Source organism: Paenibacillus sp. FSL F4-0122 (genome assembly GCF_038002845.1).
Lineage (GTDB): Bacteria > Bacillota > Bacilli > Paenibacillales > Paenibacillaceae > Paenibacillus_AQ > Paenibacillus_AQ odorifer.
The window spans coordinates 980,417-1,441,789 of the sequence record NZ_JBBODI010000001.1 but is presented as its reverse complement, the minus strand read 5'-3'; the positions used below and the strand labels follow the sequence as shown (position 1 = coordinate 1,441,789).

372 protein-coding genes, 17 tRNA genes, 3 rRNA genes, 2 pseudogenes, 3 riboswitches and 2 other annotated features (2 of these 399 only partly in view) are annotated in these 461,373 nt (G+C 44.8%); of the genes and pseudogenes, 270 read left to right on the top strand and 124 right to left on the bottom strand.

Annotated features, from left to right (window positions below; translation table 11 throughout):
- The 6 genes from MHH49_RS06095 to MHH49_RS06070 all read left to right on the top strand — a co-directional run.
- A protein-coding gene (locus tag MHH49_RS06095; protein WP_076098697.1) for a PAS domain S-box protein crosses the window boundary here: on the top strand, window positions 1-1,305 show its 3' portion. The gene continues 576 nt to the left of window position 1, outside the view; only the last 1,305 of its 1,881 coding nucleotides appear in the window; its start codon lies off the left edge, out of view; its stop codon occupies window positions 1,303-1,305.
- A gap of 233 nt (window positions 1,306-1,538) precedes the next feature.
- Window positions 1,539-1,883 carry a YojF family protein gene (locus MHH49_RS06090; protein ID WP_036684865.1) on the top strand — a complete coding sequence of 115 codons (345 nt, stop codon included), beginning with the start codon at window positions 1,539-1,541 and terminating at the stop codon, window positions 1,881-1,883.
- A 23-nt stretch (window positions 1,884-1,906) separates the two neighbouring features.
- Entirely contained in the window at window positions 1,907-2,560 is a 654-nt protein-coding gene (bshB2, locus tag MHH49_RS06085) for a bacillithiol biosynthesis deacetylase BshB2 (protein WP_038574105.1), read from the top strand.
- Between the two features lie 203 nt (window positions 2,561-2,763).
- Entirely contained in the window at window positions 2,764-4,671 is a 1,908-nt protein-coding gene (locus MHH49_RS06080) for a flagellin N-terminal helical domain-containing protein (RefSeq protein ID WP_341138009.1), read from the top strand.
- A 164-nt stretch (window positions 4,672-4,835) separates the two neighbouring features.
- Complete coding sequence (locus MHH49_RS06075; protein ID WP_038568765.1) at window positions 4,836-6,209, top strand: hypothetical protein; 1,374 nt, start codon at window positions 4,836-4,838, stop codon at window positions 6,207-6,209.
- Between the two features lie 80 nt (window positions 6,210-6,289).
- Complete coding sequence (locus MHH49_RS06070; RefSeq protein ID WP_341138777.1) at window positions 6,290-6,946, top strand: M48 family metallopeptidase; 657 nt, start codon at window positions 6,290-6,292, stop codon at window positions 6,944-6,946.
- A 58-nt stretch (window positions 6,947-7,004) separates the two neighbouring features.
- Here MHH49_RS06070 and MHH49_RS06065 read toward each other — a convergent pair whose 3' ends face one another.
- Entirely contained in the window at window positions 7,005-8,702 is a 1,698-nt protein-coding gene (locus MHH49_RS06065) for a PucR family transcriptional regulator (protein ID WP_076272152.1), read from the bottom strand.
- Between the two features lie 541 nt (window positions 8,703-9,243).
- Here MHH49_RS06065 and MHH49_RS06060 point away from each other — a divergent pair.
- The 8 genes from MHH49_RS06060 to MHH49_RS06025 all read left to right on the top strand — a co-directional run bounded on the left by MHH49_RS06060 (window position 9,244) and on the right by MHH49_RS06025 (window position 17,932).
- A complete protein-coding gene (locus tag MHH49_RS06060) occupies window positions 9,244-9,954 on the top strand; it encodes a DUF2877 domain-containing protein (protein WP_081383834.1) in 711 nt (236 codons plus the stop codon).
- A gap of 3 nt (window positions 9,955-9,957) precedes the next feature.
- Window positions 9,958-11,502: an acyl-CoA synthetase FdrA gene (gene fdrA, locus MHH49_RS06055; RefSeq protein ID WP_341138008.1), complete on the top strand. Its 1,545-nt coding sequence runs from the start codon at window positions 9,958-9,960 to the stop codon at window positions 11,500-11,502.
- 1 nt (window position 11,503) lies between these two features.
- The gene (locus tag MHH49_RS06050) at window positions 11,504-12,934 is read left to right on the top strand and encodes a YlbE family protein (RefSeq protein WP_076098692.1); all 1,431 of its coding nucleotides are present in this window, start codon (window positions 11,504-11,506) and stop codon (window positions 12,932-12,934) included.
- A gap of 89 nt (window positions 12,935-13,023) precedes the next feature.
- Window positions 13,024-14,565 carry a hypothetical protein gene (locus MHH49_RS06045; protein ID WP_036684876.1) on the top strand — a complete coding sequence of 514 codons (1,542 nt, stop codon included), beginning with the start codon at window positions 13,024-13,026 and terminating at the stop codon, window positions 14,563-14,565.
- A 33-nt stretch (window positions 14,566-14,598) separates the two neighbouring features.
- On the top strand, window positions 14,599-15,864 hold the full coding sequence (locus MHH49_RS06040; protein WP_063829824.1) for a tetratricopeptide repeat protein: 1,266 nt from the start codon (window positions 14,599-14,601) through the stop codon (window positions 15,862-15,864).
- A gap of 36 nt (window positions 15,865-15,900) precedes the next feature.
- On the top strand, window positions 15,901-16,848 hold the full coding sequence (arcC, locus tag MHH49_RS06035) for a carbamate kinase (protein WP_341138007.1): 948 nt from the start codon (window positions 15,901-15,903) through the stop codon (window positions 16,846-16,848).
- 197 nt (window positions 16,849-17,045) lie between these two features.
- The gene (locus MHH49_RS06030; protein WP_341138006.1) at window positions 17,046-17,618 is read left to right on the top strand and encodes a hypothetical protein; all 573 of its coding nucleotides are present in this window, start codon (window positions 17,046-17,048) and stop codon (window positions 17,616-17,618) included.
- A 20-nt stretch (window positions 17,619-17,638) separates the two neighbouring features.
- Window positions 17,639-17,932 carry a hypothetical protein gene (locus tag MHH49_RS06025; RefSeq protein ID WP_036684881.1) on the top strand — a complete coding sequence of 98 codons (294 nt, stop codon included), beginning with the start codon at window positions 17,639-17,641 and terminating at the stop codon, window positions 17,930-17,932.
- 70 nt (window positions 17,933-18,002) lie between these two features.
- On the opposite strand, the gene MHH49_RS06020 is transcribed toward MHH49_RS06025, so the two are convergent.
- A complete protein-coding gene (locus tag MHH49_RS06020; RefSeq protein ID WP_038568775.1) occupies window positions 18,003-19,724 on the bottom strand; it encodes a cellulase family glycosylhydrolase in 1,722 nt (573 codons plus the stop codon).
- Window positions 19,725-20,066: 342 nt separating this feature from the next.
- Window positions 20,067-20,267, top strand: a riboswitch (cobalamin riboswitch).
- Window positions 20,268-20,430: 163 nt separating this feature from the next.
- On the opposite strand from MHH49_RS06020, the gene MHH49_RS06015 reads away from it, so the two are divergent.
- The 5 genes from MHH49_RS06015 to MHH49_RS05995 all read left to right on the top strand — a co-directional run bounded on the left by MHH49_RS06015 (window position 20,431) and on the right by MHH49_RS05995 (window position 30,344).
- Window positions 20,431-26,040, top strand: a complete 5,610-nt coding sequence (locus MHH49_RS06015; protein ID WP_341138005.1) for an S-layer homology domain-containing protein — start codon at window positions 20,431-20,433, stop codon at window positions 26,038-26,040.
- Window positions 26,041-26,111: 71 nt separating this feature from the next.
- A complete protein-coding gene (locus MHH49_RS06010; protein ID WP_341138004.1) occupies window positions 26,112-27,101 on the top strand; it encodes a DUF4430 domain-containing protein in 990 nt (329 codons plus the stop codon).
- Complete coding sequence (locus MHH49_RS06005; protein WP_341138003.1) at window positions 27,101-27,991, top strand: energy-coupling factor transporter transmembrane component T; 891 nt, start codon at window positions 27,101-27,103, stop codon at window positions 27,989-27,991. The genes MHH49_RS06010 and MHH49_RS06005 overlap by 1 nt, the downstream gene beginning before the upstream one ends.
- Window positions 27,964-29,634: an ABC transporter ATP-binding protein gene (locus MHH49_RS06000; RefSeq protein ID WP_341138002.1), complete on the top strand. Its 1,671-nt coding sequence runs from the start codon at window positions 27,964-27,966 to the stop codon at window positions 29,632-29,634. Before MHH49_RS06005 ends, MHH49_RS06000 begins: the two co-directional genes overlap by 28 nt.
- Entirely contained in the window at window positions 29,616-30,344 is a 729-nt protein-coding gene (locus MHH49_RS05995) for an ECF transporter S component (RefSeq protein WP_076105347.1), read from the top strand. The genes MHH49_RS06000 and MHH49_RS05995 overlap by 19 nt, the downstream gene beginning before the upstream one ends.
- 463 nt (window positions 30,345-30,807) lie before the next feature.
- Here MHH49_RS05995 and MHH49_RS05990 read toward each other — a convergent pair whose 3' ends face one another.
- From MHH49_RS05990 to MHH49_RS05980, 3 genes are all read right to left on the bottom strand, one after another.
- Window positions 30,808-32,082, bottom strand: coding sequence for an MFS transporter (locus MHH49_RS05990; RefSeq protein ID WP_341138001.1), 1,275 nt, complete (start codon window positions 32,080-32,082; stop codon window positions 30,808-30,810).
- Between the two features lie 75 nt (window positions 32,083-32,157).
- Entirely contained in the window at window positions 32,158-33,063 is a 906-nt protein-coding gene (locus MHH49_RS05985) for an ArsR/SmtB family transcription factor (RefSeq protein ID WP_076185088.1), read from the bottom strand.
- Window positions 33,064-33,323: 260 nt separating this feature from the next.
- On the bottom strand, window positions 33,324-33,632 hold the full coding sequence (locus tag MHH49_RS05980; protein ID WP_036684896.1) for a hypothetical protein: 309 nt from the start codon (window positions 33,630-33,632) through the stop codon (window positions 33,324-33,326).
- Window positions 33,633-33,714: 82 nt separating this feature from the next.
- On the opposite strand from MHH49_RS05980, the gene MHH49_RS05975 reads away from it, so the two are divergent.
- From MHH49_RS05975 to gshAB, 3 genes are all read left to right on the top strand, one after another.
- Entirely contained in the window at window positions 33,715-34,068 is a 354-nt protein-coding gene (locus MHH49_RS05975; protein WP_341138000.1) for a MerR family transcriptional regulator, read from the top strand.
- Between the two features lie 69 nt (window positions 34,069-34,137).
- Window positions 34,138-35,490, top strand: coding sequence for an MATE family efflux transporter (locus MHH49_RS05970; RefSeq protein ID WP_254924635.1), 1,353 nt, complete (start codon window positions 34,138-34,140; stop codon window positions 35,488-35,490).
- Window positions 35,491-35,509: 19 nt separating this feature from the next.
- Window positions 35,510-37,840 (top strand): bifunctional glutamate--cysteine ligase GshA/glutathione synthetase GshB, encoded by a 2,331-nt coding sequence (gene gshAB, locus MHH49_RS05965; RefSeq protein WP_341137999.1) that lies wholly within the window; start codon window positions 35,510-35,512, stop codon window positions 37,838-37,840.
- A 79-nt stretch (window positions 37,841-37,919) separates the two neighbouring features.
- Here the strand turns inward: gshAB and MHH49_RS05960 are convergent, their stop codons facing one another.
- Complete coding sequence (locus MHH49_RS05960; RefSeq protein WP_036684901.1) at window positions 37,920-38,363, bottom strand: hypothetical protein; 444 nt, start codon at window positions 38,361-38,363, stop codon at window positions 37,920-37,922.
- A 184-nt stretch (window positions 38,364-38,547) separates the two neighbouring features.
- On the opposite strand from MHH49_RS05960, the gene MHH49_RS05955 reads away from it, so the two are divergent.
- The 7 genes from MHH49_RS05955 (at window position 38,548) to MHH49_RS05925 (ending at window position 45,717) form a co-directional block, all read left to right on the top strand.
- Window positions 38,548-39,102, top strand: coding sequence for a hypothetical protein (locus MHH49_RS05955; protein WP_076105351.1), 555 nt, complete (start codon window positions 38,548-38,550; stop codon window positions 39,100-39,102).
- Between the two features lie 240 nt (window positions 39,103-39,342).
- Window positions 39,343-40,716: a Dyp-type peroxidase gene (locus tag MHH49_RS05950; protein ID WP_341137998.1), complete on the top strand. Its 1,374-nt coding sequence runs from the start codon at window positions 39,343-39,345 to the stop codon at window positions 40,714-40,716.
- Complete coding sequence (locus MHH49_RS05945; RefSeq protein WP_143758572.1) at window positions 40,710-41,204, top strand: hypothetical protein; 495 nt, start codon at window positions 40,710-40,712, stop codon at window positions 41,202-41,204. The genes MHH49_RS05950 and MHH49_RS05945 overlap by 7 nt, the downstream gene beginning before the upstream one ends.
- 63 nt (window positions 41,205-41,267) lie before the next feature.
- Window positions 41,268-42,203 carry a catalase family peroxidase gene (locus tag MHH49_RS05940; RefSeq protein ID WP_341137997.1) on the top strand — a complete coding sequence of 312 codons (936 nt, stop codon included), beginning with the start codon at window positions 41,268-41,270 and terminating at the stop codon, window positions 42,201-42,203.
- Window positions 42,204-42,339: 136 nt separating this feature from the next.
- Window positions 42,340-43,611: a glycoside hydrolase family 5 protein gene (locus tag MHH49_RS05935; protein WP_341137996.1), complete on the top strand. Its 1,272-nt coding sequence runs from the start codon at window positions 42,340-42,342 to the stop codon at window positions 43,609-43,611.
- Between the two features lie 86 nt (window positions 43,612-43,697).
- Window positions 43,698-44,345 carry a response regulator transcription factor gene (locus tag MHH49_RS05930; RefSeq protein ID WP_036684906.1) on the top strand — a complete coding sequence of 216 codons (648 nt, stop codon included), beginning with the start codon at window positions 43,698-43,700 and terminating at the stop codon, window positions 44,343-44,345.
- The gene (locus MHH49_RS05925; RefSeq protein WP_341137995.1) at window positions 44,329-45,717 is read left to right on the top strand and encodes a HAMP domain-containing sensor histidine kinase; all 1,389 of its coding nucleotides are present in this window, start codon (window positions 44,329-44,331) and stop codon (window positions 45,715-45,717) included. The genes MHH49_RS05930 and MHH49_RS05925 overlap by 17 nt, the downstream gene beginning before the upstream one ends.
- Before the next feature lie 214 nt (window positions 45,718-45,931).
- On the opposite strand, the pseudogene MHH49_RS05920 reads toward MHH49_RS05925, so the two are convergent.
- The 4 genes and pseudogenes from MHH49_RS05920 to MHH49_RS05905 all read right to left on the bottom strand — a co-directional run.
- Window positions 45,932-46,729 (bottom strand): annotated as a pseudogene (locus MHH49_RS05920) (DHHW family protein); the annotation flags it as partial.
- Window positions 46,730-46,788: 59 nt separating this feature from the next.
- Window positions 46,789-47,070, bottom strand: a complete 282-nt coding sequence (locus tag MHH49_RS05915) for a hypothetical protein (RefSeq protein ID WP_341137994.1) — start codon at window positions 47,068-47,070, stop codon at window positions 46,789-46,791.
- Between the two features lie 20 nt (window positions 47,071-47,090).
- Window positions 47,091-48,476, bottom strand: coding sequence for an MBOAT family O-acyltransferase (locus MHH49_RS05910; protein ID WP_036684909.1), 1,386 nt, complete (start codon window positions 48,474-48,476; stop codon window positions 47,091-47,093).
- Window positions 48,477-48,482: 6 nt separating this feature from the next.
- On the bottom strand, window positions 48,483-48,983 hold the full coding sequence (locus tag MHH49_RS05905; protein ID WP_036684911.1) for a DUF4358 domain-containing protein: 501 nt from the start codon (window positions 48,981-48,983) through the stop codon (window positions 48,483-48,485).
- Window positions 48,984-49,210: 227 nt separating this feature from the next.
- Here MHH49_RS05905 and MHH49_RS05900 point away from each other — a divergent pair, with 227 nt between their 5' ends.
- Both MHH49_RS05900 and MHH49_RS05895 read left to right on the top strand, forming a co-directional pair.
- On the top strand, window positions 49,211-49,648 hold the full coding sequence (locus MHH49_RS05900) for a HEAT repeat domain-containing protein (RefSeq protein ID WP_036684913.1): 438 nt from the start codon (window positions 49,211-49,213) through the stop codon (window positions 49,646-49,648).
- 11 nt (window positions 49,649-49,659) lie between these two features.
- On the top strand, window positions 49,660-50,238 hold the full coding sequence (locus tag MHH49_RS05895; RefSeq protein ID WP_076098672.1) for an SMI1/KNR4 family protein: 579 nt from the start codon (window positions 49,660-49,662) through the stop codon (window positions 50,236-50,238).
- A gap of 88 nt (window positions 50,239-50,326) precedes the next feature.
- Here MHH49_RS05895 and MHH49_RS05890 read toward each other — a convergent pair whose 3' ends face one another.
- Window positions 50,327-51,922: an acyl-CoA synthetase gene (locus MHH49_RS05890; RefSeq protein ID WP_341138776.1), complete on the bottom strand. Its 1,596-nt coding sequence runs from the start codon at window positions 51,920-51,922 to the stop codon at window positions 50,327-50,329.
- A 169-nt stretch (window positions 51,923-52,091) separates the two neighbouring features.
- On the opposite strand from MHH49_RS05890, the gene MHH49_RS05885 reads away from it, so the two are divergent.
- The gene (locus MHH49_RS05885; RefSeq protein ID WP_036684918.1) at window positions 52,092-52,613 is read left to right on the top strand and encodes a GNAT family N-acetyltransferase; all 522 of its coding nucleotides are present in this window, start codon (window positions 52,092-52,094) and stop codon (window positions 52,611-52,613) included.
- A gap of 186 nt (window positions 52,614-52,799) precedes the next feature.
- A complete protein-coding gene (locus MHH49_RS05880) occupies window positions 52,800-53,504 on the top strand; it encodes a hypothetical protein (protein ID WP_038568796.1) in 705 nt (234 codons plus the stop codon).
- A 98-nt stretch (window positions 53,505-53,602) separates the two neighbouring features.
- On the opposite strand, the gene MHH49_RS05875 is transcribed toward MHH49_RS05880, so the two are convergent.
- A complete protein-coding gene (locus MHH49_RS05875) occupies window positions 53,603-53,728 on the bottom strand; it encodes a DUF4023 domain-containing protein (protein WP_051491363.1) in 126 nt (41 codons plus the stop codon).
- A gap of 168 nt (window positions 53,729-53,896) precedes the next feature.
- On the opposite strand from MHH49_RS05875, the gene MHH49_RS05870 reads away from it, so the two are divergent.
- From MHH49_RS05870 to MHH49_RS05815, 12 genes are all read left to right on the top strand, one after another.
- Window positions 53,897-58,243 carry an S-layer homology domain-containing protein gene (locus tag MHH49_RS05870; protein ID WP_341137993.1) on the top strand — a complete coding sequence of 1,449 codons (4,347 nt, stop codon included), beginning with the start codon at window positions 53,897-53,899 and terminating at the stop codon, window positions 58,241-58,243.
- 561 nt (window positions 58,244-58,804) lie between these two features.
- Window positions 58,805-63,859 carry an endo-beta-N-acetylglucosaminidase gene (locus MHH49_RS05865; RefSeq protein ID WP_341137992.1) on the top strand — a complete coding sequence of 1,685 codons (5,055 nt, stop codon included), beginning with the start codon at window positions 58,805-58,807 and terminating at the stop codon, window positions 63,857-63,859.
- Window positions 63,860-64,037: 178 nt separating this feature from the next.
- Window positions 64,038-65,861, top strand: coding sequence for a cache domain-containing sensor histidine kinase (locus MHH49_RS05860; protein WP_076208103.1), 1,824 nt, complete (start codon window positions 64,038-64,040; stop codon window positions 65,859-65,861).
- Complete coding sequence (locus MHH49_RS05855; protein ID WP_076105357.1) at window positions 65,854-67,374, top strand: response regulator transcription factor; 1,521 nt, start codon at window positions 65,854-65,856, stop codon at window positions 67,372-67,374. Before MHH49_RS05860 ends, MHH49_RS05855 begins: the two co-directional genes overlap by 8 nt.
- A gap of 175 nt (window positions 67,375-67,549) precedes the next feature.
- A complete protein-coding gene (locus MHH49_RS05850; RefSeq protein ID WP_036684926.1) occupies window positions 67,550-69,052 on the top strand; it encodes an ABC transporter substrate-binding protein in 1,503 nt (500 codons plus the stop codon).
- Window positions 69,053-69,176: 124 nt separating this feature from the next.
- Window positions 69,177-70,082: an ABC transporter permease gene (locus tag MHH49_RS05845; RefSeq protein ID WP_282579979.1), complete on the top strand. Its 906-nt coding sequence runs from the start codon at window positions 69,177-69,179 to the stop codon at window positions 70,080-70,082.
- Window positions 70,083-70,106: 24 nt separating this feature from the next.
- On the top strand, window positions 70,107-71,030 hold the full coding sequence (locus MHH49_RS05840) for a carbohydrate ABC transporter permease (protein ID WP_036684927.1): 924 nt from the start codon (window positions 70,107-70,109) through the stop codon (window positions 71,028-71,030).
- Window positions 71,027-73,321, top strand: a complete 2,295-nt coding sequence (locus MHH49_RS05835; protein ID WP_076215494.1) for a glycoside hydrolase family 3 N-terminal domain-containing protein — start codon at window positions 71,027-71,029, stop codon at window positions 73,319-73,321. The genes MHH49_RS05840 and MHH49_RS05835 overlap by 4 nt, the downstream gene beginning before the upstream one ends.
- 4 nt (window positions 73,322-73,325) lie before the next feature.
- Window positions 73,326-76,484, top strand: a complete 3,159-nt coding sequence (locus MHH49_RS05830) for an alpha-mannosidase (protein WP_341137991.1) — start codon at window positions 73,326-73,328, stop codon at window positions 76,482-76,484.
- Window positions 76,485-76,520: 36 nt separating this feature from the next.
- Window positions 76,521-77,840, top strand: coding sequence for a glycoside hydrolase family 125 protein (locus MHH49_RS05825; protein WP_076098666.1), 1,320 nt, complete (start codon window positions 76,521-76,523; stop codon window positions 77,838-77,840).
- Complete coding sequence (locus MHH49_RS05820; protein WP_256717799.1) at window positions 77,837-80,998, top strand: alpha-amylase family protein; 3,162 nt, start codon at window positions 77,837-77,839, stop codon at window positions 80,996-80,998. The genes MHH49_RS05825 and MHH49_RS05820 overlap by 4 nt, the downstream gene beginning before the upstream one ends.
- 21 nt (window positions 80,999-81,019) lie before the next feature.
- Window positions 81,020-83,767 (top strand): alpha-mannosidase, encoded by a 2,748-nt coding sequence (locus MHH49_RS05815; RefSeq protein ID WP_076098664.1) that lies wholly within the window; start codon window positions 81,020-81,022, stop codon window positions 83,765-83,767.
- A gap of 44 nt (window positions 83,768-83,811) precedes the next feature.
- Here MHH49_RS05815 and MHH49_RS05810 read toward each other — a convergent pair whose 3' ends face one another.
- Complete coding sequence (locus tag MHH49_RS05810) at window positions 83,812-84,099, bottom strand: hypothetical protein (RefSeq protein WP_036684938.1); 288 nt, start codon at window positions 84,097-84,099, stop codon at window positions 83,812-83,814.
- 473 nt (window positions 84,100-84,572) lie between these two features.
- Between MHH49_RS05810 and MHH49_RS05805 the strand changes: the two genes are divergently transcribed.
- From MHH49_RS05805 to MHH49_RS05720, 18 genes are all read left to right on the top strand, one after another.
- Window positions 84,573-86,130, top strand: a 16S ribosomal RNA gene (locus tag MHH49_RS05805).
- A gap of 232 nt (window positions 86,131-86,362) precedes the next feature.
- Window positions 86,363-89,289 (top strand): 23S ribosomal RNA (locus MHH49_RS05800).
- A gap of 145 nt (window positions 89,290-89,434) precedes the next feature.
- Window positions 89,435-89,551 (top strand): 5S ribosomal RNA (gene rrf, locus MHH49_RS05795).
- The 16S, 23S and 5S rRNA genes sit together here with 15 tRNA genes alongside, the layout of an rRNA operon.
- Window positions 89,552-89,608: 57 nt before the next feature.
- Window positions 89,609-89,685 (top strand) — tRNA-Ile (locus MHH49_RS05790).
- Between the two features lie 3 nt (window positions 89,686-89,688).
- A tRNA-Asn gene (locus MHH49_RS05785) sits at window positions 89,689-89,764 on the top strand.
- Window positions 89,765-89,769: 5 nt separating this feature from the next.
- Window positions 89,770-89,862 (top strand) — tRNA-Ser (locus tag MHH49_RS05780).
- A 16-nt stretch (window positions 89,863-89,878) separates the two neighbouring features.
- Window positions 89,879-89,950: transfer RNA gene (locus tag MHH49_RS05775), tRNA-Glu, on the top strand.
- Window positions 89,951-89,956: 6 nt separating this feature from the next.
- A tRNA-Val gene (locus tag MHH49_RS05770) sits at window positions 89,957-90,032 on the top strand.
- A gap of 15 nt (window positions 90,033-90,047) precedes the next feature.
- A tRNA-Met gene (locus MHH49_RS05765) sits at window positions 90,048-90,124 on the top strand.
- A gap of 71 nt (window positions 90,125-90,195) precedes the next feature.
- Window positions 90,196-90,272 (top strand) — tRNA-Met (locus tag MHH49_RS05760).
- Window positions 90,273-90,297: 25 nt separating this feature from the next.
- Window positions 90,298-90,375: transfer RNA gene (locus MHH49_RS05755), tRNA-Asp, on the top strand.
- A gap of 16 nt (window positions 90,376-90,391) precedes the next feature.
- A tRNA-Gln gene (locus MHH49_RS05750) sits at window positions 90,392-90,466 on the top strand.
- A gap of 7 nt (window positions 90,467-90,473) precedes the next feature.
- A tRNA-Lys gene (locus MHH49_RS05745) sits at window positions 90,474-90,549 on the top strand.
- 15 nt (window positions 90,550-90,564) lie between these two features.
- Window positions 90,565-90,649: transfer RNA gene (locus tag MHH49_RS05740), tRNA-Leu, on the top strand.
- Between the two features lie 7 nt (window positions 90,650-90,656).
- A tRNA-Gly gene (locus tag MHH49_RS05735) sits at window positions 90,657-90,731 on the top strand.
- A gap of 10 nt (window positions 90,732-90,741) precedes the next feature.
- Window positions 90,742-90,818: transfer RNA gene (locus MHH49_RS05730), tRNA-Arg, on the top strand.
- 32 nt (window positions 90,819-90,850) lie between these two features.
- Window positions 90,851-90,924: transfer RNA gene (locus MHH49_RS05725), tRNA-Pro, on the top strand.
- 12 nt (window positions 90,925-90,936) lie between these two features.
- Window positions 90,937-91,010: transfer RNA gene (locus MHH49_RS05720), tRNA-Gly, on the top strand.
- Window positions 91,011-91,092: 82 nt separating this feature from the next.
- On the opposite strand, the gene MHH49_RS05715 is transcribed toward MHH49_RS05720, so the two are convergent.
- The gene (locus MHH49_RS05715) at window positions 91,093-92,265 is read right to left on the bottom strand and encodes a site-specific integrase (RefSeq protein WP_341137990.1); all 1,173 of its coding nucleotides are present in this window, start codon (window positions 92,263-92,265) and stop codon (window positions 91,093-91,095) included.
- The gene (locus tag MHH49_RS05710) at window positions 92,266-92,694 is read right to left on the bottom strand and encodes a helix-turn-helix domain-containing protein (protein ID WP_341137989.1); all 429 of its coding nucleotides are present in this window, start codon (window positions 92,692-92,694) and stop codon (window positions 92,266-92,268) included.
- 229 nt (window positions 92,695-92,923) lie between these two features.
- Here MHH49_RS05710 and MHH49_RS05705 point away from each other — a divergent pair, with 229 nt between their 5' ends.
- The 3 genes from MHH49_RS05705 (at window position 92,924) to MHH49_RS05695 (ending at window position 95,691) form a co-directional block, all read left to right on the top strand.
- Window positions 92,924-93,529 (top strand): hypothetical protein, encoded by a 606-nt coding sequence (locus MHH49_RS05705; RefSeq protein ID WP_341137988.1) that lies wholly within the window; start codon window positions 92,924-92,926, stop codon window positions 93,527-93,529.
- Window positions 93,530-94,079: 550 nt separating this feature from the next.
- Window positions 94,080-94,433 (top strand): hypothetical protein, encoded by a 354-nt coding sequence (locus MHH49_RS05700; RefSeq protein WP_341137987.1) that lies wholly within the window; start codon window positions 94,080-94,082, stop codon window positions 94,431-94,433.
- A gap of 565 nt (window positions 94,434-94,998) precedes the next feature.
- On the top strand, window positions 94,999-95,691 hold the full coding sequence (locus MHH49_RS05695; protein ID WP_341137986.1) for a helix-turn-helix domain-containing protein: 693 nt from the start codon (window positions 94,999-95,001) through the stop codon (window positions 95,689-95,691).
- A gap of 276 nt (window positions 95,692-95,967) precedes the next feature.
- Here MHH49_RS05695 and MHH49_RS05690 read toward each other — a convergent pair whose 3' ends face one another.
- Together MHH49_RS05690 and MHH49_RS05685 are read right to left on the bottom strand one after the other, a co-directional pair.
- A complete protein-coding gene (locus tag MHH49_RS05690) occupies window positions 95,968-96,156 on the bottom strand; it encodes a hypothetical protein (RefSeq protein ID WP_341137985.1) in 189 nt (62 codons plus the stop codon).
- A gap of 442 nt (window positions 96,157-96,598) precedes the next feature.
- A complete protein-coding gene (locus MHH49_RS05685; RefSeq protein ID WP_341137984.1) occupies window positions 96,599-96,799 on the bottom strand; it encodes a helix-turn-helix transcriptional regulator in 201 nt (66 codons plus the stop codon).
- A 153-nt stretch (window positions 96,800-96,952) separates the two neighbouring features.
- Here MHH49_RS05685 and MHH49_RS05680 point away from each other — a divergent pair, with 153 nt between their 5' ends.
- From MHH49_RS05680 to MHH49_RS05645, 8 genes are all read left to right on the top strand, one after another.
- Entirely contained in the window at window positions 96,953-97,657 is a 705-nt protein-coding gene (locus tag MHH49_RS05680; protein WP_341137983.1) for a copper amine oxidase N-terminal domain-containing protein, read from the top strand.
- 29 nt (window positions 97,658-97,686) lie between these two features.
- Window positions 97,687-99,312: a hypothetical protein gene (locus MHH49_RS05675; RefSeq protein ID WP_341137982.1), complete on the top strand. Its 1,626-nt coding sequence runs from the start codon at window positions 97,687-97,689 to the stop codon at window positions 99,310-99,312.
- Window positions 99,313-99,349: 37 nt separating this feature from the next.
- A complete protein-coding gene (locus tag MHH49_RS05670) occupies window positions 99,350-99,883 on the top strand; it encodes a hypothetical protein (protein ID WP_341137981.1) in 534 nt (177 codons plus the stop codon).
- Between the two features lie 651 nt (window positions 99,884-100,534).
- Window positions 100,535-101,926, top strand: coding sequence for a group II intron reverse transcriptase/maturase (ltrA, locus tag MHH49_RS05665; RefSeq protein ID WP_081969899.1), 1,392 nt, complete (start codon window positions 100,535-100,537; stop codon window positions 101,924-101,926).
- A 299-nt stretch (window positions 101,927-102,225) separates the two neighbouring features.
- A complete protein-coding gene (locus MHH49_RS05660) occupies window positions 102,226-103,368 on the top strand; it encodes a hypothetical protein (protein WP_341137980.1) in 1,143 nt (380 codons plus the stop codon).
- Window positions 103,365-103,871 (top strand): three component ABC system middle component, encoded by a 507-nt coding sequence (locus tag MHH49_RS05655; RefSeq protein WP_341137979.1) that lies wholly within the window; start codon window positions 103,365-103,367, stop codon window positions 103,869-103,871. Before MHH49_RS05660 ends, MHH49_RS05655 begins: the two co-directional genes overlap by 4 nt.
- On the top strand, window positions 103,856-105,814 hold the full coding sequence (locus MHH49_RS05650) for a DUF3732 domain-containing protein (RefSeq protein WP_341137978.1): 1,959 nt from the start codon (window positions 103,856-103,858) through the stop codon (window positions 105,812-105,814). The genes MHH49_RS05655 and MHH49_RS05650 overlap by 16 nt, the downstream gene beginning before the upstream one ends.
- A gap of 51 nt (window positions 105,815-105,865) precedes the next feature.
- Window positions 105,866-108,382 carry a DEAD/DEAH box helicase gene (locus MHH49_RS05645; protein WP_341137977.1) on the top strand — a complete coding sequence of 839 codons (2,517 nt, stop codon included), beginning with the start codon at window positions 105,866-105,868 and terminating at the stop codon, window positions 108,380-108,382.
- Window positions 108,383-108,666: 284 nt separating this feature from the next.
- Here the strand turns inward: MHH49_RS05645 and MHH49_RS05640 are convergent, their stop codons facing one another.
- The 3 genes from MHH49_RS05640 to MHH49_RS31135 form a co-directional block, all read right to left on the bottom strand.
- Window positions 108,667-109,089, bottom strand: a complete 423-nt coding sequence (locus MHH49_RS05640) for a hypothetical protein (protein ID WP_341137976.1) — start codon at window positions 109,087-109,089, stop codon at window positions 108,667-108,669.
- A 15-nt stretch (window positions 109,090-109,104) separates the two neighbouring features.
- Window positions 109,105-111,009: an FtsK/SpoIIIE domain-containing protein gene (locus MHH49_RS05635; protein ID WP_341137975.1), complete on the bottom strand. Its 1,905-nt coding sequence runs from the start codon at window positions 111,007-111,009 to the stop codon at window positions 109,105-109,107.
- 192 nt (window positions 111,010-111,201) lie between these two features.
- Complete coding sequence (locus tag MHH49_RS31135) at window positions 111,202-111,405, bottom strand: helix-turn-helix domain-containing protein (RefSeq protein WP_445667554.1); 204 nt, start codon at window positions 111,403-111,405, stop codon at window positions 111,202-111,204.
- A 225-nt stretch (window positions 111,406-111,630) separates the two neighbouring features.
- Between MHH49_RS31135 and MHH49_RS05630 the strand changes: the two genes are divergently transcribed.
- Entirely contained in the window at window positions 111,631-112,104 is a 474-nt protein-coding gene (locus MHH49_RS05630) for a helix-turn-helix domain-containing protein (protein ID WP_341137974.1), read from the top strand.
- Window positions 112,105-112,524: 420 nt separating this feature from the next.
- On the opposite strand, the gene MHH49_RS05625 is transcribed toward MHH49_RS05630, so the two are convergent.
- On the bottom strand, window positions 112,525-112,980 hold the full coding sequence (locus MHH49_RS05625) for a GreA/GreB family elongation factor (protein WP_036686880.1): 456 nt from the start codon (window positions 112,978-112,980) through the stop codon (window positions 112,525-112,527).
- 396 nt (window positions 112,981-113,376) lie between these two features.
- On the opposite strand from MHH49_RS05625, the gene MHH49_RS05620 reads away from it, so the two are divergent.
- Complete coding sequence (locus MHH49_RS05620) at window positions 113,377-113,571, top strand: sporulation protein Cse60 (RefSeq protein WP_036686883.1); 195 nt, start codon at window positions 113,377-113,379, stop codon at window positions 113,569-113,571.
- Window positions 113,572-113,722: 151 nt separating this feature from the next.
- Here MHH49_RS05620 and katA read toward each other — a convergent pair whose 3' ends face one another.
- The gene (katA, locus tag MHH49_RS05615; protein ID WP_036686886.1) at window positions 113,723-115,180 is read right to left on the bottom strand and encodes a catalase KatA; all 1,458 of its coding nucleotides are present in this window, start codon (window positions 115,178-115,180) and stop codon (window positions 113,723-113,725) included.
- A 262-nt stretch (window positions 115,181-115,442) separates the two neighbouring features.
- Window positions 115,443-117,059: an alpha-glucan family phosphorylase gene (glgP, locus tag MHH49_RS05610; RefSeq protein ID WP_036686887.1), complete on the bottom strand. Its 1,617-nt coding sequence runs from the start codon at window positions 117,057-117,059 to the stop codon at window positions 115,443-115,445.
- 256 nt (window positions 117,060-117,315) lie between these two features.
- On the opposite strand from glgP, the gene rbsK reads away from it, so the two are divergent.
- Together rbsK and aroD are read left to right on the top strand one after the other, a co-directional pair.
- Complete coding sequence (rbsK, locus tag MHH49_RS05605; protein ID WP_212592227.1) at window positions 117,316-118,245, top strand: ribokinase; 930 nt, start codon at window positions 117,316-117,318, stop codon at window positions 118,243-118,245.
- Between the two features lie 61 nt (window positions 118,246-118,306).
- Window positions 118,307-119,071, top strand: a complete 765-nt coding sequence (gene aroD / locus MHH49_RS05600; protein ID WP_036686891.1) for a type I 3-dehydroquinate dehydratase — start codon at window positions 118,307-118,309, stop codon at window positions 119,069-119,071.
- Window positions 119,072-119,153: 82 nt separating this feature from the next.
- Here aroD and MHH49_RS05595 read toward each other — a convergent pair whose 3' ends face one another.
- From MHH49_RS05595 to bglX, 4 genes are all read right to left on the bottom strand, one after another.
- The gene (locus tag MHH49_RS05595; RefSeq protein WP_249267788.1) at window positions 119,154-119,906 is read right to left on the bottom strand and encodes a MerR family transcriptional regulator; all 753 of its coding nucleotides are present in this window, start codon (window positions 119,904-119,906) and stop codon (window positions 119,154-119,156) included.
- A gap of 176 nt (window positions 119,907-120,082) precedes the next feature.
- Window positions 120,083-120,835 carry a 3'-5' exonuclease gene (locus MHH49_RS05590; protein ID WP_036686897.1) on the bottom strand — a complete coding sequence of 251 codons (753 nt, stop codon included), beginning with the start codon at window positions 120,833-120,835 and terminating at the stop codon, window positions 120,083-120,085.
- A 186-nt stretch (window positions 120,836-121,021) separates the two neighbouring features.
- Window positions 121,022-121,990: a metallophosphoesterase family protein gene (locus MHH49_RS05585; RefSeq protein WP_076100568.1), complete on the bottom strand. Its 969-nt coding sequence runs from the start codon at window positions 121,988-121,990 to the stop codon at window positions 121,022-121,024.
- A 116-nt stretch (window positions 121,991-122,106) separates the two neighbouring features.
- Entirely contained in the window at window positions 122,107-124,266 is a 2,160-nt protein-coding gene (bglX, locus tag MHH49_RS05580) for a beta-glucosidase BglX (RefSeq protein WP_076100566.1), read from the bottom strand.
- A gap of 644 nt (window positions 124,267-124,910) precedes the next feature.
- Between bglX and MHH49_RS05575 the strand changes: the two genes are divergently transcribed.
- From MHH49_RS05575 to MHH49_RS05555, 5 genes are all read left to right on the top strand, one after another.
- Window positions 124,911-125,855 carry an ABC transporter permease gene (locus tag MHH49_RS05575; protein WP_305953532.1) on the top strand — a complete coding sequence of 315 codons (945 nt, stop codon included), beginning with the start codon at window positions 124,911-124,913 and terminating at the stop codon, window positions 125,853-125,855.
- Between the two features lie 28 nt (window positions 125,856-125,883).
- Window positions 125,884-126,780, top strand: coding sequence for a carbohydrate ABC transporter permease (locus tag MHH49_RS05570; protein ID WP_036686906.1), 897 nt, complete (start codon window positions 125,884-125,886; stop codon window positions 126,778-126,780).
- An 80-nt stretch (window positions 126,781-126,860) separates the two neighbouring features.
- On the top strand, window positions 126,861-128,438 hold the full coding sequence (locus tag MHH49_RS05565) for a DUF3502 domain-containing protein (protein WP_341137973.1): 1,578 nt from the start codon (window positions 126,861-126,863) through the stop codon (window positions 128,436-128,438).
- A 68-nt stretch (window positions 128,439-128,506) separates the two neighbouring features.
- A complete protein-coding gene (locus MHH49_RS05560; protein WP_036686912.1) occupies window positions 128,507-129,529 on the top strand; it encodes a LacI family DNA-binding transcriptional regulator in 1,023 nt (340 codons plus the stop codon).
- 36 nt (window positions 129,530-129,565) lie between these two features.
- Window positions 129,566-130,453, top strand: a complete 888-nt coding sequence (locus MHH49_RS05555; protein WP_036686914.1) for a sugar phosphate isomerase/epimerase family protein — start codon at window positions 129,566-129,568, stop codon at window positions 130,451-130,453.
- A gap of 76 nt (window positions 130,454-130,529) precedes the next feature.
- Here the strand turns inward: MHH49_RS05555 and MHH49_RS05550 are convergent, their stop codons facing one another.
- From MHH49_RS05550 to MHH49_RS05525, 6 genes are all read right to left on the bottom strand, one after another.
- Window positions 130,530-131,309, bottom strand: coding sequence for a spermidine synthase (locus MHH49_RS05550; RefSeq protein WP_341137972.1), 780 nt, complete (start codon window positions 131,307-131,309; stop codon window positions 130,530-130,532).
- Window positions 131,281-132,780, bottom strand: a complete 1,500-nt coding sequence (locus MHH49_RS05545; RefSeq protein WP_341137971.1) for a response regulator transcription factor — start codon at window positions 132,778-132,780, stop codon at window positions 131,281-131,283. The genes MHH49_RS05550 and MHH49_RS05545 overlap by 29 nt, the downstream gene beginning before the upstream one ends.
- Before the next feature lie 17 nt (window positions 132,781-132,797).
- Window positions 132,798-134,630, bottom strand: a complete 1,833-nt coding sequence (locus MHH49_RS05540; protein ID WP_076214905.1) for a cache domain-containing sensor histidine kinase — start codon at window positions 134,628-134,630, stop codon at window positions 132,798-132,800.
- Between the two features lie 31 nt (window positions 134,631-134,661).
- Window positions 134,662-135,495: a carbohydrate ABC transporter permease gene (locus MHH49_RS05535; protein WP_051491485.1), complete on the bottom strand. Its 834-nt coding sequence runs from the start codon at window positions 135,493-135,495 to the stop codon at window positions 134,662-134,664.
- A 2-nt stretch (window positions 135,496-135,497) separates the two neighbouring features.
- Window positions 135,498-136,391: a carbohydrate ABC transporter permease gene (locus tag MHH49_RS05530; protein ID WP_036686923.1), complete on the bottom strand. Its 894-nt coding sequence runs from the start codon at window positions 136,389-136,391 to the stop codon at window positions 135,498-135,500.
- A 107-nt stretch (window positions 136,392-136,498) separates the two neighbouring features.
- On the bottom strand, window positions 136,499-137,845 hold the full coding sequence (locus MHH49_RS05525; RefSeq protein WP_038568815.1) for an ABC transporter substrate-binding protein: 1,347 nt from the start codon (window positions 137,843-137,845) through the stop codon (window positions 136,499-136,501).
- Between the two features lie 246 nt (window positions 137,846-138,091).
- On the opposite strand from MHH49_RS05525, the gene MHH49_RS05520 reads away from it, so the two are divergent.
- From MHH49_RS05520 to thrC, 5 genes are all read left to right on the top strand, one after another.
- Complete coding sequence (locus MHH49_RS05520; RefSeq protein ID WP_341137970.1) at window positions 138,092-140,644, top strand: beta-mannosidase; 2,553 nt, start codon at window positions 138,092-138,094, stop codon at window positions 140,642-140,644.
- A 25-nt stretch (window positions 140,645-140,669) separates the two neighbouring features.
- The gene (locus MHH49_RS05515) at window positions 140,670-142,823 is read left to right on the top strand and encodes an alpha-galactosidase (RefSeq protein WP_339211387.1); all 2,154 of its coding nucleotides are present in this window, start codon (window positions 140,670-140,672) and stop codon (window positions 142,821-142,823) included.
- 507 nt (window positions 142,824-143,330) lie between these two features.
- The gene (locus MHH49_RS05510; RefSeq protein ID WP_445667568.1) at window positions 143,331-144,290 is read left to right on the top strand and encodes an alpha/beta fold hydrolase; all 960 of its coding nucleotides are present in this window, start codon (window positions 143,331-143,333) and stop codon (window positions 144,288-144,290) included.
- A 1,333-nt stretch (window positions 144,291-145,623) separates the two neighbouring features.
- Window positions 145,624-146,127, top strand: a complete 504-nt coding sequence (locus MHH49_RS05505) for a CYTH domain-containing protein (protein WP_036680734.1) — start codon at window positions 145,624-145,626, stop codon at window positions 146,125-146,127.
- A gap of 248 nt (window positions 146,128-146,375) precedes the next feature.
- The gene (thrC, locus tag MHH49_RS05500; RefSeq protein WP_076214919.1) at window positions 146,376-147,767 is read left to right on the top strand and encodes a threonine synthase; all 1,392 of its coding nucleotides are present in this window, start codon (window positions 146,376-146,378) and stop codon (window positions 147,765-147,767) included.
- An 87-nt stretch (window positions 147,768-147,854) separates the two neighbouring features.
- On the opposite strand, the gene MHH49_RS05495 is transcribed toward thrC, so the two are convergent.
- Window positions 147,855-149,129: a PucR family transcriptional regulator gene (locus MHH49_RS05495; RefSeq protein ID WP_341137969.1), complete on the bottom strand. Its 1,275-nt coding sequence runs from the start codon at window positions 149,127-149,129 to the stop codon at window positions 147,855-147,857.
- 121 nt (window positions 149,130-149,250) lie between these two features.
- On the opposite strand from MHH49_RS05495, the gene MHH49_RS05490 reads away from it, so the two are divergent.
- From MHH49_RS05490 to MHH49_RS05465, 6 genes are all read left to right on the top strand, one after another.
- Window positions 149,251-151,191, top strand: coding sequence for an NAD(P)/FAD-dependent oxidoreductase (locus MHH49_RS05490; RefSeq protein WP_076147300.1), 1,941 nt, complete (start codon window positions 149,251-149,253; stop codon window positions 151,189-151,191).
- A 29-nt stretch (window positions 151,192-151,220) separates the two neighbouring features.
- A complete protein-coding gene (locus MHH49_RS05485) occupies window positions 151,221-152,033 on the top strand; it encodes an acetoacetate decarboxylase family protein (RefSeq protein ID WP_052096788.1) in 813 nt (270 codons plus the stop codon).
- Between the two features lie 77 nt (window positions 152,034-152,110).
- On the top strand, window positions 152,111-152,884 hold the full coding sequence (locus MHH49_RS05480) for an SDR family NAD(P)-dependent oxidoreductase (RefSeq protein ID WP_036680744.1): 774 nt from the start codon (window positions 152,111-152,113) through the stop codon (window positions 152,882-152,884).
- A gap of 251 nt (window positions 152,885-153,135) precedes the next feature.
- The gene (locus MHH49_RS05475) at window positions 153,136-154,122 is read left to right on the top strand and encodes a Gfo/Idh/MocA family protein (RefSeq protein WP_036680747.1); all 987 of its coding nucleotides are present in this window, start codon (window positions 153,136-153,138) and stop codon (window positions 154,120-154,122) included.
- 22 nt (window positions 154,123-154,144) lie between these two features.
- Window positions 154,145-155,020, top strand: a complete 876-nt coding sequence (locus tag MHH49_RS05470) for a radical SAM/SPASM domain-containing protein (protein WP_036680750.1) — start codon at window positions 154,145-154,147, stop codon at window positions 155,018-155,020.
- Between the two features lie 129 nt (window positions 155,021-155,149).
- On the top strand, window positions 155,150-157,219 hold the full coding sequence (locus MHH49_RS05465; RefSeq protein WP_341137968.1) for a class I SAM-dependent methyltransferase: 2,070 nt from the start codon (window positions 155,150-155,152) through the stop codon (window positions 157,217-157,219).
- 98 nt (window positions 157,220-157,317) lie between these two features.
- On the opposite strand, the gene MHH49_RS05460 is transcribed toward MHH49_RS05465, so the two are convergent.
- From MHH49_RS05460 to MHH49_RS05450, 3 genes are all read right to left on the bottom strand, one after another.
- On the bottom strand, window positions 157,318-158,127 hold the full coding sequence (locus tag MHH49_RS05460) for a hypothetical protein (RefSeq protein ID WP_341137967.1): 810 nt from the start codon (window positions 158,125-158,127) through the stop codon (window positions 157,318-157,320).
- Between the two features lie 233 nt (window positions 158,128-158,360).
- Complete coding sequence (locus MHH49_RS05455) at window positions 158,361-159,248, bottom strand: helix-turn-helix transcriptional regulator (RefSeq protein WP_341137966.1); 888 nt, start codon at window positions 159,246-159,248, stop codon at window positions 158,361-158,363.
- Between the two features lie 73 nt (window positions 159,249-159,321).
- Complete coding sequence (locus MHH49_RS05450; protein WP_036680763.1) at window positions 159,322-160,212, bottom strand: AraC family transcriptional regulator; 891 nt, start codon at window positions 160,210-160,212, stop codon at window positions 159,322-159,324.
- Window positions 160,213-160,339: 127 nt separating this feature from the next.
- Here MHH49_RS05450 and yicI point away from each other — a divergent pair, with 127 nt between their 5' ends.
- Together yicI and MHH49_RS05440 are read left to right on the top strand one after the other, a co-directional pair.
- On the top strand, window positions 160,340-162,661 hold the full coding sequence (yicI, locus tag MHH49_RS05445) for an alpha-xylosidase (protein WP_076129610.1): 2,322 nt from the start codon (window positions 160,340-160,342) through the stop codon (window positions 162,659-162,661).
- Between the two features lie 124 nt (window positions 162,662-162,785).
- Complete coding sequence (locus MHH49_RS05440) at window positions 162,786-163,955, top strand: SGNH/GDSL hydrolase family protein (RefSeq protein WP_076099536.1); 1,170 nt, start codon at window positions 162,786-162,788, stop codon at window positions 163,953-163,955.
- Here MHH49_RS05440 and MHH49_RS05435 read toward each other — a convergent pair whose 3' ends face one another.
- Both MHH49_RS05435 and MHH49_RS05430 read right to left on the bottom strand, forming a co-directional pair.
- A complete protein-coding gene (locus MHH49_RS05435) occupies window positions 163,956-165,617 on the bottom strand; it encodes a response regulator transcription factor (RefSeq protein ID WP_341137965.1) in 1,662 nt (553 codons plus the stop codon). It lies immediately after the preceding gene.
- Window positions 165,614-167,434, bottom strand: coding sequence for a cache domain-containing sensor histidine kinase (locus tag MHH49_RS05430; protein WP_341137964.1), 1,821 nt, complete (start codon window positions 167,432-167,434; stop codon window positions 165,614-165,616). The genes MHH49_RS05435 and MHH49_RS05430 overlap by 4 nt, the downstream gene beginning before the upstream one ends.
- A gap of 136 nt (window positions 167,435-167,570) precedes the next feature.
- On the opposite strand from MHH49_RS05430, the gene MHH49_RS05425 reads away from it, so the two are divergent.
- From MHH49_RS05425 to MHH49_RS05410, 4 genes are all read left to right on the top strand, one after another.
- Complete coding sequence (locus MHH49_RS05425; protein WP_036680772.1) at window positions 167,571-168,452, top strand: carbohydrate ABC transporter permease; 882 nt, start codon at window positions 167,571-167,573, stop codon at window positions 168,450-168,452.
- Window positions 168,452-169,285, top strand: a complete 834-nt coding sequence (locus MHH49_RS05420; protein ID WP_036680774.1) for a carbohydrate ABC transporter permease — start codon at window positions 168,452-168,454, stop codon at window positions 169,283-169,285. The genes MHH49_RS05425 and MHH49_RS05420 overlap by 1 nt, the downstream gene beginning before the upstream one ends.
- Window positions 169,286-169,346: 61 nt before the next feature.
- On the top strand, window positions 169,347-170,648 hold the full coding sequence (locus MHH49_RS05415) for an ABC transporter substrate-binding protein (RefSeq protein ID WP_341137963.1): 1,302 nt from the start codon (window positions 169,347-169,349) through the stop codon (window positions 170,646-170,648).
- Window positions 170,649-170,786: 138 nt separating this feature from the next.
- Complete coding sequence (locus MHH49_RS05410) at window positions 170,787-172,778, top strand: beta-galactosidase (protein WP_339823929.1); 1,992 nt, start codon at window positions 170,787-170,789, stop codon at window positions 172,776-172,778.
- Between the two features lie 673 nt (window positions 172,779-173,451).
- Here the strand turns inward: MHH49_RS05410 and MHH49_RS05405 are convergent.
- Window positions 173,452-174,285 carry an AraC family transcriptional regulator gene (locus tag MHH49_RS05405; protein ID WP_235219448.1) on the bottom strand — a complete coding sequence of 278 codons (834 nt, stop codon included), beginning with the start codon at window positions 174,283-174,285 and terminating at the stop codon, window positions 173,452-173,454.
- Between the two features lie 119 nt (window positions 174,286-174,404).
- On the opposite strand from MHH49_RS05405, the gene MHH49_RS05400 reads away from it, so the two are divergent.
- On the top strand, window positions 174,405-176,435 hold the full coding sequence (locus MHH49_RS05400) for a beta-galactosidase (protein ID WP_341137962.1): 2,031 nt from the start codon (window positions 174,405-174,407) through the stop codon (window positions 176,433-176,435).
- Window positions 176,436-176,535: 100 nt separating this feature from the next.
- On the opposite strand, the gene MHH49_RS05395 is transcribed toward MHH49_RS05400, so the two are convergent.
- Window positions 176,536-177,219: a hypothetical protein gene (locus MHH49_RS05395; RefSeq protein ID WP_341137961.1), complete on the bottom strand. Its 684-nt coding sequence runs from the start codon at window positions 177,217-177,219 to the stop codon at window positions 176,536-176,538.
- 199 nt (window positions 177,220-177,418) lie between these two features.
- Between MHH49_RS05395 and MHH49_RS05390 the strand changes: the two genes are divergently transcribed.
- Both MHH49_RS05390 and MHH49_RS05385 read left to right on the top strand, forming a co-directional pair.
- Window positions 177,419-177,976 (top strand): DUF1273 domain-containing protein, encoded by a 558-nt coding sequence (locus MHH49_RS05390; RefSeq protein ID WP_036680784.1) that lies wholly within the window; start codon window positions 177,419-177,421, stop codon window positions 177,974-177,976.
- 102 nt (window positions 177,977-178,078) lie between these two features.
- A complete protein-coding gene (locus MHH49_RS05385; RefSeq protein WP_051491142.1) occupies window positions 178,079-178,402 on the top strand; it encodes a YciI family protein in 324 nt (107 codons plus the stop codon).
- A gap of 6 nt (window positions 178,403-178,408) precedes the next feature.
- Here MHH49_RS05385 and MHH49_RS05380 read toward each other — a convergent pair whose 3' ends face one another.
- Complete coding sequence (locus tag MHH49_RS05380; protein WP_036680786.1) at window positions 178,409-179,866, bottom strand: amidase family protein; 1,458 nt, start codon at window positions 179,864-179,866, stop codon at window positions 178,409-178,411.
- A 170-nt stretch (window positions 179,867-180,036) separates the two neighbouring features.
- On the opposite strand from MHH49_RS05380, the gene MHH49_RS05375 reads away from it, so the two are divergent.
- Entirely contained in the window at window positions 180,037-181,164 is a 1,128-nt protein-coding gene (locus MHH49_RS05375; protein ID WP_036680789.1) for a copper amine oxidase N-terminal domain-containing protein, read from the top strand.
- 96 nt (window positions 181,165-181,260) lie between these two features.
- On the opposite strand, the gene MHH49_RS05370 is transcribed toward MHH49_RS05375, so the two are convergent.
- From MHH49_RS05370 to MHH49_RS05360, 3 genes are all read right to left on the bottom strand, one after another.
- A complete protein-coding gene (locus MHH49_RS05370; RefSeq protein ID WP_036680791.1) occupies window positions 181,261-181,755 on the bottom strand; it encodes a hypothetical protein in 495 nt (164 codons plus the stop codon).
- A gap of 70 nt (window positions 181,756-181,825) precedes the next feature.
- The gene (locus MHH49_RS05365; protein WP_341137960.1) at window positions 181,826-183,241 is read right to left on the bottom strand and encodes a HAMP domain-containing sensor histidine kinase; all 1,416 of its coding nucleotides are present in this window, start codon (window positions 183,239-183,241) and stop codon (window positions 181,826-181,828) included.
- Window positions 183,229-183,933, bottom strand: coding sequence for a response regulator transcription factor (locus MHH49_RS05360; protein ID WP_036680796.1), 705 nt, complete (start codon window positions 183,931-183,933; stop codon window positions 183,229-183,231). Before MHH49_RS05360 ends, MHH49_RS05365 begins: the two co-directional genes overlap by 13 nt.
- A 126-nt stretch (window positions 183,934-184,059) precedes the next feature.
- On the opposite strand from MHH49_RS05360, the gene MHH49_RS05355 reads away from it, so the two are divergent.
- The 5 genes from MHH49_RS05355 to MHH49_RS05335 all read left to right on the top strand — a co-directional run bounded on the left by MHH49_RS05355 (window position 184,060) and on the right by MHH49_RS05335 (window position 187,134).
- Complete coding sequence (locus MHH49_RS05355; protein WP_038568856.1) at window positions 184,060-184,773, top strand: YceI family protein; 714 nt, start codon at window positions 184,060-184,062, stop codon at window positions 184,771-184,773.
- Between the two features lie 167 nt (window positions 184,774-184,940).
- Entirely contained in the window at window positions 184,941-185,336 is a 396-nt protein-coding gene (locus MHH49_RS05350; RefSeq protein ID WP_036680800.1) for a (deoxy)nucleoside triphosphate pyrophosphohydrolase, read from the top strand.
- Between the two features lie 40 nt (window positions 185,337-185,376).
- The gene (locus MHH49_RS05345; RefSeq protein ID WP_076274911.1) at window positions 185,377-185,703 is read left to right on the top strand and encodes a nucleoside triphosphate pyrophosphohydrolase; all 327 of its coding nucleotides are present in this window, start codon (window positions 185,377-185,379) and stop codon (window positions 185,701-185,703) included.
- A gap of 37 nt (window positions 185,704-185,740) precedes the next feature.
- Entirely contained in the window at window positions 185,741-186,091 is a 351-nt protein-coding gene (locus tag MHH49_RS05340; protein WP_143763708.1) for a DUF1648 domain-containing protein, read from the top strand.
- Between the two features lie 44 nt (window positions 186,092-186,135).
- Window positions 186,136-187,134, top strand: a complete 999-nt coding sequence (locus MHH49_RS05335; protein ID WP_081383821.1) for a Gfo/Idh/MocA family protein — start codon at window positions 186,136-186,138, stop codon at window positions 187,132-187,134.
- 80 nt (window positions 187,135-187,214) lie between these two features.
- Here the strand turns inward: MHH49_RS05335 and wrbA are convergent, their stop codons facing one another.
- A complete protein-coding gene (gene wrbA, locus MHH49_RS05330) occupies window positions 187,215-187,850 on the bottom strand; it encodes an NAD(P)H:quinone oxidoreductase type IV (protein ID WP_076296138.1) in 636 nt (211 codons plus the stop codon).
- A 152-nt stretch (window positions 187,851-188,002) separates the two neighbouring features.
- On the opposite strand from wrbA, the gene MHH49_RS05325 reads away from it, so the two are divergent.
- Both MHH49_RS05325 and MHH49_RS05320 read left to right on the top strand, forming a co-directional pair.
- On the top strand, window positions 188,003-188,728 hold the full coding sequence (locus MHH49_RS05325; RefSeq protein WP_341137959.1) for a GyrI-like domain-containing protein: 726 nt from the start codon (window positions 188,003-188,005) through the stop codon (window positions 188,726-188,728).
- 1,541 nt (window positions 188,729-190,269) lie between these two features.
- Window positions 190,270-190,848, top strand: a complete 579-nt coding sequence (locus tag MHH49_RS05320; RefSeq protein ID WP_038568865.1) for a pyridoxamine 5'-phosphate oxidase family protein — start codon at window positions 190,270-190,272, stop codon at window positions 190,846-190,848.
- 442 nt (window positions 190,849-191,290) lie between these two features.
- Here MHH49_RS05320 and MHH49_RS05315 read toward each other — a convergent pair whose 3' ends face one another.
- From MHH49_RS05315 to MHH49_RS05305, 3 genes are all read right to left on the bottom strand, one after another.
- A complete protein-coding gene (locus tag MHH49_RS05315; RefSeq protein ID WP_341137958.1) occupies window positions 191,291-193,063 on the bottom strand; it encodes a hypothetical protein in 1,773 nt (590 codons plus the stop codon).
- 150 nt (window positions 193,064-193,213) lie between these two features.
- On the bottom strand, window positions 193,214-194,140 hold the full coding sequence (locus MHH49_RS05310; protein WP_038568869.1) for a hypothetical protein: 927 nt from the start codon (window positions 194,138-194,140) through the stop codon (window positions 193,214-193,216).
- Window positions 194,133-194,285, bottom strand: a complete 153-nt coding sequence (locus MHH49_RS05305; RefSeq protein ID WP_155986556.1) for a hypothetical protein — start codon at window positions 194,283-194,285, stop codon at window positions 194,133-194,135. The genes MHH49_RS05310 and MHH49_RS05305 overlap by 8 nt, the downstream gene beginning before the upstream one ends.
- 205 nt (window positions 194,286-194,490) lie before the next feature.
- Between MHH49_RS05305 and MHH49_RS05300 the strand changes: the two genes are divergently transcribed.
- From MHH49_RS05300 to MHH49_RS05260, 9 genes are all read left to right on the top strand, one after another.
- On the top strand, window positions 194,491-196,308 hold the full coding sequence (locus tag MHH49_RS05300) for a vWA domain-containing protein (protein WP_036680809.1): 1,818 nt from the start codon (window positions 194,491-194,493) through the stop codon (window positions 196,306-196,308).
- An 88-nt stretch (window positions 196,309-196,396) separates the two neighbouring features.
- Window positions 196,397-199,786: a tubulin-like doman-containing protein gene (locus MHH49_RS05295; protein WP_341137957.1), complete on the top strand. Its 3,390-nt coding sequence runs from the start codon at window positions 196,397-196,399 to the stop codon at window positions 199,784-199,786.
- A 4-nt stretch (window positions 199,787-199,790) separates the two neighbouring features.
- Window positions 199,791-202,193 carry a transcription initiation factor TFIID gene (locus MHH49_RS05290; protein ID WP_341137956.1) on the top strand — a complete coding sequence of 801 codons (2,403 nt, stop codon included), beginning with the start codon at window positions 199,791-199,793 and terminating at the stop codon, window positions 202,191-202,193.
- Window positions 202,194-202,480: 287 nt separating this feature from the next.
- Window positions 202,481-203,755 (top strand): vWA domain-containing protein, encoded by a 1,275-nt coding sequence (locus tag MHH49_RS05285; RefSeq protein WP_339211404.1) that lies wholly within the window; start codon window positions 202,481-202,483, stop codon window positions 203,753-203,755.
- A gap of 24 nt (window positions 203,756-203,779) precedes the next feature.
- Complete coding sequence (locus MHH49_RS05280) at window positions 203,780-204,421, top strand: beta-mannanase (RefSeq protein WP_076099551.1); 642 nt, start codon at window positions 203,780-203,782, stop codon at window positions 204,419-204,421.
- A gap of 82 nt (window positions 204,422-204,503) precedes the next feature.
- Complete coding sequence (locus tag MHH49_RS05275) at window positions 204,504-205,766, top strand: hypothetical protein (protein WP_038568871.1); 1,263 nt, start codon at window positions 204,504-204,506, stop codon at window positions 205,764-205,766.
- Window positions 205,763-208,759, top strand: a complete 2,997-nt coding sequence (locus MHH49_RS05270) for a GAP1-N2 domain-containing protein (protein WP_341137955.1) — start codon at window positions 205,763-205,765, stop codon at window positions 208,757-208,759. Before MHH49_RS05275 ends, MHH49_RS05270 begins: the two co-directional genes overlap by 4 nt.
- Before the next feature lie 127 nt (window positions 208,760-208,886).
- Window positions 208,887-209,089, top strand: a riboswitch (cobalamin riboswitch).
- A gap of 170 nt (window positions 209,090-209,259) precedes the next feature.
- Window positions 209,260-211,824 carry a DUF4430 domain-containing protein gene (locus MHH49_RS05265; RefSeq protein ID WP_076099553.1) on the top strand — a complete coding sequence of 855 codons (2,565 nt, stop codon included), beginning with the start codon at window positions 209,260-209,262 and terminating at the stop codon, window positions 211,822-211,824.
- Between the two features lie 200 nt (window positions 211,825-212,024).
- Window positions 212,025-213,731 (top strand): methyl-accepting chemotaxis protein, encoded by a 1,707-nt coding sequence (locus tag MHH49_RS05260; protein WP_076099554.1) that lies wholly within the window; start codon window positions 212,025-212,027, stop codon window positions 213,729-213,731.
- Between the two features lie 143 nt (window positions 213,732-213,874).
- Here MHH49_RS05260 and MHH49_RS05255 read toward each other — a convergent pair whose 3' ends face one another.
- Together MHH49_RS05255 and MHH49_RS05250 are read right to left on the bottom strand one after the other, a co-directional pair.
- On the bottom strand, window positions 213,875-214,312 hold the full coding sequence (locus tag MHH49_RS05255; RefSeq protein WP_341137954.1) for a hypothetical protein: 438 nt from the start codon (window positions 214,310-214,312) through the stop codon (window positions 213,875-213,877).
- Window positions 214,313-215,235: 923 nt separating this feature from the next.
- Window positions 215,236-216,372 carry a polysaccharide deacetylase gene (locus MHH49_RS05250; RefSeq protein WP_076099419.1) on the bottom strand — a complete coding sequence of 379 codons (1,137 nt, stop codon included), beginning with the start codon at window positions 216,370-216,372 and terminating at the stop codon, window positions 215,236-215,238.
- Between the two features lie 486 nt (window positions 216,373-216,858).
- Here MHH49_RS05250 and qoxA point away from each other — a divergent pair, with 486 nt between their 5' ends.
- From qoxA to MHH49_RS05205, 9 genes are all read left to right on the top strand, one after another.
- On the top strand, window positions 216,859-217,878 hold the full coding sequence (gene qoxA / locus MHH49_RS05245) for a cytochrome aa3 quinol oxidase subunit II (protein WP_036680822.1): 1,020 nt from the start codon (window positions 216,859-216,861) through the stop codon (window positions 217,876-217,878).
- Between the two features lie 38 nt (window positions 217,879-217,916).
- Window positions 217,917-219,860, top strand: coding sequence for a cytochrome aa3 quinol oxidase subunit I (gene qoxB, locus MHH49_RS05240; RefSeq protein ID WP_036680823.1), 1,944 nt, complete (start codon window positions 217,917-217,919; stop codon window positions 219,858-219,860).
- Window positions 219,857-220,453: a cytochrome aa3 quinol oxidase subunit III gene (gene qoxC, locus MHH49_RS05235; RefSeq protein ID WP_036680826.1), complete on the top strand. Its 597-nt coding sequence runs from the start codon at window positions 219,857-219,859 to the stop codon at window positions 220,451-220,453. The genes qoxB and qoxC overlap by 4 nt, the downstream gene beginning before the upstream one ends.
- Window positions 220,454-220,457: 4 nt before the next feature.
- On the top strand, window positions 220,458-220,748 hold the full coding sequence (qoxD, locus tag MHH49_RS05230; RefSeq protein ID WP_036680878.1) for a cytochrome aa3 quinol oxidase subunit IV: 291 nt from the start codon (window positions 220,458-220,460) through the stop codon (window positions 220,746-220,748).
- An 885-nt stretch (window positions 220,749-221,633) separates the two neighbouring features.
- Entirely contained in the window at window positions 221,634-222,023 is a 390-nt protein-coding gene (locus MHH49_RS05225) for a GntR family transcriptional regulator (RefSeq protein WP_036680827.1), read from the top strand.
- Window positions 222,016-222,918, top strand: coding sequence for an ABC transporter ATP-binding protein (locus tag MHH49_RS05220; RefSeq protein ID WP_076280586.1), 903 nt, complete (start codon window positions 222,016-222,018; stop codon window positions 222,916-222,918). Before MHH49_RS05225 ends, MHH49_RS05220 begins: the two co-directional genes overlap by 8 nt.
- On the top strand, window positions 222,872-224,914 hold the full coding sequence (locus tag MHH49_RS05215; protein WP_341137953.1) for a hypothetical protein: 2,043 nt from the start codon (window positions 222,872-222,874) through the stop codon (window positions 224,912-224,914). Before MHH49_RS05220 ends, MHH49_RS05215 begins: the two co-directional genes overlap by 47 nt.
- Before the next feature lie 347 nt (window positions 224,915-225,261).
- A complete protein-coding gene (locus MHH49_RS05210) occupies window positions 225,262-225,816 on the top strand; it encodes an RNA 2'-phosphotransferase (protein WP_038568875.1) in 555 nt (184 codons plus the stop codon).
- Window positions 225,817-225,855: 39 nt separating this feature from the next.
- Window positions 225,856-226,377: a mismatch-specific DNA-glycosylase gene (locus tag MHH49_RS05205; protein ID WP_036680837.1), complete on the top strand. Its 522-nt coding sequence runs from the start codon at window positions 225,856-225,858 to the stop codon at window positions 226,375-226,377.
- 453 nt (window positions 226,378-226,830) lie between these two features.
- On the opposite strand, the gene MHH49_RS05200 is transcribed toward MHH49_RS05205, so the two are convergent.
- A complete protein-coding gene (locus MHH49_RS05200) occupies window positions 226,831-227,766 on the bottom strand; it encodes an MraY family glycosyltransferase (protein WP_038568881.1) in 936 nt (311 codons plus the stop codon).
- Between the two features lie 169 nt (window positions 227,767-227,935).
- On the opposite strand from MHH49_RS05200, the gene MHH49_RS05195 reads away from it, so the two are divergent.
- Window positions 227,936-228,637: a YjjG family noncanonical pyrimidine nucleotidase gene (locus MHH49_RS05195; protein WP_036680840.1), complete on the top strand. Its 702-nt coding sequence runs from the start codon at window positions 227,936-227,938 to the stop codon at window positions 228,635-228,637.
- Between the two features lie 60 nt (window positions 228,638-228,697).
- Here MHH49_RS05195 and MHH49_RS05190 read toward each other — a convergent pair whose 3' ends face one another.
- Complete coding sequence (locus MHH49_RS05190; RefSeq protein WP_341137952.1) at window positions 228,698-229,675, bottom strand: ring-cleaving dioxygenase; 978 nt, start codon at window positions 229,673-229,675, stop codon at window positions 228,698-228,700.
- A 168-nt stretch (window positions 229,676-229,843) separates the two neighbouring features.
- Between MHH49_RS05190 and MHH49_RS05185 the strand changes: the two genes are divergently transcribed.
- From MHH49_RS05185 to MHH49_RS05175, 3 genes are all read left to right on the top strand, one after another.
- Complete coding sequence (locus MHH49_RS05185; RefSeq protein ID WP_341137951.1) at window positions 229,844-230,650, top strand: AAC(3) family N-acetyltransferase; 807 nt, start codon at window positions 229,844-229,846, stop codon at window positions 230,648-230,650.
- 99 nt (window positions 230,651-230,749) lie between these two features.
- Complete coding sequence (locus tag MHH49_RS05180) at window positions 230,750-231,682, top strand: manganese-dependent inorganic pyrophosphatase (RefSeq protein ID WP_076216013.1); 933 nt, start codon at window positions 230,750-230,752, stop codon at window positions 231,680-231,682.
- A gap of 204 nt (window positions 231,683-231,886) precedes the next feature.
- A complete protein-coding gene (locus MHH49_RS05175; RefSeq protein WP_076129277.1) occupies window positions 231,887-232,993 on the top strand; it encodes a Glu/Leu/Phe/Val family dehydrogenase in 1,107 nt (368 codons plus the stop codon).
- Window positions 232,994-233,127: 134 nt separating this feature from the next.
- Here the strand turns inward: MHH49_RS05175 and MHH49_RS05170 are convergent, their stop codons facing one another.
- Window positions 233,128-233,787, bottom strand: coding sequence for a peptidylprolyl isomerase (locus tag MHH49_RS05170; protein ID WP_341138774.1), 660 nt, complete (start codon window positions 233,785-233,787; stop codon window positions 233,128-233,130).
- A gap of 210 nt (window positions 233,788-233,997) precedes the next feature.
- Between MHH49_RS05170 and MHH49_RS05165 the strand changes: the two genes are divergently transcribed.
- Complete coding sequence (locus tag MHH49_RS05165) at window positions 233,998-235,224, top strand: MFS transporter (RefSeq protein ID WP_076129276.1); 1,227 nt, start codon at window positions 233,998-234,000, stop codon at window positions 235,222-235,224.
- 89 nt (window positions 235,225-235,313) lie between these two features.
- Here the strand turns inward: MHH49_RS05165 and MHH49_RS05160 are convergent, their stop codons facing one another.
- Window positions 235,314-235,718 (bottom strand): hypothetical protein, encoded by a 405-nt coding sequence (locus MHH49_RS05160; RefSeq protein WP_051490926.1) that lies wholly within the window; start codon window positions 235,716-235,718, stop codon window positions 235,314-235,316.
- A 257-nt stretch (window positions 235,719-235,975) separates the two neighbouring features.
- On the opposite strand from MHH49_RS05160, the gene MHH49_RS05155 reads away from it, so the two are divergent.
- Together MHH49_RS05155 and MHH49_RS05150 are read left to right on the top strand one after the other, a co-directional pair.
- A complete protein-coding gene (locus MHH49_RS05155; RefSeq protein ID WP_076309546.1) occupies window positions 235,976-237,874 on the top strand; it encodes a sensor histidine kinase in 1,899 nt (632 codons plus the stop codon).
- A 113-nt stretch (window positions 237,875-237,987) separates the two neighbouring features.
- A complete protein-coding gene (locus MHH49_RS05150) occupies window positions 237,988-239,904 on the top strand; it encodes a sensor histidine kinase (RefSeq protein WP_280753537.1) in 1,917 nt (638 codons plus the stop codon).
- Between the two features lie 10 nt (window positions 239,905-239,914).
- On the opposite strand, the gene MHH49_RS05145 is transcribed toward MHH49_RS05150, so the two are convergent.
- Both MHH49_RS05145 and MHH49_RS05140 read right to left on the bottom strand, forming a co-directional pair.
- Window positions 239,915-240,154, bottom strand: coding sequence for an NHLP leader peptide family RiPP precursor (locus MHH49_RS05145; RefSeq protein WP_170914256.1), 240 nt, complete (start codon window positions 240,152-240,154; stop codon window positions 239,915-239,917).
- 94 nt (window positions 240,155-240,248) lie between these two features.
- A complete protein-coding gene (locus MHH49_RS05140) occupies window positions 240,249-241,184 on the bottom strand; it encodes a hypothetical protein (RefSeq protein ID WP_076218272.1) in 936 nt (311 codons plus the stop codon).
- Between the two features lie 101 nt (window positions 241,185-241,285).
- Here MHH49_RS05140 and MHH49_RS05135 point away from each other — a divergent pair, with 101 nt between their 5' ends.
- The gene (locus MHH49_RS05135) at window positions 241,286-241,579 is read left to right on the top strand and encodes a hypothetical protein (protein ID WP_076137149.1); all 294 of its coding nucleotides are present in this window, start codon (window positions 241,286-241,288) and stop codon (window positions 241,577-241,579) included.
- A 53-nt stretch (window positions 241,580-241,632) separates the two neighbouring features.
- Here MHH49_RS05135 and MHH49_RS05130 read toward each other — a convergent pair whose 3' ends face one another.
- Window positions 241,633-243,564: a glycoside hydrolase family 20 zincin-like fold domain-containing protein gene (locus tag MHH49_RS05130; RefSeq protein ID WP_341137950.1), complete on the bottom strand. Its 1,932-nt coding sequence runs from the start codon at window positions 243,562-243,564 to the stop codon at window positions 241,633-241,635.
- Window positions 243,565-243,648: 84 nt separating this feature from the next.
- Between MHH49_RS05130 and MHH49_RS05125 the strand changes: the two genes are divergently transcribed.
- The 21 genes from MHH49_RS05125 (at window position 243,649) to MHH49_RS05025 (ending at window position 270,416) form a co-directional block, all read left to right on the top strand.
- Window positions 243,649-244,503 carry a helix-turn-helix transcriptional regulator gene (locus MHH49_RS05125; protein WP_038568894.1) on the top strand — a complete coding sequence of 285 codons (855 nt, stop codon included), beginning with the start codon at window positions 243,649-243,651 and terminating at the stop codon, window positions 244,501-244,503.
- 317 nt (window positions 244,504-244,820) lie between these two features.
- Window positions 244,821-246,467: a sensor histidine kinase gene (locus MHH49_RS05120; RefSeq protein ID WP_076137153.1), complete on the top strand. Its 1,647-nt coding sequence runs from the start codon at window positions 244,821-244,823 to the stop codon at window positions 246,465-246,467.
- 23 nt (window positions 246,468-246,490) lie between these two features.
- Complete coding sequence (locus MHH49_RS05115; protein WP_036676623.1) at window positions 246,491-247,126, top strand: response regulator; 636 nt, start codon at window positions 246,491-246,493, stop codon at window positions 247,124-247,126.
- 265 nt (window positions 247,127-247,391) lie between these two features.
- Complete coding sequence (locus tag MHH49_RS05110; protein WP_076129269.1) at window positions 247,392-248,129, top strand: YveK family protein; 738 nt, start codon at window positions 247,392-247,394, stop codon at window positions 248,127-248,129.
- The gene (locus MHH49_RS05105; protein ID WP_341137949.1) at window positions 248,113-248,754 is read left to right on the top strand and encodes a CpsD/CapB family tyrosine-protein kinase; all 642 of its coding nucleotides are present in this window, start codon (window positions 248,113-248,115) and stop codon (window positions 248,752-248,754) included. Before MHH49_RS05110 ends, MHH49_RS05105 begins: the two co-directional genes overlap by 17 nt.
- A gap of 149 nt (window positions 248,755-248,903) precedes the next feature.
- Window positions 248,904-249,794, top strand: coding sequence for a UTP--glucose-1-phosphate uridylyltransferase GalU (gene galU, locus MHH49_RS05100; protein WP_042185171.1), 891 nt, complete (start codon window positions 248,904-248,906; stop codon window positions 249,792-249,794).
- 30 nt (window positions 249,795-249,824) lie between these two features.
- Entirely contained in the window at window positions 249,825-250,517 is a 693-nt protein-coding gene (locus tag MHH49_RS05095; RefSeq protein WP_076129267.1) for a sugar transferase, read from the top strand.
- Between the two features lie 25 nt (window positions 250,518-250,542).
- Complete coding sequence (locus MHH49_RS05090; RefSeq protein ID WP_036676610.1) at window positions 250,543-251,478, top strand: glycosyltransferase; 936 nt, start codon at window positions 250,543-250,545, stop codon at window positions 251,476-251,478.
- A 9-nt stretch (window positions 251,479-251,487) separates the two neighbouring features.
- A complete protein-coding gene (locus MHH49_RS05085; protein ID WP_036676609.1) occupies window positions 251,488-252,834 on the top strand; it encodes an O-antigen ligase family protein in 1,347 nt (448 codons plus the stop codon).
- A complete protein-coding gene (locus MHH49_RS05080) occupies window positions 252,831-253,604 on the top strand; it encodes a WecB/TagA/CpsF family glycosyltransferase (protein WP_036676606.1) in 774 nt (257 codons plus the stop codon). The genes MHH49_RS05085 and MHH49_RS05080 overlap by 4 nt, the downstream gene beginning before the upstream one ends.
- Window positions 253,601-255,079 carry an O-antigen ligase family protein gene (locus tag MHH49_RS05075; RefSeq protein WP_036676604.1) on the top strand — a complete coding sequence of 493 codons (1,479 nt, stop codon included), beginning with the start codon at window positions 253,601-253,603 and terminating at the stop codon, window positions 255,077-255,079. The genes MHH49_RS05080 and MHH49_RS05075 overlap by 4 nt, the downstream gene beginning before the upstream one ends.
- Window positions 255,045-256,430, top strand: a complete 1,386-nt coding sequence (locus tag MHH49_RS05070; RefSeq protein WP_036676601.1) for an oligosaccharide flippase family protein — start codon at window positions 255,045-255,047, stop codon at window positions 256,428-256,430. Before MHH49_RS05075 ends, MHH49_RS05070 begins: the two co-directional genes overlap by 35 nt.
- 26 nt (window positions 256,431-256,456) lie before the next feature.
- The gene (locus MHH49_RS05065) at window positions 256,457-257,314 is read left to right on the top strand and encodes a glycosyltransferase family 2 protein (protein ID WP_038568901.1); all 858 of its coding nucleotides are present in this window, start codon (window positions 256,457-256,459) and stop codon (window positions 257,312-257,314) included.
- Window positions 257,301-258,488, top strand: a complete 1,188-nt coding sequence (locus MHH49_RS05060) for a glycosyltransferase family 4 protein (protein WP_036676596.1) — start codon at window positions 257,301-257,303, stop codon at window positions 258,486-258,488. The genes MHH49_RS05065 and MHH49_RS05060 overlap by 14 nt, the downstream gene beginning before the upstream one ends.
- Entirely contained in the window at window positions 258,488-259,627 is a 1,140-nt protein-coding gene (locus tag MHH49_RS05055) for a glycosyltransferase family 4 protein (RefSeq protein WP_076104221.1), read from the top strand. Before MHH49_RS05060 ends, MHH49_RS05055 begins: the two co-directional genes overlap by 1 nt.
- 61 nt (window positions 259,628-259,688) lie before the next feature.
- Window positions 259,689-260,789: a glycosyltransferase gene (locus MHH49_RS05050; RefSeq protein ID WP_036676592.1), complete on the top strand. Its 1,101-nt coding sequence runs from the start codon at window positions 259,689-259,691 to the stop codon at window positions 260,787-260,789.
- A 4-nt stretch (window positions 260,790-260,793) separates the two neighbouring features.
- A complete protein-coding gene (locus MHH49_RS05045; RefSeq protein WP_341137948.1) occupies window positions 260,794-262,134 on the top strand; it encodes a UDP-glucose dehydrogenase family protein in 1,341 nt (446 codons plus the stop codon).
- A 697-nt stretch (window positions 262,135-262,831) separates the two neighbouring features.
- Window positions 262,832-264,205 (top strand): sugar phosphate nucleotidyltransferase, encoded by a 1,374-nt coding sequence (locus MHH49_RS05040; RefSeq protein WP_076104223.1) that lies wholly within the window; start codon window positions 262,832-262,834, stop codon window positions 264,203-264,205.
- A gap of 136 nt (window positions 264,206-264,341) precedes the next feature.
- Window positions 264,342-264,421, top strand: a riboswitch (cyclic di-GMP riboswitch).
- A 12-nt stretch (window positions 264,422-264,433) separates the two neighbouring features.
- A complete protein-coding gene (locus tag MHH49_RS05035; protein WP_081382474.1) occupies window positions 264,434-265,984 on the top strand; it encodes a glycosyl hydrolase in 1,551 nt (516 codons plus the stop codon).
- Window positions 265,985-266,138: 154 nt separating this feature from the next.
- Window positions 266,139-267,659, top strand: a complete 1,521-nt coding sequence (locus tag MHH49_RS05030; RefSeq protein ID WP_341137947.1) for a glycosyl hydrolase — start codon at window positions 266,139-266,141, stop codon at window positions 267,657-267,659.
- 51 nt (window positions 267,660-267,710) lie between these two features.
- Window positions 267,711-270,416 carry a discoidin domain-containing protein gene (locus MHH49_RS05025; RefSeq protein WP_341137946.1) on the top strand — a complete coding sequence of 902 codons (2,706 nt, stop codon included), beginning with the start codon at window positions 267,711-267,713 and terminating at the stop codon, window positions 270,414-270,416.
- 87 nt (window positions 270,417-270,503) lie between these two features.
- Here MHH49_RS05025 and MHH49_RS05020 read toward each other — a convergent pair whose 3' ends face one another.
- Window positions 270,504-271,568, bottom strand: coding sequence for a GNAT family N-acetyltransferase (locus MHH49_RS05020; RefSeq protein ID WP_036676582.1), 1,065 nt, complete (start codon window positions 271,566-271,568; stop codon window positions 270,504-270,506).
- Window positions 271,569-271,762: 194 nt separating this feature from the next.
- On the opposite strand from MHH49_RS05020, the gene MHH49_RS05015 reads away from it, so the two are divergent.
- On the top strand, window positions 271,763-273,241 hold the full coding sequence (locus tag MHH49_RS05015) for a potassium/proton antiporter (RefSeq protein WP_341137945.1): 1,479 nt from the start codon (window positions 271,763-271,765) through the stop codon (window positions 273,239-273,241).
- Window positions 273,242-273,428: 187 nt separating this feature from the next.
- The gene (locus MHH49_RS05010) at window positions 273,429-273,884 is read left to right on the top strand and encodes a Dps family protein (protein ID WP_036676579.1); all 456 of its coding nucleotides are present in this window, start codon (window positions 273,429-273,431) and stop codon (window positions 273,882-273,884) included.
- A 94-nt stretch (window positions 273,885-273,978) separates the two neighbouring features.
- Here the strand turns inward: MHH49_RS05010 and MHH49_RS05005 are convergent, their stop codons facing one another.
- Both MHH49_RS05005 and MHH49_RS05000 read right to left on the bottom strand, forming a co-directional pair.
- The gene (locus MHH49_RS05005; RefSeq protein ID WP_036676578.1) at window positions 273,979-274,683 is read right to left on the bottom strand and encodes an AIM24 family protein; all 705 of its coding nucleotides are present in this window, start codon (window positions 274,681-274,683) and stop codon (window positions 273,979-273,981) included.
- 49 nt (window positions 274,684-274,732) lie between these two features.
- On the bottom strand, window positions 274,733-275,200 hold the full coding sequence (locus tag MHH49_RS05000; RefSeq protein ID WP_076104226.1) for a hypothetical protein: 468 nt from the start codon (window positions 275,198-275,200) through the stop codon (window positions 274,733-274,735).
- Window positions 275,201-275,425: 225 nt separating this feature from the next.
- On the opposite strand from MHH49_RS05000, the gene MHH49_RS04995 reads away from it, so the two are divergent.
- The 6 genes and pseudogenes from MHH49_RS04995 (at window position 275,426) to modB (ending at window position 280,195) form a co-directional block, all read left to right on the top strand.
- Window positions 275,426-276,112: a M50 family metallopeptidase gene (locus MHH49_RS04995; protein WP_036676576.1), complete on the top strand. Its 687-nt coding sequence runs from the start codon at window positions 275,426-275,428 to the stop codon at window positions 276,110-276,112.
- 191 nt (window positions 276,113-276,303) lie between these two features.
- Window positions 276,304-276,990, top strand: a complete 687-nt coding sequence (locus MHH49_RS04990; protein ID WP_036676574.1) for a hypothetical protein — start codon at window positions 276,304-276,306, stop codon at window positions 276,988-276,990.
- A gap of 199 nt (window positions 276,991-277,189) precedes the next feature.
- The gene (locus tag MHH49_RS04985) at window positions 277,190-278,155 is read left to right on the top strand and encodes a helix-turn-helix transcriptional regulator (protein WP_036676573.1); all 966 of its coding nucleotides are present in this window, start codon (window positions 277,190-277,192) and stop codon (window positions 278,153-278,155) included.
- A gap of 253 nt (window positions 278,156-278,408) precedes the next feature.
- Window positions 278,409-278,495, top strand: a pseudogene (locus MHH49_RS31130) (oligopeptide transporter permease oppC); the annotation flags it as partial.
- Window positions 278,496-278,703: 208 nt separating this feature from the next.
- The gene (modA, locus tag MHH49_RS04980) at window positions 278,704-279,498 is read left to right on the top strand and encodes a molybdate ABC transporter substrate-binding protein (RefSeq protein ID WP_341137944.1); all 795 of its coding nucleotides are present in this window, start codon (window positions 278,704-278,706) and stop codon (window positions 279,496-279,498) included.
- A gap of 40 nt (window positions 279,499-279,538) precedes the next feature.
- Entirely contained in the window at window positions 279,539-280,195 is a 657-nt protein-coding gene (modB, locus tag MHH49_RS04975) for a molybdate ABC transporter permease subunit (protein ID WP_172628881.1), read from the top strand.
- Window positions 280,196-280,573: 378 nt separating this feature from the next.
- Here the strand turns inward: modB and MHH49_RS04970 are convergent, their stop codons facing one another.
- Both MHH49_RS04970 and MHH49_RS04965 read right to left on the bottom strand, forming a co-directional pair.
- Window positions 280,574-281,569 carry a helix-turn-helix transcriptional regulator gene (locus MHH49_RS04970; protein ID WP_341137943.1) on the bottom strand — a complete coding sequence of 332 codons (996 nt, stop codon included), beginning with the start codon at window positions 281,567-281,569 and terminating at the stop codon, window positions 280,574-280,576.
- Window positions 281,570-281,635: 66 nt separating this feature from the next.
- Complete coding sequence (locus MHH49_RS04965) at window positions 281,636-282,385, bottom strand: polysaccharide deacetylase family protein (RefSeq protein ID WP_445667567.1); 750 nt, start codon at window positions 282,383-282,385, stop codon at window positions 281,636-281,638.
- Between the two features lie 280 nt (window positions 282,386-282,665).
- Here MHH49_RS04965 and MHH49_RS04960 point away from each other — a divergent pair, with 280 nt between their 5' ends.
- On the top strand, window positions 282,666-284,075 hold the full coding sequence (locus MHH49_RS04960; protein WP_038568916.1) for a deoxyguanosinetriphosphate triphosphohydrolase family protein: 1,410 nt from the start codon (window positions 282,666-282,668) through the stop codon (window positions 284,073-284,075).
- 75 nt (window positions 284,076-284,150) lie between these two features.
- Here the strand turns inward: MHH49_RS04960 and MHH49_RS04955 are convergent, their stop codons facing one another.
- Window positions 284,151-284,666, bottom strand: coding sequence for a GrpB family protein (locus MHH49_RS04955; RefSeq protein ID WP_036676563.1), 516 nt, complete (start codon window positions 284,664-284,666; stop codon window positions 284,151-284,153).
- Between the two features lie 78 nt (window positions 284,667-284,744).
- Window positions 284,745-285,701, bottom strand: coding sequence for a D-2-hydroxyacid dehydrogenase (locus tag MHH49_RS04950; protein WP_036676562.1), 957 nt, complete (start codon window positions 285,699-285,701; stop codon window positions 284,745-284,747).
- Between the two features lie 89 nt (window positions 285,702-285,790).
- Between MHH49_RS04950 and thpR the strand changes: the two genes are divergently transcribed.
- From thpR to MHH49_RS04935, 3 genes are all read left to right on the top strand, one after another.
- Window positions 285,791-286,393 carry an RNA 2',3'-cyclic phosphodiesterase gene (gene thpR / locus MHH49_RS04945; protein WP_036676561.1) on the top strand — a complete coding sequence of 201 codons (603 nt, stop codon included), beginning with the start codon at window positions 285,791-285,793 and terminating at the stop codon, window positions 286,391-286,393.
- Between the two features lie 77 nt (window positions 286,394-286,470).
- Complete coding sequence (locus MHH49_RS04940; protein ID WP_076179871.1) at window positions 286,471-287,397, top strand: cell wall hydrolase; 927 nt, start codon at window positions 286,471-286,473, stop codon at window positions 287,395-287,397.
- A 73-nt stretch (window positions 287,398-287,470) separates the two neighbouring features.
- Window positions 287,471-288,154, top strand: coding sequence for a metal-dependent hydrolase (locus MHH49_RS04935; protein ID WP_036676555.1), 684 nt, complete (start codon window positions 287,471-287,473; stop codon window positions 288,152-288,154).
- A 67-nt stretch (window positions 288,155-288,221) separates the two neighbouring features.
- Here MHH49_RS04935 and MHH49_RS04930 read toward each other — a convergent pair whose 3' ends face one another.
- Window positions 288,222-289,409, bottom strand: coding sequence for a UDP-N-acetylglucosamine--LPS N-acetylglucosamine transferase (locus MHH49_RS04930; protein ID WP_038568920.1), 1,188 nt, complete (start codon window positions 289,407-289,409; stop codon window positions 288,222-288,224).
- 266 nt (window positions 289,410-289,675) lie between these two features.
- Between MHH49_RS04930 and MHH49_RS04925 the strand changes: the two genes are divergently transcribed.
- The 5 genes from MHH49_RS04925 to MHH49_RS04905 all read left to right on the top strand — a co-directional run bounded on the left by MHH49_RS04925 (window position 289,676) and on the right by MHH49_RS04905 (window position 299,670).
- Window positions 289,676-290,251, top strand: a complete 576-nt coding sequence (locus MHH49_RS04925; protein WP_036676550.1) for a TetR/AcrR family transcriptional regulator — start codon at window positions 289,676-289,678, stop codon at window positions 290,249-290,251.
- Between the two features lie 213 nt (window positions 290,252-290,464).
- Window positions 290,465-292,819, top strand: coding sequence for a YhgE/Pip domain-containing protein (locus tag MHH49_RS04920; RefSeq protein ID WP_038568922.1), 2,355 nt, complete (start codon window positions 290,465-290,467; stop codon window positions 292,817-292,819).
- Window positions 292,820-293,195: 376 nt separating this feature from the next.
- Window positions 293,196-297,791 (top strand): glutamate synthase large subunit, encoded by a 4,596-nt coding sequence (gene gltB, locus MHH49_RS04915; protein ID WP_038568924.1) that lies wholly within the window; start codon window positions 293,196-293,198, stop codon window positions 297,789-297,791.
- 171 nt (window positions 297,792-297,962) lie between these two features.
- Complete coding sequence (locus tag MHH49_RS04910) at window positions 297,963-298,889, top strand: ABC transporter ATP-binding protein (protein ID WP_235219382.1); 927 nt, start codon at window positions 297,963-297,965, stop codon at window positions 298,887-298,889.
- Complete coding sequence (locus tag MHH49_RS04905) at window positions 298,882-299,670, top strand: ABC transporter permease (RefSeq protein ID WP_341137942.1); 789 nt, start codon at window positions 298,882-298,884, stop codon at window positions 299,668-299,670. The genes MHH49_RS04910 and MHH49_RS04905 overlap by 8 nt, the downstream gene beginning before the upstream one ends.
- An 8-nt stretch (window positions 299,671-299,678) precedes the next feature.
- Here the strand turns inward: MHH49_RS04905 and MHH49_RS04900 are convergent, their stop codons facing one another.
- Window positions 299,679-300,128 (bottom strand): bactofilin family protein, encoded by a 450-nt coding sequence (locus tag MHH49_RS04900; RefSeq protein ID WP_038568928.1) that lies wholly within the window; start codon window positions 300,126-300,128, stop codon window positions 299,679-299,681.
- A 37-nt stretch (window positions 300,129-300,165) separates the two neighbouring features.
- Window positions 300,166-301,446 carry a M23 family metallopeptidase gene (locus MHH49_RS04895; RefSeq protein WP_051490924.1) on the bottom strand — a complete coding sequence of 427 codons (1,281 nt, stop codon included), beginning with the start codon at window positions 301,444-301,446 and terminating at the stop codon, window positions 300,166-300,168.
- Between the two features lie 161 nt (window positions 301,447-301,607).
- Between MHH49_RS04895 and cls the strand changes: the two genes are divergently transcribed.
- Together cls and MHH49_RS04885 are read left to right on the top strand one after the other, a co-directional pair.
- A complete protein-coding gene (gene cls, locus MHH49_RS04890; protein ID WP_341137941.1) occupies window positions 301,608-303,038 on the top strand; it encodes a cardiolipin synthase in 1,431 nt (476 codons plus the stop codon).
- Window positions 303,039-303,278: 240 nt separating this feature from the next.
- Window positions 303,279-304,118: a YitT family protein gene (locus MHH49_RS04885; RefSeq protein WP_235219386.1), complete on the top strand. Its 840-nt coding sequence runs from the start codon at window positions 303,279-303,281 to the stop codon at window positions 304,116-304,118.
- Window positions 304,119-304,321: 203 nt separating this feature from the next.
- Here the strand turns inward: MHH49_RS04885 and ligD are convergent, their stop codons facing one another.
- Window positions 304,322-305,206, bottom strand: a complete 885-nt coding sequence (gene ligD, locus MHH49_RS04880; protein ID WP_036676536.1) for a non-homologous end-joining DNA ligase — start codon at window positions 305,204-305,206, stop codon at window positions 304,322-304,324.
- 122 nt (window positions 305,207-305,328) lie between these two features.
- Between ligD and MHH49_RS04875 the strand changes: the two genes are divergently transcribed.
- The 4 genes from MHH49_RS04875 (at window position 305,329) to MHH49_RS04860 (ending at window position 309,498) form a co-directional block, all read left to right on the top strand.
- On the top strand, window positions 305,329-305,931 hold the full coding sequence (locus MHH49_RS04875) for an RNA polymerase sigma factor (protein WP_341137940.1): 603 nt from the start codon (window positions 305,329-305,331) through the stop codon (window positions 305,929-305,931).
- Complete coding sequence (locus MHH49_RS04870) at window positions 305,895-307,079, top strand: hypothetical protein (RefSeq protein ID WP_076104237.1); 1,185 nt, start codon at window positions 305,895-305,897, stop codon at window positions 307,077-307,079. The genes MHH49_RS04875 and MHH49_RS04870 overlap by 37 nt, the downstream gene beginning before the upstream one ends.
- Window positions 307,080-307,777: 698 nt before the next feature.
- Window positions 307,778-308,593 (top strand): hypothetical protein, encoded by an 816-nt coding sequence (locus MHH49_RS04865; RefSeq protein WP_076104238.1) that lies wholly within the window; start codon window positions 307,778-307,780, stop codon window positions 308,591-308,593.
- 26 nt (window positions 308,594-308,619) lie between these two features.
- Window positions 308,620-309,498, top strand: coding sequence for a hypothetical protein (locus MHH49_RS04860; RefSeq protein WP_341137939.1), 879 nt, complete (start codon window positions 308,620-308,622; stop codon window positions 309,496-309,498).
- Here the strand turns inward: MHH49_RS04860 and MHH49_RS04855 are convergent.
- Both MHH49_RS04855 and ku read right to left on the bottom strand, forming a co-directional pair.
- Complete coding sequence (locus MHH49_RS04855) at window positions 309,472-310,419, bottom strand: ATP-dependent DNA ligase (protein WP_038568937.1); 948 nt, start codon at window positions 310,417-310,419, stop codon at window positions 309,472-309,474. The genes MHH49_RS04860 and MHH49_RS04855 overlap by 27 nt on opposite strands.
- A gap of 12 nt (window positions 310,420-310,431) precedes the next feature.
- Window positions 310,432-311,403 carry a non-homologous end joining protein Ku gene (gene ku / locus MHH49_RS04850; protein ID WP_038568938.1) on the bottom strand — a complete coding sequence of 324 codons (972 nt, stop codon included), beginning with the start codon at window positions 311,401-311,403 and terminating at the stop codon, window positions 310,432-310,434.
- A gap of 139 nt (window positions 311,404-311,542) precedes the next feature.
- Between ku and MHH49_RS04845 the strand changes: the two genes are divergently transcribed.
- The 8 genes from MHH49_RS04845 (at window position 311,543) to MHH49_RS04810 (ending at window position 317,826) form a co-directional block, all read left to right on the top strand.
- Complete coding sequence (locus MHH49_RS04845; protein WP_162636663.1) at window positions 311,543-311,713, top strand: hypothetical protein; 171 nt, start codon at window positions 311,543-311,545, stop codon at window positions 311,711-311,713.
- 31 nt (window positions 311,714-311,744) lie between these two features.
- Window positions 311,745-311,930, top strand: a complete 186-nt coding sequence (locus MHH49_RS04840; protein WP_036676525.1) for an H-type small acid-soluble spore protein — start codon at window positions 311,745-311,747, stop codon at window positions 311,928-311,930.
- Between the two features lie 146 nt (window positions 311,931-312,076).
- The gene (locus tag MHH49_RS04835) at window positions 312,077-312,400 is read left to right on the top strand and encodes a multidrug resistance efflux transporter family protein (protein ID WP_445667553.1); all 324 of its coding nucleotides are present in this window, start codon (window positions 312,077-312,079) and stop codon (window positions 312,398-312,400) included.
- 98 nt (window positions 312,401-312,498) lie between these two features.
- Window positions 312,499-312,981 carry a tRNA (adenosine(37)-N6)-threonylcarbamoyltransferase complex ATPase subunit type 1 TsaE gene (tsaE, locus tag MHH49_RS04830; RefSeq protein WP_445667552.1) on the top strand — a complete coding sequence of 161 codons (483 nt, stop codon included), beginning with the start codon at window positions 312,499-312,501 and terminating at the stop codon, window positions 312,979-312,981.
- Between the two features lie 5 nt (window positions 312,982-312,986).
- A complete protein-coding gene (gene tsaB, locus MHH49_RS04825) occupies window positions 312,987-313,817 on the top strand; it encodes a tRNA (adenosine(37)-N6)-threonylcarbamoyltransferase complex dimerization subunit type 1 TsaB (protein WP_341138772.1) in 831 nt (276 codons plus the stop codon).
- Window positions 313,814-314,338 (top strand): ribosomal protein S18-alanine N-acetyltransferase, encoded by a 525-nt coding sequence (rimI, locus tag MHH49_RS04820; RefSeq protein WP_036676521.1) that lies wholly within the window; start codon window positions 313,814-313,816, stop codon window positions 314,336-314,338. Before tsaB ends, rimI begins: the two co-directional genes overlap by 4 nt.
- Window positions 314,335-315,384: a tRNA (adenosine(37)-N6)-threonylcarbamoyltransferase complex transferase subunit TsaD gene (gene tsaD / locus MHH49_RS04815; protein WP_036676520.1), complete on the top strand. Its 1,050-nt coding sequence runs from the start codon at window positions 314,335-314,337 to the stop codon at window positions 315,382-315,384. Before rimI ends, tsaD begins: the two co-directional genes overlap by 4 nt.
- Before the next feature lie 42 nt (window positions 315,385-315,426).
- Window positions 315,427-315,721, top strand: a binding site (T-box leader).
- A 52-nt stretch (window positions 315,722-315,773) separates the two neighbouring features.
- Window positions 315,774-316,054: a binding site (T-box leader), on the top strand.
- 236 nt (window positions 316,055-316,290) lie between these two features.
- The gene (locus MHH49_RS04810; RefSeq protein WP_341137938.1) at window positions 316,291-317,826 is read left to right on the top strand and encodes a 2-isopropylmalate synthase; all 1,536 of its coding nucleotides are present in this window, start codon (window positions 316,291-316,293) and stop codon (window positions 317,824-317,826) included.
- 406 nt (window positions 317,827-318,232) lie between these two features.
- Here the strand turns inward: MHH49_RS04810 and MHH49_RS04805 are convergent, their stop codons facing one another.
- Entirely contained in the window at window positions 318,233-320,173 is a 1,941-nt protein-coding gene (locus tag MHH49_RS04805; protein WP_036676516.1) for an ABC-F family ATP-binding cassette domain-containing protein, read from the bottom strand.
- Between the two features lie 244 nt (window positions 320,174-320,417).
- Between MHH49_RS04805 and MHH49_RS04800 the strand changes: the two genes are divergently transcribed.
- The 7 genes from MHH49_RS04800 to groL all read left to right on the top strand — a co-directional run bounded on the left by MHH49_RS04800 (window position 320,418) and on the right by groL (window position 325,896).
- On the top strand, window positions 320,418-321,053 hold the full coding sequence (locus MHH49_RS04800; protein WP_341137937.1) for a 5-formyltetrahydrofolate cyclo-ligase: 636 nt from the start codon (window positions 320,418-320,420) through the stop codon (window positions 321,051-321,053).
- Window positions 321,054-321,056: 3 nt separating this feature from the next.
- Window positions 321,057-321,527 (top strand): cyclic pyranopterin monophosphate synthase MoaC, encoded by a 471-nt coding sequence (gene moaC / locus MHH49_RS04795; RefSeq protein WP_036676513.1) that lies wholly within the window; start codon window positions 321,057-321,059, stop codon window positions 321,525-321,527.
- Between the two features lie 85 nt (window positions 321,528-321,612).
- A complete protein-coding gene (locus tag MHH49_RS04790) occupies window positions 321,613-322,098 on the top strand; it encodes a MogA/MoaB family molybdenum cofactor biosynthesis protein (protein WP_036676512.1) in 486 nt (161 codons plus the stop codon).
- Between the two features lie 139 nt (window positions 322,099-322,237).
- On the top strand, window positions 322,238-322,480 hold the full coding sequence (locus MHH49_RS04785; protein WP_036676510.1) for a twin-arginine translocase TatA/TatE family subunit: 243 nt from the start codon (window positions 322,238-322,240) through the stop codon (window positions 322,478-322,480).
- Window positions 322,481-322,623: 143 nt separating this feature from the next.
- Window positions 322,624-323,391 carry a twin-arginine translocase subunit TatC gene (tatC, locus tag MHH49_RS04780; RefSeq protein ID WP_036676508.1) on the top strand — a complete coding sequence of 256 codons (768 nt, stop codon included), beginning with the start codon at window positions 322,624-322,626 and terminating at the stop codon, window positions 323,389-323,391.
- A 513-nt stretch (window positions 323,392-323,904) separates the two neighbouring features.
- Window positions 323,905-324,186, top strand: a complete 282-nt coding sequence (groES, locus tag MHH49_RS04775) for a co-chaperone GroES (RefSeq protein WP_036676506.1) — start codon at window positions 323,905-323,907, stop codon at window positions 324,184-324,186.
- Window positions 324,187-324,264: 78 nt separating this feature from the next.
- Window positions 324,265-325,896, top strand: a complete 1,632-nt coding sequence (groL, locus tag MHH49_RS04770; RefSeq protein ID WP_036676504.1) for a chaperonin GroEL — start codon at window positions 324,265-324,267, stop codon at window positions 325,894-325,896.
- 137 nt (window positions 325,897-326,033) lie between these two features.
- On the opposite strand, the gene MHH49_RS04765 is transcribed toward groL, so the two are convergent.
- On the bottom strand, window positions 326,034-327,011 hold the full coding sequence (locus tag MHH49_RS04765; protein ID WP_076147082.1) for a tRNA dihydrouridine synthase: 978 nt from the start codon (window positions 327,009-327,011) through the stop codon (window positions 326,034-326,036).
- A gap of 250 nt (window positions 327,012-327,261) precedes the next feature.
- Between MHH49_RS04765 and MHH49_RS04760 the strand changes: the two genes are divergently transcribed.
- From MHH49_RS04760 to MHH49_RS04745, 4 genes are all read left to right on the top strand, one after another.
- Window positions 327,262-329,844 (top strand): S-layer homology domain-containing protein, encoded by a 2,583-nt coding sequence (locus MHH49_RS04760; RefSeq protein ID WP_341137936.1) that lies wholly within the window; start codon window positions 327,262-327,264, stop codon window positions 329,842-329,844.
- A gap of 142 nt (window positions 329,845-329,986) precedes the next feature.
- Window positions 329,987-331,195: an MFS transporter gene (locus tag MHH49_RS04755; RefSeq protein ID WP_076273489.1), complete on the top strand. Its 1,209-nt coding sequence runs from the start codon at window positions 329,987-329,989 to the stop codon at window positions 331,193-331,195.
- 299 nt (window positions 331,196-331,494) lie between these two features.
- Window positions 331,495-332,472: a ring-cleaving dioxygenase gene (locus MHH49_RS04750; protein ID WP_076145545.1), complete on the top strand. Its 978-nt coding sequence runs from the start codon at window positions 331,495-331,497 to the stop codon at window positions 332,470-332,472.
- A gap of 17 nt (window positions 332,473-332,489) precedes the next feature.
- On the top strand, window positions 332,490-333,095 hold the full coding sequence (locus tag MHH49_RS04745) for a flavin reductase family protein (protein WP_038568951.1): 606 nt from the start codon (window positions 332,490-332,492) through the stop codon (window positions 333,093-333,095).
- A gap of 67 nt (window positions 333,096-333,162) precedes the next feature.
- On the opposite strand, the gene MHH49_RS04740 is transcribed toward MHH49_RS04745, so the two are convergent.
- Together MHH49_RS04740 and MHH49_RS04735 are read right to left on the bottom strand one after the other, a co-directional pair.
- Window positions 333,163-334,071, bottom strand: coding sequence for a DMT family transporter (locus MHH49_RS04740; protein WP_076138707.1), 909 nt, complete (start codon window positions 334,069-334,071; stop codon window positions 333,163-333,165).
- A 188-nt stretch (window positions 334,072-334,259) separates the two neighbouring features.
- A complete protein-coding gene (locus tag MHH49_RS04735) occupies window positions 334,260-334,799 on the bottom strand; it encodes an NADPH-dependent FMN reductase (protein ID WP_036676495.1) in 540 nt (179 codons plus the stop codon).
- Window positions 334,800-335,079: 280 nt separating this feature from the next.
- On the opposite strand from MHH49_RS04735, the gene MHH49_RS04730 reads away from it, so the two are divergent.
- The 3 genes from MHH49_RS04730 to MHH49_RS04720 all read left to right on the top strand — a co-directional run bounded on the left by MHH49_RS04730 (window position 335,080) and on the right by MHH49_RS04720 (window position 338,750).
- Window positions 335,080-335,532, top strand: coding sequence for a MarR family winged helix-turn-helix transcriptional regulator (locus MHH49_RS04730; RefSeq protein ID WP_036676493.1), 453 nt, complete (start codon window positions 335,080-335,082; stop codon window positions 335,530-335,532).
- 11 nt (window positions 335,533-335,543) lie between these two features.
- Entirely contained in the window at window positions 335,544-336,755 is a 1,212-nt protein-coding gene (locus MHH49_RS04725; protein WP_340900327.1) for an MFS transporter, read from the top strand.
- A 225-nt stretch (window positions 336,756-336,980) separates the two neighbouring features.
- Entirely contained in the window at window positions 336,981-338,750 is a 1,770-nt protein-coding gene (locus MHH49_RS04720; RefSeq protein WP_341137935.1) for a M3 family oligoendopeptidase, read from the top strand.
- On the opposite strand, the gene MHH49_RS04715 is transcribed toward MHH49_RS04720, so the two are convergent.
- A complete protein-coding gene (locus tag MHH49_RS04715; RefSeq protein ID WP_341137934.1) occupies window positions 338,747-340,324 on the bottom strand; it encodes a bifunctional metallophosphatase/5'-nucleotidase in 1,578 nt (525 codons plus the stop codon). The two genes, MHH49_RS04720 and MHH49_RS04715, sit on opposite strands and share 4 nt — an antisense overlap.
- Before the next feature lie 177 nt (window positions 340,325-340,501).
- Between MHH49_RS04715 and MHH49_RS04710 the strand changes: the two genes are divergently transcribed.
- The 5 genes from MHH49_RS04710 (at window position 340,502) to MHH49_RS04690 (ending at window position 344,897) form a co-directional block, all read left to right on the top strand.
- A complete protein-coding gene (locus MHH49_RS04710) occupies window positions 340,502-341,479 on the top strand; it encodes a phosphate/phosphite/phosphonate ABC transporter substrate-binding protein (RefSeq protein WP_038568963.1) in 978 nt (325 codons plus the stop codon).
- A gap of 129 nt (window positions 341,480-341,608) precedes the next feature.
- Window positions 341,609-342,391: a phosphonate ABC transporter ATP-binding protein gene (gene phnC, locus MHH49_RS04705; protein WP_076145531.1), complete on the top strand. Its 783-nt coding sequence runs from the start codon at window positions 341,609-341,611 to the stop codon at window positions 342,389-342,391.
- Between the two features lies 1 nt (window position 342,392).
- Entirely contained in the window at window positions 342,393-343,184 is a 792-nt protein-coding gene (phnE, locus tag MHH49_RS04700; protein ID WP_036676482.1) for a phosphonate ABC transporter, permease protein PhnE, read from the top strand.
- Entirely contained in the window at window positions 343,181-343,984 is an 804-nt protein-coding gene (gene phnE / locus MHH49_RS04695; RefSeq protein ID WP_036676480.1) for a phosphonate ABC transporter, permease protein PhnE, read from the top strand. Before phnE (MHH49_RS04700) ends, phnE (MHH49_RS04695) begins: the two co-directional genes overlap by 4 nt.
- A 181-nt stretch (window positions 343,985-344,165) precedes the next feature.
- A complete protein-coding gene (locus MHH49_RS04690) occupies window positions 344,166-344,897 on the top strand; it encodes a ZIP family metal transporter (RefSeq protein WP_036676473.1) in 732 nt (243 codons plus the stop codon).
- Window positions 344,898-344,997: 100 nt separating this feature from the next.
- On the opposite strand, the gene MHH49_RS04685 is transcribed toward MHH49_RS04690, so the two are convergent.
- Window positions 344,998-345,987: an aldo/keto reductase gene (locus tag MHH49_RS04685; RefSeq protein ID WP_445321916.1), complete on the bottom strand. Its 990-nt coding sequence runs from the start codon at window positions 345,985-345,987 to the stop codon at window positions 344,998-345,000.
- Window positions 345,988-346,081: 94 nt separating this feature from the next.
- Window positions 346,082-346,930, bottom strand: coding sequence for an AraC family transcriptional regulator (locus tag MHH49_RS04680; RefSeq protein WP_036676452.1), 849 nt, complete (start codon window positions 346,928-346,930; stop codon window positions 346,082-346,084).
- A gap of 201 nt (window positions 346,931-347,131) precedes the next feature.
- Here MHH49_RS04680 and MHH49_RS04675 point away from each other — a divergent pair, with 201 nt between their 5' ends.
- Window positions 347,132-347,683, top strand: a complete 552-nt coding sequence (locus MHH49_RS04675) for a general stress protein (protein ID WP_076100480.1) — start codon at window positions 347,132-347,134, stop codon at window positions 347,681-347,683.
- An 87-nt stretch (window positions 347,684-347,770) separates the two neighbouring features.
- Here MHH49_RS04675 and glpX read toward each other — a convergent pair whose 3' ends face one another.
- The 4 genes from glpX to MHH49_RS04655 all read right to left on the bottom strand — a co-directional run bounded on the left by glpX (window position 347,771) and on the right by MHH49_RS04655 (window position 351,362).
- Window positions 347,771-348,766: a class II fructose-bisphosphatase gene (gene glpX, locus MHH49_RS04670; RefSeq protein WP_076274196.1), complete on the bottom strand. Its 996-nt coding sequence runs from the start codon at window positions 348,764-348,766 to the stop codon at window positions 347,771-347,773.
- Window positions 348,767-348,810: 44 nt separating this feature from the next.
- Window positions 348,811-349,617 carry a pyruvate, water dikinase regulatory protein gene (locus tag MHH49_RS04665; RefSeq protein ID WP_038568970.1) on the bottom strand — a complete coding sequence of 269 codons (807 nt, stop codon included), beginning with the start codon at window positions 349,615-349,617 and terminating at the stop codon, window positions 348,811-348,813.
- Between the two features lie 12 nt (window positions 349,618-349,629).
- Window positions 349,630-350,304: a helix-turn-helix transcriptional regulator gene (locus MHH49_RS04660; protein WP_051490920.1), complete on the bottom strand. Its 675-nt coding sequence runs from the start codon at window positions 350,302-350,304 to the stop codon at window positions 349,630-349,632.
- Between the two features lie 125 nt (window positions 350,305-350,429).
- Window positions 350,430-351,362: a DMT family transporter gene (locus MHH49_RS04655; protein ID WP_341137933.1), complete on the bottom strand. Its 933-nt coding sequence runs from the start codon at window positions 351,360-351,362 to the stop codon at window positions 350,430-350,432.
- Between the two features lie 168 nt (window positions 351,363-351,530).
- Between MHH49_RS04655 and MHH49_RS04650 the strand changes: the two genes are divergently transcribed.
- Window positions 351,531-352,940, top strand: a complete 1,410-nt coding sequence (locus MHH49_RS04650) for an aminotransferase-like domain-containing protein (protein WP_076130628.1) — start codon at window positions 351,531-351,533, stop codon at window positions 352,938-352,940.
- Window positions 352,941-353,120: 180 nt separating this feature from the next.
- Window positions 353,121-353,816 (top strand): hypothetical protein, encoded by a 696-nt coding sequence (locus tag MHH49_RS04645; protein WP_076274197.1) that lies wholly within the window; start codon window positions 353,121-353,123, stop codon window positions 353,814-353,816.
- A gap of 947 nt (window positions 353,817-354,763) precedes the next feature.
- On the opposite strand, the gene MHH49_RS04640 is transcribed toward MHH49_RS04645, so the two are convergent.
- From MHH49_RS04640 to MHH49_RS04600, 9 genes are all read right to left on the bottom strand, one after another.
- Window positions 354,764-356,173, bottom strand: coding sequence for a nucleoside recognition domain-containing protein (locus MHH49_RS04640; protein ID WP_341137932.1), 1,410 nt, complete (start codon window positions 356,171-356,173; stop codon window positions 354,764-354,766).
- On the bottom strand, window positions 356,151-356,882 hold the full coding sequence (locus tag MHH49_RS04635) for a FeoB small GTPase domain-containing protein (RefSeq protein ID WP_038568974.1): 732 nt from the start codon (window positions 356,880-356,882) through the stop codon (window positions 356,151-356,153). Before MHH49_RS04635 ends, MHH49_RS04640 begins: the two co-directional genes overlap by 23 nt.
- Window positions 356,879-357,133: a FeoA family protein gene (locus MHH49_RS04630; RefSeq protein ID WP_036679839.1), complete on the bottom strand. Its 255-nt coding sequence runs from the start codon at window positions 357,131-357,133 to the stop codon at window positions 356,879-356,881. The genes MHH49_RS04635 and MHH49_RS04630 overlap by 4 nt, the downstream gene beginning before the upstream one ends.
- 226 nt (window positions 357,134-357,359) lie before the next feature.
- On the bottom strand, window positions 357,360-357,818 hold the full coding sequence (locus MHH49_RS04625; protein WP_036679837.1) for an SRPBCC domain-containing protein: 459 nt from the start codon (window positions 357,816-357,818) through the stop codon (window positions 357,360-357,362).
- A gap of 105 nt (window positions 357,819-357,923) precedes the next feature.
- Entirely contained in the window at window positions 357,924-358,880 is a 957-nt protein-coding gene (locus MHH49_RS04620) for a helix-turn-helix transcriptional regulator (protein WP_038568975.1), read from the bottom strand.
- 144 nt (window positions 358,881-359,024) lie between these two features.
- The gene (locus MHH49_RS04615) at window positions 359,025-360,971 is read right to left on the bottom strand and encodes an ABC transporter permease (RefSeq protein WP_341137931.1); all 1,947 of its coding nucleotides are present in this window, start codon (window positions 360,969-360,971) and stop codon (window positions 359,025-359,027) included.
- Window positions 360,946-361,716 (bottom strand): ABC transporter ATP-binding protein, encoded by a 771-nt coding sequence (locus tag MHH49_RS04610; RefSeq protein WP_341137930.1) that lies wholly within the window; start codon window positions 361,714-361,716, stop codon window positions 360,946-360,948. The genes MHH49_RS04615 and MHH49_RS04610 overlap by 26 nt, the downstream gene beginning before the upstream one ends.
- A 239-nt stretch (window positions 361,717-361,955) precedes the next feature.
- Window positions 361,956-362,954, bottom strand: coding sequence for a sensor histidine kinase (locus tag MHH49_RS04605; protein WP_076104698.1), 999 nt, complete (start codon window positions 362,952-362,954; stop codon window positions 361,956-361,958).
- Window positions 362,951-363,649 (bottom strand): response regulator transcription factor, encoded by a 699-nt coding sequence (locus tag MHH49_RS04600; RefSeq protein WP_076100491.1) that lies wholly within the window; start codon window positions 363,647-363,649, stop codon window positions 362,951-362,953. Before MHH49_RS04600 ends, MHH49_RS04605 begins: the two co-directional genes overlap by 4 nt.
- Before the next feature lie 1,854 nt (window positions 363,650-365,503).
- On the opposite strand from MHH49_RS04600, the gene MHH49_RS04595 reads away from it, so the two are divergent.
- Window positions 365,504-366,409: a GNAT family N-acetyltransferase gene (locus MHH49_RS04595; RefSeq protein WP_076207683.1), complete on the top strand. Its 906-nt coding sequence runs from the start codon at window positions 365,504-365,506 to the stop codon at window positions 366,407-366,409.
- Between the two features lie 156 nt (window positions 366,410-366,565).
- On the opposite strand, the gene MHH49_RS04590 is transcribed toward MHH49_RS04595, so the two are convergent.
- A complete protein-coding gene (locus MHH49_RS04590; RefSeq protein ID WP_341137929.1) occupies window positions 366,566-366,736 on the bottom strand; it encodes a hypothetical protein in 171 nt (56 codons plus the stop codon).
- A 22-nt stretch (window positions 366,737-366,758) separates the two neighbouring features.
- Complete coding sequence (locus MHH49_RS04585; protein ID WP_036680436.1) at window positions 366,759-367,913, bottom strand: phosphodiester glycosidase family protein; 1,155 nt, start codon at window positions 367,911-367,913, stop codon at window positions 366,759-366,761.
- A gap of 247 nt (window positions 367,914-368,160) precedes the next feature.
- Here MHH49_RS04585 and MHH49_RS04580 point away from each other — a divergent pair, with 247 nt between their 5' ends.
- Both MHH49_RS04580 and MHH49_RS04575 read left to right on the top strand, forming a co-directional pair.
- Window positions 368,161-368,748, top strand: coding sequence for a histidine phosphatase family protein (locus MHH49_RS04580; RefSeq protein ID WP_036680369.1), 588 nt, complete (start codon window positions 368,161-368,163; stop codon window positions 368,746-368,748).
- Between the two features lie 77 nt (window positions 368,749-368,825).
- On the top strand, window positions 368,826-369,644 hold the full coding sequence (locus MHH49_RS04575; RefSeq protein ID WP_081383651.1) for a GGDEF domain-containing protein: 819 nt from the start codon (window positions 368,826-368,828) through the stop codon (window positions 369,642-369,644).
- A gap of 65 nt (window positions 369,645-369,709) precedes the next feature.
- On the opposite strand, the gene MHH49_RS04570 is transcribed toward MHH49_RS04575, so the two are convergent.
- From MHH49_RS04570 to MHH49_RS04540, 7 genes are all read right to left on the bottom strand, one after another.
- A complete protein-coding gene (locus tag MHH49_RS04570) occupies window positions 369,710-370,942 on the bottom strand; it encodes an SLC45 family MFS transporter (protein WP_341137928.1) in 1,233 nt (410 codons plus the stop codon).
- 4 nt (window positions 370,943-370,946) lie between these two features.
- Complete coding sequence (locus MHH49_RS04565) at window positions 370,947-371,684, bottom strand: glycerophosphodiester phosphodiesterase (RefSeq protein WP_076104695.1); 738 nt, start codon at window positions 371,682-371,684, stop codon at window positions 370,947-370,949.
- 102 nt (window positions 371,685-371,786) lie between these two features.
- Window positions 371,787-372,653 carry an STM4011 family radical SAM protein gene (locus MHH49_RS04560; protein WP_341137927.1) on the bottom strand — a complete coding sequence of 289 codons (867 nt, stop codon included), beginning with the start codon at window positions 372,651-372,653 and terminating at the stop codon, window positions 371,787-371,789.
- Entirely contained in the window at window positions 372,650-373,999 is a 1,350-nt protein-coding gene (locus MHH49_RS04555) for an STM4012 family radical SAM protein (protein ID WP_076273323.1), read from the bottom strand. Before MHH49_RS04555 ends, MHH49_RS04560 begins: the two co-directional genes overlap by 4 nt.
- A gap of 32 nt (window positions 374,000-374,031) precedes the next feature.
- On the bottom strand, window positions 374,032-374,814 hold the full coding sequence (locus MHH49_RS04550) for an STM4013/SEN3800 family hydrolase (RefSeq protein ID WP_076129567.1): 783 nt from the start codon (window positions 374,812-374,814) through the stop codon (window positions 374,032-374,034).
- On the bottom strand, window positions 374,814-376,103 hold the full coding sequence (locus MHH49_RS04545) for an STM4014 family protein (RefSeq protein WP_076104691.1): 1,290 nt from the start codon (window positions 376,101-376,103) through the stop codon (window positions 374,814-374,816). The genes MHH49_RS04550 and MHH49_RS04545 overlap by 1 nt, the downstream gene beginning before the upstream one ends.
- Window positions 376,104-376,110: 7 nt before the next feature.
- Complete coding sequence (locus MHH49_RS04540; RefSeq protein ID WP_076296819.1) at window positions 376,111-376,956, bottom strand: STM4015 family protein; 846 nt, start codon at window positions 376,954-376,956, stop codon at window positions 376,111-376,113.
- A 169-nt stretch (window positions 376,957-377,125) separates the two neighbouring features.
- On the opposite strand from MHH49_RS04540, the gene MHH49_RS04535 reads away from it, so the two are divergent.
- Both MHH49_RS04535 and MHH49_RS04530 read left to right on the top strand, forming a co-directional pair.
- Complete coding sequence (locus tag MHH49_RS04535) at window positions 377,126-378,601, top strand: amidase family protein (protein ID WP_341137926.1); 1,476 nt, start codon at window positions 377,126-377,128, stop codon at window positions 378,599-378,601.
- A 36-nt stretch (window positions 378,602-378,637) separates the two neighbouring features.
- Window positions 378,638-379,168, top strand: a complete 531-nt coding sequence (locus tag MHH49_RS04530) for an NAD(+) diphosphatase (RefSeq protein ID WP_076104689.1) — start codon at window positions 378,638-378,640, stop codon at window positions 379,166-379,168.
- A gap of 47 nt (window positions 379,169-379,215) precedes the next feature.
- On the opposite strand, the gene MHH49_RS04525 is transcribed toward MHH49_RS04530, so the two are convergent.
- The 5 genes from MHH49_RS04525 to MHH49_RS04505 form a co-directional block, all read right to left on the bottom strand.
- A complete protein-coding gene (locus tag MHH49_RS04525) occupies window positions 379,216-380,904 on the bottom strand; it encodes a glycoside hydrolase family 13 protein (protein WP_341137925.1) in 1,689 nt (562 codons plus the stop codon).
- A 34-nt stretch (window positions 380,905-380,938) separates the two neighbouring features.
- Entirely contained in the window at window positions 380,939-381,760 is an 822-nt protein-coding gene (locus MHH49_RS04520; RefSeq protein WP_172628781.1) for a carbohydrate ABC transporter permease, read from the bottom strand.
- On the bottom strand, window positions 381,757-382,623 hold the full coding sequence (locus tag MHH49_RS04515; RefSeq protein WP_038568998.1) for a carbohydrate ABC transporter permease: 867 nt from the start codon (window positions 382,621-382,623) through the stop codon (window positions 381,757-381,759). Before MHH49_RS04515 ends, MHH49_RS04520 begins: the two co-directional genes overlap by 4 nt.
- A gap of 77 nt (window positions 382,624-382,700) precedes the next feature.
- Window positions 382,701-383,966 (bottom strand): ABC transporter substrate-binding protein, encoded by a 1,266-nt coding sequence (locus tag MHH49_RS04510; protein WP_038569000.1) that lies wholly within the window; start codon window positions 383,964-383,966, stop codon window positions 382,701-382,703.
- A 155-nt stretch (window positions 383,967-384,121) separates the two neighbouring features.
- Window positions 384,122-385,126, bottom strand: coding sequence for a LacI family DNA-binding transcriptional regulator (locus MHH49_RS04505; protein ID WP_036680403.1), 1,005 nt, complete (start codon window positions 385,124-385,126; stop codon window positions 384,122-384,124).
- A gap of 346 nt (window positions 385,127-385,472) precedes the next feature.
- Between MHH49_RS04505 and MHH49_RS04500 the strand changes: the two genes are divergently transcribed.
- From MHH49_RS04500 to MHH49_RS04450, 11 genes are all read left to right on the top strand, one after another.
- A complete protein-coding gene (locus tag MHH49_RS04500; RefSeq protein ID WP_052096809.1) occupies window positions 385,473-386,426 on the top strand; it encodes an AraC family transcriptional regulator in 954 nt (317 codons plus the stop codon).
- 6 nt (window positions 386,427-386,432) lie between these two features.
- A complete protein-coding gene (locus tag MHH49_RS04495; RefSeq protein ID WP_038569004.1) occupies window positions 386,433-387,509 on the top strand; it encodes a Gfo/Idh/MocA family protein in 1,077 nt (358 codons plus the stop codon).
- A gap of 51 nt (window positions 387,510-387,560) precedes the next feature.
- Window positions 387,561-388,292 carry a ThuA domain-containing protein gene (locus tag MHH49_RS04490; RefSeq protein WP_038569006.1) on the top strand — a complete coding sequence of 244 codons (732 nt, stop codon included), beginning with the start codon at window positions 387,561-387,563 and terminating at the stop codon, window positions 388,290-388,292.
- Window positions 388,293-389,261, top strand: coding sequence for a sugar phosphate isomerase/epimerase family protein (locus MHH49_RS04485; protein ID WP_036680409.1), 969 nt, complete (start codon window positions 388,293-388,295; stop codon window positions 389,259-389,261).
- 1,343 nt (window positions 389,262-390,604) lie between these two features.
- Window positions 390,605-391,516: a L,D-transpeptidase family protein gene (locus MHH49_RS04480; RefSeq protein ID WP_052096810.1), complete on the top strand. Its 912-nt coding sequence runs from the start codon at window positions 390,605-390,607 to the stop codon at window positions 391,514-391,516.
- A 378-nt stretch (window positions 391,517-391,894) separates the two neighbouring features.
- On the top strand, window positions 391,895-393,745 hold the full coding sequence (gene abc-f / locus MHH49_RS04475) for a ribosomal protection-like ABC-F family protein (protein WP_076274210.1): 1,851 nt from the start codon (window positions 391,895-391,897) through the stop codon (window positions 393,743-393,745).
- 146 nt (window positions 393,746-393,891) lie between these two features.
- Window positions 393,892-394,191 (top strand): hypothetical protein, encoded by a 300-nt coding sequence (locus MHH49_RS04470; protein ID WP_143766212.1) that lies wholly within the window; start codon window positions 393,892-393,894, stop codon window positions 394,189-394,191.
- Between the two features lie 4 nt (window positions 394,192-394,195).
- A complete protein-coding gene (locus tag MHH49_RS04465) occupies window positions 394,196-394,723 on the top strand; it encodes a hypothetical protein (protein WP_036680415.1) in 528 nt (175 codons plus the stop codon).
- A gap of 35 nt (window positions 394,724-394,758) precedes the next feature.
- Window positions 394,759-395,298: an RDD family protein gene (locus tag MHH49_RS04460; protein WP_076141946.1), complete on the top strand. Its 540-nt coding sequence runs from the start codon at window positions 394,759-394,761 to the stop codon at window positions 395,296-395,298.
- A 117-nt stretch (window positions 395,299-395,415) separates the two neighbouring features.
- Window positions 395,416-395,850, top strand: coding sequence for a MarR family winged helix-turn-helix transcriptional regulator (locus MHH49_RS04455; protein WP_036680418.1), 435 nt, complete (start codon window positions 395,416-395,418; stop codon window positions 395,848-395,850).
- 46 nt (window positions 395,851-395,896) lie between these two features.
- Window positions 395,897-396,706 (top strand): SDR family NAD(P)-dependent oxidoreductase, encoded by an 810-nt coding sequence (locus MHH49_RS04450; protein ID WP_076104684.1) that lies wholly within the window; start codon window positions 395,897-395,899, stop codon window positions 396,704-396,706.
- A 77-nt stretch (window positions 396,707-396,783) separates the two neighbouring features.
- Here MHH49_RS04450 and MHH49_RS04445 read toward each other — a convergent pair whose 3' ends face one another.
- Genes MHH49_RS04445 through MHH49_RS04435 form a run of 3 tightly spaced genes read right to left on the bottom strand, consistent with a single transcriptional unit; the run spans window position 396,784 to window position 400,107 of the window.
- Window positions 396,784-399,078: a carboxypeptidase-like regulatory domain-containing protein gene (locus MHH49_RS04445; RefSeq protein WP_341137924.1), complete on the bottom strand. Its 2,295-nt coding sequence runs from the start codon at window positions 399,076-399,078 to the stop codon at window positions 396,784-396,786.
- Window positions 399,068-399,406 carry a hypothetical protein gene (locus MHH49_RS04440; RefSeq protein WP_076104682.1) on the bottom strand — a complete coding sequence of 113 codons (339 nt, stop codon included), beginning with the start codon at window positions 399,404-399,406 and terminating at the stop codon, window positions 399,068-399,070. The genes MHH49_RS04445 and MHH49_RS04440 overlap by 11 nt, the downstream gene beginning before the upstream one ends.
- The gene (locus MHH49_RS04435) at window positions 399,403-400,107 is read right to left on the bottom strand and encodes an RNA polymerase sigma factor (RefSeq protein WP_305953530.1); all 705 of its coding nucleotides are present in this window, start codon (window positions 400,105-400,107) and stop codon (window positions 399,403-399,405) included. Before MHH49_RS04435 ends, MHH49_RS04440 begins: the two co-directional genes overlap by 4 nt.
- Before the next feature lie 359 nt (window positions 400,108-400,466).
- On the opposite strand from MHH49_RS04435, the gene MHH49_RS04430 reads away from it, so the two are divergent.
- The 4 genes from MHH49_RS04430 to MHH49_RS04415 all read left to right on the top strand — a co-directional run bounded on the left by MHH49_RS04430 (window position 400,467) and on the right by MHH49_RS04415 (window position 405,296).
- Complete coding sequence (locus MHH49_RS04430) at window positions 400,467-401,147, top strand: YjgB family protein (RefSeq protein ID WP_076141949.1); 681 nt, start codon at window positions 400,467-400,469, stop codon at window positions 401,145-401,147.
- A gap of 148 nt (window positions 401,148-401,295) precedes the next feature.
- Complete coding sequence (locus MHH49_RS04425; protein ID WP_051491128.1) at window positions 401,296-402,447, top strand: winged helix-turn-helix domain-containing protein; 1,152 nt, start codon at window positions 401,296-401,298, stop codon at window positions 402,445-402,447.
- Window positions 402,448-402,521: 74 nt separating this feature from the next.
- Window positions 402,522-403,823, top strand: a complete 1,302-nt coding sequence (locus MHH49_RS04420; protein WP_339823796.1) for an MFS transporter — start codon at window positions 402,522-402,524, stop codon at window positions 403,821-403,823.
- A gap of 906 nt (window positions 403,824-404,729) precedes the next feature.
- Window positions 404,730-405,296, top strand: a complete 567-nt coding sequence (locus MHH49_RS04415; protein WP_341137923.1) for a histidine phosphatase family protein — start codon at window positions 404,730-404,732, stop codon at window positions 405,294-405,296.
- A gap of 730 nt (window positions 405,297-406,026) precedes the next feature.
- Here the strand turns inward: MHH49_RS04415 and MHH49_RS04410 are convergent.
- The 5 genes from MHH49_RS04410 to MHH49_RS04390 form a co-directional block, all read right to left on the bottom strand.
- Window positions 406,027-406,809, bottom strand: a complete 783-nt coding sequence (locus tag MHH49_RS04410; RefSeq protein WP_076273331.1) for a TatD family hydrolase — start codon at window positions 406,807-406,809, stop codon at window positions 406,027-406,029.
- Entirely contained in the window at window positions 406,806-407,939 is a 1,134-nt protein-coding gene (locus MHH49_RS04405) for a copper amine oxidase N-terminal domain-containing protein (RefSeq protein WP_076273332.1), read from the bottom strand. Before MHH49_RS04405 ends, MHH49_RS04410 begins: the two co-directional genes overlap by 4 nt.
- Window positions 407,940-408,042: 103 nt before the next feature.
- Window positions 408,043-408,354 carry a hypothetical protein gene (locus MHH49_RS04400; protein ID WP_036686758.1) on the bottom strand — a complete coding sequence of 104 codons (312 nt, stop codon included), beginning with the start codon at window positions 408,352-408,354 and terminating at the stop codon, window positions 408,043-408,045.
- A gap of 12 nt (window positions 408,355-408,366) precedes the next feature.
- Window positions 408,367-409,014 (bottom strand): hypothetical protein, encoded by a 648-nt coding sequence (locus MHH49_RS04395; RefSeq protein ID WP_036686760.1) that lies wholly within the window; start codon window positions 409,012-409,014, stop codon window positions 408,367-408,369.
- A gap of 170 nt (window positions 409,015-409,184) precedes the next feature.
- Window positions 409,185-409,604, bottom strand: coding sequence for a MarR family winged helix-turn-helix transcriptional regulator (locus tag MHH49_RS04390; protein ID WP_051491478.1), 420 nt, complete (start codon window positions 409,602-409,604; stop codon window positions 409,185-409,187).
- Between the two features lie 218 nt (window positions 409,605-409,822).
- Between MHH49_RS04390 and MHH49_RS04385 the strand changes: the two genes are divergently transcribed.
- From MHH49_RS04385 to MHH49_RS04320, 14 genes are all read left to right on the top strand, one after another.
- The gene (locus MHH49_RS04385; RefSeq protein WP_076104676.1) at window positions 409,823-410,389 is read left to right on the top strand and encodes a sigma-70 family RNA polymerase sigma factor; all 567 of its coding nucleotides are present in this window, start codon (window positions 409,823-409,825) and stop codon (window positions 410,387-410,389) included.
- Complete coding sequence (locus MHH49_RS04380) at window positions 410,386-411,348, top strand: DUF4367 domain-containing protein (RefSeq protein WP_076273334.1); 963 nt, start codon at window positions 410,386-410,388, stop codon at window positions 411,346-411,348. Before MHH49_RS04385 ends, MHH49_RS04380 begins: the two co-directional genes overlap by 4 nt.
- A gap of 721 nt (window positions 411,349-412,069) precedes the next feature.
- Complete coding sequence (locus MHH49_RS04375) at window positions 412,070-412,657, top strand: sigma-70 family RNA polymerase sigma factor (protein WP_341137922.1); 588 nt, start codon at window positions 412,070-412,072, stop codon at window positions 412,655-412,657.
- A complete protein-coding gene (locus MHH49_RS04370) occupies window positions 412,644-413,402 on the top strand; it encodes a DUF3600 domain-containing protein (protein ID WP_076104674.1) in 759 nt (252 codons plus the stop codon). The genes MHH49_RS04375 and MHH49_RS04370 overlap by 14 nt, the downstream gene beginning before the upstream one ends.
- 256 nt (window positions 413,403-413,658) lie before the next feature.
- Window positions 413,659-415,044, top strand: a complete 1,386-nt coding sequence (locus MHH49_RS04365; protein WP_076141955.1) for a helix-turn-helix domain-containing protein — start codon at window positions 413,659-413,661, stop codon at window positions 415,042-415,044.
- Between the two features lie 145 nt (window positions 415,045-415,189).
- The gene (locus tag MHH49_RS04360; protein ID WP_094903681.1) at window positions 415,190-415,363 is read left to right on the top strand and encodes an aspartyl-phosphate phosphatase Spo0E family protein; all 174 of its coding nucleotides are present in this window, start codon (window positions 415,190-415,192) and stop codon (window positions 415,361-415,363) included.
- A 205-nt stretch (window positions 415,364-415,568) separates the two neighbouring features.
- A complete protein-coding gene (locus tag MHH49_RS04355; RefSeq protein WP_036686774.1) occupies window positions 415,569-416,654 on the top strand; it encodes a LolA family protein in 1,086 nt (361 codons plus the stop codon).
- Window positions 416,655-416,842: 188 nt separating this feature from the next.
- A complete protein-coding gene (gene alr, locus MHH49_RS04350; protein ID WP_036686775.1) occupies window positions 416,843-418,024 on the top strand; it encodes an alanine racemase in 1,182 nt (393 codons plus the stop codon).
- A 215-nt stretch (window positions 418,025-418,239) separates the two neighbouring features.
- Complete coding sequence (locus MHH49_RS04345; RefSeq protein ID WP_025698676.1) at window positions 418,240-418,521, top strand: CopG family ribbon-helix-helix protein; 282 nt, start codon at window positions 418,240-418,242, stop codon at window positions 418,519-418,521.
- Between the two features lie 3 nt (window positions 418,522-418,524).
- Window positions 418,525-418,875, top strand: a complete 351-nt coding sequence (locus MHH49_RS04340; RefSeq protein WP_036686777.1) for a type II toxin-antitoxin system PemK/MazF family toxin — start codon at window positions 418,525-418,527, stop codon at window positions 418,873-418,875.
- Window positions 418,876-419,031: 156 nt separating this feature from the next.
- Window positions 419,032-419,640: a TetR/AcrR family transcriptional regulator gene (locus MHH49_RS04335; RefSeq protein ID WP_052096817.1), complete on the top strand. Its 609-nt coding sequence runs from the start codon at window positions 419,032-419,034 to the stop codon at window positions 419,638-419,640.
- A 172-nt stretch (window positions 419,641-419,812) separates the two neighbouring features.
- Window positions 419,813-421,012, top strand: a complete 1,200-nt coding sequence (locus MHH49_RS04330; protein WP_076100052.1) for an MFS transporter — start codon at window positions 419,813-419,815, stop codon at window positions 421,010-421,012.
- A 173-nt stretch (window positions 421,013-421,185) separates the two neighbouring features.
- Window positions 421,186-423,414 carry a Tex family protein gene (locus MHH49_RS04325; protein WP_076100050.1) on the top strand — a complete coding sequence of 743 codons (2,229 nt, stop codon included), beginning with the start codon at window positions 421,186-421,188 and terminating at the stop codon, window positions 423,412-423,414.
- A gap of 184 nt (window positions 423,415-423,598) precedes the next feature.
- Window positions 423,599-423,937, top strand: coding sequence for a hypothetical protein (locus tag MHH49_RS04320; RefSeq protein ID WP_076104672.1), 339 nt, complete (start codon window positions 423,599-423,601; stop codon window positions 423,935-423,937).
- Between the two features lie 45 nt (window positions 423,938-423,982).
- Here MHH49_RS04320 and MHH49_RS04315 read toward each other — a convergent pair whose 3' ends face one another.
- Entirely contained in the window at window positions 423,983-425,038 is a 1,056-nt protein-coding gene (locus tag MHH49_RS04315) for a GIY-YIG nuclease family protein (protein WP_341137921.1), read from the bottom strand.
- Window positions 425,039-425,207: 169 nt separating this feature from the next.
- Here MHH49_RS04315 and MHH49_RS04310 point away from each other — a divergent pair, with 169 nt between their 5' ends.
- Together MHH49_RS04310 and MHH49_RS31125 are read left to right on the top strand one after the other, a co-directional pair.
- Window positions 425,208-425,984, top strand: coding sequence for a hypothetical protein (locus MHH49_RS04310; RefSeq protein WP_036686786.1), 777 nt, complete (start codon window positions 425,208-425,210; stop codon window positions 425,982-425,984).
- A 253-nt stretch (window positions 425,985-426,237) separates the two neighbouring features.
- Window positions 426,238-426,567: a pentapeptide repeat-containing protein gene (locus tag MHH49_RS31125; RefSeq protein ID WP_445667566.1), complete on the top strand. Its 330-nt coding sequence runs from the start codon at window positions 426,238-426,240 to the stop codon at window positions 426,565-426,567.
- A gap of 871 nt (window positions 426,568-427,438) precedes the next feature.
- Here the strand turns inward: MHH49_RS31125 and MHH49_RS04300 are convergent.
- The 4 genes from MHH49_RS04300 to MHH49_RS04285 all read right to left on the bottom strand — a co-directional run bounded on the left by MHH49_RS04300 (window position 427,439) and on the right by MHH49_RS04285 (window position 431,697).
- Entirely contained in the window at window positions 427,439-428,887 is a 1,449-nt protein-coding gene (locus MHH49_RS04300) for a DHA2 family efflux MFS transporter permease subunit (protein WP_341137919.1), read from the bottom strand.
- Complete coding sequence (gene trxA, locus MHH49_RS04295; RefSeq protein WP_341137918.1) at window positions 428,856-429,170, bottom strand: thioredoxin; 315 nt, start codon at window positions 429,168-429,170, stop codon at window positions 428,856-428,858. Before trxA ends, MHH49_RS04300 begins: the two co-directional genes overlap by 32 nt.
- A gap of 675 nt (window positions 429,171-429,845) precedes the next feature.
- The gene (locus tag MHH49_RS04290) at window positions 429,846-430,820 is read right to left on the bottom strand and encodes an S-layer homology domain-containing protein (protein WP_051491481.1); all 975 of its coding nucleotides are present in this window, start codon (window positions 430,818-430,820) and stop codon (window positions 429,846-429,848) included.
- A gap of 85 nt (window positions 430,821-430,905) precedes the next feature.
- Complete coding sequence (locus MHH49_RS04285) at window positions 430,906-431,697, bottom strand: SDR family oxidoreductase (RefSeq protein ID WP_036686790.1); 792 nt, start codon at window positions 431,695-431,697, stop codon at window positions 430,906-430,908.
- A 175-nt stretch (window positions 431,698-431,872) separates the two neighbouring features.
- Here MHH49_RS04285 and MHH49_RS04280 point away from each other — a divergent pair, with 175 nt between their 5' ends.
- The 3 genes from MHH49_RS04280 to MHH49_RS04270 all read left to right on the top strand — a co-directional run bounded on the left by MHH49_RS04280 (window position 431,873) and on the right by MHH49_RS04270 (window position 435,502).
- The gene (locus MHH49_RS04280; protein ID WP_340950389.1) at window positions 431,873-433,852 is read left to right on the top strand and encodes a translation factor GTPase family protein; all 1,980 of its coding nucleotides are present in this window, start codon (window positions 431,873-431,875) and stop codon (window positions 433,850-433,852) included.
- Between the two features lie 346 nt (window positions 433,853-434,198).
- A complete protein-coding gene (locus MHH49_RS04275; RefSeq protein WP_341137917.1) occupies window positions 434,199-434,714 on the top strand; it encodes a GNAT family N-acetyltransferase in 516 nt (171 codons plus the stop codon).
- Between the two features lie 308 nt (window positions 434,715-435,022).
- Window positions 435,023-435,502 (top strand): CDI toxin immunity protein, encoded by a 480-nt coding sequence (locus tag MHH49_RS04270; RefSeq protein ID WP_341137916.1) that lies wholly within the window; start codon window positions 435,023-435,025, stop codon window positions 435,500-435,502.
- 141 nt (window positions 435,503-435,643) lie between these two features.
- On the opposite strand, the gene MHH49_RS04265 is transcribed toward MHH49_RS04270, so the two are convergent.
- Window positions 435,644-436,207, bottom strand: coding sequence for a CGNR zinc finger domain-containing protein (locus MHH49_RS04265; RefSeq protein WP_341137915.1), 564 nt, complete (start codon window positions 436,205-436,207; stop codon window positions 435,644-435,646).
- A gap of 220 nt (window positions 436,208-436,427) precedes the next feature.
- Between MHH49_RS04265 and MHH49_RS04260 the strand changes: the two genes are divergently transcribed.
- The 7 genes from MHH49_RS04260 (at window position 436,428) to MHH49_RS04230 (ending at window position 443,407) form a co-directional block, all read left to right on the top strand.
- Complete coding sequence (locus MHH49_RS04260; RefSeq protein ID WP_036686798.1) at window positions 436,428-436,922, top strand: DinB family protein; 495 nt, start codon at window positions 436,428-436,430, stop codon at window positions 436,920-436,922.
- Between the two features lie 301 nt (window positions 436,923-437,223).
- Window positions 437,224-438,984: a cache domain-containing sensor histidine kinase gene (locus MHH49_RS04255; RefSeq protein WP_341137914.1), complete on the top strand. Its 1,761-nt coding sequence runs from the start codon at window positions 437,224-437,226 to the stop codon at window positions 438,982-438,984.
- Window positions 438,981-439,769: a response regulator transcription factor gene (locus tag MHH49_RS04250; RefSeq protein ID WP_076104666.1), complete on the top strand. Its 789-nt coding sequence runs from the start codon at window positions 438,981-438,983 to the stop codon at window positions 439,767-439,769. The genes MHH49_RS04255 and MHH49_RS04250 overlap by 4 nt, the downstream gene beginning before the upstream one ends.
- A 111-nt stretch (window positions 439,770-439,880) precedes the next feature.
- Window positions 439,881-441,203: an extracellular solute-binding protein gene (locus tag MHH49_RS04245; protein ID WP_076100035.1), complete on the top strand. Its 1,323-nt coding sequence runs from the start codon at window positions 439,881-439,883 to the stop codon at window positions 441,201-441,203.
- A gap of 101 nt (window positions 441,204-441,304) precedes the next feature.
- Window positions 441,305-442,186, top strand: a complete 882-nt coding sequence (locus MHH49_RS04240; RefSeq protein WP_036686803.1) for a carbohydrate ABC transporter permease — start codon at window positions 441,305-441,307, stop codon at window positions 442,184-442,186.
- A gap of 13 nt (window positions 442,187-442,199) precedes the next feature.
- Window positions 442,200-443,090: a carbohydrate ABC transporter permease gene (locus tag MHH49_RS04235; protein ID WP_036686804.1), complete on the top strand. Its 891-nt coding sequence runs from the start codon at window positions 442,200-442,202 to the stop codon at window positions 443,088-443,090.
- Between the two features lie 122 nt (window positions 443,091-443,212).
- Window positions 443,213-443,407, top strand: a complete 195-nt coding sequence (locus MHH49_RS04230; protein ID WP_036686806.1) for a hypothetical protein — start codon at window positions 443,213-443,215, stop codon at window positions 443,405-443,407.
- A 26-nt stretch (window positions 443,408-443,433) separates the two neighbouring features.
- Here the strand turns inward: MHH49_RS04230 and MHH49_RS04225 are convergent, their stop codons facing one another.
- The 3 genes from MHH49_RS04225 to MHH49_RS04215 all read right to left on the bottom strand — a co-directional run bounded on the left by MHH49_RS04225 (window position 443,434) and on the right by MHH49_RS04215 (window position 444,574).
- Complete coding sequence (locus tag MHH49_RS04225; protein WP_076100033.1) at window positions 443,434-443,919, bottom strand: hypothetical protein; 486 nt, start codon at window positions 443,917-443,919, stop codon at window positions 443,434-443,436.
- Between the two features lie 96 nt (window positions 443,920-444,015).
- Entirely contained in the window at window positions 444,016-444,147 is a 132-nt protein-coding gene (gene cmpA, locus MHH49_RS04220) for a cortex morphogenetic protein CmpA (RefSeq protein WP_341137913.1), read from the bottom strand.
- A 64-nt stretch (window positions 444,148-444,211) separates the two neighbouring features.
- Entirely contained in the window at window positions 444,212-444,574 is a 363-nt protein-coding gene (locus MHH49_RS04215; protein ID WP_036686808.1) for a hypothetical protein, read from the bottom strand.
- A gap of 120 nt (window positions 444,575-444,694) precedes the next feature.
- Here MHH49_RS04215 and MHH49_RS04210 point away from each other — a divergent pair, with 120 nt between their 5' ends.
- Window positions 444,695-445,156 (top strand): SprT family protein, encoded by a 462-nt coding sequence (locus MHH49_RS04210; protein WP_080742673.1) that lies wholly within the window; start codon window positions 444,695-444,697, stop codon window positions 445,154-445,156.
- Here MHH49_RS04210 and MHH49_RS04205 read toward each other — a convergent pair.
- Entirely contained in the window at window positions 445,146-445,784 is a 639-nt protein-coding gene (locus tag MHH49_RS04205; protein ID WP_339811757.1) for a pentapeptide repeat-containing protein, read from the bottom strand. The two genes, MHH49_RS04210 and MHH49_RS04205, sit on opposite strands and share 11 nt — an antisense overlap.
- A 203-nt stretch (window positions 445,785-445,987) precedes the next feature.
- Here MHH49_RS04205 and MHH49_RS04200 point away from each other — a divergent pair, with 203 nt between their 5' ends.
- Window positions 445,988-452,833 (top strand): S-layer homology domain-containing protein, encoded by a 6,846-nt coding sequence (locus MHH49_RS04200; protein WP_341137912.1) that lies wholly within the window; start codon window positions 445,988-445,990, stop codon window positions 452,831-452,833.
- Between the two features lie 439 nt (window positions 452,834-453,272).
- Here MHH49_RS04200 and MHH49_RS04195 read toward each other — a convergent pair whose 3' ends face one another.
- Complete coding sequence (locus MHH49_RS04195; protein ID WP_076277914.1) at window positions 453,273-453,701, bottom strand: Lrp/AsnC family transcriptional regulator; 429 nt, start codon at window positions 453,699-453,701, stop codon at window positions 453,273-453,275.
- A 129-nt stretch (window positions 453,702-453,830) separates the two neighbouring features.
- Between MHH49_RS04195 and MHH49_RS04190 the strand changes: the two genes are divergently transcribed.
- From MHH49_RS04190 to MHH49_RS04140, 11 genes are all read left to right on the top strand, one after another.
- Window positions 453,831-454,583 (top strand): MBL fold metallo-hydrolase, encoded by a 753-nt coding sequence (locus MHH49_RS04190; RefSeq protein WP_340012018.1) that lies wholly within the window; start codon window positions 453,831-453,833, stop codon window positions 454,581-454,583.
- A 143-nt stretch (window positions 454,584-454,726) separates the two neighbouring features.
- Window positions 454,727-454,802: transfer RNA gene (locus MHH49_RS04185), tRNA-Asn, on the top strand.
- Between the two features lie 7 nt (window positions 454,803-454,809).
- Window positions 454,810-454,898: transfer RNA gene (locus MHH49_RS04180), tRNA-Ser, on the top strand.
- A 174-nt stretch (window positions 454,899-455,072) separates the two neighbouring features.
- Entirely contained in the window at window positions 455,073-455,519 is a 447-nt protein-coding gene (locus MHH49_RS04175) for an oxidoreductase (RefSeq protein WP_076106957.1), read from the top strand.
- Between the two features lie 77 nt (window positions 455,520-455,596).
- On the top strand, window positions 455,597-456,202 hold the full coding sequence (locus tag MHH49_RS04170; protein ID WP_036681653.1) for a class I SAM-dependent methyltransferase: 606 nt from the start codon (window positions 455,597-455,599) through the stop codon (window positions 456,200-456,202).
- A 399-nt stretch (window positions 456,203-456,601) separates the two neighbouring features.
- Complete coding sequence (locus MHH49_RS04165) at window positions 456,602-457,063, top strand: DinB family protein (RefSeq protein WP_326048240.1); 462 nt, start codon at window positions 456,602-456,604, stop codon at window positions 457,061-457,063.
- A 470-nt stretch (window positions 457,064-457,533) separates the two neighbouring features.
- Window positions 457,534-458,439 carry a branched-chain amino acid ABC transporter permease gene (locus tag MHH49_RS04160; RefSeq protein WP_036681658.1) on the top strand — a complete coding sequence of 302 codons (906 nt, stop codon included), beginning with the start codon at window positions 457,534-457,536 and terminating at the stop codon, window positions 458,437-458,439.
- 11 nt (window positions 458,440-458,450) lie between these two features.
- Entirely contained in the window at window positions 458,451-459,419 is a 969-nt protein-coding gene (locus MHH49_RS04155; protein ID WP_076137616.1) for a branched-chain amino acid ABC transporter permease, read from the top strand.
- Complete coding sequence (locus MHH49_RS04150; protein ID WP_036681664.1) at window positions 459,388-460,170, top strand: ABC transporter ATP-binding protein; 783 nt, start codon at window positions 459,388-459,390, stop codon at window positions 460,168-460,170. The genes MHH49_RS04155 and MHH49_RS04150 overlap by 32 nt, the downstream gene beginning before the upstream one ends.
- A 6-nt stretch (window positions 460,171-460,176) precedes the next feature.
- The gene (locus MHH49_RS04145; protein ID WP_326048245.1) at window positions 460,177-460,878 is read left to right on the top strand and encodes an ABC transporter ATP-binding protein; all 702 of its coding nucleotides are present in this window, start codon (window positions 460,177-460,179) and stop codon (window positions 460,876-460,878) included.
- Between the two features lie 71 nt (window positions 460,879-460,949).
- On the top strand, window positions 460,950-461,373 hold the 5' end (the start) of the coding sequence (locus tag MHH49_RS04140; protein WP_076224652.1) for an ABC transporter substrate-binding protein. Its footprint extends 767 nt past the window's final position; only the first 424 of its 1,191 coding nucleotides appear in the window; its start codon is at window positions 460,950-460,952; its stop codon lies off the right edge, out of view.

Below are 461,373 nucleotides of genomic sequence, written 5' to 3'. Positions count from 1 at the left end.
ATTCTGGAAAGAGCCCTTTACGATAATACGGTTGAGCAGTATATCAATAAGCTTGTCACTAAGGAAAGCGAAGTAGTTGAAGTGCTCACCAGTATTGCACCCATTTATGTGAACAATCATAATATCGGATTTTACCTTATATGCAAGGACATTTCCGAGCAAAGGCAATTGTCGCTAGCTAAGGAAGCCGCAGAGTCCACGAATAGAGCTAAAAGTGAGTTCCTGGCTATGATGAGTCATGAAATTCGCACTCCCATGAACGGGGTGATCGGCATGACTGATATTCTGCTTGAAACAGAGCTTAATGAAGAACAACGTGAATATGTAGAAATCATTCGCAAAAGCGGAGGAATCCTGCTCAATATAATCAATGATATCCTTGATCTTTCAAAAATTGAGGCAGGCCGTAGCGAGCTGCAAGAGGATACATTCGATCTGCGAACTTGCCTCAAGGACAGCTTTTCTGTTATCGCAATAAAAGCTGAACAAAAAAATCTGGAGCTCACCAGCATCATAAATCATGACGTTCCGGAATTTATTTACGGTGACGAGGAACGCTTGAAGCAGGTGTTCTTGAACCTGCTAGGCAATGCTGTGAAATTCACACCGGCGGGCAGCATATCGGTAAAAGTTAGGCTTGTAAAGGAAGATCCCTCCCTGCTTGCCTTTACGGTAACCGATACTGGCATTGGAATTGATCCTGATCGACTTACTGATATTTTTGAACCGTTTGAGCAGGTGGATAGCTTTATGATGCGGAGACATGAAGGTACGGGGCTTGGCCTTGCCATCAGCCGCAGAATTGTCGAAATGATGGGTGGTGAGATCTATGCGGAGAGTGACGGCAAGAGCGGTACGTCGGTTACCTTCACAATCAAGCCCAAGAAATCAGTGGTAATCCCTCGCCAAGAGGCTAACATTAACAAGCTTCATACCGCACGTGAAGCAAGAATTTTACTTGCTGAAGACAACACTATCAATGCGCTAGTACTGACCAAAATACTCGAAAAAATGGGTCACAGCGTTATCGCCGTAACAAACGGCATAGATGCGGTTGAAGCAGCACGGAAAGAACCCTTTGATCTTATTTTATTGGATCTTCACATGCCCATTATGAACGGCATAGAGGCTATGAAGATGTTAAGAGATGAGCATCAAGAGAAATGTCCGCCCATCATCGCGGTCACGGCTAATGCTTTGAAGGGTGACCGCGAAAATTGTCTAGCTGCCGGGATGGACGAGTATATCAGCAAGCCTGTAAAGCGTGAAGTCATCGTAAAGATGTTAGATCAGTTTGTGATCTAATATAAACTGCATAACCTCTTAGTGATATTATCCCCTTCAGGTGAACAGTAAAAAGCCAGTCCATTACTGTTACACTTGGAGGGGATCGCTCTATCCATTGAATTACATAGCATTGCACGTTATACTTTGAAAAGAAATACGGACCCGCTTATCATATAACAGATCCGTCCTTCTATAAGGTATGGATCTTATTTTTTGTATGTATATATTCAGTCAGAGACGGAGGCGCAACATTGCAGCTAATCAATCAATCGGAAGTACAAGATAGGATCGACCTGCTTAAAGATCAGGATCTATATATCCATCTTGAGATGACAACGGGAGCCTACGCTGCCCATTTAGATAGTTCGAAGCATCCAGCCGCTACTTTTATTACCAATGCTATTATTCGATATTCCCATGGTTCGATTTCCGGCAACGGTCCTTATCGGGTCGGCTTAAAAATGTCGCAGGGCTGGGTTTATTCGGAAGGGCTAACTCACTATGAAGAGAGTGAGACAGGCAGATTGATTATGGCTGGACATGATGCTCAAGGCAAACTGATCGTATCGTTACAATTAAGCCGAGAGCCGTTCTAATGGAAGAGGAGATGAAGAGTTCTGTGGAAAAACATATTCTTGTTATTTTGCCACATCCGGATGATGAGGCCTTCGGTATATCAGGAACCCTTGCCAAACATATACAAAATGGGACCCAAGTTACCTACGCATGCCTAACGCTTGGAGAAATGGGCCGAAATATGGGCATCCCGCCCTTTGCGAATCGGGTAACCCTCCCGGAAATACGTAAGAAGGAGCTGGAGGAATCCTGCGAGGCTATTGGCATACAGGATTTAAGAATGCTTGGTTTTCACGACAAGACGATAGAGTTCGAAGATCAAGTCTTGCTCGATGGGCAGATTGATGCGCTCTTGAAAGAGCTTAAACCTTCGCTAATCATCACTTTCTATCCAGGGTACAGCGTTCATCCTGATCACGATGCTACTGGAGCTGCAGTGATCCGAACCGTTGCAAGATTGCCGAAGGAAGAAAGACCTCCTGTTCACTGTATAGCTTTTGCTAATAATATTGTAGAGATTGGGGAGCCAAAGGTTATCAATGATGTGAGAGATTTCCTCAAGCACAAGATGGCGTCCATTCAGGCGCATCGTTCCCAATTCCAAGCTGCTGAGCTGTTGGGCAGCAAACCTTTAAATGATAAAGAGATCCAAGCTCGGTTTGGAACAGAGCATTTCTGGATTTATCCGTTTGAATGATAATGATCTAGTCAGAATTTTAGCGGTGATCTGTTGTCGGTGCTTAACCGGTGATAGATCGCCGTTTTAGTATGTGAATATTCAACTTTTCAGCGGGGGACGGTAGGAATTTAAGGCGAGGCCTTAAGACACGGGTAATTTGACCTAAAAAATTACTAAGGACTATCCGATATAGAAGATACTAACAATTGAAAGGTGATTAAATGCGAATCGGTCACAACATCACGTCTTTAAATAGTTTGAACAGATTAAATAAAAATAATAAATCTATTACAAGTTCACAAGAGAGGTTATCTTCTGGACTTCGGATAAATATAGCGGCAGATGATGCTGCAGGATTGGCAATTTCTGAGAAAATGAGAGCACAGATTCGTGGATTGTCTCAGGCAGCAAGGAATACACAGGATGGTATTTCACTAATTCAGACTGCTGAGAGTGGACTTGGAACTATACAAGATCCTAATCTGCTAAGACTACGGGAGCTTGCAATACAGGCTTCAAGTGATACCTTAACAAATTTTGATCGAACATTGATTCAAAAAGAAGTTGAGCAGATAAAGCTTGGGATAAATGATATTGCTAATAACACTCAATTTAATGGAATTCATTTATTGAATAATGACCTCGAAGTAAACACGAATATTACGCCAGTACAGGGCAATATAAGTACGAATTGGACAGCTAACATACCTGCCAGAGATTTATCTAAGACTTCGGATGGAGGTTATGTCGGAATAAGAATTCCCGGTAATAATCCTTTCAAATTAGATAGTATGGGTAATCTGGTTTGGTCACAAGCAATTCCTAATATGGATGTGTATAGTATTAAGGAATCTAGTGATGGTGGTTATATTTTATTAGGAAATGATTTCTCAGCAGGGGCAGTTTCCGATCAAAGAATAAATATAATCAAATGGGATGGGAATTTGAATGAGCAGTGGAGTACAGGGGTATCTGGCGTCTACTCCATTATGGGGAATGAAGTAATTGAGACTAGTGACGGTTCCTTTATTGTGGCAGGGACGGGTTCCGGTATTCAAAATTGGGATGGCCTTATGGCTAAATTTAATAGTAGTGGTGTGCAACAATCCACCTCGATAGCGGGTTCTTCACAATCCAATCCTGTTGGCTATGGAAGCGAAGAATTTAATTCTATTATTGAAACTGCTGACGGCGGTTATTTGGCTATTGGTTCATCAAGTCTCAAACTAAACAGTTCTTATACCGATAAGTCAAGCTGGGTTGTGAAATATGATAGTAACTTAAATCCGTTATGGGACACACGAGTCGGTGCTGCTGGGGATGATGAAGGTTACCGCGCCGTCGCAACCAGTGATGGAGGGGCCATAATTGTTGGTTCTTATAACGACTCTACTAAAACTAGTGGATTAATCTATAAACTAGACAGTAGTGGAAACGTATTGTGGGAGAAGAATATATCAAATGAAACTTCCAACTCCAGTCAACTTACTAGCATTACAGAAATGAAAGATGGGAATTACATCGTTGGAGGAATAGTAGATAATAATTATCGTCTTTCCATTTTTGATCCACAGGGAAATGAATTGGCTAATGTTAATCTAAATGGTGGGGGCTCTACGGATAGATTAAATAACATTATTAGTAATGATGACGGAAGTTACACTTTTTCAACTACAACTGGAATAACCAATTTCAATGTATCTTACGGATCAAACCCTGGTACCACATATGATTACAAAACAGTAAACCTTCAGGTGGGAGCAAACTCTGGGGATAACTTCGCTGTTAAATTAACAGATGCTAGAACTACTGCTCTGGGAATTGCGGATATAGATCTTTCAACTAGACAAGGTGCCGAATTAGCGATTTCGAAAATAGACAAGGCTATAAATACCGTTTCATCTAAGCGTTCAATGTACGGCGCGTATCAAAATGCATTAGAACATATCCATAATAACCTAACCAATTACGAAGTAAACTTAACAGCAGCTGAATCACGAATAAGAGATGTGGATATGGCAAAGGAAATGATGAAGCTTACCAAATACAATGTCTTATCTCAAGCATCACAAGCCATGTTGGCTCAAGCTAATCAACAGCCTCAAGGCGTGTTAGAGTTGTTAAAATAGTGCTATACATACAGTCTATGCATTTCAGTGCATAGGCTTTTTTAGAATCTATGATGATCTAAGAAATGATTTACAAAAAAATTTCCAGAGACTATTATATTTCTATGCGTAATATTTTCCTTTTTTAACTAGATTATTGTAAGAATTTATCTCTGGAGGTTCAAATGAAAAAGCACGACAAAATCATTTCCTTCATCTTCATGTTCATTATGATGGTGACGGCTATTTTCTGGGTAAACTCGACCACTAGTTGGACTATGATGGGTACCCTTGCTTCCGTGGCCTGTTTCGTACTTTTTATATTATTGGGACTCCGCACTATACCTGTTTTGACAGATTTTGTTCTGACAAATCCAGCACCTGAAGTAACTCTGGAAAATAAAACACGGGACAGAAAGCAGGCTTGGCTATATATTATCGGCTGGGTAGTGGCTAGTCGGGTCTTGCTTATGTTTATCGGTTATATATTTTTGATCATACAGAATGGCTATTCCGGTGGTTTGTTTAGCAAAATAGCTGAGACCTGGCATATATCAGGGATCGACGCTTCACATTATTTGGGCATCGCGGAGAATTGGTATGTGACGGAGGGAGATCCGAAATACCATATTGTGTTTTTTCCTTTTTTTCCAAATCTAATTAAAGTAGTTCAGGTATTCGTAGGGAATTATCTCGTCGCTGGATTTATCGTTTCTAATATTTGCTCGCTTGTTGCTGCCTTGGTCGCCTATGAGCTTGCCTCACTAGACATGCATCGAAAGAGTGCTATGCGAGTAGTGAAGTATATTTTTATATTTCCGGCTGCGTTCTTTTTCTTCATCCCAATGACCGAATCTCTATTTCTGGCCTTATCGCTGCTGTGTTTATATTTTGTGAGAAAAAAAGAATGGCTCATCGGATGTTTATGCGGTGCACTCGCAGCGTATACGCGTTCTCCAGGGGTGCTGTTGATTGTACCGGTTGCGATTGAATTAGCACGGGATCTTATAGGGAATTATAAATTACTAGATAAAAAAGCGTTTATACATAAGCTGATCACCGCCATTGGTTGTCTTGCTATCATATCGATGGGTTTGCTGGCTTATCTTTACATCAACTACTATGTTACGGGAAATGCTTTTCAGTTCAGTATTTACCAGAGGGAGCATTGGTCACAGAAGTTCTATCTCTTTTTCGATACCGTAAGATATCAGATGGAATATGCGGTGGGCACCTTTAAAAGTGGAGATAGCCGTTCTTTTCTCGGCATGTGGCTGCCCAATTTAATCGCTATATTCTCAGCACTAATTATCATGTTTATGGGAGCAAGAAAACTACGGCCATCCTACACTGCTTATTTTATCGTGTATTTTGCTTTCGTAGTGGGAGCTACCTGGCTGCTGTCAGCCCCGCGTTATTTGCTTGTTGCCTTTCCGCTAGCTTTTGCTGCCGTTGCGCTCACTAATGAAAAGCCGAAGGATGTTGCACTCACTGTTATATCTGTTGTGGGTAGTATACTTTACTTGGCAATGTTTGTAGCGGGATATCCGGTGTATTGAGGAATCGTGTTAAAATAGGAGAACGCCTAGGTGCGTTCTTCTTTTTTATTGCGAATAATCTTATAGAAACGATGGTGGGTATGAAGATTGATTACGACAATCAGGTGATCGAGTTTAATGTTCAATATGGAAACGGGAAAAAAATCTCCATTCATATAGATTCGTCAGGGCGCATAACACTCAAGGTACCTAAGAAAACATCTGAAGAGACGATTAAAAGTGTGGTTGAGCGTAATGGCAAAATGATTGTGGAGAAGCTGCAAAGTCTCGAAGCGGCTCGTGAAACGCCAAAGATGATCAGAGCGTACGAAGATGAAGGAAAGTTCCTGTATCTAGGCAAATATTATTCTCTGCATGAGCTTATAGAGACAGCGGAGCTAAGTGAAGAACAACTTCAGTTAAAGCTGAAAAAGTTCTATTTCTCTAGCTGCAAGAAGCTTATAGGAGAGCGGATCACTAGGTACCAGACGCAGCTTAGAGTAAAACCTAAGAGTATCGAGATTGTAGAGTCCAGGACCAAATGGGGAAGCTGCAGCTCCGATAAAAAACTAACCTTTAACTATCGTCTGGCCATGGCTCCCGTGGAGGTTATCGATTATGTGATCATCCATGAGTTATGTCATTTGCTGCATATGAACCATGATCGCTCCTTTTGGCGACGGGTTGGAAGCCTAATGCCGGATTATAAGGAGAAGGAAGAATATTTAGCAAGATATGGACGGGCTATGATGTTATGAAAAAAAGGGTATTCCAGTGCAACTAGAGTAATGGTTGCCGGGAATACCCTTCGTTATTTTAACCCCTTTGCAGCAATCGATAGAGGTTAAGTGCCAGTTGAATCTCGAATAACTCATCAGAGTTTTTCAGATCTATATTTAGCAAATCTTTGATTTTATCAATCCGGTAAATAAAGGTGTTGCGGTGAATAAACATCGCTTTGGCGGCTTCGGTTACATTCTGATTGTACATAAAATAATACTCCAAGGTAGACATGAATCTCGTGTTCATCGTCTGGTCATGTTCATGAATGCCTCCCAGAACTTTGTTAAAGAATGTCTCCATTTCCGTAGGCTTAATGTTGGAATCCAGAAAATGATAGACAGAATAATCCTCGAAGTGAGCAATGCTCCGGCTGTCTTTATTAAACCGCTGCATGAGCCGCATAGCTTCCTGGGCCTCGAAGAAGCTTCGATGGAGCGAAGCAAGTGTCTTATACTGACTGCCAATGCCGATGAGAAAATGATTTTTAGTCATTTCCTGAGCCAGCAACTGCAGCACCTCTTGAGCAAAGGCTTTCGTATCGCTTACGGAAATTGGCGGTTTATTTTCATTTTTGCCGATCAAGATGATGATTTGCTGATTGCGATAGTAACAGATTAGCTCTCCACCTGCATTACTGGACAAGCCATAGATCAAATTGACACATTTTTTGACCATATGCTCCATTTCATATTTTCTATAAACCATGTCCGTGTAGTTTTCCAGCTGTGTAGCTTCAATATGGATAACTGTACAGTAATACGCATAGTTAACTTTAAGCCCATGCATAGCAGATAGGGAATGCAGTGTTTCTGTTGAAGTAATATTGCCAGCTAATAAGTCGTCGAAGAAGTCCTGCCTAATTTTATGCTTTACCTCTTCGATTTCCTTGGCTTTGATCCGGTCCAGTGCAAGCATCGTGGATACATGCTCTAGTGCGGTGTAGTCAAATTCAACCAGCTTGCGTACCGTTTGCAGAACGACGATATACGCGTAAGCGTTACTGGATACAGAAACCGGCATAATGCAGCACTTGTACGGCTGACCCTGAGAATAGTAGGTGCGTTTGATGGATTTTTTGATTTCAGTAATATACTTTGGGAAAGCTACCGTGAACTCTGTTGGAAAAACAGGCCTGTTCTTCACCAGTGGCAGGAATTCCTGAAGTGGAGATGGGTTATCCTTATGATCTGTATAGCAGAGTAGGTTCCAGTCTCTATCTAATATAAGAACAGGGTTATGGATCGTGTCGGACAATTCCGCCGATATTTGCTCAATACCGCCGCCTTCGAGTGCGATTTTGAACAGCGCATTATGAAGGTCGAGCGAGCGTCGGTTCACTGCATCGTAATCCGCGTTGGTCTTTTCGTTAATGATCGCAATGACTCTGGACAAGGTGTATTCAAAAGGGAGCTCCAGTAGCGGAAGTCCATGCTTATCAGCAAGCTCGATCATGTTCTGCGGGATAGCATCGAAATATCGCTTCATTTTGATGCAGAGTCCTGCACAGTTATTCTCCACCAGCTCATGAATGAATTTGTTCTGCAGCTCTGTGCTGTCTTTGAAGATATATCCGGTGGATAAAAGCAGCTCGTTCGAGGTCAGCCAGTCAAATACGTCCGGATTCTCGATGATATTAACTACAGAGATTTGATTGTTTAGGCCAGAATGCCCCGCAACGATCTTTATGCCTTCGATGGATTTGATTTGTAAGATATCTTTTATCGTTAGCATCAATTCACACCTCTCATCATCACCCATTGTGCAATGTGCATAGTGATTACTTGTTGTTTTTAGTGTTCTTGTATGATGACCCCCAGTGTACGGAGGACTACAATAAGGGTGTCAGGTAACGTTTAACCGTTAAACTGTGATATATTTCACAAAAATATCCTTTTTCACACAGAAAGCAACTCAATCTTTATCATTCTTGGAATTTTATGAACTGAGTGTAACATCTTCTATCATTCATCATCAACCGTTACGGTTTTTTTATGAGAACGCTTTCTATATAGGATAACCTGACAATAAGTGACCAAACCATTATCTACTTCCTTCTCAAGGGGGCGATCAAACGGAGTATTCTCAGAGCAAGTGTACCTCTTATTTAAAAGCTGGGATATCCAGTGATAGCGCGTTCTTTCATCGGATTCGAGAATCAAGATTTTTCGGAAATATACACAGCATATTTGAGCGGACGATAAATGTAAGGTGCAAGGCAACTGATGAATTATATACCATTGCGAGCAGTAGGGTAGATAATGCGCCTAATACTTTGATTACAGAGGTTAGTAGTTTTTCGGTTCTTGGACTGGTTGTGGGAGAAGAAGTTTTTGCGGAGAATGATCAATTATATATTGGCACTAAGCTTTCAATATCGATCAAGGAACTGACAGTTTGGCAGAGCTCTCTATCTATTTTTCCAAAAGAAGTAAAGACGCTAAGAGATAATTTGGCTGTGGCAAAAGCTTATATCAATAGCTATGGAAAACCAGGCGGTATGAAGCAGTTTGCGGGTTCTAGCTGCTTTGAGAGAGAAACGATGCGGCTGCTGGAAGAGCGATCTTCAGGTCTTCTGAATGCCTTGGCGAATGACAGCATGGAAGATGCTGCTTTTTATGCAATTCGACTAATGGGATTAGGCCCAGGTCTGACTCCGTCGGGAGATGATTTTTTAGTTGGATTGTTTGCTGTGATCCATCTGCCTCAGAGTCCTATTAGTAAATACCAGCCGTGGTGCAGGGAAGTCGTGAACGAAGCAGCTGAATTAACGAATGAAATAAGCTATATGGCTCTGAAAAAAGCGGCTTGGGGTCAGGTGAGAGAGTCAATGGGTCAGATGCTGCATTCGCTCATGTATGAGAGTAAGGAAAATATGCTTCTTGGCTTATCGGCAGTGCTGGATATAGGTTCTTCTTCCGGAACAGATATTGCCTTGGGGATCATTAGCGGTTTGGATCTTAATCTAGAACAACGTTGGAGGTAAGATATGTCGACTAAAATAGTAATTAAAAGAAACACATACTTTGATTCCGTCTCGCTCATGTCGTTGTCGACCAAAGCGAATCAAATAGAGGGTGTCGAACAAGCTTTTATCGCAATGGCTACTCAAATGAATAAAGAGGTATTAGCGAATGTAGGGCTGATAACCCTTGAGCTAGAGGAAGCTAAGAATAGTGACCTGATGATCGTAATCAAAGCAGCATCCCCTGAGCTGGCTGAAGTTGCCTTTGGAGCAATCGAAGAGCTGTTTATTAAAAAAGACAGTGCAGTTGGCGGTACAGAGCTTAAATATCCAACAATTGAGTCGGCAGTGAAGAATAGGACAGCAGCTAATCTTGCAGTGATTTCAGTCAACGGAGCGTTTGCAGCCAGAGAAGCAAGAAAAGCGCTGGAGAATAATCTCCATGTCATGATGTTCAGTGACAACGTAAGCGTAGAAGACGAAATTGAATTAAAAAAAATAGCACATGAGCGTGGATTACTGATGATGGGGCCGGATTGCGGAACCGCGATCATTGGAAATATGGCCTTATGTTTTGCCAATAAAGTTCGTAAAGGCAATATCGGCATCGTGGGTGCATCCGGCACAGGAAGTCAGGAAATCAGCGTGCGGATTCACGATTTTGGCGGAGGCATCTCACAGTTGATTGGCACAGGCGGCAGAGACCTAAGTGAACGTGTCGGCGGAGTAATGATGCTTGATGCTATGAAAGCGCTTAACGAAGACGAAGCCACTAAGGTCATTGTGTTGATTTCCAAGCCCCCAGCTAAAAGTGTGGAACAAAAAGTGCTGAATGAAATCAAAAATATGCATAAGCCTGTCGTAGTCTGCTTTATCGGAGGAACGGAGGAAGCTGTTCTGGAGGCAGGTGGGCATTTTGCCAAAACAACCAAAGAAGCCGCGCTAAAGGCGGTAATTCTATCCGGCATCGATGAGAGCCAAATTAACAAGCATCCGCTAAACCTTCCGCTGATTGAAGAGATTAAGGTCAAGCTGAAGCCAGAACAGAAGTATATTCGTGGGTTATTCTGCGGCGGTACTTTATGTGATGAAGCAATGTATCTAGCGATGGAGAAATACGACGATGTCTATAGCAACATTCCAAAAGATCCAGAATATCAGCTGGGTGATATCCATATCAGCCAAGCGCATACGTTTATTGACTTTGGGGATGATGGGTTCACTAACGGCAAACCACATCCGATGATTGATCCTTCTTCACGGATTGCCAGATTCAAGCAGGAAGCGAAGGACCCGGCGGTGGGCGTGATCATTATGGATTTTGTATTAGGCTATGGATCACATGAGGATCCAGTAGGTGTTATGGTGCCTGCAATTATTGAGGCTAAGCAAGCAGCGGAACAAGAAGGCAGACATTTGGAGATCGTCGGCTATGTACTTGGAACCGATCTGGATACACCTTCCGTCCAAGAACAGCTTGATAAGCTGGTATCCGCGGGCGTTACCTATGCAAGCAGTAATACGAATGCAGGACTTCTTGCCAGAGGTTTTGTAGAGAAGGGAGTATAACATGAGCAGAATTAATGAGTTATTTAAGAGTGAACTTCACGTTATCAATGTCGGCCTAGAAATGTTCAAGGATGATATCCTGAAGCAAAAAGGCAACGTAACCCATCTGGAATGGAAGCCACCTGGTGGAGGTAAGCCCGAATTAATTGCCGCACTGGATGCGTTAGAGCAAGAGGGGATTGCTGCAAAGATTGAGGCTGCCAACAAGCTGGCTGTAGAGCGAATCGTGAATTCACAACCGGTATTGGTTGGTTTTGACCAAGCGATCAACGTCGTACCAGGGATGACTAAGACTACGATATTACATGCAGGACCTCCGATTACTTGGGATAAGATGAGTGGTCCCATGAAAGGTGCAGTTACCGGCGCTTTGGTCTTTGAGGGCTTGGCGAAGGATCTCGATGAAGCTGCCGAACTAGCGGCATCAGGTGAGATTACGTTCTCCCCTTGTCACGAGCATAATTGTGTGGGTTCCATGGCAGGAGTAACCTCAGCCTCTATGTTTATGCACATTGTAGAGAATAAAACGTATGGCAACATCGCTTATACGAACCTTAGTGAGCAACTGTCGAAAATCTTGCGGATGGGTGCAAACGATGAAACGGTCGTTGCCCGTTTGATCTGGATGAGAGATGTGCTTGGACCGATGCTGCGTGAGGCGATGAAGTTCTCTGAGAACGGCATTGATCTGCGGCTCATGTTATCACAGGCGCTCCATATGGGAGATGAATGCCATAACCGCAACAACGCTGGAACGACTCTTTTGATTCAGGCATTAACGCCGCTTATCCTGAGAACAGATTTTACTAATGAGCAGAAAATCGAAGTGTTCGACTTTGTGGCAATGAGTGATTATTTCTCCGGACCAACTTGGATGGCTCTTTGTAAATGTGCACTTGATGCTGCCCATGGCATCGAGCATAGCACCATCGTAACAACGATGGCCCGCAATGGCGTGGAATTTGGTATTCGTGTCAGTGGAATGCCAGGCAATACCTGGTTTACCGGTCCTGCGCAAAAGGTTGTCGGACCGATGTTTGCAGGGTATAAGCCGGAAGACTCGGGACTCGATATCGGAGATAGTGCGATTACCGAAACGTATGGTATAGGTGGCTTCGCCATGGCAACCGCGCCGGCGATTGTAGCATTAGTTGGGGGAACCGTAGATGATGCCATGAACTATTCTGTCAAAATGAAGGAAATCACTACAACGGAGAATCCAAATGTGACGATTCCTTTGTTGAACTTCCGCGGAATTCCTACTGGAATCGATATTCGTAAAGTGGGTCAAACCAGCATTATGCCAGTGATCAACACGGCTATTGCCCATAAGGATCCAGGCATCGGAATGATTGGAGCCGGAATCACTCATCCTCCAATCGAGTGTTTCGAGCAAGCCATTCTCGCTTTTAGCCAGAGCATGCATTCATAGAACCACCCGCCCTTCAGGCCTATTCAAGGGTCTGAGGGCTTCATAAGCCATTGGTATGTAAGCGCTAACGATCTAGGGGGAGATTTATTATGGATCAAGTATTTATGAAGATGTTCTGGAAAAAGGGAGATTGGGCCGCGTTTTTCGGGCTGCTTGCTAACAATTTAACCAATCTGCTTACGATGATTTCATTGTTAATTTTTGTAGTAGGATTTCCGGAAGGTATGGTTTACGGCAGAGTCGTTCCTGCGTTTGGACTCGCGATTTTTATCGCAAGTATTGCTTATGGCTGGTTTGGATATCAGCTAGCCAAAAAAACAGGCCGAACGGATATAACCGCATTACCTTCAGGGCCTAGTGCTCCATCGATTTTTACAGTAACTTTTCTAGTGTTAATTCCCGTATTTAGAGAAACCAATGATGCATCATTTGCGCTGCAAATTGGTCTCGTATGGTGTTTGTTCGAAGCCTTGATCCTTATTGTCGGCTCATTTCTGGGAGATGTGCTGCGCAAGGTTATTCCAAGAACCGTACTTTTATCTTGTTTATCTGGACTTGGATTGTTATTGCTGGCCATGAACCCGATGCTGCAATCCTTTGAAACACCTGTGGTTGCTTTTGTTGTACTTGTGATCATCTTTATTAACTGGTTTGGCAAATCGCCGATATTCAAAAAAATTCCTACAGGATTTCTGCTGCTGATTGCTGGAACCGCGCTGGCTTGGATATTTGGTTTGCAGAATCCAGAAGCGATCACAACGGCTCTTTCAACCCTGGGGTTTAATCCACCAGAGGTGCATATTACCAGCTTAATTCAAGGGATTCCGCATGCCTTGCCATACCTGGCTTCTGCAATTCCATTGGGACTGGCCAATTATATTTTTGACCTTGAAAATATTGAGAGCGCACATGCTGCCGGAGACCCTTATAACACTCGTAACGTTATGCTAACGAATGGGGTTGCTTCAAGTATTGGTGCTTTCACAGGTAATCCGTTCCCAGTAACTGTGTATATTGGTCATGCAGGCTGGAAATCTATTGGGGCTGGACTTGGTTATACCATAGCTTCTGGTTTCTCCATGTTAATTATTTGTCTCTTTGGCATAGGAGCACTGCTGTTGTCTATCATACCTGTTGTGGCGATTGTTCCGATTCTGGTCTATGTCGGGGTCGTTACGGCGAATCAGGTGGTTCGAGAGACACCTAAAAATGAAGTGCCCGTTATCTTTATCACCTTGTTCCCATGGATCGCCAACTGGGCTTTAACGCTTGCGAACAACATTTTTAATGCGGCTGAAACTTCGGCTTCCAAGGTGGGGATTGATCTCTTATTAAGCAAAGGGGTTTATTACAACGGCCTGATGCATTTAGGAAATGGTGCACCGCTTAGCAGCTTGATTTGGGGCTCCATCACTATTTTCTCTATCCTGAATAAACCACTGCGGGCTGCTGTCTTTGCTGTAATCGCTTCTGGCCTATCTTTATTTGGAATCATTCACGCGCCGACTGTTGGATTTGCTCAAGCTTCACTTATGCCGTTCGTATACGCCTACTTGATGGTGGCAGGATTATTTGTTTATAAGCATTTTTCAGACCTTCGTGACCCAGCGAACAAGCTGCAATCCGAATAAATAATTGATAAAAAGAAATAGGAGAGCTAAGCCATGACTAATCAAACTCTGTCAGAAGATTTAATTCAAGCAGCGGATCGCGGGGATTTAGCTGCCGTAGAACAGCTTTTGGCTCGTGGTGCCGATGTTCATCATAAGGATGCCAGTGGTCGTACTGCGCTGATGGCGGCAACGCAAAAAAATCATATTCCTCTCGCTCAAAAGCTGATTGAAGCAGGCAGTGATGTGAATGCAAGAGATATCACTATGTTATCACCCTACCTGTGTGCCGGTGCCAATGGATTTCATGAGATTCTGTCTTTAACTCTTGCCGCAGGTGCGGATACAACCAGTGTAAATCGTTTTGGGGGAACTACACTGCTTCCCTCCAGCGAGAAGGGGTATCTAAGAACTGTTCAGAAATGCTTGGAAGCAGGTGTTGCAGTTAACCATATGAACAATCTGGGATGGTCTGCCTTGCTGGAGGCAGTAATTCTCGGGAATGGTGGCCGTTTATACTCCGATATTATTCAGTTGTTGGTGGATGCTGGAGCGGATGTTCATTTGCCGGATCGTGACGGAAAATCATCGTTGCAGCATGCAGAAGAGCTGGGTCAGGAGAGGGTCATCCGTATTCTCAATAAAGAAAAGCTAACGATTCATCCAAGTATTCAAAGCGCTCAAGAGCTAGCTCGGGCAGAGGATTTCCGGAAAGCAAGTTTGGTTATGGAACATGCAATGCAAGTGGACAGTAATAATTCAGATTTCTATTACTATAAAGGATACTTCTTAGGGGAACTCGGGAGATATGACGAAGCTCTGGCAGCTTATCAACAGGCACTTACTATTGATCCGGATGACCTTGATTTCTATTTCTATACCGCAAATGCCTACCGAATGATGAAGCGATCCGAGCAAGCATTAGCAGAGTATGACAAAGCGATAGAACGCGATCCTGGCGAAAGCTTCTTCCGCTATCATAAATCCAATTATTTAAGAGAGTTGGGCAGGCATGAGGAAGCGGTCAAAGTTATGGATCAGCTTCTGGAACAGCAGCCTGCCCGGTATGATTTCTCGTTCCATAAGGCGAACAGCTTGAGATCACTTGGCCGGCATCAAGAGGCAGTTGAGGCGATTGAGAACGCAATTGCTAACGATCCGAGCAATCCTTTATATCATCATCATAAGGCTCAGTCACTTGGTTTACTTGGTGATCATGAAATGGCCATTCAAGAAATAGATATTGCTATCAGCTATAATCCTGCCAATCCGGATTTTCACTCCGCGAAGGAACAATTTCAGCTGGCCCTTAAACGCTAATCAATGAGGATCAACTGATCCGTCAGGAGGAATGGAATGAGTAAATTTATAGTTGTAGCCATTGGCGGTAATTCATTGGTGAAAGACAATGGCCGCGATTCTATAGAGGATCAATCTGAGGCAGTACGTGAAATTGCTGTCAATATCGCTGATCTGGTGCAAGCAGGCAACGATGTGGTGGTTACTCACGGCAACGGTCCACAGGTTGGATTCGAGCTGAGACGAAGCGAGGTGGCTTCGGAAGTCACTGGAATGGATGTTACTCCGCTGGTCAATTGCGTGGCGGGCACGCAAGGGGGCATAGGCTATTTAATTCAGCAGGCCTTAACAAATGAATTCATTCACCGCAGATTAGACAAAAAGGTTGCCACAGTTATTACTCAGGTCGAGGTTAGCAAAAATGATCCGAATTTTCAGTCTCCCTCGAAACCAGTGGGCTCCTTCTTCACGCTTGAGCAAGCAGAGGAGATGAAGCGTGCCAAGCCAGATTGGGTCATCATTGAGGATTCAGGTCGTGGTTACCGCCGTGTTGTTCCATCGCCTAAGCCGATTGATATCGTTGAAAAAGACGTCATTAAATCACTCATTGAGACGGGTTATGTGGTGATCGCTGTTGGCGGAGGCGGGATTCCTGTGATCAAAACCGAAAATAATACCTACGAAGGTATCGATGCGGTCATTGACAAAGATTTTGCTACAAGTCTGTTGGCCGAACAGATCGATGCAGAATCGCTGATCATTACAACAGGAGTTCCTCAGGTATGTGTGAATTTCGGTACGCCTGAGCAGAAGGCTCTTGAAGAAGTTACAGCGGCAGAAATGTTGGTATATGCGGAGCAGGGTCATTTTCCTGCTGGAAGTATGCAGCCTAAAATTGAAGCAAGTCTTAGCTTTTTGAAAAAGGAGGGACGTAGAGTTATCATTACTAATCCGGAAAATATGAAAGCTGCGATGAGTCAACAGGCTGGCACACACATATTGTAAATTAATATGATCTTATTTATCTCATCATTTCATGGAGACCGCTACTGATCTAAATCAGGGCGGTTTTTTGACATGTTCATGAATTGTTACTCAACTGCTGCTTTCAGATGGCCATATTCTGGTGAATAAAAGGAAGATAAGAGGTAAAACTATGTCCACTATATAAAAAAGAATACATTAAAATGCGGGGGTAAAAGATGAGATCGAATAAAGAAACAACACAACGTTTTACCAGGGCTACAATTCTTTGTTGTATTTGTGCATGTACGGTATTGTTAAGTGGATGCACTAAAGCAGCGGATGAGACTCAAGTGGCTACTCCAACGGCTCAAGTAGAAACCACAGCACCTTCTGCAGAAGCTACTACACCTGCGCCTACGAATAACGCAACAGAACAATCTGCGTCACCCGGTTCAAATACTGGGGAACTTCCAGAGGGAGTGAGCATTCAGAGAGTTATCAAGGATGTTTCGTTAAAAGATAGCTATCATAAAAAGGTTGAACTGTTAAGCGACGGTGGCAAGCGGGTTACCATTACAGATCAGAATCAAAAGAATGTTTTGCAGCAGATTGAATATGACGGAAGGATCACTGCGGTTAAGGATAAACAGATTACCGTTCAAGTGGAGGGCGGTAAAGAGCAAACCTTAACGATTCCTGATCATATAGTCATTGAAGATGAAGACAAGCTCGGATTAAATAATGGCGTTGAAATCGAGTGGACGGTAAATGCAGACGGACAAATCGAAAGCGTGGAACTGGACGATTAAAAATTTACCGAGGTGACTGGATGAAATTTCTAATCGTACTTGGTAGTATTATTGTTCCCATTGTCATGCTGATGTTACAAGGTAAATCGATAAAGTGGCGTATGGTATTTAATGTTGCTTCGGTCTTAAGTGCGATTATCTTTGGAAATATTTCCGCTTTGGCGATTTACGAAATATTAAGGGATCATGCTGTATTTATGACCTCGATCCATGCGATATTTTTAAATCCAATGTTTCTTATTACCGGAGCCTATCTTGGCGTTTATTTAATTTATCGGTTGATGATAATTTCGTATGACGAGGTTTATATGTGATGGGTACAATACAAATAGGGGTGTTCCCGCGTAGGGACACCCCTATTTGTGTTGTTAACAGGACAGATGCTTAAGAGGACTTTCCTACAACGTTTGCTCCGCTCTTCGTGATCTTGTAGGTGATGATATCACCATTCCAGAAGTGGAATTTTAGGATAACCTCGCCGTCTTTAACATCTTTAAAGAACGCGGGAAGCAGCTTGATTTCTTTAGTGTTATAAGAAGGTGAGAAGGTATTGCCGAATTCCTTAAATGGAGTCCAGTCCTGCGGACCTGCATTGCCACCAGCGGTATATACAGCTTCCATTGTGGCAAGCTGGTTACCATTAAAGGTGGTCGGAATGGCAAAGGATTCAGTCGTGCCTTTTGCATCGCTTAATTTAGCTGTGTCATACACAATCACCTTAAGTCTCCACGCAACACCCTTGTTGAATTTCAGAGTCAGTACGGCATTTTCACCGTATTTTTGGGAAGCTGTGAGCTTTTTGAGTTGGCTGGCTTTGAGGATGAGCTCCTCACCATTTAATGTGTAATCTTTACCTTTGGTCAGATATTTTCCGTTGGCACTAATGGTGGTTAGCTTATTACCGTTCAGGTTTAGCTTAACCTTGGTATCTTTGATTTGTGCACCTTTTTTTAGGTAGACCAAATCGCTTTCGGTGCTGGAGGAACGCTCCTTCAGACCAGACATTAATACATTGTGGAGTTCAGGATCAGACCACTTATAAGTTTTACGGTTGAAATGCTGCCCGTTATCCCAGAGCATGGAAGTCATTTTCTTTTCTTTCAAATAATAAGTCAGATACTCGAAGAATTTAAGCTTCTCGCCCTGTTCAATCACACCCGTGTCTTTATCGAAACCTAATAAACCAAATTCGCCGACGATGACAGGGATGCCTTTAGCTACAAATGTATTGTAAACGTTATCAAAAGTTTGAGTGATATCGTTTTTTGTATCTTTTTCAAATGTGGTGTAACCGGCAATGTTCACACTAAAAGGCCAGAAGCCATAGAAGTGAACGGTCGCAATAATATTCGGATCGTTTAGAGCCGTAATCGTCTTATAGAGATGATCCATTCTTGTTTGTGTAGGTGAAGACTCTAATGAAGGTAATACAAGTGGGCGGAGGTCGTTTTTCCCACCGGATTTCCGCACGATCTGATAGAAGGAGTTATTGAGTTCAGTAAGCATTTGCTCCATTTTTGCTTCGTCTGTGCTTCCACCATCGGTGAACCGAGGTTCATTTATGCTCTCGAACATCAGCTTATCGGATTTGTCCTTAAAGCGATCGGCAATTTGAGTCCAGGCTGCATTATAACGCGCCAGCGTTTCATCGTGTTTTTCTTCCATATGGCTTACCCATAGCCAGGAATCATGATGGACATTAATCATGACATAAAGCTTGGCGTCCAGTGCCCAGCCGACAACTTCTTCCACACGGTCGAGGTAGGCTTTTTCTAGGGTATAGTCTGGTGCCGCACCCATGTGAGTATCCCAGGTCACAGGAATCCGAATACTTTTATAGCCTTGAGCGGCGATCTTTTTAATAAGTTCTTGGGTCACACGAGGATTGCCCCAGGAGGTTTCGTCCTCACCTGTAGCATCTAAAGTATTACCGAGGTTCCATCCGGGCTGCATTTCGTCTACATAGGATTGGATCTTACTCTTTGGCGCTGCCTTAGCTTGTTGCTCATCCTTAGTTGCAGCTGCAGCCATGGATGAGAACAGAGAGAGCAGAAGAGCGGTGACAAGTGTCAATGATAAGAAGGATTTCTGGATTCGCGTAGTCATTGAATTCTCCTTTGTGAGATAAATTTAGGATGCTTGGACCTGGCTTTGACGCTGTACTTGATGGTTAGATGAACACGAACACCTCCACTGTTATTTTTGTAAACGCTTTCTGAATATACCCTAACATAGAATTCACTCAGCGAGTACCTTACTAATTTGTGGCAAATTCATATAAGAATTAGTGATTTAAATTAATTTTCCCCACAGTTGGATAAAGAAATTATTTAAATATCCCTACTCGTAGAAATTGGTTATTCAATAGGATTATCTCTAGCTGCCCGTTATACAAAAAAGAAATATAACATGACAAAAGCATATATATTAGATATGATGAAGCATGAAAATTTAAAATTAGAAATAGGTGCCAACTATGAATGTTGCGGAAGTACAATCATAGATTGGTTAAATGGAAAGCGGGTGTGAATCCCGCGCGGTCCCGCCGCTGTAAAAGAGGAGTCCTTGCAAAATGCCACTGGGAAACTGGGAAGGCAGCAAGGGTGATGATACTTGAGCCAGAATATCTGCCTTTTTCTGTTACACCATCAAACTCTACGATCGATAGAGAGGTGCTTGAATAGTGTTGGCCATCTATTATTGTGGTTCACTATCTTAACCTCTTGACGTTTATGTTGAGTGGTTTTTTTGTGGTTATAAGAAAGTTTATTCTGTTTTTTATCATAGGTATGAAGGGAAGGGTTATGGAAAAATGAAGAAAAATAAGTTTTTAGCGTGGTTACTCATTGTAGCTGTATTTATCACGACATTCTCTACAAGTGTTATCCCAGCTCAAGCAAATGGAGCAAGCTCTACTCTTAAAGGGTACGTAACTGTAGCCGTAGAGAAATTCACCGTAGGCCAAGGGTATATTAAGGAACCTATTAAAGTTCCGATTTATGAAGGCGATAATGGCGCATCTTTAATAACACGTGCGCTAGGAGATGGGAATTATAGATATTTAGGAAATATAGATAGTGGTTTTTATTTATCAGAAGTTAAAGATAGTGGCAGAAGCGAAGTCAATATTCCACAATATATTTTAGATATGATTTCAGCTGATGGGAATACAGTCGGCACTAAAGCAGACCCAGAGTGGTTAAGTCAGTTTGACTATACTTCCATGTCGGGTTGGATGTATGCAGTAAATAATGTGTTTCCTCCGTTTGGGATGACCGATTATAAGCCTCAAGACGGTGATATCATTCGAACTCAGTTCACCACTTATGGCTATGGTTCTGATCTTGGTGGCTGGGGAGAAATCCCCGTTCAACTTGCCAATAAGGATGCTTTAACTGCGGAAATCGCCGAGATTAACAGTGACCCTAATAAAGAAACTATTTTGGACAGACCAGTAGTACAATCGGCAGTTTATCAAGCCTATTCCGTGCTCGAAAATATGGCAAGCTCTCAAATAAGTGTAGATCATGCACTTGTAGGGCTTAACCATGCATTAGACATAGAACCCCCTGTTATTACTGTAAGTGGCATACAAGATAAACAGGAAGTATCTAATAAAGAAATAAGCTTCAAAGTAGCTGTCACAGACAATGTATATAGTGACATCATTCCAGAAGTGAAGCTGAATGGTGTTACTTTATCACCTGCGAATGGGGAGTACAAAGCTTCTCTGAATTCAGGCAGTAATGCAATTACTGTAACGGCTCTTGACGGAGCTGGAAACAAAACAAATGTAACTTATCAAGTTACTTACAAACTGGAAACTACAGTTGCCGTCAAACAACAGTTAGATAAAAGCCTTGCCTATATTCTAAACACTGTAAAGAATCCGTCGTTTGGAACAGGTAGTGGAGAATGGTCGATCCTTTCTCTGGCACGGGCGAACTATACAGTACCTAACGGTTATTACGATCTTTATTACAACAATGTAGCAACGAAAATAGCATCGATCATTAAAGAGGATGGAAAACTCGACGCCAATAAAAGCACAGAGAATTCCAGAGCGATTCTTGGGCTTACCTCTATCGGAAAAGATATCACAAATGTTGCGGGATATGATCTGAGAAAAGCACTCGCTGATTATCAATATATCCAAAAGCAAGGCAATAATGGTCCGATTTTTGCTCTGATTGCGCTAGATAGCCATAACTATGAGATCCCAGTAGTTGATGGAGTTACAGAACAGACCACAAGAGAAAAACTAGTTCAGTACATTTTAGATAAAGAGGTTAAAAAAGGTACAGCAGAAGCTGGTGGCTGGGCATTAGGCGTAACCAAAGCCGATGTCGATATGACTGCGATGGCGATGCAAGCTCTTGCACCTTATTATGCAACCCGAGATGATGTAAAAGCCGCCGTGGATCGGGCCATCCAATGGCTGTCCGATAACCAAAACAATCAAGGCGGATTTACAAGCTGGGGAAGCACTAGCAGCGAAAGTATCTCACAGGTAATTGTGGCCTTAACTGGTGTGGGCGTAGATCCGCACACGGACGCTAGATTTGTTAAAAGTGGAAATTCGCTTATTGATGCATTACTTAGCTTTGCTGCACCTGAGGGTGGATTTAAGCATATCCTCACAGGCAAAGTGGACAATATGGCAACGGACCAAGGTACGTATGCTCTTGTGTCCTATGATCGTCTGCTCAATCATAGCAGCCATCTCTTTGATATGAATGATGTGCAATTAGAACAACCTACTACTGTTGTAGCCAAACAACAATTAAATAAAAGCCTTGCCTATATTCTAAACACTGTAAAGAATCCGTCGTTTGGTACAGGTAGTGGAGAATGGTCGATTCTATCTTTAGCACGGGCGAACTATACAGTACCTAACGGTTATTACGATCTTTATTACAACAATGTAGCAACGAAAATAGCATCGATCATTAAAGAGGATGGAAAACTCGACGCCAATAAAAGCACAGAGAATTCCAGAGCGATTCTAGGGCTTACCTCTATCGGAAAAGATATCACAAATGTTGCGGGATATGATCTGAGAAAAGCACTCGCTGATTATCAATATATCCAAAAGCAAGGCAATAATGGTCCGATTTTTGCTCTGATTGCGCTAGATAGCCATAACTATGAGATCCCTGTAGTTGAAGGAATTACAGAACAGACCACAAGAGAAAAACTAGTTCAGTATATTTTAGATAAAGAGGTTAAAAAAGGTACAGAAGAAGCTGGTGGCTGGGCATTAGGCGTAACCAAAGCCGATGTCGATATGACTGCGATGGCGATGCAAGCTCTTGCACCTTATTATGCAACCCGTGATGATGTAAAAGCTGCCGTGGATCGGGCCATCCAATGGCTGTCCGATAACCAAAACAATCAAGGCGGATTTACAAGCTGGGGAAGCACTAGCAGCGAGAGTATCTCGCAGGTAATTGTAGCCTTAACTGGTGTGGGCGTAGATCCGCACACGGACGCTAGATTTGTTAAAAGTGGAAATTCGCTTATTGATGCACTGCTTAGCTTTGCTGCACCTGAGGGTGGATTTAAGCATATCCTCACAGGCAAAGTAGACAATATGGCAACGGACCAAGGTACGTATGCTCTTGTGTCCTATGATCGTCTGCTCAATCATAGCAGCCGTCTCTTTGATATGAATGATGTGAAAGTGGAACAACCAGAAGAACCGGGGCCTGGGCAACCAGAGGGTCCGAAAGAATTTCCGTTACCTTCTGGGGAGAACCCGAAAGTTGAAATCCCAAATGACGCTAATGATTATATCGTTCCGATCAGCACTGGAGATAGCAACAAAGAAATCACAGTAGCTATTCCGGAGGGAAATCAATCGAAGGTTAGTGTCAATTTACCAAGTAACAGCGACCTTCCTCAGATAGAGGCCATAAAAGGTAACGTATCTGTAGTCATTCCTAAGGGTGCAAAAGTTACAAGTGGGGATGCCTCTGCAATTGAACTGATTTCAGCTTTAACCGGTGGAGAATCTGCACTAAAAGATAGTGTGAATCAGATTATTCCCGGGGACAAGAAGCTTGATAATATTCTTCAAGCATTTTCCATGGGTGGTAGTGCAAGAGTAGAATTCAGTCAATTTATTACGTTAACCTTTAAGGACCTTAAAGGAAAAGATGCAGCTTATATTCAAAATGGCACTCCTCATGCCATTCAAAAATTTGCAAGTGATGACTTAGGTTTTGCAAGCGGTAAGTCTGAGTATGCCTATGATAGTGGAAATGATTTAATTGTAAAAACCAATCACTTCACTGACTACATTGCTTATGCTTCCAGTGCAGTACAAACACCTGGCGGCGACGGTGGTAACGGTAATGGCGAAGGTAATGGTAGTGGAAATGGTGAAGGAAATGGCAGCAACAATGGTGGCGGAACCACTCCATCGAAACCATATGTAATCCTGTCCGTGGATAAGCTTACGATTAATAAGGGATATGTTGTTCCATCTGTACAGGTAGAGTTACAATCTGGTGACACAGTGTGGTCTGTACTAAAAAGAGTGCTGGATAGCCGCGGTATCGACTATAGAGATTCCTGGAACAGTGACTTTGGAAGTGTATATGTTGAATCCATAGCTGGTGATGGGGAATTTGACCATGGCAGCGGCAGTGGATGGATGTATAATGTGAATGGGAAATATCCTAATTATGGTGCATCTTCATATGACCTAAGTGCCGGGGACAGAATTCAGTGGCGTTATACTACGAATTTGGGTGTGGATCTAAATGCACCGATACCAACGATGAGCCCAACCCCAACGCCTAAGCCTGGTGCTACTCCGGCTCCTGGTGGGGGAGCTAATCCGGAAGGCAGTGGTGATCCAAATGTGAGTCCATCTCCAACAGTGACTCCTAAGGATCCTACCCAGAATACGAATGATATTAAACAACTGTATACAGATGCTGATAAGATCTCTTCCTGGGCCTATTCAGCGATTGAAACAGCTACAGTAAAAGGATATATCCAAGGTAACAATGGTCAGGTGAATCCGAAGGCTTATATCACAAGAGCGGAGTTCACTAAGATTCTCGTTTCTGCATTAGAACTTGATATTAAGAGTGATAAAGGCATTACCTATAAGGATGTCGCTCTAGGCGATTGGTTCTATCCATATGTGAATGCTGCGCATAAGGCAGGTCTAATCACAGGCTTTAATAATGAATTTAAGCCGAATGACAAGATTACTCGTGAGCAGATGGCCGCAATTATCATCAGAGCATTGGCCATCCCGGCGACGAAGCCTGGAACAGCGATTAAAGATATCAACACAGTATCGGCATGGGCCAAAGCAGATGTAGAGACCGTTGTTGCGACTGGTTTGATGTTAGGTGATGATAATCAATTTAAGCCTAAAGAGCTAGTAACCAGAGAAATGGCGGCTGTTGTAGCTACTAGAACCCATGATTATAAGAGTGGGAACAAAGTGGTTAGTCCAACTATTCAGAATTCAGCAGTTAGTTCTTATATTCAGAACACAGCTGCCTTTTTGCAAAAAACAGTAACAAACCCGGTCATCTCCTCGGTTGGCGGGGACTGGACAGTCTTCGGGCTGGCACGTTCAGGTGTGAAGGTTCCAGATAGTTATTACACTAAGTACTATGCAAATGTAGAAGCGACTCTTAAAGAAAAATCAGGGAAGCTGCATAGCGTAAAATATACGGAATATGATAGAGTTATTTTGGCATTAACTTCAATCAACAAAAATATTGATAAAGTGGCGGGTTATAACCTACTGGAACCGCTCGCGGATTTTGATACTGTAATTAAGCAAGGTATTAATGGACCTGTGTTTGCTCTCATTGCACTGGACAGTAATCATTACGACATTCCAGTGGTTAAGGATGTAAAGACGCAGACGACTAGAGAGATGCTCATTGATTATATTTTGGGCAGAGAGATCAGCGGCGGTGGATGGGCACTAGGCAGTAATGCTACAGCGGCTGATCCAGATATCACAGGGATGGTCATTCAAGGCTTAACGCCTTATTACAAAACCAACGCCAAAGTAACAGCTGCTGTGGACCGGGGGATTGCTTGGTTATCCAAAACACAGACTGCAGACGGTGGTTTTGCAAGCTGGGAATCTACAAATTCCGAAAGCATCGCTCAGGTGATTGTAGCTTTAACTGGCCTTGGTATTGACCCGCATAAGGATTCCAGATTTATTAAAAATGGACATTCCGCAGTAGACGCATTGCTTAGTTTTGCTGCACCTGAAGGTGGCTTTTATCACGTGAAGCAGGGTGGAGTAGGCAATGGAGGCGCGCAACCAGGAGAAGTAGATCTTATGGCTACGGATCAGGCGATGTATGCACTGGTTTCCTATGATCGGCTCGTTAATGGCCAGACACGTCTTTATGATATGACAGACGTCAAATAGAATTTTATTTAGAGAGATAAGCAAGGGTAGCGTGTATACCCTTGCTTATTATTTAAGGTGGGACTAGAGAAATGAACAAGAAGAAATGGTTAACCGCGATACTAATCATAGGTGTATTGGCTATCGCCTTCTTTTGGGGCGGGGATTACCAGAAGAGCCCAAACAAGGTCGCTAATAGTAGCGTTGAGACACAGGTTATAGAGCCTGAGAACACTGCTTCCGCAACAAATGTTGAGGTTGAACCCACTGAGGCAATCGCTACCGAGACAACGGAGATAACACCGTCAGCTACGCCAAGTGAAACAGCTAAGCCCATTGAAGCCCTAAAACCAAATGAATCGGCAACACCAACGGATGCTGTAACACCAACAGGAACTGCAGCACCAACAGAAGTTGTTACGCCGGCCGCAACAACAAAACCTGCTGCAACGAAGCAACCGACCGCAACGCCGAAAGCGGCTAAAACGTCCGTGCCGGAAACGAAAGCGACGGCAAAACCCGTAACAAAACCTGATTCAAAAGTAGCGACAACAGAAACCAAGCAGGAACCGAAAAAGGATAAATTTCTTACCGATCCAGTGCCGAGCGGGAAACCTAAACCAGTGGAATGGCAAGATGCAACAGTAGATAAGAAGAAGCAATTAACGGCTACCTTGTCCGTGTCAGCGGCAACAATTTTAGATAACATGGATATTTTTAATGAGGATAAGCTTGAAGTATTGCCGGCAGATGGTATCATTTATAAAGCGCAGAAGGTAACCTTTTATGAAGGTGAGTCTGTGTTTGATGTTCTACTAAGAGAAATGAAGAAGAATAAAATCCATATGGAATTTAGCATGACGCCGATCTATAACAGTAATTATATTGAAGGCATAAATAATCTGTATGAATTCGATGCTGGAGAGCTCAGTGGATGGATGTACAAAGTAAATGGCTGGTTCCCTAACTACGGCAGTAGCCGTTATGTTCTCAAAGATGGCGATGTCATTGATTGGGTATACACTTGTGATCTAGGTCGAGATGTGGGTGGATATGTAGCCACAGGAGGAGCTCAGAAATAATGAAGGATAGCTTTTCTACCTTTCATCCGTTTGTGAATTTTCTATATTTTGTTGTTGTATTGCTGTTTAGCATGGTGTTTATGCATCCTATATTTCAGGTGATTGCCCTTATTAGTGCTGTAGCCTACTCAATTATGTTAAAAGGAAAAAAGGGCATCCGATTTAATCTGCTTTACATGATTCCTTTTCTGCTATTTATGGCAGTGATGAATCCTGTTTTTAATCATCAAGGGGTAACGATCTTGTTCTATTTAAACAACGGGAACCCCATTACGAAGGAATCGATTCTTTATGGCGTGGCAGCGGCGTGTATGTTTGTGACGGTAATTATTTGGTTCTCCTGTTATAACGTCGTGATGACCTCGGATAAGTTTATTTATATATTCGGAAAAATACTGCCGGCACTGTCGTTGATTTTTTCGATGGTGCTTCGTTTTGTTCCTAGATATTTAGCGCAAATCAAGGTGATTTCTAATGCTCAAAAATGTATAGGCCGGGATGTCTCACAGGGAAATCTCCTCGCGCGTGCGCGGAATGGGATTACGATTCTCTCCATTATGACCACCTGGGCTTTGGAAAATGCGATTGAGACAGCGGATTCCATGAGATCGAGAGGGTATGGATTGCCGGGCCGTACAAGCTTTTCTATCTTTCGGTTAGATGCCCGAGACAAAGTAGTTCTCTTGATCATGACAGGCTTAATTGCGCTGGTAGCCGTAGGGGCAGTGTTGGGTGAGAACACCATGAGATTCTATCCGTCGATTAAAGCGAGCACAATTACACCTTTTAGTATTCTTATATATATCGCTTATTTTGCGTTATGTATGATCCCAGTGCTCATCAATATGGTGGAGGAAATGAAATGGAAATCTATCGAATCGAAGAACTAAGCTTTACTTTTCCTGAACAAGAGCAAGCGGCTCTTTCGAATATTAATCTTACGATTGAAAGTGGAGACTTCATTACCATTTGTGGAAAGTCAGGCTGTGGCAAAAGCACTCTGCTTAGACAACTGAAAACAATCCTAACCCCACATGGCAATCGCCAAGGGGCAATTTATTATAAGGGTCAACCTGTAGAGGAGATCGATCAACGCACACAGGCAGCGGAAATTGGTTATGTACTCCAAAGTCCGGACAATCAAATTGTGACAGATAAAGTATGGCATGAGCTTGCCTTTGGGCTTGAGAGCTTAGGGTACGATAATTCTACGATTCGCCTGCGTGTGGCGGAAATGGCTAGTTTTTTTGGGATCCAGACCTGGTTTCATAAAAGTGTGACCGAGCTATCAGGCGGCCAGAAGCAGCTGCTTAACTTAGCATCCATAATGGCTATGCATCCCTCGGTTCTAATCCTCGATGAGCCTACCTCCCAGCTAGATCCTATTGCGGCTTCCGATTTTCTGGAGACGGTCAAAAAAATAAATCGTGAGCTGGGAACAACCGTGATCATGACCGAGCATCGTCTAGAGGATGTTCTTCCGCTTACAGATCGGTTGATTGTGCTGAATGAGGGAGCTGTGATAGCTGATGATCGCCCGCAAAAGGTGGGCGAGGTTTTATGTAAGCTGAACCATCCGATGTTTCTGTCCATGCCCTCACCGATGCAGATTGTTGCAGGAGTAGATCATGACTTAGTGTGGCCTGTTACTGTAAAGGAAGGACGCCAATGGTTGGATGCTTTTCTAAAGGGTAAGACTCCTGCAACGATGGCAGAAACTCAGCCTATCACGAAAGAGGCCGGCCCTGTAGTCATAAAGTTTAAGGACGTATGGTTTAAATATGATAAAAATGGGCCGGATGTCATTAAAGATTTGTCGTTTGAAGTGAAGCAAGGGCAATTTTATTGTATTGTTGGCGGGAATGGAACAGGGAAGACATCGACGCTGTCGCTGATGAGCGGGATCCTTCAGCCTTATAGAGGGAAAGTTCTTATCGGCGGGAGCAACCCTGCGAAGATGAATGCCAAAGCGTTGTTTACTAACAATCTGGGCATCCTCCCGCAAAATCCGCAAACCTTATTTGTGAAAAAAACAGTCGAGCTAGATTTATATGAAATGTTATCCCAGCTCTCTTTGACGAAGGAAGAAAAAAACGCCAGAGTTGAAGCTGTGGTTAAGTTCGCAGAACTGGAACATCTCCTCTCCATGCATCCGTATGATCTCAGCGGGGGAGAACAACAGCGTGCAGCGTTGGCGAAGGTCCTTTTGTTAGAACCAAAGATTCTGCTGTTGGATGAACCGACCAAAGGACTGGATGGGCCCTTCAAAGAGAAGCTAGCCGTATTCCTGCAAAAGCTCAATGCCGAAGGCGTTACTATTGTAATGGTCTCGCATGATGTTGAATTTTGTGCCAAGTATGCTGAGGTCTGCGCCATGTTTTTTGATGGAAGTATCATCACTACGAATGAAGCACAGAAGTTTTTTGCGGGAAACAGCTTCTATACAACGGCCGCCAACCGTATGGCGCGTCATGTATGGAATGAGGGAGTAACGATAGAGGGTGTGATTGATTTATGTCAAAGAAGCAGATAACGGATCGTCGTTTGAGTCGTCGAACTTTATTAGCGGCACTACTAATCCTCATAGTCATTCCAGCTACGATTTTATTAGGCATCTTTGTGCTAAATGATCGGAAGTATTATTTTATCAGTCTATTAATTGTTATCTATACGATGGTTCCTTTTGCGATGGTGTTCGAGAACCGGAAGCCGCAGGCGAGGGAGCTGATCGTTATAGCGGTGTTAGCAGCCATTGCCGTGGCGGGACGCGCAGCCTTTTTTATGTTGCCGCAGTTTAAGCCAGTGGTTGCTATTGTCATCATCGCAGGGGTAAGCTTGGGAGCGGAGGCAGGATTTTTGGTTGGCGCTGTTGCAGGCTTTGTCTCGAATTTCTTCTTTGGGCAGGGACCTTGGACGCCTTGGCAAATGTTTTGTTTTGGCATCATTGGCTTCCTGGCGGGCATTTTCTTCAAGAAGGGTCTGCTTAAAAAGAATAAGCTTTCGCTATGTATATTCGGAGGCTTAGCGACGTTTTTCGTATACGGAGGCATTATCAATATAGGCTCGTTGATGATGTTCACTTCAGAGTTCTCCTGGCCGGCTTTAATGACCACTTATATTTCAGGTTTTTGGTTTGATATGGTGCATGCGATCTCGACGGTGGTATTTTTGTTTTTTATTGCTAATCCTATGATTGAGAAGTTGGATCGGATAAAAACGAAATATGGGTTGATTGAGCCTTAGGTTCTTGGTGTTAGCTTTTGGACGTTGTGCGCTGTGGGCTTTTTACGCTGGCGGACGCTCCGAGAACGGACTATTGTTCCAATCGCTGTTGTGTCCAGATTTTTTTGAATTTTTAACCTCAACGGTAAAATCCGGACACAGCATATGCTTACGAAGTGAGCTTTCCTTCGGAAAGCTTTCGGGCGAACGCTCCGCTTTTCCACAATCAGTCCGTTCTCTCCGCTGCTATCAGCGCGAATTCCAAAACACCAACACACAAACACAAACACAAACACAAACTAAAGGCTCAACGCCTCCCGCTTCGGTTTTTACCGGAAGGGGGAGGGGAACTAGTGGCTACGAATCAAGCCACTGTGACAAACCACTGAAAAGAGAATATACCTAGTAGCGATGCTCCTAGGTGAAAACTTATAAAAACAGGCGATGTTCCGGTATACCGGTATCGCCTGTTTTTTTGATTCACTTAACGTTCAGCAACAACTTTGTGCGGGGGAACCCCAGCATCGGGCTGCTTATGAGTGGCTTCAAGTGTGGAGAGGTCGCCGTCCAGTGTTTTGAGTCCGGGGAGCAGCAAGGCAGCGCTGGCACAGAGCAGTGGAAGCAATCCGGCGATGACAAAAAGCGCAGGCACGCCATAGAGTTCAGCAATCGCGGCGCCGGCAAAAGCACCAAAAGGCTGCAAGCCGCCACCGATTAAAAAACGGATGGAGTTGACTCTTCCTTGCAGATTACCCGGAACCAGCCGTCCATGGAGTGAAGAGCTTAAGGAACCGAAGAAGGGAGCTATCGTTCCGGTGGCGAATACGGCGGCGAGAGCAAAAGAAAAACTAGGAAATAACCCCCATAATGTTGTTACTAAACCGATGGTCCCCAGACTGCCGAGCATGACAAGCCGCCTCTTTTTAATTTCCCCTATCATGGAAATGATGCTTAGTCCGACTAAGGTTCCAAGTGCGAAAACTGTACTAAGTGTGCCCATCGTCGCCGCATCACGATGGAGCACTTCGCGTACAAAAGGAACCATCATGGTCCAGACGGCAATGGAGCTTAGATTACTAATAGAGGCCATCATCATTATCGTAAGCATGGCGGGGAATTGTTTATAGAAGGTAAAACCCTCAGCTATTTCGCGAACGTAGACGGTAATGGAGAAACGGCCTGGAGCTGGAGAGGGCTTGGGTAGCCTTTGCAAGCACAGCAAGGTAGTGATGGCCGCAACGTAACATAACATGTTGATGCTAAGGGCTGGCAGCGCTCCACTGGCAGCGGTCAACGCCCCAGCCAGGGCGGGGCCCAGCAAGACTGCTGCACTTTTGCTGCCATCGATGATAGCAAAAGCCCGCACCAGCTTCCGGCTATCGGCAACGCCGGGAATAACAGCCATGGCTGTTGGCATGAACAGAGCGGCACAGGCCCCGCTGAGACCAGCGGCGACAAACAGATGCCACAGCTGCAGTTGGCCAGCCAGACCCATGCCTAGCGGCAGTGCTATAGCCAGCAGGCGAATGGCTGCCAAGCAGGCCATAAAGCGTACCCGGTGGAGTCGGTCGGACAGCGGCGAGCCCAGCAAGCGCAGCAGCAGCTCAGGTATGCCGGAGCTGAGCGCGAGTGCTCCCATCGCTAGTTTGGAACCCGTCAGCTCATAGACGAGCCATTCCATAGCCAACAAGCCAAAAGCATCCCCAAAAGCACTTAAAGTTATGGTTGAGAGTAAACCATAATAGCTGCGTTTTATCATAGCCTGTTCTCTCCTTTTTTATATTTCTCGCATATACGCTTACCGTCCTTATAAGGACGCTTAAGGTGTTTATGCTTAATTCTCCAAATACGACCCAATCTGCTGCGGTAGCCCATTTAAGGCTTCCAATCGCAGGCTGTACGATGTGCTTTTAACGTTGGTATGGACAATGACCAGCCCTGCTGCGCGCAACGCGATCAGATGGTAGTGGATTGTACTTTTAGAAAGTCCGACTTCCCGCACGATTTCCGTGAAATTCAACTGCTTGCCTGTAAGCAGACGAAGGATATACAGCCGCGTCTCATCCGAGAGTGCCCGGGTAAGTCGAAGCAGTGCTGGAGCAGGCCGGCCAGCTTCCGGAGGGAGAACATCACAAGAGTAGCTAGTGAACACGAATTCATCAAACATAGAGGTGGTGACCAGTGGGCGGGCATGATATTGCGGAATGATAATGACCTGCTTCAGACGTTCGGTTGGATAGAGGCGCATTCCGTCGGTTGCTGCTTCAAAGACTTCCATATCATTGTTCCCATTCAGTGTCGTTCGTCTTGACTCGGCTTCCTGTTCAAGCCCCTTGAGGATATTAGGGTCGATTCCATTGAAGTAACCCGCGTTCCATTCGCGCAGGATGTCAGAGGCAGTGTCCCTTAGCTCAGAAAGATTAGAGGGAACCGATTGGCCGAAACGTCCAGATATTTCATACAGTTCACCCGAAGATAAACCATCGAACCAATTCAAAAAGCCGTCTACAGAACGCTCGCCCGGTGAAGACCAAATGTAGGGAGCCAAACTGAAATCATCAAGTTTTTTAACGACCTCTTGCATTTTACGAAGCAACATCGGGGCAAATCTTGCTTGGACTTCACGTACCCAGAGCTTACCGGAATCCATAGCAGTATGGTTCTGCTTGCTTAGAAAAGCAGTCATACTGTTCACACATTCATACATGGGGGCAAAATCGACTTCTACTTTATATTCCATGAGCTTCTCCATTCTTTGAGTAAGTTACTGAAACAATTATTTGTTCTATAATTATAGAACTTATTATTAGTTTTATTGTAAACGAACTAAAATTCGTTTTCAATAGCCATTCGACTGAAAAACAAAAGAAATTTTAATTACGAAAAAAAGACAGTTCCGGTAGGCACATTTTGTGCACTAGGAACTGTCTTTTGATGTCTACACAATTTATATACTTTTTAGGAGTTCCACTTTCTGTCTTCAGGCTCATAATGAAGAGACTAGGTTAAGAAGTAGCCCACAGCAAAGATCAGCGCAACAATAAAGTAATGAAGCCAGTTATTCCTACCGAAGACAAACTTACCGTTGAGCCAGCGGGAGATAAGACAGGTGAGAAAACCGATAATAAACCAAATGAAGTTAAGCGGTTTACATAAGGCATAAAGGGTGATGACGACTAACGTAATATGAGAAAGCAAAAACAAATAAATATAACCCACAGCAGATTTAGCGGAGCCCTTAATTAGAATCCCCACTGCCCCAAGCACACTAACCATTCCATACAAGATTATAAGGCTTGAACCTATCATTTGATGCACCCCCATTAATAAAATTAAACGTTGCGGGGTTAACCCCGTGTCAATTTATATTTGTATGGAGGAGGTTGTACTTTTGCGAATCGGTGAATTTATAGCCCTAACAGGAACTACGAAAGACACCATCAGACATTATGAGGATCTGGACTTGATTATGTCCAAGGGACCAGATGGTAAACGGATATATACAGAGCAGCATCTGGCAGATTATTTTGCCATTCAAGAGTTGAAAAGTTATGGAGTTATACTAAGGGATATCCAGTCTATTTTTAAATTGAAAAGGAGTTATGGGTGTGGCCATGCAGAGTTGATTAAGGAAGTAGGCGAATCTCTGAATCTTCAGCTGGACGGATTGAGACAAGAAGAATTGGAACTCCGTAATCGGATACGGATGCTTGAAGCGCTGGTCCAACAGATTGCTCAAATATAATCAATTGATTATATAAGTGTTTGGTTATATAATAAATTTGAAACTCAGATGAAGAAGGTGTTATTAGATTTGAAGGAATTGCAGGGCATGAATGATTTGACTCAGGGTCCTATTATGCCTACCTTAATGAAATTAACGCTTCCCATTATTGCGACGAATTTCATTTCCACAACCTATGGCCTCGTCGATATGATTTGGGTTGGAAGATTAGGAAGTGGTCCTGTTGCCGCGATTGGCACGGCGAGTTTTTTCATTAATCTAGCGATTGCATTGTCGACTATGATTACGATCGGTACAGGGATTAAGGTTGCGTTTTGTATGGGATCTGGCCAGATAGAGAAGGCTAAATCTTATATGAAAAACGGGTTTATGATGTCTATTTTATTAGGACTTCTCTATATGAGTTTAGTTCTGTTGACCAACAATCGGTTGATTGGTTTTTTTGATCTTGGAAGTGATGAAGTTGAACGGATGGCACGGCAATTTTTAATGATTTCGATCTTCGGGACGGTATTTTCCATCGTAAATACTTTGTTTGCCACACTCTTAAACTCGATGGGAAATAGTAAACAACCGTTTCAGATCTTCTCCATTGGTCTTATGGTTAATATTGTTCTTGATCCATTTTTAATTTTTGGCTGGGGCAGTTTTGAAGGTTGGGGAGTAGCGGGGGCAGCTACGGCAACATTGACAGCGAACATCTTAGTTACGGCTCTTTTTATCATAAAGACAAGAAAGTCAGAAATCATTTCGAACACATCAGCATGGGACAGTCGTCAAATGAAAGAAGTAATCCGTATGGGACTTCCGATCACAATCCAACGGGTCACCTTTACGCTCATATCGATCGTCATTGCTAAGATCATTGTACGTTTTGGGGCGGATGCGATTGCGGTGCAAAAAGTAGGGATTCAAATTGAATCTATTTCTTATATGACTATTGGAGGACTACAGGGAGCTATTGCTGCCTTTTTTGGTCAAAATTATGGAGCACGCCGATTGGACCGTATTGGGCAGGGCTATCGTAAGGCTTTGATCTTAACCTCCATCTTTGGCGTGATCATATCGCTTATATTTATTGCGTTCCCGCAGCAGCTATTTTCCTTATTTTTATCAGATCAGACAAGCCTGGAATTAGGAACTAATTATATGCGCATCATTGGTTACTCACAATTATTCATGTGTATGGAATTGATGACAGTAGGTGCTTTTAACGGTATTGGCCAAACCCATATCCCGCCGATCTTTAGTATTACATTTACAGCACTGCGAATTCCACTAGCCTTGATCTTATCCGGACCTTTTGGCTTGAGTGGGGTGTGGATGTCGATTGCTCTAAGCAGTGTGTTTAAAGGAGTTATTCTTGTGTTCTGGTTTAGAAGATCTTTATTCAAAATGAACAAACAGCAGGTAAACTACTAAGCAAAGGATGATCGTTGAAATGGCTTTATTAAATCGTAAACTCATACAGCTTCTGAGGGATAACCATTTGAACAAGGAGCTTTTTCACGGCGAATTTGGACTGGAAAAAGAAAATGTCAGAGTGGATCCAGAGGGAAGACTTGCGCTGACACCACATCCTAAAGCTTTTGGCAACAAAATGGAGAACCCGTATATTCAAACCGACTTCTCAGAGAGTCAAATTGAAATGGTCACCCCTTCTTTTGATTCTATTGATGAAACTTATAACTTTCTGGAGGCGTTGCAGGATATTGTGTCGCTTGAGCTCAAGGAAGAATATCTGTGGCCAAGTAGTAATCCTCCGAGGTTACCGAATGATCAGGACATCCCCATTGCCAAGATGGGTAATCCGATTGAGGATGAATACAGACATCAGCTAGCAGATAAATACGGTCGCAAAAGACAATTGCTGAGCGGAATCCATTACAATTTCTCTTTTGATGAACAATTTCTGAGACAGCTTCATGACATAGCAGATCCGCAAGTGAGCTTTAAAGAATTTAAAGACGCTACCTACTTAAAAATAGCCCGCAACCTATTGCGGTACCGTTGGCTTCTTATCTATTTAACAGGCGCCAGCCCTGTTTTTGATAAGACTTATATGGAACAATGTGTAGCTCGCGGGGAATCAGATGACGACAAAAGCTTTTATTATCAGAATATGAATTCACTGCGAAATAGCGAATGTGGGTATCGAAATGAAAAACCTCTTTATGTATCTTTTGCTTCGTTAAAGGATTATGTTCATGATTTACAAGCTTTGATCGAATCGGAAGAATTATTAAGTGTAAAAGAGTTTTATAGTCCGGTTAGAGTGAAGACAGCAAGAGGCAAACATCCTTTAGAGGAACTGATGCAAGATGGGATAGCTTATTTGGAGCTTCGGTTTATTGATCTGAATCCACTCTACAAAATAGGAATCGGCAAAGAAACGATGATTTTCATTCATCTATTTATCTTGTATATGCTGCTGAAGGAGGACGAACCGTTCGGAGTAGAGGATCAGAAGATGGCGAATCTTAATCATGATCAATTGATCATGGAGGGGATAAAGGGATGTTTGCATGATTACGGGGATTCATGTACAACGATGGAGCAGCAGGCATTAACTTGTATTCATGAGATGCAGGATATGATCCAACTGTTGAACCCGGAGAATGAAGTGTTTTTGAACGTATTGCATGGAGCTAAGAATAAAATTGTAGAGCCAGACCGGAGTTTTGCAGCTATTGTGAAGTCGGAAGTTCAACAATCCTCTTTTGTACAATACCATCTGAATAAAGCTAAACAATATGCTAAGGAAAGTCTTGCGAATGGATACCGTTTTGTGGGATATGAGGATCTGGAGCTATCTACACAGCTTCTTTTGAAGGCAGCGGTTAAACGTGGCATTAAGTTTCAATTGATCGATCGGGAAGAGAACTTTGTAGTGCTTACGCAAGGTGATCATAAAGAATATATTAAGCAAGCTACGAAGACCTCCCTTGATTCTTATAGTACGGTATTAATCATGGAGAATAAGATCGTTACGAAAGAAGTTCTTAAACAGCAAGGCATTCGGGTTCCCGCAGGAGAAGCTTTTCGAAATCTGGAAGAGGCAATGAATGCGCATAGCACTTACCGTAACAAGGCTATTGTGATTAAGCCCAAATCAACCAATTTTGGACTCGGCATTACTATTTTTACAGACGACTTCTCTAAAGAAGATTATCAAAAAGCTTTCGAAATCGCCTTCGAATTTGATCGAACTGTGCTACTAGAGGAGTTCATGACGGGAAAAGAATATCGTTTTCTTGTCATGGGTGATGAAGTAGTCGGAGTATTGCACCGGGTTCCTGCAAATGTGATTGGAGATGGTGTACATACGATTGAACAACTGGTGCACGAGAAGAATAAGGATCCGTTAAGAGGCCGCGGGTACAAGACTCCACTTGAGAAAATTCAGATCGGTGAAGCAGAAGCGATGTTCTTGAACAACCACGCTCAGGCTTGGAGTGATATTCCTCCATTAAACGAAGTCATCTATCTTCGGGAGAACTCTAATATTAGCACGGGTGGTGACAGCCTGGATTTTACGGATGAGATCCCAGATAGTTATAAGACTCTGGCGATTCAAGCGGCTAAAGCTGCGGGCGCCACTTTTTGTGGAGTGGATATGATGATTGATGACATCAAGGAAGAAGCCAATGATACCAACTATAGCGTTATTGAGATTAACTTTAATCCAGCGATTCATATTCATTGTTATCCTTATAAAGGGAAGAACCGAAAGGCGGATGAACGGATTCTGGATCTATTATTTGGGGAATAAACAGAAGCTCAACCAGTACCTTTGGTTGAGCTTCTGTTTTTAAAGGGGCAATCCGCTTCCCACCCACTACCTGTTCATGTTAGGAGTTGCCCGCAGCTGCAACACCACTAAAGTTTCTGGCTTGGACATTATTAAAGGGATCTGTTGCAGCTGCATTTGTGAAGATCTCCGCTGTATACTGAATTTGACCTGTTGCGACAGCCGCTGGTGGTGGGATATCTACTGCTGTAAAACCGAAAGCTTCATTTTCTCTGCTGATCGCAACCCCAAATGTCGTGGTGAAAATGATCGTTCCGTTTCTGCGAACATTAACGGTATTGGTATTGAAAAGAGGATTGTTTTCTACTTTTAGAAATCCGGTCAAAAGTACGCGGACATTGCCTTGATTCTCAGCCGACACGCCTGCGGTCTGAATACCAATATCCCCAAAAACAAGGGGGGTCGCTGCTAGTGGAATAACTGCTGGTGTAGCATCCGAAGCAGCTTGGTTGGATAGTCTTAAATCTACAAACTGAATGGTCATATTATATTCACCTCCTAGAAATAGAATATGATAGAAGGAGAGTTAACTCTTGGATTTGCTATGTAATTCATCAGCTACCTACTTGCATGGCTTGATGATCAAGTGTTAAATGAAAGAAGGGTTAGAAGTTTAAGGAAAGGCGGGAGCTATTATCAAACATAGGAATAAGTCTAAAAGGATATTATTGATTTCATTAATGCTGTTGGCAGTGGTTATCATTGGTGCGGTGGTGCTTGGGGAACGCGGAGGAATAATGAGTAAATCCGAGAGCTCTTTCAAAAGTCCTGCTGAACCGTCGCCCCTTATCATTACACATGAGAATAGTACAGATGCTATAGAGAACTATGTCATTCTAAAGACGAGCTGGAATGGAGCGGACTATGATCGGGCCTCCTTTTACTATACGGCTTGGCATAGTGAACCTACGCTTCTAACGGGTCTGCGTCGCTTGAAACCAGGGGAGAAAATGCAGGTCGACTTTGGAGATTACGCACCGAGTGAAGTCACAGTAAAGATGGCCTATCTAACTGAGAGCTTTGATGAATCGCAGCTTCCAATTGTAGAAGTTCCTGTAACACTCGTGGAAGGGAAATATGAATTTGTGAACCCTCCAGCATCCACCAGTGATATTCCCACTTCGGGTCGCGTCTTTAGTGTTATAGCTAGATGGGGTGAGAACATCTGCGAATATGTCTTCGCATCAGATGGCAAGTTTGATAACTATGAATATGATTTGTGAGGTTAGTCGAAGATAAGAGATGTTCTAGAGCCGGTCCGGTTTTGGAATATCTCTTTTTTTGTCTCGATTTTAGACAAATCTAACGATGTGTCTATTTTTTAGACAATGCACCGTTATTGTCTAGTTGGGGAGGACTGTTAACCTGATTAACCATTTAGAGCTAAGTTTAATTAGATCGAGAGATGGATGAGAGAATACCCGTTTTTAATATTATGAAGACAACTTTAAGACGAGGGAGGAGTGAACGTCATAGGTACAGAAACGGAAGAACTGAATTATGATGACATTCAAGGAATCGTCTTACAAGAACGCCCTACCCCTTACGTTGGGACCTATATATTGCTGTCCATCGATCATCAACAGGACGGGAAAGTGATGCTGAAGCGGCTTCTCGACGAAGTGACGTCGGCCGGACAGTGGAGTAATCCTCACGAAGGTGCTTGGGTCAACGTTGGTTTTACTTATCAAGGACTCCAGAAGCTGGGGATTCCTCAGGAGTCGCTCAACAGCTTCGACCTGGAGTTCCGGGAGGGTATGGCTGCCCGGGCAGCTAAGCTAGGGGATGTAAACGAAAGCAGCCCGGAGCACTGGGAAGACCCGCTGGGTACTGACAAAGTCGATGTGGCGCTTGCTCTGTTCGCGCCCACCAAAGAAGCGCTGCTTCAAGCAGAAGAAGCAGCCCGACGAATCCACTGTGAACTGAATGGTGTATCCGTCGTTTACCAGCTGGATGTCGGAATGAATCCTGACGGACGTACTCATCTGGGCTTCATGGATGGAATCAGCAATCCGAGAATCGAAGGAAACCATGTACTCAATGCGGTGGGGCAGGAAGCGGAGATTAAAGCCGGTGAATTCCTGTTCGGGCATTTAAATGAATCTGGCACCATAACACAGGGACCACAGCCGGCAGAACTTGGCCACAATGGAAGTTACCTCAGTTTCCGCAAATTGCATATGAGGGTCGCGGCTTTCCGTCGTTATTTGCGGGAGCATGCGGATAATCGGGAAGAGGAAGAACTTTTGGCCGCTAAAATGGTAGGAAGATGGCCGAGCGGAGCCCCTTTAAGTCTGGCTCCTGAAGCAGATGACCCGGCACTGGGCGAAGATGTCAGCCGACGGAACGCATTTACGTACGGGGATGATCATAAAGGGTTGAAATGTCCGGTAAGCTCGCATATCCGTCGTGCATTTCCCCGTGACAGCTTGCAGGATTCGGTTGTTAATGTGAACATCCACCGGTTGCTCCGGCGGTCAACGATGTATGGCCCTATACTGCCAAAAGGTGTAATGGAGGATGATGGTCAGGATAGAGGCCTTATTTTTGCAGGTATATGCAGCTCATTGTCCCGCCAATTCGAGTTTATCAAGACCGATTGGTTAAATGGAGGCAATTTCGCGGGTATGTCAACCGAGAAAGACCCTATTACCGGTAAGAATGAGGGGGAAGGGATGTTTACCATTCCGGACAAACCTATTCGCCACCGGATGAAAGAAATTCCAAGTTTTTCAATCACCAAAGGCGGGGAGTATTTCTTTGTTCCCAGCATGACTGCATTACGGTGGATGGCAGAGTTGGATCAACATATATCTAAGGAGGAATTAACATGTTAGAAGGACAAGATCAGACTAATCAGATTACAAGCGCTGGACGTGCCGGCCTGCGGGAAGGTGAAATATCTGAGCTTACCATCATTGCGCCGCTTAAAGATGGTGGGGCGGATCGTCTCCGTGAGAAGCTGAAAAAAAGCGCATCGAGACAAGCCGAAACGATGGCGAAGATCGCGACCGTTCACGACATGCGCTTCGTAATCTTTGATAACGACACGCGGCTGTTGTTCGCGACGGCTTATGATGGCGACTGGGATAGTTATATTGATGATTTTGGAACTGAAATTCCAGAGTTGTTGAATAACATGTTTAATGAAGTGAAGGATTTTCCGGGAATTGAATCTTCGGAAGCGAAAGATTTCATCGCCAACCATCAGATCACTGCATCTGGCTGGTACAGTGCTTATCCCGATGCCACGGTCAGAGATATTTGGCGCGGACAGCGAATTACGAAGGCCTGGAACGACCTACTTGACGCATCACAAAGCTAAAAAACTAGAAAGGGGGCCTTGTCCCCTTTTCCTTCCTGATAAATTACAAAGAGGTGAACGAAAATGAACAATAATAAATCAGTGTCGTCTGAACTCGCAGAAGAAGCAGTAAACTCCATTGAGGAGGTAGCAGGCAAATATCCGGGTTATCGACGCGCGCACGCCAAAGGTGTTGTCTACCAGGCGGTGTTCACCCCTAACGGCCAAGCGGGTCCTTTGACAACAGCGGCACATTTGCAAAATCATGAGGTGCAAGCTCTCGTACGCTTCTCCAATAGCTCGACTAATCCGTCCATCCCTGATGTTTTTTCGCCTGCAAAAGGAATGGCGGTTCAGTTTGTATTGCCTGATGGGGGCGTGACAAGTTTGGTGACAATTACATTGCCGATCTTTTTTGCCAAAACACCGCAATCCTTTATTAATATCTTACGTACAATTAAAGAAAATTCGTTTGAGGGAGCGACCATTGCAGACAAATTTAAAGCGGTCATGGAGAAGTATTCGGAAAGCCGGGCTGGGCTTCAAGCCGTGAAAATGCTGCAACCGCCACTCAGTTTTGCAACCAACCGTTATCATTCCATTCATGCCTATTACTTCACCAATGCTGCTGGCGAGCGGCGGGCTATTAAATATGAGTGGGAACCGGAAGCGGGTCTGCACTTTCTGGCCAAGGAAGAGGTGGAGAATCGATCTCCCGATTATTTGGAGGATGAACTAATCGAGAGACTGTCCAAAGGTCCTGTGGCGTTTCAATTGACAGTAATCCTCGGACAGGAGGGAGATCCTACGGATGACCCGACGTCTGCTTGGCCTGAAGACCGGGAACGGATTGTCGTCGGCCATTTGTCGATCACCGGCGTGGCAGACGAGAAGGCTCAAGAGTACGTCTTTGATCCGACAGTTGTACCTGCCGGCATTGAATGCTCAGAAGATCCTATTCTGAACTTCCGTCATGATGCCTATGCGGAGTCACATTCCCGTCGAAGTACTAGTCAGTAAGCATTTATTTTATATTCTATGAATATGATCGGGCTGTCCTAGAATGTCTGCCGACATCCTTAGGGCAGTCTTTTTAGGTATGTCTTGTGACACTCTTGTAACAGAGATTGGCTACGATAGGTTACGAGGTGAGAGAATGAAGAAGTTTAAAGGATTTATCGTATTGATTTTGTTGGCAGTTGTAGGATGCAGTGCGGCAACACCGCAAGCAAATCTTGAACCGGATAAGGAGGTAAAGAAAGAGGTCAATGAGAAGATCGTTTTCTGGGATCAACAGCGTAAAGGAACAAATTTCATGAATTCCAAATCTATACCCGAAAATTATGATGCGGCGAAAGAAAATAATATAGAGTTCATTCGACTTGCGCCAGATAAATGGGCAAAAGATAGTGATTTCCTGTTTAACGATCAACCGGATGCCAATCCAGACAAAGACTTTTTAATAGGGAATGCAGATAAATACGAGGGGCTTGTTGAGGACGATTTCACAGCGTTAAAGGCAGACTTGGATGCAGCCGAGGCGCGGGGTTCAAAAGTAGTGCTGACAGTCCTTAGTCTGCCCGGCGATCGGTGGCGGCAGTTTAATGATTATACAAATGATGATCGAATCTGGAAGGATTTCAGTTATCATGAACAAGCGGCAACGTTTTGGAAGGATCTTGCGGAAAGATTAAAAGATCATCCTGCAGTGGTCGGCTATAATCTTATTAATGAGCCACATCCTGAACAAGCTACTGGATTTAATGATTTCTGGACAGAGGATTACAACGAGTGGTATAGCTCAATGGAGAATACTCCGGCGGATTTGAATATTTTATATGAGACTATTGTGACAGCGATTCGAACCGTAGATACCGAAACCCCTATTATCGTCAATTCTGGTCTGTATGCTACACCATGGGCCTTTAAATATTTGAAACCCATCGATGATGCGAATGTATTATATGCTTTTCATATGTATGAGCCCTACGAACTCACCAGCCAAAATAAGAAAAAAGGCTTAACCTATGAATATCCTGGAACGGTTAAAGTAGGTGAGGAGAAGACGGAAAAAGCATTTAATAAGAAAGCTTTAAAGGATTTTCTAGAACCTATCGCACAGTGGGCAGAAAAGAATAACATCCCTGCTAATCGTATTGTCGCTGAAGAATTTGGCACGAACCGGCTTGTAAAAGGTGCAGATCAATACTTGGCTGATTTAATCTCGATTTTTGATGATTACGGCTGGCACTGGGCGTTTTATGCGTTCCGGGAGGATACTTGGGATGGCATGGATTATGAACTTGGCATTGAGCCTCCAACCTGGGAGTATTGGGAAGCGATAGAGAAGGGTGAACAGCCTGATCGAAAGACAGTCGATAACCCGATATGGAACGTACTGACGAAGGGACTAGAGAAGTTGCAATAGCGTAGCATGAAAATATATGAAAAGGTGAAACCTGTAAAGGATTTCGCCTTTTTCTTCTGATAACTACAGCAAGGAGAATCTAAACTTTGAATATCTTAATTGCGGATGATGAGAAACATATGACCACTATATTGAAGACTTATTTTGAAAAAGAAGGCTATAACGTTTGGACAGCTGCGGATGGTGAGGAGGCGCTTGAGCTCTTTTTTTCGAATAGGATCGATCTTGTGGTGCTGGATTGGATGATGCCTAAGCGAAGCGGTCTTGAGGTCTGTAATGAAATCAAGAAGGTTAGTTTGGCTAAAGTTGTAATGCTGACCGCAAGGTCTTCCCATGATGATGAATTCAGTGCCTTGGATATAGGGGCAGATGAATATATAAGAAAACCATTCGACCCACGGATTTTGATGCTTAGAATTAAAAAAATGCTAGGCACTGAAAAAGTGGCTGCGATTAGGGATTTAGAAATCGATTTTGAGCGGAAGAAAGTGTACAAGAATGGGGCCGAACTGGCGTTATATAAAAAAGAATTTGAATTGCTAACCTTCCTGTACGAGCATAAAGGGCGTATTTTATCCAGAGATGCCTTATTGTCTGCGGTTTGGGGAATGGATTATCTGGGCGAAGAAAGAACGGTAGATACGCATATTAAGAGGCTGCGCGATAAGATTGGGGCCGACCACGTGATCACGCATAGGGGAATGGGGTACAGCTTCCATGATAAAAATTCATAAAATAAGTACGAAGTTATTGATCATGGTGAGCATTATTTTGCTGATTGTTTTTGGTACGTCTTATTTCTTGCACAACTATTTCTCAGCAGATTATTACCTATACAAAATGAAAACCAAGATCAACACCATTTATGACGAAGTAAAGGATCTCCGTTTGGATCAACTCATGGAAAATGAAAGCAGGATCGAGAACAATAATAACGTAACGATTGTTAGGGTTGAAAACAGTGGAAGTACAGCAGAAATTAACGAAAATATTCAATTTGCGTTGTTTAAAGATAAGGTGGCACTTAATAAATTTTGGATCACAGATGAGGTATTACAAAAAGTAAAACAAGGCAACACGGTTAATCTTTTATTTAATCAGGGTAAATTGAAATCGAGTCTGTTAACGAAAATATATGAGCAGGATAACAGTCTAATCCTCATCGGAACTGTGGTTGTGCACAATACAGATGCCCTGACCCTCGTAAATCAATTCAGCTTTTACTCCATTCTACTGGGGATTATTATCAGTTTGTTGTTAGTGGCTTACTTTTCAAAAAAGATCATTACACCGTTAGAACAATTGCAGGATGTCGCAAAGGATATATCCAATCTCGATTTTAAACAAGTGACGATTCAAACGGGGGATGAGATCGAAGAGCTCTCGAAAAGCATTAACCAGATGAGTCAGCGTCTAAAGAGCACCCATGCCAAATTGGAGGAGAAAAATCAAAGTTTAAATACCCTTATCTCAAGCATTTCGCATGAAGTGAAAACACCATTATCCTTAATCCAAGCATATACGATTGGCATTCAGGACGGTCTGGATGATGGCACGTATACGGATATCATTTTGGAGCAAGTGAAGTATACGTCGGATATGGTGGATTATTTAATTAAATTGTCCAAGATCCAGAAGTCAGAAGTGCATAAAGAGCCTTTTGATCTTAAAGAGCTTCTGCTAAAAGTGATCTCACAATATAATATTACGTTAAAAAATAAAAACATAACCTTAATGAGCGACTTTCATTCGTTTGAATCCTCTATCGTTGAAGAAGATATCAGCCAAATCGAGATAGTATTCAACAACTTAATTAGTAATGCCATTAAATATGGTGAAGAGGATTTTTTTGAAATAAAACTACGGAGTGACACTACGCGTACATTAAAATTTACGATCTCCAATAAAACCACTCGCCTAAAAACGGAGCATTTAGCGTATATCTGGGACCCATTCTATGTAATTGAAGAGTCTCGAAATAAAGAAATCTCCGGTACTGGACTTGGCCTGTCCATCGTCGCGGAGATACTTGCTAAAAACGATCTGAAATACGAGTCCAGATTAGAGGACTCGTATATTAGTTTTAGTATTTGGTTTGAAGTTTAGGAGGGAATTTTGGAACTGTAGGAGCGTTAGCGTTCGCCTGAAAGCTTTCCGAAGGAAAGCTCGCATCGGAAGCATAAGCTGTCTCCGGATGTTATCCGCTGATAGCGGTAAAATCAAAAACATCTGGAGACAACAGCGACCGAAAGTCCAACATTCCCGCAGTTACGCCCATCACCATATTAAAGGTCTTTTCACCGCATCCATCGCAATATCATTAATTAAGCTTCAAAAGCGCCGCATTATCAATAAAAGTAGCTGTATTAAAAAGCAGCAAGACATCCTTGATGTCATTTTGAGTCATATAGTCACTGATGTTTCCATTATAATAACGGATGTCGATCACATGGATTTCAGGCACATGCTGAGTCAGGAAAGGAATAACGCTATGTGCATAGGAGTCTTTGATGACAAGCAGCTTTTCCTGTTTGACTGTTGTTGGATCAAGCTGGCTGGTGATATTCATGAGCGCATGTACGCCCCCTAAGAAATAAGAGTACTTATCTTTTGTCGCCAGATAACTTGGGTCATACATACTTGTTAAAGTCTCACCGGTATCTTGAATGTACATTTGGGTGGATACCTCATGATTAGGTTTGTACATTTGAATGGAGTCAGGTGTGACCCCGATAAATTGCCCCCGGGTATGATAGCTTCCGAGAAATGAATTACTCACAGTCTGAATCTGGTATTCGCTCCGGGACAGAGGCTGCCAGCCCATGCTTTGAGCATAGGCTACATAAGCTAAGTAGGCACCGTAGGTTGTCCAGTGATGGTCGGTCCGATAGTAAATGGGTTCTGCGGCATGTGGGCTAAGAACATCAAATCCATTTATAAAAGTAAGGCTATCTCCTACATCCTTAGCTATTGTTTGATTCACCTCAGCTTGCGAGTAGACAGGAGCTAACCAGGGTAGACGTTCCTTGTACAAGCCAACCGATGTAGGTGCGAGTAAGAAAGTGGTGTTTGCATCAGGATTGTTATCGGCAAAGCGTTTCACAGCTGCTGCATATTGCTGAACTTTAGTGTAATCAGGTGCTGCAAATTTTTCGAAAAGATAGCCGTCTTTTCCCTTTAGATTCCGTTATTCTCTTGCTGCAGCCTCATCTGTTCCACCGCCGATTTCACCCATACCCATTTGGCTCGAAATGGAAAATGATCGGTTACAAAGCTTTCGGCCTCTTCCGCATAGGTGTGGGATAATAAATTGTCCCATGTCAGATGGGGTGCCTTTTGCAAATACCGGTTCTCAAGCTCAGAGAAACGCTGAACAGGCAGTAAGAAAAAAAGGATAGCGACCAGAAATAACGTTGCAGCAAATCCCCCAACCAGGATTCGATCCGTCTTCAGCTTCATAAACAATCACCCCCTAATGGTTAGAATCGGAAATATAAAAATGGATTAAAGGTTGCATCTACTAAGTAGGCTACAGATAGGAAAAATAACACGCCATACCAAACAAGAGCAGGAACCGATCTAGAATCCATCCGCTTGGAGAGCTTCACAGGTGTAGAGGCAAAGGTTAACACCACGAGTAGAATCGCGTTCGTGTAAGTGAAGTATAAAGTGGTATTATTCCATAACGGCTGTCCATTAAAGCCAAGCATCGCTTGTAAGTAGCCAATGACCAGAGGAAGTTCTTCAAAAGCGAATAAGACCCATCCGATGAGTATAAGTACTACAGCATATAAATGTCTTGTCCAACGGGGGAGGTGGCTTAATAGCTTTAATCCCCACCATTTTTCAAAGATAAGAATGACCCCGAAGTATAATCCCCAGAGCAGAAAATTCCAGCTTGCCCCGTGCCAGATACCCGTGAGCAGCCATACGATGAGGATGTTGCGCACTTGAACGCCTAACCCCCGGCGGTTGCCTCCAAGCGGGATGTAGACATAGTCACGAAACCAACTGCTAAGGGAAATATGCCATCTCCGCCAGAAGTCAGTAATACTCTGAGAGATATAAGGTTTGTTGAAGTTCTCGTTAAAGCGGAAGCCGAACATGAGACCGAGACCAATAGCCATATCCGAATACCCGCTGAAGTCAAAATAGATCTGAAAAGCAAACGCAATAATCCCAAGCCAAGCGGTTAAAGCAGGCAGGGAATCTAGGTTGGAGCTGGATATGGTGTGCCAGAGCAGACCGATGTTGTTGGCGAGCAGTACTTTTTTGGCTAATCCGATTATGAATCTCCGTACACCTTCTGCGAACATGGGGATATCGACCGAACGTTCACGTAGTTGCCCGGCAATGGTGTTATATTGAACAATCGGACCTGCTACTAACTGTGGAAACAGCGCTACGAATGTACCGAAATCAATCCAATTGCGTTGTGCTTTCGAAGTTCCTCTATAGACGTCAATAATATAGGACATGGATTGAAAAGTATAAAATGAAATCCCAATAGGTAAAGGTAAATCCGTTAAAGGAATATGTGTACCGAGGAGTCCATTTATATTTTGGATGAGAAAATCTGCGTATTTAAAATACGACAATAAGCCTAGATTAATAATGACGGAACTAACCACAATCCACTTGCGCTGCACCGCAGTCAGCTTTGGTCTGCTGAGCAGTAGACCAAAGCTGTAATCTGTAATGGTGGACAGCAACATGATTACAATGTAGACAGGTTCGCCCCAAGCATAAAAAACCAGGCTGCTTAAAAACAATATGAGGTTTTTGATTCGCCAGGGCGAAACATAGTAGAGCGCTAGGACAGCCGGCAGGAATAGGAATAGGAAAAGTAGGCTGCTGAATACCATTGTTATTTATTTTTCTGTGAAGTAAGTATCGAAGTCTGCTACGAGTTTATCTTGATCCGCAGGATCAGCAATAACGAACAGGAAATAGTTACCCTTTTTAATAAGTTTATAGTTTTTAGCATTTTCGTATTGATCAGGCAGATAGGTTTCGAATTGTTTTTGAACATCTGTTGCACGCGCTTTGATGGCATCCTCAACAGTGGTCATATCTTTTACATCTTTAACTTTCAGAACGGCAATTTCGTTAGTTTTCACATTCATCATAGGCATTCTAATGCTATAATCTTCAAGCAATTCTGGGTTGAGATGATATAGCTGTTCGACTGTAGCCGCATCAAGCTCCATTAATGATGGCTGCTCTACTTTGCTCAGCATTTGATCGACCATTTCTTTTGCAGTTAGATTCGTTTCAATGGCAGCTCCATTGTTACTGTTGTTGCTGGAACAGGCGCCAAGCACCACACTTAGTACAATGGTTAACGCTAGCATGAAGGTATGCTTTTTCAACTTAGGTCACTCTCCTTGATGTATTGTCTGAATTTCTCTAGTTACTAACGTATATAGTCGATAGAATGTTGCGCTGGATACTTACTTCGGATACTTTACCCATATTTTTGCGGAAATATGATATTCACATGAATTCATGCAAAGATCTTCCTCTCTTAGCTTGCGCAATGGTTGGTTATACTGTTACTGTAAGATAGATAGTTTTTAATAGAAGGGGATTGAACGGAATGATCGAAGAACTGAACAATGAACTACCGGAGAATTATGAGGAATTAAAGAAAGCTGCCAACCGCTCTGCGGATTGGAGAGCACGTCTAGAAGCAGTTGAAGAGCTGGGACAGACCAACCACAAACAAATTATCGATATCCTGACGCGTTTAATGGAGAGCGATCCTGTATATACAGTTCAAGAAGCTGCTTACCTTAAGCTGAAGGCTTTTGGTGAAGACGTTAAGGTGCCATCGAAGAACAAGCCTGAACTAGTTAAAGGCGTATCCAAGATCCTGCTGAGAATTAAAAAGAGCCTGCCAAGAGATCATTCTTACGAGGACTTCAAAGAGAAGCTGAAGAAGATGAGAGTTGACGTGTACGACGCTTATGAAGGTGAAAAAGGCGCTGACTTCGATACGTGGCTGATGAAGATGTGGACTTCTGCGAATAAGTAAAGGATGACAATATGCACACCAATAAATTGACAGAACAATTTCAAGAATACCTTAAGCTGTCCGCAGAATTACGCCCTGATTATATTGCCAGCTTGGGCAAGGGCGGTAACGAAGCAAAGATTACGGCAGTTTTGCCGGAGACTCCTGAACTGCTGAAAGCTATTTATAGCACTGTCTCAGGGACAAGCAGTGAGGAAGAGGAACCAAGCCTTATCGAATTTATTCCAGGGTACCGCCTGATTCATATGGATGAATATGAAGAGGAGATGAAGGTATTAGCTGGGATATTGGAGGAAAAAGGTCAACATCCTGATGGAGTTATCTTGCCTATCTTAACGAACTATGGCAGTGATTTCATTTGTTATTATAAGTCTGCCGATGGTGTGGAACAGGTATGTGACCTGCTCCATGATTTCGGCGATTTAATCGTGATGTATGATTCGCCCGATAAATTCTTGGAGACCTTATGCGAGTTCTACAAGCAGGAGGTTTATTTCCTGGATGAAGAGGGCTACCTCGATTGCGATTTAGTATTAGAAGGCGAAGTTGGCGCGGCGCTGAACCCGGATGCGAAATATTGGTCCGAGTAACGACCTGATGCCAAATAAATAAGAGCAGCAGTCCATTTATGGACCAGCTGCTCTTTGTTTTTTAATAAGGTAATCTTTATAGCTATGTTTATTCCTGCGCAGCTTGGTTCTCTTGCTCACGAAGCTCTACTCGCCGTATTTTACCGGAGGTCGTCTTCGGAAGATCCTGAATAAACTCGATTTTGCGCGGATATTTATAAGGGGCTGTCCACTCTTTAACATGGGATTGCAGCTCTTTTACAAGCTCTGGTGAACCAACAATCTCATCCTTGAGCACGATAAATGCTTTAACAATGTGCCCACGGATCTCGTCTGGACTGGCTACGACCGCACATTCCTTAACGGAGGCATGCTTCATCAATGCTTCTTCTACCTCGAAAGGACCGATAGTGTAACCTGAGCTAATGATAATGTCATCCCCACGGCCCTCGAACCAGAAATAACCATCTTCATCTTTTTTTGCCCGGTCGCCGGTTATGAAGAATTCGCCGTGTGTGGAGCTTTCTTTTCTACCGGGATCTTTGTAATAAGTGTGGAACAGGGCTGGCATACTCAAATGTACGGCAATATCACCAACCACTCCAGCAGGTAGTGGCTTGCCGTCTTCGTCCACAACCTCGACTAAGCCGGGTGCGATTGATTTACCCATAGAACCAATGCGTATTGGAGTATCTTTGAGTGTTCCGATAATTAGGGTGCTTTCCGTCTGGCCGTACCCATCACGGATTGTGATATCGAATTCACGCTGAAAGGTGTTAATGACCTCTTGATTTAATGGCTCTCCCGCAGATACTGCACAACGCAGGGTAGACAAGTCGTAACGACCTAAGTCTTCTGTTTTAGCCATTAGACGATATTCCGTTGGGGTGCAGCATAATACTTGAATTTTGTGATCCTGCAATAGCTGCAAATATTTTTTGGGATGAAAGGATCCACTGTATACAAAACCTGTAGCTCCGTTGCCAAGAACGGTTAAGAAGGGACTCCATATCCACTTTTGCCAGCCGGGAGCTGCTGTTGCCCAGACGGTGTCAGATCCTTGAATATCATGCCATTGAGGTGAGGTGATCCGCAAGTGAGCATAACCCCAGCCATGACTATGAACGACCGCTTTAGGGTTGCCGGTAGTACCTGAGGTGTAGGCGAGAATAGCCATATCATCCCGGCGGCTTGCGACTGCTGTGAAGGTATCTGGTTGTCCAACCATCAGACTTTCTAGATCCAGCCAGCCTTCACCGAGTTCGTCTGAGCTGCCAGATACGGAAAGACGGTAATCGAGAGCAGGAAGATCCTCTGAGATTTTATTAACTTCCCCGGTTACTTCGGACCAAGCAATAACCGCTCTGGCTTCAGAATGGCGCAGGCGGTAGGATAAATCTTTGGCACGCAGCATTTCTGAGGATGGAATGATGGCAAGTCCTTGTTTCAGACAAGCTAAATAGATGACATAAGCGATGATGCGGCGTGGAACCATAACAAGAACACGATCCCCTTGTTGCAGCCCAAGCTTCGCAAGTCCTCCGGCCAGCCGGTTAGCTTGTTTGCGTAATTCACCGTAAGTAATTTCCTCATAATCTCCTTGCTCATTTAACCACTTAAGCGCAATCTTCTCAGGAGCATGGCTTTCCATTTCCGAAGTGAGATTGTAGAACTCAGGTGCGATCCATTGCTGATTATCCAATATGAACCTCTCCTATATCAAACAAGATGTGTATAACTGTTCTATTTAGTATATCACGTTATCCTAGTACCAGGTACTAGTACCTTGAGTTCTTAATGAATTTCGGGTTAAGATAATATGTGTAAGGTATACTTATAATAGACCACAAATCCAGAAAGTGAGAACTTATGTTATGAATCACACAACTTTTGATGAAATATTCGCTATTATGGAAGCCTCATTTCCTACTTCTGAGATCAGAACCTTTGAGGGACAACAGGAGTTATTGGACGTTCCAGATTATCGTCTCATTACCGAGATGAACTCTGAGGGTAAAATTGTTGCTTTTATGGCCTGCTGGGAGTTTCCCGGCTTTCGTTTTGTAGAACATATAGCAGTCGACCCAAGCATTAGAGGCGGAGGAATTGGCAAAAAGCTGATGACTGAATACATCAGTCTATCTAACAAGCCTGTTCTTTTGGAAGTTGAGCGGCCACTGGGTGAAATGGAGCAGCGGAGAATTGGCTTTTATGAGCGGCTGGGCTTTCATTTGAATCCTTACGATTATGTGCAGCCTCCTTTGCGTGAAGGAAATGAAGACTTACCACTCTTAATTATGACTTACCCTAACCCTGTTGATGAAGAAGAATTCCAACTTTATAGAGAAATTTTATATTCAGAAGTGTATAAGGTTACAACTCCGTATCAAGGTTAAAGCTCTCAGCAATCCGTTAAATCCTTATGGGATAAGCGGGTTGCTGTTTTTTTTATACAAACCAGAGCTCCAGATGAATAGTTTCTTTACAAATTGGGTACAAGTTAAATACAACTTAGAGACATATTCTTTTAAAACTTGAGCTAAAGTAAAAACCGAGATTGATCTTCTAAGGAGGCATAACATATGAAAAGTAAAAAGTTCATTATAGCAACGATGGTATTTGGGATGGCAATCACAGGTTCAGCTGGTGTGTACGCGGGAACTAAGCTGCAAAAAATCACCGCATATCTTAATCACAGCATTGGATTTAAAGTGAATGGTGCAGCTTATACGCCTGTTGATAATAAAGGTAACACATTAGCTCCGATTACTTATAACAATACAACCTATCTTCCTGTACGTGCCTTGGCTGATGTGTTGAAGGTGCCAGTGACTTTTGATGCGGCAGCGAATCAGGTCATTCTGGGTACTGGAACTGTGGTGCCGGATAAAGATACATTAACACCAGTACAGTACAGCAACGCTCAAAAAGAACAAATTTCTAAAGCTTTTGCAAATTTCGATGGGTTTAAAACGGTTTATGCACCAGCACAAATGGTGAGTGGAGACGCTTATCAAAAGGCAGCTAGCTCTGAAGATGGAGTGTACTTTTTGTTCAACCATATGAGGGTGAACGTTTCTCCACGTGACTACTCCTATGATTACAAAGGCGATACCGTAAAGCTCTCCAATGGTACAGAAGCTAAGTGGTACAGCCCTACCAGCGATTCATTGTTTTTGACCTATAAACTGGATGATCGTTTTGTGACGATTAGTTCTCCAGACAAGGCTTTGAGCAAGGCGCAATTAGAGAAGGTAGCCGTGAATGTGGTGAAATGGAGTAAATAACTCCTTTAAAAGCAAAGCTCAATTTACAAAAAGTAAAGCAGCAAGTCACTCCGATCCGGGAGGGCTTGCTGCTTTTTTTGTTTTCGTGTCCGCGTGTTCTATTTACTGTGCTGTTTATTAGGCAGCTTTTGGCTTGGTGTTCCTTTACCGTGATTCTGTTTGTTCTTTTCTGCTTTCTTCTGGGTGTCGTGTACTTTGTCTACAAAAGCTTGAGTATCATCCATGTTTGTCCTCCTTGATCATAACCTTGCCGTTACTGTAACCACTTATGCCTGATTAAATACACAAGCCGTTTTTACAAACTAGTGGATTAATCCGTACATTGTGAAAATATTTAGTAGTTACTATGAATGGATGCAAGCATTTCATAATAACAGTAAGGGAGACTGATTATGAACAGGTTATTTAAACAAGCAGTATCCATGACACTAGCCTTCGTTATGGTACTGGGACTTACATTTACAGGAATGCCAGCTTTTGCAGAAGACAGCAATGAGGATGCTGGATTACTGCAATTACAAACGCTAGAGCCAATTACACTACTGGCGGGCAATTCTACATGGAAATATCTAGATAACGGAACGGATCAAGGTTCGGTATGGCGGTCTGTTTACGATGATTCTACATGGGCATCAGGCCAAGCGCCGCTTGGTTATAAAGATTCTGGGGCCGGAGTCAGCAGCAAGCAATTTGGTGCTCTGAATACAAATATAAGCTACGGCTCGGATAAAAAGAAGAAATATCGTACTTCCTATTTCCGTACAAATGTAACTGTGAATAAGGAAGAAATTACGGAATCGGATAAAGTATTAGGTAATTTTGCATTTGATGACGGAGTTGTACTGTATCTGAATGGTGCAGAAATCTACCGCGAGGCTATGCCAGCTGGTGAAATCGACTATCAGACACTTAGTACAACTAATGGCAGTGATCCAAATGAGTATACAAAGGTTGACCTAACGGAAATCGTAAAAGCCAATCTGAAGGATGGAAGTAATGAGCTTTCAGCTGAAGTTCACCAGACAGGCGACACTAGCTCTGACCTTTATTGGGATATGAGCCTGATTGCTTATCCTGTAGTGGAGACAGTAGAACCTGGAGTTGGGAAGCCAGATTCTATCGCAATTACTTTTAATGGCAACCCGCAGACTAGTATGGGATTTAACTGGTATGCACCTGAAAGTGTGACTGGCACCAAACTGGAAGTGGTAGAAGCTTCTAAATTGGAGAATGGCCAGTTTCCAGCGGCAGGAGCTCAATTGTATGAAGGAACATCCGTTACAACTAGTGTGTATATGACAAAAGCGGATAAATCAGCTAAAAAACCACTTGTGCTAACCAGCCATAAGGTAATAGCGGATCATCTGCAGCCGGGCACGGAATATGCTTACCGTGCTGGAGATGGACAAGCTGATAATTGGAGCGACGTAGGAACTTTTAAGACAGAACGTTCCAGCAACCAAGCTTTTAAATTCCTATATACAACGGATTCCCAAGGGACAACTGAAGAAGATTTTGATATCTGGAATCATACCCTTCAAGAAGGATTGACTAAATTCCCGGAAAGTGAGTTTATTCTGAATTCTGGTGATTTGGTGGATAACGGTGATATTGAGGAGCAATGGGGATGGTTTTTCAATAAGCCTAAGGATATTTTAGCGAATATTCCGTTGGTGCCTTTGGTAGGCAACCATGAAAGCAAAAATTATAGCAATTATAGCTCTCATTTTAACTTGCCGAATGTATCGAATACAGGTGCGAAGCCTGATGGTTCTGTATATTCTTTTGACTACGGTTCAGCGCACTTTATGGTAATTAATACAGAATATTATGGTGCAAGCTCGAATCTTGAGAATAACGAAATTTACAATAAACAAGTGGAGTGGCTTCGTAGCGAAGCGGCAAAAAGCAATCAGAAATGGAAGGTTGTGCTTCTGCATAAATCTCCTTATTCCGTTGCCAATCACACCAATGATACAGATGTACTCTTTTACAGAGCGCAATTAACGAAGGTGTTTGATGAGCTTGGTATCGACATGGTAATTGGCGGGCATGACCACACCTTTGCTAGAAGCTATCAGATGTACAACAACAAACCATTGACGGATATTGTTCCGGACTCAAACGGAGTAGTAACTGATCCTAAGGGTACTTTATACCTGATTACAAATGCAGCGGGCAATAAGAAATACAACGTAGCTTCAGGAACATTCCCTTTTGCAGCTAAATACGGACAGCCTGGCAAGGAAATGTTCACGGGGATGACGGTAACGAATGATGAGCTATCTTACGAAGCCTACACCACAACAACTGGTGGTTCTACAGACTTGTATGATAACTACAGCATTCATAAATCGGAAGTAGCAGTTAAACCTGTGCAAAATGCAAAGGCTACTGCAGCAGATGGTGGTAAAATAACGTTGACTTGGGATGCGCCTGCTTCCGGTGCACCAGTGTCTGGATATCGTATTTATGAGCAAAATGATCTGGTATCCGCAAATTGGACGGCCAGTGTTCCTAATGAAGAAGGTAAAACTTCTTATACTTACACTGTAGAAAATACTAATTCAAACCAAACCTATCAATTTGTTATCAAAGCTGTAAGTGAAAGAACAAATTCAGAAGCTGCTATCGCTTCAACGGATTCGATTAAAAAAGTTACAGTTACCTTTAATGGCGATCCAGTGAGTGCAAAAGGATTCACTTGGTACACAGCGTTGAAGTCTACTGGAAACGATCTGCAGGTTGTAGAAAATACGGGCGTTACTCCAGACTTTGCTAAGGCTGCTGAGTTTACAGGACGTTCGGCGGTTTCCAGAAATTCAAAGGATGAATTAGTTCATAAAGCGGAAGCTTCTGGCCTGAAAGCTGATACAAAATACTACTTCCGTGTAGGTGATAAAGCACTAGGCCTGTGGAGTGCAGTGGGAACTTTTGAAACTGCCGCTAAGACAGGAGCATTTACTTTCATCGATTTGGCTGATACACAGGCTAAGACCGAAGATGAAGCGATTCTTTCCGGTGAAACGATGGCAAAAGCACTTACGACGTTCCCGAATGCTGAGTTTGTGGCGATTAACGGAGATATCGTAGATACCGGAACTAATGAATCACAATGGAATTGGTTGCTTGGTCATTCGCAGGATACCCTGCTTAACACGACCATCGTGCCTGTTGCGGGGAATCATGAGGATAAGGCAAATGCCTTCTATGAGCACTACAATATTAAGGAAGCACCGGGCTCTGCAACAGAAACTGGAGCATATTATTCCTATGACTACAGCAATGCTCACTTTGTAGTCCTAAATACAAATGAGAATTCAGATGAATTTGCTAACTTCAGCCAAGCGCAGTTGGATTGGATGAAGGCTGACGTAAAAGCAGCGAAGGCTGCTGGTGCGAAGTGGATTATCGTAGCTATGCATAAAGGTCCATACACAACCTCTAACCATGCTACTGACAAAGACATTATGGGTACAAATGGAGAAAGAGCGAAGGTTGCTCCAATGATGGCTGAACTGGGCATTGACTTGGTTCTTCAAGGCCACGACCATATTTATGCCCGGACCAAGCCAATTAAAGCTGATGGAACTGCGGCAGACACAGTGAAGATCAAGGAAAGCTTCAATGGTCAAACTGTAGAGTACACAGTAAATCCAGATGGAACGATCTATCTGATCCCAGCTACAGCGGGAGCGAAGGTTTACTACAAGAACATGAAACCAGAATTGGGAGATGCGTATTATAATCTCTTCGAAGTAGCAAATGAGAATACAGCAGCTAAATACGGACCTGACCCAAGTGATGTTACGCGTCCAAAACGCGGTCAAGTTCAGACCTTTGTAGGTATTACTGTAGATGCTGGCAAATTAACAGCTGTATCTTATGAGATCGATCAGAATATTAATGATGCTAAACCATACGTTCTGGAAGAGTTTGGTATTATTAAGGAAGCAGATCCTGAAGTAAGCCCAACACCAGAACCGACAACAACGCCGACAACGGAACCGACAACAGCGCCAACGACGGAACCGACAACAGCGCCAACGACAGCACCAACAGCAGCACCAACAACAGGATCATCAACAGGTCCAGTGGCAACAACAAAACCGACAGCAACACCAACACCAACAGTAGCACCAACAGCTACACCAGCACCAACAACGGTGCCTACACCATCTGCAACGCCAGTAGTCAAACCATCATTGACGGATACTGGCAGCCATTGGGCAGCAGCGGCTATTGAGAAAGCAGTAGCAGGGGGCTTCGTTAGCGGTTATCCGGATAATACTTTCCGCCCTAATCAGAAAGTAAATCGGGTTGAATTTATCACTATGCTGGCTCGTGCCCTTCAATTGCCGGACAGTGGTAACACTTCAAGCTTTAAGGATTCAGCGAAGATTCCGGCATGGGCTAAGTCCTTTGTAGCTCAGGCAGTAGCTTTGCAAATTATCAGCGGCTATGACGATGGTACCTTCCGTCCTACGCAGGAGCTTACTCGCACTGAATTAGCAGTTATGGTTGTTAGGGCTCTGGGCATTACAGTAGATCCAAAAGCGACCTTAACCTTCAATGATGCTAAGGATGTACCCGCATGGGCAGTACCATATATTGCGGCAGCAGCAGACGCGGGCATTGTGAATGGCATAGGACAAAACCGTTTCGCACCTAACCAGGTAGCGTCCCGGGCCGAAGCAGTAACAATCATTCTGAACTTGCTTGAGAAGCAAGGAAAGTAACTAAATCGGATGGTTTGAAAAAAGATTGCCTCAAGGTCATCGTTGATGACGGAGAGACAATCTTTTTTTCGTAGCTGGGTAGTCTGAGGGAGGGCGGCGATACGGCGGAGTGGCGTGAAAGAGGGGCAAAAGTGCCTCTGATTTGAGCGAATACGGCGGAGTGGCGGAGATAAGAGGCAAAAGAGGCCACGCTCCTTTATCCTCTTTATATTTTCAACCAACATATGTTTAACAACCCACTCATTGCCAGGATATCGATCCCTGCTGGCGCGATAATCTTTAATTTATCCAGCATATCTTTAATTTTGCGGCTATTTGTAAGGAAAGATCTGGGTTAGATTAGGGTGGACTAATCAAAGTAAGACAGGGGGGTTGCCGACAAATATGAATGCGCTTGCACATATGTGGTTGGATACAGAATGTGCAGGCAGAAGAGGGTAGGAGCGGCAGAGGGACGGGATAACAGAAGTAATCTACTTGCTGTTCGGCGATATACTGAGCACACATTACGCTTCATGGATGAGAGTAACCGAAACAACTACAGGACGAGGAGAGTGGAAAATGAACCTTCACACCGGTAAAAAGGCGCGTCGTAAGCTGACATCAGCTGTTCTGGCGGCAGCTTTGCTAGTTTCAGGACTTCCCCTAACGGCTTACGCCGGCGATACGTGGCCTTTTACAGGAGACAGTGCGCCGGGTGCCAATCAGCCTAATGTACATGGATATACGAGCAGCCATATTGCGAACTGGAGTCCGGCAACTGATCCGGATGCAGAGCTGTTGAGATCGCGGGTGCCGCTGCAGAAGCGGAATGCCCCATTTGCTGCAACCCAAGCTAACCCAGCGCTTAGCGCAGACACACAGATGATCAACGTTGCTGGCGACTACGGGAATGCTTTTATTGAGAACGCGCCGTATACGAACAAGTTTGCGCAGTATCATTTTAACTTTTGGCAATATATTGATTACTACTCCTATTGGCACGGTACAGCAACTGCGTACACCCCGCCGGAATATTATGATGAATTGGCCCAGAAGGACTGGCAGCAAAAATGGTTCGAATTCGGCATGCTGAATATCCCGAACCCTACCTACACCGATGCAGCGCATAAGAACGGCGTGCTGTCATTGGCGGGAATCTTTTTTTCCAATAATGACCGTGGACAGCAGACGTACAAACAAATGATAGTTAAAGACGAGAATGGTAATTTTCCGGTGGCGGATAAACTGATCGAGATGGCCGGATATTTCGGGTTTGACGGTTATTTTGTAAATCAGGAAGAGATGAATCCGAATGTCGCGACCCAGGATATCCCCGATTACATCGGTTTTATGAAGGTGCTGCAAGAGGGCGGCCTATATGTACAGTGGTATGACTCTCTGAACACCAATACCGGTGCTAATACGTTCGCCCGGACGATTAATGATACCAATATCTCCTTTTTAGTGGATAAAAGCACCAAGGAACCCGTCTCCAATTCGTTTTTCTTCGACTACGGGGCTGGCAATACACAGATTACCAACGCGGCTAATTACTTAAGCAATCTGAATGCCAGTCTGGGAACAAGCTACAACTTGTTTGACGTTGGTTTTGCAGGGCTGGAAGCAGGCCGCGACCGGTTCAAGTCCGTTAACGGAACAGCGTTGATGAACAAGCTGGACAGCAATGGCTTGCCACGGCTCAGCTTGGCTACACTCGGTGCGGACTTTGTTCATGCCGGTCTGGATGAGGATATGAACTTGTCCTACCCGGTCTCGCACAGATCCGAAAATGACTACCAATGGATGACAAAACTGCGTGAGCAGCTATGGTGGTCAGGCCCGAACGTGGACCCTAAGAATACGGTCAAATCTGCAACCAATACCGTTTCCGATGTTTATGCCGACAACCGTTACTGGCCGGGAATCTCCTCCGTCATTGCGGAGCGTTCGGTAATTAAGGACAAGAACTTTTATACCAATTTTAACACTGGACAGGGCTTGTCCTATTCTGTGAACGGTGAAATATCGAACCCGGATGAGTGGTCTAATATGAGCCTGCAGGATATCCCGGTGACTTGGCAGTGGTGGCAGGATACTGCTGGCAATAAGCTTACTGTAGATTTTGATTATGGACCGGAGTACAACCTTGCGGGTACAAACCGTTACAACTATGAGCAGATCGGTGCGTATAACGGTGGCAGTTCACTGGTGGTGAACGGCAATCTGAATGCGAAGAACTTCTTGCGTCTGTACAAAACAGAGCTGGAGGTCAATGGCAACTCCAAGCTGTCGATCAGCTTCAATAAGCCATCTGCCACGGATGCTTCGGCGATGGCGGTAGGACTCATCCTGGCTGATGATCCGAATACCGTAGTAGAGGTCGCTATTCCAAACAGTGGTCAGCACTCGGAAGGTTGGGTGACAAAGGAGTTGGACCTGAGTGCATACGCGGGTCATAATATTGTAGCCCTTGGACTGGTCTTCGATCCCGGGCAAGGAACAGCGTCCACCTACCAGATGAACGTCGGACAGCTGCGCGTTTATGACGGGTCTGCCGTAAAGCCCGCAGCTCCTGCGGAATTAACAGTTGCGGAAGCTTTTACAGATACAGGTGAAATGGTTGTGAAGTGGAAGCTAGATCCCGATTACACTAAGATCAAGCAATATAATGTGTACGTGAATGATGTATTTATGGGCGGCAAATACGATGAGGTGTTCTATCTGAAGCATCTCCCGGTGAAATCCGGAACCCTTAAAGTGGTTGCAGTGGGTGCGGATGGAGTGGAGGGTGAAGCGGCAACGCTGGCTTTTGATCTGGATGCGGCGGTTTCCGGAGTGAAGGTGGATTCAAGTGCGGACGGAGAGTTGAATGTGAACTGGACGAACTCCGCTCAAGCTTCCGGTGACATTACCGTTCGAGTGCAGTCCTTGAATTGGATTACGACATCCGAACCGGTGTCACAGCAAGTGGTTGTCCCGGCAGGTGCAAGCACTGCGCTGTTCACGGGGATGCCGGTAAACGGCGATGATTACATTGTCACCGTTACCGCAGGCAACACCGATCCAGTCTCGGTCAGCGGCCGGTTCATCGACACGGTCGCGGAACCTTACGCGGAAGAATGGTCCTGGACGGACGGCAAGCTGAATCTGCCGATGCCGAATACCAGAGACTGGCGGTATATGTATGTGTATGAAGATGGGAATCCGAAATCTTTTGCCACAACGTATAGCTCTGGCAATAAGCCGATGATTATCCGTGGACGGACAACTAAGGCGAGCTTAAGCTTTACCTCGACGGCAAAAGTTGTGCATGTGGTGATGGAGGATTATGCAGGCAACCGCTCCAAACCGGTCTATCTGAAAGGCAGCTATCCCGTTCTCTTTGATGCTAATGGGGGTGAACCAGCAAATACTGTGGCCGAGGCTGTGTATGGCACTTTGCTCTTGGAGCCTACGGGCATTGCCAGAGAGGGCTATGACCTGGAAGGCTGGTACGTTGGAGAAGGAGAAGGTGCGCGAAGATGGAATTTTGCCGAAGATCTAATAACCGGTGAACTGAACTTACAGGCGAAGTGGGCCTTGCAAGCTCCAAAGGTGCAGATCGTAGGGGAAGGATCCTTCCGTGAAAATACGTCCGCGACACTAACGGCAGTTGCCACTGGCGCAGGGCAGCTGACTTATGCCTGGTATGCGGACACAGGCAGCGGTTATGGAGATGCGTTGGGAATGTCCGCCTTCTATACTATCCCTGCTTTGACTACCGGGATGAATGGCAATAAGTACAAGGTCATCGTTACCAATGAATCTGGTGACAGCAGTGAAGCAGAGTACACACTTAACGTAACTCCGGCTGAAGCACCATGGGAAGCGCCTGATTTCATAACCGATCTTCCTTCTGCACTTGATGTCATTACTGGTGAAGAAGTGAAGCTGTTCGTTCAGATCCGCGGGGATGTGGAATCGGTTCGCTGGGAGACGAAGGCAGCAACCGCAGAGGAATGGACTGTGGCGGAGAGCGTGACTTCGGCGGTATACGCATTTACTGCTTCTGAAGCAGACAGCGGTACGCAGTTCCGTGTGGTTCTGACTGGAAAAGAGGGAACGGAGCCTTCAACAAGAACCGGTAATGAACTTACGGTGACAGTACATCCGGCACCCGATGCGCCAATTATCACCTCTAATAGTGTAGATAAGAATCCGGCAGTTGTAGGTGATAAGGTGTCTTTTGCCCTAGTAGCTTCTGCAGTTTATGGCGAGTTAAGCTACCAATGGTTGAAAGACGGGCAGGCCATTGAAGGTGCTGTGGAGCGTAATTATACGATTCCTTCTGCAAAAGAAACAGACAGCGGCGAGTACACGGCCGTAGTCACCAACACCAAAATATTGAATGGCCACCCTTACACGGCTGTTCAAAAGAGCGGAATTATTAATTTCAAGGTCCACAATACTCCTGTATCTACACCGCAGCCGACATCGGCTCCAGGGACAGGTACGGGAACTGGCGGAACGACTCCGGCAGCGACAGCAACGCCGCTTCCAATTCCGACTAGTGCAACATTGACGGTTCCAGCAAGTACACTCAGTGCACCTACTGAGAACGGCAAAGTGACGGTAAAGGTGCCGGCAGGCGTTACAGCTATCGAGCTGCCTGTAAATGCAGGTGAGTTGCTAGGGATCCGTCAACTTGAATTGTCCGCTTCGGGAACCACACTTGGTATTGCGCCGGAATTGCTGGTGCATTTGAAGGCTCTGCTTAATGAAGCCCAAGCTTCAGGCGGCAAGATTCTGGTGAAGCTCAGCCCGGAGACTTTGAACATGAGCACACTGAAAGTAGAGCGTGGGGTGGTCTTGCGGGGTACGGGTATGACGTTTGATCTGAGCATCATCGCGGGGAATGGCACATCTAGCCGTCTTCCAAGCTTCAGCAAACCAGTAACCTTACAATGGAGTGCAACAAATACGGATTATAATACTAATTTGCTTGGTTTATATGCTATTGCTGAAGGGGGTTCGCTTACCTATCTCGGCGGAGTGTACGCGAATGGCTTCCTGCAAGGGGAGTTTAGCGGAACAGGCAGGCTGGCTGTGCTGGAGTACAATAAATCCTTCGCTGATGTACCGTCTACTCACTGGGCTGCGGACACTATCCGCCAGCTGGCGGCTAAACATCTGGTACAAGGCACTTCCGAAAATGGATTTGAACCCGCCCGCAGTATTACAAGAGCGGAATTTGTGAAGCTGCTGGCTGGCGTGCTGGGACTGCAAGATCAGGCGGAATTGAAATTTAGTGATGTGCCTTCTGGTGTCTGGTATGAGCAGGACCTGGCGCGTCTGGTCCGGGCAGGTATTGTAGGCGGACGCACATCTGAGCACTTCGATCCGAGTGCGAACATCAGCCGCCAGGAGATTGTCACTATGCTAATGCGTGCCTATGTACTGGAGCATGGAGCGCTTCAGTCATCAGCCCCGGCAACATTCACCGATTCCGGTGAGGTAGCAGCCTGGGCGGCAGACAGCGTGAATGCTGCTTCATCACTGGGTCTGGTGAATGGCCGCACGGACGGGAAGTTTGTTCCCGGTGGCTTGGCGACCCGTGCCGAGGCTGCGCAGTTCATCTTGAATTACATCCGGTAGATTATATAGCCTCACCACGGTCTGCCCAAGGAGCCCTTTGCTCCATGGGCAGACTGTCTTTGCTTGGCGGAGGATTGCAAGCTTTTACCAGCCACAGGCAGGAAGCACCTCGTGCTATACTTTATTCATAATGACAAGCAGCGAAGCTTAGTCTTCCCCCTGCTGTAGGAGGTTGCTGATGTTTCCGGGGAAATTGTACAGAAAGTATCTGAAGAATAATCTGTTTATGAAAATCATCCTGCTCTTCTCAGTCATTGCCGTGGTCACCATTATCACCTTCTCCTACCTGATGTTCTTGCTCATGTCTCAGGCTGTAGTGCAGCGGCAGATGGAGATTCAGAAACGTACCGTGGAGAGCATCAACAGCTATATTGAGCAGAAATATGACTCTGTACAGTCTATGATGCGGGACGTGTACCGGGACACGGAGCTGACTGCTAATACGTCGTATTTGCTGGAGCATCCGTATGAAGATTACGTGAGGTACCGGCTGGACCGCTATTTCAACGAAAGTAATGCTACGACGGATACCGTGCAGTTTTTTCGCAATCAAGTTGAAGATGATCCTGATATCCGCAGTTTAATGCTCTACAGTGCAGCTGAACAGCAGCTGTATGTCTATAATGACCAAGGCAAATTTCAGATTATTTCCACTAATGCAGCCCACTCTTTCGTACCGGATGCGCTGTATCTGGAGGAGGAAGGCAGTGTCACCGCTCCAAACACTTGGGTCAGTCAGGCGATCTCATCTCCGGAGGGGCCGATGTTTACGGTTCGTACCCCGGTCAATAACAAGATATCACTGCGCAACATTGGTCAGCTTCTAGTCTATTTTGATGCCAGCGAGGTCTGGGGGAGTATGGGCAATTATAAGGATGACTTCAAGGGAAAGATTCTGGTGCTGGCAGCGGATGGGGATGTGTTATTTGATACCTCGGGCACCTATTATGGAAAGCGCTATCCTTATCCCGAGCAGATGAATTCTGCCTATACAGATGGTGAAGAAGTCGGCGGGATGATCATTACTAAGCAGACTCACACCCAAGGCGGATTTACTGTGTTGAGTGCTGTACCTAAGCAGGAATTAGCCGCCACTTATAGGGGATTGCGGAACATGATCTTCATTATCTGCTTGATCTGCCTGTTGTTTGCGATTATTACACCCACTTTATTTATCAATAATTTTGCCAGACGGACTCATAAAATTATCAAGTTCACCCGCAAAGTGAAAAACGGTGACCTGGATGCCCGGATTACCGATGTCAGAGAAGACGAGCTGGGGCAGATCTCCAAGAGCTTCAACGATATGCTGGATGAGCTGAATCTTCATATAGACCGTGTGTTCAAGGCTGAAATCAAGCAAAAACATACCGAAATCGCCGCGCTTGAAGCCAGGGTAAACCCGCATTTTCTCTACAATACCTTGGAGGTGATCCGAATGAGGGCAATCTCTCAAGGAGCTTCAGATGTCGGGGAGATGATCTACAGCTTGTCGGTGTTGTTCAAAAGCTATGTTCACCAGAAACCCAAGCATACGATGAAGGATGAACTAGAGGCCTGCCGTTTATATCTGGAGCTGTTCCGCATCCGTTATAAGGATAAATTCTCTTATACAATGGAATGCGGGAAAGAGCTTACCGGAAGAGTTGTACTCAAAATGTCGCTGCAGCCTATCATTGAAAACTACATTCTACATGGGATGCGAGTGGACAAGAATGATAATCACATCAGTGTGGCTGTGGCCAAGGATGGCCAATATTTGCGTGCGGTAGTTACAGACAATGGGCGGGGGATTGCCCCGGACAGATTGGTCCAGCTCAAAGAAGGTCTTTTGCAGCCAGATGAACAATCGGAATCATTCGGCCTGCGCAGTATTCATGAACGTTTGAAGCTGCTTTATGGCAGTGAGTATGGCATTGAATTACAAAGCGAAGCGGGTACCGGCACAACCGTGACTGTGTATTTTCCCGATCTGGGAGAGGATGATCCAAACCATGTATAAAATTTTCATTGTGGACGACGAGCCTTTTATTATCGAAGGATTATATGACATTGTGGATTGGGCAGCACTGGGGATGGAGATTGTCGGCCACGCCGAGAACGGCCAGGAAGCGCTGGAGTCGTTGCGGTTTGTTCCAGCGGATATTCTAATTACGGATATTTCCATGCCGCTGATGAACGGGCTGGATCTGATCCGGGCCGTACGGGAGATTCAGCCGGAGATCAAAGTTGTTATCCTCAGCGGCTATGATGAGTTCGGTTATCTTAAGGAAGGAATGGCGCTCGGCATTGAAAATTATCTGCTCAAGCCTATTAATTTGCAAGAGTTCCGGGCAACATTAGTGACTGCCGCCGAGAAGCTGGGTGTCTCCCGTCAAGAGAGTCAATTCAATGCGCATAGTATTTCCATTCTGCGCGATAATGTGATGTACCGCTGGCTGCGGTGCCAGATTGGGCCGAAGGAATTCAGTGAACGGACTGATTTTCTGGGACTTAGACTAGATAAGCCGCTGGTGCAGGTAGCCCTGCTTCGCCCTGAACAGGACGCTGCCGAGCTATTTCAGGCGGTGGAAGAGGTTGTAGGCGGTAACCCGTCTTTGATTGCATTCCGAGATATGGATGGAGATACCGTGCTGCTGCATCTGCTTAGTGAGTATCAGCAGGGTAAAGAAGCGGTGGAAAGGCTTCATGCGCAGCTGCTGTTATCCCTAACTGGCGGTCCGCCAATGCGTCTGTCCGTAGGAACGGTGGAGGAGATGGAGGAGGCGGCGGCTCAGAGTTATGCCCATGCAAAGATGACTCAGGAATATTTCATGCTGTTTCCAGAGCGGAATTTGCTGCATTATGAGGAAGTTCAGGACAGGCATGAGGTTGCCGTCCAAGGCATGCCGCTGAATTGGGAAGATGATCTCAAGCTGATTATGGCGAAGGATAAGGAAGCGCTGCTGGTGCGGATCCAGGATCATTTTGAGCAGCTGCGGCGGATGGAGGGGATTACACCCGTGCTGCTGCAAGGCATTGCCATGGAATGGTTGATCCGCTTCAAGATGCAGCTGCAGGAGATTCGTCATGTGGAAGAACCGGAGCTTTTCGCAGACGGTTTTGGCCTCATTCGCTCTACAGTTTCCATAAATGAACTGACTCAGATTATTCAGGAAGCCGCTACCATTACGGTAGACGCCTTAGTTCGGGACGTAAAGAGTCCAGTCGTGCAGCAGGTGCTGAATTATATCCATGAGTCCTACAATGAAGATGTGTCACTGAAGACCCTCGGTGCCCAATACCATATTCACCCGGTGTATTTGGGACAGCTGTTCCATAAAGAGGTGAATGAGTCATTCACCGAATATATCAATAAATACCGGATTGAGAAGGCGAAGGAGCTGCTGCGGAATACCTCACTTAAAGTTCATGAAATCGCTCTCAAAGTAGGCTATTGGGAGACCGGCTATTTTTACAAACAATTTAAGAAGCATGTCGGGATATCTCCTACGGAGTACAAAGGGCTTGTCTAGCGGACCGCCGCTGCAAGCTTTTTCTTTATTTTCTACATGATTTATTTAGTTTAGCTTCTGTTTGAAAATGCTTTCATAAATTACAGTAAAGATAGTCCTTGAAGGAGAAAGCTGCTGGTTTAATTCCGGATTAGGCCAGCGATCTTGAGGTAAACAAAGGGGAGGTTATACAGGAATGGGCAACAACAAAAGAAAAAGGTTTTCCCTGTTACTGACATCACTTATGGCATTCTCGCTTGCGCTCAGCGCATGTGGCGGCGATTCAAACAACGCGGCAACTAACAGTTCAGGAGCGGGCGGCGACGGTGCATCATCCGAGAAACCAGTCGAACTGATCTGGTACACGATCGGCGGACCGCAGAAGGATCTGGACCGTGTCGTGGAAGAAGTCAATAAGTACACTAAAGAGAAGATAAATGTCACCCTGAAGATGAATATGATTGATTTTGGTGATTATACACAAAAAATGCAGGTCAAAGTAGCCGCTGGTGAACCCATGGACATTCTCTTTACGTGCTCTTGGGCGTTCGATTATGTGCAAAATGCCCGCAAAGGCGCTTTTATGGAATTGGACAGCCTGCTTAATGAATATGGAAAAGGCATCGTAGACACGATTGATCCGGCGTTCCTGGAAGGTTCCAAGGTAGATGGACATAATTATGCCGTTCCTGCCAACAAAGAGCTTCCGGCGCAAGAAGTTTGGCGCTTCAATAAAGAGCTGCTCGACAAATATAACCTCGACATTTCCGGGGTGAACACAATGGAAAGCATTGAACCACTGCTGAAGACGATTAAAGAGAATGAACCGGGCATCACGCCTTACGCTATGGTGAAGGATTTCATGCCAGTGCTGCCGTTCGACTACATCATTGAAAAGATGCCAATGGCTGTTTATATGGACACGAAGGATTACAAGATCGTGAACATTCTGGAATCCCCAGAACTCAAAAGCACTCTTGAAACCGTTCGCAAATATTACAAGGCAGGTTATATCTCGCCGGAAGTAGCAACTACAACTTCGGTGGATGATCTATATAAATCTTCGAACTGGTTCATGGATCGCGCGGCTACCCAGCCGATGGCGGACAATCTGTGGTCGGCAAGCTACGGCTATCCTGTAGTTTCCACGCCAGCTGGCAAACCTTACATCTACAACTGGTCCGTTATGGGTTCGATGCAAGCCATCTCGGCTAACTCCGCATATCCGGAGAAAGCGATGGAGTTCCTGAACCTGCTTAACACCGATCCGGTGCTTCGCAACATGATTGACTCCGGAATCGAAGGCGTGCACTACGAGAAGACCGGTGAGAATTCCATGAAGAACCTGGATGAATCCAAGAACTATGACATGCCAACCTTCTCGCTGGGCAATATCATGATCAACTATTTGAACGAGGGTGACCCTGAGAACAAATGGGAAGAGTTCAAAAAGTTTAATGAATCCGGTGTAAATGCACCGCTGCTTGGTTTTAACTTCGACACTTCTAAGGTGACCACTGAAATCGCTGCGGTTCAGAACGTAAAAGAAGAATACTGGTCACCACTGATGACTGGAACCGTTGATCCTGACGAGTATCTACCGAAAGCTATTGAGAAATTCAAGGCAGCTGGTTTGGACAAAATTATCGCTGAAGCGCAATCGCAAATTGATGCCTGGAAAGCGTCCAACAACAAGTAAAACATCAACGTAAGAGAAGATCGGGGCAGGGGCGTGGCCTCTGACCCGGTCTTTTTTTTGAAATATAAGGACATACAGGAGGGATCTAAGTGTGAAGACAATCAGCGGATTTATAAAAAATATTATGAATAACAAGATTATGCTGCTCATGGTTTTACCAGGTGCGCTTTGGTTTCTCTTTTTCTCTTACCTGCCGATGATAGGAACGATTATTGCTTTCAAGGAATACCGCTTTAGCCGCGACGGCTTCTGGGCGAGTATTATCAACAGCAAATGGGTGGGGCTAGACAACTTCAAGTTTTTGTTTACCACCAATGACGCGTACATCATTACCCGCAACACCTTGCTCTACAATGGAGCGTTTATCCTGCTTGGCTTGATCTTGTCGGTTCTGATGGCGATTGTGCTGTCCGAGATTGTGAACAAGAAGCTGGCCAAAGTGTATCAGACCGGCATGTTCCTGCCCTACTTCCTGTCATGGGTCGTGGTCGGCTATTTTGCATTTAGTTTCCTGAGCTCCGAACGTGGGATGCTGAACCAGATCATGGGCTTTTTTGGCGCAGAGTCAATTCAGTGGTATTCGGAAAAAGCCTATTGGCCGTTCATCCTGATCTTAGTCTATCTGTGGAAAGCGGTTGGTTATAACAGCGTAGTTTATCTCGCAGCTATTATGGGGATCGACAAGTCGCTGTATGAAGCGGCGATGATCGACGGAGCTAGTAAGTTCCAACAGATTCGCAATATTACACTGCCGTTGCTGAGTCCAATTATTACGATCATGACCCTGCTGGCCATCGGTAAAATCTTCTACGCCGACTTCGGTCTCTTTTACCAGGTGCCTCGTAATTCCGGTACGCTCTACAGTGTCACGAATGTTATTGATACCTATGTCTATCAAGGGCTCAAAACAACAGGTGAGATTGGTATGAGCACTGCCGCAGGTCTGTATCAATCGGTTGTCGGCTTTACGCTAGTGATGACCTCCAACTATATTGTCCGCAAATACAACAAGGATAGCGCTTTGTTCTAGAACCTCATGAAAGGAGTGGGCCATATGTCTTCCATTACTAAGACTAAAAAAGAACGTGATTTCCACCATCTCTCAACGCCCTGGAATATCACTTTTAATCTGATAGCCGGCATCTTTGCGTTTCTGTGCGTGTTTCCGTTTCTGTTCGTCGTGATCATCTCCTTCACCGATGAGGTGGCGCTGGCGCGGGATGGCTATAAGCTGATTCCGGCAAAATGGAGTCTCGGCGCATACCGCTATGTGTTTGAATCCGGAGATATGCTGCTGCGTTCCTATGGTGTGACGATTTTTGTTACGGTGATCGGGACGATCATCAGCCTTTTGTTTATCGCATTTTATGCGTATGCCATTTCCCGGAAAAGCTTCCGTTACCGCAATTTCTTCTCTTTCTTCGCGTTTTTTACCATGCTGTTCAACGGTGGACTTGTGCCGACTTATATTATCGTTACGCAGTTTCTAAGCCTGAAGGATACGATCTGGGCGCTGATTTTGCCGCTGGCGGTGAATGCTTTTTACATTATGATTCTGCGCACCTTCTACAGCACGAGTGTGCCTGATGCCATAATCGAATCCGGCAAAATCGACGGGGCGGGCGAGTTCCGTATCTTCCTGAAATTGGTGTTGCCTTTATCACTGCCCGGTCTGGCTACGATTGCCTTGTTCAGCACCCTCGGCTATTGGAATGACTGGTTCAATGCGCTGCTGTACATCGACAACCCGAATTTAGTCCCGCTGCAATCGATGCTGATGCGGATCGAGACCAGTATGCAGTTTATTTTGCAGAACTCCCAGAACAGTTCGCTCAGTCTGGAAGCTCTTCGCTCCATGCCGCAGGATACATCGCGGATGGCGATGGTGGTGCTGGCGACAGGGCCGATTATTTTTGCTTATCCGTTCTTCCAGCGTTATTTCATTCAAGGTCTTACTGTAGGGGCTGTTAAAGAATGAGTTATACAAACCCGAATTTACCTGCTGAAGAACGGGCGGAGCATCTGCTCGGACTGATGACTTTGGAAGAGAAGGCCGGCCAGCTGATTCAGCCTTTTGGCTGGCAGGCCTATGAACATAGAGAAGGTAAGATGACCTTGACAGAAAGCTTCAAGGAGAAGGTTGCGGGGGGCGGCGTGGGCTCGCTTTACGGGATGTTACGCGCTGACCCGTGGACCGGTGTGACGCTGGCCACTGGCCTGTCTCCGCGTGAAGGTGCGGAAGCGGTGAATACGCTCCAGCGGTATGTGCTGGAGCATTCGCGGCTGGGCATTCCGGTATTGATCGGCGAGGAATGCTCGCATGGTCACATGGCGATCGGGGCCACCGTATTCCCGGTGCCCCTGTCGCTCGGCAGCTCCTGGAATGTGGAGCTGTATCGTGAGGTCTGCCGCGCCGTAGCGCTGGAGACACGCAGTCAGGGCGGCGCGGTTACGTATTCGCCGGTGCTGGATGTGGTGCGTGATCCCCGCTGGGGCCGCACCGAGGAGTGCTTCGGCGAGGACGCTTACCTGATCAGCGAGATGGCGGTTGCGGCCGTTGAAGGTCTGCAGGGGGAATCCTTGCAGAGCGGCGGCAGCGTGGGGGCTACGCTGAAGCATTTTGTGGGATACGGCAGCTCAGAAGGCGGCCGGAATGCCGGGCCTGTGCACATGGGCTGGCGTGAACTGCTGGAAGTGGATCTGCTGCCCTTCAAAAAAGCGGTCGAAGCGGGTGCAGTCTCCATTATGCCTGCTTATAACGAAATAGACGGCGTGCCTTGCACGACAAATACAGAACTACTAGAGGATATACTCCGCGAAGCATGGGGGTTTGAGGGTCTAATCATTACCGATTGCGGAGCTATAGAGATGCTGGCCTCTGGCCATGATGTAGCTGAAGATGGCATGGATGCAGCAGTGCAGTCAATGGAAGCCGGCATCGACATGGAGATGTCCGGGGAAATGTACGGCAAATACCTGGTGGCTGCCGTCCGTGATGGCAAGCTGGACCCGGCACTGCTGGATCGTGCGGTCCGCCGTGTGCTGACGCTCAAATTCAGGCTGGGCCTGTTCGAGCAGCCATATGCTGATCCTGATGCGGCTGAACGCGTCATCGGCAGTAAGGCGCATCAAGAGCTGGCCCGGCAAGTGGCGGGCGAGAGCATCATCCTGCTGAAAAATGAAGCAGGTGTGCTGCCATTATCCAAGACGGCCGGCACGATCGCCGTCATTGGCCCTAACGCCGATGCCGGGTACAACCAGCTCGGCGATTACACCTCGCCACAGCCTCCGGCTAAGGTAGCGACCGTGCTCAGCGGCATCCGCAGCAAGCTGGCTGCAGAGCCGGAGCGGGTGCTCTATGCACCGGGATGCCGGATCAAAGGCGATTCGCGCGAAGGTTTTGAAGCCGCGCTCGCTTGTGCAGAGCAGGCCGATACCGTTGTTATGGTCGTCGGCGGCTCCAGTGCACGCGATTTCGGGGAAGGCAGTATCGATCTCAAGACAGGCGCGTCCAAGGTGACGGAGAATGCCTGGAATGATATGGACTGCGGCGAAGGCATTGACCGGGTGTCGTTGACCCTGTCGGGAGTGCAGCTGGAACTGATCCAGCAGGTTCATCAGCTCGGCAAACCTGTGATCGTCGTTTATATTAACGGCCGTCCGGTGAGCGAGCCTTGGATTGACGAGCATGCACATGCCATTCTGGAAGCCTGGTATCCAGGCCAAGAAGGCGGACACGCTGTTGCGGATATCCTGTTCGGCGATGTGAACCCTTCCGGGAAGTTGACTGTATCTGTGCCGAAGCATGTGGGCCAGCTCCCGGTCTATTACAACGGCAAACGTTCCCGTGGCAAAAGATATCTGGAGGCCGATTCCCAGCCTCAGTATCCGTTCGGCTTCGGGCTTAGCTACACCGAATTTACGTACTCCGGCTTAAAGGTAGAACCAGAAGTAATTACGGCTGGGGAGACGGCTACAGTTTCCGTGGACGTTCAGAATACAGGAGACCGTGAGGGCGCAGAGGTGGTGCAACTGTACATTTCCGATGTCGCCAGTAAGGTCACCCGTCCCGCCAGGGAATTGAAGGCTTTTGACAAAATCAAGTTGGCTCCGGGTGAGAAGCAAACCGTGTTGTTCACGGTAGGACCGGAGCAATTGCAATATATCGGACCGGATTTAAGACCTGTTGTAGAGCCAGGAGCCTTTAAAGTGCTGGTGGGTAAGCATGTGAATGATACACTGAGCACCGATTTGACGGTGAGGGGGTAAAGACATGGAACGCATTAAACGCTTCATCCGCGAGCTCTCCGAGCAGCAATGGTTAGAGGTGGAGGAATTGCGCGATTGGGAGATTATGTCCTCGGTGTATCAATTGCCGGGACAGTATGACAAGCTGCAGCCTTACAAGGACGCCAGCAATTATGATCTCTTCCCGAGTGTGCAAGGAACGACCTATTTCTTCCGCCGTACTTTGGAGATTCCGGCTAACTGGCTGCCGGGCCACATCGGACTGATTTTTGCTTCAGGTGGGGAAGGGCTGCTGCGGGTGAACGGTGAATCGCGGCAAGGACTCGACCGCAATCATACCTTTGTGACCCTGACAGGTGATCCTTCTGGCCGTCCGTTGGAACTGGAAATCGAACTCTTCGATCCGGTCCCCGAGCCGGTGGACCCATTAAATCAACAGGCGGTGATCCAGCCGCCGATTCGGCTGATCCACAGCCAGCTGGTGCTGGTGAACAGACCTGTGCAGAGTCTAATGTACACGGCAGTAGTGATTCGCGATTCGGCAATTCTGCTGCCTGAGCAGGACCAGCGCCGTAACCGGATGCTGGAAGCTTTGTATGTGGCGATGGATGAATTCGTTGGCCTTACCACGCAGGAGATCCGCGATGGTGGTGAGATTACGCGAATCGAGCAGAAGCTGCGGGGCAGAGTCGGGGAGATCGGCGGTCATGCCGAAGGAACAATCCACATGGTGGGCCAGTCCCATATCGATATTGCTTGGCTGTGGCCTGCGCGCGAGACCGTGCGCAAGACTAGCCGGACGTTCTCGACGGTGAATGCCCTGATGGACGAATATCCTGACTATCAATATGCGCAGAGCCAGCCGCTGCTGTTCGAATATTTGAAAGACAATGACCCGGTACTCTATGAGAAGGTCAAGACGCGCATCCGTGAAGGACGCTGGGAACTGGTCGGTGGAATGTGGATCGAACCGGATCTGAACATTCCGAGCGGAGAATCGCTGATGCGGCAAATGCTGTATGGCCAACGCTTTTATCTGAAAGAGTTCGGGCGCACCTCGCAGATTGAGTGGCTGCCGGATACCTTCGGCTACTGCGCCTCTCTGCCGCAGATTCTGCAGCATGGTGGAATCAAATATTTTATGACCACCAAGCTGGGCTGGAATGACACTAATGTCTTCCCTTACGATCTGTTCCATTGGGTCGGCATTGACGGCACACCAATGTTGTCTTATCTGAATCACGGGGTTAATGAGAATACGCTGCCCAAAGATGTGCATGAACACTATCAGTCCTTCCGCGAAAAAGATAAACATAACGAGCAGATGCTGCTCTATGGGCATGGTGACGGCGGCGGCGGGGTCACGCGCGAGATGCTGGAATATATCCAGCGTGCCGAGCTAATGGTCGGCCAGCCGGAAAGCAAATACAGTAATGCCGCGGATTTTTTCGCGGGCATTACGCACAGTCAGCCGCAGCTGCCGCAGTGGCGGGGCGATCTGTATCTGGAGCTGCACCGCGGCACCTACACTACGCACGGCCGCAACAAGCGGAACAATTGCAAGGCGGAAGTGTTGTACCGTGAAGCGGAGCTGTGGCAGACACTAGCTTCGCCGCAGCTGGACACAGAGCAACGTGCCGTAGTTGCCGGGCAGCTGCATCAGGGCTGGAAGCTGATTTTGTTGAACCAGTTCCATGATATTATTCCGGGCTCGGCGATTACCGAAGCTTACGAGACCTCGGAGAAGGAATACGCAGAGGTGTTTGAGCTTGGTCGTGTTGCGCTTCAGCTGGGGCTTGCGGCATTGGCGGGGAACATTAACACATCAGGCGAGGGCACACCTTACATTGTTTTTAATAGTTTGGGTTGGACGCGTGATGCCGTGGTCGAACTTGCTCTCAGCGAAGAAGGAGCCGCCAGCGGAAACTTTGCGGTGTATGGCGAGGATAACGTACTGCTGGAAGCAGATGTCCTGACGGAGGAGGCAGCAGTTTCTGGTGTCTCGGTTCTCGTTCCGGAGATTCCAGCCTTTGGCTACAAAACGATCTGGATTCGTGATCTGTCTCAGAACACATCCGATGAAAGTAATGCAGAATCTGCCGCTGCTGAACATAATCAAACAGCTGTAGGAGCTGTTCCCTTCGGCGACCGTTGGGAGACGGACTATTATCGTATTACCTTTAACGAGCGGGGAGAAATCACCAGTCTTTTTGATAAAAAAGGAAACCGGGAGATCGTAAAATCCGGTGAGCCGGCGAATCGCTTCCACTTTTTCCACGACCGTCCCACGCTTTGGGATGCCTGGGACATTGACAACCGTTATGAAGCTCAACCCGCCGGGGAGGCTGAACTTATAGAAAAGGCAGTGCTCCGCACTGGGGCGGTGCAGGATATTTTGCGCTTCCGCTGGAAGCTGGGCCAATCCGAGATTACTCAGGATATGATTCTACATCACCATAATCCCCGGATTGATTTCCAGACGCATGTAAGCTGGAACGAAGCCCATAAGCTGCTTAAGGTAGGGTTTCCAATTGATGTTGTGGCGGATAAAGCGACTTACGAGATACCTTTTGGTGCGCTGGAACGTCCGACCCACCGCAACACCAGCTGGGAGCAGGCGCAGTATGAGGTTTGCGGGCACCGTTTTGCCGATGTATCCGAACGTGGATATGGTGTCAGTCTGCTGAATGATTGCAAATACGGCTATGACATCCAAGGCAGCACCATTCGTTTGTCGCTCCTGCGCGCGCCGAAATGGCCGGATGCTACTGCGGATCTCGGCGAGCATGACTTCACCTATTCGCTATATCCGCACCGTGGGGATTGGCGGGAGGCTCATACTGTTCGCCGTGCAGCAGAGCTAAATCATGAGCTGTATACTTTTGCCGCTTCATCAACACAGGGGCAGTTGCCGCCAACGGGCTCATTTATCGGATTCTCCGGTGAGCATGTGGTGCTGGATACGATCAAGCCATCCGAGGATGGGCAGGGGACTGTTCTGCGTTTCTACGAATCCTCGGGAGGCCGCGAGCGGGTTCAGCTCAAATGGCAGCATCCGGTTCAGAGCGTCTACCTGTCCAATGCTCTGGAAGAGCAGCTGGAACTGATCGAACACACGGCTGGCGGTGAACTGGAACTTCACTTTGCCCCTTACGAGATCAAAACAATCTACATCAGAAGTTAAATAATCACATCACAGATGCAAAGGAGCATAACTCACTTGGAACAATTCCGATTACCCAAAATAGCAATGCCCCAGCTGCCGCTACCGCAGGCTGTACAAGAAGTGCTTGCCGAAGCAGAGGAGAAGCTGGCACATCGCCCGAAGCTGTTGCAGCTGTTCAAGAACTGTTTTCCGAATACGCTGGAGACGACGACTAAACTGCTGGATGACGGAACCACCTTTGTGATTACCGGCGATATTCCGGCCTCCTGGCTGCGTGATTCAGTGGAGCAGGTAATTCAATACGTGCCTCTGGCCAAAAACGATCCCGATCTCCAGCGCATTATCGGAGGTCTTATCAAACGCCATATTCAGTATATTCATATCGATCCTTACGCCAATGCATTTAATGAGTCGGCCAATGACTGGCACTGGAACACTACGGATGTGACCGAGATGTCGCCATGGGTGTGGGAGCGTAAATTTGAGATTGATTCGTTATGTTTTGTCGTACGCCTCGCTTATACCTACTGGAAAGAGACGGGTCTGACTGATTTCTTCGACGCGGGGTTCAAGTCGGCCATGCGCCAGATCTTCGATTTGTTCAAAAGAGAGCAGCGGCATTTCGAGCAGTCTCCGTACCGGTTCAGCCGCAATAACGGCATTCCGGAAGATTCTCTGCGCAATAGCGGTCTCGGCATGCCGGTGAACTATACCGGAATGATCTGGTCGGGCTTCCGGTCCAGCGATGATGCCTGTGATTTCCACTACAACATTCCTGGCAATATGTTCGCTGTTGTCGCGCTGCGCCAGATGCAGGAATTCGCGGAGTGGGTCTTCCGCGATCTAGACTTCCTGGCTGAACTTAAAGAGCTGGAATTTGAAGTGGATCATGGCATCAAGCTCTACGGCATTTATCGCCATCCGGAGTTTGGTCCGATTTATGCTTATGAGACCGACGGCTTCGGCAATTACTGCCTGATGGACGATGCGGGAACGCCCGGACTGATCTCCATTCCGTATCTGGGTTACGCTTCGGCGGATGATCCCATCTACCAGAACACCAGACGTTTCGCATTGAGCAAAGAAAATCCGTTCTATTACGAAGGCACAGCTGCCAAAGGGATCGGCAGCCCGCACACTCCGGAGAACTATATCTGGCACATGGCGTTGTCCATGCAGGGCATTACGGCTCAGACTGCCGAAGAGAAGCTGGAACTGATTGCGATGCTGGAAAGTACGGATGCCGGAACCGGATATATGCATGAAGGTTTCCATGTAGATGATCCTAGTGTATTTACCCGCAGCTGGTTTGCATGGTCTAACAGCTTATTTTCGCAGCTTGTCTATCGGGCGATGAAGGAAGGTATTCTGTGAGCGGGGGCCGTATCATCCTGTTCGCGGACCCGTCTTTTCCCGGGTATACCGCAGCGGGCGGACTGACCACAGAACAGGCACAGTCCATAGGATTACATCATACTGACTCTCCTGTTCATGCAGAACAGCTGGCCGAAACGCTGGACAGCGCCAAGGCCGGGGACTGCTTCGTTAGCTTCCATGCTCCATACTTCCCGAAGGAGGCTTGGCCTTCCATCGTCGCTTATTTGAGCAGAGGCGGCAGCTTGATCAGCATTGGTGGTGCCCCGTTTAAGCATCCAGTCCGCCTAGTCGCTGAAGAGTGGCGGATCGAAGCTGAGCAGACTGCCTATCACCGCCAGCTGCATATCCATGAAGCGCTGCGTGTGAGCAGCACAGATCGCATACAGCAGCATGTTGCGCTTAGAGACATTCCGCTCTTCGTAGGTGATGAGCAGCTGCTGGCTCTGACGGATACCTGGAACCTGGTGCCGCATGTCACTAAAAGCAGTGACCTGCCGGAGCAGATGGGTTCCAGTGGACCTATGGACACGCGGATTTATCCGCTGCTTAAGGGCATTACCGCCGCCGGGCGGGAAGTTTCAGCTCCAGCTGTGCTGTGGGAGCATATCGGCGGGCCTTTTGCCGGTGGCCGCTGGATCTTCATCGGCCAACCGCTTACGCCTGATTTCTGGAATCAAGGCGGCACGGAAGCATTAACCCGCTGGGCAACTTTTGCCGCTCGGGGTGTAACAGAGCTGTGGCTGAAGCCTAACTATGCTTCTTATGAAGAAGGCGAGCGGCCGCTGCTGTTTATGCAGGGCCAGCGGCTAAGCCGCAGCCAATCGTCACCGACATCAGCGCAGTGGACCCTGAACATCACTCTGAGCAAAGACGGGGAGTCTATCCCATGTTTCACTCACGAGTGCAAGCTTGAGGTCAGTCGCGAGCTGAACTTCCTGCGTGTACCGCTTGCTGTAGAAATTCAACCTGGCCTGTATCATCTTTCTTGCCATGCTGTATCTGAAGAAGGCGAAGTGCGGATGTTGCGTCAAGGCTTCTGGGGATATGACGTGGGCTTGTTATCGCAGGGGGAAGCGATTAAGGCTGGAAGAGATTATTTTATCAAAGACGGTCAGCCTTTACCTGTTGTCGGCATGACTTATATGACCTCTGACGTAGCGCGGAAGTTTCTATTCCTGCCAAATGCTGATGTCTGGGATCGGGATATGGCACAGATGCGGAAGGCAGGCATCAACTGGATTCGTACCGGCATCTGGACAGCCTACCGCAATATTATGCAGGTAGACGGCCATGCCTCGGAAGAAGTGCTGCGGGCGATTGATGCTTTTCTACTGACTGCGAAGCGGCATGAGCTGCAGGTTACCTTTACGTTCTTCTCCTTTACGCCGGAGACTTGGGAAGGGACGAATCCTTATCTCGATCCGCGCAGTGTAGAAGCGCAAAAACGGTTCATCCGCTCCATCGTCGCCCGGCATCGCACGACAACCCATGTCGATTGGGATCTGATCAATGAACCGTCAATGTTTGATCCGCCGCGGATTTTCTCGGACGGACCGAGCTCGGCGCGAGATAAATATGAACGCGCTGCTTTCTCTGCTTGGCTGGAGGAACGCCATGGTGATATAACTTCGCTGCAAGAGCGCTGGAATATGACGCCGCTGGAATTGCCGGATTTTGCGGCTGCACAACCTCCTGAGCAAGAAGAGATTAACTTCAGTGTGCAGGATATTCATTCCGGGAAGCGCGGCACGCGTTGGCTCGACTACTGCCTGTTCTCCATGGACATGCACAACGTATGGGCAAGGGAGCTTAGCGGCACTATTAAGGAACTCTGCCCAGATCATTTAGTGACTGTAGGGCAGGATGAGGCTTTGGGTGCCCAGCGGCCATCGCCGTTCTTTTATGAGCGCGATGTCGATTACACCACTGTTCACAGCTGGTGGTTGAATGACAATCTGCTTTGGGATGGGATTTTTGCCAAAACCCATCACAAACCGAACCTCATCCAGGAGACCGGCATCATGTATGTGGAGACGCCAGACGGACGGGCTAAACGCAGTGAGGAAGAATTGCGGGCCATGCTGGAGCGCAAATATGCCTATGCGTTTGCTTCTGGAGGTGCCGGGGCTGTGCAATGGATCTGGAACACGAACTTTTATATGGATAATGCCAATGAATCACAGATCGGTGCGCTGCGGGCCGATGGGACTGAGAAGCCGGAAGCGGATGTGTCTTATGATTTTGGGCGGTTCATCGGCGAAGCGGGGGGGTTATTTGACGGGCGGAAGCTGGAAGAGATTTCCGTGGTTTTCCCTTACTCTAATGACTTCTCGAACCGGAAGCTTACCTATGATGCGACTACCCGCCTGACACGGATCTTATCTTATCAGCTTCATTTGCCTTTCCGCGCCGTATCGGAATACGATCTGGCTCCGCTGGAGGCAGAGCCGGCTAAGTTGATTCTCCTGCCGAGTGTGCACAATCTGGATAATGACGCCCTTCAGCAATTGCTGGACATAGTGGAGCGTACAGGTGCCGTTCTGCTCATTACTGGAGCATTGGGTGTAGATGCATACTGGCAGCCTTCGGATCGTATGGACGCAATAGTAGGAGTCCGTAAACTTGGCAACATGCGCCGTGAGGAGCAGCTTCTATTGAACGGACGCAAGTTTGCCGTCTCCTACGGACAGAAGCGAATCGCGGAGCTAGTCAAAGAAACGCCAGCAAATGCAGATGTTGATTCGTCTAGCTCAGGAGGTGTAGGTGATCACCTCATCGAACGCCAGATTGGCACAGGTCGCCTGATCTGGTGCCCGCTGCCTTTAGAACTGAATGACCGCGACGAGCCAATCGCCGCGCTCTACCAATATGCTGCACAAGCCGCAGGTATCGAAACCGAGCTGGAATGGATCAGCGGTGGAGACCTGCCAGGTGTGTACGGGCGAATGCTTGCTTTTGCAGAAGGTTCATTGTATATCTTCGTATCTGAATACGCCTGGGATGCCGAACTTGAAGTAAAAGATCCTGCAACTGGAGCTCATTACTCATTTTTACTGGAGAAGGAACGTTCGGTGTTGTTTGCAGCTGATTCAACGGGCAAGCTGGTAGCTGTCTATAGACCTGAAGAGGTTAACATTACGCTTAATAAATGCTGAAGAACTGAGGTGTACACACAGATGACCCACACAACAACCAAAACAGCCCATATCGTGTCCCATACTCACTGGGACCGTGAATGGTATTTGCCCTATGAGAAACACCACGTCCGTCTGGTTCAGCTGGTGGATGCACTGCTTGCCAAGCTGGACGGAGATTCCGCCTTCCGCAGTTTCTACCTCGATGGGCAAACCATTATTCTGGAGGATTATCTTCAGGTTCGGCCAGAGAACAAAGAGAAGCTGGAGCAGTATATCCGGGATGGGCGAATCTTGATTGGACCTTGGTACATTTTGCAGGATGCGTTCCTGACGAGCGGTGAGGCAAATGTGCGGAATATGCAGATCGGCCATCAGGATGCCGAGAAATACGGCGAGCCTTCCAAAATCGGTTATTTTCCCGATACCTTTGGATTGGTCGGACAGACTCCGCAGCTGATGTTGCAGTCAGGGATTACGAATGCTTTTTTTGGACGCGGGGTGAAGCCTACGGGATTTAACAACACTGTATCGGATGCGGGTTATGAGTCCTCTTTCTCCGAGCTGATCTGGGAAGGGCCGGATGGATCCAAAATTCTCGGTATCCTATTTGCCAACTGGTATTCTAACGGCAATGAAGTTCCTGTAGAGGAAGGTGCGGCCCGGGAATTCTGGGAGCGTAAGCTTGCGGATGCAGAGAAGTATGCTTCAACGGGGGAGTTATTGTTCATGAACGGGTGCGACCACCAGCCTCTGCAATTGGATTTGCCGGAAGCTATCCGCACCGCCGAAAAGCTATACCCTGAAGTGAAGTTCGTGCATTCAAATTTCCCGGACTATCTGCAAGCCTTGGATCAGCAATTATCCTCGGATCAGCGGGAGCTCTCCACCGTTACAGGGGAACTGCGCAGTCAGCGCACAGACGGATGGGGCACCTTAGTGAACACAGCCTCAGCCCGGGTTTATTTGAAGCAGATGAACCAGCTGGGCCAGACTCTATTGGAAAAAGTAGCCGAGCCGCTGGCCTCCATCGCCCGCCTGTCCGGACAGGACTACCCACATCATCTATTCACCTATGCCTGGAAGACGCTGATGCAGAACCATCCGCATGACAGTATCTGTGGTTGTAGTGTGGATGAAGTGCATCGTGAGATGGTAACGCGTTTTGATAAAAGCCGGCATGTTGCCGAAAGCATCATAGATGACAGTGCTAAGTTTATCGCAGATCAAGTGGAGACTTCGGGCTTTTCCGCCTACGGGGAAGATGCAGTTCCTTTTGTAGTGATGAATACCACGGGGTGGAAGCGTACGGGAACGGTGACTATAGAGCTGGATGCTGAACGGTTATATCTGCGCGAGGGTTATCCGTTGGATGAGACCGCCCGCAGAATGTTGGCTGTTGATTTGTCCGGCCGGATTCTCGTCGATCACACAGGGGAGGAATTAGCGTCTACAGTGGAAGATCTAGGTTTAAGCTTTGGTTATGATCTGCCTGATGACCAATTCCGCCAGCCGTATATGTGCCGCAAGGTGAGACTTACTTTTGAAGCCCGCAATGTGCCTGCACTTGGACTCTGTACTTACGCTTGGGTACAATCAACTACGGAATCCGCTCAGGGAAGCTCTTTAATAGAAGGAGAGCGCAGCTTGGAGAATGCATCTCTCAAGGTAGTTGTTGCTGAGGATGGTTCATTTACGTTATTGGATAAGCATAGCGGTACCACTTATCGTGAGTTGGGGATTTACGAGAATACCGGAGACGTAGGCAATGAATACATGTACAAGCAGCCAGAAGGTGAACAAGCGCTGACGACCAAAGGCCAGCCTGGAGTCATTAAGGTGATTGAAGACTCTCCCTTCCGTGCGGCCATTGAGATCCGAATAGACTGGGAGATTCCGGCTTCGGCGGATGACACCTTGGAGGCGGAACAGCGTGCACTTGTGTATTATCCTGAGCGTAAAGCGCAGCGGAGTGTAAATACGGTGGTTTTGAAGCTTCGTACCGTCGTTTCGCTGGAGCGGGAAGGCAAAGGTGTGCATATTGAATCCACAATTAATAACCAAGCCAAGGATCACCGGGTGCGGATGCTGTTCCCTACCGATCTGTCTACCGATGTGCATCGTGTAGATTCTATGTTCGAAGTGGCTACGAGGGACAATAATCCGGCACCAGAATGGGCAAATCCGAGCAACACTCAACATCAGCAATCCTTTGTGGATGTCAGCAATGGCGATGTAGGACTTACGGTAGCCAACCAGGGATTGAACGAATATGAGGTTCTGCGGGATGGACGCAATACTATTGCCGTCACCCTGCTACGCAGCGTAGGGGAATTGGGGGATTGGGGTTGGTTCCCAACTCCGGAAGCTCAGTGCCTGGGTGAATATACAGCACAACTGGAGCTGATTCCTCATTCTGGTGAGGGAAGTGAACAGCGGGCATTTACAGAGGCCTATCAATTCCAGATCCCTTGGACGGTATGTCAGACCGGTCTGCATAGCGGGAAGTTGAACTCTGGATATACCCCATTGGTTTGGGAAGGAGACAACATGGCCTTCTCATCCATGAAAATGAACGGAACTTCAGGCGACTTGTTTTTGCGTTGGTACAATATGTCCGCTCAGCAGACACAACTGCAACTGAAAGTGAACAGTCCTCAAGAGTATTTATTTAAAAGCAATATCTTAGAGCAGCTTAACCCTGCTTTACAAGGAGCAACGTCTTCGGTTCACCACTTAGAGATAGGTCCATCTGAGATTGTAACTGTAGGTGCGAAATTAAGCTTCTAGGTAAAAAGATGCCCCGGCGCTTCCCTGCCGGGGCATCTTTTGATTTACTTTCTTCTATAAGACTTGTGCCAATCTTGAATGGCCTCTTGGCGGGAGGGGAATCTCATCTGGATCCAGTTGTTTGTCTCCCATTCATGAATCGCCTGCTGTTTAGTTTGGTAAAAGCTGTAGTCGCAAATGTTCCAGCTGTTATACAGTTTCTGATACCATTTCCCTTTAGGGATGTCGCCAGGGGAGCGGCGGACGGCTTTATTGGCTTGTTTTTTAGCCCATGAGGAACCGTGTTTCTGTTGGTCGCTGCACACGGGTTGCTTTTTCACACTTCTGCTCATTGATTCTCCAACCTCCTTTTAGAGGGAAGCTAGAGATCATGCAAGGTCTTTATATGAATCACCTCTTTGCCAAAAATAATGGAGTTGATACCTATGTATGAAGGGGACTTTGATGTTGAATAGATAGACGCGGAAAAGGGGAATGCGGTTGCGATACAATTGCGGAAAAGTATGTGTTTAGTTTTTTTAAAATAAAGCTTGCAATGAATCTCTATACATGATATATTCTAAGTCCGGCCAAGAAATACACATGCCGAGCTCGAAAATGAAGTTAAAAAAAGAGCTTGACATTAAATAGCCGAACATGATATAGTATAAGAGTTGCTGCTGAGACATTAAACGGCGCCAACGAGAACTTGATCTTTGAAAACTGAACAACGAGTGAGTAGGAAATCACGTAAGTGATATCCAAAATTAGAGAATTAATTTTCTCGTCAGATGTTTCAAAATGAGCATATCGCTCTTTTCAATACTAATTGGAGAGTTTGATCCTGGCTCAGGACGAACGCTGGCGGCGTGCCTAATACATGCAAGTCGAGCGGAGTTATTTTGAAAGCTTGCTTTCAAAATAACTTAGCGGCGGACGGGTGAGTAACACGTAGGCAACCTGCCCTTCAGACTGGGATAACTACCGGAAACGGTAGCTAATACCGGATAATTTCTTTTTTCTCCTGAGAGAAGAATGAAAGACGGAGCAATCTGTCACTGAGGGATGGGCCTGCGGCGCATTAGCTAGTTGGTGGGGTAACGGCCCACCAAGGCGACGATGCGTAGCCGACCTGAGAGGGTGAACGGCCACACTGGGACTGAGACACGGCCCAGACTCCTACGGGAGGCAGCAGTAGGGAATCTTCCGCAATGGGCGAAAGCCTGACGGAGCAACGCCGCGTGAGTGATGAAGGTTTTCGGATCGTAAAGCTCTGTTGCCAGGGAAGAACGTCCGGTAGAGTAACTGCTACCGGAGTGACGGTACCTGAGAAGAAAGCCCCGGCTAACTACGTGCCAGCAGCCGCGGTAATACGTAGGGGGCAAGCGTTGTCCGGAATTATTGGGCGTAAAGCGCGCGCAGGCGGCTATTTAAGTCTGGTGTTTAAACCTTGGGCTCAACCTGAGGTCGCACTGGAAACTGGGTGGCTTGAGTACAGAAGAGGAAAGTGGAATTCCACGTGTAGCGGTGAAATGCGTAGATATGTGGAGGAACACCAGTGGCGAAGGCGACTTTCTGGGCTGTAACTGACGCTGAGGCGCGAAAGCGTGGGGAGCAAACAGGATTAGATACCCTGGTAGTCCACGCCGTAAACGATGAGTGCTAGGTGTTAGGGGTTTCGATACCCTTGGTGCCGAAGTTAACACAGTAAGCACTCCGCCTGGGGAGTACGGTCGCAAGACTGAAACTCAAAGGAATTGACGGGGACCCGCACAAGCAGTGGAGTATGTGGTTTAATTCGAAGCAACGCGAAGAACCTTACCAGGTCTTGACATCCCTCTGAATCTGCTAGAGATAGCAGCGGCCTTCGGGACAGAGGAGACAGGTGGTGCATGGTTGTCGTCAGCTCGTGTCGTGAGATGTTGGGTTAAGTCCCGCAACGAGCGCAACCCTTAACTTTAGTTGCCAGCAGGTAATGCTGGGCACTCTAGAGTGACTGCCGGTGACAAACCGGAGGAAGGTGGGGATGACGTCAAATCATCATGCCCCTTATGACCTGGGCTACACACGTACTACAATGGCCGGTACAACGGGAAGCGAAGCCGCGAGGTGGAGCCAATCCCATCAAAGCCGGTCTCAGTTCGGATTGCAGGCTGCAACTCGCCTGCATGAAGTCGGAATTGCTAGTAATCGCGGATCAGCATGCCGCGGTGAATACGTTCCCGGGTCTTGTACACACCGCCCGTCACACCACGAGAGTTTACAACACCCGAAGTCGGTGGGGTAACCCGCAAGGGAGCCAGCCGCCGAAGGTGGGGTAGATGATTGGGGTGAAGTCGTAACAAGGTAGCCGTATCGGAAGGTGCGGCTGGATCACCTCCTTTCTATGGAGAATCGTTCTCTGCAATGAGAACATTCAAATCGGAAGCTCAGCTTCCACAACTCAGGTTTAGGCCTGTTACTCACTCGTTGCTCAGTTTTGAGAGTTTAAGCTCTCAAGTAAGACTTGATCCTTGAAAACTGGATACCGAAACGAATTTGCGTTTTAGAACATCTTTTAGCAACTTGTGCAAACAAGTAAATGTTATTAGTGAGATTTTTCTTCGGAAGAATCAAGGTTAAGCTAATAAGAGCACACGGAGGATGCCTAGGCGCCAGGAGCCGACGAAGGACGTGGCGAACAACGAAACTGCCTCGGGGAGCTGTAAGCAAGCTTTGATCCGGGGGTGTCCGAATGGGGAAACCCAGCTGTGGTAATTCGCAGTTACTCATACCTGAATACATAGGGTGTGTAGAGGCAGACCAGGGGAACTGAAACATCTAAGTACCCTGAGGAAGAGAAAACAATAGTGATTCCGTCAGTAGCGGCGAGCGAACGCGGAACAGCCTAAACCAAGGGGCTTGCCTCTTGGGGTTGTGGGACGTCTCACATGGAGTTACAAAGGAATATGGTAGGTGAAGAGGTCTGGAAAGGCCCGCGATAGAGGTAAAAGCCCTGTAACCTAAACTGTATTCTCTCCGAGACGGATCCCGAGTAGTGCGGGGCACGTGAAACCCCGTATGAATCCAGCAGGACCATCTGCTAAGGCTAAATACTACCTGGCGACCGATAGTGAAACAGTACCGTGAGGGAAAGGTGAAAAGCACCCCGGAAGGGGAGTGAAATAGAACCTGAAACCGTGTGCTTACAAAAAGTCAGAGCCCGATCTATGGGTGATGGCGTGCCTTTTGTAGAATGAACCGGCGAGTTACGTTTAACATGCAAGGTTAAGCCGAGAAGGTGGAGCCGCAGCGAAAGCGAGTCTGAATAGGGCGATTGAGTATGTGGACGTAGACCCGAAACCGTGTGATCTACCCCTGTCCAGGGTGAAGGTGCGGTAACACGCACTGGAGGCCCGAACCCACGTACGTTGAAAAGTGCGGGGATGAGGTGGGGGTAGCGGAGAAATTCCAATCGAACTCGGAGATAGCTGGTTCTCCCCGAAATAGCTTTAGGGCTAGCCTCGGTATAAGAGTAGTGGAGGTAGAGCACTGATTGGGTGCGGGGTCCGCAAGGATTACCAAGCTCAGTCAAACTCCGAATGCCATATACTTATTGCCGGGAGTCAGACAGTGAGTGCTAAGATCCATTGTCAAAAGGGAAACAGCCCAGACCATCAGCTAAGGTCCCCAAGTGTGTGTTAAGTGGGAAAGGATGTGGAGTTGCACAGACAACCAGGATGTTGGCTTAGAAGCAGCCACCATTGAAAGAGTGCGTAATAGCTCACTGGTCGAGTGACTCTGCGCCGAAAATGTAACGGGGCTAAACACACCACCGAAGCTATGGCTAGATACGTATGTATCTGGGGTAGGGGAGCGTTGTGTAGGGGTTGAAGGTGTACTGAAAAGAGCGCTGGACACTACACAAGTGAGAATGCCGGTATGAGTAACGAAAAGATCAGTGAGAATCTGATCCGCCGAAAGCCCAAGGTTTCCTGAGGAAGGCTCGTCCGCTCAGGGTAAGTCGGGACCTAAGGCGAGGCCGAAAGGCGTAGTCGAAGGACAACAGTTTGAAATTACTGTACCACCGTAATCCGCTATGAGCGATGGGGTGACGCAGGAGGGTAGTGACGCGGACTGATGGATGTCCGTCTAAGCAGTGAGGCTGATGTGTAGGCAAATCCGCACATCATTAAGGCTAGGCTGTGATGGGGAGCGAAAATTATAGTAGCGAAGGTCATGATCTCACACTGCCAAGAAAAGCCTCTAGCCAGGAGAAGGTGCCCGTACCGCAAACCGACACAGGTAGGCGAGAAGAGAATTCTAAGGCGCGCGGAAGAACTCTCGTTAAGGAACTCGGCAAAATGACCCCGTAACTTCGGGAGAAGGGGTGCCCCGGTAGTGTGAATAGCACGAGGGGGCCGCAGTGAAAAGGCCCAAGCGACTGTTTAGCAAAAACACAGGTCTGTGCGAAGCCGCAAGGCGAAGTATACGGGCTGACGCCTGCCCGGTGCTGGAAGGTTAAGGGGAGTGGTTAGGGGTAACCCGAAGCTATGAACCGAAGCCCCAGTAAACGGCGGCCGTAACTATAACGGTCCTAAGGTAGCGAAATTCCTTGTCAGGTAAATTCTGACCCGCACGAATGGCGTAACGACTTGGGCGCTGTCTCAACGAGAGATCCGGTGAAATTTTAATACCTGTGAAGATGCAGGTTACCCGCGACAAGACGGAAAGACCCCATGGAGCTTTACTGCAGCTTGATATTGAATTTGGGTACGATCTGTACAGGATAGGTGGGAGCCGTAGAAATCGGAGCGCAAGCTTCGGTGGAGGCGCCGTTGGGATACCACCCTGATCGTATCTAGGTTCTAACCTAGTACCCTTACCGGGTACGGGGACCGTGTCAGGCGGGCAGTTTGACTGGGGCGGTCGCCTCCTAAAGAGTAACGGAGGCGTTCCAAGGTTCCCTCAGAATGGTTGGAAATCATTCGCAGAGTGCAAAGGCATAAGGGAGCTTGACTGCGAGACCTACAAGTCGAGCAGGGACGAAAGTCGGACTTAGTGATCCGGTGGTACCGCATGGAAGGGCCATCGCTCAACGGATAAAAGCTACCCTGGGGATAACAGGCTTATCTCCCCCAAGAGTCCACATCGACGGGGAGGTTTGGCACCTCGATGTCGGCTCATCGCATCCTGGGGCTGAAGTAGGTCCCAAGGGTTGGGCTGTTCGCCCATTAAAGCGGTACGCGAGCTGGGTTCAGAACGTCGTGAGACAGTTCGGTCCCTATCTGTCGTGGGCGCAGGAAATTTGAGAGGAGCTGTCCTTAGTACGAGAGGACCGGGATGGACGTACCGCTGGTGCACCAGTTGTTCCGCCAGGAGCATGGCTGGGTAGCTACGTACGGACGGGATAAGCGCTGAAAGCATCTAAGCGTGAAGCCCCCCTCAAGATGAGATTTCCCAATTAGTAAGACCCCTTGAAGACGACGAGGTAGATAGGTTGGAGGTGGAAGTGCAGCAATGCATGGAGCTGACCAATACTAATCGGTCGAGGGCTTATCCTAAAAATACCCCAAAAAGTGAAGAAAAGGCTGCGAAGCTAATTCCGAATACTTTCCGGGGGCCCCGAAGAGATGACGGGCGACGCAAATTCAATTCGGATTCAGTTTTCAGGCGATTAAGCCTGAGCATTTACGCTGTAAATGCCCGTTTGGTGGCGATAGCGGAGGGGTTCCACACGTACCCATCCCGAACACGACCGTTAAGCCCTCCAGCGCCGATGGTACTTGGACCGAAGGGTCCTGGGAGAGTAGGACGCCGCCAAGCGGACAACCACATTACCCGTGGTATTTTTTTTGCCCTTAATATTAATATGTCTTAGAAGGGCCTTTAGCTCAGCTGGTTAGAGCGCACCCCTGATAAGGGTGAGGTCGGTGGTTCGAGTCCACTAAGGCCCACCATATTCCCTGATAGCTCAGTTGGTAGAGCACTCGACTGTTAATCGAGTTGTCACAGGTTCGAGTCCTGTTCGGGGAGCCATTTATGGAGAGGTGTCCGAGTTTGGCCGAAGGAGCACGATTGGAAATCGTGTAGGCGCCACAAGCGTCTCGAGGGTTCGAATCCCTCTCTCTCCGCCATAAAAATTATTAGCATGGCCCGTTGGTCAAGGGGTTAAGACACCTCCCTTTCACGGAGGTAACATGGGTTCGAATCCCATACGGGTCATATCATGGAGGCTTAGCTCAGCTGGGAGAGCATCTGCCTTACAAGCAGAGGGTCGGGGGTTCGATCCCCTCAGCCTCCACCATATTATTTTCACTGACGCGGGGTGGAGCAGCCCGGTAGCTCGTCGGGCTCATAACCCGAAGGTCGCAGGTTCAAGTCCTGCCCCCGCAACCAATTTACTCTTATACATTATGTTTAGGGATAAGCTGGTATGGTGAAAATGAATAGTATATACTTATTAATGACGCGGGGTGGAGCAGCCCGGTAGCTCGTCGGGCTCATAACCCGAAGGCCGCAGGTTCAAATCCTGCCCCCGCAACCAATTTACACTTATGCATTATGTCTATGGAACCGTGGTGTAGTTGGCCTAACATGCCTGCCTGTCACGCAGGAGATCGCGGGTTCGAATCCCGTCGGTTCCGCCATTTAGTTAATTATTATTGGGGATTAGCCAAGCGGTAAGGCAACGGACTTTGACTCCGTCATGCATAGGTTCAAATCCTATATCCCCAGCCATTTATGAGAGCCATTAGCTCAGTTGGTAGAGCACCTGACTTTTAATCAGGGTGTCGAAGGTTCGAGTCCTTCATGGCTCACCATTTTCTTTAAAGTGTGCGCGTGTGGCGGAATTGGCAGACGCACCAGACTTAGGATCTGGCGTTTCACGACGTGGGGGTTCGAGTCCCTTCACGCGCACCATGTTTTTGCGGACGTGGCTCAGCGGTAGAGCATCGCCTTGCCAAGGCGAGGGTCGCGGGTTCGATTCCCGTCGTCCGCTCCATATAGATTTTGCGCCCTTAGCTCAGCTGGATAGAGCGTTTGACTACGAATCAAAAGGCCGGGAGTTCGAATCTCTCAGGGCGCGCCATTTTTATTACTAAGCAGTTATAGTATTGTTAACGGGATGTAGCTCAGCTTGGTAGAGCACCTGGTTTGGGACCAGGGGGTCGCATGTTCAAATCGTGTCATCCCGATTTTATACCTTTGCGGGTGTAGTTCAATGGTAGAACTTCAGCCTTCCAAGCTGATAGCGTGGGTTCGATTCCCATCACCCGCTCCATAACTTTTTAAGCCAAAACCTTTGTATATCAAGGGTTTTTTTTGTTTAACCAGAGGCAAAACATTGGGGGGGTAAAGCGAAATTATTTAATGGGGACGCTATGGGGACGAAATTTCTCTAACCGATCAGAAACAGTTTTTTTCATTTTTTTAGTCACATGAGCGTATAAGTCAGCCGTTGTTGAATACTTGGTGTGTCCAAGACGCTCCTGGACCGTTTTAAGGTCTGTCTCAGACTCAATTAATAATGTGGCTGCTGTGTGCCTTAAATCGTGCAGGCGAACTTCTGGAAGCTTATGTCGCTTAATGAAGCGTCGCCAAGTCATTGACGGTGTGTTATGGTAATAAGGTTTTCCAGTACCATTATGAAACACATATTGATGTTCACCGCCTTGCCATTCTGAGCCTAATAATTCTTTTTCTACATTCCATTCATCGTAGAACCTTCGCAATTCTTCCATATACCAATCTGGCATATCAACTTCACGTTCTGACATTTCAGTTTTTGGCCGTTTTTCTTGAGCCACCCCATCTTTGGTTAAGGAGATTGACTTTATGACTTGAATTGTGTTCAATTCGAAATTTATCTCTGGCCATTCCAATGCAATAAGTTCTCCTCGACGAAAGCCACCTAACATAGCCCCTAAGAAATTTAACCTCCATTTAGTGGGTTCAAGGTCTAGTGCTGCTATTACCGCTTGCGCATCCTCTTCATCATAAAACTTCATTTTTTTTCTATCCGCTTTTGGACGATCTACGCCTAGCATAGGATTGAAAGGTATCAACTTCCAATCCAATGCCTTATTAAATACTGATTTTAGAACTTTATAAATGTACAGCAATGTTCCCCCGCTTAATGTTCCTTTTTTTTCTAAATCATTTAGAAAAGAAACGATGTGCATCGTTTTAATTTCATGCAAGTACCTATGACCGAATGCCGGATAGATAGATTTTTGTAGATGATAATTGTACGTATGGAATGTGAGAGGACTAAATCTTTTCTCCGCATACTTTGGTGACCACTCATTAACGGCAAATATCTCAAAGGTTAGTCGGGAAGGCGCAATATATGTTCCGTTCTCAATTTCACCTTGAAAAGATAATAATTCCTTTTGAAGATGATCCTTCAATTTTTTTGGAGTCATTTTTTGATTAATGCGGATAGTCTTATAGCGTTTTAAACGCTTACCTTTAGAATCATATCCCGCCTCAACCACTAAACGATATCCTTCTCCCCGCTTCTCGATAGATGGCATTTATTTCCCGCCTTTTTGTTTTTGATAAAAGTAGTAATCAAGGTAGTCAAGCAGTTTTTCTTTGTCTTCTTTAGAAAGTAAGATGCCTTTATATTTTATGAAATCGTAAACTAAATACTTTTCAATATCATCCAGCTTAGTTAGTATGTCCAGCCCGTAAGCTAAGGGAGTAGTTTCGACTTCTTCAGAATGATTAGGATCATGAAAAGGCAAGTGTCCTGCGTCATACATTAAATCAAGATGATTGACACCCAAATAAGGAGCAAGTTTATTAAGGATGTCAGGTGACGGGGGACGAGGTTTAACTCCATTTTCGATCTGACTTAAATAAGGGTGGCTAACACCGGATAAAGTGCTTAGATTTTGCAAAGTAAGATTTGCAGCTTTTCTTAATTTTCTAAGGTGTTCACCGAATTCTTTTACCTCCATTTTGTTCACCTCCGTTCTATGAAATTAATTTATCACATTTATTATTCAATAGCAACATTAAAAATATTTGCTATTGAATAATAAATCTCGTATACTTCTTTTATAGAAAGGAGCAATAGTTATAAATTTGAATGGGGATTTGAAATATGCCAACGTTAAATAATCTTAATTACGATGAAACAAGTCGATCAACTAAACTTAGTTCAAAGCATAAAGGAGGATACTCAATATGTCAGAGAAAGCTGCTACAAGCATAAAACGATATCTATTGACGGTTGACCATTTACTAATGCAGATAATAGGACATTATGGACACATCTCCGTAACTGGTATAAGCAACCTTCTATTGGAGCCGCGACCTAAGAACACAATTTACCAGCGGACAAGAGTGTTAAGTGAGTGGGGATATATCGAGCCTGTGGTTGATCGTCACAAAAGGAAGATTTTTAGACTTACACAGCGTGGGGTTGATGAATTGATGATGCAGGGTGTTACCATAAGAGGAAGGAGCTTTCTACAAAGCGACTTGGCGCGGGTGGCTTGGGCGATAGAGCAAAACGGATTTATTGAGACGCTGGGACTAGAGGTACAGTCTTCGACGAAGCCGCTGGATGCTGTGAGTAAAGGCGAAACTCCTAGAGCGTTAATCGTGGACAATCCTAATGTACACATAGCCAATACATTTCAACGAATTGAGGAAGTTGTCAAAGTAGCTACGATCAATGCACCACTGGACATTATCGCATTGTCAGAAAATCGTGCAGCAGAGTTACAGCGCTACGTGAACACGAACGGTTGTCACTTCACTGTGCTGCTTCAAACGATAGATATTTAGTCTAAACCTCAGCTATATCAGATACTCACTAACCCGATATCTCCTCTTGAATTCATCTATAGTAAAGATCCTGCCTTTACCTACTTTATTCCATTTTGATAATAAACCGATATTTAAACGATAGTTCTTGTTTCAAAAATATGTTATTTTAATAGTTGCTCTGTTTTATAGCCTTAGCTGATCATGAATAAACGGATAATAAGGATATACAATAACAGTGTATATCCTTATAATTCGCCAATACTATTTTTGACCTTAAATGTAGCCTTTAGCAGAAAATAACCGCTGATTAGAATACGGCGGTTTTAATTTATAGATATATTGTATTTTATATAAATCTTTCAATTGCAAATAAATACTCAATATAGACATTTAGTGCATTCCATATTAGTCATAGATTTTGTCACATTTTGCGGAAATATGTTACTTATAGTCCGTGGAGATTCTTAACAAAGTATATATACTTATATTCAGTAGTAGTTACTTCAATTCCCATTATTGCAGTGTAATCAATACAACCATGACATGAAAGTATTAGGAGGAATTAATTATGTTTACTCTTGGATATGATGCTAAAAAGAACCGGGTCCACTTCGTAGGGGATAGAATGGCTATGGAGGATGTAGCACCCTACATCAGCGAGCTTACGGAAATTCTTAAACAAGTACGCCCAGGTTTTACAGGACTAACCGATCTTACGGGATGCCGCGTGCTGACCCAAGAAGTGGTTAAGAAATTGAGTCCAACTAATGAGCTTGCAATTAAAGCTGGATTTTCTACCACGAAAAAATGGGCTTACATTACCGATTCTCCAGTCTTCAAAATGCAGATGAAACGTATGTTTGGTGATTTTGTTGCCTACTTTGAATCTTACGCTGAGGCTGACGAATATCTGAGTAACTGATATCTTAATCTGACGAAAATTAGTTTATATACAGAAATAAAACCGCCGATTAGCTCCTGGCGGTTTTATTTTACAGCCTTAGTGAGTACATTTCCGTAGATATTAATTAATTGGTAAGCCTGTCCGATCATGTATTTATCTTTTCCTAAATGTGAGTTGCTTTATCTCATATCCCACAAGTCCAATAGTTTGATCTCTGTACTCAACTATAGGATATCACTATCTCTTATTTCCACGGACTATAAGTCACATCGACAAAAACCTACAACTTTCATCCTAACTATCCGATATTTAGCATAGAGGAAATGGTAAGGCTTCGAGGTTGTAGGTTCGTATATTCGATTTGAATTTGGCTTACATCTATGAATTTTATTTTAATAATGTACTGAATCATCGAGGTAAGTGTGTGCACTTTCAACAGTATCGAAGAGTTTGATCAATCCTCCAAATATTTCATCGTAATTAATTGTGAATAAATGTATTCCCCCTTATTGTCCCAAGTATTTCAAGAATATATCATTGAATGAAAGCTATTTATAGAAGAGGATTTTTTGGAGGTTGTTTTATGGATATACTTGCCGAGTTCGGAAATAGGGTTAAGGAACTGCGTGTGCGTAGCGGAATCTCGCAAGAACTGCTGGCGCATCGTTCCGAACTAGATCGAACATATATAAGTGGAGTGGAACGTGGTATGCGTAACATCAGCTTAGTTAATATTGAAAAGATTGCAGACGCGCTGAGCGTCCCAATGAAATACTTGTTTTCAAGTGAGCGGTTTTCCAGCAATCCTATTTTTTTAAAGAAAAATGTTGAAGTCCCGATTTCCGAACGATTTAAGTATCATTTGGACTGTGACCGAAAGTTACTTACTATTCAGATACAAGGAGTAGTAACCGGTGCAAACGTGGATTATGTATCTAAAATATGGAAAGGTATTGTCTCTAATTTTGCGGAGGGAGAATTAAGTGTTTTCGTTGATCATAGAAACATGAAAGCAGGGGACGGGGGGCCAGTTGTTTTTTTTCCTGAAGTAATTGAGAAGGCGGTATTGCTTCAACAGAGCGTAATAGCGTGCAGCAAAAAGGCTATAGTATTATGTAATTCTGAATTCATGGTACATCAACTGAATTATATGACAACCAGAAGTGGGGTATGGCATAAAACTACGCCTTTGTACGACAGGGATAAGGAAATGTTAGATCAAGCTTACGAATTATTAGATGTTAACGGAAATGAATTAATTAAACCTATGCAATAACCCTTCCGTGATTGCATAGGTTTATTTTCTGCCTACCCAAACTTCACCTATATAAGATACTAACTAACCCGATAGCTCTTCTTTAATTCAAAAATAATAAAAACTCTCCCATTACCTACTTTTTTCATTTTGATGATAAAGCGATATTTAATCGATAGTACTTATTTCAAAAATATGTGTTTTAATAGTTGCCCTGTATTCTGCCTCACCTGAATATGTATAAACGGATGATAAGGCAACACTATAACAGTGAATATACTCATAATATGGCAATACTTATTCCGCCGAAAGTGGATTAAAGACAAAAAAGGAACCGCTAGTCAGCTCCTGGCGGTTGGCAACTTTAATGAGTTTATTTCCGTGAATATCAATTAACAGATAGGCATTCCCGGTCATGTCTCTGTCATTCCCGTACAGGTCAGTGGCCTTGTCGCGTATCCCGCTGGTTAGTGTTACAACATTCATTTGATGCACCATAACTCGGAGTTGCACAGGACGACAGATTGCTTGACGCGGGAGAAAATCTTCTGCTGGAACAGGACGGCGCGTTCGACTGCTTCCGGGGAATCTTCTCAATGTTTACAATGCTAATTTTCCAATCCCCACAATCAACACCGCAATATAGGACCGATCCATCCCTGCACGATTAGCTAACAGCTCCTGTGATACCCCCTACCTGCACGAAGCTCAAATATACTTATTCCAAATCAGCCCGAATGCTCAAGATCATCCCCAAATGATTATCGATAATCGTCCTTAGTACATCGGCTACATGATTCAATAGTTATAGACTTTGTCAAATTTTGTGGAAATATGTTACTTATAGTCCGTGGAGATAATAGGTATTGTCAAATACACTGAAAGAAATAATAAAAAAAACCGCCAGCTAGAAGCTTGACGGTTTACATTATTTATTTGGCTCATCTTGCCATTCATCAATATCAAATGGGCTGACTTCTAGTTTTGTACATATGCGGAGTGCGATTTTCACACTTGGAATGGATTTTCCAGTTTCTAAGCGTTGGTAATATCTCAATGAAACATCAATAGAATGAGAAAAATCCTCTTGAGTTATATTTTTATTGTTTCTTGCTACGCTTAATTTCAAGGGGAATGCTCCTAACTACTTTACCCCTATGTTATCGAATAAATAATATCTTTATAACGATACATATATCGTGTATTATATATCGTAACAGAGATAATTCTCTTTATTATTACAAAAATAACTACTAATTATTATTCAAAAGGAGAGATTAGAATGAGTAAATTCAAGTTTACTTTAGGTTTTATAGCTGGGGCAATGGTATTCGGTACAATTGGAGTTGCGGCGGCTGCTTCAACAAAGACAATTGGAGTGATTTTTGGGATTGAGGATATAAAAATAAACAATGTATCTAAAATGCCTAAGCAAGAGCCTTTCACCTATAACGGAACCACCTATGTTCCACTTAGATATATTTCTGATAATCTAGGTGCTGAAGTGGGATGGGATGCAAAGACTCAGATTATAACTATTAATAGTAAACAAACAACGTGTACAACTAATTCGGAATTTGATGCATCTAATTACATAGGCACTTGGAGAACAGAAGTAGGAAAGATAGATGTGGACAAAAAAATTAAAACTGAAATAGAAACTGGCTTTGATTTAGAGGTTATTGGTAGTAATACCATTCAGCTTTCTAATTCTTATCGTGACGTTGCTACTTTTGACCTGCGTAACGGTAAAGAAGAGTGGTTGGGTACAACCCAGCGAGATTGGGAAACAAATGAGTTCAAGGTGAATAGTAACGGGATTGCGGAGACTACTCTTCATTTTATCTCCGATGATGTAACCTATAAGGTTAAGATTGAACTTATTGATGGAAAAGTAGTTATTACTATTCTTGACCCAAAGACTAATGAGAAATTTTATAATTCATTCATTCGTGATGCGGCAACAACGTATTTGAAAATACGTTAAGCTCTAATTCAAGGAGGGTTCTATGTAAGATGAGACACTTTATACGAACTTTAATGGTTCTGATGATTCTTATGATCCTAACAGCAATAGGAAAGAATAATTTAGGATTTGCAGCGGAATCAAAGCAATTAAGAACTGAAGTCGAATTTAGTTATGATAATGACGATATTAATGGAAGTCTTATTCCAACCGTGAACATCAGTGTTTTTGATTATACTGATAATTCTCTAATAAAGGAAGAATACAAATATCCGGAATTGGCGATTAAAAACGCCTCAAAGGGGAAGGGGTTTTCCGGATATGAGGAGCACGCAATCATAAATAATAAAGCTTATTGGAGTGTTACAGATGATCTGGTACCCATAACAGCGGGGAACTTCGCAAGGCTATATGAATTTGATTTAAGTTCCAAAAAGCTACAAATTATCAAGCAGGTCAAAGCTAAATATAAACCAATAGTAATCTATCTGTATCCTAACTTTAAAGGTTATTCTATCAGTTTAGATAGAGACAATTTGAATACCAAGCCTCATCGTGAGAATGACATCGAGATCTATACATTGCCTGACAATAAGCTTTTGACAAAGGTTAATTATGTGAGAGGTGAAGGGATTCGGGAAAATAATCGAAATAAGTACATTATTCCACTCCCTAAGTCGGATCATTTGATTATCGGGATGATTAACAAGAGTTCTATCAAACCTACCCGACAGCATTCTGCTTATTGGCTTAGTTTTAAAGGGAAAACAGGCCACGTGCAAAGGGAGTTCGAAACTTATAAGATTGGCCAAGATTATTATTCAGAACAAGGATATGAGTTGTCTCATGAAGGAACGAAAACAGAGTTTGAAGAAACCCCTGATATTTCTATAGAAGTTGAAAGGTGGAGATATATTTACTTCGGCAGTCCGTTCACTTATAAAGTTGGAAATATAAGATATTCTCGATTTTATGATACAAAAATGGGGACTAATGCCGTTGGATACACTACTAACGGTAAGGACTATACACTTTACACGCGTCCGGGGGTCAAGCCGGATACTTCATTTTCTCCTAACAAAAAATACCTGATTATCACACAGAATGAATTTAATGCAAAGACCGGAATAAATACTGGGAAATATGACACGTTGATAATTGATACGGTTACAGCGAAAGTAATTCATAAACTTCCAGCGTATGAGAAAGGATTGGTTAGGTATGAGTGGGATTATGGTGATGAACTTGTTCGTGTAAATGTTCACAATAATAATCAAGTAAAAACGGGGTATTTGAATATATCCACTGGTATATATGTCAAGGAGGATTCAAGTGAATCGAGTTTGAGTGCTAAAAGGTATGGGGCAAACAATGAGAATTTGTTGTCTCCAGAGGTTAGCCGGAAACTTGTCCTTGATGGGAACGAATTAAAGATGAGTGGACAGGGACCATTTTTATCTTGGTCGGGTGTTTGGTATGTGCCTTTGGATGATTTCACCAAAGGTGTTGCAGCGACAATAGCTGAAGAGGGAGAAAACATAAAAATAAGTAAAGGTGATGTAACAGAGTCAATTCAATCTAATACGATAATCCGATTTAAAAATCGAGTGTATGTTCCGTTAGACGAACTTAAGCGTATTTTAAATCTCAAAGTAGCCTTAGTCAGAAGAGCGTAGTATGGAGTGCCCAATAAACTTCAATGGGGGATTTTAAATGATGTATGAAAATGGTGCAATTATTATTGAAGCGAGAACTGATGCAGAAGGAGGTCGGTCTAAGTGTAGAGTTGTTCCCTACTTAAGTGACGGAACAACCGATGTTCAATTGTATTACCAGGAGAGAGTGAACGTTTTTTGTAGCTTGGTAACTGAACTTACGGGTATCAACTTTTCTAATGCAAATGGGGATTTATTGAACAAAGCATTAAATAATGAGTATATGAGTAAGTACGATACAAAGAAAGAAATTCCAGGCATGAGGATAACATTCAACAGTAAAAAAATTGGAACTGACGCCTCCAATAAACCTGTATATGAGCATTCAGTATATGTGTTAGAAAGAAATTATGAAATTAGGGTATCTCTTGCTTGGTATCATTGCCCCGAATTTGGCTATGCAGTACAGAATGTTATGAGTCATTCTAACGAGGATATTGCAATTGAAATTGCAGCACTTTTCCAAACAGGGAAATTAAATAAGTATTACTTCTTGGTTGAACAAGATACTCAAAGTGGAGATTTAAAGTGAGGAATGAAGAATTGGTAACAATTTTTCTCTTTATATTTTGAACGTAATGATACATGATCCTTAATGCATCTCTATTACTTGTAAAGGCTGAAGAGATACGCAAGTTATCCATATATTGATAATAAAGAAATATCATTATATGAATAATTCTACGTCACAAAGTGTGATTACAAGTAAATAGCAGAAGTAAATGAGCATTAAATAAAACACCACAATAAAAATTGTGGTGTTTTTCTATTAGTACGCCCAGCATGGGCGTCATCTTTAGGGTGAAAGTCCCGAACGGGGGCTGGCGAGCGCCTACCGTTAGCCAAGGGCAAGGGTGTCCACCGTGAGGTGGAATCTGAAGGAAGCCGGAGGCAAAAGCACGGGCCAAGGTACACGAACTGGATTTGAGGCTGTGTCAGTCGGATGAGTCACCTAAACATGACGAAATCCAAAGCCGCCAAGGGCTGGCGCGGTATACTCCAGTGGTCGCGGGCAGACAGATGACGTTCTTATCTGGGGAGACCTGTCAGATAAGCAAGAAAAAAAAACTTGTAACCGTAGCTGAGAGGCTGCGCTGAACTGGCAGGAGTCAGCAGAAGCCATAGTACGTAAGCTGTTGCAACAATTTACGGAAGGGCTGAACCGAAAGGAGAGAGGAAAGCGATGCGTTCGCATGAAGAGCAACGACAGCAGAATATCTCGCAAGGGAGCTTGCGGCAAAGAGAAGCGGTGAAGCCGTCAGGGTATGCCGGAGCGCCGAGTTCTTCGTCGGCACAAGTCGTCCCTTCCTCTCGCGAAGACCAGAACAACTTGCTGGAGCAAATGCTCAAAGGAGATAACCTTCGACTCGCTTACAAACGAGTGGTGCAAAATGGAGGAGCGCCCGGTGTGGACGGTGTAACGGTAGCGAATCTACAAGTTTACCTGAATACGCACTGGGCATCGGTGAAAACTGAACTTCTGACGGGAACTTACAGACCTGCGCCAGTCAAACGGGTGGAAATCCCCAAACCTGGAGGCGGTGTACGGCAGCTAGGCATCCCGACTGTGATGGACCGTTTCCTCCAGCAAGCACTTTTACAAGTCATGAACCCGATCTTTGACGCACAATTCTCGTGGTACAGCTACGGCTTTCGGCCGGGGAAGAGCGCGCATGACGCCGTTAAACAAGCCCAAAGATATATCCAAGGCGGCCTCAGATGGGTCGTGGATTTGGATCTGGAGAAATTCTTTGACAAGGTAAACCACGACATGCTAATGGCAAGAGTGGCGCGGAAAGTGGAGGACAAAAGAGTGCTGACGCTAATCCGTGCTTACTTAAACGCCGGAGTTATGGTGGATGGAAAATGGGAGCGTAGCCGGGAGGGAACGCCACAAGGCGGTCCGCTTAGTCCGCTTCTAGCAAACATTCTATTGGATGATCTGGACAAGGAACTGACCGGGCGAGGTTTGCGATTCGTACGCTACGCGGACGACTGTAATATCTTTGTGGCGAGTAAACGAGCAGGCGAGCGTGTCATGGAATCGGTAAGTCGGTTTGTAGAAGGAAAGCTAAAACTGAAAGTAAACGGGGAGAAAAGTGCGGTAGCGAGACCTTGGCACCGAAAGTTCTTAGGATTCAGTTTCCTGAGCCAGAAACAGGCAACGATTCGGATTGCTCCGAAGAGTCTCGCAGCTTTTAAAGGGAGAATTCGAGAGCTAACGAAACGTACCTGGTCCATTTCCATGGAAGAAAGGATTTACCGACTGAACCGCTATCTGATGGGTTGGCTCGGTTATTTCCGTCTAGCCTCGGCGAAGACACACTTCCAAACACTGGACCAGTGGATTCGGAGGAGACTTCGAATGTGTCTGTGGAAACAGTGGAAACGAGTACGTACACGAATCCGCGAGCTTCGAGCACTCGGGGTTCCAAAGTGGGCTTGTTTTAAGATGGCCAACTCGCGGCGAGGCGCGTGGGAAATGTCCCGGAACACGAATAACGCCCTTTCGACTTCCTATTGGGAAGCAAAAGGGCTGAAGAGTTTACTTTCACGCTATCTGGAACTTTGTTAACCTTTTGGAACCGCCGTATGCGGACCCGCATGTACGGTGGTGTGAGAGGACGGGGGCTTGCCGCCCCCTCCTACTCGATATTGGTAAATGCCCTTTAATTGGACTTTTTTCTTATAGATTAAACGTTGGATTATGACGATAAAGGAAACAATTCAAATAGAACATCTGTTTGGAAGGTACTGGATATTATATGCCGAACTATGTATAAAGTTGTATTTATTTGTTGTTATATCAAAATAATCTGAGTCTTTAGAATCAAAAAACTACGATAGTCTATTTAATGTAAGGAGATGTCTCTAATGAAAAGAGCAGCAAATGATGCAACCTTATCAATGCTAGGTGATATTTACCAATATTATATTGCTTTATTAGAATGCTTTAATATGGAAGAAGGAGAATCAATTCAAATTGAAGTTAAAGGAGATGTTAGTAAAATTTCCTCTTCTAACTCCTATCAGATGGAAGTTAAACATCATTTAAAGACTACTTTAATAAATGATCGTAATATAGATCTCTGGAATACTCTGAGCAACTGGGTTAAGGAGTATGACACAATTATTAAATTAGATAAACTTATTCTTTATACAACGTCAGGGATACGTGTTAACTCAGTCTTTTATAACTGGATTGGTAAGAATGCTGATGAAAAGTATGAAGCTTTAAAAGAAATAGGTATTGAAAAGAAAAAAAAGGAAAAATTATTTAGGGATGCATACGATGTCGTTTTTCCCAATAATGAAATAATTAATAGGAAAGTAAAAAAGATTCTATCTAAGTTTGAGATAAAAGATACTCGAAAAAGAATAACATGCATTAGCAGCGATTTTAATCAATACTTGAAATTAATACCTAGACAAAATAGAGATAAGTTTATTGCCTCTTTATTGGGGAATATATTAAGTCAAGTTAAAAATGAACCTCACAAATGGGAAATAACATTTGAATATTTCGAAGATTTAATACAGGAAATAAGTCCACAATATACAAATCCCAAAGAGACACCTTTGCCTACTGAATATGAACAAATAGAATTACCTTTAGGAGTTATAGAACAAAACAATGATTTGAGATTTGTTCAGAAAATTAAAGATATTAATTATGAAACAGAAATACCAGAGGCTATAAGTGATTATTGGAAAACAAATATGACTATAGCGGCATACTATTTGGATAACATTGTATTTAACAGTAGTCTTGATCAATATCAATATAGACTATCACGAAAATTAAATAATTTTAAAAAGCCAATAGTAATTCAAAATAGAAGCAAGAGCCGAGACATTCAAGTCGAAAATTCGAAAGTGTTTTATAGTTCAGTGATGAATTGGGAGGCTACACCCTTTGGATCAGTAAATCCAAATTATTCATTTTTTCAAAATGGGACAATACACAGTTTAATGCAATCCAAGACAATGTCTTGGGATGTGGGTGAAAATCTATGAACAATGAGTATCTTAAAACATTATCGTTAAATCCATATATGGTTGCAAAGATTATTCAAAGTTTTCTAGAAGGTTACGGAGGAGGAACAAGTATCAAACTCTTATTTTATGTTTTACCTATTGTTCTTTCGAAAGATTCTAGGACTGTTTTATTGACAGCAAAGAATACAAGCAGAATGGAGACTCTATTCGGAACAAAAAAAGGGAAATCAAACTATGAGGATTTGAAACTCTCGGCAAGAGTTAATTTATCTGGTTTTGTAGAAAGATATGTACAATTCGAGGAATTAACTAAACTGGCTATTATTGTCCTATCAACAGAAAAGAAAATTAACATTAGTAATTCTGTTTTTCTTCTTCGGGTAGACAATTATAAGAATTATAACGGGAACCTCCATGACTTACTAAGAGCAGCATTTTATCTGGGAATTATTTTTAAAAAGCATACAACAGAAACTATAGATTTATACTTAGGAGTTGAGAATAAATGGAAGGTTTTATAAGTAGGATTTTGATTTTTAATAGTAAAGGTGAGAAACGAGAAGTTAAATTGACCAATGGAGTTAATATAATAACTGGAGATTCTAAAACAGGAAAAAGCGCCTTAGTCGAGATTATAGATTATTGCTTATGTAGCTCAAGATGTACAATTCCAAAAGGGAAGATTACTGATTTCGGAGTGTTGTATTGCCTAACTTACATTATTAATAACAAGTGTTTAATTATAGCAAGAGAACACTGGGAGAAAGGAGGGAGGATGTATTATTTAACCGAGAATATAGAATATAACGTTGACCAAATCGACCTTTCATACTTTCAAAACAGTGCTTTATTATCCTCAAAAGAAGTTCAATATTATATTGAACTGGAATTAGGGCTGCAAGTAAGTAATTTAGAGGATGATGAAGATAATAAAAGTAAAAAGGCTTCACTTCGTAATATGGTTTCGTATATGTTTCAACATCAAAATTTAATGGCAAGTAAATTTGCTCTTTTCTATAGGTTTACAGATTTTTATAAAAGACAAGACGTAATAGAACAATTCCCAATTTTCGCAGGATTTATTGGCCAAGAGTACTACTCGAAAATAATTCAAATGAACAGTCTAAAGAAGCAACAAAAACAATTACTAAAGCAGGAAAAACAAAATTCTGTAATGGATAAGAAGCTTCGGGAAAGATTAGTTTCATTATTTGAGGATTATTATGCGTTAATAGATAGAGAGTTTAGTGGGAATTTATCATTGAAGGAACTTATTGAAGCATCAGCAAAACTTCCAGAGCTTGATTTATCGAAATTCTCATCTACAGGAATAGTTACTCGCTACAATAGTCTTAATCACGAATTAGAACTGCTTAGAAAAAAAGAAATTGAAATTAACATAAAAATTAGTGAACTTAAAAATACCAATATCGTTGGTAAGAATTATGTTGGAATTTTGGACGAGTTAAAGAAAATTAATGAAGTATCAAAACCTGAGAATGAAGAATATATATGTCCGATTTGTGGTGAATTAAGCCAAAAGATATCTGATTATGATGAATCTATACTAGAAGCTTCTCAATGGTTAAATAGTGAGATCAAATTTGTGGAAGCATACAACACAAATTTTTGGGAGGATATAAGAAAATTAGAGCTGAGTAGAGATAATATGGTTTCCTCTATTAAACGCAATTATGGTCAAGTCAAACAAATTGAGCGAACTTATCTCAACTCAGAAACCTTGAAAAATCTTAAAGACAAAATCAGTTATGCCAAAGGTAATATTTTGTTATATATAGAAACAATAAGTGAAGGCATATTCAAAGATTTAAATGACGAATTAATTACATTAAATCTTCAGATTACTGAATTAGAAGCTGAAATAGGAAAGTTTAATATTGAGAAAAAATTAAGCAGTGCAAAGAATGATATTAACAAAAATATGAATCGTTTGGCACTAACTTTGGATTTCGAAGATGAGTTTAAACCCATGAATCTGAAGTTTGATATTAGTAATTTTGATTTGTTTCATTTAGTGAAAAAGTATAATAATGAACAAAAAATCTTTCTAAGTGAAATGGGAAGTGGAGCAAATTGGGTTTCTTGTCATATCGTTCTGTTTCTCAGTCTTCTTCGCTTTTTTGCTAAAGAAAAAGCGAACTCTCCAATCCCGCTTATCTTGTTTTTTGATCAACCAAGTCAAGTATATTTCCCTCAAAGTATCAGCGAAATCCCTGATATTGATGAGGAAGGAGAATTAAACATCAAAAAGCAGACTGATATCATGGCTGTAAATAATATGTATAAAACAATTTTTGATGAAATAAGTAATATTCAAGATGATACGGGTGTTCTTCCCCAAATTATAATTGTTGATCATGTTGATGGTAAAGAACTAGATGTAAAAGATGAATTTAAAAAATTCACAAGACATGATTGGAGAGGTGGAAAAGCATTAATTTAAATATAGGTAAGAAGCAATTATTATAAAAAAATTGTGAAGGGGATATACTCAATGGTTGATTTTAAAAAAAGATTAGGAAAAAAAGTAATCGAGAAAAAAGTTCATCCAAGAGAAATATATGAAACATTAGATAGAAAAAGTGATAAGGGACCTTTAAGACCAATTCAGATAAAAATATTAGATAGTTGGTATGATGACTTTTCCACAAAAAAAGATGTAATTTTAAAAATGCATACGGGTCAAGGTAAAACATTAACTGGATTACTTATATTGCAATCGCGGTTGAATCAAGATAAAGGTCCATGCTTGTATTTGTGTCATAACAATTATTTAATAGAACAAACATGTATACAAGCTGAAAGTTTTGGGCTTAATTACTGTACAGTTAATGATGAAATACCTGACGAATTTATCGATGGAAAAAGTATTCTTATAACCACTGTTCAAATGCTATTTAATGGTATTACTAAATTTCGTTTAGGTTCAAGATCATTACCTGTTTCAACAATCCTTATGGATGATGCACATGCTTGTATAGAAGTGATAAAAAATGCATGTAAAATTGTCTTAAAGCAGGATTCCCATGCATATCAAGAGATTTTAGCGCTTTTTGGTCCTGAACTACAGAATCAAGGTGTCGGTACATATGCCGATATTAAGAGAAAGAGTTTTGAATCCTTGTTGCAGGTTCCATATTGGGACTGGCAAGACAAACATGCAGAAGTAGCTGACATTTTATCGAAATACAAAGATCAGAGTGAAATTAAATTTGCTTGGCCACTATTAAAGGACATGCTTAAAGACTGTCAATGTTTTATATCAGGTCAAAGTCTTGAAATTGTACCATTTATCAATCCATTGCATCAGTTTGGTTCTTTCTATAGGGCAGAACACCGGATATTTATGTCTGCAACCATAACTGATGATTCTTTCCTTATAAAAGGGTTGGGACTTGATGCAGAAACTATCCGAAATCCTTTACGACTTCTTGACGAAGGATGGTCCGGGGAGAAAATGATTCTAATTCCCTCTCTGATTGATGCAACTCTTGATAGAGGAGAAATTGTTAATCTGTTTGCTAAACCACAATTGGGAAGAAAAGAAGGTATAGTGGCTTTAGTTCCCAGTTTTAACTCGACCAAAGATTGGGAGAAGTATGGTTCAACAGTGGCTCTACCAAAGACCATAATTGAAAATATTAAAAGTTTAAAAGAGAAAAGCTTTGAAAAGACGCTTGTCATTGCTAATAGATATGACGGGATTGACTTACCTGATGAAACGTGCAGAATCCTAATTCTCGATTCAAAACCATATTTTGAGTCCTTACATGATAGATATATTGAGGATTGTCGTAGTAATAGTGACATTGTTACTGTGCGCATGGCACAAACTATAGAACAAGGATTAGGTAGAGGGGTAAGGGGAGAAAAGGATTACTGTGTTGTAATAATTATAGGTGTTGAGTTAGTTAAGTCTGTGCGATCCAAAAATTCACGAGATTATTTTTCGCAACAAACTAGAACTCAAATTGATATTGGATTTCAAGTTGCTGAGTTTACAAAGGAAGAAATTGATAATGGAACTAAGCCAGTTGAAGCATTTCAACGTTTAGTGCAACAATCGCTAAATCGTGACGATGGTTGGAAAGAGTTTTACATTGAAAAAATGAATGAAATGGAAGTTCAAGAGGAAAGGACAAAAATGCTTGAGATTTTTGAGTTAGAAAAGAAAGCAGACGAGTTTTACTCAAAACGTGACTATAAAAGTGCTGCGGATGCATTGCAGAGCTTGATAGACAAACATATTGACTCAGAAGAAGATAGAGGTTGGTATTTGCAAGAGATTGCAAGGATTATGTATCCTTTATCGAAAATAGAGTCAAATAAATTCCAAGTTAATGCGCACCGCAAAAACACTTATCTTTTAAAACCCAAAGAGGGAATGGAGGTTACTAAGTTCCCAGCAATAAGTTTAAAACGAGTTGAAAATATAATGTCATGGATGGGTTCATTTGAAAGCTACGATGAACTATTCTTAGAGGTTGATGATCTTTTAGGTAAACTGAGATTTGGCGTTAAAGCAGATAGATTTGAGCAAGCGTTCCATGAACTGGCTCATATATTGGGATTTCCTAGTCAAAGGCCGGATAAGGAATGGAAAGAAGGCCCGGATAATCTATGGAAAATAAGTGATAATCAATATCTCCTGGTGGAATGTAAGAATAATGTAGAGGCAACTAGAAAAGAAATTTATAAAGAAGAAACAGGGCAAATGAATAATGCTTGTGCTTGGTTTGACAGACAGTATGGAGATGTTCCGGTAAAAAGAATAATGATTACACCTACAAATAAAATCTCTAATGCGGCAGGTTTTAACGAGTCGGTACAAATAATGAGGGATAAGCATTTAAAGTTGCTTAATCAAAATGTTCGCAAGTTTTTTAATGAATTTAAGACAATGGACTTAAAGAACTTATCAGAAACAAGAATACATGAATTAATAGTTATTAATAAACTGACTTCTGATGATTTAAAGAGTAATTTATATTCAGAAGAACCTCGAATATAATGGATGTTAATTTTGTGGATTTTAAATTTTAATCATTAAAGAAAATCCGCTAATCTATCTTTAATAGGCTAGATTAGCGGATTTTCTTGTTCATAATTTACTATATGATTTTTGAATTTAATAGTTTTAATAGTATTTGTTTAAGGTAACTGTTGGTCGTAAATCTTATCGTTGGCAGGCCTTTTTCGGTATGAGCATTCTAAGTTCAAGTTCTTTTAAAAGAAATCATTGTAATTTTCAATTTTCCGCAATGTTACAGAAAACAATTCCTGTTTTAAATCCTCTTATAAATCAGATTCATCTATGTCAATTATTGTACCATTAAAGTAATCTGCAATTTCTTGCAAGGTAATAGAACGGAAATGTTTTTTATCAAATTCTTCAGCGGCTAATCTTTTCTTTTCTATCTCCTGTAATTCTTTTTCTACTCGTATTTTGCTTTGAATTGCTCTTTTCTCAATAAGTTCCTGCGGCTCCAAAGTATTATGTTCAAAAAATATTCTTGCTTCATGTAGCAACTCGGGAATCATCTCTAATTCCTCAATATAGTCCAATATAGTTTTATAGTTTACTAATGACTTGGGGCGACACATTTTGTGTTTTTTGAAAAATCTTATAAATAACTTTTTATAATTAGCTGCATAAGATTCATTTTTATAACTTTTTCTTTTTACGATGGCATTGATCTCTTCTCTTGCATTACTCATGCAACCCACACTCCTTTAAAAAATGTCATTATAATTTTCGATTTTCTGAATCCGAATTATGTCCTCTTCCTTTTTTAAACTTAAGTGAGGATTTGGATGCTCCACGAATAACTTTCGAAATTCGATATCATCGATAAACGGAACCTTAATTAAACCATCCACAGGCGCGTCTGTTCCTCTTACGATGAAGAGTCCTGCATAATTGGTTGAAGGCAACCGATCAAAGGCTGCGGTATTCCCAAGAGCGATCTGACTTGATGCTTGCGAATCCATTCTACCAATACAGCGAAAACCTAAATTAGATCGGAAATCAGTTGAACCAAGACTTTCCTGACTTGGTCTTTGCGTAGAAATTAGCAGATGAACTCCCGTACTTCTTCCTTTTGCAGCAATTAACTTAATGTGAGACATTCCTTCTTCGAGCCTTGGCCATTTATCAGTGAACTGTGCAAATTCATCAAATATAATGAATAATTCAGGTAAGCAAGCATTAGTCATTTCGTTATATACACTGATATCTGATGATACTCCCCATTCCTTTAAGAGTTCTTCTCTTCGGTTGACTTCCTCTACTGCGTCACTAAGGAGAACTAATGCAGATTCTTTCGTAACAGCAGTAGGGTATCCAGTATCTTCTACAAATCCAAAACTGGCTCCACCTTTAAGATCTATAAACATAGGCAAATGCTTTTGCCGTTGAAGTTGTAGAACAATAGAATAAAGTACAGTTGATTTTCCAGCTCCGGTTGTACCAGCGATAATTCCATGCGGGATTTTTTTATAGTTCCATAGGACCGGACCTTTACTGTTAATTCCCACTGTGACAACTTTGATTGTTTCTGTTACAGCATTTAGGTCAATTACATTATGGAAATGTATTTCAACAGGCAGTGACTGCTTTGAAAGTTCCACTCCTATTGTCCCAATGCCGTCATAGTCCCTATGGATGAGAAAGACGTTTCTTTTTAAATAGGCTTCTATTCGCTGAAGATTCTCTTCCCATTTGTTGTATGAGACAGAAGGGATGTCCCACACGAAAATTTCAGTTGTTCCTAAATCATAATGATAAGGAGGGCTATACAAATCTTCTTTGATTTTTAGCACTTCGGTTATAAATTTTTTCCACTCTAAGTGCATAGGAAAATAGCCACCAGGACGGTCTTTGTTTACAACTAATTCAATCTCACTTGATTTTCTATCAATAGTTGTCCTTTGATTATTGTCCATTAGTCTCTTTTGAAAGTTAATGGCATGGAGAGCAGCTTGAATTTGAGGTGCTTTTTTAACGCGTTGACTTTGTAATAATGATTCTGCCTGTGAATGAATCTGGGATAGATGAGCATGAAACAGATGCGCAGTAGCTATAGGATCGATAGTAATTATTGTAATATTGGCAATCAACTTATGACCTGTACGAATACATGCCATAATAAAAAATATAACTGAAAATAAACCAATGCTGAACCAATCAAACGGAAACCACTTGAACCTGTATAGTAAGTATGAAAGAATTGTAGCCAAAACCGAAGAAAATAAAAGCCAAGAAAGCCGTCGTTTAAATGTCGGAACCAGTAAGCCAAGACGAAGAGCTAAACGAAGGCTTAACGGTGTAGAAGGACATTGAACAGTTTCATATCGAGCAATTAAACGTACTGCCCAGTCAATAGTGCTTTGTTCAACTTTGATTTCATAAGAGGCGTAATTTGAGATTTCAATTATCACACTCAAGGCACGTTGAAGATCCTCTTTGGCGGATTGTACCCAGTGATAAATCACTTTTTCACGTACTCTCTCTGTATCCTCCACTTTTAACCATAAAAGAAAACGTTTGAGCATAGAGGAGTTCCGAGCAATCAACTTATATACTTTTCGGAAGATGCTCTTTACTCTAAAGATGAAACCAATAAAGTGTTCTCTCATTTTCTTCTCCTAAATTATTTTAAATTAAATATTTGAATATACTGAAGATTGAGTTTATAAAGCAAAATGTTTTGAAAGAAAACTAGCAAGCCGAAAAAACGGCTTGCTGTTCTTTTAATGAAATGGTTAAATTAATTTGAGTGAATTGCTCTTGCGCCGTTTTACCTCGGCAAAGGTAATGCGGCTGTTGTTTTAATATTCATGATGGGATTCCGTGGTTGACTTGGTTATTTGTTTATGAATCCAGGCATCAAGATAGGATTTTTTTGTGTAAATCCTAATACCAAGCCGATAATGAGGGAGCATATTCTTTTTTATCATGCGTCGAACTGTAGCGGGAGAACAATTTAGTTCACGACTAATCGCCCAAACATCTAAAATATTATCTTTTTCCATATCAACAATCCTTTCGAATTTTAATTAACTCTATATGGCTGCTATAGCTTGGAGTATTACTTTATACGACATCCCTCCCTTATTTGTCGCTGTGTTAATTTTATTCGAGGAACACAAAGAGTACTATATTTCCAATTGAAATTTCCCAATAAAAAAATCATTAAATACAAAGATTCTTGTAAGTAATTTTCATTCAGATTAAGGTTTCAATAAGGAGAGATGGAATTGAGTTTTCCTGTTATTCATGAACTTGGAAAAAGAGTTAGAAAGTATAGGAAAGATAAAAAGTGGAGTCAGGAGGAGTTGGCTGATCAAGCGAATTTTGGATCAGTCTCAAGTATAAGCAATTTAGAGAATGGAAAGTGGGAACAAGGCCCGTCTTATATTGCTCTAATAGGACTCGCAAATGCATTTGGTATATCAATTAGTGAATTAGTTGGTGAAAAGGATGGTTATATAGCAAGCATTGGTGAAGAGCTAGATTCATTTAGGGAAGTCATTTATGATCCGTTAGAGTTGACTTATAACCTAAGTGATAATCTTCATACTATAGGCGGCGTGGAACTTAAAGATGGAGAAGCTAAACAAATTATAGATTTTGGACATTTCCTAATTCTAAGGCGCAATGATGTGGCTGGTAAATTATTAAAAGAATTAACCAATATTGTAAAACAAGCTGAGGGGAAATATGAATCTTAGGTGCTAAACAAATATATATTTAACGAATGTTAGGGGACGAATGGGGGACGATATATAGCTAATTGCGGAAGAACTGTGCTTAAATTTGCCTAAAGATCGGATTAAGGAATGCTTATGCAGCAAGGTCTTGCTACCTTCTGCATAAGCAAGGGGAAGCCTCCGGTTAGCCTTCCAAGCTGATAGCGTGGGTTCGATTCCCATCACCCGCTTATAATGAGAAACACCTGCCGGTATTAGGCGGGTGTTTTTTTGTGTAACTAAGCATGTATGGATACAATAGAGACTAGAGATTTTTATTTAGGGAGGGACCTGTGTTAAAGGGAATTGGACATTCTTACGGAGGCTTAAATAATAGAACAGCGTCCTCCTCCTTAATATAGGAAAGGGACGCTGCTGTAGTGGGTTTATAAGGGATCGTCCTTATATAAGAACGCCTACCTCACCATTATTCACGAACTTAATACTTTCGATCTTCACCTCTAGTTGACCTGAAGGAATCGCTAGCTGACAAGTACTGCCGAGCTCAGCCAGCAGCAGCTGCATGCCTATAGGTGACAACATAGAAATCTTGTTATCGTTAGGTTCTGCTTGGTTAGGAAATACGATGGTATAGATATCTGTAGTATTATCGTCCAAGTAACGAAGCTGCAACTGGCTTCCGATAAAGACCTGAGAATTTAAATCTTCACCATTAAACTCAGTTAGTAATTGTTCCAGCTCGGAGCAATAACGGGACAACAGCGTTTCAGCATTGCTTCTATCCTTGCTTCGTACCGGAAAGTATTGATTTAGAAATGCGATTTTTTCCTCATCAAAATAAATAAGCTGCTGAAGCAGCTGTGTCCGTGAGCCTTCATAGATAAGACTATGGTTCATAGTAGATTTCACCCCCTCTAAGTAGCACATTCCTTGTAAACTTGTTATGGTGTGTTGCCATCTTAAAATCCCTCCTATACAAATAGAGGTCCCCCAATGGAGACCTTCTGATCAGTATACCAGCTTCTATTTGTAAATCCAATCCATTTTAAAAGGGGAATTAAAACCTTCTAAATATTGTAATGAAAACCTTTGACTATTACATACTTGGGTGCTATGATAGGCTGATGCATAGGCATTTCGTAGAAAACTGCGAAATGCCTATACTGTATTTTGAAGATATTTTTACATTAATTGTTACCTGGGGAGTGATACGCCATGTACATTTCGTTGAGTTCACATATAGATTCCAGAACTATAAAATAACTACTTAATTTATTAAAGGAGGAGATCAGGATGATTCAAGTTAAAGAGTTTGTAGATGCTGATAATTCTTATGCAGAGAATAAAGCTAATGAGTTCCTGGCAGGACTACGGGAGGAACAGATTGTGAATATCTGTTACGGTTCGGTAGTTAAATCATCACGTGATGGGGCAGAGCACCAAAGAACCACTATACTGGTCGTGTATAAGACAAATGAAAGGCAATAACTGGAACACGTTTTTTTCATGTCTATCCATTGTCTCTACGCTGTGCGTTGTGATTGTCATCATTTATTATGTTTTCAGCTAATTAGTAAAAAGAGGACCTTTCCCATCTACGGGCAAAGGTCCTCTTTAGTTTATAAGTGCATTTACAGTCTTACATTCCGTCTGGTACGGATAGACCCAAACCGGATGCGATACGCTGTCCCAAGTCTGGATCAGCCTTAAAGAAATGTTCAATCTGGCGACGTTTGATATCGTTACTTTCAACAGGAGTCATAGCGCCAACGATGTTTTGAACTAGACGGGTACGTTCTTCTTCAGACATTAGACGGTACAAGTCACCTGGTTGTGTATAGTGATCGTCACTATTGTAGGCGACACTATCCGCATATCCGGAGACTTCGAACGGCGATGTTTTATGCTGCGGTGATTCTTTTGGTCCCCCTAAGCTGTTAGGCTCGTAATAGGCTCCGGAACCGCCATTGTTGCCCAAGGCCATGCCACCATCACGTTGATAGTTCTTCACTTCTACTTTTGGACGGTTGATAGGCAGGCTGTTGTGGTTAGGGCCAACCCGGTGGCGGTGTGCATCACCATACGCGAACAGACGGCCTTGTAGCAATTTATCCGGCGAAGCTTCAATACCAGGAACGAAAGAGCCGGGAGAGAATGTGACTTGTTCTACTTCAGCGAAGTAGTTCTCCGGATTGCGATCCAATACCATACGGCCAACCTCGATTAACGGATAATCTTTTTGTGACCAGACCTTTGTTACATCAAATGGATCAAAACGGTAAGTCTTCGCATCCTCGATCGGCATAATTTGCACGTAGAGCTTCCAAGCAGGGAAATCTCCTTTATCAATAGCATTGAACAAGTCTTCTGTATGATAATCCGGGTTTTCCCCAGCGATTTTGGAAGCAAGGTCTGCATCTAGATTCTTAATGCCTTGTTCTGTTTTGAAATGGTATTTCACCCAGACTGTATTACCCTCGGCATTTACCCACTTGAAGGTATGGCTACCAAACCCATGCATATGTCTCAGCGTAGCTGGAATTCCGCGATCCGACATCAAAATCGTTACCTGATGCAGAGATTCAGGCGATAAAGACCAGAAGTCCCATACAGCATTCGGGTTCTTCAGATGTGTCTGTGGATCACGTTTCTGTGTATGAATAAAGTCCGGGAATTTAATCGCATCACGAACGAAGAATACAGGCGTATTGTTACCTACGAGATCATAGTTTCCTTCTTCAGTATAGAACTTCACGGCAAAACCACGAGGGTCGCGTACGGTATCAGCAGAACCTAATTCACCAGCTACAGTAGAAAAACGAATGAACAACGGTGTACGTTTGCCTACTTCAGACAAAAAGTTAGCTTTTGTGTATTGGGTCAGATCTTTTGTAACTTCAAAATACCCGTGAGCGCCAGCACCTTTAGCATGAACGACACGTTCAGGAACACGTTCTCTGTTAAAGTGGGCTAATTTCTCAAGCAGATGGACATCTTGCAGCAAAGTGGGACCGCGGTCACCGGCTGTCATTGAATTCTGATTGTCGCCTACTGGAGCACCCCAGCTGGTTGTAAGATTATTATTATTGGAGCTCATTAATAGAATCACCTCATGAGATTTGATTTTAGATTTAGTATAAGTTCTATATTAATGTTTTTTAAAGAAATTGCAACACTTTTTAAATAATTGGCACATTACAATATGTGGGAATCGTCATTACATCGTTGGCACATTCAGATATATATGATAGACAAAGTGATTAATTGCTTAGCAGAATTAAAAAAGAAACAGCGCATCCCTACCATCACTGGAGGGGTGCGCTGCATTTTTTGATATAGAAGATATTCGGTTCTTGTACTTAGGCTTTAATGTACATTCTGTTGTAATATTCATCTAGCATTCTTTTGGTGGCAAACTCCGTACGGGTGGTTTCGATACTCTTTTTCATCATTTGCACCCATTGTTTACGATTCTCGTAAAAGGTTGGGAGCACACGTTTCAATAAGGTGTCGTACAGTGCATCACTATCATGCTTATCCAGCACCTCAAAGTCTGTAGTTTCGAAGCCGTCTCCAATCTGCCAGCCATTCTCACCATCGATGCAGGCTTCCGGCCACCAGCCATCCAGAATAGAACAGTTCAATACACCGTTCATAGCTGCTTTCATCCCGGAGGTGCCGCTGGCTTCCAATGGTCTACGTGGATTGTTGAGCCAAATATCGGCACCGCGCGTCAGCTGGGCGCCAATCGTCATATCGTAATTCTCGAGGAACACCACACTCTTTGGATACTTTTTCATCATCGCTACTAGGTTGCTGACGATTTTTTTACCGTTATCATCGAGTGGGTGCGCTTTGCCGGAAAATACAATTTGTATCTTTCCAGACTCCAGATAAGGTTCGATAATTTCTGGCTGCGAGAAGATCAGGTCGCTTCGTTTATATGGAGCTGCTCTGCGTGAGAAGCCAATGAGTAGATTGTCAGCATTTAGGCTAATGCCGGAACGTTCTTTGATGAACTGGATCAGTTCTCCCTTGATCTCTTTATGCACTGCCCATAAGTCGCCATCTTGTTCGTAGGCTTGCGTCATTCTTTCATCTACCCAGGTAGGAGTATGGATGGCATTAGTAATGCCTATAATTTCTGATCTTCCGGCTACTTCCTTCCACATTTTATTAGCCGTATCGGCGTGTAGCTGGGCAACTGCGTTGGAGATACGTGACAGCCTTAGACCTGCAACCGTCATATTAAATGGCTCGCCGCCGATCCGCTCCATCTGGTCACGGGTTAAGCCGTTGAACGCACTCATATACTCAAGTCGGTCGAGAGGATGGGTTTCGTTGCCTTCTTTGATTGGTGTGTGGGTAGTGAATACTACTTCTTCGCGAGTCGCTTTCCAAGCTTCTTCGAAGGTATGGCCTCCGGACATTTTTTCACGGATTAGCTCGATAGCCGCTAGAGCCGCATGACCCTCATTGAAGTGATAGACATCAATAGGGATTTGCAGCGCACGCATAGCCTTGACTCCACCAATCCCAAGCACGATCTCTTGTGCGATCCGTTCTTCGCCGAACCAGCCATACAATTGGCCTGTGATCCAGGCATCATTATTCTCGGGGATATCCGTATCCAGTAAATACAATGTGCTGTTGCCAAAATAATCAGTTTTCCATACTTTGCATACCACATCGGTTTTTCGGACTTTAACAGTTACCTTAACCCCTGTATCTTCAAGAAACTCATAAACATAATTGTGATAGGAGTCGTACGGATTGCCGTTTGCATCAATCTTTTGGTCCGTGTAACCTTGTTTCCACTTCAGCCCAATAGGGATGATAGGGGCGTTGATATCTTTTGCACCCTTAATGTAGTCTCCGGCAAGAATGCCCAGACCTCCGGCATACATTTTGAAATCGGAATGCAGCCCGTACTCCATACTAAAATAAGCGACTGACGGTAATTTTTGTTCGTTCACTTGATAAGCCTCCTAATCACGGATTAGATTAAATTGCAGTGAAGCTGCGGGCATTATCTTAGGTGCAAACGTTTGCTCAAAATAGTGCAGGCAATCATTGTGGAAGCGATTGCACCACTATTCTAGCACACTCGATGAATAAAAGCATAACGTCAATTTGGTGAAAACAACCATTTTGAATCCAATTGAGCGGAATTGATTGATAAAGTGGACAGAAGCCCCTAAGATAAAGAGATTGAAGAAATAATTAATGGTGGTGTCTAAGTTGGATATAGTTGTGATTGGAAGCTTGAATATGGACATGGTGGTACGTACAAAACGGTCACCGGATGCTGGAGAAACCCTAATTGGACAAGCCTTTGCTCTATCTCCTGGCGGAAAAGGGGCAAATCAGGCCGTTGCCGCAGCACGTCTGAATGCAGAGGTTAGTATGATCGGAAGAGTTGGAAAAGATACCTTTGGTAGCGAAATGCTGGAGATTATCAGGAATGAAGGCATTCATATAGAGCATATTTCTGTAAGTGAACATCAGGCAACAGGAGTCGCTTCGATCGTTATTGAAGAAGATGGAGAAAATCGGATTATCGTGGTACCTGGAGCGAATATTGAGCTTACGGTAGAGGATATTCAGGCATTGGAGGCTGTGATTAGCCAGGCTAAGATCATTGTGCTGCAGCTTGAAATGGATCTGGCGATGAGTGAGCAGGCGATTGCGATTGCCCATCGTAAGAGGATTCCGGTGATCCTTAATCCTGCACCAGCTAGAGTGCTAAAGGATGAGATGCTGGCTCAGGTATCTTACCTGACACCTAATGAGACAGAAGCCGGGATTTTGTCCGGAATGACTGTGGATAGCGCAGAGACTGCTGAGCAGGCAGCCCGTATTTTGCTGCAAAAAGGAGTACAGAACGTTATCGTAACCTTGGGCTCAAAAGGCGCTCTGATTGTGAATGCTGAAGGAGCCAAGGCTGTTCCAGGCTTCCCGGTAAAGGCGGTAGATACAGTTGCTGCCGGAGACTCATTTAATGGCGCATTAGCCCAGCAGTTAGTCTTAGGAAAGACCTTGGAGGAAGCCGTGAGCTTCGCTAATGCTGTAGGTGCATTGGCTGTAGGGAAAGAAGGGGCGATCCCTTCATTGCCGCAGTTGTCCGAGGTCGAGCAGTTTCTAAATCGTAAATCGCTGTAGAATAGACAGTACAGGATACTCAAGATCTATACTAGATGAGATAGGATAAGGAGCTTAAATAATGAGCAGAACAGTAACCGTTAAAAATGTGATCATCGGCGAAGGAATCCCTAAGATATGTGTTCCGCTAATTGGAGCGACCTTGTCTGAGCTGAAGCAGGAAGCTGAAGCGCTGAAAGTACTGCAACCTGATTTGGTGGAGTGGCGGACGGATTTTTTTGCTGAAGTGGAAGACGTTGCTTCTGTTAAGAACGCACTAAGCGAAATCTGTTCTGTGATTCCAGATCTGCCGCTGATTTTTACTTTTCGGAGTGCAAAAGAAGGCGGAGAGAAGCAAGTCAGCACGGAATATTACACAGCACTGAATAAAGCTGCTGCCGAGAGCGGTCTAGTAGATATAATAGATGTTGAATTATTTAATGATGAGCAGGATGTAAAGCTATTGGTCGAAGCTGCTCATACTCATAATGTATCTGTCATTATTTCAAATCATGATTTTCAGGGAACACCTCCTAAAGAGGAGATCATCTCGCGGTTATGCAAGGCGCAGGAGCTTGGCGGGGATTTGCCCAAAATTGCCGTTATGCCCCGAGATGCAGGCGATGTGCTAACTTTGCTGGAAGCTACACACATCATGAAGGAAAAATATGCAGACCGCCCAATTATAACGATGTCTATGGCGGGAGCCGGGGTGATCAGCCGTTTAGCTGGTGAAATTTTCGGTTCAGCGCTTACCTTCGGAGCTGCAGATAAACCTTCTGCACCTGGACAGGTAGCTGTGGTTGAGCTTCGGAATACATTGTCACTGCTGCACCGCAGTCTGTGATTTCTGCTGTTGATATTGCCGCAAAAAAAGGCGTCCGGAATATCCGGATGCCTTTTTCTATTTTAAAGTATTGTTGGTGCGCTTACGCATTTTTTCCCGTATATACATGTACGGCATCTCTTAGAAACGCAGCGAGTCCAGGGTGGCGCTTGTCATAGTATTCGGTAAAACGTTCATCATCAACATACAATTGTGCAACACCAGCATGAGCTTCTTTGGAATAGGAATTCCAGTAGAAGGAGAGCCACTCACGGTGTAGGTCAGCACTTTTTTGCGCCAATATACTGGCAGGATCTCCATGCTCCATCGCTTGCAAGAGCGTTTCGAACATCTCTTCCTCAAGCTGTTGTATAGCTGCATATTGTTCTTCTGTCATCCCTTTAAGCTTTTGGTTGGATTGATTAATGGTGTCATCTCCGTATTTCTCCCTTATTTCTTGGCCATATTTCTTTTCGTTATCATCTACCAGCTTTTGCTTAAAGCCTTCGAATTTTTCAGTATCACTCATGGTAATTCTCCCTTCTTTTTGAGCCAGCGTCTTTTCGACGTTAGCGATTAATAGATCTAATTGCTGTCTTTTTTCCAGTAGCTTGTCATGATGCTCCCGCAGCGCTTTGGCTCCGTCGAATGAGAGCTCTGTCATAATAGCCTTGATACGTTCCAGACTTAAGCCAAGCTCCCGATAAAACAAAATTTGCTGTAGTAGATCTACTTCGGTACGGCCATAGATACGATACCCTGAAGAGTTGATTCTCGCCGGCTTAAGAATGCCAAACTCATCGTAGTAGCGCAGGGTCCGTGTGCTGATTCCAGCTAACTCTGCGAGCTTCTGCACTGTGTATTCCGTAGTATCACCTCCTACAATTCAAATGTACACCTTTACGTAACGTGAAGGTCAAATGGTTTTTTTAGCATATCCAAAACAGCGGCAGCTACCCTCTGAATGATCATGGGGAAGTCTGCCGCTGCTATGAATAAGTCTATAATGTTGAGCTTTGCTGCTGCCTGAATTTATTTATGGCCCATTTGTGCTGTGAAATAATTGTGCAATTCCTCCAGCTTGCGAGGGTCCGCAAGGGTTGCTTTGTCTGAGAAGTAGTGTTCAACGACAAGGTCCCAGGTAGGTACAATTTTTTGTGAGGTCATTGCCTTAATGGCTACCTTAACTGTTTTGCGTTCTTTGGCATTGGAGAAGGTATCTACGTAATGCTGTGAACGTTCAAAATCCAGATCCTTAAACACGGCGCGGAAGATCTCTGACGTCATCCGTGCATCATCCAGCGCCCGGTGTGCAGATCCAGTAGGCTCAAGCTCAAACAATGCCATCGCGCTTTCCACGCTGACATCATTGCTAAGACCACGCGCACGTAGAACTCCTTTGAGCAAATCGAAATACGTAGCGGACATCCAGTAGGATTCGTCCATCTTGTGCATGCGCACATCCTGAATGATTCGCTTCATATCTTCGCCACCCCAGGTAAGCAGCAGAACTCCATCTGTACTTAGATCAAGCCACTCTCTAAAAGCAGTGATAACTTTGGGGAAGCGGGCGGCAATGTCGATTTCCTCTTGAGGGATACCGGTTTTTTTCTTAATAAAGGAATTCAGGGTGGAGAAATATATAGGTTTGATCAAGGAAGAAAATTCATCCTTATACTGCAGTGAAGAGTCTAACCGGACGGCTCCAATCTCAATGACCTCCATAGGGTGCTCGCTGGCAAACTTACGGCCGTTGAATTCGATGTCCAGAATAATATAATCCACAGGTACTTGCCTCCGTTTCCATGACTGACGCTGTAGTGCTTAATACGTCGACTTCTCTATTTTAACAAAAAAAGTGATGTAATGGGGAATATGGAGACAAGCTAATATTTGCACAAAAAAATGAACCAGCACAACATCTGCGCACTGGTTCATTTAATCAGTATTTAAATTTAATCCTATAAAAGATTAATATCCTGAATCGGCAGCAGGTTCAGGCATATGAATCGGCTGTTCATTTATAACAGATCCGTCATCAAGACGAAGCCAGGTATTGAAGTCTTGGGTGCCTTTGACCAGTTCTATGACGCGTGCTCCCCGCATAAAGCCTTCTTTTCCATAAGTATTGTAGCCGGTAGCACGGCCATAAGAAAGACGTATGCCATACAGGTTGCCGCTAAAATCGTTGATATGGTCATGTCCACAGAAGGTGCCAAGCACATCACCCATTTCCAGCAAAGCCGAGAATAAGCCCGAGTTCACCTCAGGTGAGCATACACGCTCAAACTTATGCCCATGACAGACCTGTGTAGACCAGACATCCCGATATTCAGGAATTGGGATATGGAAGAAAGCCAAGGCAGGCAGCCTGTTCTCAGCAGTTTTCGGATTCACCCGCGCAGATTCAGCCGTCAGCCAGTTGATCTGATTCCGCCCAACCCAATTGTAGCCCGGGATATCCTCATACTCGGAATAGCCGCCAGAGTCTAGAAAATACAAAATAGCGGCCGCGTGGTCTTCCTGATCTTTAATTTCAAGAGTGTAATTGCCCGAGCCTTCCAGCTCTTCTGGACCGGCTTCGGTCAGGCAGTGGGGATGTTCCAGGGCAATTTGCATCAGTTCACTCTTTGAAATCAGAGTTTCTGTGTCATGGTTGCCAAATACAAAGGTCCAAGGGATGCCGGATCTCTCCACGGCAGCGACAGCCTCACGAAATGCTTGTGCGGGGTGCTCGCATGCCTTGTTTCCCGGTGATACAGGACCAGTGTAAATAAGATCTCCCGTGAAAACCACAAGATCAGGTTGTTCCGCATCCAGAATGCGTTCCATCAGTGCCTGGGTAAGCTGATCCTCAGCTCTTCCATCCATCCAGTGCAGATCTGTAAATTGTACGATTTTAAAAGTGCCATCTTGCTGAAATGATAAACTGTGTCTCATTAGAATAATCTCCCTTACTATCGAATATTGAATAGCAAGCTGTGGAGGCGCCAACCCCTCATTGCGCCAAGAGGGCAATAAGGGCTGACGTCGTTAGAAGCATAGCTATACGCAGGTCAACCGATCCAGATCCGCTGAGTGCAATGATCTCCAGAGTTTCTACCGATCATAATATCATATTCCCCAGGCTCGAAGACCAACTGATCGTCTTTTCCGTAGAACATTAACATTTCTCTGGTGATTTCGAAGGAAACCACCTGTTTCTCATGCGGTGCGAGTGTAATCTGCTGGAAGCCTTTCAGTTCCTTGACCGGGCGCACGACACTTGCGCTGACGTCGTGGATGTAGAGCTGAATGGTTTCCTTGCCGGCGATGTCCGAAGTATTCTCTACTTCAATGGAGGTAACCACCCGATCCGCAGCTTCAACATTGAAGCTGTTGTAAGCAAACTTGGAATAGCTCAGGCCATAACCAAAACAGAACAGCGGGTCATTCGGGCAGTCCAGATAACGGGTCACGTAACGCACATTAGGATACTTAGGATCATAAGGTCGTCCCGTTTGATAAGCGTTGTAATAGACAGGAATTTGCCCAACCGAGTAGGGGAAGCTCATCGATAAACGTCCGGAAGGATTATAGTCTCCGAACAGCACATCGGCCAATGAATTTCCTGACTCTGTACCCAGAAACCAAGCCTGCAGCAGAGCGTCGCTGGCATCAAGAACGGGTTTCAGCTCCAGTGGTCTGCCGCTGAATACAATGGTGACGATCTTTTTGCCGGTATCCTTCAGACGCCAGATCAGCTTCTCCTGATTGGCCGATAGGCGGAGATTGGCTTTACTTCCGCCTTCCCCGGTATCCTGCTGATTCTCACCGACAGCGGCGAGAATTACATCACAATCCTTCAGCTGCTGGTAGGCGTCCTCGATTTCATCCTCCACATCAAAAACACCCTCAAGCATGCTTCCCAGCTCACCAGTCATGGCCGTAAGTATATCTTCGGCAGATGTTTTTTGCAAAATGCCGGTGTAGAGTGATACAGCCGGATCTTTTTCTGTCCCGGCCCAACCGCCCAGCACATGAATGGAGGTGGCGAAAGGACCAGCCAGACCAATCTTCATGCCACGTTTAAGGGGCAGAGCTTCATTGTCGTTTTTGAGCAGCACAACTGAGCTAGCTCCAAGCTCCCGTGCGGCCTGCAGATGCTCAGCGCTAGGTTTCGGAGCCTCATCCACCAGCGGATCTGCATCCTTGAATGGATTATCGAACAGGCCGAGCGCATCCTTGAGCTCCAGCACCCGGATGACGGCTTCATCGATCAAGGCGATGTCAAGCTTGCCTTCCTCGACCAGAGCAGCGCCGTGGTTTAGATAGTGAGTGGACATCATCTCAATATCCAGCCCAGCAGCCAGACTTTTCTCCGCTGCCTCACTGCCATCTATCGCGGCGCCATGGGGAATCAGCTCATTAACGGAATTGAAATCGGCGATGGTAACGCCGTTGAAGCCCCATTCTTCCCGTAAAATCCCGCGAAGAAGCTCGGAATTACCACTTGCCGGGATACGGTCAATGGTATTAAATGCGGCCATAACCATGGCCACTCCAGCATCTACGGCAGCCTTATAGGCTGGCAGGTAGAACTCACGCAATACGCCGGAAGACATATCCACTGTGTTGTATTCCCGTCCGCCTTCGGGAGCACCGTAACCAGCGAAATGCTTCACACAGGCAGCGATGCGTCCTTTTTCTTTTAGGTCTTTGCCCTGATAACCCCGCACCATACTTTCGGTGACACGGGCATTCAGATAGGGATCCTCACCAGATGTCTCCATGACGCGTCCCCAGCGCGGGTCGCGTACGAGATCAGTCATGGGCGAGAAGGTAACGTGAATACCGGCAGCCGCACTTTCCTTGGCGGCGATTTCGGCAAACCTTTCACAGGCTTCAAGGTCAAAGCTGCTGCCCATGGCCAGCGGAATCGGGAGGATGGTCCGGTAGCCGTGAATGACATCCGCCATGAAGAGCAGAGGAATCTTTTGTCTGCTGGTTTGCAAATGTCGGGTCTGCTGCTCGATAACATTCCTAGCTCCAATACCGTTCAGAACACTTCCGATGTTCTTCATTACCTGCGGCTTAATGTTCAGTTCCTTAAATGGTCCGGTTAAATCCACGGTATCGTCCAAACCCCAATAGTGAGGACCTAGCTGGGTTAATTGGGCCAGCTTTTCGTCCAGGGTCATATCGTTCACAAGATCTTGGATAAACGTTTTAGTCATGGTTAACTCCTTCCTCGTGAGCGCATCGAAAGTTAGTTTGTTAAATAGATGTGTAGTTCCCCGCCGGGCAGCGTAAGCATGATTTTTATTTGCAAAGCTTACGTTATATAGGCGATAAGGATGGGAGTGAACCGTTAACTCTCCTGGCACGCAGCTCCGAGATGCGGAATGGGCCTGAGCTATAATCAGGTTCAATTGTTGTGAAAATCATAGCATTTCTCTCTTCGGATACAGGGATGAGGCATGAATTAAATCAGAAGAGGATTGCATCATTAAGATGTTACATATGGAGACTGACATGTCTATGAAAGAAAAGTATAAAAACGTTTCCACAAACGATACACCTCGATATTAGTCTGAACACCAAAAAAAGTCAATCGCCTTTGGAAAAACAGCTAATTTATATTTTTTTACGTGAAAAATGTAACTTTAGTACTTGTAATTCAAAAATAAAATGAATTGACAGCGCATACATTTTGGGAGTATGCTTCTCACACAGAGAGTTTTACAGAAACACTGGAAACGTTTCTACAACGCTCGATACACTTTTTTATGAAGGTTGGGCAAACTGTTTTTATTCTGGCTGCTGGACAAGAAAGGAAGGTAATTTATGCATGTGACTGAATGCATCTTTCAAATTGGAGGTGGGCACTTTGGCGAGACTGAAGCTTGTGGGTGGAAACATTGTTCGGGAAGTCATTAAGAACAAAGTTCTTTTTCTAATGTTGCTGCCTGTAATCGTATATTTCGTTATCTTTCACTATGCTGTAATGCCTGGAGCTTACGTCGCATTTGTAGATTACAAGCTCAATAAGGGGATTTTTGGAAGTAACTTTATCGGCCTTAAGAACTTTGAGTTTCTGGTTCAAAATGGGGATCTATGGAATATTACCAAAAATACGCTGCTCTATAATATCGTCTTTCTAGCTCTAGGTAATATCATTCAAATAGTATTTGCCATTATGTTGTCTGAGATCTCAGGCAAGTGGTTCAAAAAAATATCACAATCCGTTATCCTGTTACCGAATTTCATCTCCATGGTTATCGTCGGTGTGTTTGCCTACAATATATTCAATTTCAATTCCGGGTTTATCAATACGATGTTAACTGGAATGGGGCTAGACCGTTACGAGTTCTATTCCGATCCGGGCATCTGGAAATATATTATTGTGGCTTTCAAGATCTGGGCGGGTACCGGATATGGAATGATTGTTTATCTGGCAACGATCACAGGAATTAATCATGATCTGTACGAGGCTGCTTATATGGATGGAGCGACTACCTGGCAGCGAATCCGTTATATGACCTTGCCGATTCTGAAGCCAACCTTTATTCTGCTTCTACTGTTCGGTATGGGTGGAATTCTCAAGGGATCCTTTGACCTTTTCTATAATCTGATCGGTACGAACTCCGTACTGTATCCGCAGACAGATATCATCGATACCTATGTCTTCCGTTCACTGGTGGGACAATTCAACTTCTCTATGGGTGCCGCAGTGGGCTTCTACCAATCCTTATTCGGCCTGATTCTGGTGCTTGTGGTTAACTTTATTGTACGTAAGGTAGAACCGGACAGCGCTTTGTTCTAAGACTAGACACGAAACAGGGGTGATAAATATGGAAAATACGACCATCAAACAGGATTCCGGAAGCATTCTCATAAAAGCAGTCAGTTATATCTGTATCGCAATCTTTGCGCTATTCTGTTTATTCCCCTTCGCGTTGATGATCTCCTCATCGTTCATGAACGAGCAGGAAATTGTTCGTGAAGGTTATAAGCTGCTGCCGAAGGCATTTTCCTTTAAAGCTTACGAGATGCTATTCAACAACTCTACTCAGCTGGTGAATGCTTATCAGGTAACTATCTTCATTACCGTAGTGGGTACGGTACTCGGACTGTTTATGATGTCGATGGCCGGATTCGTGCTCAACCGTAAGGATTTCAAGTATCGCAACTTCTTTTCCTTCTTGATTTACTTTACAACACTATTCAGTGGCGGCTTGATTCCGACATACATCCTGATGGTGAAGCACCTGCATATGAAGGACAGCTTATTCGCTATGATTCTGCCAGGTGTAGTTGGCGCATGGTCCATCTTCCTGATGCGTAATTTCATGAAGGCGATTCCGGATTCCTTATATGAATCCGCTACCATTGACGGTGCTGGCGACTTTCGCATCTATTGGCGGATATTTATTCCGCTGGCGGTTCCATCATTGGCTACCATCGGGCTTTTCTCAGCACTAGGCTTCTGGAATGAGTGGTATAACGGGATGTTGTATATTGACAGTCCGACGAAATATCCGCTCCAATACTTTTTGCAGCGAATGGTCAATCAGACGAACTTAGGAGCGCTAATCAACTCGGGAGCGGTCATCAATACTGCTGATCTTCCGACGCAATCCATCAAGATGGCTACAGCTGTGCTGGCCACTGGACCGATTATTCTCCTGTATCCATTTGTACAGCGTTATTTCGTAACAGGCCTCACCATCGGGGCTGTAAAGGGTTAATGGACGCAATCTTCTTTTCGAAGAGCGTTTATTATAAATGAAAGTTTCATAAATAGAAGAGAAAAGGGAGGCTTACCTAAATGAAAGGTAAAAAGATCGCGTCTTCTTTAATTGCTGTCCTCATGCTTACTGGAGCACTGACAGCCTGCACATCCAAGAACAACAATGAGCCGAGTAATGATCCGGCAGCCACGAAAGCTCCAGAGGCTTCAACCAATGCAGGCGGAGTGGATACTTCCAAGGAAGCTAAGCTGGTGTACTACCTGTGGGGCAGCGAAGGAGTTAAAAATAAAGAAATCCTCGCTGAGATTAACAAGAAGCTCAAAGCTGATCTAAACGCTACGATTGAAGTGAAGTATATTGACTGGCCGGATATCGCTACTAAGTACCCGCTGCTATTTGCTTCAGGCGAAGAATTTGATATGTCGCATGCATCTCCCGGAGCTCCGGTGTCTTATTTCACATTGGCTAGTGAAGGTGCTCTAGTGGACCTTACAGAAATGCTGGATAAAGTTGCTCCTAAGCTGAAGGCGGAAATTCCGGAAAGTGTGTGGGAAAATACAAAATACAAAGGCAAAATTTATGGTGTACCAAGTCTTTATAGCGAATATACACCTGCCGGTTATGCCTACCGTTCTGACTTGCTGAAGAAATATGGAATGGACAAAATCACTTCCATTGATGATATGGTTAAATACATGGATAATGTGGTTGCTAATGAGTCCTTCCCGCCAATTAACGGCAAGGCAGAAGATGCGGCCAATATGTTCAGAATGCTCGTAGATACTACAGGGATGTGGCTTAACGCACCTGGTATATCTTTGAATGAGCTGAATCTTGTGACCAAAAGTCCAGAGGACTACAAGACCGTCTTCCATCCAGCCTTTACTCAGGAATTTGAAGATTGGGCTGTGAAGATGCGTGAATGGGCGGATAAAGGCTACTGGAGTAAAGATGTGCTGTCTGCAACCCTTGGCAGCAAGGATAACTTCAGAGCAGCCAACTCCGCAGGCTATTTGACTCATGCTCAGGACTGGATCGGCCAATACGGTGCGGATTTGAAAGCACAACCGGAATCAGATCCTTACTTCTTTACTTTTGCGGAAGCTAATAAGAAGATCAAACGTAAAATGGGCGTTGATAACTCGACTGTAATCAGCACGAACTCAGCTAATCCAGAGCGCGCTCTGATGGTGATCGAGAAGTTCATGACCGATGAAAGCTACTACAACCTCATCCAAAACGGTATTGAAGGCAAACAATATGTGATGGAAAATGGTGTTAAAAAGCAGCCTGCAGGCTTCAATGATAAAACGGACGGCGGAGGTTTCGCTGCTTGGTCACTTCGTAATGACAAATTCGTAGTTCCTACGGATACAGAAAACCCAATCCGTAACTCCTTATTCGCAGAATGGGATAAAGTGGCTATCGATGATCCTTACAATGGCTTCAGCTTTGATCCAACCAATGTTACAACTGAAATTGCTTCGATTTCCAACGTAAATTCACAGCTCGGTATTCAATTGATGCTTGGTAAAACAAGCAAAGATCCAAAAGCAGCTGTTGCAGAGTACCGCGATCAGTTGAAAAAAGCAGGAGTTGACAAGGTCATTGCCGAAGTAGAGAAGCAATTGGCTGCGTTTGTTCCTGTCAACTAAAGAAAGTTAAGGGGTGTAAGGGAGCTATAATTCGATATAGCTCCTTTACCCATAAATGGGGGAGTAAAGTGGATGTAAATATCAAGGATATCGCGCGGATTTCCGGTGTGGGCATCTCGACGGTCTCCAGGGTAATCAATAACAAGGGACCGGTGAGCAAGTCTACACGTGAGAAAGTGATGAGTGTGGTTAAGGAATACAATTATATTCCCAATTCCAACGCACGGAATTTGAAAACTACACAATCTAAGAACATTGCACTTATGGTCAAGGGGATTACCAATCCTTTTTTCTCTAATATGATCAGAGAAATTGAACGGCAGGTCAATCTGCGGGGCTACCCGTTTCTTATCCAGCAAGTAGAGGATGGGACCGATGAAATCAATGCTGCAATTCAACTGGTGAAGGAGAAGAATCTGTGCGGGATTATCTTCATGGGTGGAACCTATGATCATTCTGAAGAGAAGTTCAAACAGCTGACGGTTCCGTTTGTGCTGACAACGATCACCTCAACGCAGGAGGTGAACCCGCTTATTTTTTCCAGCGTTATTATCAATGAAACGAAGGAAGCCTATAAGGCTACCAATTATTTGATCTCATTAGGTCATACGAATATCGGCTTTTTAGCCAAGTCTCCTTTATTGGATGAAACCACGGGCAACCGGCGGTATTTGGGCTACAAAAAAGCACTCGAAGAGCAGGGTCTGCCCTACGATTCGGGGCTGGTCGAGGATTGTGAATACAGTCCCAGCTCGGGATTTAATGCTGCGCGGAGACTGCTCAACAAGAACAAGGGAATTACAGCTATATTTGCCGCTTCCGACACGATTGCCATCGGTGCTGCCAAAGCGGTGCTTACCGCGGGGTTATCTATCCCTGATGACATTTCAATCATTGGCTTTGACGGGATCGAGATGGCTGAATATTATCATCCTTCTCTGGATACAATCAGCCAGCCGGGTACGGAAATGGCCTTATCCAGTGTAGGTGTTCTGTTCGACCTCATTTCCGGACGGTCAAACCATCAGCATATTGTCTATGATGCGGTATTGCTCAAGCGTGGTTCCTGCAAGATGATTAAACCTCGTTAAGATCACACTATAAACCTTTATTGGAGTGGAACCGAAATGCAAGATACACTGAGAATAGGTACGATTGTTCGTGGTGGAGAAGCCGTTAAGGTCATTCCACAAATTGTGGGGCATGGATTTGAATCATTTAATCTGAACTTTTGGCAGACCACCGGCGAAACCGATTTGATCGAAACGGCTGCACGACTGAGGGAGTTAGCTGCTGAGCATGATTTTGTCATCTCTTCTGTGGGCATCTATGGCAATCCGCTGGATGGCAGCGGCGATAATGCCGACACCTTGGCCAGCTGGGAGCGGCTGATTGATCATGCACATTTATTTGGTACAGATATTATAGGCGGGTTCACCGGCCGATTGCCAGGTTTGTCCATTGACGAGTCCATCCCGAAGTTTACAGAGGTGTTCGGAGAACTGGCGAAGAGAGCGGCAGATCGCGGCCTGCGAATTGCTTTTGAGAATTGTGCTATGGGCGGAAACTGGCAGAGCGGAGAGTGGAACATCGCTCACAATCCTTCGGCCTGGGAGAAGATGTTCAATGCCGTTCCGGCAGATAATCTGGGATTGGAATGGGAGCCTTGCCACCAGATGATCGCATTAATTGATCCGCTTCCGCAGCTGCGCAAATGGATGGATAAAGTATTCCATGTGCATGGCAAGGATGCGACCATCGCTTGGGACATCGTCAAGGAATACGGTATTCATGGCCCTAAACCGTATGTATGGGACCGGACCCCTGGCTTCGGGGATACCAATTGGGTAGATGTAATCACCATCCTGCGCCAAGCGGGTTATAAAGGTACGATTGATATCGAAGGCTGGCATGATCCAGTGTATCGTGATGAGCTGGAAATGACCGGCCAGGTGCATGCACTGAATTACTTGAAATATTGCCGTGGTGGCAGCTTTGTGCCTAATCCGGTTTAAATGGTGCTATATGAAAACAACCCAAAAATGACCTCGAAATCCACAGTGAAGTGGAGGATGAGGTCATTTTTTATAGTTAATCCTGAATCAGATATCCTTGTCCCAGCTGTATTTCTTTGAAGCCAGCCAAATGGCGGGCTTGAAAGCGGACAGGGGAGCTGCCGCCAACCATAATGATATTTTGGATATCAGCGGCCCCTTCTGAAGGCAGGGAGAAGGCTTTGATATAGGCGTACTCTTCAGTAAGCGTCGTATAAATCGCGTTGATAAGCGGGTCATTTTCACCTTTTCCCATTAGATTCATGAGAATATATCCGCCTGTGTTTAGCTTCGAACGGGTAATACTGAAAAATTCACGGGAGACTAAATGCCTTGGTGTACCAGCGGCAGTAAATGCGTCCAAAATGATGTAATCATATACTTGCGGATTTTCACCTTCAAGGATCTGACGTCCGTCACCGATCACTACGTTATCTTGACTGTATCCGAAGCAGCGGCGGCTTAATTCGACTACTTCGTTGTCTAGCTCGGCTACTTTAAATCTTTTCTCCGGAAAATGCCCGGCAATTGTTCCAATCCCATGCCCAATAAGAAAAACATCCTCAAAAGAGGGAAGGTTGAACTCCATGAAGTGAATGATGGCCCGCGGATATTCAAAAAGAATTCGTTGCGGGTCATTAAGATCCATCGCACCTTGAGTGGCATGATTCGAGAACTGCATAACGCGGAAGGAGCCTTTTTCACCATATAGTTCTGTTGTGTCGTAGACGGTTATTTCATGATTTTCGCTATTTCTTTGAAGCTCTAAATGCAAGTGATCAATCTCCTTATACAATAGAAATTCGTTTATATTCATTGGGTGTAACCCCGACAACACGTTTAAAAAGCTTGTTGAAATAGGCAGGGTCGCCATATCCAACCTCTGCCCCAATCTCGTGAACCTTTAGGTCCGGAGCATTCTTGAGCAGATGTTTGGCTTTGCGCAGCCGAATTTCGGTGATGTAGTCCGTCAGTGTAAGTCCGGTCTCTTGCTTGAACAGCTTGCTTAAATAGCTTGGGGTCAAAAAAACCATATTCGCCAAAGTGTTCAGATCCGCATGCTGATTATAGTTAGCGGATATCCAGCGTTTGATGGTTTCTATGGCTGTACCGGACATTTCCAGACGATGGGTTCTGATTTCGGTCAGAATATTTGTAAAGTGGGCGGTAAACATCTCCTCAATGTCGCTAAAGCTTAAGCTGGACGCGATTCTGTCATCCAACCTGAGGTCGGGAGCACTTTTATTGCGGGCCTCGAATTCTTGCAGTTCCTTTTGTGCGGTTTCTTCAATCCATCGACAGACACGGAGAATTTGGTCAGGGCCGGCTTGTTGCGCTTTCAACACTGAGAACAGGTCATGAACCCATTCTAAGATGCCTGTCACATTCAGAATCTGCAGGTTATGGATCAGCGGTTCTCTAATTGTATTAAAGTGATCCAGGATGTTTATCTCCGGCTGTTGAATATCCTGAATATTCGCGTAATGCACAGGCTCCGGATTATATATGCCCAGGTTGCACGCTTGTTTAGCATCTAGGTATGCCTGTCTAAGCTTGGAAACCTCATTATAACAACCGCTGGTACCTACATGTAGGATCTTTCCGTGCGCAGATATCCGCATAATGTCACCGATATCTTTTAAATCGTTGTCTGACAGCGGCTCAGCAGAATATACAATCCAGACGTATAGTCCCTTTTGAAGCTCTAAGCTGTCGAAGCTCAACGCCTTCTCTTGCCGCAGACTGTCTGCGCAGGAGCAGACGGTTTCTCTGGCGCTCCCTTTGAGGACAAAGACCGAGAAATAAGGCTGGGGCAAGGTAAGGCTGGATAAAAGAAGAGGGGAAGAGGGCTCTTCGATATGTAAGAATGTCAATAAAAGCCCGGAACGGTGGCGTTCTTCCTTGTCGCGCGCGAGCTGCCGTTCTTTGTCTAGCCGATATAGCAGCTCGAACAGCTGCTCTTTATTGATTGGTTTTAATAAATAGTCTACAGCTGAGCTGCGGATGGCTTCTCGGGCATAATTAAATTCAACAAATCCACTCATTAGAATAGAGTAGATCTGCGGGTGGGTGGCTTTTAACTGCTTAATCAGCTCCAAACCATTGATTTGCGGCATACGAATATCTGTAATCACGACATCAAGTTGAAGTGTGGTTAACTCATCTAATAGATGTTTTCCGTCGGAGTAGGTGCCGATGACCAGAAATTCGGCGCTTTCTTTACTGATCATTCGAGCCAGTCCTTCGCGGATTAAGATCTCATCGTCAACAATCGCAATACGCAGCAATCAGAGCAGCCCCTCTCCTAAATAAATTCATCTTCGCTATATTTAGCGTTAATATCCTCAATGCGCAGGGTAACACGAGTGCCGACTCCAAGCTCACTCTCTACAAGCAGTCCAAACGAGCTGCCGTAATGCAGGCGGATTCTCTCATTTACATTACGTAGTCCAATCCCGAACCTTTCATTGTCCGTTCCAGTTTGCAGACTATTGTTTAAGGAACGAAGAGTAGCTTCATCCATACCGATCCCATCATCTTCTACACAGAAAACGGCATCTCCATGCTCGCTCCATGCGGTGATGCTCAAGGTGCCCAGTCCTACTTTTTGATCCAAGCCGTGAAAGACTGCATTTTCTACGATCGGTTGAAAGACAAGCTTAATAACAGGAAGATGAAGGAGTTCGTCCGGCACGTCAATGTTAAGTCTGAATTTGTCTGGGAATCGGATTTCCAGCAGCTGATAATAATTCCGTACATGATCCAGCTCTTGTCTAATTGTAACAGCCTCTTCGTTTCGGACAATGCTGTAACGCATTTGAAGTCCCAGTAAATAGGTTAGCTTCGCCACACGTGGATCATCATTGCTTTCTGCAAGCATGCGGATGGATTCCAGCGTGTTATAAATAAAATGGGGATTGATTTGGTTCTGAAGTGCCCGCATATCAGCCTTCTGCTTCCGTTTCTCCGTGATGGATACTTCTTGTAACAGATCTTTGACCCTTACGATCATCCGATTAAAATGACTGCCCAGCATCCCAATCTCATCATTATATTTGGAATGCTGCCAGACATCCAGATTACCATGCTGCACCCGTTTCATTAGGCGGACCAAGGATTTAAGGGGTTTGGTCAGGGCATGGGAAATTATAGTCGCAACAAAAAGCGCAAAGGCAATGATGATCAGTGTGGTCAAGATAAGCGTATTCCGATTCTTTTGTACAGGGGATAGGATACGTGTTAAAGGAATCGTAACCATGGTGGTCCAACCGGTCTGTTTCGAGACGGTATACACTGCAAGATAAGACTGGCCATTCAAGTCTATTTGAAAATGATCCTGCTGCTGATTTACTTGCTGCAGCAACAGCTTTGTATTCAGAGTTTGTGTATCGGCAGCCAGATTCGGAACCGCTGAATCTTCACTGGCATAGATCAGTTCTCCATTGTTATCTACAATGAACGTATTTCCTTGCGTAACTGCATTTACGGGATCGATAATACCCTTAAACAGATTGATGTCTACATCGAAAACGAGAATTCCTATATTCTGCAAAGTACTTACAGAGTTAATCGTACGCAGAACACTAAAGACCTCTTTATGGACATTCGAGTTGGTACGGATTGTATGTCTGCCCTGAATGACAGGCGCCGCTCCGGCATCTTCACTCATGGCTCTCCATTTAGCTAATCGTTCCTCTGGATACAGCTCATTAATTCCGGCGTCCTTATCATAAAAGACCGAACCGTACTGGTCTACCAAATACACGGCAATGATCTCTTCCTTAGTATGATTCAAATAGCTAAGGAACATCGCCATGCCCGTATTTTTTTCCCAGTCGGTATTTTGCTGTGTCAGGTAGACTTGCACATCGGTGTTATACAGCGGCAGGGCTGTATATCTCTTGAGGTCGGCAATATACCGGTCAATGGTATCTGAAGCATTCGATGTCATTTGACCCGCACCGTCAGTCGCATTCACAAGAACCGAGTTGAACATGGAGCGGGATGATAGATAACTTACATAAGTGATCGGCAGAGAGATCAGAAAAACAAAGATAACGATCAGCTTGCGCTCCATCGGTAGATTGGCAAGGAACAACCACATTTTGCGTAAAGTTAACCGGATGTATGATAGCATTTGCGTTGTTCCTTTCCTGTAATAAGCTACCTTATTTGACCGCTCCGCTGGTTACGCCTTCAAAGATGTAACGCTGCAGGAAGAAATATAGAATTACTGTTGGCAGCAGAATAAGCAGAATAGCTGCACAGATTAAATTCCATTCCCCCGAATTGACCCCTTGAAAACGCATCAGGATCGTCGTAACTACACCAAGGCTTTGTTTAGGCATATAGAGATAAGGGATGTACATGTCATTATAGATACTAATGGTTTTTAAAATAATCAAAGTAGCCGTTGCTGGCGTAAGTAAAGGGAAAATAATCGACCGATAGATTCTGAACAGAGAGGCACCTTCTACCATCGCACTTTCATCGAGATCCACGGGAATATTACGGATAAATTGCAGGTATAAAATGATTTGAATTACATCTGCTCCAATATAGAGCACGATCGGGGCGCCAAGCGTATTGTAAAGACCCATATTTTTGATGATACCAAAAGTCGCTACTTGTGTCGTGATACTAGGAATGATAGTGGCTACTAAATAAGCACCGAAAACAATGGGTTTCAATTTGAAAGAAAAGCGTCCTAATACAAATGCTACCATAGTCCCGAACAAAATGTTCAGAATTAAAGTGATAGCTATAATAATTAATACGTTGCCAAAGCCATTGAGTAGACCTCCACGCTGGAACACGGCAATGAAGTTATCGAAGTTTAAAAAGCTTTTTGGCAACGCGGTGGAGCTACTGCTGTTGAATTCTTCGGTCGATTTGAAGGCGTTAACGATGACCACATATGGAGGGAAGAGCACGACGAATACGCCGATAATTAGCGAAAAGTATTTAATGATATCTGTAAAACGAAACTTAGAGTGTGTCATAGCTACTTATCTCCTCCCCGGCTAAGAACAAGTTGTTGTATGAGCAGTACGATGACGACAAAGAAGAGTAGGATTATACTCATTGCAGATGCAAGGCCGTAGTTGTTAAATGCAAATGCGGTATCGACAACCCGTTGTACATAAGTTTGGCTGGCCCCTGCAGGACCACCTTTGGTCAACACGAAGGGGAGATCGAATACTTCCAGTGCCCCTGTAACGGTAAGAAATAAATTAAGCTGAATAACAGCCTTCATATTGGGCAAAGTGATTCTCCACAGCGTTTGAAAGGAGCCGGCACCATCGATCTTAGAAGCTTCATAAATGTCACGTGGAATGGCCTGCAAGGATGCGATATAAATGACCATGTTGTAGCCCATGAAACGCCAAAATCCTGTGGATGCAAGGGAGTAGTTGACTAGTCCTTCTGTTCCAAGCCAACTGGTCTGTCCGAGGCCGGTCAGGCCAATGCTATTCAGGAGCATATTCAATGAACCGTTAGTAGTGTCAAAGACATAACCGAACATAAAGGCTACAGCGACTCCGTTCATGATATAAGGAAGGAAAAGTAAGATGCGGAATGCATTTTTCCCTTTTAGTCTACTATTCAGCACAACCGCAAAATAAATAGCAACGATATTCTGGAGAATTCCCATTGCAAAATAAGCAAAGTTATGTGTGAAAACCTTGAAGATATCAGGATTGGAGAAGACCTCGCGGTAGTTATCTAGGCCAACCCAAGGTTTTTCGGGACTATAGCCATCCCAATTTGTAAAGCTGTAATAGATCAGTTTAAGTGCCGGATAATACGTGAATGTTGCAAGCAGCAACAATGGAATCGTGAGGAAGGATACAATGATTATAGTCTTCTGTTTGTTATAGGAAAGTGTTCCGAACATCGCTAGCCCTTCTTTCATAAAAGCGTGGTATGGAAAGGCAAAATGGATTATCCGTAAAGGCAATAATCCATTTTGCGCCGTTCTGTACTTCTAATCACAAGCTCAAATTAATAGCCGAGGTCCTTCTTGGCTTTAGCCCAAGCTTTATTCCACTTGTCTAATACAGTTTGTGGATCCTTGGCAAGCACGAATTCCTGTACTACAGCAGGAAGATCCAGTTGTGCCTTGTTACCGATCTCTGTAACCTTCGCATCGTCAACAGTTCCTTCTACCAGTTCTACTCCGGTAGCTTGGAATTCTTTCAGCTGAGTCAGATTGGATTCCTTGCCTTTTAATGGAGAGATAAAGCCAGCGAAATCCTCATAGCCCGAATCCTCAATCATCCATTTTACGAAGGCTTTAGCTGCCTCTAAATTTTTGCTGTTTTTGGCAACGGCATAGAAGAAGTCAGGGCTTAGGGTAGCAGATGGTTTACCCGAATTGTCATAAGGGAATGGGAAGAAGCCGACATTGTCTGAAGCAGCGCCTGCTCCGATGACTTGGTTAATAACCCAGTTGCCAAGATAATACATGGCGAACTTGCCGGAAGCGATGTCCTTTTTCGATTGTTCCCAGTTGGTGGAGTTGATGTCTTTTTCCAGATAACCTTTTTCGTTGAGCTCACTAAGCAGGCTAAAGGCTTTACCGTAACCGTTGTCCATAGTGAATGGTGTTTCAGAGTTCAGCTTAGCATTAGGAAAGTCGGGATTGCCTTCAATTAGGCGTGGTGTATCATAAGCCCAAGTACCAAGTGGCCATTTGTCTTTGAAGTTGGAGGACAGTGGAATGACACCTTTTGCTTTCAGCTTCTCGCAGGCAGCCAGGAATTCATCCCAAGTCTTAGGCGTTTCGGTGATGCCGGCATCGGTGAATGCTTTTTTGTTATAAACAATTCCGGAAGTAGAGTTCCCTGTAGTAATTCCGTACAGCTTACCATCAAAGGATTTGAAGTCTTTAAAGGTGATTTGGTCATTCAAACCGAGATCATCCAGTGAAGCAAAGTATTTCGGCAAGTCAGAGTTAGGGATGGAAGGAATAAACATAACATCTGGAAGCTCGCCGCTGGCCATTCTGACTTTAGCCTGTTGGTTATAGTCGGTTTGGGAAGCTTCGAACTCGACTTTAATGTTCGGGTATTTTTCATTAAAGCGCTTTACATATTCGTCATATTCTTTACCGATCATGTCTGTTCTGTTAGTTAGGAAGGTGATTTTGCCGCTGATATCAGCTCCTGCTGCAGGTTCTGCAGTTGCATTCGTGTCACCGCCGGTATTCTCTGTGTTAGTTGCTGCGGGCTTATCAGTTGCGGCAGCACCGTTATTCGTGGTGTTGTCATTATTGGAACCACAGCCAGCAAGCGTTGAAGATAAGACCATAATCATAACAAAGGATAACGAAAATAACTTATTTCTCATAGCTTAATCCCCTTTTCGTTTTTATTGTTAGCGTTTACATGAACATTATAGCTTTATCGAAGCCGTTAATAAATGTATTGTATTATTATTTATTGTCTTTATTTGTTTTGTTTCTGCGTTTATAATTAGCATGTACCTAACAATAAGATAACAAAATACAAAGAATATCAAAAGGGTTCAATGAATTAATTTGAGTCTTATGCTATTTTTGAGAAGTCTATGCTTACAAAACTTTTAGGAGGTATTATGAAACATTTGCATATGAATCTTGCGAAGTGGGATTTTAGAGGCTGTGGTGATGAGGAATGGCTTCCGGCGACTGTGCCAGGTACAGTTCATACGGATTTACTAAAGAACGGAAAAATTTCAGACCCCTTTTATGGAACAAATGAACATGATCTACAGTGGATCGATAAGAAGGACTGGGAATATCAAACCTCGCTGCAGTTGGGGGAAGAGTGGCAGGAGCTTGCTTGTACGGAGTTAGTTTTTGAGGGACTGGATACTTATGCAGATGTGTACGTGAATAATGTACATGTGCTCGCTGCTGATAATATGTTTCTGGCATGGAAAGTGGATGTCAAAGGTCAGCTGAAGACTGGAGAAAATAATATACGGGTGAAGTTCCGCTCTGTGGTTAAGGAAGATTTACCGAAATTAGCGAAGCTGGGTTATGCGCTGCCTGCCTCGAATGATCAATCCGAGCTTGGGGGATTAGATGAACAACGGATTAGTATTTTTGCGCGCAAAGCACCTTATCATTACGGCTGGGATTGGGGCCCGCGTTTTTTGACCAGTGGAATCTGGCGTGCAGCATCTCTGGTGGGACGTGACACCGTTCAAATTACTGACCTCTATATCCGTCAAAATGTGATTGCTAAGGAAGAAGCTCGCCTGACCGCAATGGTAGAAGTGGATGCTCCTGCTGCTTGGCGGGGAATGCTGCGAATAAGTGCCGATGGTTTGGAGTGGATGCAAGCGGTTACTTTAGAGGAAGGCAAGCAGCAATTAGAGATGAATATTGTTATACCTGAGCCAAAGCTCTGGTGGTGCAGGGCCCTTGGAGAGCCTCATTTATATACCTTCCAAGCGGAATTGCTGCAGGGAACGGAAGTAGAGGTTAGCAAAAGTGTAAAAACCGGACTCCGCAGTATTGAATTGATTCGGGAGCGTGATGCCAAAGGAGCTTCGTTTTCTTTTGCGCTGAATGGAGTTTCCGTCTTCGCCAAAGGTGCCAATCATATTCCAAATGACAGCTTCACCACAGAAGTAACCGAGGAGCGGTATCGGCATGAAATTGCCACAGCAGTAGAATCGAATATGAACATGCTGCGCGTTTGGGGCGGCGGTATATATGAAGAAGATATTTTTTATCAGCTCTGTGATGAATACGGACTGCTGGTCTGGCAGGACTTTATGTTCGCTTGCAGTATGTATCCCGGGGACGAGGCGTTCCTTGAGAATGTGAAAAAAGAAGCCGAATACAACGTCAAAAGATTGCGCAATCATCCCTGCATCGCCTTATGGTGTGGCAATAACGAGATTGATTCGGCCTGGTCACAGTTCGAGGAAAATATGGGCTGGGGCTGGAAAGAAAAACTCGGCGCTGAGCAAAGAGCGACAATGTGGGCCGATTATATTAAAATCTTCCACCGTATTCTGCCGGAGGCTGTAGCCGCATTCCATCCAGGTGTGGACTATTGGCCGTCTTCGCCGCTGCGGGAGCTGACTGGCGATATAAATCAGCATGCGACGCGGATTGTGGGCGAAGGGGATGTGCATTACTGGGGTGTGTGGCACGGGATCGAGCCATTTGAGAACTATAATACAAAGGTTGGCCGCTTTATGAGTGAATACGGCTTCCAGTCGTTCCCGGAACTGAAAACCGTAATGAGCTATGCAGAAGAGCAGGATATGGAGCTTACCTCAGAGGTGATGCTGGCACATCAGAAGAATGGTCGCGGTAATCTGCTGATCAAAGAATATATGGATATGTATCTGCCGCAGCCGAAGGACTTCAAAGCCTTTTTATATATGAGTCAAATCCTGCAGGCCGAAGCGATCCGAATCGCGATTGAAAGCCACAGAAGAAATAAACCTTATTGTATGGGCACTTTATACTGGCAGATGAATGATTGCTGGCCGGTGGCTTCTTGGGCGGGGATGGATTATAACGGGCGCTGGAAAGCTCTGCAATATACCGTGCGTTCAAGCTTCCAAGATGTTTTGTTGTCTATCGACGGTACAGACCGTGAGAAGGTAGACGTTCATGTCGTATCTGATTTAAGAACAGCAGTGAGCGCTGAGTTGGTGCTTACTTTGTATCAGTTTAACGGTTCGGTGCTGCGAGAGTGGACACATCCCTTTGAGCTGGGAGCTGATTCTGCTGCTATCGTATTCTCTTCTCCTGTGGCAGACCTGCTAGAAGGTCAAGGGGTGGGTGATGTATTGCTTGGAATTTGCTTGCAGGCGGATGGCCGGGTGATAGATCACAAGCTGCATTATTTTATTCCGGAAAAAGAAATTGCGTTACAGCGCTCAGTGATTACCGTGCTGGAAACTCCAGAGAGTGGCGGATTAAGCTTCACCGTGACCAGTGATGTATTAGCTAGAGGCGTATACCTGACTTCAGAAGACGAAGGAATATTCTCTGACAATTATTTTGACCTTCTCCCAGGTCAGACCAAGACGATAGAGTTCTCACAACGCGGGAACGATGGAAGAGACTGGATTCCAGCCGCACCTAAGGGGCTAAAGGTTCAATCGATGGTTGATTTTGTGAGCGAAGATTTGCTGTAAATCCTAAGGAGAGAAGGACTGGCACATGGGGATTTTAGTTCAGGAAGATAAGGGATTATTCCATTTACAGAGTGCAGGGATGAGTTACATTCTTCAGCTTGTAAATGATTATCCGGCACATGCGTATTGGGGCAAGAAGCTGCGTAGTGACAGCAATTTGGAAGGGCTGTTGAATCTGGGAGGAAATACGGGTCTCGACCGGCTCCCGCAGGAATACCCACAATACGGGACGGGAGATTTCAGAACACCTGCTTATCAAGTTCGGCTCGAAGACGGCACTCGTATTACAGAGTTGAAATACAGCGGGTATCGGGTAGTTGAGGGTAAACCTTCACTGCCGGGTCTACCATCCGTATATGTTGAGTCTGCGCAAGAAGCACAGACGTTGGAGCTTACACTTAAAGATGATTACACCAAGCTGAATGTTATTTTGCGCTATACAGTTTTTGAACATACTAACGTAATCACCCGCTCTGTGGAGTTCACCAATGCGGGGAAAACGCAGCTGCAATTGCAGCGTGCACTGAGTGCTAGTGTCGATTTCTCGTCTGGCGATATGGATATGATCTATTTGGCAGGAGCTTGGTCAAGGGAAGGTAATCTGACTCGTAGACGTCTGGTGCAAGGTGGTACGACCATTGGGAGCCGCAGAGGGATGAGCAGCCACCAGTTAAATCCATTTGCTGCGCTGGTGAAACCTGAAACGGATGAAAATCATGGAGAGGCCTACGGCTTCAGTCTTGTATATAGTGGAGGCTTTGAAGCTGAGGCAGAGGTCGATTCCTTCGGGATGACCCGGTTTACGATGGGACTGAACTCTTTTGATTTCTCCTGGCTGCTGGAGCCGGGCGAACAATTCCAGACCCCTGAGGTAGTGATGGTGTATTCTTCCGAGGGGATCGGGGAAATGTCGAGAACCTATCATCGCCTGTACCGGACCCGTTTATGCAGAGGATTATATAGAGATAAGGAACGGCCCATTCTGGTCAACAATTGGGAAGCTACCTATTTCAACTTCGATGCGGATAAATTGGAGTCGATTGCGGCGGAAGGAGCCAAGCTCGGGATAGAGCTATTCGTGCTGGACGATGGCTGGTTTGGCAAAAGAGACGCTGACAACTCCTCTCTCGGAGACTGGGTGGAGGATCTGCGCAAGCTTCCGGGCGGACTGTCTGATGTGGCGCAGCGCGTGAACAATCTAGGCTTGCAGTTCGGCCTTTGGTTCGAGCCGGAGATGATCTCGCCGGACAGCGAGCTCTATCGTAAGCATCCCGACTGGTGTCTGCATGTGCCGGGACGCCGCCGCAGCGAAGCTCGCTGGCAATTGGTGCTGGACTATACTCGGGAGGATGTGCGCCAGTACATTTATGAGTCACTGTCCCGGATTTTCTCGACCGTGCCCATTAGTTATGTGAAATGGGATATGAACCGTTGTTTAACGGAGATTGGTTCTGCAGAGTTACCTTCTGAACGCCAAGGGGAAACCGCACATCGTTATGTGCTTGGTCTGTATGAGCTATTGGAGCAAATAACTTCAGAATTTCCACATATCCTGTTCGAGAGCTGCTGTAGTGGTGGTGGCCGCTTCGACCCAGGCATGCTGCATTACATGCCGCAGACCTGGACCAGTGATGATACCGATGCTGTGGAACGACTGAAGATTCAGTATGGAACAAGTCTGGTGTATCCGGTTAGTTCGATAGGCGCGCATGTGTCTGCCGTGCCGAATCATCAGGTAGGACGGATCACCCCGCTGTCCTTCCGTGGAGATGTAGCTATGTCCGGTAATTTCGGTTATGAGCTGGATCTTACGAAGTTTACAGACGAAGAGAAGGAAATTGTGAAGGAACAGGTTGCGAACTATAAGCAAATCCGCAGTCTTGTGCAGCAAGGGAATCTGTACCGGCTGCAAAGCCCGTTTGAGGGCAATGAGACAGCCTGGATGTTCGTGTCCGATGATCAGCGTGAGGCATTAGTTTATTACTTCCGGGTAATGGCTGTGCCACACCCGCCCCGCCGTAGCCTGAAGCTGAATGGTTTGAATCCGGAGCTGGATTACATTCTGGAGGTGAGTGGTGAGGTTTACGGTGGTGATCGGCTAATGCAGGCTGGACTGGCTCTGCCGGATATCCAGCAGGATTTTGTTAGCGGATGTTATAAATTGAAGGTGCAGGATTAGAATTCATTAGATAAACAGAAAGCAAACCCCGAGCAAACACGAGCAAGCCATGAGCAAGCCATGAGCAAGCTACGAGCAAGCCATGAGCAAGCTACGAGCAAGACATGAGCAAGCTACGAGCAAGACATGAGCAAGCTACGAGTAAGACATGAGCAAGCTACGAGTAAGACATGAGCAAACACGAGCAAGCCACCAGCAAGCCATGAGCCTAGCTCGTGGTTTGCTTTTTTTGTTGGCAATGACGAATTTGAACCAGCTGAAGCTGCGGATGGCAAGGCAGCCTTGACCGTCTCCGCCTATACACATATATTCCTTATGTTATGACATCCTGTGCAGCTACCTTGCGTAAGACGCTGTAGCTTTTTTACCTGTTCATATTCCGTTCATATTAAGGTCATAGAGAGTACATCTTTATTGGTTAATCTTAGATTAGCAGTTAGTTATGGCAGTCCAATACACAGGTGATGACAGGAGAAGATACGATTGAAAATAAAAGAAGTAATGAAAATGAAGGCGGGCACGAGAACAAGTAAAATACTAAACATACTACTTAAAGTAATAGGAGCAATAATTATCGCAATCCTGCTTTTTCTCGCCATTGTTTATACAGTTAATCTGATCAGCAACAAATCGGAACAGAGTAAAATAGAGCCCTATGGTCAGTTAGTACCTGTTGATGGGAAAAATATGAATGTTTATATTCAAGGAAAAGGTGAAGAAACAGTCGTTCTACTACCGGGTTATGGCACAGCAGTGCCAGCTCTTGATTTTAAATCATTAATAGATGAGCTGTCACCGTTTTACAAAGTCGTCATGATTGAGCCTTTTGGGTATGGATTAAGTGATCTGACCAAAAAGGAGCGCAGCACAGAGAATATTGTAAGTGAAATTCATGAGGCTTTACAGGCTCTTAATATTGACCGTTATATTCTAATGGGCCACTCCATTTCAGGCATTTATGGACTAGATTATGTTAACAAGTATGAAAATGAAGTGAGTGCATTTGTCGGGCTTGATAGTAGTGTTCCATCGATAAGCGAGAGGAAAATCGAAGCTTCGGAATTAAAAACTATAAATCTGCTCAAAAAATCAGGTCTAATCAGATTGCAAATGAAATTCAGTGCTGACCCAATTGCTGAACTACCATTTGATGATAAAACAAAAGAACAAATGAGATTGATCAATCGCAAAAACATATTTAATCCCACCCAATTAAATGAAGCTGGAATGATGTATTCTAATTTTAAATCAGCTGAAAGTTTAACATTTCCTAAAAATCTTCCTCTTATTTTCTTTATACAAGCGAATCAACCAGCAACGGATAGATGGATACCAGAGCATGAAAAGCAAATCAAGGACTCTGTACATGGAAAAATAGTTAAGTTTGAAGAGGGACATTATTTATATCGCACTAAAGCAAAAGAAATCGTAGAAGACTTTCAGGCATTTATGAAAGAAATAAAATAAGTTTGCCGTCGAGCCGAGCGGATTTCAGGATTTCCTCTGATTTTCGTTCGGTTTTTTATTAGTCCGTAAGATATGGGGGAGTGCCACCAGTTAACAATGGTCTAATCTTTAGGGTTTGGTCTGGGTTAAGAATGAGAAGGCGTCGGCTACATTTAATGGAGAGTTCCCTTGGTTGCTGCTAGGTTCCTAGGTACCCTGCTGCGGATCGGACTAAGGAGTCCTTATTTGCTGAAAAAGAGGCAATTGAGGTTACTTTCGGACTCCAGCGACGCTATTGACTAATTATCGCAACCGCATGGGGTGTTTTGGAGTAAATAGCTGCACCTGAGTCCGATAGCTTCCCCAAAAAGCGTTTTTTTCGCAAATAGCGGCTATACGGTCCGTAAGTAAATGGGGAGTAGGGGTGGTATGAGAGAGTATGAGTAAGTATGAAAAAGTATGAGCAAGTATGAGAAAGTATGAGGGAGTATGAGGAGGCACCAACAGTTAACGATGCTCCAATCATTATGGTTTGGTCTGGGTTAAGAACGAGAAGGCGCCGATTACATTTGATGGAGAATTTCCTTGGCTGCTGCTAGGTACCTAGGTACCCTGCTTCGGATCGGACTCAGGAGTCCTTATTTGCTAGAAAAGAGGTAATTGAGGCTACTTTCGGACCCCAGCGACGCTATTGGCTAATTATCGCAACCGCATGGGGTGTTTTGGAGTAAATAGCTGCACCTGAGTCCGATACCATCTCAAATATGTGCTTTTTTCGCAAATAGTGGCTATACGGTCCGTAAGTAAATAGGTGAGTACGACCAGTATCGCGTGACCAACTAATCGAATGGGTGAGTACGCCAGTGCACACTGACCAACTAATCGAATGGGTGAGTACGACCAGTAGCGCGTGACCAACTAATCGAATGGGTGAGTACGACCAGTAGCGTGTGACCAACTAATCGAATGGGTGAGTATGACCAGTAGCGCGTGATCAACTAATCGAATGGGTGAGTACGACCAGTGGCGCGTGACCAACTAATCGAATGGGGAGCCGCCAGTGCGCGCTGACCAACTAATCGAATAGGTGAGTCCGACCAGTGGCACACTGACCAACTAATCAAATGATGCTTCCCAATGATCGAGGGCTGACTCGCTAATTATCCGTAGTTTCCAGTAATCTATGGTGAGCCCCATCTTCCACAACCTCCATAAATCCCACAATGAGCACCACGGTAGCCTTTTTAAGCTAGAGCATGTCCTATTTCCCTATAATCCACATTGACTTGGGTTTGTCACACCCCTATGATGATTATTAATATAAAATATATGACACGAAGAGGAGCGAAACATCATGGCTTTGGAGATCGAACGCAAGTTTCTGCTGCCGGAATTTCCGGAGCAGCTGATTCAAAAGGGAGAATTGAAGATTGTTACCCGTCATAATATCGATCAGACATATCTGGCGATAGATGGTGGTCAAGAGCTTCGTGTGCGTAAAATTACGGATCTGGACTCAGGTGAGGTAACCTACACGCATACGTTTAAGGATGGCAAAGGGATCAAACGCGAAGAGATCGAATATTTTATCTCAGAGGGTTTATATAATCAGATGATCGAAGCGGTAAATGCGGTAGCTTTGGTCAAAGAGCGAATTACAGCGGTGTGGAATGGCACAACGGTTGAGATCGACGTATATTCCCAGCTGAAATTGTCCGTACTCGAGGTTGAATTTGAATCTCTGGAGGAAGCGGAAAGCTTTAAAGAGCCGGAATGGTTCGGTAAGGATGTTAGTACAGAACGGCAATACAGCAACAAAACAGTCTGGAGAGAGCTGCAAAATAAGACAAAGAATTAACGGACTTTAGCGCGTAAACGTGGTAGTATATAGGGAAAACAAGCAGAAATAGCTTTATCATCCCTAACTAGCTTAAGGATAACGTTTAGGGTGAAACTTATAGTTAATTATAAGAACTTATAAGTGGTGCAACTATAATAGCCTTATATTTCTGCGAGAAACAGTTGTCATCTCTATAGGACGACAACGTTGTTTCTTCTTATCATATATTCTTGTCATATATTAACGAGGGGTTCAGGAGGATGAGCATGAAGTTTATAAGCACAAGAGGTAATGTGGAACCTAAAGGTTTTATTGATACGGTGTTGATGGGACTTGCGGACGACGGTGGGCTGATGGTTCCATCCGAGATTCCAGTGGTTTCAGCAGCAACATTGGAAGAGTGGAGAAGTCTTAGCTATCAGGAGTTGTTCCTGAAGATTGTTGCCTATTACACCAATGATGAGATTCCTTACGAGGATTTACAGGAAATGGTCAACACCAGTTATGCCAATTTCCGCACACCTGAAGTAACGCCTATACACCAAGTAAATGATTCTTTATATGTACTTGAATTGTTCCATGGGCCTACTTTTGCTTTCAAGGATGTAGCGCTGCAGTTTATGGGTGAGCTGTATTCATATATTTCCAAAAAACAAAACAAAATCATCCACATCCTCGGTGCAACCTCTGGGGACACTGGAGCGGCGGCTATTCAAGGTGTACGCGGCAAAGAAGGCATCAAGATCTGTATTCTGCATCCACACGGCAAGGTAAGTAAAGTGCAGGAGCTGCAGATGACTACGGTGGAAGACAGCAATGTACTGAATCTGTCTGTTCATGGTAACTTTGATGATTGCCAGAAGGTGATTAAGGATCTGTTCGCAGATCTGGACTTTAAAGGTCGGTATCATCTGCGTGCAATCAATTCCATTAACTTTGTGCGGATTCTGGCGCAGACTGTTTATTATTTCTATGCATATCTGCATGTTGATGGCAGCAACGAGAAAAAGATTAATATCAGCGTGCCTTCCGGCAACTTCGGTAATATTTTCTCGGGCTATTTGGCTAAGCAAATGGGGCTTCCTATTAACAAGCTAATCATTGCTACGAATGAAAATAATATTTTGGAGCGTTTCGTGAATACTGGCGAATACAAACCAGGTAATTTCACAAGCACTTACAGCCCTTCGATGGATATCCAAGTGGCAAGTAATTTCGAACGGTATCTGTATTATCTGGTAGGCGAGGATTCTGAGAAGTTATCCGCGTATATGTCCAAGCTGCAAACCGAAGGCAAGATTACGGTTGAAGGCGAGGCGCTTCAGCAGGTGCAGAAGGATTTTGCAGCGCTGGGTGTGAAGAATGATCAATGCTTGAATACGATCGCTAAGTATCAAAAAGAATATGGCTACCTGCTTGATCCACATACAGCATGTGGAATCGCGGCTTACGAAGCCTTTAATGGCCCGGATGAGATTGGCATTACCTTTGCGACTGCACATCCAGCTAAGTTCGATGAGGCAATTACTTTGATCGATATTAAGCAGGAATTCCCGGCACAGATTAAAGCATTGTTCGAGATGCCACAACATCAAACCGTAGTGGATCATGACAAGGATGAAATCGTGCGTCAGCTGCAAGCTTTTTACGGATTGTAATATCATATACAGTTCTACTTCACAGCACAGCCCCCGTTCTTGGGATAAGAACGGGGGCTGTTTGTGCGTTTATAGTAGCTTCTAACATTAACGTTGCGGCGTACGGGTCTGCTCCCTAGCTTTTTCACAAAAAGCAGCGACCTTGTAAGAGACATAGTACGCCAGCATTTTTTCAGAATCGGTAAAGTCGGTGTCCAGCAGTCTGCTAATAAGATCGAGCTTATATCTGAGTGTATTCCGGTGAATGTACAGCTCGTCTGAGGTGATCTGCATGTTCCGGTTATTTTTGAGATAAACGTAAAAGGTATGATACAGATTGGACTGGTGCACAGTATCGTATTCTTGAAGCTTGAGCAGCTCTGGATGGTAGTAGTTATTATCCTCGTTAAACACAATATCAGCAGAGAGCATCTCATAGAGCTGAATATCTGAATAGTAAGTCAGCTGCTGCTGCGGGCTGAGAATGGAACCGATCCGAATAGCGTTTCGGGAGTGAAGATAGTGTCTCCTACATTGCGTAAGATTAGTGAACATATTGCTGATGCCAAGCGAGATGCCGGTTTGGGCTAGAAATTCCTGCAGCTGCTTATTTACAAGCTCTTTGGAGAGATTTCCATCATGGATCATTACAATCTGCCCGTCATAATAGGTGGAAGGACTGCCCGGAAAAAGCTGTTGCAAACGTTCTCTTAAATAATCATCATAACGGCCTGAACCTTCATACCAGGTAAGATCGAACAGCAGCACAAGCAGCTGATTCCCGAACTTTAGTCCTGCACTCCGCATTCTGTCCTGAATAATCCGGTTGTCCTGAAGCTGTTCCTCTAGCAGAGCGCAGATAAAATCTTCAACTTTTATATTTTTGGCGTTGCGATAGTAGCTGTTTTTGCCCATCTCTTCGGCAAGTATGGTAGCGGTGATGGACAGCAGCTCGTTATCTCTGGCGCGAAAAGGATTTTTGCATCCAAGAAGCAATACATTGCCGATTTGTTTGCCGGCTACTTTTATTTTGGAGATCAGTTTGGAGTTTGACGTTTCCTCGCAGGTTACCTCATAAGATTCATCGCTTTGTTTCCCACGCTGGACACTGTTCATTTTGCTCACGGCCGCAATGAAGTCGTAAGAGCAATAACCTTTGCGGATATTATCACTCCATATGTAATCGTCGATATCGGAAAGGTCAGAGTGAGCTACAATTTTGAAGCTGCAATCAAATACAATGACGGGATTCTGCAGTAGCTCGGCAGCTGTCTGTACGATAGCTGAAAGGCCTGCACCTGAAATGTATGCAGTAAACAAAGATGCGGTATAATGCTCCATTTCGATTTTACCTGATTTTTGCTCATTTAAGGAAACATCCATTCATATCGCCCCCTGTTTCAATAATAGTGCAATATGCACTATAAAGAAGTGATTTTTGGTGCTTGTAAATATATTCACAAAGTATTGGACGCCTTAAACTAAAGGTGGAGGTGCTAAGCAGATGAAATATGAAAAACTGTTTGCAGCAGGTAAAATTGGACGCCTTGAACTTAAGAATAGAATTGTATTGCCGGCTATGGGAACGTCACTGGCCGCGGCCAGTGGTGAAGCGTCGGATGAAATGATTGCTTTTTATGAGGAACGTGCCGCGGGTGGCTGTGGTCTAATCATTACGGAAATTACGCGTGTGGATAATGAGACCGGAGTAGGTACACCGAACCAGCTGAATGCAAGTGACTTGCTGTTTGTGCCGCGTCTGGAGAAACTGGCAAGAGCTGTGCACCGTCATGACAGCAAAATATTCCTTCAGCTCCAGCATCCGGGCCGGCAAAATCACGGACGGCTTATTGGAGGCAAACAAATTGTTGCTCCTAGCGCAGTGATGTCTTCAGCGATTGGGGAAATGCCCCGGGAGCTGTCTACTGAAGAGGTAGAAGAGTTAGTTCGTAAATTTGTGTTCGGAGCTTATATAGCTAAAACAGCAGGTATTGATGGCGTGGAGATCCATGGTGCCCACGGCTATCTTGTAGGACAGTTTCTGAGCCCGCTTACCAATCTGAGAACTGATAAATATGGCGGTTCACTGGAAGGTAGAATGTCATTCCTGAATGAAATTGTGCTTGGCATCAAAAAGACCTGTGGCGCAGGATTCCCAGTATCGGTGCGAATCGACGGCGATGAATTTGTCTCAGGCGGGATTACACTGGATGAGGCTATCCAGACTGCGAAACATCTGGAAAGCATCGGAGTGGATTGCATAAATGTAAGCTCCGGCACTTATGAATCATCCAATACGATCATTGAGCCGATATCCTACCCGCAAGGCTGGAAAAAACATCTCTCCGCAGCCATTAAGCAAGCGGTGCAAATTCCAGTGATTGCTTGTGATGTGATCCGTAAGCCTGAATTTGCTGAGAGTCTGCTACAGGAAGGAAACACGGACTTTGTAGCCCTTGGAAGAGCCCAACTGGCCGATCCGGAGTGGGGTAACAAAGCGGCAGCAGGCAAAGAAGCAGAGATCAGAACCTGTATCTCTTGCCTGTACTGTATTCAGGAAGTGATGGAGTGCAAGGTAATCAAGTGTGCTGTCAATGCCAGAGTGGGCCGGGAGCTTGAATTTGCAGAACCAGCAAAAGATGGCGATGGCAAAGTAGTAGCTGTGATCGGCGGGGGTCCAGCAGGTATGGAAGCGGCACGGATTTTGGCGCTCAGAGATTTTAAACCTGTATTGTTCGAAGCCAGAGATGTGCTAGGCGGCAGTGTGGAGCTGGGAAGCCGGCCACCATTGAAGGAGAAGCTGAACTGGTTTATTGATAATATGCAGCATCAGTTAGAGGACCTGGATGTTGATGTCCGTCTCTCTACGAAACCTACGCTGGAACAACTGAAGCAACTGAACCCTTATGCGGTATTTGTTGCCGCTGGGGCACAGCCTATAGTGCCTGTTATTCCGGGAGTGAAGAAGGCAGCGGTCTGCACCGTTGTTGACGTACTTAGTGGGTCAGTTGTGATTAAGAACAAGCAGGCTGTGGTCATCGGCTCCGGCATGACAGGGCTGGAAACGGCTGAATATTTAGCCGATATGGGAAATCAGGTCACGGTGGTGGAAATGCAGCCGCGGGTTGGCCCAGACGCCTATCTGCCAAATCTGATCGACATTGTGACTAGGCTGAAAAAGAACGGCGTGGAGCTCTTAGCATCAACCAAGCTGGTAGAAGTGCAGGACGGCGCGATTGTGCTTGAGAATACGTCCACTGGGGAAACTTCGCTGAAAAAGACGGATGCTGTTGTATTATCCATTGGTGTTACACCCGATCGCTCATTCGTTGATGAGCTGAAGCAGGTACTGCCCAATGTGAAGGTAATCGGCGATGCAGGCAAGCCAGGACGAATCGGACAGGCCATTCAATCTGGATTCGAAACGGCATTTGTGCTGAACTAAAGGGTTACTAATCTAAGGAGGGTTCATTCATGGTGAGTTTTGTGAAAAGTTTCGCAGATATGCAGAAATACGGAGGCAAGCCAACCACCTTTTATGATGCAGAGATGCTGACGGTGTATTGGGAGACCAAACCAGAGATTATCGAGCGTTTGTTGCCGAAGCCACTGAAGCCAACAAGCCGGCCGCTGGTAAATGCTTTTATCGCCAATTACCCAGCTACGAACTTTTGTCCACCTTATCGTGAAGCTGGATTGTTCGTTCTAGCAGACTATAACGGACAATTAGGCAACTACTGCCTGTCGATGCCTATTACAAGCGATATCGGGATGGCTATGGGCCGGGAAGTATGTGGGCTGCCTAAGAAAATGGCCGATGTGCGTATGAACACCTCAGAAGCTGGCATTGATGGGGCAATCGGCCGGCATGGCATTGACTTTTTCAACGTAAAAGCCACTATGGATGGACACTTCAATGACAATGGAGCCGAGAAGATTCTGGAGGAATATTACGGCAAAGATATCCCTTTGTATAACATCAAATATGCCAATGCAATTGACGGAAACGGCTTCGATCTGATGCCAACCTTGGTCACACAGCGTTTAGTAAGTGAGGTTAAAGTCTATAAAGCGGCAGAAGCCTCTATCACCTTCCAAGACTCCCCGCATGATCCTTGGAGTGAGCTTGAAGTTGTGAATATGCTGGGCGCGGTTTACACCGTCAGTACAAATGTGCTTGAAAAAGGTAAAATTCTGGAGCCTCTGAATCCAATGGAGTATCTTCCATACTGCTATCTCCGCTGGGACTGGTGGGAAAACAATTTGCAACCTGTTTCCTCAGTATAAGCCTATGTGTTTGAAGTGAGTTTGTGCGAAATGAAACCGAAGAAGGATTGGCTAACCAAACATTAGGAGGAATTAGAATGACTAACCTTTTTGATTTGACGGGTAAGACGGCTATTATCGCAGGAGCATCCAGTGGGATCGGGGTACAATTCGCAGAGATGCTTGCTGAGCAAGGAGCAGACATTGCTATTTTGGCCAGAAGATATGACAAGCTTGTAGCAGTAGCCGAGGATATCCGGGCTAAATACCCTGAACGCAGAATAATTCCTATTGAGTGTGATGTAAGAAAAGAGGACCAGATTATTGTGGCTGTTCAAAAGGTTATGGAAGCCTTTGGAAAAATTGATATTCTGCTGAACAATGCTGGTGTGGTGGATGCGGTTCCGATTGAAGCGCTGGAAGAAGAAGCTTGGGATCGGGTATTGGATACTGATTTAAAGGGCGTGTTCCTGATGTCGAAACATGTGATCCGGCATATGAAAGAACGGAATTACGGTAAAATCGTCAATACAGCTTCAATGCTAGGCCTTACAGCTTCTGCTTCGGTTCCTACGCATTCTTACAATGCTGCTAAAGGTGGAGTGATCCATCTGACAAGAGGGGTGGCGGCAACTTATGCTAAGCATGGGATTACTGTTAATGCGATTGGACCAAGCTTGTTCAAAACTGAAATGACTGAGAATACGTTATTTGCAGAAAAAGCGCTAAAAATGTACAACGCAGTGTGTCCGATGGGCCGCCCTGGTAATCCGGGAGAATTAAACGGTGCTGTACTCTACTTTGCTTCAGATGCTTCCAGCTACACTACAGGTCAGACTTTGTTTGTAGATGGCGGCTGGACGATTATATAGAGTTCATCTGGGTCCGTAAGTTGAGGCAATAGTTGTAACTCCAAAAAAAGGGTATCTCAAAAGCCATGAAAGGGTGGCTGGGATACGCCTTTTTTTGCATTGTACGATGAAAGATGCTCCGCCAGTAACAAGGGAATTGCTGAATTTATCAGAAATTGTCGTTAATTTGCCTTAAAAAGTAGACATGACTACCTATGAGTGAGAAAATAGCATGTAGAGTTAGTAATAACTAAAAAGGACGGGATAACATCATGACAATTCGTTTCGGGGTCATTGGAACAAACTTTATTACAGACCGCTTCGTGCAAGCCGGCTTGGAGAATGAGGAGTTTATCCTGACAGCCGTGTACTCTCGCACAATGGAGAAAGGTCAGGCCTTTGCTGCTAAATATGCGGGAGCTACAATTTATACGAATCTGGAAGATATGGTGAAAAGCAAAGATGTAGATGCTATATATATTGCCAGCCCAAATTCTATGCATGCAGAGCAAGCGATTATGTGCTTAAATCACGGCAAGCATGTGCTCTGCGAGAAACCGGCTGCATCCAACAGTATAGAGCTTAAAGCTATGATTGAAGCTGCGCGCACAAATGATGTGCTGCTGGTAGAGGCGATGAAATCGACCTTTATGCCGAACTTTGGAGTGATTCGGGATAATTTGTATAAACTCGGCCAAGTTCGCCGTTATTTTGCAAGTTATTGTAAGTACTCCTCTAGATATGATGCTTATCGGCAGGGGACTGTGCTAAATGCGTTTAATCCCGCTTTTTCCAATGGCTCGTTAATGGATCTTGGTGTGTACTGTTTGTATCCAATGGTGGTGCTCTTTGGCAAGCCTCAATCAGTACAGGCAGTGGGTGTCATGCTCTCCTCAGGTGTGGATGGTGAAGGAAGTCTCATTATGAAATATGACGATATGGATGCGGTAGTTATGCACTCCAAAATTTCCGACTCCTATCTGCCAGCTGAGATTCATGGAGAGAACGGTACGATGGTGATCGACAAGATCAATGAGCCTTATCAGGTGAAAATTTACTATCGTGATGGTACAGTTGAGGAGCTTACGTTGCCTCAGGTGTTTGAACCTATGTATTATGAGGTTGAGGAATTCATCAACTTGATTAAGAATGGTGAACGGGAGAGCAGAATTAATACTCATGAGAACTCCATGGCCGCAGCAGAGATTATGGAGGAAGCCAGAGCACAGATCGGTCTCCGCTATGCCTCAGATTTATAATAAATAGAATGGGGAGCAGGACTTGAAGACTTTTAAAAAGGTTTATATTGAGATAACAAGCGTCTGCAACCTCGCCTGCAGCTTTTGTCCACAAACCGCCCGGACGAAAAATTTCATGAAGCTGGATACGTTTAATACGATATTGGATGAAATTAAACCACACAGCAATCATATTTATCTTCACGTCAAAGGGGAGCCGTTGCTGCATCCCAAGATAGGTGAACTGCTGGATGCTGCTCATGCCAAAGGGTTCAAGGTTAATATTACAACTAATGGCACGTTAATTCATAAAGCCGGACCTAAAATTCTTGGTAAGCCCGCACTGCGTCAGATGAACTTTTCTCTGCACAGCTTTGATGGGCATGAAGGGTCAGAGAACCGTGAAGGTTATCTTTCAGAGATAATTTCTTTTGTACGGGAAGCCTCTGCGCAAGGGGTCATTATTTCTTTCCGCTTGTGGAATTTGACGGAGGATAATCTGACGAATCTGGAAAGAAACCGTAACCGTGAAACCCTCGCCCTGCTGGAGGAAGCCTTCAACTTGGATTTCAAGATCGAAGAAAAGGTTGTGCCTGGCAGTGGTGTCAAGATTGCCCCGCGCGTCTACCTTAATCAGGATCATGAGTTCCGTTGGCCAGCGCTAAATGAGCCGGAAGATGACGGAAAAGGGTTCTGTCATGCCCTGCGGAGCCAAGCGGCGATTCTTGTGGATGGCACTGTTGTGCCATGCTGTCTGGATGGTGAAGGAGTAATTAACCTAGGCAACATCCATGAGACTCCGTTCTCAGAGATTGTGGAGGGGGAGCGGGCGAACAATTTATTCTATGGCTTCTCACGTAGAGAAGCGGTGGAGGAGCTATGCCGCAAATGTGGGTATCGGCAGCGGTTCGGAACCTAATGACTGGAATGCAAACAGAACCGGGACATGGCTATTTCATGAATCCTGGTTCTGTTTTTTAATTAACGGGATTGTATATATATAATAATAGGTCTTTATAGTCTCCACTTTGGAGCGAAGGAGGAGCATATGCTGAAATCACTGGAAGCCATCGCCTTATACCGTGAAGGTGTGCAAGATCATTTGGAGGATAACCTCTGGCTGAAGCTTATTGTCCAAGCGGAGGAGCAGATAGTAAATTTGGAACGTGTGGAATCTCTGGAGGAGCTGGATCGCAGGAATCCCGTACTGGATTATGTGGAACGTAGCTTGCAGATTCTGGACCAACTCCCCCGTTCTATTTGGATAAAAGAGCTGGTGGAAGAAACGTTAATTTGGTCAGAAACGGCTAAGGGAGGTACAGCAAAGGAGCGGCTGGTTTGGCAGGAGGAAGGGATTAATTGTTTTGTACATAATTTAGGTTCCGCACAGTTATATGAGAGATATTTGGGGAGGGCTGTCTCCGAGAAAGGTGCGATGATTCAGCGGCTAATTGAGACTCATGGACTCATAGGACAGCAAATTCGCGGAGAAGTGCCGCCGGAAGTCAATAAGCCACTCCATGATATAGTGGAAGATCAGTTGCTGACCACGGAGGAACTGGAACGCCTGCTGACCGTGCTCAATCATTGCATCATCGGAGCTGTGTCTCCCGAGTTATGGCAGAATGTGCAGCATGAAGTGAAGCAGCTTATTGAGCTGATTTCTTCAGGCAATCTTGCTAGTCCTATGCCGATGAAGGAACGACTGCGCAGAATGCGGCTGGGTCCGATCTCTAGAGGAGAGGATTTCACTACGGAATGGGCTAAGCTGACGCAGGAAGGTTTCCATGCTGAACGGTTGGAGTCATTAAGTAAGATTACCTTCTGGTATGTGGAATCTGCACTACAGACCTTTTCGCTGGAGCAATTTCTGAAGGTGATGGTGCTTGCTGCCCAGAAGGCGCAGAATGAATCCTTAAGCCATATCAGCTTCGAACATGTCATGAACAGCATTTACTACGATTACAAGGGTGTTAAGAAGACCAACATTTATAAGAAGCGGATTATCGAAAAATATTTAGCGGAGCTTACATGGAAGGATATCGAGCAAGGGACTTTGCCTGCTGAGAACCCTCACCTACTCTTGCGGCAATATTCTAAGGAACATCTGCCAGACACGGTATTTTTTCAATTCCAATTCTCGGCAGCGGCTGAGAAGCTGATCGAATTCTGTATGGAAGCAGAAAAATCACCCTTGTATGAACGTGCTGTATTGCTGTTATTCGACCTATTCGAGCTGCGGAGGGACGCTTTCGACCGTTTTCATAATGAAGATACCTACTTAAGCCAAATGAATAATACAGCAGATTATAAAGCCGTAATTCTGGATCATGTCACTGGACAAAAAGTGCTGGATATCGGTCCGGGCGGCGGTGTGTTGCTGGATTTACTGGAAGAGCGTATGCCTGAGGTTACTCCTATCGGCATTGATATCTCAAGCAATGTAGTGGAAGCCTTGCGGCAACGCAAGCAGCGGGAAGGTCGCCAGTGGGAGGTGCTGCAGGGAGATGCGTTGAACCTTAAAGATTTCGTGGAGGCTGGAACGGTGGACACGGTAATCTTCTCTTCGATTTTGCATGAGCTATATTCTTATGTGCCGCTAAATGGTAATAAGTTCAATCATGACACTGTCTCCGCAGCTCTGCGAAGTGCCTTTGATGTATTGTCAGCTGGCGGGGTTATCATTATCCGCGATGGGATCATGACCGAACCCGCATCATTGCTGCGGAGAGTTCGCTTTCTTGAAGAGGACGGTCTGGTGTGGCTGGAGCGTTATGCGAAGGATTTTGCTGGACGTCAGATTCAGTTTCAAAGATTAGGGGAACAAGAAGTGCTCATGCCCGTTAATGATGCCATGGAATTTTTATATACGTATACCTGGGGGGAAGAGGCTTATATTCATGAAGTCCAAGAACAATTTGGTTATTTCACCCCTACGGAGTTTGCCTCATTTATTGAACAGATTTTAGGAAAGCAGGCGAAGCTTGAGATCTTCCGGCATTACCTGCAAGAAGGTTATACCGAAGCTTTGCGTGATAGAGTAAGGTTCATGGATGAGAGCGGACAGGAAGTGGCGCTGCCGGACAGCACCTGCTTTATTGTGATTCGGAAGGAATAGCCGAAGAATAACATTAGCTGCATCTAAAAAGGCAATCGGCAGACCCTCTGATGCGAAGGAGATCCGATTGCTTTTTTATATAGAGAATCTTGCCCTTGTTAGATTAGTATTTCTAGCTGCGACTTATCAGATTCTTCGGCTAAACGTTGAATTTCTTGATAGGTAGCTAATTGTTCTGTCCGCTCATTGGTATTCTCTTCAGAAGGTTTAATTTCTGTTGAACCTGCTTTATCGATCTGATCTTTAATTTTATCTCCCGTGTCTTTCATGGCATCGCCTAACGTTTCGTTCATTTCCGATAGTTTAGTTTCGATTTTGGATAACTGCTCCCGTTTGGCTGTTGCAGAATGAGTAGAACGAGCCTCATCCAGCTCTATTTCCTTGGTCAGAATTTTAGCCTCGCCACGCATCTTAGTGTGGGTAGAAGAAACTACCTCCATTTGGCTAACATCTTGGCTTACAGAAACAATCGTATTCAATCTTTCATTTTGTATCTCTTGCTCGGTTTTAGGTTCATCCGTTGAATTAGCTTTTTGAGCATCTTCTAAGTTCTTTTGTTGCTCTTCGAAGCTGTATTTTGCAATTTGTTGGTCAATCGTTTGAAGCTGCTTGTCGAACTCCTTAAGTTGATCTTGAATAGATTCGAGATTATGTGAACTTTTGGTAGTTCTTTCAATCAGACTGTTCTTACTGTCGATGATATTTTGTTTTTGTTTAAGCAGGGAGTTAACCATTCCGTCCATTTTGGATTGACTTTGAAAAGCGGCCTTTGCAGATTTACTTATTGATAATTTGTCTCCATTACCATTAGTATTGCTGTTTGATTTCATGGTTTTATCGTTAGTTTGGTGACTAACAGAGACATTAAACCTCGTTCCCATAGATGAGGTCATATTCGTTATGTGCATGGTTCTTTATCCTCCTACGACGATAAGATCTATCTATAATATATCGGCAAATCAGCAGTAATACTTAATAAGGAGAGCTGTTAGCCGCAGCGCTGGTTGATGGATACTTAACGGCTTCTTTGTCCTAATTATCCTGGAATGTTATTCGTTTGCAGCGTGTCTAAAGATTTGATTAGCCTATCTGAACAAAGCCCGGAAGAGGAAGCTGTTTTCGATTCCAGGCTTTTTCATGTCTATTTTCCAGTGAATTTTTGTCGGAAGTGAAAGGGAGAGATGCCTTCTTTTTTGGAGAAGCAGGAAGAGTAGTAAGTAATATGATGGAAGCCAACCTCTTCAGCAATGCGGGCGATGGACCAGGAAGTCTGAATTAACAGCCGCTTGGATTGTTCTAGACGATAGGACAGGAGATAGGCCATAGGGGTCACACCATATATTTTCAGCATGTTTTTGGCGAGATAGTTGGGATGATAGTTAAGTTCTTTTTGAAGTAAGGAGTTAGTTACATCACGAGTATAATTTTGCCGAATGAACAATTCAATCTTCTCGGCGAGATGAATGGCGGTTGCATCTGATGCCTCGGCGAGATCGCGGTCCAAGAATTGCAGAAACTGTTGAAAGGAGGCTTGGCGCTTCCAGTTGCGCATCGATTGGGGTTCTTGTTCCAGATGGAAAAAGAACTCTAATACCTCCATTGCCTTCTCTGAAATTTTCATATACTTCGGAATAAAAATTGAGCATACATCGCAGTGATTTAAATAAGCTTTTTGTTTATGGCTCTCGATGAGCTCGCTCTGATTTTCCAGACATTCGTTCATATCCTGACACTCGATCCAGCTGCCGAAAGTCTGAAAATGAATCCAGATGATTTCTGTTTCGATAGGACAGGGGGCAAAGCCATAGTGATGGGCATCTGGTCGAAGGATGAGGAATTCTCCTTCCTTTAGCTCCCAGTGCACCTCGTTCTCGGCGATAGGCAACGTACCCTTTTTAACAATGATTAGATCAAATACGCCGATGCAATTACGACTGATATGATAGTCTCCAGCATTGTAGTGAGCACGGCCACAGTCTATGAAATAAGGAATAGGCGGTGTGATAAAGCTAAGAATCGGTGAGTTCATCGCGAGCCTCCAAAAGGTTGTAATTCCTAAAAATCAGGTTGGAATCCATCGTTTTTGCATGAAGTAGATGAGACTAGCCCGCACCTTTCCTAAACTCCGAAGGCGAGCATTTCATCGCTTTGCGGAAAACCTTTATAAAATAGCTTACATTATCAAATCCGACCTCGAATGCGATGTCGGATATTTTTCTTTCACTTTGCTGCAGCAGATCGGCAGCCTGGCGAATCCGGTAAGAGTTGATGTAATCGACTGGCGTTTTACGAGTCATCATTTTGAAGAAGCGGCAGAATTGCCCCTCGCTCATGGGAATAAGCTCTGATAGATCACGGGTACGGATCGGTTCCTGATAGTTATCTTGGATATAAAGGATCACCTTTTTAAGGCGGTTAATCTTGGTAGTATCTGCATCATCCGATTGGCTGCGGTTCTCAAATCGGCCCTCTGCGGTAATCTTGGAAAGCATGATTAGCAAAGTTCCTTTCATAAAGGTCTCAAATCCGGGCATTTTATTAGCGTATGCCTCCATCATTTGCTTCAGATGATGAAGCAGTTCCTGCTGCCAAGGGATAGCGGGTGTAATATGTCTCGGAAAGCTTTGGCGTTTCTCTTGCAGTGGCAAAATCGCGTTTTGCTGGATCGTATCGTACTGGGCGCTAGCCAAAAGATCAGGCAGAAATACAAGCGCACAGAATTTGCAGGGGGTGTCTTCGTTCAGCACATAGGCGGCGTGTATATCGCCAGATTCGATAAATACCGCTTCTCCAGCTCGGAGAGGAAAATATTCTGTGTCTACTTGGAACAGAATTTCTCCTTCTAGCAGCATAAAGAACTCCGCTTCTTCATGCCAATGTGTATCAAGTACATGCGTTCCGGATGGAAGCTCGATCCAATAAGCTGCGAGTGGAAACATACTATCTCCATGAACTCTGTTTTCTTTTAGCAAACTCTGAGTTGTACGGTCCATATAAACGCCTCTTTTCTTAAAAAACATCAAAATAGTTTTATAAATGAGCTATATAGTATTAGTTTTGTTCATTTTTTATCGGTATAATGCAACTATAAACACCAAATTGAAAGGTGGCAAGTACACAATGAAATTTACTGATGGTCTCTGGCTGGTTCGTGAAGGTATCACGATTAACGGCGCAGTTCAAAATTATGTTGTAGAAAAGACTCCCGAAGGATTAACAGCAATTACACAAACGACTCCAATCACAGGGCGCGCAGCAACGCTGAATTCAACCCTGCTTACTGTAAAATTCCATTCCCCGCTTCCAGGCGTGGTAGGCATTAAAATTATTCATCATGATGGTGTACAGGAACGTGGTCCGGTTTTCGAACTGACTAAAGGTACTGGCGATCATGTGAAGATTGAAGAAACGGATCTCGAAACCGTGCTGATCAGCGGCGGACTTCGTGTAGTGATTCGCAAAGGCGAACAATGGGCGGTGGATTTCTATCGCGGCGAAGAACGTATTACAGGCAGTGGCTTTAAATCCATGGCTTACATCACCGACCAAGACGGCAACACGTACATGCGTGATGAGCTAGATCTCGGCGTAGGTGAATTCGTATATGGTCTGGGCGAACGTTTTACAGCTTTCGTGAAAAATGGACAAACCGTAGATATCTGGAACAAAGACGGCGGTACTAGCTCCGAGCAAGCTTACAAAAACATTCCTTTCTATGTATCAAGCAAAGGTTATGGAGTATTCGTTAATCATCCGGAATTGGTTTCCTATGAAATCGCTTCAGAAAAAGTGAAAAAGGCCCAATTCAGCGTAGCTGGAGAAAGCTTGGAATATTTCGTGATCGATGGACCTACCATTAAAGACGTTATTAGCAACTATACTGCTCTTACAGGTAAACCAGCGCTTCCACCAGCATGGACTTTTGGATTGTGGCTGACAACTTCGTTTACTACCAACTATGATGAAGAAACTGTAAATTCCTTCGTAGAAGGTATGGCAGAACGTGATCTGCCGCTGCATGTATTCCACTTTGACTGCTTCTGGATGCGTGAGTATCAATGGACTGATTTTGAATGGGATAAACGTGTATTCCCAGATCCAGAGGGCATGCTGAAACGCCTGAAGGAAAAAGGCCTGAAGATCTGCGTATGGATCAACTCCTATATTGGCCAACGTTCACGCTTGTTTGAAGAAGGCAAGAAAAACGGATACTTGATCAAAAAGCCTAACGGCGACGTTTATCAATGTGACCTGTGGCAAGCGGGTATGGGACTGGTGGATTTCACTAACCCTGCGGCTTGTGAATGGTATGCCGGCTACCTGCGTGATTTGGTAGATATGGGCGTAGACAGCTTTAAGACAGACTTCGGTGAGCGGATTCCTACAGATGTAGTTTATTTCGACGGATCTGATCCGATGAAAATGCACAATTACTACACTCAACTGTACAACAAAGTTGTATTTGAAGTATTGGAAGAGAAGCTTGGCAAGAATGAGGCAGCATTGTTCGCGCGTTCTGCAACTGCTGGCGGCCAACAGTTCCCAGTTCACTGGGGCGGAGATTGCTACGCAGATTATGAATCCATGGCAGAAAGCCTTCGTGGCGGTTTGTCCCTAGGTTTGTCCGGTTTCGGTTTCTGGAGTCACGATATCGGTGGTTTCGAGAACACTGCTCCGGCACATGTATTCAAACGCTGGTTAGCTTTTGGACTGTTGTCCAGCCACAGCCGTCTGCACGGCAGCACTTCGTATCGTGTACCTTGGGCGTACGATGATGAAGCTTGTGATGTTACCCGCTTCTTCACGAAGCTTAAATGCAGCTTGATGCCTTACCTCTATGATGTGGCTGGCCAGGCTGCAGAGCATGGCTGGGCTTCTATGCGGGCGATGGTTATGGAATTCCCGGAAGATCCAACATGCGAAGTGCTTGATCGCCAATACATGCTGGGTGATTCCTTGCTCGTAGCGCCTATTTTCCAAGAAAACGGCGAAGTGAAATACTATCTGCCAGCGGGTCGCTGGACACACCTGCTATCTGGTGAAACTGTACAAGGCGGATCATGGCGCAAAGAGAAATATGATTTCTTCAGCTTGCCACTGTTCGTTCGTCAGAACTCCTTGCTGGCAATCGGTAGCATCGACAACAAACCGGATTATGACTTTGCGGATGGCGTGAAATTTGGCCTGTATTCACTTGAAGAGGGTACTACTACTTCTGCAACCGTACGTGATCTTAAAGGTGCTCCTGAATTGACTGTGAAGGCTGCCCGCAAAGGCAACAGCGTAACAGTTACTGCAGAAGGCAGCGGTAAAGAATTCTCGCTTTCCCTTAAAGATCTGGGAGCTATCGCTTCCGTAGAAGGTGCAGAGCAAGTAGATGAGACTACAGTGAAAGTAAACGCAGGTGCAAAATCCGTATCGTTTACCATTACACTGAAATAAGATGATTTCTTAAAGCATATTGATATAGCCATAACCTCTCTTGTAGACTGGGTGAACGATCTATTCCCTGGTCTATAGGAGAGGTTTTAGTGTTACAATCTTAACTAATAACGGGGGAAACGTTATGAATACTAATTTAATTAAGGGAAGTGGAGTTTTGAATCAGACGGACTATACCTCTGCTACGGTTCTTTCAACCGCCGCTAATTTTATTATGAATAGGCAAGAACCTTTTACACATACCTTCCGGACTTATATTCGGTTACGGGAAAACGGCCCGTTGCAGCTAAAATTTTGGCATAGCAATGCAGTGGATTCCACTTGGGACCAAGGGCTTGAAGCTTCGGGTAGTGAACCTGGGGGCAGTTGGGTGATCGAATCGGCTTTTATCGCTGATGGAGGAACTGAGCCAAACGGAGCTATTATTGAGCATACACAACATGCTGTCACCTTTGAAGGCAATGTCTCCAAACCAGTAGCGGCCGGTGAATGCTTCTGGAGTGATGAGACAAGCATTAATCTACCCGATGGCCATTACTTAGCTTTTACATGGACGATTAAGACAACCGCTGCGGGCAAATCCATTCCTTTCAATGTAGAAGGCATGCTGGCAACCGCTTATGATGCGCCCGGAAATCTGGCTGCACAGGAATCAGCCGATGGATTTACAGAATCCGACAAGCTTCTGGTACTGCCAAGCTATATCGGGTATAAGAAAGCTGTGAATAAGAAGCTAGTATTTTTGGGAGATTCGATTACTCAAGGTGTGCGGACATTAAAGGACGGATACGAATATTGGGCAGCGAGAATTGCGGATGGTCTTGGTGCAGAGATTGGCGTATGGAATCTCGGCTCAGGCTGGGCTAGAGCGTATGATGTGGCTGCGGATGGCCCTTGGCTTCACAAAGCTAAACAGAGTGATGAACTGATGATTGTCCTCGGCGTAAATGATATTGATATTGGCTGCCGCTCTGCAGATGAGTTACTTGGTGATCTGACAACTATTATTGCTAAGATCAAAACAGCAAACGCTGATGCTAGTATTATTCTAAGTACGGTGCCGCCGTTTAATTTTCAGGAGGCAAGAGAAGAGACTTGGCGTAGAGTGAATCATGAAATCCTGACTAACCCACCTGCTGGAGTAGACCGTGTGTTTGATATAGCAAGCCTATTATCGTTGCCTGCACCAGACGATCACCGGATCAGACCGGAATATATGAGTGGACAAGACGACCCGCATCCGAACGGCATAGCCGGTAAGACAGTTGCGGACGCCTTTTTAAACTGGTATTGATCAACTCTTAAATGTGTCCCGGTAGTCCTTAGGTGAAGATCCAACCTGCTTCTTAAACACTTTGCTGAAATATTTGACATCATGAAAACCGACCATTTCGGAGATTTGGGCCAGCTTTAGACGAGGATTCTGCAATAGTAACTTAGCTTTATCTATTCGGATATTAACAATAAAGTCGGAGAAGTTAATACCGTATTCCTGTTTGAAACGGCGGGAAATATATTCACGGCTAACAAAAAACTTTCCGGCCACTTCCTGTAAGGACAGGTCGGAAGCGTAATTAAGCTCGATATATTTGACGATATCATGCATCGGATTACGTTCTTTAGCTTGTTTCAAGGCGATTACTTCGGCCAGCTCCTGCATTAGGGAATACGACCAGTCACGCCAAGCGAATAAGGAGAACGAGTAACCGTTCGTATAAGGAGCTGGGTGAAGCTGGTCGGCCTGTTCAAGCTCGGCCAGTGCACCTTCAGCTTCAGGGCCTAACATTTCCCGAACCAGCTGGGAACGAAATAATAGAGCATCATTTTTCCATGAGTTTAGGATTTCTGGTGTAACAATCCCGCCTCGGCTAAGCTCATCTACCCAGTGCTGCGCAGCTGTTGATAATATTTCTGGACTTCCGCTGATGACTGCCATTTTCCAATCTTCCTTGACGTCAGCAAAGTTCGTTGCTGATATATTACCGCGAACCTCTGCTTTGGCGATCTCTTTACGATCTCTGAACTCTTCGGAGGAGGAGGAGAAATGGCAGTAATCCTCATGAATTAATAAGTTTCGGCGTTGTAATGCCTCTGCCACCTCTGCACGCTGATAAGGTAACTGCTTAGGTAAGCTGCCGATGCTGCTGATTCCAAAATGCATTCGGACCTGCAAGGTAGAGTAGATGCCATGATTGATTCTGCCTATTAGCTCGACCACAGAGGTTTGAATATCCCACAGAATAATCGCAATCTCCGGAGGACCTCCCCAATAACGAAAAGCAACACCCTTATGCGGACTGTGCAAAAATTCATTACAAATATTGACGATGGCGTAGTTCATTAGCTCGGTGTCTCCGCCAAAACGTTTAATCAAAGGATTGTTACCCGCATCTGTCTGCACCAATATTAAGCGAGCGGAATGGATGTTTTCCGGAATGATCCTATCACTGCATAACCTCCGCAAAGATAAATCAGAATTGATCGGATCATCAATTAGTGCGGATAATAGCTTTTCCCCATAAATGGGCTTGAACTCATTAAGCTGAATACTCTGTTTCTGCCGCTCGCTTCGGTCATCTTCTTCTGAGCGCCAGGCTGCAACTGCCTTAGCTACCGCTACATTGATTGCCTCGGCTTCGATGGGCTTCAGGATATAATCAATCCCCCCATGCCGCACAGTCTGACGTACGAACTCAAAATCATTATGTCCGCTGACTACAATAAACTTAGTGTTGCCGGCGAATTCGTTCACCCAGGTCATTAACTCTATCCCGTTACCTGATTCCATCATCATATCCATAATGACTAATGCTGGTTTAGCCTGCCGGATGATCTCGATGGCTTCATTTCCATTTCCGGCTTCCAGAATTTCATCGATTTGATGGGCTTCCCAGTCGACAAGCAGTCTGACTGCCTTTCTAACTCTTGCCTCGTCATCAACAATCAACGCCTTCATATCTTTTCACGCTCCGCTATAATTTCAATTTCCAATTTCACTAATACTCCACCCGCTCTAAGGTTATCAACAGTTAAAGTGGCACTATCTCCGCACACAAACTTGAGTCGAGCCAGAACGTTCGGCAGACCAATACCTGATCCTGTAGCTTCCTTGGTTTGCTCTGTATTTCTTAATAAATCTATATCTGTTCTAGTAGGATGCTGTAGCTTCTGCTTTAAAAGATCTAACTTCGCTGAAGGGATCGCATTTCCGTTATTTTGGATACAGATTTCCATCCGGTTGTCATCCACTCTTGCTGCGGTGATTTCAATGAATCCGTCACTGCGGGAAAGATTAAAGCCGTGTTTGAAATAATTTTCTACAATAGGCTGTAAAATCATTTTCGGCATAAACGTCTCTAAAAGTGATTCCTCCATATCGTAGCGGAAACTGAACTTATTTTCAAAACGTTCCTTTTGCAGTTCAATGTAGGCTTTGACATGATCCAGCTCATCCCTAACAGTTACGATCTTCTCCTCATTGTACATGCTGTAGCGCATCATTTTGGCTAGAGCTGAAAGAAGTGAGTAAATTTGGGGCACTTTAAGCTCTAAGGCCAGCGTGCCAATGATTTGCAACGTGTTATTCAGAAAATGCGGGTTGATTTGTGCTTGCAGTGCCCGCAGTTCATTGGTTTTATTGGACAATTCCAGCTTGTACTCCCTTAGGATCAGGTTGTTGATCGTGTCCATCATACTGCGGAATCGCTCGGTAACCACGCCAATCTCATCTTTGCCCATAGGTTGAATTTCAACATCAAGATTACCGGTCTGCACCTGATTCATGTAACGAGTCAACTGCTTGATAGGAGCCGTGATTCGAAAAGAGATCAGGGTCGTTAACGTGGCAATTGTAATCAAAAGTAGAACAAGGAGGATTATATTGATCGCTGCCGCCTCATTGGCTTCCCGGAAGAGATAGGACGTAGGAATCTGCTTCACGAGGGTCCAATTTAAACCTTGGGTTTCGATTCTCTGGTAAATAAACACAGCATCTTCCTCTTCAAAATACCCTTGGGAGCTTTGATTGGTAGCGATTTGCTTGTTGTACCAGGAGGCATGTAGACGCTTGCCGTATTCCTCACTGTTGCTTCCGTATACAATCTTGCCATCGCCATCCAGCAGCCAAATGTTTTCCTGTTTCTGATCATATAACTGACTGACGATGTCGGTAAGAGCCGTTAGCTTAACATCGATCGACAGGAAGCCGATTGGAGTGGTAGTTGGAATCCTTTCAATTCGTCTATGCAATGTGAACACAGGTTCCGGTATGAGTTGCGGGATAGGTGAAGTTAGGCCGTAGCTGTGACTTATATGTGTACTTTGTATAACCACAGGAGAACTGCTAGTGATGTCTGAGTCGGCATAGGGAGGAATACCCTGCCAACGTTTGGGTGTATTCTGGGTGAGCAAAGTGGCTTTTCTATCCTTGGCACCGTACAGATACACCTGGGATATATCTGGCATGGATGAAGAAATGTAATTTAGAGAAGAATAAATTCGTGTATTTGCTGCCATATCCTCATATCCCGCTTCGAGCAGTCTGTAGAAATCTGAATCTGAATAAACGATAAGGGAGAGACGATTGATCTCCTGAATCAGACTTTCGATGTTTCTATTGCCTTGAAAGAGGAGGTTCGTATTCTCGTCTACTGCCCTTGTTCTTAGGGATTGAGTGCTATAGTGATAGCTAATAAACATGGTGGCCATAATACAAATTAACGTTGGCAGTAGGATAAAAACGATCAATTTTGTGCGAATCGTGTTCCATTTCATCGAAATTTGTCACATCCGATCAATATTTTACACCTGAAAGATCACTTTAGTAGGTGTGAGGTACCCTGAAAAAAACAGATAATATGTGTATAAAGCATAAACAAGTAAGTGAGCAAAAGAAAGGGGGGGGCAATAAATGCGCGGCACTAAGTTGTCCCAGTTAGGTCAACAGCTTTTTTTCGTTGGTCCGGCAGTTTTGTTTTTTACCTTAATAACGATTATCCCATTTTTGATGGGGATGTATTACTCTTTCACAGATTGGAACGGTGTATCCGGTAATGTAAGTTGGGTCGGATTTCAAAACTTTTCCACTATTTTCTCAAATGACCCTGACTTCTGGTCTTCCTTTTGGTTTACGGTAAGATTTACGGTGTTAGGTGTGATTTTGACTAACGTGGTAGGCTTCTTCTTGGCTTATCTGTTAACTAAACCTTTAAAGACACGTAACATGCTTCGGACCATTTTCTTTATGCCGAACGTGATCGGGGGATTGTTGCTTGGTTTCATCTGGCAATTTATCTTCATCAAAGGGTTCGCCACTATGGGCGACCTTACAGGATGGTCCTTCTTTAATCTTCCTTGGCTCGGTGATGCCACAACAGGATTCTGGGCGATTGTAATGGTCTTTGTTTGGCAGTCTTCCGGTTATCTAATGGTTATCTACATTGCCTCGTTGAGTAACGTATCTAAAGAAGTACTAGAAGCGGCTGATATTGATGGGGCTTCCCGTTGGCAGGTGCTACGCAATATCGTAGTTCCACTAATTATGCCTGCTGTAACTATCGGATTATTCTTGGCCATTTCCTGGTCATTCAAAATGTTTGACCTTAACTTGTCCTTGACGAAGGGCGGACCGTTCAAATCGACGGAATCCGTTGCTATGAATATTTACAATGAAGCCTTCCTGAACAATCGTTACGGGCTGGGTACTGCAAAAGCGCTGCTGTTCTTTGTAATTGTAGCCATCATTACTCTGATTCAGGTCCGTATCACGAAGAGCAAGGAGGTTGAAGCGTAATGAAACCTACAGAAAAAAAGAGATGGAATATTGGCACGGAAGTGATAATGATCCTTCTGGCCCTGCTCTTTCTCTCTCCATTCTATTTCTTGCTCGCAAACTCGGTGAAATCCTTCGGTGAAATTCTGAGTGATGCGGCAAGCTGGCCAAAAGTATTTATGTGGTCGAACTATTCAACCGCCTGGAAATTAGCCCGTTTCGGTGAAGCTTTCCGAAACTCGGTTATTATCACAGTGATCAGTGTTATTCTAATCTCTCTGTTCAGTGCGATGGCATCCTATCGTATGGTTCGGGCGAATACGAAATTCAATCAGTTCTTGCTGCTTATATTTGTAGCGGCAATGGTAGTTCCGTTTCAAACGATCATGATTCCAATTCTGAAGGTCGTAAATGTTATTGGAGTAAACAACTCTTTCCTTGGTTTGATTATCACGAATCTAGGGATCAGTGTTCCGATGGCGATCTTCCTGTTCCACGGCTTTATCAAGTCCGTTCCTCTTGAAATTGAAGAGGCGGCTACAGTAGATGGATGTAATCCTATTACCGTGTTCTTCCGTATTGTGCTTCCTTTGCTGAAGCCAATGGTGATGACAACGATCGTGCTAAACGCACTTGGAATATGGAATGACTATCTGTTGCCATCCTTGATTCTTCAGGCACCAGAGCTTCGGACCATTCCACTGGCGACTTTCTCCTTCTTTGGTCAATACACCAAACAATGGGATATGGCACTTCCGGCTCTCGTAATCGGGGTCGCACCAATTATCATTTTCTACCTGTTTATGCAACGTTACATTGTTGAGGGAATAGCGGCTGGCTCGGTGAAAGGTTAACACCGAGCCCTTCGTTCCAAATATTTTTTAAGCAGTCCACTATTTTAAGGGGGAATATATAATGAAGAAGAAACACTCCGCAGTTGCTCTATCAGCAGTAATGGCAATGAGTATAGCTCTAACAGCATGTGGTGGTAATAATAACGCTTCTAGTAACTCACAAAATGGAAGCGCTGGCACAAATTCAGGTGAAGTGAAGACCGTAAAGATCTTCCAATTCAAAACTGAAATCGTAGAAGGCCTCAATGAGCTTAAGGTTGAATTCGAAAAAGAATACCCTAACATCAAGCTGGATATCCAAACAGTTGGTGGTGGTGCGGACTACGCAGCAGCATTGAAAACTAAATTCGCTTCCGGCGATGCGCCTGATATTTTTTCCAATGGTGGATATGCAGAAATGGAACTTTGGGGAGACAAGATGGAAGATCTGTCCGACCAACCTTGGGTAAAAGATCTGATTCCTATGGCTGCAGAGCCTATGACTAAAGATGGCAAAGTATACGGTATGGCAATGAACCTAGAGGGTATCGGTATTGTGTATAACAAGGACTTGTTCGCTAAAGCGGGAATCACTGAAACTCCAAAAACATTGTCACAGCTTGAAGAAGCAGCTAAAAAGCTGCAAGCTATCGACGTAACTCCTTTTGGTAATGCATATCAGGAATGGTGGCTGCTAGGTAACCAAGGGATCAGCGTAGCCTTTGCACAACAAGATAATGTAGATGAATTCATCAAAGGTTTGAATGAAGGAACTGGTACAATTGTAGGAAATAAAACGTTTGAAGAGTGGAGCAAGTATCTCAAACTGACTTTACAATACGGACAAAAGAATCCTTTGACCACAGATGCTAACACTCACCTGGCAATGTTCGCAAAAGGCGAAACTGCAATGATGCAAGAAGGTAACTGGGCACAAACTCTTGTTGATAACATCACTCCTGATATGAACATTGGTATGTTCCCTATGCCAATCAATGAAGATGCTGAGAAGAATGACAAAATGACTGTTGGTATCCCTGCGAACCTTGTAGTCAACAAAGAATCCGGTTCTAAAGAAGAAGCAAAAACTTTCTTGAACTGGTTGGTAACTTCCGATATGGGTAAAGAGTATATCGTTAAAAAATGGAAATTCATCCCTGCTTTGTCCACAATCGAAGCAACACCTGAAGACATCGGTATGCTTGGAGCAGACGTATGGAACTATGTAAAAGAAAACAAAGTTTATGGCCTGCAATCCTCCAAATTCCCTGATGGTGTAACGCAAGAATTTGCCAGCGTGATCCAACAGTTCATCGCTGACAAGGTTGACGTTAACGGCTGGATGACTGGTATGCAAGCTGCATGGGACAAGCTTAAAAAATAAGTAAAGCACATTTATAGAGAAGATTTAATGGATATTAGTGGTTAACAGAAGCGCTCTCCGTATACCTCATCAATTTGAGACGGGGAGCGCTTTTTTTGGGAAACAGGGCTGAATATCAAGGGATGGGGAGAAGCGCCAATGAAACGATATGATCATGTTCAGATGGGTGTGGACTATTACCCGGAGCATTGGGATGAATCCATGTGGGAACCAGATATCAAGTTGATGAAAGAAACAGGTGTTAAAGTAGTCCGGGTTGCTGAGTTCGCATGGAGTCGACTGGAGCCAACTGAGGGGAATTACCAGTTCGAGTGGCTGGACCGCGCGCTGAACCTTTTTCATCAATATGATCTGCAGGTTGTGATGGGTACGCCAACAGCTACACCGCCAAGATGGTTAACGACGAAATTTCCAGATGTGCTTCCGGTGTTTGCTAATGGAGAGACCTTTCACCCGGGGGTACGTGGACACCGCTGCTATAACAGCACATCACTGCGTGAGTATGGCAGCCGTATTATTCTGCGTCTTGCCGAGCGTTACAGTGAACACCCGGCCGTCATAGGCTGGCAGACTGATAATGAATTTGGCATGTTGGATTGTCATTGTGACGCTTGTAATACTGCTTTTCGAGCATGGGTACAAGCTAAATACGGAACACTGGATGAGGTCAATGCAGAATGGGGAACCGTAGTTTGGAGCGGGGAGTACAGCGATTGGAATGAGCTTACCGTGCCGCTGGGCGGATCACCTCATCAGAATCCCTCTTTTCTACTGGACTTTCAGCGGTTTCAGTGGGATTCGGTGGTAGCGTTTCAGACGGCGCAGATCAATATTTTGCGTATGATTTGTCCAGAGCATTTCATAACCCATAACTTTCACAGCTATCCGCAGCGTCTCGATATGTACGCAGTGGGTGCAGATCTGGATGTGGCTGCGTTTGATTATTATCCGAATACTTCGCCAACCAAACAAGATACGACGCCTTATAGCGGAGCGCTTTCATTGGACGTAACCCGTGGCATCAAACGTCAAAACTTCTGGATTATGGAGCAGCTGAGTGGATCGCCGGGTTGTTGGATGCCGATGTGGCGAACCCCTTATCCAGGACTGATTCGTGCCTATGCATGGCAGGCGATTGCTAGAGGTGCGGATACGGTTGTTCATTTTCGCTGGAGAAGTGCAATTTCAGGAGCAGAACAATTCTGGCACGGGCTGATTGACCACAGCAATGTTCCGGGACGCAGATTAGCGGAGTTCACGCAGCTATGTCATGAGGTTAATAGGCTGAGCGACAAGCTCCAAGGAACGATGCTGAAAAACGAAGTGGCTATCCTCCATTCCCATGAAGAGAAGGCCGCACTGGATATTCAGCCGCAGGCAGAGGGCTTTGATTATTATGAGAACATTAAGCAGATTCACCGGGCGGTAACCAGGCTTGGCATCGGCTGCGATGTTATCGACCTCAGACAACCGCTTGATGGATACAAAGTAGTGATCGCTCCGAATTTATATTTGCTGGATGAGGAGATCGTACGTAATCTGGAGGATTTTGCCCTCGCTGGCGGGACCTTGCTGATCACCAACCGTAGTGGTGTCAAAAATATAAACAACATCGCAGTCATGCAACCGCTGCCCGGGCAGCTGAGCTACTGTACCGGCGTTGAAGTGCTGGAGTATGATCCGATTGGCGCTGAAACACATGCCATCATGGACGCGGAGGGTAACCAATACGAATGTACGCAGTGGTGCGACATTCTCCGGCCGGTAGTGGCCCAGCCGATTGCTTGGTATGGTGATGATTTCTATCGCGGCACACCCGCTGTAACTGTTAATTCCTTCGGTAAAGGTCAGGTTTATTACTTCGGAACTCATGCGGAAGAGAAGTACTGGTCAGTTCTATTAGAGAACCTGACTAAGGAAAAAGGGTTATTACGCTTTGAAGGATTGCCAAACGGAGTACAAGCCTCCGTGCGGACTGGAAATCAGGGAAGCTTCTTATTCCTGCTTAACCTGAGCCGCGAGTCGGTGATCGTTCCGTTGCCACGAGAATACAGCAGCCTGCTGGATAATAAGATTCGATCGGGAAAGCTCCAGCTCGAGCCGTATGGCGTAGAGGTGCTGGAGATTTGAGTGGTTTTGAGTAAAGAGGTATTGAAGTGGGTTTGGGAGTGTGGCAGGAGAGAGGAAAGTGGAGTGAGGGATGTGTGGAGTAGGGGAAGAGCGGTGTAGGGGAATGTGTGGAGTAGGAATAGTGAAGTAAGTGGAAGTGTGTAGTAAAAAATGAGTGGAGTAGGGCATGCAGAAACTTTAACAGAAGCACAACAGAAAATAGTTGCACTTCGTACACTTATTTGAAGTGTTGGAGTGTTTAATTGGTTTTAGTTGCACTTTGTGCAGCTAAAAATTGGCTAATCCCGCTGCAAGGCCATATTCCGAGAATATAGTTGCACAGAATACACTTATATGGATAATCTCTGCCGTGCAGGCTATTTTAAGTGTACAAAGTGCAATTATTTCGTCTGACTTACTCATACTGAACTGAAGAGAGCTGCACAATGGGCTCCAACATGATCAGATTTCCACATGAAGTCCATAACATGATCAGATTTCCACATAGACTCCCATCATGTACAGATCTACACGATCCAGCTCAGAGGTGCCGCACACTCGCAGCCAAATGCACCCAGCCAACGTACCGTACCGCACCGCCCATTTCTACACAATAGTAGCGCATACCATACTCTTACTACGTTCTAGCCGCATATTCCCAGCGAGCAATTTTTCCACAGTGGGCGGGACATTTTTAATGCAGGCGTCTAAATTGCTCCGGCGTAGTCCCGGATTGCTTGCGAAATGTGGCTACATAGTGACTGACATCGCGGAAGCCGACTAGCTGGGAGATAGCTTTTACCGTAAGATCGGGTTGGCTTACGAGCATTTCTTTGCTTTTGCGGATGCGTAAACGTACGAAGTAGGCATAAGGCGAGAGTCCGAAAGTTTGGACGAATAGGTTGTTAAGATAGCGCCCAGATACCCCTAGTTCATCGGCTAGATCGTTCAGTCCGAGATCAGGATCGCCATAATGGCTGTCCATCCATTTTAGCAGTGGCTGCAGCTTATCTACATTGCGGGAAATCGCCGTATTGTTATGAAGCTGGCCATATTTACTCAAAGTAAGCAAAAAACGATAAGCATCTGTGGAGGCGCCGAGACCAAACATATCCTGGTAGGCATCATGACGATCCAGCATTTCCTTCAGCAGATTGGGGAGAGGCGCTTCATTTTCCCAACGGTAAAAAGAATTACTATTCATCCCAAGCGTCTCCAAAATAGATTGTGCCGAATCGCCACCGAACGTTAGATAATAGGTACCCCAGTTTTTAGTGGAGGCCTCATAACGATGGGGTGTATAGGGAAGTAGTAATACGCCGCTGCCTACGGGCAAGGAAAAGGTTTTATTGTCAAAATGGATAATCCCTTCACCTTCTGAGGTCTGAAGCCAATGATACGTGTCATAGCCATCGGGGCGGGATACTTTTTCCTGATCATGATTGTGCCCCATACTGTCTAAAGTGATTGGCAAGTGCTGTCCACCTTCATGGACGAATACGATCCTGCGATGCATGATTTCGGACAATGCTATCCTCTCCTGTTAGTTCTATATTCTTATATGTATGAGATATTATTTTATATTTAAAGGGCAACCTTAACCATTTACAATAGATATATAATTATACTATAAAGGGTGTGCGAAGTGTGATTAACGATAAATTACCTAAAATTTGGTACGGTGGAGATTACAATCCGGAGCAATGGGATGCGCCTGTATGGGCTGAGGATGAACGGATGTTCAAGCTGGCGGGAATTGATGTTGCCACAATTAATGTGTTTTCCTGGGCTTTAATTCAACCTTCCGAAGATACTTATGATTTCTCCTCATTGGATGAATTAATGGATAGACTATATAAAAATGGAACTTATGTATGTCTAGCTACAGGAACAGGAGCGCATCCAGCTTGGATGGCTCACCGATATCCTGAAGTGACACGTGTCGATGTCCAGGGCAGAAAACGTAAGTTCGGTGGACGTCATAACTCCAATCCGAACAGTTCAGTTTACCGCAAGTATGCAGCGAAGCTGGCTGGTAAGCTGGCAGAACGCTACAAGGATCATCCGGCACTGGTAGCTTGGCATATTTCTAATGAATATGGTGGCTATGATTATTCCGAACAGTCCGCTGCTGCCTTCCGTGTCTGGTTGAAGGAGCGTTATGGTTCGCTGGATGCTTTGAACAAGGCTTGGAATACACGCTTTTGGGGACATACGTTTTATGATTGGGAAGAAATTGTGGTGCCAAATGAGCTGAGTGAAGAATGGAACGGTAACCGTACTAACTTCCAAGGGATCTCGTTGGACTATCGCCGTTTTATGTCTTATAGCTTGCTCGAATGTTACAAAATCGAATATGAAGCGATCAAAGAACACAGCACCAACGTACCTGTTACAACGAACCTGATGGGCTTTTATCCGGAGCTGGATTATTTTGAGTGGGCCAAGCATATGGATGTAATTTCTTGGGACAACTATCCTTCACTGGACACACCGGTCAGCTTTACAGCAATGACACATGATCTTATGCGTGGATTAAAAAATGGCCAACCGTTCATGCTGATGGAGCAAACACCGAGCCAGCAGAACTGGCAACCGTACAACTCTTTGAAACGTCCAGGCGTTATGCGCCTATGGAGTTACCAGGCTGTAGCGCGTGGTGCAGATACTGTGTTGTTCTTCCAGCTGCGTCGTTCGATAGGGGCTTGTGAAAAGTATCATGGAGCGGTAATTGAGCATGTGGGTCATGAACACACACGGGTATTCCGTGAATGTGCTGAGCTGGGCAAAGAGCTGGAACAGCTTGGAGATCAATTACTGGATGCGCGCAGTGCAGCTAAAGTAGGGATCATTTACGATTGGGAAAATCGTTGGGCACTTGATCTATCAAGCGGTCCGTCGGTTGCCTTGGATTACGTGAATGAAGTTCACAAATATTATGATGCGCTGTATCAGCAAAATATCGAAGCCGACATGATCGGGGTTGAAGAGAACCTGTCCAAGTATGAAATTGTTATCGCACCTGTAATGTACATGGTCAAGCCAGGTTTTGCAGAGAAGGTTGAAGCCTTTGTAAAAGCGGGCGGCACATTCATTACGACTTATTTCAGCGGTATTGTTAATGAGAACGACCTTGTAACGGTTGGAGGTTATCCAGGCGAGTTGCGTAAAGTACTTGGAATTTGGGCAGAGGAAATCGATGCATTACTACCAGGTATGAGCAATGAGCTCGTGCTGGATAAAACGTGGGGTAGCTTGAGTGGTTCTTATAAATGTGATCTGCTCTGCGATCTGATCCATGCCGAAGAGGCAGAAGTTTTGGCAGAGTACGGTTCTGATTTCTATAAAGGAATGCCTGCACTGACTGTGAATAAATTTGGCGAAGGTAAAGCTTATTATGTGGCGACTAGCCCAGAAGCTGGATTCCTGCAAGGTTTCCTAGCGAATCTGTGTGCCGAAAAGAACATTCAGCCGCTGGTAACTGCACCGGAAGGTATCGAATCTGTTCAACGTGTGAAGGATGGCGTATCTTATCTGTTCTTGCTGAACCACACCGCTGGTGATTTAAGCGCCGATATTGGGGCGGCTGAGCGTACTGATCTACTAACAGGTAATGTAATTAGCGGTTCAGCTGTTGTGCCGGGTCGCGGAGTATTGATTTTGTCGTATAAAAAATAGTTGAGTCTCATCTAACCTATATAAATTTGAAATCCCCACTACAAAACGCTTTTATGAAGCTGATCGTAGGTGGGGATTTTTTCTGTTATCTTTTGGTGTTTCAGTCGCTGCTCATTTTGCCTTCAGCCGTACCCATTGGGTTTCCGCTGCTTAAAGTAATGCTCTCCGCCAAAGTGGAATCGGATTTCAGCGTATATTGGATAATGTCATCAGCTTTCAGGTCAGCTAAGCTGATCGTGTTCTCCTGACGCGTGCCATTGTCGGAGGTCACCGTTACAATTTTGGTATCAGCATCAATTGTAATATCTGTGGTTTCCTCGGAGAAGGTTTGCTGCATCCCACCACCCTGTGGTCCACCATCTTGTCCACCGCCGTCAGGGCCACCTCCTTCCGGCATTCCCCCCTCTGGAGGTGTACCGTTATCTGAGCCTTGATCATCTTCGGGTCTTTCCGGTGGAGTACCGGCCTGACCATTTTGCATATCGGCTCCAGCCGTACCTCCAGTGCCTTGTGCGGGCGGGGAAGGCATTTCTGACGTATAGATTGTAATCGTGTTGTCGCTAATACTCTTAATCTTGCCGAAATTCATGGACATGTCGGGTCTGCCGTTTTGTTGATTGTCGTTTCCTTGAGATTGCTGTGCCTCAGTGTTATCTGCGGGTGCCGTGTTCGCTTGGTTATTGGCAACTGCTGTTCCTTCGGCCTCCGAATTCGTGCTGCAGCCAGCTAATAATAAAGAACCAAGTAGACTTCCTGAGATCATAATCGGGATTAATTTTTTCATTTATTTTCTCTCCTTAATAGTTTTAGATAGATTAGGAGGAATATATCAGATGGTTCTGAAAGGTTGCTTAAGATCAGCTGAAAGTTTGCCTAAAGAAATAGATCAAGGAAATGCTATATAATAATCATATAAGTGGGATAAAACTCTACAAAGGTAAGTCATGGTAAGACATAACCAACGTTCAGGAAAGAGGCAGTACATGAAGAATTTACTCGTAACAGGCTACCGTGCGCATGAGCTCGGTATTTTTGACAATAAACATCCGGGAATTCCTTATATCAAAAAGGCGCTGTCTAACAGATTAAAGCCGCTAATTGAAGAAGGCGTCGAATGGATTATTACCCCTGGCCAGTATGGTGTCGATCTTTGGGCTTGTGAGGTGGTATGTGAACTCAAGACTCAATATCCTGAATTGAAATTGGGGATCATTACGGCGCATACTGGACAGGAAGAGAAGTGGAAGGAAGAGAAGCAGGAGGAATACCGACGTATTATTGCGGGTGCGGACTTTTGCAGGGCGGTCAGTAATGCCCCTTATGACGGCAGCTGGCAGTTCAGGGCCAGAGATGACTTGTTGTTCCGCAAAAGTGACGGAATATTGCTCTTTTATGATGAGGATGCGGCGGAAGGCAGCCCGAAGTTTTTTAAAGAACGAGCGCTGAAGCTGCATGCAGAGGGAGACTACGAGCTGTTTCTTATTCATTCTGATGAGATTCAAAATATTGCCGATGAAGAAAATCAGCGAGATTATGAATAAAGCTACGAACGAAGACATCGCGAAATAAAAAAGCCCGAATCGGCATTGGGAAATCACCGTTACGGGCTTTAGTTTCTATTTGAACGAGAGGTGGAGAATAGGATGAGTGAGGTCAATCAAGCAGATATTTGTTATGTTATTTTGCTTAGCCCGACGAATCAAGACCGTAGAGACATGGAGATTATTCGTGGTCATGTTAAACATTTACAAGAGCTGGACCGCAAAGGACAATTAGTGCTGTGTGGTCCCTTTAGTGATTGTCCTGGCGGCATGGTTATTGTAAGAGCGAACTCACGCGAAGAAGCCGTTCTCCTTGCCGAAAAAGATCCTTACGTGCTGTCTGGCATTCGTAGCTATGAAGTGCGTACATGGAGTCTGTCCCATGAGGGAAACAGGCATTTAGGTATTGTTCCACTCCAGGAATAGGCTTAATCAAATGAAGCTTTTTAGCGAAGGCGCTTTTCGCACCTTGTAATGCTGCTCATAGGCATAGGCTAGCTTGATAAGCGTGGGCTCCTGATAAGCTTTTGCTGAGAAGGTTACACCAAAGGGAGCACCGGCTGACGTATACCCAGAAGGAACGACGATGGAGGGGTATCCTGCTCTGGAAGTAATTCTGGCGCCAAAATCGGCAGGGAACAGCAGGGCATCCAAATTGTATTCTTTCATAGTGGCATCAATCCCTTCTTCCTTGCATAGCTTTAGGTCAGTCGCACGATGGCGTAAATATTGAGCTTCGCTTTGTGTGCCGGAAGAGGTATATTCCGCATCTATTAACGTAGCTTGACCAAATCTCAAAGTCTCCACAGGGTGTGCATGATTAAAGTCAATAATATCCTTCAAGGTTCGCATAGGTGCTCCGGGACCCAAATGAGATAAATAAGCATTCAGTGCTGTTTTAAATTCGTTTAATACCACCGAAGAGTAACTAATTTCGCGGGCGGTCTTAATATCCGCGGGATCAATGATGGTCGCTCCAAGCTCTCTCATCCTGTCGACGGAAGCGTTGAACAAAGCAAGCTGCTCATCTGTGAGCTCCTCAAAATAATAATCACGTGGTATCCCAATTCGAGCGGCCTGCAAACCATTCGGATCAAGGAATACAGTATAATCCCCGTGGACTTTACCTGTATTTGTTCCCATCGCTGCATCGTGCTGATCATTGCCCAGCATGGCGTTTAGTAGCAACACGGCATCATGAACGGTTCTAGCCATAGGCCCTGCGGTGTCTTGTGTATTGGAGAGCGGCAGGATTCCTGAACGGCTGAGCAGCCCCACGGTTGGCTTAATGCCGATGATGGAGCCCAAATTACCGGGATTAAGAATCGATCCTGAAGTTTCTGTGCCAACAGAGACCGTACAGAAATTACAAGCGACAGCTACTGCTGAACCCGCACTAGAGCCGCCGGTTGGCGTAGAAATATTGTAGGGGTTAAGGACTTGCCCGCCGCGGGAGCTGTAACCGGAGGGCATGCCGTTCGTCATAAAATTGGCGAATTCGGTCATATTGGCTTTACCCATAATAATGGCTCCGGCTTCACGCAGCTTGGTAACTATAAACGCATCTTCCCCGGCAAAAGAATTCGCCAAAGCCAGCGAACCCGCACTTGTATGCATTTTGTCCCCAGTATTGATGTTATCTTTCAACAACACAGGTATCCCGTGCAGCGGGCCGCGAGGGCCATTAATTGCCCGTTCCACATCCAGAGATTCTGCGATAAACAACGCATCAGGATTAATCTCCAGTACAGAGTTAATCGTCAGGCCGTTTTTGTCGTGATCAGCAATGCGTTCATAATACATGAGAACTAGTTGTTTTGACGTAATTTCTCCGGCTTCTAATGCAGCTTGGATGTCCGGTATGGTGGCCTCTACGATTTCAAAACTCATATGCGTTCACGCTTCTTTCCCTCTAGGATATGGCTTCTCCTTCATCTAACCATAATTTGGGTGTTGTTGGTAGTTTTCTTTTTAGACTTACATTTTGATTGGCCATTTGATATATTCAGGTGTGCATTGTAATTTTTTTATTTTTCTAGATTAGGAGCTAAATTAAGAACATGAAAAACCACAACTTTGCTTCAAAAATTATCACTTTTTTTGTGGTGATGATAAGTTTTGCTGTTTTATTTTCAAGTCAAGCCTTTGCGGACGACAGTGATCTCAAATGTTATTTGGACGGTAAGCAATTACATTTTAATGTAAGTCCTATCCTGAAAGATGGAGTCACATATGTACCCATGCGGTCGATATTTGAAGCTTTAGGCGCAACTATAAAATGGGATAATCATGCGAAGTCGGTCTCAGCGGTTAAAGGGGATATTAACATTTTTTATCTGGTCAAAGAAGGAAGAGTAATTGTAAACGCCAAAGAGAATGAGCATGTCTTAAAGGGTATCAATTTTCAAAATAATACACTCGTCCCTCTAAGATTTATTAGCGAAGTGTTGGGTAGTAGTGTCACTTGGGATGAAGGTGCAAAATCTATTTACATAACCTCACCAGTTGCCGAGGAGAAGCTTATTGCTCCGGTTAACAGAACAATTTCAGTAGGAAGTCAAGAGCAATCAAAATCGTTATCAGATGAGAGAAACAGGTTTGTTATAAACGTAAAGCACTACGGTATTAAAAATAATCAGTTGTATAGCTTGCTCGAATTTTCTAACATGGATAATAAAGACATCTCAATAAATTTTAAGCCCGGTGATCAAAAAATCATAAAGACGTTCTCAAAGGAAAAGGATCCCATGCCGACTCTGAAAATTGAAAATTGTACGGAAGTAACCCATAAAGTAGTTATCGATAATATTGGCGGGAATATATATAAAATCCCGGAATTTTCAGTTAATCAGGCGTGTGTCAGTTCCAACCAATCCCAACAAGATGCGCTTGATGTATGGCGGAACAACAATTCCGGCCTCTCGGAATTAGGCAGTAACCTCGTGTCTGTCCGTAAATATATTCAAGATCAGACGGGTGGGCTGCAAAACTTTATGATCCCAGCCAATAAAGCTGAACAGCTGATCTTGGTCGCCCCAGTTGGAGGGAAGGATAGGTTGGTTGTGGAGGGCAGTTATTTTGTAGGAGGTCTATCGAATAAGACTATAGAATTCCAACTAGATTATGAAGTGGTTTCCGAGCTCGATTTGGGTATTTATAGTTACATATATACGGAACCTGTATATTAAGGATCGTTTTATTAGAAAAGAGGTGTCCGAACGGCCAAAATAAATGGCTGCTCAGACACCTCTTTTGTTGTGAGTGTGTAGATTAAAGTCTGACAATCACTCCTGTGCTGCTGTAAATCCCTCTTCCGCTAAATATTCTTTAGCTTCCTCAAGCGTTTCAAACGCCATCTCCAGATTGAGGTCGGCATAGATATACCATAGATCATCCTCAAGCTTTAGGGTTAGGGTTTGGCCCTCATCATTAGTCCAGAGTGTATCGGCAGTTGCCGCAGCCTTTTTCTTTCTTTTGCTGGCTACAGGAGCATCAGGAATGTAAATAGACAGTGAGGTGATGGAGGCATCCAGCAAACTCCGCAGCTCGGATTCCGAGTAGTCGCGAATATTCACGAAGCCCTTATCGTCTGTCTCGTAGCCCCGCAGTAAGCCTGCGAACACATAGCCATTACCATTTGGATGCAGGTGAAAAGCCACGGTTTTCTTATCATGCTGGCTTTCCTCGTAGTGATAGTTCACGCGCCCAAGGGATACGTTTTTGCGTTCCAGCTGGGGGTAAGAGTCGAGAATCGCTAATTTTTGTTCAAAAGTAAGCATATACAGCCTCCGGTTTTCGGTGTGATTGTGCACATGATTATACCATGTCGATGGATCGTAGACTATTTTTTTAGTCATCAAGCGGCAGAGACAGCACGAAGGTGCAGCCTTTGTCTGAGCGCTCCTCAAGCACGAGGCTTCCATTCATAGATTCGGCCAACAGACGGCTGAAGGTTAGGCCGAGTCCTAGACCACGCAGTGTGCTCTGCTTGTCGCTGCCCCGGAAGAAGGCTTCGAAGACATGCTCACTATGATTGGATGAGATGCCAAGCCCATTATCTTGAACACGGATTTCGGCAAAGCCATGACCTTGCTGCTCCAGCAGTTCTATCGTAAGCTGCACCCTTCGATCAGGAGCCTTGGCTTGTACGCTGTTATTAAGTAGATTGACGATAATCTGCTGGATACGAAGGGAGTCCCCACGCAAAAACAAGGGATTGATCGGCATATGGAGCACGGGTTCAGCAACTTCTTCCGCCTGTGTCAGCTTCCATTGATATACGATTTCGGATATCAGGGGTACGGCATCGAGTCGGTCGTGACGAACGGAAACCATTCCTGCAGTCAGGGCATTGTAATCCAGAAGGTCGGCTACCATTCGCTGCAACCTCCCAGCCTCCAGCAGGGCAATATCCAGAAATTCCACAGCTTCATCACCTTCAACGACCCCTTCGCGGACGGCATGCACCAGGCCTTTAATAGAAGTTACGGGTGTTTTCAACTCATGGGAGACTCCTGCCAGCATTACGGCTCGAGACTGCTCAAATTGCTGTAACTTGCCTGCCATCTCTTCAAAAGATATCATCAGCTCATGAATTTCCCGCTCTTTAGCATCCTTATCTAGAACGATATCATAACGGCCATGGCTGATTTGAGCCGCTGCCTCGACTACCTTCTGAATGGGTTTTGCCAGTTTACGAGATAAAAGGTAAATGGTTAGCCAACTTAAGATGATTAGAAACAGCAGCAGTATGGAGAAAAATATGATCTCCTCCTGTGGAATATGCCGCAGTGATTTTTTGGATTGCAGGACAATAACCTGTCCCAGCGTTTCGTCATTCGAATTTATGGGAGCCACAGCAGCTTTAAACTCCGGACTGCGGGAGTCGTTCAGGCTATCATTAAGCTTATATCTCATTTCCTTGTCAGTTAGAGGTGGCAGGGAGAACAGCATTTGACCTTGTTGATCGGTAATGATCACGCACATCTCTATGGTTAACTTGAAAAACCGTTTCCGGTCTTCGATCAGCTTTTCGAGATTTTGGCTGATTTCAATGGAGCCTTCCATATTTAAGCTGCGATCTGCAATCTCCTGTGCCAAAAGCCCCGCAGTCTGCAGACGATTGCTCATAGCCTCCTGACGGATCCACCATAATGTAGCTAAAGCTGTGAGGAGCAGGCCTACACTAATAATGAGCAGATAACGTATCGTCCAGTAAGAAAGGATAGAGGTACGTTTGGCGTTGTTTCTCTTTAAGTTGTCCATAATTGATATCCCGTCCCCCTTAGGGTACGGATTTCCCCCTCACTAGTAGGCCAGTGCGACAACGCTTGGCGTAGTCTTTTGATCGACAAATCTACCGCCCGGTCGCTTCCTTCATAATCCATTTCCCATACAAATTCTATTAATTGCTCACGCGTACAAATCTGATTAGGCCTTTCAGCGAGAAATAACAGCACTGACATATCCCGAGGACTAAGACTCAGCTCAGCCCCATTCAAAAAGACAGCACGTGCTGTGAAGTCGATAAACAAACTGCCATAATGCCGTTTACGGCTGCCATCTGACCACTGCGAGGGACGGCGTAAGACAGCGTTCACACGTGCCACCACTTCCTCGGGAATAAAAGGTTTAGACATATAATCATCCGCACCACCGTCGAGGCCGGCTAGCCGGTCATTGATCCCATCTCTTGCCGTCAGCATGATCACAGGGCAGCTGCTTTTTTCACGGATGAGCTTAAGCAGTTCAAAGCCGTCCATGTTTGGCAGCATGATGTCTAGTAATACTAATGAAGGAGGAGATATAGCAAAAGACTCCAGCGCAGCGCGTCCATCAGCTACACGGGTGACTTGAAAGCCTGCTTTTTTCAGATAAGCACTGAGGACCCTAGAGATGGCTTCTTCATCTTCTACAACAAGAATGGATTTCGTCAAATTGGAGTACCTCCAGTCCATAAAATTTACGACAAGTTTAACACATCATAGCCCGCTCTGCTCTGACTTCTTCCTGACATATTGCTTTGTTAGAATGAGGGACGAGCTTGAAAGCATACAGAAATTATGAATATTGGAGGGAACAGGATGAAGAGAAAAAGAATAGCCTTGATCGCTGCAGGAGTTATTATCGTAGGAGTAGTCACAGGTTATACATTACTGGATAAATCGCTGGGCAATAATGTAGAGATCGAGTCCGTGATTCCAAATCAAGCAACAACAGCAGGTGCTGGAGAGACAACAAATAACACTGGAGCATCAGCAGGGGTGGCGGTCACAGCCGAACAATTAAACGGGGATTGGACCCTTGCGGAGACCTCTAAAGTCTATTGGTCAGTGACGACCTCTAAAGAAACAGTAAACTTCGTAGACAACAAAGTTCAGGGCACCTGGAAGGTAAATATAGAGGATTCTACTTCGATGGCCGGGGAAGGGACAGTGGATATGAGCGCTCTGGATTCTGGCAATAGCCAACGGGACGAGCATGTAAAAGGAGAGGATTTTCTATCCGTTACGGAATTTCCACAATCCACGTTTGTAGTGAAGTCATTTTCGGAGCTGCCGGCAGAATGGACTGAAGGAGCAACTGTGCCTGTTGAAATGCAGGGGACGCTTACCGTAAAAGGAGTAGAAAAGGACGTCACCTTTCAGTCGCAAGCGGCGTATAGCGGGGGACAGTTGATGTTGTCGGGAACGACAACAGTAGCCTTTTCTGACTTTGGTCTAAGCAATCCCCACACCGTTGTGCTGGATACAGAAAATAATCTTGAGGTTCGCTTGGAGCTTGTGCTGACAAAATAGTAGCTCTTCCGTAAGGATAACGCTGTTGTGAATTTTATAGAGAGACTGTACTGAAGAGATTTTCCCAGGCCGTGTTGGCGTTTGGGAGAGTCTCTTTGGTTTGGAATGAATTGTATGTTTTAATAGTAGTATCTGTCGAATAACTAGCAATAGTGGAGGTGTTCTTTATGATCAAGGTGGCGGCAGCAATTATACATAATGTAGAAGGGCAGATTCTTATTGCCCGGCGGCGGCAAGGTAAATCGCAGGCAGGTCTGTGGGAATTTCCTGGTGGCAAAATAGAGCAGGATGAGAGCATCGCAGAGTGTCTGCAAAGAGAGCTTCAGGAAGAGATGGGCATCACAATCCTTCCCTATGAGAGCTTTGGCATAAACGAGCATAACTATGGAGAGATAAAGATCCAATTGATTGCTTGGAAAGCGCGGTATCAGGGAGGTGTAATTGATCTGGTGGATCACGACGAACATAGGTGGGTGCTTCCGGCTGAGCTGGGTCAGTTCATGTTTGCTCCGGCAGATCTTCCTTTTGTAGAACGCCTACTGATGGAATCAAAGCCGGATTGAAGGGAGATAGAATATAATATAGAAGAAAGGAAGAGCTTAAATGCCTGTATATGAAAAGCTAGTGCGTGACGGCATCCCCGATTTGATAGCTTCTCAAGGGAAAGATTTTAACACAAGGATATTAGAGTCCAAAGAATACATAACTGAACTACGTAAAAAATTGCAAGAAGAGTCGGAGGAATATTTTCAGGCAGCAAGTGATGAAGAAGCTTTGGAGGAGCTTGCCGATATGCTGGAAGTGATTCAGGCTCTGGCGGAGACACACGGGAGCAATAGCGTGGAGCTGGAGAAGCAACGTGCAGAGAAAGCTAAACGTCGCGGTGGATTTAAGAAGGGGATATATCTGATTGAAGTGGAAGGAGAATAACGGGGAGATTATTTTTCCGCACAAGGAGGGTAAAACGTTGTTCAAAACCAAACTGACGATGATCTTAAGCAGTGTGGTGGCCTTGATTCCTGTAGCTATTTATTTATTCCTTTATTCCAATATGCCGGATACCGTCCCGATTCATTATGATGGGAACATGGCTGATCGATTTGTAAGTAAAGCTAGTCTGGAGGTTATTTTGCAAAGCGGGCTGGGTTGTTTGGGATTCATAATCATGAAGCTTTTACAGTTCCTTTTGCAAAAAGCGTTTATTCAAAGCTCTAACGAGCACTCAGCGGCTTTGAGCAAGATCTGGAATATTGCTATTTTGGTGGTGACGGTGGTGTTTGCTGGCATCAGTTCCTATACATTCATTAGAATGGTCTGATAGAATTAAAGAGACTTAGCAGAAGGATTAGGAGGAACATGCAAATGAAAATGGACAACGCTTACAAGGTGAGATGGGGAATTATTAGCACAGGCTGGATTGCTCATCAATTTGTTACTGATTTGGCGCATGCCAGTAATGGTGTGGCTTATGCCGTTGGGTCAAGATCTCAGGAAAGTGCCGATGAATTTGCTGAAAATCATGGGATTCCGCATGCCTATGCAACCTATGAGGAATTGCTGAATGACCCGAATGTAGACGCGGTATATATTGGAACGCCGCATCCTTTTCACAAAGAAAATGCTTTAATGGCGCTGCGTGCAGGCAAAGCTGTCCTGTGTGAGAAACCTTTTACCGTAAACAGCGGTGAATTGGAAGAAGTTGTGGCCTATGCTAGAGCGCATAAGCTATTCCTGATGGAGGCGATGTGGAGTCGCTACATCCCGGCGATTGTAAAGGTTAGAGAATGGATTGCTGAGGGCAAGATAGGTGATGTTCGATTGGTGAAGGCAGATCTAGGGTTTCGTACCGACTGGAATCCGGAAGGCAGATTGCTGAATCCGAAGCTGGGCGGGGGAGCGCTGTTGGATGTGGGGATTTATCCGGTTTCTTTTGCCTCCATGGTGTTTGGACCTCATCCTGAGTCTATTTCCAGCACAGTGCACATAGGTGAGACTGGAGTGGACGAGCATTTCTCGATGCTGCTGTCATATGGTAACGGGAAAACCGCTTCGTTGAACGGTGGTATTCGTCTTAACATGTTGGAGGAAGCGCATGTGTTTGGCACAGAAGGCCGTATTATTGTAGAGGGTACATTAGTGAACCCGAAATCGGCTGCGCTTTATATAGGAGATGAGAAGATAGAGAGCTTTGTGGATGACCGTGCTTCTATTGGATATTGTTTTGAAGCGGAGGAAGTAGGACGGTGTCTTCAGGCAGGGCTTACAGAGAGTCCGGTGATGACATTGGATGAATCGTTAGCGATTCTGAAACTGCTGGATCAAGTGCGTGCACAGTGGGGGCTTAAATACCCTGGAGAGTAATTAAAATATAAATTAAACACCCCTCGGTGTAGTGCTGCACAAGTAGCTCCGAGGGGTGTTGTTATATTAACTAAGCTGCGCTAGGTCTGATTATTGGCGTTTTTGCCTGCCTGAACCCAGCCGGCCACTTCAACGGTACGCTTCGCTTGATGAAAAACAGCGTCACGGATCCGATCCTGATCTTCGATCATTTTACCGTCTCCATCTACGCTGACACTTGTTCCGTAAGGGTTGCCTCCCGCACCGAATGTGACTGGATCAGTATAACCGGGTGCTGCAACAATTGCTCCCCAGTGATACATCGAGGTGTAGAGTGCCAAAATCGTAGCTTCTTGTCCACCATGCGGGTTCTGTGCTGAGCTCATGGCGCTGACGACTTTGTTTACTGTTAGTCCTTTGCCCCAAATGCCACCGGTTGTATCAATGAACTGCTTCATCTGGGAAGCAATGTTACCGTAACGGGTTGGGGAACTGAAAATAATCGCATCTGCTTCGACTATATCTTCGGGTGTGGCGACTGGGATATCTTTTGTTTCTTCAGCTAGGGCCTTCATGGCTGGATTTGCGGCGATTTTATCCTCGGGGACCAGTTCCTGCACCTTCAGCAGTTTTACCTCAGCTCCTGCTTTTTCTGCGCTTTCCGCGGCCCATTGTGCTAGCTGGTAGTTAGTTCCTGTGGCACTGTAGTAGATGACAGCTAATTTGATTTTTGACATGCTGTAGTCATTCCCTTCGAGTGTAGTTCCATACTATTAATTACCCTAATGGTGTCTTTATAACCCAGACTGAAATCAATCTATTCGAACTGGACAGACAGGTGTCCACTTTGCCTGTGTATACTAAGTTCAATCACAGGAAATGAGGGAGAATGATGAATACTTATTTTGTAGAGAAAGCAAAAATGACCTTGGCGGGGGTTAGCATACGCACAACTAATGAAGTGGAAATGGGACCTGATGGAGGTTTGCCGCAGCTGTGGGAAACTTATTTTCAGAGTAATATTGCGGGGCAGGTAGCTACGGTAAATCCTGAGTATATCTATGCGTTGTATACGGATTATGAGAGTGATGCGAGCGGAGCGTATACCGTTGTGATCGGGCATGAAGTAGCTGAGGAGAGACATTTAGAGGGAAACCAGCTAGAGGAAAACGGGCTAGAGGAAAGCGAGCTAGAGGAAAGCGAACTAGAGGAAAACGAGCTAGAGAAAAGCGAGCTAGAGAAAAACGAGCTAGAGGAAAACGAGCTAGAGAAAAGCGAGCTAGAGGAAAACGAGCTAGAGGAAAACGAGCTAGAGAAAAACGAGCTAGAGAAAAACCAACTAGAGGAAAGTCAACTAGTGGAAAACCAACTAGAGGAAAACCGACTGGAGGAAAGCCAGTTCACCTATGCGGTTGTACCGGAGAGCAAATACATGGTTTTTACGACGAAAAAAGGTCCGGTATTTGAAGTGGTAGCGCAAGCGTGGGGGGAGATTTGGGCGTACTTTAAGGAGTCTAGGGAGGCAAGAACTTACACGGGGGATTTTGAGATTTATGATTCGCGAAATTTTGATCCTGCTGACACGCAGGTTGAGATTTATATTGCGATTGAATAGATTAGGGGAAAGATGCTTTTGTGTGCTTAGTGGGTTAAGTGCTTGAAAAGTTTTATTTTATAGGAAATTGTTTAAAGGGAAGTATTTTAGAGGGAAAAAGGGGTTTAAGGGAGTTGCTTCTGATAGTAGTACCAAGCAACTTTCGAGAGAAAGGGGGCTGCCGAGAGGTAGTCCCTTTTTCCGTTGGCGTAGCGGATACCGCGATGAAGGGGTACTTGACGGTAGAAGAGAATATAAACAAATTAAAAGAATACATACATTTGAAAAGATTATATACATCTAAAAAAATATGTACATCAGTAAAAAATAATGAACAACGACTCTTATCTCATATGGGGATGTGTTGTTAATCCTTGCTGAGGCTTGCATTTAGGCAGACGGGGGGAGACATAAGAGAAGCCCTAGAGTATATATACTTAACTAATGTGTCTGCGGAAAATTGTACGGTAAAAATCCCGTAGATTTGCTGGATTGGCAGAAGTGGCGGGGATGTACGGTAGAAATCCCGCAGAATAGCTGGATTGAGACAAAGTGGCAGGAATGAACGGTATAAATCCCGTAGATTTGCTGGATTGGGCAGAAGTGGAGGGAATGAACGGGAAATATCCCGCAGAATAGCTGGATTGAGATAAAGTGGCAGGAATGAACGGTATAAATCCCGTAGATTTTCTGGATTGGGCAGAAGTGGAGGGAATGAACGGGAAATATCCCGTAGATTTGCTGGGTTGAGCCAAAGTGGCGGAAATGTACGGTATAAATCCCGTAGATTTGCTGGATTGGGCAGAAGTAGAGGGAATGAACGGGAAATATCCCGTAGATTTGCTGGGTTGAGCCAAAATGGCAGGAATGAACGGTAGAAATCCCGTAGATTTGCTGGATTAGGCTGAGGTGGCAGGGATGAACGGTAGAAATCCCGTAGAATCGCAGGGTTAGGCGTAGGTAGCAGAGATGTACGGTAAAAATGCTCTACATCAGCTGCATAGCGTCGAATTAGTTAGAAATAAGAGCAAAAATGCTCTACATTAGCCGCATCGAGCCAAAGTAGCAAGAAAGAGAGGCAAAAGTGCCTTACATTAGCCGCAAACGCCGCTCGGACCTAGTCAAAGTTAGTTTGGTAGGGGAGCTAGTGGTACTGGTATTGTTAATGGAGTTAATGCGCTTATGGAACTGATCTAGTTGGTGAAACTAACGAGTTGATAGAGCTTGTGTAACTTTGTAACAGCTGGAGTTGGTGAAGTTAGTTAAACTAATGTGGTTGATGGAGCTAATCTAGTGGGAGAAACTAACGAAGTTGTTAGAGCTGAAGTAACTGGTGGAGTTGATGGAGTTGATGTAGTTGGCAAAGCTAGTTAGTTAAGCTAATGTGGTTGATGGAGCTGAAGTGATTGGTGAAGCTGATGTAGTGCATGTAGTGCATGTAGTGCATGTAGTGCATGTAGTGCATGTAGTGCATGTAGTTCGTTGAGTCGGCGGATCTGATGGAGTTGAGTAGAGATGCCCGATTAGCCAGCACACCAATATACAGAAATGGAGAATGCCAAATGGGAAAACAATTTACCGCTATACTACCAATACATGAAGAGTTTATTCTTCGGCAGCACCTTTTTTTCGTAGGGTCGGCGCCGCTTTCAGAAGATGGGCATGTTAACCTTTCGCCGAAGGGGCATGATTGTTTTCGGATTTTGTCTCCTAATCAGGTGGCCTATCTAGACATGACTGGCAGCGGTAATGAGACGAGCGCGCATCTGCTGGAAAACGGAAGAGTGACGGTTATGTTTTGTGCGTTTGAGGGGACGCCTAACATTTTAAGGCTGTATGGAACAGGGGCTGTGATTTTGCCTGAATCAGCAGAATGGGAAGCACTGTCCCCTATGTTTACATCTCTGCCTGGAGCCAGACAGATCATTTTGATAGATGTTCATAAAGTGCAGACTTCCTGCGGATTTTCGGTTCCATTCATGAATTATGCGGGTGAGCGAGATACGTTGCAGCGTTGGTCTATCCAAAAGGGCGAGGCAGGTCTGAGAGAATATAGGGGAGAGAAGAACACTAAGAGTATAGACGGGCTACCCACACCTCTTGGACAAAAACTGACTAGACAGGATCTCCCATACTCATGACCAATAGAAGGAACATACAACCCATAGGATTATTCACCCAAGACGCTAGAAGCTTCCCGCGACTTTCAAGGTAGTTCACCCAAGTTGCTAAAGTTTCCCGCAACTCTCAAGGTCGTTCACCCAAGTCACTAGAAGCTTCCCGCGACTCTCAAGGTAGTTTCCCGCAACTCTCAAGGTCCTTCATCCAAGTCGCTAGAAGGTTCTCACTACTCCCAGGGTCGTTCACCTAAGTCGTCAGAAGGTGACACCCTACACTCAGAGTTGTTCACACAACCCGCTAAACTTATCTCACTACTAATCATGGTCGTTCACTTGTCGACATAGGTTATGCCACCGTCACTATATTGAATCTCACCCACCACACTACTAACTTCACATATTCATAATAAGTAATCCCGAAATCCCGAAATCCCGTAATCCCGTATCCTGCATTCCATAATCCCTACCGCCCAAAGCTCATGCTACCCACGGATTCCACTATAAACACAGGAACATATTGCTCGCCTATGTCTGTTCCAACAAGCTCATATCCATTCTGATATTGGCCACTAACTAACGCGTTACCTGTAACGGAACCCACTTCTCCGTGGAGCAAAATATAAATCCCATCCGAGTAAGCAAGACTATTACCGAAGTTATCTACGACGATTTCACCATGAAAAGAGACCTTTTCAAAAGGATGAGTGGTCAGATCCGCAGCTGAGATTACAGCATACTCCTGAACAATCTCCGCGAATTGATAGATGCCGTCTACTTTACGGTAAAGTGCCGTTTGCCCGTCAACACCGTCTCCAAGATCCGCATTAGGCACGAAAATAGAGTCATCGGACTGCAGTTCATAACCATCGCCAGCTATTGAAAATAACTGCGAAATACCATTCGATTTCATCTCATATGCTGTGAAAAGGGTGCGTCCACCTTCAACCTCAGATTGGGCTAAAACCACAGGTACACCTGAAGAGGTTGCCAACTGTTCATTAAAAGTAAGACTGCGCAGACTCTCGAAGCGTGGCAAGCTGTTTCCGGTTAATGTGACCACATTGTCGTCGTTATTCATCGCAGCATAATAGAGCACGCCACTGTTATCCGTCCCGGCGACGATCACTTTTGTGCCCGATAGTCCTTTGCGGGAGATGACGTTGTCGTATTTGTCTTGCTCTTCACCGCCAGGAAGGAGGCGAACAGGCTCAGCGATATTCCAGGCCAGCCTAGCAGCGGCAATGTTTGTCGAAGTATCCTCTAGCGGAGCAAGCTCTCCGTATAATTGTATCGCCTCAGCATATTGACCTTTAGTAGTCAGACGTTTGGCATTTTTTAGTAGCTTAGTCTTACTAGTATCGATCAAAGTCAGCACCTTGGATGAAGTGACACCTGCCGATCCTGCAAAATTACGATAAGCTACAGCATGCCCAGCAAAAGCTGTGATATTGTCACCTTCGAGATCTTTGTTCAAGATGATCTTCCCGCTGCTTTCTGCTTGTTGAAGTACCCAAGGAGCTTCGTAATTATGCTGGCTATAAGCACTCATCAGGGACAGGGTGCTTTCCAGCATGCCGGTAAAGTTTCCTGCTCCTGCTAAGGATTTTAATATAGCTGTATCATGGCTTTTAAACTTTGAGGCTAGTAAATCCTCTTTGGAAGCTGCACTTCCATAATAAGCATCAGGAATCTGCAAAAGATTCCATTTGAAGTTCTCTTCATTACTCACCCCTCCGCTCTGGTTCTGGGCAAGCTCGGCAAGGAACTGCTCCTTAAACTGACGGAAATAAGAGGTGAACTGGTCTGAAATGCCTGAGGCCGACGATAACTGGCGATAATAGGATTCATAGGGGCCGTCTGGCTTCATATATGTAGCTTTTAAACTGAGCAGAGCTTGATAGCTCTTCATAAATCCGGCAAAATCCTTAGTCGCTGCTTCCTCCTTAGTAGAGGCTACCAAAACATTCAGAACTTTGCGGATATCTGTGATTGGAGCTAATTCATCCAGACGCTTTGCGACTCTTTCTTCCAAGTAATGAATAGAATGGTTGGCCGCTGCTTGGCGGTACTGATTCTCTGCATTAATCAGATCCCCAGCAGCGTAGAGACGGTCGGCTTCTTTGGTGATTTGTATTTTATCTGCGATGAGAAAAATCTTCTGTCCAAGCAGCACAAGCATGCATATACACAAAATGATCATAAAGTTTCGCAGGGTTATTAATTGTTTGAACGTCATATAGAGTAGCCTCTTTTTTCAAAATATAAGAAAGCCTAAGAAAGTATAAGTTTTACAGTATACATCATCCTTATATTTCTGTGAGAAACGGTTGGTTATCATCAATAAGGGTGATGTTTGCTTTATATTGGCTCATCTTAGCTTTCAGGTCTATTGGACCTCCGGGTCCCAGCGATATTTGGCTTCACGAATGTCAGCTACCCTGAGGTCTAAGCCGTTCCAAGGTTCATGGGGATTCGCAGCAATGAGTTTGGACAACCGCATAAAACGGTCTTTGGGCAGATCTTGCACGTATCGGCCAATCATATTGGAGTAGAGCAGGGCATAACGCTTCATTCTTACCGCCGCTCCCGCAACGCTCGTAAGGATGGTTAAGCCGTTAGCCATCTGGCGAATCTCCACTTCATAGTTCTTCACGTAGCGTAGTGTGCGATCCTTAATGAGATCGGGACGGACTTTAGCGATCTCGCCGATATATTCGGCTAGCAGTGGTTCGAAGTCTTTTAGAAGAAGCTGCTCCAGTTCTAGATCCATATCCTTGCGGAGTAAAAATCCATGCAGCAAAGCCACTCGCTGCCGCGCGATCCGGTCGCCGCGAAGCAGGATGGAGAGCTCGCGCAGCTTCTCATAGGCAAGAACATCATCCTCACGGAGTACGGAGACAGCTTCCTGACGGTTGACCTCCAGCCCTTCCTTGATGATGCCGATCCCACGACCAAGCAGCTCATTGAGAGAACGAAGATTCTCGTTCTGCCTTACTTTTCGCTGCGTATAGTACAATAGTCCAGCAAGCACAAGACCCCCGGCACCACACAATATCATTTGTTGGATGCTATTTCCAAAATAGACAGAGGCTAGTGTGAGCAGTAAGATGAATAGTAGACGGGTATGCATCTTCCGTCTGGCTAGTGATGCTGCGTGCTGCTTTACAGCAATAAGTGAGGCTCTGCCACATTTGCTACAGCGGTCTTCGCCAAGAGCGGTATACCGTCCGCAGTGGCGACAGATGCGCAGCTTGTCATAAGCGTAACGAGGGGCCTTAAAGGGCCGGAAGGTAACGGGTCTTTTCTTATTCACGGCCTTTATCGCCTCCGTTCAAAGCGGCTAGCAGTCGATCGTTAATATCATCACGTGTCAGTGGTTTGCGCTGATGTGCGGCATAAATGGAAATCTGAATTACGGCAATTAGGAACGTAATCCCAAGAATGACGTATGAAATCATGGAACAATCCTTTCTCATGGACGCTCTGCAGTCCAGATGGCTTTTAGAATGATAATCTTCTATGCATCAATGCACTGGGTCCGGCGGTCCTAAAGTTGAAGTTTACAAGGTTTAATTATATCATAATGGCATGCTATTTACAGATTTTAGCGATAGTGCTGAACCTGTCATATGTGCCTAATATAACACAAGAGGAGCCCTATTTATGCTTCGTAAATATCAAAGTATTAGAACAACCAAGACTCTCTTTCTACGTATCTTTCCGGTATTGCTCCTGGCTCTTTGTCTAGCTGCCTCGCCTTTTGCAGCTGTTAAAGCCTATGCAGCAACGTCGGCGCAATCTCACATTGATGCTGTGCTTCTTATTGATGTCAGCAACTCCATGAAGACTAGTGACAAGAACAAAATCGCCAACGAAGCGATGAAAATGTTCATAGATATGTTATCCACCCAAGGTGATAAAGTAGGTATTGTTGCCTATACCGACAAGGTGCAACGGGAAAAGGCTCTGCTGCAAATTAGCTCGGAGAGCGATAAGCAGGATTTGAAGGATTTTATTGATGGTTTGGACCGAGGAGCTTACACCGATATCGCTATTGGCGTAGAGGAAGCTGTGAAGGTTCTGCAGAATGGAAGTGACCCTTCCCATGAGCCTATCATTGTAATGCTCGCTGACGGCAATAATGATTTCAACAAAGCGACAGGCCGGACGCAAAGTGAATCAGATAAAGAGCTGAAGGCGGCCGTTGAGGTTGCCAAAAAGAATGGCTATCCCATCTATACCATTGGACTTAATGCAGATGGCAAGCTGAATAAACAAAGCCTCGCCGACCTGTCCAATGAGACAGGTGGTAAAGCATTTTCGACGGACTCAGCAGATGATCTGCCGCAAATCCTGAGTGAGATTTTTGCCAGCCATTTGAAGCTGAAGGTAGTGCCTGTGCAGTCGATTACTGCAAATGGCGATTATCAGGATGTGACCGTCAACGTGCCTAACGGCAGTGTTTTGGAAGCCAATATCTCAATTATGTCTTCACAGCCTGTGACAGCGAAATTAACGGACCCGTCAGGGAAAGAAGTTGCGATCCCCTCAAACAATGTCCTGCTGTCCAAGTCTTCTACTTATAGCTTGATTAAGCTACTGTCACCGCAGGAAGGAGATTGGAAACTTCAGGTTAAAGGTGTGCCAAAGGATAAGATTGATATTAATCTAGTCTTTAACTATGACTTGGAGCTTAAGATCGATGCGCTGCCATCAGCAACCTATAAAAAGGGTGATAAAATCGACATCACCTCGCATCTGTTCAGCAACGGTACTCAGGTAACACTCAGTAATTTGTATCAAGATATGAAGGCGGTACTGCTTGCTACAGATATCGATACAGGTGATGTGCAAGAAATCGAACTGGATAACTCCGGAGCTGTCTTCAAGGGTACATTTGAGGTAAAAGAAAGCCATAACTACGAGTTGAAGGTACGGGCAGAGGAAAGCAGCTTTTATCGGGAAAGTGCACCTGTCCAAATCAGCGCGAAGACAGGCGGAGCAGCAACAACAGCACCTTCTACAGGGACTGGCAATGAAGAACCCCTGAAGGAAGCTTCATCCAAAACCCTGTATTACATTATAGGGGGCATTCTTTTAGTGCTGGCAGCTGGTGCAGCATGGTATGTGCTGAATAAGAAATCGGCACGTGGTTTTGTAGGACAGCTGGTAGTAGAGGTTAAAGACAGCAATACGGGTGAGAAGACCTACCCACAATATAAGAAGCTTGCAGGCTTCAAGGGCAAGTTCACCCTTCATCAGCTGCTGCAATTGGCGCCTGAACTGAAGGAGAGCGAAAGTGTTATTTTCACACCGGCTAAGAATGACCGATTGCTGTTACGCAGCGGAGAAGGTGTTACTGTGGAGAGATCCGGACGTGCTGCGGATGCTTCGCGTGGTCTTGAACTGAAGAGTGGGGACCGCGTTTCAGTATCTCTACAGACGGTAGATAAGACGATTTATCTGGAATATTTAGTATAGTAGGCAATGGCAATGTATGCCGCAGAAACAGTTTTGCTGCAAGATATCTGAAGTACAGCTTCCGCAAAACTTTTAGGAGGATAAGCATATGAAACCAGTAGTAAGAGAGCATATACAGCAGTTGGATGTATCACTAGGCGGCGGGATTGTCAGCGATAAAATCAGGGTGGATACGATTGATAATCCGATCCTGATCATTGGACTAGGCGGCACGGGCATTGATGCCCTGCTGCGTCTTAAATATCAGATTAACCGCCGCTTTAAGCTGCCGGAGGATCCAATATCCAAGAAGAAACGGGACAAGCCGGATAATGTGGAATTTCTAGCTTTTGAGACGAATGAACAGGATCGCGGAAAAAAATACAAAGGCATTGGGCTGGACCCGCAAAATGAATTTGTACTGTTGGCGAATGCTGAAATCGGCGGACTGCTACAGAACCGTAGTATTCTCGATTCTTATATTACAGATTGGCTGTCACCTGAGTTAAGTATCACAGATGGTATGAATGGTGCTGCTGGTGTGCGGCAGGCTGGACGTCTGCTTTTGTTCACCAAGATTAATCAGGTTGTAGGTGCGATTGATAAGAAGATCAAGACGTTATCCGTAGGCACTAACAAAAAGCTGATGGTCTTTCTGCTGACAGGTCTGTCGGGCGGTACAGGCAGTGGGGCTTTCTTGGATATTGCCTATATCGTGCGCGGTATTATTGAACGTGACTATGGATCAGCCGGCATTGACCGTGTGAACACACTGGGTTATCTCTTTACACCTGACGTGAACCTGTCTAATAAAAGTCTAAGTGAGCACACGCGTGAATATATTCGCAAGAACGGTTATGCAGCGCTAAAAGAGCTGGATTACTGGATGAATGTGGACAGTCGTGGTGAGCGATTCCAGCAGCAATACGGTAATATTTTGACGGTAAATTCACCGCTGCCTCCATTTAATCTATGTCATTTGATCTCTGCAACGAATACCGAGGGTAAGCTGCTGGAGAATGCGTACGATTACTGTATGAACGTAACGGCGGAGAACATCACGAACTTTATGGCGAGTGAAGAAAAACAGTCTGGTGAAGAATTCGCCATCCATGACTATATCAGTAATATCCGCACCAACATTGCGCAGATGAACAAGACCTACCCAGCTAACTATGAATACAACATTATCGGTGCCTCGTCTGCTGTGCTTCCGATTGAGGAAATGACGACTTACCTGGCTTTCCGCTTGTTTGATAAAATGGAAAAAATGTTCCAGCAGGCCCCTGGTCAAGAGGATGTAGAGAAATTCGCACGTAAGCTGGGGATTGATCTCGACAGTATGATCAAGACGTTTGAATCCCGTGTGCCTGAGCCGTTGCCAGGCTACGAGAACAGCGAACGCTTGAGCCATGCCAATGTTGTTAAGAATCAAGTGGTAAGCATGGATACAGAGCTGGAGCAGAACTTCCTGGCTCGTGCCCGTGAAGAATATATCAAATCGAAAAAGCAGTTGCCTGGCGAAATTGTGGGACGTTTCAGTGAAGAGCTGGAGCGCATCTTCCTGCACCCAGAGCAAGGGCCATTCTACGTTTCCCGCCTGCTGTATACCGAGAAGGGCTTCTGTATTTTGAAGCTGATTCAGTCTTATATTGAGGCTTTACGTGAAAGCTTGTTGCGTTTGCCACGTGATATTGAGACGGCTCAGGACAGTGCGGATGAGAAGCTGAGCGATGCCCGCAGTGCTTTTGTATCCAAAGAGAAGAAGAAAAATGCCTATATTGAGGCTAAAATCAATGAGTATTGGCTGCATGCCGATGTAGAACGCACTGAGCAAATGATTCAATTTTACGAGGACTTATATGAGCTCTTAAACGATGAGAACAGCCGGATTTACGGTGTGTTTACAGAGATTCTTAGTGCGCTTAGCTCGATTTTTGCCAAGAATGGGGACATCCTTATCAATGGCGCAGAGCAGGCAGACTATAAAGGAAACAAAACTTATTATTGGAACATTGTTAACGTGCCGGATATTTCGGCGACCATCTCCAAGATCATGGATCAGAAGGACGGCGACGACCTGATTCGCGACTTCACCCGTGAAATGCTGAAGCATTCCGGACGTTGGGTCAAAGAGCAGGAGATTGATATCGTCCGCTCGATTTCGGAATTCCTTAGCGATAAGTTTGGGGATCTGATTACCCGTTCGATGGAGGATTTCCTTGTGATGAAATTCGGCCATGAAGAGCCGCTGGATAAATTCGTTGAGCGGATTATTGCCGGTAAATTGGACGAAGAGGCTGTGCCTACCTTCCACCTTAGCAATAGCTCGGGCAGCTTGCATTTCCCATCATGGGGTTTCGTTTCCGTGCCTGTTAAAGCGCCGGGTATCCTAAAAGGGATTCGTAATTATCAGAATAATGCGCTTGGCAAATCGCAATTTACGATCAAGGAAAGCCAAGTGAAAAACCGTATTTTCTGGCTTAACACACGTAACGGTGTGCCACTTTTCGTATACACGCCGCTGCGGGTGTTTGAAGAGAACTATGAGCGGACCATTCTCGACAAGGAAGGGATTGGTCGCCATCTCGTGATGACGGATAAGAACAACTGGACGTATCTGCCTTCTCCGATTCCGGAAAAATCATGGGGCGACACTTACGTCAATTCTCGTGTACGTGATTATAACGCTAGAGTGCGTGCAGACTTTGCAAAAGCGCTGGCAAGTGGAGTCATTATTGAAAAAGGTGTAGATGAGAACACAAGTAACAGATATTCTGTTGTGTTCACCAAACCTTTTGATCTGGACGCAATTTTGAGTGGTTTCGATATGCAACTGCAATCCACACGCCCGAATCTCGGTGAAGTGAAGAAGGCGGTTGATGAGCTGAAGAGTCTGCGTGAGAAGGGCTTGGAGCGCGAAGGCATTAAAGATATCTTTGGCAGCATCAACAAGGACATGGCGCAGGAGAATCTCATTCGTTCACCGCAGCTGATTTCACGTGTTCGTGTGGAGTTGGCCAAATATGCTGAACTGACTGCCAAAGCCGCTGAGCTTGAAGGTGTGCTTCATCAATATCTGGACGAAGATAAGTGGATGGATCAGTTCATTGAAGCTTTGTATACGGACAGCATTATCAAAAAAGGCGCACTCTACGTTTATGACCGTGATGAAGAAGAGGACGCTTGGGAGCCGTTTGCTAATTTGATGAAAGAGCGCAGCTACGTAGAGTATGCCGTGTATCGGCACTTCCGGGAGCTGGATGAGAAGAGCCGCAGCGTACTGCTGCGTAAGGCAGCGCGTCGTGCAGGTGAAATGACTGCCGCTGAAGACGTTACCCCGCTGCTCTATAAGCTGGAAGGACTGTATGTATCATTCCTGGAAGCACGCGACAGCTTGGAGTACGAACGGGTTGAGTATGAGAGCGGCGATGAGATGTACGGATTCTACAAGAGCATGACTAGCAAGCTCGGCAGTATCCGCAGAAAGTTGAAATAGGCCTATGATCAAAACACAGGCATTATCTTATGGTGAACAATATGCGGTACAGGAAGAGGCACAGCGCAGCAAAGGGGATGGACGCAGCAGCATCCATTACCCTGCCCTGTTTCTGTTCGTAGGCGACAAGGTTGCTCCGGCCATCGGTCCGGTGCTGGATAGCTGCGAACGAAAATGGGATAACGCCGGCGGGGTTATGGCATTACATGCTGTGTCAGGTGCGGAAAAAGAGGGAACAGACGGAAGCAAAAGTAGATCTGATGCGGGAGGAAAAGACCGGGTGCTGGCCATGGCTTTGCCGGAAACGGCAGGGTCAGATCCACGCACTGTGCGTCATGAACTTTACCGCAAGTTTCATGAGGATACACGTTATCTTGCTGAAATGAATAAAGTTATCCGGCGGCTGAGCAACAGTATAGCGGATTATGGACGTCTATATTCATCTTTTGACGTCATCCATCTCTCTATCATTACGCGGGTTGATGATCCGCTTAATGTATTGCTGCCGGAAATTACACTGCTGGCTCGTGCTGTACTCGGCCAGTCCTTCAAGTCCGTACAGACAGATCTCTACGCTCTGATCAATGAGCGGGAGCAAGGGGATAATTTTGGATATTCCAGCTCAGTAGGGCTGGCTTTTCTGCGTGAATTGGACAGAATGCAGGCTACGGACTATAAGTTTAATGCGCCGTTACTTGTGACGGAAGACGGTCTGTCGATTCCAGTTGGCCATGGTCCTTCCGCATTATTTGACCTTGTGTATCTGCTCTCCGATAAGAATGAGCGCGGTATGATGTCTGCACACGGTATGGATGACAACTACGAGATTATTTCTCATATTAGTCTGCTCAAAAATCGGGTCCGCCCGGCTTCTGATCAGGCTACTGGTCATGGCGGATATAACAATATGACCTTCAAAAGCGGCATCAGAGGCAGCACTGGAAGACAAGGCTACGCCTCTGCTGGCTTTTCCGGGGTAAGAAGACCTAATGTTCAAATTGCTTTGGCAGTGCTGTATCATGCGTTCCGGCGGCTTGTCTCCGATATGCGTGAGGGCAGTTCGTGGACTATACGTGAACGGCAGGCGTTGTTAGGGCTGGACCCTGACAGCTTGCGGGAACACGCGGTACAGCTACTTCCGGAGAAAGACGGCCTGAATGAAATGACGGGTTTAATGAGTCACGGACGCCCTTCCTATAATGAACTGAAGCAGCTGTCACTTCGTGAAGCTGAACGGCAGTTGTTCGGTGAAGGGGGCGAAGCTTATTTCCGCAATAACTTTGTGGCAGAGTCAAACCGGAGAGTAGAGGGAATGAATCCATTACGCCAATGGCGCACTATGCTGGCGGCACAGGAAACATCTACGCCTGCGGTAACCTTTTATCAGCTTGCGGAGTGGACGGCAGATCGTGATGAAGCCGGAAGTGTGCTCCATCTTTTACGTCAGCATATGGCAGGCTTGCGTTCCGCGATTCTCTCCATGCAGGAGGAGCTTGAGGATCTTTATGCAGAAAGCGTGGAGCGCCAGCCGTTCCAGCGTGTGCCGCTTTTTGACAAAAGAACAGTACGTAACTTCATTCATTACTTATTTTCAGCCGTATATGGCAAAAAATATGAACTATTGGGCCTAGAAAGTGAGTTTGCCCTATGCAGTCGTTTGGAATCTGCACTTGAGCAGCTTCATATGGAAAATATGGCTCGTGTGAAAGCTATGGAGACTTTGGAGGAAGAATTGCGTATTACTGTTATGGACAGCATTGGGCGAACAAACGAAACAACGGGCCAGAACGTAATGGAATACTACCGCGTAGTCACAGAAGAAGTGATGAAGGATATCGAAACCCGGCGTGGACCTGGAATATTCTTCAGTGAGAAGTACATGGGCAGTATCTCCAAGCTCTTAGAACAAGGGAAAGAAGCTGTGATTGAGCGTTTGATTGATATTTGCCGCCGGGAGCTGCTGACAGCAGAACCTTTCAATTTATCTTTTGAGGAAGAGCTTCTGCGGCGTGCAAATGTTGCGGCAGCCTATGAGAATCGTCAGGTTCTATCGAGGGAAGAGCTGTTCAAGCGCTTGTATCATAATTTGGAAGAGGGCGCGGCCATTAATGTTCGGCTATTCGAATATACGCAAGAGCATCGTCATGAGGAGAAATATTTCTTCGGAGACAGTTCATCAGAATTCCTACGCTACGCATTTGGAGTGGATGAGACAACTCGGATTTACCGGTTAGGATTCGTGCATGAGCAGCGGAGGAGCGGAGTGGAGAAGCTCAACCTGATGGGCGGCTTTCATTTAGAAGACCTGCTCTATTATCGCAACGGTAAGGTCTATTATGAGACTTATGCTCAGAATGGCTATCAGCTCCATGGGCTGAGTGAAGATCAGCTTCCTGAGATGCGCTGATGGCGTAATAGATGGGTACCCTCACTTTGAGTCCCTTTATTGCCTTTGTGCAATATTGATACAGTAGATTTAAGTAGATTTCTGGGATAGGGACATTTCTCCTTATTTCCAATGCACACTGTGCAATAGAATAGAAATAGTTGTTCCTCCTACTCCATTCTATTGCACAAAGTGCAATCTGGGGGATGATAACACATCCGGGTAGCCCGTTTATCAGGCAGCATAACCCCCGGAATGTTTAAAGGATAATAGTACAATTCAGGTTTTCCCGGAAAGGAAGTATAACGATGCAGAGAAAAATCAATCTGCTGCTGCTCTTCTTCAGTCTGATCGGCGGCGGGGTCGCCTTTCTTTTTGGCGAATGGCTGCTAAGCTGGTATAACGATCTGCCTTCCATCCTGCTTGTGGGTATTTATTTTGCCATTGTGGCGCTGGGTGTCGGTGTAGGCTGCCTGCTTGCAGAGATGATCTCGCCACGACTGAACGGAGCTTCATGGAAACAACGCTACCTGGGGTTATCGTGGAAACTGCTGCCTCTGATGATTGTCCTTGCACTTGGAGTTGGAGCCTTAACGGAGTTCGTTTATGAACTGAATTTTGGCGGTGCCAGACCGGTTAAGAATGTGGTGATGGCTATCGATGACTCAGGCAGTATGACACAGAGTGATCCTGATAATAGCCGGTATTCAGCAGCAAAAGCGTTAATTACAAAAATGGACACTGACAATAAGGTGGCCGTGGTGACCTTTAACAACGAAGCTGTAGTTGTCCAGCCTTTAACGCCACTTTCAAATTCGGAGAATCGTGAGAAGGTGCTGACTGCAATCGATAATCTGCAGCCAACCGAAGGCGGCACGAATATTAGCGGTGCGGTCTCGGAGGCACTCAAGGAAATTGATAGTGACGGCAAAAAAGACCAAGGAGCTATGGTCATCTTGTTGTCTGACGGAGTGAGTAATTTCGATACCACAAGAGAGTTGCAGGCTTATGTAGAGCGCGGTATTGCCGTGAATACCATTGGTCTGGGCCTGAATGATCCAGCAGGCAATCAGCTGTTGCAGGATATTGCGAGAGTGACAGGCGGACACTATTATGATGTCAAGGATTCAGCCCTTCTGGGCGATGTGTTCCAGCAGATCTATGACCGTCTGGGAGATCGGACGCTGCTAACTGAGCGCAGTGATTCAACGGCAGACAGTCCTTATTATGCTGCGGTTCGTATATTATCATTGATGTTGATGGGGGCTGCGCTTGGATTAGGTCTGGGAATTATGTTTGATAACCGTCATTTGGCTAAAAGCTTTGGGATTGGCGGCGTAATATCAGGCTTGTTCGCAGGACTGATTCTGGAATTTGGACTTAGCGGTGACTCCTTTACAGATAGTCTTATTCGTCTTCTGGCTGTTCTTATATTAGCTGCTATTATTGCATTATTTACAGGCGTCATTCCGGTAGGTGAAGGACGTATTTATCGAAATAGAAGAAACAATAACGCAGCGCCTGCACCAGCATCGGATAACTTTCCGGGTCGGCGCAGAAGCCGGAACAGCAAAGGATTCTAGTGTAGCGGAAAGGGGGTTACAGTAATGAGGTACGCCGAGGTTAATGCTTCCGCTCCGGGAATAACGGATGTGACATCCCAAGTGGATGACCGATTCTGTACGCTGAGATGGCGCTGGCCGGACGGCGTGCAGGCGGTGTACATCCACAAAACCTCCGCAGAAGCGGCTGACATGGGAACCGGAGATGATCCGCCGATCGGTATGAAGCTCTACACTCGTGAGGAATACAAATCTAACAATGGTTATCGTGATCGATTGGATGAGATCGGCCTGATATCCTATACGATATTTGCTCGTCTTGCTGAGAACGGTGAGACTGCCCTGGTGAGGCAAAATGATGGTGTGAACCGGGTGATGGTCAGTGCAGGTAAAGCCCGGATCTATTATTCCATTCAACAAAAAAAAGCCTTATTCGGAAAACAAAAGACCGTACATATGGCGATTACGGCAGAAGTGCCCGTGGCACGGGATGTCCTCTGTTATGTCAAGAAACGTGGAGGGCATCCGGCAGGGAAAGAGGATGGTATTCTCTTTCCCTTCGTCCAGGATTTCGCTCCTGGACGCAATGTACTTCCGCCGATTGAAATCGGTAAGGATGATTTTGTACGCATCTTTTTCACCGATGGCAAGAAATATGGGCTTTATTACGAATTGGTACCGGAGTGAGACTCGGTCTACGTGTACAAGCGGGTAATGAGCAGTGCGTTCATAGCAAGTACGTAGATACAACTTTTGGGAGGATGAGTAGATGTCTTTTTTTAGCCGTTTTATGAAAAAGAATCAGCCGGAGCCGCGGCCGCTTTTTTACGATATAGTGTGTCCGTATTGCTTCACCAAGTTCTCTCCGGAGGATGTCGTCTTTCGGGCTATGCACAGCCGGGAGGACGATGAAAATTACGCATTGGGTGAGGATGACGCCTTGAACAAATACCGTGAGCGCTTCGGGCTCGATACGGTAGATGACATAGAAGCGATTATCAACCCGGCGGATATTCCGGAAGAATATCATCATTACACGGATCATGTGTTAACTGGGCTTACGGATCGTTACGGTGTGCTTACGCGCAGACGGCTTTGCCCGGCCTGCCATAATGAGCTGCCGGTGACTGCCGGGAAGGTGCCAAGTAACATCATCTCGATTATCGGGGCATCCCAAGTCGGGAAATCGGTGTATATGACCTCGCTGATCCACACGTTGCAGCATACTACAGCAGGTCATTTTGATGCCGCTTGTATGCCGCTTAATGCAGAGATTAGCCGTAAGTTCCGTACATTGTATGAAGAACCGCTTTTTGAGCGCGGGGATCTGCTGGCTTCTACACAGAAGGAAAAAATGCAGGAGCCTTTTATCTTTCAATTTGTCTTTAAGGATGAAAATAAACCGCCACTGACACTTGTATTCTTTGATGTAGCAGGTGAGGGGATGGTGGATCAGGATTATCTTGGACTTCATGGTCAGCATATCAAGAACTCTGCGGGTATTCTGTTTATGGTCGATCCGCTGCAAATCCGTTCTATCCGTGAAAAGATTCATATTAACATCGGTGACCGTCCCGGAGAATGGGTCTCACAATATGACGAGCCGCGCGATGTGGTGCTGACGATGTTTGGTGATTTTATTGCCTATCAGGAAAAGAGTAAGACAGACATTCCAACAGCGGTTGTACTTGCAAAAAGTGATATGCTGCATTCGCTGAAGGATGAGGATGGCGATTATATCAAGTCCAACAGCAATGTGTTCAATAACTATGTTCATCGCAAAACATTAAACATGGACGAGTTCCATAACATCGACGGGGAAATTCGCAGATTTATTGGTAAGGTGGACAGACCCTTTAAAGATACGATGGATGTTTATTTCGCGAATACGGGTTATTTTGCAGTATCTGCGTTGGGCAGCAATCCTGTGAATCAAAAGATTGAGGGTGTAGTAAGCCCGATTCGTGTAGACGAGCCTTTTATTTGGCTGCTGCATAAGCTGAAGTATATTGAGGGGAGCGACGGCCCGTGAATGGTTTCTCAGGGTCAACAATCGCCCAACAGATGTATACCCGCGAACGTCGCGGAGTGTTTCGTTCCACAGAAGGCTTCGATACGGTAGCGAAATCAGATAGTCTAGACAATAATTTTGTGAAAAAAATCCTTCATCCCTTCTGCCTCTACGATGCTCCTGCGGAGTTAACCGCGCGTGGGGAGAAGGATGAGGCTGCATATCCTGGAGCGCTGCACCTATTTCATGCTGAGAACGGGGATACAGTTATTGGGCTTAGTCGTTATCAAGCGGCCGATTTCACAGGCCAACGAAGCGCCTTTTTTGCACATAACTATGTAGTTCCTGCTTCACGTTCCGAAGAAATTGTGCAGAGCTATGGAGACTGGCTGCATGCTGATTTTGCAGAGCGTTATACTGGAGAGCTTGGTGGAACCTTGCCGGAGCTGCCCTCTATTCCAGTTGTTCGCACAGACCGCAGCCCGGATCCAATCGCAGGCTTACGCTTGTTAGGGATTGATGAAGGGATATTCAAGGCGTTATTGCAAGCTGTGATGCTCTCTGTAGCAGGTAAGAAAAAAATCTACGTGGCTCTAAACGTACCTATCACCGAGTTGTCCGCGCGGGCGGTGGAGCTTACAGAAATTCTGTATAGCGTTCTGCCGTATGAATTCCGCCGTAGATTAGGCGTGATTACGTATGCGAATGAACCGCAAAGCCGTAAATATATACATCTTAGCTTTGTGGAAAAAGGTTCGCTGCGTCCCGGTGATCGCAGTATTGAGAAGGATTATACCTTCGATTTGGCTTCCGGACGGATGGGAAATGTCGATTTTGGTGAGTCCCGCCAGCCTTATGCTGATTTGGTGTGGAAGCTGTTACTGCTGAATCCAGGAGATATTAACGACTTTGTAAGCTTCGCCGATCAGATTCTGCGTGGAGAGAGTCCTGAGCATAAGCTATCCCTTGCTTTCTATAATGAGCTGGCTATATTTTATGAGATTGAGCAAGGGAACGAGCATTTATATACGGAGAATAAGAGTGCGGTGCTAAGTGGTTTGCTCTCTTACCTTAAACCAGACGGTGCAATTCATTCTAGAATCCGCTTGAACGATATTTTCTTAGAACGGTTCGACCGGGAATTTGATCTGATTCGGCAAAGGAATGTGCCAGATCCGGCGATTATGGAATGCTTTAAGGAGTATTTTGTACTTAAGGATCACAATTACAGGGTCAGAATCGTGGATTATTTCATCAATGGGATGCTTCATAGTGTGGAAGCGGGCCGCAAGGATATCTTGAGTGCCGCTTACGGGATCATTGAGGGTAATGATGAGTTAAGTGCAGCCTACTTCCAGCGAGTGATGTCTGAAACATATTTCCGTAAGCAGCTACTTGAGCCTTATATGGAATCAAGACTAGCTGCGGCGTCCAGATCTGCGGATATACTGAGCTTTGTACTCCATTGGGGGCGGTTCCTGCCAGTGGCGTTAGAGCAGTCTTTTGCTCAAAATGCTGTGAAGGATTATTTGCTTGAAAAGCTCCAGCTGGAACATGATCCGGTGGCTTCTGTAGCGGAAATTCATGAAATTGTAGATAAGGCAGAAAAAGATCGCCGCAAAGGAACAGGAGTTGCTCCTAAGGCACTCTCCCTAATGCAGGATCTTGCTGCTTCAGCAGATAGATTCTTACTGAACCGCTTATCGCTTTCCGATATGACGCAGGAGGAGCTTCTGGAGGTGGTTTTTTTACGGTATGGTAATGTTGTCGATTGGCAGCCGCCACTGGATAGGATTAGCAAGCAGAAAGAGAATGCGCTGCGTGCAGCTTACCGCTGGTTTGGTGAAGAGAAGCCGAATGAGGAGATTTTTGCAGGATTGTCTCCGCAGGAACTAGACGATGTGCAGCTACTGGGTCGTCGTTTGCTAAAAGAGGCGCGTGTTCTGGAACCCTTTGAACGGCTTCCGCTAGCCTTCTACTATACAACTCAGCGTGAAGGTGGTCCGCTGGATTACGATGCGCTTCTGGAGCTGCTAAAGCGTAAAGCCGGTTCCGACAAAGAAATCATCTATCGGTTTTTTGCTTGGTCGCAAGGCAATCCTTTATTTACGGTTTCGAATAAAAAGCTGCAACCGGGTTACCGCAAAGCGATTCTGAAGTATTTCCTGAGCAGTGATCGTGAAGCGTTCAAGAATCGGGAATTCCGAAAGAACTATGTCGCGGCAGCTCGGCCTGCTCTGCAAAATGTGTACAATGAAGCCCGCTCCCAACTGGCTTCCCCGCTGGCGCGCTGGATCAGCCGCAGCCGATTTCGACTCTTAATCTCCGGCTCCATTACGGGTATTCTGGTGATTATTGCAATTATCGTATTCAGTATGCTACGCCCGGATGATACGAAGACTGCTCTGCCGGGGACAAGCCCTGAGCCGACCCCTGTTCAGAGTGCAGGTAATGAGCTGCCTCCGGCTTCAGTATACTTGAAGGATCAGAGCGACGAAGGAGATAAGGGGAGCAGCATATTGGTGTTCACCTTCGCAAGTGCAGATGACTGTGTGCAGTTTCAACCGACTGAGATTAGTTTAATGTCTTCGTCTACAGAGATAGATAAAAGCTTTAAGGTCGCTGCTACGAATGGCACTTGTCCAGTGCCGTCAACGGATGGGACGGATGAGGGAAACGCCGCTGACGATTCAGATGCCGCTGGCACTACTGGAGGAACAGCAGAAGGTGCAGATGCTCCTAACGCAGTAGCTGATGCTTCTCCGTCTCCTACGCCTTCCTCTGATACTGAGGACAGCACTGGGTTGCCTTCCGCAACAGCTGTGACTGAAGGTGAACAACCATCCTATCAGGTTGAGGTTACATTGGAGCCTGGAGCGACAATTCTAGAGAAAAGTATGATCAAGGCCGGAAGATTTACATTGATCGTAGATCCCGACCCTAATATTCCACCAGCTTCTGATTCAAGTGCTGAACCCTCCTCAACTGCAAGTCCGGAAGGAACAGCCGAATAACAAGCTTTCTGAACAGCAATACCTACCGGCAGGTGGTGTATTGCTGTTCATTTTTTTGCTGCCCATACTAAGCTTTTCTATAGACATGCTATGTATTAATAGATATGATTATGGATGTCAAAATAAGATACTACATACTGGAAAAGGTGCAGACTCTATCAATCTAGTCGTCTGCTTAAAAGGGAAGTCCGGTGCAAGAGTCCGGCGCGGTCCCGCCACTGTATGTGCGGAGTTTTTCTTCTATAAGCCACTGCCCCGAAGGTAGGGTGGGAAGGTGAAGAACAGCGATGAAGCATCAGCCAGGAGACCTGCCTTTTTCGTGAGCGTTTCTATTCTTCGTGGGGTAAGAATGTGGAACATATACAGATGGACTGTTGGCAGGAAGCAAGCGCCTCAGCCTCGATTTGTAATCTTCCCTGACCGCCCTCCAAAGGGGCGGTCTTTATGTTATGCGTCTTATTCCCAGCAGTACCCATTCTTATACAGAAAGAGGTTAAACAATGAAGAAAATCATGTCTTCCAAGTTTGTAGCACTTGGGCTGGCCTTATTCATGGTCATTTCAATTCTAGGAACATCTCTTGCTCCGGCAGGACAAATATTTGCAGAAGCGAGCGCTGGCTCCGGTCTGGAAGCAACTGCTGCGGAGCGGATTAATGTTGCGGATGCGACTTATGCGGCTGCAGAATATCTCTTGAAAGGTGGCGTGCAATCGGATTGGCAAGCTATTGGATTAGCGCAAGCAGGATATAAGCTGCCAGCCAGTTACCATTCAGAGCTTGAGAAAAAAGTAAAGGATGCAGCTGGCAATTTCGCCAATGTAACCGATTATGCTCGAATCGTGCTCGCAGTGAGAGCGATTGGTGCAGATCCTACTAGCTTTGCTGGTAACGGAACGACTCCTGGCTATAATCTGATTGAGAAAATTTATAATAACAGCAAGCTCAGTGAACAGACGCTAAATAATCCGGTATATGCTTTACTTGCGCTGGATTCTGGTAAATATAATATCCCAAGTGACGCGAAATGGACGGCGGATAAGCTCCTTACGGAGATTCTCTCCAAACAGAATCCGGATGGGGGCTTTGCATTAACCTCAGGCGCAAGTGAGCCTGATATGACAGCGATAACCTTGACGGCTCTGGCGGCACATAAAAATAATCCCGAAGCCTACTTAGCAGGGCTACAAGCCGTAGCTTGGTTATCTGCAGCTCAAGATAGCCATGGGGGTTACGGTGACAGTGCTGAAAGTAGCGCACAAGCAATCCTTGGACTCACATCCTTCGGAGTTGATCCTAGTGGATTAGAATACACCAAAAACAAAGTGGATCTAATGGAGAACCTGCTTAGCTATCGTCTAGCTGATGGTAGCTTCACCCATAGCCGTGGTGGAAGCAGTGATGTTCTGGCGACAGAGCAAGGACTTCAGGCGCTGGTTGCGTATAATTTGCTGTATAAAGGAAGCAACAGTAAGCTATACGATTTTTCCAAATCCTCCGTTCAGAGCTCACTCATCTACGCTCCTGTAACGATTGAGGGACCACGGGCCACGTTGGCACAAGGGTACGCCTATGCTGGCAACGCACTTGGAGCGTTAGAGAAGCTGGCGCTTCAAACGAACTTGCCGATCACGAATCCTTCGGGCAGTTATGTGACTGGCATCGGAAGTATTGCTGCTGGAAGCTTTGGTGGTTATGACGGATGGATGTATGTTGTATCACGTGACGGAAAATGGATTAATCCCGATGTAGGCATGAGTGATTTTGTACTTAAAGATTCAGATCAGGTACTGGTTTATTATGCCGGAGATGACACTAAACTTGTGGATTCCGTTACCCTTTCCAAACAAAATCTTAAAGAGGGCGATTCTTTTACTGTCACTGTAACTAGTAAGACGTGGAAATGGGACGCTGCTACGAATACTTCCTCTCCTGTAACGGCAAAAGCTGCGGGTGTTCAGGTCCAAATTGGAGCTCACACGGTAACGACGAATGCTAAAGGTGAGGCCGTATTCTCAGGAAATGTGCCCGCAGGTGACTATACACTGTCTGTAACTGGCTACCGCGAAGGTAAAGCGCCAACGGTTGCTAAATATACAAAAGCTATAAAGGTAACTTCTAAGAATGTAACAGCTTCTCTTACCGTTGAAGGCCCGGAAGGATTGATTAGTGAAGGGACTTTAAAAGCCTCCAATGCTCTTGAAGCGTTGCAGCAACTAGGGTCTACCGATGATTTTAAAGTAGATATCACCAAATCGTCTTATGGCAACTTTGTATCAGGTATCCATGGAGTTTCGCAAGGTACTTACGACGGATGGTGGAGCTTCGTAGTATCACGCGGCGGGGAGTGGATATATCCAAGTGTGGGTATGGATGCGTTCGAACTACAGGAATCCGATCGTGTGCTTGTCTATTATGCAGGTGAAAATACACAGGTTATAGATTCTGTGGCGCTTTCCCCAACGCAGCCAAAAGCTAATGAAGCTTTTACCGTAAAGGTTTCCCAGAAAAAGTGGGTGTGGAATCAGGACAGCTTCACTTCTGATCCGGTTACCTCACCAGCTGCAGGTGTGCAGGTTTCGATTGGTGATAAGAAGGTAATCACGAATGAACAAGGTGTAGCTGTTGTTGAGGGGGGTCTCCCGGCAAATAGCTATACAATGACTGTTACCGGTTATGTTAAAGACAGCGTACCGAGCGTAGCGCGTTATACTCAGTCTCTGACTGTTGGATCGTCTGTTATTGCTCCAGCTAAAGCTACCGCTACCCTTTCAGTAATTGGAGATAGCCGGAAGGGAACCATCCTAGCCAGTACAACAGTAGCTCTAAAAGAGGGCGAAACGGCTTATAGCTTACTAGTCAGTCAATTAGGCACTAAGGTAGTATCATCCGGCAACGCTGGAAGCATCTACGTGAAGTCTATTGACGGGTTGGCTGAATTTGACGGAGGCCCAAGCAGCGGATGGAAGTATAAAACGAACCGGGATGCTGATCCAAGCATAAGTGCAGACAGCTATATTTTGCAGAACGGTGATACTTTATATTGGTACTATACCTCTGGAGAATAAGGAAGAGGATTGATTAGGCGGGTACATGGATTCGGAGTAACTAACGGATCGGGTGCCCGCCCTTTTTATATTTGGAGGAAAGTCGTTTTATGACAATATATACTTTTATTCGACACAATATTCAAAAAATCATCAAACTCTTAGCCCTTCCGACCGATAAAAATAGATAGATCATAAGATAATGCGAAGGCGGAGTGTAGATGAAAAATTTGAAAGTGAAATACAAAATAGGGCTGCTTTTGGTATTCGCTGTAATCATGGTGAATGTTGTAGGGGGCATAGGCATCATCACGATGACCCGAATGGCCGAAAAGACAAATGAGACATATAATGAAAATTTATTGCCTGTTTCTTACGTGGGGCAGATGCGTACGAATAATCGGGCTATTGAATCCTATCTTTTGGAGCGTTTGATTAGCGTTGATGCCAGCAAAAACAAAGAACTTTCTGAGAGTATCCAAGTGAAGGTTCAGGATAATAATGAACTTATGAACAAGGTGAAAGCGATTCAGTATAATGATCCTGCTATTGTAAGTAAAATCAAAGAGTATGAGTCCTTTTTGCCAGATTATCGTGCACAGCGGGATAACATTATAAAGATTGCTGATAGTAATCATAATCAAGAGGCCTATAAAGTATTTTCAGGCGAATTTAACGAATCCCGTGAAAAAATGATCAACCTACTTAAAGGAATTAGTGATTCTTTGCTTAAAGATGCTGATGAACACAATTCAGATTCCATGGCAACCGCTAAAAGCATGCGGGTAAACAATACCATAATGATTACGTTCGCCTGGGTGATTTGTTTCGTAATTAGTATTGCAATTATTCGACTGATAACAAAACCCCTTAAAGAACTGCAAGGACTAATGAAGCGGGCAGAAGATGGAGATTTGACCGTGGTAGCAACGTACACCGCCAAGGATGAGATCGGCCAAATTAACAGTTCATTTAACAATATGCTGCAGGGCTTGCGGAAGATGATGCAAGGGATTGCAGAGAGTGCAGAACTGCTGTCAGCTTCATCGGAAGAGATGAGCGCTAGTGCTGAGCAGACCTCATTGGCTTCACAAATGATCGCTGTATCTTCTGGAGAGATTGCCGCGGGTTTTGATGAACAGACAGAGAGCATTAACAATACAACACGTTCCATAAAAGCAATGACCAATGATATTGCAGCCGTAGAGGGCAGCAGCTATGAAATGTCGGATCTAATGGGCGTAGTTTCCGGTTCATCGGATCGTGGAGTAGAGGCTGTAGACCAAATCATTGTGCAGATGAAGGAAATTGACCTCAGTGTAACTCAGAGTCAGGAGATTGTTTCTAATCTGGGGACATTGTCACAAGAGATTAATACAATTATTACAACGATTAACGGTATTGCTACACAGACGAATCTGCTTGCGCTCAACGCTTCTATAGAAGCAGCACGGGCCGGTGAGCATGGACGGGGATTTGCTGTAGTTGCTGGAGAAATTCGTAATCTGGCGGAAGCAACTAGAAATAGTTCTTTGCGGGTTACAGATATTATTACACATATCCAAAAGCAAACCGAAAGCGCAGTAGAATCCATGGCTTTGGGTACTGAGCTAGTCACCAATGGCGTAGTTCAAAGTCATCTGGTATCTCAAGCGTTTCATGAGATTCAGACTTCCATTAAAGAAGCTACCTTACAGACAGCCGAAATTAGAGAAGCGGTTGCTCATGTAGCCATGGAATCACAAGGTGTGGCAGCAGCTATGGAACAGGTCAACGTTATATCTAGTAAAGGCGCAGAAGGTGTTCAGGACACAAGTGCAGCGAGTCAGGAGCAACTATCCGCAATGGAGGAAATGTCGGCTTCAGCTCAGTATTTAGCGGTGCTCGCAGAAGATCTGCAAAAGACATTGTCCAGCTTCAAACTATAGGCTTCATAATATTGTTAAAACCAGCAGAGCAGCGGTTCTCCAGTAACGGAGATCGCTGCTCTGCTGTTTGTGGTTATAGCAGATTGGGAGCAAGCGCGAGCCAGTTGGTCTCAGTTGGTCAAGGGGGATAGATGTAAGCGGACTCAGCAGCTCAGGAGCGGATAGATGTAAGCTGGTCTCCGTAGGTCAGGAGCGGATAGACGTAAGCTGGACTCAGTAGGTTGCGGGCAAACATATGCTATGTGGGCTCCAGCGACACTATTGGCAGGCAAGACAGAGGGATGGAAACAATAAAAACTTCGGCGATGATCGGTATGCTCGTACCCCGTAACCTGTAAACCGTACCCCGTACCCCGTACCCCGTACCCCGTACCCCGTACCCCGTACCCCGTACCCCGTACCCCGTACCCCGTACCCCGTACCCCGTACCCCGTACCCCGTACTCCGTACCCCGTACCCCGTACCCCGTACTCCGTACCCCGTACCCCGTACCCCGTACCCCGTACCCCGTACCCCGTACCCCGTACCCCGTACCCCGTACCCCGTACCCCGTACCCCGTACCCCGTACCCCGTACCCCATACCCCGTACCCCGTACCCCGTACCCCTAGTGTCCCCGGCTGTTCTCTAGTTTTTTAAACACACTATCTACTTGATATTCCCCAGTTTAAGGTCATCTGGGTCCGATAATGTGGGCTTATGCTTACCCCCACAGGCTATCGGACACAGCCGCCGCTATTTGCCCATTTATCACCATTGGAGCGATGTTTCGGACTCCAGTGTAGCTATTGGTATGGAAAACGCTGATAATGGGTGGTTTTTGCACCAATAGCGGCTATGATGTCCGATAGCATCCGAAATATAGCTAAATCCAGCAATTAAGGTCATCTGGGTCCGATAATGTGGGCTTATGCTTACCCCCACAGGCTATCGGACACAGCCGCCGCTATTTGCCCATTTATCGCCATTGGGGCGAAGTTTCGGACACCAGCGCAGCTATTGGTGTGGAAAACGCTGAAAACTGGTTTATTTCGCATCAATAGCGGCTATGAGGTCCGATAGCGTCCGAAATATAGCTAAATCCAGCAATTAAGGTCATCTGGGTCCGATAACGTGGGCTTATACTCACCCCCACAGGCTATAGGACACAGTAGCCGCTAATTGCCCATTTAGTGGCATTGGGGTGAGTTCCGGACTACTCAGTTGACGCTATTTGCCCATTTATCGCCCTTGGAGCGAAGTTTCGGACACCAGCGCAGCTATTGGTGTGGAAAACGCTGGAAACTAGTGTTTTTTGCACCAATAGCGGCTATGGGGTCCGATAGCACCCGAAACAGTGGCAAATCCAGCAATTAAGGTCATCTGGGTCCGATAGAAAAACTCGGGAGCGCGAATGTGATCGGATTAAATAAAAATTAGTTTTTAGATCAAGACCTGAAAAAAAGAGGGCATCCCCACAGCTAGTTCACAGCTGTGGGGATGCCCTCTTGATTTTTAATAAAAACTCAGCGTGTATCCTTCCAGAAATTCAGAGGTTTCAGATCTGAGCTAATGACGTGGAATGTATATCCTTCTTTTTTCAATGACTCTAAAATACGAGGAAGCACTTTAAGTGTAGCCTTTTGATCATGCATCAGAATAACTGGATTGGTCTGCGATTTCTGCAGCTTATGAACCTGATTCATAACCGAATTATAGATCGTCGTACTAGCATCCTTGTATTTCCAATCCTCAGAGTCCACGTTCCAATCCCACAGATGATAACCTTGAGCCAACACTTTATCTCTAAAGGTCTTTGTGAAATAAGGTTTGCTTCCATAAGGAGGACGAATTAGTGTGGTGCTTTGACCTGTAATCTTTTTCAAAATGGCGTTATCGTTATCCATCTCACCCAGTGCAGCGGCAGGTGAAGCATAAAACTTCTCTTTCCGGTGCGTCATTCCATGCAATGCGAGACCATGCCCTTCATTCGCAATCCGTTTCACTTGCGTAGTATGCTGGTTCATATTCGGTCCGATCATGAAAAAAGTTGCCTTCGCATCATATTTTGCCAAAATATCAAGCAATGTAGAAGTAGTGGCCGTTGGTCCATCATCAAAGGTGAGGTATACGGTCTTACCTTGCTTCCCAACAGTTGGCGTAGAAGTTCCAGGAGTTGCGGTTGGCTTCATTTCCTTTTTAAATTTACTCACAAATGTTGCATCATCTAATGTAGCTGAGCCATCTTTTACACGCAATAAATTTTGATCTGCTTTAAAGGAAATTCCGAAACCAAGATAAGAAGTCAATTTCAGTGGAACCATTGTTTTTCCGTTTTTCAGAAATGTACTCATGGATATGGTCTTTCCATCGCTTAGAGTAGCTGTTGCATGATCATTCAGCAGTTTGATTGATCTGTTCTGACCTGTAACTTTTATCCCATCACTCACTCCAGTTAGCGTTAACTTAAGTTCCTGTGACAGATCACGTAGAGGAACGTAATAGGTATCTTTTACCGAAACTGCTTCAATAGTTGTTAACTTATCGTTCACACCTAACCTAAGGGAGCCTGCACCTGCTGCATTCACTGAATCTATCGCTCGTATTGATCCAGAACCTATGAATAATACGATTAATAATAGCCATACTTTCTTTAAAGACATCGTCAAAAATCTCCTATCTATGTATATTTGTCTATTACCTTATCATACATTGATAGAATGAAATTTGAGAGATTGTAACCCCCAGCAGAATAATTTGTTACCTTTTAGTAGTTAACTGTGATTTCAACCACAATCATAAAAAGCACGTAACTCCGGCTAAATACTGACGCATCAACAAAAATGGTTAAAATAACCCCGTTTTGCGCAAAATAGATGTGTCCAAATTAGCAACTTTAGTAAACTATTGAACAAAGTTTGAACGGAATTTTTCAACCCATAAACAGCGCCGTTACAGTGATCTTTATCATACTATTAGAAACTTGTAACAAATTGATCACACATATTTAACTTGTTCGCCATTATTAAGGTCTTTTTTAGGCTAAATGGAAAAATAAGTCTTTTGCTTTCTTCCCCATAAATTCTTACTATATATAAAGGTTAATGTTGAGGGTTAATAAAAGAAGTATTGAAGGAAGGAGCTTAAGCATGAACAAAAAGGGACCGTTATACGCTTTATTTCTCAGCCTAATTTTACTCTTGCCAGGATGCAGTTCAATCGCTGTTCTGAATCCGAAGGGGCCGGCTGCAAGAACTTTATCTGACACGATCATTCTCTCCATTGTTATGATGCTCGGTGTTCTGGCAGTTGTCTACATCTTATATGTCTTCGTTCTTTTGAAATACCGTGCTAAAAAAAGCAACGAAGATTATATTCCTCCTCACGAGGAAGGAAACAAATGGCTGGAGGCTATCTGGATTACCATTCCGATTATTATCGTGGCATTCCTCTCCGTAGTCACCGTCAAAACAACAGTAGATGTAGAAAATGTTGCAGCGGATTATAAAGATCAGAAACCGCTTGTAATCTATGCTTCCTCCTCTAACTGGAAATGGCATTTCAGCTATCCAGAGGAAGGGATCGAAACAGTAAACTACGTTAATATTCCAGTTCACCGCGCTGTAGAGTTCAGATTGTATTCTTTCGGTACAATCTCAAGTCTTTGGATCCCACAATTGGGAGGACAAAAATACGCGATGAGCGACATGATCACAACCTTGCATCTTTCAGCTGATACTGTAGGTTCTTATGTCGGAAGAAATGCGAACTTTAATGGTAAGGGCTTTGCCCACATGGAGTTTGAAACACTTGCGATGACAGATAAGGATTATCAGGAATGGGTGAAAGACGTTAAAGAAACGGCGGGTCCACTGACGGAAGATGAATTTAAAGGTCTTTTGGAAATGGAACATGTCGGACGTAAAACGTATACGAATACTCACTTATCCTTTAGCCCGCCTCCGGGAAGCCATGGTGACCATATGAGTAATGGTGGCACTGAAATGGATACGGATAACGGAAGCATGGAGCATCAGGATAATAAAGAAATTCACCCGACTCCAGCACCATCCAGTGAGACGGAATTCAACACCGAGCCTAATCCAGAACTGGATGAGCCGACACCTAGTTCTCCATTAGAAGAGAGCACAACACATGACGGACACTAGTCAATGTTAATTGAACAACTTGAAAGGAGCGATTCCTAATGGATTGGGATAAATTTAAGGTCCACGGCGAACCCTTGATATACGGAGCTATGGCAAGTATTGTTCTGGCTACGATCGGGATTATTGTCGGCCTGACCTATTTTAAAAAATGGGGATATTTATGGCGCGAATGGTTGACTACTGTTGACCACAAACGTATTGGGATTATGTATATCCTCGCAGCATTGCTTATGCTTTTCCGCGGCGGCGTTGACGCTATTATGATGAAGCTGCAAACAGCAGCCCCGGACATGAAATTTCTTGACGCACAGCATTATAACGAGGTATTTACAACACACGGCTTGATTATGATCCTTTTTATGGCCATGCCGTTTATTATCGGTCTGATGAATGTTATCGTTCCGCTGCAAATCGGCGCTAGAGACGTTGCCTTCCCGCGTCTGAACGCTGTCAGCTTCTGGCTCTTCTTCTTTGGAGCTATGCTGCTTAACATTTCGTTTGTTATCGGGGGATCGCCAGATGCTGGTTGGTCCGCATATTTCCCGCTAGCAAGTCTAGAGTTCAGTCCAACGGTGGGTAATAACTATTACTCGCTCGCATTACAAATTTCAGGTATTGGTACGCTCATCACAGGCGTTAACTTTATTGTAACGATTCTGAAAATGCGTGCACCAGGCATGAAGTTGATGAAAATGCCGATGTTTACTTGGTCCGTATTGATCACCAACGTAATTATCGTATTCGCCTTCCCTGTGCTTACGGTAGCACTTGCGTTGATGATGTTCGACCGGCTGTTCGGCTCTCAATTCTTTACGATGGCCAATGGCGGTATGGATATGTTATGGGCCAACCTGTTCTGGGTATGGGGTCACCCTGAAGTATATATCGTTGTCTTACCGGCATTCGGTATTTATAGTGAAATTATCGCCACCTTCTCTAAAAAGAACCTGTATGGATATACATCCATGGTATTCAGTATGTTGATCATTTCCCTCTTGTCCTTCTTAGTATGGGCTCACCATTTCTATACAATGGGTCAAGGTGCTATGGTTAACAGCTTCTTCTCGATTACAACCATGGCCATTGCCGTACCAACAGGTGTGAAAATATTTAACTGGCTATTCACCTTACGAAAAGGGCGAATAACCTTTACGACACCTATGCTATACACCCTGGCCTTTATTCCGATCTTTACGATTGGTGGGGTAACAGGTGTCATGCTGGCTATGGCCAGTGCCGATTACCAGTACCATAATACGATGTTCCTGGTTGCCCATTTCCACTACGTTCTTATTCCAGGTGCGGTCTTTGCCGTTATCGCAGGTTTCCATTACTGGTTCCCTAAAGTATTCGGTTTCCGTCTGAATGAACGTCTTGGCAAGCATGCCTTCTGGTGGATTATTATTTCCTTTAACGTATCGTTCTTCCCGCTGTTTATTCTCGGACTTAAGGGTATGACCCGTCGACAATACACATATTCTGCGGACACTGGATTTGGCCCGCTGAGTATGGTTTCATTTGTAGGTGCGATCGGTCTCGCGATTGGATTTGTAATCCTGGTTTATAACATTTACTGGAGTACTCGTTACGAACCAAGAGATACTGATGGCGACCCATGGGATGCACGTACTTTGGAGTGGGCAACGAAAAGCCCGATTCCAGCTTACAACTTCGCAGTGGTTCCAAATGTAAAAACACGCGATGCATACTGGTCTGCTAAACAAGATAAAGTACCACTTTTTGAAGATAAGATTACTAAGATTCATATGCCTAGCAACACAGGAAAACCATTTATTCTGGGTGTTATCTTCTTCATCGCAGGGTTCTCTCTGGTCTTCAGTCTTTGGATTCCAGCGATCCTCTCTGGAGTAGGTATCCTCATTGTTCTAGCTGCTATGTCCTTTGATCGGGATCACGGATTCTACATCCCAGCAGAAGAAGTTATTGCTACTGAAAAGAAATTGCGGGGTGAGACAGTATGAAAATAGATGCGTCTAAGCCGCTTGAATACTCAACAGAAGAGAATAGTAATAAAATCTTTGGCTTCTGGGTTTTTCTAGGAGCGGAGATTGCACTGTTCGCTACGTTGTTCACTGTTTACTTTGTAATGGTAGACCGTTTTGCCAGCGGCCCTAGCGGGCCGGAGCTTTTCGAAATTGGTCCGGTGATGATCGAAACATTGCTGCTGCTGACAAGTTCGTTTACGATTGGTCTTGCGGTTCATGCCATGCGGCATGGTTACCAAAAAGCCATGATGGTCTTTTTCGGACTAACCCTTCTAATGGGTCTCGGCTTCCTTGGTATCGAAATCATGGAGTTTGTCACTTATGTTCACGAAGGGGCTACACTTCAAACCAGTGGTTTCCTATCCAGTCTCTTTGTACTGCTGGGAACACACGGAGCTCACGTATCGTTCGGGTTCCTGTGGGGTGCGGCTATTCTAATCCAGTTGAAGCGTCAAGGTATTAATCCGGCTACGGCCAATAAATCCTTTATCTTCTCGCTGTACTGGCATTTCTTGGACGTTGTCTGGATCTTTATTTTCAGCTTCGTCTATCTGAAAGGACTGATGTAGCATGATGAAGCAATTGTTTCCAATTCGCCATGTGATGGGTTTCTTAGCCTCTCTTGTCCTTTCTGTGGCTGCACTTGCTGTAATCTACCTTGATCTATCCAACACTGCGAACATGGCAATACTGCTTGTTACAGCCCTCATTCAGGCTTCCTTGCAGCTCTTCCTGTTCATGCATATTGGTGAATCAGCAGATACCAAGAAAGAACTTTACATCAATATCGCCTATGCCTTATTCGTTGGTTTAGTTACGATATTCGGTACGCTCTTCATCTTCGTATGGGGCTGGTATGCTTAATTACAGTAACTAATACTCAAAGGGACGTCTTCTATGCCTAAATGGCTTAGGGACGTCTCTTTTTTTTGGTTTACTTAGGAGGTTTGTTGTAGCGGATGCCCGGAAATGGGCATCTTCCCAGGCAATAGCTGCACTGGAGTCCGAAACTTCGCTCAAAAGGCGGAAAATGTGCGAATGGGGTCATCTGGGTCCGAAAGCCCCGTGAGACAAGGGTGGCTCGGCGCGATCGGACTCAGATGAGCTTAAAAGCAGGAATCAGCGGCTTTTGGAGTTGTAACAGACCCCAAAGCCGCTATTGGTGTGAAAAACGCGCAAAATGAGCGCCTTTCTAGGCAATAGCTGCACAGGAGTCCGAAACTTCGCTCAAAAGACGAAAAATGTGCGAATAGGGTCATCTGGGTCCGAAAGCTAGCGGGGATAAGGAGGCTCGGCGCGATCGGACTCAGATGACCTTAAAATTGGGAATCAGCGGCTTTTGGAGTTGTAACGGACCCCAAAGTCGCTATTGCCTAGAAAAACGCGCAAAATGAGCGCTTTTCTAGGCAATAGCTGCACAGGAGTCCGAAACTTTGCTCAAAAGACGAAAAATGTGCGAATAGCGTCATCTGGGTCCGAAAGCCACGGGAGATAGGGGGGCTTGGCGCTGTCAACCTCAGGTGAACTTAAAAGCAGGAATCAGCGTCATTTGTGTCCGAAAGCCACGGGGATGAGGATGGCTCGGCGCAATCGGACGTAATTTTGATTAATAACAAGGGATAGATAGATCCCCAAAGGATAATCTTGGGGATTTTTTGTTGACATATAAATCAAACTGTATTAATAATAGTAGTACAGTTAATACACACCAAAATGGATTTAATGCAAGATAGTGGAAGGAGGAAGGTTATGTTCGAACTGGACGTTCGTAGTCGGAAGCCGATTTATGAGCAGCTGACCGATAAGGTCAAGGAGATGATTCTGCATGGTATTTTGCAGACGGATGAACAGCTACCTTCTGTAAGGACTTTATCCCAGCAGCTAACCGTGAATCCCAATACGATTCAGAAGGCTTACCGTGAATTGGAACGTGAGGGGTATATCTATTCATTACAGGGGAAAGGAAGTTTTGTAGCCCCGATGAAAAAAGAACAAAATGCGATCAAAAAAGCGGAAGTCCGGAATGAGTTGCTGAGGCTGATGGCGGAGGCGGTATACCTTGGGTTCACCGCAGCTGAGATTAGTTCTTTGTACCAACAAGTGGAGAAGCAAAGAGAAGGAGGGAAGAGTGATGATTGAGATTCGAGGAGTCAGCAAGTTATTTCAAGGCGAGAAGGCAGTCGACGATATCTCTTTAACGGTACATAAAGGAACAATTTATGGGCTGCTCGGCTCTAATGGCGCGGGCAAAACTACGCTGCTCAAAACATTGGCGGGCATCTACTCTCCAGATAAGGGGACCGTGCGGGTGGATGGTGAAGCAGTATTCGAACACCCGACGACTAAGCAACGGGTTATTTTTATGCCGGATGCTCCTTATTTTTTCCCACAATCGACCATGCTGCAAATGGCGGCCTTCTATCGCTCGATTTATCCGAGCTGGAATCAGAAGCGTTTTGAAGATTTGGGAACCGTATTTCAGCTCGATAAAAAGCGCAAACTCAGTCGTTTCTCCAAAGGGATGCAGCGGCAAGCGTCATTCTGGTTGTGTTTAAGCTGTATGCCGGATGTGCTGATTATGGATGAACCGATTGACGGATTAGATCCGGTGATGCGGCGTCAGATCAAAAACCTGCTATTTCAGGAGGTTGCTGAACGCGAGCTGACGGTAATCATATCTTCGCATAACCTTCGTGAGATTGAAGATCTGTGCGATCATGTCGGGATTATGCATGGTGGGAAGATGTTGATTGAGAAGGATCTGGATGATCTTAAGGCGGATACACATAAGATTCAAGTGGCGTTTCGGGATGAACGGCATGAGATTCCGTTAGTTGCCAAGTTACAAGTTCTGCATCAAGAGCGCCGGGGAAGTGTGAACCTATATATTGTAAAAGGGGATCGTGAACGGATCAAAGCGGCTTTTCAGGTGTACGAGCCATACGTATTCGATTTGCTTCCATTGACGTTAGAAGAGATTTTTATTTATGAAATGGGGGATGTCGGATATGACGCGCAGCCATTACTACTTTAATAGCAGTATTTTTCGCCAGAACTTCCGCCAGCATGGCTGGATAGGGATTATATATGCACTCGGCTTATTATTCGCTCTTCCATTGCAGCTCTTCATGAGCAACAATCCGGATGCAAAACCGCAGGAAATTGATCATTTATTTCGCATAGCTGGTAGTGTGCAAGCCTTATTTATCATTACGATCCCAGTTGCCGCAGGACTATTCTTATTCCGATACCTTCAGGTAAAATCACCCGCAGATCATTGGCATAGCCTGCCTTTACGCAGAGAGCATTTATTTACAGCTCATCTGACGAGTGGACTTACCTTACTGTTGCTGCCTGTTTGGTTAACTGCTGGGGTGGTTGCCGTTATTAAGCCATGGAGTGGGAATTTTTATATTTTTCAAGGCGCAGATATTTGGCAATGGTGTATCACAGTTAGTATTCTGACTTTGTTCCTCTTCTGCTTTAGTGTTTTTGTGGGAATATGTACGGGCCAATCTATTCTTCAGGGAATTATCATTTATATTTTGCTTATTCTTCCTGCTGTACTGATCTCATTAATCCACAGCCATTTAGCCATGTATCTTTATGGTTATGCAAATGCAAATTCTAACTTGCATGATTCCAATTCGCAGATATGGTCTCCTTTTGTTCATATCGTGTATTATTTTACCGGCAAACCCTTCACCAATACAGAATTATGGATTTATGGGGTATTGGCACTTCTATTTATTGGGTTGTCCTACCTGTTATACCGTAAGCGTAATACGGAAAAAGCGGGTCAGGCTATTGCTTTTGGATATTTCAATCCACTGTTTAAAGCAGGGGTAATGTTATGTGCCATGCTTATTGCCGGTAATTATTTTGCGCAAATGAAGCAACAGCAAATGGGCTGGGTGATTAGTGGATATGCCATCGGAGCCATTATTGGTTATGTTGCCGCAGAAATGATTGTTCGGAAAACATGGCAGATTATGACGCGTAAAGTGGTAGCCGAGTTTGCAGTTTATGCAGTAATGTTGGGATTACTTCTGTATATCCCGGTATCAAGTGTTACGGGGTATGAAGCCAGAGTGCCTTCCGGTGATAAGATTAGCGGAGTATATATGGGAGCTAACTACCGGTTGTATACCCCAACGGATGATTTGTACACTACACCCTACATGGGGCAGAATCCTTTTTCCGATGATAAAGATTATATAGAAGCTGTCCGTAAACTTCATCAAACGGTAGTTACGGTACGTCCAGATCATACGTCACGACAATATGTTTATGAATATTTTACTCTGGCTTATCAATTGGAGAACGGCGACAAGCTAGTGAGGGAATACTGGATCCCTAAAAAGGGGTTCGAATCAGAGCTCAAAGCGGTTAAGGATACCGAAGCTTACAAGTATGAAAAGTATAATTTAGCTCTCTTAGACAAAGACCTGGATTTTATGTGGGTTACTAACAGGAATAAAAAAGTAGCCATCTCGGATCCCGGGGAAATTTCAGAGCTAAAGCAGATTATCAAACGCGAAATTTCGAATATGTCCTACGAAGTACAGATAGATAAGGACGGAAAACCTGATGTGGCTAATATCCAAGTAGAGGTAAAGGTAAAAGAGAACAGTAATCAAGTTTCTACAGATTATGGTTATTATTATCCGTGGAAGTCAACTTTTCATGAGTTAGAGAAATGGATGAACGAAAAAGGTTATGCCGATAAAATACGAATAACAGCTGAAGATATCCAATCGGCAGAGATTATAAAAGATGATTATATGGACGAGAAAACACCTAAGAACCCTACTAGTCCTGAACAAAGAGTAGCGCTTGCGCGTGAAAAGAATCGTACGGCTGTTACGAAGGATAAGGTTCTATTAACAGATGTTTTGGCCCATCATTTCAATTATGGTGTTGAGAATGGCAACTACATTGTGAAGTTGATGTACAAAGAGGGTTATAGCGATTTCGTAATGTTAAAAGAATCAGATATGACATCTGAATTGAAAGCATTGCTGAAATAAGCTAAGAATAAGGTAAGTAAAAGATTACAGAAGATAAAAGACTACTGGTTGACATAAACTGGATAGTTGGAATATGCTTTTGGAGATAGGTTAAGGATGAAATGGGACTTTCAGGTCAGCCTCAGAGCCAGTATATTCGTTTCCGTTAAAATAACATCGCTGTATTAACTGGTAAGGAGTTCTGTATTTAGGTGAAGCCCGACCATGGACGAAAGAGTCCATGGTCTTTTTTTACATATTTAGAGGTAATACATGGATGTGCGATTGCTGTAATGCCTCTGGAGTCTGCTTCGGCAGATCTTTTACTGTAGAATAATATAAATAGGGAACATTGAGGTGGAAATATAATGTTAAGCAATACAGCGGAAGTATCGTTAAGTAAATTTATGACTAAGCTGCTGCGGCATACCCCAGAGCAATATGGTCTTATTTTGGATCCAGAGGATGGTTCCTGTAGGTTGGATGATTTGCTGTCTGTTATTGTCAGCACTCCTAGATGGTCAGAGGTGACTGTGGGAGATATTCGGCAAGTGGTCGCAGGCTGCGACAAGCAACGATTGGAAATCGTTGATGACCGGATCAAAGCCCGGTACGGGCATAGCCATACAAAAATCACTTATGAGCCGGGGACTCCGCCTGCTGTACTTTTTCACGGAACTCATTCTGGTGTGCTTTCTGTGATTTTGGAGGAGGGACTCCAATCGATGGGACGGCAGTATGTTCATTTGTCTGAAGGGACTCATTTTGCCAGTTTAGCCGGAAGTCGCAGAGGGAAATTGATATTGTTAACCGTTGATACGATTAGAGCGGGTCAAATGGGTGCAACCTTTTATAATGCGGGTAATAAGGTTTGGTTGGCAGGTCATATACCGCCTTCATGTCTTAAAGTGTATACCCCGTAAGTTGAACTAGATCGACGTTTGGTTAGGAGGCATAATAACATGGATGAAATTCCAGATCACTTAGATCACGGATTACAGATTGTATTTATTGGGTTCAACCCTAGTATCCGTTCTGGTGAGGTAGGACATCATTACGCGAATCCGCGGAATAATTTTTGGAGAATATTACATCAGTCTGGACTTACTCCCCGGTTGTATGATGCGTCTGAGGACGGGGACTTGCTAAAGCTGGGCTATGGGTTTACAAATATTGTTGCCCGTCCCACACGGGGAATCGACGATATTACTCGTGAAGAATACCAGGAGGGTCGTGAATTGCTTCGCTCCAAGCTGGAGAAATATCGGCCTCAAGTCGCCTGTTTTGTAGGTAAGGGTGTGTATACAGAGTTTAGTCGCAGAACAAAAGCTAACTGGGGATTTCAAGGGGGCGAGCCTCCAAAGGTAGATGGTGTCCGTGAATTCGTTGCACCCTCTTCTAGTGGATTAGTTAGAATGCCGATGGGAGAGATCATTGGAATTTATCGCAGATTAGCCGAGTTTACGCAAGAGAACGATGGGTGATTGATTTATTTGGAGTTAGGTAGCTAAAGGACACAGGAGTCGCTAAAAGTAACAAATCACTCTAATTTGCGTGCTATCGGACTCCAATGCAGCTATTGGGTAGAAATAGACTGAATATGAGTCCATTTTGGGTAGATAGCGTCTCTGGAGTCCGAAATCACCACTAAATGGCCGCAAATCCACGAATAACGGCGACTGAGTCCGTAAGAGTAAAAGCTGCGGAGTTGGCCATGGATCTACGTAGATTCCGTAGATCCCGCAGATCACCGTAGATCCCGTAGATCCCGTAGATCTCGCAAGCTCTGGCAAACTATCGCATCTTAGCTATCTCTCGCTACTCTAGAATACCCTCAAACACAAAAGGAGCAAGATTCCATATCGGAATCTTGCTCCTTTTATAACTTCAAAGGGCAGTCTCAGTATATGAGACATGCCCTTAGTCCCTAAAATACATTAAGTCTCGATCAGCAGCAGAATGATAGAGGATAAGGATAGACAAACACTAATCAGGCATAGCACGGCAACGACCTGCTTCTGGTTCAGGCCCGCCCGAAGCAGGCGGTAATGAGCCTGGGTGGCATCGGCTTGATAAATGGACTTGCCTTGGATGAAACGTTTGACTACGACAAAAATGTTGTCGAAGATCGGTACGCCCAGCGCCAGAATAGGGATGAACAGCGACAGGACGGTGGCTTGCTTGAACGCGCCGTCGAGTGCAATTACCGCAAGGATGAAGCCGAGAAAGGTTGCCCCGGCGTCGCCCATAAAGATTTTGGCGGGCGGCTTATTGTAGCGCAGATAAGCAAGCGTAACGCCAATCAGCGAAATTGCCATAATGGCAGATGAGGATTGACCCTTCGCCAGTGCGACTACGAATAACGTAACCGCCGAAATGGCCGTCAAGGCACCAGCTAGACCGTCCATGCCATCCGAGAAATTAATAACAGTGGTTACGCCGAAGATCCAGATAATCGTCAGCAGAAACGATAGAATGACTGGCAAAATGATATAATCACCTGAAAATGGATTGTAAAATCCGGTAAAGGCGTTGCCAGAAGCATAAACCAGGATCGCTGCGCTAACTTGTACAATTAACTTGGGCAGAGCTGGGAAATCTTTGCCCTTCGTTTTGTACCAATCATCCACCGTGCCTATGGTCAGCAACAGTACTCCACCAACAAATAATGCGACAGTCTCCATGGAGAAATCACGCGCGAACACCAGATAAGTAACAAAAAATCCGAGAAATATTGCGTAGCTGGCCGTTAGCGGAATGGGCTCTCTATGAATTTTACGCTCAACGTCCTGCCGAGGCTTGTCCACAAAATCAAGCCGAAAAGCAAGCTTGCCGAGCGGCGGAATTAGAAAGTAGACGATAAGAAATGACATTAGAAATGATAAAACGTATAAAATGACGCTCACCACCGTTTTCTTTTTAAAATACCACAGATCGATTAAATCTACCTTAAAAAAGTAAAATTTTGTCGTGAGAGGTGTGAAGTTGACTTGCCAGCATCGCTGTAGTACCTTGTTGAGAAAAGCTCTTTGGGGGATATTTATGAAATACGATGTTATTTTATTTGATGCCGACGATACGTTGTTTGATTATGGAATGGCAGAAAGTCACGCGTTGTCTAATGCCTTTCTACACTTTGGGATGCCCACAGGTGCAGCAGATTATGCTGCCAGTTATCAAGAGATTAACCACGCATTGTGGAGGGATTTAGAACAAGGAAGGATTTCATCTGCGGCGCTGCGGGTAGAGCGGTTCAATCGGTTGTTTGCTGCACATGCGCTTGAGCTTGATCCTGAATCATTTAGTGAGGCGTATCTACGTTTCTTAGGCGAAGGAACCTTTCTGATGCAGGGAGCGATCGAGCTATGCGGAGAGCTTGCAGAGTGCCGCCTGGCGATTATCACGAATGGAATCAAGGATGTGCAAACTTCCAGAATCCAAGGCTCGCTGCTGAGTGATACATTTGAGCAGATCATTATCTCAGAGGAGGCAGGATGTCAGAAGCCAGAGACCGGGATTTTTGATTACGCTTTTGCCAAATTGGGGATTGAGGATAAAGAAAAAGTATTGATTGTGGGTGACTCCTTAACCTCTGATATTCAAGGCGGAATTAATTATGGGATTGATACCTGCTGGTTTAACCCGCTCGGTAAGATTAATGAGTCCGGCGTTCAGCCAAAATACGAAATTCGAAACCTCTCGGAGCTACTAGATATTGTAGGGAAAGCTACTAACCTTCAATAAAAAAATAAGGTGTGAGCGCATAAGCGTCTCACACCTTTTATTTAGTAACCTGAAAGAGGTTTATTGCCGAGTATCCAGCGGCTTCAGATACGCCTCGATTTGCTGGCGTTTCGATTCCAGAAATGGCGGCAGCGCAAGCGATTCACCTAAACTTTCCATAGGCTCATCTGTAGCAAAACCTGGTCCGTCTGTAGCTAGCTCGAAAAGGATGCCGTTAGGCTCACGGAAATAGAGGGAACGGAAGTAGAAGCGGTCGACGAAACCGGAATTAGGAAGCTGTGCCTGGCGGATGTGTTCGATCCATTGCTTCAATTCGTCTTCATTATCGACGCGGAAGGCGACGTGATGTACCCCGCCACGTCCCAAATGCTCTTGATCCAGATCATTGCGTTCCTCCAGATGTACCTCAGTGCCTGACCCGCCTTCACCGGTCTCGAATACGATCACATCTGGCTGACCGGCAACTGTTGAAGGGTAGGTTCCTATACGGCGGAAGCCAAGCAACTGCTCCAGCACCACCGCTGTATGTTCTGCACTTTCGACTGTGAGATGTGCGGGACCTAAGCCTACAATGCCATATTGGGCAGGCACTGGGCTTTTAGCCCAAGGAGTACCGCCGGCAACACCGTTATCATTTTCGTCGGATACGAGAATGAAACGTTGACTCTCGTGATCGCGGAAGGATAAAGTCTGGCGTCCACCAAGTACCTGTATCGTCCCATGCTCCACGTTAAGCTCGGTGAAGCGTTGCTCCCAGTAGGTAAGTGCGGCATCGCTTGGGACTCGAAGGGAGAGGGCGGAGATGCTGTTATTGCCCTCGCGGTTGCGGCCCGCCATCGGAAGTTCAAAAAAGGTTAATTCGGTTCCGGGATTGCCCTTCTCATCTCCATAGAATAAATGGTACACTGAAATATCATCCTGATTTACTGTTTTTTTAATGAGACGAAGTCCGAGTACCTCTGTATAGAACTTAAAGTTCTCCTGTGCTTTGCCAGTAATAGCTGAGACATGGTGAAGTCCTTTTAACGTTAAGCTCATGGTAGTTACCTCCGTGTAAATGCTTAGGGTTTGTGGATTATTTTTAATATCGATAGAATTATTGGTGAATATTATTAAGTTACTATAATTTTAATAGTAATAACAAACTTTTGCAAGTGGATATTAATGTTTCATGAAATTTAATTCATACATAAGGAGAGAGTATAAGTGCACACAACAACAAGCTTGATGAAACAATTACAGGAGTTGGAGATTGATCCACGGGGGACCATTCTAGTTCATTCCTCGTTAAAAAGTGTTGGCGAAGTAGAAGGAGGTGCGAACACGGTGCTGGATGCACTCAGCGAATATATGAAGGACGGGCTGCTTGTTTTGCCAACGCATACATGGGCTTATATTAATGCGGATAATCCACGCTTCTCTGTTCAAGATTCCCCATCTTGTGTTGGGATATTACCGGAGCTGTTCAGAAAACGTCCGGGCGTTGTTCGCTCTTGGCATCCGACTCATTCTGTAGCGGCTTTGGGTGTTGATGCTGAGGCGTTTACTGCAGGGGATGAACGTTGGGATACGCCATGCGCCCGTGGTTCAGTATGGGGCAAGCTGCTTGATCGTAAGGCGGAAATATTACTGCTGGGCGTCGATCTGCGGCGGAATACGTTCATTCACGGTATTGAAGAGTGGGTGGATATTCCGGGCAGAATGACGGATAGTCATGAGGAATTATATACTGTGACGCCGGGTGGCGATGAAATCATGGTGCCTTCTCGCAGACATTGTGGTCTCTCTTGGTCGGAGCATTTTTGGAAAGTGGAACGCGAGCTTGAGGAAGGCGGTGCCATGCGTAAGGGGAATTTCGGGGATGCGCTAGTTAGAGTGTGTGGAACAGTAGAAACGACGGATATTTTAAGCCTGATGCTAAAAGAGAATCCTGATCTTTTCTCCGATAATGAACCGCTGCATGGTGAGTCCAAACCAGATCCGCTTCCAAAGACCAGACGTGAACAACCATAGGTGGGAGAGGCTAAACCAATTTTTCAGTCCGCACAATCTGGAAGCCGCTATCAATGTATGGTATATTAATCTCACTAAAACATAGTAAGGAGATTGGAAATGGAAAAAACATTGGTCTTTGGACACAAAAATCCGGATACGGATACTATTTGTTCGGCAATTGCTTATGCAGCACTCAAAAAAGAATTAGGCTGGGATGCTGAGCCAGTTCGTCTGGGAGACGTTAGTGGTGAAACGCAATTTGCGCTTGATCATTTCGGAGTAGAGGCTCCTCGTCTGGTAGAGAACGTAGCTGGAGAAGCTAATCAGGTTATTCTTGTTGACCATAATGAACGCCAACAAAGTGCGAATGACATTGATCGAGTGCGTGTAGTTGAAGTTATCGACCATCACCGGATCGCTAATTTTGAGACTGCACATCCGTTATACTATCGTGCTGAGCCAGTAGGCTGTACTGCTACTATACTTAACAAAATGTATAAAGAAAACGGTGTAGCTATCCCTAAAGACATCGCCGGATTGATGTTGTCTGCAATCATTTCTGATTCCTTGCTGTTTAAATCTCCAACCTGCACCGCTGAAGATGTAGCGGCAGCGCGCGAATTGGCTGAAATCGCTGGTGTAAATGCAGAAAGCTACGGCCTTGATATGCTGAAGGCTGGTGCTGATCTTAGCGACAAGAGTATCGCTCAACTGATCTCCTTGGATGCTAAGGAATTCAAAATGGGTGAATACAAAGTAGAAATCGCCCAAGTGAACGCGGTTGACGTTAATGATGTACTCTCCAAGCAGGCTGAACTGGAAACTGCACTGACTTCCATTATTGCTGAAAAAGAATTGGATCTGTTCCTGTTCGTAGTTACAGATATCCTCAACAACGATTCGGTGGGTCTGGTTCTGGGCCGTGTTGCAGGTGCAGTAGAACAGGCGTACAACGTGAAGCTTGATGACAATAAAGCCCTTCTTAAAGGTGTAGTATCCCGTAAATCACAAATCGTACCGGTACTTACAGAGACGATTGCTAAACTGTAAAGCATTTTGACAGTTGTCTATGAGAGTAGATTGGATAAAACGAGCTCATGCCCCATCAGTTGTTAAGATGGTGACATGAGTTCTTTTTGTTTTACGGCGTATTCTGCTACAATATTTTGGGAGGGGATCCAACTGATCCTCTTCTAATTGCATGAACTTTGAACCAGCATGAGGAATATGACAAAGGGATAGGGGATATTGGAAATGGAATTGTTTGCAGCATTGGAACGGGACGACTACGAGGAATTATTATTTTGTCAGGATAAGGCATCGGGATTAAAGGCGATCATCGCGATTCATGACACGACACTGGGACCAGCACTGGGTGGAACACGGATGTGGACCTACGCTACGGAAGAGGAAGCTATTGTTGATGCGCTTCGATTAGCAAAAGGGATGACCTATAAAAATGCAGTATCCGGCCTGAATTTGGGTGGTGGGAAAACAGTAATCATTGGAGATCCCAAGAAGGATAAAAATGAAGCCATGTTCCGTGCTTTCGGAAGATACATACAAGGTTTAAATGGACGGTACATAACTGCTGAAGATGTAGGGACTACGGAAGAGGACATGAACATTATTTATCAAGAGACAGATTATGTTACTGGCACCTCACCTACGTACGGTTCTTCGGGCAATCCGTCACCAGCAACGGCTTACGGTGTTTACCAAGGAATGAAGGCAGCCGCTAAAGCCGCCTTTGGCAGTGATTCGCTTGAAGGGAAGACAGTAGCTGTTCAAGGCGTGGGGAACGTGGCCTTTACACTGTGCAAACATCTTCATGAAGAAGGAGCACAGCTTATCGTAACGGACATCCATAAACCAGCCGTTCAACGTGCAGTAGAGGCCTATGGCGCCAAGGCTGTAGATCCAGGCGATATCATCAGTGTAGATTGTGATATTTATGCTCCTTGCGCTCTTGGAGCGACAATTAACGATGAATCCTTACGGGTAATCAAGGCGAAAGTGATTGCAGGAGCTGCTAATAATCAGCTGAAGGATTCCTCGCATGGTGATGCACTTCATGAGATGGGGATTGTATATGCTCCAGATTACGTGATTAATGCAGGTGGCGTCATTAATATTGCGGACGAGCTGAACGGCTATAATAAGGAACGTGCCTTTAAGCAGGTGGCGAAGATTTACGACAATATTACCCGCGTAATGGAAATTTCCCGTTTGAACGGAATACCTACTTATGCCGCCGCGAACCAGCTTGCAGAGGACCGGATAGCGCTATTAAGAAATAGCCGCAGCACCTTCCTGCGTAATGGTCAACATGCACTTAGCAGAAGATCGCTGCGGGGATAAGCTGTAAAAAAACTCGGCAAGCTCCATCCGATTACAACTTCGGAGGGACTGCCGAGTTTTTTATGTTCTTTTATTTCTACAAGAAACGTTTATTCTCTTTCGAGGACGGTAACGTGGTTTCTGCTTATTCCTAATTACTGAACCTTTTGCGGTTCTGGGTAAGTGACGCCGAAGGTGTCGACCGTCACCTTTTTCATGACTGGTGGCTCATCTGGACGATCAGAACCGTCACGAGGCAGGCTCACAATTCTTTTTACAGCTTCGATACCTTCAGTTACTTTACCAAAAGCTGCGTAGCTTCCATCTAGACTAGGGTAAGCTGCATCCATAATAAAGAACTGGGAACCGGCAGAGTCAGGAGCCTGTGATCTTGCCATGGATAGAACACCTTCTGTATGCAGAAGGTTATTGGTGAACCCGTTGCCAGAGAATTCTCCGGCGATACTGTAACCCGGGCCTCCCATACCTGTACCATCAGGGTCGCCGCCTTGAATCATGAAGTTAGGAATTACTCTATGGAATATAGTGTTATCATAAAATCCTTTTTGAATAAGTGAGATGAAATTGTTTACGGTGTTAGGGGCAACCTCAGGGTATAGCTCAGCTTGGATGATATCCCCGTCTTCCATTTCAATGGTTACTAAGGGATGACTTGCCGTAGCTGAAGGAACGCCTTCAGTTGGGGCTGCACCTTCCCTAGGTGCTGATCCGCTGCTTCCATTATTACTGCTTGCATTGTTATTGTTTGGCTTGTTACCGCAACCTGCCGCAATAACCATGACCAGGCATAACATGATCAGAAGAATAGCGGATTTTGTTGATGTAGACTTCACTAAATAATCTCTCCTTTTTATTGAATAATCTCGTAGGTACTTCCCATAATACCTCCTTTGTCCTATTACATGCAAAGGTCAGTTATGACTTCTGGGATTGGCACATCTTAAAAAGAAGTTTACAATGGTAGGATGTTTCCAAAGAGAACATCGAGAAAGGATGTGCATAGGATGCTCTTTTCGTGGAAGCGGAATTTGATCGTGCTTTGGGTAGGGGTTTTCTTTTGTAGTACAGCTTATTCGATCTCGATTCCCTTCCTTTCCATTTTTTTGAGCGACGAACTTGGGGTTTCAAATCATTTGGAGATTTGGTCAGGGGTTAGTTTTGGAATAACCTTTCTTGCCAGCGCTTTAATCTCTCCCTATTGGGGTTCGCTAGCCGACAAGTATGGTCGGAAACCGATGCTTATTCGCTCGGGTTTTAGTCTGGCAGCTTTATACCTTATTAATTATTTTGTACATGATCCTTATGTTTTTTTGATTGTGCGTGTGCTGCAAGGACTGCTTGCCGGTTTTGTTCCAGCAGCTATTGCAATGGTAGCCACCAATACCCCTGAGCATAAGACGGGGTACGCTTTAAGTATTATGTCTACAGCCGGAGCGACAGGTAGTATTATTGGGCCATTAATTGGCGGTGTAGTGAGCTATTATACCAGCAACCGGATTGCTTTTTTATTCTCAGCGGGTATTGTACTTATCTCAGCGCTCATTGCTACTTTTTTTGCAAAAGAGGAGAACTTCGACCGTTCGGCTCCAAGGTCACATGTAAGTGATGATATCAGGGAAGCGAGAAGTAACCGAGCTTTTATTACTTTGCTCTCGCTGGCGGGAATCAGTACCTTCTCCGTTATGATTCTGGAACCGTTAATCCCAATTTATCTACTGGACATGGGGATCTCCAAAAATAGTGCCTCGCTAAGCTCGGGAATCGTATTCTCCGCTGTGGGGATTGCTACGGTGCTGATGGCTCCGCAGTGGGGCAGACTCGGCAGCCGAAAAGGCTTTGGGATGATCTTATTTATTGGACTGATCGGGGGCGGCATCGGTAATATTCTGCAGTTTTTTGTTTCGGGCTATGTAGAGTTCGCTATCCTTCGCTTTGCTTACGGCTTGTTCTATGCAGGTGTGCTGCCATCAGTGAATGCTATGATTGTACAAGTAATTGAGCCGGGATTCCGTGGACGGGCCTTTGGCCTGAATCAGGCGGCATCTCAGCTTGCGACGATGGCTGGACCGATTATCGGCGGCTTATTGGGCGCGGTTATTCCAATTCGCTGGGTGTTTGTAATCAATGGAGTGATGCTGCTGGTAGCAGCGATATTGGTTAAGACCCGCAAGCTGGAAGCACAAATCGCCGCTGCTCGTCCCGCAGAACAGCCAACAACGATGCAGAGCTAACTGCTACCTCATTGAGCATGTCGTTATTTAGAAGAAACAACATAAAGCCGCCGGGCTCACAGCCCGGCGGCTTTATTCATATTAAGCTGCTATTCTCCCTGCGAACCGTTCAAAACGTCTGTTCCCGGCATAACATCCACTGGCGGGGAGGCAGGGTCAATAATGGAATTTGGATATACATCGTCTGCATCTGGAACATCCTCCAGCGGCTGATCTTCTTCTTCCATCTCCAAGAGTTCCTCATCCTTAGTATAATCCGTATCATCTAGGGTTAATCCTGCGGTTTCAGCGGCTAGATATGCATCGGATTCCACCAACTCATCTCTTTCGATTACATCCTTAGGTGAGTTTAAACCAATATCTGCTGCCAAGTATTTATCGCCAACCAAGACAGGATCTGCGTCATCATCAACAATATCCTCTTCATCCATATCAGCTTGTATATAACGTTCATATTCAAAGTCAGCTTCAGTTTTATTTGGTGAACTATCCATAGCCGTTCACTCCTTTTTTATGATAAAATTTGAACTTCCTATGTTTATCTTTACCCGTTTGACCATGATCGAATCGCTGATCCAATAAATGGGTATGTCTATATTGGATTAGTAAAAAATGGGTGAAAGCAAAAGCCGATGAAAAACGTTCTTTTTCGAGAAAATTTACAAGAATAGGCAGGGATAGTGCGAAGCTTGTCGAAATTAAGAAGCATATATGAACGTTTAAACAACTAATGAATTACTGAGGTGCTACGATGAAGTTGCCAAAGCTCAATATAGCGGCTGCTTTTTTATTAATTCTACTGCTGACCGCTATGGTTCCTTTTGGTACGGCGATAGTGAGTGCTGAATCATCAGACTCTACGCTGCCCAATTGGGAGATTAAATTTGAACGTATAGAAATAGATCATATTGAAGAAGCTGTGGCAGCTCTTGATGAAGAATGGACTCGTGTTATGCCTCATGGGAAAAGCCCAGAGACTCCAAGTGGAGCAACCTCAGCCTGGCTGCGGTTTACTTTACCACAAATTAGTGATAAATCTGCGTTATTCATAGATAAAGTATATGGAAATAATGTTAAGGCTTATTTAAATAACGAATTAATATATGATTCCGGAAAAGATTTTAATTTCAATGGCAGTAAGGTTTTCATTCCTCTGTCCAAAAGTGTTGGAGGACAACAGCTATATTTATGGACCCATGGTGGCAGCAAAGACTTAGGGATCCACGGCGAAATAAGAGTAGGCCAATACGATGAGCTGTTATCTGTTTATGTAAAGCAGGGCTTAATGGATCTGATCATTGGAACGACGCTTATTTTTATTGCGATTGTACTGCTGATCTGCTCGCTATTCATGAGAAAAGGCTATTTTTCAGGCGGATATCTATTGGTGCTGATTATTTTATCCATTGGCGTCTTAGTGGTAACGTATTCATCGTTCCTGCCGACAATCCTCGGCGATTATGGAGAGATCGTACTTGTTTTCTTTGATGTAGCTTTATATACGCTTTTGCCATCCTTTACATTTTATTTTGAGAAAATATTTGGTCCAGGGAAAAAGAGAATCGTTACACGTTTCCGTAAGTTTCAAATTGTCTATTCTGTATTTTGTTTTTCCCTAATGGTTATTAATATTCTTTTGTCCTATCAGGTGGATGACTTTTATCGATTGATGACTACGAGTGTGCTAGGTATCCTTATGATTGTACAAATTATACTTTTGATCAGCTTAGCGTTTATACACGCGAATCGTGGCAATGTAGATGCTGTTATTTTTACTTCAGGGTTCTCAATATTTGCTTTCATGTCTCTTAGTGAACTGGTCATGTTCTATGCATCGGGGCAATCCTATCAATTATATTGGTGGAAATGGGGAATGGTGATTTTCGTAATTGCCTTAATCGTCATTCTGGGAAGAAGGTTTACTCGAAACCATGAACAGCTTATTGAATATTCCCATCAGCTTGAGAAGTTCAATAATGATTTGCAGCGCTCGGAGAAGATGGAGATTATTAGTGAGCTGGCAGCGTCGGTTGCCCATGAAGTACGGAATCCATTGCAGGTTACCCGGGGGTTTCTGCAGATTCTTGGGGAGCGTTCAGATCAAAAGGAGCGGGAATATCTGCAAATGGCAGTGACAGAACTGGATCGGGCTACGCTCATTATTACAGACTTCCTAACCTTCGCTAAACCAGGACTTGAAACCGTAGAGCAGCTTGATGTGTCCGAAGAGTTGAGGCATGTGACGGGTATTCTTTCTCCGTTAGCGAATCTGCAAGGGGGCGTCATTGAACTTAATCTGCAGCCAGGACTTTACGTTACTGGATCATCTGCCAAGTTCAAGCAAGCGTTTATCAACATTCTCAAAAATAGCATCGAAGCTTTAAAGGACAATGGGCTGATTAAAGTCACAGCCTGGAAGGCTGGAAAACATATAATAATCAGTGTTCATGATAATGGGGAAGGGATGAACCGGAATGAGCTGGCTCGGTTAGGGGAACCTTATTACTCCAATAAGACCAAAGGAACGGGGCTTGGACTGATGGTAACCTTTCGGATTATTGAGGCGATGGAGGGATGCACTGAGTTTCGCAGTGAGAAAGGGGAAGGGACTGAAATTATAGTAAAAATACCAGAACTTAGAAGAATTTAGAAGTAATTTATGATAATTCCGTTTTTTAGAAGGAAAGAGTGAGGGGCTGAGCGAAGTAGTACAGACAGAATATTGTTTCTGATACTTACTTCTGAGGTGCATATATGCGCTTGATGATTAAAGTCCTACATATAGCAATAGCTCTTACTCTCCTTCTGATAGGATATAGTTCAATTGTTGTATCAGCAACGACCCCATATCCATCCCAAGAAATTACCAGTTGGCAGATGAGATGGGGCGATGGAACCGAAAACAGCGGCATAGAGGTTCCACAGAATAATGACCAGCAGTATTGGATAAATGTGAATGCTACGAAGGAAATCCCACATCTGCCATCAGGCGTATCCACTTCTTGGACTCGTATTTCCATACCTAACTTTAGTTATATCTCCCCTTCAATCTACATTGATACTTTATATGCTCTTCATGTGAAGGTGTATGTGAACGACCGTTTGATCTTCGAGGAAGATCGTAATTATATTAAGGATAACTATTCTTTGTTGTTGCCTTTGAGTCAAAGCGATAGTGGGAAAACATTATACATTTGGACTGAAACGCTGCAGGATAGAATCGGAATTAAAAATGAAGTAGTGATCGGTGAACACAACCTGTTAATCAATGATTATATTAAAAATGGACTCAGCGATGTGATTTTGGGCTGTGCTTTTTTTCTTGTGGCTATCGTTCTATTTATAAGCTCTCTATACATTAATAGGGACTATTTTTCCAGTGTGGCTTCACTAGCCGTTGTAATAGGTTCAACCGGAATTCTTTCGATAACCTATTCTCCTTTTATTTATACCTTTTACAGCGATTTAGGCGCGATTAGTAATGTATTTCTTGATTTGGCTTTATTCTCACTTTTACCGGCGCTTACTCTTTTATTTGAAAAAATATTTGGCAGTGGAAAATATGGGATCGTTCGTCGTTTTCGTCAATTTCAAGTCATTTACTCCTCATTTTGTTTGCTATGTCTTTTGATCAATTTTCTATCGAATAATAGCTATATTGAGTTTTATTATTTTGTATCCACCACTATTATCGGGTTCATCCTCATCCTTCAGTTCATCTTGCTGATCGTATGTGTGATTATATTTTCGCTTAAAGGGAATAGGGACGCTATCATTTTTGCCATTGGCTTTGGAACGGCTGCATTTACTGTAGTGTCAGAGTTACTGTGGTATTACATTCATAAGGGGAACTATGATTTATTCTTGTGGAAGTGGGGCATTGTTGCCTTCATAATCTCCTTGATCGTAATTCTGGAGCGAAGACTAGCCTATAGCCATCAACAGGTTGTTAACTATTCTAAAGAATTAGAGCGTTTTAACAACGAATTGCAGCGTTCGGAAAAAATGGAAATTATTAGCGAGCTTGCTGCATCTGTTGCTCATGAAGTGCGGAATCCACTCCAGGTAACTAGGGGTTTCCTTCAGTTGCTTAGCGAGAAATCCGTAGGTGAAGAGGAAATATTTATGTCGATGGCCCTTAGTGAGCTGGATCGTGCTTCCGGGATCATTACGGATTTCTTAACCTTTGCAAAACCGGAATTTGAGACGATTTCCAGTCTGAATTTGTATAATGAATTTAAGCATATTGAGAGTATTATGCAGCCGCTTTGTCATTTAAATGGAGGAAAAATGATTCTCGATGTATCGGGCGAATTATGGGTGAAGGGGAATTCCTCAAAGTTTAAGCAAGCCTTCATCAACATTATCAAAAATAGCATTGAATCTTTCCGTGACGAAGGGTTTATCTATATGTCGGTGTATGCGGAAGAGGAGAACGTAATCATTCATATCAAAGACAACGGGGAAGGGATGGACGCGGATGTCCTGCACCGATTGGGAGAACCTTATTTCACTAAAAAGAATAAAGGGACAGGTCTTGGATTAATGGTCACTTTCCGTATCATCGAAGCTATGCAAGGTAAAGTGAAATTTACAAGCAAAAAAGGAGTGGGAACCGAATCCATCACCATACTGCCATTGGCAGAAGCTCCGGATGATTCTCACTCCTTAGGGGGTTAATCTTGTTGTCTTACCACGAACCGCGTGGTGCTGCGGTTGCCTTCAATACATCGGAAGTAGGACTTGGTGGAATTACAAGATAGAATTCGTTGGAGCCTTCTTCAACGGCTTTCAAGGTAACGCTGTCGGGAATGATTACGCCTAATGCTTCTTGGAGAGCCGCTTTTGGGTCTGAGAGTAGTCTTTTCTTGAAACTTGGATCTTCCCATGCCTTTTGAATGACTTGATTTCTAAGAATTGCTTCTGACATAATAATCACCCTTCCCAAATTGTATATATTTACCTTTAATAATATAACATAGCAAAACTACTAATACTATTCTTTTTATTACAAAATAATAGAATTAATGGACATTTTTTGACAACCAATGATATAATCCTCCGTTTAGCAAGAGCTGCTTGTCCGCTTCGATGGAATCAGAGATCTGCTGTAAGTTACTTACTAGCATGGAATGGAACGCAATAAGATGAGGGGCATCAAGGTCGGAAGCTGTAACTTTGTTATGTGTGTCGTGTGCTAATTGCGTATAGGTATGTAGACCATTCGCAGTGAATAGATAAAATTCGACCTCTTGCGAAGTGAGTTTAGCTGCACTGCTGTTTGGCAGATGTTTGCGAGTTAGGGAGAGAAGACAATTATAGTTGCCTGCGGATAAATCTTCTTTCCAGTCCTCATAGTCATCCAGCATTTGCAGTGTAAGCAAAACCGAATGGATAAGCTCTTCAGCTTGCGGCACTAAATCACTCTTTCCAGACATCAGAAGGGCAGCAGTGCTGGATAGCTTGAGCGGACTGGCTTTATAGGCAATTTTGACCCGATCATTAAGAAAATAGTCACTGGTATTTTCGTTGCTAACACTATCTGCCCACTCCATGATATAACGATTAAATAAGATCCAGAAAGCGGATGGCTCCGGAAATAGTATCCGGTAGATATTTAAAAATTCGACATAAAGCAAATTTGCCAAGGGCAATTTTTCGTATGCGGAGGATTCTTGGCTGTCCATCAGGTCATCCTGTATGAAGAAATACAACATAAAAAAGACGTTGCCCATCGACATCTGGCGAGTAACCTCTGCAGAGATTCCGCATCCCTTCTGCAGCCAAAAGGGTAAAAGATAACATATGTAGTTTTTGTGGCTTTCAGCGTTAAATACGTTAAAATGCTCAAGATAGGACATACCTTGTTGATTTAGAGGTTCTGGAAATTCGGAAATAATCCGTCTGCTTTCTTGGAATACCAAGCGTAGTTCATCTTCGTAGTCATTTAGCCAATCCATAACAACCCTCCTATAAAATTTTTACGAAAATGGTTCTTTTGCCCTGATTATAGCTTTCTCTTTATTCCATTACAACTAAAATTTAGGAGGTATTAGCAAATATGGAATGGTATACTTTCGGCCAAATGCTTATGGCGATTCGAATGGGTCAAAAGGCGGAAACACCGGATGGCCGCATGGTTATGCGTACCTCCACAGGACTTTTTTGGATAAACGGAATCCTGCAGGGAAAAGTGGTAGAAATCAAAGACTATCTGTTCTCTGACCTATGGCGAATCTATGAGGATGAGGAAAGCCAGCAGGAGGGAATTGGCAGGGAACAACACGAGCAACGTGAGCGGGAGATGCTTGAGAATCAATATGAAGAGCTGCGCTGGGCGAACCGAAAACGTTAGTTCAACGTTCGATTACCCAACAGCAGCTATATAGAGAATCTTAATAAGAGGGATTAGGAACTTACGGATGCGGAGAGCTCTGATTTTAATGCTTCATATTGACTACGCAGGCGTTGAAGTTTCGAGATACTTTGCTCCAAGCCGCCGAGCCGGTTGCGTTCCGTCCACAAGAGACGATATTGGTGAAGGAGTATATCAAGATCATTGATTTGCTTCGTAATCAGCGCAGGATCAAGCGAATCTGGTGCTGATGTCAACTGTAGCTTGATTCTGCCAAGCTGCACAGCATGCTTCACGAAATGGATGCCATTACTCAATTCTTTCAGCACAAGAGCAGCATCCTCGCATTGAAGATCTAGCCCCGATAGCCGCGCCTCAATGGAGAGCAGATATTCTTCGAGATGATTGAAGTGTTCCTCAGTAAGCTTCTCTATGATTAGGAAATTGTCCAGATGGGTACGCAGCAGCAGGGACATTTCTGCATCATTCGAACGGTTGATACTGGATTCAAGCTGATAGTAATTGCCGAGATCCAGGAGCAGCTGGCCAATTCCCTCAGAACGATCTGCAAAAATAAATCTATTTAAATACTGTGCAGTATCTGCTTCCAGATTATGATCTACACTCCAGGATAGGGCTGCGCCGTAGGCGAAGCCGGCATAGCTGACCGGCAGATGCTGCCAGTGTCCAAAATCTCCCCAATCGGTAATGAGATAACCGATAGCGCCGTTGTTTTTGCCATGAATAGCTGCACTGCGCAGATTGGCTAACATATTGTCCGTGCGTCCTGTAATGGAGTTCCATGAGCTGGTGCCTGGGCAGACATAAAAAGGAATACCTGCTTCACGGAATTTGAGCGTATCGGACTCGAAGGGATGCTCCGCGCTATAACCCCATTCCATAGCAATAATATCCTTAGGAAGCTGAGGAATCAGTTCGGGATGCTGGATAATGATATCGCCCCAGAATTGCATCGTTTTGCCACGTTTTGTAACCAACTCATAAATCTTTTGCAGGAATGATAAATAGAGTTGACCTTTGCCTTGAGTTTCTGCCAGAGCTTTATTTTTACCAAGACCGAGTTCATAGGTCTCATCGCAGCCTACATTAAATTGATTGGAGCTAAAGTAAGGCAGCAGATCGTCAAACATTTTGTCTAGCAGAGGTAGTACAGCAGGATCTTCGGTATCAAAAGTACCAGGGTGCATAAATAAGCCTTCTGGATAAACGTCTTGCGCATACAAATTCTTCGGAAGCATAAAGCCTTCGGGAATTTCAGCTAAAGCGTTGAATTCTGGACGAGAGAGCCAGCCCTCCATATGCCCAAAGCTGTTCTGATTGGGAACAAGCTCTATATAACGTGCTTTGCAATAGGCATCCAGAAGCAGGATTTCCTCTCCGGTAATTGGGGTTCCAAGCTCCCAGACTTGAGGGAAGGATTCATAAGCGAACGGAGCACCTTCTATATATAGCTGAAGTTCATTCATCTTCAAATCAGCCATAAGGTCAATGATCCGGTACAAGGTTTCTTGCTTCGGGATTTTATTGCGGCTGATATCTATGAGCAGGCCTCTGGCTCCAAAATCAGGTTCATCGCGAATATGCAACTGAGGTATAGATTTTCCACTTTGTTCTATGATTTGTTTCAGGGTTGCTGCTGCGTAGAAAGCGCCTACAGGAGAGCTATAGGAGACAACGATACCCTTCTGTTCGACAACAATCTCATAGGCCTGTGCAGATAATAATGGCATATAGTTAAAGTTACAGACAGATACAACGGTTGGACGTAAGCCAATGGATAAAGTCAGCTGCAGATTCAATGCTTGTGCAATCACTTCCTGTAGTTTTCGTGCAGCTGGCATGGCAGATTGTTCTTCCATATTAGGAAGCACGATGCTTCCGCTTGTTGGGAAATGGAAGGAGCCTTGTGACAATGTGATTTCACGCGGATTAGGGAAAAGCAGTAGTGTAGAATGATTAAGCATAGCGTGGACACCTCTTATTCATGTAGAATATGATCATCTTCACAATAACCTTATCACTACTAAACAAGGGGAGGAATGCCTATAATGTCCAAGCACATGGATTATATGATCAGTCCATATCCAATAAGAATTATTGATCCCAAGGTTGAATCCTCCAAGCTGAAGCTCAAGAATATAAGGGTGGGACAGGCAGGACATCTGCCAGGAAGAACGTTATTCCGTTCAGGTGTAGTTTTTGAGCACTGGGCCATTGTTTACATAGTGTCAGGTAGTGGCTCCTACATGGAGATTGGGGGAAAAGAGCAGCAGGTGCGTGAAGGCAGCTTATACTTTTTCCGCCCAGGTTACAGTTATAACTTTGGTCCACCACCGGGAGGCAGCTGGGATGAGTATTATATTAACTTTAATGGCACGCGTGTATCGGAATGGCTGGAATCGGGCCTCATAGCCGGGGGAAATGTTTTTCAAGCCCAATCTATAGTAGGTCTTACTACCTTATTTGAAGAAGTGCTGGAACGGATGGAGAGCGGAGAACCTGTAGATGCGGATCGGGCAGCATTATTGCTCGAAAGAATGCTGCTGGAGTGTTCTTTTATAATAGAAGAAAAAAGTTGGAATTCTCAGGCTGATTATATGCGTCAGATTCGGGAAGACCTGAACTTATGCATTTATGGTGAAATGGACCTAGAACAAATAGCGGCAAAACATCATGTTTCGATGTCTACACTTCGTCGTCTTGTTCGGCGCAGCAGTGGATACCCGCTTCATGAATATATTCACCGTCTAAAAATGGCGGAAGCCAAAAAGTTGCTTTTCAACACCTCATTACAAATTAAGGAAATTTCTAGTATGCTTCATTATAATGATCCGTTCTATTTTTCTCGTTTATTTAAAAAATATATGGGGATCGCACCCCAGCTTTGCCGGAATAACATTTAAATCGACATCATCCTACTAGAGTCCCAACAGCAATTGTTATAATTTGTATGATTGTTGTCGTTTTATAAGATATGTTGAAAATTATGGATTAATATTACATAAATACGTTAGTTCTTATTAACTATAGTGGATAAAATTCCAAATTTTAGTGATAAAACCTACTAAAAAAATAATAAATTTTTTGTAACTATTTTTCAAATGGAAGCGCAAACATGGGAAATGTCAACTTGTTATTGTGATTTTTCTCATGTATGATGCTTTTATCGAGCACAGTACAATCTTGCATTTTCCAAAAAACTGGAGAATAGGGTGGTGGGATGAAAATCAAACCAACTGCAGAAGACAAACTGATTGCGTATTACAGGTATTTTTCATTGTCCCTCACATCACTCATGTATCTTCTAGATCAGACGGGACCTTCCATAATTTATAAATCACTTATTATTGCTATACTTGTTATGTTTGCACAAACGTTCTCATTTTGTTATCGAAGGCTACGCAGCAGGCCGAAGACTCTCGTCCTGGCTGTTAGTATAGAGATGGTGGGAATTATCGCATTGACCTTGTTTACGGGTGGGTACGAAAGCTCTTTTAGGCTTTATGTGCTAAATCCTGTATTGATTGCTGCAGGCTCATTGTCCATTTATTTTGGATGGTCGTTGCTCTTAAGCTACATCAGTATTTTTGCGGTGCTCTGTTATTTTTTTATCAATTCTGCGAACAGAAATTTTCTGGAAATTGTATTTATAAATGGAAATCTGTTTCTAACACTGGTACTTACGGTTATAATAATGCAGATCGTTAATCGGATGAAGCGGCAACGTGAAGAATCGAATGCTCGCACGAAAGAGACGATGGAGCATATCAAATCCCTGTACCATATCGTGGAAACCTCAAGCCAACATGATTTCATGAATATCGGTCAAGTGATCACCGATTATGTTGTTAAGCTAACGAAGCTGGATAAGGCTTTGTTTTGGTTCGCCAAGAAAAGTGGAGAACCAGCTCCGCAGAGCAGGCAGACCGGCTGGCAGCAGGAAGAGGAACAGTTCCTATTCTCAGAACTGGGAAAACATGAGCATGAATGGAGATTGCAGCGAGAGCCTATTTTTAGAAATCTGCCGGGATTAGGAGATTTCCTGCTGATGCCTGTACGGATGAGCACCCGTTTTGTAGGGATGATTGGACTCAAGCTGGAGTCTACAGAGGGGCTGGAAGGCCGCAGATGGTATATTCAACAATTGATATTCTTATCTGAGCTAAGTGCGAATATTCTTGAAAGACATGAGCTTGGTGTGATCGAGAACCGGTTGATCATCACGAACGAACAGAACCGGATTGCGGATGAAATGCACGACAGTGTATCGCAGAGCCTTTTTGGTATTGTGTATGCGACGCATTCGCTGAAGGAATCGTGGAAGAGAATGTCAGATCATGAGCTAGAAGAACAAATTGAGCTTATTCATGATTCTGCTACAAAGGTTGCTAAAGAACTGCGGATCACGATCTACAGTCTTAGCTCCAAGAAGAGTGGCGGTCCTACTTGGTTGGGCATGGTAAGATCACATTTGAAGAGCTTATCCAGGTTAAATGATGTTGATATTGATTTAAAAATAACGGGCGATGATTTCAGTCTCCCTTATCCTTACCACAAAGCGCTTTTTCGGATTATCTCCGAAGCCACTGGTAATGCCATCAGGCATGGTGCTGCCAGTCGAGTGGATGTAGAACTGTCTCTAAAGCCGACTTGGATTCGATTATTGATTTGTGATAATGGTGTTGGTTTTGATACTGATTTGTTATGGATTGAATCTGAAGATAGTGTAAGCGGACTTGGCATGAAGAATATGCAATATTTGACCCAGTCGCTCGGCGGCGACTTTCAGTTGTCCAGTAATGAGAGCACAGGAACAAGAATTATGATTTCGATTCCTGTCGGTGTAGCTGAATTAAAGAATGCATAAACTTTAGGCGGGAGGTCGTTTCTGTGAAAATCGTCATTGTAGATGATCATCCTTTAGTTAGAAGAGGACTGGCATCTGTCATTTCAATGCAGCCGAATGTGCAGTTTGCAGGTGAGGCAACGAATGGCCAAGAAGCGCTTCTTGTGATTGAGGAGACGCAGCCTGATCTTGTATTGATTGATCTTAAGCTAGCAGATGAATCGGGATTGGATGTCATTAAGACAGCACGTGCTCGTGGTATCGTTAGTAAGTTCATTCTGTTGACGTCATCTGCGAGCAGAGAGGATTTCCTGAAGGCTGAAGAAGTACTGGTAGATGGATATGTACTGAAAGAGGCGTTGCCTGAGGAGTTACTGTTTGCTATCCAATTGGTGCACAAGGGAAGAAAGTATTACGATCCTGGTCTGATGGAAGATAAAATGCGCATGAGTGGAAGCAGCCCAACGGATGAATTGACACCCAAAGAAAAGGAAGTCCTGATCGAGCTGGGGCAGGGCGCATGCAACAGAGAAATTGCTTCACGTCTTTTCATTAGCGAATTTACGGTGAAAAAGCATGTCAGTCAGATTTTAGCAAAATTACAGGTGGCTGATCGTACACAGGCAGCGCTTTATGCAAATGCTGTCGGATTAACCAAATATGAAATGTCATACGAGTGAAAATTGAAATAATTCGTAAGCATTGTACATGAACACGGACAGGTTGTCCGTGTTTTTTTGTGCGTTAAAACTTAAATTAGCCCTATATATGGCACTAAAGTATACCTAATCCCCCTCTTAAGAGGTATAACGTCTTACTCCAAAGTGAAGAGGAAAGTGATGGTATGAGCCATGTGGCGAATGGTGTGGATTGATAGAATTAAAGCAACAACTGAAACTTTCATGAATGCTTTCAGAATGTAATTTTAGCGGAAGGAGGGTTACTGTGGAAAAGACGATTCTGGATTACATTAACCTGATTAAAAAAAGGTTTTGGCTCATCATGGTGTTCGTTTTGATCTCCTGTGCTACGACTTACTATGTTAGCAAAAACTTCGTTGAACCCGTCTATTCCGCTTCCGGACAGCTGCTTGTCAACAACATTGCCAAAGCTCCCGAGAGCAACAATCTTAACGATTTGAGCTTTAGCCTGAATTTAATTGAGAGTTACAAGGAAATTATGAAATCACCAACCATCATGAAAAGCGTAATAGAAAATCACCCGGAGTTTGGTCTCACGGCCGATGAACTAAGTCAGAAGCTTGAGATTAAAACTTCAGAGAAGAGTCAGGTGATCAACCTCAATGTTCAGGATGAAAGCTACACCAAAGCTGCCGGGATCGTAAATGCGGTATCGCAGACATTCATTCGTGAATTGCCGTCGCTGATGAGGGTAGACAATGTTACCTTGCTGACACCGGCCGATCCGACTGATGTTCCAGGGCCCTCGAACGGCGGGTTTGCGATGAATCTCATCATTAGCTTTGTTGTATCCCTTATGGCTGCCTTAGGAATTATTTTGCTGATGGAAACACTTAACGGCACATTAAGGTCTGAAAAGGAAGCGGAATATGACCTTGGTCTACCGGTAATTGCTTCGATCGCAACCATTCGCAAACGTGATTTGGGCAAGGCGGCAGGCGACACCAGAGTGAAGGAGGGTGCTTATGTTGCGGCTAAATAAGAGTCTGGTTACAGACGTTAATCCATCCTCGCATATCTCCGAATCGTTCCGATCACTGCGCACATATATACGTCAGCTTGAACTAGCGCAGGGCGGCGGAGGAAAAGTGCTGCTCTTTACATCAGCAGAAGCTGGGGCAGGCAAGACGACAATCTTGTCGAATCTCGCGGTTTCTTTCGTCCAGGACGGCAAGAAGGTAGCGGTGGTTGACTGCAATCTGAGACATCCCGGTCTTCATACCGTGTTTGAAGTAGAGGGGAGTGACGGGCTTGCGGCTTATTTAAGTGGGCAAGAGGAAGCAGATAACATCGCAGTCCTCGGAAACTTAGCCAATCTGTCAGTCATCCCGGCGGGAAAAACTCATGTTAGTCCGCCGGATTTGCTGGGGAACCCCAAAATGACCGCTTTGCTTGAGGAACTAAAAGAAAACTACGATCTGGTCCTGCTGGATTCTCCTTCGGCAGTCGATTTCAGTGATGCTCGTATATTGGCACCTCAAGCGGACGGCGTGATTCTGGTGGCCAGATACGGAAAGTCCAAACGGGAATCGATTCGCAAAGCGAAGACGCTGCTTGAACAGACCGGCTCTAATCTAATCGGAATTGCCATGAACCAGGCGAAGTAAATGTTTATGCTTTCGAAGTAAGTTTTGCTCGAAGTCAAATCATTGAAGCTAATGCTCACAAAACTTAAGTTTATGCTTTCGAAGTGAGTTTTGTACGAAGTCAAATCATTGAAGCTAATGCTCACAAAACTTTTAGGAGGTAAAGTGCGATGAAAAAGGTAAAAAAAGTAATCATACCCGCGGCAGGACTAGGTACGCGCTTTCTTCCCGCAACGAAAGCCATGCCTAAAGAAATGCTTCCGATTATCAATAAACCAACCATTCAATACATTGTTGAGGAGGCTATTGCTTCCGGTATTGAAGATATCATCATTGTTACTGGTAAAGGTAAAAGAGCCATTGAGGATCATTTTGACAATGCGTTTGAGCTGGAGTCTAGGCTTCTGGAAGATGGAAAGCTGGATCTGCTTAAAGAGGTTCAACGTTCAGCTAAGGTAGAAATTCACTATATCCGCCAGAAAGAACCGAAGGGTCTGGGGCATGCCGTATGGTGTGCAAGACGGTTTATCGGAGATGAGCCATTCGGTGTCATGTTAGGCGATGATATCGTCACAGGAGCCGTACCTTGCCTTAAGCAGCTGATTGATCAATATGAAGAAACACAAAACTCGGTTATCGGAGTTCAAGAGATTCCTGATGAATTCACGAATCGTTACGGTATTATTGAACCGGATTTGCAGGACGGTAAATTGTATCGGGTTAACAATTTTGTAGAGAAACCGCCACTAGGTACGGCACCTTCCAATCTTGCGATCATGGGCCGGTATGTGTTTACGCCGAAGATCTTTAAGTATCTCGATTTGATGGAAGAAGGCGCTGGCGGAGAGATCCAGTTGACAGATGCCATTCAGAAGCTGAATCAGAGCGAACGGGTATATGCCTATAATTTTGACGGAACAAGATATGATGTCGGCGAGCGGCTTGGATATATTTTGACAACACTTGAATTTGCACTGCAAAGCGAAGATTTGCGCTATCCGGTGATGGATGCAATGGCGGAATGGCTGAATAAAATGGGACAAACCAGCTTGAGTAGTTAAGTTGAGTTCGCAAAATTTTAGATGAGGAGGATGAGCATGCAAAAACTGCCGGAAGACTACGAGGCGGTCCTGCCGAAACTTTACATGCTGCATACCGATGAGAGAAGGAAAGAAGCAGAGTCCTATTTGATAATGAAACGGATGATCGATATCTTTTTTTCCGCTCTTGGTCTTCTCGTGTTAATGCCATTATTTGTTGTCGTGGCGATTCTGATCAAGCTGGAGGATCCGAAAGGAAAGGTGTTCTTTCGGCAAAACCGGGTTGGGAAGAATGAAAAGCAATTCCCGATGTATAAGTTCAGATCCATGGTCAGTAACGCTGAGGAGTTAAAAGAAAACCTGATGGCCTATAACGAAGTGAGCGGTGCCATGTTCAAGATTAAGAACGATCCGCGGATCACACAAATAGGGAGATTCCTGCGCAAGACGAGCATCGATGAGCTACCTCAGCTGTGGAATGTGCTGATAGGTCAAATGAGTCTGGTCGGTCCTCGTCCTCCGCTGCCAGAAGAGGTGGCTCAGTATACGGATTATGACAAACAGCGTTTGACGGTTACTCCAGGTTGTACCGGATATTGGCAAGTAAATGCCCGAAACAGTGTCGGCTTCGACGAAATGGTACAGCTGGACTTAACCTACATCCATATTCGGAGCACCATGCTGGATCTAAAAATCATTGCTAAAACCGGACTGATGTTACTCGGTTCAAAAGATGCTTATTAATAATGTGGAAATTAGGTGAATGCCGATGCGTGAATACGGAGACGTTCCTAAGCTTTCCATTATCATCTGTACCTACAACAGAGCACCTTTATTGATCAAGACGCTTCAGTCACTTTTAAAGCTGGATCACTTAGAGCAGGCGGAGATCATTGTTGTGGATAATTGTTCCAAGGATGATACTGAAGCTTGCGTCAAAAAGTTTATAGGAAAGCATGGAGCTGATGTGGATATCCGCTACATGATGGAGCCGATGCAGGGGCTTTCAGCGGCTAGAAATACAGGAATTCTGGCTTCCAAATCGCCGCTGATTGCCTTTCTCGATGATGATGCCATACCTTGCCAGCGTTGGATAACAACGATTGTCAGTACTTTCGAGAGTAAACCGGAGGTCATGGCTATGGGAGGCAAAATCGCTCCGATATTTGAAAGTAAACGTCCGGACTGGTTGATTAAACCCTTTGAGCTTCCGTACACGATTGTTGATTTAGGTAGCCGGATTAAGGAATATCCCAAGCAACTTCATCCTTGTGGGGCCAATATGGCGATGCGGAAGCTCGTATTCGACATCAGTCTTTTTCCCCTAGATCTCGGAAGAAAGGGTGATTCTCTGCTCTCTGGTGAAGAGACCTGGTTATTCGGACAGATTCAAAAAGAAGGGCATTCCATCCTCTACCATCCGGAAATGGCGGTTGACCATTTCGTTCCGGCGGCCCGCTTGACGGAAGACTGGATTATGAGGCGCTATTATAGCCAAGGCATCTCTAACGCTATGAAAAGCGAAGGACTAAAAGGCAAGCTGCTTCTAGTGGGAAAGACAGCCGCTAAGCTCGTGTATATCCTGGCTGATTCTATCCTCTCAAGAAGTAAAGGAAGAAGGCTTTTGAATAAATGCAGGCTGGAGAGTATTCGTGGAACGCTTCATATGATTCTCAATCGGGAGAGGCATTCCGCAGCGGGGTGAGGGATTAACATGACAAATTTTGAGTGGGGCTCCAAATTAAATGTTTTGCCATACGGGATGCTCTATCTCATGTCGGCCCTGTTCTTTGGAACGGCGGTCATCTACCAGCCGATGATTGCGATAGCTGCCGTGCTTCTGATTATTTTGCTGGGAATCTCGATTTCACGGCCTGAACTGATCAGTTATTTCGTTCTAATCACGACGGCAATATCGATTAACTTTTTATATGATGGCAGCATGTTCGGAATGGAGATACTGTCCCTTTATAAATTGGTTATCGTGATGCTGCTTGTTCCTTGTATTCTGGTCAATGGCTTGCGGTTTCGTCTGAGTCACCCCTTGTGGGCAATGGTAGCGCTGCTGGTGATTACCTTTGGGTCTTCGATCTGGCTGCCGGAAATGACCTCATCCATTGCAGTTAAAGCTTTTATCGGTCTATCCATTCCATTCGTATTTTTATTAATCAACTGGAAAAAGAATGTAGCCGAGCTGCAAATCAAAATTATCTGTATGCTTCCCCTTGTTAGTGTAGTGGTTGGTTTGTTGCTGCAGCTTGCGCATGTTCATAATTTTCTCAACATCGAGTATACAGGCGCTGTACGGATTCAGGGGGCTAATATTCCTGCGCATCTAGCGATGCTGGCCTTTATGGGAGTAGCGATTCCATTTATAGAGGTGAAGCGGAATCCGCAGCAAGCACGCTTTTTCTATATCATGTTAGTTCTAAATTTCTTTATCTTGATTGGAACAGGAACAAGAGGGCCTATATTGGCACTTGGACTTACCGTTCTCTATTACTTCTATGATATTCTCCGCCAATATTTGAAGGGCAGAACCTATCTGCTAATTCCGTTGATGGGTGCATTTTTCCTGATTATGGTCGCCGTTTTCTGGCAGCTCGATAATTTTGAGAAACGTTCCTTTGAGAGACAGACAGATACGGCTGTTGATTTATCAGGAAGGTCAGAGGCATGGGAGTATTTCTTAAACAAGGCTGCGGACTCTCCTTGGTCTGGTAGAGGGCTTGGAGCAGTGACGGTAGCAAATGATGGAACATTGTATAAGGGTTTTGTAGTTCCGCACAACGAGTATATCCGCTTTTACTTCGATGGGGGATATATTGGCGCTATTCTGTTGATGTTCTCTTTATTGGCTGTATTTATTCTGGTGTACAGAGCATTGGCTCCGCCGATCAAACCTTATTATCTGTTATTTATTGCAGCGTTTTTAATCTACTCATTCTCCGATAACACGCTGTCGACGGTCCAATTTATTATTCCGTTCTGTTGGTACCTGAACTGCCTGTATCGATCTTCACAGCCAACCGATTCCCCACAAAAAGAAGTGATACGATGAGTCAAGTGAATATGTTCGATGTCAATTTTGATAACTATGATTTCATGGATTTGCTTGATTACATTGATAAAACCATTCAGGAGAGGAATCAGTCTTATATCCTCACTTGCAATGTAGATCATGTGATCAAGCTTCGTAAGGATAAAGAATTTCAAACGGTATATTCGAAGGCAGGCGCAGTTGTTGCTGACGGAATGCCACTGATCTGGGCATCCAAAATGCTAGGCAAGCCGCTTAAGCAGAAGGTATCCGGCGCGGATCTATTTAATCGATTGGGCAACGCCTTTGAGCAAAGGAAGTACCGGCTGTTCTTCTTAGGCTCAGCTGAAGGCGTGGCGGAACGGGCAGCAATGAATTTGAAAACAGCGCATCCCGGAATAAATGTGGTTGGCTGTTATTCTCCATCCTATGGATTCGAGCACAATGAGGAGGAGAATGAACGCATTATAGAAATGCTGACAGAGTGCCAGCCAGATATCGTGTTTGTTGGTGTAGGAGCGCCTAAGCAGGAAAAGTGGATTTATCGCCACTATACCTCTTATCAAGCTCCGATATCGATCGGAGTGGGAGCGACCTTTGATTTTCTGTCAGGCTCAGTGAAACGAGCACCTAGCTTCATGCAAAAAACAGGGTTCGAATGGTTCTGGCGGCTTAGCCAGGAGCCGGGTCGGCTCTGGAAAAGATATCTTGTGGACGATGCACAATTTCTACTTTTATTACTTAAGGAACTGCGTAAGCGGGATAAGGTGAAGGAAGGAGGCTTGGAATGAGTGTATTTACGCCCCCATCACTTAGGTTCATCAAGACAGCTGGATTAATAGGGGGGACTGCTGCTGTAGGTGTCTCTCTTCCGCTGATCATTGGCTTCTCCAGTGCGATGCTGAGTTCATCGAACAGTCTGCAGGGAGCCATTCTCTCAGCCATCCTATTCCCGGCTTTCTTGTTAGCCATACTTAGACCGAAAATGCTGGTTGCTTATACCTTGCTAATCTGGGCCGTAGCTCCAGAGCTGCGCCGCATTGCTGACTGGTCAGAAGGAGTTTATCACTCTGTATCCTTGCTGAGCTTAGCTCCCTTGTTAACCGGTGTAACCTTGATCATTCCGCTGCTGAAGGAGATTCATAATATTCAAAAAGCCTCCACGCGGATCATGTTAATGTTCGCAGTTGCGCTGGGTTATGGTGCTTTAATCGGTTTGGCTAAGAATGGCATGGGCTCAGTTTATGACTTAGCGAATTATATTGTGCCACTGCTGTTATTGCCGTACTTTGCCGTCACGAAGTTCAAGCCGAAGGATATCGATCGATTGCTTACTGCTTTTGCCAATATTGCAGTCCTAGTTGCCATTTATGGGATTGTTCAGTATTTGACAGTGCCACCTTGGGATGTGTTCTGGATGAAACATGCGGACATGATGTCCATCGGAAATCCATATCCATTGGAAATCCGAGTGTTCTCTACGCTGAATTCGCCCGGACCGGCAGCAACATTCTTAGCGTTTGCTTTAGTTCCGATGATACTGGAGAAAAAATGGCGGGGAACATTGCGCTGGATCGGCGTTCTGCTAGTTGTAATTTGCCTGCTGACTACTTTAGTACGTGCGGCATGGCTGATACTTCTGGTGATGCTGCTCATGTACATTGGAACCTCTCCTTCTAAGGGAAAGTGGAAAACCTTGATCCAATTAGTTTTTGTGGCTGCTGCGTTGTTCTGGGTTGTGCCGAAATTGCCTGGCGCCGAAGGACTGGTTGCTCGGGTAGAGACACTATCTTCTGTTCAGGAAGATCACTCTTATAATGAACGGCTAAGCTTATGGCAAAACATGCTGCCGATGGTCGCTGCCAATCCAGTAGGTCAGGGAATTGGTAGTGTAGGCCAAGGGACTAAGCTTGGTAATGACGGCGAGCTTGGAGAGTACGGAATTATGGATAACGGAGTTATCGCTTTACTGCTTACCTTTGGTGTTCTGGGTGCTGTTTTCTTCTTCGGAGCTTTAGGCGCAGTTGTCAAACAGATATTCGCTAGAGTAATCAGCAGGGACCAATTGCAGCCCTACGCCCGACTTGCGTTAGCTACTTGGACCGGTGCGATTGTCAGTCTAGTTTCAGATAATGGGTTTCCCGGACTCAAGGGATACTTAATCTGGATGCTGATCGGTCTTGGCCTCAGCGCAAGGGAGATTACTCAAAGTAGAAGGAAGGGAACACCGTATGCAGCAGTTGAATGCAAAATCTCTCCCCGCTAGAACAATCTGGTCATCTTTTAGACTGTTCGCCAAGAGCAAGGACAACAGCTCGGCAGCCGTAAAAACTATGTTTGTCAGTGTCATGATCCTATTGATTAACATGTTAACTGGTGTACTGACCGCCCGTTATCTTGGACCGACAGGTCGTGGGGAACAGACGGCGATGATTAACTGGTCACAGTTTCTGGCGTTTAGCATGAGCTTTGGCATTCCTTCAGCTCTCATCTATAACGCTAAGAAAAACCCGGAGGATGCCGGAGTGCTTTATCGTATGGCGTTGCTGCTCGGTACCATTTTTGGGGTCATAGCGATGATTATAGGTATCGTGGTCTTACCTTATTGGCTGAAGTCATTCAGTCCGGAGGTCGTGACCTTTGCTCAGTGGTCTATGATTCTGTGTCCGATTATAGCGATCTCTCAAATTAACAATGCAGCTTTTCAATTCAGAGGAGAATACAAGAGATTTAACTGGATTCGCTATCTAGTGCCATTGCTTACACTGACGATGATCGGGATATTGATCGCGCTGGATCAGATGAATCCTTTTACAACTGCAGTTGCCTATCTCCTTCCGGGGGCGCCGCTGTTTATCGGAATGACGATTTCCTTGCTTCGCACCTATAAGGTGAAGATGAGAGGGGCCTATCAGAATTTAAAAAGATTGTTCACTTACGGGCTGGGTTCCTACGGCAATGACTTGCTTGGCAATTTCTCTACCTATATCGATCAGATTGTAATTGCCGGTTTGTTAAGACCTGCTGATTTGGGGCTGTATGTAGTGGCTGTGAGTCTATCGCGGATGGTTAATTTTTTCTCAAGTTCGATTACGATCGTCTTGTTTCCTAAGGCTTCTGAGCTGTCAAAAGAACAGGCAGTTGAGTTAACATTCAAAGCCTTTCGAATAAGTACGACCTTCACCATGCTTGGCGGAGTAGTTCTGATGCTCTTAGCCCCTTTAGTAATTCCGTTGATGTACGGCAAAGACTTCAATGCGGCATTAACCGTGTTTCGTTTGTTGCTCCTTGAAGTGACTATTAGCGGGGGGACGATCATTCTGGCGCAGGCCTTTATGGCGCTAGGCAAGCCGAAAATTGTTTCGATGCTTCAAGGTTTTGGCTTACTCTTGGTTATCCCAATGTTGTTCCTGCTCATCCCTAAATTTGGCTTACTCGGAGCAGGGATAGCGATGTTGTCATCAGCAATCCTGCGATTTTTCTTCATTGTTCTCAATATAAAGTACACCTTAAAAGTTAAACTTCCGCGGCTGCTTATTACCCGGGAGGACATTCAGTGGATGAAGACGACGATGAATTCTTACATTCGCAAGAAACCTATGGATATGAATGGATAATGCGAAAGATAAAGGAGGAAACCTTCATGGATTCAGTAAAAAGCGTGGTAGGCGGCCAAGGCAATTATCCAATATCGGCTGTCATCATCGCTCAGGATGACGAAGTTCGAATATCTAAGGCCATACAATCCTGCAGGTTATTCGCCGACGAGGTGGTTGTGATTGACGGAGGCAGCAAAGACGGGACAGTACAGCTTTCTGAAAGCTTGAATTGTCGAGTATACGTCAACCCTTGGCCCGGATATGCGAAACAGAGGGAGTTCGGAGTAGAACGCGCGGTTCATGATTGGGTCTTCCTTATTGATACTGACGAAGTGGTCAGCGACGAGTTGGCCGCAAGTATTCTTGAACTGAAACCGGGGCTTATGGATCAATCGGTTGCCTATTCTATCTACCGGATCGGTGATTTTATGGGCAGATGGCTGGATCGTGGCGAATATCTAGTGCGCCTATACAACCGCAAAGCATATGGAATTCGAAATAGCTTGGTGCACGAGATGCCCGAGGTCTCAGAAGAGCGAACCATACGTTTGACAGGAACCCTCTGGCATTATGGTTACCGCAGTATTAACGATCATGTGGCACGTTTCAATAAGTATACTGACTTGGAAGCTGAAAGTGCGTATGCCAAGGGCAAACGATTTCGGGTCAGTCATCTGCTGTTAAGACCACCAGCCCGTTTCCTGCAAAAGTATTTCTTACATGGGTTGTTCAAGAAGGGAATGTCAGGCTTCGGTGTATCCGTATTCTGGGTCATGTATGAATTCATGGTCGGCTTCAAGCATTACGAATTAATTAGATCGGGAAAGCTGACTCAGCACAATGCGAAGACGAGTCAGACCGAGAAGGAGAATAAAGGAGAGAGAAGCTATGCCGTACAGTGACGGATTGAACATTATGACGACAGGCCTTAGCTGGCCGTCGCTACAGCCGGGTGGGCTTAACACGTATTTCAAATCCGTTTGCGAGCAACTCTCCTCACGTAATCGGGTGCATGCGCTGATTTGCAGTCAAGAGACGCCTGCTACCCCTGAGGAATTGATTATTCACAATGCCGGAGATCCAAAAGATGGGATCTGGAAACGTAAGGATGCTTTCCAGCGTAAGGCGGCCGATCTGATGGGAGAGGGCAGTGGCCGTATAGATATTTTATACACTCACTTTGCTCCTTATGGTATTGGTCCAGCCTTGGAAGCAAAGAAACGTGGGATTCCTGTAGTGATGACTTTTCATGGCCCATGGAATGAAGAAATGAAAATCGAAGGTCAAGGCATTAAGCACCGGGTCAAAACAACCATCGCCAAATCCATTGAACATAGAGCCTATAAGCTAGCGGATAAGTTCATCGTGCTTAGTGAGACGTTCCGCGATATTCTCCATAAGCTGCACGGAGTGCCACTACACAAAATTATTGTGATTCCAGGCGCAGCTAATGTGGAACGTTTTATCCCCGCTACGAATCGATTGGCGATTCGCCGGACCTTGAATTTACCTGAGGGAGCAACAACCGTGCTGACTGTCCGGCGTTTGGTCAATCGGATGGGACTACTCCAGCTGCTTGAAGCCTGGAAGCAAGTTGCGGAGCGATTCCCAAATGCAATTCTGCTGATTGGTGGTAAAGGGCCGTTGCGGGGGGAACTGGAAGAAAAGATCGCCGACTATGGCTTAAGCAACAAGGTAAGGCTGCTAGGCTACATTCCTGATCATGAACTAGCCTCTTATTATCAGGCAGCGGACATGTTCGTGGTTCCCTCACAGGCATTGGAGGGCTTTGGATTGATTACCGTTGAAGCCTTATCTTCAGGATTGCCAGTGATGGCTACACCGATTGGCGGCAATAAGGAGATTTTGCAAGGCTTCCGGCCGGAATTGCTATTTAAGAGTTCAAGTAGCGACCACATGGCCGAAGGCATGATCCATATGCTTAGCAATCGAAAGCTGCTTCCGAGCCGTGATGAATGTAGAGAGCATGTACTAGAGAGATATACTTGGGAGCATGTTACGGATCAAGTAGAATCCGTGTTCCTACAAGCCTTAGGAGAGGAGGTGACCACGTAATGCTTAGAGTGGCCTATATAGATCACACTGCTAAATGGAGTGGTGGAGAAGTTGCCCTGTTTAACATCCTTACCCATATTGGAGAACAGATCGATCCACTGGTAATTCTGGCTGAGGATGGTGCGCTGGCTGAACGGCTACGTGAAAAAGGGATGGATGTCCGTATTATTCCGCTGGATGAGAGCATCAGAAGTCGTGGTAGAAATGCAGTCAACTTGGGAGCACCTGCTGCAGCCTTCAAGCTGTTGGCTTATGGCCGCAAGCTTGCGCCGCTCTTAAAAGCGGAGAAGGTAGATTGCGTGCACACCAATTCCCTGAAATCTGCATTATACGGAGCCATCGCTGCAAAAATAGCAGGCGTTCCATTGATCTGGCATATCCGGGATCATATTGGAGCCCCTTATTTAAAGCCTATCGTTGCCAAAGGAATTCGTTTGCTGTCGCGACTGCTCCCAAATGGAGTCATCGCGAATTCACATTCTACGCTGAATGCTTTGGAGCTGCCGCGTTCCAAAAAAACGCTGGTCGTATACTCCGCTTTCGCTAAAGCGATTGGTAATGGGATCGGCATGCGGGACCAGAAGAATTTTAACGTACTGCTAGTTGGTCGATTGGCGCATTGGAAAGGTCAGCATATTGTGCTGGAAGCCGCAAAAAGCTTTAAGAACGAACCTCGTGTGAAGTTCTGGCTGGCCGGAGACGCTCTGTTTGGAGAAGAGGCTTATAAGCAGGAATTGCTGCAAAAGATAAAAAACGACGAGCTTACTAATGTAAGCATGCTAGGGCATGTGGATGATATTCAAGGCCTTATGAATACTGCTGATTTACTGATTCACACTTCGGTAACTCCTGAGCCTTTTGGCCAAGTTATCGTTGAAGGAATGGCAGCGGGATTACCGGTGATCGCCTCCAATGAAGGCGGGCCGGTAGAAATTGTAGTTCAAGGTGAGACAGGATTACTGATAGAGCCTGGTGACGCGGCGATACTGGCAGACTCCATTAAATGGATGCTGGATCACCCAGAGGAAAGACGGCGGATGGCGGACAATGGGATGAAACGAGTGAAAGAGCATTTTGTTATCGAGAATACGGTCAAGGACATCGTTGACTACTATAAAGGTTTGTTGGCGGGCACCTGACAGATGATATGACGCGGTAATTCTGAAGATGATGCTCCATAAAACTTTGAGGATGATTCACATGAAAATTGCGATAGCGCACGATTACTTAATCCAAATGGGCGGCGCGGAAAGAGTGGTGGAAGTCTTTCATCACATGTATCCCGAGGCTCCAATCTACACAACGGTTTTTAACGGAAGCCGCCTTACTGACAATCTCAAAGATGCGGATATCCGTGCCTCCTGGCTGCAAAAGATTCCGGGAGTAAAGACCAATTTTAAAGGGGTGCTGCCACTTTATCCAATGGCCATCCGTGATTTGGACTTTCGCGGTTTCGATATCGTCCTGAGTTCCAGCAGTGCTTTTATGAAAAGTATTCAGGTTCCTAAACATACGTTTCATCTTTGTTACTGCCATACGCCTATGCGCTTCGCATGGGACTATGACACCTATATGGAACGTCAGTCGAATTCCGGGCTGTTCAAGAAAATGCTTAAGGTATACATGCAGCAGCTTAAAACGTGGGACCAACGGACTTCCAAAAATGTGAATCAGTTCGTAGCCAATTCTTCAGTAGTGAAGACGAGGATTCAGAATTATTATCACCGGGATGCAGATGTCATATTTCCACCGATTAATACAGCCCGGTTTACAAGCTCTTCTACCATTGGTGACTATTATTTAATTGTCTCCCGGCTTGTTTCCTACAAGCGGATTGATCTGGCGGTAGAGGCTTTCAATCGTAACGGTCTTAAGCTTTATATCGTAGGGGATGGACCGGATCGCAAGCGCCTCGAAGGCATGGCTAAGGATAATGTATCGTTTCTGGGCCGGCTAGAAGATGAGCAAGTGACTGGAATGATGGCACAGTGTCGAGCATTTATTTTTCCAGGAGAAGAGGACTTTGGAATTACACCGCTGGAAGCGAACGCTGCAGGAAGACCGGTAATTGCTTATCAAGCAGGTGGCGCACTAGATACTATTATTCCTTATGTAAATGGTGTGTTCTTTCAGCATCAAGAAGTGGAGGATCTACTTAAGGCTATTTATGAGGTAGAGTCCTACGCTTGGGATATCGATCAAATTATGGAGCATGCACGTAAATTCGATGAGCAGGCGTTTATGGTTAAGTTCAAGCAGTATGTTGAGCAGGCGTACGTCAATTTTCTAAAAGGAGGATGATTATATGAAGCTGACAGTAATCGGTACTGGGTATGTGGGTCTTGTATCTGGCGTGTGCTTTGCACTGGGCGGACATCATGTCATCTGTGTGGATAAGGACGAGGAAAAGATTAAGAAGCTGAAACAGATGGAATCGCCCATCTATGAGCCGGGAATCGAGGAACTGATTGAACTGAATCTTCGTGAGGAACGGTTATCTTTTTCTGCAGATCTTCAAGAGTCGGTGCGCCGTTCAGATATTATCATCCTTGCTGTAGGTACGCCATCACTGCCTAATGGTGAAGCAGACTTAACCTATATTGAGGGTGCAGCCGCTGAAATCGCTAAAGCGATGGAAGGGCACAAAATTATAATGACTAAATCTACAGTTCCAGTAGGGACAAATGAGAAAATCTCCAAAATGATCTCTAGCCATACCCATCATCCTTTTGATATCGTGTCTGCACCTGAATTTTTACGTGAAGGCTCAGCGATTCGCGATACCCTCCATCCCGACAGAATTGTCATTGGTCTTGATAATCCAGAGCTGGAACCAACTATGCGCGAGCTTCATAAGGGTTTCACAGAAAATGTATTTGTAACAGATATACGCAGTGCTGAAATGATCAAATATGCTTCGAATGCATTTTTGGCCACGAAGATTTCCTTTATTAATGAGATCGCCAATATTTGTGAAAAAGTGGGAGCTGATGTAACTAAGGTAGCACAAGGAATGGGTATGGACCAAAGAATCGGGTCATCCTTCCTGCAGGCTGGCATCGGTTATGGAGGCTCCTGTTTCCCGAAAGACACTAATGCGCTCATTCAAATTGCGGGCAACGTCGATTACGAATTCAAATTATTGAAATCTGTAGTCGAAGTGAATAAGGGACAACGGTTTATGATCATCTCCAAGCTGCATGAATCACTTGGCAGCCTGCGCGGTTCGACGATTGGGATATGGGGGCTTGCCTTTAAGCCTAATACTGATGATGTCCGCGAAGCTCCCGCCAGAGAGATTGTTGAGGCACTGGTGGCTGAAGGGGCAACAGTCAAACTATATGATCCAATCGCAGCTACAAATTTCAGGCAGCAATACGATCATCCGCAGCTTCGCTGGTGCCATCTGCCTGAGGAAGCGGCTGAGGGCAGCGATGCCGTCTGCCTCTTGACCGATTGGAGCCTACTCAAGGAGATTGATCTGCATCAGCTGGCGAAAAGCATGCGTAATGGGGTATTGATCGATGGACGCAACGTGTATTCCAAGGAGCAAATCGAGGGTACCGGCCTCGTTTATCATTCTGTCGGCCGCCCGCAGATGGGCGGATTGAGCGGTTATTCTGCTAGTGTGGCTGGAGCGGTTTAATCTAAGTTATATTGATTGAACTTGTGATTTTTCTATTAGGGATGAGCCGTGACTCCAGAGAATGTTTGGACTTCCAGCCGCTGTTGTCTGCAGATTTCCTGATTTTAACCGCTGATAGCGGTAGAAATCCGCAGACAAAGGCGGATGCTATCGCTCCTCCAGTTCCAAAATTCTCTTCCGCCACTCCATTCCCTTAATCTTAAGTTTCTAAGCAATTTATAAAGTTAGGTACTCTGATTATATACCGCAGTAGCAGTAGCATTTGTAGTTGTCATTGTCTCTGTTTCTGTGGTGGCAACTAGTCTTGCTCTTGTAGTTGCAGTTGTTCTTGCAGTTGCAGCTGCCTCCCCCGGAGCAGAAGCAAATCTTTAGAAAAACGTGCTCGCTTCCGGCTGGTACAGCCCGGTGCGCATGGATCATTGTTAAAAAGTAGTTGGTTAGGTTAAGAACGGAAAGGGAATTTGGAACTGTAGAAACGGAGTGTTCGCCTTTATCCTCGGATTTCTACCGCGAGAAGCGGTCCAATCAGGAAATCTGAGGATAACAGCGATCGGAAGTCCAAAATCCCTTGGAGTGGTTCATACCTAATAAATTTTTTAAAAAATGCATCCGCTCGAACTAAGGCTAAGCGGAAGCTATACGTTTTGATAACAATTCCATTATGCTCGATTTCCATAATTCAAGGAGGGTTCATTCTATGAAAATGGTACTTCTATCAGGCGGTTCAGGTAAACGGTTATGGCCGTTGTCTAACGACTCACGTTCAAAGCAATTTCTAAAGGTACTTGAAAGCCCTCAAGGTGAACCAGAATCCATGGTACAACGTGTCTGGAGACAGCTGGAGGAAGCAGGGATGGCAGAATCATCTTATCTAGCCACCGGCCGCGGCCAAGTAGAAATGATACAAAGCCAACTGGGAAGTCATGTGCCGATTATCGTTGAACCGGAGCGTCGGGATACTTTTCCGGCTATCGCCTTAACAGCTACCTATCTTTATTCAGTGGCAGGTGTTTCTCCAGCGGAGACGGTAGCAATATTGCCTGTTGACCCTTATGTAGAAGCATCCTTTTTCGATACCATAGCTATGCTTGAGGGGACCATGCTGGAAAGTGGAGCAAATCTGGCACTAATGGGTGTTGTTCCTGAACATGCCTCAGAGAAATACGGATATATTATTCCTACCGCTGAAGAGGCGGGGGGGAATGGTTTTATGAAGGTGAGTCACTTTCAAGAGAAACCAGACCGCATACAAGCAGAACAGCTCATCGAGCAAAATGCATTGTGGAATTGCGGAGTGTTTGCCTTCCGTTTAGGGTACTTGTTAGATATTTTGCAGCGTAAAGGGTTGCCTTTAGGATATGAAGAATTGCAGAAGCAGTATAAGCTATTGTCTTCCATCAGCTTTGATTATGAAGTGGTGGAGAAAGAAGAACATATTGTGGTGCAGCCGTATGATGGATTCTGGAAGGATCTTGGAACGTGGAATACGCTGACAGAGGAAATGAGCAGCAAGCATGTAGGAAAAGGTTTTGTGACGGCGGATTCTGAGGGGACTTGCTTGATTAATGAGCTGGACATTCCGATTACGGTAATTGGTGCGAAGGATCTGATCATTGCGGCTAGCCCGGATGGAATTCTAGTTACCCATAAAGCTGAGAGCCCACGGATTAAAGAAGTGCTGAAGACCTTTGAACAAAGACCGATGTACGAGGAACGCCGCTGGGGCCATTACAAAGTTATTGATTATGTGAAATATGATGAAGGCAATGAAGTGCTGACCAAACGGATTTTTATATCCGAGGGGAATAATATCAGCTATCAATTACATCGCAAGCGTAGTGAAATTTGGACAATCGTCAGCGGCGAAGCAAGTATTGTGCTGAATGAGAAAAAACATAATGTGAAGGCTGGGGACGTGGTACGTATACCGGAAGGAACGAAACACGCGATCCTTGCTTTGACGGATGTTGAGTTTATAGAGGTACAGACGGGGTCTGAATTAGTAGAAGAAGATAACATTCGTATTACTTTAGACTGGAATGATATAGAACTACAACAATTCATTTCATAGGTCTAACCTATCTATTTAACCAATTCAAAATTTCTTGAAACAGGTAAATTGACTCAATTATCAAAAAAAGTCATAAAAACACTAAATATATCATTAATTGTCGTCGATACTTACGGTAAGAGAGATTATTTCTCTTAAATTGAAAAGGCAAACCTATCGAAAGGTAGGGACGCAAAGCTATAGGGCCTTCGAAAGAGTGGCAGCCTGGCTACCGAAAGGGAGAATATTTTGAAAGCTTACCGTACGTATCGATTGTTTGGTGCATTTCTGTCACTCGTCCTGTTTCTGACTGCACTTCCGCTTGCTGTTGGGATTTCGCCGTCTATTGTCATAGCTGCTTCAAATTCTGGAACGCCAGTTACCCCAGGTGCCTCACCTGAAGCCGTAAAGCTGCTTAACTATTTTTACTCGATCTCAGGAAAAGGCATTATTGCTGGTCAACATGACTATTTAGAAAGTCCAGATGAAATTAACAATATGCTGAAGGGAACCAGCGGACAATATGCGGCTCTTCACGGTTATGAAATGGGTGCGATCAGTGGTCAGTCCGAAGCAACGATGGCTTGGCAACGTCAAAATGTGGTGAACAGCGCCATCAACTGGAATAAAGCGGGCGGGATCGTAGCTATGACTTTTCATGCTAACCTGCCGGGCACCTCTTATGACTGGGATAATGTGAAAAAAACACTCAGCCAGAGTGAGTTCGATAGTTACGTTACACCGGGTACCAAGCAATATAATAATCTGATCGCTGAGCTTGATAAGGTGGCAGTCTCTTTAAAAAGCTTGCGCGATGCCAATGTTCCGGTGCTTTGGAGACCCTATCATGAAATGAACGGGAACTGGTTCTGGTGGGGGAAGAAAAATAACTTTTCTAAACTATGGAATATAATGTATGACCGTTTTGTTAACGTTCATAAATTAAATAATCTGTTATGGGTATGGAGTCCGAATGCTCCCAATGTTTGGTCAGATCCTTATGCACTAACTTATCCAGGTGCTGATAAAGTAGATATTCTGGCAGCAGATATATACGAAAATGATTACCAGCAAAAATACTATGACAGCTTGTTGAGTCTAGCCGCAGGCAAACCGATTGCGATCGGGGAGAATGGTGAAATGCCTAATCTGGAGAAGCTTCAGCAATCGCAAAGTAAATGGACGTATATGATGAGCTGGGGAAAAATGCTTTACGAAAATAACAGTGCAGACACAATCAAAACATTTATGAATAGCAACTACACCCTGACCAGAGATAAATTAAATACTGGTCTGGCACCGACACCTAGCGCCGCACCAGCGCCGGCACCTTCCGAAGAAGAGGGGGAGGCAGCAATTCCTCTCGCGAAGGGGCTTGCAGGAGAGTATTACAACAACATGTTGTTGTCGGGAGCGGCAACTCTTAACAGAACTGATGCAATAATCGATTTCAATTGGCGGCAAGGATCGCCGGATGCCGCCCTCGGGATTGATCGTTTCTCCATACGTTGGAGCGGTAAAATTAAGCCGTTATATAATGAGCAATATACATTTTACACTACCTCAGATGATGGTATCCGTGTCTGGGTGAATGGGGAATCCGTGATTGATAGTTGGACTAAGCAAAGTGGTACTGAGCGTAAGGGCACTATAACGCTGAAGGCTGGCCGGCTATACGATATCAAGGTGGAGTATTACGAGAATGAAGGCGATGCGAGAGTCCGCTTGATGTGGGAAAGTGCTAGTCAAGCTAAAGAGACAGTTCCAGCAAGTGCACTTTTTCTTCCGGATGTCTCCTGATTGATGAAAATTAAAAGGTCGATCCTTAGTGGCTCTGCGTTATTGCAGAGCTACTAAGCTATAGTCCTCATTAGGTCAGAAGACGATTGTCCGATAACAGGTATGTTTATTTAGCACCTGTAGAGGCAGTACAGCTACCGAAAGGAGGATTTATTTGCGTAAATATTATAAGAAAAACAGATTGTTGTTTACTATGTTACCGGTGTTTATTATTTTTTCCTTGCTGCCTTGGGGAGAGGTTAAGAGTCTTCCGAAGGCTATGAGTGTTTCTTCCTCTTTACCTCCGGTTATACCCAGTAATCCATCGGCTTCTGAAGAGGCTAAGCAACTGCTGAGTAATTTGGTGAATCTACGTGGCAAAGGGATTTTGTCGGGCCAGCATGATTATCTAGAAAGCCCAGATGAACTGGTTCATAAGCTGAAGAATACTTCGGGACAAAATGCCGTTCTACATGGTTATGAATTAGGGGCGATTAATAATCAATCCGAAGGGACGATCGCAGAACAGCGGCAAGCAGTGATAGACAGTGCAATTGAATGGCATCACGAGGGTGGCATTGTAGCCATGACATTCCATCAGAGTTTGCCGGGAACATCTCCAGAATGGTCCAATGTAAACAGAAGTCTCAGTCAAGAGAAATTTAATGCTTATGTTACACCTGGGACAGCTCAGTATAAGAGGCTAATCTCAGATCTAGACGAGGTTGCTGGATATTTGGGACAATTGCGTGATGCCGGAGTTCCAGTCTTATGGCGACCTTACCATGAAATGAATGGCGGTTGGTTTTGGTGGGGGAAAAAGGACAATTTTTCAGAGCTTTGGAGTATTGTCTATGATCGTTTTGTAAACACACACAAGCTAAATAATCTACTGTGGGTATGGAATCCGAATGCGCCGAATGAATGGTCAGATCCTTATGCTGCATATTATCCCGGTGGGGATAAACTCGATGTTCTGGCTGCGGATATCTACAATAACGATTATAAGCAGTCCTACTATGAGGATCTGCTCGCATTGGCCGAGGGTAAACCTATCGGAATCGGGGAGAGCGGACAGCTGCCGGACCCGGATGTATTAACTGAGAAACAAAATAAATGGGTCTATATGATGACCTGGGGAAAATTACTGACAGAAAATAATACGCTACAGTCAATTAAAAGCTTTATGAAAGACTCGTTTATAGTATCGAGAGAGGACTATGTTCTCACAACAGGAGGTCCTTCGATAGCACCCGTAACTCCGGTAACCCTAACGGGTTTAACTGGAGAATACTATAACAATACTGATTTAGAGGGAGAAGCGGTACTTATCCGCGATGACCGTAAGATTGATTTTAATTGGCATGGTGCGTCACCTGCCTCAGGGATAAATGAAGATCACTTTTCTGTACGCTGGAAAGGGAAGCTCAAACCCAAATTCAGTGAGAAATATACAATTTCAGCATCCTCTGATGATGGAGTCCGTGTCTGGATTGACGGAAAGCTGATCATCGACAATTGGAAAAATCAAAGTGCAACCCTTCATAAAGGAAGTATCCCGCTCACAGCTGGAACGCTTTATGATATCCAAATTGAATATTATGAAAATGAAGGAGATGCCAATCTTCGTTTGCTATGGGAGAGTTCCAGCCAGAAGCAGCAGGTAATTCCACAAGGGGCATTGTTCCTTCCTTAATCTAATGAAATGATAGGGTAAGACATTCCGGAAGAAAGAGAGGACCTATGGATGGGAATAACGAGGAGAATATCTAATAGAAAAAATAAGATATCTGCAAACAAACCATTACTGTTATTACTAAAATTCGCCGCATTAACCGTCTTGTTTCTGTTGTCTGTCTCTGTCTTCGGAACGAATAGGACAAACGATTATAAGGTAGGTGCCAATATACCGAGACTATCTGCAGGAACTGATGCTGCAGCAGAAATACCGGATGGTACTGTGATCTGGAATCTGGGACAACATGATGGCTCAGCAGCTGAATTCGCTGCGAGTGGCACTTCTGGCAGCAAGAAGGACTTTAATGTTCCTTCTTCGGTGCTCAAATCATCGGCTCTGCAGAGCTTGCCTGCAGGCTTGAATGGAAAGACCCAGCCGGAATTAACGATCACATATCAGCTAAATAAGATCCCGGAGAATGGGGTCTTATTTAGCGTAGGTATTCTGGATGCGTATAAATCCGTGCCGCAAATGAGTGTGTTCTCCAATCATCAATTGTCGGGGATCATTCAAATTGCAGGCGTTGCTGGCACAGAAAGTGAATATAGCTTTCAAAAGACCTATGAATTATATATTCCCAAGGAGCAATTGAAGATAGGAACGAACGAATTGAAGCTGCAAACGGTTCGCTGTTTATATTGCAGTGACAAAGAAGACGAATATTCCTGGTGGACTTGGGATAATCTCCGTTTAGAGTCTCTTAACGCTCCAATTTCTGAGCCTATCCATGGCAGCTACACATTGACCGGAACAGTAGTGAATAATAAGCAATTTTATTTCGATGAAGGTGCAGTTACGCACTTGCCTTATGTTATCAAATGGCTAGGTATGGCTTATAGCGGCAATGTGATGCGAACCAGCTGTGCCAGCGATGTTGGGCGGTCCTGCTCGGATATGATGGAATATTACAAGGTGTTGCAGGATTACAACATGCAGGCGGTTGCTCTGTATTTGCATACTGGTGATATTAAGCTTAAGGCAGACGGATCGTTGCCCGCTGATGCAGAGAAAAAGCTGACGGATTATTTTGAGCAATATAGCCCCTATTTTCAATATTATGAGGTAGATAATGAGCCAGGATTATTCAATCGTTCTAAGGCAGTTAACTTGGCGATTGCGGACTGGCTAAATAAAAAGGGCAAGCAAATCGCGCCCCATTTACAAACTGTTGCTCCGGGCTGGGCGTATTGGCCGAGTTACAGTGAGGATTCCTGCGGTAATCAGAAGGGAACTGGGAAGGAATGTGGAGATCCGGATGGCTGGGAACGTGATCCAGAGCAACGTATGGAGCTGGAGAAGGTTACGGATTTGACCAATGGACATTCCTACGGGGACTCTTATATTTTTAGTAATGGAGGAAGCTTTACTGAGAATTTGAAGACCTTCACTGGCGCAGACAATGGACTCGGCAAAAAAATGCTGACCACTGAATTTGGTACCTCGGACAGTCATGTGGATGCCTATCAATACGGGGCAACGGAGCGGACAGCGGCTGTATTCGACCGGATCATGCGTGCGCATATTGGTTATGCGGATATGTTTGTGCAGCATGCTGCTTTTTTTAAGGATTTCAGTTTATTCAAATACGGGTTTAATTTAGAAGAGCATGATCCGGCGACCACAGAGATTTATTATACAAAAGAAAATGAGGATTCACGTGTCAGCATCATGAGAAGGCTCAGTCTTGCCTATGCTACGCATGGAGCTCCATTAACTTATCAAGTTGCCAACAAAGATGTGTTAGCCGACAAGCTGGTATATGTTCGGGCCGTGGATACTTCTACATTGAAGCCTCTTGCGGGAAGCGGAGCGACCTCAAATAAGGTGCTGGTTAATTTCGTTAACTTTGAGTCTACTCCACAAACTGTGAGTGTAAATGTGACTATGCCGAAAAACGGGGTGTATGAAGGGGAACGTTTTGGAAACGGGAATACGTATGAAAAAGCAAGAAGTTATGTAACAGGTAAAAAGGCTACTCCCACGTTAACTTTTACGGAGACACTTGCTCCAGGAGAGGCTGTGCAGTATATTTTGCAGCCTTCCTCTGAAGTAAAGCCGTCGGCCCCTAAAGGATTCAAAGCCGCAGCAACAAAAGGTTTAGCTGTAAAATTAAATTGGTTGGAGGCACCGGGAGCAAGCTACGAGCTGCTTCGTGCTGAAGGTAGCGGGGGGGAAATGAAGGTGGTAGCCACCGATGTGAAGCTTACAGAATACACGGATCATAATTTACGTGAAGGGACGTTATATACCTACGCGGTAAGGGTATCAGGTTCAAATCTACTTTCCGACAAAATTCAGATTACAGCCACCGGCCTGGTTCCTCTGGATCGGACAAAGTGGAAGGTAACCTCAAATGTGAATACGGTGGCATTAGCTCCAAGTCTGGCTATCGATGGGGATCGGCGCACGCGCTGGGATACGGGGAAACATCAGGTTTCTGGAGAGTATTTTCAGATTGATCTGGGTGAAGCACATGAAATTGAAAGAATAGATTTGGACAGCACGTTATCACCGTTTGATTATCCAAGAGACTATGTAGTTTATATTTCTGACGATGCTCAAAACTGGAACAAACTCACCTCTGGAAAAGGCACGAAAGAGCTTACGAAGATAACCTTTTCTAAGGTAAAGACACGGTATATCAAAATTGTACAGACCGGAGCGGGCGGGAATTATTGGTCTATTCAAGAGCTACAGGTGTACTCCAGAGAATAAGCAATTATTTGAATTTATATAACTGTTAATAGAGCATACTAAATAACCTCAGCGGGATCATTCTCCCGCTGAGGTTATTTTTGTACTTTAAATAAAATGGAGACCAGACATATAAGGTAATGGAATTGCCTCAGATTCCCCTGAGGAATCTGAGGTGCGAAGCGGGCTCGCTGGATCAAACAGCAGCGAGATCAGCTCCTTGTCGTCCACGGACGACAAGTCGAGGCTACGCTTGCGGCATACTTCCGTCTGCCGCAAAAGCGATTCCCGGTCTGCTATGCAGACCGTCCCGCTGTTCGCGCCGGCGCTTAAGGAGGCGCCGGCGTCCCGCAGAAGCGCGAGCAGGCTGCGCTCCTGCCACGGCACAGGCACTTGCAGCGTGCCAACGCCGCTGCACAGAGCCGCCTTGGCCAGCAACGCCGCTACCGCTTGCGGCTGGCCGGCCCAATCCACCGCCGTCGCTGGGCTCGGCGCCGGTACATCCGCCGCGGGCACAGCCATCGCGGCGAACCCCTCGATGCTGCCGTCCCGCACGGCTACGAGTGTGCGCTGGGACAAGCCCAGCACACCCGCGTAAGCCTCGGCACCCAACAGCAGCGCTAGCTCACCCGGACTGTACATCTGTCCGGCTTCGCGTTCATTCAGCAGCCGGTTGACGGCGAAGAAGTCGCCCGGCTGCATTGGCCGCAGCGTCCATTCTTCCCCTGCTGCGGCAGCAAGTGCGTGAGCCGAGCTTGCGTTCAGCTCGGCAAATTGCGTACCGCCGAACGGTACGCATCCCGCTCGGGTATACAGCGAGCGGTCACCCGAGACAAAGATAAGTGATGCGCCAGCATTCGCAGCATGGGTCTGGCATAGCTGTAGAAGCTGACCGGCTAGTCCCTGGCCGCGATAAGCAGGATCTGTGCAAACTGCACCGATGGAGAATACGTTCAGGAGAGCTTCTCCAGTGCGGATCGTGGAGGGCACTAATCCCATAAAAGCAGCGATGTTACCGTCCTCGGCAACGGCTGCATAAGAGTGAGTGTAACCAGGGCTGAAAATCAGCGGAAACAGCTCTTTCATAGAAGTGTCGCCGGCTTTGCGAAAGATGGAATGGGCCAGAAGAGCGGCTTGATCCAGCTCCGCAGGTTTAATTAATCTCAATTGCATTTACAGTCAGCCTCCTTATATGTAAATACGAGCAGGGTAGGAAGGAATTATTTTAAGTATAAGCCCCAGCGGATGAAATCTTCAATCCTGCTTATATTATTCAATGTCTCAAAAGGATGTGGATAAGGGTAATAACGTACATAAATAAGGAAGCTTATATTTTAAGCTAGAAGAGAAAGGGAAGTGAATAAACGGTGACCCAACTTGCAGATAATATCATATTATTGCTGGCAGCTCTCTTACTTGTAGGTGTGTTTTCCACCAAATTCTCCACTAAATTTGGAATGCCAGCGCTAGTGCTTTTCCTTGCTGCGGGGATGGTACTGAGTCAATTTATCTTTTTTAACAATGCTTCCTTAACACAAATGGCCGGGATTTTTGCGCTGGTTGTTATCCTGTTCGAAGGTGGGATGCAGACCAGTATTAAGGATATCAAGCCTATTATTCGGCCGGCATTATCCTTATCTACGGTAGGCGTATTGTTAACGACAGCTATCGTTGGGGTGTTCGCTAAGCTGATTCTTGAGGTGTCATGGGCGGAAAGTTTTCTGTTCGGAGCTATCGTGGGTTCGACTGATGCGGCTGCGGTCTTTTCGGTATTAGGCGGTAAGAATATTGACAAACGACTGACCTCGACACTCGAAGCGGAATCAGGCAGCAACGATCCTATGGCGGTGTTTTTGACAGTATCGCTGATCGAATGGATTCAGCATCCGGATATGGCGATATGGGGACTTGTGCTGTCCTTTATATGGGAGATGGCAGTTGGTTTGGTGATAGGGGTTGTACTTGGCAAAATCGCAGTATATCTTATCAATCGAATTAACCTGGATTCCACGGGGCTTTACCCGGTATTGGCGATTGGATTTGCTGTCCTAACCTACGGGTTATCTGCACTCGTTCATAGCAGCGGCTTGCTGGCTGTCTATGTAATGGGTCTTACCCTTGGCAATTCTGAGCTAATGTATCATCGAACAATTATGAATTTTAGTCATGGCTTCGCTTGGATGATGCAAATATTTATGTTTATATTGCTGGGTCTACTGGTATTTCCACAGGAGCTGGCAGAGGTGGCTTGGCAAGGTATATTGCTGTCCGTCATTCTGATGGTTGTGGCAAGGCCCATTGGTGTGTTTATAAGCTTGCTCTTTTCCAAATTCTCTATTCGTGAAAAAACACTGATTTCCTGGGCAGGCCTGCGCGGAGCCGTTCCAATTGTACTGGCAACCTATCCGCTGCTAGCCAATCTTCCCCACGGACGACTGTTCTTCAATGTGGTGTTCTTCGTCGTGCTGACCTCAGCAGTGATTCAAGGAACAAGCATTTCACCGCTGGCTTCCCGGTTGAAGCTGGTGGGGCAAGAGGATTCAGCACAGCCATCACTGATGGAGCTGGTCGCCCTTGGCAAGACAGATTCCGAGTTCAACCACATAGGAATTGAACCTTACATGCCCATTGCCGGGCAGAAAATCTCCGATATTGGACTGCCAGATGATATCTTATTTACTGCTATTATCCGGAATAAAAGCATTGTCACCCCCCATGGCAGTACCGTCATTGAGCCAGGGGATACTGTATATGTCTTAAGTCCAAAGAGCAAACGCGATGAGATGAGGGCTTTTTTCCGGAGTCAGAAAGGGAAGACGGCGGAGGAAAATATATCTTTGATTTAAGTTTAGAAAGAGGCCGTTATCCAGAGTGTGACAGAGATAATAGGCGGTATAACAAAAGTTATGCTAGAATCGGCAACATGTAAATCTTCAAAGTGGTTGCAAAAAGCAAAAGGATGTGTTAAATTGTATATAGATTTAGAACGAGTCTAAATACAATATAATAAATTAACCATAGGAGGTTTTATTAATGAGTACACAACTAAAGAGCCAAACTGAACTGCACGCTGCTTTGAACCGCCAGACCGCGAACTGGTTCCTGCTTGGGGTAAAGCTTCATCATTATCACTGGTATGTTAGCGGATCCCAATTCTTCACGCTGCATGAGAAGTTTGAAGAACTCTACAATGAAGCTGCTGGTTATGCAGATGATTTGGCTGAGCGCCTGCTTGCTATTGGTGGACAACCTGCCTCCTCTATGAAACAATATTTGGAGCTTTCCGATTTACAGGAAGCTCGTGGTGGCGAAGATGCCAAGGGTATGGTAATGGAGCTGGTTAGAGACTTTACGACTGTCTCTAAAGAACTGCAAGCTGCGATTGCTACTGCAGAAGAACTGGCTGATCAACCTACTGCGGATCTGCTGATTGGTATTAGAAGCAGCATTGAGAAACATGCATGGATGTTGAATGCTTTTATCGCCTAAGACAACAGTCTTATAAAGGATAGAACCACAAAGAGCGCCTGCGTATAGGATACGCATGGCGCTCTTTGTTTTGTTGTTTTACTGCTGAACACAACTATTTAATAAACACACCCCCGAAGGGGACTACCTCGCGTAGAAATCGTTTAACAATTCCATCATCGTTATTATCTCTTTCGAATCGGCGGTTCTGACGTCCTGCCTGAAACAGCACAGGCCCGTGACCTGTCATCTTCCAGTGATAGCTCATATGCTGGCTAGCCAAATGGTTGCCGTAAACGGTGAGCTCCAGCTTGGCATTCTCAGGGTAGGCAATAATGCTGCCTGCATCGACATAAAGGGGGTTGGTCGGATGCAGTACAGCTTCACAGACCGTACCCTCCGTCAGTATGCCAATCATGCCATTGCCCGAAAATTTCACCTTTACAATATCCCGTGTAACGAGCACATTTTTCATGCTTAGCACCCGGGTCTCCAGCGAAATACCTATACTGTAGAAGAAGAGATGCTTAAAGTCGTACAGCAGATCGCTTTTACCATCGAGCTGCAGGATTTTTATGCGATAGCCTGGCGGAAGGGCGGCAACGAAATGGCAAGGACCTGCCATATCGGAACGAATCAACTTTCGCTTGCGGTATATGCCCTTTACATCCATAAATCTGTCCGCTCGTCCTGAGGAAGGACCTTGATAAGCGATAATTTGTTGTGGATGGAGTACATGAACCTCTTCCTTCTCCTGAAGGGAGAAGGCTACGGCTTGTCCGCTTCCACTGTCGCTTTCATCTTGGATATCGATGTTCATAGTTCATCTCCCTCATGCTGTGACTGTGATCTTCAATGAATACGTAAGACTAACGCAGACGATCGCCTTTTCGAGAACGGTAAAGCATGCTGAAACGAATAAAACGGATCAGTATAAAATAACCTAGGATTAGTCCAATCCCTGTAAAAATAGTCACTTTGATTTTATGATAATATTCTTCGCGTGCCGTCCGGTCATTTTTTAATTCATCAACCATCTGCGTCAGTTGGCGATTTTGCTCTTGTAGGCTTTCGTTCTGTATCCGGTAAGCTTCCATCTCCTGCGTGGTATTCGCGAGCTTATCCTTTGCCTGCTGAAGCTCTTCAGCAGTTTGCTGAAAACCTTCCTTTAATTCATTCACTTCGTTTGGCAGCTCGGAGAAATTTTTAACTCCATTATAGATATCACTGAATATATTAGCTTTTGCTACAGGAGCTGGCAGGCATACAGTAAGCGTCAGCAAGAACAGGAGCGAATATAACAGCTGTAGATATGCTCGGGATTTATGTTGCTTCATCTATATAATCACCACCCAATTTAGGCTTGTAGTTCTTTTATTTTAACACAGCTTGACAGCTTCTGACAGCGTACGCCATGGGACTGGCAATGCTTATAATGAAAGTAATTTTTACCTCCTTAAGGTTTTCGTTTACTCATTATTAAACACGATCAGTCCGTGATTATCTCGATTGAGAAGAGGTACTATTTATCGTATACTTTGGACGAAAGGGGCTGCTGTCGATTGAACAAATGGCTTAAAACAATATTGCTTCTGATCGGATCTGCTTTTTTGACTAGATTGATCCCATTTTCATCTTTGTTTCGGAATTTAGACACGATGATTCATGAATTTGGTCATGCTCTGATGACCTTACTACTGTCGGGTAGTGTGCTGAGGATTGAATTATACGCAGATCATAGCGGTGTAACCTATTCAGCCATTCAAGAAGGGGGCAAGGCAATATTAGTTTCCCTCTCGGGTTATTTGCTAGCCTCCTTATTTGCACTTCTGCTCTTCTATTTATATAGTAAGGGACGCCATGATTGGGGCCTTATCTTAGCTACGGGTGTGGCGTTGATTATGCTCCTGCTATACGTACGAGGAAGCTTTGGCATGATGTGGTTGGGCGGATTTATTGCGTTAAATATTCTAATGCTGGTGGTTTGGAAGAAGGCCAGCAAATATTATTATTTGTTATTGGCCTTTTTAACCTTGGAGGAGTCTGTAATGGGAAGTTTATTTCTGGTATACGCGGCTGCTGTATCACCGTCCCGTGCAGGAGATGCCAGCAATCTGGCAAGAATGACTCCCGTACCGGCTATATTTTGGGCCACACTGTTTTTTATATTTTCTCTGTTGTGTGCCAAATGGGCACTGGGACTATTTTTCAAGCGAGAGCGAGTGCAGACTAAATTAGGGAGTCGATGAGAAAAAAAACATAAAATTTTCGTCATAAAAAGACAAAAGGGGTTGTTTTTACAAGAGTCAGTCTACTAAGCATGTAGAATGACTCTTTTTTTGTCGATAATATAGAACCGAACATACATTCCATGACATGGAGTTGTCCGCCATTATTGGTACATTAATAGAAGACCCAAAAAAAGAAAGAGGTGGAAATAATGATAGAAAGTATTCATCCCGTATTCACATGGAGTCAAAATCGTATTTTTGCAGGCGGCAATCGTAATGTTATCTTGCTTGTCGAATGGAAAGGGAATATGCCTTCAGAGCACAGCCGACCCAGCAGTTATAAAGTGGTTGCACGTGAAATCGAACTGCGGGTTTGGCTTGAACCCCATGTAACTTTTAAGCGCTCGTATGGGTGTGAGTTTGAAGTCGGTGAAGGCAGTTCGCTACTTCTTAAGCTTGGCAAAATAAAAACGGGGCAACGAAAGTTTATTGCACTGGAATTCAATATCTCTACTACTATTGCAGGTAGATATGAAGCTCTTTCCTTACAGTGGAAATATAAAAAGCCAACCGTAGAGCGTGTTCAAGAGCTTCCAGTAAAGGTTCTTGAGCTAGAATACACTCATCATACTCAGGTTCTGAGTGAAACCTGCTGCTTTCATGTAGAGAAACATCTGGAATTGTTAAAAACAGCTGAAACGATTGAGGAGGCAACCACGTTGCAAAATGAAGGACAACATAGTCAAGCTCATGAAATGCTCTGCCGTCACGCAGATAAATTACTATTACTAGCCGTACGTTCTGGAGATCCTTTACTACTTAAAGAGGCCGAAATGTTGTATAAACAGATTGGATTCGAGTATCAGAAGCGGGGTAAAACTGCTACTGGAAATTGATATAGGACATACAACTAGAAGATGCATATTGACGAAAAAAGACCTATACATAAATTTGTTTTGTCAGCGGGTTCGGCGGAAAATAATCAGAAGAATTGTAATATAAAATGTGGTAACATAGTAAAAAAGTTCTATCACACTATTACTTTTTTTCATAAAATAATGGGTCTATTTAACCATAAATCAAGGGGAACTGAATATGACAGACCGATTAATCCGACTGATGCGCATTATTACACTTGTTCAAGCCAAGCCAGGGATATTAGCCCGTGAATTGGCGGAACGCTGCGGCAACAGCGAGAGAACGATATACCGGGATATGGACGCGCTTAGCGCCATGCATATTCCTATAACCCACCTTGGACATGGAAAAGGCTATGCTTTTATTGGCAATTTTGCACTTTATCCTTTGGATTGGTCGGAAGAAGAGGCGGCTGCGTTTTCGCAATTACGCTATATTATGGAAGATATTAAACCCGTTCTGCCTATCGATTTTGAAGGCGCTTATGAAAAAGTAGTCGCAGCTGAATACAAGCGAAAGGCAGAGCGGGAAGAAACGATAGAACGTGCAAGAAGAGAAGCAGGTACAAGCTGGTTGGAAAGAAGCGGTGCACAGATGGAGCATCAATCTTTTTTAACACCTATTTTGGAGTCTTTATTAAAGCAGAGGAGTATTCAAGCGAATTATTGCGAGAATGCGGTGGAGGAGAAGGAAATAACCATCGATCCTTATTGTTTAGTCCCACTGGAAAATCGTTTTCATCTCATTGGATTTTGCCATCATCAGGGTGTTATTCGTACATATCATATCAACGATTTTTCAAACGTGAAGCCATTAAACCGCTGCTTCTCAAAGGAATCATTTGATTTGCAAGCTTTTATGAAGCAAAAATGGTCACTTGACCGCGATAGTTTGCAGGTAGAGTTTAAAGTGAAATTTTCGGAGCGAATCATGGAAGGGCTAAAGAAAGAGGATTTGCCCTATAAGCCGAATAAAGTAGACCGTCAAGCTCGGTGTTGTTATTTTAAAGTCGCATTGGAACAAGATATTGCATTTGTCCGCTGGATTAAGCGATTTGAAGAGGATGCGGAAATCATAGAGCCGTTTTATTATCGTGAAGTGCTCAGGCAGCAGTTGGAGAAATGGATATCGCAATATAAATAAGATGGATTCTCACCTTCAAATGAAATATTCGTTTACATATATTGTTACAAATCAAAAATTATAGAATATTTCTCTTGTTTGGTGAGTCTTTTTATAATACCACATACATTTAATAACATAATTGTAATTTAGAGGTTTATTTTTATCCTCGAATTTGACCTTTGTTCAATTTTATACAGAAGAGGGCTATTCTCTAGATCCATTTGATTCTTAAAAATGAATATATTAATCCGGGTGAGCTTCTTGGGGGAGTGGATTATCCATTATGTTGAATGTACTTGGCTTTAACCTGGTGGGTGACGGTCAACATGATGTGCTTGGCCCACAGATGAAGAATTAATATCATTCGTGAAATAGGTGTCTTTGCAGCCCTATTTAGGGGAGTCAGAGGCATCTTTTTTGTGTGCAAAAAACCAAAATCATCATTATATATTGTCTAATTATAACAATATATAACTAAACATATCTAAACATATCTGTAGTTATAGAAAAACGAAAAAGTGTATGCTAGAATAGCATCTAAATATATACATACGAAATTGGGAGGAATGGAAATGTTTAAGAAATGGACACTCTCCGTGATGGGGATATTGGCAATCGTTCTGGTTGTGAATTTATCTGCAGGTCCAGGGGGAGAGGTGCAAGCAGCCACCAAGAAGACTGAAATTATTGTTTCCGCTGCGGCTAGTTTGCAGGATAGCCTGGATAAGATTGCCCTCCTTTATGAAAAGAAACATCCCGATATTGATTTGGTTTTTAATTATGCAGCATCCGGTACTCTGCAAAAGCAGATTGAGCAAGGGGCTCCGGCGGACCTGTTCTTCTCTGCAGGTGATAAACAGATGAATGCACTGGTGGAAGGTGGACTTATCTCCGATCATAAGGTTCTGCTTAAGAATCAATTGGTTGTAGTCGTACCCTCAGATTCAAAGGTTAAATTAACAACGATTACTCAGCTTACGGATAAAGCTTTTAAGAAGGTGGCAGTGGGACAGCCTGAATCTGTACCAGCGGGTCAGTATGCTCAACAATCATTGACAGCGAAAAAGGTCTGGGATCCGCTGCAAAGCAAACTCGTATTTGCCAAGGATGTGCGTCAGGTTCTCTCTTATGTAGAAACAGGAAATGCCGATGCCGGTTTTGTCTATAAGACAGATGCGCTTACTTCAAAGAAAACTAAAATCGCTTTGACGGTCGGTCCACATGTACACAAAGCTATTAATTATCCGGCAGGCATCGTGAAGAGCTCGAAGAATCAAAAGGCAGCTAAGGAGTTGTATAGTTACCTTCAAAGCAAGGAAGCTAATGATATCTTTGTAAGTGATGGCTTCCTGCTTCCTTAAATAGAAATTACGAGTAGAAGCGGGTGGAATAAGGTTGGAAATAAATTGGACTGATTTCTTCGCCCCGGTATGGCTTTCCGTAAAAATATCTGTGATTACAAGCATTATTGTATTCATTTTGGCAACAGCTGCTGCGAAGGCTATGGCGGGCCGGAAGTTTCCCGGTCACAGCTTGGTAGAGACTATAATGCTGCTTCCGCTCGTATTGCCGCCGACGGTCGTAGGATTTGTGCTTTTAGTTATTTTAGGCCGACGAAGCTGGATCGGCAGATGGTATGAACAGATGACGGAGCAGACGATCCTGTTCACATGGGGGGCAGCTGTTATCGCCGCTGTAGTCGTAGCTTTTCCACTCGTATATCGCACAGTGAAGGCGGGTTTCGAAGGGATAGAAGCAGATCTTGAAGATGCGGCGCGGGCACAAGGGGCAAGTGAACTGCAGGTACTGCGTTATGTCACGCTGCCGCTTGCGGGCCGGTCGCTGGCAGCCGGTTATGTTCTTGGTTTTGCCCGCGGTCTTGGGGAGTTTGGCGCTACCATCATGGTAGCTGGCAATATTCCGGGCCGCACGCAAACCTTACCCACAGCGATCTATGTTGCGGTAGATGGAGGCAATATGACGCTCGCGTGGATGTGGGTATGTTCAATTATTGTTATTTCAGCCGCTATGCTGATGTTTGTGAATCGGCGTTCTTAAAAAAACACCAGACAGCGATTCTCCGGTTATTGGAGAGTTGCTGCCTGGTGTTTTTGGTTTGAAGCGGGTGGTTTGAGCAGATGCTGGGCAAGTGAACCCGGCAACTTTGATGTCAGCTTCTAGCGCCGTCGGATTTTGATGGAGTCTGTGAGTTAACTGCATTCTATACAGTTATTCCGTCTGCATAAGGAATCGTTCTAACTTTAATTGTATTCTATACAACTAAAACTAGAAAAGTCGCCTATGGGGTAGTAAATCAAGAGAAATAGGTGTACCAAATACAGTTATATCTAATTTGCGAGTTATTCGAAGTAATATAGTTGTACGAAATACAGTTAAACGCTTCTGCATAATGCTCCCGTCTTCTGCTGTGACCCATTAAGTCTCATAAATTATCGTCCCTGTTTCCGTGAGATCATATCCGTGAATGGACCCAAGCTCACTCTGGAAGGCTGGTGAACGCAAAATATCAATCACGGCAGCAATCCATTGCTCATGCTCCGGTTTTTTAATCATCACCAGATCGTAGCACTCCTGAATCATAGGAACGAAATCAACACCGTCGACAATCTTAGCGGCTTTCTCGGTGCCGATGGCTACATCTGCTTCTCCCCGGGCCACTTTACCGGCAACTGCCAAATGGCTGTTCTCCTCGTTCTCATAGCCTGATAGGCTGGCTGCTGGAATGCCATGCAATCGAAGCTGTTCATCCAATAATACGCGTGCACCTGAACCTCGTTCTCTATTGATCAGCGTGAGTCCGTTCTGCTCTAAGTGAGACCATTCATGAATACCCCTGGGATTCCCTTTTTGTACATAAAAACCTGCACTTCGGGTAAGTAGGCGAACTACAACATAAGAGCATCCTACGAGTATTTTTCGGATATAGGGTAGGTTGTATTCTCCAGTATCCCCGTCGAGCAGATGTGTGCTGACAATGTCCGACTCCCCTTTATACATGGCTATCAGGCTATCAAGACTCCCGGCATAAGAACGAAGAGGGCGTTCAGGCAGAGCCCGTTCCAAATAGGTAGCTAGAATATCCAGTGACATATCCTGACCTGTAATCACCAAGCTGTGTCCTACAGCTTTAAGGTGGGGAGATTGTGCTGGCATTTGAGCTGGATTTGTACCGGAAAAGGCCAAGGGTATTGCTGGTGGAGTCTGGGCCATTATAGTAGTAGGATTAGCGGTGGACGCCCCACTCCGTGTATTTTGTTTGTAGGTTTCCAAATCGGATTGATCCACGCGCATTTGTTTTCCTACACGGTAGGAGGGGAGCTCCCCTTTTTTAATTAGATCATATACTTTTAATTTTGATATTTTTAATAAGCGGGCAATTTCCTCTGTCGTATAGGATGTATTATCGGACATGACAAAAGCCTCCAGAACTTCATATTAGGACAAGACTACCCTATTTTGAAGTCCTGTGCAATTAGCCTATTGTTGTTTACCCGCCTGCTGTGTACTGGATAATTTGATCAACTCAGAGACAGTGACAAATCGAAAGCCTTTCTTTTCTAATTCCGGCAAAATAATTTTAAGAGCTTCTCTAGTTTGTGACTGCCCGTGCACATGATCATGAAATAGAACGATGTCCCCATTACGTGCATTTCGAATGACCTTGTTCGAAATACTGTACACGCCTGGGCGATTCCAGTCACGAGTATCTTGATGCCAGGACCATAATATTGGCTTCAAGCCCATATTGTTAGACAGATCAACTAAGGTCTCGTCATACATGCCGCCTGGTGGTCTGAACAGTGAACTATGTTTACCGGAGACTTTTATAATCTCTTCTTCGGTCAATCTTAGCTCCTGCTCAAATTGTGCTTCATTAATAGGTTTTTTAAAATAAACGTGATTGTAGGTATGGTTAGCTAATTCATGCCCCTCAGCAATAACTCGTTTCGCTACCTCTGGATAGGCTGCAATTCTTTTTCCTATCGCAAAAAAGGTGCATTTCGCATGATATTGATTCAATACCTTTAAGATTTGATCGGTTTCAGAAGGGTCAGGACCATCGTCGAACGTCAATGCAATCACTTTTTGGTTAGTATGTACTTCCCAAATCATGTCTCCTCTTTTTTCGTAGTAGTCGCGGTTTTTGCTTGGACTACCTAGAGCAGAGTTCGTGAAGCATAAAAAGAATGTAAGGGTGATCAACATAATTTTGCTGCAAGTTTTCATCATTTCACCTGTTTTTTTATTTTAGAGTGCTCCTTTTAGGGGTCGGTATATTCATAGTTTCAGTTTTGTATAGGCAACCAGTCTTTTTTCGTGCTCATTCTTCTTTCTACTATATCTTCATGTACAGGTTATGAGATTCATTTTGGCTTCTGACGATTACATAGTTATCCACGTGACCGTCTATAATTAAATTAGCCTTTGTATTTTGATGTGAAAATTGTTATGAAAATGCCTTATAATGAAGTACTATATACAGACATTTGGTTAGGGTGGTGGGAACATGACACTTATTGAAAAAAGAGAACACCGGCAGTATCCGGAGATTACCCGCCTAGAAACGTCGAGAGCTGCTTATGAGCGTGATTATTCACGCCTGATTCATTCGCCTACTTTTCGGAGGCTGCAAGGTAAATCACAAGTATTCGGGGCTGGGACGGGTGATTATTACCGCACGCGTCTGACTCATTCACTTGAAGTTGCACAGATTGCTCGTGAGGCGGCGAAAAGTCTGCTGCGATCGTATCCAGAAGTGGAAACCACCAAGGCGGAGAATCCGGGTCTTGTTATAGATCCAGAGGTAGTGGAATGCGCAGCTATCGCTCATGATTTTGGCCATCCTCCCTTTGGACATAAAGGGGAAGAAGTGCTGGATAATATTTTGGAACAGCTTATTGAAAAGAAAACTAACGAAGCTGCGCTGCAATCAGGCGCAACGGGTGTGGATCGCCTGCTGATCCATGAGCAGATGAAGCAACGTTATGAGCATTTCGAAGGCAATGCCCACAATTATAGGCTGATTATGTTTCTGGAGAAGCGTGAGAATATTGATGGGCTAAATCTGTCAGATGCTGTGCTGCTAGGCATAAATAAGTATCCTTTTCCCGGCACCTCGCTGAAGAAGGGGATGTACCTTCACGAATGGGGATATATTTCGGAGATCCGCAAAGAGTGGGGAATACCGGCAGGTAAGAAAACGTTAGAGGCTCAGCTTATGGACCTTTGTGACGATATCGCTTATTCTGCACATGATCTGGAGGATGGGATTAAAGCCGGAAAGATTGAAGTGCATGAACACTTTATGCATGATTCTTATATCCAGCGGTTAATCGTAGAGAAAATCACCACGCTCGAGGATTTCTTCTGGAAGGGCTGGGAAGAGGAAGGCATTCGCGCGAAGGTCGAGGAAGTGCTCAGTTCATTTCTTCGGGTTTGGAAGGAAAAAATGCCAACCTGCGAAAATGACTATTCCCGCACTCGACGTGAAGTTAAGGCTTATTGGGTAAGTACCTTTGTCGCCAGCTTGGGAGTGATCCAAGATGGAGACTGGAAGAAGGTCACCTTTATAAAGGAAGGAAAAGAAGACGAAGATATGCTGCGGACCGTAAGTGTGCTGAAAAGCTTCGCGTGGGTTACTATGATCCGTGATTTGCGTGTGCAGCGGCTGCAGAAACGTAGTGAGTGGATTTTGCGCCGTCTATGGGGAGCATTTTTGGATCCACAGACCTCTAAAGCCATTATTCCATCGGATTGGCTGCAGCGATTTGAGAAAGATCAGAAGCAGGCAAAACCGATTTGGACTTGGGAGCATATGGTGATTGATTATATCGCAGGGATGACTGATGCTTTTGCAGAGAAAATATATAATGAGCTGTACGGACTGAAAGTCGGCTCGATTTATGATTTGGATTAGAGACGCTTAGACAAGTAGTCCCTGCTGTTCATTTAGGATGATCTAAATGAACAGCAGGGGCTATTTTTATAAGGATTATTGATTTAAATACCACTCATATGCAGTTCTTTCAAGATTAACCACAAATTCTTCTTTCCCGTCTATATAAGCTGCAATGTCCTCTGGGAATTGTTTGGCAAGAGTATCCTTCAAATCTCCGTACTGTTTAACCGTCTCCGGATGTGATCGAAGGTAGTCTCTTACAGCCAGATGACGGTCGATATCTATCTTATTATCCATTTGGAAGACATGAACATGATGGGTTCTGCTATTTCCGCCTTTTCTGAAATATCTTCTGCCACTGATACCGAACTCACCCATACATTCATAACCAAGTGCTGTCATTTGCTGGTTGAACTCATCTACAGCTTCGATATTTCGTACTACAGGCATTATATCTATGATTGGTTTAGCTTTTAGTCCGGAAACAGAAGTGCTGCCAATATGGTGAATATCAACGAGGGCATCAGCAAAGATGTCTTTAATCTTCTGAGCTTCTTCAATGAACATTAGACTCCATTGCTCGTTAAATTCTGTGACCGTGACCTTCATTTCACTAACCCTCTCTTTATGGATAACTTTGGATTTTCTTATTATAGAACAGATGTTCTTGTTTTGTAAAGCATATTATTAATATTGCCGGTCGTAATCAACAAGATTTAGAGAAGGTGTGCCTGATGATAAGTAAGACTTCACATTTTCGGTAAAAATATTAACGATCCGGTCAGCGTATTGATCTGTAATTCCAGCGGAGTGTGGAGTGATGATTACTTGCTCCATAGACCAAAGCGGATGATCCTGCGGAAGGGGTTCGGTCTCAAAAACATCCAACCCAGCGCCACGGAGTTGTCCGCGATTCAATGCATCGATCAGAGCCTCAGTATCGGTAGTTGCGCCACGGCCAATGTTAATGTAATAGGAGCCTTCTTTAAACGCGGAGAAGCTGGTGGCATTAAATAAATGCTTGGTCTCATCGGTAATAGGAAGGGTATTGATGATGAAATCGCCTTGGCTTACAGCTTCGGATAAACGATCTGTTGTATAGATTTGATCAAAGTCTGCGACTGGCTTACCGGAACGGCTGACACCGATAGTCTTCATCCGGAAGGCTTTAGCAATTCTGGCGGTTTCACTGCCGATCGCTCCAGTTCCAGCTATAACGGCTGTTTTGCCGGACAGCTCGCTTTCACTGCCATCAGATTTCCAAATATGGTTCTGCTGATTGCGTACAGCCGTATGCAAATTACGTGTGAAGAGAAGCATGAACCCGAAGATTACCGCAGAAATAGGCTCGGCATGAACTCCGCTCCCACTGGTGAGCAGGACTCCTTGTTCCTTAAGACGATCGAGAGGAAGTTTCTCAATACCAGCAGACCAGGACTGAACCCAGCGAAGGGAGGACTCGGGGCGAAGGAGTGTATCCGAAATACCTTTAGCCCAGCCGATTACGATTTCTGCGTCTGCAAGCAGCTGCAAATCTGGATTTTTGGCGTCTCCTTGTGTGAATGTATAGCCTGGGGCAGCCGCTTTGATCCTTTCCTGCTGCTGAGATGTAAGTGGTTGTAGACATACTATAGACTTAGTCATGATGTGTTCCTCCTACTTTGTGGTTTAATGGATATGGATCATGTTATAGGTTAAGAATACCAAATCTATTGGAGAAGGTGAAATTGACCATGAATACTAAAGTATCAGAGAACGAATCAGAACGGCTTTTTCTAGCTGTGAAATTACCTTCTGAGCTGCAAGAAATAGTGGCGCAGGCATGTTCAAAGCTAGCTGGAAATTTTGAATTTGCTAAATGGACAAATCCGCAAGATTATCATATTACCCTGCAATTTTTAGGAGATACCCCAAAGACCGTAATTCCAGATTTAGTAAAATCATTAAGGCAGATCGCGGGTCAAGGCAGCCCCTTCAATCTCTCTTTGGACAAATGGGACACATTTGGTCTTCCAGCTTCCCCAAGAGTCCTGTGGATAGGGGTTTCTGGCGAAATAGAGGCATTAAATCAATTAGCTGCGAGAGTGCATTCTGCGACGTTTCCATTAGGTTTTTCAGGCGAATCCAGGGCCTATAAACCGCATCTTACCGTGGCTCGAAAGTACCGGGGAAAAAATTCATATGATGATAAATTGCTGGAAAACTTACTGAAATTGGATGGTGATTGGAACCTAAAAAACTATCAGAGAGACTGGACGATTGATAGTTTTGTGTTGTATGCTACCAGAATGTATGCCATTCCTATGTATGAAATTATTGAAAAGTTTACAGTTTAAAATCGATAATAAAGTTTTCAAAGCTTCCGTTTTCGGTTACATACAATAGGAATGTGCCGTGAAATAGGAGGAATATCATGTTAATTTTTAAACAAAACCGCTATATTGCGTTGCTCGTTGGCGTTATACTAGTGTGTTTCTCTGCCATAAGCTTATTGCAACCCGAACAAGTTGCGGAAGGGAAGATGGACAGGGTGCAGATGGATAAGTTGCAATCCACCAGCCGTGCATCCGTACTTTCTCTTTTGCAAGATGAATCGAAGTCTAGTATAACGAGTAGCATTACGAGGGGCATTACTGAAGTTACACAAGCCAATAAGCTTAATAACACATTCAGTCTTTTAAGTTCCGCTTGGAAACCGGCGAAGGGTGTGGAATGGCTTAGTGTAAAAAAAATAAAACAAAAAAACACAAAAAACACATCGAACGTTTCCATTATTCGGGTGAAGGCTGATGTAGTACAATCCAAGCCAGCTGCGCAAAAAGCGTCGCAATTGGCGGAAACAGCAACAAAGAGTAGTCAGGCGACAGCGAAGACAGCCTCGGCTTCTCAGAAACATCCCCTCACAACATTGTACTTCTCTCGGACAGAGCTATTAAGCCAGGAGCAGCAAAGTAAAGCAACCCGGCGCTACGCTGTATCCGAAGAAGAACTGCTTCTGCTACAAAAAATTGTAATGGCAGAGGCGGAAGGTGAACCGTACAAGGGCAAGGTGGCAGTTGCCAACGTTGTTCTGAATAGGCTGCGGTCAGCCAATTTCCCCGACACGATATATAAAGTTATTTATCAGAAGAGCCAGTTCAGCCCTGTAGCTAACGGGCGTCTTAACCGTGTGAAGCCTAACGATGATAGTATTAAAGCGGTGAATGCTGCACTCTCCGGAGTAAAGGAAGTTCCCGATAATACTTATTTTTTCTTGTCGCTAAAACTTGCACAGGATCTGACCGTACATCATTCACAGACTTATGTTAAAACTATTGGCAATCATACTTTTTATAAATAATTTGGTGGATCTGTGAACCTCAGCGCTATATAGGGTAAACTAAACTATATGAATCTGGAGGTGGAAGATAACCATGAAAATCACTTATTATGGACATTCAGCTCTGCTGGTAGAGACGGGGAACGTGAAGGTTATTATTGACCCTTTTTTGTCAGGTAATCCGAACTCCGGTATTTCACCTGCCGATATTTCCGTTGATGCCGTTCTGCTTACTCACGGCCACTCTGATCATTTAGGAGATGCTGTCGAAATTGCCAAGCAGAATGATTGTCCGATCTTTGCGGTGTTTGAGCTTGCCGAATATTGCCGGATGAAGGGTGCACAGGTTAAGCACATGAATATAGGTGGTAGTCATACCTATGCAGGGATGACTGTGAAATTTACGCAGGCGTTTCATTCCTCATCCATTCAGGAGGGCGATTCTTGGATTTATGCTGGACAACCCGCGGGGATTTTGTTGACGATTGAGGGCAAGACGATTTTCCATGCGGGGGATACCGCACTATTCAGCGATCTGCGCCTCATTGGAGAAAGGAATGCGATTGCCCTGGCAGCTCTTCCTATAGGCGATATGCTGACCATGGGACCGGATGACGCCTTGCTGGCCGCACGCTGGCTACGGGCGGATAAAGTGATCCCGCTACATTACAATACATTTCCGGATATTGCTCAGGATGGTGCTGATTTCTGCGATCGCCTGCATCAAGAGGGAGTAGAAGGTTTTCCGCTTAAAGCTGGTGAGAGCGTAGAAATTTAACCAATCCGATTTATATTATAAAAAAAGCAGGTAGCCGGGGGAAATTCCCTGACTGCCTGCTTATTCTTTAAGGTGTAATACATACAGGTTCTTCATTACGTGCTTGCGCTCTTGTGCCTCTGATTTCAGTTGCCTCGCTTACGGGGTTACCTAACATCTTCAGAACAGTAGTCGCACAGCTTTGCGGTTGATGTTTATCTGGAGCGAGACGTCGTCTGCGTTGCTCTTCCAGAACTGAATATTCACGAAGCATCATAGTGAACCATTTGTTCACTACTTCCGAGTCGAGCACCTCTGCCAGCCCAAGCTCTACGAAATATTGGCAGTTTTTCTCTTCCTGACCTGGAATAGCTTTATAGAAAAGCATTGGAATTCCTTTGGCCTGACCTTCCGTACAGGTCATACCTCCAGGCTTCGTAATCAGCAGGTCTGAGGCATCCATCAATTTATTGATTTCACTGCTATATCCCAGAATTTTAACATTGGGATGATTGAGCAGTGGATTGGACTTCATTTTGGCGATTAGCTTCTCATTGCTGCCCATACAGAAGACGAGCTGAATATCATCCATTCTGGCGGTGAGGGAATGCATAATCTCTTTGCCGAACATCAGCCCCCATCCTCCGCCCATAATGAGTACGGTTGGAATATCAGCCAATCCCAGCTCCTTGCGTAGCAGCGTCTTGTTGGACCGTTCCCAGAACTTTGGATGCACTGGGATGCCAGTGACGGTTACTAGCTCTGGAGCGATCCCACGGCCTGTCAGAATGGACTTGACGCGTGGGGTAGATACGAGATAACGATTGACCTCGGAATTTACCCAACTCCCATGTGCATCATAATCAGTAATTAATGTATACAGAGGCACATGTAGTCCACGACGTTTCAGTCTGGAGATGACCGCAGCCGGAATGGGATGAGTGCAGATAATTAAATCAGGCTTTAGCTGCTCAATGACCTGTGAAGCATGTGTATAAAAAATCCGGTGAAGCGCCATTTTAGTCAACGGGTTCAATGATTTATGATATTGTGTCTTATACATCATGCCGACCAGCTTAGGCTGGCTGCTAACTGTTTTGCGGTAAGCGGAAAGAATCCAAGGGGCGACCGTCGGGTTAAGAAATTTCCCCAGCTCGATGACTCGGCATTGGACATCCGGATTCAGCAGCTTTATTCCTTCGGCCAGAGCATAGGCTGCTCCTGTGTGGCCCGTACCGAAGCCTTCCGAAAACAGCAGTACTCTTTTCTTTCGCATAAGTTCACCTGCTACTTTCCTTTTCTATAGAAATGCGTTTCTTCTTCTAATTATACTAGGAAATCTATACTATACTCACATTATACAAGTAAGACGTAAATAGAAAGTTAAAACCCTGCAATAAATAAAAAAAATAAAAGGTTCGCCCAAAGTATTGCAAACTAGAAAACAACATGATAAAGTAGTGAATGACCAATTGACCGGATTAGTAAAATGGTCAGAAGTCAGCGGGAACGATATTTTCTGGAGAAAGGAAGTGTGCACAGGTGGCAGTGGTGGATCGAAGACAGCAGGTGCTTCAGGCCGCAGCAAAATCTTTTTCATTATTTGGCTATAAGGCAACTACAATGGATCAGGTTGCTAAGATTGCAAATGTCGGTAAGGGGACCATCTACACCTTTTTTACAAACAAAGAGCAATTGTTTGACGAGATCCTGCACGATATGATGATGGAAATGAAGACGATTGCTGAGCGGGAGATCAGGCGAGACAGACCTTTCTTTGACAACTTGCATCGTGTGCTGGATGCTCTGCTTGAGTTTCGAAGTGAGCAGGAGCTATTCATAAAACTTTCCCAGGAGAATCGCGAATTCGGTACGCCGCAGGCTGGAGAAGGACTCGAGAAGATCGAGAACGTAGTTTTAGAATATTTAGAACGGGAGGTGCAACAAGCGCTCCAACAGGGAGAAATCAAACCTTGCGATCCCAAAATCGTCTCGGTAGTCATGTTCAGATTATATATTGTATTGACTGCTGAACTGAATAAAACACATACTCCCTTGGACAAGGAACAGATCAAGATGTATTTTCATTTGTTTCTCGCCGAAGGATTGGCACAGTAAGGGTTGATTCAGGACAGGGATGGCGTTCTCAGCTTCACTCGATTCGCTTTCCCTTAACAATTCTCAAGATGGATTAGGCATTGAAAAAGAGCCGCGAGGCATTTTTTTATACCCTGAATTGACCGAATGGGGAAAACAGTCACTTAGTGTTACGTAATATTTCGCAAACAAAGCATTTTAAAGAGAGCATAAGCTCATAAGGAGAGAACCAGAATGAAATCATTATCCGTATTTACCAAGGATCTTGGCGCAGCCCTTAGAAATCCGAAGGTGCTAATTCCAATGATTGCTATCCTATTTATTCCGGTGATGTACAGCGGATTCTTCCTGAAGGCATTCTGGGATCCGTATGGCAAGATGAATGAGCTTCCGGTTGCTGTGGTCAACCAGGATGTCGGCGCTAATTATGAAGGCAAGCAACTACAAGCCGGTAATGATCTTATAGAAGAGTTGAAGGTAACCGACGGCTTCCAGTGGAACTTCGTTTCCCTTGAAGAAGCGGAAGCAGGAATGAAGGACAATACTTATTATATGTCGATCATTGTTCCGGAAGACTTTTCTGCTAAAGCTACTACTCTTATGGATGATGAACCACAGCCTGCAAAAATTATTTATGAGCCAAATGAAGGTTACAACTTCTTGGCTGGTCAAATCGGTGGTACGGCTGTAGCAGAAATTAAAAATAAAGTATCTGCTAAAGTAACTGAAGCTTATGTAGAGTCTGTATTCAATCAGATTACAGAAGTATCTGATGGATTGGGCGAAGCAGGAGATGGAGCCTCCAAGATCGCTGATGGCGCTGGTAAGCTAGATGACGGAGCCTTGAAGCTGAAAGATAATCTACTTGTACTGACAGATGGTACAGGTAAACTTCAAAATGGTGTAGAACCCCTTACACAAGGCGTGACTGATTTGAATGCAGGTGCTACGGCGCTTAAAACAGGATCAACCACGTTGGCAAGCGGATTGCAACAACTGTCTACTGCACATACGCAGCTTCAAGACGGTGTTGCACAGAGTGCTGCCGGCAGTAAACAACTTAGTGACGGCTTGAAACAAGCTGTAACAGGGGCAACACAGCTTCAGGCGGGAACGCAGTCTGCTGTGGATGGTACTTCTAAACTACAAGCAGGAACACAATCTTTAGTTGATGGCAGCGCGAAGCTGGAAGCAGGCTTAACTTCTTCCGTAGATGGCAGCGCGAAACTGGAAGCAGGTTTGCAAGCTTCCGCCGCAGGCAGCACGAAGGTAACTGAGGGTGCTAAAGCGGTAGCTCAAGGATTGGAGCAATTGGCACAGGCTAGTCCTGAGCTGGCACAAAATCCAGCGGTACAGAAGCTGCTGGCAGCCAGTGCAGCTGTGGCACAAGGCAGTGAGCAACTGCAACAAAGTCAAGAGCAGCTGGCACAGGGTGCTACTGCACTCCACAGTGGGCAAGAGCAGCTGGCACAAGGTGCAACTCAATTGCACTCGGGTTCACAGCAGTTAGCTGCTGGTGTAACTCAGTTGCATGATGGAGCACAGCAATTAAATGCTGGTAGCACACAGCTTTTGACAGGACAACAAAAACTGGCACAAGGCGCATCTGCACTTGTAACCGGTGGAGATAAGCTGAATGCAGGGATGCAACAATTTGGTGCGAAGCTTAAAGAAGCTGCAGCTGGAGGCAGCAAGCTGGCTGAAGGCGGTAAAGCGCTTGGCGATGGTACTACAAAACTGTTAAGCGGTGTAGGCGAACTAGGTTCCGGTATCAGTGCTGTAGCAGATGGTTCGAAAAAACTGGCTGATGGCGCAGGCGAGCTGAAAGATGGTATGGATGATCTGAAATCTGGATCAACAGAACTGGCAACTAAGCTTGGCGATGCTGCTGAAAAAACAGGCAGTGTGAACAAAACAGATGCAATGATGGAAATGTTCGCACAACCAGTGGTGGTTGAGGATCAAGTTGTGAATCATGTTCCGAACTATGGTACAGGTTTTGCTCCTTACTTCCTATCCCTTGGATTGTTTGTAGGTGCTTTGATTTCAACAATTGTTATTCCAATGCGTGATTCGGCTGTCCTTGGTGCTAGCCGTATGAACCGTTTCATTAGCCGTACGCTTACTTTCACAATCATGAGCTTTATCCAGTCTATGCTGGCTGCTGTGGTTGTATTGTATGGACTTGGATTGGAAGTACAAAGTAAACCGCTATTCTTCGTATTTACATTCTTAACAAGTTTAGTTTACACATGGGTAGTTCAAGCGATTGTTACTTGGATGGATCAACCGGGACGTTTCGTTGTTATCGTTATTCTTATTTTCCAATTAACAACTAGTGCCGGAACATTCCCACTTGAATTGATCCCTGACTGGATGAAATTCTTTAATCCACTGCTTCCAATGACTTACACAGTTAGTGGTCTTAAAGCAGTAATTTCTACAGGTGACTTCAGTGCAATGTGGGGAGATGTAGGTATCCTGGCAATCTTTGGTCTTGGATTCCTTGCTCTTACCTTCGCTTACTTCATGACTCGTAGCCGTGAGAATGAAGTTGGAGTGAAAAGTGAACAAGTTTTGACTGTATAAACTGATAGATTTTTTGAAAAAAAAGTATAAAAAAGCGTCTCCTCCGGGAGACGCTTTTTTTGATTTAAAATCATAAAAACCCTTTTTCTTGCAAACATATTAGAAGGGATGAAAAATCTTGTAACGCTTTCATTGCATATGCACTTATGCGTTATTTATGTATAATTATGCATCGTGAAGTTTTTTTAAACTTTTACTCGCTAAAGCTGTGATGCAAAAACAAATGTTAATCAGCATCATAAAAAAGTTTAAATTGCGCTGATGTTACCTCGGTGATAAAATAATAGCACTAATCTGGATTGAATAATTATTAAGATTTTCATGTGAAAAATTTTCCTAAGACATTGCATACTTTATAATAGAAAGGTTGCGTTCGATGAAACACACTGAACTGCCCGTAAAACAGGGCCTGTATGATCCCCAGTTCGAAAAAGATGCTTGCGGCATGGGATTTGTAGCTCATATTAAAGGCACACCGTCTCACAATATCGTAAGTAATGCTTTGACAATGCTCTTTAATATGGAGCATCGGGGAGGCCAAGGTAGCGAACCCAACTCTGGTGACGGAGCAGGTATCATGCTTCAAATTCCGCACCGTTTCTTTGCAAGTGAAGCTCAGAAGCTAGGCTTTACTTTGCCGGAACAAGGCCATTATGGCGTGGGCATGATCTTTTTATCTCATAACGAAGAAGTTCGGGCGCAGCATGAAGCCCTCTTAAGCAATATTATTGCTGAAGAAGGTCAAATAGTACTCGGCTATCGTGATGTACCTACCTATGATGAAATGCTTGGCAAGACAGCGAAAGCTGCTAAGCCTTTTGTGCGTCAAGTGTTTATCGGCCGCTCGGCTTCGGTCACGAATGAATTGTCTTTTGAACGTAAGCTTTATGTTATCCGCAAACGTGCGGAGCTTGCCATTCGTTACGGTGGTGTAGAAGAGGCTGAATCCTTCTATATACCAAGCTTGTCGTGCCGTAAGATTGTATACAAGGGCATGCTGACTACAGAACAAGTCGGACAATTCTACCTGGATTTGCAGAACGAAGAGCTGGAATCAGCGATCGCGTTAGTTCACTCCCGTTTCAGCACGAACACCTTCCCAAGCTGGGAACGTGCGCATCCCTACCGTTTTATGATCCACAACGGTGAGATCAACACCTTGCGTGGTAATGTGAACTGGATGCATGCACGCCAGTCATTGTTCAAGAGCGAAGTGTTTGGTGAAGATCTGAACAAGATCAAGCCTGTTATTAACCCGGATGGATCGGACACTGCAATGTTCGATAACACCTTTGAGTTTCTCTATTTGAGCGGACGCTCCCTGCCACAGGTAGCCATGATGATGGTTCCTGAACCATGGAGCAATCATGATAGTATGGATGCTGATAAAAAAGCATTTTATGAATATCACAGTACTCTAATGGAGCCATGGGACGGGCCTGCTGCAATGGGCTTTACCGATGGGATACAAATCGGCGCTATTCTGGACCGTAACGGTCTGCGTCCTGCTCGTTATTATGTAACGAAAGACGATATGATTATTTTATCCTCAGAAGCCGGTGTACTGGACATTCCAGCAGAGGACATCTTATATAAAGACCGCCTGAAACCTGGACGCATGCTGCTTGTGGATACGAAGGAAGGCCGCATTATCTCAGATGAGGAAGTTAAATCGGCTATCGCCTCTGAGAAGCCTTATCGCCAGTGGCTGGATGAGCATTTGATCAGTCTTGATGAGCTTCCGGATGCGCCTGAACTGCCAAATCCTAAGCATGACAATGTACAACAGCTACAGCAGGCTTTTGGCTATACTTTTGAAGACTTGCGCAAGGTGCTTGAGCCAATGGCATCTACTGGTGCTGAAGCTGTCGGTTCCATGGGTTATGATGCTCCACTCGCTGTATTTTCGGACCGCCCGCAACGTCTCTATAACTATTTCAAACAAATGTTTGCTCAGGTAACGAATCCACCCATCGATGCCATTCGTGAAGAGCTGGTTACATCCACAACGACTACGATTGGACCAGAGCGTAATTTGCTTAAACCGGAACCGGAAAGCTGCCGCCAGATCTCGCTGCAAACGCCAATTCTTTCGAACGAAGATTTTGCTAAGATTCGCCATGTTCGCCGTGCAGGCTTCAAATCGATGTCTATTCCAATTCTTTTCCCGGCTGAGCTTGGGGCAGAAGGATTACGCATCGCGCTTGAGCGCATGAACGAGGCTGCTGACCGTGTTATGGCTAAAGGGCATAACATTCTGATTCTGACTGACCGGGGTGTGGACAGTGAGAATGCTGCGATTCCAGCGCTGCTTGCGGTATCGAGTCTGCATCACCATTTGATCCGCCAAGGAACACGGACGAAAGTTAGTATTTTACTGGAATCCGGTGAACCACGTGAAGTCCATCATTATGCGCTGTTGCTCGGTTATGGGGTGAGCGCAGTAAATCCTTATCTGGCTTTTGAAAGCTTGGATGATATGATCGGCCAAGGCTTATTGCGGGGAATCTCGCATGAAAAAGCAGTGAAGAACTATATTAAAGCTGCGACTAAGAGCGTAGTTAAGATTCTTTCCAAAATGGGAATTTCGACGATTCAATCTTACCGCGGTGCGCAGATTTTTGAAGCTGTGGGTCTGAACTCTGAGTTCGTGGATCGCTACTTTACTTGGACACCTTCCCGGATTGGCGGTATTGGCCTGGAGGAAGTGGCAACTGAGGCACTTATCCATCATAACCGTGCTTTTACAGAAAAAGACGGAAATGATAAGGTGCTTGATTCCGGTGGCGATTATCAATGGCGTAATGATGGGGAAGAGCATCTTTTCAATCCACAGACCATTCATCTGCTTCAGCACTCTGTGCGTAGTGGGAATTATGATATGTACAAGAAATATGCTGCCCTTGTTCAAGGAGAAAGCGAGAAGCAATTGACGCTTCGTTCCTTGTTGCAATTCAAGTCAGCCTATGAACCGATTCCACTGGAAGAAGTAGAACCGGCATCGTCTATTATGAAACGGTTTAAGACGGGTGCAATGTCCTTTGGTTCCATTAGTAAGGAAGCACATGAGACACTGGCCATTGCGATGAACCGTATCGGTGGCAAGAGTAATACGGGGGAAGGCGGCGAAGATCCAGCTCGCTATATTCCGGATAGCAATGGTGATTCACGCCGCAGTGCGATTAAACAAGTAGCTTCCGGACGTTTTGGTGTTACCTCGAACTACCTAGTTAACGCTGATGAGATCCAGATTAAAATGGCTCAGGGCGCTAAACCAGGGGAAGGTGGACAGCTTCCAGGACGTAAAGTTTATCCTTGGGTCGCTGAAGTACGTGGCTCAACAGCGGGTGTCGGTCTGATCTCACCTCCACCGCATCATGATATTTACTCAATCGAGGATTTGGCAGAGCTGATCTATGATCTGAAGAATGCAAATCCACGTGCAAACATTAATGTTAAGCTCGTATCGGAAGTTGGAGTGGGTACGATTGCTGCTGGTGTAGCCAAAGGGCGCGCTGATATTATCTTGGTTAGTGGCTATGATGGAGGTACAGGGGCATCGCCGATGAACTCCATTCGTCATGCGGGTCTTCCGTGGGAGCTTGGCTTGGCTGAAACCCATCAGACATTGATGCTCAACAATCTGCGTGACCGTGTTGTTCTAGAAACAGATGGTAAAATGTTAAGCGGCCGCGATCTGGCTGTAGCTGTATTGCTTGGGGCCGAAGAGTATGGATTTGCTACTGCTCCGCTAGTATCTGTTGGCTGTATTATGATGCGTGTCTGCCAAATGGATACTTGTCCGGTTGGTGTAGCTACCCAGAATCCGGATCTTCGTAAGAACTTTACTGGGGATCCGCAGCATGTAGTTAACTTTATGACCTTCGTGGCACAGGATCTACGTGAAATTATGGCAAGTCTCGGCTTCCGTACAATTGAAGAGATGGTAGGCCGTACCGATTGCCTAGACGCAACTCAGGCGTCGAAGCATTGGAAGAAGAAAGGCATAGATTTGAGCAGCCTGCTGCATACACCGGAATTACCGGAAGGAAGCACACGCTTCCGCAGTAAATACCAGAATCATGGTCTGGAAGAGACACTGGATGTCTCGCAGCTGCTCGACCTGGCAGCACCTGCATTGGAATCGGGTACGGCTGTTGAGGCATCGCTGCCAATCACGAACGTTAATCGTGCCGTCGGAACTATCCTTGGCAGCGAGCTGACCCGCAAGTATGGGGCCGCAGGTTTGCCAGATGATACGATTCGGTTTCATTTCACCGGTTCTGCTGGTCAAAGCTTGGGTGCATTCGTGCCTAAGGGGATCACACTTACGGTGGAAGGAGATTCCAATGACTATGTAGGTAAAGGATTGTCAGGTGGTAAGATTATTATCAAGCCATCTCCGAAAGCTACCTTTGCTGCTGAGGACAATATCATTATCGGAAATACTGCATTCTACGGTGCAACAGGTGGAGAAGCTTATATCAACGGTATCGCTGGTGAACGATTTGCCGTCCGTAACTCCGGAGCGAAGGTTGTTGTAGAAGGCGTGGGTGACCACGGCTGTGAATACATGACTGGAGGCCGAGTGGTTGTCCTTGGTGAAACTGGCCGTAACTTTGCGGCAGGGATGTCAGGCGGTATCGCTTATGTCTACGACCCGGATAGAACCTTCATCGGCCGCTGCAATCTCGAAATGGTACTGCTCGAGAGAGTGGAAGAGTCTGAGGAGATCGAAGAGCTGCGTGAGCTGATTATCCGCCATACCGAGCTTACAGGTAGTGCGGCTGGCGCACGGGTACTGGATCAGTGGGCAGATAGCTTGCCGAACTTCGTTCGTGTCATTCCGAAGGATTACAAACGGATGATGGAGCAAATTCGCAAGGTAGAACAAACCGGATTGACCGGAGAAGCTGCGTTGATGGCTGCATTTGAAGCGAATATGCGCGAGCTTGCCCGTGTTGGCGGCTAAACTGCTGTACCTGAATGAAATAGGAATTAAATGAATAAGGGAACCTGACTCTTCCTAATGCCGGAGAAGTCAGGTTCCTTTTTTTTAGATGGCAGACTCGTATCCTCTAGTGATTTTCGGGAAAAAGGGTATATGTGGTAAACTAGGTTATAGATGAAAGGAAGTGAGACTATGTCGAATACAGAAATATTGATGGAGCCTGTTGCCCGCCTGCAGGGAGTCACCAAAAAAATCGGCTCGAAAACGCTGGTGAGCGATTTAACGCTGGACATCCCGCCTGGACAAATCTTCGGTTTTTTGGGGCCCAACGGAGCAGGTAAGACTACTACAATACGGATGATGGTGGGGTTGATTTCCATTAGTCGTGGAGACATCTTGATCTGTGGCCGTAGTATTAAAAACCATTTTGAAGAGGCTATCGCAAATATAGGGGCCATTGTAGAAAATCCTGAGATGTACAAGTTCCTATCCGGTTATCAGAATCTGCGCCAATATGCACGGATGGTGCCAGGGGTAACGAAGCAACGGATAGACGAGGTCGTCGAGCTAGTTGGACTAGGTCAAAGAATTCATGACAAAGTTAAGACCTATTCACTGGGAATGCGTCAGAGGCTGGGAGTGGCTCAGGCACTGCTGCACAGACCCAAGCTGCTGATTCTAGATGAGCCAACCAACGGCCTGGATCCACAAGGGATACGCGAGCTTAGAGACTATTTACGACGTTTATGTCAGGAAGAAGGAACAACTGTATTCGTCTCCAGTCATTTACTTTCCGAGATGGAGCTCATGTGTGACAGCGTGGCGATTATCCAAAATGGACGACTGGTGGATGTGAAGCAGCTGAAAGGGGTAGGCAATACTGCAATGCCTCTGGGAGAAACCTTGTTCGAGGTTGATAATGCTGAAGCTGCTCTAGCCCTCATTGGACGTGGAGTATTTAAGAGTGGGGGACTTGTGCTTGAGGCAGAGCGTGAGGAGATCGCAGAATTAAATGCCAAGCTAGTGGCAGGTGGGATTAAGGTGTATAGCATCAGAGCCCTTGCCCGTACGCTGGAGGATCAATTCTTAGAGGTTACAGGAGGTGAAGGAATTGGGTGAATTTACAGCTCTCATACATAATGAGAATATCAAAATATACAGCCGTGTCCGCACATGGATTATGCTGCTTATTCTTGCGGTGATGAGCGTGCTGCTTCCTGCGCTTATTTATTTCACAAGCGAAGGCGATTCATCGCTTATGGGGCTTTGGGACAACTTTCAGATGACGGTGAGTATTGCGTTCTTCTTGAATACAATATTTACCGTTGTAGTGGCTTCTGACTCCGTAGCGGGCGAATTTACCTGGGGAACCATCAAGCTGCTGCTGATTCGCCCGTGGAGTCGCTCCAAGATCCTGCTCTCGAAATATATTTCCATGGTGTTATTCAGTTTGCTTAGCACCGCAGTATTGATTGCTTTTGGCTTTGCTGCTTCGTTAATCTTCTCCTCATCTTCGGGAGATACGATGTCATCCATTACGGCTTGGAGCCCAGCGGAATATTCCTTCCTAGATCTCCTATGTCGTTACATTGAGCTTTTCCTGACCGCTGCTCTGGCTTTCATGGTATCTAGCGTATTCCGCGCAAGTGGACTGGCTATTGGATTATCCTTATTTATTATGTTTGCCAAGAGTATTTTTACGGTTATTTTTAGTCCAGAACGGTTTGAATGGGCCCAATACTTGATCTTCACACATATGGATCTAAGAGACTACCTATTGTCGGATACGGGTCCGGGGGGCTCTACACTTGGCTTCTCCATAGCTGTACTAGCGGTGTACTATATCCTATTCCTGGCCATTTCCTGGATTGTCTTCCGTAAAAGGGACGTTGCCTCATAGAAATAAGTCTAGCCGGCTTCGAGTGTTCCTTGTGCTTTGGAGGAGCGCTTGGCTGCCTTGTCCTTTTTCATATTACTTTTGGGCTCACCTGCTTTTTCAGAGGTGGGCTGTTCTTGCATGGCAATGGAGCCATTCAGGAGGCTGCCTTCCATAATGCTAAGTGCTCCTGCAGAAATATTGCCATGTAACTCCCCGGTTCCGGTCATAATGAGTCTGCGGTCTGCGGTAACATCCCCGTATACTTTGCCGGCAATCACGATTTCCTCCGCTTTAATACTGGAACGCACTGTTCCTTCTTCTCCTACAGTCACGACACCACTGCAAATAATCTCACCGCTAAAGGTACCCTCAATCCGCAGGTTTGTATCGCATTGCACCTTGCCCTCCAGTGTTCCTCCATGCCCTATTAGGGAATCGGTAGATTTAAAGGGGACACGCTGCTGCCGTTTGTTCCACATTTATAAATTCCTCCTATTATATAAATTGAATGAATCCTTAGGGTTTGACATACGCCAAAGGGTTGACAGTTTTATTCTGCTTCACAACCTGAAAATGAAGGTGAGGACCTGTGCTTCGGCCAGTGCTTCCAAGCAAGCCGATTTTTTGCCCCTTGCTAACCTTGTCTCCGGCAGATACGTTCATTCCGTTCAAATGCATGTACCAGGTTTCCAACCCGTTTGAATGCTTAAGCACGATGTATTTTCCGCGTGCGCCCATTTGTTCCGCAGTAATAACCTCGCCATCTAAGGCAGCATATACAGGATCACCGATGTTCCCGGCAATATCGACACCGGAATGGAAAGCAGACAAACCTTTGAATGGATCTGAGCGGTAGCCGAAGCTTGAAGAAATAACTTTGGACTCGGTAGGCCAAAGCGGTACTGCGTTAAGTCTAGCCTTTTCTGCACGGGCCTTTTGAGCTTGCAGATTTGCTTGTACGTTATTCTCATGCTCTGCCTGTGTGATTGTCTGTGTGATACTTTCCACCATTTCATCAAGCATTCCGTGAATCTCCTCAAAGTCATCCTTAGTTTCTTCCACCAAGCTTGTAGCGTCGTTCTGATACACCGCGATGTATTCTCCACCAACCTGTGGGGTGAGTGTTTTTGGAAGGGCTGCAGTAATGGCTCCAAAGCGGAAACTTATGGCGGATAGAGAAGTGGAAGATGAGTTCTCTTCAGTACTCTGCTTAAAGGAGGTCTCTTTAGGAACAGGAGAAGAAAGACGGCTCGATAAACCTAATGTTGAATTTGAAGTGGCCGATCCAGCTTTTGATTTTTCTGTTGCGGATTTCTCCGGTTGGGATTCATTCGTGTCTGTAGCGGCAGCAGCACCTTTGCTTTTGTTAATCAATGCTTGCAGCTCCTGTTCCAGTGCATTTACACTCTTCAGCTTGTCTTTAATGTTATCTGCCTCTTCCGAAAGTTCGCTGACCTGGCTACGAAGCTGGGTTAAATCTTTATCCTTGTCGGCGACCTTCATTTCCATGCGGAGATTGGTTAGCGATAGTGCGGCTGCCTCGGCTTCTAGCTGTGAGATGGACTGAGAGGCATGGAAATGCATAGAGGTGACCAGACTGGAGATAGAGAGGGCTGCTGCTGCCGGCAAAGCGAACGCTAGCGGTTTGGAGATGTGGAGCTGTTTGACTGGACGTCCGGCATCCCTTACGACAAGCAGCGTAATCCGTTTATGATCTGGCTGACTCTTCATGGCTTCTCCTTTCTGCGGCTTATGGCAGCCGCTTGCGATACCTGAGGCTAACGACTTTTCTTCCATTAGGCTCATCCGAATTGTCCTACTACTCTATGTATTCCATATCTTTCAGGAACATGACAACGGTTTGTTTGAATAAAGAAGGAGAGTTACGGCAAAACCTGTACTAGAGTCATCGCAGAGAGTCTATTGCATCTGTTTTTATTAATTGAGGGGGTAGAGAATTGAAGATTTTTGCGATAATTCTAATTCTTTTTATCATACAGATTGCATTGATTGTATTTCTGGAGTACCGCCGCCCGCAAAGGGCTATAGCATGGTTGTTTATTTCCTTCTGTTGTCCACCGCTTGGTCTGGCATTCTATTATTTTCTAGGTCGTGACTACAGACAGAATAGAAAATTGAACAAAAGATGTACTTCGCTCTTCCGGGAAATTCGTTCGTATGTCACTGGCAAGATTAAGGTAGTAAAACAAGCGTCGGATACTGGAAACGCTCAGTTTGAGAATAACGAAGGTTTATTGGTTTTGCTTGCAAAGCTCTCGGAAGGGCCTATTACAGGCCATAACAAAAGCAGAGTACTGTCAACTGCGAGAGAAGCGTACGACGCAATGCTGAAAGCCATGGAAGAGGCAAAAGAACATATCCACATGCAATTTTATATTTATCGTGATGATGAGATCGGAGAGCAATTTCAGGACGTTATGATTCGAAAGGCGCGGCAGGGAGTTAAGGTGCGTTTGCTTTGTGATGGACTGGGCAGTCATCGATTAAGCCGTAGGTTTATTCGAACCATGAGAAATGCCGGGGTGGAGTTCCACTTTTTTTTACCTCCGGTTAGTTCTTTACTGGATCGTCGTTTTAATTTCCGCAATCATCGGAAGATCCTAGTGGTGGATGGATTGATTGGTTTTACGGGTGGAATGAATATCGGGGATGATTATTTAGGAAAGGACGCCAAGATGGGTTACTGGCGCGATACTCATCTGCGTCTAGAAGGAGATTCTGTTTATTATATTCAGTATGTCTTCCTGAAGGATTGGAGACTGGCCTCTGGTGAAGGTATGAGCCATCCTCGTTTGTTCCCTGAGCACTCTTGTAAGGAGCAAGAAGCCGTGCAGATTGTAGGAAGTGGACCGGATGCTGCGATCGATGCTTCTCAGGAGATGTATTTTGCCGCTTTTTGCTCTGCTAGGGAACGGATCTGGATTACTTCGCCGTATTTTATTCCGGACCCTGCGATTTGTCGTGCTTTGAAGAGTGCAGTCCTTCGTGGAGTGGATGTTAGAATCATCATTCCGGCGAAGCCTGATAATAAGCTCGTTTATCATGCTTCTTTGTCTTATCTGGAGAATTTACAAGATGCAGGCGTGAAGTTCTATCGCTACACCAAAGGATTTATGCATGCCAAAGTCATGATTGTGGATGATCTGCTGGGTACGGTGGGAAGTGCGAATCTGGATATGCGCAGCTTCTATTCTAATTTCGAAATGACAGCGGTTTTGCTGCATCCTGAGACGATAGCAGTGCTAGTCGCGGGGTTTGAAAAGGATCAAAAGAACAGTGAATTCATTGATCCTGTAAAATTTAAGGAGAGAGGGAGAATTGTCAAACTCGGTGAAGGGCTATGTCAGTTGTTATCACCGCTGTTATGACCGGAAAGAGGACTAAATCTGAATTTTTCGAAGGATAGTACGTGTTCCATTCATTATTAGAGCATATTTTGTGATATAATAATTGTATAAGAAGAAATGTAAGAAAGTATAGATTGTAATTATACTTCCGAATGTTTCAAAACTATATTGTTAAATTGTAGGGGGAGTTCTATGAATGTGAGTCCACAAATGTTTACCAAAGAGGAGCAGAACAAACTGCAGAAGACCGGTGCCCATAAAATGGCTAAGTTCGCGCAGCGTATGGTTATGTTATCCATTGGGGCCGCCATGATGGCTGTTGCACTTGAGATATTCCTAGTACCTAATCAAATGATTGATGGCGGGATTACCGGTATCTCCATTATTTTATCACATTTATTCGACATTCCTCTGGGTATTTTATTGACACTGCTCAATCTTCCGTTCCTGTTAATCGGTTATAAGCAAATCGGTAAGACATTTGCCTTATCTACCTTATATGCGATTTTACTTATGTCTATCGGCACTTCAATGCTGCATCATGTAGAGGCCTTTACAGTTGAACCGATGCTTGCTGCCGTGTTTGGCGGTATCATACTAGGTGTAGGTGTTGGGTTGGTTGTACGTTTCGGGGGATCTCTAGACGGTACAGAAATTGTTGCGATTTTAGTGGCTAAGAAGCTTCCCTTCTCTGTAGGTGAAGTAGTTATGTTCTTCAACCTGTTCATCTTGTCCGGAGCAGGATTTGTGTTCGGTTGGAATAACGCGATGTTCTCCCTGATTGCTTATTATATTGCATTTAAGGTTATTGACATTACCCTTGAGGGTCTGGATCAATCGAAATCAGTATGGATTATCAGCGATAAATTCCGCGATATTGGGGAAGCTCTGACAGAGCGTCTTGGACGTGGTGTTACTTATTTAGATGGAGAAGGCGGATTTTCCGGTGAGAACAAGAAAGTGATCTTTGTAGTTATCACCCGTCTGGAAGAAGCTAAGCTTAAAACCATTGTTGAAGATTGGGATTCTGATGCATTCATCGCAATAGGTAACATCCATGATGTTAAAGGTGGCCGCTTCAAGAAGAAATCCATCCACTAGCGTAGCTCTTAAGTATCATTAACTGAAAGAAGGTATTTTTACGGATAAAAAAGCAATAAATACGGTGAACAAAGCTCGGCATGCCGTATTCTTATATAGTATACCTTCTGTCCTTGAGTGGGACGCCAAATAAGCTCGTAGCATGTAGTTGATGCTGCGGGCTTATTGCTGTTTTTGGGGCTTTTTTCAATGGGATTGCTCCTTTATGGGAGCTTAGCAATGAGCTGTTCAACGGGCTGTGGTGGCACTTTCTCTAAAAGATCTCCCATACGCTGAAGGCGTTCCTCGATATTAAGCAGATGAAAATTAGAGGGAGATACATTTTGCTGAACCTCCTCCCAGAGCAAGGGGGTAGAAACTGTAGCAAGCGGTCTTGCACGCGGTGTGTAAGGTGCAGCTAATGTTTTGCCGCTATAATGCTGGAGGTAGTCAAAATAGATTTTATCTCCGCGATTCTTTTTTAGACGTTCCAGGGTGAACAGGTTGGGATGCTTTTCGGTGACATAACGACCCACAAAATGCCCGATTTTCCGCAATCCATCAAAAGTAACACCAGTCTCGATAGGGACGATGATCTGCACCCCGGTAGCACCAGAGGTTTTGGGTACAGAGGAGAGGCCAAGGGAGGTTAAAACCGCCCCAACGATCGCAGTTGCTTCCATGATACGAGGTTCGATTTCAAGTGAAGGATCAAGATCAATCATCCATTCACAGGGCAGTTCGCTGCCTACATAATGCAGGGAAGGGTGAAATTCCAAAGCAGCCAGATTCCCCAGCCAGATCAGCTCAGGTAAGCCTTGCAGCTTGATATAGTTAATATTCTCGTGTACAGCGGTTTGGACAAAGGCTGGAAGCGGATCAGGTGCATTTTTCTGATAAAAGGACATTCCAGAGATGCCGTGCGGATAACGAATGACGGTAAGCAGCCGGTCTCGGCAATAACGCAGCAGATAGGGAGAGAGTGCAGCGAGCTTTTGCAGATAAATCCGTTTTGTAATGCCACATTCAGGCCACAGCAGCTTCTCTGGATTAGTGATGATGATTTCTTCTCCGTCTATGGTAATTGTACCTTTGATCGCTGCCGGCATCGGGAAACTCCTTTCTGTGATAGGAATGAAGGTATTATGTGTCAGTCTGCTCCTTTTCATGAAAAAAATATTCCCAAAGTGTCCCTTTTGGATGATCATAAGACTTATAAGGATATACGTTAATGAGAAAGGGGAGTTTGCTGATTTTGGACGGGATCGAGCACACCGTTGTTCGGGTACAGGCAGGCGAGGTAGATTCCTATGCCTTGATCGTCGAGGCTTTTCAAAAGCCGATTTACCGCTATTGCTGTCGGCTGCTTGGGAGCCGTACTGAAGCGGAGGATGCAGTACAGGAAATTCTGGTAAAGGCATATCAGCGTATAGGCACATACCGCCCTATCGCGAGCTTCTCTTCATGGCTATATAAAATTGCCTACCATCATTGCCTCAGTATGATCCGCAAACGTCAAAGCCAAATAAAGTTTATGGCGCTTTTTCAACCAGATCCGCCTGCGGAAAGCCCGGAACAGTTGATGGACCGTTACATATTTAACGAACATCTGACTTTTGCCCTCGCGAAGCTAAAGACAGAGGAGCGAAACTTGTTAGTACTTAGAATCTTTGAGGAACAGAGCTTCCCGGAGATTGCGGAGATTCTGGATAAGAATACTGATGCTGTGAAGAAGAAATACAGGCGAACGATTACGAAGCTTGGCAAAATGCTGAATGCTCAGAAAGGGGGAACGGAATGGTGCGGCAACGAGGCTTTGTTGAAGAGAAAATGATCAAGAAAATGGATGCGGTAGGGAGCTGCGAAGAGCTGGATGTAAAAGCAGCTGTTATGAAGCGGGTAAGAGCAATTCATGAACAACAGAATAGGATTGACGGTGAAAGGACGAGCATGGTTAGCGAGCTGAAGCCGTTCCCAGAACCGGAAGATCCTATTATGCAGAAGCAAAAGGAGATGCCCCAACACCCGTCTAGGTTTAGAAAAAGAGTGCTCACTGGAGTCTCCGCGGCTGTATTGCTGGGGATTATCGGGTTGGGTGCTCTGCAGCTGTCTGAACATGGAAAGTTATCGGAACAAGGTAGCCAGTTTACAATTGATATCACAAAACCCCAAGGTGGTATTATTACACTAGTGAACAGCGGAGGGAAGGCTGTTGTGAAGACGGTGCATAATAATACGCCTGATCCGACAACCTCGCCTGCGATAGAGAAGTATCAGAGCTTATCTATGACTTATAAAGAGCAAGTGCTTGCTCGTTTAAACACTGGGGAAATGGCTGCTTATTATGTGAAGGATGCTGAATTAAATAAGCTGGAGTTAGGGTTAGGCTATGGAAATCAATTGCAGTTTGCTTTTATTTCGCCGGTGTATTCGAAATATCAAGACTTCGTAAAAGAATTAAAAAATGTTGGCGATTTCTGGCCAGGGTTGCCTTCCTCGTTAGCTGATGGTTATGAATTCGAGCAAGGAACTTTTAATGCAGCTCCCCTATACAGGTCGCTAGACACAGAATATGAAGAAATCCTTGAACAATTTCAAAAAAAGGCTACAACCGATAAAACTGGCCAAAAGTTGTTTATGGAGAAGATAGCTGTAAATTCCATAGATAATGCTGAAGTTACCTACCACAAGGGACATGAAAGAATAACACTATCCTTAAGGCAGAGTGCCTTTAGGGGTTATACCATGCAAGTGTCTATCTTGGAAGGCCAGACTGCTGAAAAATGGTCTGTGACAGGCACGAGGAAAGAGGCAGTTTTTATCGCGGCGGGTACTGGAAAAGGGAAGAAAGCTTGGTCTTCTCAGAATCGATTGTATTGGTATGATGAAGCCACCCAGATGGTTCTTTCTCTAAGCGACAAGCAGGAGAGTAAACTGACTCGTGAGCAATGGCAAAAGATTGCCACCAGTTTTATTCACTAGCTACTGTTCTAACTGTACATTATGAGAAGCTGTCTCAAAAGTAGTGAATTCTACTTGGGAGGCAGCTTTTTTTATGGAATAGGAAAAGTAATGGATATTACTGTGCCATGTGACGATATGCCACGCGTAGTGTTCTATGCTACTGGTTGGGGCGGTGGGCGATGTGCTATGTGTGATTTTCGTGCGGCTTGCAGTAGATGATTTTGTGGAATTAGTGGTATATGTGACGGTGGACTATGGGCGTTACGTTCTGTGTTTGTGCAATGTATAGAGTGCTTTAAACTAATTAGGGAAAAACTCCCTGAAAATAGCCGCTATTTGCCCTAAATGAACGAAATCAGGGAATTCCTCCCTAATAATCATGGGAATTTCTTTATTCGTTGCCGAATTGGCTGAATTTCAGGGAAGTTTTCCCTAATTATAAGTCCGATGAACAGAAATCTCTGAATTTTAGGGAGAAATCCCCCAATTGTTCTATAAGTGCTTCACATATTGCATCCTTAGGAGCATCACTTAATGCGTCACTTGTAATGTTAAGAACAAAAAAGAGGCTGTCCCAAGCAACTATTTCATGGCTTTTGGGACAGCCTCTTTTTTGTGAGAAAATGTCCCTTTTTCTAATGATGGATTGTTATAGAAGTGTAGTTAAAAAAAGTGGTGAAAATACATTACCATTTTGAAGGAGAGGATGTTAGAAATTGAAGCTTCATTATGATTTCAAAAAAACACTGATCGCACTCTCTGCAGCAATCTTGCTGGGAACAGGAGTGGCCGGGGGTGAGGATGTACCTGGCTTGTCCCTTACAATTGCGGTGGCATCAGGACAGCAGGCTGCATCACAAACTGATCAGAAGACTCAAAAGGAATTGCAGGCACTCGTAGCTGGAGTGAAGGAAGGTTCGCTTTTGGCCTACTACGTACGGGATAAAGTCTCCAATCCACAGGATACGATCAGCTTCTCTGGTAAAGGGTTTGTTTTTAAAGACTATAAATCCTTTGCAGCTAAGTTTAAAGCGCTAAAGGGTCCGTCTTCTCCGCAGCCCGGAAATCTTCCCAAAGGCTTCACTCTGGCGACAGCCATCATCTATCCACCGGCTGTAGCTAATGATTCAGAGCTGTACTTGCAACTAGAGCAGGAATTGAAAGCAGCAGCAGCTGCTGGTAATTCTAATAAACAGTTGTTTAGTAAAATCATCAGCTGGAACCAGACGAATTTGTCTATGCAGCTGTATGCCAAAGGAAAAGCTAATTTTAGCATTGTAACTGGGTCGCCGCCCGCCAAACTTCCAGAAGGAGCGGTACCTTTTGTACGAGCTTCGGAAACTAAGAAAGAATTAACGGTCAACGGCAGGAAAGTAGTACTTACAACTGATTCCGCTAAAGACGCAAGCTTTAACACAAAGCTAGTGTGGCTGGATAACTCAGGCACGATACAATATACCCTTTCAGACAATCGGGCTAGTACGCTGACGACAAATGAAATGTTGGCGGTAGCTAAAACCATGATCAAATAACCAAGGGGCTAAAGGAGGATATTATAATGACGATTAAGAAAAGCGCGGCGATTACAGCCTTAAGCTTATTAGTATTGATGAGTGCGGTGAGTGGAACAGCAGGCGCAGTGCCTGCGGGGAGTAATAATAAAAGTAAAGCTACCGCACCCGTTGAGCAGAATACGCCCGTATCTTCAACGATTGAAGCTTTGATTGCCAAAGAAAATACGGTTCCCTTACAAGCAGGCGAACTTAAGGTTCTGTATGTAAATGATAAGAAATCTAATCCACATGAAACCTTGAGTATAAGCTATATGCCATATAGATTCAGTTCTATAAACGAAGCGGCGCAGAAGTTTTTTTCCTTAAGCGGGAAGTCACTCCTGATACCCACTTCTCTACCAGAGGATTATAAGTTACAGGATGTCGTTTTAAATCCAGTGATTCCAATGTTTTTTAGCTCAGAGTATAAGACTCTCAGGGATCAGTTAAAAGCTAAAGCCCAAGCTGCTGGCAAAAAGGTGATTTCGCAAAGCTTGAAGTGGAGCAATACAGAAACTTCTATCACCTATCTACGAAATGGAGAGAGGGTGAATTTAAGATCTGCACCTGCATACACGCTACCGGAAGGGGTGACTTTGGCCCAGCTGCCTGGCGACCAAGATGAGAATTTGAACATCAACGGAGTTGAGGCGGTTTACACAGTTTTTGGGCCTCATCACGGAGATCTTAAAGTCCAGCTGGTATGGTCCAGTGCTGATGGAAGTGTCGATTATACGCTTACGAGTACAAAAAATACTGCGCAGACAAAGGCAGAGCTGGAGGCCCTTGTAACAAGACTTACAGTGCAACAAGAAACGTCCTCCCACTTCAGATTGGGAGGACGTTTCTTTATTAATTTATCCTTTTTGCTCCATTGTGCATGACTCCGGGGGAAGATCCACTTTAGCTTGAGTAACAGGCTGACGCAGAGTGCCTGAGGTGTTCCATTCCAGAAAATGAACTTTGAAGACGAGCTCCGGCTTTATCCAAAAAGCACCCTTGCCTCGCTGTGGAACATCGGCAAAGGGCATCCGATCCAGCTTAAGGCGGTGTGCCTCCGCAGTTAAGTCGCGTTTATCCTGTACAGTCAATTTGCCCGGACCGGCATGTCCGATATAATGCAAATTTCCTTTATCATCATAAAGACCAAGAAGTAGTGCGTTGACGATACCGTCACGGAACGTCACACCCCCGGCTACAGCTGTAATATCAGAACTGATTTTGCGTTTCTGCCAACGTTTATCTTTTCCGCCCGGAGCATAAGTACTGTTGATGTCCTTGCAGACGATTCCTTCCAAACGCTGGTTCTGAGTGGCGGCGAACAGTTCTGTAGGATCGGTATAACTTGGCACAGCTTGAACATGGGGATGGGGCAGCAGAATGTCACTTAACAGCTGCTGCCGCAAGAATAATGGTTGATCCATCGTCGATTGGCCATTATAAAACAGAATATCAAAAATCATATAAATGACAGGAACCTGATGCCTAACGACGGAAATCGTGGAACCATTTTTTAAACTGTCCCTCCGCATCACCTCGTGAAATGAGGGTTTGCCGTCCTTGAGTGCGATAATCTCACCATCAAGAATAACGGAGCCAGCCTTGCAGTAAGCAGATACATCAGTAAGCTCCGGGTATTGCATGGTACGGTAATTGCCACGTCTGTTAATAAGCTGAGTAGTGCTTCCATCGTAATAGGACAACATCCGCACACCGTCCCATTTAATTTGTGCGATCCACTGGTCACCTGCTGGAAGCTGCCCAGCCAGTATAGGTTCAAAAGGAATAATGGGCTGAAGCTTCATCCGCAGAGCCTCCTAAGATACGGTTGTTTTGCTTTTTGTGCTGCGGCGTTTCGGTTTCGGCGTAATAACAGGAGTCGGCCCGGAGACCTCGTTTTGCTGCTCCGCAGGTTCCGCGGCGGTTGTTTTGGTCTTGGTTGTTTTTCTTTTGGCAGCAGGAGCCGCTTTAGTTTTGGTTTTTGTGGTGCCTGTTAATGAAGGACCAGGGTCTGAAGGAATATGCTGCACAGCTTGAATACTGGCCTGCAAGGCAGCCATTAGATCAATCACATTGCTTTCCTGTTTAGCAGGAGCGATATGAAATTCCTCGCCTGCAATTTTATGTGAAATCAGATCAAGCATACGCTGGCGATAATCATCGGTATATTTTGCCGGATCAAAAGGAGTGGATAGCTGTGAGATCAGCAGCTTAGCCATTTCCAGCTCTTTATCGTTCACTGTCCCTGCTTCGGGCAGACCGGGCACTTGTGAGATCGGCCGCACCTCATCGGGATAAAAAATGGTCTCAATCGCAAGGCAATCCTCAAGCACACGGATCGCTGCCAGACTGCTTTTTGAGCGAATTGAAATTTTGGCGATGCCAATTTTACCTGTCTGCTTCATGGCCTCCATAAGAAGTCGATAAGCATTTGAGCCTGCCTGATCCGGGGATAAATAATAGGTTTTTTGAAAATAAATCGGATCGATTTCCGTCAGGTCAACAAAGTCGAGAATGGAGATGCTTTTACTGGTCTCGTCGGATAGTTGATCCAATTCCTCTTTGTCGAAGAGAACAAACTTCCCTTTTTCATACTCATATCCTTTACCGATCTCTTCCCAAGCTACTTCTTTGTCACATACCGGGCATTTGCGTACATACGACAGTGGGCTGCCACATTCCTTATGGATATAACGCAGAGAAATGTCCTTGTCTTCCGTAGCGGAGAACATTTTAACCGGAACATGCACAAGCCCGAAGCTTATGGCTCCTTTCCAAACGGTATGCATGAGAAACACCTCCTGATCTAAGTTGATTTGCTTTGGGTTAGTATGAGGCAGGAAAGGCTTTTCTAGCCGGGTGCATTTTTTGAGAAGCTTGGGAAAAAATAAACTCGGACCTGTGAAGTTGAGGAGGAGAATCTAAGGTATGGAACCAAGAGATAACGAATGGAGCGATGCGCTGAGCGAGCAGGATATTCCGGCCACAGTTGTGGATTGGGAGAGCATTATTGCACCCGCGGAGGCCAGTCAGGTATCCGATTCGGAAAAGCTGGATGCGGAACGAACCCTCGAAGATACATCACCCTTAGAATCGTAAACTTTAGGAAAGATAAAGGAGGAGAACAGTTGTGGACGTCAAACGGGCACAGGATATTTATGCTTCTAAAGAAACGGTAAGTGTACATTTGGATGGGGAGCCTGTATGGATTGAACATGTGGATGAAGAGAACGGAATGGCTACGGTACAAGTTGGTTCTCGACCAACCAATACGCACACTGTGGGTGTTGAACGACTCGAAGAGCAAGAGCACTAACAAAGGTCTACTTAGAGCGTACGTTAAAGCTGAATTATAGTTTTAAAAAAAGAGACTTTTTATGCTTAAGTTTGCGTAAAGGTCTCTTTTTTGATTTGGAGCATAATTGACATCAAGGTTGACGGTGTAAGATTTAAACCAATATATTGGGTCAGGCAGGAAAGTCCATTATTGTTGCGCTGAGTTCAGGAGTTATTGCGACAGTATTATTTTTTCAAGCTACGGATATGGTAAGGAGCAGTATGAGCGGATTAGCGGTAGTCGAAGCCACTCAATCTCTGGAGGTATTATTCGCATTATTAGGTGAAATGCTGATCCTGTCTTCGCCTTCACCTTCTTTATTGTCATGGGTCGGAATCTTAGTGATTATCCCTGGAATGATTCTACATAGCCTTTTTTCACAGCGTTCTGTATCGAAATCCAGCTTAACCATGCAAGTGAAAAAGAGGGCTGTACCTCCTTCGGCTTAAACAATGGGCAGGGACAGTTGTTGCGGTGGATGGACCATACCGATATAATTGAATGTAATGGTTTTCGACAGGGATATTTTAAAAGGTGGTAGTTGTAGTTGGACAAAACAGTCGAAACGGTGTTCACGTACCGTTCTTACAATCTGCAGGATACGGAGCAACTGGCAAGTGCAATAGCTGCTGCTTCAACGGCAGGAATGGTTATCGGTTTGGACGGTGATCTAGGCGCAGGAAAAACGGCCTTCTCGCAAGGTTACGCTCGCCATCTTGGAGTGAAAGGGATCGTAAACAGTCCTACTTTTACTATTATTAAAGAGTACGAAGGTCGTCTGCCGTTATATCACATGGATGTATATCGGATTTCACTTCAGGAAGCAGATGAGCTTGGATTGGATGAGTATTTCTATGGTCAGGGTGTTTGTTTGGTAGAATGGAGCAGTATTATTACGGAGTTAATGCCGCCGCGGCATATGCATATATACATGAAAACAGTTGGACCGGAGGAACGAATCATTACGGTGACCGGAATCGGGGCGCCTTATGGTGAGCTTTGCCGGGAGCTGATCCAGAAGTGGGGTTAATGAATATGACGAATGAGAATACAGAGCCGCGCAAGCGGCTTTTAGCGCTGGATACATCAACTGCTGTATTGGGGGTTGCAGTGACCGAAAATGGAGAATTATTGCATGAAATTAATGCTTCCGGTGAACGGAATCATTCGGTGCATTTGCTGCCGATTATAGAGCAGGCGCTGCAAGCTTCGGGAACAACCGTTGCTAATCTGGGCGGGATTGCAGTTGGTGTGGGTCCGGGATCTTATACGGGAACACGGATCGCGGTTACGGCTGCCAAAACGCTGGCTTGGGCATGGAATGTCCCAGTAGTTGGTGTTTCGAGCCTGCATGCTGTGGCATGGGGTGGGTATGAAACAGCCCTTAAGAATAAGACGACAGCAGAGTCAGGACAAGCTAGTGCGAACAGTGGCTACGGTCCAGACTGGATCATTCCACTGATGGATGCGCGCCGGGGACAGGTCTATACAGGGTTATTCGCAGCGGATGGGAATAGTGCTCTCAGCCGCCTTGAACCAGATGCCATCCGGTTGATGGCCGACTGGGTGGAGTACTTGGCAGAACGTTTACAACAGGCTTCAGCCGAAGGAACTAAACCAGCTATTCTATGGTTTGTTGGAGAAACCACTGTACATGGCAGTGAAGAATCACTACATCCGCTGGCGGAACTCGGCACTTCTGTAGCTGTTCCTTATGAGCTGGAGGGGCGTTGGACAGGCTTCCTTGGTGAAGCCCGGCTGCAAGTAGAGAATGATGATATTCATAGCTTAATCCCTAACTATACTCAGATTTCGGAAGCGGAGGCCAATCTGCGGTTAAGTAGTAAAGGAGGCTTAAAACGATGACGGAAGTGGAATCATTGAGAGCACAAGAGGCTGATCTTGTTTTTCGCCTGATGAAGCTGGAGGATATACCGGACATTCTTATTATTGAGCGCGAAGCCTTTACCATGCCGTGGACAGAGGAAGCTTTCCGGAATGAGCTGACGCATAATCATTTTGCTAAATACATGGTCATGGAGCTGGCGGGTCATATAATTGGCTATGCTGGAATGTGGGCTATCGTGGATGAGGCGCATGTGACGAATATTGCCTTACTCGAAGCTTATCGTGGACGTAAATGGGGTGAGCGCCTGTTGGAAGAGTTAATGAATACTGCCTCTTACGTAGGCATGAAGTCCATTACACTTGAGGTGCGGGTATCCAACGAGGTAGCTCAGAATTTATATCGTAAAAAAGGCTTTCGTTCTGCCGGCACGCGCAAAGGATATTATTCCGATAATCGCGAGGATGCACTCATTATGTGGGCGGATCTACCGGAGTATAAGGAGCATGGCTATTTGGAAGGAAGCGTGGACTTGAAATGAAGACAGAAACAGGCGCAGCTCAACCTGTACTAATACTTGCTATAGAGACCAGTTGTGATGAAACCTCGGTGGCCGTGGTCAAAAACGGATCAGAAGTGTTATCCAACATTATCTCGAGTCAAATAGAGACACATCGCGCTTTTGGGGGCGTGGTGCCAGAAGTGGCTTCCCGTAAACATGTGGAGGTAATTACGCTCGTAATCGAGGAAGCGCTCGCCAAGGCAGGCGTTACACCCGAACAATTGACTGCGGTAGCGGTGACTCAAGGCCCGGGGTTGGTGGGCGCTTTACTGGTCGGGGTAGTAGCAGCTAAAAGCCTTGCCCTTGCATGGGGCAAGCCGTTAATTGGCACGCATCATATTGCAGGCCACATCTATGCTAACCGCCTGGTTGCAGAGTTGCAGTATCCTTGCATGACACTAGTGGTGTCAGGTGGACATACTGAACTGGTTCATATGGAGCGTGAGGGTGAGTTTCGAATTATCGGCCGCACGCGTGATGATGCTGTAGGTGAAGCATATGATAAAGTGGCTCGGGCGCTTGGGTTCCCTTATCCCGGTGGCCCCCATGTAGACCGCCTGGCACGCGAAGCGACGGAAGTTGTTGCATTGCCGCGGGTATGGCTGGAGCCGAACTCTTATGATTTCAGCTTCAGCGGTCTAAAATCGGCGGTGCTGAATGTGGTGAATCAGAGCAAAATGAAAGGTCTTGAACCCAATGTCGCAGGCATCGCCCGGGGGTTCCAAGAATCGGTAGTAGAAGTGCTGGTGGAAAAGGCGGTACGCGCCGTTAAAGCCACTAACTCCAAACAGTTATTGCTCTGTGGGGGTGTCGCTGCTAATGGTGGACTCCGCTCGGCATTAATCTCGCGCTGTGAAACGGAGGGCATTGAACTTATTATTCCGCCCCCGGTATATTGCACTGATAATGCGGCGATGATTGGAGCAGCTGCGTACGTGAAGTGGCAGCATGACGGTGGAATACCGCTGGATATGGTTGCTGACCCTGGATTCTCACTGGAACAATGGTCTGTATCTGCCTATTGACATCATTTGGAGCTAACGAGTATAATCAGTTCAATTAAACAAGCAAACGCGATGAGCGGAAGTAGTAAGGATACTCTGGGATAAGAGAACTGCGGGTGGGTGCAACGCAGTCGAAGGAGTCCTGAACTCGTCTGGGAGCGGAGCGGTGGAAGCATTACTGGCAATTGTCGCCGGAACGTTTGTACACCGTTTACGGGTAACCTCCGTGATAGGGTGGTCTAGTACCTAACATACTGGACCGTAGAGTGGATGTTCAATTGGAATCGACAGTAACTTAGCCGATACAGAGCATCAACAAGAGTGGTACCGCGAAGGTTAACAGCCTGTCGTCTCTTGAATGAGATGGCAGGCTTTTTTGTATGGATTTAGAGTGGTGAATAATTTATATTACACACGCTAAGAACGGGAGTAGTAGAGTTTGACGGTGAACAGAGAGCTGCGGGTTGGTGCGACGCAGTCACCGGATTTCTTGAAGCTCGCCCGGGAGCGGAGCGGCGGAACTAGAGTACGCTGCCTACGATTGTCCTCGTTATCGGACCTTTCCCGATTTAAGCTGGCACTCCAGCTTAAATCGGGAAGAAGAGCTGGACGCAGCTTTAAGGCTTGTTATTAAGACAGCCGATGCGTCAAAAAGAGTGGTACCGCGGAGGGGTAACCCGCCGTCTCTTTATTAGAGACGGCGGGTTTTTGCGTTCTTGTAGAAGAAGTCCGAGTTATGGACTCATCGCTACATAAGACGCCAAAATTGAACGCTCTGCACATTGTGCAGAGATTCATTTGTATCAGCTGCCGGCAGCAGTGGGTGGGAAATGAGCAGAACCGCAAGTCGACGTGTGGTTCTGCGCTGAAGCATAGGATAGAGATAAAGCATCCAATTACATGAAAACAAAACTAGGAGGAATTTAGATGATTATTCCAGTTAAGAAAAGTATACAAATTTTCGATACGACTCTGCGCGATGGTGAGCAAGCCCCTGGGGCGAGTCTGACTCCTGAGCAAAAAATATTGCTGGCCTATAAGCTTGCTGATCTGGGTGTTGATGTAATGGAGCCGGGGTTCCCGGTATCGAGTCCTGGAGATTTTGCAGCGGTGCAGACGATTTCGCGCAAGGTGCGCAACGTGGAGATTTGTGGTTTCGCGCGGGCCGTAAAAGGAGACATCGATGCTGCAGTCCGGGCCACTCAAGACGCTGAACGTCGGCGGATTCACTTGTTTATTTCTTCTTCTGATATTCATTTGCAGCATCAACTGCGTATGAGCAGAGCTGAAGTCGTAGCTAAAGCGCGCGAGATGACGGCTTATGCGCGACAATTCTGTGATGTAGTTGAATTCACGGCCATGGACGCTGCACGGACAGGGATTGATGATCTGATTGAAATGGTTGAGGCAGTTATAGAGGAAGGGGCCTCCATTATTAACCTGCCGGATACAGTAGGATACGCATTGCCACATGAATATGGCGAGATGTTCCGGAGAGTGCGGCAGGGAGCAAGAGGTGGCGGCAAGGTCAGCTATAGTGCCCACTGTCATAATGACTTGGGGCTGGCTGTAGCTAACAGTCTGGCAGCGATTGATGGAGGGGCGACTCAGATAGAAGTCACCGTGAATGGTGTAGGCGAGCGCACAGGGAACTGCGCACTGGAAGAGCTTGTTATGGCGCTCGAAACCCGCGGCGATGCAATCGGTGCAGAAACAGGCATCGTGCTCGATAAACTGTATGATACTTCACGGCTGATTAGTGGAGCGATGCATTTTCCAATCGCCTATAACAAGCCGGTCGTCGGAAGAAATGCCTTCCAGCATGAATCCGGGATTCATCAGGATGGCCTGCTCAAGGATCGTAGTACCTATGAGATTATGGATCCCGAACGGCTGGGCATCCCCCGCAGCATGATCATTCTGGGCAAACATTCTGGCAGACATGCGCTGAAGGATCGGGCTGCGAAGTATGGAATAACGCTGGAGCCTGCGGAGCTGGATGCACTTTATGAGTCCTTTAAAGAGACCGCTGACCGTCAAAAGGTGGTCAGTGATGACCAACTGCTGCAAATGGTAAGCAGTACAACTGGACAACAAGCTCAGGTCTATGAGCTGGGTGAGGTTCAGGTATTGGCGGGCAGTGCCCAGCGCCGTGTAGCTGCAGTTACGGTACGCCATCTGCAGACTGGCCGGGAAACGTCACATACCAGCACTGGCGAAGGCCCGCTTGAAGCGATTATCGCCGCTATTGGGCAAGGGATTGCTGAGGAGATAGACTTTGCAGGACTCGAGCTTCATTCGCTTGGAAGCGGAGAGAATGCTCAAGCAGAAGCAGCGGTGATGGTGGAGTGGGAGGGCCTAAAATTCAGAGGCACGGCCACTCACCAAGATATAATTATGGCGGCTGGCATCGCTTATATCGCAGCCTGTAATGCTGCCCTGCTCTCTACACAGATTGTCTAAAATACGACGTGCCCGCTGTCAGTTTAGGAGATAGCGGGTTCTTTTTTAGCATAAATTCGGTCTTGTAAAATGGGGTTACGTCTTTTGTCAAGTTGTGGACAACGTTATCCACATATTCTGCCTGAGTTGTGTAAAAAGTGCGTAAAATCAGCAATAACGGCTTTTTTCAAAATGCTCTAATAAACAATTTTGTTGGCAATGAAACACTGTGAGAATTGTGGATAATGTGGATAGATCCGTGGATAATAATTCCTTTTCCTTGAAAATACCGATTTAACGCATAAAAAAGACCCCGAAGGGTCTTTTAAAGTAGGGAGTTATACACGAAACCTGTGTATAGAGCTGTGGATAACTATTTATGAACAAATCTAGAACGATGAAAAAATATTTATAAGGAGGATTTACATTATTCGTCAGCAAGGATTTCCCATTCGCTAAAGAAATCTGCCAGCTGAGATTTTTTGTTCTTTAGGTCCTCTTCATAACCTTGAAGTGCTAAATAATCCTGATAAACTTCAGGTTTAGTCATTTCATGCTCTATAAATACGATCGATTCTTCGAGTGTGGCGATGTTCTCCTCAAGCTCTGCGATACGCCGTTTGCGGTTACGCTCTTCACGCTTAGCCTGCTTGTCTGCTTCAAAAGAGGTTACAGCGCTTTTTTCAGGTACAGCAGTGTCCTTATTGACGTTTTTAGTAGCTAGTTCAGCGGCATCTTTTGCAATCTCTTCTAATTCTCGTTTCTTCTCGACATAGTCATCGTAGTTGCCGAGGTATTGGTCGATCCCTTCGGGATGCAGCTCCAGTACGCGTTCAGCCATTTTGTTCAAAAAATAACGGTCATGGGAGATGAACAGCAGGGTACCTTCGAAATCAATTAAAGCAGATTCCAGAACCTCACGGCTGACCAGATCCAAATGGTTGGTAGGTTCATCGAGAATTAGCATATTTGCACCGCGGAGCATTAGTTTAGATAACGAAACCCGAGCTTTTTCGCCGCCGCTGAGTGCGGAAATTTTCTTAAGAACATCCTCTCCGCTAAAAAGAAAATTGCCAAGGATCGTACGAATTCTGGCTTCCTCGATCATTGGATATTCACTCCACAGTTCTTCCATAACCGTATTTTGTGGATTAAGTCGGGTTTGTTCCTGATCATAATAAGCAATTTTTACTTTAGTGCCCCAATTCACCGTTCCGGCAGAAGGCTCACGGGTTCCGGTCATACACTGCAGCAGCGTGGATTTACCGATACCATTGGGACCAATCAGGGCAGCAGTCTCCCCGCGACGAAGCTCAAAAGAGGCGTCCTTGAATAAAGGTGAACCTTCATTAAAGGCAACCGCAACATTGCGCACTTGAAGCACCTCTTTTCCAGACATGAAGTCTGGCTCAAAGGAGAAGCTAGCTTTCTTCAGATCGCCCATTGGGCGATCTAGACGATCCATCTTTTCAAGCGCTTTGCGTCTGCTCTGTGCACGTTTTGTGGTGGATGCCCGGACAATATTTTTCTGAACGAAATCCTCCATCCGCGAAATTTCATCCTGTTGCTTCTCATATTGCTTCATCCGTGCTTCATATTCGGCAGCCTTCAAATCTACATACCGACTGTAGTTACCTGTATAACGCCGGGACTGGTGCCGCTCGATCTCTACAATAGTAGTCACGAGCCGGTCTAGGAAATAACGGTCATGGGATACAACCAGAATCCCGCCAGCATAGCTGCGGAGGTAATCCTCCAGCCACGTTAACGTTTCGATATCCAGATGGTTAGTAGGCTCATCCAGCATCAGAAGATCCGGAGCCTGAAGCAAAATACGGGCCAGCGCGAGCCGGGTCTTTTGGCCTCCACTAAGGGTAGAAATGGGTGTATCCGGTGGAAAATCACTGAAGCCCATGCCGTGTAGGACACTGCGAATCCGTGTATTCATTTCATAGCCGCCGTGGTCCTTGAACCAATCCGAACGCCGCGCATATCGTTCAAGCAGTTCTTCGTACCGCTTGGGATCTTCCGCGAGCTTAGGATCAGCAATACTTACTTCTAACTCTCTCAGCTCAGTTTCGGCTTCGATTAGCGGAGCGAAGACCGCCATCATTTCTTCATGAATGGTTTTGTCAGATTGCAGTCCGCTATTCTGAGCTAAATATCCGATTGTTGTTTCTTTTGATTTATGAATTTGACCGCTGTCATAAGACATCTCACCGGCCAGAATTTGTAGAAAAGTTGATTTGCCGGCACCATTCACACCCACTAGCCCGACACGTTCCTTTTCATTTACCTGTAGGCTTATGCCATCCAGTACGTTCTGTATACCATATGATTTAGTAATTCCTGTCGCTTGAAGAAGCATAACGATGAAACCTCCACCCTTGCATATTTCGCCTTGGTATTTATCCCTCAGCCGTATGAACAACTTATTCTATAGTTTACATGAAAAGCGTTTCCCAAGCGAGGGTTCGATCTAATGTAAGGAGGGAATAACGACCTAGTCCGATAACACAGTTCTATCCACCTTGGCGAACCGGGGAGAAGAGTGGTAAACTGGATTTACAAACAAGGATAAGCTAGGGATGAATAAGAGGGGGAAGCCGACAATGTCCAGCAAGGAGTCGGAGATCTCCAAAGTAAAGCAACAACTACGATCGGAGAAGACCATCGCCCGAAACGAGCTGTCTTCGGACCAGAGAAGTAAACTATCATTTCAAGTCTGCCACTATGCATTGGAGTGGCTGGACACGAAGGATATAACTTCACTAATGGCCTATGTGTCTTTTCGTTCAGAGCTTGAAACCCGCCCACTTATCACACAGGCGTGGAAGGATCAGCGTAAGGTGCTGTTGCCGCGTGTAATTCCAGCAAGCGGTGAAATGAGTGTCCACGTGGTGAATGCATGGAGCGATTTAGAGCCGGGGACTTATGGTATCCATGAACCTATCGTCTCCAGTAGAGATTTATTAGAGGTTGAAGAGATTAAGCTACCTGCTGTTGTTTTCGTACCAGGGCTAGCATTTGATCTTCAAGGCGGCAGGCTTGGCTACGGTCGAGGATACTATGACCGGCTACGTGTGTCTTGGGAGAACGCCGGGTACGTTAGCGCACAGCCTCCGATATGGATCGGGTTAGCTTACAGCATGCAGTTGGTTCCAAGAGTGCCGATGGATGAGCATGACGCTTTAATGGACATGCTGATTACTGAAAATGGTATAGTGCACTGCCGAAAAGGAGAGTGAGCCATGGAATTGACCCATTTCAACGAGCAGGGAAGAGCTCGTATGGTGGATGTGAGTGAGAAGGAGATCACGAAGCGGACAGCTGTCGCGCGGAGTATGATCAAGATGGCTGCTGGAACGCTGAGCGCCATTAAGAGTGGCAAGATCAGCAAAGGTGATGTCCTTGCTGTTGCACAGATTGCCGGAATTATGGCGGCTAAGAAGACGTCAGACTGGATTCCGATGTGCCACCCGCTGCCACTTACCGGTATTGATATCAGCTTCTCCGATAACAGCGAAGATGAACTTTATATAGAAGCAACAGTCCATACTACAGGAAAAACCGGAGTAGAGATGGAGGCTTTAACCGCTGTTTCTGCCTCAGCACTAACGGTGTACGACATGTGTAAGGCTATTCAGAAGGATATGATTATCGGACCGACGCTACTGGTATCTAAGAGCGGGGGCAAGAACGGAGATTATACGCTCGAATAAGTATCAGTTGCTTATGTTCGAAGCGCTGATGCGAGCAGGCTGAACTGTACAGCCAACTATACATATAGAGAGGAAGGACAAACCTATGGCGTGGAAGACAGCAATCCTAACGGCCAGTGATAAAGGGGCCAGGGGCGAACGGGAAGACACGAGCGCCCAGGTTATTCGGGAGCTGGTGGAAGAGGAACTAGGTGGCGAGATCATTGAATATCGAATCGTTCCCGATGAACAAGATGAGATTATCGCAGCATTGATTGAACTGACGGACTATTTTCAGGCAGATTTGGTACTGACCACCGGAGGCACAGATCTGGCAATTCGTGATGTGACCCCGGACGCTACTCGGCGAGTGGTAGAACGGGAAGTGCCTGGGCTCTCAGAAGCTATGCGCAGCACAGTGATGCAAAAAAACCGTGCAGCTATGCTTTTCCGTGGGATATGCGGCATTCGTGGACGCACGTTGATTGTCAATTTACCTGGAACGCCGAAGGGTGTTCATGAGAATTTGGCAGCTATTATGGATCAATTGCCGGAAGCGCTGCTCATGGTAACTGGCCAATACCGCCAATAACCCTTTGTCATCTTCTTGTCACGTCACAACGATAATCTATTTATAGAAGAAAGTGGATGTAACTGTGACATAAGTTATGGTATTATTAAATTAAAGTAAACGATACCATGAACGGACAGGTGGACAAGGAGGAATAATAATGTTTAGTGGAATTGGAACTCCTGGTATTATTTTGTTGGTCATACTGGCACTTCTGCTCTTTGGCCCAAATAAACTGCCAGAGCTAGGCCGTGCAGTTGGACGAACCTTCCGTGAATTTAAGGAAGGCGCGCGTGAAATCATCGGGGATAATGAACCGGTGAAGAAGAGCGAAGCTCCTGTGCCGACGGCCCCGCAAACGGTCGCTGCAGATATTCCTCAGGACAAACGCCTGCCGGAATAATAGAAGATCTTTCAATGGGGCAATCTCAGGAGTCTACTAGACTTGAGGAGACGCCCCTTTTTCTTTGCTTTCCGCAGCAACGGACACTGCTTTGAAGAAAGTTAGTGTTATCTTTTTTACTCTTGTCATGGGATGGTGTCTGGATGTCTCTGAAATCGGAAGAAATGTCGGTGGTAGATCATCTCACCGAGCTGCGCAAACGGATTATTTATGTGTTAATCGTATTTGTCCTTGGATTAATAGGCGGTTTATTTTGTGCAAAGCCCATTTACGATTATCTGATTAGCACGGACCTGGCGCAAGGTTTTGTTCTGCATGCATTCTCATTCTGGGATGGCATTGGGATGTACATGAAGATCGCGATGGCCGTTTCGCTAGTGATTTCTGTCCCGTTTATTGCCTACCAATTGTGGGCATTTATCAGTCCAGGCCTTCGGCCGGAGGAGCGAAGTGCGACACTGCGTTATGTTCCTTATGTGTTTGTTCTTTTCCTTATCGGTCTTTCTTTTGCTTATTATATTGTTTTTCCAATGGCACTTTCGTTCACAATCTCAATTACCCGGAGTATGGGACTGGAAGAGACCTACGGGATTGCACAGTATTTTAACTTCATGTTCAGCCTAGTATTGCCGCTGGCATTGCTGTTTGAACTTCCATTGCTGGTGATGTTTCTGACCAAACTAAGAGTTCTCAACCCGCTACGCTTGCGTAAAATGCGTCGGTATGCCTATTTCACGCTTGTATTTATCGCCGTGGTTATCACACCCCCGGATTTTATCTCAGACTTTCTGGTGACGATTCCACTGCTCATCCTGTATGAGTTCAGTGTATTTTTATCTGCATTTGTCTATCGCAAGCAACTTGCTGCGGACGCGGCACGGGATGAACGGTATGTTCAGAAGAAGGAGTGAGGAAAAAAGGCTGCCGCTAAGTAGATTTTCTACTAATGTGGCAGCTTTTTTGCTATAAGTTGATTTCATTAGTTGGATTGAATACACTTAATAAGTAATTGTTATCGGCCGATCAGGATCATTAGATGCAAAGGTCTAACCATTCTAGCAACGTTCATATCGATAAGGGGTGAGAGGAAAGCGCTGGAATCCTACGCATATTTTCAAAACCCGTGGATACAATGTAATAGAGTGTGTGCTTGGACAAGCATTGAAACGTATTTTTTTGCGAAAACTAATACGAATTTGTGTAAAAAGACTTGAAATCCGGGCTCAAGTTGAGTATCATAAAAATTGTTGTTAGCACTGCACGCTGTTGAGTGCTAACGCTCTTGAAAAATAGGAGATGGGCTGGAGATTAGCAGGGTTCCATTGATATTTTTCAAGAACATCACAGAATTCTAAGTTTGCCCGGTAAGTTCTAAACTATGTTTTGAAGCAAAATAACATAATTTTAAAGGAGGCTATTTTTTCATGATCAAACCATTAGGTGAACGCGTATTGGTGCTACCGAGCGAGCAGGAGGAAACAACTTCATTCGGGATTGTGCTTCCGGACTCCTCGAAAGAAAAGCCACAAGAAGGAACTATTATTGCAGTAGGTAGCGGAGCTTTGAAAGATGGAGTACGTGTAGCGCTTGAAGTTAAAGAAGGCGACCGTGTTCTTTTCTCAAAATATGCAGGTACAGAAATCAAATATGAAGGTAAAGAATATTTGATTATGAAAGAAAGCGACATTCACGCGATTCTTGACTAAGCAGGAGTCGATCATAAGCTAAATCTAAACTACTTAAAGTAATAGGATATACAAAAAATTCTAGGAGGTAATTACACAATGGCTAAAGAAATTAAATTCAGTGAAGAAGCTCGTCGCTCTATGCTTCGTGGTGTAGATGCTCTGGCAAACGCGGTAAAAGTTACACTTGGACCAAAAGGCCGCAACGTGGTGCTTGAGAAGAAATTTGGTAGCCCACTCATCACTAACGATGGTGTAACGATCGCTAAAGAAATCGAACTTGAAGATGCATTCGAGAACATGGGTGCTCAATTGGTTAAAGAAGTTGCTACTAAGACTAATGATGTAGCCGGTGACGGTACTACAACTGCAACGGTTCTGGCTCAAGCTATGATCCGCGAAGGTCTGAAGAACGTGACTGCTGGTGCTAACCCAATGGTTATCCGTAAAGGTATCGACAAAGCGGTTCGTGCAGCTGTTGAAGAATTGCAAAAAATCGCTAAGCCTATCGAAGATTCCCAAGCTATCGCTCAAGTAGCTGCTATCTCTGCTGCTGACGATGAAGTAGGTCAATTGATCGCTGAAGCTATGGAAAAAGTAGGTAAAGACGGTGTTATCACTGTTGAAGAATCCCGTGGATTCGCTACTGAGCTTGAAGTAGTAGAAGGTATGCAATTCGACCGTGGTTACATTTCCCCGTACATGATTACTGATACAGACAAAATGGAAGCTGTTTTGGAGAATCCATACATCTTGATCACTGATAAAAAAATCAGCAGCACTCAAGAAATTCTTCCATTGCTTGAAAAAATCGTTCAACAAGCTAGACCGCTTGTTATTATCGCTGAAGATATCGAAGGCGAAGCACAAGCTATGCTGATCGTGAACAAACTGCGTGGAACATTCAACGCTGTTGCTGTTAAAGCTCCTGGCTTTGGCGACCGCCGCGAAGCTATGCTGCAAGATATCGCTGCCCTGACTGGTGGCCAAGTGATCACTGAGAAGCTCGGTCTTGATCTGAAGAGCACTTCCATTGAACAACTGGGTAACGCACGTCAAGTACGCGTAACTAAAGAAAACACAACAATCGTAGACGGAAGCGGCGACAAAGCGGACATCAATGCACGCGTAAGCCAAATCCGTGCTCAACTGGAAGAAACAACTTCCGAGTTCGACAAAGAGAAATTGCAAGAGCGTCTGGCTAAATTGGCTGGCGGCGTAGCCGTTGTCAAAGTTGGCGCTGCAACTGAAACTGAACTTAAAGAGCGCAAACTTCGCATCGAAGATGCCCTGAACGCAACTCGCGCAGCAGTTGAAGAAGGTATCGTATCCGGTGGGGGTACAGCTCTTGTGAACGTATATAACGCTGTTGCTGCTGTAGACGTAACTGGCGACGAGAAAACTGGCGTTAACATCGTGCTTCGCGCGTTGGAAGAGCCAATTCGCACCATCGCAGCTAACGCTGGTCAAGAAGGTTCCGTAATCGTGGACCGCTTGAAAAAAGAAGCAGTAGGTATCGGCTACAACGCTGCTACTGGTGAATGGGTGAACATGTTCGAAGCGGGTATCGTTGACCCTGCTAAAGTAACTCGTTCCGCTCTGCAAAATGCTGCATCCGTAGCTGCTATGTTCTTGACTACTGAAGCTGTTATCGCTGACAAGCCTGAGCCTGAAAAAGGCGGCGGCATGCCAGATATGGGCGGCATGGGTGGAATGGGCGGCATGATGTAAGGAAATCATTATCGAAGCAATTCGATGATGAGTTTCCTTGAGAGGAAACACCGTTTAACCACATAGTACAAAAATGAGAGACCTTTCATAAGTTCATTGAACTTTTGAGAGGTCTCTCATTTTTTTGTGGGTATAATTTAATCTAAATCTTGCTCTAAAACAGTTTTTACTAAACGACGTACTTCATCAGTTGATCTTGTATCCATTAATTGGTTTCTTAGTTCGCCTGCACCTCTAAATCCACGAACATAGATTTTGAAAAAGCGAAGAAGTGGTTTAAATAAACGTGGCTCAAGTTCATTTGAATATTTATCGTGAAGATCCAACTGTAAAAGAAGTAAATTGAGAAAATCCTTCGCGCTGTGTTCTTTAGGTTCTTTTTCAAAGGCAAATGGATTGGTGAAAATGCCGCGGCCAATCATGACTCCATCAACGCCGTATTGTTCTACTAATTTTAATCCTGTTGCGCGGTCAGGAATATCTCCATTAATAGTTAACAACGTATTTGGAGCAATTTCATCGCGTAATTTTTTTATTTCAGGGATTAGTTCCCAGTGTGCCTCTACTTTACTCATCTCTTTTTTTGTACGAAGGTGGATGGAAAGATTGGCAATATCTTGTTTCAATATATGTCCCAGCCAATCGCGCCACTCGTCAACATCAGAGTAACCCAATCTTGTTTTAACACTAACCGGCAATCCGCCTGCTTTTGCTGCTTGAATAATTTCTGCTGCTACTTCAGGATGTTTTATTAATCCAGCACCTTTTCCATTCGATGCGACGTTTTGTGCTGGGCATCCCATGTTTAAATCGATACCACGAAAACCAAGTTTTTTCATATCAATGCTCATCTGTTCAAAAAATACGGGTTTATCACCCCAAATATGAGCGACAATCGGTTGCTCATCTTCTGTGAACGTTAATCGACCACGTACGCTGTCTTTTCCTACAGGATGACAATAGCTTTCTGTATTTGTGAATTCTGTGAAAAATACGTCGGGCTTTGCAGCTTCACTAACGACGTGACGAAATACAACATCTGTGACATCTTCCATGGGTGCTAATATAAAAAACGGCTTCGGTAAATCCAGCCAAAAGTTTTGTTCGTTACTCATAATATCTCCTCTTGTTGTAATATATAAAAACGATATAAGGATAGCAAAGTCCTATACCCATCATACATAGTATCATTTTTTTTCGTTTGATGCACAGAATCAATGATGTGAGAATGTTCGTCCATGGCTATTTGTTTATAATCTGTTTATTGCTACTTGTTATAATCCTGTAGATGAAAAGTTTGTAATATAAAGTCGAATTGTGTTAACGAATCGACATAACGCATCCAAAGAACAGGGGGATAAGCAAGTGAACAAAAAGCAATGGATAAGCTCTATATTGGCTGCTGCTGTATTATCAAGCCCTATCATTATGCCGACCAAAGGATCGGCAGCTGCTTCCTTTATTGATATTGATGGCTCATATGCAAAGAAAGCGATTGTTGAGCTATTCGATCAGGGGATAGTGACCGGTGTTGGAGAGAGTAAGTTCTATCCTACGTCGAATATTACAAGGCAGGATTTTGCAATTATTTTAGCAAAGACATTAAAGCTGGATGTTTCGAACCCTCCTGCACTGCCAACCTTTCTGGACGTTCCCACAAGCAACTACGCATACAGCTATGTGGAAGCAGCTGTCAAAGCCGGATTGATTAAGGGTACAGGCAGTAATCTTTTCGGCACGGGGCAAAATTTATCACGTCAGGATATGGTCGTCATGTTCGTGAGAGCATTGGGAGTCAATCCTACGGGTAAAGCTGGAACTTTGCAATTTGCTGATAGTAGCCAAATTGCTGATTATTCTAAGGATTTTATAGCTGCCGCTGTGGAATATGGATTGATTACAGGATATAATAATTTTTTTAATCCTGATGCCAAAGTAGATCGTCAGGCCGTAGCTCTAGTAGCTTCTAAGTTTCTGAAGTTTAAGGAGAACGGAAACACTGAGCAGCCCGCTTCCACCCCAACTGCTCAACCGAGTAAAGAACCGGTAACAGTGCCTACTCCTGTTGTTGGAGGGTCTTCGTCTTCAGAAAGTGAGCATAGCAGCAATTCAGATACAAATGCACCTGTGGTTGAAAGTACCAAGTTCGAGGCGATCGACAACTACAACGGGACACAAGATCAGCTTCGCGGGTTAGCGGGAGCCATCGGGGAGCAAGGAGCAGCAGTACAAGCCTACCTGTGGACGGATGCGAATGAGAACGGTGAAGTAGATGCCGATGAATTAGGAACAGCCATCGCATTAGGCACCAGTGCAGCAGATGGATCTGTGAGTGCGGCTAATATTGGGGATCTGGACGCAGGAACGTATACTTTCGTGATTACCGCTAAGGATTCATCCAATAATGAATCAGCGAAGAACGCTGCACATGCGGTTACGGTGACCTTAAGCAAAAACGAAGTTCCGGATACGAGTGCACCGGTAGTGGACGCAGCCAAGTTCGAGGCGATCGACAACTACAACGGGACACAAGATCAGCTTCGCGGGTTAGCGGGAGCCATCGGGGAGCAAGGAGCAGCGGTACAAGCCTACCTGTGGACGGATGCGAATGAGAACGGTGAAGTAGATGCCGATGAATTAGGAACAGCCATCGCATTAGGCACCAGTGCAGCAGATGGATCTGTGAGTGCGGCTAATATTGGGGATCTGGACGCAGGAACGTATACTTTCGTGATTACCGCTAAGGATTCATCCAATAATGAATCAGCGAAGAAAGCTGCACATGCGGTTACGGTGACCTTAAGCAAAAACGATGTTCCGGATACGACTGCACCGGTAGTGGACGCAACTAAGTTCGAGGCGATCGATAACTACAACGGGACACAAGATCAGCTTCGCGGGTTAGCGGGAGCCATTGGCGAGCAAGGAGCAGCAGTACAAGCCTACCTGTGGACGGATGCGAATGAGAACAATGAAGTAGATGCCGACGAATTGGGAACAGCCATCGCATTAGGCACTAGTGCAGCAGATGGATCTGTGAGTGCGGCCAATATTGGGGATCTAACCGCAGGAACGTATACTTTCGTGATTACCGCTAAGGATTCATCCAATAATGAATCAGCGAAGAAAGCTGCACATGCGGTTACGGTGACCTTAAGCAAAAACGATGTTCCGGATACGACTGCACCGGTAGTGGACGCAACTAAGTTCGAGGCGATCGACAACTACAACGGGACACAAGATCAGCTTCGCGGGTTAGCGGGAGCCATTGGCGAGCAAGGAGCAGCAGTACAAGCCTACCTGTGGACGGATGCGAATGAGAACAATGAATTAGATGCCGACGAATTGGGAACAGCCATCGCATTAGGCACTAGTGCAGCAGATGGATCTGTGAGTGCAGCCAATATTGGGGATCTGAACGCAGGAACGTATCGTTTTGTGATTACCGCTAAGGATTCATCCAATAATGAATCAATGAAGAACGCTGCGCATGCAGTTACAATTGAGCTTGTTAATGGTGTTCTGACCACACCTACGGTTACTAGCTCTATATATGGTTTTGACGGAGGCGGCGGTTCAAAAACAAAACAACTGATAACGGGTTCTACACAATCGCGCATTCGCTTCGACTTTTTCTCCGGAGAAAGCTTTACGAATGCTGAAATTCAGGTAACGTTGGAAGGCATGATCTTTACCACAAACGACTATTATACCATTAGTGGATGGACACATCCGACGAGTGATCAAATTAGCAATAATGGGCATACGTTAACTTTCACAGGAAGTAACATAGGTGTTTCGGATATCGCTTTTGAACTTCATAATAAAGTGATGCCGGCACCCGGGACCTATCTCATTAAGTTCAAAGCAGATGCGGATGGACCTGGAACAGCCAGATCTTATTCCGAGGAACAAGTCATTACCATAATTATTTTGCCACCGGCTTAAACTAGAAGTTTCTCATGAGTTCTTTGAACTTGTGGGAAGCTTCTTTTTTTATGAAAAATAGGATTGCTCAATATAGTCTAAATGAGTATTATGAGTAAGGTATGTTCATATAAAAATAGAGATAAACAGGATGGAGAGCACCATGAAAACAACACGTCAGAACGCATTGATTTTCTCTTTTACTTTTATGGCTTTTATTCTGGGTACGACGGAGTATATTATTGTTGGTTTACTCTCTGAAATATCCTCAAGCCTCGGAGTTACGCTTGCGACAGCCGGGGGATTGGTATCTGGCTTCGCGATTTCTTATGCCATTGGTACACCAATTATGATGTCCTTGTGCAGCCGTGTTCCGAAACGGATTACGATTCTTGTATCACTTGTATTGATTTTGCTGCTGAATTTGTGGAGTGCTGTAACTGGAACTTACAGTATGCTGCTGGTGACTAGAATAGTTACTGCCATACTATGTGGCTTTGTTCTTTCTGTAGCCATTACGGTAGCGAATGAAGCGGTTGATCAGGAGAAGAGAGGCAAAGCGATTGCTACAATTTTGAGTGGTTTTGCTATTGCGAATGTTTTTGGTGTGCCGATCGGTACTTTCGTCGGGCAGTTTTTTAATTGGCCAGCAGCGTTTGTTCTGAATGGGATATTAGCTGGAGTTGCCATAGTCCTAAATTATATCTATATTCCACGCCAATTACCGAAACCTGTGCCTAGCTCACTCAAGGATCAGATCGGATTGCTCACAAACGGCCGCATTATTCTTGCATTTCTCATTCCGGTTACGGCAGTGGGAGCCGTATTTGTGATGTATACTTACATTACACCTATTCTGGAGCAAGTCATGAATGTTCCTAAAAGCTCGGTTAGCGGTGTGCTGTTTGTATACGGAATTGCCACGATTGTCAGCAACTGGATTGGTGGCAAGGTTGCGACCGGGAATGCGGTTAGTAAGCTGAGATTCGTGTTCCTTATCCAAGCTGTGGTCTATGTTATCTTTAGTATGACCGCATCTGTTTCCATTCTTGGAATGATTGTGCTAATGGCTCTAGCCATGATGTCGAGTATTGTGAGCGCCCCTGCACAGCTCTATTTGATTGACTTAGCTAAGCAGTTCTCACCAAAAACGAAGGATCTTGCTGCCTCATTGAATCCAGTAGCCTCAAACCTGGGAATTGCAGGCGGGTCCGCGATCGGTGGAGTGGTTGCCGGGCATGGAGGATTAATCTCTCTTCCTGTAGCTGCTGCCATCCTGGCGATATTGGCCTGTGTGATTACGTTGATATGTTATAAGATGGATCATCAAAGCCAAGTAGCGGTCATCACTCAGCATCATAACTTAACCTAATGAGATGATATAAAATATCCCGGCTTCATACGAGTTCATTGAACTTGTGTGGAGCTTTTTTTATATGATAAGCTTCAAAGCGTTGACTTCCTACAGATTCAGTGCTAAACTTATCTTAAGTTAAAGATATTTAAAGTGAAGATAAAAAATCTCGATACTATCCACCAAAGAGCTTGTACAGTAGAAAAAGATCTTTTTTTAAAGTGATATCTTAACATTAAGATAATTAAACTAAACCTTCTTGTTCTTGGGAATTATATTACGAGTCAAAATCAACTAAACATTAGGAGTGTATAACAATGAGAAACTTAAAAGGGATTCACCACGTTACAGCCATCACAAGCAGCGCAGAGAAAAATTACGAGTTTTTTACTTACGTGTTAGGTATGCGTCTAGTGAAGAAAACAGTTAATCAAGATGATATTCAGACGTATCATTTGTTTTTTGCAGATGATAAGGGCAGCGCCGGAACAGATATGACCTTCTTTGATTTTCCTAACATCCCTAAAGGGGTTCATGGAACTAACGAGATTGCGAAGACATCCTTCCGGGTACCAACAGATGCTGCATTAGACTACTGGGTTAAGCGTTTTGATCGGCTTGCAGTGAAGCATACCGGCATTAAAGAGCAATTCGGCAAAAAGACAATATCCTTCGTAGATTTCGATGATCAACAGTATCAACTTATTTCAGATGAATTGAATAAAGGTGTCGTATCAGGTACACCGTGGCAAAAAGGGCCTATCCCTTTGGAGTATGCAATAACGGGCTTGGGACCGATCTTTGTACGAATTGCTGACTTCAGCTACTTCAAAGAAGTATTGGAGAAAGTGATGTTGTTTAAAGAAATTGCTCAGGAAGAGACGTATCATTTATTTGAAGTTGGCGAAGGCGGAAACGGTGCACAAATTATTGTAGAGCATAACGAGTTCTTACCGAATTCACGCCAAGGTTTTGGGACTGTTCACCATGCTGCATTCCGTGTAGAGGATCGTGCGATGCTTGACGAGTGGACAGAGCGTTTTGAAGGCTTTGGATTCCAAACTTCAGGATATGTAGATCGTCACTTCTTCGAGTCGTTGTATACACGTGTAGCACCACAAATATTGTTTGAGCTTGCCACTGACGGGCCAGGATTTATGGGAGATGAGGAATATGAAACCGTTGGCGAGAAGCTTTCTTTGCCACCTTTCTTGGAACCTAAACGTGAGCAAATTGAGAAGTTAGTCCGTCCTATTAATACCATTAGAAGTACGATCGACTTTGTAAAAGAGTGAAGAAGGGGCTGAGGAAATTGATTTCAATTGATCCAAAGCACAACAGTGAGCGGGAAAATTACAAATTATTAATTGGCACTATTATTCCTAGACCTATAGCCTTTGTCACAACACAATCAGAAGAGGGTCTCTTAAATGGTGCACCTTTTAGCTATTTTAATATCGTTTCGTCCAATCCTCCAATGGTTTCATTGGCTATTCAAAGACCGGCAGGCCGTTTAAAAGATACAGCCCGTAATATTTACGATAATCAACAGTTTGTTGTGCATATTGTAGATGAGGAGAATGTTGCGAAGATCAATCAGACTGCAGCCACATTACCTGCTTCTGAAAGTGAAATTGAATTGGCGAATCTTACACCGATTCAAAGTACAAGTGTAGCTGTGCCTGGCGTTTTGGAAGCGAAGGTGCGGATGGAGTGCAAGCTTGTTCAAGCAATCCCTCTAGGGGGTGAAGAACCTGGGAGTGACTTGTTTATTGGCGAAATTGTTCAATTCCATATCGATGAATCGATCTATCAGGAGGGGCACATTGACCCGAGAGTTCTAAACGCTGTGAGCCGCTTGGCGGGAAATAATTACGCAACTCTTGGAGAGATTTTTACAATAGATAGGCCGGAATAAGCAACTATAGAATAGACCTGCTAGTAAGCAATGAAGCCTACTTAGCAGGTCTTTTTGTGTACCGAAGCTACAGCTCGTCCGCAACCCCCAACAAAGCAATCCCTAGAATCACAACGATAATAACGGCATATTGTGCCTTGCTTAGTTTTTCTTTGAGGAAGATGCGCGATAATATTACGGAAAAAATGCTGTATGAAGCAATAAGTGGTGCCGCGATAATGGCGTTGCTGGACATAGCAAATACGTAGAAGAATTGTCCGGTCGTTTCCAGAATGGCTGCGAAGCCCTTATCCCGTTCTTTAAATAGGTTGAACTTTACCTTTTTAAAAAATTTCAGGTATGTAAAAGACAAGATGGCACATATAAAGAAGGTGTATTCATACGCGAGCAGAGCTGCTTTTTCGCTAATCAGGCTGAGTTCATCCAAATAAATAGCATCGGCAAAGGTGCCAAGTCCATCGATTAGGCAGTATAGGATTGGAAAAATGATGGCGATCACGCCAATCTGATATTTTTTATCAATCTGTGTGGTGCTGTTTTGAAGCGCTTGGTGTTCTGCTCTCTTTTCCAAGATGGCGATCCCGATAATGCCTAAGGTGATAACGGCAACACCAACGATTTCAAGCGCCCCTAGCTCATGGGTGAAAAAGATAAATAATAATATCGTCGTTACAGCGCCAGATGAATTTTGTACGGGGGAGGCAATGGATAACTCAATATATCTAAGTCCAATATAACCAACTGCCATCGACAGGATATAGAGTGCAGACACAGGGAAATATCGGATTAAGTCTATAGGATCAAAGGTTAATCCTTGAATGAGCATATAAGCTGTTGCGTGAATACCCATGACTATCCCCACGATAATGACAATCTTAATATGGCTATACCGATCCTGACTATCGGTCCCCTTTTTATAAAATAAGTCAGCCCCTCCCCAAGCGAAGGCCGTTAATAATGCAAACATAAACCACATGATCATTGCTCCTTGATGTAATTTAAAATCCCCGCCGATTATACCAGATTAGATTCTACACAGGGTGCTCATTTCGTCACACATAAAAAATACACCCTCTAGAAGCGACCGGACAAACCATAGGTTTATCGAAAGTCTATTCTAAAGGGTGTACTTCATAACATAACAGAGGGGGAAGGCGTTCTATCTTAACGTAGAGTTTTCAATGCGCCACTCCAAGCCAAGACTTGATCCAGCATCCCATTAAGATTGGTAAGATGAAGATCCGCTGGTTTGAACACAGTTCCGTTCTCGAAATCAGTGAACAGTGACAACGCAGGGTGTACACGAACGTCTGCTACCGATAGTTCTCCCAAGATTCCGCGTAGATGTTCAGCTGCACGAGCGCCCCCTACGGAACCATAACTTACGATACCTGCTGCTTTATTATTCCAAGCTTCACGGGCATAATCGAGCGCATTTTTCAGTGATGCAGAAATACTGTGGTTATATTCTTGTACGATAAATACGAAACCGTCTAGTGTAGCAAGTTTAGTGTTCCAAGCTGTTGCTTGTTCAGTTGCATCAGCCTCACCCAATAGTGGAAGCTTGAAGTCTGCAATATCTATGATCTCATAATTAGCATCCCCGCGTGCATCCGCAATCTTTTTAACCCATTCTCCTACTTGCGGGCTTAAACGACCTTGACGAGTACTTCCGAGAATAATACCGATGTTTAATTTTGACATTGTTTGTTCCTCCTCAATTTTTGTTCTACCAAATAGTTTGTCTAGGAATCCCATGAAGTACACAACCTTTTAAAATTATTATCTCAAGAGTAGTAAACTCTGGTTGTCTTTAAGTTAAGTATCTTTAAGATGAGATAATAATACCGCACATAGTGTGCTTTGTCAAGCAGCTTTATAATAGTTAGTTTATAGCTTTGCTTCACCTTTACAAAATTAGTTGTTAGGAATATAATTGTTTAAGCAACTATTAAAATAGTGTTAATTGAGAAGGGATACGATCATGACGACAAAGCATAACCAATCCGAGCTTACGTTAGGATTTATGATGGGCACGACTTATCGTAAATTAAGCATGTTATTTCAAAGTGGGCTGAAAGAACATGATATAACACCGGAGCAATGGTCAGTCCTTTTTCATATTGACAGAACGGAAGGTCTGATTCAGAAGGACATCGCTAAGCGCTCTGGTAAGGATAAGCCAACTACAACGCGAATTCTGGATCATTTGGAAGGAAAGGGACTGATCTACAAAAGAACCGGTGAAAACGATCGGCGTTCTTTTAAAGTCTATATCACAGAAAAAGGAAGGTCTCTGGTGAAGGAAACCGTTCCTATTGAAGATAAGGTGACAGAAGAGATTATGAACTGTATTTCTAGTAAGGAATATGAGTTGCTCATGGAATTGCTGCTAAGAATAAACAATCATGTAGATCAAATAACAGATGGAGAGTAGGAAGGCAAGTTATGTTAGAACAACAAGAACTACGTACGAAATTATGGACCAAATCTTTTATTGCTTTAACGATTAGTGCTTTATTTTTATTTATGAATTTACAGATGTTGTTATCTTCATTTCCGTCTTACGTAAAAAGCGAATTTCAGGCCGGAGATATTATGGTCAGTCTCGTTACCAGCGTCTTTGCATTAACTGCGATCGCTTCACGTTTTATGACCGCTTTTCTGATGCGGAAGGTTAGCCGCAATGTATTATTATATATTGGCTTAGCAATTGCCGCCGCTATAACCGGCCTTTATGTTGTAGCAGATTCCATTGGCTCGCTGCTGCTGATGCGTGTGGGCTATGGGATTGGATTCGGGATTGCCAGCACGATTATCCCAACGATTGTTTCACAGATTATTCCGAGCAAAAGAATGGGTGAAGGGATAGGTTATTTCGGTTTATCTACCAGTCTGGCGATGTCGATTGGTCCAATGATTGGCTTGAATGTGATGAAACAATCGGGTTTTGGAACACTGGCTATGATCGGTATGATAACCTTACTTCTTGCCTTTCCAGTACTTTTATTTTCTCGTTCACTTCCTGCGCAACCGAAAAAACAGCCTACCCCAAATCAAAGCGAATCCACCAAACCTCTCAAGGTTCCGTTTAATACAAAGTTAGTATTGCCTGCCATTCTAAATGTCATGTTGGCAATTACCTACGGGGGATTGCTAAGCTTTATCGCTTTATTCGGCGAATCAGTTCATCTGGAGCAAGTGGGTCTGTTCTTTTTATTTAATGCGGTTACGATCATCATTATAAGACCTATCTCCGGCAGATTATTTGATAAAAGAGGACCAGCTTCTGTCCTAATCCCGGCGGCGGTTTGCGTCGTTGCAAGCTTAACTGTGCTTTCTTATACGACCTCTATGCCAATGCTCATCGTTTCCGCTTTGCTATATGGACTTGGTTTCGGCGCTATTCAGCCAACGATCCAGGCTTGGATGCTTCGCACCTCAACACCTGCACAATATGGTATGGCCAACAGTATGTTCTATAACTCAACGGATTTAGGCGTAGCCAGCGGAGCTATTATTCTTGGGGCAATCTCGGCAGCAACCGATTATGGGATAATGTATCGTTATTCGGCTGGGTTTATGGTGTTGTTCCTTATCGTGTATGTGGGGATTCAGATTAACAAGGCTAGAGTGAATCCTTCAACCTTAAGTCAATAAGGGTTCGGAGATTAAGCCAATCTTTATCTACTATTCATATTATTTTAAGCTAAGGGGGTTATAGTAATCACATAACCCCCTTATAATATAGACTTTGACCCTGCCGGACGTTGGCAGGGTCCTTTTTTTGTGAAAGAAGAGAAGAAGTACATTATGTCGATGCACTTTTCTGGCCGGATGGATTATCCTTAGAAGAATAGGAATCGAAAGGGGAGAGATTTGCGGATGAATATGACATGGAACTTAGATAGTTTATATCCTTCCTTTGAATCGGAGCAGTTAAAAAGGGATCGCAAGCTACTGGACCAGCATATACAAGATTTAAAGCGGTGGGCTGAGCACCATTTGAATGTAAAAGACGTTACAGCCATGCCTGTGGAGGGCTTTTTAAGAATTTATAATGATTATAAAAGCATATATGTATGCTTGTTAGCTTATGCAGAGTTAACACTCAGCGCAGATAGTTGCTGCGAGGAAGCCATGAATCTTGCTGATGATATTGAGGAGGCCAATTCAGAAATCATTGGGGTAGTTGTGGCTTTTAAGCGCTGGTTTAGCACTTGTGATCATATGGATGAGCTTATCGTTAGCTCCCCTTATCTAATGGAGCATCAATTTTATTTGCGAGAACTCCTGTTACAGTCCAGCTATGAGTTAAGCGAAGAACTTGAAATGGCTATAGCCAAAATGCAGAGTACAGGATCCAAAGCATGGAGCAGACTGTATATGGAGAGGACTTTAAGTACACTTGCAGATTTAGTGGTGGATGGGGAAACTAGACAAGTGACACTTGCGGAGCTAAGAAGTATGGCTTATGAGAATAATGCCAGCTTAAGAAAAGCTGCTTATGAAGCAGAGGCAGAAGCCTGTAGTCTTATAGCTGAGGTCTGCGCAGCCAGCTTAAATGGCATTAGTGGTGAGGCGCTGACGATTTATGGCATGCGGGGTTATCAATCTTCGCTGGAAAAAGTGTTAATCGCTTCGAGAATGGACAGTGAGACTTTAGCAGCTATGCTCACTGCTCTTGGGGAGAGCCTGCCAGCCTTTCATACCTATTATCAAAAGAAAGCCGAGCTGCTGGGACATCCGGCAAAGCTGCCTTTTTACGATATTTTTGCACCAGTCGGTGTAGAAAACGGGAAAATTACATACGCTAACGCCAAAGATACAATCATCTCGAGCTTCGCAACCTTTAGTGAGGAACTGGCTTGTTTTGCTCAGAAGGCTTTTGATCAGCAATGGATTGATGCAGAACCTAGATCAGGCAAAGGGGGTTATGGACTTTGCATCGATATTTTCCCGATTGGCGAGAGCAGAATTATGACCCAGTTCACCGGAAATGCCATAGATATTAGTATCCTTGCCCATGAGCTCGGCCATGCCTATCATAGCTCCTGTCTGGCTAATGAAACGATGCTGAATACGGATTACCCGATTCCGATTGCTGAAACGGCTTCGATTTTTTGTGAGACGATAGTGAACCATGCCATAATTACAAATTCAACGGAGAAGGAAGCTCTGCTTATTCTGGAGAGAAGTATTTCTGATGCCGGTTATTATCTTGTAGACTTTTATGCCCGTTATTTATTTGAGATCAAATTATATGAGAGAAGAGCATTAGGCCCGCTGTCTGTTCAAGCGCTAAATGAATTGATGATTGCCTGTATGGTGGAAGCCTATGGTGAGGGCATTGACCCGGGTACAATCCATCCGTACATGTGGATGAACAAAGCTGGATATTTTATGGCTAGTAATGAATTTTTGAATTTCCCGTATTCCTTTGGTTTGTTATTCTCTAAAGGGCTGTACGCGGAATATTTAAAGAGGGGCGAAGATTTCGCCCCTAAGTATCACCAGTTCCTTAGGGATACCAGCAAACATAATATTGTTGATGTAGCACAAACAATGGATATAGATGTTCACTCCATCGACTTCTGGAGAAGTGCGTTGAAGCTGATTGAGAGCGACATTGAGGTGTTCATCGCTAAAGCCTAAACAACTCTCCAATTATGGTCACAGGTAGCTTCAATTTGGCCATGCTTTTCAATGTAGTCCGTGACAATTTCAGATATGTCGATCATAATTTCTTGAACAATCGGTTTACCCTTATACATCTCATAATCTCCGCCACCGCTAGCCCTATAATTGTTCATAACAACCTCATATTCTTTAGAGTCCTCTATAGGCTGTCCTCGGTACAGCAGATGGAGGACTCTTTCGCCTGCAGGTCTAGCGGTATCAAGCTCGTATTGTATTCCTTCCCACATATCATAATTGTAATGCTGCGGTTTAGGCTCGATGTAGGCGGGGTTAACGGCTATTATTCCGTTCTCGACTTGTTGGAAATAGTTAGCGGTTTGTTCTAAGGCCTCTCTAATATCTTGTCCTGTCAGTCTTAGGACGGTTAAGGTGTTGGGATAAATGAAGTTCGATAAAATGTCTCTGCGTGTGATGGTTTCGCTGAAACCCTTGCAATCGTTACTGAGTAAGGCTGCTGTAGAAATGTCTACGCCAGCAGCCTCCATTTGTACCTTATTCATAAATTCTATAAAAGGATGGTCAGCCAATCGGCATTCATCAGCACTGGAAATAGACAGGTCCCCGATAACCGTTCCTATTCTCTCATCCAGCCAGGTTTGTGTTTCTGATTCAAGAGTACTGCTCAGCTCTAGGATTACATCATCTGCAGCTGTTGTCTCATTAACGGTAAGGAGCTCGGCATGTTTACGCTGAATCTTCCAGTGTGTATTTTCTTTTTGGAAAATAACCGAAATTTTACCGAGGGAAAGTCCATTACAACCAGGTTGTATGATTGTAACACCGTTCAACTCCCCAGCTATGGAGCGGTGCTGATGTCCGGTAATTAGCACATCTATGCCCTCTACCTCTGTACACATGGCGTAGGCTTGATTCTCCCCCGTTAGTCTCTCTACAGGTTCTCCACTGCTTAGATCGCGTTCGAATCCGCCGTGGTAAGCTACAACGAGCAGATCAGGCTGCTCTTCTGCCCGTATAATGGCACACCAATGCTTTACAGTCTCTAGCGAATCCTCAAATTGAAGCCCTTCAATATGGCTAGGGTTCTCCCAGTGGGGGATGTAATGCGTCGTAACCCCTAGAACGGCTACTTTGATTTTATCTACCCATTTGATGATATAGGGTTTACCAAAGGCGGGTTGATTTGTCGTGTTATCTATAATTCCAGCTGATAACCAAGGAAAGCGGGAATCCTGAACGGCTTTATTCAGCAGAGTTTTGCCAAAATTGAATTCATGGTTGCCAATAATTGCAGCGTCATATTTCAATTCATTTAGTGCAGCTATGCCCGGATTCAGCTCATTACTATAATGTTTAGCTGCATAATAAGTTAACGGTGTGCCTTGAATAAGATCGCCGTTATCTATAAGGATCAGCTCAGGAGTATGGGATCTTTCTTGTTTAATGAGGGTAGCAATTGTTGCTAAGCCTGCTGGTCGTTTCTCCCCCGTGCGGTAATCGACGGGCCCAAAATGTCCATGTAGATCACTTGTTACGAGGATTTCACAGGTTATTGAATTCTCTTTATTCATAGGTAGCCCCTCCTGATAATAAGTTCAGACCTCATTCTAGCAGATAAATTGCTAACTTTAAGAGATTGGAATAAATTTTACATATATTTGATGCTTGGTTGCTATTGATTTAATAAAACACATCTATAGTTTAGAAGTACTCAAAAATAAAAATAGAAAACAGTGGAGGTCTTTCGTTTGAGAAAAATCAGTAAATTCGTATTGCCGCTAATGATGTCTATTACATTGCTTAGTGGTTGTGGCGCTAACAACACTACAAATAATGCAAACCAAGGATCGACGGACGGGGCAAATGCACCGAAGGAAACGGCAGCTCCTGTAGCAGAGGGTTATGTTCCAGAGAAGCTTACTGTACAATTTGTTCCTTCTCAAAATGCAGATACGCTCGAAGCTAAAGCGAAACCTCTTGAAAAATTACTGGGTGACAAGCTCGGTATTCCTGTAGAAGTAAGTGTCTCTACTGATTACAACACCGTTATCGAAGCTATGGCCTCTAAAAAAGTGGATGTAGGTTTCCTTCCTCCAACTGCTTACGTGTTAGCTAAAGAAAAAGGAGCAGCTGAGGTTATTCTTCAGGCTCAACGTTTTGGTGTAAATGATGAAACCGGTGGTCCAACAGATGAATTAGCGGATTTCTATAAATCTATGATTATCGTCAAGAAAGATTCTGCGATCAAATCGGTTGCCGATTTGAAAGGTAAAAAAATTGCCTATCAAAACGTTACATCCTCTGCAGGATTTGTATGGCCGGCTGCAACGCTTATGGATGCGGGACTTGATCCGCTGAAGGATGTACAAGCCATTACGGTTAAAGGTCATGATCAAGGCGTGCTTGCTGTGCTGAATGGTGACGTAGATGCAGCAGCTATTTTCCAAGATGCCCGGAACACGGTCGTTAAGGATTATCCAAAAGTATTTGAAGATACTCAAGTTCTCGCCTTTACTGATAAAATTCCTAACGATACGATTTCGGTCCGTTCAGATATGAATAAAGAATGGATTGAAAAAATCCAGCAGGCATTCATTGATATCGCAGCTGACACAGAAGGCCATGAGATTATCAAAGACATTTACTCTCATGAAGGTTATGTGAAATCACAAGACAGCAACTTTGACATTGTTCGCGAATACAACAGTAAAGTAAAAACAGAGTAGAACAGGCCGTTCAAGGATACAACGATGTTGGTGTATAACAGGCATTAAGGATAGCCAGCTCCGGATTCCCCCCCGGATCTGGCTATCTCTTTTATACGAATATACGAAAACACATAAAGGGATGATTTCATGATAGAGCTTCGTAATGTATCCAAAACGTATCTAAACGGAACCAAAGGATTAAACAACATTAACCTGACCATTCCAGCCGGAGAATTTGTAGCTATTGTTGGTCTTTCGGGAGCAGGGAAGTCGACCTTGCTGCGTTCCATTAACCGGCTTCATGATATTTCCGAAGGTAATATTCTTATTAACGGACAGTCCATTACGAATGCAAAAGGAAGCCGGCTACGAATGATCCGTAGGAATATCGGAATGATCTTCCAAAGCTTCAACTTAGTGAAACGTACGACTGTGCTTCGTAATGTTTTGGCAGGACGGGTGGGCTATCATTCCACACTGCGGACGATACTTGGCAGATTCCCACAAAAGGATATCGATTTAGCCTTCGAATCCCTTGATCGGGTAAATATCGCCGAGAAGGCCTATACACGTGCAGATCAGCTATCTGGAGGTCAGCAGCAACGTGTAGCTATTGCCCGTGTTCTTGCGCAGGAGGCACAGATTATCCTCGCAGATGAACCTGTAGCTTCACTAGATCCGCTCACAACCAAGCAGGTTATGGATGATCTAAAGAAGATTAATATGGAACTCGGGATTACGACCATTGTGAATTTGCATTTTATTGATCTGGCTAGAGAATACGCTACCCGGATTATCGGGCTCCGGGCAGGAGAGGTTGTCTTCGATGGTCCTGTATCGGAGGCAACCGATGAGAGGTTTGCTGAGATTTACGGCAGACCGATTCATCAGGAAGAGTTGTTGGGTGAGCCTGTACTCGGAGGCGTGTGAGATGAGTGTGAATGCAGAGAAGCTACATCCCAAACCGCCAAGAAAGATAAAACATTATTTTACAGCCATTATATTAGTAGTATTACTGTGGAGAAGTGCTGTCTTAACCGATTCATCCTTCGGAGAGCTGATTTCCGGTCTGCCGAATATGCTTGATTTGCTTAAGGAAATGTTTCCCCCGAACTGGGGGTATTTTGACAACATTATAGATGCGATGCTGGAGACGATCCGGATGGCGCTGGTTGGCACAACGTTTGGTGCCATTCTTGCGGTTCCGGTTGCGCTGTTGTGTGCAAGCAATATTACGCAAAGCCGTTGGCTTCATTATCCGGTCCGTATGCTGCTGAACCTGATCCGCACGATTCCCGATCTGCTGTTGGCTTCTATCTTTGTGGCCATTTTCGGCCTCGGTGCGCTTCCTGGGATATTTGCTTTGACGATATTTTCGTTGGGGCTGATCGCCAAGCTTACCTATGAAACGATGGAGACGATTGATCAAGGACCTTTGGAAGCAATGACTTCAGTAGGGGCTAATAAGATTCAACGCATTATGTTCGGAGTCATTCCACAGGTACAGGCTCATTTTATGTCTTATGTCCTATATGCCTTCGAGATTAATGTTCGTGCTGCGGCGGTTTTAGGTCTGGTAGGAGCGGGTGGGATCGGCCACTATTATGAAGTCACCCTAGGCTTTTTGGAATACGATAAGACTTGCACCATCATCTTGTTCACATTAGCAGTAGTACTGATTATTGATTATGTAAGCACTAAGCTGCGGGAGAAATTAATATGAGTAAATCATGGAATACCCTTGTCCCTAAACCCCGTAAAAATCGTTTTCGTTGGCTGATTTATGTAGCCCTAGCTGCGTTATATATTTGGGCTTTTTCGGGAGTGCCGTTTAATGGATTCAAAGAAACCGCCGGGATCATTACTAAAGCAATTTTTGCCGGGATATTCTCACCTGACTGGGCCTTCGTTTATTTACCAGATGGGGAGGATCTCCTGCGGGGATTGCTCGAGACGTTAGCTATTTCAATCCTAGGCACTTTTATCTCGACCTTTTTATGTATTCCTTTTGCATTTTGGGCTGCAGTTAACATGAGCAAGGGAAAGGTAATTTCAGGTTCCGGCAAGCTGATGTTGAGCTTTATACGAACCTTCCCTGAGATTATTATGGCTTTGTTATTCATCAAGGCTGTTGGACCGGGTTCTTTTGCAGGTGTGCTGGCTCTGGGACTACATTCGGTGGGCATGCTCGGCAAATTGTTCGCGGATGAGATTGAGAATATCGACAACGGTCCACTCGAAGCTTTAATTTCTTCTGGCGCCAGCCGCATGCAGGTATTGTGGTTTGCAGTGTTACCGCAGGTGCTGCCGGGATTCTTATCCTATACCTTATATAGATTCGAAATTAACGTTCGTTCGGCTACGATTTTAGGTGTGATTGGAGCAGGGGGGATCGGCACACCGTTAATCTTCGCGCTCAGTTCACGGAATTGGGACCGCGTGGGGATTATACTGCTAGGTATCATTGCGATGATCACAATTATTGATTTGATTTCCGGCAAGATCCGGAAGAAGCTGGTGTAACCGAGTTGCATAATGATATGTGAGACAAAGACCTCCTTAGGGTATGAACCGAACCTAGGGGAGGTCTTTTATGATATGATCCATACTATATTGGACCATTCGAAAATGTATGAAAAAGTAATAATTATTTTTTCTGAAACATATGTTGGTCTATCCGACTTGTACCAAAGGAGTTGAAGGTTTGGAATCTGCGCTTATTGGCAGCTTTGTATCGGCAATGGCTACCGTTCTTGGAGCATTTCCGATCCTGTTCGTGAAGAGGTTATCCGAGAAGTGGAAAGATATCCTCGTAGCCTTCACTGCGGGGATTATGGTGTCCGCCTCCACGTTTGGACTCATGCCGCAATCGATCAAAGAATCGGGGATTATCGCTTTAACCTTGGGCTTGATTACCGGAGTGCTGCTGCTTGATTTAATTGAAAATAACATCCCGCATATCGATGTGGAGAATAAGCCCGGTTATACCAATATGGATTCAAAAGCGCTGCTTGTTATGATTGCGCTGTTCATCCACAACATACCAGAAGGCCTCAGTACAGGTTTCAGTTATGCCAGCGAACAGGCCAGTTTAGGTCCTACCGTGGCGATTGCCATTGGCGCACAGAATATGCCGGAAGGTTTGATTCTTGCGGTCTTTCTGATGAATTCGCGAACTAGCAAGCTAAAAGCCTTAGGAATCGTTACACTTACCGGCTTGATGGAGATGGTATCTGCGGTGATCGGGTATTTTACTGCTAGTTACCTGCATAATGTTGTGGGTTATGGTCTAGCTTTTGCAGCCGGGGCTATGCTCTTTATCGTCTACAAGGAGCTGATTCCGGAGAGTCATGGCCATGGTTATGAGCGGCCTTCGACGTATTCGTTTATTTTTGGATTATTGATCATGGTGTACATCACGCAGATATTTGGGTGAGCAAATAGAACTCTAATCTATAAAAAAGAAGACCAATGAAATGCCAGAGCAGCTTTAAGCTGCCTGACCTCATTGGTCTTTGTCTTGTTATAACTAAGCTTTATCCCCGCAGAATCGCCTCAATTTGCTCTAGCTCTTCAGCGCTAAGCTCCGGGGCATTTAAGGAAGCGATGGCATCTTCAATCTGGCTTACCTTACTTGCGCCGATCAATGCAGAAGTTACTTTGCCTCCACGGAGTACCCAAGATAACGCTAATTGAGACATTTTTTGTCCACGTGCAGCAGCAATCTCGTTCAGTTTGCGAACCTTGCCGATCGCCTCTTCGGTAATGGCATTCTCAGACAGGAATACACTTGGACCAGCGGCACGGGAATCAGGAGCGATTCCGTTTAGATAGCGATCGGTCAGTATGCCACCTTGTAACGGGGAGAACACAATGGAGCCGATGCCTTCTTCAGACAATACATCCTGCAAGCCATCTTCAATCCAGCGGGACATCATGGAATAGTTTGGCTGATGAATCAGGCATGGCGTGCCAAGTCGACGCAGAATTTGTGCCGCTTCGCGTGTTTGTTCAGGTCCGTAATTCGAAATCCCGACATACATCGCTTTACCTTGGCGTACCACGAGGTCCAGCGCAGCCATGGTTTCTTCCAGTGGTGTATTTGGATCTGGGCGGTGGTGATAAAAAATATCAACATAATCCAGTCCCATACGTTTTAAGCTTTGATCTAGGCTGGAGACGAGATATTTTTTGGAGCCCCATTCACCATAAGGACCAGCCCACATATAATATCCAGCTTTAGTCGAGATAACCATCTCATCACGATAAGGGGTCAGATCCTTTTTAAGAATTTGGCCAAAGCTTTCTTCGGCGGAGCCTGCGGGTGGACCGTAATTATTGGCAAGGTCAAAATGAGTGATTCCAAGATCAAAAGCTCTTCTTACCATGGCGCGGCCATTCTCAAATAAGTCGTTGCCGCCAAAGTTATGCCATAGACCAAGCGAGATCGCTGGCAGGAGTAGACCGCTCTTTCCGGTGCGATTATATTTCATATTGTCATATCTGGTAGCGCTTGCGTTATACATGATTTATTCCTCCTATAAACACTTATTACTTAGTAAGTTACGTCCTTATTGTAGCGAAAGATCGCGGACAAACGTATGTCAGCAAGGAAGGAGTTTATAGTACAATGTCATTTTCGAGATGACGGCTACGGTATTCTTTTGGCGAACAACCTTTCACCTTCTTGAACATCCGCGAAAAGAGTAAGGGGTCCTGATAGCCTACAGAACGTGAGATTTCACCAATCGTGCATAGGGTCTCTGTCAGCAGCTCGCACGCCTTAGCGATGCGGAAATTTAATAGATACTGCTGTGGTGGCATACCTATTGTCCGTTTGAACAAGGAGGATAAATATTTGCGATCCAGCTTGAGCGAAGAGGACATCATCTCAACCGAAATATTTTCACAATAATGTGTATGCAAAAAGTGCAGGCATTGCTCGACGTAAATACTTTTTTGACGTGGTAAAGGAAGTACATCTGGAACTGCTGGCACCGCTCGAAGTAACAGAGAAAAGAACTCATACATAATTGCTTTTAGAGGTAGATCCAGGCTGTCCGAAGCTTCAGCTGCTTGTGTCAGGAGCTCGTATAGTTTCGGCATAAGCTGTTCATCCATTGGAAAGATCGGGTGCTCAGGTGACAAGGCGGTTTTGGCCAAAATATAATCAACCTGCTCCCCGGTAAAAGCTACCCAAGAATAGGTCCATGGATTTGCTATGTCTGCTGTGTAGGCAGTTACGATATGCGGATAGGTGAGAAAAGCTTGTCCTGGTTTAAGATAATGGGTCTGTTCACCCACAGTAACTTCACCTGTTCCTGCATGGATAAAATGTATCTTATATACGTCACGAACCCCAGGCCCAAAAAAATGCCCGGGAAGACACTGCTCCCGCCCCCAGTAATGGAGATGCAAGTCGGGATTGCCTCGGAAGGGACGCTCAGAATTATAGTTAAATATCGCCATGGATGATTCCTTCTCTTTCTTTTATAGAGTTGATCTAGGGTAGTTGTACCCGCTTACTTTTATTATACAGCATATTTTAGAAGGAATATGAACTCGGAATTGTTGCGAATTTAAATATCGTAGTTTATCCTTGTCCAGTTTGGTTAAGTAAGCTATGAAGCTGAACGTATGAGCTAACTACATCAATAGGAGGTAATGGAGATGAATAAGAGAATAGTGGGTGTCTTTGCTGCCGAATACGAAGCTTCGCGAGCTATTGAGGAGTTGAAGCGTCAGGGCTGTAGGACAGAGGATATTTCGATTATCGCGAGAAATAAAGCGGATGAGGAAACGCTTAGAGACGAGTCGGGAACCGTGGCCCCGGAAGGTATGGCTACAGGTGCAGCTACTGGTGGTCTGCTGGGTGGAGTAACGGGGCTGCTGATGGGAATTGGCGCTTTGGCTATTCCTGGTATTGGACCTATTATTGCAGCCGGACCTCTTGCGGCAACACTAGCCGGAGCGGCGATAGGCGCAGGCAGTGGCGGTTTAGTCGGCGGACTTATTGGCCTTGGTATCCCTGAAGAGGAAGCAGAAAGCTACGATAACTACGTGGATGAAGGTCATATTCTAGTAATGGTGGATGTGGAAGGCGAGCAGAAGGAGCAAGAAGTGAAACAAATCTTCACAAAGTATAACAGCCTGAACGCAGAACGCTTTGAGAAAGTTGCTAATATAGATCCATTAGCGAGTGAGCGTATTGGAAATAAATAAGAAGCAATTAGCATTCAGTGTAAAAAAAAAACAGGCTATCTCACTAGCAATGGATACTGTTAGTGAGATAGCCTGTTTTTTGTGGTTTTATAGAGAGACAGCATTTTGTCTAACGGTCAGCGCTTCTGGTATTTCTTTTCCTGGTAGGAAATGAATGCTGCGGATATAGCGGATCGTGCGGCTCTGTGCGCGCATGATTACCGAATGTGTCTCCGCGCGTTCTTTGCCGATGAAACGGACACCGTTCAGGAATTCACCTGACGTTACACCCGTGGCGGCAAAGAGGACGTCGCCCGTGCCAACCATATCTTCCATGTATAGCACTCGCGTAGGATTGGCAATTCCCATGCGTACACAGCGCTGCAGCTCTATGGGTCCATCCGGGAGCAATCTGCCCTGCATTTCACCACCAAGGCATTTCAGTGCAGCGGCAGCAAGAACACCTTCGGGTGCTCCACCGGAACCCATATACAAATCGACATCGCTGTCTGGCAGTGCAGCCGCAATAGCGCCAGCAACATCTCCGTGACCAAGCAGCTTAATTCGTACCCCGGCTTCACGCAGGCTATTAATCAGCTGCTCATGCCGTTTGCGATCCAGCACCATTACGGTTAACTCGGAGAGGGATTTGCCAGTGAAATGGCAGGCTTTTTGCAGAGTGATCTCTACAGGGTCCTCGAGTCTAAGCTTCCCGGCAAGTTCGGGCCCGCAGGCTAGCTTCTCCATATAAATGTCCGGGGCATGCAGCAGGCTGCCTTTATCTGCTATAGCAATAACAGATTGCGCATTATGCAGGCCGCAGGCAACAACCTCAGTTCCTTCGAGTGGATCGACGGCTACATCGACAGAGGGACCTTTTTGGTTCCCGACTTTCTCACCAATATAGAGCATTGGAGCATCATCCATCTCTCCTTCACCAATCACAACAGTTCCGTCGATGGACACAGAATCGAACATGGAACGGATCGCAGTCGTGGCTGCATCATCTGCCGCATTTTTATCGCCCCGCCCAATCCAGCGAGCCGAGGATAAAGCACCTAGTTCAGTTACCCGTACAATCTCAAGGGCCAGTTCGCGCTCCATTCTAATTCCCTCCAGTGCATTCTATATATTTTGTAAACTGAAATTTAGATATAACCCATAATAATCCCAGCGGTTTCTTCTATAGCCTTGTCAGTAATATCAATTACAGGACAGCCCAGCTTGTTGAACAATGAAGCGGCGTATTCCATCTCTTCGGTGATCCGTTCCAGACTTGCATATTGGGAGCCTGTCGGTAATCCCAGAACCTTGAGTCGCTCAGAGCGGACCTTCAGCATGTACTCGGGTTTCATGGTTAATCCGATAAGCCGGTTCGGCGGCAAGCTTAATAGTTCTTGTGGAGGACCAATCTCCGGGATAATCGGATAGTTAACGACTTTTTTTCCTCTATGGGCCAAAAAGATGCTAAGCGGTGTCTTTGAAGTACGGGACATGCCCAGCAGAACGATATCGGCTTTGAGCATGGCACCCAGATCACGGCCGTCATCACAGGCGACGGTGAATTCTATAGCTTCTATGCGGCGGAAATAATTCTCGTCGAGCTGGTGGAGAAGACCTGGCCGCTGCTGAGGAGCATCGTCGAAGGTATCAATGAAGGCCTGCATCATAGGGCCCATGATATCAACGATCCGCAAATCAAGACGTACCGCTTCCTCGCGGATCATTTCTCTTAATTCTGGCTGCACTAATGTATAGGCGACAAAACCTTGATGCTGAGCTGCTTCTTCCATAAGCTTGCGTAGCTCGTCTTCATGCCTAATATTGCCGTATCTTTTAATGGTGACCTGCTGATTCTGAAATTGGTGAATAACGGCCTGCACGACAGCCTCTGCCGTATCTCCTATAGAATCCGAGCATATCGTTATTAAGTTGGAAGATTGCTCGATGCTCATGGGTTCCTCCTGTTATCCTTTGGCTTCAAGTTCGAGGAGAAGTTTGATGATGGAGGTTTTTGTTAAACGTCCTACCACATCCAGTTTTGTACCGCCGTCTTCAGCGGCGCTGGGAACAACCACCGGCAAACTGTCTACCTCGTGAAAAATCATCTTATGTGCAGCTTCAAGCACCGGCTCATCCGGTGAAGTTGTGACCACTTTGGGCTGGCGCGTCATAACCATGCTTACGGGCATGGAGACTGCACCGGGGTTGCCCAGGGTTACCTTTAGGAAATCCTTACGTGAAGCAACGCCCGTGAGTTTACCCTCTTCGTCACAGATAATAAGAGTGCCTACATCTTGTAGAAAAAGCGTAACTACGGCATCTTGAATAGTTGTGGTCTCACGGATAACTATAGGTACACTTTGAATTTCTTTGACCATCGTTTCCTGCAGCAGATAACCGCTTCCCTGACGACTGGATGATTTCAATCCTGGGAAGTACCCGACCTTCGGCTTGGCGTCGATATATTTGAGCATAACCAAAACAGACAGATCCGAGCGAATTGTTGGCCGGGTAAGATTCAAACTTTCGGCAATCTGTTCGCCGGTAATCGGAGCTCTTTTGTTAACGATATCGATAATCTCTATTTGACGTGATGTCAGTTCGATCACAATTCCCTCCACTTCCGATAAAAAAGGCATTCCTCTTTAGAAAAGAAGCGCCGTTAAGCGAATCCTCCTTTCATATATGAGTCATATTTAGCTGTGTTTAATTTAACTTGTTTATATAATACGCAATAGTGGTCATAAATGCAATATATAGTACGTCATATATTTGTTTTTTTTAACGCAACAGTGTTGATCTTCTTTTTTTGCAGTAATTGCTTTAAAGCATCAGCATTCACTAGGATTGTTCCGGCAATGATGGTGAACACTCCGAGAATTGTAATCCAAGATACGGACTCCTTGTAAAAGATAAAGCCTACACCCACGGCAATCGGTGGAGAAATATAAAGCCAGGTAGAAGGAAACACTGGGTTGGTCTTAGCTACGAGCCAGTAGAACAAGGTATGGCCGACCATGGAGCCGATAACTGTGAGATAGAGCAGTGAACCTGCTGTCTCGAATGAGAAGAGAAATGCAGGATGTACTTTTTCCGTGGCAAAAGAAAGAATGAATAACAGTGCACCGCCATACATCATTTGAGCCGCATTCAGTGCGATCGGTGAGACTGCAGGCATACTGTTAATTACTTTTTTGGAGTAAATCGCACCTACAGCATAGCAACACTCTCCAATTAGGACTACAGTGCAACCGATGAGCCACAGTGGTGAAATATCAACGGCGAGATTGGGGAGAACCAGCAGCAGTACGCCAGTGAAGCCGATGATGCAGCCATATAGGGAGATGGCGGGTGCCTTTTGCCGAAGAATAGAGGTTTGGAGCAGCAGGATCATGATCGGTCCAGTGGCAGAGAGTACAGCTGCAAGCCCTGAAGAAACATATTGTTCAGCCCAGTAGAGACCCGCGAAGGTGCCGAAGGTTAGTGCAGACCCGGTGAACAACATTTCTTTGCGCAACAGCAAGGAGAAGCTGGCTTTACGTTTCCAGACCATCCATAGGAATAGAACAGCGCCCGCGACAAAAAATCTTAAGCCCGCTGAAAAAAAAGGAGGCGCACCGGCATCTACGCCGATTTTGATAGCTAGAAAGGTCGTGCCGAAGATCAGACATACAAGTGCATAAGCAAATAAGATCATTTTGAAAGTCCCCTTTTGTGTGCTTTATAAAATATAAGAATTTATAAGCTGGCATTTTGTTAATCATATAGGGGAGAGGACAGAACAGATTGCCTTGTGTAGAACAGATTAATTCAGAAATCGTGTACAATATGATTACAAGGTTGTTCGGAGAGGAGTTGTAGCCAGATGAAAAAGGTTGTGGGAGCGGAGCATAATCATCCCTTGTTTCGGCAGGTCTATGAATTTCTATTAAATCGCATGGAGCGAGGGGAGTGGGTCGCACATGATAAGCTTCCTTCTATACGGCTGCTGGCGGAGGAGCTTAAGGTACATCGACTGACCGTCTTCAAAGCGTACAGACGGTTGACGGAGGATGGAAAGGTTTATGTAAAAGATAAATCAGGATATTACGTGGCACCCATAATCTCGCTTCCTGCTATTGAAGTAGGAGCCGCAGTATCGGCTTATGCGCTCACTAACCCGCTGTCTGATATTCAGAGAGTGCCAGTTAAGTATCAGTTCTCGCAGGCGCTGATTGATCCGGGGCTGCTGCCGAACCTTTTTCTATCTGACTATGTCAAAAAAGTGTTCGATCTATATCCCAAGGTAATGGGAACGTATGCCTCGGTCCAGGGGGATAACGAGCTGCGTGAGACGTTAAGCCACCACTTTCGGAAGCAACATCGGCTGCAGTTAACTTCGGAAGAGCTGCTTATTACCTCGGGTGCGCAGCAGGCGATCAATCTGATTGCCCGGATTGTGCTTGGTCCTCTGGATACGGTGCTTGTGGAGCGGCCTACTTATAGTGTTGCTATGGATATTTTTCGCCGGGAGGGGGCACGGTTGGTTCCGGTAGAGATCACTCCGGAGGGATATGATCTGGAGGAAGTAGAAGCTTTGATGAAAAAGCATAAGCCGCGTATGTTCTACATTAATCCAACGCATCACAATCCAACTGGATACACGGTGCCTGTGCAACAGCGCAAGCTGTTGGTAGAACTGGCCGAGCGTTATCGCTGTTTACTGGTGGAGGATGACCCGTTCCGCGATATGTATTTTGATGAGGAGCCGCCGCCGCCCTTTTTTGCTTATGATACGGAGGGCTGGGTGATTTATATCAGCAGCTTCAGTAAATATGTAGCCCCTGGCTTACGAATCTGTGCGGTGGCCTGCCGATATCCATTTATGGAGCGTCTGATCACGGCCAAATCACTCGCGGACAATGGTACTCCGCTGCTGAATCAAAAAATATTTCTACATTACTACACCTCCCCACGCTTGCAACAGCATCTCGGTAAGCTGCGCATTGCGCTTCAAGTGCATAAGGAAATCGTAGAAGAGGAGCTGGCGGGTACTGGCTGGGAATGGACGACTCCGCAAGGCGGATTAAATCTATGGGTGAAACTACCGGAGCATCTTACGATGGATCGCCTGTTTGCTTCAAGTATGGCGCAGTCGATCGCTTTTGTTCCTGGGGAGTTATTTGATCCACTGGGGGAAATGAAGTCAAGGCTTCGCCTAAGTTATTCCTTTGCAAGCGAAGGGGTGCTACGCGAAGGAATACAGCGTTTGATTGGGATCGCGCACAGTTTGTGAGTGGGTACAGCAGGTATGGGGGATTAATGAAGAGGATATGAGGAGTTAAAGAAGATTAGAGGAATTAAAGAAGAGGATTAGAGGAATTGCTACCGGATAAACTTGTATCACTTGTTTGGGAATTCCTGTAACACTTTCCACGTTTACTCCGTCTGTAAGGTAAAGAAGGGGGTTTTCAAATTGCGAAAGATCAATTTCCGAAAGTTCAATTTCCGAAGTCCAATGATGATATTTCTAGGTGTCCTATTAATATTTACGGCTTTGCTGACGGTGCGGCCCTCAGTCACTTACGCCTGTTCCTGTGTTATGCCTGCGGAGCCACTGGAAGCTCTTGAGAAAAGTACAGCTGTCTTTGTCGGGAAAGTAGTGGACATGAAGGAGCCGTCACAGGGGAACATAATTTCTTCTGCTGATCCAGTAAAGGTAACCTTTGAGGTGGATTCCAGCTGGAAAGGGGTCGAGGGGAATCAAGTTACATTGACTACGGCTTTATCTTCTGCAAGCTGCGGCTTTGAGTTTGTGGAAGGGGAAAGTTACATTGTCTATGCTTATGCTAGAGACGGTGGAGACTCTGGTAATCTGGAGGCTAGTTTATGCAGTCGAACTAAGCGGCTAACCGCTGACTCAGTGGATCTGAAAGAACTGGGGCCCGGTATTTCGGCAACGACACCTACCGCTTCTCCGGAGGTAACCCCGAATAATTCACCGGAGTCAGGAGCTGGGAGTAATGGGTCTGATCTAACGGGGGACCCCGCTGCGGACAGTGATTCCTTTCCACTTGTTACTGTGGGGATCAGTGGAATAATTATCGTTCTAGTAACTATCGCTGGGGCTGTTCTATACCGTCGTAGAAATGATGGAACGCGCAAAAAATGACTCTACCTGTAGAGTCACGTCATGTAATGGTGAGATCAAAGTAGGCAGTAAGAGTATATAAGGTGTTGTGCTGAAATAAGCGGTCGCTCGGGATAACATCCGAGCGACCGCTTATTTGTTTGAGATGACCTTGAGTAACTGGTGGGCTTGTTGGTGGCTGCTGGTGCTGGTGGTTGTGCTGGTGCTGGTGCTCAATTGTAGCTCGGAACCATCTAGAATCAATAATTAGGGAAATCCTCCCTGATTTTATCGTGTTTTACTCAATATTAGCGATAATTGCGGAATTCCTCCCTAAAATTCTGCGGAAATTGCCCTTTTTGCCTATAATCGGCTAATTATTAAGGAGAAATTCCGCAAAAAGTTCAATGTGTGCTTATAAAGTACGATTATTAGGGAGGAATTCCGCAAAAAGTTCAACGTGCGCTTATGAAGTTCGATTTTTAGGGAGAAATTCCGCAAAAAGTTCAATGTGTTCTTATAAAGTTCGATTATTAGGGAGAAATTCCGCAATAAGATTAACGCGCGCCTATAAAGTTCGAATTTGAGGGAGAAATTCCCTAAATATGATTTCAAAGTGGGCGGGACTTTGTGAAGCAAATTCTAGTTATTATTGGTGTGGCAAAGTGAAGCAAGATGAACTCTAGATATTGTAGGGTGTTGCAAAGTGAAGCAAGTTGAACTTTAGATGTTGTAAGGTAAAGCAAGGTGAATTCCGTGTAGCAAGGTTAATTTGGGTGATGTGATTAAGGTGAATTTAATGAGTTAATGATGAATTTTTGCGATGTAAGTTGAAATCAGTTGAAGTAAGTTGTGAAGTAAGTTGCGATGTAAGTTGAAATCAGTTGAAGTTAGTTGTGAAGTTACTTGAAGCTAGTTGAAGTCAGATAAAATTAGTTAAAGTTAGAAGATGTCAATTGAGTTTAGATCGCAAGCCTACCTCGCCCTCGTCACACCCACCCAAATAACCGGGTAAGCTGAGCGACAGCAAAGGTTACTCCGATGGCGATACCCAGCGGAATGACTGCTGAGAGAACGGCCCACTTCATGCTTTTTGTTTCCTTGTAAATGTTCACGAGTGTCGTACCACAAGGATAGTGAAGCAGGGAGAACAGCATCATGTTGAGTGCGGTCAGCCAGGTCCAGCCATGTGAGAGAAAGACATCTTTGATACTGCCTAAACTGTCGATATCAACCATAGCGCCTGAGGACATATAGCCCATAAGCAAGATAGGCAATACGATTTCATTCGCAGGAAGTCCAAGAATAAAGGCCATGATGATAAAGCCGTCCATGCCGAGCATATGTGCAAACGGATCAAAGAATGTAGCCATATGATTCAGTACAGAATCGCCGCCAATAAACAGATTGCCTAGAATCCAAGTGATAATTCCGGCAGGGGCAGCAACGACGATAGCCCGAGTAAGTACGTTAAGGGACTTATCTTTGGAGGAAATAAGTATGGTCTTCCAGATTTGTGGACGGCGGTAGGGAGGAAGCTCCAATGTGTAATGTGTGGGAACCCCACGCAGCGCAGTTTTGGACATGACCAAGGAAACAGTCAAGGTAACAATGATGCCGATTAGAACCATCCCCATTAGGACGGAGGCAGTGGTGAATGTACGAAGCGCACCTGTCGTAGCGGCTCCTGCCATAAATAAGGAAGACAATAAAATCAGCGTGGGCCAGCGGCCGTTGCAAGGGACAAAATTGTTGGTCAGTATAGCCAGCATTCGTTCACGCGGCGATTCGATGATTCGTGTGGAGAGGATAGCGGCCGCGTTACAGCCGAAGCCCATGGACATGGTTAAAGCTTGCTTGCCATGACCACCTGATTTTTTGAATAGTCGGTCCATGTTAAAAGCAACGCGTGGCAGATACCCGAAATTCTCAAGCAGAGCGAATACGGGGAAAAAGATCATCATTGGTGGCAGCATGACACTGATTACCCATGAGGTGCCTCGATACAAGCCAAGCACAAGCACGCCGTGCAGCCAAGCTGAGGCATGGAGAGCCTCAAATCCCGCTGTCAGATATCCTTCGATGAAGCCAAAGAAGGTAGCGAGCCAGCTAGAAGGGTAGTTAGCCCCGGCAATCGTAATCCAGAATACGACACCGAGAATGGCGAGCATGATGGGAAAACCCCAAATTTTGGAGGTCACGATATTATCCAGCTTATAAGTGCTGTTCAGTTTCTTCTTATCCCGATAAGTAACTGCATCCCCGCAGATGCCTGCGGATACGCCATATATACCACTGACAATCTCATCCCGAATGGCTCCGCCGTCAGCGAGCTTTTTTGCGGTAGACAATAGGGAATCTAGAGCGTCAGAACCCTTAGTGATAGGCAGTGACTCCATGGCCGATGACCTCCTTTGCTTCGGGTAAATCCTTGCTTTTCATATGTTCTTTGAGTGAAGTAAGCAGGCTGTCATCACCGTCCAATAAGCGCAGTGCAATCCAGCGAGCGGGATATTTGGTGCCGATGGTTTGCTCTACCAATGGTGTAAGCTCGGCAATTCCCCGTTCGATCTCTTCGTTGTAACTAATGCGCAACGGCTGCGCTGTGAATGCGCCTGTAGCCACTCGCTCCACTTGATCCAATAAGGCATCGATCCCGATTTTATTGCGTGCCGATATCGCAACGACGGGTACGCCGAGACGTTTGGAGATACTCTTCAGGTTGATGTCGATGCCCAGCTTACGTGCTTCATCAATGAGGTTGATGCAGACAACCGCCCGTCCGGTAATCTCCAGCACTTGCAAGGCAAGATTGAGATTACGTTCCAGCGAAGTAGCGTCAAGCACTACAAGTGTCACATCTGGCTGTTCAAAAATAATATAATCTCTAGCCGCTTCTTCATCCGCGGAATTTGAGTATAGGGAGTACGTTCCTGGTAAATCTACCGCGAGGTATGAATGGTTATTGTGTTTGAATTCCCCTTCGGCAGTAATGACGGTTTTACCTGCCCAGTTTCCAGTATGCTGTCGCATGCCGGTTAGCAGGTTGAATAGTGTGCTTTTTCCAGTGTTAGGATTGCCTGCAAAAGCGACGGTGAACTGACTCATGCTTCTACACCTCCAATTAATTCTCCGAATATTAAAGAACTTTCTTCTCTACGCAATGCAATGGTCGTATTGCTTACCCGAAAAGCTATAGGATCTCCTAATGGACTACGCCGCAACACCTCTACGATATTCCCGACTACGAACCCGAGGTCCAGTAATCTTCTTCTAAGCACACCTTGGACTTCAATGTCGCTGATGCGCAGCGTGCTACCCTTTGCAGCTTCTGATAAAGGAATAGTTGTTCCAGTCATGAGATCCCTTCTTTCATTTATATTTTTACCGCCTATGGTTTTTATTTTGTGTATTAGAACATTTCTTGTAGTCTGGCACAACATTAGTATATGGCAACAACTTTGTCCCTGCAACAAGAATGTTTCCCTTAGGCAAAATAAAATTAAGCAAAAAAAGCCCCTGACGAAAAAGGGCTTGTACGCTCTTTTCCGCAGGGTTGAGCTTAATTCCTAATTAGCAGTAAAATTACGACCAGCTGCCAAAATCAAGTGTACGTCCGGTCTCGACCAAGGTTTTAATATTACTCAGAACCTGCCACCAGGCGTTGATACTGCCAGCATATGAAGGATCATCAGGATGCCATTCATCGTGGATAAGCGTAAGCTTAGTAGTTCCACCCACCGGTTCAAGCAGCCAAGATATACGCGATTCATATCTTTCTGTACCCTTATGATAGGAGGGGCCGACCTTATGCGTGAAACGAAACGCTTTTTGTGGAGTGAACTCCAGCAGAGTCCCATATACATGTATCGTTTCATCGCCATCTTCACCGGGACCAACATATTCCAGCAATTCGCCTTCTTTAAAGGTGGATTGGATTACGCTACCGTAGTAAATCTGTTTAGTACCTTCCGGAGAGATCAAAGTCTCCCATACCTGCTCAGGTGTTCCGCCAATATAAAATTCATAGTGAAGTTCTTTCATTTGTTATTCCTCCTTGGTTTGTACAATCATTAATTCCCTTAGACTTATTTACACTATACAAAAGGATCACTGACAATTACGGTCAGTGATCCTAAAATAATCATTTTAAGTTTTATAATAAGCTGCCAGATCGGTAGCTATTGCGGACAGCTTTTGCTTCAGAGCTAAAGGCTCTAGGATTCGTAGTGTTGATCCATAAGGCAACAAGAAGTAAGGCGCATAAGTCAGTAAGGAGGTCTCATCGACTTGAAAGCGGGCTTGTCCGTCAATACGCTGCACCAGAGTATGTCCAAACAGCCAATGACTGCATAGATCGTTCAGGATTCCTTCATCAGCGGCGATGACTACTGCTATGAGTTTCTCTGGAGTATTTGGTGTTGGCAGCAAGCTTTTTAACAAAAAATCACGTGCAGAGAAGTCAGCAGGACGGGCAAACACAGCTTCTGTACGTTTCAGTTCAGTCATTCTATCGACTCGGAAAGACCGAATTCCTTGCCTCTGATGGCAATAAGCAACGGTGTACCACTGCCCTTTCCACAGTACAAGTCCATAAGGATCAATAGCGCGGGAAGAAATTGTCTCCCCGTTTCCCTTCCGATATTCCATCTGGAGGGTATGTCCGTTCGCCGTCGCTAATTCAAGCTCTTGCAGCAGGTGGGGAAGCGGCACAGCAGGGGAGTGGATGGTTTCTATCCCGCCCTCATGACGCTCCATCTGTTCTAATTGCTGCGCATTGCTGTATCGTTTCAGTTTGGCGATTGCTTGATCTAGAGCTTCTACATAAGGATATCCAGTTCCCCGCGCAAAGGAGGCGGCTTGCAGGAGGGAACGCTGTTCGTCGGAGTCAAAGAATAACGGGGCCTCGGAAAAATGTTCCGGAAGGCTATAGCCACCACCAGGTCCACTATCCGCGATAATGGGTACGCCACTGATGCATAACGCGTCGATGTAACGATAGACAGAGCGGACACTGATCTCTAGCGCTTCTGCTAGTTCCCCGGCGGTTCTTCCCCGTTGCTTGAGCATCCAGAGAATGGATAACATGTGATCAGCCTTGGACATAAATCAAGAACCTCCTTGCTTCATTAATTAATAGCTCACTAACTATAGCAAATTGTCTAATGATCAGCTAGAGAACCTTTTGGTGCTGACATAAGTTCCAAGCCGCGAAGTACATCCAGGGTTATGATTCTTTTCGACATGTCGTTACACCATTATTTTCTTGAGACTATGAATGTAACGTGATCTCGCAATAAGGAAATAGATAGTTTGCACAACCAGAAATACAGCTGATGTAGTAAGCACGGGCACAGTTACATTTGTGATATTAATCTGTTTCAGTAGCGGGCGTATCACGACAAGGGTCTGAATGGTGGCAATAATAATCGGAATATAGAAAAGTACTGAAATCTGTTTGGTAGCAGAAGCTGACATTTCTTTAGTACTTAAACCGATTTTGGACAAAGCATTATACATTTGCTTATCTGTATTGAGTTCAGTATGAAGCTTAAAAAAGAGAAAGCTGGCCGATGAAAGTGAGAAGATCAGAGCGATAAAAATCCCTATAAAGCTAAGCATGGCGGCTCCCTGCTTGGTCGATAGATAGCTGTCTGCTCGCGATCCCAGTATAGAGCTGTATTGATGGTTAGCCTTGTTAGCAGCTTTATTCCATTGGATGAGGTCTCTGGTGACAACAGCTTCAGCTGAGCTGTCATTAGGTGTAGGACCGTCCCATGCAGGGATTTTGTATAGATATTTCACATAAGGTCTCGTGTACTTCTCTGTTGAATTAGAAATCTTATGATATAAGTTGTCATCTACGATTAGAAGTGAGGTGGCCATTGGATCTACTGGATGCACCTTTGGTGTTCGTATTTCTTTTAACATCAGTTCCTCATCTTTCTGAACCTTCAAATGAATCGCTCGATTAGCAGCATAATTCTGTGAATCCATATGTGGGTTCAGCAGTAATACAGCTTCTTTTTCAGACAAGGGTCCAACCTCGGATACATCCATCTGTAAGCCCAGTTGATTGAACTGTGAGCGGGAGATCAGGTCAATTCCAAGTATTTTTTCCTTATCGATTCCTTGAATGGAAGCAGAGATCAGATCTACTTTATTCTCTGTATACTCGACTTTAGCATTCTTTAATTTAGTGTGAATGGGCTCTAAATCTGGTGCTTCATCCTTCGGATCATAAATCGTATAACTCACAGCGAATGGGGATTTTTTATAGAGGTCTGAGTTCGCTTGATTAATCGATAAAAGAATTCCCGAAGCCATGCAGGCAAGCGAGGTAACCACAGTTACAAGGAACAGCATTCTTGCATTGTCTTTAATCTTATAACTCATCTCGGAAATCCACAGCAGATTGGTTCCGCGCCACAGCCGCTTGCGTCTTAGTTTTAGTAAGCGAATGCCCAATACAGATAACTGAGAGTAGAAAAAGTAGGTTCCAGCGATACCTGTGACAGCGGCGACTAACAGTGAGGTCGGGGACAATTGCTTCCGAATCGCGAGAGCGCCGACGGTCAACAGTAGAAGCCCAAAGAATGAGAACAATAAGGAGACACGGGGTTCTTTTTTAGGTTTAACATTTCCCTTAAGCAGTTCAAGAACTTGATGCTTACGAATGAACAATAATGTGAAGATCGAAATGACCAGAAATAATGAAATGAAAGAGATAGAGGTAATCATTAACGCCTTCATTGGCCAATAAAAGGGCAGTGGCTCCATGCCCATAATTGTCGTGCTTAGCAGCAAAAATAACTTGGATAAAAGCATGCCGAAAGACACACCTGTTATTATAGAGAGCAGTCCGATCAGCATATTTTCTATAAGAATCAGCTTGTTGATCTGGCCAGGGCGTGCGCCTAAAATCATCAGTATGCCGAACTCCAGATTACGCATTTTCAGAAATGCGCTAATCGAATATAGAACGAAAAAGAACGCAAAGATAAACACGATGTAAGAAGCAATTTGCATGCCGGAGGCTGAATTCGCACCCAGCTCGATGTTGGTAATACTAGGGTGGTAAATAAAGACTGAATAAGAGAAAAAGATCATGACCATAAAAGCACTGCTTAAGAAAAAAGCAAAATAAGCGCGTGAATTACGGCGTACATTATTAAACGCGAATTGAGGAAAGTTCATGACTATTCCCTCCCCAGAACGAAAGTGTGTCGATAATCTTTTGGAAGAAGGCCTGACGGTTATCTCCCCGGTGAATTTCTGCTGCTAGTTTGCCGTCTTTTATAAAAACAATTCGGTTGCAGTAGCTCGCTGCCAGTGGATCATGTGTTACGAGCATTAGCGTGGTGCCTTCTTTGTGATTAATATCCTCCAGCGATTCCATCACCATCCGCGAAGAATTGGAGTCAAGCGCACCCGTAGGCTCATCGGCCAAAATAATCGAAGGAGAGGTGATGATCGCCCGGGCAATTGCGGTCCGCTGACGTTGTCCCCCTGAAATTTCATAGGTGCGTTTACTCAGAATATCGGTAATGTTTAAGCGTTCAGCGACTCTTTGAAGCAAAATCTCCATCTGTGAGAGCTTACGGTTATCTAAAGTCAGGGGCAACACAATATTTTCGGCGACGGTTAACGTCTCAAGCAGGTTGAAGTCCTGAAACACAAAGCCCAGCTGTTTTCGGCGAAAGTGGGCGAGCTCTTTTTTATTCAAAAGATAAGGGTTGCTGCCGTTGATATTCACTTCGCCAGAGGACGGCTGGTCGATTGTGGATACCATATTGAGCAGTGTTGTTTTACCGCTACCAGACGGTCCCATAATTCCGACAAATTCACCTTTTTCAATATTAAGATGAATATCGGTGAGGGCTTGGGTCACTATTTTGCCGGGGTATACCTTATGAAGTCTTTTGACTTCCAATACGTTCATATCATTCATTCCTTCCAATACAAAAATGATTTCATCCGCCTTATTCGGGGAACGGGTTATGTATATAATTTATAAGATCGAGAGATTAGCTGCTATGGATTTACCTTAAGGTTTCCTTACAGAGAAGTTAAGGTTATGTTCGCCTTTCTCCTTGTGAAGAATGGGTTGAGAGATAAGTAACCTATAAAGAAGAAGGAGGCTTCAAAGCCATGAATAATGACGACGAAGTCCCCTCAATATTATTTCTGTAGATGATCACTGTTGCTAAAAATAAGCCGCACGCGGGTTCCTTCCCCGAGCCGGGACTGAATATCCACCTTGTGTTCGAGCCTGTTGCAAATCTCCCGGACGAGATACAGCCCCATCCCTGTCGATTCATGATAATGTCGTCCGCGGTCACCCGTAAAGTAGGGATTAAAGACCCGCTTCAGATCCTCAGGAGAAATGCCGATCCCTTGATCGGTAATATCCAGAATAGTGTCGGTGCCCACACGCTGAGCTGAGAGGGTAACGGTTTTGCCAGAACCGGAGGTATAGTTTACGGCATTAGTTAAGATTTGGGCCAGCATAAACATTAACCATTTGGCATCGCTATATACCGCTAGATTGGCATCCACCTGTATATCTACTTTTATGCCCCGGCGTATGAATAGTCTGCGATTTTCGGCTACCGCCTCACTAACGGTTTTGCGCAGAAGTAACGGTTCAACTTGAAAATCATTTTCAAATCGGTCAAGTCTTGAAGTGTAGATAACCATCTCCAGCCCTCCGCGCAGACGTTCCAGTTCCTCCTGAATACTTGCGGCAGCCTCCTCTTCAAGATCCTTTAGCGTAAGCTGAATTACAGAGAGCGGGGTCTTCATTTGATGAACCCAGCGATTCATGAATACGATATGCTGATCCATCTGGCGCGCATGCGCATTCACTTGCTCTTGATACTGGCGGTCAATAAGCTGCAATAACTCATGGATAGCTTCTGAAAGAGGAGTGTCTCCTAAGGAAACAAGATGTTTTTGGAGCATGTCCATAGGTTCGCTTAATGCCGCATACAATCTCCGGTGCTGAACGTATCGGTAGCCTAGATATAGCAGTAGAACTACGGTACTCAAGGCGATTCCATAAAGCATGATAGAGATCGGTCTGCTCTCACCAGACAGCCAATACAGCAAAGGGATAAGCAGCATCTGAAGCAGATAGAATAGGATCAGTGAGATCTGGTCTCTCCAAAAAAGCCTCATGGCGTATCCTTAGAGACATTAAGCCGATAGCCAGCGCCTCTTACGGTTTCCACAATGTCACCAAGACCGAGATCCTTGAGCTTTTTGCGGACACGGGTTATGTAGACATTTAATGTATTGTCATCTATGAAATGCTGATCCTTCCACATGAGATCGAGCAGACGCTCCCGGTTAACCACTCGTCCTTCCTTAAGCAGTAAAGCTTCCAGTAGAACCGCTTCCTTCTGGGTTAGCTCACTCGTGTGCCCGTCGTATTGGATCACATATCGTTCAGGATAGAGGATTAAACCTCCAGACTGGAGTTTATGCTCTTCTTGAGTCTGTGAGTATGAACCGTATGCTCTACGTATGTGGCTGCGGATTTTGGCAAGCACAACCTCATAGTGAAAAGGCTTAGTGATATAATCGTCCCCGCCATTCTCAAGCGCCATCACCTGATCCATTCCACTATCCCGTGCAGAAATGAACAGAATTGGGCAGAGTGAGAGGGAACGGATCTGGCGGCACCAGTAGAACCCATCATATTTAGGCAGATTGACGTCCAGTAAGATAAGGTCAGCCGAGCTTTCATTAAAAGTCTCCAGCACCCTGTTGAAATCTTCTACAATAATTGTACGGAACCCATATTTCGATAGGTACGTGCTCAGCAAGCTTGCCAGCTTGGCATCGTCCTCTATGATTAGAATTGTCTCCATATTTTCACTCCTTTGTTCAGTAATACAGTAACATGGACAAGGAAAATTATGCAAAAAGAGTACTAATGATCAACTTAAGAATCCACCTAGATTTATCAAGGTGAATTTAGCTGATCTAGTTCTAGCTGATCCTGACCTAGCGATCTAGCTCTAGCTGATCTAGCTCTAGCTGACTTAGCTCTAGCTGGCCTAGTTCTAGCTGACTTAGCTCTAGCTGGCCTAGTTCTAGCTGACCTAGCCTAGCTGACCTAGCTGTAGCTGGCCTAGCTCTAGCTGACCTAGCTGTAGCTGAATAGCTCTAGCTGATCCAACTTTAACCGATCTACCGCTAATCGATCCAAAACTAACTGATCTAAAATCTAACTCAGCTAGATCTATGCAATCCAAATTTAGCTCAAGCGGCTTATCCAGACTTAATTGCACTTTCTACACTTATTTCTGCGTAGATAGTCCATAGAAGCCATTTAATTGCACTTCGTGCAACTAAAAAGGGTGAATTCGGTGCAATTAAAGGAAAACCGGAAATTTAACTGCACGAAATACAACTAAACTAACTTTTGAATGAGCATTCTGAGGAATAGTTGCACTAAATGCAGTTAACGGATGCGTGGAGCTCATATATCGCTTGAAAAAGCTTGATCAGTGACTATTTCCTCCAGAAGAAGATCGCCCACTCAACAAACTTACTCTAATTGCACTTTGTACACTTATTTCTGCGTAGTTAGTCATTAGAAGCCATTTAATTGCACTTCGTGCAACTAAAAAGGGTGAATTCGGTGCAATTAAAGGAAAACCAGAAATTTAACTGCACGAAATACAACTAACTATCTTTTAAAGGAGCATTCTGAGGAATAGTTGCACTAAATGCAGTTAACGGATGCGTGGAGCTCATATATCGCTTGAAAATGCTTGATCAGTGACTATTTCCTCCAGAAGAAGATCGCCCACTCAACAAACTTACTCTAATTGCACTTTGTACACTTATTTCTGCGTAGATAGTCCATAGAAGCCATTTAATTGCACTTCGTGCAACTAAAAAGGGTGAACTCGGTGCAATTAAAGGAAAACCAGAAATTTAACTGCACGAAATACAACTAAACTAACTTTTGAATGAGCATTCTGAGGAATAGTTGCACTAAATGCAGTTAACGTATGTGTGGAGCTCATAATTATCGCTTGAAAAAGCTTGATCAGTGACTATTTCCTCCGGAAGAAGATCGCGAACTCCAAAACTTTCTCTAATTGCACTTTGTACACTTATTTCTGCGTAGTTGGTCATTAGAAGCCATTTAATTGCACTCTGTGCAACTAAAAAGGGTGAATTCGATGCAATTAAAGGAAAACTGGAAATTTAACTGCACGAAATACAACTAACTATCTTTTAAAGGAGCATTCTGAGGAAATAGTTGCACTAAATGCAGTTAACGGATGCGTGGAGCTCATAATTATCGCTTGAAAAAGCTTGATCAGTGACTATTTCCTCCGGAAGAAGATCGCGAACTCCAAAACTTTCTCTAATTGCACTTTGTACACTTATTTCTGCGTAGATACTCATTAGAAGCCATTTAATTGCACTTCGTGCAACTAAAAAGGGTGAATTCGGTGCAATTAAAGGAAAACCAGAAATTTAACTGCACGAAATACAACTAACTATCTTTTAAAGGAGCATTCTGAGGAAATAGTTGCACTAAATGCAGTTAACAGATGCGTGGAGCTCATAATTTCAACTCAAGAAATGTTTGTTTTGTGAACGTACGGATCATATTCGGTAGTATAAAATAATAATAACTAATTATGATATACGCTTCATTTTGCATCCCCCTTAATATGAAATTAAAGAGAGGGGCGCGGAAAATGAACATTAATTTTAGAAGCTACCGTTCAGAAGATCTGCTAAAGGTACGTCATTTTCTTATACAAAGTTACAGTAAGCTAAAGACTCCAAATACCTGGCTTATAGACCGCTGGGAATTTGTTGTTTTTTTTCAGGAGACGAGAAGTGGAACGCTGGAGCAATGGGAACAAAAAGTGGGCTTATGGGAGTATGAGAATGGAGAGCTTGCAGCTGTAGTGTGCAGGGACGATGGGTTCTATTTTCAGTGTGCTGAGATGAATCCTCCGGAAAAATTACTTGAAGAAATGTTCGCTTTTGCTGAACAAAAAGCTGAGGAAGAGAACGGTGGTTACGTAGAGCTGTATGTGCCAATACCGGAGAATATGACTTCTGCGGCAGAGGTTGCTCGTAAGAGGGGGTATCATCAAACGGGTGGTAAGGAAAGCGTAAACTCCTTGCGATTGGATAAGCAATTTCCTGTGGAGCTCCCCTCTGGCTTCAGAATTTGCAGCGGAGATGAGATCGAGGTTACTGCAAAAGCGCTCGGACATATTATGGCCTTCGACTATGCAGAAACGGCGGAGGCAGAGCTCACGCTGCTGCATTATGGGAATATGAGTAACGCTCCAAGCTATAATCCGCAGCTCGATCTTAGCGTTGTGAATGACGCGGGTGAAGTGGTTTCCTTTTGTAATATTTTTTGGGACAGCAGCAATAGAATTGGTATTCTGGAGCCTGTAGGGACATCCATTAATTATCGAAAGCTTGGATTGGGACGGGCGGTCCTACACGAAGGATTTAACCGTTTAAAACAACTCGGAGCTAGTAAAGTTTATGTAGGTTCGATGCAGCCTTTTTACGAGAAATTGGGCTTTACTACAGAAGTTTGGTTGCAGGTGTGGGAATATTCAGGTCACACAGATTAAGTTGCTCCGGCTGCCCCCAACTCTGAATCTGTCAGCAGTACCTAAACTGGCAATGTATTATGAAAAATCCCCTTGATGGGTAAGTCATCAAGGGGATTTTTGGGTTTAAGCTCGGCAATCATATGCTGCACAGTAATCTCATACGTCGCACAGCAATCATACCGCCATAGCAATTATACGCTGCAAACTGCCTCTGATTGCATTTTGTACAATATTCTTAGTAGCCGTAGCCGTAGCCGTAGCCGTAGCCGTAGCCGTAGCCGTAGCCGTAGCCGTAGCCGAGCAGTAGCTGTAGCTGAGCCAAATCGCAAAGCTCAGCGCTCGCAACTAATCGTCTGGCCAAGAGATTTTATTGATATTTGACTACAATTGCATTGCTGATCTGACGCCCAGGGGACGTGAGATATTTGCCGTTGTAGTAGAGCCCGCTGGATGCACCACCATCCAGATTCATGGCTTGATACGCTCCAGCTTGCTTCATCATTTCTGCCAGCTGTGGGATGGTGGCTCCACCAGTGGTTAGCAGAATGAGCTTATGGTCGCGTGTTAATCCGAGCGCGCTGCGGGCTCCGCCGCCGGTCAAGATTTTCGGATCCTTGAAGCCTTCTGCCGCAACATTAAGGGATACCTTGCCGTTCACAAGAAGACGCGGGCCGGCTTGAAGAGCTCCTTCCATGGAGCCGGAAGCGAAGCGGCTTGTGAAATCCAACCCAGGAATCAGTGACGCTAGATGGTTGCTGTCATAGGTAAAAATCGTCCGGCGATCCCCGGAGCTATTTTTAAGCATTTTTCCACCGCTGACAATGTAACCGTATGGAGCTTTGTATGCCCCTTTTGTATAGGCATCAAAAAACGTTCCGTTAATCGCAACTACGGCATTATTACGTTTAGCCAGACTGCTTAGGTCCTCCACTTTTCCGACCGTATTTCCAGCCAGTACGACATCAAGTTTCACCTTAGGATGCAGCAGGGACACTGTAACCGTCTGGGCTTTGAAGGATCTGCCGCCAACCTTGAAGGTTTTACTAGCGCTGACAACTGGTGAAGAATCCGCTTTGATTAGTGCGCCGGACTGTACAGGAACAGTGGTTGCAATATCATTACTCTTAAGGGTTAATGAAGAGGCTTCCTTATCCCAAGTTAATTGAATGCCAAGTGTTGTGCTGATAAAAGACAACGGAATATATACCGTGCCGTTATCACTGAAAGCAAGATCAGTTAGTGTAACCGACTTTTCATTGACGAGAGCAGCGGTTTGACCTAATGTAAGCGTTATGGTTGTGTCTGCATTCGTAATGCTTATACGTTTTTCGTTAGGATTCCATACAGATTGTATACCAGTGAAGCTATTTAATAGACGCAGTGGTATGTATGAATGGTTATTCTTGTCCACATAGACGGTGTTTTTAGGAAGCGGTGTTGCACCAACAGTGGAAGGGCAAGTGGCGACAAGTGGAATGAGCAGTAAGAAGGTAAGAAACAAAGTGGACCCTAGCTTTTTCATCATAAACAATTACTCCTTATCTTGTAGCTGTTGTAAAAAACGACAAGGTTTATTATACCTCATGTTCAAAAACTTGGATAACCTTTATTTTTAAATGTTCATAGGGTGAATCTGATAGAATATAGATTATATTATTTATATTAGCACTGAAGTAGCACTGAAATTAGCATTATAACTAGCACTATAACTAGCACTACAACCAGTATCACAACTGCCACTAGACTCATTAGCTAAAAAGGAGATTTTTATGACTACAATAGGTTTAATTCGCCATGGAAGTACCGCGTGGAATAAAGAAGGCAGAGTGCAAGGGCATACGGATAATTCATTGGATGCTGAAGGCCTGCAACAGGCACAACTACTGGCTGAACGACTTAGCACAGAACAATGGGATTACATATATTCAAGTGATTTACTCAGAGCGCGGCAAACGGCAGAGGTTATTGCAGAAAGATTAGGCCTTGAGATCACGGGTTTAGTGCCGGGCATTCGAGAGATGTATGCGGGACTTATTGAAGGAACTACGCAGCAAGAGCGGATTGAACGATGGGGAACCGATTGGAAGACGTTAGATTTGGGTTTGGAAACTCCAGAAGCCAGCGAGCTCAGAGGCAGCGAAGTGATTGAAGAGATTGCGGCGAGACATCCAGGCAGCCATATTCTGATCGTTAGCCATGGTGCAATTTTACGCAGTAGCCTTAGAAGACTACTTCCAGAACTGGACGGCACAGTATTATTGAACAATACGTCAATTACGCGAATAACAAAATCCGAATCGGATGGCTCCTGGAACTGCGAGTTATATAATTGTGCGCGGCATTTGGAGAAAGAGTAAGTGTTCAGATAATGTTCAGAGCTTTTTTATATATTGGTATCGCAGTACAGTAAGCTAATTATTTGTAGTTCAGAAGGATGTGCGAATTAAAGGTGGTAGAGGTTCAGATTTATTTACAAACGTTAATGTCCATTATCATCGCAGGGGTTGTAGGTTATTTAGTATTGAGATTTTACCGGGATGTTGCTAGTAAGGAACCAAAACAAAGAGCGGTTTATACGGGCCTTTCCATAATAACTATCGTCGTTGGATTGTGGGCAATGCATCAGCTAGGCAAAAAATCCTTAGAAGAAACTCTAGAGGTCAATGGGGGGATTTTCACTCCGTTATTGATATACGCGCTTACGATAGCTGTTTTAATGTTTTTGCTTACACGGCTGAACCTTGTTTTGGCGGAAAGAGAGCAGCTTAAGGAACTTGCCTATAAGGATGGCTTAACGGGGCTGTTAAACAAGAATGGAATGGATCACTTTTGGGATCGCTGCAAAGTAAATGAGCAACTAGCCGTATTGTTTATGGATTTGAACCGTTTCAAATCAATTAATGACAGCTTAGGACATCATGTGGGCGATTTACTGCTGCAAGAGGTGGGAGGAAGGTTAAGTCAATTCTCCAGCAAAAGAAAACGCCATATTTTCCGCATAGGCGGTGATGAATTTGTGATCGTAGCTAAAGGCTGCAATCAGAAGGAAGCGGAGCAGTTAGCGGTGCAGATTCTGGAGAAGACGACCAGACATTATCAGCTGGGAGAGCACAACCTCTTTGTATCTGCGAGCATAGGCATCAGCATTAGTCATGGCAAGGTGGATCATTTCAGGCTGCTGCATGAGGCAGATACAGCGATGTACACCGCCAAACAGCTCGGGACAGGTCGTTATTCAGTTTTTAAAAATTAGTTTGTTAAATGTAAAATATAAGCGTCAGCCTTGGACATAAATAGATGTCTAAGGCTGACGCTTTTTTAGGCTCCCGGTGTGTGAAACTTGTGGGGTACTTGCTTGCGTCCCTTCATCAAGAAAAGGCAGAGCAGGGCAACCGCCATACTAATCGCTGCTACATAGAACAGGATGGAGTAATCAAAAATATCAATCATTAGCCCCAGCAAAGGAGGCGAGCTGATCGCTGCCAGTGAAGAGACCAAATAATACATCCCTGTTCGAGTACCAATACTTTCCTCAGTCCCCGTAGCAACAACATAAGGATAAGAGTTGATGTTGATACAAGCCCAGAAGATTCCTCCTGTCAGGAGCAACGCCCGAAGCACCAGCAGGTCCTGTGCAAACCCAACAAGCGCAAAGACTGTCATCAGGCCACATACGCCGACGATAATGATCTTCTTTTTCCCGAATCGCCCACCCAGCCAACCGCTCGGAATAGCGAACAGCACAAAGGCAAGGGAGAAAAAGGTAAGGGAGAAGGAGGCTTCTTGTTCACTGAGGCCCAGATGGTTTTTACCATACAACGTGAATAAGGTTTCGACCCCTTGATAAGCTACAAACCAGAAGAAAATCGCTGCCAGTAGAAATACTGTAGTACGATCCAGCTGGCCGCGAAAGGAGACTCTGGAAGGCTTAACTATCGTCGCAGAAGGGCTCCCCGCTGTATCGGATAGAAGCGTAGGGCTTATATTCACACCATCCCGTTTTTCTTTGATGAAGCGCGATACGATAAACAGACATAACAGGGTAATCAGTCCAGCAACGAGAAACGGCAGCGCAGGATTTGATTTATAGAGGATCGAACCCACGCCGAAAGCCAGAATTGATCCGAATCCACCCATGAAATTAATTAGTCCGTTAGCCTTTGTACGCTGCTCTTCAGGTGTTATGTCGGGCATGAGAGCGACGGTAGGGGAACGGTATAAACTCATGGCTAAATTCATCAGCATCATAAATAAAAGCAGTGTAAATAGTCCGGTATGAAACGGAATCAGCATAGTCAGCACGGCAGCGAAGGGCATACCGATCATAAGATAAGGCATTCTGCGTCCAAAACGCGAGGTCGTGCGGTCACTCCGATTGCCGATCCAAGGCTGCAAGAATAAGGCGAAGTAATTATCAATCGTCATCATGAAGCTGATTAGGGCTACACTATGTACATATTTTTCGAGGAAAAAAGGTACAAATGCGTTATACAGACTCCATGTAATGCTGATGCTGAAAAAGCCGAATCCGAGCAGCCAGACTTTTTTCACACCATCACACTCCCTTGTCAGCCAGAAGTCCAGCCAACAGGTCTGGATGATCGGTAATAATGCCTGATACACCAGCTTCAATTAAATATTTCATCCGCTCGGGATCGTTAACGGTCCAAGGATGGTAGGCGACGCCATGCTTTGCAGCTTCTTCGACGAATTCAGGCAGTACCGCAAAATGATACGCATGCAACGCGGTCGCTCCAAGCGTAGCTGCATAATCCCAAGGACGATACAGACCTTCCCCGTAGAGAATTCCTGTTCTGATCTCCGGTGCCAGCGACTGACAGTAAGCTAGTGAATAATGGTTGAAGCTCGAAAAAATGACGCGATCGCTCATCTTGAAATCCCGTACGGCCGCGATCACTTTTTCCTCCATGCCCGGATATAAAAAAGTGCCATTTTTAAGCTCGATATTTAGTATGGTATCTCTACCTTGCAGCAGATCTAATAAATCTTCCAGCAATGGAAGGCGCTCATCTTTGAATTCAGGTCCGAACCATGAGCCTGCGTCCACTTCCAGTAGTTCTGCGAGTGTATGATCCTTCACATAGCCGGTTCCGCTTGTTGTGCGGTTTAGAGTTTCATCATGAATGAGGACTAGGCCGCCATCCTTGGTCATTTGTACATCAGTTTCTATTCCGGTTGCACCCAGCTCAAGACCTTTGCGAAATGCTGCCATAGTATTTTCTGGACACACTGCCGACGCTCCACGATGCGCAAAATTAATGATGTTGTTCATAAGTTATTGTCCCTCCAACTTTAGTGTTTGCTATGCCCCTATAGATGGGGGCTACTTGTCATATTCCACAGAGAGTAAAGAAACCCTGTCTGGAATTTTAAATCAGTTATTCATAGCGCCATACGGGATTCGTTCTAAAAGTCCAGCTTCATAGATGCTCCGCAGCTTCAGCTCGGGCATATGAATATAACCGATATAACAATCGCATACCTTCATTCGGCAGCTTCTAACCGCAGAGAGACCCTCTAGCCCATCACGGTAAAGATTGCCTATGACCCTTCTGTCCTTATAGCAGCGTTTCACAAGCCCAGCGCCCTGTACGTAAAAAACATCTTTTCCTGCATTGCAGGCTTGGCCAAGGCTTTTATAATCCATAGCATTCACAGAAAAATGTGGATCAATCTCGCTAAGGAAGACAAAATCCTCAGCTGTATAATAATCAGGTTTATCTTTGTAAGCATTGACCCATAAGTACACGTTCTCTGGTAACGCAGAACGAAGTGAAGCTATAGCTGAAAAAGCACTGCGTATTCCAACGCTTCCCACACTAAATGGAACGTCGTTCTCATATAAAGTCAAACATTGCGCCAGAAATTTATCCTCCCGCACTTGTCCGGGGTGGTAGGTGGCCCAAAAGGCCACTTTTTTACGATTCATCTGGGAGACGAAATCCAGGTTGGCAGAAAGGTTGGTCTGAATCGCTACTTTCTCAACATGGTCCATATTGGAGAGAGCAATCATTGCTTCTTTGTACCAGCGATGAATCAGCCCTTCGCCATAGGGATTAAAAAATATAGAAAGCCGATGACCTGCCGCACCTTGCTCAGAGGCCCACGCTACAAAGGCTTCCAGCCCCTGGCGGTCCTTGGCGAGCGTAGCTGCGCTGTCTCTTGTTTTGCCAAAAGGACAATAGGGGCAATCATAGTTGCAGGACGTGAGGGAGCCGCGGTAGTAGAGGACCGCATTCATGGCAATACGAACCTTTCCATTTGCTCTCGGATCTCCCCAGAAATAAACCAATCCCCAATCGAATCAGAGTAACCCATCCCTTCGGTGGTAAGGCGCAGGATGCCATCTTCCTCCTGCCCAAGACCGGAATGAAGCAGGTTGGACAGCTCAGGATAATCGTTCCAGAGCGATTGACCGAAACGCTGGCTGTAATCTTCAAGCTTCAGCCCTTCGCTATGTAGAATCGCCTTCAGAATAAAGCGGCGTTTCTGTTCTTCAAGACTCAGCACAATTCCGTAATCCGCAGTATCGTAACGATCCGTCGCAACGTAATCAGCAATAATGCTCTCGGTTGCTTTACGGCTTACCCCATAGCGGGAAGCGTAATGCACATGGCGGGTGTAGGATCTGGCTCCGCAGCCCAAGCCGACCATTCCTTCTTCTTGGCAGCTATAATCGAGAATGGGTTTAGCTGTTCCTGCGTCTTCCTTGGCGAAACGACGCATGGAGTATTGGCGATATCCTCTCGCTCTAAGCAGCTGCCCAGCGGCTTTGTAGCAATCTAGGCGAATATCGTCCTGACGCTGGATATCACCAGGCTTCACAATCGTATGCTCTCGGGTGTAGAGCGGATAGATGAAAATTTCCTCTGGCTCAAAGCTGATCGCTTGATTGAGCGAATATAGCCAAGAGTCGACCGTCTGCCCCGGAAGCCCGTAGATCAGATCTAAATTTAATATGGGAAAATCATATTTCCCCAGCAGCTCTAGTGCCCGATACACCTCATCCGGATTTTGTGGGCGATAGATGGCCGCCGATTCAGCAGCGACAAAACTTTGGATGCCCATGCTGACCCGATCCACCGTATATTCTTTTAGAATATTCAACTTCTCTTCGGTAATCGTCTCCGGTGAAGTTTCCACTGAGATGGAGGCTGTATTTGTATCCAGTCCCATCGTATCAACGGCAATGTGGAACAAGCGGCGGAGCTGATCTGCTGCCAGCAGGGTGGGAGTTCCACCGCCGATCGCAAAGCGCGCATAAGGTTTATGTCTGGTGAATTCCGCCCATTGCTTTGCTTGGCGTTCCAGTGCATCCACGTATGTGGCATGAACATTAGCGCGTTTATCAGGCAGGGTAAATAGGTTGCAGAATCCGCAGCGTGCGCCACAAAATGGAATATGCATATATAGAAAGAAAGATTCCGCAGGCTCATCACGCCAGAGTGTTTCTAGCGGCATCGGAGGCTGCAAATCCCTGTAAGCCGTTTTGTGTGGATAGGAATACAGATAAGAACGGTAAGGGTGAGCAGTAATGCTGTCTTTCCACTTGTGAAGCTCTTCTAAAGAGAAGGACGATAACGTCATATCAGTTCTCCATCCTTTCCTTGGTATAAATATTATAAAATAAATTCCCGATAAGGGACGTTCCAGACCGTCTCGTGGGCAAGGCGATGCCCCTGATAGCCGTCTTCGCCATAAGCGGTTCCATGATCTGAAAAAGCCAGGCAGAAGACCGGATTGCCGCGTTCCCGGAACGCATCGAACAACCGGCCCAGTTCACCGTCCACATAACGAAGAGCGGCGCGCTGGCTGTCTACGGAGTCTTTTTTAGCACCAGGTACAAAATAATGATTTGGTCCGTGAATGGCAGAGACGTTGAGGAACATAAACAATCTTTGCTCGCTAGGAGTATCTTTTAGCAGCTTCAAGGCATGGTTCACCTGATGCTCTGTGGAACGCGGATTGGTCACACCGAAGGTCATCCGCCAGTAGCTTTGCTGGAAATAGCTTGGCAACACACGAGCGAGTGGATTTTTTTTGGTGAAAAAAATAACGCCTCCAATACAAACCGTACGATAGCCCTCAGCAGCAAGTCCTGACACGATATCCGGCGTATCGAACAGCCATGTATGAGGATGCGTCTTCATTCCGGTATTTCGGGAATGGAACATGCGGATATGCTCAGTCTTATCCGTTGTAGCTGGAGTAGGCAAGAAGCCGCCGAAAAAAGCGTGATGGGCCGCATAAGTAAAGCTGCCGGGAGTATGTCTTTTCTCCCAGGATCCCGTTCCGCACAGGTTCGGGCAGTTCGCTTCCTCCATAGTAGCTGCATCGTATCGAAGGGTATCGAGTGTGATCATTAGAATGTCATGGGTGCCAACGATAGTGTTCATATCCATTAAGAGGATCCTTCCTTTATAAGCGGTGTTGAGGGATGAGTAATATAGTCTCTGGCGGTTAATACCTTCATTTCCCATTCGTAGGTGCTGCAGCCACGGTATTTCACATCGTACAGCAAATCGCCAAAAGGATTAACATCGGCGACAAAACACTGCTGCGATCCTCCAGATATCAGCACGTCTATCCCGGCAACTCCAGAACGGGGAAATGCCGCCAGCGCTTGCAACGCGGTATTTCGTACCTGCTCCTGTATGAATTCTGATAGACCGGCTTCCGAAGGAGACATCCGCTGGCTGCGTAAATGCAGATTCGTAATTGGGGTGGAACTTACACGAGCAATTGCATGACAGGCTTCGCGGAGAACCACGAGCTGGCGGATATCGAAGGCTTTGCCGTTATGGCCGATCTTAGGAATCCATTGCTCGGCATAACCACCATGCCGATAAATCCAGTTAATAATGCCGGAGATCGTGGCGGCATCTGTGTACCGCCGCAGTTTACCGGAATTATAGTAAATGGGCGGTCGGGTGATGTAATTCTCGACCCCTACTGTAGTTAAGGCAACTTCGGCACCTGTAACGGGATGGAGCTGATAGGCGATCACCCCGGAAGCGGCAGAGCCGAAGGCTAGCTTGATGAATACCCGGTGCATTCGCCGGGATATCATCATCTCACGGAGAGAGGCATAGTCCGTAGGCTGCTGTTCCACGCCTAATGGACGAGGAATAGTGATGCCTGCCTCACTTAGAATCTGTTGTGTCCGACGTTTATCGGTCATGGCCGCAATGTCTGCGGGGTCATTTAACCATAGCGAACCTGGACAAACCTCTTTGGCTTCGCGCTGTAGTCTAGCCAGCATGCGGCAATAACCGCGGAACCATTGCGAAGGATGATGCAGGACACCCTGCATCTCCTTCAATTGATGAGCTACCTTCACACGGAGTGGGCGCGGATCAGGTCTTTCAGCGTAGGGATGCAGCGAATCGTCAACATCAACGGCATCAGGTGCGCCAAGAGCGATTAAGGCACGTTCTACTTCAAAGCTGCTTCCAGGCGATTCCAATCTCAGCAGCGGGGGAGCCGCACTGAGATCTATTCCGTTATAAACAGCCGGCTGGCTGGATAACTGCTGCTTCTGCACTTCCAGCAGATCACCTAACGATTGACCTTGCAGAAATTCAGCGTACGATAAAATGATGGCGGGTGGCATTCCGAGATCGGAACGCGCTTGCTGAATGCCGCTAGTCCGTTTATCCCCAGGAATACCGATAACGATCATCGGCCGCATAGGGGGGTCACTCTGTGATGGAAGGATAACGCCAGTCTTCCTCATCATCGCTTTCCTGTTTGTCGCTGACATCGACAGGCAATCCACTCTGCTGCCAGCGGCTGATCATCTCATCCGACATAAAATGGTGGCTTAGATTCAATGCTTTTAGTCCTTTAATTCTCTCGCTGGCAAGAAGCAATTCAGCACCTTCGTCGCTGAGGGTACCCAGAGATAGATCTAGCGTATCCAACTGATCCAGAATTGGAGCATTTGCTACTGCACCGGCGATTTCATCTTGTATTTCGCTATTTTTTAATCCCAGATAGGTAAGTTTAGGGAACTTTCCTACTTCTAAAAGAGGTAGAATATCTGCGAGGCTTCCGTCAAAGCCGTAGTTATCTACGCCAAGATATAGTTCCAGCTTACGCAAATTCGGCAATTGGCTGGCTGCAATATTTTCAAGCACGGTTTTACTCAAGCCACCAGTAATAATAATTAGCTTTTCTAACTTGTCATGTTTTAGCTCTGAGAGGCTTAGCTCATTTCCACCTTGAATGGTGAGTGATTGTAATTCTGGAAAAGCAGGCAACAGCGGTGATAGATCGCTTTGGGTAATCCAAGAAATCTCGCACTCCTCATAACCCATCTCACCAATAAAAAGCTTGCGTAAAGCAGGGAAGCTTGCACTATGCGTAACCAGCGCATCCACAACCTCATCGGAGCTATTCTCGTAGGCTTGCCCCCAATCACCAATAATTAGGCTGGTTAGTGACGCACTTTCAGCGCTGCTGCTTAACTTCTCAATTGCTTTGCCAATTCTTTGACCTTCTTCGAATTCGTCGTATCCGATGCTAAGCTTTACTTCCGTCATGGGTGTTCCCTCCCGGAAAAATTTAACTTCGAAAATACCCTATCATCTGTAGCCGAGGGAGTCAAATAGCTGAATATAACTATAGTTAAACTCTCCATATTATTGAGGTGAAATTTTGTGGTAGGTTTATACTAGAGGCAATTTTATTTTTTTGGAAGGAGTTATTCGTATGAAGAATAAACTTCAGGAATGGATTATTGAGACGGATATAATTAAAATGCAAGAGGCTCTGGAAGCAGGTTTAATCAACTCAGAGGATATAGTTCAAGTGTATTTGGAGCGGATCCATAAATACGATATAGACATAAACTCTATTTTAGAAATAAATCCAGAGACTATACAAATCGCGCGAGCACTCGATAAAGAACGAGCAGAAAAAGGGAGCCGGGGGAGCCTGCACGGTATTCCTATTGTATTGAAGGATAATATAGACACCGCGGATAAGATGCATACAAGTGCCGGTTCTGTAGCTTTAGCTGGATCAATTGCGGCAAAAGATTCATTTGTAGCGGCCAAGCTTCGATTGGCGGGGGCTATTTTACTTGGGAAGGCGAATATGTCGGAATGGTCTAATTTTATGTCTAGTACAATGCCTGCGGGATATAGCTCGCGGGGAGGGCTTGTACTGAATCCGTATGGACCTGGGACGGTATTTGTCAGTGGTTCCAGCTCTGGGCCTGCGGCAGCCGTAGCAGCGAATCTGGCAGCAGCAGCGATCGGAACGGAAACCGCAGGATCTATTGTCGGTCCAGCCAGCCAACATGCTCTTGTCGGAATCAAACCTACGGTGGGATTAGTCAGCCGTACTGGAGTCATTCCCATTTCAGTAAGTCAGGATACCCCTGGGCCTATTGCTAGAACGGTTACAGATGCGGCAATTATTTTAGGGGCATTAACCGGAGTGGACGCCAACGATTCAGCAACATTTTCAAGTGAAAAATACGCTAATACAGACTATACTTCAAGTTTAGATAAAAGCTTTATACGACAAGCAAGAATAGGTATTCCACGGCATTATTATAAGCATTTAGACGCTGAGAGGCTTGCAATTATGGAAGCAGCTATCTTGACCTTGAAGAATGAAGGGGCTACCATTGTAGATCCTGTCACAGTACATGTTGAACAACAGAATTGGAATAATGATGTGATTTGTTATGAATTTAAAAAAGGGCTCAACCAGTATTTAGCACAAGTAGATGATTCCGTTCCGATTCACTCTTTGCAGGAATTGATAGCCTATAATGAAAGACATGCTGAGATTGCCTTGCAATATGGGCAAGACACCCTGACAAGATCACAAGAAGTAACATTAACTGAAGAGGCCTATGAAGAGAAGAGACAAGAATACAAGGAATTAGCGCTTGAGCAAGGAATAGATTATGTGTTGGAACAATATAGTTTAGACGCGATATTGCTGCCTGGTGATGTAGATGGCATGTATATTGCGGCACGCTTAGGTTATCCATTAGTTACCGTTCCGGCGGGATATGTATCTCAAGGCATTATTGATGCGGATGGGGATTCGACCAGGGGACCTTTTGGTGTTGTTTTTTCCGGAAAAGCTTATAGCGAGCCTACGCTCATAGCCTTAGCATACGGGTTTGAACAAGCTACGTATCACCGGATTCCACCTCAATTGGAGTAGAATTAGGCTAACTTAGAATAGAAGGAAGCGATCAGTTTGAAGTATTGCCTGGAATGTGGAACTGCGTTAGTAATGAAAGAAGCCGATGGGGAAGGGCAGGTACCTTATTGTAATGCATGTGAAATGTTCCGATTCCCTATTTTCAGCACGGCGATTAGTACAGCAGTATTAAACAGGGAGAAAAACAAGATTTTATTAATTCAGCAATATAATCGGCCAGACTACATATTACTCGCAGGATACGTGAACAAAGGTGAAGATGCGGAAACGACTCTCGTACGTGAGGTAAAAGAAGAGGTAGGACTTGATATTGTCGCTTATGAATATATGCGCAGCTTGTACTTCGCACCATCCAATACGCTAATGCTGAATTTTATAGGTGTTGCAGATTCGGAGGACTTGAGCCAGGTGAGTACTGAGGTTGATCATGCTGAATGGTTTACCTTGGAAGAAGCCGCCAGAGCGATTAAAAAGAACAGCCTAGCCGAAACCTTCTTACTGGCGATTATTGAGAAATTGAACGCGGGACAGGTACAGGTCAATCCGGTAGCTGTTGGAGGAAAGTAAAAAGGAGCCATGAGGCTCCTTTTTGTTGTTTCCATGCAAGGGGGTAATTATTTAAGCTTATACACACGAGCTTCATAAGGGCGAAGCTGAATTGTATTTAGTTCTTCTTCTGGATTTACCTCATAGTTGGCAATGAGCAGTTCCTTCGTTTGAAATTTCACAGTGGAAGGAAGCTCGAAGGTCGCGGGCTCTCCGAAGAAATTCAATACAACCAGTAGCTGTTCTTCTCCAAGAGTACGCAGATAAGCATAGATCTGCTCGTTCTCTTCAGCCAAGATCGTATAGCTACCATATACGATAATTTCATGCTGCTTGCGTAGCTCAATAAGTCTCTTATAATAGTAAAAAATAGAATCAGGATCAGCCAACGCCTGTTCCACATTAATTTCCTTGTAATTAGGATTTACGGCTATCCAAGGAGAGCCCGTCGTGAAGCCTGCCTGCGGCTCGGCGTTCCATTGCATTGGCGTACGGCCATTGTCCCGGCCTTTAATGTAAATGGAGTTCATGATAGCTTCTTCCGAATGTCCGGCAGCCAAGTATTCTTTATACATATTCAAGATTTCAATATCTTTGTAATCGTTGATGGAATTAAACTGTACATTCGTCATGCCGATTTCTTCGCCTTGATAGATGTAAGGTGTGCCTTGGAGCGTGTGCAGCAGTGTTGCCAGCATCTTGGCAGATTCTTTCGGATATAACTTATCATCTCCGAAGCGGGATAACATACGCGGCTGATCGTGGTTGTTCATATACAGACTGTTCCAACCTTTACCGTCCAGCGCGACTTGCCATTTGGAAATGATGGACTTGATGTCCGCCAGCTTCCAAGGCTGCACATTCCATTTACCTCCAGGTCCGGAATCGACGTCCATGAGCTCGAAATGGAATACCATGTTAAGCTCGTTACGATCCTCGGAAACATACAGTGAAGCTTCTTCTGGAGTGACATTAACGGCTTCGCCCACTGTCATGATATCGTACTTGGACAGGACCTCACGGTTCATTTCCTGCATATACTCATGTACACGTGGTCCGTTAACGAAATACTCGCCTCCAAAGTGGTAGGCAGGCTGTTCTCCGTTATTTTCTGGGGCAACGCTAGGTAATTCCGGTACTTTGGAAATCAAGTTGATTACATCCATGCGGAATCCGTCAATACCCTTGTCCAGCCACCAGGTCATCATATCGTAGACTTCCTGGCGCAGCTTAGGATTATCCCAATTCAGGTCGGGTTGCTTTCTCGAGAAGAGATGGAGGTAATATTCCTCCGACTTCTCATCGAATTCCCAAGCCGAACCGCTGAAGAAGGAGCCCCAGTCGTTAGGCGTCTGTCCGTCCTGGCCCGGCCGCCAGATATAATAATCACGATAAGGATTATCCTGCGATTTGCGGGACTCCACGAACCAAGCGTGCTCATCAGAGGAGTGGTTGACCACGAGATCCATAATCAGCTTCATGCCGCGGCTATGAAGTCCAGCTAGCAGTACCTCCCAATCAGAGAGTGTTCCGAAATCATCCATAATACTTTGATAGTTACTGATATCATAGCCGTTATCGTCGTTTGGCGACTCGTATACCGGGCATAACCAGACTACGTCGACGCCAAGCTGATTTAAATAATCGAGTTTCGAGATAATGCCCTGCAGATCACCGATGCCGTCCCCGTTACTGTCTTTGAAGCTGCGGGGGTAGATTTGATAAACTACGCTTTCTTTCCACCATTTCTTATCCATGTATAACTCTCCTATCTCTCTATATAAATCTTAGTTATTTAATGGACCCTGATGTTAGTCCACTTATAATCCATTTTTGCGCGAACAAATAGACCACGAGCATCGGGGATAAAGCGAGCAGATACGAAGCAAAGGCTAAGTTGAAATCTGTGCTGAATTGACCTTGGAAGACATACTGTACAAGCGGAAGTGTGTATGAATCCTGATCACCGAGCAGAATCAGCGGCAGCATAAAGTCGTTCCAAGTCGACAGACAAGAGAGAATACCAATTGTTGCACTGACCGGAGCAAGAAGTGGGAAGATAATCTTCCAGAACGTTCCGAATGTCGTTGCACCATCTACTGTGGCAGCTTCCTCTAGCTCATAAGGAATAGAGCGGATATAGCCAGTGTATACAAACACGTTAAAAGCCAAGCCATAAACAATGTATAGAATAATAAGACCCAAAATGTTGTTCATATGCAGATCCGTTGTCACTTTGACCACAGGCAGCATAATAATCTGGAAAGGAATAAACATTGCGCTGATAAAGTAAAAGTAGAGCGCTTTGAAGAATTTTCGGTTCATATTGCGGGCAATCGCGTAGGCTACCATGGAGTTGGTAAGCAAGATGAACACTACTGATGTTATTGTGATCGTGGCGCTATTTCCCAAGGCGTTGAAGAAATTAGTTGCCTTAATGGCATTGGCGAAATTCTCAAAATGCAGGCCAGTCGGCAGTGAAAAGATGGATTGAGCCATTTCCTCGGGATTCTTTAACGCGATAGCAATAGTCATGTACAGCGGAAAAAGGATCAGTAGTGAGCCTAGCGCGATAAGAATCGTTGCAGGCCAGTTGCTTGATTTTTTGATCATAAGTCCATCTCCCGTTTCTGCAGAAATTTAAGCTGAAGGGCGGAGATCACAACGATCACGATAAAATAAATCACGGCGTTCGCCGATTGATAGGCAAATTCTCCGCCTTGGAAGCCGCCTGTATAGATTAAGTGGGCAATGGATTGTGTTGAACGTCCGGGTCCCCCCCCTGTCAAGGCTACGATTTGGTCGAATACCATTAAGCCGCCCTTCATCGCCAGCACCATGTTGATCGTGAAGAAGGAAGCAAGCATTGGAAAAGTAATGCTCCAGAATTCTCTCCAGCGGCTAGCGCCGTCCAGATTGGAGGCTTCGTAAAGATCTTGCGGAATCGTCTGTAGACCTGCCAGATAGAGAATCGTGTTATAAGCAATTCCCTGCCAAACGGCTACAATGACGATACCGATCCAGGCCCAATCGGAGTTGCCGAGAATGTTCTGCGAAAGGAATTCGCTGCCAAGCTTCTCGCCCCAGATAGGGAATACATTTGCGAACAAATAGTTGAAAATAAAGCCGACAATCAGCACGCTGAGGATATTTGGCAGGAAATATACACCGCGGAAAAAGTTTTTGGCTTTAATCTTGGCGTTAAGCCCAAGCGCAATCAACAAACTGATGATGTTGATGAGAATAGTTGTTAAGATGGCATATTTAAAAGTGAACACATATGAATTCAGCACATTTTCATCTTGAAAAATGTTAATGAAGTTCTTAAATCCTACGTAATCAAAGCTGTCACTGAAGCCGTCCCAGTTAGTGAACGAGTAATAAATACCCTGCAGTGCAGGAAAGGTGTGAAAGGCAAAGAAAAGAAGCAATGCCGGTATAGTCATTAGATAAAAGGCGACTCGGCGTTTGGCCATCATGTAATCCTCCTTGGAAAAGAGAAAGAGAAGGGGGAGTCCCGTTCTCTTTCTCGGCTCTTATTTGTCAGGTCTCGTTATTTCCGGTCAGCTACCTTATCCCACTCTTTATCAAGCTGTTTCAGGTACGCATCAACATCTTTCTTTTGCAGGAAGGCTTGATTGATGGTATCCACTTTCATTGCACTTGGGATGTAGTGGTCTGCAAAGTCGGCCAAGTTACCTGAGGTAAATGCTGCTTTGAAGCCGTCCATTGTTGGATCATCTTGAGTTACACCTTGCACAGCTGGGAATGCTTTTTGCTCGTTAATGTAGAGGCTGACATTCTCAGGCTGGAGCAGGAATTCAACGAATTTTTTAGCTTCTTCTTTATGTTTAGTGCTCTTAGAGATAGTCAACAATGTGTCTACGCCAGAAATGACCTTATTGTTAGCAGCATCATTTGTCGCTGGGAAAGGGAATACACCAAGCTCAATGGATGGATTAGCCTTCACGATTTCTGGGATCGCCCATACCCCTTGCAGATACATTGCAGATTCACCTTTTGCGAAAGCTGTGTTGCCGTCATTGTAGCCTTTTCCAAAAATATCTTTCTGACCGAACTCCGTCAGCTTAAGCAGCTTTTCAGCAATTTCGTTGAAGCTGTCTGCGAAAGTCACAGTACCTTCAGTACGCTGCTTGAAGAAATCATTGCCTTTTATGATTGTAGAGAGGGAGTTGAACGGCGTAAGGGTTGTCCAGGAATCCTTAAGTGTCAGGTAAAAAGCATTTTTACCGCTGTCCTTGAACTTTTGAGCAACGGCAATGAACTCGTCCCAAGTGGTTGGCACAGTAACGCCGGCTTCAGTGAACATCGCTTTATTGTAAATGACACCACTTGCGTTCGAAGAGAATGGAAGACCATTCAGCTCGCTAGAACCCGTCAGGTCTTTCAGCATTTGAACATAAGCAGGCTGGATACTTTCAGCAAGTGGATCACTAGAGAAGTCTTCAAACAGACCACTTCCGGATAATGTTTTGTAGGTGTCAGTGGCTCCGATACCCACTACGTCAGGGATGTCTTTTTTAGCTGCACGAGTCTTCAGCACGGTTTCGGCATCCGGTGGGTTCACTTGAGTGACTACGATGTTCGGATTGGCTTCATTAAATTTCGCAACCAGCTTGTCGAAGGTGGCTTTGGCTTCGGTCTTATTTTGGAAAAACTCGATTTTCACCTTGTCACCGGAGGAGTTCCCGCCGCTAGATGTGTTGTCAGCCGCATTGTTACCACTATTGCTACCGCAGGCGCTAAGCACGGACATAGCCAGTAGACTAACCATTACGGGTTTAATTGTTTTTTTCATGATAAATCCTCCTAATAATGTGTTGGTATTATGGTGAATTTGGTAAGAGTAAACGTTTACGTTGATTGCAAATTTAAATGATATTCATGTTCTTCTAAGCGACGGGTATGCCATAAAAGAAACAGTAAACGTTTACGTAATATTGATAAAAAGACTTAGGTAAGCGATCTTACCGTTTGTCTTTCCACAATTGTGTGATCGACAATCTGGCTGTTCACAGACTCGCCTGTTTCAATCATCTGAATGAGCTTCTCCACGGCGATCTTTCCAATATCGTACAGCGGTTGGCGTACTGTTGTTAAAGGCGGAATAACCATTTTGGCTAATCCAAGATCGTCATATCCCATAATGGAGATATCCTCGGGCACGCTTAGACCATTTTTGATAACGGTGGAGAGGGCACCAATCGCCATTTCATCACTAGCAGCAAAAACGGCAGTCACATCAGGCGCTTGCTCCAAAAGAGTCTCCATAGCTATACTTCCGCTCTCATACAAAAAATCTCCGTAAGCAAGATAGCGGCTGTCAAAAGGAATGCCATTTGCTTCAAGCGCATGCTTGTAACCTTCTGCTCTTGGCGCACCAGCGATAAGATCGCTAGGGTTCCCACTAATCATGGCTATTTTGCGGTGACCTTTTGAAATTAAGTAGAGGATAGCGTCAAAAGCTGCTCGATAATCATCTACTTTCACATAAGGGACCTTGGCGAATTCTGTTTGGGAAGAGACCAGTACAACGGGGATCCTCATGGTTTCTAGCACATCGTAATATTCTTTCTTAAGGACTTCACTAGAAAAAATAATGCCATCAACCTGTTTCTCTCTCAGGAGCTGCAAATACTTCAACGTTCTTTTACCGTCCTGATCGGTATTGCATACCATCACACTGTAGTTCCGGTCATTGGCCAATTCTTCAATACCTTTGAGCAGATCGGAAGAGAAGGCACCAGAAACACTAGGGAACATAACACCAATGGTCTGTGTACGCTTATTGATTAGACCCCGGGCAATCGCATTGGGTTGATAACCAATTTCTTTGATCGCCTCATTTACCTTTTGTTTCGTTTTGTCCGAATACCCACTTAAATTGTTTAGCACGCGAGAGACTGTGGCAATGGAAACGTTCGCTTTCTGTGCAACATCTTTAATCGTTGGGTTCATTCCTATGAGCTCCTTAAACTACGGTTATCCTTGAATTAAACGCTTACGCTGATGAGAGTAAGTTATGAAGGAAGAGAACGTAAACGCTTACCCCGAATATAAATGCTGGTAGGCGCTTTTGTCAACTGTACTTAAAAAATAAAAAAATGATCAAAACTACGCAAGAGCAGTAATTTTTTAATAGGAATGATACCGATGTATATACCAAAAATTTACTTAGAAATATCGGAATTGACAAAAGAATATTGGAGGTCTAACATTTAGAGAGTAAACGCTTACGTAAAATTTTAAAATATGGCATGCAAGCCCTGGTTTTAATGATTTACTCGGATAAGGAGTTGCATTTATGAATATTTATCTCGAGATTCCGGATGTAGATAAGCACTTTCCTTACCGCAGTTTACTCTGCAATGGTGATACGTTGTGTTATCCGCATTGGCATAAAGAAATTGAAATTATCTATGTTACCAAAGGAAGCCTGAATCTGGGAATTAACGATACCCCTATTCACATGGAGCAGGGCGAGGTTCAGTTTATCAATGGTGGGGATGTGCATTATTTTCTCTCTTCACCTGAGAGTGAACGGGTAGTGATTCAATTTGACCTGAATTTGTTCCAAGAAGTAGCCGCTTTGAACGGTAATGACTACTCACTTCGTGAGGTCTTTACGCTTATGGAGTATTCCAGTTCAAGATGGCCCGTGGCAACTGCCGCGAAGGTCAAAGGGCTGATTGAGAGTATTTACGAGGAAGATGTACAGCGAAGAGAAGGGTATGTTTTTCTAATCAAGGCTAGATTGTTTGAACTGCTGACCGTTATTTTACGGGAGGTGCCGAAGAGTCCGATCAAGAAACAGCCTAAGTTCTCGGAAGATACACTGAATCAATCCAGAGAAACACTGGAGAGACTAGAGCGGATTTTTATTTATGTGGAGCAGCATTATCAGGAGGCTATTTCGCTGAATGAGGTAGCTAATTATATGGGTTTTAGTCCTTATTATTTTACCAAATTGTTCAAGAAAAACACGGGCATGACCTTTATCGCGTTCTTAAATGAATACCGGCTTAACAAAGCCAAATGGATCTTGATCAATGAAGATCTGCCGATGTCTGCCGTGGCGGAAGCAGCCGGGTTTGGCAGCGTGAAGACCTTCCATCATTTTTTCAAGGAAGCAACGGGGATATCCCCGCTGAAATACCACAAGACAATATTCGGGAATAATACAGCAAGATTGCAGGAAGAAAGCCCTTCCTCAGCTTTGTATGATAGAGATATCAAAACAGGAATAAGTGGAGGTTAGACCAGAATGACTTTAACAGTAGGAATTATCGGCTGCGGAGGTATTGCGAACGGCAAGCACATGCCCGCGTTAAAAAAAGTAGAAGGTGCGCGAATGGTTGCTTTTTGTGATATCGTCGCTGAACGTGCCGAGAAGGCAAAAGCGGAGTTTGGAGATGAGCAGTCCGTAGTTTACACAGATTATAAAGAGCTTCTTAACGATGCAAGTATAGATGTGATTCATGTATGTACGCCGAACATTTCCCATGCGGAGATTTCCATTGCGGCTATGGAAGCAGGCAAACACGTAATGTGTGAGAAGCCGATGGCTAAAACCACGGCAGAAGCACAAGCGATGATCGAGGCCTCAGAGCGAACTGGGAAAAAGCTGACCATCGGTTATCAGAACCGTTTCAGACCAGATTCAGCTTATCTGCATGCGGTATGTGAGAATAATGAGCTTGGTGAGATCTATTACGCCAGAGCTAAGGCTATCCGTCGTCGCGCTGTCCCAACTTGGGGTGTGTTTTTGGATGAAGAAGCGCAAGGCGGCGGTCCGTTGATTGATATCGGCACCCATGCGCTCGATTTGACCCTGTGGATGATGGATAATTACAAACCTAAATATGTCGTGGGCAACGCTTATCATAAGCTGTCCGGTCGTAAAAATGCTGCAAATGCTTGGGGCCCGTGGGATCCTGAGAAGTTTACAGTTGAGGATTCCGCCATTGGATTCATCACTATGGAGAATGGGGCTACCATCGTCTTAGAAGCAAGCTGGGCACTGAATACACTCGATGTCGGTGAGGCCAAAACGGTACTTTGTGGGACTGAAGGCGGAGCAGATATGGAGAACGGTCTGCGCATTAACGGAGAAGCCTACGGTAAAACCTTTGAAAAGCATATCGGTCTGGATGCCGGTGGCGTCGACTTTTATGATGGTGCGGGAGATGATCCTGCGATGATAGAGGCAGCTCAGTGGATTGACAGCATTGTAAATGACACCGAACCTGTAGTGAAGCCGGAGCAGGCGTTGGTTGTGACTCGCATCTTGGAGGCTATTTATAAATCCTCTGAAACTGGAATGCCTGTGTTTTTTGAATAATTAAGCAAATTCGATGGTCATAGATAAATATGAACTAGGAGTGTGTCCCAAGTGACAAGAGTAACCGTATGGAATGAATTCCGTCATGAACGGCAGGAAGAAAGAATTCTTAAGGTCTATCCGCAAGGTATTCATGGACAACTGGCCAGCTTCCTTCAAGAAGCAGGACTGGACACTCAGACAGCTACGCTGGATGAACCAGAGCACGGACTGACGCAAGAGGTATTGGATAACACGGATGTACTGATCTGGTGGGGACATATCGCCCATCATGAAGTAAGTGATGAGATTGTAAACCGTGTACATGCGCGAGTGCTGCAAGGTATGGGACTTGTAGTGCTTCATTCGGGCCATATGTCCAAAATCTTTATGAAATTAATGGGCACCAGCTGCGATCTGAAATGGCGTGAAGCTGAGGAGAAGGAGCGCCTGTGGGTCATGGACCCAAGTCACCCGATTGCTGAGGGCATTGGTGAATACATCGACTTGGAGCAAGAGGAAATGTATGGTGCGCATTTTGATGTGCCAGCACCAGAGAGTCTTGTATTTGTCGGCTGGTTCGAAGGCGGCAACGTCTTCCCAAGCGGATCGACCTACCGTAGAGGCAGCGGGAAGATCTTTTATTTCCAGCCTGGTCATGAATCTTACCCAACCTATTACAACAAGGATATTCAAAAAGTTATCATCAATGGCGTGAACTGGTGTGCCCCAACGAAACGTGACTATCCGGTTTACGGACATTCTGAAGCCTTAGAGCCTATCAAAGAAAAGGTGGTCGTATAAATGAAATTAGGCGTATTTGATCCTGTATTTGGAAGCTTGAGTCTTGACGAGATGTTAGATAAAATCGCCGCCGCAGGTTTGAATGCGGTAGAAATCGGCTCGGGCGGTAATCCCGGTAATGCTCACTGTCCGACAGATGAGCTGCTTGCCAGCGAGTCAGCACGTCAAGAATATTTGGAAAAGTTCACGAAACGTGGCATTATGATCAGTGCCTTCAGTTGCCATAATAACCCGATTTCACCAGATAAAGAAGAAGCCCGCGCTGGGGATGAAATTCTCCGTAAATCGATCAAGCTGGCTTCACTCATGGGTGTTAAGGTCGTGAACACTTTTTCGGGAACGGCTGGGGACAGCGATGAGGCAAAAGCACCGAACTGGCCAGTCACGCCTTGGCCTACCGTGTACAGCGACATCAAAACCTGGCAGTGGGAACATAAGCTGATCCCTTACTGGAAGGAAATCGGCAAGCTGGCCGAGGAGCATGGCGTTAAGATCGGCATCGAGCTGCATGGCGGCTTCCTGTGCCATACCCCTTATACGATTTTGAAGCTTAGAGAAGCAACCTGCGATGCTATTGGAGCCAATCTGGATCCGAGCCATCTGTGGTGGCAAGGTATTGATCCTGTAGGTGCTATTAAGATTCTCGGTAAAGCTGGCGCGATTCACCATTTCCATGCCAAGGATACTTACTTGGATCAGGACAACATCAATATGTATGGTTTGACCGATATGCAACCTTATGGCGATGTGCAGACCCGCGCATGGACCTTCCGCTCCGTTGGTTGCGGGCACAGCATATCTGAGTGGTCAGATATCATGAGCGCGCTGCGCACTTACGGTTATGATTACGTGGTGAGCATCGAGCATGAAGACCCTCTTATGACGGTTGACGAAGGCTTCCAACGTGCAGTAACCAATTTGCAATCCATTCTTATTCATGACCAACCTCAGGGTATGTGGTGGGTGTAAGGTCAATTTAGAAAGCCATGATTCTCTATTAAGAGAATCATGGCTTTTTCTGTGTGTAGTGGGGGTGGAGGGGAGAACGGCAGAACGGAAGGGAGTAGAAATGAGCTGGCAAAGAGATAGGGAGGAGGTAGAGACGAGTAGGAGCTAATAAGAAACGAACTAGAAACTAACCAGAAATGTACTGGGAACGAACTAGTAACTAAACCAGAAATGAAACAAGAAACGAACGAAAAACCAACTAAAAACGAACTAAAAACGAACTAAAAACGAACTAAAAACGAACTAAAAACGAACGAACTAACTAACTAACTAACTAACTAACTACCAATCAAAAATGAACTAGTTTGCTAACGGACTCAAATGCAGCTATTCGCGTGTTTTAGGTCTTTTTGAGCGAGTTTTGGACCCGAGAGACCTTATTGGTCCTGAAAAGCAAGTAATTCGAGGTGATTTGAGCAAATAACTGCGCTGGAGTCCGATAGCATCTCAAAACAGCGGATTTGTTGCAAATAGGGTCTCTGGAGTCCGCAACTAATGTGCTTATGCGCTAGCTGATCTTCGATGGTAAAACCGTAGTTAGTTTGGGGGCTGGTGCGTTGAGCTTCGGTAGAATGGGATACGGGTAAATGTGCAGCGCAGTTAGTCTGGGACTGGAGCGGAGCGTGGTGGAGATGTGGTAGAGATGTGGTGGAGAAGTGGTGGAAAAATGGTGGAGTTTTGGTGCAGATGTGGTAGGTAACTGTGCTAACGGTAACGGGCAAATGAGCGGACGCAGTAATGTATGAGACGTAGGGCGGAAATGTATGAGACATAGGGCAGAAGTGTATGAGATGTAGGGCAGTAATGTATGAGACGTAGGGCAGTAATGTATGAGACATAGGGCAGAAATGATAGAGACATAGGAAAGAACAAGGTAGAACTGTGCTAAAGGACTCAGATGCAGCTATTCGCGTGTTTTAGGTCTTTTTGAGCGAGTTTCGGACCCGAGAGACACTATTGGTCGTGAAGAGCAAGGAATTCGAGGGTATTTGAGCAAATAACTGCGCTGGAGTCCGATAGGATCTCAAAACAGCGAAATAGATGCAAATAGGGTCTCTGGAGTCCGATAGCATCCCAAAACAGCGAAAAAGTTGCAAATAGGGGCTCTAGGGTCCGCAACTTATGTGTTTATGCGTTAGCTGATCTTTGCGTATCCAAAGGTCGGCTTTTTGTCGTGCATTCACTGGTTACAGTATTGCAATCTCTGCGTCAAGCGGGAGGGGACGAGTTGAAAAGAATAGGTACAGGCTGGTACGCAACATATTTGAAATGATTTCGTCTTTATATAACGGAGGTGGAGCAAGATGAATTTATGCTTTTCGGGAGGCCGGTTTCAAACTTTTTTACAGCGGAACATTAAACTGATGCTTGTATTTGGGCTTTTGTTCGCTGCTTGCTTTACAGGAGTTGGAAGGGTGGAAGCTGCTGGCTCAGATCTGATCATCGTGAACAAAAAAACAAACAAACTCGCGTATTTCAGTGACGGCAAGCTGGTGAAGACTTTTCCGGTTGCCACAGGGAAGTCGAAGGAACTGACGCCAGAAGGTAGCTTCAAAATGGTGGTTAAAGTAAAAAACAGACCCTACTACAAAGAGAAAATTCCCGGTGGGGATCCGGCCAATCCGCTTGGTGACCGCTGGCTGGGGCTGGAAGTGAACGGGACCTATGGCACGACGTATGCGATTCACGGCAATAATAATGAGTCATCGATAGGGAAGTATGTTAGCGCTGGTTGTATTCGAATGCATAATGATGATATTCATTGGCTGTATCCAAAAGTAGCCAAGAATACTCGAGTTATCATTACAACGAGCACACTGGCTATGGAGAATATTGCAACTAAAAACGGGTACTCTGTAGGAAGCAATAAGTTTGCGGGGACTTTTGAGATCAATGGGACGACAACAAAGCTGAAGGATCCTTTTATATTGGAAAATTCCCGTGTGTTTGTTCCGCTGAGAGAATCCGTGGCCTTACTGGGTGGAACTTTGCAGAGTGAAGCGGGGACAGGTGCACTGCTAATTACGATCGGCAATCGTACGGTGACACATAAGCCATTATCCAATAAGGCTATTGTGAATGGAAAATCCATTACGATTTTACCGTCACGCAATGAAAATAACCGATTACTAATTCCGCTGAGTATCTTGCCTGATTTATTTGCTGTTCAGGTGCAGTGGAATGCGCAGACTCAGGTGGTAAAGATTAAGTTATAATTGTTCTTGACCTTTTATTTCTGATTTAAATTGTTATATACTGTACTTATTCTAAAAATACGGACAATTACGGAGGGCCACCGACTGATGAATAACTAACACGTTTCCTGAAACAGACCATAAAGTTTGTGAAGTGCATATGCACAAGTCACGGAGCACCCGCGCAGGGTGATAACGGTCAGGGATACGTGTGTCGGTCGGGGGCCTTACGATGCTTTATATGGATAGTTCTATCTATTGTGTTGGTTTACTCTGCATCCAGCAGGTGATCACGGCCGTAGTCTATCCATGTCTGGGCACATTCCCCCTTCATACGCTATTCGACCGCAGACCGCTGGCTGCGGTTTTTTATTTGCAATGAAATCGGAGGAATGAAAGATGACTGTAATTAAAGCGAAGAATTTACGTAAGGAATGGAACGGGATCCCTTTATTTAAGGAGGTATCCTTTGAGATAGCAGAAGGAGAGCGCGTGCTTTTATTTGGACGAAATGGGATTGGCAAAACCACACTGCTTAAGGGGCTGATCGGTCGGCTTACTTTTGAAGAGGGAAGTATCTATCATGGCCTGTCATCTGAAGAATGGGGTGTGCTCGATCAACAGCTTGAGGTACCAGGGGAAGTAACCGCATTGGAATACGTTCTTTCAGGGTCAGCGCAGCTGCCTGAATTAAAACGCCAGCTGGAAGCCCTCAGTCAGAGATTGCAGGAGCAGAAAGCTGATAACGAAGCTGAGTTGGCTGAATATGCAGAGGTGTACGATGGTTACTTGCAGCTTGATGGATATGGCTGGGAGGTCAAAGCGGAAAAAAGTCTAAAGCAGCTCAAGCTTGAACATGCAGTCTGGGATTTGCCATACGCCTCACTTAGTGGAGGGCAAAAGACACGGGTGCAATTAGCAGCATTATTAGCCCGGCAGCCCAAGCTATTGATTCTGGATGAACCGACCAATCACATAGATGGAGAAACGATGGAGTGGTTGGAGCATTGGGTGTGCAACTACCCTGGAACGGTGTTTTATGTATCACATGATCGTACATTTATTGATCGAACTGCGACGTCTGTGCTGGAGCTTAGTCCGGAGGGATGCCGGCGTTATTCGGGTGGATATACACAGTACCGGGAGCAGAAGACTATAGAGCTGAGAACATTGGAGGGACAATATAAAAAGCAGGAGCAAGAAAAGGAGAAGCTGTTGGAGAGCATTAGGCGGTATGCAGAATGGTTCCAGCAAGCGCATCGTGCTGCCGGACAAAATGATTTTCTGCGTTCGAAATCCAAGAAAAATGTGTCTCGTTTCCATGCCAAGGAAGCTGCGCTGGAACGGTTAAATAAGAACCGTGTAGAATTGCCCCGCGAGACTGGCAAGCTGAAGATGAAGCTGGAAAGCGAAGAGTTTCTGGCAGATTCTTTACTGACACTCCGTGAGATAGAGTTTGCGTATGATGGGAGTGCGCCTTTTCTTAGGAATTTCAGCTTGTCGCTAAATCGGGGAGACCGATTGTCTATTCTGGGTCCTAATGGTGTTGGAAAGTCTACGCTGTTGAAATTAATTGCAGGGATCAATAAGCCTACAAAAGGTGAAGTGCGGCTGCATCCACGGACGACAATCGGTTATTTTGCACAAGAGCTAGATAACTTAGAGATGAACTCTACGATTCTGGATAGCTTGCTTGAACTGCCGGGAATGACCCAGACGGAGGCGCGGACAATTTTGGGTTGCTTTTTATTTACGCGGGACGATGTATTTAAACGGATTGGGGATTTGAGTCTGGGGGAGAAATGCCGTGTGGCTTTCCTCAAGTTGTATTTTGGAAAAGCAAATCTATTGGTCTTAGATGAACCCACTAATTATCTGGACATTGACACTAGGGAACGTGTAGAAGAGGCACTGATGGTGTATCCCGGTGGACTAGTGATGGTCTCGCATGACCGTTATCTTCACTCTAAAGTGGCTAATCGCTTGGTGATATTAGAGCCGTCTCAGGCACCAAAGTTTTTTCAAGGAACGTATGCTGAATATTTTGCAAAAGACAGAACCCGTCTGCTTACTGGTATAGAACAGGCTCGGGAGGATGACCTTGCCCTTCTACAGCTGCGTCTGAATCAGTTGATTCAGAGTAGCAGTGTGGAATCTGAGGCGGAAAATGCAGCGCTAGTGGCAGAAATCGTTAATTTGCAGCGACAAATACAGGAACTAAGGGGCGAGGGGAAACCCGCATCCTCCTAAGCGGATAAAAAACACAACCTTGCTCAGGATGTATTTATCTTGAACAGGTTGTGTTTTTAGATAGGAGACGTAAGGTGTAAGGTGTATAATTTGGAGGAATGTGGATTTTTTGGCGATAAAGAAACCTTGAGAGGATGGTTGCAGAATTGCTGAAATTGGGCTCTTTTATATTGGAATTACTTCGATTATGTATATTGCTTGTGCTGACTTTATTAGTTTTGGGTTGGGTAGAAAGATTGATCTATCAATTGATATTTGGTCAGCCCGTGTATAACTGGAGTATGGGATTCGGGAATTTATTGTTATTTTTTATGCTGTACCGGAATCATTTTCAGTTTAAAGGCTGGTATAAATCAGAGAAGAACCAAAAGCTAACGCTCCTCACCACAAGAGTAATCACCATAATTTCCATAGGACTAATAATCCTGCCGCTAGGGCTGGGCTGAGCTTATGAAGATTAGAATCATTGGAGCTTGCGGCAGCGGCAAATCCTATATCGCCCGGGAGTTATCTAGAAAATATGGTGTAGAGTATTACGAGACAGACAACTTGGTATGGGACAGAAGTGCCGAGAATTTGCGTTTTTCAGTTGAAGCAAGGGATGCTCAGTTGGAAGAAATCCTTGATAAACCCTCATGGATTCTGGAAGGTGCACATTACAAATGGGGACAAGAGAGTTTTAAAGCTGCTGACTTAATCGTTATTTTGAACCCTAATAAAGTGATCAGGGATTTGAGAGTGTTTACAAGGTTTATAAAAACAAGACTGGGTTTAGAGCAAGCGAATTACAAGCAGTCATTTAAGAATCTGTATGTGATGATTTTTGAATGGAACCGTGGATATGATCAGGAGGCCGCACATAGGATTATAGAGTTAACGGATACTCTGTCTGATAAACGGGTAATTGTTAAAAATAACAAAGAGCTGGAGCCCATTATCCAAGAGCATCTGAGGAAGGGATTGTTAAATAGGGATTGAGCGACAAAGTAAACGATAGAGAGAGGAGTGCTTGCATGGATAACATTCTACCCGAGCATTTGGATCAGGAGAATTTCATAGGGTTTTGGAAAAGAGTGCTGGCTTCCATTCTTGATTTCTTGGTCATTGGAATACCTGGAGTTATCGTATACTGGATACTAAATTCATTAGCTGTTTCATTACACTCGGAGATACCTATTATCCTGGAGTACATTTTGTTTATCGCATTTGATATCTTTATGATCGTTAGATTTGGCGGAACTCCAGGGAAGCTGATTTTAAAATTAAAAATTGTCAATGAGCAAGGGAATTACCCTACAGTGAAGGAAGCTCTGATTCGAAATGTTTTCCGAATGATTAGTATGATTCTTTCAATGGTAATTGCGGTCAGCAGCTATGACTTTACCGTTATTTCCGCCAAATTATCCTTATGGTCGGATTTGGCTTTTGACCTCACTCAAATCCTGGGTCCAATCATGCTGGTGGATTACTTGTTGGTTGGATTCCATCCCCGTAAACGTGCGATTCACGATTTGCTGGCTGGCACTTATGTTGTTGATAAATCCGCAATTTGAAGAATGCTTTTCACCAAGCATTCTTTTTTTTAATATTAGGTATTTTACTATTAAATATTTTAGTGTTAAAATACTTTTATAAGCAGCCGATCATCATGAATGCCAAAGGAGAACCTCTTGGAAAATCCAGATATTTTTAAGCTAATACATGCAGTTGAATTATTTACGAATGAAGTTATTGTTCGATGGATGAACGCATTTGATCACAATATTGGGATATCTCCAGTTCTAGTCTTGGGTGAATTGAATAAAAAAGGCCCCTTGAAGCAGACTATTTTGGCTAAGAGACTAGGATATACGCCAGGAGCAATGACAAACATTGCTAATCGACTAATTAAGCAGGGGATGGCCGAGCGAAAATATAACGAAGATGATCGACGGAATGTACTTCTATCTATCACGGACAAAGGAAAAGACGTTCTGAAGGAAGCACAGCTTAAGGGACAGGAGCTAAGAGCTGAAATGTTCCAAAAGCTCAATGAGGAGGAACTGCAGCAATTCTTGAAAATCTATGAGAAGTTGTTAACGAGCTTTGATAGCTCTGAAACATAAACCAAGTCATCTTAGAAGCACAATAACATTATAAAGGGGTATGAACATGGGAAGAGTTCAAGGTAAAGTTGCATTAGTAACTGGAGGCGCTTCAGGTATTGGCTTATCAGCTGCCACTCTATTAGCTAGAGAAGGAGCAAAGGTTGTCATTGCCGATTTTAATGTGGAAGCAGCCAAAGAAGCAGCATCTAAGATTAAAAATGAAGGCGGAGAAGCTGAAGGTCTTTTCTTAGATGCCTCCCAAGCGGATTCGATCAAGGAAGCTGTTGATTTCACTGTTGCTCAGTATGGCACCATCACAGTATTGTTCAATAATGTAGGTCTAACTAATCTGCAAAAAGACCTTGATGTGGTCAATATAGATTTGGAAGAATGGGATCGCCTGATGAACGTGAATACTAAAAGTGTTCTGTTAGGCAGCCGTTTTGCTATTCCTCATATGATTAAAGCGGGCGGAGGCTCGATCATTAACACGGCTTCGATGTCAGCATTCGCTGGGGATTCATTGCGTACTGCTTATGGCTCCTCTAAGGCAGCGGTTGTGAACCTTACTCGTTACATCGCTACACAATATGGTAAAGACAAAATCCGTTGTAACGGCGTGGCACCAGGGCTGATCCTGACACCTGCGGCAGCAAGAAATATGCCGCCAGCTGTATTGGATATATTTCAAAAATTCAACGCCCTACCTTATCACGGAGAAGCCGATGATATCGGCAATACGGTTTTGTTCCTGGCATCGGATGAATCCAAATTCATCACAGGCCAAACGATTGAAGTAGAGGGTGGTCATTATATGTCTAACCCAAGTATCACTGATTTCCAGAATTACATGATGGAAGCTAAATCTAAATAAAAGATTATGTGTAATTAAAAATCCGGTCCATGCTCGAATTTATCGAGCGGGGCCGGATTTTGGTTTATTTTAATGAATTAGCGTACCTCTAAAACCTCCTGCATAAAGGTCTTCAGAGCGGAGGGTTTGGCACTTGCGATCCATTGCTTTAACTCATCAGTTTGACCATTCATATACCATCCAAGCTTCTCTTTTAACTCTTGGTCAAAGACTTTAGGTTGATTTTTTCGTTCCGCTAACAGTTGTTTAATCATTTGTGGCCAGCGATACCCACTATGACCAAAGCTGAGTTCAGGATAACGCTCAGCAAGTGTCATTACCGAAGAGAGTGATTCACCAGCGTATAATTCTGCCGCCAAAAAGCTGCCAATAAAACGATGGCTATCATCATACTTTAGGGCGATCGCGAATTGTTTACGAGCTTCTTCAAGCTTCCCTTGTTGCATGAGGGCTGTGGCGTTAATAGAAAGTACATAACCGTTAGTATTGGGTCGGTTTAGTTCGTTGTAGTAGGAATAATATTCGTTATACGACTTCCAGTCGGCATGGTCAAAATAGTACTGCGATAATGTGAAGGCATAATTAGTAGAAGGCTGTAGTTGTATTAGCTTTTCGAGTAAAGGAATCGCCTTATCTTCTAATGTTGTATCCTTTGTGAGGGACGATTTTGCCAGCATCATCTTTACTAGCATGTGCAGGGCATGAACATCCTGTGGGTCATCGGCAATATTTTGTTGGTACATTTCTAGTGCCTGATCCGTTTTCTTATCCAGTAGTAGTTGGTCAGCCGCAGTAAGCTCTCTTTCCTTGAGATAAAAGAACGGCAGATTGCCGACAGTGTCTTCGTTCAGCCTGTAGCCATTACTGCGGGTAATCAGGCGTCCATCTGCATCTAAGGCTTCAATATTCCAAGAAAAGCGCACTTCGGGATTCATAAATCCGAGAAGGGAGAGGGGGTCAATAGATTCCCAGCCATCTCCACTGCTGCCATAGGAAAAACCGCCGCCATCGTAAAGTTCTTCTACTGGAATGGAGATATGATTATCTACAATACGATCCCGAATTTGTACACCCAACACGGCCCCCTCCCCGCCACCGCTTAAACGATAGTAAGCTGCACCTTCAACAGCTTTCCAGCTGAAATCTATGGTCTTGCCCGTTAGGGTTTCCTGATTAATGGGAGACTGCAGCTCAAGCAGAGGTTGTAGAACTATGCTCTCATTCAACCTGCCATCCGGTTTAACTTCAATCCAATCGTCATATTGTACAGGCCAGGTCCAGCCGTCGATCTGATCATAGCCAAGTCCAAGCTGTAACTGATAAAAGCCCGGAATCACACCGTGAAATTCGAAACGTCCTTCAGTATCTGTGACGATTCGGTAGGGTTCAGCAGAAGTGATGCTATGGTTAACTTCGCTTTCAGCACGGAGAAAAATACCTGCCCGCGGAACTGGGGTGCCATCGCTTCGTGTAAGGGTACCGGAGACGACAGCAGTTGAAGTATTTCCCATATCTATAGCAGACTGAATTGCGGTTCGAAGCGATTCCAGCTGTCTTTCAGTATCTGAAGTCCCAGCTTCTGGTGCTGCTGCTGCTGATCCTGTATTGTCTGTGGAGCCTTCGTTCGAACTGCTGGTGGCAGCGTTCATTTGTTTATGAATATCCTGCCAGAATTTTTTGTAGCTCTCCAAGCCATCTTTTACTACGGCAAGTGCTTCCTGCGCTTCGCCTTTTGTAAAGAGTAAACGCCCGGTAAGCCATGCTTTTTGTGCGTTTAGCTCTTCCTGATACTCGGATGGAAAGGGGGTTTGTTCAAGAATTGTTTCAGCGGTTGTTATATCGCCACTATTTAGAGCTCGCTCCGCTCGAAGGAGCTCCAGTTGTTTAGCTATATCGGAGTTGCTGTTTGACTGTTTCGTTGCGGTGATTAGCGCTTGATCTCCATCTTCCTTTTGGCCAAGAGCATCATATTCATAAGCTAACTGCTTAGCCGCAAATATACGTGTATTATCCGAAGGCCCCTCAAGGATATATTCCTCAAGCAAAGGTACTATGTCCTCCGGTAACAGACCGGAACGCTGGGTTTCATCATTACTCCACTGGCTCATCGAAGGGCTGACATTAACGTCATATCTGTAGGGATCATAGCTGTGATCCTTATCAAGGATGTTTGTACGGATTAGCTCGATACGTTTACTCCCGGTTGTGGAAGCCAGCTTTTGCAGAAGATCAGTTCTAGCTATGTTAGATTGAATAGCTGTGCTCTGATCTATCTGCCTTTGTGAAGGTAAGAAGTTAAACAGAAGAATAAGCAGGGAGGCAGGGAGTAACACGAATAACACCAGATGTTTGATTTTTATCTTAATTCTCATGTTTTTTCACCGCCTGCTCGTAGATATCCTTCCAATACGTATTGCCTCCAGCTTCGATTAGTTCTCGGTTCGCACGCTGCGGGGTATTTTGTTGTGGCTGTTGTTTAACCTCTGGTTGATGTAGGGTAAGCGAAACTACTAAAATAATAGCACCGATCGCACCTATAGGTTTGACAGGGATCTCAATTTCTTTATTCCACAGCGCCAATAAACGGGCTCCAAAGGTTGGAGGATGAGTCTGCTTAATGACCCGGTCGTGTCCAGTGAACTGGAGGTTCTTTAATTCTTCATCCAGCTGCTTTTTGATCGCATCGCGTTCTGTATTCATAAGAAATGTCCCTCCTTCACCAAAATCTTTTTTAAGAGCGTCCGGCCTCTGGCGAGTCTGGATTTGATCGTATTTTCAGATGTATTTAATTGCTCGGAAATTTCCCGGATACTCATCTCATGAAAGTAATATAACGTCAGACATTCACGGTATAGATAATCGAGATTTCTCATGGACTCGGCGAGCCTCACGTTATGCCATTCCACCATAAAAAGCTCTTCCGCTCCGGCTGTGAAGTCAGCATCCTCGTTGGTTTGCAGCTCTGACCCTCCCGCCGGGAAAATATTACGCCAGCTCCAAGTCCGTTGCCTCATGCGGCAGCGATTGACCACTATCCGTATCAGCCATGCCTTCAGCCGATCCGGTTCCTGTAACTGACTCATTTTGGCATAAGCTTGAATAAAAGTATCTTGTACCGCTTCTTCGGCACTTTGTCTATCTTTGAGCAGTAAAGAAGCGGTTCGCAGCAGCATATCTCCATATTCGTCCATTAACAGGCGGAGAGCTGACTCATCTTTTGCCACAATTCTCTCTATAATATTCAGATGTAGCTCCCCTCCCTTTACTAATAAGATGCGGATTGGAGGATTAAGGTTGCGTTTGGATGGAAAATTATTCAACAAATGTCGCGATTGCAGTTCGCCGGATAAGAGGTTACTGTTGGAATCTATTGTACAGATTGCAATGGGTCGCTTTTTCAAGCAGGATTAGCTCCTTTCTATTGTACGTTCTGCAATGAAACCCTTCGAGGCTGGGAATGACGGGTAAGGTCATATAGTTCATAGGTTTACGAGTTTACGAGTTTATAGTTAGATGGAGTTATGTGGAGATTTTAAAAGAGAAACTTACTTGAGTTAGGTGTCGAAAAAAAGGGTTTTATGTAGAAAAATAGAGTGTGTATGAATTTATATTTGTAGATATGGGTAAAAGAGGGTTAGCCAGAAAAATTGCCGCTATCCTGCAACTATTTGATTTTCACCTCGTCTGTATGTTCAGTTTCATTTTTGCAAGATGACTTTTGCAAGATGACTTTTAGGTAATCTACTAAGGAGATGACATCATGTCAGTACAGATAAAATTAATAGCAGGCTCTATCCTACTCGCAGGAATGATTGGGCTTGCTGGATGCAGCTCGAACAATGAGGCGGGGAATTCAGAATCCCAGGCAACGGCGCCAACAGAAACGGCTGTCACAGCAACCTCTGAGCCGGAAGTTAGTCCATCAAGCATCCCAGCAGAAACTGCGCCAGCAGCGACTTCCTCCCCTACGGAGACTGATAAAGATTCAACCAACTCAAATTCACAAAATAGCGACAAACAGCTTAAAGAGTTACTCGAGCTTGCCAAAAAGGGGAAGGTGCCTGGCGTAAAATATGCCGCTCATACCGGACTCATTGATGAGGTCGAAGCGGATTGGGGCAAGCCTGATCAACAAGAGTCAGCGGGAAAAGGAATTTATGCTACCTACACTGACAAACATGTCGTGTTTGGATTTAATAAAGGAAGTTTAATCTTCGATGTTCGTTCAAGTGATTCCGCGCTGCAAAAGCTGACGCTGAAGCAAATTGAGGCAACATTCGGCAAGCCTGACGATACCAAAGTGAACGGAGACGATAAGATTTACACCTATCAAGCCAATGACCAATACCAGCTGAAATTTATTATTCCAAGCTCGACCGGTACAGTAGATCATATTTCCGTGTTTAGTGAACAGGACTCTTTTAACAATATGGCTGGGTAAGTGGCATGGGTTAGAAGAGGAGAGAGCAATTTTGCAGAGGAATCTGTGGGTTGCTCTTTTTGTATGTTCTTTTTTGAGGTGGAGTAGGCCTTGGACGGACTGTTATAATGTAACCAATGAGCGGGTTCGGGGAAAGTGAGGTTCTATCATGCAGCTGGAATTAAATGAAAGTGAATATAAAGTGACCGCAGAAGGGATAACGATAGAATTATTCCCAAAAGAATTTACGCTTTTTCAGTTCTTGTATAAAAATAGAGGGCGTACATTCAGTCGAGAACAGCTGTTGGATAAGGTGTGGCCGCTTGAATATCCGGTAGAGCGAACAGTAGATGATCATATTTATCGGCTTCGTAAAAAGCTAGGCAAGTTTCAAGACTTAGATATTAAGACTGTTCGGGGATTTGGTTATAGTCTGACTATGCAGGAGCCCTCAGCTGCTATGGCCAATCCGACTACATATGACTTAGAGATGCAAAAGACGATGCGGGAGGTATTCAAGAAATATCACCTATATGGCCAAGGTCGCTCGATGTTAATCCTCGCACGCCAACAGGATGTTTTGGGGTATGCGATGGATCCGTTTTATTCGATCTATATTCATTTTGTACAGGGAGATTTGGATTGGCTGCTGAACACAACCGAGGTGGGGATAGAGGAACGGTTTTATTCCTTATTAATCTGTTATGTTCTATTGGGTGATCCTAAGAAAAAATTAGAGTTCTGTGAGTTGGTCCTTGAGAAAAAAATTCTTTTGCCGCCTCAGCATCGCGAAGTGGAGATTCTAAATATTCTGGATTTGTACACGCTGGCAGGGCAACCGGAAAAAGCACTGGAACGACTAAAGCTAACATATGAAGTGATTAAAGAGCCGGGGTATGAGAGTTTCATTCCTATAACGGCGACCTCAGAAATGCTTACACACTTGTGGATGGGAACAGAAGATCACGTAATAGAACGGATGGCAACAGACATTGAAGCACTTTTGCTGGAGAAACCTTATTTGCGTGAGATTGGTAGTTATAAAGTTACAAGGGGCTTGTGGTTTCTACGGCGCAAGTCTTGGCGTGAAGCCGAGCAACTGTTGGATGAGGCACTTCAGGTGCTTGAGATGTCAGGGTTCGTGCCGATACGGATATATGCATTGTACCGAATAGTTCATTTTTGTAAACAGTTTCCACCTAAGCCAGCTTTGTATCGCAAATATGTGGATATATTTGAACGGGAGAAGGAAGAGCGGGGATTCCATCGGTTAGAACAATCCTTGGATACCGTGCTTACGAACCTTGTGACTGCCCCCTGATAATTCTCTGACAATTCTCCATTACATTAAGGTCATGCTAATAAGTTCTTAATTGTAATTTGGAGGAATGTTTAATGAATGCTTCAACACAAGCAGGCACGAGCCTGCTTAAGAACAAGGTGTATATGCGTGTGTACAGCGCATATGCGACGGCTACCTTTGGGGATTGGTTCGATGCCTTAGCAATTCAGGTACTCGTAGGGTACCGCTGGCAGGCCAGCCCGCTAATGCTGGCTTTGATTCCGGTCTCCATAGCTTTGCCGGGGATTTTGCTGGGCTCGTTCGCAGGGGTAGTGGCTGACCGACTGAACAAGCTGAAGCTAATGCGGATGTGTGATCTGCTTACGGCATTGTTAACCGTATTCGTATTATTTGCTCCCAGTATGGTGTGGTTGCTCCCGTTATTGATGTTGCGTGCTGCCATTTCTACGTTAAACGTGCCTGCTCAGCAGTCGATGACCCGTAGTATGGTTAGAGAAGACCAACTGCTTCAAGCTACCTCGCTTAATGGGCTTGTAAATCAAGGCTCGAAAATCGCGGGACCTTTACTGGGCGGCTTCGCGTTGTCTGTTCTTACGCCACAGTGGTGTATATTGATCAATGCTTGCCTTAGAGGCTGTTCCTATTTGCTCCTACTTACAGTTAAGAAAAGTGAAGTAGAACAAGTTGGCACAGAAGGCAAGGGCGATCAAGAGGAACGTGTTGCTCTCCGCACGATGTGGAAAGAAGGCTGGAATTTTATGCTGCATAGTAGGTTGCTGCTAAATACCATGCTGTTTGGCATAGTCTGTTCAATGGCTATTCAGATGATTGATTTTCAATTCACCAGTCTATTTAGGGTACTTGCACCCTCTAATGAATCTTTATTGGGCTGGCTCGTGGCGGCATCCGGAGGCGGTGCTGTATTCATCATTATGGTCATGAACAAAATGAATCGCGGAACAGGTTATGGCTGGAAGCTTGGAACGGGTTATGTGCTGATGGGTTTATCGGTTGGGGGACTTGGACTGCTTCAGCCAGGAGCTTCCAGTATTTCTGTATTGCTATTAGGGTTCTTACTAGGTATTGGGAATGGAATTTTTATCATCACGTTCAATTATTGTCTGCAAAAAGAAACACCCCCGCACATGACAGGGCGTGTGTTCGGTATTCAGAGTACCATTCTTAGCGGAGTTATGATTGGCGCGCCACTTCTCGGCGGAATGATGGTTCAGATTGCTGGGCCTAGCCGTATCTTTTTGAATTTCGGCATCGTAATCGCTCTGATTGGTGTGCTGGGCATCGCATTTGGGCGTGTGCTGTGGCCTGCGCAGAAAGAGATGAACGATAGCTCTGTGGAGCAATCTAGGACAGTTGAGGTTATGGAGGGTAGCTAGCAGGTAGCACGCTAGTCTAGCTAGCGGGACTTCCTAGCTGGACTAGATTAGCTAGACTGGGAAGGTTGAGTGGCAGAGAGAACCTAGCGTGGCAAACTAGTTAATACTTAGCTAGACTGGAAGGGTTGAGTGGCAAAGAAAATCTAGCGTGGCAAACTAGCTAATACTTAGCTAGACTGGAAGGGTTGAGTGGCAGAGAGAACCTAGCGTGACAACCTAGCCGATACTTAGCTAGACTAGACAGGTTGAGTAGCAAAGACAATCTAGCCTGACAAACTAGCCGTTCCCTAGCGGGACTAGAAAACTTGAGTGCCAAAGAGAACCTAGCCTGACAACCTAGCAGATACTTAGCTAGACTAGACAGGTTGAGTAGCAAAGAGAACCTAGCGTGACAAACTAGCAGATACTTAGCTAGACTAAACGAGTTGAGTGGCAAAGATAATCTAGCGTGACTTCCTAGCATTTAGTTGCAGAATGTGCAGTTAAATTCCCCTCCATCGATCAAACTGGGATTTAGTTGTATTTTGTGCAGTTATTATTTGATATTCTCCCTTTTAGTCTAGGAATGATGATTTTTAGTTGCACAAAGTACACTTATTTGCTCAGGATGTCTCTTTTTACGCTTAATAGTTGTATATAGTGCAATTAAGAGTCTCCTTAGTCATAGTCGCCTTAATATGTGACTTCTCAGTAAGTGACTTCTCAATAAATATCTCCTTAATAAGTGACCTCTCAATAAGTTATTACTTTGTGATCTAAAGCAACTGCTGCACGAAACGTTATAAGTTACAATATTACCTAGCCCGATAGGACAGTTTCTCGTCCGTAAGGGCTTTTTTAGTGTGTAGAGGAGATTGGCTAGAACATTAGAATTTGTAGAGGAAAAGGATGGAAAGGATGGAAAGGATGGCTACTTTTATTTATATGGTGAGGCACGGTGAGTCGCCCAAACTGCCCGGAGAAACTGAAAAGACTCGCGGACTAACCGCGAAGGGGGAGGAGGATGCCCGCAAGATAACGGAAAAACTACGTCTGGAAGGAATTCAAGTCTTCTATTCAAGTCCATACCTTCGGGCTATACATACGATTTCTGGATTGGCGCAGGACTTAGGAGCAGAGATTCAGAGTGTTGAAGACCTCCGGGAAATCCATTTCTCGGACGGAAATAAGATTATGACTGATCAGGAACTGTATCCATTACTGGCAAAAATGTTTGAAGATCCGGATTTTGTCCCAGTTGGTGGGGAATCCATTCATGCGTGTCAGAAGCGTTCAGTTAGTGTGCTGGCAGAAATACTGAGCAATCACAGCGGTCAAAAGGTTGCTATTGGAACTCATGGGGCAGTCATGACGCTTATGATGAACTATTTTGATGCCAAATATGATCTGAGCTTTCTTCTTCAAACCACAAAGCCGGATGTTTATAAAATGAAGTTCGCAGGCGGAACGTTAGTGGATGTGGAGAGGTTATGATTATTGGGGACTGCTTACAAGCGTCCCGAGTCATCATCAACCTGAGGCTTACGGACCCAGATGACATTATTCGCAGATTATTAGCCTTTGGAGCATGGTTTCGGACTCCAGCGTCGTTATTCCTTAAAAAGAGCACCTTATTGGGTGTTTTTTATGCCAATAGCGACTCTGGGGTCCTTTCTCATCCCAAAAGTGGGGAATTGCTGCATATAAGGTCAGCTGTGTCCGATAGCGGCTTCACACACGTAAATACGTACGAGTAAATACGTACACGTAATTAGATACACGTAAATGGGTACGCGTAAAATACATACGCATAAATAAGTACACATAAACACGTACGCATAAATGCGTACAGGTATAAGTACGCGTAAACTACGTCCACGTAAATATCTACGCGTAAATTACGTACGCATAAATACGTACGAGTAAATACGTACGCATAAATACGTCCACGTAAATACATACGCAAAAATATGTACGCGAAAATATTACCGAATCAAATGAAAATGGGTAAGGGGATTTGGATTAAGTAAGGTTGGCTTGTGAACAGTACTTCCACTATGAAAAATACGGCTTCACAAGCCAAGCTGTGTTTAATCATAACGTTAGTCTGACTTTAGGCTATTCTAGCTAAGGCACTGACTTTCTTCTACTCTAACAATAGAACTATCTACAAGCAATAGATCTATCTATAGTCTATAGAGCTATCTACAAGCTATAAAACTATCTACAAGCTATAAAATCGCTTAGCATTCGCAGTCACTAACTCTTCCGCTTCGCCGGGGGTGTAACCATGGAGCACTCCCCAAGCAGCGGCGACTTCGCGAATCATAGACGGATGGGTTATATTCCCAGCAAAAGGTCCTTCGAACGGCCAAGGCCCATCGGTTTCAGCCATGACTAGCTCTGGGGGATAACGGCGGGCAAGCGCCTGTATCTCCGGCTCATACAGGATATCCGGGGTGAAGGAGATATAGTAGCCGTTCTTAATCATGCGGGCAATGGCTTCTTCTGGACCTTTGAACCAGTGAAAGTGGGCATGCTGTATGTTATGTTTTTCCAGGAGATCACAAGCAATAAGCGCATCTTCATAGACAGCATGCAGCACCACAGGTTTATTGAGACGGGCAGCTAACCCAAGCAACTGATCTAGCAGCTCAATATAGGGGTCCATATCAAAGGTTTCGCCACGTTCTAAAGCTTCAGCACGCGTATAGTAAGGCAGCCCGATTTCCCCCACAGCAATATAATCCTCACTAGATTGACTCTCGATCCATTTCAGCAGAGCAGCCAGCTCAGCATCCTGCGGCAGGGGTTGCTCTGGATGAAAGCCATAAGCTGGACGGACCACGCCGGGATTTATGGCTGCAAGTCTTTGGGTGCGTATACAAGAGTCCAAATTCATAGAGACAGCGATAAGGGCTTTAATTCCCATGTCAGGTAGTTCACTCAGTATCTGTTCGGCAACTTCAGGTTCATATTGCTCTAAATGTATATGGGCATCAATCATAACTGTTTACCCTCCACGTAAGAAGCTAATTCCTCATGAACCTCAAAGCGAATAGAGTCGGGTTCCATTCCATCTTTTCCCGGTTTGTAGGCAAAGGTTAGTGTGCCAATACTCTCCAGAAATCCAATATAAACATTTGTTTCCGCCTTTAGCTTGCCCTCTTCCACTATGTAGTGAGTAACAGCACCAATGCCGGCTTGTTCGCCTAGATTGCCATCCTCAGCACGATCTGGATATCGCAAAGTCACCATGGATGGAGTTGAGCCTTTAACTTGAATTTGAATCAGGGCGTCCCCTTTTTCATTAGAAATTTTTGACGTAACCAATGCGGAGGCGGCTTTATCTGCAGAAGGGACAGTGACTTCTTCCCACGGGTTAGGCTTAATCACGTGAAGTTCCTGCATGGACATGCCCGTACCTGTTCCGAGCCACAGAATGACAACGACTTCTTCCTGTCCATCCTGATCGATGTCGGCATAATGAATCTCAGGAGGGTAACTTAGGAGTCTGGGTGTTTCCCAATCAAATGTATGCTTGTTACCGTTCACCTCTACAACAAATCCTTCGTAGGTACCGCCATCTTTAAGGGCAGTATACAGCTTCACTTGGTCATTTTCTGTAGCAATAGCGAGAGGTTCGCTGGGTGTTCTGACGGTAGTACTAACATCCCCTGATGTTATTAATACTTCAGTTCCAGCTGCATTCAGCTGCGCAGTGGCACCAGACAGAGAGTTTAAGGAATCGGCAGGAATATATAAAATACCATTTCGTAGAATAGCTGGTCCTTCAAGCGAGGTTTGATATCCATCAGCTTGCATATACTCATTGTCCGGCGTCAGAACATAACTACTGCTTCCATCAGAGATGGTCAAGGTCTTTAAGTTATTATCCCATTTTTGTTCTGAGGTGTAGTATTCCATTAGTACTTTTGCAGGTACATAGACCTTATCATCTAGGAAAAAAGGGGAGAGAGTAGGAAGAACGGCTTCGCCGTCCACGATTAGTTTCAGTGGTGCTGAAGTAGCTTGTGTTTGATTAATAGCCATTGTTGTATCCATATCTATGGATGCCGATGCTCCGCATCCGGCCAAAAAGAGCGTGATAGCTCCTATAGCGATGATTTTATTCATAATTACCTCCAGGATAAAGTCCAGTCCCCTTAAGTATAGAATAAAACAGCGCGTTGTAGGTCACTTTCTATTAACAAAGAGAATACAAGCTTGTTACAGTTCGCTAGTTTTTTATAAAATGCAGGCATCCACGCAATAAACGACGAGTGTAATAGAAAGAAATGAACAAAAGTAAGGAGAGGCACAGACCAATTGGAAGGCTGAGAATGTTCGGGAAATCATAATCTGGGAAGGCATTTAGTCCTATCCCTTTGATGCCAACAATACCTAGCACACCACCGATAGGTGCAATGATTGCACAGACAACACTCCCCACGGCCCAGACACTAAGGATCGGTACACAGAACAAGATGGTGGCACCTTTGGCGATATTTTTGAGTACAGTGGCTCCTGACAAATGAGTGATTTTTTCCATGTAGACTCTCCTTTATTGGTTTAAAAATACAGTTCGGTCAACTTGCGACTTAAGATCCACCGTTAGACTTTTGCTATAGCGGATTTCCCCAATGGTACAACCCGGTCCGACGATGATTTCTTCACCGCACACAAGGTCAGCTGTCGTCCGGTATAACGTTATGCTAGTTCCTTCAATCGTTGTGCAGGTAAGTTTTCGAAAAGGGTGCATCAGCGCATTAATCAACTTGGAGGAGGGTTTAACGATAATGTCACCGCCAGCTCTCATAACCTCGACTGTGCTTCTATTGCCTAAACGGATCTCAATCGATGAATCTGCATTTAGTCTCTTTATGTTCACAGCACCTTCAGCATAAAAAGTCCCGGCTGCAGCATTTTCTGCTACGGACATGTATCCAGAAGATCGGAGATTATCTGCTTGGATATTTTGAACGCGCAGACTCCCTAGATTGTTTACCTGATTGGCCTTACAATTCCCCCCAATTGTACAGTCGCCAGATACTTTGAGTTTTGATGTCGAGACACTACTTTTAGTACTTAAGTGGCCAAACACATCAACAGTAACCGCACGAATATTCTCTCGGACAAACAGCGAACCTCTTACCTTCAACGGTGGATCGATCATGTCAGTACGTTCATAAGTATTGTTATTATTGGACATTTACAGTACCGTCCTTCAAAATATATTTTAATGATTAAAATATATATTCATTATAATATATAGTCAATATAATAATTTGGGAGTTTAACATAAAAAACACTGCCGTCAGTTTCCTGACAGACAGTGTTTATAGAAAAGAGTATAGCTGATAAGGAGCAAAATGAAGGCTGTTAGTGCATCATTTGTTCCATCAATTTATTTATTTGTTCTAAAGTTCCGGAGATTTTATTCAGATCTGAGGTAGGAAATGCTTCAAATATTGTATGGATACGCTGATCGCCTTGTTCTGTAAGGACAATATTGACAACTCTGCGGTCTTCTTTAGTCCGCACCCGTTCAATAAGTCCGGCTTCCTCAAGTTTATCGCACATGGAAGAAGCGGCTCCGGGTGTGACCACGAAGCGTTCAGAGATGTCAGTAATGTTCAAGCTTCCGGTAAGCCGGAGTTGAAACAGCAGCATGATCTGATTGTGAGTCAGGGTTTCCTTTTTAGTGATCATATCAATGAAAAACTGGGATTTCTGCTGCACATTTGCCATAGATTCCATGACCTTATGGATAGCATTTTGTTTCTCTTCCTTTGTGCTCATAACATTGCCTCGCTCCAATTTACTTTAGTTACTAAAATATATAGAAGCTATAATAAGCTTGTCAAGTTGACGGGTTACTATAGCTTGGTTAGAAAGACTGAATTTAGCGCTGGAACCCTTCTTTTTTTATATCTTGTAATGAAATTGGAAATATATCGTATTAACTGATGATTTTACTTAGCTAAGTGAAAATTTGGTGGGAAAGGAGAGTTAGATTGATGCATGAGCGCGCATTGCTTCATCCTTTTGTTAAAGAGAATATACAGGAAAATACTGACATAGATGTTTTGTTCACAACGATTTTTGAAACCTACTATAAAAGAATATTCAACTACATCGCTTACCGGGTTAGTTCTCTCCATACGGCTGAGGATCTGACAAGCCTTGTTTTTGAGAAAATGTTGGCGAAACTATCGACCTATTCTCAGGAAAAAGCTCCTTTAGAGGTATGGTTATTCGCCATTGCCAGAAATGTGGTCAATGATCATTACCGGAGTTTTAAAAGGAAAAGTTTCTTTTCGCTGGATGCCGTCAAGGAACTGGTTTCTAGCAGAAAAGATCCGGAAAGCTTGATCCTCCAGGGAGAACGTAGTGGAAGGCTTAACGAAGCCTTGAATACATTGAGCTCAAAGGAGCGGAATATTGTGGCTCTAAAATATGGAGCTAATCTGAGAAATAGAGAGATTGCCCAGGTTACGGGAATTTCGGAGAGCAATATCGGTGTGATACTCTACCGGACTATGAAAAAGCTGAAGACTGAAATAGGGAGCGTGGAGCAGCTATGAACAGTAAAGACATACAGCAGAAGTTCTCAGCAGATTTAGATGAAAGTATATATGGAGCGGCAAATGATTTAAAGGGTGCTGGGGAGTACAAGGAGCTGCTGGAGCTAGGCAGGGTTCTGGCCCATAAAGATTTCAGCGAGGGCTCTGACAAAACAGCCATTCTGAATAAGGCTCGGAGAAAGTATGCCGGCCAAAAGGAGGAGAAAGGATTGCATACAAAACATAGATTAAGACGTCCTGCTGTTATGCTGGCAACTTTGCTAGTGGTTAGCGTATTAAGTGTAACTTTTGTGCAGCCGTCATTTGCACAGGAGCTGTTAATGAAAGTATTGCAAACGATAAACTTAGGCCATATTGTAGCCCATGAAGTAGAATTTTCTGCGGATTCCAACGTGATTCCGGATGACTTTAAGGGGAAGATTTTTGATAGCAAAGGAAATGCGCTTGTGACCCTCGACGCTGCTCAAAAGGCAGGTGATATCTACAATGCTGATGGGGAAAAAATCGTCGGAGTTGAAGACGGCAGACTGGTTACGCAATCTGAGAGGGATCAAGAGAAAGCGGAATTGCTGATCGAGAGGGATTCTAGCAAGCTAAATGAATATACGATTTTTAATGTGGGATTGCCGGAGTATTTGCCAGACGGTTATACCTTTGATCGTGCAGAGTTTTATAAGGATAGCAATGGTGAAGTAATCAACAGCAAATATATTAATTTATATTTTGTTAATGAAGCTACCGATGAGATCATCTCGATGCAGCAGCGGCACGCTGATTCCGAAACGGCTTATGAGATGTCGACGGATGGCACCATCGAAAAAGTGAAGATTAACGGAGTTGATGCTGTATTGGTTAATGGAAAAGGGTTGGACTGGGAAGCCAATGGAGTCTTATACGGTGTAACATCAGCTAGCTTGGACAAGAATGATTTGATCAAAGTTGCTGAGTCTATCCGCTGACTGATTTTTTAGAGAGATAGGCGGTTACTGTTCGAGTATATATAGGCAAGGGGATGATCCATATGGATCTCCCCTTTTTCGCTTTATTGAGGGCACATGCAAACAACGTTTGGGAGAATATAGCTGTACTTCGTACAACTATATTTCTGCGAAATAACGCTTGGATGGATATAATTGTATTTCGTACACTTATTTTCACGATTTATCCCACTATAGGAAGTTTCTCCGCTTTTTAATTGTATAGAATACACTTAAAATCAGAGTAAACCTTTTTGCATATGGAATAAGTGTACAGAATGCAGTTATCTCATAGATTTCTGCGGGATCCGGCCAAAGCTGGCGTGTAAAGCCGAACATCAGCTTCCACCTGCCCATAATCTGTTCAAGCAAAGCTGAAGACTAGCTTCCACCGCCCATAATCTGCTCAAGCAAAGCTGAAGACTAGCTTCCACTTGCGCATAATCTGCTCAAGCAAAGCCGAACATCAGCTTCCACCTGCGCATAAGCTGGCGTGCAAAGCTGAAGACTAGCTTCCACCGCCCATAATCTGCTCAAGCAAAGCCGAAGATCAGCTTCCACCTGTCCATAATCTGTTCAGCTGGCAGTCGCCTCCGCTTACTTCATCTACTCCAATAAGCCGCTGCAGAGTAAAAAATAAATCGAACGATTTATTCTCTATTTACCAATACATAGTGTAAGACCGAAGGAGGGATTGAGAGGGATGAAACATCCAAATGAACATTCTCAGCTCATTGCGCTTACGCTAGCCGGCAGCCGTGAAGCGTACAGTGAACTATATGAAGCAACGATTCGGGATGTGTATCAGACCGTTCATTTTCTCGTTCGCGAAACCTCCGATGTGGATGATGTTGTTCAGGAGATTTATATTCAGGTGCACCGGTCGCTTGAGCAATTTGACGTCAATCGTCCTTTTAGGCCTTGGCTTATGGGGCTGGTTATGCGGCAAATTCATGCCTATCGAAGAAAGAGATGGACGCATCTCCGAATGGTTAAAAAAGTAGAGCAGACTGATTTAAGGATGGAACCTGATTTCACTAGTGATGTTGTGGACAGGTTAGCTAACCGCCGTCTACTAGCAAGTGTAGATCGTCTTCCATTTAAGCTGAAGCAGGTGATTATTCTGCACTATTTAAATGAATATTCACAGGAAGAAAGTGCCGCGATACTGGGTATCCCTCTGGGTACGGTGAAATCCCGTATTCATGCTGCACTGCACAAGCTTCGTCAGAAGCCGGAGAATCATACTCTTTTTAAGGGAAAGGTGGAGGACCTGCATGAATTTCAATGAAGAGTTACGGACAGTTCTGCAGGAAGAGGCGAGAAATCTAAGTGCCCCACCGGAACTGAAGGAGCAAATACTAAATCAGACCGAGAAGAGATCAGGGGGAAGACGAATGAAAAAATGGCTTGTAGCAAGCATTTTGGCGGCTGCATTATTAATTCCTACTGGAGCATATGCCGGATATAATTATTTGGCGGATACCCTGTATGGCTCACAAGCAACTGCTGCTACGATTGGAGTAACCCAGCAACAATATGACAGGCTTGAAGCCAAGCTGCAGAACGCGAAACAAAGCTTTAACGAAGAGGAATTTACAAGATTGATGTCTTTACTAGAGGAATTGGGAGCTTACAATCTGCAAATGGCCGATGCTGACGGAGTCTTTCACCTAGAACAGTTAAGTGCGAAAGATCAAAAGGCATATAATGATTTACAGGTTGAGCTTAAACCTTATTTCGAGAAAATGAATGAAAATGAAATCCCTCAGGCAAAGGCGGCTGTCGTTGATCGTGATACTTTCTGGAATGGCGTGCTGGAAAAAGCTGAACAGAGGTTTACTAAAGAAGAGTTTGAGGAGATCGAACAATTAATAAATGAGTTGCAAAGCTATGATGCCAAGGTATTTGATGCAGATGGAAGTGTTCATATGGATCGGCTTTCGAAAGAGGAGATACAAAACCAAGAGAAGTTAATTGAAGCGCTCGGTCCTTATATAAATAAGCTGGACATGATGATTAAACCTAGTTCTTAGTTGAATTTAAATGCATGTATTGAATAACTATGGATAGAAGTAGCATTAGAAAAGCCACCAGAAAAGGTCTAATACACCTTGTGTTCTGGTGGTTTTTTACATTCGGCTAATTTGTATTTTATACATCACTAATTGAATAAATGTATAATCAATTAAGCCAAAAAAAAGTATTTGACCACTGGAATAATTAGACATATTATTATTTAAATACTATTGATCTATATATGAATCATGATGGCGAAAGGTGGCTTTGATCATGAAGCAGATGACCATTCGTGCAGAACTGGCGGACTACCTCAAGAAGAATGGAATAACAATTAATCAATTCGCAGAGGTATCTAAAGTGAATTCGGGCACAATTAGCAACATTATCAATGGGAATCGGCCTATAGCCATGCAGCAATTAGACCGTATTACAAAAGGTATGGGATTAGAAGAAGGCGGCTTTTATGATATGTATGTGGAGGAGTGTTTCATACATTCCAATCCCAATTGGAGACGACTTCGACCTTTTCTATATCGCTGTGCTGAACTAGATAAGCTGGAATGTATAAGTCGGGTGATTGGAATCATGATGGACAGCCTATCTTATACACCCTCGTTGTTTGATACAGCAGAAGATTTTTTTGTACAAGGAAAATATGATGCTGCAGCGTTGTTATACCGGAGTGTCGCGGAGAGTGAGAAGTATCAGCATTCAGAGCGGCTGGCTTTTTGCCAATACAGACTGTTCACGATTGCTCTAGGGGGTGATCAGGATCTGAATTTGCGAGCAGCTGTGCAGTTTGAGGGTTTTGTAAATCGGCTTGATGAAGTCGATCAACTTGACGCGCTGAAGGCTCTGGCGAATACATATAGCGCATTGAGGTATTGGGATAAGGTAATGCTCATAGCTATTGAAATTGAAAAAAAAGCATCCATTCAATATAAGTATAATAATGAGCGAGCCAGAAAAAACGGGTTACAGAAGGAACCTGCAATGCCCTTATTTTCATATATTCTATTTTCTTATGTGTTACGTTCAGTAGTTTACAGAGAGCTGGGAGATTATGATAGAGCATTGCAGTATGTTAACCTTTACATGGATATGAGCTGGATCCGTGAGGATACGGAGGAAGCTTTGCAACTTATGAATCGATGTATGGGTTGGGCACAGGGCAATATATATTTACTGAGAATTTTAAAAGGTGATGTGACAGCGCTTCCGGAATATGTGACCTATATTGAAAAAAGAGAGGAAGACATTCTTCCAGGTCTGTTCAAAATCCTTCAGGCAGCCAATCACTATGATTTTAATGTGGATGATATTCTTCAGGGGTTTGAGCAAGAAATATCAGATTATAGAGATCAGCAGAGAAATCTTAAATGTTATAATCGACAAATTATCGAAGACAGATACACTTTTTTTATGGCTGAAATAGCATTGTATTATATAAGAAGAGGAAAATATGAGCTTAGTATAAAGTATATAATGGATAGTTTGGAGACTTCTGTAAGGATTAATAACGAATCCTGTATAATAAAGTGTGTCAGAATGTTTGAGCAGCTTCGGCATACTGCATCTTTAGAAACGCAGAAGCAATACCAAAATCTGATTAGAATCAATGAAAAGAAAAATGGTTTTGTTATTGGAAGTGTCTAGTATTGATAGTTTTATAGAAGAAACAAAAAAGAGTTTTCAGATTAAATCTGAGATCGCTATCTATTGAATTGTAGTAATGCACTTTAATGTAAAATATAGAATTTGACATATACCTCTAATATATTAAATTAGGGAGGTAGTGTTAATGAATGATCAGGAAATTATCCAAAAGAGAATAGAGGGTGCTAGAAAAAAACTTTATTTAATGGAGAGGCAACACGGAGGGCTTTTGCATCCGAATGTGATCAGACAGTCCATGAGATTAGATGAATTAATTAATCAGTACAATAAAGCAGTACATAGCGATAATGAGGATTGAAGAGAATGGTTAAACACCCTACATAATGATATTGCAACTTCTGATGAAGTATAGAGCCAGCGCTGTGCGCGGGCTTTTTGGCTTGTTGGATCTCATAAAATAAATCTATGCTGCACGCTTGTCATGCCCGTCTGCATATTGCGGCCAAGTCCCTCATAGACATGTACTAATCAATGCATTCAAAACAGGTTAAGGGGATGATGTCATGCGCCGGATAACATGGGTACTCGCGATCATTATGAGCGTGGCCCTGGTGATGACGGGGTGCGGGAAGAAGGATGCCGCTTCCGTAGTCAAGGATTTGAACAATGTGGCTGACAAGTTGGAAAGTAAGCAGGGAACGTACCAAGGTTCTGGTACAATGACCCTGTATACCGGGGAACAGCCGCAGGAGTATAAGGTAGAAGTATGGTACAAGAATCCTTCCTACTACCGGATCAGCTTGGCAAATGTTCAGAAGGATATTACGCAGATCGTACTTCGTAATGATGAGGGAGTGTTCGTACTCACACCAAGTATGAATAAGAGCTTCCGTTTCCAAAGCGATTGGCCGGATGATCAAGGTCAGGTCTATCTGTATCAGACGTTGGTTCGTGGCATAGTTTCAGATAATAACCGCCAATTTGTGGAAGATGGAGATAACTATGTGTTCGAGGTAGCCGCGAATTATCAAAGCAATGCCCTTGTGCGGCAAAAGATTTGGCTTGATAAAAAGACTTATGAGCCTAAACAGGTTCAAGTCTCTGATTCTGAGGCGAAGGTAGTTGTAAACGTGAAGTTTGACACCTTCAAATTCGATACGGATTTCACCAAGGATTCCTTTGATATGGAAAAGAACATGGCCTCGGGTAAGTCCGCAGAGAGCACAGTAGCTGAGGTTGATGAGAATGGTAATCCGGTTACAGCTCCTGAGGGCCAAGAACAGGCTGAACAACCAGTGGCAGCAGAGCTTGGAGACTTTGGGATCATTGAACCTGATTATATTCCAGCTGGTGTAGAGTTCAAGGACTCGCATAAATTGGAGGGCAACAAAGACCATGCTGTTCTCATCCGATATGATGGGATTTATCAGTACACTATTATGGAATCCCGTCCACTGGACCGTGCGGTAGCACTGGCGCCTGGAACCCTGAAAGACCTTGGTTTTACGTGGGGAGTTCTGAGTGGGGATGAGCAGCAGACATTGACTTGGATGTCTGAGGGTGTAGAGTACCGAATTACAAGTGCCAATCTTCCTGCTAATGAAATGATGCAAATTGCCGCTTCTATGGAGGCACAATCGGGTAAATAATAAAAAGTAGGCGGATACTGCGTTTTGTGGGATTCTTTCCTCTACAACGTAGTATCCGCTTTTCTTTATTTGCCGGGGCTCCAGCACACATTGACAGCCACCTTCTGTAGCATTACCATTGGTACTAAGACAATGATTAATGCAATGCAGCAATGACGTTTTACTACAACGTAAGAAGGTGACTTGAAGTGCAAGCAAGCTATCGACCGACAGTAGCCGAAATTAATCTGGATGATTTGCGTGCCAATTACGAAGCCTTTCGCCGCTACTTGCCGGCAGAGACAAAGTTTATGGGATGCGTCAAAGGAAATGCGTACGGCCATGGAGCAGTGGAAGTGACACGGGAGCTGGAAAGACTCGGAGCAGATTATGTTAGTGTGGCTTTTTTGGATGAAGCATTGGAGCTGCGTCAGGCGGGAATACTGATTCCTATACTGGTGCTTGGCTACACTTCCCCAGAAGGAATAGCCGTTGCCTGGGAGAACCATGTAACTGTAACACTGTTCACACCGGAGGTACTGGAGGCTATAAGACAGCTTCCTATAGATCCGGAACATCGGCTAAAGGTGCATATCAAGATTGATAGCGGGATGGGACGACTGGGTCTTTTACCAGCTGACGCACCTGCATTTATCTCTGAAGTGCAGTCTGTTGCGCAGGCGGAGCTGGAGGGTATGTTTACCCATTTTGCCAAGGCAGACGAACAAGACAAAAGCTATACACTGGAACAGCATCGACGGTTCATGAGCGTGGCGGAAACGCTGCGGGAGCAGAACATTCAGATCCCGATCATACATACGGGCAATAGCGCTACGGCCATTGATTCACCTTATTTATCCAGCAACATGGTGCGTGTAGGCATCAGCTTGTACGGATTTTATCCCTCCACAGAGGTGAACCGTCAACTGGTAGAACTACGTCCGGTATTGACGCTGAAGACGCAGGTTGTATATGTCAAAAGCCTGCCTGCCGATTGGGGCGTCAGTTACGGCACTAGGTACATCACAGAGAGCGAGGAGATTATTGCAACGCTACCTGTGGGGTACGCAGATGGATATTCCCGCATGCTAACTGGCAAAGCGGAGGTGCTAATACGTGGACGCCGCGTTCCTGTCGTCGGAACAATCTGCATGGATCAGTGTATGGTATCACTCAAATCTTTCGCTGCAGAAGCGGAACAAATTAAAGCAGGCGAAGAAGTTGTTCTCATCGGCCGTCAAGCTGACGTGATGATCACGGCAGACGAGTTGGCTCTCCAGCTTGGAACAATTCACTACGAGGTTATCTGCATGTTGGCTCATCGGGTGCCACGCGTTTATATAAGTGAAGGCACACTTCCTAAATTAGTAAATGCTCTACTCACAAACTGAAAGTTCTTGACAGTGATGTTATACAAGGGAGAAAATAGAAGGAATTGTATCGTATTAGGAGATGTGACTAAAAGCCTATACGAACCACCATTTCTAGTTTATAATGGGATGCAGCATACTTGATATACTGGCGGCATATATTCCTTGTATAAAATTCCTTGTATATTGTAACACTGGAACACAAGGGCAGAAGGTTTGTGGGGGTGGAAGAGAAGGTGGCTAATTTGCAGAACACCAAAAGAATCATGATCAGCTTGCCCGATCATCTCTTGCAGGAAGTGGACGGAATTGTTCAATTGGAGAATTCCAACCGGAGTGAATTGATTAGGCAGGCCATGAAGCTGTACTTGAGCGAACGGAGGAAACGTTCCATCCGGGAGTCCATGCAGCGCGGCTACATGGAAATGGCTAAGATCAACTTGACCATGGCATGCGAGGCTTTCCTCGCGGAGGAAGATGCAGACAGCACTCTTGGCCGCTTAGTAAGCGGGGTGTAGACATTGATCGTTAAACGTGGCGATGTTTTTTTTGCTGATCTTTCGCCGGTTGTAGGTTCTGAACAAGGCGGAGTAAGGCCAGTTCTGGTCATCCAGAACGATATTGGCAATCGCTTTAGCCCGACGGTAATTGTGGCTGCAATCACAGCCCAAATCCAGAAGGCTAAGTTACCTACACATGTGGAAATTGACGCAGCTGCTCATGGCTTTGACAGAGATTCTGTTATTTTGCTGGAACAGGTTAGGACGATTGACAAACAACGCTTAACTGACAAGATCACCCACCTTGATGATGAAACGATGAAAAAGGTGGATGAATCGCTGCAAATCAGCCTTGGTCTGATTGATTTTTAATCACCCTAGGTTATAGATAACTCATGAGATTGGCGCTCGGGTACGAATCCGGGCGTCTTTTAATGTGCGTTTTTGCGTATAGTAAATAAAGAATCGTTAGGTCTTCACTTTTTGAAAATGATCTGATATTATTAGACCGTACGGTCGGTTTAGGAGGTGCTTAGAATCAAAGGACGCTCAGACGGAGAAGAAACTAAAAAAAGAATTGTGCGCAAGGCCACGCAGCTGTTTGTACAGAAGGGTTATGCTGCCGTAACTATGAATGAAGTTTGTGTAGCCTCGAATGTCAGTAAGGGCAGTCTGTATCACCATTTTCCGAGCAAGGATGAGCTTTTTCTATTTGTAGTGGAAGTGGATACGTTAGAGTGGCTGCAAGCGTGGAATGATAAGAAACAGGAAATTGCAGGGATCGAAGAACGATTTTATGCGTTAGCCGAGCATTACGCAAATGATTTTCAGAATCCACTGATTCATGCGCTCGAGGAATTCTCCAGAAGCAGATGCCACCCGGAAGAGATTAGCAAGCGGCTTTCACTTCTTTATGAAGCAGCCTCACATGCTTGTCGTGATCTTTTGAAGGAAGGGATTGAAACAGGATATTTGGTAAAAGGCGACTTGGAGAACTATGTAATTATCGTGAGTGGCATGCTTGAAGGGATTGGAAGAGTTTCTGAATTCTCGATTCATGAGAAGACCCGGGAGGATATAAAAAAATATTACCGGGAAGCAGTAAATTTATTATTACAAGGGATTCGTACGGGGTAAGATAACGAGGGGCATGAAAAGAAGCTTTACATTCAGGATCATGAAGGCTGAAGCTTCTCAAAGGCACCGGGATAGGAAGGGTTATTTTTTTACTATTATTTAGACCGGATGGTCGGTCTTAACATGCATAATATTCGAAGATTTGGCTTTAAACACACGGAGGGTTAATACAATGTCATTGTTACTTAGAAACAGAGGCGCTATGCTGCTTGTTATGCTTAATATTTTTCTAGCTTTCACTGGAATTGGGCTAGTAGTCCCAATAATGCCAACCTACATGAATGAGCTTGGGATCAGCGGAAGTACTGTCGGGCTCTTGGTCGCCTCCTTCTCGCTTGCCCAATTATTAATATCGCCATTTGCCGGCAGATTATCCGACAGAATCGGTAGAAAAAAGGTGATTGTAGCAGGTTTGATCGTGTTTGCGATATCTGAGCTGATTTTTGGTCTGGCCAATGTACCTTGGCTCTTGTTCGTTTCGAGATTGCTTGGTGGTGCAGGAGCTGCTCTAATTATGCCGGCAGTTATGGCTTATGTAGCGGACACGACTTCTTTTGAAGAGAGAGCTAAAGGAATGGGACTAATTAATGCAGCCATTACCACCGGCTTTATTATTGGTCCTGGGATTGGCGGTTATCTTGCTGAGCTTGGAATGCGGGTACCCTTTTTCTGTGCGGCTGGTGCAGCTGGAGTTGCAGCTCTAATTACAGTTTTAATCTTGCCTGAGTCTCTGTCTGAAGAGAAACGTAAGGAAGCGACGTTATCAAAAAATAATCAGGAAAGCTTCTTGACACAGCTGATGCGTTCTTATCGCGAGCCGTACTTTTTCGGCTTAATTATTGTATTTGTCATGGCTTTTGGACTGGCTAATTATGAAACGGTGTTCGGATTGTTCGTGGATCATAAATTTGGCTTTACGCCTAAGGATATCGCTTTTGTAATTACCTTTGGTTCTATTGCAGGTGCGGTGGTGCAGGTGTCCGCATTTGGCTGGATCTTGAATAAATTCGGGGAGAACAAGGTGATCTCCACTTGTCTTATAGTCTCATCATTGTTTATTCTGCTGACCTTGTTTGTAAGCGGCTTTTGGGCGATTATTACGGTTACCTTTATTGTGTTCTTTGCAATGGATATTCTGCGTCCAGCAGTAGGTACACAGCTTTCCAAAATGGCCGGAGAATCACAGCAAGGTTTCGTAGCGGGAATGAACTCAGCTTATACAAGTCTCGGAAATATTGCTGGGCCTATCGTCGCAGGGTATTTGTTTGATCTTAGTATTAACTTCCCATATGGGGCAGCCGCGCTCGTTCTGGCTTTGTGTTTTGTATTGTCACTGAGTTCCGGCAAACGGGGAATGGGGCAGCGGGCGTAATCGCTAAATCCGGGCTCTGACCCGTCCACGATGCCTCGCTATATGCGCACAGCGGTTCAGTACAACGCGCGCTATTCGGGCTGGTCTTTGGTGCAGAGCCGAATCTGTGATACTATTTTAATTATGAGATCAAGATATGTATAAGCAGATTGTGTACGGGAAGAGGGATACTAATGGCGGTAGATAACAGCAATACGGAAGTCATTACGGATGAGGCAAACGCACAGCGGGAGCAGGAATTGATAACCGTAGCGATTGCCAAGGAATTGAACATTAGTCTGAAACAGGTACGCACTACGGTAGGATTGCTGGATGAGGGAAATACCATTCCGTTCATCGCCAGATATCGGAAGGAAATGACAGGTGAGCTGGACGAGAATGCGCTTCGTGATATTGAAGAACGGCTGGGTTATCTTCGCAATCTAGGCGAACGTAAAAAAGACGTTATACGCAATATTGAAGAGCAGGGCAAGCTGACCAAGGAGCTTCATGAGCAAATTATCAATGCGGTCAAGCTTCAGGAAGTAGAGGACTTGTATCGTCCCTTCAAGCAAAAGCGTAAGACGCGGGCTAGTGTTGCGAAGGAAAAAGGACTTGAGCCGCTGGCTAACTGGATCTTGGAGCAGCAAAGACAAGGGGACCCGCAGACTGAAGCATCGAAATATATTGATGTGGAAAAGGGAGTAGAGAGCGCAGACCAAGCGCTGCAAGGCGCACTGGACATCATTGCCGAGAACATAGCAGATGATCCTGCGATCCGCTCTTGGGTTCGCCAGTATACAGCAAGTCAAGGTATTCTTGTGTCTGAAGCAAAGGATGCAGAACAAGAATCCGTATACGAAAATTATTATAGTTACCGTGAACCTGTACACAAAATGCCACCTCACCGCATCCTAGCAATTAACCGTGGTGAGCGTGAAAATATATTAAAGGTAGGCATTGAGGTCGTCACTGATAAAATTCATGCCTATATTGCACGGAAAATTATTAAAGGGCCATCCCCGGTGAAGGAACTGCTGGAAGCAGTGACTGAGGATGCCTACAAACGTTTGATTGCTCCTTCAGTAGAGCGCGAAGTTCGTGGAGAGATGACCGAACGTGGGGAGAACCAGGCGATTTCGATCTTCTCTGGCAATCTACGTAGCCTGCTGCTGCAACCGCCAGTCAAGGGGCGTTGTGTTCTGGGGGTTGACCCTGCATACCGTACTGGATGTAAGCTAGCCGTTGTAGACGATACTGGTAAGCTGCTAGAGGTAGCCGTGACCTATCCGACGCCGCCGAATAACAAGAAGCGCGAAGCTGCTGCTAAGTTCAAAGAGTTGATTGCTAAGTACGGCATTCAGCTCATCGTAATCGGCAATGGCACAGGCTCGCGTGAAACGGAGCAGTTTACGGCAGAAGTGATTGCCGAGATTGGCAATCCAGAGCTGGCGTACCTGATCGTTAATGAAGCGGGAGCGAGTGTCTATTCTGCTTCCAAGCTGGCGCAGGAGGAATTCCCGGATCTGGATGTAGCGGAGCGCAGCGCGGCTTCTATCGCCCGCCGTGTGCAAGACCCGCTGGCGGAGCTGGTGAAGATCGATCCGAAAGCTATAGGTGTGGGACAGTACCAGCATGACGTCTCCCAAAAGCATCTGGAGGAGAGTCTTAAAGCCGTCGTGGAATCGGCGGTTAACCATGTTGGCGTAGATGTCAATACGGCATCTCCTGCCTTGCTCTCTTATGTAGCAGGGGTTAATGGAACGATTGCTAAGAATATCGTTAAATTCCGGGAAGAGAACGGCAAGTTCACGACCCGGAAGCAGCTGCAAAAGGTTCCTCGTCTAGGTGCCAAGTCCTATGAGCAATGTATCGGCTTCTTGCGGATTCCGGGTGGAGACAACACCTTGGACCGCACGCCTATTCACCCCGAGTCCTATCCGGTGGTGGATCGTTTGTTCCGTGAGCTAAGCCTCGATGTGAATAAGCTTGGCAGCAAAGAAGTAGCCTCACAGCTTGAGGTACAAAATGCCGAGGAGCTGGCTGTGAAGCTGGATGTCGGCGTGCCTACGCTGCGCGACATCCTGGAGAGCTTGCAGCGTCCGGGCCGCGATCCGCGCGAGGAGCTGCCGCTGCCGATCTTCCGCACCGATGTGCTTAAGATCGAGGATCTGGTTCCTGGCATGGAAATGCAGGGAACCGTCCGCAACGTTATCGATTTCGGCGCATTCGTCGATATCGGCATCAAAAATGATGGGCTGGTGCATATTTCCCAGCTCAGCGGCAGCTTTGTGAAGCACCCGATGGACGTCGTCTCCGTAGGAGACAATGTCACCGTCTGGGTGATGGGTGTTGACCTGAAGAAGGGCCGGGTCAGCCTGACCATGCGTCCGCCGCGTGTTGAGGCGGGAAGCGTGAAGTAGACAGATCGCACTGATCCTCAAAGAACGACAACAAGAAGCCAGTCTCCTATTATTGGGGACTGGCTTCTTGTTGATTATTTTCAGCTGCAACCTTTTTTGTCATTAAAGTAGTGAAGGACGTGCACTCTTGGGTAAGTTTAGAGTAACAGTTGAACTAAGCGTTTATTACTAGGAGGAGATAGATGTGGGAAATCCATTGAAAGAATTAAAGAATAGTGTGAATGGCCTAAAGCAATCCCTTGATGGAGTTAAGCAATCGGTAGAGGGATTGAAAGAACCTATAGATGAGATGAAGGGAAATATTCAGGTCACGTTGGAGCAAGCGAAGGACAGATCTGAGGGATTTAAATCGGAGATCAATCGTATGAAGGAATGTGTGGAGGAAACTAAGCTGGTTGTTAATGAGGCGAAGGAAACGGTAATGGAGGCGGGCGAGGTGTTATACACTCAGAAACGCTATAAAAAATTGTTGAAGCGAAACCGAAAAATGCAGCCTGCAAAGGCAGGCCGCCGTTTACTATAATCCGTCGGAAGTCCAAACATTCACCGCAGTTACAACCCGTACCTTTTAATTATAGGAATGAGAGGGAAGCGCATTTAAAAAAATCTGCAACAGCTCATTTACCGAAGCCTCCATATTGGAACGTTGCTCAGCTGCAAGCCAATCCTCTTGAATGATGATGTAGCTGCAGGAGCTGCTTTTTAAATAGCTGTATATTATTTGTGCTTCGTCAATCTCATGGCGCCCGATCGCTGCCGAGGTCTGATTGGTTTCACTCTGAAAGGTGTTCATAATCGCTGACTTTATTGCCGCTTGCAGGTGGGTGATATCCGGTTGATCATATTGTAGCTTGGTATGGGACAGGATACGGTTGCCCTTGAGCAGAATAAGTTTAAGCGTCTGTTCATTCATGGCCTCAAGAACTGCGATATTCTGATTCTCCTGTGCGAATTCGATGACCTTCTCTTTGTGAATCAGGAAGCTGACAGCTCCAATATAGTCCCTGTATTTGGCGGCGGTTTCGAAGTCATAGTGCTCCGCGGCCACTGCCATCCGTTGCTCCATTTCCTCAAGGATACTGGAATCTGAGCCGTTTAGTAAGCCAATGACTCGATCAATAATTTTATTATATTGAACAGCGGCATCTCCGCCTGCACACATCCCTATGCATAGGCCAAGCGAATGGTTTAGGCATAGGGAATTTTTAAAGCTAGGGTTACTGCAAAGGATTCTTGAACTATCTTTAATGCCTTGCACGGCCCGTTCCACGGTGCTTCTGCTTGTATAGGGACCAAAAACCTGAGTGCCTTCTTTGACCGCAGGATCATAGGTAATCTCTAACGAACGTATTTTTTCATCCGCTCCTATTACGATATAGGTATAAGCCTGCGGATTTTTCATTTTTTTATTGTACATGGGTTTGATCTCTTTAATTAATTTGCATTCCAGCATAAAGGCTTCAAATTCGGTATCCGTAAGGATGATTTCCAGATCTTTAATATTTCTTACAAGCTGTTTAACCTTTGGGGAATGAGATTTTGAGTTTTGAAAATAGGATTGGACTCTCCGTTTTAACTGTTTTGCCTTGCCAACATATATAATATGACCGAGATTATCCTTCATGAGATAAACGCCGGGAGTTAGGGGAAGGCTTTTAAGTTTTTCTGTTAAATAAATAGTAACCCCGCCCTCCCATAAGAGTTGTATGATTGATAGTTTTAGTATAAGCTTGCAACCTTCATTTGTTCAAATCAGTCTAAAGAGTGAAGAATCAAAGCTAAGGAGGGATCTTATGTACTTCGCAAAAAAAATCGGTGGGCTGGCGCTTATAGCAGCTATGTTATGGCTTACAGCCTGCAGTGGAACGCCAGAAGCGGGAACGGAGCCGAAGCAGACGCCTGAGCAGTCACAAGAGCAGGCACCAGTGCAGACGCCAAAGCAGACACCAGAGCACACACAAACTGCACAGCCAGCGGCTACTACACAACCACCACAGGAGACGGAACTACCACAGGAGACGAAGACATCAAGTACGGGGCAGCCGCAGGATCTAGAGGGATTGCCGCCATTAGTTGAGGAAGCGGCGTCTACGGTAATGAACTCCATTAAGAATAAGGATATGAAGCAATTAGCGGCGTGGGTACATCGGGATAAAGGGCTACGCTTCTCTCCATATGCATACGTGGATACAAAAAATGATCTTGTATTCACCCAGGAGGAAGTAGAAGGATTAATGAATGACTCTACCAAAAGAGTCTGGCGAACATTTGCTGGCTCCGGTGATTTAATCGAGCTTACATTCGCAGATTACTACAAGCGGTTTGTCTACGATGCGGACTTCATTCAGAAGGCCGAAATTGCTGTGAACAAGGGGCTTGGACAAGGGACGACGATCAACAACTTAAACGAAGTGTATCCAAAGGAGCAATATGATTTCGTTGAATATCATATTGCTGGTATCGATCCTTCTGTCGAGGGAATGGATTGGCGCAGCCTGCGTCTAGTTTTTGAGAAGATCGGAGAAGACCATGCATTAGTCGGCATTATTCATGATCAATGGACGCCTTAGCTTACGGACTCAGATGACGCTAATATGGACGCTGTTTGCCTGCTTCAACTGATTATTCACATCCGTTGGCATACGCTGATCCTTACGGACCTAGATGACGCTATTCGCGTTTTTTTAGCGATTAGAGCACAGTTTCGGACTCCAGTGCAGCTATTCATCAGAAAAAGGCATATCTATGGTGCTTTTTGAGCCAATAGCGACGATGGAGTCCTTTAGTAGTCCAAATGTGCGATTATGCAACGAATAAGGTCAACTGGGTCCGATAGTAGCTGCATTCCTATCCGCTGTAGACCCATCTGTTGCACACCTAACTGCTGCATACCTAACTGGTGCACACCTAACTGGTGCACACCTAACTGCTGGACACCTAACTGCTGCATACCTAACTGGTGCACACCTAACTGGTGCACACCTAACTGTTGCACACCTAACTGCTGCACACCTAACTGCTGCATACCTAACTGGTGCACACCTAACTGCTGGACACCTAACTGCTGTGCACCTAACTGCTGTGCACCTAACTGCTGTGCACCTATCTACTACACACCTATCTTCTGCACACCCATCTGCTGCGTTCGCATAACGCAAACATTGGAGCATCGCTGATTTGTATATTGTTTTTGGCTACCTGCTTCAGCGGATTTTCATATCCGTTGATACACGCTGATCCTTACGGACCCAGATGACGCTATTCGCGTGTTTCTAGCGATTGGAGCACAGTTTCGGACTCCAGTGCAGCTATTCATTAGAAAAAGGCATATTTATGGTGCTTTTTGAGCCAATAGCGACGATGGAGTCCGATAGCATCGTAAAAGTGGCATATTTTTGCGTATAAGGTCATCTGAGTCCGATAGCTGCTGCGTCCGTGTAAATATGATCTAATCGCTCGAAGTTTGATGTTCATCACCATCAAATAGCCTCATGCACTCAAATATGATCTAATCGCTCGAAGTTTGATGTTCATTACCGTCTAATAGCTACATGCACACAAATATGATCTAATCGCTCGTAGTTTGATAATCCTCACTGCCAAGTAATCAGCATTTCTGAGCCTGAGTTAGCTGAGGACCCAGATGACGCTATTCATATGTTTTTAGCGATTGGAGCACAGTTCGGACCCCAGTGCAGCTATTCGTTAGAAATAGGTTCATATTGGGTGCTTTTTAAGACAATAGCGACGATGGAGTCCGATAGCTAACAACAAGTTGGATTATGAGACGATCTATGGGGAATTACCAAAGACGTCCCACCTCTGCTTAAATATGTGTCAGACCCTGGTGGGGCCTCCTCTGTAAAAGTGGGGGCGAAAATTATAATCAGTACAGCTTTTTTTCGGGAAATATGCTTTAAGCATGGAGTCTCAAGTGCGCTTCAGGAATTTCCCCCTGCACCGGAAGCCACACCAAAAAAACCGGCAGAGGATTCTGCCGGGTAATACAGGATAGATTAAGAAATTAAATATTAGCAGGTTTAAGCTTTCTCGCTTCTTGCAGATGAAAAGACAAGTATAATCCTAATCCGGCAAGAGCCGTCAACGTCCAGAATGCAATGTGGACCCCTTTGAGCATATCCAATGGAAAGGATAAGGAACTGGCACTCGCAGTAGAAGTCATTATCGTTACAAGCAAGGCGCCTCCTATTGAACCGCTGAGCGAGCGCAGCGTGATTGTCATTGGAGAAGCATGTGCAACCATGGTGTTGGGGATACTTGCCATGGCATAGGCCGTAATTGGAGCCATAACTGCCCCTACTCCAAACATAAGCAGGGCATACATTATAACCAGTAGATTAAAGGACGTCTCTGTTGATAACGTGAGGGCAAGAGCCACTGCCATGATCAGAATGAGCAGAAATCCTCCCTGGGTTACGCGGCTAACCCCAAACCGGTCATATAGTCTGCCTGAGATCAGACCGGAGACACCAATCAGCAGTGCACCTGGCAACAACATAAGCCCGGACTCCCTTGGTGTTAAGCCTCTTATCGTCTGTGCATACAGAGGAAGAAGGAGTTCAACTCCCACCATCACCGCAAATAAGATCACCCCCACAATAGAAGAACGGGTAAAGGAGCGGTACCGAAACAGCTTGAAATCGAGCAAAGGTGCCGTGAGCTTGAGCTGTCTTTTAATAAACAGCGCCACGATCAGGAATCCGGCCAGAAGGATGATCCCTGCGACAACAGGATTTCCCTTTTCTTCCCCGACAATGCTAAAACCATATAATATACCAGCGAATCCGAGTGAAGAGTAGATAATGGACCTGGTGTCGAGCTTGGTCTGATGAGTCTCTCCCACGTTCCGCAGCGTGAAATGCGCTAAGAATAAATTGGCGGCTGCGAGCGGAGCCACAGCATAAAACAACAGTCTCCATGAATGATTCTGAACCACGAACCCAGACAGAGTAGGCCCAAGTGCAGGAGCCAACCCCAGAACCAAACCGACTACTCCCATCGCTGCACCGATTTTCTCCTTCGGGAAGACTCTGAGTATCGTCGTCTGAAACAGAGGGAACAGAAGACCCGCACCGATGCCTTGAACCAAACGCCCCGTCAGGACTAGGGGGAAACTCCAGGCGATCCCGGCAATCAGTGTTCCTGCTGTGAACGCTCCGACAGAGGCCATGAACAAGGCCCTCGTAGTAAACTTTCCGATCAAAAATCCAGCAACAGGAACAGTTATACCTATCATCAGGTAGTACACCGTAATCAGCCACTGCGCTTGATTCTCATGAATGGCAAGATCCTGCATGACACGCGGCAACGCCGTATTTAACATCGTTTGCATTAATTGGGCTAGAAAATTGGCAACCACCAGAGAGGCTACAATAATGCTGGGTTTATTAGTCAAGCTGTCTTCACCGCTTTCAGAGGTATTATTGGGATGCAGCGAGCTGCTGCAAGGCATGTATGGATAACATCCCCACCTCTTGTTGCCGTAGTTGTCCATCCTTGAATATGAGTGTGGCCGGTATACTCATCACGTGGTATTTTCCAGTCGTCTCCGGGTTGTCATCCACATTGACCTTCACTACAGTTATTGTAGCATCCGACTCCCGCTCAAACTCTTCCAGCACAGGTGCAAACATCCGGCACGGTCCGCACCAGGGCGCCCGGAAGTTGACTACAGTTATTCCTTTCGATTGAATGAGTTGTGCAAAAGTAGCATCTTCCGCATGGAGAACTGCCATTATGAATCATCCTTTCAAGATTAATAAAATATATTATAGATCCATTATATCTATAATTAGGATAAATAATAGACTTAGTGTATCCACAATATATCTAAATCAGTATTTTGTCAAACCGATTTTCACTTACTCCTGTGCTTGTACATATAAAACAAAAAGATCCGTTAATTGCGCTTGAAGCAGTTGATAGATCTATGATTGTAAATGATGCGGTCGAGAGGACTCGAACCTCCACGATATTGCTGCCACACGAACCTGAATCGGGCATGTAATTCGGTCACTAGCGGGTTGTAAAATCCTTGTATAATCAAGGGTTTTTGCGGTTTTTCTGTTTTTCTCAAGCACAACAAGGGGATGCCGGGTTCACCCAAAACGCAGTCAATTTTGTAAGTTTGAAAGAACTCAGAGAGAACTCAGAGAGAACTAGACAAGAAACAGCTGTGTTAAGGTCATCTGAGTCCGATAGCGGCGTTACTTAATCAATCAGAGTTCGGAGTTGGGATAAAGGGGGAAGGAACAACAAACAACAAATAAGGGATGCTTCAGCAGCCATATGATGGCTTTTGAGGCATCCCTTCTCCGTATCTCAGCCGTCATAAACGGCAGCTGGAAGTCCAAATATACACCGCAGCTGCGTCGGACTCTTAACTCTAAAACCTTCAAGTTGAATTTATATTATTGTGCCGCGCTAGAAGACGAATAAGAAGCAGAGCCTGTTACAGGTTGAGCGACAGCTTTGTATCCATCTGGCAGATAAGTGGCAACAGATGCTTTTGTGATCACCTGCGCGTACATTTTCCCTGGTTCAGGAGCAGTCACGTTAAAGTAAATCACAGCCGTATTGTCTTTACCAAATTCGATTCGCTCAATCACCAGCCCATACCCGGGGTTAGGCAGATTATTAACGGTAAGTGTGGCTTTATTTACGCCTTCACCCGCTTTGGTCAACGTAACCTCTGTTTCGTAGGTGGGAGTAGTGGGACTGCCATTAGATACAATTACACGTTTAGCAAAAGCGGCTGCATCATAGATGAGAGCGGCTGCTTCAGAGCGGGTAATAGCATCATTTGGCCGGAAATTACCGTTCTTATCGAGTGTGGCAATATGTGTATTCAGCAGGATCTGGAGACTATTTATAACCTCCGTAGAGAGTTTATCGCCATCCTTAATGTCTACATACATCAGCGTAACAGGGAAGTTACCTTTACTTTGCAGCGCTTGCGTCAATAAGTGAGCGAACTGAGCACGGGTGATGGTTCCGTTAGGATCCACTGTCCGGTCGAGTGAAAGACCATTTTGCTTGGCAGTCAGGAAAGCCGAAGCATACCAGGCTTTGTCGTTTACTTTATCGAAATAATCACTGGCTTTGGAAGAATTACTACCTACCGCTGGTTGCGGAGTCAGATTCAGACCCCCAACGATGAATTGTATCCCTTGCGCAAAGCTTACCTTAGATTTAGGGGCAAACTTATCTTTGTCTACTCCGTTTATAATCCCCTCTTTATGCAAAGAGTTGATTTTTGCTTCCGCAGGATCACCTTTCAAATCTGAAAAAGCAAAAGCGGATGCCCCAAAAGACACACTCGCTGCCAAAATGCCGCAGGCTATAGTCATTTTTTTAGCGTTATTTATGAATAATGGTTTTTTCATTTGCGTCACCTCCATACTCTTAGATGGTAGATTAGACCAAAATGTTGCATAGATTTTAAAATATTATAACGATTCGAGTAAAAACTTACCCGCGCAGGAGTGACTCGGCACCATCTACATAAATCTCAGTTCCCGTAACATGAAAAGATTCATCCGATGCGAGAAATAATACCAGATTGGCAACCTGCTCAGGCTTACCCGGTGCATTTTCCAGCGGATGATTACCTTCCGGAAATTCCACAGGAATCTTCACTTTTTGAAGATCATCGCTTTTATACGTATTATCTCCAATTTGTGTATCGATTGATCCAGGACAGATTGCATTTACACGGATGCCGTATTGCGCCAGCTCTAGTGCAGCCATTTTCATAAAAGCAACTTGTCCTGCCTTGGAAGATGAGTAAGCGGAAGCGCCAATGTTCGAGAATACTCGGTTGCCGTTAATGGAGCTGGTGATAATGATGCTGCCGCCATTTTCTTTCATATGGGGGATGGCATATTTTACTGTGGCAAAGGTGCTGCGTAGGTTGGTATCCAGTGTCTGGTCCCAATCTTCGATTTCTAGTGTTTCGATTGGAGACCATGTACCATTAATGCCAGCATTGGCAAAAACAATATCAATCTTCTCGGCCGCCTCCCCAACCTTACGAATACTTTCTTCGACCAGACCTGGATTGGAGACATCGCATTCAATTACTGTTGCTGTACCGCCAATAGATTCAATCTCACGTTTAGTTTCATAGGAATCCTCGGGAGTGCGGTCAAGCATATATACCTTAGCTCCGTGTTGGGCAAACCTTATGGCTGTAGCTTTTCCAATACCGGAACCAGCACCTGTAACCACTGCAACTTTATCCTGCAAACGTTTATCTGTCATGATGAATTTCCTCCTCGGCGTTAGATTTCTTATTAGTAATTACATACCCGGCATAGCTGAATCTAACCAATTGAACTGGAGGGTGGAACAACGTGGGTGGATATATTACTATGGAATATAAGGATGTAAATAATATAAATTCAGATAAATCTAGCTCATGATAGGGGAACTATAGATGATTCAGCAGCAGGGAGCAGAACGGATTAATGTGGGGATATTTGCCCATGTGGACGCCGGGAAGACGACAACAACGGAGCATATTTTGTATGAAAGCGGTCGCATTCGCGCGCTTGGCAGCGTAGACACTGGGACGGCATTGACGGATTCAATGGATGTGGAGCGGCAGCGGGGGATATCCGTACGGGCGGCATTGGCTTCTTTTGCTTGGAAAGGTGTGCATATTAATCTGGTCGATACCCCGGGGCACGTCGATTTTCTGTCCGAAGTTGAGCGGTCTTTGCGGGTGATGGATTGTGCGGTGCTTATTCTTTCAGCCGTGGAGGGTGTGCAGGCCCAAAGTGAGATGATCTGGAACGCGCTGCGGAAGCTGGGAATCCCCACGCTTATTTTTGTGAACAAAATGGATCGCGTAGGCGCTAACCCTGAAGCTGTGCTGGCAGAAGCGCGAAATTATTTGTCTAGTGATATCATTCCAGTTCAGCAACCCATCGGCAAAGAGAAGGGGTACATAGGAGCAAGAGATTTATGGGAGAACGAAGCTGATGCTAGCGCACGAACAGAATTATTAGAGGCGTTAGCGGAACGGGACGAAGAGCTGTTGGAGAAGTATATGTCAGGTAGCACTATTGATTTGGCTGAATGGAAAAAATATATGAAAACAGCCTCCTCATCAGGCCGCTTTTTTCCGATGGTTTATGGCGTCGCCGCCAAGGGGCTTGGGATTACTGCCTTGCTGGATGCGATGGTTGAGTATTTTCCGCGCGCTGGTGGGAATGTGGAGGGGGCGGTGTCAGGCATCGTATACAATATTCAGCGTGATAAAAGTATGGGACGGATGGCGTTTGTCCGCCTTTATGAAGGGACGATCCGTAACCGCGATACGCTGATGAATTATACGCAGGATATTCAGGGGAAAGTGACCCAGATCCGCAAGGTCGAAGGTGGTCGGACCGAGGATGTCGGAGCGCTTGAAGCCGGAGATATTGCTGTTATCTATGGCCTTTCAGGGGTGCGCATCGGAGATGTGCTCGGCCATCCGGGGGCCATTCCGGAGGAGGCGAAGCTGGCTGTGCCGCTGCTAACGGTGCGTGTATTCTGGGAACCAGATGTGGATGACCATAAGGTTATCGGAGCGCTGCAGGAACTGGCGGATGAAGATCCGCTTTTGGATGCGCAGTGGCTGCAGGATGAGCGGGAGCTGCATATCAAAGTAATGGGACCGATTCAGCTGGAGATTCTGAACAGTGTTCTGGAGGAGCGATATGCGCTGAAGGTTACTTTCGGTCAGCCTTCTGTCATATATAAAGAAACGCCAGCCCGTGCCGGGGAAGGTTTTATCGCTTACACGATGCCGAAACCGTGCTGGGCGATTCTACGCTTTCAGATTGAGCCGGGATCTCCGGGCAGTGGTTTAGTCTACGATTCGGTAGTGCGGAGTTCCGACCTGCTGCCGCAATACCAGAGCGAAACCGCACGCCGAGTACCAGAAGCCTTACAACAGGGTTTGTATGGCTGGGAGGTTACCGATCTTAAAGTGACCTTGATCGAGGGACAACATCATGTGTGGCATACCCATCCGCTGGATTTTGCGGTGGCGACTCCGATGGGAATTATGGACGGACTCGCTCGGGTAGGCACTAAACTCCTAGAGCCGATTCTGCAGGTTCGCATCGTGGTTCCTGAGGAGAATGGCGGACGGGTGATGAACGACCTCGTTCAGATGCGCGGCACGTTCGAGCCTCCCGTGCTGCAAGGCGAGCGGATGATCATCGAAGGACGTCTGCCGCTGGCAACATCGCTCGATTATCCCGTCAGCTTAAGCTCCTACACGAAGGGGCGCAGCACGTTTACTTCTTTTTTTGCCGGCTATGAAGAATGTCCACCAGACGTATCTGCTGAGCGCACCCGCCGGGGCGTGAACCCACTTGATCAGGCGAAATATATATTAAGCGTGCGAAAGGCACTGCAAGGTTAAATTGAGGTAGAGTACTAAATGGGCTGAGGGGGAATAAAAAACTAGAGAGTGTGCGAGGATGTTGGTACTAAGATATACTCAGAAAACTATTAGAAGATATGAAAGTAGCTCCAGTAGAAGTAGAAGTAGAAGTAGAAGTAGAAGTAGAAGTAGAAGTAGAAGTAGAAGTAGAAGACATCTCCTCGTTTTTAGTTGGCATGTGAATATTATACAGCTCAGAAAAACATATCAATTCGGTAGCCAAAAGTGATTTCAATAGTTTGTTTGAGAGGAATAAGTGGTTGAACACTAGTCAATGTTGGACTAGCTGAAGCTTTTATCGGAAATCTAAGGGGGAATTAAATTGATGATTAGAGAAGCAACAGCTAGTGATATAGACGGGATCGCTTTTGTCCACGCTGCGAGTTGGAAAACCACATACAGAGGGCTAATATCAGATGAGTTTCTCGATAAAATTACAGTGGAAGCAAGAAGGAAGCTCTGGATTCGGAATTTTGAAAACCCCAATAAAGACGAGGTTATGTATGTGGCTGAAGATGGGGCTGGGAAGATTATTGGTTTTGCAAATGGTGGAGCGCGAAGAGGGCCAGACCTCTATGATTCGGAGCTGTATGCACTCTATTTGCTTAAGGAACAACAAGGAAAAGGTCTTGGAAGGCAACTCATAAGAAGCGTAGCACAGAATTTATTGGAGAAAAATTATAGCTCGTTCATGACTTGGGTGGTAACAGGAAATCCCGCGATTCATTTCTACCACAAAGTGGGTGGGCAATCTGTTGCGACAAAAGAAGTGAAGATTGGGAATGAGGTTGTCGAAGAGATCATGATCGGGTGGAGGGATATTGGTGTTGTTGGGGGTTAAGAGCCAAGGGGAGCGATGTACAGAAGCTTTTAACTGTATTTTGTACAACTATAATCCTGCGAATAACCCGTCAAAGGATATAACTGTATTTCGTACACCTATTTTCGTGATTTATTACTCTATGGGCACATTTTCTAGTTTTTAAGTGTACAGAATACAATTAAAGTCTTGATGATCCCATTTGGATGCGGAATAAGTGTATGAAATGCAGCTATTTCATGAGTTCATAAAGCTCCGTGCACAAAACTATCTAGAGAAGGCCAGGTTTTTTTCACTAAAAAATAGGATGAGTTAAAGGTTGTGAGAAAGTGAGTGATAAACAAGCACGGCTATTTCGTATGGAGCAACTGAAAAAAAGAGTGAAAATAGAAAACCCACTAGGTTCCCTTTACAGTGAGTGTATCGAAGCTTTAGGTCCCAACACAAGAATATATAGTTTAGAAAAGTCGTCCGAGATTGTAGCTATGATGGAGAGTATAGTTAATTTCACACAGTGGGCGCGGATTGAATGGGAATCTATTGATCAAAAGAAATCCTTTAAGACACCGGAAGAACTGAAAGACATAGAGTCTATTTTATTGCGTGATAACTATTTTATTGTGTGGAATGAGTTCAATCTTCCGGTAGTGGAGACTAATTTAAAAAATATTATAAACAATTTCAATGATGTTATTGCTGTTGGATTTGATACATGGATTGTAAATTTGGATAAAGGAATTATTATTGAAAGTCATCACGAGGGGGATTTAACAGTGGGTTGGATCTCGCCTCCTCCATTACCAGCTTAACCATAGGCTCTAATGGATGCACAGAGAGTAAAAAATGTACGTAATTCACACTGCGCTAATAACCTCAAGTTTATCCTTCATACACATAACAAGCTTATATTAAGTATAAGAGTCTTAATATGATCTATTAGCCTATAGACTTTATTCCCACTCAGACTCAGCCTTCTTCCGCGCCCGGAAACGCCGCACCTTCATAAGGTTGCCACAGGCTTTGTCATCGCAGTACCGCTTGGAGCGGTTGCGTGTATCATCGTAATAGACCCAGAGGCAATCGGGATTCTCGCAGATACGGAATCTTGTGGGTTCTTTTTCAAGTAATGCCTCGGTAAAAGACGCTGCAATCTCCGCCATTACCTGCTCCCAGCCACTATGGAGTGGCAATAGCTTTATTTCCGCTTGCTCGTCGCTTTTCCACACAATTCGCCGTATAACAGGACCCTTGTCCATATAGACATTGAGCTGTTCCAGTATTTCTCCATACACCGAGTTTCCTTGCACAATGGCCTGTACCCAGTTCCATAGTAGTGAGCGAAGCTTTTTAAGCTGCGCCATTTCTATCGTGTTCGGCATCTGTGTTTCTAATAGAGCATACTCCTTCAGCCATTTAAAAACCCACTCTTCTTCATCGAGTCTGTCCCGGTCTTTATTCTTATCTCCTGTTCGCCAATCCCGCCAGTAACTGTTAATGAAATCCTCCCACAACACGGTCTGTTCATCCTTTCCGATTCAACGCTCATTACAAATCATTGTAACAGTTAAAAATAAGTTTAGCTAGTTACTTGAATACAATCTGGAAATATGCTACATTTCTTTTGTAACCACTATATTATGGTTTAAGTCGTTACATATTAGTTCGCTTTGAAGTAGTTCTTTTTGAAGCTACACCATGAAGTTTATGTTTACACAAATTTTTAGGAGGTTGAACATGCAAAATAAAATCAGTGAGGTCTTGCTCCAAAATTGGGATTATTGCATGGATATCGAGGATTGGGCTCCGCCGCTTAGCGATGCGCTGGAAGGTGTGGATAGCAAACAGGCTCTCTGGAAGCCAGAGGGTGGGGCGGCCAATTCTATCTGGGAAACGGTTAACCATCTAACTTATTATAAGGTGCGTTTGCTGCGAAAGCTAAAAGGGTTACCCAAACAACCCGATGCTGAAAGCAACGATGATACCTTTACTGTAACAGCTGAAGGAGAAGAAGCATGGGCGAAAGCCGTTGCAGACCTGAAAGACGTGCATGCTGCTCTTAGAGAAATCATTGAAGCGTTGGAAGAAGGCGCGTATGATTGGGGCGGTTCGGGTCATGCGCCAGGGGAAGAGGTAATGAGCCTTATCCTACACGATTCGTACCATACTGGACAAATTATTATGCTGCGTAAATTGCAGGGTTCGTGGGTGTCCAACCGTAGTTTTAATTAGAACCTCCATATTTAAAAATACAAGCCGTACACTGCTATTCCGGTATACCCGGGTCAGCGGAGGTACGGCTTTTTTTTGTGCAACTCTGGGAGGCACGAGTATATATTCTATATTGTTTTTTTTGGTTGATTTGGATAAATTAAAACGCGATATGGATATGGGCTCAGAAACTAATCACTGATATCATATAATCCAAAGGCTGAATTAACAAATAACTAGAGCTGTGGATGATTCCTGAAGATTCAAGGGTCATCTTTTTTGATGAGGAATCAAGTCTATCTGGCGGAGGGGAGTGTAAAGATTGACGAGGTTTGGACAGTTAAACACATTGCGTAATCAAATTTTCCTGGGTTTTATGTTTGTCATGGTGATCGTACTCGCCACGGTTGGTTTTTTTATGTACGGTCAAGTTTCGGTTCTATTACGCAATAGTGCGGAGAAGCATATTGAACAGACTGCAGTTCAGGCAACGGGCAAATTGGATGTACTGATCCGGCAGATTAACACGTTGACGGCGCAAGTGGCAACCAACGCCTCCATTCAGCGATTACTCGCTCAAGAGGCCGAAGGAAAGCCGATCAGCTTCGCCGAACGTCAAACCATCCAGCAGGAAGTACGTAAATATGAGGCGTATGCGACAGGGATTCGTTCCATTGAGCTGTATGCAGGTGATTATCAGAAATTACTTTCTGTTGATGACGCCAGCCTGAACAATCGAGTATCAGAAGAATGGATCAGCCGGGTGGACGAGGGCAAAGGACGTCTCGTATGGTTTGGACTTGACCCGCGGAATTCGGATATCGTCATCGCGATTCGTAATATTAGACTGATTGATCATTCATTCACGAAAGCTGGCTATATTATGGTTCAAATTGAGAAAAGTTACTTCCAGCTTACGGATGAGGTGGACAGCTCACAGGCGGAAACGCGTGAATTAATGAGATTATTTGATGAAGCGGGACGGCAAATTTCTTCCGATTTTTCCGTAAATGTCAATGCGAATAAGATACTGGATCATGGAGGAGAAAAGGTTGAGGTTGGCGGTGAAGACTACATTGTGATTCAGAAGCAGTCCAAGGCAACAGGTTGGAGGCTAGTAATCCTCACTCCAGTTGACTATACGACAGAGGGGATATCTGTCCTTCGTACAGCGATCATCGTATCCGGTGTTGTTGGCAGTTTATTGTTTCTCATTTTTACTTTTATTTTATCCACGATGATTACACGTCCTATACTGAATTTGATAAAAGTGATGCGCGGTTCACGATTTGGAACCTTGAAACCGATTTCAGTCACTTCTACAACTATGGAGATCAATGAGCTCAATAATACTTACAACCAGATGGTTCACTCTCTGAATGAACTAATTGAAGTCGTCTATCAGAAGGAGATCGTCCAGAGTCGCACAGAATTAAAGGCACTTCAGGCTCAAATCAATCCGCATTTCTTATTTAACACATTAGAAGCATTCTATTGGGCCCTCGATGAAAAGGGTGAGGAGGAATTAGCTCAAATTGTGGTTGATATGTCGGGGCTTTTTCGTTATGTCATTAATCGAACTGATGATGATGAATGGGTGACTATCGGCGATGAGCTCGACCATGCCGAAAGATATTTGAAGATTATGGAGATGCGTATGCTCGACAGGTTATCCTGGCGGATTGAGTCAGATGAAGCTTGCCGAAGTGTTCCGCTACCGAAGCTGTTAATCCAGCCTCTTGTCGAAAATGCGATTCTTCATGGCGTAGAGCAAAGGGTTGGACCGGGGACAGTCATGCTAATTGTCAGACCCTCAAGTCGTCCGGGATATACATTGGTTACGGTAACTGACAATGGTCCAGGGATGGATGCAGCAAAGATATCGTCTATCTATCACACTATGGAAAAGGGGAGCATGAGGTCTTCCAAAGGGACTGGGATTGGTATTGCTAATATAGAGCGGAGACTGAAACTCAGTTACGTAGACAATACGGACGGGCTTGAAATACGAAGTGAAGAAGGTTATGGAACTAGCATTTCTTTTGAAATACCGAATGAACCTGGAGAGGGGAAAAACACGTGAAAACTATACTTATCGTAGATGATGAACCTAGAACAAGAGAAGGGGTTCGTAAAACATTAGAAGCCTGGTCATCCGGTCAATATCGCATCGAAACCGCAGCAAGCGGTGTTGAAGCACTGGCATGGCTGCAAAATAACGAAGTTAATCTGCTTATTACCGATGTGCGCATGCCTGAGATTGGAGGGCTAGAATTAGTTGAAAAGCTGAACGAAATGCCTCATCCTCCAGTGGTTATTGTGATCTCCGGCCATCCTGAATTTGACTATGCACAGAAAGCCTTGCAGTTTGGTGTGGTTGAATATTTACTGAAGCCACTCGACAAAACGAAGCTGGTCCGAGCAGTGGAACTGGCACTGAAACGCAAGGATGATATTTATCGAATCGAACGAATGGAGAAGCTGATCGATCCCAAGCTTATGGAAACGGTACAGCAGGAGAAAGTGTATAGCACTCAAGTGCGTGAGGCGCTCCAATACTTAGACGAACATCTTCACGAATCGATATCCATGCGTGATATAGCGGATCAATTACACATGAATGCCAGCTATTTCAGCGTCCTTTTCAAAGAGCAGACGGGACTGACTTACAGTGAATATGTAACGAGAAGGAGAATACAACGAGCCAAAGAACTACTGGTGAGCACACGGCTGTCCATTGCTGAAATCGCGGAACAAGTAGGCTATCAGACGGCCAAATATTTTGTGAAGGTATTTCGTGCACTCGAAAATGTTAGTCCAGGGCAATACCGGCAGAATGTCATGACCACGGAGGAAAGAATCCAATAATAGTGGTATTAGTCCCAATCCTTATGACCTTACGACAGCATGGGATCCAAGCTACAATTTAGTTAAGCGGTTACATGGCCGCTAGACAACAATAGAAAAGGGGTTGTAAGCGTGCGCAATAAAAAATGGACAATATTGTTCTTAACGATGTGCCTCGTTCTTGTCACAGCTGGTTGTGGTCAAAAAGATAACAATGCAGGTGAATCTAAAGGTAGTGCAAATGGGGGAAGCGATAAAGTCACCGTTAACTTCATGCATTTATGGCCAGAAGGTGTTTCTGCCGGACAAAATAAAATTGTTAATCAAATCATTAAAGAATATCAAACAGAGCATCCCAATGTTGTGATCAAGCAAGAGGTTCTGGACAACGAGCAATACAAAAATAAGCTGAAGGTATTGTCTGCTTCTAACGAATTGCCAGACGTTGGGGTAACTTGGGCCGCTGGCTTTTTGCAGCCTTACGTTGAAGGAAATCTCTTCGCTCCTGTAGATGACTTGTTGAATGGTGAATTAAAAGACAAGTTCGTCGCAGGAACTACAGAAGCTTATGCTATTAACGATAAAACGTATGCGCTTCCACTTGAGTTTAACATCGCACCTATCTACTACAATAAAGCTATTTTTGAAAAATATAATCTTGAGGTCCCACAAACCTACGATCAGTTTAAGCAAGTTGTAAAAACACTATCTGAAGGGGGCATTGCACCGATTGCTCTCGGCAATAAGGATCGCTGGACAGGATCGCTTTGGTATATGTATCTGGCTGATCGGATCGCAGGCCAACAGGCACTTGCAGGTGCGATCAGTGGATCAGGCTCATTTATGGATGAAGGATTAGTAAAGGCGGCTTCTGAGGTTCAATCACTTGTTGACAGCAATGCATTTGTTAAGGGTTTCAACGGTTTATCAAATGAAGAGGCAAAATCAGAGTTCGTAAATGGCAAGGCAGCAATGTACATGATGGGATCTTGGGATCTGCCAAATTTCACAACCAATGAAGAAATTCCACTGGAATTCCGTAATAGTGTTGGTTTCTTCAAATTCCCGACAGTTGAAGGCGGGAAGGGCGACATTAATAGCTGGGTAGGTGGACCAGGCGTAGGATTATTTGTTGCTGAGAACTCTGAGGTAAAAGAAGAAGCAAAATTATTCGTCGAGTATTTCGTATCCAAATGGGGAGAGCAATCCGTAACTGGAGCAGGCGTTATTCCAGCTACGAAGGTGGACACCGCCACACTGGACCTACCACAGCTCTACATCGATTTGTTTAACGAAATGAACAAAGCTAGCAGCATCACTTTATTCGCAGATGTTCAAATGCGTGCCAATGCAGCAGAAACGCATCTGAATATGATCCAGGCTCTTTTTGGCAAAGCGGTGACGCCAGAGAAGTATTCCGAGGAGCATGACGCAGCCATCTCCAAAGGCAACTAAAGCTTCGACAACTAGGTGAAGGGGACAATTAGCTTATCCGGCAGCGTGATGCCGGATAAGCCTTTCCTCAAACGGTTTATGAAGGAAAGGAGTCGGACACTTTGGATAAAGTGATGTCTAACAAAAAAATAATCGCGTTATACGTATTTCCCGCCTTGCTTCTCATTCTGGCTATTGTATATATTCCGATTGTTCTAACGGGTTATTACGGACTGAATAAATGGAATGGTATAGGCGCTCTGACTTTTATCGGATTTGATAACTATAAAGCTTTGCTAACAGACCAAACCTTCTGGAATAGTGCTTGGCATTCTCTGCAGTTAGCGTTGTTTTCTACCCTAAGTCTCATTATTTATTTGGCAATTGCTATGGTATTAGCCGCCCGGATCAAGGGAGCTAACTTGTTTCGCAAAATATATCTGATTCCGATGCTGCTATCGTCCGTTGCGATTGCGCAGCTTTGGCTAAGAATTTATCATCCGACGAACGGAATTGTGAACAGCTTATTAGTATCCATTGGTTTTGCTAATCCTCCTGCATGGCTTGCAGAGCCTACATTAGTTTTGTTTGCTTTATTTATTCCCATTCTGTGGCAATATGCTGGTTTCTATATTCTGATCTATTACGCAGCACTCAAGAATATCCCGACCTCTCTGGAAGAGGCAGCAAAGATTGACGGAGCCTCTGCCTTACAAATCGCTTGGAAAATTAAGCTTCCACTCGCAATGGAAGTCATCAAAGTTACGATTGTTCTAGCCGTTGTAGGTTCTCTGAAGTATTTTGACTTAATCTTTGTTATGACGGATGGAGGTCCTAATGGCTCTAGTGAAGTGATGGCGTCTTATATGTATCATCAGGCTTTTCGGGCTTATGATTTCGGCTACGGGAGTGCAATTGGATTCTTCCTGCTCGTCATCTGTCTCGTCATTACTTGGGTCATTCGCAAATTAACTGCTACGAAAGATTCGATCCAATACTCATAAGGAGGGGCGCTTCATGATGTCTGGAACTGCAGGAAGGCTAGAAATCGGGCCAAAGACAGGCGGCGCAGGTGCGGAGATCACACGTAAATTCGGCTACTCATTGCTATATATCGTGTTGATTGCCGTTGCTGCTCTGCAATTGTTTCCGCTTGTATGGCTGCTGTTTTTCTCATTAAAAAATAATCAGGAAGTGTTCAACCTTCCTGCTCTATCGTTGCCGATGAATCCTCACTGGGAGAATTACGCGAAGGTCTGGAATGTAGGGAACATCAACGTGTATTTCTTCAACAGCGTATGGATTACCATCGTGGCTACGGTGTTAACGGTTATCTTCGGGAGCTTGGTTACGTATGCAGTTACCAGGATGAAATGGAAGGGAAGCTCGTTCGTACTGGGTTTGTTTATGGTAGCGATGATGATTCCTGTTCACTCCACGCTTATTCCGTTATTTAGTATATTCAATAAGATTGGCTTAACGGATCACCCTTTGTCACTTATTTTGTCTTATGTCGCTTTTAACATGCCGATAACGATTATGATTTTGCTGGGTTTCTATTACGCACTGCCACGCGAAGTGGAAGAGGCCGCGGTTATTGATGGTTGTTCCGTGAACAGAATGTTTTTTAGAATTATACTTCCTATGACAAGCTCGGTGATCGCGACTACAGCCATTATTAATATGATCTATAACTGGAACGAATTTATTTTTGTAAACACATTTATTAGTTCTGATTCTTACAAGACGCTGACCGTGGGGGTGCAAAACTTCATTGGTCAATATACAACGGATTGGGGTGCGATCGGGGCAACGCTTATGATCAGTATTTTGCCTATCCTGATTACATTCCTGTTCCTCAGTAACCGTATCGTTGAGGGAATTGCGGCGGGTTCGGTTAAAGGGTAAGTAGAAAGAAGACCTGAATTTCTCAGCTCGAAAAGCTGAAGAGAATTCCGGTCTTTTTTTTTAATCCAATCTAGAATTTTGATTCAATCCTGAAAGCCTCGGGTTAATGGAGGCTATCAAAGATGAACATTCGAAAGGAGAGATTGCTGATGGAACCGGGCTATAAGGATAGAAGTGTTGAAGTGGAGCATAGGGAGGTACAACGGAAATCGGATTCCAGCGTTGTCGCATCTACCTTTATTAAATATGCTGCTTACATTATAATATTTTTTGGTTTTCTGTTCTTTTTGGTTAAATATGTATTTCCTAAGTTTTAATAAGAATTGATTCTTAAGGCGGAGTTTTATTGTTTCTCTGCGATGATCTTTTTTATTACTGCTATAGTTTCTGGTGCAGCATTCTCCAGCATAAACTCAATTGCAGCGAACTGCCGCATAACGTACCTGTGCTCAAGCTTCTCTAAAGGGTTGAAAAAGTCTTTCGGATAATCGATAATCTTCAGATCCCGCTCCGTGACCTGTCCTATGTATTCAAAGTTGTATTCGAATGTACCTTCTGAAATATATAAATCGACGACTTCTTCAATTCGCTTGCGATCAATATGATCCACGACAGTTAGATAATTAGGTGCACTCCAGTAGGCCCCATTTAGACAAGCACCACTTTGGATGTAGTCTTGTCGGATCGCTTCGATGTTCTTGAAGGTGTAGAAATCCGATGCCCAGCGGGAGCGGTCAGGGAATGTGACTATGACATAGAGATTATAATTGTCTTCTTCCTCAGTCCCACTTTCCGGAGACAGCTGTATATGTCTTGTTCTACTGATCATGATTATAAGTCCCCTTTCTTAACAAAAACGGATACCGTCTTCTTAAAAGACGATATCCGCTGCTTTAAAGATGTCCTAGATCTTAATCATCCGAGGCTATAACTTCATCTCATTACTCGATTCCGCAGAATTACGATAAAAGAACCAGCACTCATTCAGCAGCCTGATCTGACGGCGGTCTTTTTTGTAATAGGCTTTCATTAGCTGATGGCAGAGCCACTGTGGCAAGCGAATCCCTCCTCTAACAACTTACGTAAGTTAGAATATGGAGAAATAAGCCTAAAGGTGCGGATTACAGTAGGCTTTCTGCTTCCTCTTCGTACCACTGCTCCAATTGAGCCTGTAGCGCTCGGATCTCAGTAAGCAGGGAGATCAGTGGGTAGTTCTTCTGCTCTTGAACAGAGGCGAAGGCCTGTTCCAATCTATTGATATAATCCAGACCGGACTCCAGGGAGTAATCCTCACGTAACAGATCCAGCGAGTCACATTCGGCGATGGCTAAGGGCAGATCCGGAACATTATCGGCTGTCAGCTTATCGATTTCTTTGTTCAGGCGTAAATTGAGCGCACTTAGTTGGTACGCATATTCCTCAGGCATTTCCACGAATTGTAATTCTTGATTTTGCTGCAAAATTACATACCGCATTTTCGGCATTGTTCATTCTCCCTCCGTACTTGTCTTCCTTCTTGACAGTTTAGCCTATGCACAAGTTACAATTCAAGTAGAGATCTTATTTCCCGTGGAAAGGACTTGTGATAGAACGCTATGGAAACTATGAGCAACGAAGAGCTGCAGCTGTGGATTGAGCAGGTATCACGGGACAGCTTTGGCGTGCCGTTTAGACACAAGGCGAGCTTTAACAGCCGGTTGTCCTCAACGGGCGGCCGATATTTTACCAAAAGCCATAATATAGAGATTAATCCCCATCAGCTTGCCATGTTTGGCAGAGAAGAGACGGAGCGGATTATCAAGCATGAGCTCTGCCATTATCATTTGCATTTGGCTAAGCGAGGGTATATGCATCGTGACGCTGATTTCAAAAGCCTGCTGGCGCAAGTCGGCGGAAGCCGCTACTGTCAGACACTGCCGGGTGCAAAAGCTCGGAAGTCGCTGCCCTATCGATATAAGCTTGTATGCAGTGCCTGTGCCATGGAGTATCCGCGTAAGCGAAAAGTAGACCCTAAGCGTTATCGCTGCGGTAAATGTTCGGGCAAGTTGAAGTTATTTATTTTATAACCAAACCTAATAATCCGACAAAAGAAACAGCTTGCTGAGGCGAAATGATGCATCCTTCTAAATCTTTGATATCCACGATCAAGCCACTGAACTCGCAGTCACTAAGATCGATCCCATTAAGCTTTGATCCTGACAATGTGGCTTGATCAATATTACACTCGCTGAAGCTGATTTTTTGGAAACTTGACTGATAGTAGTCGGAACTCATTAATGAACTGCTCTCAAAAGCAACCTGCTTCAGATTAGCGAATCGAAACGTAGCAAAATCCCCGATACAATCTACTACACGAACATTTTGGAATCTGCCTCTTGTAAAGTCTGTGCCAATAAGCTTGCAGTTTCTAAATTCAGTTCGATGAATAATGCCATTCGTAAAATCCACATTAGATAGATCACAGCGATCAAAAATCACGTCCATAAGCTCGATCCCAGTTAGGGAGCACTCCGTAATCGTTACATTTTTAAAAATCACGCGATCAAAGCTGACCTTATTAGCCTCTTGATTATCAATAACCGTATCGCTGATGCTGCAACAGCTGAATTCGTCCTTGGTTTGCAGCGAATATATTTGCTCAGGAAGAAGAGAGTCTGGATCTGCTATTTTTGGCGAATCAATTTTGAAATTCATATGTACCTCCGTTTGTTTACTCTTTGCGGGTAGCTAAAACTAACTATCATCGCGTTAAACCGATTTGTCAATCTTCATGAAGGTTGTAGGGATTGGATATCCGTACAAATACACCTTTTTCTGGATAAAATCGCACATCGTTTTGTAAGCGTTCCCAAACTAATATGAAAAGGAAGTCCATATTAATTAGAGGGGGCACATGTATGAAACGAATCAGGTCCGCAATGGCGGGTCTGCTCGCGCTGCTGCTGATTTTTTCAAGCTTGCCTGTAATGGGAACCGGTAAAGGTTCCGTAGGAGCAGAAGGGGTTGGAGGAACAGGCGCTGAGCAAATTCCATCAGGTACGGTACTCATCAAGAATAAGTGGAAAAACAACTTTTTATATGAGACATCCGCAGGAATCGTGCGTTATGGCATGACCAATCCAGCCGATACTTCAGCGCATTGGACGGTTGAGACGGTGAATGGGCTGTCACGAATCAAGAATGTGAAGACAGGCCATTACATTACAATGGATGGTAACAACGGCAAAGAGGATTCACTTAAGGCGGCAGAACGCCAAGGTTCAGGAAGTGTTGCGGATCAGTGGCTGATCGATACTTCCAATCGCAATGGATACATGATCATCCGAAGTGCGACTGTGCCAGAGGGGAAGTTGGTTATCCACGAGGAGAATCAGCTTGGTTATGCGCAAGTAAGCTCGGATATCAATGTTACGTTTGAGAGTCCGCAGTGGGCTTTTATAGATCCAAATGCAGCACCTGTACGGCTAGAGAGCCGTCTCCGCCCCGGTCAGGTAATGTATGAAAGTGAAGGGAACGTTCTTTACGGTAAACAGCCTGTCAGCAATGAAGCAGCACAGTGGTATCTTGAATCAGGGACGGATGACGGAACAGTAATGATTCGCAACCGTGCGACAGGCCATTATATTAAGCAAAATGAAGTGACCTGGGCTGGGGTTTTTTCGCAGGAAGTCGATATGGATCACGTGAAGCTAAGTGAGTGGACCCAAGAGCATGCACCAGGCCCTGATGGAACGGGCTTCATTACCCTTCGTAACAGTGGTTTAACTGAAGAGGGTAGTCCATTATGGCTAAATCCGCAATTCAGCGATGACAATAATGTGCGATCTAACAGCTGGCCGGGTTCAGCCTCTAATCCAAGTGCACAGTGGAGAATCGTGCCAATTTCCGAATTACAGCCTGTACGACTGGCAACTTATACGGATGCACAAGTGGCTACAGATTTTTTATATGAATCCGTAAACGGCGAGCTTAAGCATGGAATTATTGCGCCAGATGCCGCCAACACCTCTGACTATCTATGGTATATAGAGGATTATGACGGCAATAAGCGTATCCGTAATGCGGCAACCGATCATTATGTTTCTTATAGTGAAGGTACTGCCAAGGCCTTGCAGATTAGCGGAAGTCAGCCGTCGGATCAATGGATTTTTAATGATTCCGATGATTATGATGATTACCAGACGCTTCAGAATCTCGAAAGCACAGGCATTTATTTGTCTACATTGGGTGGAGAACAGGCTGGTGCGATTGGGGATGCGACTTCTTTGAGCGCTCAGTGGCAGCTTTTAGATCCTAACACACCGACTGACGGCACAATGCCATATTACCGGATTCAGAATGGCTGGAAGTCATTTTATTGGTATGAGAGTGTTGATGGTCTTTTAAAATATGGAAATATGCAAAAGGACGGCTCCGATCAATGGCTCGTGGAGAAATATAACGGCCGCAAGCTGTTCAAAAACAAGAAAACGGGCCATTACATGAACACGATGAACATGCCAAATGGCCACCTTCAGGTCACAGAGCTTCCAGACAGAAATCATGTGGAACGAGAATACATCTGGACAGGCAAAAATGTTGGGAACAACACCTACGTAATCAGTAGCGTTCTAGACAAGGAACCTAATAAAATCCCAGAGAAGTATATTTCACTTCAGAACCTCACTAAATATGCTGAGTACGGAGTGATCAATCCAGGTTGGGGCAGTCCGCAGTGGAGATTTGTACCGGTTACCGAGAAAAAACAAGACTTGTTCCGTTTTCAGCTAGATGCTGTAAATGGAGAGGATCAATATCTTAAGGACGGTCCTTTGCTGACTTCTCCAGCTGCACTAGAGGAATTGCCAGAATCCAAGACGGTTACTGAAGCTGTCTATGCTGACCAGGACTCTGCTCACTCTAACCAAAATCTTGCACCTCTAGCTGCTGAGAACGAGGATGTAACAGTAGGCCAGGCTACTTATGGTCCACTTGATTTGAATGACGATTCCTTTGTCTGGCAGTTGCAAGAAATAGCGGGCAGCAATGGATCGGTGAAGATAAAAAATAAAGGCACTGGACGTTATCTCTCCCTTGAGCATATAGGTGGGGCTGTAGATGAGATTGATCCTAAAGTTAGCGTTCAAACTTTGCAAACAGTGTACGATGTATGGGCCAGCATTAAGTGGAAGGTTGATATGCAACCGTCCGGTGTGACTACCATTATGAGCTCATGGGCTGGTCACTATATCTATGGTGCGCCGGATGATAACGGCAACCCAATTCTCCGAATCAGTAAAGCTGCAGATACAGCGGAAAAAAGCAGTGCGCATTTTACTGCTGAAGCGGTTGAAGCGATTGCTCCGCCACTGCCTGATTACCCTGTAAGATTCAAGAATGCAAGCAGCGGAGAGTATTTATACGAAAATGAGCATGGGGTTGTTCTGTACGGGCAGCCGTCAGCAGACAATGGATTTTCGCACTGGAATGTATCTGTGCAGGAGGGTAAACAGACGATCACCAACCGGGCAACAGGTCATTTTTTAACGCTGAATGGTGATTATTCATATTTGGAGAGCAGTAGTACAGATCCTGCTGTAGACGGAGCATCCGCCTGGGAAGTAAGCTTGGCTTCCGATTATACACATTACACCATTCGTAGTCTCTTTGGAGAATACGACGATGAATTAATAAATATTGCCAATAAGACAGGATATGCTGAACGTGCGCTTTTGCTAGAAAGTGAGGGTACGGCACTATGGACACTTGAGGCGGCTCCACAGGAGTTTACTACTCCATCTGGAGAACTGCGCAATAACAATACAACAACTCCAGTTCAAAATGATACCAACATCATAACCATTGTACCGAAAGGCATGGCTGGTAAAGTATTGGCCGAAAAAGAGGGGGCTGTCCTATATGCAGATGCTTCCGATATGGCGGCTCAATCCCAGTGGCTGGTCCAGGAGATAAACGGACGCAAACGGATTATGAATGTTCAGACACAACATTATCTTTCGCTCAATGAATCGGGCCAAGTGGTCTTGTTAGCTGCTGGAGATACAGAAAGATCCCAATGGAAGCTGGAAGAGAAGTTAGGTTATGCTCTTCTGCTAAGTGCGAACGGAACAGGTCTTCTTTCTCACAGCACATCGGCTGTTCAGCTTGGTTCTGCTGCAAATGGAACTGATAGTGAGCTCTGGAGCTTCTTACCTATCCCTGCTGATGCAATTTATGCAGGAGGAGAAGCATTCAAAGGGAAACGTGTTATACGGTTTGCAGTCAACGCCCAGCAGGCTGGGGAATACGATGCTGTTATTCGATACAAAAATACCGCTGCTGCCGCAACGGATCTGGCACTAGAGGTGAATGGATTAAACGAAGGGGGCAAGGTTAGTCTTGGCAAGTCTGCCTCTTGGAAGACTGTAGCGGTAAAATTGCAGCTTCGTGCAGGCATCAACACGGTTTCTCTAAGCAGTGACAACGTGGATTGGAGTAAAGTAACCCTTGATAGCCTGACCGTAAAAAACAGCGTTAACAAAACATACCGTGGAGCAACGGTTCCATATATCAGCTATGAAGCTGAGGATGCGGCAACAAACGGAACGCTGATTGGCTCGTCGCGGAAATATCTCAGCATGGCTTCCGAGGCTTCTGGACGACAAGCGGTGGCCTTGAAGAATACGGGAGATTATCTAGAGTTCAAGCTTGCAGAATCAGCTAACTCCATCGTTCTTCGATATTCTATTCCTGATAGTCCAGATGGGGCTGGTGCGGAAGAAACCTTGACTCTATATGTGGATGGAATTAAGAAGCAGCTTAAGCTGACATCCAAATATGCTTGGGAATATGGCAGCTACCCATGGTCAAATGACCCTCGCCAAGGCAGTGGACACCGCTTCTTTGACGAAATCCATGCTCTGATTGGTGATGCTCCTGCCGGAGCAACTATTCGCTTAGAGAAGGGAACAGGAGACAACGCAGCTTCTTACGTCATTGACCTGGTGGATATGGAGCAGGTTGCCCCTGAGTTGGCTCGCCCGGACGGATTTATTTCCGTAACGGATTTTGGAGCGGCAGCGAATGATGAGGGAGATGATACCGCAGCCTTCAAGGCAGCCCTTGCCGAAGCGAATGCGACAGGTAAAGGTGTGTGGTTCCCGGCGGGTACCTTTAATGTCGGTGAGGGTCTGCTGGATCTGGATACCGCTGAAATACGTGGTGCCGGCATGTGGTATACGGTTCTGAATGGAGCTAAGTTTTATGGTCACGGCGGTAAGGTTGGTGTTTACGATCTGATGATTGAAGGCGGCATTAACGAACGGGATGATGAAGCGATCACCAACGCTTTCCATGGTGCTTTTGGCCAAGGTTCGATTATACAGAACGTTTGGATAGAACATACCAAAGCAGGCTTGTGGTTAACTCAGCCGATGGGTGAAAAGGCGCGTACGAATGGTCTGTACATGGCAGGTCTGCGGATCCGCAATCTTATGGCAGACGGGATTAACTTTGCCGTAGGGACTGGCAACAGCATGATGGAACAAAGTGACATCCGCTATCCAGGGGATGATGGAATCGCAATGTGGTCGTTTACAGACGGCAAGTTGACGGATGTGAATGGTACGGAACGTACACCGAGCTATAACAACACGGCACGTTTTAATACGGTATCCTTGCCTTGGTTAGCGGATAACATTGTAGTCTTTGGGGGGAAAGATAACAAAGTCCAGGACAACGTGGTAAAAGACACTGTGACTAATGGAGCCGGGATTGCAGTGTCCACCCGTTTCACCGCCGAGCCATTCCAAGGAACAACGATTGTGGAGCGAAATACCTTGCTTAGAACTGGCAGCTACGATTCCGGTTACGGCGTGAATCTGGGTGCGTTATGGCTTTATGCTGGTGAGAGTGATCTGAAAGGAAAAGTACTCATTCGCAACAATACAGCACTGGACAGCACTTATTCGGGGCTGATTGCTCAAGGTGATCTAGAGGGAGATACTCTCACTTCCATTGATGGAGTAGTGATGACGAATAATGTATTAGATGGCGCAGGTACAAGCGGTATAGAAGTTACGAAAAATCTGAAAGGGAGTCTGTTGGTCGACAACATGATTATTCGTGGCGAACGGATGAACCTACTGACCAATGCCTCTCCTGACTTAAGCATTAAAGAACAAAATCAAGGAATAGCCTCAGCCATTAAACCGTTCTCTATCAAACTAGCAGATGGACAGAGCGGGCCTGTGGTATTAGAGCAGGGTAAGTCAGCTAAGCTTAAGGTACTAGATAAAGAAGGCAGAGATCTTACCGCACAAGCTACTCTAAATATTATGAGCAATGAGATTGCTACATTTACCAACGACAGTCTTAATGGAATTAAAGCGGGTATCACAGACTTCACGGTAACTGTGGGCAACGATAAGAGGGGATATACAATTGAGGTGCTATCACCTGGCGGGACAGATCCTGTAGACCCGATCAATCCTGTGGATCCAACAAGTACTCCTAGTCCGACGAGTACTCCAGAACCAACAAGTACTCCTGGTCCAACAGACCCTACAGGGTCAGTGAACCCTGTTCAACCCGGCACACCGACGGCTACACCAGCACCTACGCCAGCAGCTAATCATGATGCGCAGCTAAAAGCTAAGGCGACTGCAGGGCAGGCTGTTATCGAGATTTCAGCTAACGGTGACGGCACAGCCCGGTTTAGTGCAGATGCTTTACGTAAGGCGGCGGCACTTAGCCCCAAAGCTGTGCTTGTTATTGAAAGTGGAGGGATGAGCTACCGCTTCCCGTTAGAGCTTGTGGAGAGTGTGCTCAAAGCCGCACAAATGCCGGCAGGCACACTGGAGTTCAATGTAAATTCGCTAAGCGGAAAAGGATTGGAACAACTGCTTGCCAAAGCTAAGCAGCAAGGCTTTACTGTGCAAGGAACACCGGCTAATTTCACTCTAAAGGTAACGGATGGAAAAACCTCTGTAGCAGCAAGCGGGTTCGGTACCACTTATGTAGATCGTACATTTATGCTTAAGGAGGCGCTGGATGCGAAGACAGGTGTAGTCCTTATTTACGATGAACAGACGGGTTCCTTCCGTTATGTACCTGCATTGTATGAGCTCGTTAATGGGATGACCAAGGTTACGGTTAAGAGCAGTATTGCGAGCGGTGTATTTGTCGCTGCGCTGCACCCTGTGACTTTTGGAGATATTTCCACACATTGGGCGAGAAATGAGATTGAGAGACTTGCCAGCCGACTGATCTTGACCGGACAATCCACAGATACCTTTGCACCTCAGAAATCTGTCAGTCGTGCCGAGTTCGCAGCTATGCTGATTCGATCGTTAGGTCTTGTAGCTGCGAACACGACGAAGACCTTCAGTGATGTGTCCGATTTATCTTGGTATGCAGCGGACGCCAGAGCTGCTGCAGCCTTAGGACTGGTTCAAGGCTATGAGGATGGAACCTTCCGTCCGAACGCCCCTATTACACGGGAGCAAATGGCTGTTATGGCAGCCAGAGCAATGAAGCTGCTGAATCTAGAAGCTGAAGGATCTAGAGCAATCGTTGCTACAGATGTTTTCAGAGACGCTTCAACTATTTCCTCATGGGCTAAAGAAGCAGTGTCTGACCTGGTTGCAAAAGGTATTATGAAAGGTCAACCATCAGGCAGCTTTGCACCTAGCAGTGATACTAGCCGTGCAGAAGCCGCCGTAATTCTTGTACGGTTGCTTAGAGCAGCTGAATTATTGAATTAACTACCGCGGTAGAAGCTACAATATGGCATAAGTAAAAGGACAGCAGAGCAGCGATCCTCCGGTTATTGGAGGATCGCTGCTCTGCGTTTTTGACGATGGCTGGCCTGCTATAAAAGCTTATGAGCAAGCGAAAGCTCATTGACTTTGAGTAACCCAATCACTTGCATAAACACCAACATCGACACCTGCACCAACACCAACATCGCCGAGCTATCATTGGCTGAGGCTTACGGACCCCAATGACGCTATTGGCAAGTTTTTAGCCTTTTGGGCAGGGTTTCGGACTCAAGTGACGCTATTCGTTCGAAAGAGGCTCATATTTGGTGTTTTTCGTGCCAATAGAGGCAATGGGGTCCGATAGTATGCCAAATATGCGATTATGCTGAGTTTAAGGTCAACTGGGTCCGATAGTAGCTTCATATCCGATTCCGATGCAGCCTTATTTCAGCTTTCCCATCGATAGATTGACTCTGTAATTTCCGAACTTCAGCAGTTCGTCGAGAAAACTATTCAACTCCTCTTGGCTTCCGGTACGAACACGTATCCAGTAGCAGCCTTCTCCGCTGACCCTATGTATTTCTTTTACACTATCATGCTGCTTTGCGAATGTCTGAAAGGCTGGGTGAACCGTATTCGAACCCAAAAACACAGTAATAAAGGCATGAATAGTCTCCCCAACCTTATCCGGATTCCAGCGTACCGTGTAGCCTTCAATCACTCCGGTGTCCTGCATTTTGCGAATACGTGCGCCCACAGCCTGACCGGTCATATGCACTTGCTGCCCAATATCTTTGTGACTGATCGTGGAATCTTCAATTAGAAGCTGCAGGATGCGAAAATCCACATCATCTATAAAATAAGAACTCATTATTATCTAAAATCCTTTCTGCGTGAAAGTAGAACAGGCCAATCTTTTTCCAATCTCAATGTATTCTGTTTCAAGGTCCAACTATAATTAATTGTAGCAGAAGATATCTGAAAGAAAGAAGGGCTTCCGATGAAAATACAGCATATTCGCAACGCGACCCTATGGCTAGAGTATGGTGGCAGTACATTTTTAATTGATCCTATGTTGAGTGAACAGGGTGCTAATCCACCTATTTTTAATACTGACAATGATCGCCGCAATCCGCTCGTTCCTTTACCGGGAGCCGTAGAACAATGGCTGAGTCCTAATGCAATTCTTGTCACACATCTTCATCAGGATCATTGGGATGCTGCTGCCATTTCTTTGTTGCCGCATGATCTACCACTATTATGTCAGGAAGGAGATGGAGATAAATTAGCGAAGCAGGGGTTTGAGCATACCACGGAAATTAGCGGTTCTCTGACGTTTAATGGAATAACTATAACACGTACTGATGGACGGCATGGCACTGGAGTGACTGGTAAACTTATGGGTAAGGTATCCGGGTTTGTGTTTCAGGCGGAAGGCGAACCTGTTCTATATGTGGCTGGGGATACGATTTGGTGTGATAAGGTGAAAATGGCATTGGATGTTTTTAAACCTGAGGTGACCGTTGTGAATGCTGGTGGTGCGCAGTTTTTAAGCGGATGCCATATTACAATGAATGAGCAGGATGTCGTAGACCTATGTGAATATGCTCCTTCTACTAAAGTGATTGCTGTGCACATGGACGCCATTAACCATTGTTTGGTTACCCGAGATAAGCTAAAAGCTCATTTAGAGAAGGAATCGTTGGGGGATCGGGTACAGCTTTCGCAGGATGGAGAATGGTGTAGTCTATAGACGGAGAGGGATGGAAATCTCTTTAAAAAATCTAGCAAGCGGCCGAATAATAGCATAAATTTGAAAACGATCACAAAAATTATTTTGCCCGCTTGACTAGACCTTGAAATCATGATAAATTAATTCATGTTCACTTGTAATGTTCCCTGATAGCTCAGTTGGTAGAGCACTCGACTGTTAATCGAGTTGTCACAGGTTCGAGTCCTGTTCGGGGAGCCATTTTCATGGAGAGATACCCAAGTGGCTATAAGGGGACCCTCTGCTAAGGGGTTAGACTGCGTAAGCGGTGCGTGGGTTCGAATCCCACTCTCTCCGTTCTGAATTACATAAGAAGAGCTTCCATTCTGGGAGCTCTTTTTTGTTGTGTGAATTTATTTTTCGGTTGCTATATGCGATTCTGAGAAACGGTGAATTCAATATTTTGGAAGGGGAATGGTGTGGAGGGATCGAATGTTTATTTGATAAGTGTGAAGAGTTTAAAGGAGGAGCATGAAAACTATAAATCAAATACAAACAAAACCGTCAAGCCGATATGATAGTTTTGATCCGGATCAAGAGGGAAATAAAAATACTATTTTTGCCGACGTAATAATTGATGGTAGATCTCTTTACCAAATGTTAAAAAAATATGATAGGGTTCCTTCCCTCGGGTGGGGTAGTGAAGAGCATCAAAGGAAAATGATTAACTATTTTTTGTTAAACGAAATGCATGAATATTTGTACTGCAGGTACCCAATATTAGTCTGTCCCTGGTGTGGCGATGAAGAATGTGGCTTTATATCAGTGTTTATTGAGAGAGAAGGGGATCTTATTATATGGAGAGATTTCAAATTAGAATCCGGTAATAAGGCTATTGATATAGGCCCTTTTTGCTTTAAATGGGATGAATACGAAAAAGTTATTAGAGAGACATTTGGAACTGCGGGGATTCAATAAGATGTGCTCAAATAATTTATATGGGAAAGATCTATGAGTAAATTCAATTACTACATGATCAAAGGAGTGGAACCAACATGGAACTGTTTAAGCAGATCCCCTTGTACAGATTTTTGGCATTATGCAATGAAAGTGGTATGGAAAAAAACATATTAGACTGCGGAGCGGGAGGGGATTCACCTCCACTAAGTTTGTTTGCGAACTATGGATACAGTACAAACGGAATTGAGATGAATGACGAACAAATTAAAAGAGCTAATCAGTTCGCAACTGAAAGGGGACAGATTCTAAATATACAACAAGGCGACATGAGACAGTTGGCGCTAAGTGATGAGTCAATGAGTTTTGTGTATTCGTATAACTCTATTTTTCATATGAGAAAACAAGATGTAAAAAAAGCGATAAATGAAATGAAACGAGTTCTAAAACCTAATGGATTATTATTTGTAAATTTTTTAACCCTAAAGGATTTTCGAGTCGGCGATGGAGTTGATTTGGGGGATAATCAGTTTGAACAGATGGAAGATGATGAATTCGTAATACACTCTTATTATGATTATCATGAAGCAGATTCTATGTTTGATGATTTGCAGTTAATATACAAAGAAGATCGAGTACTGGAAAGAAAGTTTGAAGGTGAATGGATACGACAAGGATTTATCGATTACATATATAAAAAATAGCTGGATGCTGAAGAACATATTAGTAGCTCCGAAAAAGCTAGATATCTGCGAACAATACGTTCACGCTGTGGACCACGAGGTGTTGGTTCGATAGAAGGTAAAGGTTTGAAGAAGAGTTAGCCAGGTGGACAACCCCACGAGTCTAATGCTAACGACTGTTTCCTAGGGTGATTTAAGCCGCTTGAATGTCAATCAGCACTTGATACTTGTTCGCAACTAATATACTTCGGGGGGGATTTCAGATGGATGTAATTATAAATAACTCAATGATTCATAATAAGTCGGAAATAAATAAGATTGTTTTTATATGTTTCGATGAAGCGAACTATGAACTATATAGGAATGAATTAAAGAGATTTTGTTAGAATTTTGATGATTACCAAAAAAGGAGATGTGCCAATGAATAACAGATCAGATTTGCTAAATCAGTTTAAGGAATGGAATGGATTTGTTTTAGAAATTATTGATTTAGATTGGAAAACACCCATCGCTGAAGGAAAATGGACCATTCATGATGTTGTTAGTCATATTTTGTTATGGGATAAATACTTCTATGAATCGACGATCGAACCGATAGCATGCGATAAAGCAATAACACTTCAACTTATTGATTTCGATCAATTCAATAATGATGCTGTTACATATGGTAAGACAAAAACCAAAGACGAATTAATAGAATTGACTGTGAAGTATCGTAACTTAATATTAGATTGTATAAGTAGTCTTAAAGAGGGGAAATACTCAGACAAATATGTGGACGGAAGGTTTTCCTTTGAGTCCTATTTAAAGGATTTTATATCGCATGACCTACATCATATGATGCAGATTAAAGAATTAAAAAAGATAATGATGAGTAATTGACTCGGGACGGAAGTGCAAATAATGGAGCTGACCACCATAATTAGCTTTCTCTCACTCCATTATTGTGTGGGACAGAGCTTTTTTTTGTGCAAAAATAGAGAAACAACTTGACCGGTAACTCATAATAAACTCGAAAAACACACGTCGAAAGAGACAAATGTTATATTATTTATCTTTAAATGCAATCTGTAGGTAAAATCAAAGACTCCCCCCTGAAAATCAAACTTTAAAAATCTCCGTAATTCTTCTGTTTTCTTCTCTTTACCCAATTTCTATCTTTATACATCCCAAAGAATTAACTCGATATGTTATGTAATATAACATAAAATATTGAATATTATAGTAAAAAGCACAAATTTTACTGACGCATGTATAGTACTGTGTTAATATAAGTGACATAAAACGATGAAAATGAATGTAAGCTAAAGAAAGGTGTTTTTAAAAATAAATATGGGGATTGGGGGACGGCGATGGAGTATTTCATTCAACAGTTAATTAACGGGATTTCTGTAGGGAGCATCTATGCTCTGATCGCACTTGGGTACACCATGGTTTACGGGATTATTAAATTGATCAATTTCGCCCATGGGGATGTGTTTATGGTTGGGTCGTTTATTGGATTGTTCAGTGCCAGGTACTTGGCTTCAGCAGGGCTTTCTCCGATACTGGTCTTACTTATCTCATTGGTGATCTCTATGACAATCAGTGCGTTGCTGGGGATGTCAATCGAACGGCTAGCATACAAACCTCTACGAAAAGCTTCGCGAATCGCTGTGTTGATTACTGCAATTGGCGTTTCTTTTTTGCTGGAATACAGCGGTGTGTTTGTGCTTGGTCCTCAGGCTAAAGGATTTCCGGAGATTCTTAATAAGCAGCAATACAACTTGTTTGGTTCCTCGATTCAGGTGGACTCCAATCAAATCATGATCTTGGGGACGACGGTTATTTTGATGATTATCCTTCAGTATATTGTGCACCGAACAAAGATTGGTAAAGCGATGCGGGCCGTGTCTTTTGATATGGAAGCAGCACGGTTGATGGGGATTAATGTAGATCGGACCATTTCAGCCACCTTCGCTATAGGATCTGCACTTGCGGCAGCAGCAGGCGTTATTTTCGGAATGACTTACAATTCAGTGGATCCGATGATGGGGGTACTTCCGGGGCTTAAAGCTTTTGTGGCTGCGGTTTTAGGTGGCATTGGCAGTATTCCTGGTGCTCTGGTAGGGGGACTTCTGCTGGGCACAGTCGAGACAGAGGTTTCTTCTCTGGGATATTCTTCGTGGCGTGATGGTGTGGCATTTGCTGTACTCATCCTAATCCTTATCTTTAAACCATCCGGGCTATTTGGTAAAAATGTCCGCGAGAAAGTGTAGGGAGATGCCGTATGAAGAAGATAAATAAGTCATTTTGGATAGGCATTGTCTTTTCTATCATGCTTTATATCATTATTCAAGTTCTTCTAACAACGGGAATATTTGATGATGTCATGGAGTCTACGCTAATTCTAATTTGTATAAATGTCATGCTGGCGGTGTCTTTGAATCTGATTAATGGGATAACGGGGCAATTCTCAATCGGGCATGCTGGATTTATGTCCATTGGTGCTTATGTTTCTTCCATTTTAACTTTGAACTTTGATATGCCATTCGTGCTGGCGCTAGTGATCTCTGGACTGGTTGCTGCATTTTTCGGTGTGCTAATCGGGATTCCGACCTTGCGGCTGAATGGAGACTATCTGGCGATTGCTACGCTGGGATTTGGTGAGATTATCCGGATTGTCCTGCTCAATACAGAATATGTGGGCGGAGCTTCAGGTCTAAGCGGCATCCCCAATCAAACGACTTGGACGATTATGTTTCTGTTCACATTGGTCACGATTGTTGTGATCAATAACTTTATACGTTCCACTCACGGCCGGGCTTGTATAGCGATTCGTGAGAATGAAATTGCTGCTGAAGCGATGGGGATTAATACAACTTTGTACAAAGTCATTGCTTTTTCACTTGGAGCATTATTTGCGGGAATAGCGGGTGGTCTCTCTGCTCATAAGTTCTACGTCATCAATCCTGGAAGCTTTAATTTTCTAAAATCATTCGAAATTCTAGTCATGGTTGTGTTAGGTGGACTAGGAAGTACAAGCGGGGCCATCGTGGGTGCGATTGTACTGACGGTGCTCTTCACGGTGCTTCAGGAATATCCGGAGCTGCGGATGATTATTTACTCGGCGATTCTAATTCTGATGATGATTTTTCGGCCTAAGGGGCTGCTTGGCAGCACGGGTTTTTCTTTCTTGAAATGGTCTAAAAAGGAGGTCAAACCAAGTGACAGCATCAACAGTGGAAGTGCTTCTTGATGTTCAACAAGCGAGTCGTGCATTTGGCGGGCTTAAGGCGCTTAACGAGGTATCCCTCCATATTAATAAAGGTGAGTTGATTGGGCTCATCGGACCTAATGGCGCGGGAAAAACAACCCTTTTTAATTTGCTGACAGGTGTATACCCGCCTTCCAGTGGCGATATTATCCTCGGCAATCAGGCAGTAGGCGGGATGAAGCCTTATCGGATTAACCGAAAAGGGGCAGCGAGGACATTTCAGAATATTCGTCTGTTTACCTCTATGACGGTGCTGGATAACGTTAAGATCGCATTTCATCAGCATGCCAGACATTCGATGTTCACTTCCATGCTCCGCCTGCCTAAGCATTTTGCAGAAGAAAACGGAATTACGCAAAAGGCTATGGATATTCTCAAAATATTTAATCTTGCCGATCAATGTGATGAATGTGCCGGGAATCTTAGCTACGGAAATCAAAGGCGTTTGGAAATTGCACGCGCGCTTGCAGCAGGACCTAAGCTTTTGCTATTGGATGAACCAGCCGCAGGGATGAACCCGAATGAAACTCGGGATCTAATGAATCTTATTGCCTGGATCCGTGAAGAGTTTGAGCTGACGATCCTGCTTATCGAGCACGATATGTCCCTTGTTATGGGGGTGTGTGACCGGATTTATGTGCTGGATCGCGGAATGTTGATTGCTGAAGGTACGCCCGTTGAAATACGGAATCATCCCAAAGTCATAGAAGCCTATTTGGGACAGGAGGCGTAGTGGACCATGCTTAGCGTACAGGGGATCAATGTATATTATGGGGCGATTCATGCCTTGAAGGATTTAAGTATGAATGTAAAAGAAGGCGAGATTGTGACTCTAATCGGCGCAAATGGAGCAGGCAAGTCCACGTTGCTTAAGACGCTTTCGGGACTGCTGAAACCCAAAACAGGCAGTATAGATTTCATGGATAAATCTATTACGAATCAGAGTGTTCAGTCCATCGTAAAACAGGGGCTTATTCATTGTCCGGAAGGCAGGCGTGTATTTGCTAATATGTCTGTGGAAGAAAATCTGGAGCTAGGAGCTTTTTTACAAGATTCGGGCAGCTTAGCTGCTGATTTTGCCAAGGTCTACTCCACCTTCCCGCGTCTTTTAGAAAGAAAAAAACAGCTTGCCGGCACATTATCCGGCGGGGAGCAGCAGATGCTTGCTATGGGGCGTGCGATGATGGGGCATCCCAAGCTTTTATTATTAGATGAACCCTCGATGGGGCTTGCTCCATTACTCGTTCAGGATATTTTTCGGATCATCAAGGAAGTAAATGCCTCTGGAACAACAGTGCTTCTTGTAGAACAAAATGCTCATCAGGCGCTTAAAATTGCTCATCGGGCTTACGTTCTTGAGACGGGCAGAGTGGTGCTTGAGGGAGATGCCAAGGAATTGGCAGATTCGGAAGAGATCAGAATGGCTTATCTGGGACATTAATTCATCGGCTAGTTCATAACAGCATCACAGAAAGAACCTATAAATTATTTATTTTGGGAGGCTGGAAGAGGATGAAGAAAATCGGGGCCATATTGCTGATTGCGTTACTGGCTGGTGGATTGCTGGCAGGCTGTGGGAACAAGACAGACAACACTACTGCTGAAGGTGGGAATGCTGGCGGAGGGACCATCAAGATTGGAGCAGACCTTGAGCTTACAGGCGGCCAGGCTTCCTTCGGTGATTCTGCACTCAAAGGGGCAAAGCTGGCGGTAAAAGAAATTAATGACGCAGGTGGAATACTAGGCAAAAAACTTGAACTGATTGAAGCGGATAATGCCTCCAAGTCGGAAGAGGCGACACGCGCAGCGCAAAAGCTGATTACTACCCATAAAGTTGTAGCTATTATCGGTGCAACTACATCTACGAATACACTCGGGATTGTTCCCGTTGCTCAAGAAAAAGGCATCCCGCTGGTTAGCTCCTCAGCCACCAATC

Bases quoted from the DNA above. Each gene is read 5' to 3' on its own strand.
- wrbA (WP_076296138.1), bottom strand. From the start codon at position 187,850: ATGTCAAAAATCAAATTAGCTGTCATCTACTACAGTGCCACAGGAACT.
- MHH49_RS05430 (WP_341137964.1), bottom strand. From the start codon at position 167,434: ATGAAATGGAACACGATTCGCACAAAATTGATCGTTTTTATCCTACTG.
- trxA (WP_341137918.1), bottom strand. From the start codon at position 429,170: ATGGCAGTTCTCCATGCGGAAGATGCTACTTTTGCACAACTCATTCAA.
- MHH49_RS05425 (WP_036680772.1), top strand. From the start codon at position 167,571: ATGCGCGGCACTAAGTTGTCCCAGTTAGGTCAACAGCTTTTTTTCGTT.
- MHH49_RS05530 (WP_036686923.1), bottom strand. From the start codon at position 136,391: ATGTTCGGAACACTTTCCTATAACAAACAGAAGACTATAATCATTGTA.
- MHH49_RS04560 (WP_341137927.1), bottom strand. From the start codon at position 372,653: ATGAATGCGGTCCTCTACTACCGCGGCTCCCTCACGTCCTGCAACTAT.
- phnC (WP_076145531.1), top strand. From the start codon at position 341,609: ATGATAGAGCTTCGTAATGTATCCAAAACGTATCTAAACGGAACCAAA.
- MHH49_RS05370 (WP_036680791.1), bottom strand. From the start codon at position 181,755: ATGCTTACTTTTGAACAAAAATTAGCGATTCTCGACTCTTACCCCCAG.
- MHH49_RS04965 (WP_445667567.1), bottom strand. From the start codon at position 282,385: ATGAAAACTTGCAGCAAAATTATGTTGATCACCCTTACATTCTTTTTA.
- MHH49_RS04375 (WP_341137922.1), top strand. From the start codon at position 412,070: ATGAAACATCCAAATGAACATTCTCAGCTCATTGCGCTTACGCTAGCC.
- MHH49_RS04155 (WP_076137616.1), top strand. From the start codon at position 458,451: ATGAAGAAGATAAATAAGTCATTTTGGATAGGCATTGTCTTTTCTATC.
- MHH49_RS04575 (WP_081383651.1), top strand. From the start codon at position 368,826: ATGTGCGAATTAAAGGTGGTAGAGGTTCAGATTTATTTACAAACGTTA.
- MHH49_RS05160 (WP_051490926.1), bottom strand. From the start codon at position 235,718: ATGGATAGTTCACCAAATAAAACTGAAGCTGACTTTGAATATGAACGT.
- MHH49_RS05700 (WP_341137987.1), top strand. From the start codon at position 94,080: ATGTTTACTCTTGGATATGATGCTAAAAAGAACCGGGTCCACTTCGTA.
- MHH49_RS05345 (WP_076274911.1), top strand. From the start codon at position 185,377: ATGCCTGTATATGAAAAGCTAGTGCGTGACGGCATCCCCGATTTGATA.
- MHH49_RS05480 (WP_036680744.1), top strand. From the start codon at position 152,111: ATGACTAACCTTTTTGATTTGACGGGTAAGACGGCTATTATCGCAGGA.
- MHH49_RS05175 (WP_076129277.1), top strand. From the start codon at position 231,887: ATGGAATTGTTTGCAGCATTGGAACGGGACGACTACGAGGAATTATTA.
- MHH49_RS05450 (WP_036680763.1), bottom strand. From the start codon at position 160,212: ATGGACCGTACAACTCAGAGTTTGCTAAAAGAAAACAGAGTTCATGGA.
- MHH49_RS04355 (WP_036686774.1), top strand. From the start codon at position 415,569: ATGCGCCGGATAACATGGGTACTCGCGATCATTATGAGCGTGGCCCTG.
- MHH49_RS04190 (WP_340012018.1), top strand. From the start codon at position 453,831: ATGAAAATACAGCATATTCGCAACGCGACCCTATGGCTAGAGTATGGT.
- galU (WP_042185171.1), top strand. From the start codon at position 248,904: ATGAAAAAGGTAAAAAAAGTAATCATACCCGCGGCAGGACTAGGTACG.
- MHH49_RS05895 (WP_076098672.1), top strand. From the start codon at position 49,660: ATGCACACCAATAAATTGACAGAACAATTTCAAGAATACCTTAAGCTG.
- MHH49_RS05130 (WP_341137950.1), bottom strand. From the start codon at position 243,564: ATGCTTAATCATTCTACACTACTGCTTTTCCCTAATCCGCGTGAAATC.
- MHH49_RS05295 (WP_341137957.1), top strand. From the start codon at position 196,397: ATGAAACCAGTAGTAAGAGAGCATATACAGCAGTTGGATGTATCACTA.
- MHH49_RS05625 (WP_036686880.1), bottom strand. From the start codon at position 112,980: ATGAACCATAGTCTTATCTATGAAGGCTCACGGACACAGCTGCTTCAG.
- abc-f (WP_076274210.1), top strand. From the start codon at position 391,895: ATGACTGTAATTAAAGCGAAGAATTTACGTAAGGAATGGAACGGGATC.
- ku (WP_038568938.1), bottom strand. From the start codon at position 311,403: ATGCATACCGTTTGGAAAGGAGCCATAAGCTTCGGGCTTGTGCATGTT.
- MHH49_RS06000 (WP_341138002.1), top strand. From the start codon at position 27,964: ATGGAAATCTATCGAATCGAAGAACTAAGCTTTACTTTTCCTGAACAA.
- MHH49_RS05155 (WP_076309546.1), top strand. From the start codon at position 235,976: ATGAAGTTGCCAAAGCTCAATATAGCGGCTGCTTTTTTATTAATTCTA.
- MHH49_RS04380 (WP_076273334.1), top strand. From the start codon at position 410,386: ATGAACAGTAAAGACATACAGCAGAAGTTCTCAGCAGATTTAGATGAA.
- MHH49_RS05515 (WP_339211387.1), top strand. From the start codon at position 140,670: ATGGGGATTTTAGTTCAGGAAGATAAGGGATTATTCCATTTACAGAGT.
- MHH49_RS05550 (WP_341137972.1), bottom strand. From the start codon at position 131,309: ATGAATATAAACGAATTTCTATTGTATAAGGAGATTGATCACTTGCAT.
- MHH49_RS05350 (WP_036680800.1), top strand. From the start codon at position 184,941: ATGATCAAGGTGGCGGCAGCAATTATACATAATGTAGAAGGGCAGATT.
- MHH49_RS05205 (WP_036680837.1), top strand. From the start codon at position 225,856: ATGGATGAAATTCCAGATCACTTAGATCACGGATTACAGATTGTATTT.
- MHH49_RS05540 (WP_076214905.1), bottom strand. From the start codon at position 134,630: ATGCTATCATACATCCGGTTAACTTTACGCAAAATGTGGTTGTTCCTT.
- MHH49_RS04195 (WP_076277914.1), bottom strand. From the start codon at position 453,701: ATGAGTTCTTATTTTATAGATGATGTGGATTTTCGCATCCTGCAGCTT.
- MHH49_RS05320 (WP_038568865.1), top strand. From the start codon at position 190,270: ATGGGAAAACAATTTACCGCTATACTACCAATACATGAAGAGTTTATT.
- MHH49_RS04410 (WP_076273331.1), bottom strand. From the start codon at position 406,809: ATGATTGATGCCCATATACATTTAGAGCAATATGAACCTGAAGTTGCC.
- MHH49_RS05995 (WP_076105347.1), top strand. From the start codon at position 29,616: ATGTCAAAGAAGCAGATAACGGATCGTCGTTTGAGTCGTCGAACTTTA.
- MHH49_RS05010 (WP_036676579.1), top strand. From the start codon at position 273,429: ATGAGTACACAACTAAAGAGCCAAACTGAACTGCACGCTGCTTTGAAC.
- MHH49_RS04395 (WP_036686760.1), bottom strand. From the start codon at position 409,014: ATGTCCAATAATAACAATACTTATGAACGTACTGACATGATCGATCCA.
- MHH49_RS06020 (WP_038568775.1), bottom strand. From the start codon at position 19,724: ATGACTACGCGAATCCAGAAATCCTTCTTATCATTGACACTTGTCACC.
- MHH49_RS05200 (WP_038568881.1), bottom strand. From the start codon at position 227,766: ATGTCATTTCTTATCGTCTACTTTCTAATTCCGCCGCTCGGCAAGCTT.
- MHH49_RS05075 (WP_036676604.1), top strand. From the start codon at position 253,601: ATGAGTGTATTTACGCCCCCATCACTTAGGTTCATCAAGACAGCTGGA.
- MHH49_RS04425 (WP_051491128.1), top strand. From the start codon at position 401,296: ATGCAGCTGGAATTAAATGAAAGTGAATATAAAGTGACCGCAGAAGGG.
- MHH49_RS05120 (WP_076137153.1), top strand. From the start codon at position 244,821: ATGAAAATCAAACCAACTGCAGAAGACAAACTGATTGCGTATTACAGG.
- MHH49_RS05835 (WP_076215494.1), top strand. From the start codon at position 71,027: ATGAGTTATACAAACCCGAATTTACCTGCTGAAGAACGGGCGGAGCAT.
- gltB (WP_038568924.1), top strand. From the start codon at position 293,196: ATGAAACACACTGAACTGCCCGTAAAACAGGGCCTGTATGATCCCCAG.
- MHH49_RS05710 (WP_341137989.1), bottom strand. From the start codon at position 92,694: ATGGAGGTAAAAGAATTCGGTGAACACCTTAGAAAATTAAGAAAAGCT.
- MHH49_RS04580 (WP_036680369.1), top strand. From the start codon at position 368,161: ATGACTACAATAGGTTTAATTCGCCATGGAAGTACCGCGTGGAATAAA.
- MHH49_RS05325 (WP_341137959.1), top strand. From the start codon at position 188,003: ATGATGAATACTTATTTTGTAGAGAAAGCAAAAATGACCTTGGCGGGG.
- fdrA (WP_341138008.1), top strand. From the start codon at position 9,958: ATGTCGACTAAAATAGTAATTAAAAGAAACACATACTTTGATTCCGTC.
- MHH49_RS04175 (WP_076106957.1), top strand. From the start codon at position 455,073: ATGAAAACTATAAATCAAATACAAACAAAACCGTCAAGCCGATATGAT.
- MHH49_RS04845 (WP_162636663.1), top strand. From the start codon at position 311,543: ATGGAACCAAGAGATAACGAATGGAGCGATGCGCTGAGCGAGCAGGAT.
- MHH49_RS04920 (WP_038568922.1), top strand. From the start codon at position 290,465: ATGAAATCATTATCCGTATTTACCAAGGATCTTGGCGCAGCCCTTAGA.
- MHH49_RS05690 (WP_341137985.1), bottom strand. From the start codon at position 96,156: ATGAATGTTGTAACACTAACCAGCGGGATACGCGACAAGGCCACTGAC.
- MHH49_RS05360 (WP_036680796.1), bottom strand. From the start codon at position 183,933: ATGGACTGGAGGTACTCCAATTTGACGAAATCCATTCTTGTTGTAGAA.
- thpR (WP_036676561.1), top strand. From the start codon at position 285,791: ATGAATACTAAAGTATCAGAGAACGAATCAGAACGGCTTTTTCTAGCT.
- MHH49_RS04765 (WP_076147082.1), bottom strand. From the start codon at position 327,011: ATGAGTAACGAACAAAACTTTTGGCTGGATTTACCGAAGCCGTTTTTT.
- MHH49_RS05080 (WP_036676606.1), top strand. From the start codon at position 252,831: ATGAGTCAAGTGAATATGTTCGATGTCAATTTTGATAACTATGATTTC.
- MHH49_RS04950 (WP_036676562.1), bottom strand. From the start codon at position 285,701: ATGACTAAGTCTATAGTATGTCTACAACCACTTACATCTCAGCAGCAG.
- MHH49_RS04430 (WP_076141949.1), top strand. From the start codon at position 400,467: ATGTCAGTACAGATAAAATTAATAGCAGGCTCTATCCTACTCGCAGGA.
- MHH49_RS05635 (WP_341137975.1), bottom strand. From the start codon at position 111,009: ATGAGAGAACACTTTATTGGTTTCATCTTTAGAGTAAAGAGCATCTTC.
- MHH49_RS04545 (WP_076104691.1), bottom strand. From the start codon at position 376,103: ATGCGGCCGATGATCGTTATCGGTATTCCTGGGGATAAACGGACTAGC.
- MHH49_RS05915 (WP_341137994.1), bottom strand. From the start codon at position 47,070: ATGAAGCTGAAGACGGATCGAATCCTGGTTGGGGGATTTGCTGCAACG.
- MHH49_RS05005 (WP_036676578.1), bottom strand. From the start codon at position 274,683: ATGAACATCGATATCCAAGATGAAAGCGACAGTGGAAGCGGACAAGCC.
- yicI (WP_076129610.1), top strand. From the start codon at position 160,340: ATGAAATTTACTGATGGTCTCTGGCTGGTTCGTGAAGGTATCACGATT.
- MHH49_RS04225 (WP_076100033.1), bottom strand. From the start codon at position 443,919: ATGATCAGTAGAACAAGACATATACAGCTGTCTCCGGAAAGTGGGACT.
- MHH49_RS05300 (WP_036680809.1), top strand. From the start codon at position 194,491: ATGCTTCGTAAATATCAAAGTATTAGAACAACCAAGACTCTCTTTCTA.
- rimI (WP_036676521.1), top strand. From the start codon at position 313,814: ATGACGGAAGTGGAATCATTGAGAGCACAAGAGGCTGATCTTGTTTTT.
- tsaD (WP_036676520.1), top strand. From the start codon at position 314,335: ATGAAGACAGAAACAGGCGCAGCTCAACCTGTACTAATACTTGCTATA.
- MHH49_RS04310 (WP_036686786.1), top strand. From the start codon at position 425,208: ATGTACTTCGCAAAAAAAATCGGTGGGCTGGCGCTTATAGCAGCTATG.
- MHH49_RS04415 (WP_341137923.1), top strand. From the start codon at position 404,730: ATGGCTACTTTTATTTATATGGTGAGGCACGGTGAGTCGCCCAAACTG.
- MHH49_RS06030 (WP_341138006.1), top strand. From the start codon at position 17,046: ATGAGATCGAATAAAGAAACAACACAACGTTTTACCAGGGCTACAATT.
- MHH49_RS05315 (WP_341137958.1), bottom strand. From the start codon at position 193,063: ATGACGTTCAAACAATTAATAACCCTGCGAAACTTTATGATCATTTTG.
- aroD (WP_036686891.1), top strand. From the start codon at position 118,307: ATGAGCAGAACAGTAACCGTTAAAAATGTGATCATCGGCGAAGGAATC.
- thrC (WP_076214919.1), top strand. From the start codon at position 146,376: ATGAAGTTTATAAGCACAAGAGGTAATGTGGAACCTAAAGGTTTTATT.
- MHH49_RS04550 (WP_076129567.1), bottom strand. From the start codon at position 374,814: ATGGATATGAACACTATCGTTGGCACCCATGACATTCTAATGATCACA.
- MHH49_RS04205 (WP_339811757.1), bottom strand. From the start codon at position 445,784: ATGAATTTCAAAATTGATTCGCCAAAAATAGCAGATCCAGACTCTCTT.
- MHH49_RS05885 (WP_036684918.1), top strand. From the start codon at position 52,092: ATGAATCACACAACTTTTGATGAAATATTCGCTATTATGGAAGCCTCA.
- MHH49_RS05165 (WP_076129276.1), top strand. From the start codon at position 233,998: ATGCTCTTTTCGTGGAAGCGGAATTTGATCGTGCTTTGGGTAGGGGTT.
- MHH49_RS05980 (WP_036684896.1), bottom strand. From the start codon at position 33,632: ATGATAGGTTCAAGCCTTATAATCTTGTATGGAATGGTTAGTGTGCTT.
- MHH49_RS04510 (WP_038569000.1), bottom strand. From the start codon at position 383,966: ATGAAAAAAACAATTAAACCCGTAATGGTTAGTCTACTGGCTATGTCC.
- MHH49_RS05285 (WP_339211404.1), top strand. From the start codon at position 202,481: ATGCAGAGAAAAATCAATCTGCTGCTGCTCTTCTTCAGTCTGATCGGC.
- MHH49_RS05620 (WP_036686883.1), top strand. From the start codon at position 113,377: ATGATTCAAGTTAAAGAGTTTGTAGATGCTGATAATTCTTATGCAGAG.
- MHH49_RS04145 (WP_326048245.1), top strand. From the start codon at position 460,177: ATGCTTAGCGTACAGGGGATCAATGTATATTATGGGGCGATTCATGCC.
- MHH49_RS04525 (WP_341137925.1), bottom strand. From the start codon at position 380,904: ATGGATAAGAAATGGTGGAAAGAAAGCGTAGTTTATCAAATCTACCCC.
- MHH49_RS04565 (WP_076104695.1), bottom strand. From the start codon at position 371,684: ATGAACAACATCATTAATTTTGCGCATCGTGGAGCGTCGGCAGTGTGT.
- MHH49_RS05645 (WP_341137977.1), top strand. From the start codon at position 105,866: ATGGTTGATTTTAAAAAAAGATTAGGAAAAAAAGTAATCGAGAAAAAA.
- MHH49_RS05365 (WP_341137960.1), bottom strand. From the start codon at position 183,241: ATGGACAACTTAAAGAGAAACAACGCCAAACGTACCTCTATCCTTTCT.
- MHH49_RS04360 (WP_094903681.1), top strand. From the start codon at position 415,190: ATGAATGATCAGGAAATTATCCAAAAGAGAATAGAGGGTGCTAGAAAA.
- MHH49_RS05070 (WP_036676601.1), top strand. From the start codon at position 255,045: ATGCAGCAGTTGAATGCAAAATCTCTCCCCGCTAGAACAATCTGGTCA.
- MHH49_RS05105 (WP_341137949.1), top strand. From the start codon at position 248,113: ATGTTGCGGCTAAATAAGAGTCTGGTTACAGACGTTAATCCATCCTCG.
- MHH49_RS04640 (WP_341137932.1), bottom strand. From the start codon at position 356,173: ATGGAGTCACTGCCTATCACTAAGGGTTCTGACGCTCTAGATTCCCTA.
- MHH49_RS05570 (WP_036686906.1), top strand. From the start codon at position 125,884: ATGGAAAATACGACCATCAAACAGGATTCCGGAAGCATTCTCATAAAA.
- MHH49_RS05215 (WP_341137953.1), top strand. From the start codon at position 222,872: ATGAAATGGGGGATGTCGGATATGACGCGCAGCCATTACTACTTTAAT.
- MHH49_RS05380 (WP_036680786.1), bottom strand. From the start codon at position 179,866: ATGAGTTTTGAAATCGTAGAGGCCACCATACCGGACATCCAAGCTGCA.
- MHH49_RS05705 (WP_341137988.1), top strand. From the start codon at position 92,924: ATGTCAGAGAAAGCTGCTACAAGCATAAAACGATATCTATTGACGGTT.
- MHH49_RS05090 (WP_036676610.1), top strand. From the start codon at position 250,543: ATGCGTGAATACGGAGACGTTCCTAAGCTTTCCATTATCATCTGTACC.
- MHH49_RS04740 (WP_076138707.1), bottom strand. From the start codon at position 334,071: ATGTGGTTTATGTTTGCATTATTAACGGCCTTCGCTTGGGGAGGGGCT.
- MHH49_RS06045 (WP_036684876.1), top strand. From the start codon at position 13,024: ATGGATCAAGTATTTATGAAGATGTTCTGGAAAAAGGGAGATTGGGCC.
- modA (WP_341137944.1), top strand. From the start codon at position 278,704: ATGGAAATGTTTAAGAAATGGACACTCTCCGTGATGGGGATATTGGCA.
- MHH49_RS04650 (WP_076130628.1), top strand. From the start codon at position 351,531: ATGAAAAAGGTTGTGGGAGCGGAGCATAATCATCCCTTGTTTCGGCAG.
- qoxC (WP_036680826.1), top strand. From the start codon at position 219,857: ATGAAAATAGATGCGTCTAAGCCGCTTGAATACTCAACAGAAGAGAAT.
- MHH49_RS05415 (WP_341137963.1), top strand. From the start codon at position 169,347: ATGAAGAAGAAACACTCCGCAGTTGCTCTATCAGCAGTAATGGCAATG.
- MHH49_RS05520 (WP_341137970.1), top strand. From the start codon at position 138,092: ATGAAACATTTGCATATGAATCTTGCGAAGTGGGATTTTAGAGGCTGT.
- glpX (WP_076274196.1), bottom strand. From the start codon at position 348,766: ATGGAGCGCGAACTGGCCCTTGAGATTGTACGGGTAACTGAACTAGGT.
- MHH49_RS06065 (WP_076272152.1), bottom strand. From the start codon at position 8,702: ATGCTAACGATAAAAGATATCTTACAAATCAAATCCATCGAAGGCATA.
- MHH49_RS05715 (WP_341137990.1), bottom strand. From the start codon at position 92,265: ATGCCATCTATCGAGAAGCGGGGAGAAGGATATCGTTTAGTGGTTGAG.
- MHH49_RS04160 (WP_036681658.1), top strand. From the start codon at position 457,534: ATGGAGTATTTCATTCAACAGTTAATTAACGGGATTTCTGTAGGGAGC.
- qoxA (WP_036680822.1), top strand. From the start codon at position 216,859: ATGAACAAAAAGGGACCGTTATACGCTTTATTTCTCAGCCTAATTTTA.
- MHH49_RS04790 (WP_036676512.1), top strand. From the start codon at position 321,613: ATGGCGTGGAAGACAGCAATCCTAACGGCCAGTGATAAAGGGGCCAGG.
- MHH49_RS04860 (WP_341137939.1), top strand. From the start codon at position 308,620: ATGACGATTAAGAAAAGCGCGGCGATTACAGCCTTAAGCTTATTAGTA.
- MHH49_RS05855 (WP_076105357.1), top strand. From the start codon at position 65,854: ATGTATAAAATTTTCATTGTGGACGACGAGCCTTTTATTATCGAAGGA.
- MHH49_RS05495 (WP_341137969.1), bottom strand. From the start codon at position 149,129: ATGGATGTTTCCTTAAATGAGCAAAAATCAGGTAAAATCGAAATGGAG.
- MHH49_RS05060 (WP_036676596.1), top strand. From the start codon at position 257,301: ATGCCGTACAGTGACGGATTGAACATTATGACGACAGGCCTTAGCTGG.
- MHH49_RS04885 (WP_235219386.1), top strand. From the start codon at position 303,279: ATGGCTAAGTTCGCGCAGCGTATGGTTATGTTATCCATTGGGGCCGCC.
- MHH49_RS05870 (WP_341137993.1), top strand. From the start codon at position 53,897: ATGAACAGGTTATTTAAACAAGCAGTATCCATGACACTAGCCTTCGTT.
- MHH49_RS04215 (WP_036686808.1), bottom strand. From the start codon at position 444,574: ATGCCGAAAATGCGGTATGTAATTTTGCAGCAAAATCAAGAATTACAA.
- MHH49_RS04600 (WP_076100491.1), bottom strand. From the start codon at position 363,649: ATGGAGACAATTCTAATCATAGAGGACGATGCCAAGCTGGCAAGCTTG.
- MHH49_RS04535 (WP_341137926.1), top strand. From the start codon at position 377,126: ATGAAGAATAAACTTCAGGAATGGATTATTGAGACGGATATAATTAAA.
- MHH49_RS05125 (WP_038568894.1), top strand. From the start codon at position 243,649: ATGTCCAAGCACATGGATTATATGATCAGTCCATATCCAATAAGAATT.
- MHH49_RS06015 (WP_341138005.1), top strand. From the start codon at position 20,431: ATGAAGAAAAATAAGTTTTTAGCGTGGTTACTCATTGTAGCTGTATTT.
- MHH49_RS05140 (WP_076218272.1), bottom strand. From the start codon at position 241,184: ATGGATTGGCTAAATGACTACGAAGATGAACTACGCTTGGTATTCCAA.
- ltrA (WP_081969899.1), top strand. From the start codon at position 100,535: ATGCGTTCGCATGAAGAGCAACGACAGCAGAATATCTCGCAAGGGAGC.
- MHH49_RS05490 (WP_076147300.1), top strand. From the start codon at position 149,251: ATGAAATATGAAAAACTGTTTGCAGCAGGTAAAATTGGACGCCTTGAA.
- MHH49_RS04900 (WP_038568928.1), bottom strand. From the start codon at position 300,128: ATGTGGAACAAACGGCAGCAGCGTGTCCCCTTTAAATCTACCGATTCC.
- MHH49_RS05935 (WP_341137996.1), top strand. From the start codon at position 42,340: ATGAAGAAGTTTAAAGGATTTATCGTATTGATTTTGTTGGCAGTTGTA.
- MHH49_RS04280 (WP_340950389.1), top strand. From the start codon at position 431,873: ATGATTCAGCAGCAGGGAGCAGAACGGATTAATGTGGGGATATTTGCC.
- MHH49_RS05250 (WP_076099419.1), bottom strand. From the start codon at position 216,372: ATGTCTTTAAAGAAAGTATGGCTATTATTAATCGTATTATTCATAGGT.
- MHH49_RS04495 (WP_038569004.1), top strand. From the start codon at position 386,433: ATGACTTTAACAGTAGGAATTATCGGCTGCGGAGGTATTGCGAACGGC.
- MHH49_RS05000 (WP_076104226.1), bottom strand. From the start codon at position 275,200: ATGAAGCAACATAAATCCCGAGCATATCTACAGCTGTTATATTCGCTC.
- MHH49_RS05220 (WP_076280586.1), top strand. From the start codon at position 222,016: ATGATTGAGATTCGAGGAGTCAGCAAGTTATTTCAAGGCGAGAAGGCA.
- MHH49_RS04750 (WP_076145545.1), top strand. From the start codon at position 331,495: ATGAGAAACTTAAAAGGGATTCACCACGTTACAGCCATCACAAGCAGC.
- MHH49_RS05020 (WP_036676582.1), bottom strand. From the start codon at position 271,568: ATGCAATTGAGATTAATTAAACCTGCGGAGCTGGATCAAGCCGCTCTT.
- MHH49_RS05485 (WP_052096788.1), top strand. From the start codon at position 151,221: ATGGTGAGTTTTGTGAAAAGTTTCGCAGATATGCAGAAATACGGAGGC.
- MHH49_RS04170 (WP_036681653.1), top strand. From the start codon at position 455,597: ATGGAACTGTTTAAGCAGATCCCCTTGTACAGATTTTTGGCATTATGC.
- MHH49_RS04330 (WP_076100052.1), top strand. From the start codon at position 419,813: ATGTCATTGTTACTTAGAAACAGAGGCGCTATGCTGCTTGTTATGCTT.
- moaC (WP_036676513.1), top strand. From the start codon at position 321,057: ATGGAATTGACCCATTTCAACGAGCAGGGAAGAGCTCGTATGGTGGAT.
- MHH49_RS04210 (WP_080742673.1), top strand. From the start codon at position 444,695: ATGAGCAACGAAGAGCTGCAGCTGTGGATTGAGCAGGTATCACGGGAC.
- katA (WP_036686886.1), bottom strand. From the start codon at position 115,180: ATGAGCTCCAATAATAATAATCTTACAACCAGCTGGGGTGCTCCAGTA.
- MHH49_RS05170 (WP_341138774.1), bottom strand. From the start codon at position 233,787: ATGTTATGCCTGGTCATGGTTATTGCGGCAGGTTGCGGTAACAAGCCA.
- MHH49_RS05505 (WP_036680734.1), top strand. From the start codon at position 145,624: ATGGCTTTGGAGATCGAACGCAAGTTTCTGCTGCCGGAATTTCCGGAG.
- MHH49_RS04555 (WP_076273323.1), bottom strand. From the start codon at position 373,999: ATGACGTTATCGTCCTTCTCTTTAGAAGAGCTTCACAAGTGGAAAGAC.
- MHH49_RS05150 (WP_280753537.1), top strand. From the start codon at position 237,988: ATGATTAAAGTCCTACATATAGCAATAGCTCTTACTCTCCTTCTGATA.
- MHH49_RS05025 (WP_341137946.1), top strand. From the start codon at position 267,711: ATGGGAATAACGAGGAGAATATCTAATAGAAAAAATAAGATATCTGCA.
- MHH49_RS05095 (WP_076129267.1), top strand. From the start codon at position 249,825: ATGAGCATGCAAAAACTGCCGGAAGACTACGAGGCGGTCCTGCCGAAA.
- MHH49_RS04480 (WP_052096810.1), top strand. From the start codon at position 390,605: ATGAATTTATGCTTTTCGGGAGGCCGGTTTCAAACTTTTTTACAGCGG.
- MHH49_RS04805 (WP_036676516.1), bottom strand. From the start codon at position 320,173: ATGCTTCTTCAAGCGACAGGAATTACTAAATCATATGGTATACAGAAC.
- MHH49_RS05410 (WP_339823929.1), top strand. From the start codon at position 170,787: ATGAAACGATATGATCATGTTCAGATGGGTGTGGACTATTACCCGGAG.
- phnE (WP_036676482.1), top strand. From the start codon at position 342,393: ATGAGTGTGAATGCAGAGAAGCTACATCCCAAACCGCCAAGAAAGATA.
- MHH49_RS04785 (WP_036676510.1), top strand. From the start codon at position 322,238: ATGTTTAGTGGAATTGGAACTCCTGGTATTATTTTGTTGGTCATACTG.
- qoxB (WP_036680823.1), top strand. From the start codon at position 217,917: ATGGATTGGGATAAATTTAAGGTCCACGGCGAACCCTTGATATACGGA.
- ligD (WP_036676536.1), bottom strand. From the start codon at position 305,206: ATGCCGGCAGCGATCAAAGGTACAATTACCATAGACGGAGAAGAAATC.
- MHH49_RS04440 (WP_076104682.1), bottom strand. From the start codon at position 399,406: ATGAATACAGAACGCGATGCGATCAAAAAGCAGCTGGATGAAGAATTA.
- MHH49_RS05290 (WP_341137956.1), top strand. From the start codon at position 199,791: ATGATCAAAACACAGGCATTATCTTATGGTGAACAATATGCGGTACAG.
- MHH49_RS04985 (WP_036676573.1), top strand. From the start codon at position 277,190: ATGACAGACCGATTAATCCGACTGATGCGCATTATTACACTTGTTCAA.
- MHH49_RS04725 (WP_340900327.1), top strand. From the start codon at position 335,544: ATGTTAGAACAACAAGAACTACGTACGAAATTATGGACCAAATCTTTT.
- MHH49_RS04485 (WP_036680409.1), top strand. From the start codon at position 388,293: ATGAAATTAGGCGTATTTGATCCTGTATTTGGAAGCTTGAGTCTTGAC.
- MHH49_RS04940 (WP_076179871.1), top strand. From the start codon at position 286,471: ATGTTAATTTTTAAACAAAACCGCTATATTGCGTTGCTCGTTGGCGTT.
- MHH49_RS05190 (WP_341137952.1), bottom strand. From the start codon at position 229,675: ATGAGCTTAACGTTAAAAGGACTTCACCATGTCTCAGCTATTACTGGC.
- MHH49_RS04230 (WP_036686806.1), top strand. From the start codon at position 443,213: ATGAACATTCGAAAGGAGAGATTGCTGATGGAACCGGGCTATAAGGAT.
- MHH49_RS04300 (WP_341137919.1), bottom strand. From the start codon at position 428,887: ATGCCTTGCAGCAGCTCGCTGCATCCCAATAATACCTCTGAAAGCGGT.
- MHH49_RS05655 (WP_341137979.1), top strand. From the start codon at position 103,365: ATGAACAATGAGTATCTTAAAACATTATCGTTAAATCCATATATGGTT.
- MHH49_RS05860 (WP_076208103.1), top strand. From the start codon at position 64,038: ATGTTTCCGGGGAAATTGTACAGAAAGTATCTGAAGAATAATCTGTTT.
- MHH49_RS05845 (WP_282579979.1), top strand. From the start codon at position 69,177: ATGAATAACAAGATTATGCTGCTCATGGTTTTACCAGGTGCGCTTTGG.
- MHH49_RS05210 (WP_038568875.1), top strand. From the start codon at position 225,262: ATGTTAAGCAATACAGCGGAAGTATCGTTAAGTAAATTTATGACTAAG.
- MHH49_RS04755 (WP_076273489.1), top strand. From the start codon at position 329,987: ATGAAAACAACACGTCAGAACGCATTGATTTTCTCTTTTACTTTTATG.
- MHH49_RS05460 (WP_341137967.1), bottom strand. From the start codon at position 158,127: ATGCACATAACGAATATGACCTCATCTATGGGAACGAGGTTTAATGTC.
- MHH49_RS04450 (WP_076104684.1), top strand. From the start codon at position 395,897: ATGGGAAGAGTTCAAGGTAAAGTTGCATTAGTAACTGGAGGCGCTTCA.
- MHH49_RS05640 (WP_341137976.1), bottom strand. From the start codon at position 109,089: ATGAGTAATGCAAGAGAAGAGATCAATGCCATCGTAAAAAGAAAAAGT.
- MHH49_RS05815 (WP_076098664.1), top strand. From the start codon at position 81,020: ATGACCCACACAACAACCAAAACAGCCCATATCGTGTCCCATACTCAC.
- MHH49_RS05875 (WP_051491363.1), bottom strand. From the start codon at position 53,728: ATGGATGATACTCAAGCTTTTGTAGACAAAGTACACGACACCCAGAAG.
- MHH49_RS06075 (WP_038568765.1), top strand. From the start codon at position 4,836: ATGAAAAAGCACGACAAAATCATTTCCTTCATCTTCATGTTCATTATG.
- MHH49_RS06005 (WP_341138003.1), top strand. From the start codon at position 27,101: ATGAAGGATAGCTTTTCTACCTTTCATCCGTTTGTGAATTTTCTATAT.
- MHH49_RS04625 (WP_036679837.1), bottom strand. From the start codon at position 357,818: ATGAAAGAACTTCACTATGAATTTTATATTGGCGGAACACCTGAGCAG.
- MHH49_RS05680 (WP_341137983.1), top strand. From the start codon at position 96,953: ATGAGTAAATTCAAGTTTACTTTAGGTTTTATAGCTGGGGCAATGGTA.
- MHH49_RS05940 (WP_341137997.1), top strand. From the start codon at position 41,268: ATGAACAATAATAAATCAGTGTCGTCTGAACTCGCAGAAGAAGCAGTA.
- MHH49_RS04800 (WP_341137937.1), top strand. From the start codon at position 320,418: ATGTCCAGCAAGGAGTCGGAGATCTCCAAAGTAAAGCAACAACTACGA.
- MHH49_RS04610 (WP_341137930.1), bottom strand. From the start codon at position 361,716: ATGAACGTATTGGAAGTCAAAAGACTTCATAAGGTATACCCCGGCAAA.
- MHH49_RS04515 (WP_038568998.1), bottom strand. From the start codon at position 382,623: ATGGCCAAACGCCGAGTCGCCTTTTATCTAATGACTATACCGGCATTG.
- MHH49_RS05355 (WP_038568856.1), top strand. From the start codon at position 184,060: ATGAAGAGAAAAAGAATAGCCTTGATCGCTGCAGGAGTTATTATCGTA.
- MHH49_RS06025 (WP_036684881.1), top strand. From the start codon at position 17,639: ATGAAATTTCTAATCGTACTTGGTAGTATTATTGTTCCCATTGTCATG.
- MHH49_RS05280 (WP_076099551.1), top strand. From the start codon at position 203,780: ATGAGGTACGCCGAGGTTAATGCTTCCGCTCCGGGAATAACGGATGTG.
- MHH49_RS05195 (WP_036680840.1), top strand. From the start codon at position 227,936: ATGAAATACGATGTTATTTTATTTGATGCCGACGATACGTTGTTTGAT.
- MHH49_RS05695 (WP_341137986.1), top strand. From the start codon at position 94,999: ATGGATATACTTGCCGAGTTCGGAAATAGGGTTAAGGAACTGCGTGTG.
- MHH49_RS05065 (WP_038568901.1), top strand. From the start codon at position 256,457: ATGGATTCAGTAAAAAGCGTGGTAGGCGGCCAAGGCAATTATCCAATA.
- MHH49_RS05045 (WP_341137948.1), top strand. From the start codon at position 260,794: ATGAAGCTGACAGTAATCGGTACTGGGTATGTGGGTCTTGTATCTGGC.
- MHH49_RS05180 (WP_076216013.1), top strand. From the start codon at position 230,750: ATGGAAAAAACATTGGTCTTTGGACACAAAAATCCGGATACGGATACT.
- MHH49_RS05475 (WP_036680747.1), top strand. From the start codon at position 153,136: ATGACAATTCGTTTCGGGGTCATTGGAACAAACTTTATTACAGACCGC.
- MHH49_RS05265 (WP_076099553.1), top strand. From the start codon at position 209,260: ATGAAGAAAATCATGTCTTCCAAGTTTGTAGCACTTGGGCTGGCCTTA.
- MHH49_RS04720 (WP_341137935.1), top strand. From the start codon at position 336,981: ATGAATATGACATGGAACTTAGATAGTTTATATCCTTCCTTTGAATCG.
- MHH49_RS05960 (WP_036684901.1), bottom strand. From the start codon at position 38,363: ATGACCATTCAGTTTGTAGATTTAAGACTATCCAACCAAGCTGCTTCG.
- MHH49_RS06010 (WP_341138004.1), top strand. From the start codon at position 26,112: ATGAACAAGAAGAAATGGTTAACCGCGATACTAATCATAGGTGTATTG.
- MHH49_RS04520 (WP_172628781.1), bottom strand. From the start codon at position 381,760: ATGATCAAAAAATCAAGCAACTGGCCTGCAACGATTCTTATCGCGCTA.
- MHH49_RS05850 (WP_036684926.1), top strand. From the start codon at position 67,550: ATGGGCAACAACAAAAGAAAAAGGTTTTCCCTGTTACTGACATCACTT.
- MHH49_RS05455 (WP_341137966.1), bottom strand. From the start codon at position 159,248: ATGAACTCACCGATTCTTAGCTTTATCACACCGCCTATTCCTTATTTC.
- MHH49_RS04595 (WP_076207683.1), top strand. From the start codon at position 365,504: ATGAACATTAATTTTAGAAGCTACCGTTCAGAAGATCTGCTAAAGGTA.
- MHH49_RS05565 (WP_341137973.1), top strand. From the start codon at position 126,861: ATGAAAGGTAAAAAGATCGCGTCTTCTTTAATTGCTGTCCTCATGCTT.
- MHH49_RS05385 (WP_051491142.1), top strand. From the start codon at position 178,079: ATGAGTGAGGTCAATCAAGCAGATATTTGTTATGTTATTTTGCTTAGC.
- MHH49_RS04365 (WP_076141955.1), top strand. From the start codon at position 413,659: ATGAAGCAGATGACCATTCGTGCAGAACTGGCGGACTACCTCAAGAAG.
- MHH49_RS05925 (WP_341137995.1), top strand. From the start codon at position 44,329: ATGATAAAAATTCATAAAATAAGTACGAAGTTATTGATCATGGTGAGC.
- gshAB (WP_341137999.1), top strand. From the start codon at position 35,510: ATGGCTTTATTAAATCGTAAACTCATACAGCTTCTGAGGGATAACCAT.
- MHH49_RS05040 (WP_076104223.1), top strand. From the start codon at position 262,832: ATGAAAATGGTACTTCTATCAGGCGGTTCAGGTAAACGGTTATGGCCG.
- MHH49_RS06070 (WP_341138777.1), top strand. From the start codon at position 6,290: ATGAAGATTGATTACGACAATCAGGTGATCGAGTTTAATGTTCAATAT.
- MHH49_RS04930 (WP_038568920.1), bottom strand. From the start codon at position 289,409: ATGCGAAAGAAAAGAGTACTGCTGTTTTCGGAAGGCTTCGGTACGGGC.
- MHH49_RS05910 (WP_036684909.1), bottom strand. From the start codon at position 48,476: ATGGTATTCAGCAGCCTACTTTTCCTATTCCTATTCCTGCCGGCTGTC.
- MHH49_RS05510 (WP_445667568.1), top strand. From the start codon at position 143,331: ATGAAGGCGGGCACGAGAACAAGTAAAATACTAAACATACTACTTAAA.
- MHH49_RS05395 (WP_341137961.1), bottom strand. From the start codon at position 177,219: ATGAAAAAATTAATCCCGATTATGATCTCAGGAAGTCTACTTGGTTCT.
- MHH49_RS05260 (WP_076099554.1), top strand. From the start codon at position 212,025: ATGAAAAATTTGAAAGTGAAATACAAAATAGGGCTGCTTTTGGTATTC.
- MHH49_RS04630 (WP_036679839.1), bottom strand. From the start codon at position 357,133: ATGACTGGAACAACTATTCCTTTATCAGAAGCTGCAAAGGGTAGCACG.
- groES (WP_036676506.1), top strand. From the start codon at position 323,905: ATGATCAAACCATTAGGTGAACGCGTATTGGTGCTACCGAGCGAGCAG.
- MHH49_RS04870 (WP_076104237.1), top strand. From the start codon at position 305,895: ATGGTGCGGCAACGAGGCTTTGTTGAAGAGAAAATGATCAAGAAAATG.
- MHH49_RS04855 (WP_038568937.1), bottom strand. From the start codon at position 310,419: ATGAAGCTTCAGCCCATTATTCCTTTTGAACCTATACTGGCTGGGCAG.
- MHH49_RS04405 (WP_076273332.1), bottom strand. From the start codon at position 407,939: ATGAATAAAATCATCGCTATAGGAGCTATCACGCTCTTTTTGGCCGGA.
- MHH49_RS04730 (WP_036676493.1), top strand. From the start codon at position 335,080: ATGACGACAAAGCATAACCAATCCGAGCTTACGTTAGGATTTATGATG.
- MHH49_RS04955 (WP_036676563.1), bottom strand. From the start codon at position 284,666: ATGAAGGTCACGGTCACAGAATTTAACGAGCAATGGAGTCTAATGTTC.
- MHH49_RS04675 (WP_076100480.1), top strand. From the start codon at position 347,132: ATGAATAAGAGAATAGTGGGTGTCTTTGCTGCCGAATACGAAGCTTCG.
- MHH49_RS04960 (WP_038568916.1), top strand. From the start codon at position 282,666: ATGACACTTATTGAAAAAAGAGAACACCGGCAGTATCCGGAGATTACC.
- MHH49_RS04680 (WP_036676452.1), bottom strand. From the start codon at position 346,930: ATGGCGATATTTAACTATAATTCTGAGCGTCCCTTCCGAGGCAATCCC.
- MHH49_RS05335 (WP_081383821.1), top strand. From the start codon at position 186,136: ATGAAAATGGACAACGCTTACAAGGTGAGATGGGGAATTATTAGCACA.
- MHH49_RS05880 (WP_038568796.1), top strand. From the start codon at position 52,800: ATGAAAAGTAAAAAGTTCATTATAGCAACGATGGTATTTGGGATGGCA.
- MHH49_RS05675 (WP_341137982.1), top strand. From the start codon at position 97,687: ATGAGACACTTTATACGAACTTTAATGGTTCTGATGATTCTTATGATC.
- MHH49_RS04385 (WP_076104676.1), top strand. From the start codon at position 409,823: ATGCATGAGCGCGCATTGCTTCATCCTTTTGTTAAAGAGAATATACAG.
- MHH49_RS04895 (WP_051490924.1), bottom strand. From the start codon at position 301,446: ATGGAAGAAAAGTCGTTAGCCTCAGGTATCGCAAGCGGCTGCCATAAG.
- MHH49_RS05440 (WP_076099536.1), top strand. From the start codon at position 162,786: ATGAATACTAATTTAATTAAGGGAAGTGGAGTTTTGAATCAGACGGAC.
- MHH49_RS04715 (WP_341137934.1), bottom strand. From the start codon at position 340,324: ATGAATAAAGAGAATTCAATAACCTGTGAAATCCTCGTAACAAGTGAT.
- MHH49_RS04420 (WP_339823796.1), top strand. From the start codon at position 402,522: ATGAATGCTTCAACACAAGCAGGCACGAGCCTGCTTAAGAACAAGGTG.
- MHH49_RS04445 (WP_341137924.1), bottom strand. From the start codon at position 399,078: ATGAGAATTAAGATAAAAATCAAACATCTGGTGTTATTCGTGTTACTC.
- bglX (WP_076100566.1), bottom strand. From the start codon at position 124,266: ATGACTAAAACGTTTATCCAAGATCTTGTGAACGATATGACCCTGGAC.
- MHH49_RS04615 (WP_341137931.1), bottom strand. From the start codon at position 360,971: ATGAACTTTCCTCAATTCGCGTTTAATAATGTACGCCGTAATTCACGC.
- MHH49_RS04370 (WP_076104674.1), top strand. From the start codon at position 412,644: ATGAATTTCAATGAAGAGTTACGGACAGTTCTGCAGGAAGAGGCGAGA.
- MHH49_RS05525 (WP_038568815.1), bottom strand. From the start codon at position 137,845: ATGAGAAATAAGTTATTTTCGTTATCCTTTGTTATGATTATGGTCTTA.
- MHH49_RS04460 (WP_076141946.1), top strand. From the start codon at position 394,759: ATGGATAACATTCTACCCGAGCATTTGGATCAGGAGAATTTCATAGGG.
- MHH49_RS04970 (WP_341137943.1), bottom strand. From the start codon at position 281,569: ATGTCCGATAATACATCCTATACGACAGAGGAAATTGCCCGCTTATTA.
- MHH49_RS04660 (WP_051490920.1), bottom strand. From the start codon at position 350,304: ATGCCTTTTTTATCGGAAGTGGAGGGAATTGTGATCGAACTGACATCA.
- MHH49_RS05810 (WP_036684938.1), bottom strand. From the start codon at position 84,099: ATGAGCAGAAGTGTGAAAAAGCAACCCGTGTGCAGCGACCAACAGAAA.
- MHH49_RS04200 (WP_341137912.1), top strand. From the start codon at position 445,988: ATGAAACGAATCAGGTCCGCAATGGCGGGTCTGCTCGCGCTGCTGCTG.
- MHH49_RS05255 (WP_341137954.1), bottom strand. From the start codon at position 214,312: ATGGGGTACGGGGTACGGGGTACGGGGTACGGGGTACGGGGTACGGGG.
- MHH49_RS04910 (WP_235219382.1), top strand. From the start codon at position 297,963: ATGTCGAATACAGAAATATTGATGGAGCCTGTTGCCCGCCTGCAGGGA.
- MHH49_RS04390 (WP_051491478.1), bottom strand. From the start codon at position 409,604: ATGAGCACAAAGGAAGAGAAACAAAATGCTATCCATAAGGTCATGGAA.
- MHH49_RS04735 (WP_036676495.1), bottom strand. From the start codon at position 334,799: ATGTCAAAATTAAACATCGGTATTATTCTCGGAAGTACTCGTCAAGGT.
- MHH49_RS04935 (WP_036676555.1), top strand. From the start codon at position 287,471: ATGAAAATCACTTATTATGGACATTCAGCTCTGCTGGTAGAGACGGGG.
- MHH49_RS04665 (WP_038568970.1), bottom strand. From the start codon at position 349,617: ATGAGCATCGAGCAATCTTCCAACTTAATAACGATATGCTCGGATTCT.
- MHH49_RS05305 (WP_155986556.1), bottom strand. From the start codon at position 194,285: ATGATTTCATACGTCATTCTTGGGATTACGTTCCTAATTGCCGTAATT.
- MHH49_RS05945 (WP_143758572.1), top strand. From the start codon at position 40,710: ATGTTAGAAGGACAAGATCAGACTAATCAGATTACAAGCGCTGGACGT.
- MHH49_RS04275 (WP_341137917.1), top strand. From the start codon at position 434,199: ATGATTAGAGAAGCAACAGCTAGTGATATAGACGGGATCGCTTTTGTC.
- MHH49_RS04235 (WP_036686804.1), top strand. From the start codon at position 442,200: ATGATGTCTGGAACTGCAGGAAGGCTAGAAATCGGGCCAAAGACAGGC.
- tsaB (WP_341138772.1), top strand. From the start codon at position 312,987: ATGACGAATGAGAATACAGAGCCGCGCAAGCGGCTTTTAGCGCTGGAT.
- MHH49_RS05585 (WP_076100568.1), bottom strand. From the start codon at position 121,990: ATGAGACACAGTTTATCATTTCAGCAAGATGGCACTTTTAAAATCGTA.
- MHH49_RS04500 (WP_052096809.1), top strand. From the start codon at position 385,473: ATGAATATTTATCTCGAGATTCCGGATGTAGATAAGCACTTTCCTTAC.
- MHH49_RS05660 (WP_341137980.1), top strand. From the start codon at position 102,226: ATGAAAAGAGCAGCAAATGATGCAACCTTATCAATGCTAGGTGATATT.
- MHH49_RS04990 (WP_036676574.1), top strand. From the start codon at position 276,304: ATGATAGAAAGTATTCATCCCGTATTCACATGGAGTCAAAATCGTATT.
- MHH49_RS05420 (WP_036680774.1), top strand. From the start codon at position 168,452: ATGAAACCTACAGAAAAAAAGAGATGGAATATTGGCACGGAAGTGATA.
- MHH49_RS04400 (WP_036686758.1), bottom strand. From the start codon at position 408,354: ATGGAAAAAATCACTCATTTGTCAGGAGCCACTGTACTCAAAAATATC.
- MHH49_RS05085 (WP_036676609.1), top strand. From the start codon at position 251,488: ATGACAAATTTTGAGTGGGGCTCCAAATTAAATGTTTTGCCATACGGG.
- MHH49_RS05435 (WP_341137965.1), bottom strand. From the start codon at position 165,617: ATGAAGGCGTTGATTGTTGATGACGAGGCAAGAGTTAGAAAGGCAGTC.
- MHH49_RS05145 (WP_170914256.1), bottom strand. From the start codon at position 240,154: ATGTCAGAAGCAATTCTTAGAAATCAAGTCATTCAAAAGGCATGGGAA.
- MHH49_RS05535 (WP_051491485.1), bottom strand. From the start codon at position 135,495: ATGACACACTCTAAGTTTCGTTTTACAGATATCATTAAATACTTTTCG.
- MHH49_RS05390 (WP_036680784.1), top strand. From the start codon at position 177,419: ATGAAGAATTTACTCGTAACAGGCTACCGTGCGCATGAGCTCGGTATT.
- MHH49_RS04620 (WP_038568975.1), bottom strand. From the start codon at position 358,880: ATGTCCAAGGCTGATCACATGTTATCCATTCTCTGGATGCTCAAGCAA.
- MHH49_RS04465 (WP_036680415.1), top strand. From the start codon at position 394,196: ATGAAGATTAGAATCATTGGAGCTTGCGGCAGCGGCAAATCCTATATC.
- MHH49_RS05650 (WP_341137978.1), top strand. From the start codon at position 103,856: ATGGAAGGTTTTATAAGTAGGATTTTGATTTTTAATAGTAAAGGTGAG.
- MHH49_RS04810 (WP_341137938.1), top strand. From the start codon at position 316,291: ATGATTATTCCAGTTAAGAAAAGTATACAAATTTTCGATACGACTCTG.
- MHH49_RS04540 (WP_076296819.1), bottom strand. From the start codon at position 376,956: ATGACGGAAGTAAAGCTTAGCATCGGATACGACGAATTCGAAGAAGGT.
- MHH49_RS04285 (WP_036686790.1), bottom strand. From the start codon at position 431,697: ATGACAGATAAACGTTTGCAGGATAAAGTTGCAGTGGTTACAGGTGCT.
- arcC (WP_341138007.1), top strand. From the start codon at position 15,901: ATGAGTAAATTTATAGTTGTAGCCATTGGCGGTAATTCATTGGTGAAA.
- MHH49_RS04260 (WP_036686798.1), top strand. From the start codon at position 436,428: ATGCAAAATAAAATCAGTGAGGTCTTGCTCCAAAATTGGGATTATTGC.
- MHH49_RS05375 (WP_036680789.1), top strand. From the start codon at position 180,037: ATGAAAAACCACAACTTTGCTTCAAAAATTATCACTTTTTTTGTGGTG.
- MHH49_RS05985 (WP_076185088.1), bottom strand. From the start codon at position 33,063: ATGGAATATAAAGTAGAAGTCGATTTTGCCCCCATGTATGAATGTGTG.
- groL (WP_036676504.1), top strand. From the start codon at position 324,265: ATGGCTAAAGAAATTAAATTCAGTGAAGAAGCTCGTCGCTCTATGCTT.
- MHH49_RS04635 (WP_038568974.1), bottom strand. From the start codon at position 356,882: ATGAGTCAGTTCACCGTCGCTTTTGCAGGCAATCCTAACACTGGAAAA.
- MHH49_RS04655 (WP_341137933.1), bottom strand. From the start codon at position 351,362: ATGATCTTATTTGCTTATGCACTTGTATGTCTGATCTTCGGCACGACC.
- MHH49_RS05900 (WP_036684913.1), top strand. From the start codon at position 49,211: ATGATCGAAGAACTGAACAATGAACTACCGGAGAATTATGAGGAATTA.
- qoxD (WP_036680878.1), top strand. From the start codon at position 220,458: ATGAAGCAATTGTTTCCAATTCGCCATGTGATGGGTTTCTTAGCCTCT.
- phnE (WP_036676480.1), top strand. From the start codon at position 343,181: ATGAGTAAATCATGGAATACCCTTGTCCCTAAACCCCGTAAAAATCGT.
- MHH49_RS04165 (WP_326048240.1), top strand. From the start codon at position 456,602: ATGAATAACAGATCAGATTTGCTAAATCAGTTTAAGGAATGGAATGGA.
- MHH49_RS05830 (WP_341137991.1), top strand. From the start codon at position 73,326: ATGGAACGCATTAAACGCTTCATCCGCGAGCTCTCCGAGCAGCAATGG.
- MHH49_RS04685 (WP_445321916.1), bottom strand. From the start codon at position 345,987: ATGTATAACGCAAGCGCTACCAGATATGACAATATGAAATATAATCGC.
- MHH49_RS05465 (WP_341137968.1), top strand. From the start codon at position 155,150: ATGCTGAAATCACTGGAAGCCATCGCCTTATACCGTGAAGGTGTGCAA.
- MHH49_RS05225 (WP_036680827.1), top strand. From the start codon at position 221,634: ATGTTCGAACTGGACGTTCGTAGTCGGAAGCCGATTTATGAGCAGCTG.
- MHH49_RS05990 (WP_341138001.1), bottom strand. From the start codon at position 32,082: ATGATAAAACGCAGCTATTATGGTTTACTCTCAACCATAACTTTAAGT.
- MHH49_RS05840 (WP_036684927.1), top strand. From the start codon at position 70,107: ATGTCTTCCATTACTAAGACTAAAAAAGAACGTGATTTCCACCATCTC.
- MHH49_RS05865 (WP_341137992.1), top strand. From the start codon at position 58,805: ATGAACCTTCACACCGGTAAAAAGGCGCGTCGTAAGCTGACATCAGCT.
- MHH49_RS04325 (WP_076100050.1), top strand. From the start codon at position 421,186: ATGGCGGTAGATAACAGCAATACGGAAGTCATTACGGATGAGGCAAAC.
- MHH49_RS04315 (WP_341137921.1), bottom strand. From the start codon at position 425,038: ATGAAGGATAATCTCGGTCATATTATATATGTTGGCAAGGCAAAACAG.
- MHH49_RS06050 (WP_076098692.1), top strand. From the start codon at position 11,504: ATGAGCAGAATTAATGAGTTATTTAAGAGTGAACTTCACGTTATCAAT.
- MHH49_RS04605 (WP_076104698.1), bottom strand. From the start codon at position 362,954: ATGAGGCTTTTTTGGAGAGACCAGATCTCACTGATCCTATTCTATCTG.
- MHH49_RS31135 (WP_445667554.1), bottom strand. From the start codon at position 111,405: ATGGAAAAAGATAATATTTTAGATGTTTGGGCGATTAGTCGTGAACTA.
- MHH49_RS05555 (WP_036686914.1), top strand. From the start codon at position 129,566: ATGCAAGATACACTGAGAATAGGTACGATTGTTCGTGGTGGAGAAGCC.
- MHH49_RS05055 (WP_076104221.1), top strand. From the start codon at position 258,488: ATGCTTAGAGTGGCCTATATAGATCACACTGCTAAATGGAGTGGTGGA.
- tatC (WP_036676508.1), top strand. From the start codon at position 322,624: ATGTCTCTGAAATCGGAAGAAATGTCGGTGGTAGATCATCTCACCGAG.
- MHH49_RS05670 (WP_341137981.1), top strand. From the start codon at position 99,350: ATGATGTATGAAAATGGTGCAATTATTATTGAAGCGAGAACTGATGCA.
- MHH49_RS04585 (WP_036680436.1), bottom strand. From the start codon at position 367,913: ATGAAAAAGCTAGGGTCCACTTTGTTTCTTACCTTCTTACTGCTCATT.
- MHH49_RS05275 (WP_038568871.1), top strand. From the start codon at position 204,504: ATGTCTTTTTTTAGCCGTTTTATGAAAAAGAATCAGCCGGAGCCGCGG.
- MHH49_RS04875 (WP_341137940.1), top strand. From the start codon at position 305,329: ATGAGAAAGGGGAGTTTGCTGATTTTGGACGGGATCGAGCACACCGTT.
- MHH49_RS05135 (WP_076137149.1), top strand. From the start codon at position 241,286: ATGGAATGGTATACTTTCGGCCAAATGCTTATGGCGATTCGAATGGGT.
- MHH49_RS04505 (WP_036680403.1), bottom strand. From the start codon at position 385,126: ATGAACCCAACGATTAAAGATGTTGCACAGAAAGCGAACGTTTCCATT.
- MHH49_RS04290 (WP_051491481.1), bottom strand. From the start codon at position 430,820: ATGAAAAAACCATTATTCATAAATAACGCTAAAAAAATGACTATAGCC.
- MHH49_RS05050 (WP_036676592.1), top strand. From the start codon at position 259,689: ATGAAAATTGCGATAGCGCACGATTACTTAATCCAAATGGGCGGCGCG.
- MHH49_RS06080 (WP_341138009.1), top strand. From the start codon at position 2,764: ATGCGAATCGGTCACAACATCACGTCTTTAAATAGTTTGAACAGATTA.
- MHH49_RS06040 (WP_063829824.1), top strand. From the start codon at position 14,599: ATGACTAATCAAACTCTGTCAGAAGATTTAATTCAAGCAGCGGATCGC.